This window comes from Pseudomonas sp. SA195, assembly GCF_054131565.1.
The window spans coordinates 2977625-3425502 of the sequence record NZ_CP096392.1 but is presented as its reverse complement, the minus strand read 5'-3'; the positions used below and the strand labels follow the sequence as shown (position 1 = coordinate 3425502).

Annotated in this window: 424 protein-coding genes, 4 tRNA genes and 4 pseudogenes (2 of these 432 running past the window's edge); 256 read left to right on the top strand and 176 right to left on the bottom strand. The window is 62.6% G+C overall.

What is annotated here, in order from left to right; all coding sequences use genetic code 11:
* The 5 genes from xerD to thrC form a co-directional block, all read left to right on the top strand.
* Positions 1–799: the 3' portion of a site-specific tyrosine recombinase XerD gene (gene xerD, locus M1D78_RS15930; RefSeq protein ID WP_437420964.1), read on the top strand. It extends 98 nt beyond the left edge of the window; only the last 799 of its 897 coding nucleotides appear in the window; the start codon falls outside the window, past its left edge; the stop codon is at positions 797–799.
* Between the two features lie 101 nt (positions 800–900).
* Positions 901–1626 (top strand): thioredoxin fold domain-containing protein, encoded by a 726-nt coding sequence (locus tag M1D78_RS15925; RefSeq protein ID WP_437420963.1) that lies wholly within the window; start codon positions 901–903, stop codon positions 1624–1626.
* Positions 1627–1719: 93 nt separating this feature from the next.
* Positions 1720–2205, top strand: a complete 486-nt coding sequence (locus tag M1D78_RS15920) for a GFA family protein (RefSeq protein ID WP_437420962.1) — start codon at positions 1720–1722, stop codon at positions 2203–2205.
* Positions 2206–2328: 123 nt separating this feature from the next.
* A complete protein-coding gene (locus M1D78_RS15915; RefSeq protein WP_437420961.1) occupies positions 2329–3633 on the top strand; it encodes a homoserine dehydrogenase in 1305 nt (434 codons plus the stop codon).
* An 80-nt stretch (positions 3634–3713) separates the two neighbouring features.
* The gene (gene thrC / locus M1D78_RS15910) at positions 3714–5123 is read left to right on the top strand and encodes a threonine synthase (RefSeq protein WP_437420960.1); all 1410 of its coding nucleotides are present in this window, start codon (positions 3714–3716) and stop codon (positions 5121–5123) included.
* Positions 5124–5186: 63 nt separating this feature from the next.
* Here thrC and rnt read toward each other — a convergent pair whose 3' ends face one another.
* Positions 5187–5861 (bottom strand): ribonuclease T, encoded by a 675-nt coding sequence (gene rnt / locus M1D78_RS15905; RefSeq protein WP_437420959.1) that lies wholly within the window; start codon positions 5859–5861, stop codon positions 5187–5189.
* Positions 5858–6901, bottom strand: coding sequence for a dihydroorotase (gene pyrC, locus M1D78_RS15900; protein WP_437420958.1), 1044 nt, complete (start codon positions 6899–6901; stop codon positions 5858–5860). The genes rnt and pyrC overlap by 4 nt, the downstream gene beginning before the upstream one ends.
* A gap of 186 nt (positions 6902–7087) precedes the next feature.
* Between pyrC and M1D78_RS15895 the strand changes: the two genes are divergently transcribed.
* The 3 genes from M1D78_RS15895 (at position 7088) to gloA (ending at position 9783) form a co-directional block, all read left to right on the top strand.
* Positions 7088–7981, top strand: a complete 894-nt coding sequence (locus M1D78_RS15895; RefSeq protein WP_437420957.1) for a flagellar protein MotY — start codon at positions 7088–7090, stop codon at positions 7979–7981.
* 83 nt (positions 7982–8064) lie between these two features.
* Entirely contained in the window at positions 8065–9282 is a 1218-nt protein-coding gene (locus M1D78_RS15890) for an argininosuccinate synthase (protein WP_437420956.1), read from the top strand.
* A gap of 108 nt (positions 9283–9390) precedes the next feature.
* Positions 9391–9783, top strand: coding sequence for a lactoylglutathione lyase (gene gloA / locus M1D78_RS15885; RefSeq protein ID WP_437420955.1), 393 nt, complete (start codon positions 9391–9393; stop codon positions 9781–9783).
* A gap of 63 nt (positions 9784–9846) precedes the next feature.
* Here gloA and M1D78_RS15880 read toward each other — a convergent pair whose 3' ends face one another.
* From M1D78_RS15880 to rsxA, 8 genes are all read right to left on the bottom strand, one after another.
* Positions 9847–10026 carry a PA3496 family putative envelope integrity protein gene (locus tag M1D78_RS15880; protein WP_437420954.1) on the bottom strand — a complete coding sequence of 60 codons (180 nt, stop codon included), beginning with the start codon at positions 10024–10026 and terminating at the stop codon, positions 9847–9849.
* Between the two features lie 110 nt (positions 10027–10136).
* Positions 10137–10775, bottom strand: coding sequence for an endonuclease III (gene nth, locus M1D78_RS15875; protein ID WP_437420953.1), 639 nt, complete (start codon positions 10773–10775; stop codon positions 10137–10139).
* Between the two features lie 52 nt (positions 10776–10827).
* A complete protein-coding gene (locus M1D78_RS15870; protein ID WP_437420952.1) occupies positions 10828–11541 on the bottom strand; it encodes an electron transport complex subunit E in 714 nt (237 codons plus the stop codon).
* Positions 11538–12305 carry an electron transport complex subunit RsxG gene (gene rsxG / locus M1D78_RS15865; protein ID WP_437420951.1) on the bottom strand — a complete coding sequence of 256 codons (768 nt, stop codon included), beginning with the start codon at positions 12303–12305 and terminating at the stop codon, positions 11538–11540. The genes M1D78_RS15870 and rsxG overlap by 4 nt, the downstream gene beginning before the upstream one ends.
* A gap of 1 nt (position 12306) precedes the next feature.
* A complete protein-coding gene (locus tag M1D78_RS15860) occupies positions 12307–13335 on the bottom strand; it encodes an RnfABCDGE type electron transport complex subunit D (RefSeq protein WP_437420950.1) in 1029 nt (342 codons plus the stop codon).
* A gap of 76 nt (positions 13336–13411) precedes the next feature.
* Positions 13412–15688: an electron transport complex subunit RsxC gene (gene rsxC, locus M1D78_RS15855; RefSeq protein ID WP_437420949.1), complete on the bottom strand. Its 2277-nt coding sequence runs from the start codon at positions 15686–15688 to the stop codon at positions 13412–13414.
* A complete protein-coding gene (gene rsxB, locus M1D78_RS15850) occupies positions 15685–16260 on the bottom strand; it encodes an electron transport complex subunit RsxB (protein ID WP_437420948.1) in 576 nt (191 codons plus the stop codon). The genes rsxC and rsxB overlap by 4 nt, the downstream gene beginning before the upstream one ends.
* Positions 16257–16841 carry an electron transport complex subunit RsxA gene (rsxA, locus tag M1D78_RS15845; RefSeq protein ID WP_437420947.1) on the bottom strand — a complete coding sequence of 195 codons (585 nt, stop codon included), beginning with the start codon at positions 16839–16841 and terminating at the stop codon, positions 16257–16259. The genes rsxB and rsxA overlap by 4 nt, the downstream gene beginning before the upstream one ends.
* Positions 16842–17049: 208 nt before the next feature.
* Between rsxA and M1D78_RS15840 the strand changes: the two genes are divergently transcribed.
* The gene (locus M1D78_RS15840) at positions 17050–17466 is read left to right on the top strand and encodes a hypothetical protein (protein ID WP_437420946.1); all 417 of its coding nucleotides are present in this window, start codon (positions 17050–17052) and stop codon (positions 17464–17466) included.
* A 19-nt stretch (positions 17467–17485) separates the two neighbouring features.
* On the opposite strand, the gene M1D78_RS15835 is transcribed toward M1D78_RS15840, so the two are convergent.
* Entirely contained in the window at positions 17486–18307 is an 822-nt protein-coding gene (locus tag M1D78_RS15835) for an enoyl-CoA hydratase (protein ID WP_437420945.1), read from the bottom strand.
* 208 nt (positions 18308–18515) lie between these two features.
* Positions 18516–19760 (bottom strand): ABC transporter substrate-binding protein, encoded by a 1245-nt coding sequence (locus M1D78_RS15830; RefSeq protein WP_437420944.1) that lies wholly within the window; start codon positions 19758–19760, stop codon positions 18516–18518.
* A 239-nt stretch (positions 19761–19999) separates the two neighbouring features.
* On the opposite strand from M1D78_RS15830, the gene ung reads away from it, so the two are divergent.
* Positions 20000–20695 carry a uracil-DNA glycosylase gene (gene ung, locus M1D78_RS15825; protein WP_437420943.1) on the top strand — a complete coding sequence of 232 codons (696 nt, stop codon included), beginning with the start codon at positions 20000–20002 and terminating at the stop codon, positions 20693–20695.
* Between the two features lie 33 nt (positions 20696–20728).
* On the opposite strand, the gene M1D78_RS15820 is transcribed toward ung, so the two are convergent.
* From M1D78_RS15820 to ygfZ, 3 genes are all read right to left on the bottom strand, one after another.
* Complete coding sequence (locus M1D78_RS15820) at positions 20729–21247, bottom strand: DUF4142 domain-containing protein (RefSeq protein ID WP_437420942.1); 519 nt, start codon at positions 21245–21247, stop codon at positions 20729–20731.
* Positions 21248–21393: 146 nt separating this feature from the next.
* Positions 21394–22230 (bottom strand): HDOD domain-containing protein, encoded by an 837-nt coding sequence (locus tag M1D78_RS15815; RefSeq protein WP_437420941.1) that lies wholly within the window; start codon positions 22228–22230, stop codon positions 21394–21396.
* 39 nt (positions 22231–22269) lie between these two features.
* Positions 22270–23211, bottom strand: a complete 942-nt coding sequence (gene ygfZ / locus M1D78_RS15810) for a CAF17-like 4Fe-4S cluster assembly/insertion protein YgfZ (RefSeq protein ID WP_437420940.1) — start codon at positions 23209–23211, stop codon at positions 22270–22272.
* Positions 23212–23361: 150 nt separating this feature from the next.
* On the opposite strand from ygfZ, the gene M1D78_RS15805 reads away from it, so the two are divergent.
* A complete protein-coding gene (locus tag M1D78_RS15805) occupies positions 23362–23616 on the top strand; it encodes an FAD assembly factor SdhE (protein WP_437421331.1) in 255 nt (84 codons plus the stop codon).
* Positions 23600–24055: a protein YgfX gene (locus tag M1D78_RS15800; protein WP_437420939.1), complete on the top strand. Its 456-nt coding sequence runs from the start codon at positions 23600–23602 to the stop codon at positions 24053–24055. The genes M1D78_RS15805 and M1D78_RS15800 overlap by 17 nt, the downstream gene beginning before the upstream one ends.
* On the opposite strand, the gene nadB is transcribed toward M1D78_RS15800, so the two are convergent.
* Complete coding sequence (gene nadB, locus M1D78_RS15795; RefSeq protein WP_437420938.1) at positions 24024–25637, bottom strand: L-aspartate oxidase; 1614 nt, start codon at positions 25635–25637, stop codon at positions 24024–24026. The two genes, M1D78_RS15800 and nadB, sit on opposite strands and share 32 nt — an antisense overlap.
* A gap of 367 nt (positions 25638–26004) precedes the next feature.
* Between nadB and rpoE the strand changes: the two genes are divergently transcribed.
* From rpoE to pdxJ, 12 genes are all read left to right on the top strand, one after another.
* Entirely contained in the window at positions 26005–26586 is a 582-nt protein-coding gene (gene rpoE, locus M1D78_RS15790) for an RNA polymerase sigma factor RpoE (protein ID WP_437420937.1), read from the top strand.
* Positions 26587–26617: 31 nt separating this feature from the next.
* Positions 26618–27211, top strand: a complete 594-nt coding sequence (locus M1D78_RS15785) for a sigma-E factor negative regulatory protein (RefSeq protein ID WP_437420936.1) — start codon at positions 26618–26620, stop codon at positions 27209–27211.
* A gap of 8 nt (positions 27212–27219) precedes the next feature.
* A complete protein-coding gene (locus M1D78_RS15780; RefSeq protein WP_437420935.1) occupies positions 27220–28173 on the top strand; it encodes a MucB/RseB C-terminal domain-containing protein in 954 nt (317 codons plus the stop codon).
* Complete coding sequence (locus M1D78_RS15775) at positions 28170–28661, top strand: SoxR reducing system RseC family protein (RefSeq protein WP_437420934.1); 492 nt, start codon at positions 28170–28172, stop codon at positions 28659–28661. The genes M1D78_RS15780 and M1D78_RS15775 overlap by 4 nt, the downstream gene beginning before the upstream one ends.
* Positions 28639–30060, top strand: a complete 1422-nt coding sequence (locus M1D78_RS15770; protein ID WP_437420933.1) for a DegQ family serine endoprotease — start codon at positions 28639–28641, stop codon at positions 30058–30060. Before M1D78_RS15775 ends, M1D78_RS15770 begins: the two co-directional genes overlap by 23 nt.
* Positions 30061–30232: 172 nt before the next feature.
* Positions 30233–32032: a translation elongation factor 4 gene (lepA, locus tag M1D78_RS15765; protein WP_437420932.1), complete on the top strand. Its 1800-nt coding sequence runs from the start codon at positions 30233–30235 to the stop codon at positions 32030–32032.
* 1 nt (position 32033) lies between these two features.
* Positions 32034–32888, top strand: coding sequence for a signal peptidase I (lepB, locus tag M1D78_RS15760; RefSeq protein WP_437420931.1), 855 nt, complete (start codon positions 32034–32036; stop codon positions 32886–32888).
* Between the two features lie 88 nt (positions 32889–32976).
* A complete protein-coding gene (locus tag M1D78_RS15755; RefSeq protein WP_437420930.1) occupies positions 32977–33354 on the top strand; it encodes a DUF4845 domain-containing protein in 378 nt (125 codons plus the stop codon).
* Positions 33351–34040, top strand: a complete 690-nt coding sequence (gene rnc / locus M1D78_RS15750) for a ribonuclease III (protein WP_437420929.1) — start codon at positions 33351–33353, stop codon at positions 34038–34040. Before M1D78_RS15755 ends, rnc begins: the two co-directional genes overlap by 4 nt.
* Positions 34033–34947 carry a GTPase Era gene (gene era, locus M1D78_RS15745; RefSeq protein ID WP_437420928.1) on the top strand — a complete coding sequence of 305 codons (915 nt, stop codon included), beginning with the start codon at positions 34033–34035 and terminating at the stop codon, positions 34945–34947. The genes rnc and era overlap by 8 nt, the downstream gene beginning before the upstream one ends.
* 182 nt (positions 34948–35129) lie before the next feature.
* On the top strand, positions 35130–35822 hold the full coding sequence (gene recO, locus M1D78_RS15740) for a DNA repair protein RecO (RefSeq protein ID WP_437420927.1): 693 nt from the start codon (positions 35130–35132) through the stop codon (positions 35820–35822).
* Entirely contained in the window at positions 35815–36561 is a 747-nt protein-coding gene (gene pdxJ, locus M1D78_RS15735) for a pyridoxine 5'-phosphate synthase (RefSeq protein WP_437420926.1), read from the top strand. The genes recO and pdxJ overlap by 8 nt, the downstream gene beginning before the upstream one ends.
* Before the next feature lie 220 nt (positions 36562–36781).
* On the opposite strand, the gene M1D78_RS15730 is transcribed toward pdxJ, so the two are convergent.
* Complete coding sequence (locus M1D78_RS15730) at positions 36782–37672, bottom strand: LysR family transcriptional regulator (RefSeq protein ID WP_437420925.1); 891 nt, start codon at positions 37670–37672, stop codon at positions 36782–36784.
* Positions 37673–37830: 158 nt separating this feature from the next.
* Here M1D78_RS15730 and M1D78_RS15725 point away from each other — a divergent pair, with 158 nt between their 5' ends.
* Positions 37831–38127, top strand: a complete 297-nt coding sequence (locus tag M1D78_RS15725) for a hypothetical protein (RefSeq protein ID WP_437420924.1) — start codon at positions 37831–37833, stop codon at positions 38125–38127.
* Here M1D78_RS15725 and cmoB read toward each other — a convergent pair.
* From cmoB to lon, 4 genes are all read right to left on the bottom strand, one after another.
* Positions 38108–39070, bottom strand: a complete 963-nt coding sequence (gene cmoB, locus M1D78_RS15720) for a tRNA 5-methoxyuridine(34)/uridine 5-oxyacetic acid(34) synthase CmoB (protein ID WP_437420923.1) — start codon at positions 39068–39070, stop codon at positions 38108–38110. The two genes, M1D78_RS15725 and cmoB, sit on opposite strands and share 20 nt — an antisense overlap.
* A complete protein-coding gene (gene cmoA / locus M1D78_RS15715; protein ID WP_437420922.1) occupies positions 39067–39810 on the bottom strand; it encodes a carboxy-S-adenosyl-L-methionine synthase CmoA in 744 nt (247 codons plus the stop codon). Before cmoA ends, cmoB begins: the two co-directional genes overlap by 4 nt.
* 77 nt (positions 39811–39887) lie before the next feature.
* Positions 39888–40283 (bottom strand): protease inhibitor I42 family protein, encoded by a 396-nt coding sequence (locus tag M1D78_RS15710; protein WP_437420921.1) that lies wholly within the window; start codon positions 40281–40283, stop codon positions 39888–39890.
* 141 nt (positions 40284–40424) lie between these two features.
* Positions 40425–42806, bottom strand: coding sequence for an endopeptidase La (gene lon, locus M1D78_RS15705; RefSeq protein ID WP_437420920.1), 2382 nt, complete (start codon positions 42804–42806; stop codon positions 40425–40427).
* A 140-nt stretch (positions 42807–42946) separates the two neighbouring features.
* Here lon and M1D78_RS15700 point away from each other — a divergent pair, with 140 nt between their 5' ends.
* The 3 genes from M1D78_RS15700 to putP (M1D78_RS15690) all read left to right on the top strand — a co-directional run bounded on the left by M1D78_RS15700 (position 42947) and on the right by putP (M1D78_RS15690) (position 48808).
* Positions 42947–43702, top strand: a complete 756-nt coding sequence (locus M1D78_RS15700) for a helix-turn-helix domain-containing protein (RefSeq protein ID WP_437420919.1) — start codon at positions 42947–42949, stop codon at positions 43700–43702.
* Positions 43703–43956: 254 nt separating this feature from the next.
* A complete protein-coding gene (gene putA, locus M1D78_RS15695; RefSeq protein WP_437420918.1) occupies positions 43957–47118 on the top strand; it encodes a bifunctional proline dehydrogenase/L-glutamate gamma-semialdehyde dehydrogenase PutA in 3162 nt (1053 codons plus the stop codon).
* A gap of 205 nt (positions 47119–47323) precedes the next feature.
* Complete coding sequence (putP, locus tag M1D78_RS15690) at positions 47324–48808, top strand: sodium/proline symporter PutP (RefSeq protein ID WP_437420917.1); 1485 nt, start codon at positions 47324–47326, stop codon at positions 48806–48808.
* 108 nt (positions 48809–48916) lie between these two features.
* Here putP (M1D78_RS15690) and M1D78_RS15685 read toward each other — a convergent pair whose 3' ends face one another.
* Positions 48917–49141, bottom strand: a complete 225-nt coding sequence (locus tag M1D78_RS15685) for a DUF3203 family protein (protein ID WP_437420916.1) — start codon at positions 49139–49141, stop codon at positions 48917–48919.
* A gap of 241 nt (positions 49142–49382) precedes the next feature.
* On the opposite strand from M1D78_RS15685, the gene M1D78_RS15680 reads away from it, so the two are divergent.
* The 7 genes from M1D78_RS15680 to M1D78_RS15650 all read left to right on the top strand — a co-directional run bounded on the left by M1D78_RS15680 (position 49383) and on the right by M1D78_RS15650 (position 57425).
* Positions 49383–50057, top strand: a complete 675-nt coding sequence (locus M1D78_RS15680; RefSeq protein ID WP_437420915.1) for a methylamine utilization protein — start codon at positions 49383–49385, stop codon at positions 50055–50057.
* Complete coding sequence (locus tag M1D78_RS15675) at positions 50041–52401, top strand: putative bifunctional diguanylate cyclase/phosphodiesterase (RefSeq protein WP_437420914.1); 2361 nt, start codon at positions 50041–50043, stop codon at positions 52399–52401. Before M1D78_RS15680 ends, M1D78_RS15675 begins: the two co-directional genes overlap by 17 nt.
* Positions 52401–53255 carry a DUF3034 family protein gene (locus M1D78_RS15670; protein WP_437420913.1) on the top strand — a complete coding sequence of 285 codons (855 nt, stop codon included), beginning with the start codon at positions 52401–52403 and terminating at the stop codon, positions 53253–53255. The genes M1D78_RS15675 and M1D78_RS15670 overlap by 1 nt, the downstream gene beginning before the upstream one ends.
* Positions 53255–53674: a group I truncated hemoglobin gene (locus M1D78_RS15665; RefSeq protein ID WP_437420912.1), complete on the top strand. Its 420-nt coding sequence runs from the start codon at positions 53255–53257 to the stop codon at positions 53672–53674. The genes M1D78_RS15670 and M1D78_RS15665 overlap by 1 nt, the downstream gene beginning before the upstream one ends.
* A gap of 184 nt (positions 53675–53858) precedes the next feature.
* Entirely contained in the window at positions 53859–55343 is a 1485-nt protein-coding gene (gene putP / locus M1D78_RS15660) for a sodium/proline symporter PutP (RefSeq protein WP_437420911.1), read from the top strand.
* Positions 55344–55536: 193 nt separating this feature from the next.
* On the top strand, positions 55537–55710 hold the full coding sequence (locus M1D78_RS15655) for a hypothetical protein (protein WP_437420910.1): 174 nt from the start codon (positions 55537–55539) through the stop codon (positions 55708–55710).
* A gap of 308 nt (positions 55711–56018) precedes the next feature.
* Complete coding sequence (locus tag M1D78_RS15650) at positions 56019–57425, top strand: alpha/beta hydrolase family protein (RefSeq protein ID WP_437420909.1); 1407 nt, start codon at positions 56019–56021, stop codon at positions 57423–57425.
* 89 nt (positions 57426–57514) lie between these two features.
* On the opposite strand, the gene M1D78_RS15645 is transcribed toward M1D78_RS15650, so the two are convergent.
* The 8 genes and pseudogenes from M1D78_RS15645 to metG form a co-directional block, all read right to left on the bottom strand.
* Entirely contained in the window at positions 57515–58549 is a 1035-nt protein-coding gene (locus tag M1D78_RS15645) for a hypothetical protein (RefSeq protein ID WP_437420908.1), read from the bottom strand.
* Between the two features lie 558 nt (positions 58550–59107).
* Positions 59108–59854, bottom strand: coding sequence for a DUF2726 domain-containing protein (locus M1D78_RS15640; RefSeq protein ID WP_437420907.1), 747 nt, complete (start codon positions 59852–59854; stop codon positions 59108–59110).
* Positions 59855–59976: 122 nt separating this feature from the next.
* Positions 59977–60495, bottom strand: a complete 519-nt coding sequence (locus M1D78_RS15635; protein ID WP_437420906.1) for a hypothetical protein — start codon at positions 60493–60495, stop codon at positions 59977–59979.
* Positions 60492–61520, bottom strand: coding sequence for a hypothetical protein (locus M1D78_RS15630; protein ID WP_437420905.1), 1029 nt, complete (start codon positions 61518–61520; stop codon positions 60492–60494). Before M1D78_RS15630 ends, M1D78_RS15635 begins: the two co-directional genes overlap by 4 nt.
* 262 nt (positions 61521–61782) lie before the next feature.
* A tRNA-Gly gene (locus M1D78_RS15625) sits at positions 61783–61856 on the bottom strand.
* Positions 61857–61924: 68 nt separating this feature from the next.
* A complete protein-coding gene (locus tag M1D78_RS15620; protein WP_437420904.1) occupies positions 61925–62617 on the bottom strand; it encodes a pseudouridine synthase in 693 nt (230 codons plus the stop codon).
* A pseudogene (locus tag M1D78_RS15615) lies at positions 62617–62802 on the bottom strand (cysteine-rich CWC family protein); the annotation flags it as partial. The pseudogene M1D78_RS15615 and the gene M1D78_RS15620, both read right to left, overlap by 1 nt.
* 263 nt (positions 62803–63065) lie before the next feature.
* The gene (gene metG / locus M1D78_RS15610) at positions 63066–65105 is read right to left on the bottom strand and encodes a methionine--tRNA ligase (RefSeq protein ID WP_437420903.1); all 2040 of its coding nucleotides are present in this window, start codon (positions 65103–65105) and stop codon (positions 63066–63068) included.
* 194 nt (positions 65106–65299) lie between these two features.
* Between metG and apbC the strand changes: the two genes are divergently transcribed.
* On the top strand, positions 65300–66394 hold the full coding sequence (gene apbC / locus M1D78_RS15605) for an iron-sulfur cluster carrier protein ApbC (protein ID WP_437420902.1): 1095 nt from the start codon (positions 65300–65302) through the stop codon (positions 66392–66394).
* A 137-nt stretch (positions 66395–66531) separates the two neighbouring features.
* On the opposite strand, the gene M1D78_RS15600 is transcribed toward apbC, so the two are convergent.
* Positions 66532–66741, bottom strand: a complete 210-nt coding sequence (locus M1D78_RS15600) for a cold-shock protein (protein WP_003282211.1) — start codon at positions 66739–66741, stop codon at positions 66532–66534.
* 318 nt (positions 66742–67059) lie between these two features.
* On the opposite strand from M1D78_RS15600, the gene dcd reads away from it, so the two are divergent.
* Entirely contained in the window at positions 67060–67626 is a 567-nt protein-coding gene (gene dcd / locus M1D78_RS15595) for a dCTP deaminase (RefSeq protein WP_021207353.1), read from the top strand.
* Between the two features lie 84 nt (positions 67627–67710).
* On the opposite strand, the gene M1D78_RS15590 is transcribed toward dcd, so the two are convergent.
* From M1D78_RS15590 to M1D78_RS15565, 6 genes are all read right to left on the bottom strand, one after another.
* Positions 67711–68394: an SDR family oxidoreductase gene (locus M1D78_RS15590; protein ID WP_437420901.1), complete on the bottom strand. Its 684-nt coding sequence runs from the start codon at positions 68392–68394 to the stop codon at positions 67711–67713.
* 135 nt (positions 68395–68529) lie between these two features.
* On the bottom strand, positions 68530–69456 hold the full coding sequence (locus M1D78_RS15585) for an ABC transporter permease (RefSeq protein ID WP_437420900.1): 927 nt from the start codon (positions 69454–69456) through the stop codon (positions 68530–68532).
* A gap of 59 nt (positions 69457–69515) precedes the next feature.
* Positions 69516–70622 (bottom strand): ABC transporter permease, encoded by a 1107-nt coding sequence (locus M1D78_RS15580; RefSeq protein ID WP_437420899.1) that lies wholly within the window; start codon positions 70620–70622, stop codon positions 69516–69518.
* Positions 70623–70633: 11 nt separating this feature from the next.
* Positions 70634–72187: an ABC transporter ATP-binding protein gene (locus M1D78_RS15575; RefSeq protein WP_437420898.1), complete on the bottom strand. Its 1554-nt coding sequence runs from the start codon at positions 72185–72187 to the stop codon at positions 70634–70636.
* A 302-nt stretch (positions 72188–72489) separates the two neighbouring features.
* Positions 72490–73068, bottom strand: a complete 579-nt coding sequence (locus M1D78_RS15570; RefSeq protein WP_243607046.1) for a superoxide dismutase — start codon at positions 73066–73068, stop codon at positions 72490–72492.
* Between the two features lie 360 nt (positions 73069–73428).
* Positions 73429–74031 carry a LysE/ArgO family amino acid transporter gene (locus M1D78_RS15565; protein ID WP_437420897.1) on the bottom strand — a complete coding sequence of 201 codons (603 nt, stop codon included), beginning with the start codon at positions 74029–74031 and terminating at the stop codon, positions 73429–73431.
* A 97-nt stretch (positions 74032–74128) separates the two neighbouring features.
* Between M1D78_RS15565 and M1D78_RS15560 the strand changes: the two genes are divergently transcribed.
* Complete coding sequence (locus M1D78_RS15560; protein WP_437420896.1) at positions 74129–75016, top strand: LysR family transcriptional regulator ArgP; 888 nt, start codon at positions 74129–74131, stop codon at positions 75014–75016.
* 2 nt (positions 75017–75018) lie between these two features.
* On the opposite strand, the gene M1D78_RS15555 is transcribed toward M1D78_RS15560, so the two are convergent.
* Complete coding sequence (locus M1D78_RS15555) at positions 75019–75291, bottom strand: hypothetical protein (RefSeq protein WP_437420895.1); 273 nt, start codon at positions 75289–75291, stop codon at positions 75019–75021.
* A 329-nt stretch (positions 75292–75620) separates the two neighbouring features.
* Between M1D78_RS15555 and M1D78_RS15550 the strand changes: the two genes are divergently transcribed.
* The gene (locus tag M1D78_RS15550; protein WP_437420894.1) at positions 75621–76529 is read left to right on the top strand and encodes an ATPase; all 909 of its coding nucleotides are present in this window, start codon (positions 75621–75623) and stop codon (positions 76527–76529) included.
* Between the two features lie 171 nt (positions 76530–76700).
* Here M1D78_RS15550 and M1D78_RS15545 read toward each other — a convergent pair whose 3' ends face one another.
* On the bottom strand, positions 76701–78617 hold the full coding sequence (locus M1D78_RS15545; protein WP_437420893.1) for an autotransporter domain-containing protein: 1917 nt from the start codon (positions 78615–78617) through the stop codon (positions 76701–76703).
* 361 nt (positions 78618–78978) lie between these two features.
* On the opposite strand from M1D78_RS15545, the gene M1D78_RS15540 reads away from it, so the two are divergent.
* A complete protein-coding gene (locus M1D78_RS15540; RefSeq protein ID WP_437420892.1) occupies positions 78979–80160 on the top strand; it encodes a GGDEF domain-containing protein in 1182 nt (393 codons plus the stop codon).
* Positions 80161–80162: 2 nt separating this feature from the next.
* Here the strand turns inward: M1D78_RS15540 and pncB are convergent, their stop codons facing one another.
* The 4 genes and pseudogenes from pncB to hmpA all read right to left on the bottom strand — a co-directional run bounded on the left by pncB (position 80163) and on the right by hmpA (position 83642).
* Complete coding sequence (gene pncB, locus M1D78_RS15535) at positions 80163–81359, bottom strand: nicotinate phosphoribosyltransferase (protein ID WP_437420891.1); 1197 nt, start codon at positions 81357–81359, stop codon at positions 80163–80165.
* 405 nt (positions 81360–81764) lie between these two features.
* A pseudogene (locus M1D78_RS15530) lies at positions 81765–81923 on the bottom strand (general stress protein); the annotation flags it as partial.
* Positions 81924–82171: 248 nt separating this feature from the next.
* Positions 82172–82405 carry a hypothetical protein gene (locus tag M1D78_RS15525; RefSeq protein ID WP_437420890.1) on the bottom strand — a complete coding sequence of 78 codons (234 nt, stop codon included), beginning with the start codon at positions 82403–82405 and terminating at the stop codon, positions 82172–82174.
* A 58-nt stretch (positions 82406–82463) separates the two neighbouring features.
* Positions 82464–83642 carry an NO-inducible flavohemoprotein gene (gene hmpA, locus M1D78_RS15520; protein ID WP_437420889.1) on the bottom strand — a complete coding sequence of 393 codons (1179 nt, stop codon included), beginning with the start codon at positions 83640–83642 and terminating at the stop codon, positions 82464–82466.
* Positions 83643–83906: 264 nt separating this feature from the next.
* Between hmpA and M1D78_RS15515 the strand changes: the two genes are divergently transcribed.
* Positions 83907–84131 carry a DUF2188 domain-containing protein gene (locus M1D78_RS15515; RefSeq protein ID WP_437420888.1) on the top strand — a complete coding sequence of 75 codons (225 nt, stop codon included), beginning with the start codon at positions 83907–83909 and terminating at the stop codon, positions 84129–84131.
* Between the two features lie 13 nt (positions 84132–84144).
* On the opposite strand, the gene M1D78_RS15510 is transcribed toward M1D78_RS15515, so the two are convergent.
* The 6 genes from M1D78_RS15510 to gcl all read right to left on the bottom strand — a co-directional run bounded on the left by M1D78_RS15510 (position 84145) and on the right by gcl (position 91887).
* Entirely contained in the window at positions 84145–85098 is a 954-nt protein-coding gene (locus tag M1D78_RS15510; protein WP_437420887.1) for an urea transporter, read from the bottom strand.
* Between the two features lie 26 nt (positions 85099–85124).
* Positions 85125–86540, bottom strand: coding sequence for a pyruvate kinase (gene pyk, locus M1D78_RS15505; RefSeq protein WP_437420886.1), 1416 nt, complete (start codon positions 86538–86540; stop codon positions 85125–85127).
* Positions 86541–86583: 43 nt separating this feature from the next.
* Positions 86584–87855: a glycerate kinase type-2 family protein gene (locus M1D78_RS15500; RefSeq protein WP_437420885.1), complete on the bottom strand. Its 1272-nt coding sequence runs from the start codon at positions 87853–87855 to the stop codon at positions 86584–86586.
* A 332-nt stretch (positions 87856–88187) separates the two neighbouring features.
* Complete coding sequence (locus tag M1D78_RS15495) at positions 88188–89078, bottom strand: 2-hydroxy-3-oxopropionate reductase (RefSeq protein ID WP_457932996.1); 891 nt, start codon at positions 89076–89078, stop codon at positions 88188–88190.
* A 67-nt stretch (positions 89079–89145) separates the two neighbouring features.
* Positions 89146–89928 carry a hydroxypyruvate isomerase gene (gene hyi / locus M1D78_RS15490; RefSeq protein WP_437420883.1) on the bottom strand — a complete coding sequence of 261 codons (783 nt, stop codon included), beginning with the start codon at positions 89926–89928 and terminating at the stop codon, positions 89146–89148.
* Positions 89929–90105: 177 nt separating this feature from the next.
* Positions 90106–91887, bottom strand: coding sequence for a glyoxylate carboligase (gene gcl / locus M1D78_RS15485; protein WP_437420882.1), 1782 nt, complete (start codon positions 91885–91887; stop codon positions 90106–90108).
* Between the two features lie 153 nt (positions 91888–92040).
* Between gcl and M1D78_RS15480 the strand changes: the two genes are divergently transcribed.
* Positions 92041–92949, top strand: coding sequence for a LysR family transcriptional regulator (locus M1D78_RS15480; protein ID WP_437420881.1), 909 nt, complete (start codon positions 92041–92043; stop codon positions 92947–92949).
* 5 nt (positions 92950–92954) lie between these two features.
* Here the strand turns inward: M1D78_RS15480 and uraH are convergent, their stop codons facing one another.
* Together uraH and M1D78_RS15470 are read right to left on the bottom strand one after the other, a co-directional pair.
* Positions 92955–93365 carry a hydroxyisourate hydrolase gene (uraH, locus tag M1D78_RS15475; protein ID WP_437420880.1) on the bottom strand — a complete coding sequence of 137 codons (411 nt, stop codon included), beginning with the start codon at positions 93363–93365 and terminating at the stop codon, positions 92955–92957.
* Positions 93366–93382: 17 nt separating this feature from the next.
* On the bottom strand, positions 93383–93871 hold the full coding sequence (locus M1D78_RS15470) for a GlcG/HbpS family heme-binding protein (protein WP_437420879.1): 489 nt from the start codon (positions 93869–93871) through the stop codon (positions 93383–93385).
* A gap of 140 nt (positions 93872–94011) precedes the next feature.
* Between M1D78_RS15470 and M1D78_RS15465 the strand changes: the two genes are divergently transcribed.
* From M1D78_RS15465 to M1D78_RS15450, 4 genes are all read left to right on the top strand, one after another.
* Positions 94012–94686 (top strand): heavy metal response regulator transcription factor, encoded by a 675-nt coding sequence (locus M1D78_RS15465; protein ID WP_437420878.1) that lies wholly within the window; start codon positions 94012–94014, stop codon positions 94684–94686.
* The gene (locus M1D78_RS15460; protein ID WP_437420877.1) at positions 94683–96041 is read left to right on the top strand and encodes a heavy metal sensor histidine kinase; all 1359 of its coding nucleotides are present in this window, start codon (positions 94683–94685) and stop codon (positions 96039–96041) included. Before M1D78_RS15465 ends, M1D78_RS15460 begins: the two co-directional genes overlap by 4 nt.
* A 66-nt stretch (positions 96042–96107) precedes the next feature.
* Complete coding sequence (gene xth, locus M1D78_RS15455; protein ID WP_437420876.1) at positions 96108–96962, top strand: exodeoxyribonuclease III; 855 nt, start codon at positions 96108–96110, stop codon at positions 96960–96962.
* A gap of 700 nt (positions 96963–97662) precedes the next feature.
* Positions 97663–99057, top strand: a complete 1395-nt coding sequence (locus M1D78_RS15450) for a PepSY-associated TM helix domain-containing protein (RefSeq protein WP_437420875.1) — start codon at positions 97663–97665, stop codon at positions 99055–99057.
* Positions 99058–99209: 152 nt separating this feature from the next.
* Here the strand turns inward: M1D78_RS15450 and M1D78_RS15445 are convergent, their stop codons facing one another.
* Entirely contained in the window at positions 99210–100388 is a 1179-nt protein-coding gene (locus tag M1D78_RS15445; RefSeq protein ID WP_437420874.1) for an HlyD family secretion protein, read from the bottom strand.
* Positions 100385–101962, bottom strand: coding sequence for an MFS transporter (locus M1D78_RS15440; RefSeq protein WP_437421330.1), 1578 nt, complete (start codon positions 101960–101962; stop codon positions 100385–100387). The genes M1D78_RS15445 and M1D78_RS15440 overlap by 4 nt, the downstream gene beginning before the upstream one ends.
* A 452-nt stretch (positions 101963–102414) precedes the next feature.
* On the opposite strand from M1D78_RS15440, the gene M1D78_RS15435 reads away from it, so the two are divergent.
* Positions 102415–104034 carry a class I adenylate-forming enzyme family protein gene (locus M1D78_RS15435; RefSeq protein ID WP_437420873.1) on the top strand — a complete coding sequence of 540 codons (1620 nt, stop codon included), beginning with the start codon at positions 102415–102417 and terminating at the stop codon, positions 104032–104034.
* 279 nt (positions 104035–104313) lie between these two features.
* Here M1D78_RS15435 and M1D78_RS15430 read toward each other — a convergent pair whose 3' ends face one another.
* Together M1D78_RS15430 and M1D78_RS15425 are read right to left on the bottom strand one after the other, a co-directional pair.
* Positions 104314–106320, bottom strand: coding sequence for a TRAP transporter permease (locus M1D78_RS15430; protein ID WP_437420872.1), 2007 nt, complete (start codon positions 106318–106320; stop codon positions 104314–104316).
* A 73-nt stretch (positions 106321–106393) separates the two neighbouring features.
* The gene (locus tag M1D78_RS15425) at positions 106394–107557 is read right to left on the bottom strand and encodes a TAXI family TRAP transporter solute-binding subunit (protein ID WP_437420871.1); all 1164 of its coding nucleotides are present in this window, start codon (positions 107555–107557) and stop codon (positions 106394–106396) included.
* Between the two features lie 352 nt (positions 107558–107909).
* On the opposite strand from M1D78_RS15425, the gene M1D78_RS15420 reads away from it, so the two are divergent.
* The 7 genes from M1D78_RS15420 to M1D78_RS15390 all read left to right on the top strand — a co-directional run bounded on the left by M1D78_RS15420 (position 107910) and on the right by M1D78_RS15390 (position 117773).
* On the top strand, positions 107910–109157 hold the full coding sequence (locus M1D78_RS15420; RefSeq protein ID WP_437420870.1) for a sensor domain-containing phosphodiesterase: 1248 nt from the start codon (positions 107910–107912) through the stop codon (positions 109155–109157).
* A 105-nt stretch (positions 109158–109262) separates the two neighbouring features.
* Positions 109263–110597, top strand: coding sequence for a lysine N(6)-hydroxylase/L-ornithine N(5)-oxygenase family protein (locus tag M1D78_RS15415; protein WP_437420869.1), 1335 nt, complete (start codon positions 109263–109265; stop codon positions 110595–110597).
* Positions 110594–111790 carry an MFS transporter gene (locus M1D78_RS15410; RefSeq protein ID WP_437420868.1) on the top strand — a complete coding sequence of 399 codons (1197 nt, stop codon included), beginning with the start codon at positions 110594–110596 and terminating at the stop codon, positions 111788–111790. Before M1D78_RS15415 ends, M1D78_RS15410 begins: the two co-directional genes overlap by 4 nt.
* On the top strand, positions 111783–112358 hold the full coding sequence (locus M1D78_RS15405; RefSeq protein ID WP_437420867.1) for a GNAT family N-acetyltransferase: 576 nt from the start codon (positions 111783–111785) through the stop codon (positions 112356–112358). Before M1D78_RS15410 ends, M1D78_RS15405 begins: the two co-directional genes overlap by 8 nt.
* The gene (locus M1D78_RS15400) at positions 112355–114217 is read left to right on the top strand and encodes an IucA/IucC family protein (protein WP_437420866.1); all 1863 of its coding nucleotides are present in this window, start codon (positions 112355–112357) and stop codon (positions 114215–114217) included. The genes M1D78_RS15405 and M1D78_RS15400 overlap by 4 nt, the downstream gene beginning before the upstream one ends.
* A 101-nt stretch (positions 114218–114318) precedes the next feature.
* The gene (locus M1D78_RS15395; RefSeq protein ID WP_437420865.1) at positions 114319–115488 is read left to right on the top strand and encodes an aromatic ring-hydroxylating oxygenase subunit alpha; all 1170 of its coding nucleotides are present in this window, start codon (positions 114319–114321) and stop codon (positions 115486–115488) included.
* Between the two features lie 98 nt (positions 115489–115586).
* The gene (locus tag M1D78_RS15390) at positions 115587–117773 is read left to right on the top strand and encodes a TonB-dependent siderophore receptor (protein ID WP_437420864.1); all 2187 of its coding nucleotides are present in this window, start codon (positions 115587–115589) and stop codon (positions 117771–117773) included.
* Here the strand turns inward: M1D78_RS15390 and M1D78_RS15385 are convergent.
* From M1D78_RS15385 to M1D78_RS15370, 4 genes are read right to left on the bottom strand one after another with little or no spacing between them, the layout of a single operon-like run.
* A complete protein-coding gene (locus tag M1D78_RS15385) occupies positions 117767–118678 on the bottom strand; it encodes an iron-siderophore ABC transporter substrate-binding protein (protein WP_437420863.1) in 912 nt (303 codons plus the stop codon). The genes M1D78_RS15390 and M1D78_RS15385 overlap by 7 nt on opposite strands.
* Complete coding sequence (fhuB, locus tag M1D78_RS15380; RefSeq protein ID WP_437420862.1) at positions 118675–120669, bottom strand: Fe(3+)-hydroxamate ABC transporter permease FhuB; 1995 nt, start codon at positions 120667–120669, stop codon at positions 118675–118677. The genes M1D78_RS15385 and fhuB overlap by 4 nt, the downstream gene beginning before the upstream one ends.
* Before the next feature lie 8 nt (positions 120670–120677).
* Positions 120678–121445: an ABC transporter ATP-binding protein gene (locus M1D78_RS15375; RefSeq protein ID WP_437420861.1), complete on the bottom strand. Its 768-nt coding sequence runs from the start codon at positions 121443–121445 to the stop codon at positions 120678–120680.
* A complete protein-coding gene (locus M1D78_RS15370) occupies positions 121439–122203 on the bottom strand; it encodes a siderophore ferric iron reductase (RefSeq protein ID WP_437420860.1) in 765 nt (254 codons plus the stop codon). The genes M1D78_RS15375 and M1D78_RS15370 overlap by 7 nt, the downstream gene beginning before the upstream one ends.
* 178 nt (positions 122204–122381) lie before the next feature.
* Here M1D78_RS15370 and M1D78_RS15365 point away from each other — a divergent pair, with 178 nt between their 5' ends.
* Complete coding sequence (locus tag M1D78_RS15365; protein WP_437420859.1) at positions 122382–122834, top strand: PA2169 family four-helix-bundle protein; 453 nt, start codon at positions 122382–122384, stop codon at positions 122832–122834.
* Between the two features lie 198 nt (positions 122835–123032).
* Positions 123033–123953: an AraC family transcriptional regulator gene (locus tag M1D78_RS15360; protein WP_437420858.1), complete on the top strand. Its 921-nt coding sequence runs from the start codon at positions 123033–123035 to the stop codon at positions 123951–123953.
* Between the two features lie 78 nt (positions 123954–124031).
* On the opposite strand, the gene M1D78_RS15355 is transcribed toward M1D78_RS15360, so the two are convergent.
* The 6 genes from M1D78_RS15355 to M1D78_RS15330 form a co-directional block, all read right to left on the bottom strand.
* Positions 124032–124769 (bottom strand): SDR family oxidoreductase, encoded by a 738-nt coding sequence (locus M1D78_RS15355; RefSeq protein WP_437420857.1) that lies wholly within the window; start codon positions 124767–124769, stop codon positions 124032–124034.
* Positions 124770–124884: 115 nt separating this feature from the next.
* Positions 124885–125355, bottom strand: coding sequence for a nucleoside deaminase (locus tag M1D78_RS15350; protein ID WP_437420856.1), 471 nt, complete (start codon positions 125353–125355; stop codon positions 124885–124887).
* Positions 125356–125586: 231 nt separating this feature from the next.
* Positions 125587–126366: an ABC transporter permease gene (locus tag M1D78_RS15345; RefSeq protein WP_437421329.1), complete on the bottom strand. Its 780-nt coding sequence runs from the start codon at positions 126364–126366 to the stop codon at positions 125587–125589.
* On the bottom strand, positions 126353–127150 hold the full coding sequence (locus M1D78_RS15340; protein ID WP_437420855.1) for an ABC transporter ATP-binding protein: 798 nt from the start codon (positions 127148–127150) through the stop codon (positions 126353–126355). Before M1D78_RS15340 ends, M1D78_RS15345 begins: the two co-directional genes overlap by 14 nt.
* A gap of 5 nt (positions 127151–127155) precedes the next feature.
* Entirely contained in the window at positions 127156–128133 is a 978-nt protein-coding gene (locus M1D78_RS15335; RefSeq protein WP_437420854.1) for an ABC transporter substrate-binding protein, read from the bottom strand.
* Positions 128134–128364: 231 nt separating this feature from the next.
* Positions 128365–129858 (bottom strand): phosphate ABC transporter substrate-binding protein, encoded by a 1494-nt coding sequence (locus M1D78_RS15330; protein WP_437420853.1) that lies wholly within the window; start codon positions 129856–129858, stop codon positions 128365–128367.
* 229 nt (positions 129859–130087) lie between these two features.
* Between M1D78_RS15330 and M1D78_RS15325 the strand changes: the two genes are divergently transcribed.
* From M1D78_RS15325 to M1D78_RS15305, 5 genes are all read left to right on the top strand, one after another.
* Complete coding sequence (locus M1D78_RS15325) at positions 130088–131371, top strand: ABC1 kinase family protein (protein ID WP_437420852.1); 1284 nt, start codon at positions 130088–130090, stop codon at positions 131369–131371.
* A 13-nt stretch (positions 131372–131384) separates the two neighbouring features.
* Positions 131385–132086 (top strand): SDR family NAD(P)-dependent oxidoreductase, encoded by a 702-nt coding sequence (locus M1D78_RS15320; protein ID WP_437420851.1) that lies wholly within the window; start codon positions 131385–131387, stop codon positions 132084–132086.
* A 256-nt stretch (positions 132087–132342) separates the two neighbouring features.
* Positions 132343–132900 carry a PAAR domain-containing protein gene (locus M1D78_RS15315; RefSeq protein ID WP_437420850.1) on the top strand — a complete coding sequence of 186 codons (558 nt, stop codon included), beginning with the start codon at positions 132343–132345 and terminating at the stop codon, positions 132898–132900.
* The gene (locus M1D78_RS15310; RefSeq protein WP_437420849.1) at positions 132897–133679 is read left to right on the top strand and encodes a hypothetical protein; all 783 of its coding nucleotides are present in this window, start codon (positions 132897–132899) and stop codon (positions 133677–133679) included. Before M1D78_RS15315 ends, M1D78_RS15310 begins: the two co-directional genes overlap by 4 nt.
* Complete coding sequence (locus tag M1D78_RS15305; protein WP_437420848.1) at positions 133664–134047, top strand: DUF7079 family protein; 384 nt, start codon at positions 133664–133666, stop codon at positions 134045–134047. The genes M1D78_RS15310 and M1D78_RS15305 overlap by 16 nt, the downstream gene beginning before the upstream one ends.
* A gap of 257 nt (positions 134048–134304) precedes the next feature.
* Here M1D78_RS15305 and M1D78_RS15300 read toward each other — a convergent pair whose 3' ends face one another.
* Positions 134305–134964, bottom strand: a complete 660-nt coding sequence (locus M1D78_RS15300) for a glutathione S-transferase family protein (protein ID WP_437420847.1) — start codon at positions 134962–134964, stop codon at positions 134305–134307.
* Positions 134965–135047: 83 nt separating this feature from the next.
* On the opposite strand from M1D78_RS15300, the gene M1D78_RS15295 reads away from it, so the two are divergent.
* Positions 135048–135617 carry a TetR/AcrR family transcriptional regulator gene (locus M1D78_RS15295; protein ID WP_437420846.1) on the top strand — a complete coding sequence of 190 codons (570 nt, stop codon included), beginning with the start codon at positions 135048–135050 and terminating at the stop codon, positions 135615–135617.
* Positions 135618–135882: 265 nt separating this feature from the next.
* Here M1D78_RS15295 and M1D78_RS15290 read toward each other — a convergent pair whose 3' ends face one another.
* The 3 genes from M1D78_RS15290 to M1D78_RS15280 form a co-directional block, all read right to left on the bottom strand.
* A complete protein-coding gene (locus M1D78_RS15290) occupies positions 135883–136470 on the bottom strand; it encodes an exopolysaccharide biosynthesis protein (RefSeq protein WP_437420845.1) in 588 nt (195 codons plus the stop codon).
* Positions 136471–137018: 548 nt separating this feature from the next.
* Positions 137019–137960, bottom strand: coding sequence for an AraC family transcriptional regulator (locus M1D78_RS15285; RefSeq protein ID WP_437420844.1), 942 nt, complete (start codon positions 137958–137960; stop codon positions 137019–137021).
* Positions 137961–137988: 28 nt separating this feature from the next.
* Positions 137989–138822, bottom strand: a complete 834-nt coding sequence (locus M1D78_RS15280) for an oxidoreductase (RefSeq protein WP_437420843.1) — start codon at positions 138820–138822, stop codon at positions 137989–137991.
* A 384-nt stretch (positions 138823–139206) separates the two neighbouring features.
* On the opposite strand from M1D78_RS15280, the gene M1D78_RS15275 reads away from it, so the two are divergent.
* Complete coding sequence (locus M1D78_RS15275) at positions 139207–139995, top strand: WecB/TagA/CpsF family glycosyltransferase (RefSeq protein ID WP_437420842.1); 789 nt, start codon at positions 139207–139209, stop codon at positions 139993–139995.
* A gap of 138 nt (positions 139996–140133) precedes the next feature.
* On the opposite strand, the gene M1D78_RS15270 is transcribed toward M1D78_RS15275, so the two are convergent.
* Entirely contained in the window at positions 140134–141030 is an 897-nt protein-coding gene (locus tag M1D78_RS15270) for a LysR family transcriptional regulator (protein WP_437420841.1), read from the bottom strand.
* Between the two features lie 114 nt (positions 141031–141144).
* Between M1D78_RS15270 and M1D78_RS15265 the strand changes: the two genes are divergently transcribed.
* The gene (locus M1D78_RS15265) at positions 141145–141558 is read left to right on the top strand and encodes a VOC family protein (RefSeq protein WP_437420840.1); all 414 of its coding nucleotides are present in this window, start codon (positions 141145–141147) and stop codon (positions 141556–141558) included.
* Positions 141559–141568: 10 nt separating this feature from the next.
* Positions 141569–142156, top strand: a complete 588-nt coding sequence (locus M1D78_RS15260; protein WP_437420839.1) for a glutathione S-transferase family protein — start codon at positions 141569–141571, stop codon at positions 142154–142156.
* A 70-nt stretch (positions 142157–142226) separates the two neighbouring features.
* Here the strand turns inward: M1D78_RS15260 and M1D78_RS15255 are convergent, their stop codons facing one another.
* Positions 142227–143159, bottom strand: coding sequence for an alpha/beta fold hydrolase (locus M1D78_RS15255; RefSeq protein WP_437420838.1), 933 nt, complete (start codon positions 143157–143159; stop codon positions 142227–142229).
* Positions 143160–143278: 119 nt separating this feature from the next.
* Here M1D78_RS15255 and M1D78_RS15250 point away from each other — a divergent pair, with 119 nt between their 5' ends.
* From M1D78_RS15250 to M1D78_RS15235, 4 genes are all read left to right on the top strand, one after another.
* On the top strand, positions 143279–144121 hold the full coding sequence (locus M1D78_RS15250) for a cupin domain-containing protein (RefSeq protein WP_437420837.1): 843 nt from the start codon (positions 143279–143281) through the stop codon (positions 144119–144121).
* Positions 144122–144578: 457 nt separating this feature from the next.
* Positions 144579–147479, top strand: coding sequence for a PAS domain-containing hybrid sensor histidine kinase/response regulator (locus M1D78_RS15245; RefSeq protein ID WP_437420836.1), 2901 nt, complete (start codon positions 144579–144581; stop codon positions 147477–147479).
* A gap of 165 nt (positions 147480–147644) precedes the next feature.
* On the top strand, positions 147645–149582 hold the full coding sequence (locus M1D78_RS15240) for a DNA topoisomerase III (protein WP_437420835.1): 1938 nt from the start codon (positions 147645–147647) through the stop codon (positions 149580–149582).
* 64 nt (positions 149583–149646) lie between these two features.
* Positions 149647–150588, top strand: a complete 942-nt coding sequence (locus M1D78_RS15235) for a class I SAM-dependent methyltransferase (RefSeq protein WP_437420834.1) — start codon at positions 149647–149649, stop codon at positions 150586–150588.
* 18 nt (positions 150589–150606) lie between these two features.
* On the opposite strand, the gene M1D78_RS15230 is transcribed toward M1D78_RS15235, so the two are convergent.
* From M1D78_RS15230 to M1D78_RS15205, 6 genes are all read right to left on the bottom strand, one after another.
* Positions 150607–151278: a TetR/AcrR family transcriptional regulator gene (locus M1D78_RS15230; protein ID WP_437420833.1), complete on the bottom strand. Its 672-nt coding sequence runs from the start codon at positions 151276–151278 to the stop codon at positions 150607–150609.
* 261 nt (positions 151279–151539) lie between these two features.
* Positions 151540–152328 carry an outer membrane protein OmpK gene (locus M1D78_RS15225; protein WP_437420832.1) on the bottom strand — a complete coding sequence of 263 codons (789 nt, stop codon included), beginning with the start codon at positions 152326–152328 and terminating at the stop codon, positions 151540–151542.
* A gap of 336 nt (positions 152329–152664) precedes the next feature.
* A complete protein-coding gene (locus M1D78_RS15220; RefSeq protein WP_437420831.1) occupies positions 152665–153501 on the bottom strand; it encodes a CsgG/HfaB family protein in 837 nt (278 codons plus the stop codon).
* A 19-nt stretch (positions 153502–153520) separates the two neighbouring features.
* The gene (locus tag M1D78_RS15215; RefSeq protein WP_437420830.1) at positions 153521–153928 is read right to left on the bottom strand and encodes a curli assembly protein CsgF; all 408 of its coding nucleotides are present in this window, start codon (positions 153926–153928) and stop codon (positions 153521–153523) included.
* Positions 153925–154116 (bottom strand): hypothetical protein, encoded by a 192-nt coding sequence (locus M1D78_RS15210; protein ID WP_437420829.1) that lies wholly within the window; start codon positions 154114–154116, stop codon positions 153925–153927. The genes M1D78_RS15215 and M1D78_RS15210 overlap by 4 nt, the downstream gene beginning before the upstream one ends.
* Entirely contained in the window at positions 154113–154760 is a 648-nt protein-coding gene (locus M1D78_RS15205; RefSeq protein WP_437420828.1) for a helix-turn-helix transcriptional regulator, read from the bottom strand. The genes M1D78_RS15210 and M1D78_RS15205 overlap by 4 nt, the downstream gene beginning before the upstream one ends.
* A 241-nt stretch (positions 154761–155001) precedes the next feature.
* Between M1D78_RS15205 and M1D78_RS15200 the strand changes: the two genes are divergently transcribed.
* From M1D78_RS15200 to M1D78_RS15150, 11 genes are all read left to right on the top strand, one after another.
* Positions 155002–155631: a LysE family translocator gene (locus M1D78_RS15200; RefSeq protein WP_437420827.1), complete on the top strand. Its 630-nt coding sequence runs from the start codon at positions 155002–155004 to the stop codon at positions 155629–155631.
* Positions 155632–155895: 264 nt separating this feature from the next.
* Positions 155896–159285, top strand: coding sequence for a hypothetical protein (locus tag M1D78_RS15195; protein ID WP_437420826.1), 3390 nt, complete (start codon positions 155896–155898; stop codon positions 159283–159285).
* 144 nt (positions 159286–159429) lie between these two features.
* Positions 159430–161307 (top strand): sensor histidine kinase, encoded by a 1878-nt coding sequence (locus M1D78_RS15190; protein WP_437420825.1) that lies wholly within the window; start codon positions 159430–159432, stop codon positions 161305–161307.
* Positions 161308–161351: 44 nt separating this feature from the next.
* Positions 161352–162629, top strand: coding sequence for a two-component response regulator AauR (gene aauR / locus M1D78_RS15185; protein ID WP_457933597.1), 1278 nt, complete (start codon positions 161352–161354; stop codon positions 162627–162629).
* A 249-nt stretch (positions 162630–162878) separates the two neighbouring features.
* A complete protein-coding gene (locus tag M1D78_RS15180; RefSeq protein ID WP_174236515.1) occupies positions 162879–163040 on the top strand; it encodes a hypothetical protein in 162 nt (53 codons plus the stop codon).
* Between the two features lie 138 nt (positions 163041–163178).
* Positions 163179–164120 carry a SctD/MshK family protein gene (locus M1D78_RS15175; protein WP_437420823.1) on the top strand — a complete coding sequence of 314 codons (942 nt, stop codon included), beginning with the start codon at positions 163179–163181 and terminating at the stop codon, positions 164118–164120.
* Between the two features lie 2 nt (positions 164121–164122).
* A complete protein-coding gene (locus M1D78_RS15170; RefSeq protein ID WP_437420822.1) occupies positions 164123–164473 on the top strand; it encodes a hypothetical protein in 351 nt (116 codons plus the stop codon).
* A complete protein-coding gene (locus M1D78_RS15165) occupies positions 164473–164805 on the top strand; it encodes a tetratricopeptide repeat protein (protein WP_437420821.1) in 333 nt (110 codons plus the stop codon). The genes M1D78_RS15170 and M1D78_RS15165 overlap by 1 nt, the downstream gene beginning before the upstream one ends.
* A complete protein-coding gene (sctV, locus tag M1D78_RS15160; RefSeq protein ID WP_437420820.1) occupies positions 164802–166940 on the top strand; it encodes a type III secretion system export apparatus subunit SctV in 2139 nt (712 codons plus the stop codon). Before M1D78_RS15165 ends, sctV begins: the two co-directional genes overlap by 4 nt.
* A complete protein-coding gene (locus M1D78_RS15155) occupies positions 166937–168214 on the top strand; it encodes a type II and III secretion system protein family protein (RefSeq protein WP_437420819.1) in 1278 nt (425 codons plus the stop codon). Before sctV ends, M1D78_RS15155 begins: the two co-directional genes overlap by 4 nt.
* An 8-nt stretch (positions 168215–168222) precedes the next feature.
* Positions 168223–168627: a hypothetical protein gene (locus M1D78_RS15150; protein ID WP_437420818.1), complete on the top strand. Its 405-nt coding sequence runs from the start codon at positions 168223–168225 to the stop codon at positions 168625–168627.
* Between the two features lie 8 nt (positions 168628–168635).
* Here the strand turns inward: M1D78_RS15150 and M1D78_RS15145 are convergent, their stop codons facing one another.
* Entirely contained in the window at positions 168636–169412 is a 777-nt protein-coding gene (locus M1D78_RS15145; protein WP_437420817.1) for a tetratricopeptide repeat protein, read from the bottom strand.
* A 66-nt stretch (positions 169413–169478) separates the two neighbouring features.
* Between M1D78_RS15145 and M1D78_RS15140 the strand changes: the two genes are divergently transcribed.
* Genes M1D78_RS15140 through M1D78_RS15080 form a run of 13 tightly spaced genes read left to right on the top strand, consistent with a single transcriptional unit; the run spans position 169479 to position 178401 of the window.
* Positions 169479–170117, top strand: coding sequence for a type III secretion protein (locus M1D78_RS15140; RefSeq protein ID WP_437420816.1), 639 nt, complete (start codon positions 169479–169481; stop codon positions 170115–170117).
* Between the two features lie 16 nt (positions 170118–170133).
* Complete coding sequence (locus M1D78_RS15135) at positions 170134–170349, top strand: hypothetical protein (RefSeq protein ID WP_437420815.1); 216 nt, start codon at positions 170134–170136, stop codon at positions 170347–170349.
* A 12-nt stretch (positions 170350–170361) separates the two neighbouring features.
* Entirely contained in the window at positions 170362–170781 is a 420-nt protein-coding gene (locus tag M1D78_RS15130) for a hypothetical protein (RefSeq protein WP_437420814.1), read from the top strand.
* Between the two features lies 1 nt (position 170782).
* Positions 170783–171553, top strand: coding sequence for a type III secretion system inner membrane ring lipoprotein SctJ (gene sctJ / locus M1D78_RS15125; protein ID WP_437420813.1), 771 nt, complete (start codon positions 170783–170785; stop codon positions 171551–171553).
* Positions 171550–172233 carry a type III secretion protein gene (locus M1D78_RS15120; protein WP_437420812.1) on the top strand — a complete coding sequence of 228 codons (684 nt, stop codon included), beginning with the start codon at positions 171550–171552 and terminating at the stop codon, positions 172231–172233. The genes sctJ and M1D78_RS15120 overlap by 4 nt, the downstream gene beginning before the upstream one ends.
* Complete coding sequence (gene sctL / locus M1D78_RS15115; RefSeq protein ID WP_437420811.1) at positions 172230–172820, top strand: type III secretion system stator protein SctL; 591 nt, start codon at positions 172230–172232, stop codon at positions 172818–172820. Before M1D78_RS15120 ends, sctL begins: the two co-directional genes overlap by 4 nt.
* Positions 172817–174139 (top strand): FliI/YscN family ATPase, encoded by a 1323-nt coding sequence (locus tag M1D78_RS15110; RefSeq protein ID WP_437420810.1) that lies wholly within the window; start codon positions 172817–172819, stop codon positions 174137–174139. The genes sctL and M1D78_RS15110 overlap by 4 nt, the downstream gene beginning before the upstream one ends.
* Entirely contained in the window at positions 174136–174618 is a 483-nt protein-coding gene (locus tag M1D78_RS15105; protein ID WP_437420809.1) for a hypothetical protein, read from the top strand. Before M1D78_RS15110 ends, M1D78_RS15105 begins: the two co-directional genes overlap by 4 nt.
* On the top strand, positions 174615–175616 hold the full coding sequence (locus M1D78_RS15100; RefSeq protein WP_437420808.1) for a FliM/FliN family flagellar motor switch protein: 1002 nt from the start codon (positions 174615–174617) through the stop codon (positions 175614–175616). The genes M1D78_RS15105 and M1D78_RS15100 overlap by 4 nt, the downstream gene beginning before the upstream one ends.
* The gene (gene sctR / locus M1D78_RS15095; protein WP_437420807.1) at positions 175613–176266 is read left to right on the top strand and encodes a type III secretion system export apparatus subunit SctR; all 654 of its coding nucleotides are present in this window, start codon (positions 175613–175615) and stop codon (positions 176264–176266) included. Before M1D78_RS15100 ends, sctR begins: the two co-directional genes overlap by 4 nt.
* Before the next feature lie 4 nt (positions 176267–176270).
* Positions 176271–176540, top strand: a complete 270-nt coding sequence (locus M1D78_RS15090; RefSeq protein ID WP_437420806.1) for an EscS/YscS/HrcS family type III secretion system export apparatus protein — start codon at positions 176271–176273, stop codon at positions 176538–176540.
* Positions 176541–176543: 3 nt separating this feature from the next.
* Complete coding sequence (sctT, locus tag M1D78_RS15085; RefSeq protein WP_437420805.1) at positions 176544–177359, top strand: type III secretion system export apparatus subunit SctT; 816 nt, start codon at positions 176544–176546, stop codon at positions 177357–177359.
* A complete protein-coding gene (locus M1D78_RS15080) occupies positions 177352–178401 on the top strand; it encodes an EscU/YscU/HrcU family type III secretion system export apparatus switch protein (protein WP_437420804.1) in 1050 nt (349 codons plus the stop codon). The genes sctT and M1D78_RS15080 overlap by 8 nt, the downstream gene beginning before the upstream one ends.
* Positions 178402–178640: 239 nt before the next feature.
* On the opposite strand, the gene M1D78_RS15075 is transcribed toward M1D78_RS15080, so the two are convergent.
* Complete coding sequence (locus M1D78_RS15075; protein ID WP_437420803.1) at positions 178641–180233, bottom strand: ATP-binding protein; 1593 nt, start codon at positions 180231–180233, stop codon at positions 178641–178643.
* A gap of 385 nt (positions 180234–180618) precedes the next feature.
* A complete protein-coding gene (locus M1D78_RS15070) occupies positions 180619–183783 on the bottom strand; it encodes a hypothetical protein (protein WP_437420802.1) in 3165 nt (1054 codons plus the stop codon).
* A gap of 305 nt (positions 183784–184088) precedes the next feature.
* Between M1D78_RS15070 and M1D78_RS15065 the strand changes: the two genes are divergently transcribed.
* From M1D78_RS15065 to M1D78_RS15055, 3 genes are all read left to right on the top strand, one after another.
* Entirely contained in the window at positions 184089–184553 is a 465-nt protein-coding gene (locus M1D78_RS15065) for a VOC family protein (RefSeq protein WP_437420801.1), read from the top strand.
* On the top strand, positions 184553–185377 hold the full coding sequence (locus M1D78_RS15060) for an aldo/keto reductase (protein ID WP_437420800.1): 825 nt from the start codon (positions 184553–184555) through the stop codon (positions 185375–185377). The genes M1D78_RS15065 and M1D78_RS15060 overlap by 1 nt, the downstream gene beginning before the upstream one ends.
* A gap of 76 nt (positions 185378–185453) precedes the next feature.
* Entirely contained in the window at positions 185454–186425 is a 972-nt protein-coding gene (locus tag M1D78_RS15055) for an SDR family oxidoreductase (protein WP_437420799.1), read from the top strand.
* Positions 186426–186431: 6 nt separating this feature from the next.
* On the opposite strand, the gene M1D78_RS15050 is transcribed toward M1D78_RS15055, so the two are convergent.
* The gene (locus M1D78_RS15050) at positions 186432–187301 is read right to left on the bottom strand and encodes a DUF6279 family lipoprotein (RefSeq protein WP_437420798.1); all 870 of its coding nucleotides are present in this window, start codon (positions 187299–187301) and stop codon (positions 186432–186434) included.
* Positions 187302–187487: 186 nt separating this feature from the next.
* Between M1D78_RS15050 and M1D78_RS15045 the strand changes: the two genes are divergently transcribed.
* On the top strand, positions 187488–187679 hold the full coding sequence (locus tag M1D78_RS15045; protein WP_437420797.1) for a hypothetical protein: 192 nt from the start codon (positions 187488–187490) through the stop codon (positions 187677–187679).
* 3 nt (positions 187680–187682) lie between these two features.
* On the opposite strand, the gene M1D78_RS15040 is transcribed toward M1D78_RS15045, so the two are convergent.
* From M1D78_RS15040 to M1D78_RS15025, 4 genes are all read right to left on the bottom strand, one after another.
* The gene (locus tag M1D78_RS15040) at positions 187683–188222 is read right to left on the bottom strand and encodes a hypothetical protein (protein WP_437420796.1); all 540 of its coding nucleotides are present in this window, start codon (positions 188220–188222) and stop codon (positions 187683–187685) included.
* An 80-nt stretch (positions 188223–188302) separates the two neighbouring features.
* Positions 188303–189064: a substrate-binding periplasmic protein gene (locus tag M1D78_RS15035; protein ID WP_437420795.1), complete on the bottom strand. Its 762-nt coding sequence runs from the start codon at positions 189062–189064 to the stop codon at positions 188303–188305.
* Positions 189065–189197: 133 nt separating this feature from the next.
* Positions 189198–189917: an RNA pseudouridine synthase gene (locus M1D78_RS15030; RefSeq protein WP_437420794.1), complete on the bottom strand. Its 720-nt coding sequence runs from the start codon at positions 189915–189917 to the stop codon at positions 189198–189200.
* Positions 189918–190020: 103 nt separating this feature from the next.
* Positions 190021–190200 (bottom strand): hypothetical protein, encoded by a 180-nt coding sequence (locus tag M1D78_RS15025; RefSeq protein ID WP_437420793.1) that lies wholly within the window; start codon positions 190198–190200, stop codon positions 190021–190023.
* A gap of 292 nt (positions 190201–190492) precedes the next feature.
* Here M1D78_RS15025 and M1D78_RS15020 point away from each other — a divergent pair, with 292 nt between their 5' ends.
* The 14 genes from M1D78_RS15020 (at position 190493) to M1D78_RS14955 (ending at position 208310) form a co-directional block, all read left to right on the top strand.
* Positions 190493–192823, top strand: a complete 2331-nt coding sequence (locus M1D78_RS15020) for a glucose/quinate/shikimate family membrane-bound PQQ-dependent dehydrogenase (protein WP_437420792.1) — start codon at positions 190493–190495, stop codon at positions 192821–192823.
* Positions 192824–192907: 84 nt separating this feature from the next.
* On the top strand, positions 192908–193744 hold the full coding sequence (locus M1D78_RS15015; protein WP_437420791.1) for a CvfB family protein: 837 nt from the start codon (positions 192908–192910) through the stop codon (positions 193742–193744).
* A 243-nt stretch (positions 193745–193987) separates the two neighbouring features.
* Entirely contained in the window at positions 193988–194524 is a 537-nt protein-coding gene (rfaH, locus tag M1D78_RS15010) for a transcription/translation regulatory transformer protein RfaH (RefSeq protein WP_437420790.1), read from the top strand.
* 308 nt (positions 194525–194832) lie between these two features.
* Positions 194833–195990 carry an outer membrane beta-barrel protein gene (locus M1D78_RS15005; protein WP_437420789.1) on the top strand — a complete coding sequence of 386 codons (1158 nt, stop codon included), beginning with the start codon at positions 194833–194835 and terminating at the stop codon, positions 195988–195990.
* Between the two features lie 40 nt (positions 195991–196030).
* Complete coding sequence (locus M1D78_RS15000) at positions 196031–196564, top strand: polysaccharide biosynthesis/export family protein (RefSeq protein ID WP_437420788.1); 534 nt, start codon at positions 196031–196033, stop codon at positions 196562–196564.
* Positions 196564–198762 carry a GumC family protein gene (locus M1D78_RS14995; protein ID WP_437420787.1) on the top strand — a complete coding sequence of 733 codons (2199 nt, stop codon included), beginning with the start codon at positions 196564–196566 and terminating at the stop codon, positions 198760–198762. The genes M1D78_RS15000 and M1D78_RS14995 overlap by 1 nt, the downstream gene beginning before the upstream one ends.
* Positions 198763–198912: 150 nt before the next feature.
* Entirely contained in the window at positions 198913–200259 is a 1347-nt protein-coding gene (locus M1D78_RS14990) for a UDP-glucose dehydrogenase family protein (protein ID WP_437420786.1), read from the top strand.
* A gap of 17 nt (positions 200260–200276) precedes the next feature.
* Positions 200277–201662, top strand: coding sequence for a lipopolysaccharide biosynthesis protein (locus tag M1D78_RS14985; RefSeq protein ID WP_437420785.1), 1386 nt, complete (start codon positions 200277–200279; stop codon positions 201660–201662).
* Positions 201663–201684: 22 nt separating this feature from the next.
* Entirely contained in the window at positions 201685–202845 is a 1161-nt protein-coding gene (locus tag M1D78_RS14980; RefSeq protein ID WP_437420784.1) for a glycosyltransferase, read from the top strand.
* Positions 202846–202891: 46 nt separating this feature from the next.
* Complete coding sequence (gene gmd, locus M1D78_RS14975) at positions 202892–204016, top strand: GDP-mannose 4,6-dehydratase (protein ID WP_437420783.1); 1125 nt, start codon at positions 202892–202894, stop codon at positions 204014–204016.
* Position 204017: 1 nt separating this feature from the next.
* Positions 204018–204986: a GDP-L-fucose synthase gene (gene fcl, locus M1D78_RS14970; protein WP_437420782.1), complete on the top strand. Its 969-nt coding sequence runs from the start codon at positions 204018–204020 to the stop codon at positions 204984–204986.
* Positions 204987–205256: 270 nt separating this feature from the next.
* Positions 205257–206540, top strand: coding sequence for a hypothetical protein (locus tag M1D78_RS14965; RefSeq protein ID WP_437420781.1), 1284 nt, complete (start codon positions 205257–205259; stop codon positions 206538–206540).
* Positions 206503–207267 (top strand): glycosyltransferase, encoded by a 765-nt coding sequence (locus tag M1D78_RS14960; protein ID WP_437420780.1) that lies wholly within the window; start codon positions 206503–206505, stop codon positions 207265–207267. The genes M1D78_RS14965 and M1D78_RS14960 overlap by 38 nt, the downstream gene beginning before the upstream one ends.
* Positions 207267–208310: a phosphoribosyltransferase family protein gene (locus M1D78_RS14955; protein WP_437420779.1), complete on the top strand. Its 1044-nt coding sequence runs from the start codon at positions 207267–207269 to the stop codon at positions 208308–208310. Before M1D78_RS14960 ends, M1D78_RS14955 begins: the two co-directional genes overlap by 1 nt.
* Before the next feature lie 42 nt (positions 208311–208352).
* Here the strand turns inward: M1D78_RS14955 and M1D78_RS14950 are convergent, their stop codons facing one another.
* Positions 208353–209480 (bottom strand): glycoside hydrolase family 5 protein, encoded by a 1128-nt coding sequence (locus M1D78_RS14950; RefSeq protein ID WP_437420778.1) that lies wholly within the window; start codon positions 209478–209480, stop codon positions 208353–208355.
* A gap of 105 nt (positions 209481–209585) precedes the next feature.
* On the opposite strand from M1D78_RS14950, the gene M1D78_RS14945 reads away from it, so the two are divergent.
* Positions 209586–210380, top strand: a complete 795-nt coding sequence (locus M1D78_RS14945; protein ID WP_437420777.1) for a WecB/TagA/CpsF family glycosyltransferase — start codon at positions 209586–209588, stop codon at positions 210378–210380.
* Positions 210381–210425: 45 nt separating this feature from the next.
* Here the strand turns inward: M1D78_RS14945 and M1D78_RS14940 are convergent, their stop codons facing one another.
* From M1D78_RS14940 to M1D78_RS14930, 3 genes are all read right to left on the bottom strand, one after another.
* Entirely contained in the window at positions 210426–211742 is a 1317-nt protein-coding gene (locus M1D78_RS14940; RefSeq protein ID WP_437420776.1) for a lipopolysaccharide biosynthesis protein, read from the bottom strand.
* A 237-nt stretch (positions 211743–211979) separates the two neighbouring features.
* Positions 211980–212555 carry a DUF488 domain-containing protein gene (locus M1D78_RS14935; RefSeq protein WP_437420775.1) on the bottom strand — a complete coding sequence of 192 codons (576 nt, stop codon included), beginning with the start codon at positions 212553–212555 and terminating at the stop codon, positions 211980–211982.
* Positions 212552–212767, bottom strand: coding sequence for a hypervirulence associated TUDOR domain-containing protein (locus M1D78_RS14930; RefSeq protein WP_437420774.1), 216 nt, complete (start codon positions 212765–212767; stop codon positions 212552–212554). Before M1D78_RS14930 ends, M1D78_RS14935 begins: the two co-directional genes overlap by 4 nt.
* Before the next feature lie 509 nt (positions 212768–213276).
* Between M1D78_RS14930 and M1D78_RS14925 the strand changes: the two genes are divergently transcribed.
* From M1D78_RS14925 to M1D78_RS14895, 7 genes and pseudogenes are all read left to right on the top strand, one after another.
* Positions 213277–215088, top strand: coding sequence for a glycoside hydrolase family 5 protein (locus M1D78_RS14925; protein WP_437420773.1), 1812 nt, complete (start codon positions 213277–213279; stop codon positions 215086–215088).
* A 449-nt stretch (positions 215089–215537) separates the two neighbouring features.
* Entirely contained in the window at positions 215538–216386 is an 849-nt protein-coding gene (locus M1D78_RS14920) for a hypothetical protein (RefSeq protein WP_437420772.1), read from the top strand.
* Positions 216383–216823 (top strand): phage holin family protein, encoded by a 441-nt coding sequence (locus M1D78_RS14915; RefSeq protein WP_437420771.1) that lies wholly within the window; start codon positions 216383–216385, stop codon positions 216821–216823. Before M1D78_RS14920 ends, M1D78_RS14915 begins: the two co-directional genes overlap by 4 nt.
* Positions 216820–217635, top strand: a complete 816-nt coding sequence (locus M1D78_RS14910) for a DUF3618 domain-containing protein (protein WP_437420770.1) — start codon at positions 216820–216822, stop codon at positions 217633–217635. Before M1D78_RS14915 ends, M1D78_RS14910 begins: the two co-directional genes overlap by 4 nt.
* A gap of 81 nt (positions 217636–217716) precedes the next feature.
* Positions 217717–217792: transfer RNA gene (locus tag M1D78_RS14905), tRNA-Thr, on the top strand.
* A gap of 379 nt (positions 217793–218171) precedes the next feature.
* Positions 218172–219224: pseudogene (locus M1D78_RS14900) on the top strand (nitrate- and nitrite sensing domain-containing protein); the annotation flags it as partial.
* A 42-nt stretch (positions 219225–219266) separates the two neighbouring features.
* On the top strand, positions 219267–220133 hold the full coding sequence (locus M1D78_RS14895) for a methyl-accepting chemotaxis protein (protein ID WP_457933596.1): 867 nt from the start codon (positions 219267–219269) through the stop codon (positions 220131–220133).
* Between the two features lie 109 nt (positions 220134–220242).
* Here M1D78_RS14895 and M1D78_RS14890 read toward each other — a convergent pair whose 3' ends face one another.
* From M1D78_RS14890 to M1D78_RS14880, 3 genes are all read right to left on the bottom strand, one after another.
* Positions 220243–220569 carry a hypothetical protein gene (locus M1D78_RS14890; protein ID WP_437420768.1) on the bottom strand — a complete coding sequence of 109 codons (327 nt, stop codon included), beginning with the start codon at positions 220567–220569 and terminating at the stop codon, positions 220243–220245.
* 200 nt (positions 220570–220769) lie between these two features.
* Complete coding sequence (locus M1D78_RS14885; RefSeq protein ID WP_437420767.1) at positions 220770–222011, bottom strand: polysaccharide pyruvyl transferase family protein; 1242 nt, start codon at positions 222009–222011, stop codon at positions 220770–220772.
* Positions 222008–223279 (bottom strand): oligosaccharide flippase family protein, encoded by a 1272-nt coding sequence (locus tag M1D78_RS14880; protein WP_437420766.1) that lies wholly within the window; start codon positions 223277–223279, stop codon positions 222008–222010. Before M1D78_RS14880 ends, M1D78_RS14885 begins: the two co-directional genes overlap by 4 nt.
* 307 nt (positions 223280–223586) lie before the next feature.
* On the opposite strand from M1D78_RS14880, the gene M1D78_RS14875 reads away from it, so the two are divergent.
* The 5 genes from M1D78_RS14875 (at position 223587) to M1D78_RS14855 (ending at position 227779) form a co-directional block, all read left to right on the top strand.
* Positions 223587–224462, top strand: coding sequence for a YihY/virulence factor BrkB family protein (locus M1D78_RS14875; protein ID WP_437420765.1), 876 nt, complete (start codon positions 223587–223589; stop codon positions 224460–224462).
* 173 nt (positions 224463–224635) lie between these two features.
* Positions 224636–225751 (top strand): glycosyltransferase family 4 protein, encoded by a 1116-nt coding sequence (locus M1D78_RS14870; protein WP_437420764.1) that lies wholly within the window; start codon positions 224636–224638, stop codon positions 225749–225751.
* Positions 225744–226508: a DUF2334 domain-containing protein gene (locus M1D78_RS14865; RefSeq protein ID WP_437420763.1), complete on the top strand. Its 765-nt coding sequence runs from the start codon at positions 225744–225746 to the stop codon at positions 226506–226508. The genes M1D78_RS14870 and M1D78_RS14865 overlap by 8 nt, the downstream gene beginning before the upstream one ends.
* The gene (locus tag M1D78_RS14860) at positions 226505–227497 is read left to right on the top strand and encodes a lysylphosphatidylglycerol synthase transmembrane domain-containing protein (RefSeq protein ID WP_437420762.1); all 993 of its coding nucleotides are present in this window, start codon (positions 226505–226507) and stop codon (positions 227495–227497) included. The genes M1D78_RS14865 and M1D78_RS14860 overlap by 4 nt, the downstream gene beginning before the upstream one ends.
* Before the next feature lie 90 nt (positions 227498–227587).
* The gene (locus M1D78_RS14855; protein WP_437420761.1) at positions 227588–227779 is read left to right on the top strand and encodes a CsbD family protein; all 192 of its coding nucleotides are present in this window, start codon (positions 227588–227590) and stop codon (positions 227777–227779) included.
* A 51-nt stretch (positions 227780–227830) separates the two neighbouring features.
* Here M1D78_RS14855 and fdxA read toward each other — a convergent pair whose 3' ends face one another.
* Positions 227831–228154, bottom strand: a complete 324-nt coding sequence (gene fdxA / locus M1D78_RS14850) for a ferredoxin FdxA (protein WP_437420760.1) — start codon at positions 228152–228154, stop codon at positions 227831–227833.
* A gap of 130 nt (positions 228155–228284) precedes the next feature.
* Positions 228285–230855: a DNA mismatch repair protein MutS gene (gene mutS, locus M1D78_RS14845; RefSeq protein WP_437420759.1), complete on the bottom strand. Its 2571-nt coding sequence runs from the start codon at positions 230853–230855 to the stop codon at positions 228285–228287.
* A 357-nt stretch (positions 230856–231212) separates the two neighbouring features.
* On the opposite strand from mutS, the gene M1D78_RS14840 reads away from it, so the two are divergent.
* The 3 genes from M1D78_RS14840 to recX all read left to right on the top strand — a co-directional run bounded on the left by M1D78_RS14840 (position 231213) and on the right by recX (position 233308).
* Complete coding sequence (locus M1D78_RS14840; protein ID WP_437420758.1) at positions 231213–231713, top strand: CinA family protein; 501 nt, start codon at positions 231213–231215, stop codon at positions 231711–231713.
* 84 nt (positions 231714–231797) lie between these two features.
* Complete coding sequence (recA, locus tag M1D78_RS14835) at positions 231798–232847, top strand: recombinase RecA (protein WP_437420757.1); 1050 nt, start codon at positions 231798–231800, stop codon at positions 232845–232847.
* Between the two features lie 5 nt (positions 232848–232852).
* On the top strand, positions 232853–233308 hold the full coding sequence (recX, locus tag M1D78_RS14830) for a recombination regulator RecX (protein ID WP_437420756.1): 456 nt from the start codon (positions 232853–232855) through the stop codon (positions 233306–233308).
* Between the two features lie 24 nt (positions 233309–233332).
* Here recX and M1D78_RS14825 read toward each other — a convergent pair whose 3' ends face one another.
* Positions 233333–234421 (bottom strand): LOG family protein, encoded by a 1089-nt coding sequence (locus M1D78_RS14825; protein ID WP_437420755.1) that lies wholly within the window; start codon positions 234419–234421, stop codon positions 233333–233335.
* A gap of 86 nt (positions 234422–234507) precedes the next feature.
* Positions 234508–235902 (bottom strand): MBL fold metallo-hydrolase RNA specificity domain-containing protein, encoded by a 1395-nt coding sequence (locus M1D78_RS14820; protein ID WP_437420754.1) that lies wholly within the window; start codon positions 235900–235902, stop codon positions 234508–234510.
* Positions 235903–236033: 131 nt separating this feature from the next.
* Here M1D78_RS14820 and M1D78_RS14815 point away from each other — a divergent pair, with 131 nt between their 5' ends.
* Positions 236034–238439 carry a phosphoketolase family protein gene (locus M1D78_RS14815; RefSeq protein ID WP_437420753.1) on the top strand — a complete coding sequence of 802 codons (2406 nt, stop codon included), beginning with the start codon at positions 236034–236036 and terminating at the stop codon, positions 238437–238439.
* 23 nt (positions 238440–238462) lie between these two features.
* Here M1D78_RS14815 and M1D78_RS14810 read toward each other — a convergent pair whose 3' ends face one another.
* On the bottom strand, positions 238463–238855 hold the full coding sequence (locus tag M1D78_RS14810; protein ID WP_437420752.1) for a PA3611 family quorum-sensing-regulated virulence factor: 393 nt from the start codon (positions 238853–238855) through the stop codon (positions 238463–238465).
* A gap of 121 nt (positions 238856–238976) precedes the next feature.
* Between M1D78_RS14810 and M1D78_RS14805 the strand changes: the two genes are divergently transcribed.
* Entirely contained in the window at positions 238977–239699 is a 723-nt protein-coding gene (locus tag M1D78_RS14805) for a tRNA-uridine aminocarboxypropyltransferase (RefSeq protein WP_437420751.1), read from the top strand.
* On the opposite strand, the gene M1D78_RS14800 is transcribed toward M1D78_RS14805, so the two are convergent.
* Positions 239680–240606: a DMT family transporter gene (locus M1D78_RS14800; RefSeq protein ID WP_437420750.1), complete on the bottom strand. Its 927-nt coding sequence runs from the start codon at positions 240604–240606 to the stop codon at positions 239680–239682. The two genes, M1D78_RS14805 and M1D78_RS14800, sit on opposite strands and share 20 nt — an antisense overlap.
* 241 nt (positions 240607–240847) lie before the next feature.
* Here M1D78_RS14800 and erdR point away from each other — a divergent pair, with 241 nt between their 5' ends.
* Positions 240848–241498, top strand: coding sequence for a response regulator transcription factor ErdR (gene erdR, locus M1D78_RS14795; RefSeq protein ID WP_437420749.1), 651 nt, complete (start codon positions 240848–240850; stop codon positions 241496–241498).
* A gap of 26 nt (positions 241499–241524) precedes the next feature.
* Here the strand turns inward: erdR and M1D78_RS14790 are convergent, their stop codons facing one another.
* A complete protein-coding gene (locus tag M1D78_RS14790; protein WP_437420748.1) occupies positions 241525–242451 on the bottom strand; it encodes a LysR family transcriptional regulator in 927 nt (308 codons plus the stop codon).
* Positions 242452–242563: 112 nt separating this feature from the next.
* Here M1D78_RS14790 and fpr point away from each other — a divergent pair, with 112 nt between their 5' ends.
* Positions 242564–243340 (top strand): ferredoxin-NADP reductase, encoded by a 777-nt coding sequence (gene fpr, locus M1D78_RS14785; RefSeq protein ID WP_437420747.1) that lies wholly within the window; start codon positions 242564–242566, stop codon positions 243338–243340.
* Between the two features lie 57 nt (positions 243341–243397).
* Here the strand turns inward: fpr and M1D78_RS14780 are convergent, their stop codons facing one another.
* Both M1D78_RS14780 and M1D78_RS14775 read right to left on the bottom strand, forming a co-directional pair.
* Positions 243398–243889: a YchJ family protein gene (locus M1D78_RS14780; RefSeq protein WP_437420746.1), complete on the bottom strand. Its 492-nt coding sequence runs from the start codon at positions 243887–243889 to the stop codon at positions 243398–243400.
* Between the two features lie 3 nt (positions 243890–243892).
* On the bottom strand, positions 243893–244390 hold the full coding sequence (locus M1D78_RS14775) for a DUF6231 family protein (protein ID WP_437420745.1): 498 nt from the start codon (positions 244388–244390) through the stop codon (positions 243893–243895).
* Between the two features lie 460 nt (positions 244391–244850).
* On the opposite strand from M1D78_RS14775, the pseudogene M1D78_RS14770 reads away from it, so the two are divergent.
* Positions 244851–245204 (top strand): annotated as a pseudogene (locus tag M1D78_RS14770) (OmpA family protein); the annotation flags it as partial.
* Positions 245205–245300: 96 nt separating this feature from the next.
* Here the strand turns inward: M1D78_RS14770 and M1D78_RS14765 are convergent.
* The gene (locus M1D78_RS14765; RefSeq protein ID WP_437420743.1) at positions 245301–245765 is read right to left on the bottom strand and encodes a CopD family protein; all 465 of its coding nucleotides are present in this window, start codon (positions 245763–245765) and stop codon (positions 245301–245303) included.
* Between the two features lie 87 nt (positions 245766–245852).
* Between M1D78_RS14765 and dinG the strand changes: the two genes are divergently transcribed.
* The 4 genes from dinG to pdxH all read left to right on the top strand — a co-directional run bounded on the left by dinG (position 245853) and on the right by pdxH (position 250784).
* Positions 245853–247997: an ATP-dependent DNA helicase DinG gene (gene dinG / locus M1D78_RS14760; protein ID WP_437420742.1), complete on the top strand. Its 2145-nt coding sequence runs from the start codon at positions 245853–245855 to the stop codon at positions 247995–247997.
* Between the two features lie 111 nt (positions 247998–248108).
* Positions 248109–249257, top strand: coding sequence for a serine hydrolase domain-containing protein (locus tag M1D78_RS14755; RefSeq protein ID WP_437420741.1), 1149 nt, complete (start codon positions 248109–248111; stop codon positions 249255–249257).
* Between the two features lie 138 nt (positions 249258–249395).
* Complete coding sequence (locus tag M1D78_RS14750) at positions 249396–250028, top strand: OmpA family protein (protein ID WP_437420740.1); 633 nt, start codon at positions 249396–249398, stop codon at positions 250026–250028.
* Positions 250029–250136: 108 nt separating this feature from the next.
* Positions 250137–250784: a pyridoxamine 5'-phosphate oxidase gene (gene pdxH / locus M1D78_RS14745; RefSeq protein ID WP_437420739.1), complete on the top strand. Its 648-nt coding sequence runs from the start codon at positions 250137–250139 to the stop codon at positions 250782–250784.
* 4 nt (positions 250785–250788) lie between these two features.
* Here pdxH and M1D78_RS14740 read toward each other — a convergent pair whose 3' ends face one another.
* A complete protein-coding gene (locus M1D78_RS14740; RefSeq protein ID WP_437420738.1) occupies positions 250789–251061 on the bottom strand; it encodes a hypothetical protein in 273 nt (90 codons plus the stop codon).
* Between the two features lie 179 nt (positions 251062–251240).
* On the opposite strand from M1D78_RS14740, the gene M1D78_RS14735 reads away from it, so the two are divergent.
* The 7 genes from M1D78_RS14735 (at position 251241) to M1D78_RS14705 (ending at position 257696) form a co-directional block, all read left to right on the top strand.
* Complete coding sequence (locus M1D78_RS14735; RefSeq protein WP_437420737.1) at positions 251241–251702, top strand: outer membrane lipoprotein; 462 nt, start codon at positions 251241–251243, stop codon at positions 251700–251702.
* Positions 251703–251981: 279 nt separating this feature from the next.
* Positions 251982–254774, top strand: coding sequence for a monovalent cation/H+ antiporter subunit A (locus tag M1D78_RS14730; protein ID WP_437420736.1), 2793 nt, complete (start codon positions 251982–251984; stop codon positions 254772–254774).
* Entirely contained in the window at positions 254774–255103 is a 330-nt protein-coding gene (locus tag M1D78_RS14725) for a Na+/H+ antiporter subunit C (RefSeq protein WP_437420735.1), read from the top strand. The genes M1D78_RS14730 and M1D78_RS14725 overlap by 1 nt, the downstream gene beginning before the upstream one ends.
* The gene (locus M1D78_RS14720) at positions 255100–256605 is read left to right on the top strand and encodes a monovalent cation/H+ antiporter subunit D (RefSeq protein WP_437420734.1); all 1506 of its coding nucleotides are present in this window, start codon (positions 255100–255102) and stop codon (positions 256603–256605) included. The genes M1D78_RS14725 and M1D78_RS14720 overlap by 4 nt, the downstream gene beginning before the upstream one ends.
* Positions 256602–257102 carry a Na+/H+ antiporter subunit E gene (locus M1D78_RS14715; RefSeq protein ID WP_437420733.1) on the top strand — a complete coding sequence of 167 codons (501 nt, stop codon included), beginning with the start codon at positions 256602–256604 and terminating at the stop codon, positions 257100–257102. The genes M1D78_RS14720 and M1D78_RS14715 overlap by 4 nt, the downstream gene beginning before the upstream one ends.
* Positions 257087–257356, top strand: coding sequence for a K+/H+ antiporter subunit F (locus M1D78_RS14710; protein ID WP_437420732.1), 270 nt, complete (start codon positions 257087–257089; stop codon positions 257354–257356). Before M1D78_RS14715 ends, M1D78_RS14710 begins: the two co-directional genes overlap by 16 nt.
* 10 nt (positions 257357–257366) lie before the next feature.
* Positions 257367–257696, top strand: coding sequence for a Na+/H+ antiporter subunit G (locus M1D78_RS14705; RefSeq protein WP_437420731.1), 330 nt, complete (start codon positions 257367–257369; stop codon positions 257694–257696).
* A 14-nt stretch (positions 257697–257710) separates the two neighbouring features.
* Here M1D78_RS14705 and M1D78_RS14700 read toward each other — a convergent pair whose 3' ends face one another.
* The gene (locus M1D78_RS14700; RefSeq protein WP_437420730.1) at positions 257711–260413 is read right to left on the bottom strand and encodes a [protein-PII] uridylyltransferase; all 2703 of its coding nucleotides are present in this window, start codon (positions 260411–260413) and stop codon (positions 257711–257713) included.
* A 34-nt stretch (positions 260414–260447) separates the two neighbouring features.
* Positions 260448–261230 carry a type I methionyl aminopeptidase gene (map, locus tag M1D78_RS14695; protein ID WP_437420729.1) on the bottom strand — a complete coding sequence of 261 codons (783 nt, stop codon included), beginning with the start codon at positions 261228–261230 and terminating at the stop codon, positions 260448–260450.
* 293 nt (positions 261231–261523) lie between these two features.
* Here map and rpsB point away from each other — a divergent pair, with 293 nt between their 5' ends.
* From rpsB to ispD, 23 genes are all read left to right on the top strand, one after another.
* A complete protein-coding gene (gene rpsB / locus M1D78_RS14690; protein ID WP_437420728.1) occupies positions 261524–262264 on the top strand; it encodes a 30S ribosomal protein S2 in 741 nt (246 codons plus the stop codon).
* A gap of 127 nt (positions 262265–262391) precedes the next feature.
* Entirely contained in the window at positions 262392–263261 is an 870-nt protein-coding gene (gene tsf, locus M1D78_RS14685; protein WP_437420727.1) for a translation elongation factor Ts, read from the top strand.
* A 190-nt stretch (positions 263262–263451) separates the two neighbouring features.
* Positions 263452–264195 carry a UMP kinase gene (pyrH, locus tag M1D78_RS14680; RefSeq protein ID WP_437420726.1) on the top strand — a complete coding sequence of 248 codons (744 nt, stop codon included), beginning with the start codon at positions 263452–263454 and terminating at the stop codon, positions 264193–264195.
* Positions 264192–264749, top strand: a complete 558-nt coding sequence (frr, locus tag M1D78_RS14675) for a ribosome recycling factor (RefSeq protein ID WP_437420725.1) — start codon at positions 264192–264194, stop codon at positions 264747–264749. The genes pyrH and frr overlap by 4 nt, the downstream gene beginning before the upstream one ends.
* A gap of 146 nt (positions 264750–264895) precedes the next feature.
* Positions 264896–265657: a polyprenyl diphosphate synthase gene (gene uppS / locus M1D78_RS14670; RefSeq protein WP_437420724.1), complete on the top strand. Its 762-nt coding sequence runs from the start codon at positions 264896–264898 to the stop codon at positions 265655–265657.
* Positions 265651–266466, top strand: a complete 816-nt coding sequence (locus M1D78_RS14665; RefSeq protein ID WP_437420723.1) for a phosphatidate cytidylyltransferase — start codon at positions 265651–265653, stop codon at positions 266464–266466. The genes uppS and M1D78_RS14665 overlap by 7 nt, the downstream gene beginning before the upstream one ends.
* Positions 266463–267653 carry a 1-deoxy-D-xylulose-5-phosphate reductoisomerase gene (gene ispC, locus M1D78_RS14660; RefSeq protein WP_437420722.1) on the top strand — a complete coding sequence of 397 codons (1191 nt, stop codon included), beginning with the start codon at positions 266463–266465 and terminating at the stop codon, positions 267651–267653. The genes M1D78_RS14665 and ispC overlap by 4 nt, the downstream gene beginning before the upstream one ends.
* Positions 267654–267744: 91 nt before the next feature.
* A complete protein-coding gene (rseP, locus tag M1D78_RS14655) occupies positions 267745–269097 on the top strand; it encodes an RIP metalloprotease RseP (RefSeq protein WP_437420721.1) in 1353 nt (450 codons plus the stop codon).
* Positions 269098–269165: 68 nt separating this feature from the next.
* Positions 269166–271592: an outer membrane protein assembly factor BamA gene (gene bamA, locus M1D78_RS14650; protein ID WP_437420720.1), complete on the top strand. Its 2427-nt coding sequence runs from the start codon at positions 269166–269168 to the stop codon at positions 271590–271592.
* A gap of 48 nt (positions 271593–271640) precedes the next feature.
* Positions 271641–272144 carry an OmpH/Skp family outer membrane protein gene (locus M1D78_RS14645; RefSeq protein WP_437420719.1) on the top strand — a complete coding sequence of 168 codons (504 nt, stop codon included), beginning with the start codon at positions 271641–271643 and terminating at the stop codon, positions 272142–272144.
* Positions 272144–273202: a UDP-3-O-(3-hydroxymyristoyl)glucosamine N-acyltransferase gene (gene lpxD, locus M1D78_RS14640; protein ID WP_437420718.1), complete on the top strand. Its 1059-nt coding sequence runs from the start codon at positions 272144–272146 to the stop codon at positions 273200–273202. The genes M1D78_RS14645 and lpxD overlap by 1 nt, the downstream gene beginning before the upstream one ends.
* Before the next feature lie 99 nt (positions 273203–273301).
* Positions 273302–273742 (top strand): 3-hydroxyacyl-ACP dehydratase FabZ, encoded by a 441-nt coding sequence (gene fabZ / locus M1D78_RS14635; RefSeq protein WP_437421328.1) that lies wholly within the window; start codon positions 273302–273304, stop codon positions 273740–273742.
* The gene (gene lpxA, locus M1D78_RS14630; RefSeq protein WP_437420717.1) at positions 273739–274515 is read left to right on the top strand and encodes an acyl-ACP--UDP-N-acetylglucosamine O-acyltransferase; all 777 of its coding nucleotides are present in this window, start codon (positions 273739–273741) and stop codon (positions 274513–274515) included. Before fabZ ends, lpxA begins: the two co-directional genes overlap by 4 nt.
* 1 nt (position 274516) lies before the next feature.
* A complete protein-coding gene (lpxB, locus tag M1D78_RS14625) occupies positions 274517–275650 on the top strand; it encodes a lipid-A-disaccharide synthase (protein ID WP_437421327.1) in 1134 nt (377 codons plus the stop codon).
* Positions 275650–276291, top strand: coding sequence for a ribonuclease HII (gene rnhB, locus M1D78_RS14620; protein WP_437420716.1), 642 nt, complete (start codon positions 275650–275652; stop codon positions 276289–276291). The genes lpxB and rnhB overlap by 1 nt, the downstream gene beginning before the upstream one ends.
* Positions 276292–276402: 111 nt before the next feature.
* Positions 276403–279924 (top strand): DNA polymerase III subunit alpha, encoded by a 3522-nt coding sequence (gene dnaE / locus M1D78_RS14615; protein ID WP_437420715.1) that lies wholly within the window; start codon positions 276403–276405, stop codon positions 279922–279924.
* 169 nt (positions 279925–280093) lie between these two features.
* A complete protein-coding gene (locus M1D78_RS14610) occupies positions 280094–281044 on the top strand; it encodes an acetyl-CoA carboxylase carboxyltransferase subunit alpha (RefSeq protein ID WP_437420714.1) in 951 nt (316 codons plus the stop codon).
* Between the two features lie 113 nt (positions 281045–281157).
* Entirely contained in the window at positions 281158–282456 is a 1299-nt protein-coding gene (gene tilS / locus M1D78_RS14605; RefSeq protein ID WP_437420713.1) for a tRNA lysidine(34) synthetase TilS, read from the top strand.
* Positions 282457–282612: 156 nt separating this feature from the next.
* On the top strand, positions 282613–284244 hold the full coding sequence (locus M1D78_RS14600; protein ID WP_437420712.1) for a CTP synthase: 1632 nt from the start codon (positions 282613–282615) through the stop codon (positions 284242–284244).
* Positions 284241–285086 carry a 3-deoxy-8-phosphooctulonate synthase gene (gene kdsA, locus M1D78_RS14595; protein ID WP_437420711.1) on the top strand — a complete coding sequence of 282 codons (846 nt, stop codon included), beginning with the start codon at positions 284241–284243 and terminating at the stop codon, positions 285084–285086. Before M1D78_RS14600 ends, kdsA begins: the two co-directional genes overlap by 4 nt.
* Positions 285087–285119: 33 nt before the next feature.
* On the top strand, positions 285120–286409 hold the full coding sequence (eno, locus tag M1D78_RS14590; RefSeq protein ID WP_437420710.1) for a phosphopyruvate hydratase: 1290 nt from the start codon (positions 285120–285122) through the stop codon (positions 286407–286409).
* 178 nt (positions 286410–286587) lie between these two features.
* On the top strand, positions 286588–286866 hold the full coding sequence (gene ftsB / locus M1D78_RS14585) for a cell division protein FtsB (protein ID WP_437420709.1): 279 nt from the start codon (positions 286588–286590) through the stop codon (positions 286864–286866).
* On the top strand, positions 286863–287567 hold the full coding sequence (gene ispD, locus M1D78_RS14580) for a 2-C-methyl-D-erythritol 4-phosphate cytidylyltransferase (protein WP_437420708.1): 705 nt from the start codon (positions 286863–286865) through the stop codon (positions 287565–287567). The genes ftsB and ispD overlap by 4 nt, the downstream gene beginning before the upstream one ends.
* 13 nt (positions 287568–287580) lie before the next feature.
* Here the strand turns inward: ispD and M1D78_RS14575 are convergent, their stop codons facing one another.
* The 3 genes from M1D78_RS14575 to M1D78_RS14565 form a co-directional block, all read right to left on the bottom strand.
* Positions 287581–288747 (bottom strand): baeRF3 domain-containing protein, encoded by a 1167-nt coding sequence (locus M1D78_RS14575; RefSeq protein WP_437420707.1) that lies wholly within the window; start codon positions 288745–288747, stop codon positions 287581–287583.
* A gap of 72 nt (positions 288748–288819) precedes the next feature.
* On the bottom strand, positions 288820–289137 hold the full coding sequence (gene hpf, locus M1D78_RS14570) for a ribosome hibernation-promoting factor, HPF/YfiA family (protein WP_437420706.1): 318 nt from the start codon (positions 289135–289137) through the stop codon (positions 288820–288822).
* Between the two features lie 123 nt (positions 289138–289260).
* Complete coding sequence (locus tag M1D78_RS14565) at positions 289261–290166, bottom strand: LysR substrate-binding domain-containing protein (protein ID WP_437420705.1); 906 nt, start codon at positions 290164–290166, stop codon at positions 289261–289263.
* A gap of 131 nt (positions 290167–290297) precedes the next feature.
* Between M1D78_RS14565 and M1D78_RS14560 the strand changes: the two genes are divergently transcribed.
* Positions 290298–291413, top strand: a complete 1116-nt coding sequence (locus M1D78_RS14560; protein WP_437420704.1) for an S-(hydroxymethyl)glutathione dehydrogenase/class III alcohol dehydrogenase — start codon at positions 290298–290300, stop codon at positions 291411–291413.
* Positions 291414–291489: 76 nt separating this feature from the next.
* Positions 291490–292329, top strand: coding sequence for an S-formylglutathione hydrolase (gene fghA, locus M1D78_RS14555; protein ID WP_437420703.1), 840 nt, complete (start codon positions 291490–291492; stop codon positions 292327–292329).
* 253 nt (positions 292330–292582) lie between these two features.
* Here fghA and M1D78_RS14550 read toward each other — a convergent pair whose 3' ends face one another.
* Positions 292583–293632: an alkene reductase gene (locus M1D78_RS14550; RefSeq protein ID WP_437420702.1), complete on the bottom strand. Its 1050-nt coding sequence runs from the start codon at positions 293630–293632 to the stop codon at positions 292583–292585.
* Between the two features lie 37 nt (positions 293633–293669).
* Positions 293670–293972, bottom strand: a complete 303-nt coding sequence (locus M1D78_RS14545; RefSeq protein WP_437420701.1) for an ArsR/SmtB family transcription factor — start codon at positions 293970–293972, stop codon at positions 293670–293672.
* Positions 293973–294152: 180 nt separating this feature from the next.
* On the opposite strand from M1D78_RS14545, the gene ispF reads away from it, so the two are divergent.
* The 8 genes from ispF to M1D78_RS14505 all read left to right on the top strand — a co-directional run bounded on the left by ispF (position 294153) and on the right by M1D78_RS14505 (position 300714).
* Entirely contained in the window at positions 294153–294626 is a 474-nt protein-coding gene (gene ispF, locus M1D78_RS14540) for a 2-C-methyl-D-erythritol 2,4-cyclodiphosphate synthase (RefSeq protein ID WP_437420700.1), read from the top strand.
* On the top strand, positions 294623–295663 hold the full coding sequence (truD, locus tag M1D78_RS14535) for a tRNA pseudouridine(13) synthase TruD (protein ID WP_437420699.1): 1041 nt from the start codon (positions 294623–294625) through the stop codon (positions 295661–295663). Before ispF ends, truD begins: the two co-directional genes overlap by 4 nt.
* Positions 295663–296412 carry a 5'/3'-nucleotidase SurE gene (surE, locus tag M1D78_RS14530; protein WP_437420698.1) on the top strand — a complete coding sequence of 250 codons (750 nt, stop codon included), beginning with the start codon at positions 295663–295665 and terminating at the stop codon, positions 296410–296412. The genes truD and surE overlap by 1 nt, the downstream gene beginning before the upstream one ends.
* Positions 296413–296453: 41 nt before the next feature.
* On the top strand, positions 296454–297089 hold the full coding sequence (locus tag M1D78_RS14525; RefSeq protein ID WP_158190168.1) for a protein-L-isoaspartate(D-aspartate) O-methyltransferase: 636 nt from the start codon (positions 296454–296456) through the stop codon (positions 297087–297089).
* Between the two features lie 17 nt (positions 297090–297106).
* The gene (locus tag M1D78_RS14520) at positions 297107–298042 is read left to right on the top strand and encodes a polyprenyl-phosphate transporter (RefSeq protein ID WP_437420697.1); all 936 of its coding nucleotides are present in this window, start codon (positions 297107–297109) and stop codon (positions 298040–298042) included.
* A 46-nt stretch (positions 298043–298088) separates the two neighbouring features.
* Positions 298089–298913 carry a peptidoglycan DD-metalloendopeptidase family protein gene (locus M1D78_RS14515; protein WP_437421326.1) on the top strand — a complete coding sequence of 275 codons (825 nt, stop codon included), beginning with the start codon at positions 298089–298091 and terminating at the stop codon, positions 298911–298913.
* 98 nt (positions 298914–299011) lie between these two features.
* Positions 299012–300025, top strand: a complete 1014-nt coding sequence (gene rpoS / locus M1D78_RS14510; RefSeq protein WP_437420696.1) for an RNA polymerase sigma factor RpoS — start codon at positions 299012–299014, stop codon at positions 300023–300025.
* A gap of 545 nt (positions 300026–300570) precedes the next feature.
* Complete coding sequence (locus tag M1D78_RS14505; protein WP_437420695.1) at positions 300571–300714, top strand: hypothetical protein; 144 nt, start codon at positions 300571–300573, stop codon at positions 300712–300714.
* A 3-nt stretch (positions 300715–300717) separates the two neighbouring features.
* On the opposite strand, the gene M1D78_RS14500 is transcribed toward M1D78_RS14505, so the two are convergent.
* Both M1D78_RS14500 and M1D78_RS14495 read right to left on the bottom strand, forming a co-directional pair.
* The gene (locus M1D78_RS14500) at positions 300718–301146 is read right to left on the bottom strand and encodes an NUDIX hydrolase (RefSeq protein ID WP_437420694.1); all 429 of its coding nucleotides are present in this window, start codon (positions 301144–301146) and stop codon (positions 300718–300720) included.
* The gene (locus M1D78_RS14495; protein ID WP_437420693.1) at positions 301143–301565 is read right to left on the bottom strand and encodes a GNAT family N-acetyltransferase; all 423 of its coding nucleotides are present in this window, start codon (positions 301563–301565) and stop codon (positions 301143–301145) included. Before M1D78_RS14495 ends, M1D78_RS14500 begins: the two co-directional genes overlap by 4 nt.
* A gap of 160 nt (positions 301566–301725) precedes the next feature.
* Between M1D78_RS14495 and M1D78_RS14490 the strand changes: the two genes are divergently transcribed.
* Both M1D78_RS14490 and M1D78_RS14485 read left to right on the top strand, forming a co-directional pair.
* A complete protein-coding gene (locus tag M1D78_RS14490) occupies positions 301726–303666 on the top strand; it encodes a sodium:solute symporter family protein (protein ID WP_437420692.1) in 1941 nt (646 codons plus the stop codon).
* A gap of 283 nt (positions 303667–303949) precedes the next feature.
* On the top strand, positions 303950–304465 hold the full coding sequence (locus M1D78_RS14485) for a hypothetical protein (protein WP_437420691.1): 516 nt from the start codon (positions 303950–303952) through the stop codon (positions 304463–304465).
* A 63-nt stretch (positions 304466–304528) separates the two neighbouring features.
* Here M1D78_RS14485 and M1D78_RS14480 read toward each other — a convergent pair whose 3' ends face one another.
* The 3 genes from M1D78_RS14480 to M1D78_RS14470 are packed head-to-tail and all read right to left on the bottom strand — an operon-like array spanning position 304529 to position 306388.
* On the bottom strand, positions 304529–305320 hold the full coding sequence (locus tag M1D78_RS14480; protein ID WP_437420690.1) for an SIR2 family protein: 792 nt from the start codon (positions 305318–305320) through the stop codon (positions 304529–304531).
* A gap of 10 nt (positions 305321–305330) precedes the next feature.
* On the bottom strand, positions 305331–305879 hold the full coding sequence (locus M1D78_RS14475) for a non-canonical purine NTP pyrophosphatase (RefSeq protein WP_437420689.1): 549 nt from the start codon (positions 305877–305879) through the stop codon (positions 305331–305333).
* 53 nt (positions 305880–305932) lie between these two features.
* Positions 305933–306388 carry a group II truncated hemoglobin gene (locus M1D78_RS14470; protein ID WP_437420688.1) on the bottom strand — a complete coding sequence of 152 codons (456 nt, stop codon included), beginning with the start codon at positions 306386–306388 and terminating at the stop codon, positions 305933–305935.
* 126 nt (positions 306389–306514) lie between these two features.
* Between M1D78_RS14470 and M1D78_RS14465 the strand changes: the two genes are divergently transcribed.
* Positions 306515–306946 (top strand): universal stress protein, encoded by a 432-nt coding sequence (locus M1D78_RS14465; RefSeq protein ID WP_437420687.1) that lies wholly within the window; start codon positions 306515–306517, stop codon positions 306944–306946.
* 21 nt (positions 306947–306967) lie between these two features.
* Here the strand turns inward: M1D78_RS14465 and M1D78_RS14460 are convergent, their stop codons facing one another.
* Entirely contained in the window at positions 306968–307315 is a 348-nt protein-coding gene (locus M1D78_RS14460; protein ID WP_437420686.1) for a YajD family HNH nuclease, read from the bottom strand.
* Between the two features lie 50 nt (positions 307316–307365).
* Positions 307366–308070, bottom strand: coding sequence for a YebC/PmpR family DNA-binding transcriptional regulator (locus tag M1D78_RS14455; protein ID WP_437420685.1), 705 nt, complete (start codon positions 308068–308070; stop codon positions 307366–307368).
* A 212-nt stretch (positions 308071–308282) separates the two neighbouring features.
* On the opposite strand from M1D78_RS14455, the gene M1D78_RS14450 reads away from it, so the two are divergent.
* Entirely contained in the window at positions 308283–309179 is an 897-nt protein-coding gene (locus M1D78_RS14450; RefSeq protein WP_437420684.1) for an EamA family transporter, read from the top strand.
* Between the two features lie 111 nt (positions 309180–309290).
* On the opposite strand, the gene M1D78_RS14445 is transcribed toward M1D78_RS14450, so the two are convergent.
* From M1D78_RS14445 to M1D78_RS14435, 3 genes are all read right to left on the bottom strand, one after another.
* Positions 309291–311213 carry a methyl-accepting chemotaxis protein gene (locus M1D78_RS14445; protein WP_437420683.1) on the bottom strand — a complete coding sequence of 641 codons (1923 nt, stop codon included), beginning with the start codon at positions 311211–311213 and terminating at the stop codon, positions 309291–309293.
* A gap of 149 nt (positions 311214–311362) precedes the next feature.
* Positions 311363–312061, bottom strand: coding sequence for an MOSC domain-containing protein (locus tag M1D78_RS14440; RefSeq protein ID WP_437420682.1), 699 nt, complete (start codon positions 312059–312061; stop codon positions 311363–311365).
* Positions 312058–312246, bottom strand: coding sequence for a hypothetical protein (locus M1D78_RS14435; protein WP_437420681.1), 189 nt, complete (start codon positions 312244–312246; stop codon positions 312058–312060). Before M1D78_RS14435 ends, M1D78_RS14440 begins: the two co-directional genes overlap by 4 nt.
* Before the next feature lie 113 nt (positions 312247–312359).
* On the opposite strand from M1D78_RS14435, the gene dgt reads away from it, so the two are divergent.
* Together dgt and M1D78_RS14425 are read left to right on the top strand one after the other, a co-directional pair.
* On the top strand, positions 312360–313853 hold the full coding sequence (gene dgt, locus M1D78_RS14430; protein ID WP_437420680.1) for a dGTPase: 1494 nt from the start codon (positions 312360–312362) through the stop codon (positions 313851–313853).
* 292 nt (positions 313854–314145) lie between these two features.
* Positions 314146–315354 (top strand): ammonium transporter, encoded by a 1209-nt coding sequence (locus tag M1D78_RS14425; RefSeq protein ID WP_437420679.1) that lies wholly within the window; start codon positions 314146–314148, stop codon positions 315352–315354.
* 20 nt (positions 315355–315374) lie between these two features.
* On the opposite strand, the gene M1D78_RS14420 is transcribed toward M1D78_RS14425, so the two are convergent.
* Positions 315375–316022, bottom strand: a complete 648-nt coding sequence (locus M1D78_RS14420; RefSeq protein WP_437420678.1) for a TetR/AcrR family transcriptional regulator — start codon at positions 316020–316022, stop codon at positions 315375–315377.
* A gap of 95 nt (positions 316023–316117) precedes the next feature.
* Here M1D78_RS14420 and M1D78_RS14415 point away from each other — a divergent pair, with 95 nt between their 5' ends.
* Both M1D78_RS14415 and M1D78_RS14410 read left to right on the top strand, forming a co-directional pair.
* Positions 316118–317215 (top strand): efflux RND transporter periplasmic adaptor subunit, encoded by a 1098-nt coding sequence (locus M1D78_RS14415; RefSeq protein ID WP_437420677.1) that lies wholly within the window; start codon positions 316118–316120, stop codon positions 317213–317215.
* A 4-nt stretch (positions 317216–317219) separates the two neighbouring features.
* On the top strand, positions 317220–320288 hold the full coding sequence (locus tag M1D78_RS14410) for an efflux RND transporter permease subunit (protein WP_437420676.1): 3069 nt from the start codon (positions 317220–317222) through the stop codon (positions 320286–320288).
* Between the two features lie 24 nt (positions 320289–320312).
* Here M1D78_RS14410 and M1D78_RS14405 read toward each other — a convergent pair whose 3' ends face one another.
* A complete protein-coding gene (locus M1D78_RS14405; protein ID WP_437420675.1) occupies positions 320313–320873 on the bottom strand; it encodes a TetR/AcrR family transcriptional regulator in 561 nt (186 codons plus the stop codon).
* A gap of 131 nt (positions 320874–321004) precedes the next feature.
* Between M1D78_RS14405 and M1D78_RS14400 the strand changes: the two genes are divergently transcribed.
* The 5 genes from M1D78_RS14400 (at position 321005) to M1D78_RS14380 (ending at position 327462) form a co-directional block, all read left to right on the top strand.
* Positions 321005–321604, top strand: coding sequence for a glutathione S-transferase family protein (locus tag M1D78_RS14400; RefSeq protein ID WP_437420674.1), 600 nt, complete (start codon positions 321005–321007; stop codon positions 321602–321604).
* A gap of 10 nt (positions 321605–321614) precedes the next feature.
* Positions 321615–322544, top strand: coding sequence for a pyridoxamine 5'-phosphate oxidase family protein (locus tag M1D78_RS14395; RefSeq protein WP_437420673.1), 930 nt, complete (start codon positions 321615–321617; stop codon positions 322542–322544).
* A gap of 3 nt (positions 322545–322547) precedes the next feature.
* Positions 322548–323294, top strand: a complete 747-nt coding sequence (locus M1D78_RS14390; RefSeq protein WP_437420672.1) for an MBL fold metallo-hydrolase — start codon at positions 322548–322550, stop codon at positions 323292–323294.
* Between the two features lie 142 nt (positions 323295–323436).
* Entirely contained in the window at positions 323437–326568 is a 3132-nt protein-coding gene (locus M1D78_RS14385) for a transglycosylase domain-containing protein (RefSeq protein WP_437420671.1), read from the top strand.
* Positions 326569–326682: 114 nt separating this feature from the next.
* The gene (locus tag M1D78_RS14380) at positions 326683–327462 is read left to right on the top strand and encodes a PhzF family phenazine biosynthesis protein (protein ID WP_437421325.1); all 780 of its coding nucleotides are present in this window, start codon (positions 326683–326685) and stop codon (positions 327460–327462) included.
* A gap of 31 nt (positions 327463–327493) precedes the next feature.
* Here M1D78_RS14380 and mapR read toward each other — a convergent pair whose 3' ends face one another.
* Both mapR and ccoG read right to left on the bottom strand, forming a co-directional pair.
* Positions 327494–328909: a GntR family transcriptional regulator MpaR gene (gene mapR, locus M1D78_RS14375; RefSeq protein WP_437420670.1), complete on the bottom strand. Its 1416-nt coding sequence runs from the start codon at positions 328907–328909 to the stop codon at positions 327494–327496.
* A 93-nt stretch (positions 328910–329002) separates the two neighbouring features.
* The gene (ccoG, locus tag M1D78_RS14370) at positions 329003–330409 is read right to left on the bottom strand and encodes a cytochrome c oxidase accessory protein CcoG (RefSeq protein WP_437420669.1); all 1407 of its coding nucleotides are present in this window, start codon (positions 330407–330409) and stop codon (positions 329003–329005) included.
* A 349-nt stretch (positions 330410–330758) separates the two neighbouring features.
* Between ccoG and M1D78_RS14365 the strand changes: the two genes are divergently transcribed.
* The 5 genes from M1D78_RS14365 to wrbA (M1D78_RS14345) all read left to right on the top strand — a co-directional run bounded on the left by M1D78_RS14365 (position 330759) and on the right by wrbA (M1D78_RS14345) (position 334245).
* Complete coding sequence (locus M1D78_RS14365) at positions 330759–331124, top strand: CidA/LrgA family protein (protein ID WP_437420668.1); 366 nt, start codon at positions 330759–330761, stop codon at positions 331122–331124.
* Positions 331121–331831, top strand: a complete 711-nt coding sequence (locus tag M1D78_RS14360; RefSeq protein WP_437420667.1) for an LrgB family protein — start codon at positions 331121–331123, stop codon at positions 331829–331831. The genes M1D78_RS14365 and M1D78_RS14360 overlap by 4 nt, the downstream gene beginning before the upstream one ends.
* A gap of 69 nt (positions 331832–331900) precedes the next feature.
* Positions 331901–332776 (top strand): alpha/beta fold hydrolase, encoded by an 876-nt coding sequence (locus M1D78_RS14355; protein ID WP_437420666.1) that lies wholly within the window; start codon positions 331901–331903, stop codon positions 332774–332776.
* Positions 332777–332903: 127 nt separating this feature from the next.
* Complete coding sequence (locus M1D78_RS14350) at positions 332904–333602, top strand: pirin family protein (protein ID WP_437420665.1); 699 nt, start codon at positions 332904–332906, stop codon at positions 333600–333602.
* A gap of 43 nt (positions 333603–333645) precedes the next feature.
* Positions 333646–334245 carry an NAD(P)H:quinone oxidoreductase gene (wrbA, locus tag M1D78_RS14345; protein WP_437420664.1) on the top strand — a complete coding sequence of 200 codons (600 nt, stop codon included), beginning with the start codon at positions 333646–333648 and terminating at the stop codon, positions 334243–334245.
* A 40-nt stretch (positions 334246–334285) separates the two neighbouring features.
* Here wrbA (M1D78_RS14345) and M1D78_RS14340 read toward each other — a convergent pair whose 3' ends face one another.
* Positions 334286–334774, bottom strand: a complete 489-nt coding sequence (locus tag M1D78_RS14340) for a GNAT family N-acetyltransferase (RefSeq protein WP_437420663.1) — start codon at positions 334772–334774, stop codon at positions 334286–334288.
* Between the two features lie 120 nt (positions 334775–334894).
* On the opposite strand from M1D78_RS14340, the gene M1D78_RS14335 reads away from it, so the two are divergent.
* The 3 genes from M1D78_RS14335 (at position 334895) to mdoH (ending at position 339668) form a co-directional block, all read left to right on the top strand.
* Positions 334895–335434 carry a DUF3087 domain-containing protein gene (locus M1D78_RS14335; protein WP_437420662.1) on the top strand — a complete coding sequence of 180 codons (540 nt, stop codon included), beginning with the start codon at positions 334895–334897 and terminating at the stop codon, positions 335432–335434.
* A 207-nt stretch (positions 335435–335641) separates the two neighbouring features.
* On the top strand, positions 335642–337141 hold the full coding sequence (locus M1D78_RS14330) for a glucan biosynthesis protein G (RefSeq protein WP_437421324.1): 1500 nt from the start codon (positions 335642–335644) through the stop codon (positions 337139–337141).
* The gene (gene mdoH, locus M1D78_RS14325) at positions 337134–339668 is read left to right on the top strand and encodes a glucans biosynthesis glucosyltransferase MdoH (RefSeq protein WP_437420661.1); all 2535 of its coding nucleotides are present in this window, start codon (positions 337134–337136) and stop codon (positions 339666–339668) included. The genes M1D78_RS14330 and mdoH overlap by 8 nt, the downstream gene beginning before the upstream one ends.
* A 3-nt stretch (positions 339669–339671) precedes the next feature.
* Here the strand turns inward: mdoH and M1D78_RS14320 are convergent, their stop codons facing one another.
* The 5 genes from M1D78_RS14320 to M1D78_RS14300 form a co-directional block, all read right to left on the bottom strand.
* Entirely contained in the window at positions 339672–340331 is a 660-nt protein-coding gene (locus M1D78_RS14320) for a c-type cytochrome (RefSeq protein ID WP_437420660.1), read from the bottom strand.
* Positions 340332–340341: 10 nt separating this feature from the next.
* The gene (locus M1D78_RS14315; protein ID WP_437420659.1) at positions 340342–341226 is read right to left on the bottom strand and encodes a copper resistance protein B; all 885 of its coding nucleotides are present in this window, start codon (positions 341224–341226) and stop codon (positions 340342–340344) included.
* Positions 341216–343111, bottom strand: a complete 1896-nt coding sequence (locus M1D78_RS14310; protein ID WP_437420658.1) for a copper resistance system multicopper oxidase — start codon at positions 343109–343111, stop codon at positions 341216–341218. The genes M1D78_RS14315 and M1D78_RS14310 overlap by 11 nt, the downstream gene beginning before the upstream one ends.
* A 74-nt stretch (positions 343112–343185) precedes the next feature.
* The gene (locus tag M1D78_RS14305; RefSeq protein WP_437420657.1) at positions 343186–343629 is read right to left on the bottom strand and encodes a DUF411 domain-containing protein; all 444 of its coding nucleotides are present in this window, start codon (positions 343627–343629) and stop codon (positions 343186–343188) included.
* Positions 343630–343652: 23 nt separating this feature from the next.
* Positions 343653–343919 (bottom strand): heavy-metal-associated domain-containing protein, encoded by a 267-nt coding sequence (locus M1D78_RS14300; RefSeq protein WP_437420656.1) that lies wholly within the window; start codon positions 343917–343919, stop codon positions 343653–343655.
* A gap of 220 nt (positions 343920–344139) precedes the next feature.
* Between M1D78_RS14300 and M1D78_RS14295 the strand changes: the two genes are divergently transcribed.
* Positions 344140–344823, top strand: a complete 684-nt coding sequence (locus tag M1D78_RS14295) for a heavy metal response regulator transcription factor (protein ID WP_437420655.1) — start codon at positions 344140–344142, stop codon at positions 344821–344823.
* Positions 344820–346178: a heavy metal sensor histidine kinase gene (locus M1D78_RS14290; RefSeq protein ID WP_437420654.1), complete on the top strand. Its 1359-nt coding sequence runs from the start codon at positions 344820–344822 to the stop codon at positions 346176–346178. Before M1D78_RS14295 ends, M1D78_RS14290 begins: the two co-directional genes overlap by 4 nt.
* A 9-nt stretch (positions 346179–346187) precedes the next feature.
* Here the strand turns inward: M1D78_RS14290 and M1D78_RS14285 are convergent, their stop codons facing one another.
* The 4 genes from M1D78_RS14285 to plsB all read right to left on the bottom strand — a co-directional run bounded on the left by M1D78_RS14285 (position 346188) and on the right by plsB (position 350875).
* Positions 346188–346640, bottom strand: coding sequence for a DUF305 domain-containing protein (locus M1D78_RS14285; protein WP_437420653.1), 453 nt, complete (start codon positions 346638–346640; stop codon positions 346188–346190).
* 206 nt (positions 346641–346846) lie between these two features.
* Positions 346847–347464 carry a PAQR family membrane homeostasis protein TrhA gene (trhA, locus tag M1D78_RS14280; protein WP_437420652.1) on the bottom strand — a complete coding sequence of 206 codons (618 nt, stop codon included), beginning with the start codon at positions 347462–347464 and terminating at the stop codon, positions 346847–346849.
* Between the two features lie 16 nt (positions 347465–347480).
* Complete coding sequence (locus M1D78_RS14275) at positions 347481–348167, bottom strand: DUF4197 domain-containing protein (protein WP_437420651.1); 687 nt, start codon at positions 348165–348167, stop codon at positions 347481–347483.
* Between the two features lie 215 nt (positions 348168–348382).
* Positions 348383–350875 (bottom strand): glycerol-3-phosphate 1-O-acyltransferase PlsB, encoded by a 2493-nt coding sequence (gene plsB, locus M1D78_RS14270; RefSeq protein ID WP_437420650.1) that lies wholly within the window; start codon positions 350873–350875, stop codon positions 348383–348385.
* A 555-nt stretch (positions 350876–351430) separates the two neighbouring features.
* Between plsB and M1D78_RS14265 the strand changes: the two genes are divergently transcribed.
* On the top strand, positions 351431–351640 hold the full coding sequence (locus tag M1D78_RS14265; protein ID WP_437420649.1) for a cold-shock protein: 210 nt from the start codon (positions 351431–351433) through the stop codon (positions 351638–351640).
* An 80-nt stretch (positions 351641–351720) separates the two neighbouring features.
* Here M1D78_RS14265 and M1D78_RS14260 read toward each other — a convergent pair whose 3' ends face one another.
* The 4 genes from M1D78_RS14260 to M1D78_RS14245 form a co-directional block, all read right to left on the bottom strand.
* Positions 351721–352092, bottom strand: a complete 372-nt coding sequence (locus tag M1D78_RS14260; RefSeq protein ID WP_437420648.1) for a hypothetical protein — start codon at positions 352090–352092, stop codon at positions 351721–351723.
* Between the two features lie 20 nt (positions 352093–352112).
* The gene (locus tag M1D78_RS14255; RefSeq protein ID WP_437420647.1) at positions 352113–352922 is read right to left on the bottom strand and encodes a putative RNA methyltransferase; all 810 of its coding nucleotides are present in this window, start codon (positions 352920–352922) and stop codon (positions 352113–352115) included.
* Positions 352916–354064, bottom strand: coding sequence for a succinyl-diaminopimelate desuccinylase (gene dapE / locus M1D78_RS14250; protein WP_437420646.1), 1149 nt, complete (start codon positions 354062–354064; stop codon positions 352916–352918). The genes M1D78_RS14255 and dapE overlap by 7 nt, the downstream gene beginning before the upstream one ends.
* Positions 354065–354171: 107 nt before the next feature.
* Positions 354172–356769, bottom strand: coding sequence for a glycosyltransferase (locus tag M1D78_RS14245; protein WP_437420645.1), 2598 nt, complete (start codon positions 356767–356769; stop codon positions 354172–354174).
* A gap of 161 nt (positions 356770–356930) precedes the next feature.
* On the opposite strand from M1D78_RS14245, the gene tcdA reads away from it, so the two are divergent.
* Positions 356931–357737, top strand: coding sequence for a tRNA cyclic N6-threonylcarbamoyladenosine(37) synthase TcdA (gene tcdA, locus M1D78_RS14240; RefSeq protein WP_437420644.1), 807 nt, complete (start codon positions 356931–356933; stop codon positions 357735–357737).
* A 1-nt stretch (position 357738) separates the two neighbouring features.
* On the opposite strand, the gene M1D78_RS14235 is transcribed toward tcdA, so the two are convergent.
* From M1D78_RS14235 to M1D78_RS14215, 5 genes are all read right to left on the bottom strand, one after another.
* On the bottom strand, positions 357739–358152 hold the full coding sequence (locus M1D78_RS14235; RefSeq protein WP_437420643.1) for a SufE family protein: 414 nt from the start codon (positions 358150–358152) through the stop codon (positions 357739–357741).
* Positions 358149–359354, bottom strand: coding sequence for an aminotransferase class V-fold PLP-dependent enzyme (locus tag M1D78_RS14230; RefSeq protein ID WP_437420642.1), 1206 nt, complete (start codon positions 359352–359354; stop codon positions 358149–358151). The genes M1D78_RS14235 and M1D78_RS14230 overlap by 4 nt, the downstream gene beginning before the upstream one ends.
* A gap of 101 nt (positions 359355–359455) precedes the next feature.
* Positions 359456–360490, bottom strand: coding sequence for a 2,3,4,5-tetrahydropyridine-2,6-dicarboxylate N-succinyltransferase (dapD, locus tag M1D78_RS14225; RefSeq protein WP_437420641.1), 1035 nt, complete (start codon positions 360488–360490; stop codon positions 359456–359458).
* Positions 360491–360531: 41 nt separating this feature from the next.
* Positions 360532–360903, bottom strand: coding sequence for an ArsC family reductase (locus M1D78_RS14220; RefSeq protein WP_437420640.1), 372 nt, complete (start codon positions 360901–360903; stop codon positions 360532–360534).
* Between the two features lie 82 nt (positions 360904–360985).
* Positions 360986–361312 carry a thioredoxin family protein gene (locus tag M1D78_RS14215; protein ID WP_437420639.1) on the bottom strand — a complete coding sequence of 109 codons (327 nt, stop codon included), beginning with the start codon at positions 361310–361312 and terminating at the stop codon, positions 360986–360988.
* A 135-nt stretch (positions 361313–361447) separates the two neighbouring features.
* On the opposite strand from M1D78_RS14215, the gene M1D78_RS14210 reads away from it, so the two are divergent.
* Positions 361448–361693 carry a hypothetical protein gene (locus M1D78_RS14210; RefSeq protein ID WP_437420638.1) on the top strand — a complete coding sequence of 82 codons (246 nt, stop codon included), beginning with the start codon at positions 361448–361450 and terminating at the stop codon, positions 361691–361693.
* 12 nt (positions 361694–361705) lie between these two features.
* Positions 361706–361855, top strand: coding sequence for a hypothetical protein (locus M1D78_RS14205; protein ID WP_437420637.1), 150 nt, complete (start codon positions 361706–361708; stop codon positions 361853–361855).
* 33 nt (positions 361856–361888) lie between these two features.
* Here the strand turns inward: M1D78_RS14205 and dapC are convergent, their stop codons facing one another.
* The 5 genes from dapC to purM are packed head-to-tail and all read right to left on the bottom strand — an operon-like array spanning position 361889 to position 366271.
* Positions 361889–363085, bottom strand: a complete 1197-nt coding sequence (gene dapC, locus M1D78_RS14200) for a succinyldiaminopimelate transaminase (protein ID WP_437420636.1) — start codon at positions 363083–363085, stop codon at positions 361889–361891.
* A gap of 47 nt (positions 363086–363132) precedes the next feature.
* Positions 363133–363789: a COG3650 family protein gene (locus tag M1D78_RS14195; protein WP_437420635.1), complete on the bottom strand. Its 657-nt coding sequence runs from the start codon at positions 363787–363789 to the stop codon at positions 363133–363135.
* A gap of 57 nt (positions 363790–363846) precedes the next feature.
* The gene (locus M1D78_RS14190; protein ID WP_437420634.1) at positions 363847–364557 is read right to left on the bottom strand and encodes a DUF3108 domain-containing protein; all 711 of its coding nucleotides are present in this window, start codon (positions 364555–364557) and stop codon (positions 363847–363849) included.
* 8 nt (positions 364558–364565) lie between these two features.
* Positions 364566–365213 carry a phosphoribosylglycinamide formyltransferase gene (gene purN / locus M1D78_RS14185; RefSeq protein ID WP_437420633.1) on the bottom strand — a complete coding sequence of 216 codons (648 nt, stop codon included), beginning with the start codon at positions 365211–365213 and terminating at the stop codon, positions 364566–364568.
* A complete protein-coding gene (purM, locus tag M1D78_RS14180; RefSeq protein WP_437420632.1) occupies positions 365213–366271 on the bottom strand; it encodes a phosphoribosylformylglycinamidine cyclo-ligase in 1059 nt (352 codons plus the stop codon). Before purM ends, purN begins: the two co-directional genes overlap by 1 nt.
* Positions 366272–366582: 311 nt before the next feature.
* Between purM and M1D78_RS14175 the strand changes: the two genes are divergently transcribed.
* The 3 genes from M1D78_RS14175 (at position 366583) to hda (ending at position 369569) form a co-directional block, all read left to right on the top strand.
* A complete protein-coding gene (locus M1D78_RS14175) occupies positions 366583–367689 on the top strand; it encodes a DUF2066 domain-containing protein (protein WP_437420631.1) in 1107 nt (368 codons plus the stop codon).
* A 78-nt stretch (positions 367690–367767) separates the two neighbouring features.
* Positions 367768–368868, top strand: a complete 1101-nt coding sequence (locus M1D78_RS14170; RefSeq protein ID WP_437420630.1) for an AI-2E family transporter — start codon at positions 367768–367770, stop codon at positions 368866–368868.
* Positions 368865–369569, top strand: coding sequence for a DnaA regulatory inactivator Hda (hda, locus tag M1D78_RS14165; protein ID WP_437420629.1), 705 nt, complete (start codon positions 368865–368867; stop codon positions 369567–369569). Before M1D78_RS14170 ends, hda begins: the two co-directional genes overlap by 4 nt.
* A 10-nt stretch (positions 369570–369579) precedes the next feature.
* On the opposite strand, the gene M1D78_RS14160 is transcribed toward hda, so the two are convergent.
* Genes M1D78_RS14160 through arsC form a run of 3 tightly spaced genes read right to left on the bottom strand, consistent with a single transcriptional unit; the run spans position 369580 to position 370938 of the window.
* On the bottom strand, positions 369580–369990 hold the full coding sequence (locus M1D78_RS14160; protein WP_437420628.1) for a DUF2069 domain-containing protein: 411 nt from the start codon (positions 369988–369990) through the stop codon (positions 369580–369582).
* On the bottom strand, positions 369983–370588 hold the full coding sequence (wrbA, locus tag M1D78_RS14155) for an NAD(P)H:quinone oxidoreductase (RefSeq protein WP_437420627.1): 606 nt from the start codon (positions 370586–370588) through the stop codon (positions 369983–369985). Before wrbA (M1D78_RS14155) ends, M1D78_RS14160 begins: the two co-directional genes overlap by 8 nt.
* A complete protein-coding gene (gene arsC, locus M1D78_RS14150; protein WP_437420626.1) occupies positions 370585–370938 on the bottom strand; it encodes an arsenate reductase (glutaredoxin) in 354 nt (117 codons plus the stop codon). The genes wrbA (M1D78_RS14155) and arsC overlap by 4 nt, the downstream gene beginning before the upstream one ends.
* Before the next feature lie 151 nt (positions 370939–371089).
* Between arsC and M1D78_RS14145 the strand changes: the two genes are divergently transcribed.
* Both M1D78_RS14145 and M1D78_RS14140 read left to right on the top strand, forming a co-directional pair.
* Complete coding sequence (locus M1D78_RS14145) at positions 371090–372310, top strand: virulence factor BrkB family protein (protein WP_437420625.1); 1221 nt, start codon at positions 371090–371092, stop codon at positions 372308–372310.
* 27 nt (positions 372311–372337) lie between these two features.
* On the top strand, positions 372338–372784 hold the full coding sequence (locus tag M1D78_RS14140; protein WP_437420624.1) for a TlpA family protein disulfide reductase: 447 nt from the start codon (positions 372338–372340) through the stop codon (positions 372782–372784).
* A gap of 100 nt (positions 372785–372884) precedes the next feature.
* Here the strand turns inward: M1D78_RS14140 and M1D78_RS14135 are convergent, their stop codons facing one another.
* The 4 genes from M1D78_RS14135 to M1D78_RS14120 all read right to left on the bottom strand — a co-directional run bounded on the left by M1D78_RS14135 (position 372885) and on the right by M1D78_RS14120 (position 377576).
* The gene (locus M1D78_RS14135; protein WP_437420623.1) at positions 372885–373457 is read right to left on the bottom strand and encodes a lytic transglycosylase domain-containing protein; all 573 of its coding nucleotides are present in this window, start codon (positions 373455–373457) and stop codon (positions 372885–372887) included.
* 4 nt (positions 373458–373461) lie between these two features.
* Positions 373462–374415 (bottom strand): hypothetical protein, encoded by a 954-nt coding sequence (locus M1D78_RS14130; RefSeq protein WP_437420622.1) that lies wholly within the window; start codon positions 374413–374415, stop codon positions 373462–373464.
* 8 nt (positions 374416–374423) lie between these two features.
* Complete coding sequence (locus M1D78_RS14125; protein ID WP_437420621.1) at positions 374424–376139, bottom strand: proline--tRNA ligase; 1716 nt, start codon at positions 376137–376139, stop codon at positions 374424–374426.
* Between the two features lie 156 nt (positions 376140–376295).
* On the bottom strand, positions 376296–377576 hold the full coding sequence (locus tag M1D78_RS14120; RefSeq protein WP_437420620.1) for an OprD family porin: 1281 nt from the start codon (positions 377574–377576) through the stop codon (positions 376296–376298).
* A gap of 455 nt (positions 377577–378031) precedes the next feature.
* Between M1D78_RS14120 and M1D78_RS14115 the strand changes: the two genes are divergently transcribed.
* On the top strand, positions 378032–378454 hold the full coding sequence (locus tag M1D78_RS14115) for an HIT family protein (protein ID WP_437420619.1): 423 nt from the start codon (positions 378032–378034) through the stop codon (positions 378452–378454).
* 3 nt (positions 378455–378457) lie between these two features.
* Complete coding sequence (locus M1D78_RS14110; protein WP_437420618.1) at positions 378458–378664, top strand: SlyX family protein; 207 nt, start codon at positions 378458–378460, stop codon at positions 378662–378664.
* Between the two features lie 24 nt (positions 378665–378688).
* Here the strand turns inward: M1D78_RS14110 and M1D78_RS14105 are convergent, their stop codons facing one another.
* On the bottom strand, positions 378689–379312 hold the full coding sequence (locus M1D78_RS14105) for a cold shock domain-containing protein membrane protein (RefSeq protein WP_437420617.1): 624 nt from the start codon (positions 379310–379312) through the stop codon (positions 378689–378691).
* Between the two features lie 233 nt (positions 379313–379545).
* The gene (locus M1D78_RS14100; protein WP_437420616.1) at positions 379546–380016 is read right to left on the bottom strand and encodes a Dps family protein; all 471 of its coding nucleotides are present in this window, start codon (positions 380014–380016) and stop codon (positions 379546–379548) included.
* 333 nt (positions 380017–380349) lie between these two features.
* On the opposite strand from M1D78_RS14100, the gene aspS reads away from it, so the two are divergent.
* The 17 genes from aspS to nadA all read left to right on the top strand — a co-directional run bounded on the left by aspS (position 380350) and on the right by nadA (position 395380).
* Positions 380350–382125, top strand: coding sequence for an aspartate--tRNA ligase (gene aspS / locus M1D78_RS14095; protein ID WP_437420615.1), 1776 nt, complete (start codon positions 380350–380352; stop codon positions 382123–382125).
* Between the two features lie 76 nt (positions 382126–382201).
* A complete protein-coding gene (locus M1D78_RS14090) occupies positions 382202–382948 on the top strand; it encodes a YebC/PmpR family DNA-binding transcriptional regulator (protein ID WP_437420614.1) in 747 nt (248 codons plus the stop codon).
* A 147-nt stretch (positions 382949–383095) separates the two neighbouring features.
* Complete coding sequence (gene ruvC, locus M1D78_RS14085) at positions 383096–383620, top strand: crossover junction endodeoxyribonuclease RuvC (RefSeq protein WP_437420613.1); 525 nt, start codon at positions 383096–383098, stop codon at positions 383618–383620.
* 77 nt (positions 383621–383697) lie between these two features.
* A complete protein-coding gene (gene ruvA / locus M1D78_RS14080; RefSeq protein WP_437421323.1) occupies positions 383698–384303 on the top strand; it encodes a Holliday junction branch migration protein RuvA in 606 nt (201 codons plus the stop codon).
* A gap of 75 nt (positions 384304–384378) precedes the next feature.
* Positions 384379–385431 carry a Holliday junction branch migration DNA helicase RuvB gene (ruvB, locus tag M1D78_RS14075; RefSeq protein WP_437420612.1) on the top strand — a complete coding sequence of 351 codons (1053 nt, stop codon included), beginning with the start codon at positions 384379–384381 and terminating at the stop codon, positions 385429–385431.
* Between the two features lie 51 nt (positions 385432–385482).
* Positions 385483–385926 (top strand): tol-pal system-associated acyl-CoA thioesterase, encoded by a 444-nt coding sequence (gene ybgC, locus M1D78_RS14070; protein ID WP_437420611.1) that lies wholly within the window; start codon positions 385483–385485, stop codon positions 385924–385926.
* A 2-nt stretch (positions 385927–385928) separates the two neighbouring features.
* Positions 385929–386621, top strand: coding sequence for a protein TolQ (tolQ, locus tag M1D78_RS14065; RefSeq protein ID WP_437420610.1), 693 nt, complete (start codon positions 385929–385931; stop codon positions 386619–386621).
* A gap of 12 nt (positions 386622–386633) precedes the next feature.
* Positions 386634–387086: a protein TolR gene (tolR, locus tag M1D78_RS14060; protein WP_437420609.1), complete on the top strand. Its 453-nt coding sequence runs from the start codon at positions 386634–386636 to the stop codon at positions 387084–387086.
* Positions 387086–388099: a cell envelope integrity protein TolA gene (gene tolA / locus M1D78_RS14055; protein WP_437420608.1), complete on the top strand. Its 1014-nt coding sequence runs from the start codon at positions 387086–387088 to the stop codon at positions 388097–388099. The genes tolR (M1D78_RS14060) and tolA overlap by 1 nt, the downstream gene beginning before the upstream one ends.
* The gene (gene tolB, locus M1D78_RS14050) at positions 388096–389397 is read left to right on the top strand and encodes a Tol-Pal system beta propeller repeat protein TolB (RefSeq protein ID WP_437420607.1); all 1302 of its coding nucleotides are present in this window, start codon (positions 388096–388098) and stop codon (positions 389395–389397) included. Before tolA ends, tolB begins: the two co-directional genes overlap by 4 nt.
* A 50-nt stretch (positions 389398–389447) precedes the next feature.
* Positions 389448–389951: a peptidoglycan-associated lipoprotein Pal gene (gene pal, locus M1D78_RS14045; protein WP_243604819.1), complete on the top strand. Its 504-nt coding sequence runs from the start codon at positions 389448–389450 to the stop codon at positions 389949–389951.
* A gap of 5 nt (positions 389952–389956) precedes the next feature.
* On the top strand, positions 389957–390778 hold the full coding sequence (ybgF, locus tag M1D78_RS14040) for a tol-pal system protein YbgF (protein WP_437420606.1): 822 nt from the start codon (positions 389957–389959) through the stop codon (positions 390776–390778).
* A 118-nt stretch (positions 390779–390896) separates the two neighbouring features.
* Positions 390897–391544, top strand: a complete 648-nt coding sequence (queE, locus tag M1D78_RS14035; protein ID WP_437421322.1) for a 7-carboxy-7-deazaguanine synthase QueE — start codon at positions 390897–390899, stop codon at positions 391542–391544.
* Positions 391545–391592: 48 nt separating this feature from the next.
* Positions 391593–392267, top strand: a complete 675-nt coding sequence (queC, locus tag M1D78_RS14030; protein ID WP_437420605.1) for a 7-cyano-7-deazaguanine synthase QueC — start codon at positions 391593–391595, stop codon at positions 392265–392267.
* A 53-nt stretch (positions 392268–392320) separates the two neighbouring features.
* Positions 392321–392396: transfer RNA gene (locus M1D78_RS14025), tRNA-Lys, on the top strand.
* Positions 392397–392593: 197 nt separating this feature from the next.
* The gene (locus M1D78_RS14020; RefSeq protein WP_437420604.1) at positions 392594–394090 is read left to right on the top strand and encodes an acetyl-CoA hydrolase/transferase family protein; all 1497 of its coding nucleotides are present in this window, start codon (positions 392594–392596) and stop codon (positions 394088–394090) included.
* A gap of 231 nt (positions 394091–394321) precedes the next feature.
* Positions 394322–395380, top strand: a complete 1059-nt coding sequence (nadA, locus tag M1D78_RS14015; RefSeq protein ID WP_437420603.1) for a quinolinate synthase NadA — start codon at positions 394322–394324, stop codon at positions 395378–395380.
* 43 nt (positions 395381–395423) lie between these two features.
* On the opposite strand, the gene M1D78_RS14010 is transcribed toward nadA, so the two are convergent.
* A complete protein-coding gene (locus M1D78_RS14010; RefSeq protein WP_437420602.1) occupies positions 395424–396854 on the bottom strand; it encodes a M48 family metalloprotease in 1431 nt (476 codons plus the stop codon).
* Positions 396855–396960: 106 nt separating this feature from the next.
* Between M1D78_RS14010 and M1D78_RS14005 the strand changes: the two genes are divergently transcribed.
* Both M1D78_RS14005 and M1D78_RS14000 read left to right on the top strand, forming a co-directional pair.
* Positions 396961–397212 carry a sulfurtransferase TusA family protein gene (locus tag M1D78_RS14005; protein WP_437420601.1) on the top strand — a complete coding sequence of 84 codons (252 nt, stop codon included), beginning with the start codon at positions 396961–396963 and terminating at the stop codon, positions 397210–397212.
* 19 nt (positions 397213–397231) lie between these two features.
* Positions 397232–398311 carry an AI-2E family transporter gene (locus tag M1D78_RS14000; RefSeq protein WP_437420600.1) on the top strand — a complete coding sequence of 360 codons (1080 nt, stop codon included), beginning with the start codon at positions 397232–397234 and terminating at the stop codon, positions 398309–398311.
* Positions 398312–398369: 58 nt separating this feature from the next.
* Here M1D78_RS14000 and M1D78_RS13995 read toward each other — a convergent pair whose 3' ends face one another.
* A complete protein-coding gene (locus tag M1D78_RS13995; RefSeq protein ID WP_437420599.1) occupies positions 398370–398843 on the bottom strand; it encodes a peroxiredoxin in 474 nt (157 codons plus the stop codon).
* A gap of 15 nt (positions 398844–398858) precedes the next feature.
* Positions 398859–399419: a glycine cleavage system transcriptional repressor gene (locus M1D78_RS13990; protein WP_437420598.1), complete on the bottom strand. Its 561-nt coding sequence runs from the start codon at positions 399417–399419 to the stop codon at positions 398859–398861.
* A 211-nt stretch (positions 399420–399630) separates the two neighbouring features.
* On the opposite strand from M1D78_RS13990, the gene dapA reads away from it, so the two are divergent.
* The 4 genes from dapA (at position 399631) to M1D78_RS13970 (ending at position 402834) form a co-directional block, all read left to right on the top strand.
* Positions 399631–400509, top strand: coding sequence for a 4-hydroxy-tetrahydrodipicolinate synthase (dapA, locus tag M1D78_RS13985; protein WP_437420597.1), 879 nt, complete (start codon positions 399631–399633; stop codon positions 400507–400509).
* A 40-nt stretch (positions 400510–400549) separates the two neighbouring features.
* The gene (gene bamC, locus M1D78_RS13980) at positions 400550–401650 is read left to right on the top strand and encodes an outer membrane protein assembly factor BamC (protein WP_437420596.1); all 1101 of its coding nucleotides are present in this window, start codon (positions 400550–400552) and stop codon (positions 401648–401650) included.
* Positions 401651–401767: 117 nt separating this feature from the next.
* A complete protein-coding gene (locus M1D78_RS13975) occupies positions 401768–402637 on the top strand; it encodes a phosphoribosylaminoimidazolesuccinocarboxamide synthase (protein ID WP_437420595.1) in 870 nt (289 codons plus the stop codon).
* A 107-nt stretch (positions 402638–402744) separates the two neighbouring features.
* Positions 402745–402834: transfer RNA gene (locus M1D78_RS13970), tRNA-Ser, on the top strand.
* 84 nt (positions 402835–402918) lie between these two features.
* Here M1D78_RS13970 and ampC read toward each other — a convergent pair.
* On the bottom strand, positions 402919–403953 hold the full coding sequence (gene ampC, locus M1D78_RS13965) for a class C beta-lactamase (RefSeq protein WP_437420594.1): 1035 nt from the start codon (positions 403951–403953) through the stop codon (positions 402919–402921).
* Between the two features lie 273 nt (positions 403954–404226).
* On the opposite strand from ampC, the gene M1D78_RS13960 reads away from it, so the two are divergent.
* Both M1D78_RS13960 and M1D78_RS13955 read left to right on the top strand, forming a co-directional pair.
* Positions 404227–404385: a hypothetical protein gene (locus tag M1D78_RS13960; protein ID WP_437420593.1), complete on the top strand. Its 159-nt coding sequence runs from the start codon at positions 404227–404229 to the stop codon at positions 404383–404385.
* Positions 404386–404483: 98 nt separating this feature from the next.
* Complete coding sequence (locus M1D78_RS13955) at positions 404484–405125, top strand: hypothetical protein (RefSeq protein WP_437420592.1); 642 nt, start codon at positions 404484–404486, stop codon at positions 405123–405125.
* A gap of 4 nt (positions 405126–405129) precedes the next feature.
* Here M1D78_RS13955 and M1D78_RS13950 read toward each other — a convergent pair whose 3' ends face one another.
* Positions 405130–405381 carry a hypothetical protein gene (locus tag M1D78_RS13950; RefSeq protein ID WP_437420591.1) on the bottom strand — a complete coding sequence of 84 codons (252 nt, stop codon included), beginning with the start codon at positions 405379–405381 and terminating at the stop codon, positions 405130–405132.
* A gap of 185 nt (positions 405382–405566) precedes the next feature.
* On the opposite strand from M1D78_RS13950, the gene M1D78_RS13945 reads away from it, so the two are divergent.
* The 3 genes from M1D78_RS13945 to M1D78_RS13935 all read left to right on the top strand — a co-directional run bounded on the left by M1D78_RS13945 (position 405567) and on the right by M1D78_RS13935 (position 408622).
* Positions 405567–406568 (top strand): 2-hydroxyacid dehydrogenase, encoded by a 1002-nt coding sequence (locus tag M1D78_RS13945; protein WP_437420590.1) that lies wholly within the window; start codon positions 405567–405569, stop codon positions 406566–406568.
* 171 nt (positions 406569–406739) lie between these two features.
* The gene (locus M1D78_RS13940; protein WP_437420589.1) at positions 406740–408191 is read left to right on the top strand and encodes a GMC oxidoreductase; all 1452 of its coding nucleotides are present in this window, start codon (positions 406740–406742) and stop codon (positions 408189–408191) included.
* An 11-nt stretch (positions 408192–408202) separates the two neighbouring features.
* Complete coding sequence (locus M1D78_RS13935; RefSeq protein ID WP_437420588.1) at positions 408203–408622, top strand: hypothetical protein; 420 nt, start codon at positions 408203–408205, stop codon at positions 408620–408622.
* Positions 408623–408691: 69 nt separating this feature from the next.
* Here the strand turns inward: M1D78_RS13935 and M1D78_RS13930 are convergent, their stop codons facing one another.
* Positions 408692–409711 carry an AraC family transcriptional regulator ligand-binding domain-containing protein gene (locus M1D78_RS13930; protein ID WP_437420587.1) on the bottom strand — a complete coding sequence of 340 codons (1020 nt, stop codon included), beginning with the start codon at positions 409709–409711 and terminating at the stop codon, positions 408692–408694.
* 8 nt (positions 409712–409719) lie between these two features.
* Entirely contained in the window at positions 409720–410634 is a 915-nt protein-coding gene (locus M1D78_RS13925) for a GGDEF domain-containing protein (protein ID WP_437420586.1), read from the bottom strand.
* A gap of 968 nt (positions 410635–411602) precedes the next feature.
* Between M1D78_RS13925 and M1D78_RS13920 the strand changes: the two genes are divergently transcribed.
* From M1D78_RS13920 to M1D78_RS13875, 10 genes are all read left to right on the top strand, one after another.
* On the top strand, positions 411603–414083 hold the full coding sequence (locus M1D78_RS13920; RefSeq protein ID WP_437420585.1) for a TonB-dependent receptor: 2481 nt from the start codon (positions 411603–411605) through the stop codon (positions 414081–414083).
* 92 nt (positions 414084–414175) lie between these two features.
* Entirely contained in the window at positions 414176–416104 is a 1929-nt protein-coding gene (locus M1D78_RS13915) for a phytase (protein WP_437420584.1), read from the top strand.
* A gap of 94 nt (positions 416105–416198) precedes the next feature.
* Entirely contained in the window at positions 416199–416912 is a 714-nt protein-coding gene (tolQ, locus tag M1D78_RS13910; protein ID WP_437421321.1) for a protein TolQ, read from the top strand.
* Positions 416913–416925: 13 nt separating this feature from the next.
* Entirely contained in the window at positions 416926–417387 is a 462-nt protein-coding gene (gene tolR, locus M1D78_RS13905; protein ID WP_437420583.1) for a protein TolR, read from the top strand.
* Positions 417384–418217, top strand: a complete 834-nt coding sequence (locus M1D78_RS13900; RefSeq protein WP_437420582.1) for a TonB family protein — start codon at positions 417384–417386, stop codon at positions 418215–418217. The genes tolR (M1D78_RS13905) and M1D78_RS13900 overlap by 4 nt, the downstream gene beginning before the upstream one ends.
* Positions 418218–418252: 35 nt before the next feature.
* Positions 418253–420214: a PhoX family protein gene (locus tag M1D78_RS13895; RefSeq protein WP_437420581.1), complete on the top strand. Its 1962-nt coding sequence runs from the start codon at positions 418253–418255 to the stop codon at positions 420212–420214.
* Between the two features lie 127 nt (positions 420215–420341).
* Positions 420342–421328 (top strand): lipid A deacylase LpxR family protein, encoded by a 987-nt coding sequence (locus tag M1D78_RS13890; RefSeq protein ID WP_437420580.1) that lies wholly within the window; start codon positions 420342–420344, stop codon positions 421326–421328.
* Positions 421329–421509: 181 nt separating this feature from the next.
* Positions 421510–422265 (top strand): gluconate 2-dehydrogenase subunit 3 family protein, encoded by a 756-nt coding sequence (locus M1D78_RS13885; RefSeq protein WP_437420579.1) that lies wholly within the window; start codon positions 421510–421512, stop codon positions 422263–422265.
* Positions 422262–422660, top strand: coding sequence for a hypothetical protein (locus tag M1D78_RS13880; RefSeq protein ID WP_437420578.1), 399 nt, complete (start codon positions 422262–422264; stop codon positions 422658–422660). Before M1D78_RS13885 ends, M1D78_RS13880 begins: the two co-directional genes overlap by 4 nt.
* Before the next feature lie 27 nt (positions 422661–422687).
* On the top strand, positions 422688–423278 hold the full coding sequence (locus M1D78_RS13875) for a c-type cytochrome (RefSeq protein WP_437420577.1): 591 nt from the start codon (positions 422688–422690) through the stop codon (positions 423276–423278).
* A 42-nt stretch (positions 423279–423320) separates the two neighbouring features.
* On the opposite strand, the gene M1D78_RS13870 is transcribed toward M1D78_RS13875, so the two are convergent.
* The 3 genes from M1D78_RS13870 to M1D78_RS13860 form a co-directional block, all read right to left on the bottom strand.
* Positions 423321–423665, bottom strand: coding sequence for a YdbL family probable chaperone protein (locus M1D78_RS13870; protein ID WP_437420576.1), 345 nt, complete (start codon positions 423663–423665; stop codon positions 423321–423323).
* A gap of 8 nt (positions 423666–423673) precedes the next feature.
* Positions 423674–423865: a YnbE family lipoprotein gene (locus tag M1D78_RS13865; protein WP_437420575.1), complete on the bottom strand. Its 192-nt coding sequence runs from the start codon at positions 423863–423865 to the stop codon at positions 423674–423676.
* A 98-nt stretch (positions 423866–423963) separates the two neighbouring features.
* Positions 423964–426552, bottom strand: a complete 2589-nt coding sequence (locus tag M1D78_RS13860) for a YdbH domain-containing protein (protein ID WP_437420574.1) — start codon at positions 426550–426552, stop codon at positions 423964–423966.
* A 559-nt stretch (positions 426553–427111) separates the two neighbouring features.
* Here M1D78_RS13860 and M1D78_RS13855 point away from each other — a divergent pair.
* Both M1D78_RS13855 and rmuC read left to right on the top strand, forming a co-directional pair.
* Positions 427112–427483: a tetratricopeptide repeat protein gene (locus M1D78_RS13855; protein WP_437421320.1), complete on the top strand. Its 372-nt coding sequence runs from the start codon at positions 427112–427114 to the stop codon at positions 427481–427483.
* Between the two features lie 51 nt (positions 427484–427534).
* A complete protein-coding gene (gene rmuC / locus M1D78_RS13850; RefSeq protein ID WP_437420573.1) occupies positions 427535–429013 on the top strand; it encodes a DNA recombination protein RmuC in 1479 nt (492 codons plus the stop codon).
* A 10-nt stretch (positions 429014–429023) separates the two neighbouring features.
* On the opposite strand, the gene M1D78_RS13845 is transcribed toward rmuC, so the two are convergent.
* Positions 429024–430268 carry an MgtC/SapB family protein gene (locus tag M1D78_RS13845; protein ID WP_437420572.1) on the bottom strand — a complete coding sequence of 415 codons (1245 nt, stop codon included), beginning with the start codon at positions 430266–430268 and terminating at the stop codon, positions 429024–429026.
* 85 nt (positions 430269–430353) lie between these two features.
* Positions 430354–433824 carry a hybrid sensor histidine kinase/response regulator gene (locus M1D78_RS13840; RefSeq protein WP_437420571.1) on the bottom strand — a complete coding sequence of 1157 codons (3471 nt, stop codon included), beginning with the start codon at positions 433822–433824 and terminating at the stop codon, positions 430354–430356.
* Between the two features lie 432 nt (positions 433825–434256).
* Here M1D78_RS13840 and M1D78_RS13835 point away from each other — a divergent pair, with 432 nt between their 5' ends.
* The 4 genes from M1D78_RS13835 to M1D78_RS13820 all read left to right on the top strand — a co-directional run bounded on the left by M1D78_RS13835 (position 434257) and on the right by M1D78_RS13820 (position 437951).
* The gene (locus tag M1D78_RS13835) at positions 434257–434826 is read left to right on the top strand and encodes a GNAT family N-acetyltransferase (RefSeq protein WP_437420570.1); all 570 of its coding nucleotides are present in this window, start codon (positions 434257–434259) and stop codon (positions 434824–434826) included.
* A gap of 148 nt (positions 434827–434974) precedes the next feature.
* Positions 434975–435688, top strand: a complete 714-nt coding sequence (locus M1D78_RS13830; RefSeq protein WP_437420569.1) for an AzlC family ABC transporter permease — start codon at positions 434975–434977, stop codon at positions 435686–435688.
* Positions 435688–436014, top strand: coding sequence for an AzlD domain-containing protein (locus M1D78_RS13825; RefSeq protein WP_437420568.1), 327 nt, complete (start codon positions 435688–435690; stop codon positions 436012–436014). The genes M1D78_RS13830 and M1D78_RS13825 overlap by 1 nt, the downstream gene beginning before the upstream one ends.
* Before the next feature lie 59 nt (positions 436015–436073).
* Entirely contained in the window at positions 436074–437951 is a 1878-nt protein-coding gene (locus M1D78_RS13820) for an MFS transporter (protein WP_437420567.1), read from the top strand.
* Positions 437952–437957: 6 nt separating this feature from the next.
* Here the strand turns inward: M1D78_RS13820 and M1D78_RS13815 are convergent, their stop codons facing one another.
* The 5 genes from M1D78_RS13815 to M1D78_RS13795 form a co-directional block, all read right to left on the bottom strand.
* The gene (locus M1D78_RS13815) at positions 437958–438881 is read right to left on the bottom strand and encodes a MalM family protein (protein ID WP_437420566.1); all 924 of its coding nucleotides are present in this window, start codon (positions 438879–438881) and stop codon (positions 437958–437960) included.
* A gap of 133 nt (positions 438882–439014) precedes the next feature.
* Complete coding sequence (locus tag M1D78_RS13810; protein WP_437420565.1) at positions 439015–440307, bottom strand: maltoporin; 1293 nt, start codon at positions 440305–440307, stop codon at positions 439015–439017.
* Positions 440308–440551: 244 nt separating this feature from the next.
* Positions 440552–441553: a tripartite tricarboxylate transporter substrate binding protein gene (locus M1D78_RS13805; RefSeq protein ID WP_437420564.1), complete on the bottom strand. Its 1002-nt coding sequence runs from the start codon at positions 441551–441553 to the stop codon at positions 440552–440554.
* 38 nt (positions 441554–441591) lie between these two features.
* Positions 441592–443100 (bottom strand): tripartite tricarboxylate transporter permease, encoded by a 1509-nt coding sequence (locus M1D78_RS13800; protein ID WP_437420563.1) that lies wholly within the window; start codon positions 443098–443100, stop codon positions 441592–441594.
* A 10-nt stretch (positions 443101–443110) separates the two neighbouring features.
* Positions 443111–443578, bottom strand: a complete 468-nt coding sequence (locus tag M1D78_RS13795) for a tripartite tricarboxylate transporter TctB family protein (RefSeq protein WP_437420562.1) — start codon at positions 443576–443578, stop codon at positions 443111–443113.
* Between the two features lie 608 nt (positions 443579–444186).
* Here M1D78_RS13795 and quiC point away from each other — a divergent pair.
* Both quiC and M1D78_RS13785 read left to right on the top strand, forming a co-directional pair.
* Positions 444187–446097 carry a 3-dehydroshikimate dehydratase QuiC gene (quiC, locus tag M1D78_RS13790; protein ID WP_437420561.1) on the top strand — a complete coding sequence of 637 codons (1911 nt, stop codon included), beginning with the start codon at positions 444187–444189 and terminating at the stop codon, positions 446095–446097.
* 71 nt (positions 446098–446168) lie between these two features.
* On the top strand, positions 446169–446846 hold the full coding sequence (locus tag M1D78_RS13785) for a TetR/AcrR family transcriptional regulator (RefSeq protein ID WP_437420560.1): 678 nt from the start codon (positions 446169–446171) through the stop codon (positions 446844–446846).
* On the opposite strand, the gene M1D78_RS13780 is transcribed toward M1D78_RS13785, so the two are convergent.
* Both M1D78_RS13780 and aroQ read right to left on the bottom strand, forming a co-directional pair.
* The gene (locus M1D78_RS13780) at positions 446847–447701 is read right to left on the bottom strand and encodes a shikimate dehydrogenase (protein WP_437420559.1); all 855 of its coding nucleotides are present in this window, start codon (positions 447699–447701) and stop codon (positions 446847–446849) included.
* Positions 447698–447878, bottom strand: partial view of a type II 3-dehydroquinate dehydratase gene (gene aroQ, locus M1D78_RS13775; protein WP_437420558.1) — the 3' portion only. It continues 266 nt past the right edge of the window; 181 of the gene's 447 nt are visible here — the last part of the coding sequence; the start codon falls outside the window, past its right edge — the gene reads right to left on this strand; the stop codon is at positions 447698–447700. Before aroQ ends, M1D78_RS13780 begins: the two co-directional genes overlap by 4 nt.

Here is a 447878-nt window from a genome sequence, read left to right as displayed (position 1 = left end):
TCTAGCCTTGTTCAATGGCTGGCTCGAGGAACGGGGCGTGGGACTGGCTGATGCAGGACGCGACGTCATTCTCGATCATCTTGCTTGGCGCCTGCACCACGCCTACAAGGCCCGCTCGACGGCGCGGTTACTGTCCGGCTTGCGCGGTTTCTATCGCTTCCTGCTGCGCGAGGGCGTGATCGCAACCGATCCAACTCTTCAGGTCGAGCTGCCGCGACTTGGGCTTCCGCTTCCAAAGGCCTTGTCTGAGGCAGATGTCGAGGCGCTATTGGCTGCACCGGAGCTCCGCGACCCGCTGGGGCTTCGGGATCGCGCCATGCTGGAGGTTCTGTATGCCTGCGGCTTGCGCATCACCGAGCTAATCAGCCTGACGCTGGAGCAGGTCAACCTGCGTCAAGGGGTGCTGCGCACGGTCGGCAAGGGCAGCAAGGAGCGCTTGGTGCCATTGGGCGAGGAGGCGAACCATTGGCTGGAGCGTTACCTGCGCGATGCAAGGCGCGAATTGCTGGGGGCGAAGGTTGGCGACGTGGTGTTTCTCAGCCAGCGCGGCGACCAAATGACTCGGCAGGCGTTCTGGTATCGCATCAAGCTGCATGCGAAAGCGGCAGGCATCAACGCTTCGATTTCACCGCATAACCTGCGGCATGCATTCGCCACGCACCTGCTCAACCACGGCGCCGACCTTCGTACTGTGCAGATGCTGCTAGGTCATAGCGACCTGTCGACAACGCAGATTTACACCCATGTCGCGCGTGCACGCCTGCAAGCCCTACATGCGCAACATCACCCGCGCGGCTAGGTGTCGTCCGGATCTTATACGCCGCGGGTGCGCTGCGTCTGATCGAGGCCCCTGTGGTAGGCTGCATCCTTTCCGCTTGATCGATGTCGCCAGGAGATCCCATGCGCGTGACTCGTCTTTTTGCCGCCCTGAGCTTCGGGCTGGCCAGTTCCATAGTGCTCGCCGCTGATGCGGAACAGGCGATTCGTGACTCGCTGAACGCTATTCAGCCCGGCATGCCTGTCGAGGCGATCGCTGAAAGCCCGATGCCCGGCGTTTATCAGGTTCAGCTCAAAGGAGGCCGTCAGCTGTACGCCAGTGCTGATGGTCAGTTTCTGATTCAAGGCTACATGTATCAATTCAAGGACGGTCAGGCGACCAATCTGACCGAGCAGGCGCAGAGCCGGTCGGTCGCGAAAGCCATCGATGCCGTACCGACAAGCGAGATGGTGGTGTTTGCCCCCGAACACCCGAAGACGCATGTCACGGTATTTACCGATACCGATTGCGGCTACTGCCAGAAGCTGCACAGCGAAGTGGCGGAGCTAAACCGGTTGGGCGTAGAGGTGCGTTACATGGCGTTCCCACGCCAGGGCATGGGCAGCCATGGCGCCAACACGCTGACTAGCGTCTGGTGCGCGAAGGATCGCCAGGCAGCTATGAACAAGGCCAAGGCGCGCGAGGAGGTGCCGGCCGCGTCCTGCAACAGCCCGGTGGCCGAGCAGTATGAGCTGGGCCAGCTGATCGGCGTTCAAGGCACGCCAGCCATTATCCTGGCCGATGGCCAGATGATCCCCGGCTACCAGCCCGCACCGCAGTTGGCGGAGTTAGCGCTCAAGGCGAAGTGATTCCGCCTGACCATCGATAGTGACGCCTCCGTCCCGGCGGGAACTGTCGCGTTCGCTGTGTTCAAAGCAGTGAACTAGACAGCGGAGGCGATCATGAAGCTCGAAGGATCCTGTCATTGCAAGGCCGTGCGTTTTTCCCTCGAATCGGCCGAGCCCTATCCATTCATGCGCTGCTACTGCTCGATCTGTCGCAAAACGGCCGGCGGTGGTGGGTATGCGATCAACCTGGGCGGTGATGCGCGCACCCTGCAGGTCGAGGGTCGCGACCAGCTCGGTATCTACCGGGCCAAGATCACCGACGACGCGGGCAAGATGCAGCTCAGCGACGGCCAGCGCCACTTCTGCAAACAGTGCGGCAGCGCGCTCTGGCTATGGGATCCAAACTGGCCTGAACTGGTCCATCCCCATGCATCTGCAATCGATACCGATCTGCCGGAGCCGCCTGAATCTACCCACCTCATGCTCGGTTCCAAGGCGTCTTGGGTAACGCCTCAGGTCGGGCCAGATGATCGTTGCTTCGACGGTTATCCGGATGAATCGCTTGCGCAGTGGCATCAGCGGCTCGGGTTGCGGCAATAGGCGATCTGAGGAGATGGTCAGCGCGCTCCTGACTGGATTTGACTAAATCCCATGCGCTTCGTAATGTGCGACTCTTTTGTTCGGCCGCTGTGTCCGGTCGTTCGCTGGAAGAGGGAGTGCAGCTTGAAACCGGTGAAAGTTGGCATCTGTGGGTTGGGAACCGTCGGTGGCGGCACTTTCAACGTGCTCAAGCGCAACGCTGCAGAAATTGCCCGCCGCGCTGGTCGTGGGATCGAGGTCGCGCAGATTGCCGCTCGCAGCATCAACCCCAAGTGCGACACCGGTGATATCCCCATTACTGCTGACGTTCTCGACGTTGCCCGCAACCCCGAGATCGATATCGTCGTCGAGCTGATCGGGGGCTACACGCTGGCTCGCGACCTGGTGCTTCAGGCCATCGACAACGGTAAGCACGTCGTGACGGCGAACAAGGCGCTCATCGCTGTGCATGGCAACGAGATTTTCGCCAAAGCGCGTGAAAAAGGTGTGATCGTTGCGTTCGAAGCCTCGGTCGCCGGCGGCATTCCGGTCATCAAGGCCATCCGCGAGGGGCTGGCGGGCAACCAAATCAACTGGCTGGCTGGCATCATCAACGGCACCGGTAATTTCATTCTCACCGAAATGCGTGAGAAGGGCCGCACCTTCGAGGACGTCCTGGCGGAAGCCCAGGCGCTGGGCTACGCCGAGGCCGATCCGACCTTCGACGTAGAGGGCATCGATGCCGCGCACAAACTCACCATCCTCGCGTCCATCGCCTTCGGCATCCCGCTGCAGTTCGACAAGGCCTATACCGAAGGCATTTCACGCCTGACCACTGCGGACGTCAACTATGCCGAGGCGCTGGGCTACCGCATCAAACATTTGGGTGTTGCGCGCAGCACCGACGCCGGGATCGAGTTGCGCGTTCATCCGACGCTCATTCCCGCTGACCGTCTCATCGCCAACGTCAACGGCGTAATGAACGCCGTCATGGTCAATGGCGACGCCGTTGGCTCCACCCTTTACTACGGTGCTGGCGCCGGCATGGAGCCGACCGCTTCCGCCGTGGTAGCCGACCTGGTGGATGTTGCCCGCGCACTGACTACTGACCCGAACAACCGAGTACCGCACCTGGCGTTCCAGCCCGATTCGCTCTCCGCCCATCCGATCTTGCCGATCGGCGCCTGCGAAAGCGCCTATTACCTTCGCATCCAGGCCAAGGATCACCCCGGCGTGCTGGCGCAGGTCGCGACCATCCTGTCGGAGCGCGGCATCAATATCGAGTCGATCATGCAGAAGGAAGTCGAAGAGCACGACGGCCTGGTGCCGGTCATTCTCGTGACTCATCGGGTGGTCGAGCAGCGCATCGACGACGCCATCGCCGCGCTCGAATCGCTTGAGGATGTGGTCGGTAAGGTCGTCCGTATTCGCGTCGAACAACTCGCTTGAGGCTGGCGCTCGATGGCTGAACGACATGCTCGTTTGGCCTTCGGCGTTCGGTACTTCTATCGGCTTTTGAGGCTCTTTCCATGCGCTACATCAGTACCCGCGGCCAGGCACCGGCCCTGAATTTCGAAGACGTGCTATTGGCCGGTCTGGCCAGTGACGGCGGCCTCTATGTGCCGGAGAATCTGCCGCGGTTCACCGTCGAGGAAATCGCTTCCTGGGCCGGGCTGCCGTACCACGAGCTGGCCTTCCGCGTCATGCGCCCCTTCGTCGCCGGAAGCATCGCGGATGCCGACTTCAAGCGAATCCTCGAGGAGACCTACGGGGTCTTCGCCCATAGCGCTGTCGCGCCGCTACGTCAGCTCGACAGCAACGAATGGGTACTCGAGCTATTCCATGGCCCGACCCTTGCGTTCAAGGACTTCGCGCTGCAGTTGCTTGGGCGGCTGCTCGATCATGTCTTGGTCAAGCGCGGCGAGCGGGTAGTCATCATCGGCGCGACCTCCGGTGATACCGGCTCCGCGGCCATCGAGGGCTGCCGGCGCTGCGAGAACGTCGACATCTTCATCCTGCACCCGCATAACCGCGTTTCCGAGGTGCAGCGTCGCCAGATGACCACCATCCTGGGTGACAACATTCACAACATCGCCATCGAAGGCAACTTCGACGATTGCCAGGAGATGGTGAAGGACAGCTTCGCCGATCAGGGCTTCCTGAAGGGCACACGTCTGGTGGCGGTGAACTCGATCAACTGGGCGCGGATCATGGCTCAGATCGTCTACTACTTCCATGCTGCGCTGCAGCTGGGCGGGCCGTCGCGCTCGGTGGCGTTCTCCGTACCCACCGGCAACTTCGGCGATATTTTCGCTGGTTACCTGGCGCGAAACATGGGCTTGCCGATCAGCCAGCTCGTTGTGGCGACCAACCGCAATGACATCCTGCACCGCTTCATGAGTGGCAATCGTTACGACAAGGACACACTGCACGCGTCGCTGTCGCCCTCGATGGACATCATGGTGTCGTCCAACTTCGAGCGTCTGCTATTCGATCTGCATGGCCGCAACGGCGCCGCCGTGGCCGAGCTGATGAGTGCGTTCAAGGCCAGTGGCAAGCTGTCGGTCGAAGAGGAGCGGTGGACCGAGGCGCGCAAACTATTCGACTCCCTGGCGGTGGACGATGCACAAACCTGTCGGACCATCGCCGAGGTGTTCAAGTCCACCGGCGAGCTGCTGGACCCGCACACAGCCATCGGCGTTCATGCTGCCCGCGAGTGCCGTCGAAGCCTGTCCACGCCGATGGTCACGCTGGCTACGGCGCATCCGGTAAAGTTTCCAGACGCGGTCGAGAAGGCTGGCGTCGGCAAGGCGCTGGAACTGCCGGCACATTTGTCCGACCTGTTCGAGCGCCCAGAGCGTTGCACGGTATTGAAGAACGACCTGAAGGCCATGCAGGTGTTCGTCGGCGAGCACGGCAATCGCGGCAAGCCGCTGTAAGCGAACGGTAGACATGAAAAAGGCCAGTCATCTGACTGGCCTTTTCATTTACGGGCGACACCACTACTCGTCGAATTCTTCCCAGCCACCCATTTCCTTCCAGCGGTTGACGATTCCGCAGAAGAGTTCGGCAGTCTTCTCTGTGTCGTATCGGGCTGAGTGGGCTTCGCGTCCGTCGAAATCGATACCGGCAGCCTGGCAGGCTTTCGCAAGCACGGTCTGGCCATAGGCGAGGCCGGCCAACGTTGCGGTGTCGAAGCTCGAAAACGGGTGGAAGGGGTTGCGCTTGATGTCACAGCGGGCGATGGCCGCGTTGAGGAAGCCGAGATCGAAGCTGCTGTTATGCCCGACAAGGATGGCACGCTTGCAGCCGGCTGATTTCACCGCCTTGCGCACGCTACGAATGATCTCATTCATCGCTTGCGATTCGGGGACGGCCATGCGCAGTGGGTGATCCAGCTTGATGCCGGTGAACTCCAGTGCGGCCGGTTCGATGTTGGCGCCAGCGAAGGGCTCGACGCGAAAGAACAGCGTGTCCTGCGGATAGAGCAGGCCTTGCTCGTCCATGCCGATGGTGACTGCGGCGATTTCCAGGAGCGCGTCCGTCGCGCAGTTGAAGCCGCCGCACTCAACGTCGACCACGACGGGCAGAAAGCCTCGAAAGCGATTCGCCATTGGCGAGCGAGGTTTGCCGGAGGCGGTGGGCTCCAGATCGTCGTCGAACTGATCGTCACTCATTGGCTTTGCTCCAGCCGCCACTGCAGGGTTTCGCCGGCACGCAGCGGGACTAGGTCATGGTCACCGAAGGGCAGGCTGGCTGGCACGCTCCAGGGTTCACGTACCAGAGTGATGGTGTCGGTGTTGTGTGGCAGGCCATAGAAGTCTGGCCCGTAGTGACTGGCAAAGGCCTCGAGGCGATTCAGGGCACCACGTTGCTCAAAGGCTTCGGCGTAGAGTTCGATGGCAGCGAAGGCGGTGTAACAACCGGCGCAGCCGCAGGCGTTTTCCTTGGCATGCTTGGCATGGGGTGCCGAATCGGTACCGAGGAAAAACTTCGGGCTACCACTGGTGGCAGCGTCCAGCAGCGCCTCTTGGTGGGTGTTGCGCTTGAGGATCGGCAGGCAGAAAAAATGCGGGCGGATTCCGCCCACTAGCATGTGGTTGCGGTTGTACAGCAAATGGTGCGCGGTGATGGTCGCGGCAACGTTGCTCGCAGCAGCCTGAACGAACTGGACGGCGTCACGCGTGGTGATATGTTCGAACACCACTTTCAACGTCGGGAAGCGTTCGGTGACGCGGCTCAGCTGTTCGTCGATGAAGCACTTCTCGCGGTCGAAAATGTCAATCTCCGAGCGCGTCACTTCGCCATGTACCAACAACGGCAGGCCAACCTCGGCCATGACCTCGAGTACTGCAAAAATGTTGTCGATGCGCGTCACCCCGGAGGCCGAGTTGGTCGTTGCGCCGGCCGGGTAAAGTTTGGCCGCGAACACATGGCCGCTCGCCTTGGCCTCGCGGATATCGTCGGGTTGGGTCGTATCGGTGAGGTAGAGCACCATGAGCGGCTCGAACCGGCTGCTGGTTGGCCGCGCGGCCAGGATGCGCTGACGATAGCCCTGTGCTTCGGTGGCATTGCGAACCGGCGGGACCAGGTTCGGCATGATGATGGCGCGCGCAAATTGGCGTGCGGCGTCGGCGACGGTGTGCGGCAGCGCTGCGCCGTCGCGCAGGTGGATGTGCCAATCATCGGGGCGCAGGAGGGTCAGGCGGTCGGACATGCGGGATTCCAGGGCGTTGAAACGTGCGGGAATGCTACCGGAATCGCAAAAAAAAATCGCCGCGGCGGGGGCTTGGCCCATGGCATGGGGCGGTCGGCGTGCTCTATCGCGGTGCTCGCTAGGTTCAAGTTTCCGCGGCCGGCACCGATACCTCCCTTGAACGTTTTGTCCACCGTGGAGCCTCTCGTGCGCCTGCGCCCTCTTTTTTTGGCTTGCCTGCTGGCCCCATCGGCCAATGCCATCACCTTCCAGACTCGTCTGGAGCATGTGCAGTGGCAGGTCGAGGGTGATCAATTCGAGTGCCGGCTAAGCCAAGCCATTGCCGGTTTCGGCAAAGGCGAGTTCGTGCGCCGCGCGGGTGAACAGCCAACCTTTCGCCTGCAATCGACCGATCGCTGGTTCGGCACCGGATCGGCGACGCTGCTAGCGGCGGCTGCGCCCTGGCAACCCGGGCGCAGCGATTTGAATCTCGGTGTGGTTTCGGTGGCTGGCGGGGACATTCCGTTCAACAGCTCGCAGCTGCAGGCCGGGCGCTTGCTGACGGGCCTGCTCGACGGGCGCAGCCCGGTCATTCGCCATCACACCTTGCAGGGTGCTGATGCGCTCGAGGTGCGCCTGCTGCCGGCCCGTTTCAGCAAAGCCTACGAAGAATTCCGCACCTGCACGGCGAAGCTTTTGCCGGTCAACTTCGACCAGATTCGCCAGTCGCAGATTGGTTTTCCGGCCGGTGATATCGAGCTGGATGCGCTGGGCCAGGCTAAGCTCGACATCATTCTGGCGTTCCTCAAGGCAGATCCGAGCGTCAACGTCATCCAGCTCGATGGCCATTCGGACAACAGCGGCAACCGCTTGACCAACCGTGACCTTTCGCGGCGGCGCGCATTGGCCGTCGAGGCGTACCTGATCGCCCAAGGGGTGCCGAAGGAGCAGATCACCGTGCGCTTCCACGGCGAGCGTTATCCGATTGTGCCGAACAGCAGCGAGGCCAATCGCGCCAAAAACCGACGTGTCACCCTGCGCCTCGAGCGAGGCCCGGCGGCCGTGTCGGCCGCAGCCGGGGCCGCTACGCCGGCAACCTGAGCCCGGCGGGCCCGTGCCCCTGTAAAAGGGGCGTCGCGACCAGTAGAATTGCCGCTTTCCTTCAATCCCGGGAGTGGATGGCAATGGCCGACGTAAAGAAGGTAGTCCTGGCGTATTCCGGTGGCCTGGACACCTCCGTGATCCTCAAGTGGCTGCAAGACACCTATAATTGCGAAGTAGTGACCTTCACCGCTGACCTCGGCCAGGGCGAGGAAGTCGAGCCAGCCCGTGCCAAGGCGCAGGCCATGGGCGTCAAGGAAATCTACATCGACGATCTGCGCGAGGAGTTCGTTCGCGATTTCGTCTTCCCGATGTTTCGCGCCAACACCATCTACGAAGGCGAGTACCTGCTGGGTACGTCCATCGCCCGCCCGCTGATTGCCAAACGCCTGATCGAGATTGCCAACGAGACCGGCGCCGATGCCATCTCCCATGGCGCCACGGGCAAAGGTAACGACCAGGTGCGCTTCGAGCTGGGCGCTTATGCACTCAAGCCGGGCGTCAAGGTCATCGCACCCTGGCGCGAGTGGGACCTGCTCTCGCGCGAGAAGCTGATGGACTACGCGGAGAAGCACGCCATCCCAATCGAGCGTCATGGCAAGAAGAAGTCCCCTTACTCCATGGACGCCAACCTGTTGCACATCTCCTATGAAGGTGGCGTGCTGGAAGACACCTGGACCGAGCACGAAGAAGACATGTGGCGCTGGACCAAGTCGCCGGAAGCCGCACCGGATACCCCGACCTACATCGAGCTGACGTACCGCAAGGGCGACATCGTCGCCATCGACGGCAAGGACATGTCGCCAGCCCAGCTGCTGGCCTACCTGAACAAGGTCGGTGGCGAGAACGGCATCGGTCGCCTGGACATCGTCGAGAACCGCTATGTCGGCATGAAGTCGCGCGGCTGCTACGAAACCCCTGGCGGCACCATCATGCTCAAGGGACATCGCGCCATCGAGTCGATCACGCTGGACCGTGAAGTGGCCCATCTGAAAGACGAGCTGATGCCCAAGTACGCCAGCCTGATCTATAACGGCTACTGGTGGAGCCCGGAGCGCAGCATGCTGCAGCAGATGATCGATGCGTCCCAGGTCAACGTGAACGGTGTGGTGCGCCTGAAGCTCTACAAGGGCAATGTCATCGTTGCGGGCCGCAAATCCGATGATTCGCTGTTCGATGCCAACATCGCCACCTTCGAGGACGACGCCGGTGCCTACGACCAGGCAGATGCCGGTGGCTTCATCAAGCTCAACGCATTGCGCATGCGCATCGCCGCGAACAAGGGCCGGACGCAGTTCTGAGCCGAAGCGCGAGCTTTAGGGCTCGCGGCTTCAGGACTGGCGCCGTGCCGGTCCATCCAGGCCCCGGTCACAAGCCGGGGTTTGTCTTTAGCCAAGAGGAGACCACCGATGAGGCTGCTGCATACCATGCTGCGGGTAGGCGACATGGATCGATCCATCGCCTTTTACACCGAGGTGCTGGGCATGACCCTGTTGCGTCGCAAGGATTACCCCGAAGGCAAATTCACCCTCGCCTTTGTTGGCTATGGCGACGAGGCGCATAACAGTGTGCTCGAACTGACCCACAACTGGGGCGTGGACGCCTACGACCTGGGCAACGGCTACGGCCATATCGCATTGGAAGTCGAGGACGTCTACAAGGCCTGCGAGGACATTCGTTCGCGCGGCGGCAAGATCACCCGTGAGCCGGGCCCGATGAAGCATGGCAGCAGCATCCTAGCGTTCATCGAGGATCCGGATGGCTACAAGGTTGAGTTGTTGTCACCGTCACGCAACGACTGACTCGCCAGAAGAAAAAAGCCCCGGATCAACCGGGGCTTTTCGTATCGGTACCTGACGGCAGAATCAGATATCGAAGTCGAAATCGTTGAGCTGCTTCTGTAGCCTGCGCTCTTCGAGCAGGTTGTCGATGATGCGACGTTTGGTCAGGTTAGTCTTGGCGACTTCCACGGGAGCCTCTGCAGCATCGTCTTCGTCATCGCTGACGAAGTCATCTTCAATTTGAATATCTTCTTTTTCGGACACTTGTCTGTTCTCCACGGCAAAGGCGCGCTAATGGCGCACCTTATAGCGGCAAAAATTCGGGCCGTAAAAAAGATTTTTTCAATCGTGCGATAGCGATCTCCAGTGGCAAGTCAATCATCGGAGGTCTTGTGCTTGTATTCGCACAGGTCCTCGATCCGGCAGCTTCCACACTGCGGTTTGCGGGCCTTGCAGACGTACCGCCCGTGCAGGATCAGCCAGTGGTGAGCGTCGAGCAGATACTCCTTCGGCACGAACTTGACCAACTTGCGCTCGACGTCCAGCACGTTCTTGCCTGGCGCGATGTTGGTGCGGTTGGCGACCCGAAAGATATGGGTGTCGACAGCCATGGTGAATTGGCGGAACGCCGTATTGAGCACGACATTGGCAGTCTTGCGACCGACGCCGGGCAACGCTTCGAGCGCCTCGCGGTTGTCCGGGACCTGGCTGCCGTGACGCTCGACCAGGATGCGGCAGGTCTCCAGCACGTTCTTCGCCTTGCTGGGGTACAGGCCAATGGTCTTGATGTAGCTGCACAGCCCGTCGTAGCCGAGCGCGTAAATGGCTTCGGGCGTATTGGCGACGGGGTAGAGCTTGGCAGTCGCTTTGTTGACTCCGACGTCAGTCGCCTGGGCGGAGAGGATGACGGCGATCAGCAGTTCGAAGGGCGTGCTGTAGGCCAGCTCCGTCTTGGGCTCAGGGTTGTCTTCGTGAAAGCGGCGGAAGATCTCCCGGCGTTTCTCGGCGTTCATCGACGTTGCTCCAGATGAAGGGCGCGGCGGTGACGTGCGTGGCTGAGCGGCGTCACTCGATCACTCCGGTGACCCGCACACGGCGACTCTGCGCCGGCGCTTCCGGCCGGTTGGCCTTGGCCCGCTCGGCGAGGTGTTCGTCGATGCGGTTTTTCAGGGCGATCAGCAGGCCGAGCACGATAAAAGCGCCCGGCGGCAGGATGGCCAGCAGGAAACCCTTGTAATCGCTGACCAGCGTAACCTGCCAGTCGGCTGCAACCGAACCGAATAGCAACTGCATATTGGCGAACAGCGCGCCGGTGCCAATCAGCTCGCGAGCGCCGCCCAGGATCAGCAGGACGAGGGCGAAGCCCAGGCCCATCATCAAGCCATCGAAGCCGGCAACGAGCGGGTTGTGCTTGGCGGCGAAGCCATCGGCGCGGCCAAGAATCACGCAGTTCGTGGTGATCAGCGGGATGAAGATCCCGAGGATCTGGTAAAGCTCGTAGGTATAGGCCTGCATCAGCAGTTCGATGCAGGTGGTGAGCGCGGCGATGATCATGACGAACGCCGGCAAACGCACGGCGGTATTTACCACGCCCCGAACCAGCGAGACAGCGACATTCGAGCAGAGCAGCACCATGGCCGTCGCCAGCCCTAGGCCAAGGGCATTAACGGCCGAGTTGCTGACGCCGAGCAGCGGGCATAGCCCGAGCAACTGAACCAGCGCTGGGTTGTTCTTCCAGAGGCCGTTGACGCTCAACTCGCGGAAACTTGGGCTGCTCATTGGGTGGCGTCTCCTTCAGCGCGCGGCATACCAGGCAAGCCGTCGCTCCGTGTGGCCGCCTCTCCGGCGTGGCTGTGGGTGGTGACTTCGGCGGGCTGGGCCTCATCCCGAAGCGCTTCATCTGCCGAGATGGGGCGAGTCGGTGCGTGGAGCAGGGCCTGCTTGTTGGCTTCGAAATACTGCAGCGCGCGATGCACGGCGCCGACCACCGCGCGCGGGGTGATGGTGGCGCCGGCGAACTGGTCGAAAGCGCCCCGGTCCTTCTTGACTGCCCAACCCGCTTCGTCCGGATCGTTCAACGAGCGATTCTCGAAGCTGCGAATCCAGCTGCTCTTGGCCAGCTCGATCTTGTCGCCCAGCCCTGGGGTTTCCCGGTGTGAAAGAACACGTACACCCGTGATACGCCCATCGGCGCGAATCCCCACCAGCAACTGGATGGCGCCGCTGTAGCCGTCCGGCGCGATGGCCTGGAGGATCACGGCGCTCGGCTGGCCATCCTTCATAGCGATATAGGCTGGCAGCGGTTGGCGGGTGCCCAGCAGTGGGTCGTGCACATTGATGGTGTGGTCCAGCAGCGGGCTGTCGTAGCTTGCGGGCGGCAATACCTCGTTGAGCGCGCGCAGTTGCGCCGTACGTTCGGACGCCTGGATGCGCTCGGCGGTGAATTGCTGCAGCAAGGTAACGCTGCCGACAGTGACGATGGCGAACAGGCCGAGCACCAGGCTGTTCTTGAACATCGAGCGGCTGATTTCCGGAAGGATCATGTCATTCGCCCAGCTTGAAGCCGCGCTCGGCCTTTCGATGGCCGTAGGTGCGCGGGCGGGTGTAGTAGTCGATGGTCGGTGCGGACAGGTTCATCAGCAGCACGGCGAAGGCCACGCCGTCGGGATAACCGCCCCACGCACGGATGACGTAGACCAGAATGCCGACACTGGCACCGAAGATCAGCCGGCCGCGAGGGCTGGTGGCGCCACTGACCGGATCGGTAACGATGAAGAAGGCGCCGAACATGGTGGCGCCGCTGAGCAGGTGAAAGAGGGGTGAACCATGGCTGTCCGAGCCCGAGCCGTTCCAGAACACCAGGCTCATCAATGCCAGCGCGGCAAGCATGCCGACCGGGGCATGCCAGGTGAATAGGCGCTTATGCAGCAGGAAAAGCCCGCCGGCGAGAAACGCGAGATTGACCACTTCCGAGCCGATGCCACCAAAATGGCCGAACGCCGGGTTGGCCCAGAGCTCATCAATGGTCAGGCTGTTGTTGATCTTGAGCGTGTCGAGCGCCGTGGCCTGCGTCCAGCCATCGGGGAGCGAGGCAATGCCAAGGATATGTTGCAGGCCGGCACCCAGCCCGACAGCGTGCGGAATGGGCCAGGTCGTCATCTCCACCGGGAAGGACACCAGCACCACGACGTAGCCGATCATGGCCGGGTTGAACGGGTTCTGCCCGAGCCCGCCGTAGAGTTGCTTGCCCATCAGGATGGCCGAGGCGGTGGCGATCAGCGTCAGCCACCAGGGCGAATAGGGCGGGAGGGCCAGCGCGAGGAGCACGGCCGTAACCAGTGCGCTGCCATCACGCAGGAAGAAACCGACTGGCCGCTGGCGCAGCTTGAGGACGCCAGCTTCACAGGCCAAGGCGGCTGCGCCGGCCCAGAGCAGGTTGATCAGCGTGCCGGCACCGTAGATCCACGTCAGCGCGACGACGCCCGGTAGCGTAGCGGCCAGCACCAGCAACATGACCCGCTGGGTGCGGTTGCTGCCTGTGGTATGCGGTGAGGTGATGCGGGGCAGGGCCATTGGCTCTCCGTTAGTCCTCGATGGGCGCTTTTAACAATTGCGGCGCCTGCGGTGACAGCGTCAGCGACGCTGCGTCTTACGATTGGGTGTGTTCCTGAAGCTTGCGTTCGGCTTCATCGAGCCGGGCCCGGGCGGATTCCAAGGCATCGATTTCGCATCTAGCGTTGCGCTCGAGCTTTCGCAGGTCGGCGCGGGCAAAAGCAAGCTCGGTCTTCAAGGCGCGGGTCTGCTCGTCCACCGGGCGTTTCTCGGTGCGTACCAATTCGGGGGCGGGTTTTCCAGACTGATCCTCGGCCTCGTGCAAGGCCTGCTCCGCGGCCGAAAGGGCCGCGCGCAACCCGGTCAGCTGAGCTTCGTCGGCGCCTGCTTTCTCCGCTTTCTTTAGCTCGGCGCGCTTCATTGCCAGCTCGATCTTGGCTTTTTTCAGTGCTTCGGTGCCGGGAGTGGCGGCGGGTTTGTCGGCGCCTGGTGCCGCTTCGGTGTAGAGGGCTTCGGTAGCGGCCAGCTGCGCCTGCAGGCGGACCCGTTCAGCATTTTGGTCGGCGTCTGGTGCGTCCAGCTTTTCCAGCTTGCGAAGCTGGGCACGCAGCATGGCGGCCTCGATCTTGGCTTTTTTCTGAGCCTCGTCGCGCGCCGGAGCCGGAGCGGCGGGTTGTGCATCGGCAGCCGTTGCGCGCTCCAACGCGGCTTGCGCCTTGGCGGCCACTTCGCGCAGCGCCGCGACTTGGCTTTCGAGTTCGGGTGTGGCGTGCGCTGCCAGCTGCTTTTCCGCTTTCTTCAGCGCGACCTGAGCCATGCTGGCTTCGATCTTGAACTTCTTCTGCTGCTCCGTTAGCCCCGGATTCGGGGCTGGGCGCGCCGGATCGTCCTGGCTGGGCACAGCGCTGGTTTCGGCCTGTGCGGCCTTGGCGCGTGCGGCCCGCTCAGCGCGTGCTTTGCGGTCGGCTTCCTTCTGCTCTTCAGCACGACGCAGACGCTCCTGGCGCAGTTCGAACCGCTGGCGGGAGTGTTCGGCCTTGTGCTGCTTCTGCTCGAGCGTCCGAATTTCGCCTTTCGCCGCGCGGTAGTACTGGACGAGTGGAATGCTCGACGGGCAGACGTAGGCGCAGGCGCCGCATTCGATACAGTCGAACAAGTTGTAGGCCTTGAGCTGGTCGTGCTCCTGGCCCAAGGCGAAGAAATGCAGTTGCTGGGGCAGCAGATTGGCCGGGCAGGCCTCGGCGCATTCTCCGCAGCGGATGCACGGCAGCGCAGGCGGGGGAGGCGGCAACTCTGCGAGCGTGCAGGCGAGCAGGCAGTTGGTGGTCTTGACCAGCGGCACGTCCAGCGACGGCAGCGTAAAGCCCATCATCGGGCCGCCCATGATCAGGCGGTTGAGTTTCGCGCGGTCCAGGCCAGCGAACGCCAGCAGGTCGGCGACGGGCGTACCGATCAACGCCAGGACGTTCATCGGGCGTGCCAGCGCCTCGCCGGTCAAGGTCGTTACACGCGAGATCAGCGGCTTGCCGAGCAGAACCGCATCATGGATGGCGACGCATGTACCCACGTTTTGGCAGAGGATGCCGATGTCGACGGGTAATCCACCGCTCGGTACTTCCTCGCCAGTAAGGATCTGGATCAGCTGCTTTTCGCCGCCGGAGGGGTATTTGGTCGGCATGACCGTGAGGCCATACGAGCGCTCGCCCAGCGCCTCGCGTACCGCGCCGATAGCCTCGGGCTTGTTGTCCTCGATGCCGATCAGCACCTGTTCCGGCTGGATGAGGTGGACAAGGATGTCGATCCCGACCACCAACTCATGGGCCATTTCGCGCATCAGCAGGTCGTCGGAGGTGATGTATGGTTCGCACTCAGCGCCATTGATGAGCAGTGTGCGGATGGGTTGGTTCGTCGCCCCGCCCAGCTTCACCGCCGTCGGGAAGCCCGCACCGCCGAGCCCGCTGATGCCGGCTTCACGGATCAGGTCGAGCAGCTCGGACGCTGCAAGCTGGCGGTAGTCGGGCGTAGGGTGCGGCTCAGCCCACTCATCCTCGCCATCGCTGTCGATGACGATGGCCTCGTGCAGCATGCCGGACACGTGTGGATATGGCTGCGGACCGATGAAACTGACGATACCGGATGTGGGCGCGTGCACCGCTGCGCTGACGTAACCGCTCGCTTCGGCAATCTTCTGCCCTTTCAGGACGCGGTCGCCCTCGCTCACACAGGGCTCGGCCGTGCTGCCCAGGTGCTGGGCGAGTGGCACGACGAGCCGTGCCGGCAGGGGTAGCCGCTGGATCGGTGACCGATTTGACAGCGCTTTGCGCTCAGGCGGATGAATGCCGCCGTGAATGTCCCAGAGCGTCACTGCGGTCATGCGGCCTGCCCCCGGTCGCTTGCGATCAGGCGCCCCGGCGCCAGCGGATGCTCCCATTTCCAGCCTTGCAGCGGCGTGCCCAGTTCGATCATGTCGATACAGTCGACCGGGCAGGGCTCGACACAAAGATCGCAACCCGTGCACTCGGAGACGATCACCGTATGCATCTGCTTGGCTGCGCCGACGATGGCGTCGACCGGGCAGGCCTGGATGCACTTGGTGCAGCCGATGCATTCGGCTTCGCGAATATAGGCGACGCGGGGCGGCAGTTCGCCCTCTGCCGCATCGAGCGGTTCCGGTTCCACATCGAGTAGATCCGCCAGGGCCTGAATCGTGGCTTCGCCGCCCGGCGGGCACTTGTTGATCTTGTCACCGCCGGCGATGGCTTCGGCGTATGGCTTGCACCCTGGATAGCCGCATTGGCCGCATTGCGTCTGCGGCAGCAATGCGTTGATCTGCTCGGCGATAGGATCGCCCTCGACGCGAAAACGCACCGCTGCAAAACCGAGGATCGCGCCGCACACCAGGCACAGCGCCAGCAGCGCAAGCACAGCGATTAACACCGTGCTCATAGCTTGATCAGCCCGGAAAAGCCCATGAACGCCAGGGACATCAGGCCGGCTGTGATCATGCCGATCGCTGCGCCCTGAAATGAGCGCGGCACGTCTGCGATCGCGATGCGCTCGCGCATGGCTGCGAACAGCACGAGCACCAGGGAAAAGCCGAGCCCGGCGGCGAAGCCATTGACCGTTGCGGTCAGGAAGGTGAACTCACCTTTATTGGCATTCAGCAACGCGACGCCCAGTACGATGCAATTGGTCGTAATCAGGGGCAGGAAAATGCCGAGCACGCGATAGAGCAGCGGGCTGGTCTTGTTCACCACCATTTCGGTGAACTGGACCACCACAGCGATCACGAGGATGAAGCTGATGGTGCGCAGGAATTCGAGATCCAGAGGCTGCAGAACGTAGCGTTGCACCAGGTAGCTGCACATCGCTGCGAGCGTCAGTACGAAGGTGGTGGCGAGTGAGAGGCCTATGGCCGTTTCGATCTTCTTGGAAACGCCCATGAACGGGCACAGCCCGAGAAACTGCACGAGCACGAAATTGTTGACCAGAATGGCGCTAACCATGATCAGGGCAAATTCGGTCATCAAAGGGAATTCCTGTGGCGCTCGGTCCGAGCCCTAGGCTAAAAGCCCGCTATTATCAGGAACCGCTGGCGGCCATACAAGCTGAGGCTGCCGGCGGCGGACATATGTGGAAATGAACCGGCCGTCCCCGACCTGCAAGGGGCGCTCCTGGTTGTGGTCTGATAGTTGGAGGTCTTCGCCCGCTGCGACAGGCCATGGGAGGTGTTCGATGTCCATTCGAATGGTGCTGGCTGTGGTCAGCCTTGGGCTGGCTTTTCAGGTATCCGCCGATTCGCGCGGTGGCGTCTGGGTTTATCAGCCGGACGGCGGCAGCTATCGGGTACAGTCCGGGCCCCGGATTTACGATCCTCGCAGCCCTTATTCCAACTTTCCCCAGTACCGGCAGAATCTACCGCCGCGCATGCAGGGCCAGTTACCCCCGCAGTATTACGATCGCCACCGTGGCAATGCCGGGCGCGATTGGGACCGGGGCCGTTATCAGGGCTGGAAGCAGGAACGGCACGGTCGGTTTGAGCGGCCACCCCGTTGGCACCGACATGATGACCGGCGCCACGACCGCCCCCCGGTGCGGGACTATCGCGCCTTGCAGCAGCGCGGCTATGAAAGCCGTGCCTATCGGCGATAGGTGCTAGCGCAACCGGCGCCTAGCGGTTGCGCCATCGGGGCTCGCGTTTCTCCAGAAAGGCGTTGACGCCTTCGCGGGTGTCTTCGGCTTCGAAAAGGTCGACGAAAGCCTCGCGCTCATCTGCGGCCAGCGCGGCGGGCCCTCGCGTCTTCATCGAGTCGATCAGCGGTTTGATGGCCCGGACGGCGACCGGACTCTGCCGCGCCACGCGTGATGCCATGAGCAAAGCATGCCCGCGCGCCTCGCCTGGCTCCACGACTTGCTCGATTAGCCCGATCCGTAATGCGGTATCCGCCGTCAGCCGCTCGCCGCAGAGAATCATGCGCTTGGCCCAGCCTTCGCCGACCAGCCAGGCCAGGGCTTGGGTCCCGCCGGCACAAGGCAGCAGCCCGACCGAGGCTTCAGGCAAGCCCAGTTGGGCGTGCTGCTCGGCGATGCGAATGTCGCAAGCCAGCGCGCACTCGAGCCCGCCGCCCAATGCGTAGCCATTGATGGCAGCGATCGAAACGCCGCGGAATGCGCGAAGCGACTCGAACGCCTCTCCGAAGCGGCGGGCCATCTCCCGTGCGCGGTTGCGGTCGCCATCGGCGAAGAGCTTGAGGTCGGCCCCGGCGCTGAAGAATCGGTCGCCCTGGCCGGTGATCACTAGCGAATAGACATCGTCGTCGTGGTTCAGGTGTTCAATGAGCAGCTTGAGACCGATCAGCGACTCCCGATCCCATGTGTTTGCAGGTGGTTGGTTGATGGTGATGAGCGCAGTGTGCCCGTGCTTTTCCACGGTGAGTTTATGGGTCAGATCGAAGACGCCGGGTTTGTACGGCTCGACTGCGGTAGTGCTCATGAGGGGCCTCCTGAACAGGCGATGCATGCGGAACACAGGGCATCAGAATCCCCGACGGCGCCGCAGGTTGCACTGCGAGACGCCGGTGTACCGACAAACGGTTGCCTTGAGTTAGGGCTCGCCAGGCCACAGTAGGCAGGCGCTTCGAAGCACACCGGTAGGCGTTGGCCTGGGCATATGGGCAGTCGTTCGCTCGGCGTCTCGCTTGTTATTGGAGGGCCAGCTTTTGACCGCTCGCAGTGCGCTCTAGCTGCCACTGCGCCTGGGTAGGGGCGGCTTGTTCGGCGCTGAGGCGATGGACGATCTCGAAGTAGTCCTGCTTGAAGCGGTCCTTGAGCACTTCAGCTCGCTCCTTGACGCGAACTGCGTAGATGGTTTGCACATTCTGATGGTCGAACGCGCGCCATTGCTGTTCGTCCTTCAGCAGGCGGTAGCGATGGCCCTCCAGCGCGGCGATGATCTTTTCGCTGTCGAGGCTGCGGGCCCGAGTCGCGGCGTCTGCCCATTGGTAGACGATGCTGTAGGCCGAAGCGGCCGAACTGGACGGATGGGTCTGATAGCGCTCATCATAGTTAGCGACAAACTGTTGCCCAGCGGCAGAACCCTCCATCTCTGGCACGCGCCAGGTCCAGGGCTCGGTTCCCAGCACGCCGCGCATGATGTCGGGTCCCGCGGTCTCGACCATGCTTTGCGTCAGGTTCGGCACGGCGACTTGCATGCGTTTGTTGAGGCCCATTTCATCAGCGATGCGCATCGCACGAACAAGGTCTTCACCAAACAGCACGAGCACCAGCACCTCTGCTTCGCTCGCGGCCGCTCGGGTCAAGGCGTCACGGTAATCGGATAGGCGCGCCCCGGGAAAAGCCGTTTTCAAGCCTGGATGGAGCGTACCGTCTTGGGTGCCGGTGGCCTGGCGAAGTGAGCTTTCGCTGGTGTGGCCCCAGGTGTAGTCGGACGTAATGTAGAAGTAGCGTTTATTCGGCAGGTTCTGGTTCAGGTATTCGCCCAGGACCTTGGCACTCATCCAGGCGTTGTTGCATTCCCTGAACATGTACCTATGGCCGTCCTTGCCGGTGGTGTCGTTCGAGTAGGTGAGCGTACCGAAGTAGAGGAGGCCACGCTCCTTTGCGCGCTTGCCGGCGGCAATGGCTACGGCACTGGACGCACCGCCGAAGAGCATGACGGCACCCTCATCGGCCAGCTTGTCGACGTTGGCAACGGCTTTCTCGGGGCGGGACGCGGAGTTGCGGCTGGACAGGCGTAGCGGTCGGCCGAGCACGCCACCCTTGGCATTGATTTCGTCGATAGCCAGCAGGGCGCCTCGCATCTGCGCTAGGCCTTCCTCCTTGTAACTGCCAGTGCGGGGATAGTTGAGACCAAGGGTAATGGGGTCGGCTGCTTCAGCACTCAGGCAAAAACCTAGCGCCAACGCCAGTAGGGTGGTCCGTTTCATAACAGTGATCCTTGTTGTATTTGTTTTATTGGCGTCGCTTTTTTTACGCGTGTTGCGGCAATTCGTCACCCCTTCAATTAGTCGTAGACGGATCGTCGTTCCGCGCCGTGCGATGCTCCGCAGATTGAGCAAATTCACATGAGCGCAGTGGCGCCACTAACGAGCTGACAGATCTGCCTTGCATTGACTCAGGCGGGGGCATTCCTTAGGGTGCAGCGCTGTCCAGAGAGAGCCATGCCGTGAGTGATGACGACCGCATAAAACTGGAATCGACCTGGAAGGAGGCCCTCCGGGACGAGTTTGCGCAGCCCTATCTGCAGGCGCTCAGCGTGTTCCTGCGGCAAGAAAAGGCGGCGGGGAAAACCATCTATCCGCCTGGTCCCTTGATCTTTCATGCACTGGATTCGACGCCGCTACCCCAGGTGCGTGTGGTCATTCTCGGTCAGGATCCTTATCACGGGCCGGGGCAGGCACACGGGTTGTGTTTCTCGGTGCAACCAGGCGTGCCTGCGCCGCCATCGCTTCAAAACATCTTCAAGGAGCTCAAGCGCGACCTGAACTTGCCAGTACCCAACCATGGCTACCTGCAGCACTGGGCGGACCAGGGCGTGCTGTTACTCAACACATCGCTCACGGTGGAGCGGGGCATCGCGGGGTCGCATGCAAAGGTGGGCTGGCAGCGATTGACGGACCGGATTATCGAGGTCGTCAGCGAGACGCGTCCGAACGTGGTGTTCATGCTCTGGGGGGCGCATGCTCAGGGTAAGGCGAAGCTCATCGACGCGACCAAGCACTTGATGCTTAAGTCGGTTCACCCGTCGCCGTTATCGGCGCATCGTGGATTCATTGGTAACGGTCATTTCAGCCGCGCCAATCAGTTCCTGACGCAGCACGGGGTCGACCCCATCGACTGGCGGTTGCCGGAAACGCTGTGACGAGGCGCCGGTATGCCCGGCGCCGGAGAGAAATTACTGCTTGCTGCCGTGCTTGCCAGCCAGTTCCTTGGCATGTTTCAGGTGCTGTTCGAGTTCTGGCAGCGTCGACTGCGCGAATGCCTTGAGTTGGGCATTCTCACCGTCCTCGACATACTCACGGTAGAGTTCGATGGTTTGCTCGTGGGCCATGACCTGGTTATTGGCATAAGCCTGATCGAAGTTCTCACCGTCGCGCAGCTTGAGGATCATGGCCTTGGCCTTGTCCATTAGCGTGGCTTCGTCGGAAATCTCCAGGTCTTCATGTTGCCCAGCCAATTCGGCCAGCTTCTGGTTTGACTTGGTGTGGTCGTCGATCATCTTCTGGGCAAAGGTTTTCACGTCTTGCGCCGTACCCTTATCCAGCGCCATACGTGCGGTTTCGATTTCCGCTATGCCCTTCGCCGAGGCCTCGTCGACGAAGTTTTCACCGTCAGCGGCAAGGGCGAAATTCGCGGCTACGCCAAATAGAAGGGCCGCAGTGCCGGACCATAGAGTCTTGTTCGCTCGCATCATGTTCGTTCTCCTTCGATTACCTGGCCTGCCCGTGCCGACCCAGGAGGCGGCACGAGCGGTTGCGGCAAGTACGCCGTCTAATTTGTGACTGGACTGCGTTGGGGCGGTTCCAGTACTCCGGCGAGCGGTCGAAGGAGGTGGGTGGGCTACTGCAACATGCTCATGGCGGCATCCATCGCTGCGGACAGATCCTCGTCTTCCTGCAGTAAAGAGTTCGGGTCTAGCCCCAGCCTGTCGAAGGCAGGGATTTCGTTCCAGTCGAGCTGAGTGAAGGGGTGCGAGCTACCGATGTAGCTTTGTAGCGTGGCGACTTGAACGATGTCGACATAGTCGACCTTTTCGGACGCGCGGGTGAAGCTCAGGTGCTGACCTGGAACGACGGCGATTGCTTCCGGGAACTCCCACGTGCGCAGAATCTTCTCCCCCAGGATCGGGTGGATGCGATCGATCACATGGTTGAGGCTGATCGAATCGCTGAGCAGGGCGCTGTGTTCTTCGGCATAAGTCAGGATCGGCAATATCCCGATCTGGTGGACGAGGCCCGCCAGGGTGGCCTGATCAGCAGGCAAGCGTGTGAAGTTGCGGCAGAGCACATGGCTAATCGCCGCGATTTCGGTGCTCTTGTTCCAAACTTCGCGCATCTTCCGGTCGACTACGTCAGTCGTCGCCTGGAACATCTGCTCCATGGCCAGCCCTGTCGCCAAGTTCGACGTGTAGTTGATACCGAGGCGGCTGATCGCCATTTGCAGATCATTGATTTCACGATTGGTGCGCAATAAAGGGCTATTGACCACCTTGATGATCCGGGCTGTTAGCGCGGTGTCGTTGCCGATGACCTTGGCCAGGGTTGGGATGCTCACGTCCGGGTTTTCGGCGGCCTCGCGGACGCGCAGCGCAACTTCTGGAAGGGTGGGCAGGACAAGCTGGTCGTTTTCGATCGCTTGCATCAGCTCCTGCTGAACTTTATCGGCAAGGGTACTCATGTTGTTCCTTAATGAAGTGCAGTGTTGGCAAGTCGTTATCTAGCGCTGGATCTCTTTGTCCGCGTCCAGGGAGTAGGGCAGGTCGAGCCGTTTGAGCGTCGGGCCTTCAGGTGAGCCGAAGTGGATTCGGCCATCATCGATAGCCTCCTGCTGGACCACTGCGAGCAGCTCGATACCCTGTTCTGCGGCGGCCGCGAGCACGACCTCTCCAACGCTCGATCCGTGCACGGGTGAAAAGAGCGCCGTGCCTGGTGCCGGTAGTGCGGTGGTGTCTGCTGCTAGGCGATACATGCGGCGCTTGAGCTTGCCGAGGTATTGCATGCGCGCGACGATCTCCTGCCCGGTGTAGCAGCCTTTCTTGAAGCTGACGCCGCCGAGAGCCTGTAGGTTGATCATCTGGGGAATGAACAGCTCGCTGGTGTCGCTCATGACCTGGCCAACACCCGCGCGGATCTGGGCCAGAAGCCATTTTTCGAGAGGTGCCTCCGTGAGCTGTGCGGCAAGCGTTGCTCGAACGGTTCCGGCTTCAGATTTAGCGCTCCACAGCTCTATACGGACGCCGTCAAGGCGAATCGCTGACAGCCCATGGCCGCTGGTCACGCTTCCGACACCCTGAGGCAGTTCCAGACCCAGGCTTTCGAGCGCGCCATCGCCGCCGACTAGGCCAAAGCGGGCCCATGCTTCGCTATCGTCCGTCAGCTTAGATTTAGAGAACACGGCATAGCGCGACAAATCTGTCAGTTGCGCTTGCAGCAACCCCGCGTCCATGGCCAGAAGGTAACCATCGGCCTGCGGCAGGATACGAAAGCTCGACTGCATGCGACCTTTAGGCGTGCAGCGTGCGCCAAGGCTGGAGTGGTTGGCATCGAGATAGTTGAGGTTGCAGGTCAGTTGGCCCTGCAAAAACGTGTTGGCGTCCGGGCCGCGTACGGCCAGGACGCCTTCGTGCGACAACGCGCAGAAAAAAGCAGTGTCGGTCATGACTGGTCGCGCCGTTAAAATCCGGACGGGCATCATAGCAGGCCGACGGCTGAACACGGCGTGCGCCAGATGACAGAACGCGTCGCCTTTCATCTGCCGAGCCGTGGCGGCAGCCGCTATAATGCCGCGCTTCAACTCAGGAGCTTGTGCATGGTCGATCAAACCGAACTCAACCGTCTGTTCTGGCACAGTCGCCGAGGTATGCTCGAGCTCGACGTATTATTGGTCCCCTTCGTGCAAGAGGTTTATCCGCATTTGGGGGAGCAGGATCAGGCGCGCTATCGCAAACTGCTGAGCTGCGAAGATCAGGATATGTTTGGATGGTTCATGGAGCGCGCCGAGCCAGAAGATGAAGATTTGCGCCTGATCGTTCGCATGATTCTGGATCGTGTCCAGCCCAACTGAAGCCCCCTTCGAGTGTCATTGGCACCCCTCACGGTCGGTACTCGTCGCGTATTTGGCCGTGCAGGGAATGGTAACGTGCGGCCTCTTTCTACTCCCGATGCCGTTTTGGGTCGCGGCAGCTGGTTGGGTCTTCTGCCTGCTGCATGCCTATTGCGTTCTCCCGACTCACATCCTGCTGAAGCACGACGCGGCATGGGTCGGTTTACGGCACGATCATGCCGGTTGGGCTCTGTGGAGCCGGCGTGCCGGCTGGCAACCCATCCAGCTACGCCCCGATAGCATCGCGCTTCCTCTGGCTGTGGTGCTGCGCTTTCGGTTGCCAGGTGAGCGATTCGCCCGTGGGTTGCTCATACCGCGAGATGCCTTGGCGCCGGAACAGCACCGGCGCCTTCGGCTTCGGCTGAAATTCAGCCGGCGAAGGTGGGTGGCACCAGAATAGTGTCCCGGGCTTCAGAAAGCTGCGAGGGATAATCCAGCGTGTAGTGCAGGCCCCGGCTCTCGCGGCGCTCCATAGCCGAGCGGATCATCAGTTCTGCTACCAGCGCAAGGTTACGCAGTTCGATCAGATCGCGGCTCACCTTGTAGTTGCTGTAGAACTCGTCAATTTCGGCAAGCAGTAGGTGCACTCTATGCTGAGCGCGCATCAAGCGTTTGGTGGTACGCACGATTCCGACGTAATCCCACATGAAGCGCCTCAGCTCATCCCAGTTGTGCGCGATGATCACGTCTTCGTCGGAGTCGGTGACGAGGCTGGCATCCCACGCGGGTAGGTCTGTCGGCATCGCCACCTGGTCAAGTTGGCGCTGAATGTCTTTCGCGGCCGCTTGCGCATAGACGAAACACTCGAGCAATGAGTTGCTCGCCATGCGGTTGGCGCCGTGCAGTCCGGTGAAGCTGGTTTCGCCGATGGCGTATAGGCCGGGAATATCGGTTCGGCCGGCTTGGTCGACGACGATGCCGCCGCAGGTGTAGTGAGCAGCAGGCACCACCGGGATCGGCTCGCGAGTGATATCGATACCAAACTCCAGGCACCGCTCGTATACGGTGGGGAAGTGGGCTCGGACGAAGTCAGCGGGCTGATGGCTGATATCGAGGTAGACGCAATCGATGCCGAGGCGCTTCATTTCATGGTCGATGGCGCGCGCAACGACATCTCGCGGCGCCAGTTCGGCACGTTCATCGAAACGCGGCATGAACCGCTCGCCGTTCGGCAGCTTGAGCAAGGCGCCCTCGCCACGCAATGCCTCGGTAATCAAGAAGCTTTTCGCTTGCGGATGGTACAGGCACGTCGGGTGAAACTGGTTGAACTCCAGGTTGCCCACTCTGCATCCGGCGCGCCAGGCGATGGCGATGCCGTCGCCACAAGCGCCGTCCGGGTTGCTGGTGTAGAGGTATACTTTGGCCGCACCGCCTGTCGCCAGAACCACAAACCGCGCGTTAAACGTGTCGACTTCGCCAGTCGACCGGTCCAGCACGTATGCGCCCAAGCAGCGCCGGCCTTGTCGGCCAAGTTTGTGCTCAGTCAAGAGATCGACCGCGACGCGCTGATGCAGCAGGTGGATGTTGGTTCGGTCGCGGGCGTGCGCCAGCAGGGTGCTGAAGATCGCGGCACCAGTGGCGTCTGCCGCATGGATGATACGGCGGTGGCTATGTCCGCCTTCCCGAGTGAGGTGGTATTCGAACGCGCCGTCTTCGCCGCCCGCATCGTCACGAGTAAAGGGCACGCCTTGGGCGATCAGCCATTCAATGGCTTCCCGGCTGTGTTCGACTGTAAAGCGAACCGCCTGCTCTTTGCAGAGACCGCCGCCGGCGACCAACGTGTCGGCCACATGGGACTCTACGGTGTCAGCTGTATCCAGGACGGCTGCCACCCCTCCCTGTGCCCAGTATGTCGATCCGTTAGATAGATCGCCCTTGCTCAGCACTGCGATACGCAGATGATCCGGCAGGTTCAGCGCCAGGGTAAGGCCAGCAGCACCGCTGCCTATGACCAGAACGTCGTATTGATAGTGTCGACTCATGTTCGGACTCATAAGGAAGGCGGGGGTAGTATATCGAGCCCTAATGCCCGCAAAATAGCGGGCCGTTGCGTTAGGTCTTTGAGGGTCTGGAACTTTTCTTGCAAGACCCTCTCTATAGACAGTTGTGGATGCAAGCCGGCTGGCCACCAAGTGGGCGGCGCGGGTTGGGCGTGGGTTATTTAAAGTCCACCTCGAGCCGTCTCGGTCCACCTCGAGCCGTCTCGCGGCGTTGCTCGTTTTTGTCATCGGATGTGTTGCAGGAATGCTTGCTAGGAGGGGGAGAACTTTTGTGTAAAGCCCGGGTCTATTCTGGCAGGTCAGCTCGCAGGCAGCGGCAGCACCCCTTCCAGGTCACGGAGGAGTGCTTATGCTAACGCAGGAGCAGGACCAGCAACTGGTCGAACGAGTACAGCGGGGCGATAAGCGAGCTTTTGATTTGTTGGTTCTCAAGTACCAGCACAAGATTCTTGGGTTGATCGTGCGCTTTGTTCATGACTCTCATGAAGCGCAGGATGTCGCGCAAGAAGCCTTCATCAAGGCATACCGGGCACTGGCTAACTTCCGTGGTGACAGTGCTTTTTATACCTGGCTGTATCGCATCGCCATCAACACGGCGAAGAATCATCTAGTGGCGCGCGGGAGGCGGCCGCCGGACAGCGATGTCAGTTCGGAGGACGCGGAGTTCTATGAGGGCGACCACGCGCTCAAGGACATCGAGTCGCCGGAGCGCTCGCTTCTTAGGGACGAGATCGAAGACACGGTTCACAGAACCATTCAACAGCTTCCAGAAGATTTGCGTACGGCTCTAACACTGCGTGAATTTGATGGTCTTAGTTATGAAGACATTGCAAATGTGATGCAGTGTCCAGTTGGTACAGTCCGCTCCCGGATATTCCGAGCGCGGGAAGCCATCGATAAATCGTTGCAACCCTTGTTGCATGAATCCTGAGACAGCGGCGATAGCCAAGAGAGGAACCGCCATGAGTCGTGAAGCCCTGCATGAATCGCTGTCCGCGGTGATGGATAACGAAGCGGACGAGTTGGAATTACGTCGAGTTCTCGCCGCACATGGCGACTCGGATATGCGATCGACCTGGTCGCGCTACCAGATTGCTCGTGCTGCAATGCACAAAGAATTGGCCGAGCCTCGGCTGGATATCGCCTCGGCGGTGTCGGCTGCACTGGCGGATGAACCAGCGTTGACGCCTGCCAAAGAGCCGCGGTCCACCTGGCGTAATCTGGGTCGTATTGCGGTTGCTGCTTCTGTTACGGTCGCCGTGCTTGCGGGTGTACGCCTGTACAACCAGAGTGAGGTTGTCGGGCCTCAAATGGCGCAGCAGGCGCCGCAGCCGGCGATCGCTGTTCCACAGACAAACCAGGGGCCGGCGGTTCTGGCTGGTTACAGCGAGGGGGCGTCTGCTCCGGAGGCGGAGGTGACGCAGGCACCCACTGAAGGTTGGCATGAGCAGCGCCTACCGGCCTATGTGCGCCAGCATGCTCAGCAGGCTGCATTCGGAAGCGGCTCCGAAGGTGCGTTGCCATATGCACGTGCTGCCAGTATGGAAGACCGTTAAGGAAAGACATGCGTGTAATACCGCTGTGTGTGGTACTCGGAGGCTGGCTATCAATGCCGGCCTTCGCTGCTGATGCCGGGGCTGATTCCTGGCTTCAGCGTCTGATCAGGGCCGAGGAGCGGCAAAGTTATCTCGGCACCTTCGTATACGAACGCAATGGCAGCTTCTCCAGTCACGCGGTATGGCAACTGGCCGACGGTGACCAAGTGCGCGAGCGGCTGTTTCAGCTCGATGGGCCCGCAGCCGAGGTCATGCTTGAAAACGGCAAGATTGCCTGTGCGACGGAAGAGTTAGCCTCGCAGGTAAAGGATGTCCAGCCGTGGCGTCGTCAGCAGCTGGATCCGGCGCGGTTGTCCGAATCATATGAGCTTCACATGATCGGCGAGTCGCGAGTGGCGGGTCGGTCTGCTGTTGCGATTGCAGTGCAACCACGAGATCAGCATCGCTACGGGTTCGAGTTGCATCTAGATGAGGAAACAGCGCTGCCATTGAAATCGCTGATGCTAGGCGAGGGCGGACAGCTGCTGGAGCGTTTCCAGTTTACCCAGTTTTCGTCTGGCCCCGTTCAGCCCGAGGACGTCGAAGCCGGGCAGGCGTGTCAACCAGTTGCGCTCGCCCAGGTAGAAGAGAAATCAGAAACGACCCCATGGCGCTCCGATTGGCTGCCGCCGGGCTTCCAGTTGCTCGACTCCAATGTTCAGCCTAGCCCCGCATCAGATGAGAAGGTGGCTTGGCTTTCCTATGGTGACGGATTGGCCCGTTTTTCGGTTTTTATCGAGCCGCTGAGCGGAACAGTCGTCGAGGATGCACGCAGCCAGATGGGGCCGACCGTTGCCGTATCCAAGCGCATCACGACTGCGGGTGGTGACGTCATGGTGACGGTCGTGGGCGAGATTCCGCTCGGGACGGCCGAGCGGGTGGCGCTGTCCATGCGTTCGGGCTCGGACCAAGCCGCACAATGATCGAGGAGTCGGGCCGGGTTGTAGCGGTCGATAAAGGTGCTGTTTGGGTAGAAACTCATCGCAGCAGTACCTGTTCCGGCTGCTCCGCCCGAAACGGTTGTGGGCAGGCGCTGATGAACAGGCTCGGTGACAGCAGTCGGCAGATTAAGATGCTCCGTGCAATTTCGGGCATCCAGCTCTGTGTTGGGGACTTCGTCATCGTTGGCGTCCATGAGGATGTTCTGTTGCGAGGCGCAGTGCTTGTGTACTTGGTGCCCTTGCTGTCGCTGATGGGTGCCGCTTTTATTGCTTCCTTTTTCTCGCTCGGCGAGCCTTATGTCATTACGGCCGGCCTGGTTGGTTTTCTGTCTGCATGCGCGTTGGTGCGTGCACAGGCTCGGCGTGGTGCCGCTGATCCGCGGATTCAGCCTGTCGTGCTTCGGACGACGCTTGCAACTGGGGCTGGGTTGTTCCAAAGGGGGGATGATGCTCAAGGTTCGATACGATAGCTGCCGTGCCGTTCTGGCTGCTTTGTTTTTGTGGGGTATCACTGCGACGGCAAACGCTCAGCTACCAGATTTCACGGCGTTGGTAGAAAGTGCTTCGCCGGCGGTTGTCAACATCAGCACCAAACAGAAGCCCCCTACGCGAAGCGCCGCTGCGCAAATGCCTGAACTGGAGGGGCTGCCGCCCATCTTTCGGGAGTTCTTCGAGCACGGTATTCCCCGCGCGCCTGGCCAGGGTGCTCCAGGCCAAGGCCGTGAGGCGCAGTCGCTCGGGTCTGGCTTCATCATTTCCGCTGATGGCTACGTGTTGACCAATAATCACGTCGTTGCCGACGCTGACGAAATTATCGTCAGGCTTCCTGATCGCAGTGAGCTCGAAGCTGAGTTGGTCGGTGCTGATCCGCGTACCGATGTGGCGCTTATCAAGGTCAAGGGCGAAGGGTTGCCAACGGTTAAGTTAGGTGACTCCAGTGCGCTGAAGGTGGGTGAATGGGTGCTCGCGATCGGCTCACCGTTCGGTTTCGACCACACCGTGACTGCCGGTATTGTCAGCGCTACGGGACGCAACTTGCCGAGCGAAAGCTACGTGCCGTTCATTCAGACCGACGTCGCAATCAATCCTGGCAACTCCGGCGGGCCGTTATTTAACCTCCAGGGAGAGGTGATCGGTATTAACTCCCAGATATTCACGCGCTCGGGCGGCTTCATGGGGTTATCGTTCGCCATTCCAATCGATGTGGCAATGGACGTTTCAGACCAGTTGCGTACAGAAGGTAAGGTGAGTCGTGGCTGGCTCGGCGTCGTTATTCAGGAGGTTAATCGTGACCTTGCTGAATCGTTCGGACTCGACCGGCCTGCAGGTGCTCTCATCGCGCAGGTGCTCGATGGCGGGCCGGCTGCTAAAGGCGGGCTGCGGGTAGGTGACGTGATCCTCAGCGTCAATGGCGAGTCGATTGACATGTCCGCAGATCTGCCCCATCTCATCGGCTCCATCAAACCGGGCAGCAAGGCTAGTCTCGGCATCGTGCGCGAAGGCGATCGAGAAACCGTTAACCTGTCGGTTGGCACGCTGCCCGATGAGGGTGAAGAGGTTGTCACCAGCAATGACCGCGGGGAAAAAAGTAGCAATCGCCTGGGTGTAAAGGTTTCGGAGTTGACGGCCGAGCAGAAGCGCAGCCTGGATTTGCAGGGTGGCGTGGTGATCACTGAAGTGCTGAGCGGGCCGGCAGCGATGATTGGGCTGCGTCCCGGCGATGTCATCACCCACCTGAACAACCAGGCCATTGAATCCGCATCCACCTTCGGTCGGGTAGCCGAGGCGTTACCTAAGAATCGCTCCGTGTCGATGCGGGTTCTGCGGCAGGGGCGTGCCAGCTTCATTACCTTCAAGCTTGCGGAGTAACCATTCCCTTGCGAAGCGGCCCTGCGGGCCGCTTTTCACATGCGTCACCGAGGCGTCATCGGTCCCTTTGAATCTCGCCGCAGCGCGGCGTGACGCCGAATAGACCTATCGGGTACACTTGGCGGCTATTTTCGGCAGGCAATGTGCTTGCGACGTATTCGAGTGTTGAGCTGTGAGTGACCTGAGTCATATCCGCAATTTTTCCATCATCGCGCACATCGATCATGGCAAGTCGACCCTGGCCGATCGTTTTATCCAGATCTGCGGTGGCCTGACCGAACGTGAGATGAATGCTCAGGTTCTCGATTCCATGGATCTCGAGCGCGAGCGCGGTATTACCATCAAGGCGCACAGCGTCACGCTGTATTACACGGCTCGAGACGGTAAAACCTATCAACTGAACTTCATCGACACGCCCGGCCATGTCGACTTCACCTATGAAGTCAGCCGGTCCCTCGCGGCATGCGAAGGCGCCTTGCTGGTAGTGGACGCCGGTCAGGGCGTAGAGGCGCAGTCGGTGGCGAACTGCTATACCGCGATCGAGCAGGGGCTTGAAGTCATGCCCGTCCTGAACAAAATGGACTTGCCGCAGGCCGATCCGGAAAAGGTAAAGGGCGAGATTGAGCACATCATTGGCATCGACGCGACCGACGCGGTGCCCTGCAGTGCCAAGAGCGGCATGGGCGTGGAAGACGTGCTCGAGCGTCTGGTGGATGTCATCCCGGCACCCACGGGTGAAATCGATGCACCCTTGCAGGCGCTGATCATCGACTCCTGGTTCGATAACTACCTGGGCGTGGTTTCGTTGGTCCGTGTTCGCCACGGCCGAATCAAGAAGGGCGACAAGGTCCTGGTCAAGTCGACGGGCAAGGTCCATCAGGTCGACAGCGTTGGTGTTTTCAACCCCAAGCACACCACGACGGCCGATCTAAAGGCTGGAGAAGTCGGGTTCATCATTGCTGGCATCAAGGACATTCACGGCGCGCCTGTAGGCGATACGCTGACATTGGCGAACACGCCCGATGTCGAGATGCTCCCCGGTTTCAAGCGGGTCAAGCCTCAGGTGTATGCAGGGCTGTTCCCTGTCAGTTCTGATGACTTCGAGGATTTCCGCGAGGCCTTGCAGAAGCTGACGCTCAACGACGCAGCGCTTCAGTATGAGCCCGAGAGTTCCGACGCCCTCGGCTTCGGTTTCCGTATTGGTTTCCTTGGCATGTTGCACATGGAAATCATCCAGGAGCGCCTCGAACGCGAGTACGACCTGGACCTGATCACCACCGCGCCCACCGTGGTCTACGAACTGGCTCTGAAAAGTGGCGAGGTGATCTACGTCGACAGCCCTTCCAAGTTACCCGACCTTTCGTCCATCGAAGACATGCGCGAGCCGATCGTGCGGGCCAACATTCTGGTGCCGCAGGAGCATCTGGGCAGCGTAATCACGCTTTGCGTCGAGAAGCGCGGTATCCAGATCGACTTGCAATTCCTCGGTTCTCAGGTCCAAGTCCGTTATGACCTTCCGATGAGTGAGGTGGTACTGGACTTTTTTGACCGGCTGAAGTCGGTGAGCCGAGGCTATGCCTCTCTGGATTACAGCTTCGAATGTTTCCAGTCAGCCAATCTCACTCGGTTGGATATTCTGATCAATGGCGACAAGGTCGATGCGCTGGCCCTCATCGTGCACCGCGACAATGCTCAGTACAAAGGGCGCATCCTGGTCGAGAAGATGAAGGAGTTGATCCCTCGCCAGATGTTCGACGTGGCGATCCAGGCCGCCCTTGGCGGGCAGATCATCGCGCGTAGTACGGTGAAAGCGCTGCGTAAAAACGTTCTGGCCAAGTGCTACGGTGGCGACGTCAGCCGCAAGCGCAAGCTGCTCGAGAAGCAGAAGGCCGGCAAGAAGCGGATGAAACAGGTCGGCAACGTCGAGATTCCGCAAGAAGCCTTCCTAGCGGTGCTTAAGGTAGATAGCTGATATGTCCATCAATTTCCCGCTGTTGCTGGTGATTGCCGTAGCGGTCTGCGGCTTTCTATCGCTTCTCGACCTGGTGATCTTCGCACCGCGTCGTCGGGCCGCGATAGCGAATTACCAAGGGCGTGCAGGTGAGCCCGATCAGTCCACGCTGGATGCGTTGAGCAAGGAACCGGTGCTGATCGAATACGGCAAGTCGTTCTTCCCGGTACTGGCCATCGTACTGGTGCTGCGCTCGTTCCTGGTCGAACCGTTCCAGATTCCCTCGGGCTCGATGATCCCTACGCTAGAAGTCGGCGACTTCATACTGGTGAACAAGTTTGCCTATGGCATCCGCCTTCCCGTCGTAGACACCAAGATCATCGAAGTCAGTGACCCCAAGCGGGGCGACGTCATGGTGTTTCGCTATCCAAGCGATCCGAATATCAATTACATCAAGCGGGTGATCGGTTTACCCGGCGATGTGGTTCGTTACAGCAGTGACAAACGACTGACCATCAACGGCGATCTGGTTGCTGAGACTCTCATCGGCGAAGAGCCGGGCAGCCTCGGCAGCGCCAAGCTATACGAAGAGCGCCTCGGTGACGTCGAGCACCTGATCCGCAAGGAGATGGGGCGTTACCGGGTCGAGCCCGATCGTGAGTGGACCGTCCCCGCCGGGCACTACTTCATGATGGGCGACAACCGCGACAATTCCAACGACAGCCGCTACTGGCAGGACGTGAATATCCCGGCAGATCTCGTCGGTATGGTTCCGGACCGCAATATCGTCGGCAAGGCGTTTGCCGTATGGATGAGCTGGCCAGACCCGAAATTTAGCAACCTGCCACATTTCTCTCGGGTCGGTTTGATTCACTAAGCTGTGAATCAGGGCCCGGTTCCCGCGGCCCGGCTCGTTATATTTGAGCTGCCCCGCTTCGTGGGTTACGTACGACATAGAGGTCGACATGAGTTTCGCTCGTTCGCAAAAAGGGCTCTCCATGCTGAGCTGGATCATGGTGCTCGCCGTGGTCGCATTTTTTGCCAGTACTGCTTTCAAGATGTTGCCGCACTACTTCGACTATATGTCCATGGACAAGATCATCTCTGGGGTCGAAAGTGAACAGGCGCTTGAGATCCGCACGGTGCGTGATTTCTACAGCCATGTTCGCAAAGGCATGGATGTGAATGGAATTCGCGACCTCAACCTCGACGAGGCGATGACGGTCGTGATTGAAAATAATGAGTTCAAGGTTCACCTGGACTACGAAAAACGCGAGCCGCTGATCCGTAACCTCGATCTGGTGGCGAACTTCGATAAAGAATATCGCCTAAGGATGCCGTGAGCACTTCGCTAGCCCGACTCGAGCGCAAGCTCGGATATCAATTCAAAGACCAGGAGCTAATGCTCCTGGCTCTGACGCACCGCAGCTACGCCGGACGCAATAACGAGCGTCTGGAGTTTCTTGGCGACGCCATCCTCAACTTCATTGCCGGCGAGGCGTTGTTCAATCACTTCCCCCAGGCCAAGGAAGGGCAGCTGTCTCGGCTGCGTGCTCGTCTGGTCAAGGGCGAAACGCTGGCCGTACTGGCTCGGGGGTTCGAGCTGGGCGACCATCTGCGGCTTGGTTCAGGTGAGTTGAAAAGCGGTGGATTTCGCCGCGAGTCAATCCTTGCTGACACGCTGGAAGCCTTGATCGGCGCCATTTACCTCGACGACGGTATTGAAACTGCGCGGGACCGGGTGTTGGCCTGGCTCGCCAACGAGCTCGAAGGTCTGACGTTGGTCGATACCAACAAGGATCCGAAAACCCGCCTGCAGGAGTTTTTGCAATCGCGGGCCTGCGAACTGCCGAAATACGAGGTGGTGGCCATACAGGGGGAGCCGCATTGCCGGACCTTCTTCGTCGAGTGCCAAGTCGCCTTGCTCAATGAGAAAACCCAGGGGCAGGGCGCCAGCCGGCGGATTGCCGAGCAGGTCGCTGCCGCCTCGGCACTGATCGCGCTAGGCGTGGAGAATGGTCATGATTGATGAACATCAGCTGGAAAGCGAAGACGTGAGCCGCTGCGGCTACGTGGCAATCGTTGGTCGTCCCAACGTGGGCAAATCGACTCTGCTCAACCATGTGCTGGGGCAGAAGCTCGCCATCACGTCCCGCAAGCCGCAGACCACACGCCACAACATGCTCGGTATCAAGACCGAAGGTGCCGTTCAGGCCGTCTACGTGGACACGCCCGGCCTGCATAAGAACGGCGAGACGGCGCTGAACCGCTACATGAACCGAACGGCTGCCTCGGCGCTGAAGGATGTCGACGTTGTGGTGTTCGTCGTCGACCGCACACGGTGGACGGATGAGGACCAGCTGGTACTCGAACGGATCCAGTACGTCGAGGGTCCCGTCATCGTTGCTGTGAATAAGACCGACCGTGTTGAGGATAAGGGAGAGCTGCTGCCGCATTTCGAATGGTTGTCGCAGCAGTTGCCCAACGCCGAAATTGTCCCGATTTCCGCCCAGCATGGGCAGAACTTGGACGTCTTCGAAAAGCTGGTTGCTTCGCATCTGCCGGAGGGCGAGCATTTCTTTCCCGAAGATCAGATTACCGACCGCAGCAGCCGATTCCTGGCAGCCGAATTGGTCCGAGAGAAGATCATGCGCCAGCTCGGCGCCGAGGTGCCGTACCAGATCACTGTCGAGATCGAGGATTTCAAGCAGCAAGGGCACGTCCTGCATATTCATGCATTGATCCTCGTCGAGCGTGACGGCCAGAAGAAAATCATCATTGGCGACAAGGGCGAACGCATCAAGCGCATCGGCCAGGAGGCGCGCAAGGACATGGAGGTGCTGTTCGACTCCAAGGTCATGCTCAACCTCTGGGTCAAGGTGAAAGGCGGCTGGTCGGACGACGAGCGTGCGCTGCATTCGCTTGGCTATCAGTAGGCTAAAGGTCTGGCCAGGCACTAGACGCTTGATGACATGAGCGGCGCAGAGCCCGTGGCTTGTAGCGGCGCCCTTGGCCCTAGGGCGACTGATTTCGCCGAGCTACGGTGATCCTGGTGTATTGACGGCGGGCTTCGCTGGTTCTAGGCCCGCTCCGCCCTCCAGTCTAAAGCGCAGGATCCATGACCATCCAATCCGCCTTCGTTCTGCACAGCCGGCCCTATCGTGAAAGCAGTGCGCTGGTGGATTTTTTAACGCCTGCCGGTCGGCTGAGGGCAGTGTTGCGAGGTGCGCGTGGCAAAGCCGGTACGCTCGCGCGACCCTTCGTCCCGTTGGAGGTCGAATTTCGCGGCCGTGCGGATCTCAAGACTGTGGGCCGACTCGACAGCGCTGGCCTGGCCTATTGGCTGGACGGTAATGCGCTGTTCAGCGGCATGTACCTCAACGAGTTGCTGATCCGACTGTTGCCTGCCGAAGATGCACACCCCGCCATGTTCGATCACTATGCTGCCACCTTGCCGGCGCTGGCCGCCAAGCGTCCATTGGAGCCAATTCTTCGCGCATTCGAGTGGCGGCTGCTGACCGAACTCGGCTACGGTTTTTCTCTGGATACCGATATCGCTGGCCAGCCGATCGTGGCGACCGCCGCCTACCGTTTGTTGCCTGACACCGGTCTTGAACCGATCGGCCAGTTCCAGCCGGGCCTGTTCAACGGCGCGGAACTCCTGGCAATGGCCGAAGCCGATTGGACCGTGCCGGGAGCGTTGGCAGCCGCGAAGCGTTTGATGCGCCAGGCCTTGGCGCCCCATCTAGGTGGCCGGCCGTTGGTCAGCCGGGAACTGTTCATGAATACAAAGGAGACTCCGCGTGACTGAAGCCAATCGAATCCTGCTCGGCGTCAATGTCGATCACGTCGCTACGCTGCGCCAGGCCCGCGGTACCCGTTATCCGGACCCGGTCAAGGCCGCGCTGGATGCCGAGGAGGCGGGGGCGGATGGCATCACCGTGCACCTGCGCGAGGATCGCCGCCACATCCAGGAGCGCGACGTGCTCATGATGAAGGATGCCTTGCAGACCCGAATGAATTTCGAGATGGGCGTGACCGAGGCGATGCTGGCATTCGCCGAGCGGCTGCGCCCTGAGCATGTGTGCCTGGTTCCCGAAACCCGGCAGGAACTGACTACCGAGGGCGGGCTGGACGTGGCGGGCCAGGCGTCGCGCATCAAGGAGGCTGTCGACCGGCTTGCGGCCTGTGGTGCGGAGGTCTCTCTGTTCATTGACGCCGACCCGGCGCAGATCGAGGCGGCGGCACGGGTTGGCGCGCCTGCTATCGAACTGCATACCGGGCGCTATGCGGACGCGCACAGCCTGGCAGAGCGCGCGTGCGAGCTAGCCCGTATACGTGACGGGGTGGAGGCGGGGCTTAGCCATGGCTTGATCGTCAACGCCGGGCACGGCTTGCACTACCACAATGCCGAGGCCATCGCGGCGATTCGCGGTGTCAACGAACTGAACATCGGCCATGCGATCGTGGCCCACGCGCTATTCGTCGGCTTCAAGCAGGCCGTAAAGGAAATGAAGCACCTGATTCTGAGCGCCGCTGCGCGTGGTTGACCGGCACCGCGTCAGTGGGTGAAGAGGTTCAGCGGAACCGTCAGTACCAGACTCAGGATGAGTGTCGAGGTCATTGAGTCGAGCGCTCACCCGCGCTCGGACTCGATCCGGATGTCTCGGGGAGCCTGCCAAATTAGGCAAGCAGCCCCGGCGCGCAATGCTGGATGGCGCCGATGGTCAAGGTCACGCCACCGCCAATTCCCTAGTTGAATGGTGCTATTCAGTGATGCGTGGCGAAGGCCGCTACCACATGGCGCGCCAGCACTTCGGCCGGCTCACTGGGTTGCGCGGTGCAGAGCAGCTTGATCTGGTACTGGCCGAGCGGTGGCAGCAGCTCGGTTTCTTCCAAGCGTTTCAACGGGGTGCGGACCAGGCTGAGCGGATAGGGCGCGACGGCCAGGTCTGCAATCATCGCCGCTTCCTGTCCGGCGCATTGCTCGCTTGAGTAGGCAATTCGATACGCACGTCCGGCCCGGTCGAGCGCGTCGAGGGCTTGGCGGCGCCAGGCGCACTCCGGGCTGGCCAGTGCCAGCGGCAGCGGCGTGCGCTCGGCGGCGACACCTCCGGCGCGGCCGGCCCAGACCAGCGGTTCGCTGAAGATCACGTCGCCGCGAGAGTCGTCTTGTCCGAGATTGCCGACGCTGACCAAAGCCACGTCCAGCTCGCCTGCGTCGATGCGCTCGATCATATCCACGCTCCGGCCGACCGACACGTTCACTTCAATACCCGGGTGGGTGCGTGCGAACAACGACAGCAAGCCAGGCAGGACATGGGTCCCGATGTCCGCCGGAGTTCCGAAACGAACCTGGCCGCACACGCTGGGTTGGACGAATGCGCTGACCGTTTCTTCGTTGAGCTTGAGCAGGCGGCGCGCATAGCTGAGCAGGCGCTCTCCATCAGGCGTCAGGCTGACTCGCCGGGCTTCGCGGCTGAACAGGGCGCAACCCAGCGTGGTTTCGAGGCGTTTGATCTGCATGCTGACCGCCGAGGTAGTGCGGTATACCTGACCGGCAGTCCGGGTGAAGCTGCCGTTCTCTGCGATGCAGACGAAGGTACGCAACACGTCGATTTCCAGCATGGGCATCGCGGCGTGCGGCAGTGGTTCTGGCATTCCCGGCATAGTGCTTACTCTTCAATTTCACTGAACTGACGTTTCTATTCTAGTCGTTTGTCTGAAACGTCAAGTGCGCCCAATCTGAAGGTGCCGATGCTTTTTCGGCACCAACGGGTGCGACAGGCACCCCCTGCGAGCAGGAGGATGCAATGAAGATGGGTATGAGACTGTATGCACGATCCGCCAAGGTTGGAATAGCGCAGCGTTGCGAGCCGCCACAGCCGGATGTCTACCTGCCAGCGATGTGGCCCGTAGAGCTCCAGCAACGGGTGATCGACTGGCTCAGGGCCTGGCATAAGCGCCGTCTGTATCGGCGCCTGCTCAGGCTGGACGATCGGCAGTTGCGTATGCGCGACCTGAGCCGGCCGCTGTTGCAGGAAAAGGCGCGTATGCCGTTGCGTCAACTCATCGCCGAGCGGCAAGCGGTCGACGTCAGGGCTTGCGGCCGATGAGTACCGCGCGGGTCGGGGCAGGCAGGCCCTCGACCGTCTTGCTGCGGTCGTGTGGGTCGAGGAAGTCGGGGAGCGACTGGTAGCGCATCCAGTCGGTGCTGCGTTGCTCCTCGACGCTGGTGACGCTGACGTCCACGCAACGAACATCAACGAAACCGGCGCGGCGCAGCCAGCACTCCAGCGCTGGCACCGACGGCAGGAACCAGACGTTGCGCATTTGCGCGTAACGGTCTTCGGGTACCAGCGCGGTCTGTTCGTTGCCTTCGACGACAAGCGTCTCGAGCACCAGCTCGCCGCCACGCAGCAGGCAGTCCTTGAGTTCAAGCAAGTGGTCGATGGGGGAGCGCCGGTGGTAGAGCACACCCATGGAAAACACCGTGTCGAAGCCTTCGAGACGAGCGGGCAGGTCTTCCAGGGCCAGCGGCAGGTGCCAGGCCGGCAGTTCGTCGAGGTAGCGCTTCATCGCGTGGAATTGGCAGAAGAACAGCCAGTTGGGGTCGATGCCAACCACCGAATCCGCGCCGGCGCCGAGCATGCGCCACATGTAGTAGCCATTGCCGCAGCCGACGTCGAGCACGCGCTTACCAGCGAGATCGAGGTGGGGTACGACGCGACCCCATTTCCAGTCCGAACGCCATTCCGTGTCGACATGCACGCCAAAGACTTCGAATGGCCCCTTGCGCCAAGGCGACAGGCCGAACAGCGCATCATGAATCGCAGTGCGAGTCTCGTCGCTGCAGTCGCCGCCCAGGCGGAATGCGTCACGCAACTCGACGTGGGCGGGCGTGAGGGCGGGCAAGGCGTCGACGGCACGGCGCCAGCGGGGCAGGTCGCCGTGCCCGATCGCGAGCTTGGCGTCGAGTTGCCGCTGCAGGTCATTGGCCCAGGCGGCCAGCGGGGTTCCGGCCAGGCGCCAGGTCATGGGTGTCAGGTCGAGGTTCATGGCAGGGCGATCAGCGAGGCGAAATTCAGGCATTGGAACCAGGGCACGACCCTGGAGAATCCGGCGGCCAGCAGACGTTGGCGATGCGTCTCGAGGCTGTCGGGCTTCATCACGTTTTCGATGGCGCTGCGCTTCTGCGCGATTTCCAGCTCGCTGTAGCCATTGGCGCGCTTGAAGGCGATGTGCAGGTCGTTTAGCAAGTCATGCTCGACGTCGTCCTCGAAGCGCAGCTTTTCCGACAGGATCAACGCGCCGCCCGGCACCAGCGCTTGGCGGATCGAGGCGAGCAGGGCGGGGCGCTCAGCCGGCGGTATGAATTGCAGGGTGAAGTTCAGCGCGACCAGCGACGTCGGCTGAAATGCCAGCTCGAGCACGTCGGCCTCGATGACGTCGGCCGGCAGCAGCTCTTGAAACATCGAATCTTGGGCATGTAGGTATTCGCGGCAGCGCTCGACCATCGCGGCCGAGTTATCGACGGCCAGCACGCGACAGCCCTCAGCTTTCACATGCCGGCGCAATGCCTGCGTGACCGCCCCGAGCGAGCACCCGAGGTCGTAGAGTCGGGTGTCGGGCTGGGCAAACTGAGCGGCAAGCACGCCTATGTTTTCCACGATCGTTGGATAGCCCGGCACCGAGCGTTTGATCATGTCGGGAAATACGCGCACTACCGCCTCGTTGAAGACGAAATCCTGCGGTTGCGCGAGGGGATGTGCGAACAGGCGGTCGGGTTCGTGGCTCACGGCGGCGTCTGGGGCTGGAAAACAGGGGCGGCATTGTAGCGGAAAGCCGCCCCGATCGCCTTCTGGCGGACGGTCGGCTACTCGACTTCGATCCGGCAGTCGAAAAGGCCGGCTGGCTCGCCGTCGGCCTCCCACGGGCGCTGATAGGTCAGGTACAGGCGGCCTTGGCCCGGCTCGCCGGCCTGGTAACGCCAGGTCGACAGGCCGTCGCCGCCGATCATGCCTTTTTCTGGCGAGCTGAACACTTCCGGCCCGAGGCTCTTAACCTGCGCTTCGGATACCTCCTGGACATTCCAGCGATATCCGGTGGTTGGGTTGCTCGGTAGGCTGACGATCAGCGTCTGGCCGCGTTGCAGCTGCACCGGGCAGTCCGCATCGTCAGTCAGGGTGACACTGCCGGTGGGATGGCTGGCGCAGCCGGCAAGCGCAAGCAATGACGCAAGCGGCAATACGCGGGGCGAAAAGATGGGCATGGGCGAGGTGGCTCCAGACGGCGGGGAAACGGCTGAACCTTAAGGGGCTGGGTGCCTGCTCGTAAAGCCGTTGGCTTGATGGTCATCGGCTGAGTGGGCGGCTGCGGGCAGAGGCGACCTCCGCCCGCGCCCGCGCGCCGGTCAGAACAGCACCTTGACCACCTCGCTGAAGCGCTTGGCGAAGTGCATCGTCAGGCCTTCCTTGAGGTAATCCGGCAGCTCTTCGAAGTCCCCGCGATTCAGCTCAGGGATGATCAGCTCGAACAGCTTCAAACGCCGCGCGGCGATCACCTTTTCCCGCAGCCCGCCTATCGGCAGGACCAGGCCGGTCAAGGTCAGCTCTCCCGTCATCGCCACCCCTTTCTTAGGCGCCTGATTGCGCGCGAGCGACAGCAGGGCACTGGCCATGCTGATACCGGCACTCGGCCCATCCTTCGGCGTAGCGCCTTCCGGCACATGCATATGCACGAAGGCCTGGTCGAAGAACTCCGGGTCGCCCTTGAATTCTTTGAGGTGCGAGTTGATGTAGCTGAAGGCGATCTCCGCCGATTCCTTCATCACGTCGCCGAGCTTGCCGGTGAGCTTGAAACCGCGGTTGAGCGTATGGATGCGCGTCGCCTCGATCGGCAGCGTGGCGCCGCCCATGCTGTTCCAGGCGAGCCCGGTCACCACGCCCACGCCGGTAAGCAGTTGCTCGGGGTGCCAGAACGGCATGCCCAGGTAGCTCTCGATGTCCTTAGGGCCGATCTTGATGTTCGCCTCGGGTTCGTCGAGCAGCTTGACCACCGCTTTGCGCACCACTTTGCCGAGCTGCTTGTCCAGCTGTCGCACCCCGGCCTCGCGCGCATAGCCTTCGATCAGGCTGCGCAGGGCGCTGTCGCTGATCGACAACCGTTTCTTCGGTACACCGGCCCGCTCAAGCTGGCGCGGCCAGAGGTGGCGCTTGGCGATCGCCAGCTTCTCCTCGGTGATGTAGCCGGACAGCCGGATGATCTCCATGCGGTCGAGGAGCGGGCCGGGAATCGAGTACAGGCTGTTGGCCGTACAGACGAACAGCACCTTGGACAGGTCTAGGCGCAGGTCAAGGTAATGGTCGAGAAAGCCAACGTTCTGCTCGGGATCTAGCGTCTCGAGCAGCGCCGAGGCCGGGTCGCCCTGGTGGCTGCTGCCGAGCTTGTCGACTTCGTCGAGCATGATGACGGGGTTCATCACCTCGGCTTCCTTGAGCGCCTGCACCAGCTTGCCCGGCAAGGCGCCAATGTAGGTCCGGCGATGGCCCTTGATCTCCGCCTCGTCGCGCATGCCGCCGACGCTGAATCGATAGAAGGTACGGCCGAGCGATTCGGCGATCGACTTCCCGATGCTCGTTTTGCCGACGCCGGGCGGGCCGACGAGCAGCACGATGGAGCCGGCAATTTCGCCGCGGAAGGCCCCAACGGCCAGAAACTCGAGGATCCGGTCCTTGATGTCGTCGAGGCCTGCGTGATGAGCGTTCAGCACTTTGCGGGCATGGTTCAGGTCGAGCTTGTCCTCGCTGTACAAGCCCCAGGGCATGGAGGTCGCCCAATCGAGGTAATTGCGGGTGACGGCATACTCCGGCGATCCGGTTTCCAGCACCGAGAGCTTCTGCAGCTCGTCGTCGATCCTTTTTTGCGCGGCCGGCGGCACGACTTTGCCTTCCAGACGCGAGCGGAACTCATCGGCGTCCGCGCTGCGGTCGTCCTTGGTGATGCCGAGCTCCTGCTGGATGATCTTCAACTGTTCCTTGAGGAAGAACTCGCGCTGGCGCTCGCCGATCTTGCGGTTCACTTCACCGGTCAGCTCCTTCTGCAGCTTGGCGACCTCGACTTCCTTGCGCAGCAGCGGTAGGACTTTTTCCATGCGCTTGAGCACCGGTACGGTGTCGAGCACTTCCTGCAGTTCGGCACCCGGTGCGGTGGTCAGCGCGGCCGCAAAATCGGTCAGTGGTGACGGTGCATTCGGGCTGAAGCGGTTGAGGTAGTTCTTCAGCTCCTCGCTGTACAGCGGGTTGAGCGGCAGCAGCTCCTTGATCGCGTTGATCAGCGCCATGCCGTAAGCCTTCACCTCGTCACGCGGGTCTTCATCGCTTTGCGGATAATCAACTTCGACCAGATAAGGGGGCTTGCGGCGCAACCAGCCGCGGATTCGCACCCGGGCCATGCCTTGAGCGACAAACTGCAGCTTGCCGCCTTCTTTCGACGCGTGGTGCACGCGCACCATGGTGCCGTGTTCGGGCAGTGCGTCCGGGTCGAAACTGGCGGCATCCGCAGCGGGGGTGTCCATATAGAAGAGGGCGAGGCGCTGATACGGCGTCTTGCTGACCAGCTCCAGCGTTTCCGCCCAGGGCTCGTCATTGACGATTACCGGCAACACCTGTGCCGGGAAGAACGGCCGGTTGTGCACGGGGATGATGTACAGCTTGTCGGGTAGGTTCTGATCCGGCAGAACCAGGCCCGTGGACGATTCGTCTTGCTCGAGTTCTTGATGGATGTCGTCGTTCATGCGGCACCTGTGGCGAGTACGTTCTCTTTAGATGGGTATCGGCCGAATGATTTCAATACGAATCGCAGCCGGCCTCTGGTCGCCGCTGTAAAAAATGCCGGGCCTTCGGTAGAGTGCCTGGACACCTCAGGTATCCCGCCATGCTCAACGCCCGTCTGCTTCGCCTCGATGATCAGGCCCACGAACACGCGCACGACTATCACCAGTTGGTGCTGTCGCTGGCCGGCAGCGCGGAGTTCGAGGTGGACGGAGCGGGTGGGGAGGTCTGCCGCATGCGCGCCTGCCTGGTGCCCGGCCATGCCGAGCACGAATTCGCCGGCAAGGGCGACAACCGCATGCTGATCATCGACCTCGATGATCAGGACATGAGCGAAGACGATCCGCGCTTGCTCGCGCAACTCTTCGAAATCCCGCGCTACCCGGCGCTGGATGCTGATTTCCAGAACCTGCTCAACTATGCCGGTGCCGAGCTGGCGCGCTACGGCAGTGATCCATTGTTGGCGCGCGCGTTGGGCGGCGTGCTTTTGCGCGCACTTCACCTTCGCGTGTTCGGGGATACGACTCACCGCCCGGTCGGCTCGCTCGATATTGCCCGGCTCGATGCGCACATCGAGACCAATCTGGCGCGGCGCATCACCGTGGCGGAGTTGGCGCAAGTGGCTTGCCTGAGTCCCAGTCACTTTCACGCACAGTTCAAGGACTGCGTCGGCCTGACCCCTCACCAATACCTGCTCAAAAGCCGCCTCGATCGCGCCACCCGTCTGCTGCGTGAAAGCCCTCTGCCGCTAGTGCGGATTGCCGAGGAGTGCGGCTTCTCCAGCCAAAGTGCCCTCACTACGGCAACGCGTCGCTACCTCGGGCTGACGCCCAAGCGGTTGCGCACGCGCGACAGCTGAAGATCCGTCATTTCGCACCGAAACGGTGCGTGTGTGGCCTAAAGCCAGTAATCCAGCACCGCTATAGTGAAAGTGGGTGACGGGTAAATGACGGCGCTCAAAAACCCATAGGTTTCTGCAAAAGTTCCGTAGCTTTGCGAAACAACGCCCGTGGCCGCCGCCGTAGATTCGCCTACCCGTTCGGCGAGCGCTGCCAATTTCAAGCCGCAGCGCGCCGAGCCAGTACAACAACACTCCACTAGAGGAGCGGCGCGATGTTCAAAGCCGGTAAAGTCTTGCAGGGCGATTTCGCCAACCTGAAAGCCGCCGAATTTTTCCCCGCCATCAGCGCAAATTATTGCGTAGACGAGGCGGACTACCTCACCGAGCTGCTGCAATTGGCTGACCCTGGCGAGGCAGGCATCGAAGCCATCCGCCAGGAAGCGCGTAGCCTCATCCAGGCCGTGCGTGGGCGTGATAACGCCGTGGACACCCTTGACGCTCTGTTACGCCAGTACAGCCTGGATACCCAGGAAGGCCTGATGCTCATGTGTCTGGCCGAAGCGCTGTTGCGCGTGCCGGACGCCGCCACCGCCGACGCGCTGATCCGCGACAAACTGAACGCGGCCGAATGGGAGCGACATCTCGGTCAGAGCGACAACGTGCTGGTCAACTTCGCCGCCTGGGGTCTGGTCATGACCGGCCGCGTGGTGGACCCGGAAAGCTCCGACGGTCGTCCGAAGAACGTCATCGGCCGCCTCATCAAACGCTCTGGTGAGCCTGTGATTCGCGCTGCGATGAACCAGGCAATGAAGCTGATGGGCAAGCAGTTCGTCCTCGGTCGCACCATCTCCGAAGCCCTGAAGAACGGCCGTCCGGAGCGCGAGAAGGGGTACACCTATTCGTTCGACATGCTCGGTGAAGCTGCGCTGACCGCCGAGGACGCCCGCAAGTACATGGCCGACTACCGTCAGGCTGTCGAAACAGTCGGTGCAGAACCGCAGGTCGGCCCTGGCCCGCGCCCGTCCGTGTCGATCAAGCTGTCTGCATTGCACCCGCGTTATGAAGTGGCCCAACGCGAGCGAGTGCTTACCGAACTGTTCGCCAATGTGCGCGAGCTGGCCATCCTGGCGCGCAAACTGGATGTCGGTATCACGATCGACGCCGAGGAGGCGGACCGCCTCGAACTGTCGCTCGAACTCTACGAAAAGCTCATGCGTGACCCCGCCATTGCCGGCTGGGGCGAGTTCGGCCTGGTGATCCAGGCGTATTCCAAGCGCTGCCTGCCGGTGTTGGTATGGCTGACCTTGCTGGGTAAAGAGCTTGGTGCGCGCATCCCGTTGCGTCTGGTCAAAGGTGCCTACTGGGACAGCGAGATCAAGCAGTGTCAGGTTCAGGGCCTGCCGGGCTACCCGGTTTATACCCGCAAGGAAGGTACCGACACCTCGTACCTCGCCTGCGCACGTTACCTGCTCTCCGAGCAGACCCGCGGCGTGATCTACCCGCAATTTGCCAGCCACAACGCCCATACCGTCAGCTGCATCCTGGCCATGGCCAGCGAGCTGCAAACCCCGCGCGACTTCGAGTTCCAGCGCCTGCACGGCATGGGCGACGCCCTGTACGACACCGTGATCGAGAAGTACCGCAAGAACGTGCGCATCTACGCACCCGTCGGTGCTCACAAGGATCTGTTGCCCTATCTGGTGCGCCGCCTGCTGGAGAACGGTGCCAACTCGTCGTTCGTGCACCAGCTGGTCGACCCGCGTGTGCCGGTTGAGACATTGATCGATCACCCGGTCAGCCAGCTCCGCCAGTTCAAGACTTTCGGCAACCAACGCATCCCGCTCCCGCCGGCGCTGTACGGCAACCGGACCAATTCTCGAGGCATCAACATGAATATCCAGACCCAGTGGAACGAGCTGTCCAGCGCCTACCAGACCTTCCTCGATCGCCAGTGGCAAGCCGCACCCGTCATCGGCGGGCAGAAGCTGACCGGCACCCCGAACAAGGTCCATTGCCCGTACCAGCTCAGCCAAGAAGTGGGCACCGCACAGTTCGCCAGCGCCGAGCAGGCCAAGCAGGCCATCGACGGTCTGGCTGCCTACTGGCCCCGCTGGAACGCAACGCCGGTCGAACAGCGTGCGCAGATCCTCGAGCGCCTGGGTGACCTGCTGGAAGCCAATCGCGCCGAACTGATGGCCCTGTGCACCCTAGAAGCGGGCAAAACCCTGCAGGACGGCATCGACGAAGTGCGCGAAGCGGTCGACTTCTGCCGCTACTACGCGTTGCAGGCCCGTCTGAAACTCGGCCGCGAAGAGCTCAAGGGCCCGACCGGCGAGCGCAACGAGCTGTTCCATGAAGGCCGTGGTGTCTTCGTTTGCGTCAGCCCTTGGAATTTCCCGCTGGCCATTTACCTGGGCCAGATCACCGCGGCGCTGGTCGCCGGCAATACCGTGTTGGCCAAACCGGCCGAGCAGACCAGCCTTATCGCAGCCCGCGCCCTTGAGCTGATGTTTGAAGCTGGCCTGCCGAAAGACGCCATTGCCCTGTTGCCGGGTGACGGCGCCACGCTGGGTGGCGTGTTCTGCCGTGACCCGCGCGTGGTCGGCGTCTGCTTCACCGGTTCGACTGACACGGCGCGCATCATCAATCGCCAGCTGGCCGAGAAGGAGGGCGCCATCGCTACTCTGATCGCCGAAACGGGCGGCCAGAACGCCATGATCGTCGACTCCACCGCGCTGCCTGAGCAGGTGGTCAAGGACGCGGTCGGGTCTGCCTTTACCAGCGCTGGCCAGCGTTGCTCAGCCTTGCGCGTGCTCTACGTTCAACGCGACATCGCGGACCGCGTGATCGAGCTGCTCAAGGGCGCCATGGCCGAGCTGAAGGTCGGCCCGACGCACCTGCGCGAAAACGACCTGGGCCCTGTGATCGACGCTGAAGCCCGCGAAGGCCTGCTGGCGCATATCCAGCAGCTCAAGGCCGAAGGCAAGCTGATCGCCGAAGCCCAGCTCCCGGGCAGCCTCAACGGTCACTTCGTGGCGCCGGTGGCGTTCGAGATCGGCAGCATCCTGGAACTGAAGAAAGAGCAGTTCGGCCCGGTGTTGCATGTCGTGCGTTTCGATGCTGCCGACCTGGAAAAAGTGGTTGGTGACATCAATGCCACTGGCTATGGCCTGACGCTTGGCGTTCACAGCCGTAACGAGGAAACCGCCGCGCGCATCGAAGCCCTGGCGCGGGTTGGCAATCTGTACATCAACCGCAACCAGGTCGGCGCGGTCGTCGGCGTGCAGCCCTTCGGTGGCTGCGGCCTGTCCGGCACGGGCCCGAAAGCAGGTGGCCCAAGCTATCTGCTGCGCTTCGCCAACGAGCGCACCACCTCGACCAACACCACCGCCGTTGGCGGTAATGCCTCGCTGCTGTCGCTGGTCGACGATTGATCGTCACTTAGCAGGAAACGGCTGGCGGCTCGGTTCAGAGACCGCCAGCTCACTACAACAATCAGAACAGTCGGCGGATCGCTCTTCCGCCACTGATGGGTCCGGTTGGGCCCGTCCCGGTGATGGCGCGATCCGCCATCGCCCTCTGCCAGGTGGGATCGGGAATACCCTCGCGCCCATCAACAACAACTAATGAGGGAACAACATGAGCATCAGTACTCCCACTTTGATCACCTTCCTGGTCTACATCGGCGCGATGCTGTTGATCGGCTTCGTCGCTTACCGGGCCACCAAGAACTTTGACGATTACATCCTCGGTGGCCGGAGCCTCGGCAGCTTCGTGACGGCGCTGTCCGCTGGTGCTTCGGACATGAGCGGTTGGTTGCTGATGGGCTTGCCTGGCGCGATCTTCGTCGCCGGTTTGTCGGAAAGCTGGATCGCCATTGGCCTTATCGCAGGCGCCTGGCTGAATTGGTTGTTCGTTGCCGGTCGGCTGCGCGTCCATACCGAGCGCAACCAGAATGCACTGACCCTGCCTGACTATTTCTCGCACCGTTTCGAGGATGACAGCCGCATGCTGCGCATCTTCTCGGCGCTCGTGGTGCTGGTGTTCTTCACGATCTACTGCGCATCTGGCGTAGTGGCCGGCGCCCGCCTGTTCGAGAGCAGCTTCGGCGTGCCGTATGACCTGGCCCTGTGGATCGGTGCCGCAGCGACCATCCTGTACGTGTTCATCGGCGGCTTCCTGGCGGTCAGCTGGACCGACACCGTGCAGGCCACACTGATGATCTTCGCGCTGCTGATCACCCCGGTGTTCGTCATCCTCGCGCTGGGCGACATGGGTGCCGCGATGGATACCATCGCGACCCAGAATCCGGCGGCTTTCGACATGTTCGACGGCCTGTCCTTCGTCGCGATCATTTCGCTGCTGGCATGGGGCCTGGGCTACTTCGGCCAACCGCACATCCTGGTGCGCTTCATGGCCGCCGACTCGGTCAAGACCATCCCCAACGCGCGCCGCATCGGCATGGCGTGGATGATCTTGACCCTTGCTGGCGCCGTGGCAGTGGGCTTCTTTGGTATCGCCTATTTCGCGGGCCATCCTGACCAAGCCGGCCCGGTAACCGAGAACGGCGAGCGCGTGTTCATGGAGTTGGTGAAGATCCTGTTCAACCCCTGGGTGGCCGGTGTGATCCTCTCCGGCGTGCTGGCTGCCGTCATGAGTACGCTCAGTGCTCAGCTGTTGGTCAGCTCCAGCGCCCTGACCCAGGACTTCTACAAGGCTATGCTGCGCAAGAACGCCTCGCAGACCGAGCTGGTCTGGGTCGGCCGTGCGATGGTGCTGCTGATCGCCTTCATCGCCCTGGGTATTGCCTCCAACCCGGACAGCAAGGTGCTGGGCCTGGTGTCCTACGCCTGGGCCGGCTTCGGTGCTGCCTTTGGCCCCGTCGTGTTGATCTCCCTGCTGTGGAAGAACATGTCCCGCAACGGCGCGCTGGCTGGCATGATCGTCGGTGCTGTCACCGTGGTGGTCTGGAAGCAGTTCATTGGTCTCGGCCTGTACGAAATCATCCCGGGCTTTATCCTTGCGAGCATCGCCATCGTTGTCTTCAGTAAAGTCGGCCGTGGCGCTTCGCCGAGCATGGTCAAGCGTTTCGAAGACGCCGAGCAGGAATACCAAGGGCGCTGATTCACGCACGCCCAGATGACGAAACCCCGCTGTCGGTCAGCCCGGCAGCGGGGTTTCGTTTATCTGGGCAAGGTCGACCTCCGGTCGGCGTCGCCTCATGTGGCAGCCTCAATCGTCGACAACTAGGTTCTCGCGATCGTCTTTCGCACCGGCGGCGATCAGGTGTTCGGCCTGGTCTTCGGTGAGGTGGGTGCTGGCGCCATCGACGTGTGCGACCGACATGCGCGCGGCCGGATCGGTGCTGATGCGTACGTCCATGATGGCGCTGCGGTAGGTGGTGCCGTCGATGGTGGTGGAACAGGTGCCCGTGGCGGTATCGATGTCGAGGGTCATGGCAGCCTCCTGGGTGTCGCAGTCGAAGGAGCCGCGCGAAGGATGCGCGGCCATTGCTCTTCAGACCCTTGGCGAGAGGATCCGTTTTGCCGAGGCGGCCGGCCGGTGCAGCGGAGGATCGGCGCAGTGAGGTGAAAAAAAGGCTGATCAGGTAGTGGCAATGGGCTAGCCTGACAGCTAAATGGTTGCCAGGGATGGTTGCAGTCCAACGCATGACGCCACGAAGGCGGGGTCGATCCCTATGTTCAAACACAGTGCAACCCTCGTCCTGACGGGCCTGCTGGGTGCGCTCGCCGCAGCCGCACAGGCTCAGCCGCTACAGGTGCGCATCCTCGATACCGAGGGCAAACCGGTGGTCGGCGCCGTGCTCAGCCTTCGCGGCGCAGCACTGGCAGCAGGCCAGGGCGGGCAGGCCGATATGGACCAGATCGGCAAGCAATTCGTCCCGGCGGTGCTGCCGGTGCGGGTAGGAACCGCAGTGCGCTTTCCCAATCGTGACGACATCCGTCACCAGGTCTATTCCTTTTCCCCGGCCAAGCGGTTCGAGCTGCGCCTCTATGAAGGAACGCCCAGCGCACCGGTGGCCTTCGATGCGCCTGGTCTGGTCGTGCTTGGCTGCAACATCCACGACTGGATGCTGGGGTACATCTACGTCACCGAAGATGAGCTGTTTGCCGTCAGCGATGCAGAGGGCAGGGTGACGCTGGACGTACCGGCCGGTCAGTACCCGGCCACGCTCTGGCATCCTGCCTTAGCCGATATGCAACCGCAGGCCGCGGGCCAGTTGGGGGCCGGCGACGAAACCGTCGACCTGCGCCTGTCGGTGGCCGTGACGGCACCGTTACAACCCGCTCCGCCAGCGCCAAGCGCGTTTGCCGATGCGTTCAGGAATGCCACCCGTGACGCGCGGCCTTAGTTTCCATGCGCGCCTGACCGGCGTGCTCGCGGCCTTCGTGCTGATCGTTATCGGCGCGCTGTACTTCTCCGTGCGGCTGGTCACCGAGTCGGCTGTTAGCCGACAGGCCACCGATCGGCTCGAATCGGGCCTGCGTGTGTTCGAGCAGCTACTGGACATGCGTGGCCGCCAGTTGCGCGACGGGGTCCAAGTGCTGGCCGCGGATTTCGGCTTCAAGGAAGCAGTCGCCAGCGGTGACACCCCTACGCTGCAATCGGTAATGACCAACCAGGCGGCGCGGATCAATGCCAGCGAAGCCATGCTGCTGGGGCTCGACGGCCGTGTGTTGGCCTCCAGCCTGGCAGACGCGATTCCCGGCGAAGCCTTCCGTTATGCCGATGACCTTCGCCAGGCCCGCGAGAGCGGCCGCACGCTCGTGGTCCTCGCCTTGGGTGGCCAGGCTCACCTGCTGGTCGAGGCGGAGGTGCGCGCTCCGCTGCCGATCGCCCGCGTCGTCATGGGTTTCGTCATGGACCGCTCGCTGGCGGAGGAACTCAAAGAGCTGACCGGGCTGGACGTATCCTTTCTGGCCATGGGCAGCGATACCCGTGGCGAGCTGACCAGCACACTCGTGCCCGAGAAACACGAAGATCTGATCGTCGGCTGGAGCCGGCACGTACACGCCGACGGCTTTCAGCCGCTGATGCTTGGCAACGAGCGCTACCTCAACGAGGACGTCGTGCTTTCCCAGGGCACCGATCACGGTGTCATCGCCGTCGTCCACAGTTCACTGGATGATGCGCTGGACGGCTTCCATGAACTCGATTCGCGCATCCTGCTGATTGCGGTCGTTGGCCTGATCGCCTCGTTGGTCGGCGCGCTGCTGCTGGCGCGCAGCCTGGCCGAGCCGGTCAATGCGCTGGCCCGCGCGGCCGATCGGGTCGGGCGTGGTGACTACCAGACGCCGATCGAACTGGATCGCGACGACGAGCTGGGCAGCCTTGCCAAGGCGCTCAATCAGATGCAGCGGGGCATCGCCGAACGCGAGCAACTGATCGCGCACAACATGCTGCATGACGATGTGACCGGGCTACCTAACCGCTCGCTGGTCTCGGAGTTGCTGTCCAACGCACTGGAAGCCGGGCGCGCAACTGCGGTGCTGCACATCGGCATCGGCAACCTCGACGGCCTGCAGGACAGCGCCGGCTCCGAGGGCCTCGACCAGGCCCTGCGGCAGATTGCGCAGCGGCTGCAAGCCAGCCTGCAGCCGGGTGATCACCTGGCACGGCTGTTGTTCGATGAGTTCCTGATGATCGTCAGTGATACCTCGGTCGAACAGGCGTTCAGTGTCGCTGTTGCGGTGCAACAAGTGCTGGTGCAGCCAATGCGCATTGCCGAGTTGGAGGTGCGCCTCGACGCACACATTGGTGTCGCCGCCTACCCGAACGACGCCGCAAGCGTTGACGAGCTTTTGCGCCGCGCGCGCATCGCCATGCAGGACGCCACCCTCATTCCTGATGGTCTGCAGCTCTACCAACAGGGCAGCGACGTTGCACACCAGCGACAGATCACGCTCATTCGCGACCTGCGCCATGCCCCGCAAACCGGCGGGCTGAGTCTGATGTTCCAACCCAAGGTCGACTTGCAGACCGGGCGCGTCTACCAGGCCGAGGCATTGCTGCGATGGCATCACCCGCAGCATGGGCCGATCTCGCCGGGCGAGTTCATTCCGCTGGCCGAGCGTACCGGCAGCATCCAATTGCTGACCGCCTGGGTGATCGAAGCGGCGATTCGTCAATTGCATCACTGGAACGGGCGAGGCTTCCGGATGGAGGTTTCGCTGAATATCTCTGCTGAAGATCTTGTGTCGCTAACGCTCGAAGAGCATGTCGCCGAGTTGCTGGGCCGTTATGCGATCAAGGGCGAGCAGCTGGTCTTCGAGATCACCGAAAGCGCCGTCATGCGCGAGCCGGAGCGGGCATTGGCGATGCTGCATCGTTTGCGCGGGCTCGGTATCCGTCTCTCGGTGGACGACTTCGGCACCGGCTACTCCTCGCTGGCCCAGCTTCGCCGGATGCCGGTACAGGAGTTGAAGATCGACCAGTCCTTCATCCGCGAGCTGGGCGAGACCCGCGGTGACGCGGTGATCGTGCGCTCGACGATCGACATGAGCCATGCGCTCGGGCTGAAGGTCGTGGCCGAAGGCGTCGAACACGACGAAACCCGCGATCTGCTTCAGGCCTGGGGCTGCGACACCTTACAAGGCTATCTCTATAGCCGCCCACTTCCGGCTGAAGCCTTCGAAGCCTGGGTCGCCCAGCAACCGTCTCACATGGCTTCGGCTCGCATGAAGGTGCATTCGTGATGTTCGTTCGGCATCTGTTCATCCTGGCCTGTTGCCTTCCGCTGTTGGCCAATGCGGGCCAGGGCCGCCTGCTGGCGACAGGCGGCGCCACCAGCCTCGAAGGCGCGGCCGGTGGCGGCATCACCCCCTGGGCGGTGCTGGCCGGTTATGGCGAGCGGGGTGAGTGGGGCGGTGACGTCTTCGCGACGCGCGTCGAGACTGGCGACTACCGGCTTGAAGTGGCCGGTGCCGCCGTGGCCTACGGCAATCGGCTGGAGCTTTCCTTCGCCCGCCAGCGCTTCGATCTCGGTACGCTGGCGCGAGACCTGTCCCTGCCCGAAAACAGCCTCAGCCAGGACATTTTCGGCGCCAAGTGGCGGCTGTTCGGCGATCTGGTCTACGACCGCCTGCCGCAGGTGTCGCTGGGCGTGCAGTACAAGCGGCAGAAGGATTTCCTGATTCCCTCGCTGATCGGCGCGCAGCGTGACGAGGATGCCGAGGCTTATCTGACCGCGAGCCGCCTCGTCCTCGGCGGCGCCTTCGGCTACAACCTGTTGCTCAACGGTGGCGTGCGCTACAGCCGGGCCAACGAACTCGGCCTGCTCGGCTTCGGCGGCGATCGGCGCGACAGCCGCAGTCTCTTGAAAGAAGGTTCGGTGGCGGTGCTGTTCAATCCTCGCTGGGCCGTTGGCGTCGAGTACCGCGAGAAACCCGACAACCTTTCGTTCGCCGGGGAAAGCGATTGGGCTGACCTTTTCGTCGGCTACTTCCCAAGCAAGCGTCTGGCCCTCGTGCTCGCCTATGCCCGGCTCGGCGAGATCGCCACGCTACGCAATCAGGACGGCGTCTATCTGTCCGTGCAGGGGAGTTTCTGATGCCGCGGCTGATCCTGCTGGTCTGCCTGTTGCTCGCGGCTTGCGCCCAGCAGCCGGCACGCGACGACATCCTGTATCGCCAACTGGGTGGCGCGCCGGGCATCACCCGCATCGTCGAAGGCATGTTGCTGCGCGTCGCCGCGGACCGGCGGATCGTCGAGCATTTCCAGCGTGTCGACATCCAGCGGGTGCGCGACAAGCTGATCGAGAAACTGTGCGCCGAAGCGGGTGGGCCCTGCGTCTACACCGGTGACAGCATGGAGGAAAGCCACAAGGGCCTGGCCCTGACCCCGGCGGATTTCAACGCCTTGGTGGAAAACCTGCAGGCCGCCATGACCGCCGAAGCAGTGCCGATCCCGGTGCAGAATCGCCTGCTGGCGCGCCTCGCGCCCATGCGCGGTCAGGTGATCGACCGATAACCGGAGGCGGGCGCCTCCTCGTACGACCTGGCGTCCAGGACATCGGAAACCTCCCGGTCACGAGCGGTTTTGCAATCGAAACGCTATCCTTGCGCGCTGACTCGGCCATCCGTTGCCGACGCCCTGCAATGTGTCGTCAGTGGAGGCGGAGCGATGCCTCCGCAGCACAAGGAAATAAATACAAATGAACCTGAGTAACCCGACACTGATCACCTTCGTGATCTACATCGTGGCGATGATCCTCATCGGCTTCATCGCCTATCGCGCCACCAAGAACTTCGACGACTACATCCTCGGCGGCCGCAGCCTGGGCAGTTTCGTCACTGCGCTGTCGGCCGGTGCCTCCGACATGAGTGGCTGGCTGCTGATGGGCCTGCCCGGCGCGATCTTCGTTGCCGGCCTGTCGGAAAGCTGGATCGCCATCGGCCTCATTGCCGGCGCCTGGCTCAACTGGCTGTTCGTCGCCGGCCGCCTACGTGTGCACACCGAGTACAACCACAACGCGCTGACGCTGCCGGACTACTTCTCACATCGCTTCGAAGACGAGAGCCGCCTGCTGCGTATCTTCTCCGCCCTGGTGATCCTGATGTTCTTCACCATCTACTGCGCCTCGGGCGTGGTGGCCGGTGCGCGCCTGTTCGAGTCCACCTTCGGTATGGAATACGGCACCGCGCTGTGGGTTGGCGCCGCGGCGACCATTCTCTACGTGTTCATCGGCGGCTTCCTCGCGGTGAGCTGGACCGACACCGTGCAGGCCACGCTGATGATCTTCGCGCTGCTGATCACGCCGCTGTTCGTCATCTTCTCGCTGGGCGACATGGGCGCCGTCATGGACACCATCGCCGCGCAGGATCCGTCGAACTTCGACATGTTCAAGGGCCTATCCTTCATCGCCATCATCTCCCTGCTCGGCTGGGGGCTGGGCTACTTCGGCCAGCCGCACATCCTGGTGCGCTTCATGGCTGCCGATTCGGTCAAGACCATTCCCAACGCGCGCCGCATCGGCATGGCCTGGATGATCCTGACCCTGGCCGGCGCCGTGACCGTGGGCTTCCTTGGTATCGCCTACTTTGCCGACAACCCGGCCGTGGCCGGCGCGGTGACCGAGAATGGCGAGCGGGTGTTCCTCGAACTGGTCAAGCTGATGTTCAACCCTTGGGTGGCCGGGGTGATTCTCTCCGGCGTGCTCGCGGCCGTCATGAGTACGCTCAGCGCCCAGTTGCTGGTGAGCTCCAGTGCGTTGACCCAGGACTTCTACAAGGCCTTCCTGCGCAAGGGTGCCTCGCAGACCGAACTGGTCTGGGTCGGCCGCGCCATGGTGCTGTTGATCGCCCTGATCGCCATCGGCATCGCCTCGAATCCGGAGAGCAAGGTGCTGGGCCTGGTGTCCTACGCCTGGGCCGGTTTCGGTGCGGCCTTCGGCCCGGTGGTGCTGATCTCCCTGGTATGGAAGCGCATGACCCGCAATGGTGCCTTGGCTGGCATGCTCGTCGGTGCCGTGACCGTGGTTGTCTGGAAGGAATTCATTGGCCTGGGCCTGTACGAAATCATCCCCGGCTTCATTCTGGCCAGCGTCGCGATTTACGTGGTGAGCATGATGGGCAGGGCACCCGCTGACAGCATTCAGCAGCGTTTCGACGCAGCGGATGCGGAGTACCGCGCGGGTTGATCACAGCCTCGTTCGCAGGGCGATGCCTGGATAGGGATCGCCTCGCCCAAAACCAGAATAGGGCGCGGCATGGAGTCCGCTTCTGCAGGCGCCCGCTTGCTGCGATCAGATGGATGCTGCCGCTCGAATGGGCCATAGTTGCAAACGTAACGGCGCCAGCCAGGCGCCTTCAGGAAAGCCGAGGAGTATTCCGATGAAAGCACTGCATAACCTGACCACCCGCACGCTGATTGTGGCCCTCGCGGCCCTGCTGATGACCGGCTGCAGCCTGCGCCTGCCGGGCGTTGCCGTCGACGTCGGCGACCGCGACGGCCACCACGGCGGCACTCATTGCCCCCCTGGCCAGGCCAAGAAGGGCAACTGCTGAGCCCTCCTCGGGGCGGTCCTGCCCCGCTCATGCCGCGCCGTAACGCGGCCGCAATACCAGGCCCGACTGCACGTCGGGCCCTTCCGCTTCACCCACTCCATCGTTGTGCTGATGCGTCCATAAGCGCGGCGGCAGTCGGGACATTTTCGAATGCTGGTTTCGCTGCCAGTCGTCTGCCAAATCCTGGTTGTGTTTGACAGGCCCGTAGCCTCTGCCACGGTTAGCTGAGCGCGCAAGGCATCGGCTCGGCAGGTCTTCGACGCAGTGCTCGCACCGCTAGAACAAGAACAACAATCAGGAGAGTCTCCATGCGTCCAAGCAACCTGGCTTCGGCCTGCGCACGCGCCCTTGCCGGCGTGATGCTCGTCGGTACGATCGGCGTCGCGGCCGATGCCCACGCCCGCCCCAAACCCATCAAGCCGCCGCTGTCCCACAGCGAATCACGTGAGCAGGATTCGCGTACCTTCGTTCCTGTGGTTTCGCCATTGGCTGCGATTCCCGGCCTGCCCAGCGAGCGTTGGACCGGCGTCTACCAGGGTTCGTCCTACCAGATCGAAGTGCCGCCTAACTGGAACGGCATGCTCGTCATGTACGCTCATGGGTTCCGCGGGCAGGGGCCGGAGCTCACCGTCGGTCCGCCAGCCATCCGCCCCTGGTTGCTTCAGCAGGGCTACGCCTGGGCGGCGTCCAGCTACAGCAAGAACTACTACGATGTACGCGCCGGCATCGAAGACACCAACGCCCTGGCCCTGGCCTTCAGTGAGCTGACCGGCAAGGCTGCGCCGAGCAAGACCTATATCACCGGGCATTCCATGGGCGGCCATGTCGCGGCCGCTGCCGTCGAGGCCGAAACCTACGCGACGGCCAACAACCGCGTCGTGTACGACGGCTCGGTGCCCATGTGCGGCGTGACCGGCGACGTCTACGAGTTCGAGTACCTGATGAACTTCACCCTGGCCGCGCAACACCTGGCCGGGCAGGGGCCGACCAGCTTCCCGGCGACCGACTTCCAGGCCAAGCTGCCGCAGATCATCGGTGCGCTGTGGGACAGCTATCCCACCGATCCTTCGCCGCAAGGCGAGAAGCTCGAAGGCATTGTCCGTGAACTCAGCGGTGGCGATCGGCCGATCTTCGCCGAGGGCTTCCGCACCAGCCTGCAGAGCGTCGTGCTCGGCACTGGCGGGCGGGACGGCACCGTTGACGGCATCCTCGCCGATTCGCTGTCCGGCAACCTCTCCACGCGCTATCAGTTCGACACGAACAAGGCGATGTCCCGCGAGGAACGCGAGTTCAACGACTCCATCATCCGCGTCATCGGCTACGCCCCGGCCAACAGCATCCGCCCGGATGGCCTGCGCTGGATTCCGGTGGTCAACGGCCAGTTCAACGTCCCGGTGGTCAGCATTCACACCCTGGGTGACCTCTACGTGCCGTTCAAGCACCAGCAGATCTACCGGCGCAACGCCGAGGCCAACGGCAACGGTGAGCTACTCGTGCAACGCGCGATCCGTGCGCCCAGCCACTGCGACTTCAGCTACCAGGAGCAGGTCGAGGCCATGGCGGACATGCTGCGCTGGGAGCAGGAGGGCATCAAGCCGGCGGGTGACGAAGTGCTGAACCCGCGTGTCGTGGCCGATCCGGCGTACGGTTGCACCTTCACCCGCAACGAAGGCGTACCGACCCGCGGGTTGCTGCCGGCCTGCCCGGAAAGCTGAGACCGGGGCTCGCCAGGGCGAGGCCCACACCTCGCCCTGGCGACCGAATGGTCCGGCGACCGGCCGTAAGCGGGCGATCGCGTTGCCCGCTATTGCTGCACGACGTTGGCCAGGTTGCCGTTGCCGGTCTGGACAATACTGGCCGTATGGCTACCCAGCGACTGCGTCAGAAAGGCCTGGTGGCCTTGCCCCGTCTGGCTGATCATCGCTTCGTTGGCCTCGAAACCCTGCGAGGCCTCGATCCGGTTGTAAGCACCGATCTGCGCGATGTCTAGCTGGTTTCCATCGCCGACCTGCGAGGTCGAGACTCGGTTGTAATCGCCTTCCGAGTACCCGCTCAGGTTGCTGTTCTGCCCGGCCATGTACGCGTCGAGCTCGTTTCCAATACCGCGCTGCGTGTGCGCGAGCGCGCTGTTTCCGTCCCGTGTCTCGATGCGTGCCATGTTAGCCACGCCCGCCTGATCGACGGCCACGTCGGCCGCGGGATAGCGTCCGGATATTTGCAGGATGAATGCTTGGTTGGCAGTGCCGTCCTGCTCGATTTCCGCAGCACCACCGCCCAGACCGCCGCTGTCCTGCTCCAACTGCACCTGGTGGGCCGTGCCGGTCTGTTGAATGCTGGCCGTGCTGAACCCGGATTGATCGATCTGCACGCGATTGTCCTGCCCGCTGGACACCGCCTCGAGCTGGTTGCCCACCCAGGCCTGCCTGGCCTCGAGCTGGTTACCCGTGCCGTCCTGCTCAATGCGCGCCGTGCTGGCCAGCTCACCCAGGTAGGCCTGCTGCTCGAGCACGACGTTGTTCGACGTGCCCGCCTGGTACACCTGCGCGTCCGCCGTGCCTGGCTGGCTGCCGTTCACCTGGTAGATCTCGACCGAATTGAGCGACCCGATCTGCTCGACCCGCGCCTGATCGCTCGCGCTGCTGGTCCCGGACTGGTCCGTGATCGCGCTGTTCGCAACGCCGTCCTGCGCGATGAACGATCGCTGCATGACGCCGCTCTGCGTCTGTTCCGCGCGATTGTCGAGGCCGGTCTGCTCCACCTCGGCCACATGCCCGTTGGCCAGCGCATGGCCGTTTAACGCCAGCCAGATCGCGGCGGACAAAGCGATTGATCTGTTCATTGAACTCTCCTGTTTGCATTGGATGGGCTCCGTACATCACAGGCGAAGCAAAAGGAGTGTTGTCGCGCAATCGCCCTCGCGATATAGGCCGAACGGATCAAGTGATGGGCGGCGCGGGATTAGGTCCTAAGTGGCCGTTCAGCCGCACGGCATGTCCTCGGGGCGAAGCTACTCGTTCGCCCGCAACGAACGCGGAGCGCCTAGCTTCGCTTTAAGGACGCTTCGGAAGTTGTGTGGGCGAGGGAATCGAAGCCTTTTGCTTGGTGTGTCGATTCGGCTCAAAGCGTGTCATTACGGGGTTCGTGACCGACTCGCCTGCTCGTTTCGTGGCAATTCGGCACAGTGATTTCGACACTTTATCGACAGCTAGGTATTCGGATGGATCAGGAACAACTGCGTCGACAGCTACTTGAGGGCGTTCAATCAAAGCTAGTGGAGCCTGCAAACGACTGGTATTTCGAGTCGCTTCGCCAGCGCGTCAAGAGCGCACAGACCGCTAGATGCGGTCAGCCCATCGGTAGTCGATCAACCCGGATGCGATGGTGAGCGTGGCTCGACCTACACCGGCCTGTCGAAAGTAGGTTCGACCCGCTCCGAAGTTGAGCTCGGCTGCATTACCGGCTCGATGGTTGGCGTCGGAACCGCTCCTGGCGTCTGCGGCTCTGGTGCGCGCTTGCACTCCGGGAAAGTAAGGGCGATCTGCTCTACGGACGGCATGATCTCGCAACGCCAGCGCACAACGCGAATGCCCGCTGCGGTTAGAACCTTGTCCTTCTTGGCATCGGCTTTGTGTCGATCCTTGTCCGAGTAGTGCGATTTATCGTCCAGCTCGACAGCCGCAATGGTGTTCAAGAACTCGTCCGCGATCACGAAATCAACGCTCATCTGACTAATGCGGGAGAACCACATCTTGAAGCTGTGGCCTTTCTTGATCGCCACCAGTTGCGATAGCTGAACCTGGGTAAAGATGTAGTGATCCGGCAATGCTTGCCGCAGGCGCTCGAACAGGACTGTCTCCGTTGCGGTTATCAGCTTCCGCTTCTGAAACGGCCATTCGCCGTCTGGGTCGTAGCGAAAACCGTCCGCGGCGATCTTGCGACTCGGTTGGGCTGACTGTGGCGCTTGTTGTGGTTGCTGCGGTTGAGGCTGAGCGCTGGCGGTCCCAGTAAACGTCGGCTCTTGCTTCCTAGCTGGCTCCTTCCATGGTGCGCGCGGTGGCCGCTTGTAACGGTTTGGATTTTGGCTTCTTCTTGACTTGGAAAATGAAGAAGACAATAGCGAAAACGATAATCCACCCGAAAACATCCACTGTTTTTTCCTTAATGCGTTGTATATGCCAAGTGTCCCGCTAAAAGCATTACGGCATGATTTATTTTTTTTGGCTGCTGCGAAAGTCGATTGTCTCGAGCGTGAGTTTGATTATTGAATTAAAGTTTTGAACTTCGATTGGTATAGCCGTCGACGAGTGATTGATGCTCGTCGTCCCTTTCGGAAATGGTTTTGATCGCATCTGCTGGTATTAGGGTTAAGATGACCGTCCAGAGCTGCCATAATGTAAGCGTAACCAGCGTAAAATAGGAAGCGCCGCGTAGTGGCTTACTGTAATCATTCAGTACGTTAATTGTCTGTAAGATTGGAGCAGTAACTCCTATCAATAGGATTATGCATAAGATGGTGGTTGAGTGAACTATAGGGGAAAATAATTGGCTAAGGCCGTTATGGTTGTTTTTTGTCTGAGTGCCTTTTGAAAACGAGAGGCGGAGCCTGTCGGGATAGACAATGGCAATCCAAGCTCCCACAACTGCGAAGATAATTGAAGCCGTGGTACGCAAGGCCTCAAACAAAGGCCATTGTTTATGAAAGGGGATTTCGGAGCCTAGCCAGCCCGCAATGCAGGCCAGCGTTACTGAAGTAATCCAGGCTATGTATTTCAGTGGCTTTCTCATGATAGTAATTTGAGTATGGCTTGCTTTCTCTTGGTAAGTGCGTTTATTAAGGAGTCAGTGTTGATGATCTCGTCGTTGTCTCTCAGGACGTCGAGCTCAAATTCTCCGCGAGCGGTAGCATGGCTGAGCCAATGGACCTTCGAGCTTCCTTTTATGACAAAGCCGTAGTCGTCCCACTGTCGGTCAGTATTGTCTTTCCACTCTTTAATTATTTGCTGCAAATTTGGCTTCGTTATGGTTGCACCAATAATGTAACGAAGATTGATAAAGTCTGCGGGCTTCGCTTGTGGCTGTGAGATATTAGTCCATCTTAAGAACTGCTGCCAAATTTGCAGGTCGTCAGTCCTGTTTAGCTGCAGTTTTGTTTTCTTCACTGCCCTTGTTATTTTGTCTACGTTCTGTAGTAGATATATGTGTGGGCCTGGTTTTCTATAAAGGTTCGTATGGAACTTGGGTGATAGATCCTCAGGGTCCGCAGTGTTTTTTGCTCGATACCCTAAGATTTCTATGTCTACTCCCTTTGCTGGCGCTTTAGCATGCACGACATATTTAGAAAAAGCCTGCATGTACGATTCGACATACTGTTGAAATGCTGGTTGGCCTGTTATGAGATGTTGAAATCCGACGCTTGCAAAAATGTTTTCTTTAGGCATGACCCAGAAGTATGTTGCAAATCCAGGAATGCTGCCTTTTGCAATTTTATTTGCAATAACCGTAGGGTTTCCAACATTGGAGGCGCCCATTACGGAATGTACATTGCCTGAGGTTGATGGCGTTTCGTTCCAGATTTTTATGAGCCAGTTGCTTCCCTTGTTCTTTATGTCCAATAGATAGGTTGGGTTGAGTTCTGTATAGTCTTGCTGCTCGTAGGTCTTGGTTGCAACAAGGGGCTTTCCTTTTGCCCATATTGCTAGATCAGCCAAAATATCTTCTATATCGCCAAAGCGCGGTGTTTTTTCACCCCACTCAAAATATCCGCACTTTGATATGTCATAGATGCTGATCCTTGCTTTTTCAGTTGGCATTGACGATCCTGCTTGTCAGTAATGTGAACGTTGGCGTTATATGGCTTTGTGCCTATTTTTATTTGCTTTTAGATTTCAATTTCGGTGGTGGTTTCAGATGCTAGCTTTTAAGCGTTTTAAAGAAAACCACCGCTCGCCTACCGCTTTGGTTAGCATCAAAAAGGGGGCAGATTTATTTTCCGCTAAGCCCACTAATCGCCCCCAGCCGAAACAAGCCAAACCCTAAACGAAAAAGCCCTGCAAGTGCAGGGCTTTTCTGATCTGGAGCGGGCGAAGGGAATCGAACCCTCGTCATGAGCTTGGGAAGCTCAGGTAATGCCATTATACGACGCCCGCGATGGGTGCCTTTTTACCAGAAGCGGGGGCCGAGTTGAAGCGGTTGGCGAGACTATTCGCCGGTTGGCTCAGATGGGGTCGATTTCTGCTGGCGTCAGGCGGCGGTATTGGCCGGGCGCGAGGGTGGGGTCGAGGGTGAGCGGGCCCATGCGTTCGCGGTGCAGGGCGGTGACCTTGTTGTTGAAGTGGCCGAACATGCGTTTGACCTGGTGGTAGCGGCCTTCATGCAGGGTCAGGCGCGCCTGGCGCGAGCCGAGCAGTTGGAGTTCAGCGGGCCGTGTGGTGAGGTTCTCGTAGCCGAAATACAGCCCCTGTGCGAAGCGCTCGACGCAGATCGGGTCGATGGGGTCTTCGGTTTCCACGAGATAGGTTTTGCCCAGCAGGCTTTCCGGCTGAGTCAGGCGGCGGGACCAGAGGCCGTCGTTGGTGAGGATCATCAGGCCCGTGGTGTTGAAGTCCAGCCGGCCGGCGATATGCAGCTCGGCCTTGTCAGGCTCGTTCAACAGGTCGAGCACGGTGGGATGCGCTGGATCGGCGGTGGCGCTGACGCAGCCGGCGGGTTTGTTCAGCATGTAGAAGCGTGCGGGTTTGCCGGCTTGCAACAGCTCGCCGTCCAGCTCGATGCGGTCGAACACACGGATGTCATGGGTGCCGTCGCGTACGGGCTGCCCGTTTACCGAAGCGCGGCCCGACGCCAGCAGCAGGCGCGCCTGGCGATGGCTGCAGGCGGGGAGGTTGGCGAGAAAGCGGTCGAGGCGCATCAGGGTTTTTCAGGCAGCTCACCGCGCGCGCAGCGTGGGCAGATGCAGGCTTTGTTCTGTGCATCTGCCGGAATCCGTTCGCGGGCTTCGGGCACTATCTCGGTGGTGAAGCACCAGCATGCGTGCGTGGCGGTCGCGGGGTTGCTGAGGCTGCATTGATTCGGCTCGCCACAAACCGGACATCGATTAGCAGGAGGCTGAAAAGCAACCTGCGTTGGCGATACGTCGTTGAAAACAGCCCCGGAATGTTCATTTAGAGCACCTGACTTGCAGGCCAGCCCGGTCCGCGTGTCCGGCTGCTTTTGCCTTGTCTTGCCTGCCTCGGCCACGTTCTTCAACGGCCTGCTGGGATCGGGCGTATGGGTCATAACCGGCTCCGGGTGGTGAAGCGGTTGGTTGGAATCGAAAAAGAAGCCCGGCATTGCGCCGGGCTTCTCATGCTACGTCATTACTTGACGCGTTGGCCGGGCTTGGCGCCGCTGTCCGGGCTGAGCAGGTAGATTTCTTCACCACCAGGGCCGGCGGCCAGCACCATACCCTCGGAGACGCCGAACTTCATCTTGCGCGCGGCGAGGTTGGCGACGTACAGGGTCAGGCGACCTTCCAGCATGCTTGGGTCCGGGTAGGCGCTCTTGATACCGGAAAACACGTTGCGCTTGGCATCGCCGATGTCGAGGGTCAGGCGCAGCAGCTTGTCGGCGCCTTCGACGAACTCGCACTTCTCGATCAGCGCGATGCGCAGGTCCACGGCGGCAAAAGCGTCGAAAGCGATCTCGGCAGCCAGCGGCTCCTTCGTCAATTCACCGTTGCCAGCAGGCGCGGTGGTTTCGGTGGCGGCGAGGTCTTCCTTGGAGGCTTCGATCATGGCGTCGATTTTTGCAGGCTCGATACGGGTCAGCAGGGGGGTGAAGGCGTTCAGCTGGTGGTTGGCCAGCGGTGTCCGCAGGTCAGCCCAGCCCAGCGGCTGGACGTTCAAGAAGCGCTCGGCGTCGGCGGCCAGGTTCGGCAGCACCGGCTTGAGGAAAATCACCAGCTGGCGGAACAGGTTGATACCGGTGGCGCAGATCGCCTGCACTTCATCCTGCATGCCTTCCTGCTTGTTCAGGGCCCAGGGTGCCTTGTCGGCGATCCAGGCATTGGCGCGGTCGGCCAGGGCCATGATTTCGCGCATGGCGCGGGCGAAGTCGCGGCTTTCATAGGCTTCGGCGATGGAAGGCGCGGCCGCCAGGAAGGCGTCGCTGAGCTCCGGTGCGGCATTGCGGTCGACCATCAGGCCGCCGTTGCCCTTGTGGATGAAGCCGGCGCAGCGGCTGGCGATGTTGACCACCTTGCCGACCAGGTCGGAATTGACCTTCTGCACGAAGTCCTCGAGGTTCAGGTCCAGGTCGTCCACGCCGCGGCCAAGCTTGGCGGCGTAGTAATAGCGCAGGTACTCCGGGTTCAGGTGTTCCAGGTAGGTGCGCGCCTTGATGAAGGTGCCGCGCGACTTGGACATCTTCTGGCCGTTCACCGTCAGGTAGCCATGCACCGCGACGGCGGTGGGCTTGCGGAAGCCGGTGCCTTCGAGCATGGCGGGCCAGAACAGGGTGTGGAAGTTGATGATGTCCTTGCCGATGAAGTGGTAGAGCTCGGTGGTCGAGTCCTTTTTCCAGAAGGCATCGAAATCCAGCTCCGGGCGGCGCGCGCAGAGGTTCTTGAAGCTGGCCATGTAGCCGATTGGCGCGTCCAGCCAGACGTAGAAGTACTTGCCCGGCTCGCCCGGGATCTCGAAGCCGAAGTAGGGCGCATCGCGGGAGATGTCCCACTCGTGCAGGCCGCCGTCGAGCCATTCGGCGATCTTGTTGGCGACCGATTCCTGCAGGCTGCCGCCGCGGGTCCATTCCTTCAGCATGGCCTCGAAGTCGGGCAGCTTGAAGAAGAAATGCTTGGAATCGCGCAGCACAGGCGTGGCGCCGGAGATGGCCGAGCGCGGATTCTTCAGGTCGGTGGGCTCGTAGGTCGCGCCGCACTTCTCGCAGTTGTCGCCGTACTGGTCTTCGGCGGCGCACTTCGGGCAGGTGCCCTTGATGAAGCGGTCGGCGAGGAACATGCCCTTTTCCGGGTCGAAGTACTGGGTCACCGAGCGGGTGGCGATGTGGCCGGCTTCGTTGAGGCGGGTGTAGATCAATTCGGACAGCTCGCGATTCTCGTCCGAATGGGTCGAATGGAAATTATCGAAGTCGACGAGGAAGTCGGCAAAGTCCTTGCTGTGTTCAGCCTGGACGTTGGCGATGAGCTGTTCCGGCGTGATGCCTTCCTTCTCGGCGCGCAGCATGATGGCCGAGCCATGGGCGTCGTCGGCGCAGACGTAGATGCACTGGTTGCCGCGCAGCTTCTGGAACCGCACCCACATGTCCGTCTGGATGTACTCGAGCATATGGCCAAGGTGGATCGAACCGTTGGCGTAGGGCAGGGCACTGGTAACGAGGATCTGGCGAGCTTCGGACATTGGGAAATCTGCAGTCGGGGTGGCGAAGTGAGCGGGTAACTATAAAGGTGCAGGCGTTATTTTTCATCCGCACTGGCGCGGTACGCGCGGGTCGAATGGCGCAGTTGTTGCCGCCGGATGCCGGTATTGGGCCGCGGCGGGTGCAGCGGGGTAAGATGCCCGTCTGTTTTGGTTGGTTTTTCTTGGGAGCAGTCATGACCGTCACACGCGAAGCGGTGGAAGCCGTATTGGGTCAGTACACCGACCCTAACCTGAACCAGGACCCGGTGAGTGCCGGTTGTATCCGCTCGATCGAGGTCCAGGGGGATCGTGTTAGCGTACAGCTCGAACTCGGCTATGCCGCCGGTTTGTTCCGTAGCGGCTGGGCGCAGATGCTGGCGATGGCCATCGAAGGGCTCGAGGGCGTGACGCGCGCGGACGTGCAGGTCGATTGCGTGATCCGCTCGCACAAAGCGCAGGACCAGGTGCCTGCGCTGAGCAACGTGAAAAACGTGATCGCGGTCGCCTCCGGCAAGGGTGGCGTTGGCAAGTCCACGACGGCAGCGAACCTTGCGCTGGCGTTGGCCCGCGAAGGCGCACGGGTCGGTGTGTTGGATGCCGATATCTATGGGCCCAGCCAGGGCATCATGTTTGGTATTCCCGAGGGTACGCGCCCCGAGATCCGCGACGGCAAAGCGTTCATTCCTCTGCAGGCCCATGGGGTGCAGATCATGTCGATGGCCTTTCTCGCCGACGACAAGACGCCCATGGTCTGGCGTGGCCCGATGGTGTCGGGCGCGCTGCTGCAACTGATCACCCAGACGGCCTGGGACGACCTGGACTATCTCGTCGTCGACATGCCGCCGGGCACCGGCGATATCCAGCTGACGCTAGCGCAAAAGGTCCCGGTGGTCGGCTCCGTCATTGTCACTACGCCGCAGGACCTGGCGTTGCTCGATGCCAAGAAGGGCGTGGAGATGTTCCGCAAGGTGAACATTCCCGTACTGGGCGTGGTGGAGAACATGGCGGTGCACATTTGCTCCAATTGCGGCCACGCTGAGCATCTGTTCGGTGAGGGCGGCGGGGAGAAGCTCGCTGGTCAGTACAATGTCGAGCTGCTGGCCTCGCTGCCGCTGTCGATGGCCATTCGCAGCCAGGCCGATGCAGGCGCGCCGACAACGATTGCTGACCCGGAGAGCCAGATCGCCATGATCTATCAGCAGATGGCCCGCCGGGTCGGCGCGCGAATTGCCCAGAGCGGGCAGATCGTCGCGCAGTCGATGCCGAACATTATGGTGACCGACGACTGACTCGGTCGGTGGGGCGCCTGCCTTGCGTTTCAGCGGGAGGCGGGCCTCCGGTAAGCCGCGAGTCGTTTGGCTGGACGCCAAATCGCAGGCATAAAAAAGCCCCGCCGAAGCGGGGCTTTTCTTAAAGAAGCTTCAGGTTAGATAACCTGAACTTCCTCAGCTTGCATGCCCTTCTGGCCGCGGGTAGCGACGAAGGAAACTTGCTGGCCTTCTTTCAGGCTCTTGAAACCGTCGCCCTGGATGGCGCGGAAGTGTACGAAGAGGTCGTCACCGGATTGCGGAGTGATGAAGCCGAAGCCTTTTTCATCGTTGAACCACTTAACGGTACCGGTTTGGCGATTAGACATTTGAATGTCTCCTTGAACAATGTAGAAGTTTGTTGAACGGGCAAATACCCCGAACGGTGACTGTGTGCAAGGAGTTAAAGGAGTCGTAGCAATGATCGGATCGAAATCTAAACATGTAGCGATTCACGGTGACACATGCAGCAGCAGCCAACGCAAGATACTCCATTTCTGACGCAATGCGAGCATTATTTTCAGTTTCCAGCCAAAGCGTCAGATATGCGGCGCACAGTCCCGGCGCGCGGGCTTTAACCAGCCCCTTTGGCTCGGTAAGATGCGCGCACCTTCATAGACCGCCAAGCAGAGATCAGGACGCCCGCCATGAGCATCAAATCGGATAAGTGGATTCGCCGGATGGCCCAGGAGCACGGCATGATCGAGCCCTACGTGGAGCGCCAGGTGCGCACCGAGGGTAATGAACGACTGATCTCCTACGGCGTGTCCAGCTACGGCTACGACGTGCGCTGTGCGGATGAATTCAAGGTATTCACCAACATCAACTCGGCGACCGTCGATCCGAAGAATTTCGACGAGAAAAGCTTCGTCGACATCAAGAGCGATGTTTGCATCATCCCGCCGAATTCTTTTGCGCTGGCGCGTACCGTCGAGTACTTCCGCATTCCGCGCAACGTGCTGACCATCTGCCTGGGCAAGAGCACTTATGCGCGCTGCGGCATCATCGTCAACGTGACGCCGCTGGAACCCGAGTGGGAAGGCCATGTGACGCTGGAGTTTTCCAACACCACCACGCTGCCGGCAAAAATCTATGCAAACGAAGGCGTGGCGCAGATGCTGTTCCTCGAGTCGGACGAGGAGTGCGAGACCTCTTACCGCGACCGCGGCGGCAAATACCAGGGCCAGCGCGGCGTGACCTTGCCCAAGGCCTGACGCCGTCCCGCCTGGGCGGGTCAGTCTGAAACGGATGATGCGGGTGGTGACGAAAGTTGCCACCCGCATCGTCGTTTACGGGGCTTACCAGGGAAGCCGGGCGCCTTGGTAATCGAGGTAGACATGGCCGCCTTGCCCGATCGCACGGCTGACCTGTTCGACCATGCCCTTGCAGCTGGTTTCAACGTCCAGCGGCGCTTCGTCACCACCCATGTCGGTTTTCACCCAGCCCGGGTGCATCGACAGCACGGTCAAGCGCGTTCCTTCACCGAGCTCAGCGACGAAGGTACGCGTCAGATGGTTCAGTGCCGCCTTGCTTGCGCCATACAGCGGCATGCCCATGCCCGGGCCCGCCTCGACGCTGCCCATCACCGAACTCATGAACGTGATCACGCCGGTTTCGGGGCTCACCAAGGGCAGCAGGCGCTTGGCGAGGCGTACAGGGCTGACGGCATTGGTCAGGAAAAGGTCGCCAACGTCCTCAGCGCCGGCATTGTCAGCGTTGAGGGTCCGTGCCCCTGAGATGCCAGCATTGACGAACAACACGTCGAGGCGCGTGCCTTCCAGTCGAGTGGTCAGCGACGCGACGCTGGCGTCGTCGGTGATTTCCAGCGATTCGATCCGCACGTCCGGCACCGCTTTCAGCGCGTCCGCGCGATTGGGGTTACGTACGGTGGCGATGACCTGCCAGCCCTCGGTGGCGAACTGTCTGGCCAGGCCGAGCCCCAGCCCGCGTGAAGCGCCGATGATGAGTACGGTTTTGGACATTGCTTCGCTCTCCTCTGGATCGGGGAGGGGAGGATAGCCGAACCTTGGCGGTGCCGTGGCGATGCGTGCGGCGCAGATGGGCATCGCGTCGAACCGGAGATGCCCATCCCTGCATCGAAAAGTCTCGCAGTGCCGTCAGTGCCCCGGTTGCCAAGGCTGGCCAAGCGATACTGGTGCGTAGAGGCGTGTGCGGACCGCATCCCTCGACAGGATCACCAGCACCAGAATCGTCGCGACGTAGGGCAGCATTGCCAGCAAGTTGCCGGGGATCGCCAGGCCGATGCCCTGCGCCACCAGGTGCAGGATGCTGGCGAGGCCGAACAGGTAGGCGCCGAGCAGCACGCGGCTGACCCGCCAGCTGGCGAAGACGACGAGCGCGAGCGCGATCCAGCCGCGGCCGGCGGTCATGTTCTCCGCCCACATCGGGGTATAGGCAAGCGACATGTAGCCACCGGCGAGGCCCGCCATGGCGCCGCCGAACATCACCGCGAGCGTGCGCACGCGCAGCACTGGCAGACCCATCGCACTGGCCGCGTTGGGGTTTTCGCCTACCGCCTGGATGATCAGGCCGACGCGGCTCTTCAGCAGCACCCAGGCCACCAGGGCGAACAGGGTGAAGGACAGATAAACCAACAGATCTTGCGCGAACAGCATCCGGCCGATGACCGGAATGTCGGCGAGCAGCGGGATGGCGATTGGCTCGAAGCCTGCCAGCGGCTTGCCTACCCAGCTTGCGCCGACGAAGGAGGATAGCCCCACGCCGAAGATCGTCAGCGCTAGCCCGGTCGCGACCTGGTTGGCGTTGAAGCCGAGCGCGACCATGGCGAACAGCAGCGAGAGCAGCACGCCGGCCAGGCAGGCGAACAACACGCCGAGCCAGAGGTTGCCGGTCGAAAACGCGACCATAAAGCCGATCACCGCACCGAACAGCATCATCCCTTCCTGGCCGAGGTTGAGGACGCCGGTCTTTTCGCAGACGAGTTCGCCGAGCGCGACCAGCAGCAGCGGCGTACCGGTTCGGATCATGGCGTAGAAGATGTTGGTCAGCAGATCAATGTCCATGGATCAGGCCTCACACAGCGAGCGGCAGATGGCTTGGGAGAAGCAGAAATGAAAGCGGCTCACGAAACAGGCTCCTGTGCCAGCGGTGCGGAGTGCGGCGTGCGGCGCCATTTTTTCAGGCGCGGCCTATAAAGAATCAGCACATCGCACGCCAGCAGAAAGAACAGCACCATGCCCTGGAACAGTTGCGTGATCGACTGAGGCAGGTTGGCGGCCATCTGTGCGTTCTCGCCGCCGAGGTAGAGCAACGCCATTAGCAGGCTGGCGAATACGATGCCCAGCGGATGCAGGCGGCCCAGGAAGGCAACGGTGATCGCCGCATAGCCGTAACCTGGCGAAACCTGCGGCACGAGCTGACCGATCGGGCCCGTGACCTCCGCGACCCCCGCCAGACCAGCGAGGCCGCCACTGATCAGCAGGGTAATCCAGACCAGCCACTTGTCGCGAAAACCGACAAAGCCGGCGGCACGCTTGTCCAGGCCCAGCACCTTGATCTGGAAACCCAGAAAGCTGCGCTGCAGCAGGACCCACACCACGACGAACGCCAGCAGCGCGAAATAAAGGCCGCCGTGTACGCGCAGGTCTTCAACGATTTGTGGCAAACGGGTAGCGTCGCCAAACATGGCGGATTCCGGGAAATTGAAGCCTTCCGGGTCCTTCAGCGGACCGTGTACGCAGAACAGCAACAAGTTCAGCGCGATGTAGTTGAGCATGATGCTGGTGAGGATTTCATTGGCGTTGAATGCCGTCTTCAGCCAGGCGCAGAGCGCGCCCCAGGCCGCGCCGCCGAGCGTGCCTGCTAGTAGCGTGATCACCAGTGCCCACTGGCTTTCCCAATCGATGATGTTGACCGCCACGGCGCTGCCAGCGAGCGCACCGATGAGCAGCTGGCCCTCGGCACCGATGTTCCAGATACGTGCGCTGTAGACCACCGCCAGGCCGAGCGCGCAGAGCATGATCGGCAATGCCTTGACCAGCAGTTCCGAGATGCCATACAGGTCGCCCACCGGATCGATGAGCAGCACCTTGAGCGTCTCCAACGGCGGGTGGCCGAGGATGGCGAAGAGCAGGGCGCCGCTGAGTAGCGTCAGCACGGCCGCGAGCAGCGGCGAGAACCAGAGCATGGCGCGCGACTGCTGGCCGCGCGGTTCTAGGGATAACAACATGGGCGGTCTCGTCAGGCTGCGGGGGTGGAGGCAGGAATGCGGGTATCGAACTGGCCGGCCATCCAGCGACCGACTTCAGCGGGTGTGGTACTGGCTGTCGGATATTGGGCCGAAAGCGCGCCATGGCTGAGCGCCGCGATCCGGTCGCTGATCTGGAACAGCTCTTCCAAGTCTTCGGAGACCACCAGAATCGCCGCCCCGGCGTCGCGAAGTTCGATCAGGGCGCGGTGGATTGCTGCTGCTGCGCCGACGTCGACGCCCCAGGTGGGGTGTGCGGCGATGAGCAGCTTGGGTTGCTGGAGAATCTCCCGGCCGAGGATGAATTTCTGCAGGTTGCCGCCCGACAGGCTGGCGGCAGGTGCCTGTGCATCCGGTGTCTTCACTGCAAAGCGCTCGATGATGCTGTCGGCGAACGCCTTGACGCGGCTGCGCTGGATCAGTCCATTGCCGAGCATTCCGCGTTGCTGGGAGGCCGTGAGCAGGGCGTTGTCGGCCAGGCTCATGCTCGGCACCGCGCCGTGACCCAGCCGTTCGGCGGGCACGAACGCCATGCCGTGGCGGCGGCGTGCATCCGGGCGCAGGTGGGCGACCGGGTCGCCGAGGAAGCGGATCGTCTCGCCTTCGTTGGCCGCCAGCGGGCGTTCGCCGCTGAGCAGGGCTAGCAGTTCGTCCTGGCCGTTGCCGGCGACACCGGCAATACCGACGATCTCACCCGCGCGCACCTCGAGGTCGACATCGCGCAGTGAAACGCCGAATGGGTCGGCGTTGTGCCAGGACAGCCGCTCGACCCGCAGGAACGGCGTTGATCCTTCGGCCTTGGGGTATTCCGCTTCGAGGCCTTCGGCGTCGCCGACCATCAGGCGCGCCAGTTCGAGATCAGAGCACTCGGCCGGGATGCAGTCCCCCGATACCTTGCCGCCACGCAGCACGGTGGCCGCCTGGCACAGCGCCCGAACTTCATTGAGTTTGTGGCTAATGAACAGAATGCTGCAGCCCTCGGTCGCCAGGCGTCGCAGGGTCACGAACAGGTCGTCGGCTTCCTGCGGGGTGAGCACCGACGTCGGTTCGTCGAGGATCAGCAGCTTGATGTCCTGCATGAGGCAGCGAACGATCTCCACCCGCTGGCGCTCGCCGATCGACAGGCTGTGTACCAGGCGGTGCGGCTCGAGCGGCATGCCGTAGCGTTTGGACACCTCACGGATCTTTGGCTCCAGCTGCTTGGGTGAGCCAGCGGCGGCGCCCAGCGCGAGCGCGATGTTCTCCGCTACGGTCAGCGTTTCGAACAATGAGAAGTGCTGAAAGACCATGCCGATGCCGCGTTCGCGCGCCTGGGCCGGGTCGCGCATGGTCACGGGCTCGCCCTGCCAAACGATCTGACCGGCATCGGGCTGGGTGACGCCGTAGATGATCTTCATCAGCGTGCTCTTGCCCGCGCCGTTCTCCCCCAACAGGGCGTGAATCTCACCGGGATCGATGGACAGGTCGATGCGGTCGTTGGCCAGGCAGCCGGGATAGCGCTTGGTGATGCCTCGCAGCTGCAGCCGGGCGGTTGGCGAGTCGGACATGAACAGGGTTCCGCTGGGATTCGTTATCGGAGAAAAGCAAAAAGCTGGCCATGCAGTCAGGAAACCATGCGCGACCGCTGGCGCGGCTGGCCGTTAGCCAACCGCCAACCGTGGCGATGATAGTCGCTGCGCCGAAATGGTGCTTCGCCAAGTGAGAGGTTGCCCGGTTGCACCGTGGCGGGGCGCAGCCGCCAACCGGTGTTCTGGCTGTCGCCCAACGAAAAATGCCCGCATCAGACGATGCGGGCATTTCGTGGCATGCAGGCGGTGACCCGTTCGAGCTACCGCGGAGCAGGCCGGACTTAGGCGAAGTTTTTCGCCACGAAGTCCCAGTTCACGACGTTCCAGAACGCCTCGACGAACTTCGGACGAGCATTGCGGTAATCGATGTAGTAGGCGTGTTCCCAGACGTCGCAAGTCAGCAGTGGCTTGTCGCCAGCCGTCATCGGGTTGCCGGCACCAATGGTGCTGGCCAGGCCGACGCTGCCGTCGGACTTCTTCACCAGCCAGGCCCAGCCAGAGCCGAAGGTGCCGATGGCGGTCTTGGTGAATTCTTCCTTGAACTTGTCGAAGGAACCGAAGGCCGCGTTGATGGCGTCAGCCAGGGCGCCGGTCGGCTGGCCGCCCGCGTTCGGGGCCATGCAGTTCCAGAAGAAGGTGTGGTTCCAGACCTGGGCAGCATTGTTGAAGATGCCACCGGAGGAGGTCTTGATGATGGTTTCCAAGTCCTTGCCTTCGAACTCGGTACCTGGGATCAGGTTGTTCAGGTTGGTCACGTAGGCCTGGTGATGCTTGCCATGGTGATACTCGAACGTCTCGGCGGAAATGTGCGGCTCGAGGGCGTTCTTTTCAAACGGAAGCGGGGGCAATTCGAAAGCCATGGTGTATCTCCTGCTCAGGTGTCGAGGATTGATGCGGCCAGCTGGAAGGAGGCAGTTGCGCTGGCGGTCAGCGCCTTGCGCCACGGATGAAACTGCACGAAGTCGTCCGTTTGCGTCTGTCTTTTCCCTTCGCTCGCTGCATGCGTGCGCAATCTCTTGGCCGTTCACGGGCGGCCGTGGTGGCGGGCTGAAGCGTTCCGCTCCATGCCCGCGAACCCGGGATCATAGCACCGGCCCTGCGGCAAAACCACGCGCCAACTGTGTGGGAAAGCCGTGCCAGAGCCTTGTGGCTGATGGCTCTAGGCGAGGGCGGGGCTGGTGGAACCCACAACGTGGACCGTCACCTGTAGCGGTCGTTCCTCACGCGGCGAAGATGAGTTGCGCCGCGACAGCGAACATCATCGCCGCCACGCCGAGGTCGATCAGGCGCCAGGTCAGCGGGCGTGCCAACCATGGGGCGAGCCAGGCGCCACCCAGTGCCAGGATAAGGAACCATATCGTTGAGGCGCTGGCGGCGCCGAGCGTATAGGCACCCGGCTCAGGCTGTTGCGCCCCGAGCGTGCCAATCAGCAGAACGGTATCGAGATACACATGCGGGTTGAGGAGCGTCACCGCGAGGGCCGCCAACAGCACGCGGTGCAGTGGGCGGGTGCCGTTGCGTTCATCTTCGTTGAGTCCTTGCGGGCGCATGGCGCGGCGCAGCGCCACGACGCCGTAGTAAAGCAGGAAGGCCGCACCGCCCCAGCGGGTGACTTCCAGCAACAAGGGGCTCCTGGCGAGCAACGCAGCGAGGCCGAACACGCCAATACTGACAAGAAGGATGTCGCAGACGATGCACAGCGCCGCAACCGGCAGGTGATGCTCGCGGCGCAGACTCTGCGCCAATACGAAAGCGTTCTGCGCACCAATCGCGACGATCAACCCGGCCGTTACCAGTAACCCATTGAAATAGCTCTGCCACATTGCGTTGCTGCCCGCGTTTCGAAGGAATGGCTGGCAGTCTCGATGCAAGCGGCTTATAAGAAAAACGAAAAACCGTTATGCCATATAAGGAAGGCTGATGTTTGACTACAAGCTACTCGCCGCCCTGGCTGCGGTAGTGGAGCAGGCAGGATTCGAACGGGCAGCGCAGCGCCTGGGGCTGTCGCAATCGGCTGTGTCCCAGCGAATCAAGTTGCTTGAAGCACGGCTGGGGCAGCCCGTGCTCCTACGTGCAACGCCGCCGAAGCCGACCGAAGTAGGGCGGCGCCTGCTCAACCACGTCCAGCAGGTTCGCTTGCTGGAGCGTGACCTGCAGGCCCAGGTGCCGCAGCTCGATGACAGCCACCTACCGGAGCGGCTGCGTATTGCCCTCAATTCCGACAGCCTGGCTACCTGGTGGGCGCCGGCCGTTGCGCCCTTTTGCGCGAATCGAGGCGTGGTGCTCGATCACGTACTGGAAGATCAGGATGTTGGCCTCAAGCGCATGCGGGCCGGGGAGGTGGCGGCCTGTGTCTGCGCAGTCGAGCGGCCACTGGGCGGGGCGCGCAGTGAGTTTCTCGGTGCCATGCGCTATCGCGCGCTGGCCAGTCCCGCATTTATTGACCGGCACCTGCGGGGCGCTCTGAGCGCCGAGGCGCTGCTGCGGGCACCGGCTATCGTGTTTGGCCCGGATGATCAGTTGCAGCACCGCTATCTCGCATCGCTGGGGCTGGAGGGCCCCTTCAGCCACCACCTTTGCCCGTCGTCGGAGGGCTTCGTGCGTCTGATCCAGAGTGGTCTAGGGTGGGGGCTGGTGCCCGAGCTGCAAGTACAGGAGCTTTATCGCAGCGGGGCGCTGGTCGATGTGTTCAGCGGCCCGCCCATCGACGTGCGACTGTTCTGGCACCACTGGCGCAACGGCGGCGAGCTGCTGGGTGAGCTGACGCGCCAGTTGCAGCACGTCGCCGGTCAGTGGCTGGTTGAGTAGGGTCAGGCCATGACCCGTTGGCCGCGATAGATGCGCACGGCTGGGACATGAGCCGCATGGGCGGCTAGTTTGACCCCGCTGGGGGAGGGCAGGTCGCTGTAAGCCGCGAGTTGCCGGCCTAGTTCACGCGTCAGTTCGTCGCCGGAGCCAAGGCAGGCGGTCAGCATCGCGGTGACTGCATCCGGCTGGCTCAAGCGTATGTCCAGGTGTTGCTCCTCGCGCAGGCGACGGCGAAGGCTTTGCATGCAGTCGAGAACCGCCTTGTTGAACTCCATGACGTATCACTCCTTTATGAGCACGTCCCGGCTTAGGCATAAGGCCCGACCTCCGTGTCGGAAAACGCTATCCGCTGGCATTGGCTGCAAAGCAATGCGCGTACCAGTTCACGTTTCTCCCAAGGTTTTGGTGCCGAGATCGCAGGCATGGCGGGACCTGTAGCCAGTTACTTCTATGGCTGCGCCCCGGTTCGACGACGTGGCTGCACGCACCTGAGGCTTGGGGTGGCCGCCACGCCTGTTCCTGGTGCGTCGAGTGGGCCGCTGAAGTTGGTGGGTTGAATCGCTATACTGCGCGCTGTTTTCGCTCCGCGCCCTGAAGGTATCCCATGCGCAACGATGCTCACGACGAACTGGAAAACGTACCCAGCCTGACCGCAGCACGCGACCGGGACGGTCCTTACCCAGCGCCCGAGTTGGAGCCTGTTCGTCGCCCGGCGCCAGAGATGCGTGCAGATGAAGGGCGGTCGCGGCAGAAACGTCGCGGCGCCAACACCGCTCCGCTGTGGATCATGATCGTGGTCCTGCTTGCCGCCCTCGGCGCGCTGGGCTGGTGGAGCATGCAGCAGATGGCCCGGCTCGAAGCGCAACTGGTCGCCACGCAAGACAGTTTCGCCCGCATCAGCGAAGAGGCGGCGGGGCGGCTTCAGGACATTTCCGGCAAGGTCGTTGCCACCGAATCGAACGTGACCACCGAAGGCGAGGCGCTCAAGCTGCGCATCAAGCAACTGGAAAAGCAGGCGCTGGAACTTGCCGAACAGCAGCGCGCCATCACCACGCAGCAGCAGAGCCTGGTCGGTAAGCAGGACAACCAGCAGCAGCGGCTTGACGAGCAAGGACGGCGCGTCGAGGCGGTCGCCACCGACGTGCGTGCGCAGCAAGCGAGCACCGCCGAATTGGCCGCTGGCATCAAGGGGCTGAGCGGCGAACAGGCTACGCTCAAAGGCGCGGTCAACGACCTCAAGGGCTCGGTCGATAGCGTGCCGGCGCTGGCGTCACGCGTCGACGGGATGAGCAAGGACATCGCAGCGCTCAAGCAAAAGGGCGACGCCAGCCAGGCGGTCAGCCGGCTTGAGCAGGATCTGCTCGTACTGCGCAGCGAACTGGACAACCGTCCCTCACCCACGCCGGGGGTGAACACTGGAGAGTTCGATGCATTCCGGGCGCAGATGACGCGCAGCATCAATACACTGCAGAGCCAGATAGCGACCTTGCAGCAACAACTAGGGCGGCGATGAGCGAAAGGGGAGTCGGTTTTTCGATTCCCTCCCGTTGAGTCCGCCAGTCGCCACAGCGCGCGCGCTTCATCAATCGCCCCGGATCAGCCGGCTCGCATATGCCGCAAACAAAAAAAAACCGCTACGCAGCGCCACGTAGCGGTTAGGCAATTGCCAAACGAGGATCAGTCCCTACAGATCGACCGCCAGCGAAAGGCCGATGCCATGGTTGCGGTTGTCGTTGCCGACGTAGTGGTAGTTGGCGCGCAGGCTGACGTCCCGCGTCAACTGATGCGCAAGCCCCAGCGTGAAGCGTGTCTGGTCGCCGGTTCGCATCGCGCCGGGCAGTTCGAACTCGTTTCCAGAGACGCTGTTGAGCGACAGGCGAACGTTCTCCCGCTCGTCATCCTTTCGCTCCAGTTCACGGGCCACATCGCCAAACAGCCGGGTGCGCTCGCTTAGCGCATATTCGCCGAATAGCCCGGCCGTCAGCCTCAGCGACTCGAGCGTTTGGTCATCGAAGGTCAGTGCAGTAGCGCTCGTGCCCTCTTCACGGTAGCCATCGACCTCGACCTTCTGGTAGCTGGCGCCGACGAAGGGGCCGAAGGCCAGCTGCTCACCCGGCTGCATCAGGTTAAAACCGGTCTTGCCCGATACGCCCCAGAGCATGCCTTCGGTGCTGCCCTTTTCCGTGCGCTCGGCCACACCCAGCGCTAAGCGGCGGTCCAGCGAGTCGTAGTCCAGATAGCCGGCGCTAAGTGCCAGCTGTGCGAACAGCCGATCCCGCTGATAGCCGGCCAGTAACGTGCCGAGGTAGCTGCGCATGTCAAAGTCCGAGTTGGCGTCGCCGAGCTCCAGCGAACTTTGCGCGAGGCCAAAGCCTGCACCGATGGACCAGGCGTCGGACAGGCGATGGATGTAACCCAAGGTGACGGTCGGGCGGCTGCCGTCACCACCGCCGAAGCCATCATAGTCCGAGCGGCTATAGTCGCCCTGCACAAAGGCGCGCCCGCTGCCCACCTGCTGAGAACTGCTGCGCTGCGCTGCCAGTTCGGTGTCGAGCATCTGCCAGTGGCTGCTCAAGGCTGTGCGGCCCATTTCTGGCAACAGCGACACCTGCGCAGGTGCTTCCAGGATCGAGTAGATGTAATCGGCGCTGATCTGGTGGACGGCCGTGGTTGGATGCACCGCGTCGTTGAACAGCAGGCGGCTCGGATCGGGCGTCGCGCCGCCGACGCCGTAGGTTGGATCGGCGGTGCAACCGTCGCCGCCGAAGCACACCGAGGTCTGGTCGATTGCCGGGTCGAAGCCGAAAAGCGCCAGGTCATTGCGTATTTCTTCGAGCAGCAGACGATTGTTCAGCAGGACGTAGTTCCCGCCCCGGGCCTGTAGCCCGGAGGCAAGTTCTGCGTTGAAGGCATCGCTCAGGCCGTTGAGCACGTCGCCAAGTCCGGGCAGGCTGTTGCCCAAGGGTGTGTCGCCGACGTTGGGCAGATCCGACACCACGATGTATCGCGCGCCTGCTGCCTGCAGCGCTCTGACGGCCTCAACCATGTTGCCCGCCGCCTGCGCCATAGTGACGGGGCGGCCGTTTTGCACGAGTTGGAAGATGTCATTGGCGCCGCCGTTGAGGTAGTACAAACCGTTTGGGTCGACTTGCGGATTCTCGACGAGGTAGCCCGGGCGGCTTCGGGCAAGCCCATTCGCGGCTACCGTCGAGGTGCCGACGAGCGAATCGAGGATCTGGTCCGATCGATAGCCGCCGACAGCGTAGTTAGTGCCGTCGGCGTTTCCGGTCAGAAGTTGTGGCAGTAAAGGTGTAGAGGGCAGCGATTCGAGTCCAAGGCGACCAGCGAGTACCTGGGTAACAACCTGACCGTAATATTCGGTGTTGTTGTCGGCATAGGTTGGCCCGGTGCGATTGGTGAACCGCAGGCCACCGGTGGGATTGCCACCAAGCAACGGGCTGCCCACATCGGGGAAGTTGCCGGCGTCGCTGAGCGAGTCGCCAAAGGTGACGAACTGGCTGTAGGGGCTGGTTTCGGCCACGGCTGCCAGGGGCAGGCTTGCGGCGATGACGAAGGCGAGAGGCGTGAGTGCGTGGGGCACGGGAGGTCTCCATCTGTTGTTTTTGTTGTTCTGCAGGCCGGACGTCTGCGCGCCGACACCCAACGCTAGCGGCGCGGCTGCCCGGTGGTAAGCGCTCTTAAGCGGCATTTGAGCAATGGGCGTATCGCTCCAAAGGGTGAGCTCGCCGTCTGTCGGCGCGCATCTGTACGGCTATGAATATCGAGCCTAGACACTGAGGAAACGACCTGCGCGGTCGCTAACGTGTAGGTCGCGCTTGGGGCTGGGCGGGCCGACGGATGGCGCTGCGTGCGAGGGCGTGGCGGCCGATATCAAAGTGATAGTATTCGCCGATTTCATCGGCGTGGTTGGCCGCATAGTGCGCTTTCAGGTGATAACGACAATGCCTTCACTGATCGAATTTCTGCAACGCCGCCTGGCGATCCTGCTGCCAAGCGAGTTGCGGGCCGAGGAGCTGATCAAGCTGCTGCTGCCCCATCGCCATTCCATGCTGCTGACCCAGCGCCGCGCGACGCTGATCGTCAACCGGGTCCGGTTGTTCGCCTTTCTCTTTGCCGTACTAACCCCGGTTTGGGGCGTGCTCGATCTGATGGTTTTTCCCTATCCGCTGTGGTTGAGCCTGATTACCTTCCGCCTGCTCGCTTGCGCCGCGTTCGCCTGCCTGCTGCTGCTCTACCGGCCGCGTGGCAACCTGTTCGACGCCTATCGAGCAGTAGCGGTCCTGTTCGCCATCCCTACGATTTTTTATATCGCGTCGCACCGGTTACTCGGTGGGTATCAGCTGACGGAGCTGTCGGCGGTCGTTGCAGCCGGATATGCCTTCTTGCCTTTCGTGTTGATGGCCGGCCTGGCCATTTTCCCATTGACGCTCCTCGAGAACGTCGTGCTCGCTGGTGTGCTGCTGGCGGCCCACGCGCTGGCCGGTTACCTGAGCTGGGCGACGCTTAACTGGCCGTCGTTCGCCGGTGCATTCTGGCTGTTGATCCTGATTGCCGGCGTCACCGCGTTGGCCAGCCTGAGCCAGCTGGCATTCATGATCGCATTGGTGCGCCAGGCGATCCGTGATCCGCTGACCGGCACGTTCGCCCGGGGTAGCGGGCAAGAAATCCTGCAGTTGCAGTGGGATACCTCACGTCGGCACGACACTGGCCTGGCCGTGGCCTTCCTCGACCTCGATCATTTCAAGGCGATCAATGACGGGTTCGGCCATGAGGCCGGCGACGGGGTGCTGAGCGACTTCAGCCGACGCCTGCTGGCGACGCTGCGCAGCACCGACAGCCTGCTGCGCTGGGGTGGTGAAGAATTCGTCATCATCATGCCGGACACCGACATGGATCAGGCGCGAATGGTGCTCGACCGGATGCTGCGCCGCGGCTTGGGTATGCGTCCGGACGGTACGCCGCTCACCGCCAGCATTGGGCTGGCCGAGCGTTGCCGCGATTTCGCCGAGTCCCCGACGGAACTGATCGAACTGGCCGACCGGCGTATGTATCTGGCCAAGGCCAGCGGCCGCAATCAGCTGTGCACCGGGGGCGAAGAGAGTCGCTTCGTGCAGTCCGCTTGAGCTCAATTCACGCCAAAGACGTGCTTGAGGTAGGCGACGAAGGCTTCGTCGCGGCACATCGTCTTGCCGGGTGAGTCGGAAATTTTCGCAACCGGCTGGCCGTTGCAACTGGTCATCTTGATAACCATGTTGGTTGGCTCGACACCCGGGATATCGCAGGTCAACTGGGTGCCGATGCCGTAGCTGGTATTGCTGCGCCCGAGTAATGCGCGGTAGATGCCCAGTGCCTTGGGGAAATCGAGCCCGTCGGAGAACACCAACTGGCGTGACATCGGGTCGATACCCAGGCGCTGATAGTGGGCAATGGCCTTTTCCGCCCATTCGACGGGGTCGCCCGAATCGTGGCGCAGGCCGTCGAAGAGCTTGGCCAGATACAGATCGAAGTCAGCCGTGAAGGCGTCCATGGTGATGCAGTCGGTGATGGCGATGCCCAGTGCGCCCCGGTATTCACGCGCCCAGCAATCAAGCGCGGCACTCTGGCTGTCGATCAGACGAGGGCCGAGCTGCTGGTGCGCCATGATCCATTCATGAGCCATGGTGCCCATAGGCTTGAGGTTCAGGGTGCGGGCCAGATGGACGTTGCTGGTGCCTACGAAGTTGCCCGGGAAGCCCGTCTTCAACCGCTCCACGACACGCGCCTGCACGGCAAAGGAAAAGCGCCGCCGGGTGCCGAAGTCGGCCAGGTTGAAACCGGCGAGCTCGGCTTCGGTTGCCTCGCTGCGCAACCAGTCGAGTTTTTCTTCCAGTCGCGTCTCGGCCTGATCCAGCGTCACGTGCGGATAACGCACGCGGTTGCGTACCTCGCTGATGATCGCCAGCAGCGGCACCTCGAACAGAATGACGTGCAGCCAGGGCCCGCGTAGATAAACGACCAACTCCCCGGCTTCGAGCTCGACGCGCACATAGCGCGGATCGAAGCGGAACAGGCCAAGGAAGCGAATGAAGTCCGGCTGCATATAGGGGATGCGTTCGAGGAAGGCCAGCTCGGCCGGTTCGAACCGCAGTTCCGCGAGCGCTTCCAGCTGCTCGCGGATGGCGTTCAGGTAGGGCGACAGGTCTTCTTCGGAGCGGCTGCGGAACGCCCATTCCACCTCAGCGTTGGGGTAGTGGTGCAGCACCGCCTGCATCATGGTCAGCTTGTAGTAATCGGTATCCATCAAGCTCTGGATGATCCGCTCGGAAAACGCGCTGACACTCATTGAGGTGCTCCTGGTCCGTGGCAGGCTTCAGGCGCCGCCGATGCCTTCGACTACCTTACCGGTCCCGCCGCAGTTTTGGCATGCCTGTGAGTCGATGCGGCCACTTCCATGGCAGGCCGGGCAGACGTTTTCGCCGGTTCCCGGCGTTCCGGGCGGCGCCTGGTCGCCCGGGTTGGGTGAAACAGTAGAAGCGTTTCGGTCGTTCATGATGAGGCCCTCGGCAAAAAACTGCGTCAGTTTTAGTTGCTAAGAGAAAAGGAAAAGTGTCGCTGTCGGACATTATCCGACCGGCGGCAAGAGGCAGGTCGTATAAACAAAAGTTGATTAGATTTTATAAGTGGTAAAACGGAAGGCTAATAAAAAAGGCAAAGGACTTGCCTTTGCCTTTTTTACCCGCGACGTAACTCAGCTATTGCTGTTGCGTCCGCCGCCGTGGCTGTTCTGGCCGCCCTTACGGCCAGCTTCGGACGCCTTTTCGCGGTCGTTAGCGAAGTTGCCACCGCTGTTATGGCCGCCTTTCTTGCCTGCTTCAGAGGCTTTCTCGCGGTCGTTTGCAAAGTTGCCAGGGTTTTTATTCGCCATGTCATTTCTCCTCAATGGATACAGACTTCTGCGGGGCTGGACGACTCTCTCAGCCTTCATGATTTCAGATAGGGCTACGCCTGTAGGAGTTTCCATTGAAATGCGAACGGCGGACGAATGGTAAACGGCCGCATTAACGGTATATGGCAATGTGTAATTACAGCGAAACGGCAAACCCATACAGCAAGTTAATTATGTACAACTCTTCGTTCCACTCTGCAGATAAGCAATCAGGCCGGCAGGCTGATCTGCCGCTGCGCGGCGAGGCGCATCACATAGCCGATCTTCAGTGCCGTCGGGCCGAGGATCACAAGCGCGTGGCTGGCGACGACCAGCATCAGGGGGAGCTGTCGGTCGATCAAGTAGGCGCCCGTGACGCCAAGCAGCAGCAGGGCGATACCGGCTGCCATCGTCAGGTTGGCACAGAGCAGCAAGCGGAGAGGTTCGAGCGGTTGAGTGAACATGCGAAATCACCTCGCTGGGTTGGCGGGAGGGCGGGCCCGCGAGTGCAGGCCCGCAGGGTTACTCCAGTGCGGCTGCCGGGCCGAAGAACTCGTACCGCGCCTGCGCATCCGGCACGCCGAGCGCGCGTAGCTGCCGGCGGATCGCAGCCATGAACGGGCGTGGGCCAAGGAAGTAGGCATCCAGGTCGCGGTCGGCGGGAAGCCAGCGGGCCAGCCTCTCCTCGGTCATCAGGCCGACGGCGTCCGGTGGGTTGGCGCCGCCCGCGTGTTCGTCATAGCTATAGAAGCGGTGCAACTGGTCGTGGCGCTCGGCCAGCGCGTCGATGGTCTCGCGGAAGGCGTGCGCGTCCGCGTTTCGCGCGCAGTGGATGAAGTGAATCGGGCGCTCGGTCTGCAGGGCGGCTTCCAGCATCGCCAGGGTCGGCGTGATGCCTACGCCACCGCTGATCAGCACTAGCGGCTTGCCGCCCGGTTGCAGCGTGAATTCACCGGCTGGGGCAAAGAGGTCGAGCGACTCGCCCTCGGCCATATTGTGCAGCGCATTGGAAACCACACCGCCCGGCTCCCGTTTCACGCTGATGCGGTAATCGCGCCCGTTGGCCACCGCAGACAGCGAATAGTTGCGCCGCTGCTCCCGACCATCGACCCAAAGCCGCAGGCCGATGTATTGCCCCGGCTGGTGGCTGACGACCGGTTCGCCATCTTCCGGCTCGAGATAGAACGAGGTGATTTCGCTGCTCTCTACCGCCTTGCGTGCGATCCGAAAGCGACGGGCGCCTCGCCAGCCACCGGGCGCGTCGGCCGTGGTGCTGTAGATCTGCTCTTCGGTTTCGATGAGGATTTTGGCGAGCTGGCCGTAAGCAGCGGCCCAGGCATCAATAACCTCGTCGGTGGCGACGTCCGCGCCTAGTACCTCGCGGATCGCACGTAGCAGGCAGGAGCCGACGATTGGGTAGTGTTCCGGTTGCACCTGCAGGGCGACGTGTTTGTTCACCACCTGCGAGACCAGCCCGCCGAGCTGGTCGAGGCGGTCGATATGTTTGGCATACATCAGCACACCGTTAGCCAGCGCGCGGGGTTGGTCGCCGCTGGCCTGGTGGGCCTGGTTGAACAGCGGACGCACCTCCGGGTGCTCGGCCAGCATCAGTTTGTAGAAGTGATCGGTCAGGGCTTCGCCGCCGGTCTCCAGCAGCGGGACGGTGGCTTTGATCAGGGCACGTTGTTCAGCGCAAAGCATGGATGACTCCGATAATTGATGGGCCTGCCTCTTCTGCATCGCATCAGCGACGCGGGGCGGGTACAGGTCCGTTTCAACAATCGTTCCAGCTTGGAATTGACTGAAATCAAGGGCGGCAAGCGAGGAGTGGTCGGTTTTACCCTCTGAATCCGGGTTTTTATGACCGCGAAAGGTGATCTGTACCGTCCCATCGGTGGAGGATCGAACCGTAGCCGCGCGGCGCGCTCTATAAGGCTAGCTACTTGAACGCCTGAGGAGGCCGCTATGGAGAATTACCACATCACACACGACGACGATCGTTGGGTTCTGCGGGAGGAAGGCGACAAGCGCGCCCTGATCGAGGCCGGAACCAAAGAAGACATCATTGCCGAGACGCGCGATTACATGAAGTTGCGCACCGCTTCGGTGAAGATTCACACCGCCGACGGCAAGATCGAGGAAGAGCGAACCTATCCGCGTGACCAGGATCCGCGTGCGACCAGGGGTTAACCGGGCCTCCCGCTCAAGCCGCCCGGGTTGCCCATCGCGGCGGGCGGCCGTCGTGCCAGCGCATGCCCAACGTCACCGCCCAACTGGCGAGGATGAAGGGCATGGTCAGCGGCGGTAGGCCGAGTCGATCGAACATCACGTTGCCCAGGAGCGCCAGCAGGATTCCCAGCGCAGGCGCCACCGCTGAACGGCTGACCTGGCTCAGCGCCAACGCGGCCAATGCCGGGTTGTAACTGGCCAGCCCCGCCAACGCTTGCGCGTCAGAGCCGCCTACGAGCAACGTCGCGTAGAGGCCGACCGCCGAGCCGCACAAGGCCCAGAGCGCAGCGCTGCGATCCGCCCAGAGCAGGGCCACGAGCAGGCAGAGCCCGGCGCCCGGCGCCGACAGAAACAAAATCTGCCCTAACCCCTGCAGCATCCCGCCCAGCGCACCCATGCCACTCACTGCCGGTTCCGGTAGCCGCGCCGCGACCACCTCATCCATCAATCCGCACAACCCCAGCGCCAGCCAGCCCAGCAACACGAACGCCAGTGTATAGCCCGGCAGACCGGGTCGTGGCCTGACGATGCTCGCCCGGCCTGAACCATCCACCGCTCCATGAGCGCATCTTCCCAACCCATCGCCGCCGCGCAGGCGACCGAGCAGACACCCTTGCAGCGGTACGGACAGCCCGGCGGTCAGCACGATGAGCCCGCCGGCGACGGGTGTGGCGCCGAGCGTCAGGGCGACCAGCAGGCCGAGCAGCGTTGGGTTGTAGCCATACAGGCCAGTCGCGATGTCCTGCTGCGGATAGCCGAGGCGCAACGCCAGCCCGGTGCCGACGCCCAGGCCGAGCAGGGCGCCCGCGAGCAGGGTGAGATCCTGCAGGCCGATCGCGAGCAGAATCAGCAGGCCGCAGCCCGGATGCGATTGCAGCAGAATCTGGCTGACACCGTTGAGCAGCGCCTGCGGCAGGAAGGGCGTCATGGGCTGATGCGGTTCGATGACAGGGTTTAGTTCAGCGTCTCGATCCGCAGCGAGTTGGTGGTGCCGGATTGCCCCAGCGGCACGCCCGCCGTGATCAGAACGGTGTCGCCAGTGCCGGCCATGCCTTGTATCCGGGCGCGTTCCAGTGCGTTGAGGCACACCTGCTCCATGTCGTGCATGCGGGCGTCGATTGCCGAATACACGCCCCAGGCGACGGTCAGCTTGCGCGCAGTGGCAAGATTAGGTGTCAGGCTGAGGATCGGTGCGCTTGGTCGCTCGCGTGAGGCGCGCAGGCTGGAGCGTCCGGACTCGGTGTAGTTGACCAGCACCGCGATGGGCAGGATGCCGCTGATCCGCCGGATCGCGCAGCTGATGGCATCCGGCAACGTCGCTTCGGCGTTCGGTCGGTTGACGTCGAGCTGAGCCTGGAAGTCCGGCCCGCTTTCGACCTGTCGAATGATCTTGCTCATCATGCCCACGGCTTCCAGCGGGTAGTCGCCCGAGGCGGTTTCCGCCGACAGCATCACCGCGTCGGCGCCTTCGGCCACCGCGTTGGCCACGTCGGTGACCTCGGCGCGGGTCGGGGCAGGGGAGAAGCGCATCGATTCGAGCATCTGGGTGGCGACTACCACCGGCCGGCCCAATTGGCGGCAGGTGCGGACGATGTTGCGTTGGATACGCGGCACGTTTTCGGCCGGCACTTCGACGCCCAGGTCGCCGCGCGCCACCATGATGGCGTCGCAAAGCCGGGCAATCTCGCGCAGGTGCTGCACTGCCGAGGGTTTTTCGATCTTGGCCATGAGAAAGGCGCGGTCGCCGATCAGCTCGCGGGCTTCGTGAATGTCCTGTGGGCGTTGCACGAACGACAGCGCCACCCAGTCGACGCCCAGTTCGAGGCCAAAGGCCAGGTCGCGGCGATCCTTTTCAGTCAGCGGGCTCAGCTCCAGCACCGCTTCGGGCACGTTGACGCCCTTGCGGTCGGACAGCTCGCCACCGGCCACCACGCGGGTTTCAATGGCGTCGGCATGCTTCGAGATGACCGTCAGGCGCAGCCGGCCATCGTCCACCAGCAGGCTCATGCCCGGCTGCAGCGCATCGATGATTTCCGGATGCGGCAGGTTGACCCGCGTGCTGTCGCCCGGTGTCGGGTCGAGGTCCAGGCGCAGGGTCTGGCCGCGCATGAGGTTGACCTTGCCCTCGGCGAAACGCCCAACACGCAGCTTCGGCCCCTGAAGATCCATGAGGATGCCGATGGGCTGATTCAACTGGCGCTCCACCTCGCGAATCCAGCCGAAGCGCTGGGCATGGTCGGCGTGCTCGCCATGGCTGAAATTGAGGCGGAACAGGTTCACCCCGGCCTCAACCAGCTCACGTACATCGTCGATGCTGCGGGTGGCGGGGCCCAGGGTAGCGAGGATCTTGACCTTCTTATCAGGTGTCATGGCGGGCTCTATTGGCAGTTATGGTTATGAGCGTTGCCAGCCGCTAGCGGGATGGCGGCAGAATCAGGATGGCGCGGAAATCGTTGACGTTGGTGCGTGTCGGGCCGGTCATCAGGAGGGCGTCGAGGGCCTGGAAATAGCCGTAGCCATTGTTATTCGCCAACTCGTCCGCGGCGCTCAGGCCCAGGGCTTCAGCGCGGGCGAAACTGTCGGGCGTCATCAGCGCGCCGGCATTGTCTTCCGAGCCGTCGATGCCATCGGTGTCGCCGGCCAGCGCGTACACATTGGGCAGGCCTTGCAGGTTTTCCGTGAGGCTGAGGAGGAACTCGGCATTGCGACCGCCGCGGCCCTTGCCGCGTACCGTCACGGTGGTTTCACCGCCGGAGAGGATCACGCAGGGCGCGGCGATCGGCTGGCCGTGCAGGACCACCTGGCGAGCGATGCCGCCGTGCACCTTGGCCACTTCCCGTGATTCGCCTTCCAGGTCACCGAGGATCAACGGCGTGATGCCGGCGTCGCGAGCCTTCTGTGCCGCGGCGTCGAGGGATTGCTGGGGCTTGGCGATCAGCTGGAAATGGCTGCGCGACAGGCACGGATCGTTCGGCTTGACGGTTTCCGAACGCGGATCTTCCAGCCAGGCACGCACGTTCGCGGGAATCTCGATGTTGTAGCGCGCCAGGATCGCCAGCGCTTCGGCCGAGGTGGTCGGGTCGGCCACGGTCGGCCCCGAGGCGATCACCGTGGCCTCGTCACCGGGTACGTCGGAAATTGCGTAGGTGTAGACGCTGGCTGGCCAGCAGGCCTTGGCCAGCCGCCCGCCCTTGATCGCCGAGAGGTGCTTGCGCACGCAGTTCATCTCGCCGATGTGGGCGCCGGAACGCAGCAGCGCCTTGTTGATCGCTTGTTTGTCGGCCAGGCTGATGCCCTCGGCCGGCAGCGCCAGCAAGGACGAGCCGCCACCGGACAGCAGGAAAATCACCCGGTCGCTTTCCTCGAGGTTGCTGACCATCTCCAGCACGCGGCGGGCGACGCGCTCGCCGGCATCGTCCGGCACCGGATGGGCTGCCTCGACGACTTCGATCTTGCGGCAATCGGCGCCATGGCCGTAGCGCGTCACCACCAGGCCGGACAGCTCGCCTTCCCATACCGCTTCGATGGCTTCGGCCATGGCCGCTGCTGCTTTGCCTGCGCCAATGACGATCGCCCGGCCGCTGCGATCCGCCGGTAGGTGATCAGCCAGGACCTGGCGTGGATGGGCGGCATCAATGGCGGCAGCGAACAGGTCGCGCAGAAAAGCTTGCGGATCGAGGTTCATGTACGACTCCATCTGTTAGGTCAGGTGCCCGATTCCAGACCTTAGCGCTCGGCAATGCAAGCGCTAAGGTCTGGAATCGACCCACCCGGCAGTCAGGCCGTGACTCCTCGTGCTAGGCAGGTCGAAAGGGGTGCCGCCCGAGGGCAGCGGTTGGATCGCAGAGGCGTGGGGCCGAGCTCGTGGGGGACGCTGTGATTTCGTCTCCAAGCAACTTCAATCCAACCCTTTGAGCGTCGCTGAGCGAGCCTTACGGTTCCCACCACCTGGTCTGTCTGTCCCTGAAGGTGGGGCGCTTGGCTCGACGCAGCGTGCTCGAAGGCTGACGGCCTGCCTCAGTCCTTGCGGATCGAGAAATTAGCCATGTGTTCCAGACCCTTGATCAGCGCCGAGTGGTCCCAGCCGCTGCCGCCGATCGCCGCGCAGGTGCTGAACACCTGCTGGGCGTTGGCGGTGTTGGGCAGGTTCAGGCCCAGCTCGCGGGCACCGGCCAGGGCGAGGTTGAGGTCCTTCTGGTGCAGGGCAATGCGGAAGCCCGGATCGAAGGTGCCCTTGATCATGCGCTCGCCGTGGACCTCGAGGATCTTCGAGCCGGCGAAGCCGCCCATCAGCGCTTCGCGAACACGGGCCGGGTCGGCGCCGTTCTTCGCGGCGAACAGCAACGCTTCAGCGACCGCCTGGATGTTCAGCGCCACGATGATCTGGTTGGCGACCTTGGCCGTCTGCCCGGCGCCGTTCTCGCCGACCAGGGTGATGTTCTTGCCCATGGCCTGGAAGAGCGGCAGGGCGCGGGCGAAGCTCTCTTCGCTACCGCCGACCATGATCGACAGCGTCGCAGCCTTGGCGCCGACTTCGCCACCGGAAACCGGCGCGTCGAGGTAGCGGGCACCGGTGGCATCTATCTTCTCGGCGAAGCCCTTGGTGGCGCTGGGCGAGATCGAGCTCATGTCGATCACCAGCTTGTTCGGGCCGACGCCCTCGGCGATGCCGTTCTCGCGGAACAGCACGTCTTCGACCTGCGGGGTGTCCGGCACCATGATGATGATGAATTCGGCTTCCTGGGCGACTTCCTTCGGGTTCGCCAGGGCGACGGCGCCCGCCTCGACCAGCGCGGCCGGAGCCGCGTCGTGGTGTTCGGACAGGAAGATGCTGTGCCCGGCTTTCTGAAGGTTCTGAGCCATGGGCAGGCCCATGATGCCGGTGCCGATGAATCCGATCTTAGCCATGTGTGTTCTCCTCGATTCTGTGGGGCAGGCCGCTGCTCGGCCTGCGTTGCGGCGTGAGCGCAAGCGGTCAGATGGCGTTGTGGCTCTTCAGCCAGCCGAGGCCAGCTTCGGTGGTGGTGGCCGGCTTGTATTCGCAGCCGATCCAGCCCTGGTAGCCGATGCGGTCCAGATGCTCGAACAGGAAGTGGTAGTTGATCTCGCCGGTGCCCGGCTCGTTACGCCCGGGGTTGTCGGCCAGCTGCACGTGGTTGATCGCCGCCAGGTTGTTCTCGATGGTGCGCGCCAGGTCTCCCTCCATGATCTGCATGTGGTAGATGTCGTACTGCAGGAACAGGTTGGCGTGGCCGACCTTGCCGCGAATCTCCTGCGCCTGGGAGGTGTTGTTGAGGAAGAAGCGCGGGATGTCGCGGGTGTTGATCATTTCCATGACCAGGCGGATACCCTCGGCTTCCAGCTTCTGCGCGGCGTAGCGCAGGTTTTCGATGAAGGTCATCTCCAGCTTGCCGAGATCGGCGCCCTTCGGGGCGATGCCGGCCAGGCAGTTGACCTGGGTGTTGCCCAGCACCTTGGCGTAGGCGATGGCGCGGTCCACGCCGGCACGGAATTCCTCGATGCGCTCGGGATCGCAGGCGATGCCACGGTCCCCATTCGCCCAATCACCGGCTGGCAGGTTGAACAACACCTGGGTCAGCCCGTTGGCATCCAGGCGCGCCTTGATCTCCTCGGCCGGGTAGTCATAGGGGAACAGGTACTCGACACCGGAAAAGCCGGCCTCGGCGGCAGCGGCGAAGCGGTCCATGAAGTCCAGCTCGGTAAACAGCATGGACAGGTTGGCGGCAAAGCGGGGCATGGGTAACTCCTTGTGATCTGTACGGATCAGTTCGGTGGATGTTCTGCGCGATATCCACCCTTCGGTTTCAGCGGTGTTGCATTTGGTGGATATGCTTCGCGATATCCACCCTACGGGTCCGAAGTGCTCCTGCCCGTAGGGTGGAAGACCGCGAAGCGTCTTCCACGCGTGGGTGGTTCAGTCCAGCAATCCAACCGCGGTCGGAGCGTCTTCCCGGCTTTCGGCCAGCGGCTCGAACTCGTTGATGGCATCGATCTCGGTGCCCATGGCGATGTTGGTGACCCGCTCGAGGATCACCTCGATCACCACCGGCACCTGGTGCTCGGCCATCCAGGCCTGGGCCTGTTCGATGGCCGGGCGCAGGTCTTCCTGCTTGAACACGCGGATCGCCTTGCAGCCGAGGCCCTCGACCACCGCGACGTGATCGACGCCGTAGCCTTCCATGCCGCTCTGGTCGGCATTGATGTTCTCGAAGCCCAGCTGCACGCAGTAATCCATCTCGAAACCGCGCTGCGCCTGGCGGATCAGGCCGAGGTAGGCGTTGTTCACCAGGATGTGCAGGTAGGGCAGCTTGAACTGCGCGCCCACGGCCAGTTCCTCGATCATGAACTGGAAGTCGTAGTCGCCCGAGAGCGCCACCACCTTGCGGGTCGGGTCCGCCGCGACCACGCCGAGCGCCGCCGGGATGGTCCAGCCGAGCGGGCCGGCCTGGCCGCAGTTGATCCAGTGGCGCGGCTTGTAGACGTGCAGGAATTGCGCGGCGGCGATCTGCGACAGGCCGATGGTGCTGACGTAGCAGGCGTCCCGGCCGAACGCGTTGTTCATGCACTGGTACACGCGCTGCGGCTTCATCGGCACCGAGTCGAAGTGCGTCTTGCGCAGCATCGTCCGCTTGCGCTCCTGGCAATCGGCGGCCCAGGCGTTGCGATCCGGCAGCTTGCCCGCGGCCTTGCGCTCCCTGGCCACCTCGACGAACAGTTTCAGCGCGGAGCCGGCATCGGAAGTGATGCCAAAGTCCGGCGAGAACACCCGGCCAATCTGGGTCGGCTCGATGTCCACGTGCACGAATTTGCGGTCCTTGGTGTAGACGTCGACCGAACCGGTGTGGCGGTTGGCCCAGCGGTTGCCGATGCCGAGCACGAAGTCCGAAGCCAGCATGTTGGCGTTGCCGTAGCGGTGGCTGGTCTGCAGCCCGCACATGCCGGCCATCAGCGGATGGTCGTCAGGGATCGAGCCCCAGCCCATCAAGGTCGGGATTACCGGCACGCCAACGGTTTCGGCGAATTCCACCAGCAAAGCTTCGGCACCGGCGTTGTAGATACCACCACCGGCGACGATCAGCGGGCGCTCGGCCGCGCAGAGCATGTCGATGGCTTTCTCGATCTGCTTGCGAGTGGCGGCCGGCTTGTAGACCTGGAGCGGCTCGTAGGTCTCGACGTCGAACTCGATCTCGGCCATCTGCACATCGAACGGCAGGTCGATCAGCACTGGGCCAGGGCGACCCGAGCGCATGACGTGGAAGGCCTGCTGGAATACGCGCGGCACCAGTGCCGGTTCACGCACGGTTACCGCCCACTTGGTGACCGGCTTGGCGATGGATTCGATGTCCACCGCCTGGAAGTCTTCCTTGTACAAGCGGGCCCGCGGCGCCTGACCGGTGATGCAGAGAATCGGGATGGAGTCGGCCCAGGCCGAATACAGACCGGTGATCATGTCGGTACCGGCCGGGCCCGAGGTGCCGATGCACACGCCGATGTTGCCGGCTTTGGTGCGGGTGTAACCCTCAGCCATGTGCGAAGCGCCTTCGACATGGCGAGCCAGGATGTGACGGATGCTGCCATCGGCGCGCAGGGCGGAGTACAGCGGGTTGATCGCGGCACCGGGGATGCCGAAGGCGGTGTCGATGCCTTCCTTGCGCAATACCGCGACGGCGGCGTCGATTGCTCTCATGCGGGCCATGGTCGTTCCTCCTGGCTTGGAGCCTGTGCACGATCGGCTGCGCGTCGTGATGGCTCCTATTCGATAGTTTTTATACGTGGCCCAAGCATGAAGGGCTGGCCGGAACGAAGGAATTGGCCGAGACTTCAGTTCTGTCGATATCAGGAGTATCGAATGGATCGTTATACGACCCTCCATAGCTTCGTACTGGTCGCCGAGCACGGCAGCTTTGCCGCCGCTGCGTTGAAGGAAGGTGTCACGCCCGTCGTCATGGGCCGGCGGCTCGACGCGCTGGAGCGGCACCTGGGCGTCAAGCTGATGCACCGCTCCACGCGCGGGCTGGCGCTGACGGATCTGGGCGAGCAGTACCTGGAGAGAGCTCGCGGGCTGCTCAAGGATTTCGAGGAAGCCGATGCGAGCATCAGCCACCATGGCACTTCGGTCCGCGGCCATCTGGTCGTCTCGGCGCCGGCAGCATTCGGTCGCAAACATATCGGCCCGCACGCGCCGGCGTTTCAGGCGCGCTTCCCGGACCTGCAACTGTCGTTCAACTTCACCGATAGCGTGGTGGACCTGGTGCGCCACGGCTACGACATGGGCATCCGCATCGGCGAGGTGACCGACCCCAATTACGTGGCCATCAAGCTGTTCCCCAACCGTCGAGTGGTGTGCGGCGCGCCGGATTACTTCGAGCGGCAGGGCGTACCGCTCACCCTCGAAGACCTCACGCGGCACAACTGCCTGGCCTTCAACCTGCAGGGCGGCCAGCAGCGTGGCTGGACCTTCCTGCGCGACGGCAAACAGGTGGCGATCCGCGTGGCCGGTAATCTGGACTGCAACGATGGCGAACTCTTGTTCGACTGGGTCAAGCAGGGCCTGGGCATCGGCTGGCGCTCGACCTGGGAGATCCAGGCCGAGCTCAAGCGCGGGGAGTTGGTCACGGTGCTGGACCAATATGCGTTGCCGGCCTACGACATCCAGGCCGTCTACCCGCAGCAGCGCTATCTACCGGCCAAGGTGCGTTTCTTCATCGACTACCTAAAGGGCATCTACAACGCACCGGGGTATTGGGAGGTGCGCTGAGGCATTCAGTTGCCACGGTAGGTTGAGAAGCCGTAGGGGCTGAGCAGCAGTGGGATGTGATAGTGCTCGACGCTGCCGTCGGCTTCGAAGATCACCGGAACTTCAGGAAAAAAGGTGCTGGCCTTGTGTTTGGCGAACCAGTCGCCCGTCATGAAGGTGACGCGGTAAGTGCCTTTTTCCAGCGCCTTGCCTTCCGGGTAGAGCGCGCCGATCCGGCCTTGCTCGTTGGTATCGCCGCTGTTGAGCGCCGTCCAGCTATTGCCTTGCTGCTGTTCCAGTGTGACGTGCACACCCGGTGAAGGCAGGCCACTTTCCAGGTTGAGTACGTGCACGCTAAGCGGGTTGCCAGCGGCGAGGGTCAGGCCCGAGAGGCCGCTCAGCAGAAGACCTGCAGCGATGGATTTCAGCGTTTTCATGATGTTTTCCTTTTTCTTCAGTGGGAGGAGGGCAACAGCTTTTCAATGGCAGCGAGGGCGCAAGCCTCGTCGTTCTTGGCGCCGCCGGCACCCGCCACGCCGATGGCGCCGATCACTTCGTCGCCGACCTTCAGCGGTACGCCGCCGCCGAGCAGCAGCAGTTCATCGAGGGTGTTGAGATTGGCGGCGTCCGGCGTATTGGCGGCGCGTTCGGCGAACAGGCGAGTTGGGGTTTTACTCGACAGCGCGGTATAGGCCTTGCGCTGGGCCGCAAGGGTGTTGTGCGGGCCGACATTGTCGTCACGGCGTAGCGCGACCAGGTTGCCGCCGCGATCGACCACGGCAACCGCCGCGGTGCGGTTCTGGGCATGACAGGTATCCAGTGTCTGCTGGATAAGACCTTCGGCCAGTGCCAGCGAAACGTTTTGCTGGGTGAGCGGTTCCGGTGTGGCGGCGCTGGCGCCGAGGGCCAGCGTCAGCAATGAGAGTGTGGCTACGATGCGCATATCGGTTCCTCTGGTGGCTTGGTTTCGAGGCGCATGCTGCCGCCCAGCGACCGTCAGAACCGTTGCCTGCGCATTACGTTTTTGTAATGGCTGCCTGCTCATCGACTCCCTAACCTAGGCGCATACGAAGAGGCGAACCCATGCGAATCCTGGTGGTGGAAGACGAGGCAAAAACGGCCGACTACCTCAAGCGAGGGCTGGAGGAATCCGGCTATCGCGTGGAGGTCGCGCGCAACGGGATCGATGGCAAATACCTGATCGAGGAAGAACCCTTCGACCTGGTGATCCTCGACGTCATGCTGCCGGGGCTCGATGGCTGGCAGTTGGTGCACGTGGTGCGCCAGCGCTCGGCGCATACACCGGTGCTCTTCCTCACCGCACGCGATGCAGTGGAGGACCGTGTGCGCGGGTTGGAATTGGGCGCCGATGACTATCTGGTCAAGCCTTTCTCCTATGCCGAGTTGCTGGCGCGGGTGCGCACCTTGCTGCGCCGCGGTCCGCCGCGGGAGATCGAGCACTTCCACGTCGCCGGCCTGGAGCTGGATCTGCTGCGCCGCCGCGTCACTCGTCAGGGTGAACGCATTACCCTGACCAACAAGGAGTTCGCCCTGCTGCACCTGTTGCTGAGCCGCCAGGGTGAGGTGCTCTCGCGTGCGCAGATCGCCTCGCAGGTCTGGCATATGAATTTCGACAGCGACACGAATGTTGTCGACGTGGCGATCCGCCGCCTGCGCGCCAAGGTCGACGATCCGTATCCGCTCAAGCTCATCCACACCGTGCGCGGCATGGGTTACGTGCTGGATGCCTCACCATGAGCCTGCTGCCCCGCTCGCTAAGCCTGCGCCTGGCGCTGGCCTTCGCGCTGGTCGCCGTGGTGCTGCTCGGCACCATCGGGCTGTTCCTGTATCGCTCGCTGGAACGCGAGATCAGCTGGCGTGACGACCAGGCGCTGCTCGGGCGGCTTGAGCGCATGCAGGCGCTGCTGGACGACAGCGCCAGCATCGACGCCCTGCGTCAGCGGCCGCAGCTCTACGAGAACATGCTCGGCAACCGCGACAGCCTGCTCTGGCTGCTGGATGCCGAAGGCCGGCCGCTGATCGAAATCAACCCGATCCACCTGGCGATTCCAACGCTGCCTGCCGCCGACTCGATGACGTTGCGCAATGTCGGCGAAGCGCGCCTGGCCTGGCGGCGCTTGCCGGGCGATGCGGGGCTGACGCTCGTGGCCGGGCGTCTGCTGAGCGAGCGCGAGCAAATGCTGACTGCCTATCGCGTCAAGCTGTGGTGGGCGTTGAGTCTCGGCGCGTTGTTGGCGTCCCTGCTTGGCTGGTTGATCAGCCGGCGCGCGCTGCGCCCGGTGCGCGAGTTGACGCGCCAGGCGCTGGCCATCGACGTGCGGCACCTGCACCTGCGTCTGGACGATTCAACCGTACCGAGCGAACTCGAACCGCTGCGTGCGGCACTGAACCAGATGTTGGCCCGGCTGGAACAGGGCTTTGTCCGCCTGTCGCGCTTCAGCGAGGACCTTGCCCATGAGATGCGCACGCCGCTGGGCAACCTCATGGGCCAGACCCAGCAGCTGCTGCACCGTGCACGTTCAGTCGACGACTATCAGGCGCTGCTGGCGTCCAACGAGGAGGAGTACGAGCGCCTGGCGCGGATGATCGACAGCATGCTGTTTCTCGCCCGTGCCGAGCAGCCGGCAACGGCCATCACGCGGCAGGCTTTTTCGTTGCCGGAACTGGTCGAGCAGCTGTGTGAGTACTTCGAGGGTGTCGCCGAAGAGCGCGGCATCCGCCTGGTCGACGAGACCGAGGGCGAGCTGTTCGCCGATTCGCAACTGATCCGCCGCGCATTGGCCAACCTCGTGGCCAATGCGTTGCGTTACGGCGCGGGCGACAGCCCGGTGCGCATTGTCAGCGATGCGCAGGGCAACTGGCGCCGCGTCAGTGTGATCAACCAGGGCCCGCCGATCGACGCCGAGGATCTGCCGCAACTGTTCGATCGCTTCTACCGTTGCGACCCGTCTCGTGCCCAACCGGGTGATTCCGGTGGGCTGGGGCTGGCCATTGTGCGCTCGATCATGCAGTTGCATGGCGGCGAGGTGGAGGTCAGCAGTACCGCGCAGGCGACCGTCTTCACCCTGCTTTTGCCCGTCACACCAGGCTAACAGGACGGATGCCGCCCCCTGCGGTCACAGCTAAGGTGATTTCACCCGCTGAGCGGAGAGGTGCTTGTGAATCGTCTGAAAATCGCCACCTACAACATCAACGGCATCCGCGCACGACGGGCCAATCTGCTTGAGTGGCTGGAGCGCGAGCAGCCCGATGTGGTCTGCCTGCAGGAGTTGAAGGCGCAGGATGCCGACTTTCCCATCGATGACATCCGTGCCGCTGGCTATGGCGCCATCTGGCAGGGGCAGAAGTCCTGGAATGGGGTGGCGATTCTGGCCAAGGGCGACGACCCGCTGGAGATTCGCCGTGGCCTGCCGGACGACCCGGACGAGACCCAGAGCCGCTACCTGGAAGCCGCGGCCCACGGTGTGATCGTGGCCTGCCTCTATTTGCCCAACGGCAACCCGCAGCCGGGGCCGAAGTTCGATTACAAGCTGGCCTGGTTCGAGCGTTTCATCGAGCATGCGGCCGGGTTGTTCGCTAACGGCCATCCGGTGGTACTGGCTGGGGATTACAACGTGGTGCCCACGGACGAGGACATCTACAACCCGAAATCGTGGCGCAAGGACGCCTTGCTGCAGCCCGAAAGCCGCGAATGTTTCGAACGTCTTCTGGCCCAGGGTTGGACCGATGCGCTTCGTGCCAAGTACCCGGACGAGCGCATCTACACCTTCTGGGATTATTTTCGCCAGCACTGGCAGAAGAACTCGGGGCTGCGTATCGATCACCTGCTACTGAGTGCTGACCTGGCGCCGCGGCTGGTCGATGCCGGCGTGGATCGCTGGGTGCGTGACCAGGAACATGCCAGCGATCATGCGCCGACCTGGATTACGCTACGCGGCGAAGCGGGCGACGAAGTGGAATCGGACAAGCCCGCCAAACGCAACAAGGCCAAAAGCAGCCCCAAGAATGGCTAAACTGGCCGGTGCCAGCGATTAGCCGGCGCCTTCCGCTTCCGCTGGAGCCTGCCGCCCCATGCACCGCCCCCGTCGAGTTCCCACCTGGATAGCTGCCTTCGCTGTCCTGCTGCATCTGGTCGCGATGCCGCTGATGGGTGCACAGATGCGCGCGATTGGCGCGTCGGGCGGGCACTGCCCGATGGCCGAGGCGAGCCGGCACGCCGGGCACGGGGCGCATGCCGAGCACTCGGGCGCCATCGAACACACCGCATCCCATCATGCGGCAGGGGAGCCAGCGCCGGCCCCGAGCCATCATCAGGGCATGCCCTGTTGCTGCGCTGCCGGGGCGGGGTCGCTGGCGGCGATACCCGCTGGCTCGCCTGTATTGTTTCACCCCCGGCTTATGCCACTCGGCAACGTGCCGTCGATCACTGCACCGCCGTTATCGCCACGATATCGCTGGCCGAGCCTGAACCCCCGCGCCTCTCCATTCGCTTGATCGATCACGTTCTGTCTGTCCGGTAGCCGCGGGTGGTTGCGTTCGCGCCGCTGTTGGTTGCTGGCCAGCACTGCAGGCTTACGTCCCGGTCGGCAGCGTGAACATACGGACCCGCCTTTGTAGGCGCGAGCTTGCTCGCGATCCGATCCCTTGCTGGGCCATCGATCGCCAGCTGGGCCTACAGAAAAAGCTGCACACATTTTGATCGAGTAAGTAACCATGACTTCAAGTACCGCTGGCGCCCATCCAGAGGCGCAACCCCTGGCGGCCCGCACGCAGCAGCCATTGCTGGCACTGCTGATTCGCCTGCATCAGTACGTTGGCCTGCTGGTCGGTCCGTTTATCTTCATCGCCGCGATGAGCGGCCTGGTCTACGCGCTGACACCGCAACTGGAGGACCGGCTCTACGCCGCGCAGCTGTATACGGACAGCAGCGGCGAACCACTGCCGCTGGCACGGCAGATCGAGATCGCTCAGGCGCATATCGGCGACACCGCCACGCTGTCGGCGGTGCGCCCCGCGCCTGAGGCCGGTACGACCACGCGGGTGATGTTCAAGGCACCGGACCTGGGTGAGTCGGAAAGCCGAGCGGTGTTCGTCGATCCGGTCAACGGCGAGATCCTTGGAGAGCTGCTGGTGTATGGCACCAGCGGCGTACTGCCGTTGCGCACTTGGCTCGATCAGTTCCACCGCAGCCTGCTGCTCGGCGAGCCGGGGCGGCTGTACAGCGAACTGGCCGCGTCCTGGCTGTGGGTCGCGGCACTGGGTGGATTGGCGCTGTGGCTGATCCGGCGCCGGCGCGCGGCAGGTTCCGTGCAACGCGTAGGCTTACGTCGTTGGCATTCGACGCTCGGGCTGTCGCTGTTGATCGGCCTGCTGTTTTTCTCCGCCACCGGGCTGACCTGGTCGCGCTGGGCGGGCGACAACATTGGTGTCGCGCGCGCCGCGCTTGGCATGTCTACGCCAAGCGTGTCCACCGCACTGGACGGAGCCGAGCCGGCCGCAGCGGCTGGCGAGCATGCGCACCACGGCGCGATGACGATGTCCGGGCTGCAGCCCGCCACGCCGGCGCTGTTCGATCAGGTTCTCGCCGCGGCCCGCGAGGCGGGTATCGAGGCGGGCAAGGTCGAGATCGTCCCGGCTGCAGGGCCAGATCGTGCCTGGACGGTGACCGAAATCGACCGCAGCTGGCCCACCCAGGTCGATGCCGTCGCCGTCGATCCGCGGAGCCTGCGCATTACCGATCGGATTGATTTCGCGACATTCCCTATCGCAGCCAAGCTGACCCGCTGGGGCATCGATGCACACATGGGCTCGCTGTTCGGGGCGGCCAACCAGCTGCTGCTGGCCGTCACGGCGCTCGGTTTGGCGGTTCTGGTGGCCTTCGGTTATCTGATGTGGTGGCGCCGTAGCGCAGCCGTGCGTCGGATCGGCGTGCTGCAGGCCCTGCGCGTGCTGTCGCCGCGCGCCCTGAGTATCACGCTGGTGGTAGCGGTAGTGTTCGGCATTTGCCTGCCCGTGTTGGGCATCAGCCTGTTGCTGTTCCTGGCTGTCGAAGCGCTGCTCGACGTTCTGGCAAAGGCGCGGCCGGAGCGAACACGTCAGCCAGGATGAGGCGGAGCGGTGCTGTCAGCTCAGGCTTTCGATGCTTTTACGGCAGCCCGCTCGTATCGGGGCAGGGTGGCGCTAGCCCTAATGCGGTGCGCTGCCAAGCAAGGCAGTCGGCAGAGCACCGAATAGCCAGCAGAGGCGTGGCGGTGCCTGGTTCACTGGGCCTCGCGCTCCGGCTGATGCTCGCGCGTATCGTCGGCCACCTCGACGCCGGTATCTACATGGGTTACCACCGACAGGCCGGGCCGCAGCCGCTCGATCAGCGGTTGGTCCGGGTCGAGGGTGATGCGCACCGGCACGCGCTGTACCACTTTGGTGAAGTTGCCGGTGGCGTTATCCGAGCGCAGCACGCTGAACTCCGAGCCGGTGGCGGGTGCCAGGCGCTGCACGCGACCGGTCAGGCGGGCGCCGTCGAGCGCATCGATTTCGATCTGCACCGGCTGGCCGGGCCGCATGGCGAAGGTCTGGGTCTCCTTGTAATTGGCGATGACCCAGAGTTGATCCGGCACCAGATAGAGCAACTGCGAACCGGCCGTGACGTACTGGCCCTGGCGCACCGTGACTTCACTTACGCGCCCGTCACGCGGCGCGGTAACGCGCGTGTTGTCCAGGTCGATCTGCGCGCGCTTGAGATTGGCCTCGGCAATATCGACCTGGGCCTGGAGCCCGCCTCGGGAGACCTCGCTGGCCTTCAGGGTCTGTTCGGCAATGGCAATGGCGGCGCGTGCCTGTTGAACGGTGGCCGCGTCCTCTCGGGCGGTGGCTCGAATCTGATCGCGCTCGCGCAGCGATATCGAGCCGGACTTGGCAAGCTCGTTGACGCGCGCCACGTCCACCTTGACGCGCTCCAGCTCCGCTTCGGCAGCGGCCAGCTCGGCACGGCGCGATTCCAGCGTGGCGCGGTTGGTGGCCAGGGTCTGCTCGAGGTTTTCCAGATCGAAGCGGCGCGCGGCCAGTTCGGCACGGCGTTGCTCGACCACCTGGCGATACTGGCGATCATCGATCTGCACCAGCGGCTGGCCCTGGCGTACGTCCTCGAAGTCCTGCACCAGTACCTCGGTGACATAGCCGTTGACCTGCGGCGCGAGCACCGTGATCTGCCCGCGCACGTAAGCGTTTTCGGTGACCGCCACGCGACCGCCGAAAGGCCAGAGCTGCCAGGCGTACAGGATTGCCAGCACGCCGACCAGCGCGACCAGGCTCATCAGGATGACCGAGCGGCGGCTTGGCTTGATCGTCTTCGGTGGATCGGCCGGCACGGGGCCGGCATCCGTGGCGCCAGCAGCCTGCGCCGAAGGTGGGATGTCGTCTGGGGTGGGCCTGTTGTCACTCATTGAGGTGCCGCGTTCCTGTTCTGCCGTGCGAGGCGCACGGTGTGGAGAAGGGTCCAGCCGAACACGCCAATGGCGAGCATGCCGATCAGCCGGAACACATCGTTGAAGGCCAGTACGTTCGCTTCGCGGGTAATGGTTTGGCTCAATTGCGCTGCACCCTGTGCCTGGCGCAGCTGAACATCGCGCTGGCGCGAGGCGAGCGCCTGGCTCTGCAGTTGCAACCGCTGCGCGACCTGGGGGTCGCCCGGTACCACCTGTTCGGTGAGGTAGCTGGAATGGTACTTCTCGCGCACGACCTGGTAGGTGCCGAACAGCGCCGGCGCAGCAAGCCCGCCGAGACTCTGGGTCATGGTGAAGAGCACGATGAAACTGACCAGGTAATTCGGCCCGTTGCTCAATGCCCTGCCGATACCTGTGAGCAGTAACGGGCCGAGGAACATGCCGCTGGCGAAGGCCAGTAGGCCCTGGCTGAGGAACATGTCGTGCGGGCGGGTGAGGCTAGTGGCATCGATGTCCAGAAAGCTGGCGATCGCGATCAACACGATCGACAGCAGGATCTGCGGAAACGCCATGGCCTGGCTGAAGGTCAGCGCACTGGCGGAGATGCCGAGGACCAAGCCGAGCAGGATCACGGCATAGAGCGGCTGCAGCTGCTCCGCGCCCATGCCAAGCGTTTGCAGCAGGCCAACCGCGCCGTAGGTTTGCTCTGACAGCAACAAGCGCAGGGCCAGCGCGCCAAAGGCGAAACGGAGCATGGCGGCCGTTCCCAACCAGCGCGTTTGTAGTAGCGGGTTGCGACGATGATGCTCGATCATGAACGCCGCACTGATCAGTAGAAGGGCGGCAATCAGCGCATAGCCCAGCCAAGGTTGCTCGGTCCACCACAGAATCCGGCCCTGGGCGAGTACCGCGGCGATCAGCGCCAGCGCCGGAGCGAGCAGGGCGAAGGTCACGAAATCCAGCGGTTCGAACACTTTGATGCGCTCACCCAGCGGCAGCTTGAGCACCACTACCGCTGCTAGAGAGCAGAGCGCAAGCCCGCTCTCGAACACATACAGGCGATGCCATTCGCCCATATCCAGCAGCGCTGGGGACAGCAGCCAGGCCAGCGGCGTGCCCAGTTGTGAAATGCCGAAACCGAAAATCACGCCTTTTGGTAGCCCGGCCTTGCCGAACGCCTGGAGCATGTAGAACAGGCCCAGCGAGGAGGTGGTTGCCGCGGCGAGCCCGCTGGCTGCACGCACGAAGACGGCCATTTCCAGCCCCTCGACGAACACGTGGGCGATGCTGAGCAGCGCGTAAATCGTCAGCCCCACCTCGGCAAAGCGGCGCAGGCCGAACTGCTGGCGCACCTTGATCAACAGCAGGTTGGCCGAGACGTTGACCATGAAATAGGCCGCCGGCAGCCAGGCGCCTTGAGAAGGCGTCAGGCCGAGATCACCTTGGATGGCCGGCAGGTTGGCGATGAACAGCGCGTTGCCCAATCCGCCAGTGATCCCCACGAGAACCGCGACCAGCGCATAGGCGATGCGCAGCCGCATAGGATGCACGAGGATCGCCGGCGATCCGGGCATTGACGGCCGTTCGTGGGGTTCCCAGCGCGGCACGGGTTCGAGGTAATGCGGCATGGTTGGCAAAGCCCAAGGTGAAACGATGGCGTCTGTGCTGGAGAAGCGTTGCTCCAGTTCGGACAGTGACTGCGGGAAATGATTGGACACATTCTAAAACCAAATGCGTCGGCCAAGGCTTGGCTGATCCGTTGCCGATAGGGATCGCCTTCCCGCCAGCTATTTTGCGGTCTCCAGCTGAACAAATTGACGGTCGCTGATGCCTGTGCAAAAGTCTGGGCTGTCTTTTACGGAATGATATTCCGCTCTGCGGAACTAATTTATTCCCGTCACGGTTATTACAACGACAACAGCGTCAGGACAGAAGCCATGCGTATTCCATGTCGGGCAAGCAAGCCCACCTTCACGATGCCAATGTTCCTCGAACCGTCGCGCTGCCTCTTGAGCGGTGTTCGCTGATGCGCCTTTCTCAGTCGAAACGCGCCCCGGATGAGCTCATCAATGGCCGCTTGGCGAGCGAACTGCTGGCTGAGCTGCCGGAACGGCTCAGCACGCGGATTCTAGAGCGTGCTCAGAAAACCCCCGCTCTGGCTGCATTGGTCGACGGCGATGTGCGCTGGAGCTATGGCGACCTGGCCAGCGAGATCCAGGCAGCCAAGGCCTGGCTGACCGAACGGGGTGTGCGGCCCGGAGACCGGTTGATGAGTGTCGGCGAGAACTGCCGTGCACTGGTCGTGCTGCTGCTCGCTGCGAGCGAGCTCGATGCCTGGCTCGCCATTGTCAACGCGCGGCTTTCGGCGGCTGAAGTGGATGCCATCCGCGCGAATTGCGAGCCACGGCGAATCTTTTACACCGTGGCCGCGTCGCCTGAAGCGCGCGCGCATGGCGAGCGGCATGCCGCTGAGGCACTGATGCACTCAGGGTTGGGCGAGCTGATGGTCAGTCCGCTGCTCGCAACTGACCCAGAGCCCGTGCATGCCAGCGGCGCCGAGCAGGTGGCAGCGATGATCTACACCTCCGGCACCACCGGCAGCCCCAAAGGCGTGATGCTGACGCACCGCGGCATCCTTTACATTGCCTCGATCTCCGGCGGCATGCGCCACCTAACTGAAGGCCAGCGTGTCTATGGCGTACTGCCGATGTCGCATGTGTTCGGTCTGGCCTCGGTTTGCATGGGGTCGCTGTACAACGGCGCCTGCCTTTATCCAGCCCCACGTTTCGAGCCTGCGGCCCTGCTCACGGCGCTGCGTGACGAACGAATCAGCGTGCTGCAGGGGGTGCCAGCGATGTATGCCCGCCTCCTTGAATACCTCAACCAGACTGGCGCGTTGCTCGAGGCGCCAGCATTGATCTACATGTCTGCCGGAGGCTCGCCGCTCGATGGCGAGACCAAGCGGCGCGTCGAGGCTTGTTTCGGCCTGACGCTGCATAACGGCTACGGCCTGACCGAAGCCAGCCCGACCATCAGTCAGACCCGTATCGAGGACCGCCACACAAGCACCACCGTAGGTCGCGTGCTGCCCATGCTCGAATACCGTCTTGAGCCGCTGCACAGCACCGATGCCGAGGCACCTGAAACCGGCGAGTTGTGGATACGCGGGCCAAACGTGATGCGCGGCTATTTCCGTCAACCGGAGGCGACCCGAGCCTGCTTGACCGAAGACGGCTGGCTGAACACGGGTGATATCGCGCGTGTCGACGAGCGGGGCGAGCTGTTTATTGTCGGGCGCAGCAAGGAGCTGATCATTCGCTCGGGCTTCAACATCTATCCGCCAGACGTGGAGGCGGTGCTGAACGCGCATCCGCAGGTGACGTTGTCGGCCGTGGTGGGTCGCCAGGTGCCTGGTAACGAGGAGGTGGTGGCGTTCGTTCAGTGTTCGGCGGGGGCCGCGCTGAGCGAGGCGGAACTGGCGCGCTTTGCGGCTGAGCGGTTGGCGCCCTACAAGCGGCCTTGCCAGATTGTGATGGTGGAGGCGTTACCTGCGACGGCGACGGGGAAGATTCTCAAGGGACAGTTGAGAGAGCGGGCGCAGGGGATGGCTAGCCCGGCGGGGGAGATCGGTTCGGCTGGTCGATGACACCTCTTTGGTCAGGGTTGGGGGCTTGGTTTCGCCCTGCTGGGCGAGTCACTTTTTCTTGTTTCGCCAAGAGAAAGTAACCAAAGAGAAGGCGACCCCGACATCCGGGTCTGGCCGCGCTGCGTCCAGACTTCCCTCCCTCCGGCGCTCGGCCTTCTGAAGGGGGGCTGGGTCCGAGTCGTCTGAAACTATTCTTTTCTCTGTATCTGCGCTTCACGGCCATTCAGCGTTGACCGAGAAGCTCAGTTTGATGCCAGCCTGCGTCTGGAATCGGAAATCTCAAACAACCACCGTCGGCTGAATTCGTCCCCTCCGTTGGCTCCACTTAGCCAGCAAAACGGCCGGCACGGCCGCCGCAACCCCCACCACCAACAACTCCAGATGACTGAACGGAATCGGTCCGCCGCCGGGAATCGCCACGCACAACCCGGCGATGAGGATCAACGTCCGGATTACCGCTTCGGTGACCAGGTTATGCCCCAGCCGGCCGACGCCGATCAGGTAGCCCTGCATCGCCGACGCGAAGAGGATGATGCCCAGTACCGCCTGGCAGAACACCAAGGCGATTTCCCACGCCGGGCCCTGCATGATCAGCGCCGGGTTGAGCACGAACATGAAGGGGATGAAGTAGATCACGCTACCCAGACGCATCGCCTGTAAGCCGGTCTCCATCGGCCTGGCTCCGGCTACGGTGGCGGCCGCAAAGGCGCCGAGCGCCACGGGTGGCGTGATGAAGCTGAGCATGCCCCAGTAGAGAATGAACATGTGCACGGCCATCGGATCGAGGCCACCACCCTGAATCAACGCTGGCGCCAGCGCCACGGCGAGGAAGATGTAGGCGGCGGTGACGGTCATGCCGATGCCCAGCACGAAGCTGGTCAGTGCGCCCATGATCAGCAGCAGCGGGACGCTCCCACCGGCGAGGTGGATGAAGTCGTTGGCGATGGTGCCCGACAGCCCCGTCATCGATAGCGCGCCGACCAGCATGCCGACCCCCGCGAGGATGGCGATCAGCTCGGCGAACAGCTTGGCAGCCGAACCCAGCGTGTCGCCGACATCACCCCACTGCCAGCGGTGCTTTTTCGAAAACTGGTTGAGCACCAGCAGCAGGGCCGTGGCGTAGAAGGGCGCGACCGCTTCGCGCTGCATCACCAGCAGCATCCAAACCAGCAGCACGAACACAAAGATGTAGTACCAGCCTTCCTTGAGGGTCTGCTTCACCGAGGGCAATTCGACCTCTGGCAGGCCTTCGATGCCGTTGCGCGCGGCATAAGCGTCGATCTGAATGAACAAGCCGAGGAAGTACAGAATCGATGGAATGACGGCGGCCAGCGCGACCGCGGCGTAGGGCACGTCGAGAAACATCGCCATGACGAACGCGGTAGCGCCCATCACTGGTGGCATGAGCACGCCACCGGTCGATGCGCAGGCTTCGACACCACCGGCGAACGAGCGGCTCATGCCGATGCGCCGCATCGCCGGGATCGACAGGACGCCTGTCGTCAGCACGTTGGTAATGACGCTTCCGCTCATCGAGCCCATCAGCCCGCTGGCGAAGATCGACACCTTCGCCGGCCCGCCGCGCACGTGGCCGAGCAAGGCGAAGGCGAGGTTGATGAAGAAGGCGCCACCACCGGTCTTCTGCAACACGACGCCGAAAATCAGGAAGCCGATCACCAGCCCGGCGAAGGCCTGTAGCGGCACACCCATGACGCTCTCGGTGCTCATGGTGTGGTAAATGGCGGCCTGTTCCAGCGTCGAGGGAAAGGCCTGGATCGGGCCGGGCATGATATCCGCGACCATCGGATAGCAGGAGAACAGCGCGACGATCAGGGCGATCGGCCAGCCGCCGGCGCGGCGGGCGGCTTCGATGATCAGGATCCAGAACGCATAGCTGAACCAGACCGCCTGCTGCGGCGCATCGAAGCCCCAGCCACGCTCCAGAATGGTTTCGGCATTGACCACGAAATAGCCGCTGACCGCTGCCGTTACGGCGAACAGCAGGTAGTCATACCAGGGCACCGGTTTGTCCTGCCCGGACGCCAGCGCTGGCCAGAGCAAATACACCAGCGGTAGCAGCAGCGCGACCACGGCGTAGTAGAACTGCGTTTCCAGCCCGGTAATGACGCGCAGCAGCCCAAGGTTGAACAGGTAGTCGAGGGTCATCAGCACCAGCGCGACCGTGACGGCGCCGGGCAGCCAGCGCAACGCGCGCGGCAGGGTGCGCACACGGCTGATCATTTCCCGGGCTTCGACTGCTTTGGCTTCCGGTGTTTCGTTTTGCATGAGGGGATCCGTGCCTGGCGGCCCTTGGGCGGGAACACGACGCCGCCCCGTATGGGGGCGGCGCCTGGAGGGGTCACTCGAAGACGGGTGTGAAGCCGGCTTCGGTCAACGCGGCGGCGCGGGTTTTCATCCAGGCGGCGGCGAAGGCCTCTTCGTCATCGGGCGTGTCGCCGGCCATGAAGGTCTTCCAGGTGTCCATCAGCAGGGTCTGGCGCTTGATCAGCTGGTCCTGGTGGGCCTGCATCTCATCGGTCCAGGTGCCGGTTTCCTTGTAGTAGTCGACCACCGCGTCATGGAAGGGCACGACCCAGGTCATGTCCTGGTTGTCGGCGGCATAGCCAGCCGCGCCGGGTGCGCTGTCCTTATAGCTGTCGTAGTGGGTCTGCAGCGCCTTGACCAGGCCATAGGCGGTGTTGTCGTCGAGATCGGCGTTGGCAACGACGATGGGGTAGGGGTAGCTCGCGCTGTCGACCGGGTTGTCCGCTGAGATTCCGCCGGCGCCGGAGGTGGCGCGCAATGGCTGGAAGTAAGGCGCGACGGCCTTCATACGCGCCCAGCCGGCTTCGTCATCCGGGGCGAGCACTGGCCAGGTCACGCCGCGCGGGCTGCTGGCGAGCTGTTGGGCGGGCGGCGTTACGGTGGTGGTGAACGAAGCATCCACGTCGCCTGCGATGATGCCGTCGAAAGACCGGGCGTACCCGGGGTAGTCCACACGAGTGACGTCATCCCAGGTCAGGCCGCCAAAGGCGAGGAAGGCCTCGGTGCCCTTGTTCAGCGCATCGTCGCCGCGAATGTAGGCGATGCGCTTGCCCTTGAGGTCGGCGGGGGTCTTTACGCCGAGGTCGCCAGCCACGGCGAGCGAGAGTGCGAAGGTCGCGCTGGAGGTGGTCAGCACGCGCAGTGGCTGCGGGCCCCAGTCGCGGTTGGCGAACATCAGCACGCCTTCGGCGCCGTAATAGCTGGCGATACCGCAGGCGCAGAGCTGAACGCGACCGTTCTTCAGCGGCGTCATGCGGGACACGTCGTTATCGCCGGGAAGAATGCGCACCGAAGTGCCGTATTCCTTTTGCAGCATGCCGCCGATGGCGACGGCCTGGGCGTAGCCACTGGAGTTAGTGCCGTAAGCAGTCCAGGCCATGGTTTTCGGTAGTTCGACGTCCCTGGCATGGGCTGAGGCGGCAAGACCGAGACAGAGGGGAAGGGATGCGATGAGAAAGGGGCGGGCAAGGCGGCGCATGGTCACTCCTTCGGCTTTTTTAAGCCTCTTATTGTTTTGCAGTGCGGTACTGAGTTTTGAATCTGAATCGATACTAGGAAGGCTGAGTGCGGTCTGTCAAACCATGGCGGAGCCGTGAATCGTTCATCTCATCCATCAAGCCCGCTGTATCACAGGCTGCGTGATGCCCACCGTTTCGCTGATTTCTGACGGGGCGACGACCGGTCGTCCGTTCGTGCATGAGCAGCCGAAAAAACCGACAACACTCCTCATAGGCCCGGACATTACAACCGGCGGTGCAGAACGCCATGTAGCAAGCGGGCCGCCAACCATAAGCCGTCGAAGCGAAACGGCGCTTTCACCGGAGGTGTGAATGCTTGAAAACGTTCGGCTGGGTCCCGAGGCATTCGAAGGCGGCGGTGATGCGGCTGCCATGCTGCGCAACATCGAGTCGGCCGGTCATTCGGTCGGAGACATGCTCTGCGAGGCGTTACGCTCGGTTCGCTCGCACCTGGGCATGGATGTCGCCTTCGTCGCCGAGGTGGTGCAGGGCTTGCGGGTATTCCGCCACGTTGACGGTCACAGCGACCCGCTGCCGATCTGCGTGGGCGGCTCGGACCCGCTCTCGGATAGCTATTGCCAGCGGGTCATCGACGGCCGACTGCCGCAATTGATCCCCGACACCAGCAAGCTGCCTGAGGCGGCGAACCTGCCCATCACCGCACTCCTCTCGATCGGTTCCTATATCAGCGTGCCGATCCGCTTCAGCGATGGCCGGCTCTACGGGACCTTTTGCTGCTTCAGCGCCCAGCCCGACGGCTCGCTCAATGATCGCGACCTCGACACGCTGCGGCTATTCGCTGATTTCGCGGGCCGCCTGCTCGAAATCCAGGCCCAGGAGCAGCGTGAGCAGGAACGCCGTGCCGCGCGTATCCGCGAGGTGCTCGACGAGCGCGCCTACGAGGTGGTCTACCAGCCGATCGTCAACATGATGGAGAACGAGGTGGTGGGCTATGAGGCGCTTGCGCGCTTCGCTGGCCGCCCGTTGCGCAGCCCGGACATCTGGTTCAACGAGGCCGAGCAGGTCGGCCTGCAGTGCGAGCTCGAGATGGCGTTGGTCGCGCAGGCACTCAAGGGCCTCGACGGCATTCGCGGTGATCGCTATCTGTCGCTCAACGTATCGCCGGAAACCATCATCGGCGGCGCGGTCGGGCAGTTGCTGGCGGACCAGCCCCTCGAGCGGCTGATGCTGGAGGTCACCGAGCATGCGTCGGTGCGCGATTACGACCTGATTGCTGAAACCCTCGAACCGATGCGAGCCCGGGGCTTACTGCTGGCGGTCGATGACGCCGGTGCGGGCTATGCCAGTTTCCGACACATCCTCAAGCTCAAGCCGGACGTCATCAAGCTCGACCGCAGCCTCATACGTGATATCGACAGCAACCGTGATTGCCGCGCGCTGGTTTCGGCGCTGATCCGCTTTGGGCAGGAAACCGGCAGCAAGATCGTCGCCGAATGCGTGGAAACGGAAGCCGAGCTGGACATCCTTCGCGAGTTGCAAGTCAGCAAGGCGCAGGGCTACCTGCTGGGACGGCCCATGCCGCTGGCGGCGTTCGGCTAGTGCATAGGCGAGTAAAGGGTGATTGATAATTTTTGTTGTTTGACAATGATTCTCGTTAAGTCTAGCCTCCGCTGACCTTGAATGGTTGAGCGGAGATGACGACCGATGACCGAGTCGCCCTACGACTTCATCGCGATTGGCGTTGGCCCCTGTAACCTCGGGCTCGCGTGCCTCACGGCTCCGCTACCCGGCGTGCGCAGCCTGTTCCTCGAACGCAAACCCGACTTCAGCTGGCACCCGGGCATGTTGCTCGACGGCACCACGCTGCAGAATCCCTTCCTCGCCGATCTGGTCTCGATGGCCGATCCCACCAGCCCGTTCAGCTACCTCAACTACTGCAAGCAGCAGGGCCGGCTGTACACCTATTACATCCGCGAGAACTGGTACCTCGACCGCCAGGAGTTCGACCGCTACTGCCGTTGGGCGGCCTCTCGGCTGGATAACCTGCGCTGCGGCCATGAGGTGCGTGCCATCCGCCACGACGCGGCAACCGGCCTTTATCAGGTCTCCGGCCAAACGGCTGACGGCGCCTCGTTCGCCTATCAGTGCCACAAGCTGGTGATCGGCATCGGCGGCGTGCCGCGCCTGCCGGAGTGCTGCGCCACAGAAGACCACACCCAGCTGGTGCACAGCAGCCGCTACCTGGCAGAGCGCCCCCGCTTGCAGGCCGGGCGCAGCATTACGGTGATCGGCAGCGGGCAGAGTGGGGCGGAGGTCTACCATGACCTGCTGCAGGACGCTGAGCGCCACGGCTACACGCTCAACTGGGTGACGCGAGCGCCGCGCTTCTTCCAGATGGAAGACGCCAAGCTCACGCTAGAGCTCATCACACCCGAATACGGCGACTACTTCTACGGCCTCGATCCGGCTGTTAAAGCCGAGGTGCTCGACGACCAGCGCAGCATCTACAACGGCATCAATCAGTCACTGATCGAGCGCCTCTACGCGCTGCTCGACGAGCGCCGCCACCGCGACGCGCCGCCGACGCACCTGCTCACCTGCATGGCCCTGGAAGCCTGCCGGCGTGCTGACGACGGCCGCGGCTGGGTGCTCGATTTCCACCACACCCAGCTCGGCCGGCGCTACCGCCACCGCGTTGATGCCGTGGTCTTTGCCACCGGCTATCGCTACCAGGTGCCGGCCTTTGTCGAGGGCATCCGCGAGCGCATTCGTTGGAACGATCAGGGCCAGTACGTGCCGTCCAAACGCTGGGCGGTCGATCACCACAACTGCGAAATCTACGTGCAGAACGTTGGCCTGCAGAGCCACGGCCTGACCAATCCGGACCTGGGCCTGGCCTGCCATCGCAATAGCCGCCTGCTGGCTGAGCTGACCGGGCGCGACCATTACCCGAGCGAGCCGCGCACCGCGTTCCAGGAGTTCGTACCGGGCGAGGGCAGCGGCTTTGTCGCGCTGGAGCGGGAGGCCGTCGGCTCGTGACGTTGCGTACCACCATCCTGATCATGTCCGCCTTCGGCGTGATCAGCGACTCGATCCTCATCGCCTTCTACCCCCAGTTCTTCGAGCTGCGCTATGGCCTGACCAGCTCGGTACACGTGGGCGCCTACATCGCCGCCATCTCCATCGCCGTGATGTGCATGTTGCCGGTGTGGGCCCGTGTGGCGCGGCGTGTCGAGACCATGCACTTGCTGGCGTGGACGCAGCTGGCCGCCACCGCTTTCTGCCTGCTGGCGATCTGGGCGCCGACGGTCGAGGCGTACTGGCTGCTGACCATGCTGATGTTCATGACCAAGGCCAGCTACCTGCTGATGTTCCCTTACCTGATGCGCCTGGAACCGGCCGACCGGCACAGCGTGACCATCGGGCTGCTATCGGTGGTGATCCACATCGGCGCTATCTTTGGCGCGGCGGTGGGCGGGCTGGCCCTTCAGGAATTCGGCCCACGCTTCTGCGTAGCGCTGATGGCCGCGGGCGACCTCGCCCAGTTCGGGCTCTGTACCTATCTGATCCGCAGTGGGCGGGTGGTGCGTGTGCTGTCGGAGGACGCCGCCGAGCGTGCTGCGCCGGCTCCGCGACGCACCCCCGAGGCACTCTCGGCGCTGCTCAAACTGAGCCTGCTGATGTTTCTGTTCGACTTCAGCGCCTACCTGGTGCGGCCGTTCTTCACGGTGTACTGGGAGGCGCGGACCGGGATCGCCGAGCAGATGCTCACCGGCGTGGTGTTCGCCATCCCTGGCATCGTCGCGCTGATCGCCCTGGCCTTGAAGCACCGCATGGCAAGCCAGCCGCGCTGGGTCGACCACACCTTGCTCAACCTTGTCATCGGCGCAGTGGGCCTGGCGCTACAGGCGAGCGACTCGCTGTGGCTGATCGTGTTTGGCCGCTGCCTGTACGGCTGGGCGCTGTACCAGGTGATCGTCAAGCTCGAAGTCACGCTGTTCAAGGTCAGCACGCCACCGATGTATGCGCGCGATTTCGGCGTGACTAACTTCTTCCAGAACCTCGGCGTGCTGCTCTCGTCGTTCAGCGCCGGCTACCTGGTGGATTGGGTCGGCGTGCCCGCCAGCTTCGCCATCGCCGCGGCCGGCATGTTGCTGACCGCGGCCATCGACCGCGGCTGGTTCGGTGTCGACAGCCGCCACCGCGCCCCCACGGAGGCCTGCCATGCCTGAGCTGATCGAGCCCTGGAAAAACCGTGCTGCGCTGAATCCGGCCTTTGCCTTGCGCCCGCTGCGGCTGGAGGAAGACGTCGCGATCATCCAGCCCTGGTACCAGATGGACTACGCGCACTTCTGGAACATGCAGGACATGAGCGTCGAGGCGACCGCCGACTTCTATCGCGACGCCGCGAGGCATGGCTTGCAGGCCTACCTCGGCTTCTACCAGGCGCGCCCCGCGTTCGTCCTCGAATGCTACGACCCGCGTCGCGACCCGCTCGGTGACTGCTACCCGGTGCAGCCCGGCGACGTGGGCATGCACTTCTTCGTAGGCCCGGCCGAACGGCCGATCCGCCACTACACCTGCGACGTGCTGCGCACCGTCATGGCCTTCCTCTTCGATGCGCTCGGCGCCGAGCGGGTGGTGGTCGAGCCGGATGCGCGCAACGAACGGGTACACCGCCTCAATCGGCTGGTCGGCTTTGTCGACGCCGGCACCGTCCAGCTGCCGGGCAAGACGGCCCGGCTGGCGTTCTGCTCACCCCACGATTTCGCTCACTCACTGGAGGAACAGGCCCCATGACGATGTCCCCGAGTCTCGATCGTCCCGCATCGGCGGTCACGCATCTGCACCCTGACGTCTGGCGTAAGGTCAACCGGCTGTTGGTGCGCAAGGCCATCGCCGAATTCGCCCATGAGCAGGTGTTTACCCCGTCACGCCTCGGCGACACCGCGGCAGGGGCCTGGGGCCGTTATGAACTGGCCGCCGATACTGCGCGCTGTCGCTACACCTTCAAGGCCCGGCGCATGGCGCTGCGCCACTGGCATGTAGACGCCGCGAGTATCGAGCGCGAACTGGACGGCCAGCGGCAACCGCTCGATGCGCTGACCTTCGTCATCGACTTCAAACGCACCTTGGGCATCCCTGCGGACAAACTGCCGGTGTACCTCGACGAGATCAGCAGCACTCTATTTGGTGCCGCCTACAAGCACGCTCGACCGGGGCTGAGCAGCGCCGAACTGGCCGACGCCGATTACCAGACGCTCGAAGCGGCAATGATCGAAGGCCATCCCGGCTTCGTCGCCAACAACGGCCGGCTGGGCTTCGATGCGCTCGACTACCACGCCTACGCGCCGGAGACCGCCGGGCGTTTCGCGGTCGTTTGGCTGGCGGTGCATCGGGACAACGCACACTTCGCCGCCGTACCCGGGCTCGACCATGAAACCCTGCTGCGACAGGAACTGGGCGATGAGCGCCTCATCTCGTTCCGCCAGCAGCTGGCCGGGGAAGGGCTCGACCCGGCCGACTATCTGTTCATGCCAGCGCATCCCTGGCAGTGGTTCAACAAGCTGTCGATCATGTTCGCCGCTGACGTGGCCGAGCGCCGCATCGTCCCGCTCGGCCTCAGCGAGGACCGCTACTGCGCGCAGCAGTCGGTGCGCACCTACTTCAACGTGTCTGCGCCCGAGCGCTGCTATGTGAAGACGTCGCTTTCGGTGCTGAACATGGGCTTCATGCGCGGCTTGTCGCCGTACTACATGGCTGGGACGCCGGCGATCAACGCCTACCTCGACACGCTGATCAGTGCCGACCCAGTGTTGCGCGACCACGGCTTCGGCATCCTGCGCGAGGTGGCCTCGGTCGGTTACCGCAACCGCTACTACGAGGCGGCGCTGGAAACCGACAGCCCCTACAAGAAGATGCTCTCGGCACTCTGGCGGGAAAGCCCGATCCCGCGGCTGCAGCCCGGCGAGCGGCTGATGACCATGGCGGCGCTGCTGCATGTCGACCCGCAAGGCGCGCCGTTGCTGCCCGAGCTGATCCGCCGATCGGGGCTCACCGCGACGGCCTGGCTGCGGCGTTATCTGGAGGCCTTTCTGATTCCGGTGGTGCACTGCTTCTACGCGCATCACCTGGTGTTCATGCCGCACGGCGAGAACCTCATCCTGGTGCTCGAAGGCCACGTGCCGACGCGGGTGTTCATGAAGGACATCGCCGAGGAGTCGGCCATTCTCGACAAGGACGCGAAGATGCCCGAAGGGCTCGAGCGCCTCGCGGTGGACGTGCCGGAGGACTTCAAGATTCTCGGCATCTTCATCGACATCTTCGACGGCGTGTTCCGCCACATGGCCCAGCTGCTCGATGACAGCGGCACGCTGGAGGAGGCGGTGTTCTGGCGCACCGTCGCCGAGTCGGTGCTCGATTACCAGCGCACCCACCCGGCGTTGGCCGAGCGCTTCGCCCGCTACGACTTCTTCGCGCCGACCTTCCTGCATTCGTGCCTCAACCGGCTGCAGCTGAAGAACAACCTGCAAATGGTCGACCTGGCCAACCCGGCGGGCAGCCTGATCATGGCCGATCCGCTGGACAACCCGGTGGCACCGTACGGCCCGGCCCGCCAGCAGCGTGAGCAAAGTCGTGAAGCCGCACTAACGGTGTAGTCCCTGCGACCGGCCTTTGGCCGGTGAACTGAAAGCCCGTGCGGCAGCCTCGCCCGCGTTCTACCAGACGCGGCGGGGCTGGCTGCGCCAAGGAGCCTTGCATGTTCAACCCGAACCGACTGACCGAACCCCCACTGCGCCTGGCAGAGGATTCGCCGCAACTGACGGTGCGTGACTATTGCGACCCCGCCATCTACGAGCGCGAGCAGGCGCTGATCTTCCGCCGCAGTGCGCGCTACGTTGGCCACGAGAAGATGGTGCCGAACCCCGGCGACTGGTACGCGCTGCCGCAGGATGAGCACAGCCGCATCCTGGTGCGCAATGAAAACGGTGTCGAGCTGATCTCCAATGTCTGCCGGCACCGCCAGGCGCTGATGCTCGGCGACCACAGCCTGGATAGCGACCCCTGCGCCATCCGCCGCGGCAACCTGCGCGCTACCGGCGGGCGCATCCTCTGCCCGCTGCATGCCTGGACCTACGACAGCCAGGGGCTGATCGTCGGCGCGCCGAAGTTTCCCGAGCGGCCCTGCCGCAACCTGCCGCGCTACCCGCTGTTCAACGTCGGCGGCTTTCTCTTCGAGGGTGAGCGAGACCCGGTCGAGGACCTCGGCCCGCTGTTCGACCGACCGGAAATGGACTTCGCCGGCTATGCGCTCGATCACGTCGAAGTGCATCCCTGCCAGTGCAACTGGAAAACCTTCGTCGAGATCTACAACGACGACTACCACATCGCGACCTTCCATCCCGGCTTGCGGCGCTACGTGCACAGTGGCGGCCTGAGCTGGGAATACAGCGACTGGACCAGCCTGCAGCGCATCGCCGTGACACCTAACCTCGCGCGCCCCGGCACCGAGGCCTACCGCGGCTGGCACGAAGGGCTGATGGCGCATTTCGGTGGGCGTTCACCGGACTTCGGCGCGATCTGGGCCAGCTATTACCCGACCCACATGATCGAGGTGTTTCCGCACGCGCTGGTGCTCTCGACGCTGTACCCACGCGGCGTGCACGAGACGCTAAACGTCGTCGAGTTCTATTACCCCGCTGAGCTGCTCCAGACCAACCGCGAACTGTGCGAGGCGCACCGGGCGGCCTACCTGGAAACCGCGCTGGAAGACGACGAGATCGCCGAACGCACCGACGCCGGTCGCCGCGCGCTCTATCGCCGTGGCGAAGAAGACCGCGGGCCCTACCAGGTGCCGTTGGAGGAGGGCATGCAGCACTTCCACGGCTGGTATCGCTCGGTCATGCACACCCAGCCGACCCCGGCATGACGCCACCCTTTGACCCATACAGGAACGGATTCCATGAGCTGACTCGACGCCCTTCTCCGCAAGCACCCGAACGTCAACCCACAAGAAGTAAAAACATCATGACCGAAGTGATCCCCAACCTGTCGGCGCTTGCCGCCATCCCCGTCTCGCATCCGTCCGCGCTCGCGTTGGCCTGCCGGCTGGCGCCGCTCGCGCTGGCCTTCGCCGCGCCGATGACGCTGGCTCAGCAAGCCGAAGAGCCGCTGCAACTCGAGCCGGTAAACGTGACCGCCGAACAGGCCGCGCCGAGCGTCACCGAGCGCAGCGATTCCTACACCATCGGCGCGACCAGCACCGCGACGCGCCTGGACATGGCGCCGCGTGAAACGCCGCAGACCGCCATCACGCTGACCCGCGAGCAGCTCGACGACTTCGACCTGACCAACGCCACCGGCGCGCTGCAGGCCGCCGGCGTCAACGTGCAGCGGGTCGAGACTGACCGCACGTACTACTCCGTGCGCGGCTTTGACGTGTCGAACTTCCAGGTCGACGGCCTTGGTCTGCCGTTCAGCTCCGAAGAGCAGATGGGCGACATCGACACCTTTCTCTACGACCACATCGAAGTGCTCAAGGGCGCCAACGGCCTGACCGCCAATCCGGGCAACCCGGCGGCGACCGTCAATTTCGTGCGCAAGCGCCCGACGCGCGACTTCCAGGCCGAGGCCGCGCTGAGCTACGGCTCGTGGGATACGGTGCGGGGCGAGCTGGATGTCTCCGGCCCGCTGGATGACGCCGGCCGCGTTCGTGGCCGCGTGCTTGCCGTGCAGCAGGATGGCGACTCCTACCTGGACCGCTATTCGCTGGAAAAGACCGTGTTCTCGGCCATGCTCGAAGCGGACCTGGACGACCGCAACACGGCACTGTTCGGGTACTCGGAGCAACGCAACCGGCCCAACGGCATCATGTGGGGCGCCCTGTCGGTGTATGACAGTGAAGGCAACCCCATCGACTACAGCCGCTCGAAGAGCTACTCGCCGGACTGGACCTACTGGGATACCCAGGACAAGCAAGCCTTCGCTGAGCTGACCACCCGCTGGGGCGGTGGCTGGCAGTCTCGCGTGTCGCTGAACTACCGGGAGATCACCTCCGACGCCGAGCAGTTCCTCGCCTATGGAGTGCCGGACGCGGACACCGGAGAAGGGCTGTTCACCTACGCCTCCAAATACGACCGCATCGAGCGACAACTGCTGGGTGATGCATATCTGAAAGGCCCGTTCGCGCTGTTCGGCCGCACGCACGAGGCGGTGATCGGTGCCAACTGGTCGCGCTCGACCGCACGCTGGTCCTCCTATGACGATGCCTTCAACATCCCGTTGCCGGCCGGTTTCGATGGCGATTATCCACGGCCTGACTTCGACAACGGTCTGACCAGCGGCGCGGACTACACCACCTACCGGCGCAGCTTCTACAGCGCCGGCCACTTCAGCGTGACCGACCGGCTCAAGCTGATCCTCGGCGCCAACCACACCCGGCTCGACAGCAACGGCTATCAGGTGGGCGACACGCACGAATACGCCGAGTCGAAGACCACACCCTATGCCGGCGCCACCTATGACCTTGGCGAGCACCTTTCAGCCTACGCCAGCTACACCAAGATCTTCAGCCCGCAGCACCTGCTCGGCGGCGACCTGACGCTGCTAGACCCGATCGAGGGCCACAGCACCGAGGGCGGGATCAAGGGCGAGTGGTTCGGCGGCCGGCTGAACGCCAGCGCCGGCGTGTTCCGCACCAAGCAGGAGAACACACCGGAATATGGCGGGTTCGACGCGGGTGCCGGGGTGTCGTTCTACAACACCGTAAACGCCATCTCCAAGGGATACGAGCTGACCCTGGCCGGTCAGCTGACCGACAACTGGGAAGCCAGCGCCGGCTTTACCCACTTGTTCTCGCTGGAAGACGAAGAAGGCCGTACGGTGCGCACCTACGTGCCGCGCAACTACCTGCACCTGGCGACCACTTACAAGGTGCCGGTGGTGCAGGGCCTGAAGCTGGGCGGTAGCGTCACCTGGCAGGACGACATCTCCCGCGAGCAGGGCACCACCGCGGGCGGCGACACCATCGTCACGCGTCAGGACAGCTATGCGGTGGTCAACGCCATGGCCAGCTACGACATCGACGAGCACTTCAACGTGGCGCTGAACGTCAACAACCTGTTCGACGAGAAGTACTACACCAGCCTCTACTGGGAGCAGACCTACTACGCGGCGCCGCGCAATGCGACCGTCACGCTGAGCTGGGCCTATTGAGCTGACAGGGCAGGCATGCCGCCCGCCGCCTGTACGGCAGTGGGCGGTATCTTCAGCAGCGCCTCGGTAATGGCTTCGGCGAGAAACTGCACGCAGAACACGCCGCCGTGAGTCCAGGTCGGGCGCATGCCGGTGAAGCGCCCGCCGCGTACCACCGGCATGCCTTGCCACAGCTGGCTGTTGAACAGCCGTTCGCCGCCCGCGAAGGGCTCGATGTGCAGCACCACGTCCTTGTCGATTTCGCTGAGTACGGTCACCGGCAGCTGTAGATTGCCCCAGCGGCTGACCGGCGTGTCGTAGGCATTGCCCAGCCCGAGCAGGCTCAGCGCATGGGCGGGCATCGAGTTCGGCCCGTAGACCAGCACGGCGGTCGGCGTCGAGAAGCGCACCACCGTCACCTCCGGCAGGCGTTCGCCGAACTGCGCGTGCAGGCGCTCGCGCAGTTCGCCCAGTCGGTGATCCATTTCGGCCAAGCGTTCACGTGCCCGGTCAAGCCGACCGATGCGCTCGGCCAGCGCCAGGTAGTTCTCCCGCTGCATCTGGTAATTGTCGCGTGCCTGGGTGAAGTCACCGTAGGCCACCACCGGGGCGATGCGTTCGAGCTTCTCGCGCAGGTCTTCAAGCAACGGGGTGATCACGATGAGGTCGAGGTCCAGTTGCGCGAGCAATTCCAGGTTCGGTTCGGTGCGCGTGCCGACATCCACCACTGAGTCGGGCAGGGGCGGGCGCACGACCCAGGCGCGATAGTCGGCGCTGTCGGCGACCGCCACCGGGGTAACGCCCAGCATCAACAGATGTTCGATCGGCTCCCAGCTGAGGGCGGCGATGCGTGGCGGCTCGTCGGCACGCACCGGTGCGCCGATGAGCATCAGCAGCAGGGCGAGGGGAGCGAGCCAGGCCTTCATGCGATGCGCTGCCGGATGAGCAGATAGAGAAAGTACAGCCCGCAGAGGATCGAGGCGACCAGTCCGACAGGCACCTCCAGTGGGTAGAGCGCCGAGCGGCCCAGCCAGTCCGAGACCAGCATCAACCAGCCACCGAGCACCGCTGCGAGGAGCAGTTGCGGTAATACCCGGCGGGCGCCAAGCAGCGCGGCCATGTGTGGGGCGAGCAGACCGAGGAAGGCAACCGGGCCGAGCACGCTAGTCACCACGGCGCAGAGCAACGACACCAGGAGCAGCAGCGCCAACCGTGCCCGCGACACGTCGAGCCCCCGGCTGAGCGCCACGCCATCGCCGATCGACACCAATGTCAGCGCGCGGTGGAAGGTCAGGCTGATGGCCACCAACGCGCTGACGGCGACGGTCAGCAGCAAGGCCTCCTGCGCCTCGATCCGATAGGTCGAGCCGGCCAGCCAGCCGAGCAGCGCCAGGGCGTCGGACTCGCCACGGGTCAATCCAATCTGCAACGCGGTGTTGAGCAGCGCGGCCAGCGATACGCCGACCAGCACCATGATCCCCGGCGAGTAGTGGTGGCGGCGGCCGAAAAGCAGCAGCAGGCCGAGCACCAGCAGGCTGCCAACAAAGGCTGCAATGGGCGCGACGAGTTGCATCGCGCCTGCACCGAACAGCATCACTGCAGCCACCACCGCCAGGGTCGCACCGGCGGTCAGTCCGAGAATGTCCGGGCTCGCCAGGGGATTGCGCAACAGCCGTTGCAGCATCATGCCGGCGACGGCCAGTCCGCAGCCTGCCGCGACGGCGGCCAATAGCCGTGGCCAGCGCAGCGACCAGAGCACGGCCGAGGGCAGGCCCAGTTGCCAGCCGTCCGGGCCTCGCTGCACCAGCAGACTCAGCATCGCAATCGCCCCAAGCAACAGCAGCAAGGCCAGCCGGCGCTGGTTCAGCGACTCCGCGCCCGGCGGTAATGCCAGGCTTTGGCGATCCTCGGCGCCGAGTTGGCGGCGCGCCAACCACAACAGCGCGGGTGCGCCGACCAGCGCCGCGGCTGCGCCGCTGGGGATCAATTCTGAGAACCAGCGGTTCAGGGCCAGGGTGATGGCGTCCGCGCCGAGCAGCAGCAGGGCGCCGAGCAGGGCGCTGAACAGCAGCTCATCCCGAGACGTGCGCGCGCCGCATAGCCGCGCCAGATTCGGGGTGATCAGGCCAATGAAGCCGATCAAGCCGACGGCTGTGATCGCCACCGAGGTCAACCACAGGCACGCGAGAAACAGCACCAGCATCACCGGGAACAACGACAGCCCACGCGCCCGCGCGCCGGCACCGCCGAGCTGCAGCAAGGTTAGCGGGCGCGGCGCCAGCGCAATCAGCGGGAGGCCAACCAGCAGCTTGGGCCAAAGCCACTGCACCCAGTGCCAATCGATTTGCGCGAGATCGCCCGCGCCCCAGAGAAACAGCCCGCGGCTCTGCTTGGTATGCACCAGCAGGATGGCCGTGGCGATGGCGCCGAGCAGCAGGTTCAGCGCCATCCCGGCGAGAATCACCGGCAAGCCCGACGCGCCGTTGCGGCCGGCGATCAACAGGGCCAGCCCGACCGCGCCCAGCGCACCGCCCAGCGCCGCCCAATGCCCGTGCGTGGCCGCCAGGACCGGGGCGAAAAGTGCCGTGGCCGTCAACCCGAGCCAGGCGCCAGCGGCGGCGCCCAGCGTCATCGGCGAGGCGAGGCGGTTCTGCGTCAGTTGCTGCAGCACGCTGCCGGACACGCCCAGCGCTGCGCCTACCAATAGGGCCATGACCAACCGTGGCAATACCGACAGCCCGAACTCCAGCGCATCGAAGCTGCCATCCGCTGGCGGGCTCAGCGACCATTGCGCTGGGGCCCAGTGCGTCATGCCGAGGTTCAGGTGCAGTGGCGCGAGCAGCGCAAGGGCCGCGAGTGCCAGCAGATAGCGCAGCGGTACGGGCGTGGGCCGTGCGAGCCGGGCGAAGAGGGGCATTGCCTGCACTAGCTCACCACGGCGATGTTGCGCGGGTGACCGGGCTGCTGGATCAGGCGGATGTCGACATCGTAAAGCGCGCTCAGGCGTTCACCCGAGAGCAGGTCGTCAGGCGTTCCGTCGAAAAATAGGCGGCCGCCCTTCAGCGCGACGATACGGTCGGCGAAGCGGGCAGCCAGGTTGACATCATGCAGGATGGCAACGATGGCCCGGCCCGTCTCGCGGTTGAGCGCGCGCAGCAGGGTCATCAGCCCGTACTGGTGGGCCAGGTCGAGCGCGGAAGTGGGTTCGTCGAGCAGCAGCAGCGGCGCCTGCTGGGCCAGCAGCATGGCAACCCAGGCGCGCTGTCGTTCACCGCCGGATAGGCTGTCGGCCAGGTGATTGGCGTAACGGGTGATGTCGGTCTGTTGCAGCGCCTGGTCGATGGCGTGCTCGTCTTCGGGTTGCCAGCGAGCCAGCAGCCCGCGCCACGGAAAGCGCCCGAGCCGCACCAACTCGTGCACGGTGAGCCCGGCCACGTCCGGCAGATGCTGCGGCAGGAACGCCACCTTTTGCGCAAAGGCGCGCTGGCGGTAGCTGGCCAGCGGCTTGCCGTCGAGCTCGATATGGCCGCGGTCGGGGGCAAATTGCCGGGCTATCAGGTTCATCAGGGTCGACTTACCGGAGCCGTTGTGGCCGAGGATCACCGTGAAGCTGCCGGCCTCCACATGCAGCGCATCGAGTGCCAGCACGCTACGCCCGTCGCGGCGTACCTCGATGTCATGCAGGCTCAGCATGCCAGGGCTCGCAGGCGTTGCAGCCGCTCGTCGCAGTCGAGTTTCGGGCAGCTGTCGCAGAGCTCGCCATCGGCGCGGCGGAAGTGCTGGCAGCAGACCTTGCGACCCATGCCCAGGCAAGTGCGGCCATCGTCCAGATCGAGCACGGTCAGGGCGCCGCCGCCAGGGAGCCCCAATGCGCCGAGCCAGTCGCGCTCGGCTTCGAGCAAGGCGTCGTCGCTGATCGGCTCGTTGCGCTGCGCCAGCAGCAGGGCCGCGCGCACGCAGTCGGCGACCAGCAGGCGCGCCATCTTCGGGTAGATGTTCGTGACCGCGTTGAACTCTGCCAGCTGCGCCTCGACGAAGGCCGTCAGCTGTTCGCTCGCGCAGCTGATCAAGCTCATTGGTTGACCGCGATAGGGACAGTGCGCCGGCAGGCGGAAGCCATGCACGGAGCCTTCGTTCATCGACTGGCCCATGTTCGCCAGGCAAGGCGCGCGGCCGCACAGGTACACCGCCAGGACGCTCAGGTAGATGGGCTGCCAGATCAATAGGGACCAGCTGCGCGCCGACCAGTAGTGCGGGCCGGCTTCGGGGTGATGTTGCTGCCAATGCGCGTGCAGGGCGGCGACCCGAGCCTCGTTACCCGACCTACCACAGACCAGGTGTCGCCCATCGGCCATGCCTACCTCGCCAGCAAGGCCGGGCAGAGCCTGGGCGGCGGTGTCGAGAAGCTGGAGAAGGTCGCGGCAATCCTGGGGCATGGGATCGAAGGGCATTCGTTTGAATGCGAGGAGTGTACGCCCGTTATTGAGAATGATTCAAATTTGGCGAATCGATGATTCCCATCGACCCACCGAGCGGTGCGCCTGAACCTTTGCCGCGACGGGGCAGTCGACTTTCAAGGGTGGCCGGACGACCGTCTGGCCCGTCATCAACGCGACAGGAGAACCGTCAATGGATAACAAAGACACCGTTTCCGTACTCAACGACCTTATCGAAACCTGCAAGGACGGCGAGAAAGGCTTTCGCGAATGCGCCGATGACCTGAAGAAGCCCGAACTGAAAACCACCATGACCCAGCGTGCCCACGACTGCGCTACCGCCGCGGCCGAACTGCAGCAATTGGTGCGTACCCTCGGTGGCGACCCGGAGACCAGCACCAGCACTGCAGGCGACATGCACCGCCGCTGGGTTGATCTGAAGACTGCGATCACCGGCAAGAACGACGAGGCCATCCTCAACGAGTGCGAGCGCGGCGAGGACGTCGCCCTCAAGAGCTACCGTAAGGCGCTGGAAAAAGACCTCCCAATGGACGTTCGCTCGGTAGTCGAGCGCCAGATGCAGGGCGTGCAGCGCAACCATGACCAGGTAAAAGCCCTGCGCGACGCCGAACGCGCCCGCAGCTGACGGGTGCACGCCTCGTTGGGTCGGGGCTTTTACGAAGCAGCGCTTAGGCGGCCGCTTCGTGGGAGCCACGCCCCGCGGTGAATGTACGGCACAGGCCTGCCGAGGCTTCACGGGTGGAGGCTTCCGCCAATGGGCGGGCCTATCACAACCTGGCCAAGCTGCTAACCTTCCAGCCTCGTGTTTCGGGAGGCTGGCTTCATGAATTCTTTCATCACTCCGCTCGGCGATGATCTGGTCGCGCAGCGCGCCGAGCTGGCGCGGTTGATCGAGGCGCTGGTCCACGAGGATGGCATGCACGCAACGGCCATCGAACCCTTGCACCTGATCCGCTGCGCCAACCCCAGCGAAACCGTGTACGGCCTGCACAAGCCGGCGTTGTGCATCATCGTGCAAGGCGGCAAAGATGTCTGGCTGGCCGACGAACACTATCGCTACGATCCGCTGCACTACCTGGTGGTCTCGGTAACCTTGCCGGTGGCCGGCTGCGTGATTCGCGCCTCGGCGGACGAACCCTACCTGTGCATCCGCCTGGACATCGACCCGTCGCTGATTGCCGCGCTGGTCACCGAAATCGACCCGGCCCCGACGCCAGTTGAAGTGACCGAGCGAGGGCTTTACCTGGACCGCATCGACAGCCCGTTGCTCGACGCCACACTGCGGCTGGTCCGCCTGCTGCATGCCCCGAATGACATCCCAGTGCTCGCGCCGCTCGCCCTGCGCGAGATCTTCTACCGGTTGCTGCGCGGGCCGCAGAGCGGACGGCTGCAAGCGGTAGTGCTGCAGGGGAGCCAGTCACACCGGGTCAACGACGCCATCGAGTGGCTCAACCATAACTACATCGAACCGCTGCGCATCGACGAACTGGCGCGGCGGGTCAACCTGAGCAGTTCCAGCCTGCACCACCGCTTCAAGGCGCTGACGGCCATGAGCCCGTTGCAGTACCAGAAGCAACTGCGCCTGCAGGAAGCCCGGCGCCTGCTGATGACCGAAGGGCTGGACGTCGCCGCTGCGGGTTATCGGGTCGGCTACGAAAGCCCGTCACAGTTCAGCCGTGAATACAGCCGACTTTTCGGCGCGTCCCCGGTCAAGGACATGGCCCGCCTGCGTAACATCGCCTGATCAGGGGGCCTTGATGCCTAGGCGGCCCTAAAAGCAGCTGCCAGCGGGGCGCCGAGCAGGGCTTTCACGTCGGCGGCCTCAGTAGGGGCTGGCGGTCGGGCGAACGATCAGTTCGCTGACGTCCACGTCCGCGGGTTGGTCGACGGCATAAGCGATGGCGCGGGCAATGGCCTCGGCGGGGATGGCTCCCTTGCGGAATTCCCGCATCGCCGCGCGGGCACCTTCGTCGGAAATGCTGTCGGCCAGTTCGGATTCGGTCACGCCGGGTGCGATCAGCGTGACGCGGATGTCACCGCCCACTTCCTGGCGCAGCCCCTCGCTGATAGCCCGCACCGCGTACTTGGTCGCGCAGTACACGGCCGCTGTCGGGCTCACTGCATAAGCGCCGATGGACGCGATGTTGATGAACTGCCCCGAGCGCTGACGCTGCATGAGCGGCAGGCCAGCAGCAATGCCATGCAGCACACCGCGGATGTTCACGTCGATCATGCGGTCCCATTCCTCGACCTTAAGCGCCTCGAGCTTGGAGAGCGGCATGACGCCGGCGTTGTTGATGATCACGTCTACGCGGCCGAAGCGCTGCTCGGCGGCGTCGATGAATGCCTGCATGTCCTCACGCCGGGTGACGTCGAGGGCCTGCGCGATGGCCTCGCCGCCAGCAGCATTGAGTTCGGCCGCCAGGGCTTCGAGGCGGTCCAGCCGGCGTGCGCCGAGTACCACTTTCGCGCCCCGGCTGGCGAGCAGGCGGGCCGTGGCTTCGCCGATGCCGCTGCTGGCACCGGTGATGACGATGACTTTGCCTTGGATATGGCTCATGCGTGATTCCTCCCGTCTCAGTCGTTGCGGCATCATTTGCCGTGGAAGACATGCTAGGAAAGCCCGGGAGTGGCGCGTTAGGCGGATTCTGCCGCGTGTTTGCCTGATTCTGGCGCTACCAGATCCCCTCATGCAGGGCTGCGGCTTCGTCCTCGAGCAGCGGGCCGACAACCTCGACGGCGCGTTGCCCGCTGCCGAATACGACGCGGCAGGGTAGGTCGAGCGTCGGGTTCTCCGGGTGGTCGCCGGTCAGTTGCTTGAGGCGATGCTCGGACAGGCCGTACACCACGCGCCCCAGCCCCACCCAATAGGCGGCCCCGGCGCACATCGCGCAGGGTTCCGCCGACGTGTACATGGTGCAGCGGGCAAGGAAGTCAGGCGCGTAGCGCGTCGAGGCGCGGGTCATCAGCACCCGCTCGGCATGGCCGGTCATGTCGTGGTCCGGCATGTAGGCATTGCCCTGTTCCATCAGCACGTCTCCATCCGGCCCCACGAGAATGGCGCCAAACGGATGGGTGCCGCTTTCAAGTGCCCGGCGCGCCACCTCGAAGCTCTGGCGCAGAAGGGTAAAGTCCTGATCGTTCATCGGCGAATCTCGTTGGTGAATCGTCTGTGTGGATCGCCAGCAAGCTGGCTCCTACGAAAAGCGATGCAGCGTGCCGGCCCTGTTGTAAAAGCCAGCTTGCTGGCGAAGGTCGGATCGCGAGCAAGCCCGTTCCTGCGAAAAGCGGTGCAGCGTCCGGCTGCTGTCTGTAGGAGCCAGCTTGCTGGCGATCCGCAGCCACACCGCTGCTGGCGCACGCCTACAAGGCGCCGATCATTGCTGCTGGCCCTTCGGCAAGCTCCAGGGAAACAGCAGCTTCTGTAGCAGCCCAATCAGGTGAAACAGCATCAGGCTGATCACCACCAGCATCATCAGGGCCGCGAAGGCCTGTGGTACCTGGAACATTGAGGTAGAGAAATTGATGAAATAACCGAGGCCTTTTTCCGCCGCGACGAACTCCGCCACCACCGCGCCGATTACTGCCAGGGTGATCGAGATGCGCAGCGCGGAGAACAGGTGTGGGATCGCATAGGGCAGGCGGATGTTGCGGTACTCGCGTGAGCGCGAAGCGCCAAGCGAGCGCGACAGTTCCACCAGTTCTTCGGGCGTTGCCAGTAGCCCGGTAACACACGACACCACGATCGGGAAGAAGGCGATCAGAAAGGTAATGAACACGCGCGGCAGGTCACCCGCGCCCATCACCACGACGATGATGGGCGCAACCGCGACGATTGGCGTCGACTGCACGATCACCAACAGCGGATAGAGCGTGCGCGACAGCAGCCTCGACGACGCCAGTGCGACGGCCAGCGGAATACCGATCAGGATCGACAGCGCGTAGCCCATCAGCGTGACGCGCAGCGTGGCGAGCACATGATCGGCCCAGCCGGCGAAGCCGACCTTGGCGGTCGCCGCGAGGATGGCGCTGGGCGAGGGCAGTACGAAGCTTGGCACTGCGAACAGCCGGCAAGCCGTTTCCCAGCCCAGCAGCAGGACGAGAAATGCCAGCCAGGGCGCCAGGCGTTCGGCGTATTTGAAGTCAGACACCAGCATGACGCGAGAAGACTTGCCGGCGGATATGGTGGGCGAGCTCATTGAAGCGGGGCTCCGTCAGGGTTTCGAGGGACCGCGGGCGCGGCAGGTCGACGTCGATGATTTCCTGCACGCGGCCGGGGCGCGCCGACATCACCAGGATGCGGTCGGCTAGCAGCAGCGCCTCGGGAATTGAGTGGGTGATGAACAGCACCGTCTTCGGGCGCTGGGTCCAGATGCGCAACAGCTCGAGGCTCAGCTCGTCGCGGGTCAGGGCGTCGAGCGCCGAGAAGGGCTCGTCCATCAGCAGGATTTCCGGGTCATGTAGCAGCGCACGGGCAATGGCAGCGCGTTGCTGCATGCCGCCGGACAGCTCGTCCGGGCGTTTACCGCCGAACTCCTGGAGCCCGACGGTTTCCAGCAGCTCTTCGGCGCGCAGGATTTCCTGCGCCGTCACGCGGCCGTACTTGTGACGCATGGGGAAGGTCAGGTTGTCGCGAATGTTCAACCAGGGCAGTAGGGTCGGCTTCTGGAACACGATGCCGATTTCATCGCGCGGACCGGTGACCGGCTTACCGTAGATGCTCACCTCGCCGTGGGTCGGTTTGACCAGCCCGGCCAGCACCCGCAGCAAGGTCGACTTGCCACAGCCGGACGGGCCGATGACGGCGATGAACTCATGCCGGCCGATGCCGAAGCTGGCGCTGTCCAGCGCCGTCACCTCGCTGCCGTCGGAGGAGGTGAAGACCTGGGTGACGCCATCGAAAACGATGCTCGGGTGGCTGGCTTGCAGGGCGGCGTTCATCGGGCTCACTCGGCAAAGCGCGCATCGATGGCCGTAGCCGGATCAAGGCTATCCAGCGCGAGCCCCTGGGCGCGGGCGACCCAGTCCCAAGTGGTTGCCAGGCGCTTGGCGTCGAAGCCCTGGCCTTCGGCGTCACGGATCTCGTTCTTCATCAAGGGTACGGAAGCGGCGAACTGTTCCTCGGCCTGCTGCTGATCAACGTCCGGCACCATTTTCTTCAGCGCAGCTGCCGCAGCAGCTGGGTCGGCGATGGCATTGGCGTTGGCCTGCAGGTAGGCCTTGACGAAACGCTTGGCCAGGTCCGGGTTGCTCTGCAGGAAGCGCTGCGAGGCGACCAGCGAGAGGCCATAGCCCTCGAACCCGTATTCGGACCAGGGCAGGATCTTCAGCTGCTTGTCCGCTTCCCCCAGCGCGCGCTCGAAGCCCGGCGCGACGGGGATCCAATTGATGGTGGCATCCACTTTGCCGGTGGCAAGCATGGGCGCGAGTGCCCCGGGGTCGAGCTTGAGCAGCTTGACGCTGTCCGCCGCGATGCCGTTGCGTTCTAGCAGCAGCGGCCAGACGACATTGGATGCGGAGAAGGTGGGGGTCGCGACCGTCTTGCCGACGATATCGCTGAAGCTTTCGATGCCTGCGCCTTCGGTGGTGAAGAAGGCGTCCGGCTGTTTGTTGTAGATCGGCGCGACGGCCACGACCGGCACGTCGCCTTGGGCCTTGGCCTGCAGCACCGAGGCCAGCCCGGCGGAGCCGAAGTCCGCGCTGGCCGTTGCCAGTTTGGTGACCACATCACTGCCGCCACGGGCGCTGGCAATCTCGACCTCGATCCCTTCGGCGGCGAACAACCCCTGCTCGACACCCAGGTAGATGGCGGCTTTGTCGCCTGCCGGCAACCAGTCGTTGAGCCAGCGAACCTTGTCTGCGGCCAGTGCGGATTGAGACAGCAATGCCAGCAGGGCGCTGGCGACGAGGGTGTGCTTGAGCATGCAGTGCATCCTTGAAGTCGGTTGGCTTCAAACCGTATGCAATAAGCGCGTCAGAATTGGCCTCGTCTCGTACACAAAATGTCGCTTCTCACTGCTAAGCCGCAGCGGGCGCGGTCTTCCGGCAGACTGCGGATAATTGCCGCAGCCGTGAAACGCTTCGGAATGAGGCCTGCTCTGCACCGTTTGAGAGCGGATTGAACCGGCCCTTGCGTTATCCGGGAGCAGGGGAGGCTAGCGGGCCTTGTCGTGCCCATCACGCGCTTCGATCTCGAAGGCGATGCTCCAGTTGTGCAGCGGATAGGGCTTGCCGACCAGCGCCTCGATGTTCGCTTCGGCGGGCATGCCCTGATCGGGCCGGTACTCGTAGTGGGCGTCCGCCAGGGTCGGATCGCTGTCGCGCAGCTCGCCGGCGCCGCCGGTTTCGTGGCTGGCGTAGCGAATCGTCGGTGCACCGTCCAAGTCGCGCGCCACAACCAGCCGGACCACCGTGTCCGCCACCGCCTTGATCGATTCCACCGGCACCTTGCCCTGCTTGTCGGTCAGCACGAAGCCGTAGTTCTCGATCATCCGTTGCTGGTGCGCGATGTAGGGTTCCTCGAACGCCAGGGGCGGATGCGGCACATGGAAATCGATGAACACTTCACGGCCTTCGACTGTCGCACCGATGGGCGACAGCGGCACCCAGCCGCGGCGTTCCACCACCACCTGGTGATAGACCTTACCGAGCATCTGGCCGACCCACCGGTAACCGTTGGCAGAGAGATGAGTGCCCTTGTCGACATAGGGGTAGACCGGCCCGGCGAGATACCAGCCCGGTTCCTCTTGCGCCAACTCCCACTGCGCCATGCCAATATCGAGGCTGCCATTGACGACCGATGTCTTGGCGTCGGTTTGGTAGCTGATGAATGCCGGCATACGTGGCTGGCCGATGGCTTTGGCGGTGTCTTCGTTCAGGTCCGCCCGAAGCTGGCGCGCCATCTTCTTGTAGGTAGCCTTGTCGTTGATACCGCCTTGCACCTCGGCATAGTCGTATTCGCCCTGCAGCCAGAAGAACGCGCTGAGCGCATAACGCCCGCCTTGGGCCTCGGCGACCTGCCGAGCCTGGTCGACGGCCTGCAGCACCCGGCGATATTCGTGTGTACCGCCCGTCTTCGACAGTTGCGCGATGGAGCGCCCCGACGTCGCTGCGTTGCTGGCGACAAGCACATGTTCCGGATCGGAATCGATGCCCTTGCCTTCGAGATAAAGCCGGCGCGCCAGATTCAGCGCGCCGACCTCGACCGATTCGCCTTCGTCCTGGGCGTGTTTGTCGAGCGCGGCCACCTCTTCTTCGGTCAGCAAAACCTTAGGGTCGCTCTTGCGTTGCACCACCGCCCGGAGCGGCTTGAACGTGGCGCCGCCGACGGGCACGAAGCGGTCCCCGCTATAGGTGGCCGAGCGGGTGGCATCGCCCAGCATCAGGTTGTCGTAGCGCGGCGTGGTGCTCAGGGCCGGCCAGCCCTCGGCTGCAGAGGCCAGTGACTGGCCAAACGTGATGACATGGTTGTAGGTCGCGCTCAGCGCGGGCGCGCGGTCGCTGCCGGCTTCGACGCGCTGCGCGGTGAGGCGCTTGTTGCGGGCGTCACGCTCGGCCAGGTCGTAACCGGCCAGTGCGGTCGTGGAAGCGAACAGCAGGGCGCCGAGCAAAGCGGCAGAACAGGAGCGAATCGGGTGCGCGAGGGGCATGGAAGGTCCTTCTGTCGAAACGGGCGAGCCGTGTAGGCCACTGGCTGGTGTTCGACGGCTCGCCTGGCCATGAGTTCGCCGCGCCTGCATGCCGATCAAGGGCGGCACGGCTGCGGCCCGCATGTGGCCTGGCCTGGGGGCGCCGGCACGCAACAGGTTGCAACCATTGCCCCTTGGATCCCCTGGCAAGCTGGCCCATGATCAGCCTTTGCCTGTCGCGGTGACCTCCATGGCCTCACGTCCATCGGCTTCCTCCCTTGGCCGCCTGCTGCGGCTGGGCGGCACTGGCGCGCGGATCGCCGGCAACCTTGCTTTTCAGCGCATCACCCCTGGCAAGGCGCGCATCGACTGGGAGCCGGTCGGCACCTTGCTCGGTGACACCCTCGGGCAGATGAAGGGTCCCGTCCTCAAGCTCGGCCAGCAGGCTTCGCAATGGCAGGACCTGTTGCCGCCACCCGTTAGTGCCGCGCTGGCGCGCTTGCAGAATCAGGTGCCATCGCTCCCTTACGACTCTCTCAAGCCCCACCTGCAAGGGCTCTATGCGGGCCAGCTCGACGCGCTTTTCGAGCACATCGAGCCGCAACCCGCTGCTGCCGCGTCGCTAGGGCAGGTGCACCGGGCACGCGACCGGCAGGGGCGGGCGCTGATTATGAAGATCCAGTACCCCGGCATTCGCGCAATTTGCGACGCCGACTTGCGCCAGCTACGACGGCTGATGCCACTGGGGCGCCTGTTCGGCACACCCGCGTCACGCCTGGAGGCGGTGTACACCGAGCTCAAACGCGCCATTGACGAGGAACTCCACTACGACGCCGAGCGCGCCCATCTCGATGCCTTTCGCGATCACTTCGCCGATTGGCCCAATCTTCGTCTCCCTTTCGCAGCCGCTGAACTGTGCCGCCCGGGTGTGCTGGTGCTGGAGGATGTACCAGGCCGCTCGATGGCCGACGTGGAACGGGCGCTGCCGGAGACTCGCCAGCGGCTGGCCGAAACCCTCTGCAACTGGTTGGCCGAGCAGGCGTTCGGGCTGCAACGGCTGCATGCCGACCCACATCCCGGCAACCTCGCCTGGACCGACGCCGGTGAGCTGGTGGTCTATGACTTCGGCAGCGTGGTGCGCCTGGAACCTCGCCTGCTGGCCGGCTACGTGCAGATATTCGAAGCATTGCGCGGCCCATCGAGCGAGGCGCTGGAGGCCGGCTTTCAGGCACTCGGCGGGCGGCAACCGGGCAGCCAGCCGCCGCACGGCCTGTACCGCCGTATTCATCTGTTGCTTCACCCACTGCTGCAACCGGGTGCGCAATGGGATTTTCGCGGCGCTGCGCTGCACCAGCGGCTGTCCGAACTCTTTCCGCTGATGATGTCCGCGCTGGGCAGCCTGCAACCGGCGTCCGGTACGCTGCTCGTCAACCGCACCCTCGAAGGGCATTACTGGAATCTCTATCGACTGGGTGCCTGCTTGCCCATCGCCGACCTGCTTGCCGAGCACATCACGCGCTGGGCCCGGACCTGACTGGAGACGATGAATGCGGATGGATTCCTTACCCAACGGCTTTCGCGCCCTGGTGATCGGCGCCTCTGGTGGAATCGGTGCTGCTCTGGTCGCGCAGTTGCAGGGCGATGCGCGCTGCGCTGAGGTGATTGCGCTCGGCCGTACCACCTCGCCCAGGCTGGATCTCACCGATCCGGCCAGCATCGAGCGGGCCGCGAGCGCGGTGGCCGGGCAGGGGCCGTTCCACCTGATCGTCCACGCCGCCGGCGTGCTCCATGGCGCTGACTTCATGCCGGAAAAGCGCCTCGCCGACCTCAACCAGGAGCAATTGCTCGCGACCTTCCAGGTCAACACCTTCGGCCCGGCGCTGGTGCTACGCCACTTTTGCCCGCTGCTCGACCGCCAGCGCGGCGTGCTCGCCATGCTCTCGGCCAAAGTCGGCAGCATTGGCGACAACCGCCTTGGCGGCTGGTACAGCTACCGCGCCTCCAAAGCCGCGTTGAACATGCTGATCAAAACCGCCGCCATCGAAGTGCGCCGCACCCAACCCAACGCCGTCCTCCTCGCCCTCCATCCCGGCACCGTCAACTCACGCCTCTCCCACCCTTTCCGCGGCGCCGAAATCGGCCGCCCAGCCACAGACGCGGCGCAGAACCTCCTGCGGGTTATCGATGGCTTGGGGCCGGAGGCGAGTGGTGGCTTCTATGCGTACAGCGGCGAGGGGTTGCCTTGGTAGGGAAGGGCGGTCGCGCTTGATGTTGTGTTTGCGTGGGAGATGTAAACGGGCAGCTTTCGGCCAGAAGCGGTCATTGAGCATTTACGAAACGAAGGAAGATTCCGACTTCCAACTCCATGGCGAATTGGATCTCGTTGGGGCTGACCATAAATGCAATGCGCGATGAAGATCACCGCAACGCTCTAATCCGTCCGCTACAGTGGCCTGCCGTGATCCAACGGATCCATTTCTGGACGAAACCACGAGAAGGACTCTCATGTCAGGCAAACCCGCAGCTCGCCTGAGCGACCCAACCTCCTGCCCGGTCCCCGGACATGGCACGCCGGCCATCACGTCCGGCTCCCCGGATGTGCTGTTCAATAACCTCCCCGCTGCGCGCCTTGGAGATGCTGCTGGCTGTGGCCAGGCCATATCCGGTGCTGTCTCTTCCACCGTATTTATCAACGGCAAGAATGCGGCGATGCTAGACAGCACGCTGAGCCATGGCGGAGTAATCATCGGCGGATCGGGTGATGTGCTGATTGGTGATACGGTTATCACGTCGCCCTTCACCGCCCCGCCACCTCTGGCGACCGACAAATGGATCAGCTTTCAGATTCCGGCAACTGAGTGCTACGCCGGCTGGAAGTGCATCGCCCACTTTGATGACGGATCTAGCCTTGATGGCGTCATCGGCAGCGACAACCGAGTAGCCTTTAGCAATCTCTCGGGGTCAATCTGCACCCGCGTTGAGATCCCCGTACCAGAGGCTGGCGAGCAGCCCGCCGTAACGGACAAGCTGCTCGCTATCATCTTTGAGAGTAGCCAGGTATGACGGAAAGCATTGAGGTACTTGGCCAATACCAGACTCAGAGCGCTCACACCCTGCCTGGCTCGCCACTCGACGAGGCCCTCGCCAGCATGGAAGGCGTGGCGACAAGATTCTCACTTGATGCCATTAGGGACGCGCAGACACGCGCCAGCTACGCCGCAAACATCAAGCGGATATCCGCTCAGGTACGGTCGGATGTGGCAGCAGGCAAGATAAGCAGCCAGGCAGGGGTCGAGTTCTGCCACGAGATGCGCAACAAAATCATGGCGGAGCACCGCAAGCTGACTTCGGCTACCGGGCTCGCCAAAGCACAGCAGCACAAGCAAACTCCACCAACCCTGCCTGAACTATTCGAAAAGTACGCCACCCGCAAGTTTGGTAAGCCCTACGAGGCGCTCACGATCGAGCAAAAGCGGCAGATCCACTATGAAGTCCTTGAATCCTCTGGCCGGGACAACGCCAAGTTTACAAAGGGCTCGGATCGCCTGCGCATCATGGGCAAGGTAGGCATCATGGTCACTGCGGCATTTGCAACATACGAGATCCTCAATGCTGATAACAAGGTAAAGGAGACTGCACGCCAAGGCATGATTATCGGCGCCGGCGCTGCTGGCGGGTTTCTCGCAGGCCTTGGCGTCTCGCTCGTCTGCGGCCCTGGCGCTCCTTTCTGTGCTATTGCCTTGGTACTTGCAGGCAGTGCAGCTGGCGGAGTTGCAGGCAGCCTGGCGGCCGATGCCCTAGATGACGAACTCGAGGAGCTCTCCAAGTGGGAAGTGTTTTGACACACGACGACAAAGTTCGTTTATGGTCGGCGCTTTCGGACGTCTTCATCGACAACGAGATCGATTATCCGGCAATAGCACGGGAGGTGGCAGGATACGACCGTGCTGCGGTAAAGGAAGCCTTCTTCGAGGAGGTGGCACCCGTCTGCTACTCGAACATGCAGGCACCTATACCACCGATATGGACGGCATTCGACAGCACCCGTCTTGCCGATACCATTGACAGCAACCAGCAGGCTCGTCGGACTTACAGATTCCACCGCATGCGCCACAAAGTTCTTGTCGCCTACCTGCGTTTTCGACTTCGTGGGGAGTGGAGTCGAATCGAGCGAGAGCTGGAAGGACATGATTTGCAAAGGACTAGCTGAGGTCTGTATGACTGCGCTGGCGTGCTGCGCATCGAGCCGACCCTGGCCGTCTCGCCCCCCGGGCGCTTTCATCGCTAACCCAAAGAGGTGATCACGAGAGCACTGGCCGCAACCGGCCAAGAGCGGCCGGTCAGCAGAAGATATATCTGTGAACAACGCGCGCAGCCGCGCCAGCTATCTGAAGTACTGGCTATAGCGCGAGGCCGCCGACAGCGACGGCAGGTTGTCGGCGGCGGCGCTTGCGACGATATAACTCTCTAGCCTACCGGCTGCAACTCGCTGAAGTCGGGCGCAACCAGTACCTTGTGCCCCGACGACCGCTGACGCATGCGCTGAAGATAGGCCGCGAGCCCTGGTCGCCCGGCCAACCATTCCCGCCTTGGCATGCGCGTCAGGTAGTCAAGCATCGGGGTCAGCAAGGCGTCAGCCAGGCTATAGCGGGGGCCACAGAAGAAGTCCCGTTTGCCGAGTTCGCCATCTAGCATAGCTAGGGTCCGGTCGACGGCCTGCTCTGCTTCAGCCAGCGCGGGGCCGGCGAGCGGTTTGGCAACGCGCGGGCCGAAGACTTGTAGCAGGTAGCGGCGAATGAGACAGGTATCCACCGTGGTGATCAGTGCGCTGGCCCACTGATCGACCAGGGTTTGGCTAGCGGCATCTTCCGGCTTCAACGAGCTGTCGGGAAATGTTCGGTCGAGATAGCCGCAGATCGCCAGGGTTTCGAAAACTCTGTTCCCGTCATGCAGGAGTACCGGCACCTGGCCGAAAGGATGCAAGGCGAAGTGCTCGGCGCTGCGCAGGGGCACAGGCAGGCCGTCGACGCTCATCCCGCTGCCGGCCGTTATTCCTTTTTCCAGGCAATACAGGCGCACGCTGCGTACCAGCGTGCTGAAAGCGGGGCCATAGATATGTAGAGCCATCGTAAAGCTTCCTTCTTCGGAGAGAGGCGTGCATGCTGCCAAGTCGCACTGTATGTTCAAGAACATAATTCGGAGGACTCTCGATGGCTTGGCCAGAAAACCGTTGCGATCAGACCAAGGAACGCATTCTCGACAGCGCAGCCCGGCTGTTCTCGCTGCGCGGCTTCGATGCGGTAGGGATCGACGAAATAATGGAAGACGCCGGTCTGACGCGCGGGGCGTTCTACCACCACTTCCGCAGCAAGGCGGAACTCTACGGCCAAGCCATCGCCCACGCTGCCCGAGTAGGCGCCGCGCACTTCGACACCTTGGGCGAACAAGGCCTGAGCAGGCTGGTGGACGGCTATCTACAGAACGACCACGCGCAAGGAGGCAACCCGCGCTGCCCTCTGGCGTTCATGGCCATCGACGTGGCGCTGCAGAAAGACCCCGTTCGGCAAAGCTACACGCGCACTTTCAGCGGCTTTGTCGAGCGCCTGCAAGCCGCATTGCCGGTGAGCGCCGGAAGCAGAGAACAGGCGCTGCAGCTGGCTGTGATGATGGTCGGCGGAGTGACACTGGCACGTGCGTTGGACGACGTGGAGCTCAGCGAGGAGTTACTCGCCGCGTGCCGCGGGCGCAGTCGGGCAATGCTAGAGAGACCTTCACAGTAGCGGCGTCCGACCGTGGCCAGGGCGACAGACCGAAATATTGGTCGAGATCTGCCGCCATGACCGGCCGCTTAGGGCGTTTCAGCCGAATTCGACAGGCTGCTCCTGGCCGATAGCTGACGGTCATGGCTATCAGCAAAAGCGCGGCGCAAATACATGCGGGGCAAACTCCCGGTCAGCTGTCATGGCGCTAATGCCAGCGTTCAGCGTTCAGCGTTCCGCAGCGTGCGACCGCAGCCGCGATAACCTTAGACATGAATCAACCGATCTAACCGGCGAAACCGAAGTACCAAACGGCCACCGGGACAGCGGACAACAACACAAGCGATGCAAGGATCAGCGCTCCGTCCCGCGTCAGCAGGCCGGCGGCAAACAGCGCGATCACGGCCGAGGCGATGGAGCCCGACGTCGGAATAATTTCCATGAACGGCATGAACAGCGTCAGACACAGCACCAGGATCAACGGCAACCAGAGCCATGGGCGCTGACTGAGGAAGGTCAGCCGCGCTTTCAGAAATCGTTCGACGAAATGCACCGGCTTGCGCAACCAGCCGATGCCTTTGCAGAGCTTCTGGCTGGACATCCGCCTGCGGGTGATGAAGCCCGGCAACCAGAGGCAGTTGCGCCCGGCAATCATCTGCACGACAAGGATGAAGACGACCGTAGCGACGACCGCTGTGATGCCCGGTATGGCGCTCGCCGGGGAGGTGGAGATGAGCGAAAACACAAGCATCAGCGAAGCAAAGGAGTGTTGCCCGAGCCGCTCGATCACTTCTGATACCGCTATGCTCTCGCCGTGGATCGAGCTCTCAAGTTGATCGAGAACGTCACTGAGGGCATGTGTTTCCTCTGCCATAAGTTACTCCGCCGAGTTGCATGAAATCGAAGGCCAGAACGACTGTGCTTTGGCGGAAGCCCGCCGCTGTCAGCGGCCGTGACCGCAGCGTTCCGCTATCGCCGAGGCTGATACAGAGGCCCGCAGGCGACAAAACCCTCGAACCCGATGGCAAGGGTTTGCGAAGCCGTTCGGAGCGAATGCGTTCTGTCGATGCCTTCCGAACCCCTTGGGCTGCATCCTGAGTGAGTGCCTCATTGGTATGTCTGATTACGCAACCGCTCAGGAATTCCGGCCCGAGGGCCTAAGTCCCACGGTAGAACCCGGAGCTGGGCGGGCCTTTCCGCTTTGTCTGCGCAACTGGGTTTTTCGAGCAGACGTTAGGACTCGGCCTAGGAACACGGATCCTTCGATTGGCCGCCTGGACCGGAACCAGCAATCGGTCAGGCGGTTTGGGCTGACTGGAGACAGCTGCCGAAGGCTGCTGCGGCCAAAGGCAGACACTCGTATCGAGGTCGGGCGCTTGGATTACTTCACTGATGACCCGGGTTAAGCCAATCCAGCGCTCATCAGTGTGATGACACAAAAGGCGACTGTGTCCGTGGAGCGGGCAACTCGTATGCTGCTTTCATCCACGTAACCTCGGCGAGGGGAGTGCGGCCAAAGAGGCGCTTGAAGTCGCGGCTGAATTGCGAGGCGCTTTCATAACCGACCAGAAATGCAGCCTTGGCTGCCGTGATGTCGTTACGCAGCATCAATAGCCGCGCTTGGTGCAGCCGTGTGGATTTGAGGTATTGAATGGGCGAGGAGTCGGTCACTTTGCGAAAGTGAAGGTGAAAGTTGGGCACGCTCATCTGCGCTTCTTGGGCCAGGGTTTCGACGTTCAAACGCTCCTGATAGCAGCAGTGGATCTTGTGAATGGCGCGCGTCACTTTGCCGAATTGGCCCTGCTGGGCGATGGCCGCGCGCAGGGTGCCGCCCTGGTCGCCGGTGAGAATGCGGTAATACAGTTCGCGCAGCATGGCCTGGCCGAGAATCTGCGCATCAGTGCTATCAGCCATCACCTGCAGGAAACGTAGGGTCGACTGGCGCAGTGGCTCATCCATGGGCGAGGCGTACATGCCCATCGGTTCGGCCATGGTGAAGCCACGCACCTCATCCACTTGCTGGATCAGCTCGGCGGCCAGGGTGAAGTCCAGCCGCAGGTAGACCGCCAGCATTGGCTCCGCTTCGCTGGCGTCCGTCTCCATGGTGAAGGGCACCGGTACCGATACGACCAGATAATGCTGGGCGTCGTAAACGTAAACCTCATCCCCTAGATAGCCGCGTTTCTGCCCCTGGCAGAGGATGACGATTCCGGGCTCGTAAAGCACCGGTGTGCGTGTCAATGGGCGGTTGGAGCGTAAAAAACGCACATCATCCAGCGGGCTCAGGTTGTAGCCCTCGAGCGGCGCCAGCCGGCTCATCAGCTGCACCATTTCAACGGTAATCGGGTCTTGGTTCTCGGCCATCGGCTGCCCTGTTTTTTCCCTTCAATGCTCAACCATCGATGGAACAGCTGAGCGCCTGCCATTGCTCAATACTCTCGGCCGAGCGCCGTAGCTTGTCACGCACCAGCGCCAGTGCATCACTGCCTAGCAGCAGGTGGGTCGGCGGGCTGGGGCTGGCGATAATCGCCAACATGGCGCGCGCGGCTTTCTGTGGGTCGCCCAATTGGTGGCCGCTCTTCTCCTCGCGGGCTTTGCGCACCGGGTTGAAGCTCGCATCGTAATCGCTGATGCTTCGCGGCGTGCGCTGCATCGAGCGCCCCGCCCAATCCGTACGAAACGAGCCTGGCGCTATGGCGGTGACGAAGATATTGAACGGCGCCAGCTCCTGGCTCAGGGTGTCGGAAATACCTTCCAGCGCGAATTTACTGCCGCAGTAATAGGCGATACCCGGCATGGTGATGTAGCCGCCCATGGAGGTGATATTGAGGATATGCCCCGACCGCCGCTGGCGAAAATAGGGCACGAAAGCTTTGGTAACCGCTACCGCGCCAAACACGTTCACGTCGAATTGCTGGCGCATCGCTTCAAGCGATGACTCTTCGAACACGCCTTCGTGACCATAGCCGGCATTATTGACCAGCACATCCACTGGGCCATGCTGGGCCTCCACCGTGGTGGCGACGGCATCGACCGCATCGAAGTGGGTCACGTCCAGCACCACGGCATGGGCCCGCTCCGGGCACAGTGCCTCGAAGGCCGCGCGGGCCGATTCACTGCGAACAGTGCCGATGACTCGGTGGCCCTGAGCGAGCGCCTCCTTGGCCAGGGCCTGACCGAAGCCGCTGCTGACGCCGGTGATAAACAGGGTTTTGACTGCACTCATGGGGCGGGCTCCTGAGAGATAGGGTGCAGCCATGCTAGGAAGGGGAGGTTTGTTGCGCTATGCCATATCGGCTCTAGTCATTGCCTATTCCTATCAGTAGGGTTCGGCACGCCGCGGATCGCTTGTTTAGGCAAACGCAGTACCTGGGCCGTTACGCCCACTCATAGCAATTCAGCCCTTTCCTTCCTCCCCACGCTCAACGACTGACCCGCGCAGTTCCGCCGAAAAGGCCTGCTGCTGGTCAGGCGCCTCGGCACCTCGCCCGAACCTCTGCGTTCGGCCGGGTTCAGTTTTAAGAGCAGTCACAGCTACGGCAATGAATCGCTGAGCTGAGCTTTAACGTACCCCGCGTGCAGTGCCACGCGCCGAACGAGGAGAGAGCTTTTGCAGAAGTCCCCGGGACGCACGGAGCCTCATGGAAACCAGCGACCCTCCTGTAGCAGCAGGCAAAGCACGATCAGAGGGTTCGATATCGATTTCTACGACGGGTCGAATGCCGAGCTCATCGACCATGTCATCACGGCGAGCGGGCGTGCGTTCAGCTATATCGTCACGCCGAACGTGAACCATGTGGTCCGGCTCGAAGACGACACTGAACTGCGCCGCGCCTATGCCGCGGCGAGCCACCGGATTTGCGACAGCCAAGTGTTGAAACGCTTGATGGCATTGCTGCGTACCCCGGTGCCGGAGGTAATCCCCGGCAGCAACCTGACCGGAGAATTGATGGACATTGCCGAGGCGAGGGCGTGGCGCGTGACGGTGATTGGCAGTGACGCCACGGAAATGCGAACGATGCGTCGGCGATACCCGAACGTGACGTTCTTGCATCACAACCCCCCGATGGGGTTCTTCGACCACCCGCAGGAGGTTCAGGCGTGCCTGGACTTCGTCATCGACCACCCCGCCGAGCTGGTGGTGCTTGCCGTCGGCTGCCCGCGGCAGGAAATCCTGGGGCATTTGATCCAGGAAGATGGGCGAGCACGAGGGGTTGGACTGTGTGTCGGAGCATCGATTGACTTCCTCTCCGGCAAGGTCAAGCGGGCGCCGAGATGGATGCAACGGATGTCACTCGAATGGCTGCACCGGATGTGTACCGAGCCGCGGCGGCTGGCAAAGCGCTACGCCAACGATGCGGTGCGCATGGTCCCCATTCTGTACCGGCAGTTTCGATGACCTGCCTGGACCTGGCGATTCGCTCATGACAGCGCGACGAGCGCCAGAGCGGGCCTCGCCTTGGCTATTGCTGTCGAGAGGCTAGCGAGGCTGGTTGCGGATTGGTCGATGGCCGTGGCCGCATGCGATTTTTCTCCCTCAACCCGGCCTCGGCACCCCCTTTTCCAGCCGTGGGCACAGCCATTCGACGAAGGCTCGCACCCGCGGCGACAGTTGTAAGGCGTGCGGGTAGACCAGCTGGATGGGCAGGTCGTCCGGTTCGTAGTCCTTCAGCACTCTCACCAGGCTGCCGTCGGCCAGTTCGTCGGCGACCTGGTAGTGCATCAGCCGCGTGATGCCCAGGCCTTGAACGCAGGCGAGGCTGGCGGTGCGGATCTGGTTAGTCGTCAGGCGTGGGGTGATTTCCTCGGGATGGTCCTTGCCGTCGAGACGGTAGTACCAATGGCGCCCCTGGGCAGCGAAGGCGATGCAGGGGTGCTGTCTCAGTTCAGCCGGGGTGTCGATGGCCGGGGCGGCGTTCAGGTAGGCGGGACTGGCGCATGTGACCAGCCGGGTGGTGCCAATCTGGCGCGCCACCATGGCCGAATCGGGCAGGCGGCCAATGCGCAGGGCGAGGTCTAGCCCTTCGTCAAGCAGCGGCACGATCACATCGTTCAGGCTCAACTCGACCCGCATCTGCGGATGCTCCATGAGGAAGGCGTTGACCAGCGGCGCGATGTAACGTTGGCCGAACTCCACCGGGGCAGTGAGGCGCAGCAGGCCGCGCACGGCGCCGTCGCTCGTCTCCAGCCGCTGCTCCATGTCGGCGAACTCGGCCAATATCCGCCGGCTCCAGGCCAGATACTCGGCGCCCTCGTCGGTAAGGGCCATGCGCCGGGTGCTGCGGTTCAGCAGGCGTATACCCAGCTGGCGTTCGAGCGCGGCGAGCGAGCGCACCACCGACGCCACAGATTGCCCACTGGCATCGGCGGCCGAACTCAGGCTGCCGTTATCGACGATGCGTACGAAGTTGGCCATTGCCTTGAGCTTGTCCATTGCCACCTGCGGATTTGTGCGATTGCTGCATAGATGTTGTCAGGTCGGCGGCATAGGTGAAACGCCCCCACCGGCTGACACTGTCAGGGCCCTATAGTCACTGGAGTGTCGCACATGACCCAATCATCCAGCCCCGCCCGGATCCTCGCCTACGACCACATCGGCATCCGGGTCAGCGATCGAAACCGCGTGATGGCCTTTTATCAGGCGCTGGGCTTCGTCGAAAGCGCGAGCTTTCCGCTGTTCGAAGCCAACGAAATGCTCAGCGCGGATGGCGTACGCATCAATTTGATCTTCAACGGCGCCCGGTCACCCGACGCGCACAACCCACTGCTGGATGCGCCGATAAAGCGGCCCGGCATGACCCACCCTGCGTTCATCGTCGATGACCTCGATGCGCTTCAGCACTGGCTGGGCGAGCGAGACATCGTCATCACCGAGGGGCCGCATGCCATTGGCCCGAGGCGCGTTGCGCTGTTCATCCGCGACCCGGATGGCAACGTCCTTGAATTCAATCAACTCGTTTGAGAGGTACACCATGAAACTCTATGACGTGGAAGCATCCGGCAACTGCTACAAAGTACGGATGTTCGCCTCGCTGGCGGATATTGGGCTCGATCTGGTGCCTGTGGATTTCGCCAGCGGCGCGCACAAAAAACCGCCACTGTCGGAACTCAACCCGCTGGAGCAAGTGCCCGTCCTCGAGGATGACGGCTACGTGATCCGCGATTCACAGGCCATTCTGGTCTACCTTGCCGCGACCTATGGCGGCCTGGCCTGGTGGCCGGACCACGGCCGTGGGCAAGCCGACATCGTGCAGTGGCTGTCCTTTGCCGCTAATGAGGTCCAGCACAGCCTTTGTGCCGCGCGGCTGGTGCAGAAGTTTGGCTATCCGCTTGACCAGGAGGCGGCGCTGGCGAAAGCGCCGGCTGTGCTCGAGCTGCTGGATGAGCATCTACAGCGCCACGACTGGCTGGCGATCAGCCGGCCGACTATCGCCGACTGCGCGGTCTACCCCTACGTCGTGCTGGCGCCGGAAGGCGATGTCGATCTTGCGCCGTATGCAAACGTCGCGCGCTGGATGGCCCGCATCGAGCGTCTGCCGGGCTACCTGCCCAAGCCTTGATTGCTCAGCGTCGTAAACAGCTCAGGGATGCCGAAGCTCGCGCTTGGCATCCCTGAGTGCTGCCGCTCGTTTACTCGTCGCGCAGGAACTTCAGCAGGTCCTGATTCAGTTGGTCCTTATGGGTGTCCGCCAGGCCATGTGGGGCGCCCTTGTAGATGATGAGCTTGGCGTCTTTGATGAGCGCCGCCGAGGCCTTGCCGGAGGTTTCGATCGGTACGATCTGGTCATCGTCGCCGTGGACCACCAGGGTAGGAACGTCGAACTTCGCGAGGTCCGGCCTGAAGTCCGTCGCGGAGAAGGCGGCGATGGAATCGTAGGTGTTCTTCGCGCCGGCCATCATGCCCTGCCGCCAGAACGACTGGATCCGGCCTTGCGAGGGTTCGGCGCCGGGGCGGTTGTAGCCGAAGAACGGCCCAGAGGCGATGTCCAGATACAGCTGGGAGCGGTCCTCGTTGGAAGCCTTGCGCAGCCCGTCGAAGACTGACAGGGGCAGCCCGTTCGGGTTGCTGTCTGTCTTCAGCATGATCGGTGGAACGGCGCTGATCAGCGCGGCTTTCTTGACCAGGCGAGTGCCATGCCTGCCGATGTAACGGGCCACCTCGCCACCGCCGGTGGAGAAGCCAACCAGGGTCACATCCTTCACGTTCAGCGCGTCAATCACCGCCGCGAGGTCGTCCGCGTAGTGGTCCATGTCGTTGCCATCCCAAGGCTGGCTGGAGCGGCCATGCCCGCGGCGGTCATGCGCAATGACGCGGTAGCCTTTGTCTGCCAGAAATTGCATCTGCGATTCCCAGCTGTCCGAGCTGAGCGGCCAGCCGTGGCTGAACATAACGACCTGACCGTTCTTGGGGCCCCAGTCCTTGTAGTACAGCTCCACCCCGTCTTGAGTGGTCACGGTACTGGCCGAGCGAGCGGCCTCGTTCAAGGAGTCAGCGGCCAGCGCCATGACGGGCAGGGCTGCGGTTGCGAATACTGCAAGGGCGTTGCGCGGGGATTTGTTCATGGTCTGTTCCTCTCGTTCAGCAAGGTTGTAGGTGGTGTTGCGTTGACGGGAGACAGTATCTAGGGCTATACGATACGGAAACTCGCTTTTTGTCCTTAATTCTTAACGGATCGTATTTGATGGTTGATCGATTGGCTGGCCTGCTGGGGCATTTCGCCGTCAGCGCCCGTACCTTCCAGGCGGGGCCTCTCTGTGGCATCAACACCCTGGATGGCGACCTTCCGTATGGGCAGTTGCACCTTTTGAAGCAGGGCAGGGCGGAGGTGTGGCATGGCAATGCGCGGGTGCATTGCCTCGATGGGCCTACATTGCTGTTTTATCCCCGGCCACATGCGCATCGGTTCGTGACCGACGCCGAACATGGCGCCGAGTTCGTGTGCGCCCATATCGCCTTTGAAGGCGACGCAGCCAACCCGCTCGCCAGGGCGTTGCCCACATGCGTGTGCCTTCCTCTTGCTGAGCTACCCGATAGCGTGCCGGTGCTGTCGTTGCTGTTCGCCGAGGCAGAGGCCAGCAATTGCGGGCGTCAGGCCATGCTGGATCGTCTGTTCGAGGTGCTATTGATCCAGCTGTTGAGGCAATTGATGGAGAACGGCAGCACACAGGTCGGTTTGCTCGCGGGCCTCGCTCACCAACAATTGCGGCGGGCGATCGCGGCGATCCACCAGGCGCCGGAACGGAACTGGTCCGTTGAAACGCTGGCGGCCGAGGCGGGGATGTCGCGAAGCGTGTTCGCGAATCGGTTTCGTGACGCGGTGGGCGAGACGCCGGCGAGCTATCTGCAGCGCTGGCGAATCGGGTTGGTTCAGAAGTGGTTGTTGAACGGCCAGCCCCTCCGCCTGATCGCCGATGAAGCGGGTTACAGCGGGGAGGCTGCGCTTTCGCGCGCGTTCAAATCCCAATGCGGGGTATCGCCCCGGGTATGGCTCAATCAGCAGCGGGCGGATGCGACGGGCAGGTGAATGTGCCCGGTATTGCGGTCCGATCCGCCGCCCCCCATCCGTCAGCGCTGGGTGACCGTTGCGGTGTTGAAGGCGCCGCTCTGTGAGATCACGGCCGTGTCGGTGCCCGTGCCGATGTTATAGGTGCCCGGGATCAGGAATGCGCGATTGCCGGTGCCGGTCTGGTCGATGATGCCGGGTATCGCCGATCGCCCAGGTGCTGCGCTGTGAGGCTTCGAACAGGCTGTTGGAGCTGGACTGGGCGATGTCGAGCAGGTTGGCGCTGCCGTCCCGGTGAATGTCGAAAAGAATTGCGCTCGCCGTTGGATTCGCCAGTCACGTAATCGCTGGGGCCGCCTTGCCCGGCAGCCGGTTGTCGTTGACGGTCATCTGCGGGCGCGTCGGTCTGTGCAAACCCTGACGCTTTCTGGTCTGATTGAAACCATCCGTTTCGGTACCCCTAGCCTCAAAGGTCGTCATGTCACTGGAAAAACTTACTCGACAAGCGCTTGAGGCTGAGGTGCTACATCTGCGTGCTGCGCTCGCCGAGCGTGAGCAGGAAATTGGCCCATCAGAATTCATTGATGCCGCTATACGCGGAACTGGCGGCCGGAGCGGGATCGAACCGGCGTACGTTTCGACTGACCGCGAAGGGAGCGTCACCTGTTGGAGCGCCGACGCTGAGCGTATTTTCGGCTGGCCCGCCGAACTGATTGTGGGGCACAGCGTTGAGCGAATCCTGACGCCAAACGACCGAGCCGAGCGCGTGGCCGAGTTTGAGATGCGAAAGGCATTGGAGACTGGACTCGCTGCAGGGCATCGCTATCTCCTGCGTAAGGATGGCGAGCGTCTGTGGGCGGCGATCGAGATTTCGCCCACGCGGGACGAGGACAGCCTACACACAGGCTTTCTCTGGATGCTGCATGAGCCTGCAGGCGCCCAGGCAGCCGGTTCGGATGCCGACGAGGCCCATGAACGTTACCGGTTGGCTACCAAAGCGACCAATGACGCGGTTTGGGACTGGGACCTGCATTCGAACCACGTCATCTGGAACGAGGCGTTAGGCACCGCCTACGGCCACCAGCTAAGTGAGGTTGGCAGCTCAGGGGAATGGTGGGTTGCGCATATCCACCCGGAAGATCGGGAGCGTATCCATTCCTCTATCCACGCTGTCATCCATGGCAGCGGAACGACATGGAGCGGTGAATATCGTTTCCTGCGCAGCGATGGTTCGTATGCGGACGTGTTGGATCGCGGCCAGGTTATACGGGATGTTAGCGGGCGGGCTGTCCGCATGATCGGGGCAATGCTCGATCTCACCCGTATGCGAGCTGCAGAGACAGCACTGCGTGATAGCGAAGAGCGATTCCGAACGATCCTGGAAACGATCGACGCGGCCTTTGCAATCGTTCAGGTGAAGTTCGATGATCTTGATCGCCCGGTCAACTATCGCTTCGTCGATGTGAACCCTGCCTTTGAACGGCAAGCCGGCGTCGACCTGCGTGGCAAATGGGTAACAGAGTTCGCGCCGGATCTTGAGCAGTTCTGGTTCGACACCTATGGGCGTGTCGCCAGGACTGGAGAGCCCGCAAATTTTGAAAACTACGCTCAAGCCTTTAGCCGATGGTTCGATGTCCGGGCGGTTCGCGTGGGCGACCCGGCGGACCGTCAGATTGCCATTCTGTTTAGCGATGTCACCCAGCGACGTAGCGCCGAAGAAAGGCTCAAAGTCAGCGAATCCATTGCTCGAGAGAACGTTCAACGGGTTCAGCTTGCGCTTGCAGCCGGTGCAATCATCGGTACCTGGAACTGGGATTTGCCAACCGATCGCTTCACGGTGGACGAAGGCTTCGCACGAGCCTTCGGTCTTGACCCTGCCTTGGGGCGGACAGGCCTGAGCCTTGAGCAAATCATCGCGACCGTACACCCGGAGGATCGGGACGGACTGATTACGGCGATCAACGGAGTTATTGCACGCGGAGGCGCCTATGCCCATCAGTACCGGGTTCGCCGCGCCAACGGTAAATACTACTGGATCGAAGCAAACGGACGTGTCGACCACGACGACAACGGCACGCCGCAAAATTTTCCCGGGGTCCTGATCGATGTAGAAGACAGGCGATCCATCGAGGCTGAGCGCGACCGGGCCACTGCTGCGCTGCGTGCTTTAAACGATACGCTGGAGCAGCGCGTAGCCGAGCGGACAGCAGAGCTGATCCAAGCGGAAGAAAAGCTGCGCCAGTCTCAGAAAATGGAGGCGGTCGGCCAACTGACCGGAGGGCTCGCGCATGACTTCAATAACCTGCTTGCCGGTATAACCGGTGCGCTTGAGCTGACCAGCCTGCGCATATCGCAGGGTCGAACAAACGAGGTCGACCGTTATCTGCACGCGGCGCAAGGGGCCGCGAGACGCGCCGCTGCGCTGACGCATCGGCTCCTGGCCTTCTCTCGACGCCAAACCCTGGACCCGCAGCCGATCGATGTGAATGTGCTGGTCGATGGAATGATCGAGCTTGTCCAGCGTAGTGTCGGGCCGAGCATTGTTGTGACGACAACAAGCGCTGCGGATCTATGGCCGGCTTTCGTGGATGCAAGTCAGCTGGAAAATGCAGTGCTGAATCTTTGCATCAACTCCCGCGACGCCATGCCGGACGGCGGACGCATCACCATCGAAACGGCCAATCACTGCCTCAATGCGGATGAGGCTAAGGCCTATGAGCTGCCTGAAGGTGAATACCTGTCGGTGAGCGTCACGGATATTGGCACCGGCATGACTCCCGAGCTCATAGCCAAGGCTTTTGATCCATTTTTCACAACGAAACCAATTGGCCAGGGCACCGGTCTTGGCCTCTCGATGATCTATGGGTTCGCCAAACAGTCTGGGGGCCAGGTGCGCGTGGACTCTCAGGTTGGAAAGGGAACCACGATGCGGATCTACCTACCGCGTTACCACGGCAGCGCCAGCACCAGCGTTGCGGGACCAGGTAAGTCGGTGAGCGCCCCGACACCGGCCTATGGAACCATACTGATCGTGGACGACGAGCCTACGGTTCGCCTGCTGCTCATGGATGCACTAGGAGACCTTGGTTACACACTTCTGGAAGCCTGCGACAGTGTATCGGGGTTGGAAATCCTGAGATCCGGGGTGAGCATCGACTTATTGATCACCGATGTAGGCTTGCCCGGTGGGATGAACGGCCGCCAGATGGCCGACGCCGGACGAGAAGTCCGGCCAGACTTGCGAACCCTCTTTATTACCGGCTACGCAGAAAACGCGGCACTCGGGGATAGCTCTATAGGGCCGGGGATGCAAGTGCTTACGAAGCCGTTTGCAATCGAGACGCTCGTTTCGCGGGTTCTGAAGCTATTGCGTTCCTAGGCACCGGTGGTATCGCAGAGGCGGAGTCGCTCGACCGGCAATCAATCGAACATGCCAGTCGGCCCTGATCATGGGTCAAATATCTGTATATCCATACAGATATTTCTTGCCTGCCGCTGCCTCGCTGCGCATGCTGTACGGCACGTAACGACTCAGTGAAGACCGATGCGGCTGTTTCTCTGCGAAAAACCCTCTCAGGCCAAGGACATTGCCAAGGTGCTGGGCGCCACGCGGCGTGGGGATGGGTGCTGGACCGGCGATGGCGTGACAGTGACCTGGTGCATCGGGCACCTGCTCGAAACCGCGCCGCCTGACAGCTACGACGCCCGCTACAAGCGCTGGGTGCTGACCGATCTGCCCATCGTGCCTGAGCGCTGGAAGATGGAGGTCAAGGCCAAGACCGCCAGCCAGTACAAGGCGGTCAAGCGCCTGCTCGGGCAGGCCAGTGAACTGGTTATCGCGACTGACGCCGACCGCGAGGGCGAAATGATCGCGCGGGAGCTGGTCGAGCACTGTCGCTACCGCGGGCCGGTCCAGCGCCTCTGGCTTTCGGCACTGGACGATGCCTCGATCCGTAAGGCGCTCGGCGCGCTCAAGCCGGGCGCCGAGACCTTCAACCTCTACCAGTCTGCATTGGGACGCTCGCGGGCCGACTGGCTCATTGGCATGAACATGAGCCGGCTGTTCACCCTGCTCGGTAGGCAGTCCGGCTATCAGGGTGTGCTGCCGGTGGGGCGCGTGCAGACGCCGACGCTGCGGCTGGTGGTCGACCGGGATCGGAGCATCGCCGATTTCGTCCCGCAGCCGTTCTGGACGATCGAGGTGCAGTTGCTCGGCGAGCAAGCCGAGCCTTTCACCGCGCAGTGGCGAGCGCCGGAGACGGCCTGTGATGAGCAGGGCCGCTGCCTCGATCCGCGCCTGGCCCGCAGCGCCGAAGAGGCCATGCGCGCGGTTGGCTCGGCGCACCTGGTCAAGCTCAAGACCGAACGCCTGCGCGAGCCGGCACCGCTGCCGTTCGATCTGGGCACGCTGCAGGAAATCTGTTCCAAGCGCCTGGGGCTGGGCGCTCAGGAGACGCTCGACATCGCCCAGACGTTGTACGAGACACACAAGCTGATCACCTACCCGCGCAGTGATTGCGGTTATCTGCCGGTGAGCCAGCACAGCGAGGCGCCGGCGATCCTGCGCGCATTGGCGCAGGCTGATCCGGGGCTGGCCGACCTGCAACCGCATCTTGAGCCCGGGCGGCGTTCACGCGCCTGGAACGATGCCAAGGTCGGTGCGCACCACGGCATCATTCCGACCGCGGCGGCGCGTGGTTTCGAGCGGCTGGTGGGCAAACCACGTGCGGTCTACGCGCTGATCCGCGCGCGTTACCTTGCACAGTTCTTACCCAATCACGAATTCGACCGCACCCAGGCGGATTTCGACTGCGCCGGCCAGGCACTGCGTGCGGTCGGCAAACAAATCGTCGAGCCGGGTTGGAAGCGGGCGATGCCTGAAGCCTTGGCGCGAGGCCGCGAAGCGCCTGAGCCACAGCGCTTGCCTGTTATGCGCGAAGGCATGTCGTGCCCGATCTTCGACATCCACCTGAAGGACCTCTGGACCCAGCCGCCCAAGCCATACACCGAAGGCGACTTGATCAAGGCCATGAAGAATGTCGCCAAGCTGGTGGACGACCCACGGCTCAAGCAAAAGCTCAAGGACACGACCGGTATCGGCACCGAAGCGACTCGGGCCGGCATTATCCAGGGCCTGCTCGACCGCGGTTACCTGATCAAGCAAGGCAAGGCGCTGAGCGCGACCCCAGCGGCTTTCAGCCTGATCGACGCGGTGCCGCGTGCGATCGCCGATCCGGGCACCACGGCTATTTGGGAACAGGCACTGGACATGGTCCAGAGCGGCGAGATGAGCCTGGATGAATTCGTCGCCAAGCAATCGGCGTGGATGAGCAAGCAGGTCGAGCGGTGCAAGGGCGTTCGCCTGACGATCAGTGGCCCGGCCATGCCGGCCGGTCGCGCCGCACCCTGGAAGAAGAAGCGCAAGGGTGGCAAGACGGGCGCCCGTAGCCGTCGCACGGCGAAGACAGCCAGCCCGGCCTGACGGCCCCGCTGCAGATGGCGGGGTTCGGGTTTAGAATGCGCGGCTTTTCCAAACGGCCTTTGCCATGAACCTCAATGCTCTTGCCACCCTCCGCGAACACCTGATCCAGGCGCTATCGCAGGTGCCGGACGAAGCCCGGCGACTCTTCCATGGCCGAGGGCGCTGCTGGGCGGGGCTGGAGCAGGTGACGGTCGATTGGTTGCAGGGCGTGGTGCTGGTCTCGTTGTTTCGTCAGCCGGCAGAGGCTGAACTCGAGGCGTTGATCCATATGCTGATCGCGCTCACCGAAGGCCAGCCGTGGCAGGCAAGTGGGGCGCATACCTTGCTGCTGCAGCATCGCTACCTGCCAGACAGCCACATGCAGCGGCTGGTCGGTGAGCCGGTCGAGGAGTGGGTGATCAACGAAGGCGGGCTACGCTTCAAGCTGGACCTTGGCATCAAGCAGAACAACGGCTTGTTTCTCGATATGCGCTACGGCCGGCGCTGGGTTCGTGAGCAGGCCCGTGGCAAACATGTGCTGAATTTGTTCGCTTATACCTGTGGCTTTTCCGTAGCGGCCATTGCCGGCGGCGCCGAGCGAGTGGTCAACCTGGACATGGCGCGAGCCGCGTTGAGCCGCGGGCGCGACAACCACCGCCTCAACGCGCATGACCTGGAGGAGGTCGCGTTCCTTGGGCACGAACTCTTCAGGTCGTGGGGTAAGGTCAAGAAGTTAGGCCCATACGACCTGGTAATCATCGACCCGCCATCGTTTCAAAAAGGCAGCTTCGCGCTAAGCCGGGACTACGCCAAAATTCTGCGGCGCCTGCCCGAGTTGCTGACCGCTACCGGCACCGTGCTCGCCTGCATCAACGACCCGGACACTGGGCCGGACTTTCTCGTCCAGGGCGTGGCCGCCGAAGCGCCAGAACTCCGGTTCGTCGAGCGGCTGGCCAACCCCCCGGAATTCCCCGATATCAGCGCTAACAGCGGTCTCAAGGCGCTGGTGTTCAGGCGCCAGCCCTGAGCCAGGCGACGACACCGCTCATGCCTCAGGCGGTGGCGTCAACCCGCAGCCCTTGAGAATGATGCGGATGAGGTTCTCGGTCGCCAGGGCATAGTCGCTGCGGGTCATGCGCTTGTTACCCGTAACGCGCTGGATCTGGTGGGAGAAGTCAGCGTAGTGCTGCGTGGCGCTCCAGATCAGAAAGATCAGGTGTGTCGGGTCCACCGGGTCCATCTTGCCGGCGGCGATCCAGGCCTCGAACACGGCAGCGCGGCCACGGAACCAGTTGCGGTAGTCCTGGTTGAAGTGCTCGGACAGGCATTCGCAACCACTGATGACCTCCATCGCGAAAATCTTCGAAGCCTCCGGGTTGCGTCGTGAAAACTCCATTTTGATGCGGATGTAGTCAGCCAGCGCTTGTGCCGGGTCGTCATCGACAGTCAGGTCATCGAAGGCCGTATCCCAGAGCTCAAGGATGTGGCGCATGACCTCGACGTATAGTCCGAGCTTGCTGGTGAAGTAGTAATGCAGATTGGCCTTCGGCAGCCCGGCACGCAGGGCGATGGCGCTCATGCTGGTGCCCTTGAAGCCGTGACGGGCGAACTCTTCCGCGGCGGCGGTGAGGATCGTCTCTTCGTTCTTCTGACGAATGCGTCCTGCGGGTTTTCCGGTGGAGGTATAGATCGGCAATGTCGCTTCGTTCTTGTTCATGGTCCCTTGCCCCTGAGCAGTGGCGTCCGGCCGCCACCGTGCTGATCAATGATGCCTGATGGGGAGGGGCGACGATAACCGGCTCGCTGCGGTCGCTGAGCCGAACCAACATAGATGCTTTGGCCTGACGACAGGCCGCCCACGAGAAGCTGAGTTGCGGCAAGCGGTGGGGGAGTCGCGCCCCGCGAGAGAGCCGGCCACCGGCCGGCCCGACTTCTGCGATGGCCGAGCTCAACGCTCGGCCGGCCCGCAGGCGCGCGTTTAGAAATGCGCCTTGACGATGAAGTTGGTCACGTTGTTATCGGTGTTGAAGGCGCTGCTGTCCTCGATGCCGTACTTGTTCGACCAGTAGTCGTACTCGACACCGACATAAAGCGTGCCGGGGGTATAGTCCAGCGCCTTGCCCAGGTCGTATTTCACTTGCGGGTTGAAGTGGAAGTTCTTGGCGAGGTAGTCGCCCTTGGACTTGGAACCGGCGTCGTTGACGACCCAGTCGATGTAACCGTCGATCAGGATGTCGGACTTGCCGACTGGGACGGTGATCGCCCAGGTCGGGGTGATCTGCCATTGGCCGCCCGGCTTGCCGGTGATGCCGTCGGGCTTGCGGTAATAGGTGTTGATCGCCAGGCGGTCGAAGCCGGGCACCTTCAGGTCGACGGCCGGGCCGAGCAGGTAGTTGCGGTTGCGGCCTTCGCCACGCTCGTAGGTGGCCGAGAGCAGAATGTCGGTCACCGGACCGAAGGAGAGGTCGGCCCCGGTGAGCTTGCCGAGCGACAGGCGCGGGCTGAATTCGCCGTAGTAGGTGTGGCCTTCGCCGCCGGACAGGCCGTTGTACCACTTGTTATCGACGAACAGGAACATGTCGCCCCAGGTCCAGCCACTGGCGTGTTCGAAGGTAATGGTCTGCTGGATTTCGCCGGCGTCTACGGCGAAATTCTTGCCGTACAGGTAGGTCAGGCTGTTGTTCTGCCACAACATCGGCGCGGCCATGGCGTGGCCGCTGAGGATCAACCCGGCCGCGAGCGCGGCGGTGGTGAGGCTGCGTTTCATCGTGTGCTCCTTGGGGTGCAGTTGAGACTGCTTGTAGTAGTTGTCCAAGCGGTCAGGCTTTGCTCGTAAAGCAATGCCCGCGCCAAGTGATAAGGCGCAGCGTAAATAACACAGAAGCCCTGATTTTTCATGGAATTAAGCAGGCGGCAACGCCGCAGGGCGGGGCCTGATGGGGCGTGAATTCCTGACCAATGCCTCAAATAAGCGGAGCGGGCCGTGGGGCTGCTCCGTTTTGGGGCGACGCTGAACGCGAGGAGGGGGGTAACCCGCCACCAGTGAAGGGCGACGGGCGGGTCAGTGCCTGATGGTCAGTGTTTGATCGTCAGGATCGGATGGTCAGAGCTTGGTAGGCATGCTGCGGTACTTGGCCAGCGCGTCCTTGACGGAGGGGGAGCTGTCGGCGGTTTGCCAGAGGCGGCGGTCCACGCCCTGCGCGATCAAGTGCGCGACGGCGGCCTCGATGGCCGACAGCACGCAGAGCTGAGCGGGCTCATTGGTGGTGTAGCCGGCTTCGGCCTCGAGCAGCTCCTTGAACTCGATGAACTTGTAAACGTTGGCGTTGCGTCCGATCGAGTAGATCGTCTTGGTGGTCATGACATTGGACAAGACCTGGCCGCTGCGCACGTCTACCGCTCGCAGGTTCACCGTGACCTGGTCGACCCGGTATTCCTGCGAGACACCAATGCCCAAGTAGCGCGCACCCTGGCCGCCACTGCGCACATTGGTTTCGTACGCGACGATGGCGCCTTCCATGATGATGTTCGCCGCCAGCAGCGATGGCAGCTCGTTCTGAATGTTCGGTGCTACGTCGGGCTTGGCCTGCGAGGCGCGGATGATCTTGCGCTCGGTAAGTACGTTCTGCAGCCCTTCGCGTTCCAGCACGATGAACCAGCCGCTGGCCTGCATGGCATCGACGAGCATGCTCGCCGCACCCTGCGTGACGGCAGTAGAGAACGAGCTGGCCGGGCTCGGCTTGTATTGCCCGGTCTGGTCCCGGAAGCCATACACAGCGGCGACCAGCGGACCCTTGGGGCGCGGTAATTCGAGCAGGTCTTGGTAAGTGGAGGTACGTGGGGTAAGGGTTGGGGTTTCCTGGTCGGCGGGCATCGGATCACGCACGGCACAACCTTGCAGCAGGGCCATCATCCCCATGGCGACAATTAGGCTTCTCATGGCCTTTAGTTGCTCCTAGTCAGTTCTGTCCGATCACGATCTCGGAGGTCTCGCCGGTCAAGCGGTCGGTAATGTTCACCACCAGATTGCCCAGGTCGTCGTTGATGATGCTGACGATGAAATCGTCGGTGGTGATCGAGCCGGTCTTGCCATCGCGCACGTCGCCGAGCAGGTCCGACAGCAGGCGCGACTCGAGCTGGCTGGTGAAGCGGTCCAGCGCCGAGGTGCCGGTCAGCGACGAGCGATCGAGCGCGTTCGGGTCCTTGGTGTCGTTCTGCGCCTGGGCGTTGCCGAGCAGCCAGGCGCCGTTGAGCGGGTTGCCGCCGAACGACGGGTTGACGGGGGAGTAGACCAGTTCGGTCGCGCCGACGCTGGTGCTGAGCAACAGGCAGGCCAGCAGGCCGGCGGGAGGGTGGAGCCGGGTCATGACAGGTCCTTCGCTAGGTCGGGGATGAGATCAAACGATGCTTGGACTTCTTTACGTTTTTTCGCACGCAACCAGTTGGCATGCTGCCGGCGTGCCCTGATGGCATTGAGCGTTGCGGCTTCGCGCGGGTTGCTGGCAATCGCCAGAGGCCTGCTGAACAGGCCCGCCCCCCGCGCGAGGGTCGTCAAGCCAGGGCCTCGGCAACGTGGCCGAGCACCAGGGATGCGCCCTGTGCACGGTTGGACGCCCCCAGTTTGCCAAGAGCGTTATGGATGTGGCTCTTGATGGTGTGGGTGCTCAGGTGCAGGCGCTCGGCAATTTCGGCGTTCGACAGGCCTTTGCCGGCGAGCGCGAGGATCTGCTTCTCGCGTTCGGACAGGTCGTCGATGGCGCGCGAGGCGCTGGTGAGTTCGCGGTAGCGGCCGAGCAGCTTCTCCATGAGAGCGCGGGGCAGCCAGTCGCCGCCTTCGAGGATGGTGGCGATGCCGCGCTGCAAGATGCTGCGGCTGGTCGAGGGATAGAACACGCCTCGGATCCAGGGGTGCCGGACGAGCAGGGTGCGGGCCTGATCCGGTTGCGCGTTGATCAGCGCGGTCGGCACGTCACGCAGCTGGCGCAGCAGGCGTTCGCACTCCGGGCCGGCGAAGCTGGCGACATCGATCAGCACCAGGTCCATGTCCGGCTGGCCACGCAGAACGGTACTGCGGTTCATGCGCAGTTGCGGCAGCTCGTGCAGGTATTGGCGCAGGGCGGTGTCCAGGACTTCGCTGTGGGACAACAGAGTGACTCGAGAGGGGGTGGATACGAGAGCGGAGCACGCTTTATCGATCATGAGCATTTCCTTTGCATGATGGGCACACCGGTGAAGCCGGTAATCCTTGCCGCGGTCGGTCGGCTCCGACAATTCTCCCCGAAACCTAGTTCAGTGTCGTGACAATAAAAAGTCGAAAATGAGAAGCTTCGCCAGTTTTCCGACGAGCTGCATGTGGATCCTCGACGGGCTTCGCCTGGTGGCTGGGATGAGAGCCGTCTAGAGTGGGAGTTTCCGGCGGGTTTTGTGGAGTGGGGCGGTCATGAGCGACGCAACGTATTGGTGGGTGTTCTTTTCGGCGGCGATAGCGTTGAACATCGCACCGGGGCCGGACCTAATGTTCGTACTGTCGCGTACGCTCAGTGGCGGCCGCCGCATCGGTGTGGCCTCGGCGTGCGGGGTGTGCAGCGGCGCGTTGGTGCATGTGGTCGCCGCGGCGCTGGGCCTCTCGGCAATCCTGGCGACCTCGGCCCTCGCCTTCACAGTCGTCAAATACGTGGGCGCTGCCTACTTGCTCTACCTGGGTATTCAGACGCTGCGTTCGGCTGGCGGCCAGTTCAGCCTGCGCCCAGCGCCGCGCACCAACGGCTGGCAGGCGTATCGGCAGGGTATTCTCGTCGACATCCTCAATCCCAAGGCGGCGATCTTCTTCATGGCGTTTCTGCCGCAGTTCGTGCGACCCGAGCAGGGCGCTGTCGCCACGCAGCTACTGGTGCTCGGCGTGCTGGTAGTGCTGGTGGCGATCGTCATCGAGTGTTCGCTGGTGCTGCTGGTGGCTCGGGCGAGTTCGGCGTTGCGGGGCAATCAGCGGCTCCGCCTCTGGCTGGATCGGGTGCTCGGCTCCGTGTTGGTCGGGTTGGGCATCCGGCTGGGGCTGAGCGAACGGGCCTGATCTTCTCGGCGTTTGCGGGGCGTTGGGCCTGTGAAAAGCTGTGAAATATGACAGTTCTGCGTTGAGCGGTGCGGATCACGTTGCTTCAATGACCCGACACCCGCGGACATGAGAGCTGTTCATGCCCGGCTTCGACTCGGACCGATCGATAAGGACGTCCACGGCGCAGATGACCCGCGTTTAGTTCGCTCTGATGACAGTGGCCAGGCTCGTCTCTCGAAGTTGTCATGCGCACCTCGTTCCACCCCCCGGGAGCCCCGCGCCATGAGCAAAACCGATCCAGTCGTCCCTAGCGAAACCCTGCCCAACACCCTCGTAAACCCGCTGCTCGGGGTCTTCGAAACCATCCTCAAGCGTGCCGACGAGAACAAGGGGCGCGATGAGCGGCGCGAAGAAATCCTCGAGGATCGCGGCCCCTATCTGGATAACAAACCGCCCCTGGCGGAAAACGACTTCACGCTCGACAAGGACGACATCGCTAATGTCGACGACCATTGGCAGGCGCGCACTGGTGATCGGCTGCTGCTCTGGGACGACATGCTCCTCGTCACCGATAAGGACGGGAAAGAGGTGCTGATCCATCCAGATCTGCACCCAGAGTTGCACAAGCAGGCCAAGGCCATGCTCGATGGCGGTGAGGTCGAGGGCGGGCCAGCCTGGGAAAAGGCCGGTTTATCGGAGGAACACAGCAAATGGTTGGGGCAATACGAGGCCCGTGGCTTCGAGGTGGTTGAGCCGGGTGATTCGCTTCCGGAGCTTGGTTCGCTGCGCTTCATCGGCCCTGGTTTTCTCGACATGGATGCGGCCGTGTACTTCGACACGGGCTTCAATTTGACCGTCGCGGAGGAAGGCGACGGCTTTCTCTTCGAGCATGGCACGGCGATGTTCGAGACAGCCGATGGCAAGCGTTACGCCGTCTCGAAGGAGTACAACGCCGAGGCCTACGAAGAGCTGAAGAAGATGGACGCTCAGCAAAAGGCGATCATGGAAAAGATCGACGACGAAGGCTTTACCGTCTTGCAGCCTGACCAAGACACCCCCGTCATTACCGGCGACTCGAAAGTCGAAACCTTGGCCGATGGCGTCAAGGCCATCGAGGTGCCGGGGCGCGGCAAGTTCATCGTGATCGAGAGCCTTACCCCGGAACAGTTCGCGACCCTGCATGGCGATCAGGTCGAGGGGCAGCAGTCCAGCGCAGACGACGTGTTCAAGGACAAAGACCTGCCGACGGCCGAGGAAACCGACCTGATGCGGGCCAAGACCACCGAAAAGGACAAGACGGTCGGCGAGCTCTACTACGAAAAGCTCAAGGAGGCCTACAAGGACGAGCCGGAAGATTCGGACAAGGCCAAATACCTGCGCTTGCTCGAAGCCCAGGCGACGCTCAGCGGTGGCTTCAAGTACCTGCCCTACACCACTAACCGCAATGCCTTCGGTACGGGAGACAACACCTCCTACCTGCCGGATCAGGTCGAAATGGATCCGGCCGACATGCGCGGCCTGATGGACGAGAACGCCCTGGGCGAGGAACTGCTGCGGCTGGCGAACGAGCCGGAGATCATCGAGGACAACGAGAAGTTCTTCAAAGAAGCGGTAGACAAGGTCAAGGACAAGGACGAGCTGCGCGACAAGATCGCCGACACCATGCGCGACCCCGAATACCAGGAGGCGCTCGAAGAGCTGAAGGCGGACGGCAAGGGCGAAGTCGCCGAGGCGCGTTACGCCAGTGACATGCAGTCGCTGCGCGCGCTCGACCCTGACCTGGCCGAACAGATCGATATCGAACTCAAGTTCGGCGTGCCTATCGAGCAACTCAACGAGATATTCGAAGACGGCGCCGAGGGCGTCGGATCCGAGAACATCGACAAGGCCACGAGCGACGTCGTCACCACCATGATCGCGACCACGATGTCGACAGTGTTCGGCTCCAAGCGCGGTTCGGACATTTTCAATTACTACTTCGGTGGCGGTAAGGAGAAGGGTCAGGAAAAGCTGGAGCTCAAGCCCAGCGAACAGAAAATGGTCGAGAACCTGACCAACGCCAGGCCGGCCATCGAGGAGGTCGTGCGCGACCGCGCCGTGGCCAACCTCAACGACCCCAGTGCCCAGCCCAAGCCCATCACCGGCGACGAGCTGAACAAGGCCATGGACAAGGCCAAGATTCCGCTGGATCAGCGCGGCGGTGTCGGTGGCGTGCTTGGCTCGCTGGCCAAGCATGGCGTGCTGAGTTCATCGGCCGGGATGCTGGGCATGGTCGCCGGTATCTACAAGATGTCTGATGGCGGGCTGAACTTCGGCGAAACCGCGGCGGAGCGGATCGAGGTAGCGCGCAACTTCCTGTCATTCGTTGGTGTGCTGGCGCCAACGGCCACCATGGTCACCGGCGCCTTCGACCAAATGTTCAAGAACGCCGGGCTTGCCGACGCGCTGGGCATCGGCAAGGACCTGCGCGAGACCGTGTGGGACAAACGCCACCCGCCGAAAAAGCCGGACCTCACCACCGACATCCCCCTGGAGATGCTCGACCCCACGCTGGGCTCGCCCGATAAGAAGCCACAGATCGAGAACCCCGACTTCGGCAAGCCCTTCACGCCAGAGAATTTCTGGGAGGCCTTCGATAACCGCCTGACCGCCTCGCGACCCGCGTTGGAAGACACCATCACCGCGTTACCGGATGACCAGCGTGATCGCGTCAGCAACCACGTCGATGCCATCAGCAACAACGCCCCGGATGCGGACTCGGTGCGCAAGAACCAGCGCATGCAGTGGATCGGCGGTGCGCTGTCGGCCATCGGCGGCATGGCCGACTCGGCCGGTGGCATCCTGGATATCGTGCTGGGCGGTATGGGGCTGGACAAGCTCATCAAGGAAGGCGGCACGCCCGAGGAATTCGCGGCCAAGGGCTTGCAGATCGGCGCCGGCGCGTTCGGCACCGGCATGGGCATTACCGGCATCGCGGCGGCCTTTGGCGTGGGCGGCGCGGCCATTGCGTCCTCGGTATTGGGTGCGGCGGGCTCGGTGATCGGCCTGATCGCCGCGATCATCGGCGGCGTAACGGCGATGAAACGCGACGAGAAGACAGCCGAAGGCGTGCGCGACTTCTTCCGCGGGCTGGAGAAGGACGGCGTGCTGGAAGAAGGTTGGGGGGACAAGCTCAACTACTTGATCCACGTGCGCTATGAGCACAACTACACCTTCCTGAAGAACAACGAGCAGTATCGCGAGTGGTTCCCCGACTCCATGCCCGTGTGGGAAGCGCAGCCCGAACACTTCAAGGAATTCACCGAGAAGGTCGAGAAGGACAAGCGCATTGGAGATGACTGGTTCCGAGACACCACCAAGGACCTGGTCGTGCACAGCAGCCGCTTCGACAAGGCGTTCTACGAGGAGCACAAGGACAAGATCGACCTCATCACCGACAGCTGGGATGACTGGGAAGGCAGCGACGATATCGTCAGCGACAAGGATTTCGAGAAGTTGCTCAGCGGCAAGCATGAGGCCACCGAGGAGCAACGTGAGGCCGTGCGTTTTCTGATGGAGCACTCAGAATTCTTCGAGTTTCTCGATACCATCCGGTATCACTCCAACAACACCAGGGAGGACGGCAAGATCAGCCGTCGCGATCTGGACAAGTGGCTCGATCAGGTGCGCTGAGCCATTCTGACGGCTCGAACGAACGCGGCGCCTGTACGGCACAGTGCGCCGCGATGACCACTCGCTCCGCTCGTTCGACCGCTTGCCCCTGCCGAGGAACGCCCTTCATCTCGTAAGGGTCATTGCAAAGGATTTCGCCTCGGTATGCCCGTCACCGTGAGAAAACGCCGCCTCCGACGCCTATTGCTGCCCGTGCTGGCCCTGCTGCTGGTGCTCGGCTGCGGTTACGTCACCTTCGTCATCGGCGAGCATGCGGGTATCGAGCGGCTAGCCGAAAGTGGCGAGCGCCAGTTGGAGTTGCACGCCCGCGCCGTCGAGAGCGAGATCAGCAAGTACATCTACCTGCCCAGCCTGCTGGAGCTGGATGAGGGGGTTCGGCAGCTGTTGCAGCAACCCGGCGACCGCGGGCGCCAGCGCGAGGTCAATCGCTACCTGCAGGGGTTGAACGAGCGGGGCGGTAGCCTGGCGGTGTACGTGCTCGACCGCACCGGCCATGTGGTCGCGACAAGCAACTGGCTCGCGCCGGACAGCTACATGGGCGAGGACCTGTCGTTTCGCCCCTACTACCAGGACGCCATCGCCGGCCTGCCCGGGCGCTTCTACGGCATCGGCAGCACTCGGGGCGAAGCTGGGTACTACCTCGCGCACGGGTTGGCCGACCCGCAAGGCAGCATCTACGGTGTGGCCGTGGTGAAGGTGCGGCTCGACACCCTGGAACAGCGCTGGAAACGTGCGCAGGTGGATGCATACATCAGCGACGAGAACGGCGTGATCATCCTGTCTAGCGACCCGGCGATGCGGCTCAAGTCGATCCGCCCGCTGAGCCTCGCGACCCGTGAGCGTCTGGCCAACAGCCTGCAGTATTCCTGGTGGCGGCTGGACGAACTGCGGCTGCGTGAGCGCGATTCGCTCGGCGACGGCCTGGAGCAGGTCCGCTACGACGACAGCCTGCACGATGCGGCGAGCGCCCCGCTGGACTACCTGTCGCAAAGCCTGCCGCTCGAGGACACGCCCTGGCACCTGACCCTGCTGGCGCCGCTTGAGGACGAGCGCCGCAATGCGCTGAGCAACGCCATGCTGGCCGCGGCCGGCTGTGCCTTGTTGATCGTGCTGTTGATCGTCTGGAACCAGCGCCGCAAGGTAATCAGCACCCGGCTCGATGCACGCGAAGCGCTCGAGCGTGCCAACCGCGAGCTGGAGCTGCGCATCGACGTGCGCACCGCCGACCTCTGTGCCACCAACGAACGCCTCAAGGCCGAGATTCGCGAGCGCCTGCAGGCCGAGCAGACCTTGCGCCTGGCGCAGGACGAATTGGTCCGCTCCGGCAAGCTGGCGGTCATTGGCCAGATGTCGACCAATCTCGCCCACGAGATCAACCAGCCGCTGGCGGCGCTGCGCACGCTCTCGGCCAACGCAGTGCGCTTTCTGCAGCGCGGCGCGATCGAAACGGCCAGTACCAATCTCGAATCCATCAGCGAGCTGGTCGACCGCATTGGCAAGATCACCGGCAGCCTGCGTTCATTCGCGCGCGGCACTGATGATACGGGCCATGCCCAGTTGCACACGGCGATCGAGGCGTCCCTGCTAATGCTGCACCCACGCCTCGAAGCGGTGCGCCCTGAGGTTACGCACGACTACGAGCCGGTGACGCTGCCCATCGACCAGACACGCCTGGAGCAGATCCTCGTCAACCTCATCGCCAACGCCCTCGATGCACTGCGCGGTCAGCCCGAGCCGCGGCTGTGGTTGACCGGCCGGGAGCAGGGCGACGAATACCTCGTCGAGGTGCGCGACAACGGCCCGGGCATCCCGCCGCAGGCGCGCGATCACTTGTTCGAACTCTTCTACACCACCAAGCCCGGCGATGCCGGCCTTGGGCTGGGGCTGACCTTGTCGGCGAGCCTCGCGGCCGCTGCCAACGGCACCCTGGCCGTCACTCATCCGCCAGGGGGAGGTGCCGCGTTCATTCTCACCCTGCCGCGGGTCACGCAATGCTCGAGCCCGGATAGCCGCGCCTCATGACCGAAACCCTCACCGTTCTGATCGTTGAAGACGACCCCCACGTACTGCTCGGCTGCCGCCAGGCGCTGGAGCTCGAAGACATCGCCTGTATCGGCGTCGGCAGCGCCGAAGAGGCGCTCAAGCGAGTCGGCCGCGACTTTCCCGGGATCGTCATCAGCGATATCCGGCTGCCACGCATGGATGGCCTGCAATTGCTCGAGCGCCTCCACCAGGATGATCCGACCCTGCCGGTGGTACTGATCACTGGCCACGGGGACATCGGCATGGCGGTCGGCGCGATGCGCAACGGCGCCTATGACTTCATCGAAAAACCGTTCTCGCCCGAGCGGCTGGTGGAGGTGGCACGTCGCGCGCTCGAACAGCGCGGGCTGGCCCGCGAAGTTTCGCAGTTGCGTCGACACCTCGCCGGCCGTCAGGCACTGGAGCAACGCATCATCGGTCGCTCGCCTGCCATCGAAGCACTGCGTGAACTCATTACCAACGTGGCCGACACCGATGCCAACGTGCTCATCGTCGGCGAGACCGGCACCGGCAAAGAGCTGATTGCCCGCTGCCTGCACGACAGCAGCGGACGGCGCGGGCGGCCTTACGTGGCGCTCAACTGCGGTGGCCTGCCGGAGAACCTGTTCGAGAGCGAAATCTTCGGTCATGAGGCCCACGCGTTCACCGGGGCGACCAAACGGCGCATCGGCAAGATGGAGTACGCCAACGGCGGCACCCTATTTCTCGACGAGATCGAGAGCATGCCGCTGAACCTGCAGATCAAGCTGCTGCGGGTGCTGCAGGAGCATTGCCTGGAACGGCTCGGCTCCAACGAATCCATCACGCTGGACTGCCGCATCATCGCCGCCACCAAGGCGGACCTCGCCGAGATGGGCCGCGCCGGGGAGTTTCGCAGCGACCTCTATTACCGACTCGACGTGGTCACCTTGGAGCTGCCGCCGCTGCGTGAGCGGCGCGAGGACATCGCGTTGCTGTTCGAGCATTTCCTTCAGCAATCGGCTCTAAGATTCGATCGCCAGGCGCCGGAGCTCGACCGGCCGACGCTGGCCGCGTTGTTGGCCCACGACTGGCCTGGCAACGTGCGTGAGTTGCGCAACGTTGCCGAACGTTTCGCCCTCGGATTGCCCATCTTCAAGAAGCCCGGTCAGCTCGGCGACGTGCCGGCGCCCGGTTTCAGCGAAGCCGTGGAAGCCTTCGAGCGCAGCCTGCTGGCGGCGGCGCTGGAGCGCCATGGCGGCAACCTCAGCCAGGCAAGTGTGGCGTTGCGGCTGGCCAAGACGACGCTCTTCGACAAGGTCAAGAAGTACGGCCTGCAATAGGCCGGCGCAGCTCGAGCGTAAGGCGGTTTATTGACGCCTGCGCAATCGGCCACGCTAAGTGATTGCTCGCAAAGGCATAGCTTCATGAGCTTTCACAACCTTTCACAACAGGCGGCCTGCGCCTGCTTCTAGGATGAAATCACTGCGGTAGATCAAGCCCGTCACGAGCGGGCGGCGACCTGCGGCGGTAACGCGATGCACCCGCATCACCTCATCTGCAAACGCCTTTCAAATTCTCAGGAGACACCGATGAGCACTACTCCCCCAGTGAGCAGCGGCAACACCGACGCAGCAATTGCCAAGATGGAAGCTGTGTTCGACATGGCAATTGAGAAGTCCGCCAAGATCACCGAGATCACCACGGCGAAAAAAGCTGAGCTCGACGCCACCAAGCAGCGTCCTCAGAACTGACCTGGGCGCGTGGGCGGTGCCTTGGCATCGCCTGCGCGTTTCTCGTCAACGGCTGCGGCGCGGCAGCTCGCCGCACGCAGCTTCAGGTTCCGCCCTCGCGTGTCGGCTCGACGCGCCTGGTTTCGATAGGTGATCCAGATGACAGCCATGGCTTCCATCCCGTCAGGTATCGACCACCATCACACCCCGACGCTCAACGTGCTCGAAGGGGTGCACCAGGGCGTATCGCTTCCGCTGGACATGGCGACCTGCAGCATCGGCGCGGGTCAACAATCGGATCTGGTACTCGGGGACGCGGGTGTCGCCGAGCTTCATGTGACGCTGCGGTTGACGGCGCGTCATGTCTCGGTGGAGGCGCTGGGCGGTGACGTCCGGGTCACCACCGCTAACGGCCGCAGTGTGGCGGTCGAGCAGGGCAGCGGGTACCGCGCCCAACTGCCACTGGAACTCAGCATTGGCGAAGCGCGGTTGAAGCTCGAGGCACCAGCCCGAGCCAGCGAAGCCGCCTCCACGCCGGCTTGGAATGGCACCCTGCAATGGGTGATGGCCATTTTGTTCATGACGCTCGGGGCCGGCGCGCTGGCCGTGTTGCGCGAAGACGCAGCGCCCCTCCAGGCTCACCTGGCCGTCGAATCGGCACTGACCACTCCCGCGGCGCAGCGCCCCTCGCTCGATCAGGTTCGCGACGAGCTCGAGCGCGACGCCCGTGCGGCGGGGCTCGACGCGCTGGACATCCGCCAGCAGGGCGGCCAGCTACGTGCTCAGGGCAGCCTGACGGCGGAACAGCACCAACGCTGGGCCGCACTGCAACGAGCCTTCGACGTTCGCCACGGCCGCCACGTGCCGCTGCATAGCGATATCAGCCTTCGCGAGCCGTTCAAGCGCCCCGAAGTGCGCTTCCAGGCCGTTTGGTTTGGTGACAACCCTTACGTAATCGACGCCACTGGCGGGCACCTGTACCCCGGCGCGGCGCTGGAAGGCGGCTGGACACTGCAATCGATCGACGCGGATCGGGTCGTGCTCGGCCGTGGCGATGAGCGTTTCGCCTTCACCTTGAACACCGAAGCGGACGAGGGTTGAGCATGAGGCTCGATCCCGCGCTGTCTACCGCGCCGGTTCGTCCGGCGGGTGAGCCGGCGCGCACCGACTCGGCCCGCCGCGCTGCCGATTTCGAGGCCTTGCTCAAGCACCGTGGCGCGGGCGACCGCTTTTCGCTGCAGCGTGACCTGCAACAACTGGGCGAGGTCGGTAGCCTCGATCCGTCGCTGTTTTCCGGCTCGCGTGCGCTCGAATTGCTCGAGCATGCACGTGAACACCTCCTGCCGGCCTTGCAGGCCGACCCGCAGACCCTCGCGCTAGCCGACGCGGTGATCGCACAGGAAATCGAATGGCGCCAGTTGCTCGATGGTTATCGGCAGGAGGAACTGGCGTGATGTCGAGCCGTGATCGTGAGGCCGCACGGCTGCTCCAGGGCCTGGGCGAAATCTACCAGCGCGGCGGCCAGCCGCAGAAGGCGCTGGTGATGTTCCTGCTGGCCAGCCAGGCGCTGTCGGACGATGCCGCCTTGCTGCGCAACCTGGTGATCGCCTTCACTGCGCAGGGTGACGGAACGCGCGCCTTGCGCGCGCTGGAGCGGTTGGTCGTGCTCGAAGGTGAGACGCCTGCGAGCCTGTTGCTGCGCAGCCGCGCCTGCTGGCATGCCGGCCAACAGGAAGAAGCCCGCGACTGTTTCCAGCACTACCTCAGGGAGCGCCAGCGTCAATGAACCTGACCGCCCGACTCAACGGCCTGGCCCGGCTCGCCGCGCAGCGCACAGATGTGGTCATCGCAGCCTTCATGCTGATGGCCGTGACCATGATGATCATCCCGCTGCCCACCTACCTGGTGGATCTGCTGATCGGGACCAACATCGCGCTGAGCATCCTCATCCTGATCGTGGCCTTCTACATCACCCGTGCGGTCGAGCTGTCCGCGCTGCCGCCGCTGATCCTGCTGAGCACGCTGTTCCGCCTGTCGCTGTCGATCACCACCACGCGCCTGATCCTGCTCGATGGCGATGCGGGCAACATCGTCAAGGCATTCGGCGACTTCGTCATCGCCGGCGAGGTGGTGGTCGGCCTGGTGATCTTCCTCATCATCACCGTGGCGCAATTCGTCGTCATCACCAAGGGCGCCGAGCGGGTGGCCGAGGTGGCAGCGCGCTTCACGCTCGACGCCATGCCGGGCAAGCAGATGAGCATCGATAACGACTTGCGCAACGGCGACATCGACCAGGCCACGGCACGCCAGCGTCGTTCGGACCTGGAGCGCGAAAGCCAGCTGTTCGGCGCGATGGACGGGGCGATGAAGTTCGTCAAGGGCGACGCCATCGCCGGCTTGGTGATCCTCGCGGTGAACCTGATCGGCGGGTTGCTGATCGGCATGCTCGATCGCGGCATGGCGTTTTCCGACGCCGTGCATACCTATTCGCTGCTCACCGTTGGTGACGGTCTGATTGCGCAGATTCCGGCGCTGCTGATTTCGGTAGCGGCGGGCACCGTGGTCACGCGGGTCAAAAACGAGGGCAGCGACCAGGACCTGGGCAGCGAGATTTTCCAGCAGCTTGGTTCTAGCGCCCGTGCGATGGGACTCACGGCCGCCATCCTCGCAGGCGTCAGCTTGCTGCCAGGTTTTCCGGCAGCGGTGTTTCTGGGCCTGGCGCTGATCCTGGGGTTGGCGTCCTACCGGTTGTCACGCCGGAGCGCTGCGGCAGCCGAGGCGGAACAACCCGAGACCTTGCCTGAACCCGTTCTGGCCGAGGCCGAGAGCGACGCGCAGCCACTTCCGGCGGCGATGCCGGACAGCCGAGTGCTGCTCACGCTGGGTACTGGGCTCGCTGTCAGGGTGCCGCTGCAACCCATGCAGCAGCGGATCGAAGCGCTGTGCAACGAGTTGCAGGCCGACCTTGGGATCACGTTTCCGGTGCCGGGGCTGTATGTGGAGATGGGCGGTGCGGAGCACCGTTTCAGCGTGGCGCTCGAAGGGGTACCAGTGGCTGAGGGCGAGGTTCCGGCCGGTAACGTGCTGCTGCAGGATGACCCGCTGCATCTCGATTTGCTGAACCTGCCGAGCCAGCAAGCCACGTCGCCACTGACCCGGCGCCCCGCGCACTGGGTCGCCAGCGAGCACGAGCCACAGCTGCAACAGGCCGGCATCGGTTACCTGCGTGCCGACGAATTGCTGCGCGAGGTGCTCGACCGCACCCTGCGCCGCTACGCCGGGGATTTCCTCGGCATCCAGGAGACCCGCCAGCTGCTCGAGCGCATCGAGCCGAGCTATGGCGAGCTGATCAAGGAAGCGTTGCGGCTGGTCTCGTTGCAGCGCATGGCCGAAGCGCTGCGCCTGTTGGTCGAGGAGGGCGTTTCGATCCGCAACCAGCGGGCCCTGCTCGAAGCGATGGTCGAATGGGGCGGGCGCGAGGGTGATGTGGTGCGGCTGGTCGAGCACCTGCGCTCAGCGCTGGCCCGCCAGATCAGCCATCAGCATGCTGATCGCAACCGCGTGATCGCGGCCTGGGTGCTGCAGCCCGAGTCCGAGGAGCGGCTGCGCGGCGCCATGCGCCGCCTCGATGCTGCTCGCGAGATGCTGCCCGAAGAGTTGGTGCGACCGCTCGCGGCCCAGCTCAAGCAAGCCTGTGTCGAGCTGCCGGCAGGCCAGCGTGGCGTGCTGGTGGTGCGCCCGGAACTGCGCCGCTGCATTCGCCGCCTGGCTCTGCGCGAGGACCTCGACGTGAGCGTACTCGCTTACCGTGAGCTGGCGCCGGAGTACAGCTTGCACGTACTCACCAGCCTGGCGCTGCCACAGCCTGTCAGGCCGGACGCTACGCCCCGCAAGACCACACGCCTCGCGAGCGCATCATGACGAACCTTCTACGCTACGCCGCGCTGGCGCTCGCCCTGTTGACCGCCGTTCCGCTGAGCGCGCAGACGATCGGCCGCGGCAGCACCGCAACCGTCGAGCTCGCCGCGGGTGAAGGGCGCGTACTGCGCTTCGACTCGCCGGTGGATTCGGTGCTGGTCGCCGAGCCCGGCATCGCCGACCTGCAGGTGGTCTCGGCCGGCACGATCTACGTGTTCGGCAAGCGTCCCGGGCAGACCAGCCTCATCGCATTGGACGGCCAGGAACGCGAAATTGCCTCGCTGAAACTGTCGGTCAATGCCAATGCGCAACCGGCGTCCCAGGCGATGCGCCAGCTCGCACCAAAGAGCGGCGTCACTGTCCAGGGCGCCGGTGGCCGGCTGATCGCTCGCGGGGAGGCGGGCAGCGTGGCCGAGGCGATCAGCCTCAATGCCCTGATGGACCCGGCCGGCGACGAGCCGGTCAACACCGCGACCGTCAACGGCTCCGCGCAGGTCAACATTCGAGTGCGCTTCGCCGAGGTGTCGCGTGAAGAGCTGCTGCGCTATGGCGTGAACTGGAGCGCGTTGTTCAACAACGGCACCTTTTCCTTTGGCCTGGTGACCAGCAGCGGCCTGACCGGTGCGGCCAATCTGATCAGCGCCGGGGTCAGCTCGGGCAACGTCAACATCGATGCGATGCTGGAGGCGCTGCAAAGCAATGGCGTGCTGGAAATCCTCGCCGAGCCGAACATCACCGCCATGACCGGCGAGACGGCCAGCTTCCTGGCCGGTGGCGAGGTGCCGATTCCGGTGCCGGTGAACAGCGAAATGATCGGCATCGAGTACAAGCCCTACGGTGTTTCGCTGTTGTTCAACCCGACGTTGCTGCCCAGCGGACGGATCGCCCTGCAGGTGCGTCCCGAGGTCAGCAGCCTGATGGGTACTAGCCCGGTGGACATCTCCGGCTTCCGCGTCCCGGCGTTTCGCGTGCGCCGCGCCGATACGCGGGTCGAGGTCGGCAGCGGCCAGACGTTCGCAATCGCCGGGCTGTTCCAGCGCGACAGCAGCCAGGACATCGAGAAGCTGCCGCTGCTCGGTGATATGCCGGTGCTGGGCAACCTGTTCCGCTCCAAGCGCTTCCAGCGCAACGAGACCGAGCTCGTCATCCTCATCACGCCGTATCTGGTCGACCCGGTCCGCCAGCCGTCGCTGGCCACGCCGCTCGATACCGCGCCCGCCATGTCCGGCGAGGTGACCCAGTTGTCTCGCGGCCCCTTCGGGTTCTACGTCCAATGAAGGCGCTGATGCGTGTTCCCGTACCGGCCCTGGTGCTTCTGGGCGCTGTAACTCTGGTGGGCTGCCAGACCCACCTGGAGCCGCGCGCCTATCCACAGGGCTACGCCGGGCTGACCACCGCCGAGGGGCAGCGGCTGCTGCTACCCCAGGCCTGCCTCGCGCCGGTGGTGCCCGATCAGCCGGGAGACGGCACGCCCGCGATGCTGCCGCCCGGCTGCGCGAACGGCCTGAATCTGCTGCAGATGGTGGAGCGTCGTGAGGACCTGCTCGAAGGTCGTGAGACCGGCACAGCCATGGCGGCACCGGTCGGCCGGGCCGCGCAGCTCTATCTGAACGGTGTGCAAACCGAAGAACAGCGGCGCCGGCAACAGGAGCAACAGAGCCAGACCGACACCCGCCGAGGTGCGCAATGAGCCGGTGGCTAGTCGGCCTGGATCAGGCCCAAAGCGCGTGCCTTGGCGGCGGGATCGCTGATCGCCGCGATGCGCTGCGCCTCGGCGATCAGGGCGTCACGCTCGGCGACGGTGGCGTTGTCCAGCGGCAGGCGCGCGGCGCGTTCGGCCTGGCCGCTAAGCACGAGAATCAACAGGGTGTTGCGCTGGTGGCGCGGCTGGATGCGTGGCGAGCGGTCAAGGCCATCGATGGTCGCGAGCGCCTGCTGCGGCTGCGCGTCGAGTGCCTGGGCGAGGGCCAGGTTGTAGCGGGCGTCGAGATCCTCCGGTTCGAGGGCGACCGCTCGGGTGAAGGCGACCTGGGCCGCGCCCGGCTGCCCGCGCAGCACCTCGGCCACGCCGAGCCTGCTGTAGGCGACAGGGCTCTCCAGGCGAGCGGCGGCACTGGCCAAGGTGGTCGCGGCGCGCTCCAGTTCACCCAGGTGCAACAACGCGGTGCCCAGCCCCAGTTGCAGCTCGGCATCGTCTGGCGTCAGTTCCAGCGCCTGCCGGTAGGCCCGTTCGGCGCCGCGTGCGTCGCCGCTGTCGAGGCGCGCCTTGGCCAGATGCTGCCAAGTCGCGGCCGTTGCGCCCGGTTGCTGGGTCGCCTGCTGGTACAGGGAGCTGGCGCTGGCCGGATCGCCGCGGCGCTCGACGTCCTGCGCCAGCTTCATCAAGCGGGCATGGCTGTCGTTGGTAGGCTGCGAGGCGCAGGCGCTGAGCAACAGGGCGAGCAACAACGGGCGGGCAGTATCGAGATTAGGCAAGCGCAGGGCTCCTCAAGTGGCGACGCGGGGGCTGCAGCAGCGGTCCGGGGCCGGATCGGGCGGTCATTGTACAAGCCGCGCCCGGCCAGGCCAGTGCCGCGGCGCCCATTGTTCGCCTCATTGGCCATCGCCGCCTGGCTTGTCGGCGGGCCAGTCGCCGCAGCACCTGAGCCCAGCTGGTACGAGCGACCGTACAACTATGTCGTGATCGACCAAAGCCTGCGCGATGCGCTGGAAGCCTTCGGCCGCAACCTCGGCCTTCCTGTGGTGATCGACAAGAAGGTCGGCGGCAAGGCACCCGGCAACCTGCGTGCCGACAGCGCGGGCGACTTTCTCGATGCGCTGAGTGCCCACGCCGGGCTGACCTGGTTCTACGACGGTGGTGTGCTGCACATCACCCGCGATGAAGACGTCGAGATTCGTCAGTTCACCACCGAGGGCTTCGCGGTCGGCGAACTCGAGCAGGCCCTCGATGACCTGGGTGCCGCCGGCAACCACCTCGCCATTCGCGGCGGTGCCGAGGGTGGCCTGGTGTTGGTGTCCGGCCCACCGCCCTACATGGCGATGGTCGAGCAATGGATCGAACGCCGCCGCCCGCCGCCTGACACGGCCGTGCAAGCGGTATCGCGCGAGCGCGGCGTGCGCGTGTTTCGCGGCAGCAGCAGCGAAGTGAGCAACCCACCGGGCACAGCCCAGACCCCCTGAAAGCGGAGGAAAGTCCATGGCCGTCAATCCAGTCGACAACAGCGTCACCACCCCCACCAGCCCCGAGGCGGAGTTCAACGCGGCGGTAGACAACGCCGAGACCGAGCTCACCGACGCCGAGTTCGAAGAGCAGATGATCGCCGGCGCCATCACCATCGGCGGTCAATTCATCCTCATGCCGATGGCGCAGAACATCCTCAACGAAGCCATGTCCGGCGAGGACGACGAGTAACGGAGGCCCAGCATGACAGCCAGCGCAGCGGGTGCGGCAATCAGTACGGCGACGGGGAGCGAGCAGGCGGTTCAGCAGGCCTCGCAGAACCTGTTCGAGCACATGGCGAGCCAGGCCCAGGGCATGCCCCATGGTGCGAGCCCGAACCAGATCGGCGAGAACCTGATGACCCGGCTCGATGGCTTCATCGACCGCTCGCGCAGCTTCGCCGAACGGGTCGAGGGCTCGATGCCCGGTTCGCCGCCGGTCACGCCGATGACGCCTGCCGAGGCGGCGAGCGTTCCTGCGCCCACCACGGTTGAGGGGCCGCAGGTCAACCAGCTGATGCATTCGCTGAGCCTGATGTTCGACTACTCCATCGAGACCCAGATGGTGGTGCGCGGCGCGACGCAGGTGTCCGGTTCGGCCAACACCCTGCTGCGAGGGCAATGAGATGAGCACGTCGCCCTGGCGCTATGTGCTGGTCGTTGTCCTGGCCCTGCTGCTGCAGGCCTGTGACACCGAGCTGTACACCAACCTCAGCGAACGCGAGGCCAACGGGATGCTGGCCACGCTGCTGCGCGAAGGCATCCCGGCCGAGCGCTCGGTGCGCGATGGGCAGATCACCCTCAGCGTACCGAAGGACCGCTTCGCCGAGGCCATGGCAGTGCTGGATCAGGCAGGGCTTCCGCAGCAGCGTTTTTCCAACATGGGTGAAGTGTTCAAGAACAACGGGCTAGTGGCCTCGCCGGTTCAGGAGCGCGCGCAGATGGTGTACGCGCTGAGCGAGGAGTTGTCGCACACGGTCTCGCAGATCGACGGTGTGGTGTCCGCGCGGGTGCACGTGGTGCTGCCGGACAACGACCTGCTCAAGCGCGTGATCGCACCGTCGTCGGCCTCGGTGCTGGTGCGCTACGAAGCGAGCACAGCGGTGGATCAACTGATCCCGCAGATCAAGACGCTGGTCGCCAACGGCATTTCCGGCCTCAGTTACGAGGGCGTTTCGGTGACCGCGGTCGAGGCGGCCGGGCGCGCGGCCCGGGACAGTCGCCCGCCGATGGTCTCGTTTCTCGGCATCTGGGTGCTGGAGGCGAACCTGGGGCGCGCGCGGTTGATCTTCGGCGTATTGCTGGCGCTGGTGCTCGCACTCGCCGGCGCGCTGGGCTGGCAGTTCTGGCGTGAACGCCAGGGCGGTGGCGTCTACCGCTTGAAGGTGAGCGAATGACGGTCGCCGCGCCGCCGTTGCGCGAACGGTTCATCGCTCCCGCCGCCTGGTTGCCGGCTGAGCGTCTGGCCGCGTGCTTCGCTGGCGCACTGCCTGCCGAGCAGGCATTGGATCTGGCCGCTCAGCCGCGCTTTCAGGCGCGCATGGGGCGGCTGCTTGCCGCGCATTTTCAACTGTCGCACCTGGAGCAGACCGCCGAGTGTGCCGGCGAGGATGACTTGCGGGTGTTGCTTCTGCCGGCCGACGCGTTGGCTCGGTTGCCGCGCTGGTGCGGCGCGGTGCTGCACGGCGCCACCCTGGCGCGGGAGATTCGGCGCGATCAGGTCAACCAGCTGCAGGCACGCCTGGGCCGCGAGCTGTTTACGCTGGCCGTGGCGCACCGGGCGGTCGGCCGCGCGACCCATCTGTTGCTAGATGCCGATGCGCTGGTCGGGGTGATCGACCGTGACGGCCAGGCCTGCGTAGCGTCCTGGCTGCAGTCCCTTGACCCGGCACTACAGGGCTGGGCGCGCCTGGTTCTACATGCGCCGGCTCGCGCCTCGACCGACGCCCAGGCCGGCCAGATCGTCCGCCTGGTCGCCTGGGCGCTCGCCGCTGAACGATCGACCGTCGATGCCTCGTCAACAGAAGCGCTGCCCGCCGGATCGCCAGCCGCCGATACTGACCGGAGCCAGCCATGAGCACACTGCCCACACGCCCGCCCCAGCGCATTCTGCGCAAGCAAGAAGCTGACGCCTGGACCGATGGGTTCGCGCTGCTAGAGGCCGCTCAGGCTCGTATGCGCGAGGTCGAGGCACAGTGCCGAGAGGCCTTGGACGCGGCGCGCCGCGAAGGCTATGCCGCCGGCCGTGCTGAAGGGCTGCAAGCCGCGGCGGAGCGGCTCGCGCGGACCCAGGCGGACATCGATGCCTACTTGGCTGGCCTTGAGCCCGCGCTGGCGGACCTCGCGCTGGACATCACCCGGCGTGTTCTGGGCGATTACCCGCTCGATGAGCGGCTGGCCCTTCTGGCGCGCGCGGCCCTGGCCGAGTTCCGTGATACCCAGGCGCTCGCCCTGGAGGTTCCGCCGACAGGGCTCGAGAGGATTCGTCAGCGACTGGACGAAGCGGGCCTGGCTGGCCTGGCGCTTGTTGCCGATCACACCCTGGCAGCGGGGCAGGCCCGGCTCGTCAGCCCGGCCGCCGCGGTCGAACTGGGTGTCGAGGCGCAATTGCAGGCGCTGCGTGATGCCTTGCTGTCGCAAGATGCAGCGGAGCCGCAGCCATGACCCCGGTGCTGAACGACCTGTTGCCGCGCCTGGCCCAACGCCTGGATCACGCCCAGCCGCGCCCACCGCGCGGGCGCATCCTGAGCATTCGCGGCACGCTGATCCAGGCCAGCGTCGCCTGCGTCAGCATCGGTGAGCTGTGTCACCTGCGCGATCCGCTGAGTGGCCACAGCCTGCAGGCCGAGGTGGTCGGCTTCGACGGGGAGTACGCCATCCTGGCACCGATCGGTTCGCTGGACGGGCTCTCGGGCCGCACGGAAGTTATCGCCAGCGGCGCACGTTTGAGCGTGACGGTGGGCGATGCCCTGCTCGGTCGAGTCGTCAGCCCGCTGGGCGAATGCCTGGACGGCGGCCCCTTGCCGTCGGCCGGGCTGTGCCGCTACCCGCTGCACGCCGAGCCGCCTGCGCCCTTCGCGCGGCAACCGATCGACCAGGCGATGCCGCTGGGCATTCGCGCCATCGACGGGCTGATGACGGTCGCCCGAGGCCAGCGGGTCGGGTTGTTCGGCGAGCCGGGGGTAGGCAAATCCTCGTTGCTGGCAAGCATCGTGAGAGGCTGCGAGGCCGAGGTGATCGTCATCGGTCTGATTGGCGAGCGCGGCCGCGAGGTGCGCGAATTGCTGGAGCTCGGGCTCGATGCCAAGGCGCGGGCGCGCAGCGTGGCGGTTGTCGCGACGTCTGACCGACCGGCGACCGAGCGGGTCAAGGCGGCCTATGTGGCTACCGCCATGGCCGAATACCACCGCGACAAGGGTCGTCACGTGCTGTTGCTGATGGACAGTCTCACGCGTTTTGCTCGCGCTCAACGCGAGATCGGCCTGGCCGTGGGCGAGCCGCCGACGCGCCGGGGCTATCCCCCTTCGTTTTTCTCTGCGCTGCCACGGTTGCTGGAACGTGCCGGGCCGGCTGCGCGCGGCAGCATCACCGCGCTGTACACGGTGCTCACCGAAGGCGAGGCGAGCCTGGACCCAGTCGCCGAGGAGGCCCGCTCGATCCTCGATGGCCACATCGTGCTCAGCGCCGCGCTGGCGCAGCGCGAGCATTTCCCGGCCATCGACGTGCTGCACAGCCGCAGCCGCCTGATGGAGCGAGTCGCCGCCCCGGAGCATCGGCGCATGGCCAGCCGCATCCGTGAGCTGTTGGCGCGTTTCGATGAAGTGGAGCTGCTGATGCGCATCGGTGAATACAGCGCTGGCAGCGACCTCCTGGCTGATGAAGCCATTGCCCGGCGCGCGGCGATCGAGGCCTTTTTGCGCCAGGCCAATGCGGGTTGTACCCAGCAGGACATGCTGCGCCAGATGCGCAAGGTGCTGGCATGACCCCGCGCGACCTGCAGCGCTTGCAGGCGGTGCGCCTGCATCGCGAACAAAAGGCGGCCGCGGCTTGCGCCTTGCAGCGGCAGGCCTGCCTGAAGGCAAATGCGGCACTCGTCGAAGCGCGCGAGCATGCCCAGGCTCGGCATGAGCGGCTCCTGGGCGACGCCGATGCGTTGAATGCCCGGGCTGCGGCCAGCGCGCTGCCGGTGCGCCAGTGGCTGGCGGCACAGGCGGAGGTAGACGCGCAACATGCGCATTACCTGGCTGCGCTGGAGGCGGTCGAGACGGCGCGCCAGGTGCGTTCGCAACACCGGGAACATCAGCTCGAACGGGCGCGTGAGCTGCGCCGCTGCCAACGTCGTGTGCAGGCCTGGGACAGCCTGGTCGACCGGATGCGACGCGAAGGTTTGCGCCTCGATGAGTGCCATGACGAGCAGGAGCAGGGCGAGCGACCCTGGTCATCTCAGGAGGTCATCCAATGATGCTGGCCGAACCCATTCCCGGCCTCGCCGTGCTGCCCTACGTGCCGCGCGATGGCGTCGAGGCGCGCGATCTGGATCTGCATAACCGTTTGCGCCGTCGCCGCCAGTGCGTGGGGCTGGCGTATCGCGGGGAGCCGCTGCACCTGCGATGGCCAGGCGTAGCCCAGCCGGATCAGCACACCGTCACCCTCACGTTGACGCTCGATGGCGAGCCGCTACGCCTGCGTCTGCCGGCCCGATTGCTGGACCTTCCCCCCGCCGTCCCGCCCGGATTGGCCCAGGCGTTGCTGGCCGAACAGGCGCTTCTGGAATTGCTCATGCCCCTCGAAGTGTCGCTCGGCGGCCGGCTCGAGGTGGCCGCGTTCGGCGAGGCGGACGGGCCGGCGCTGTCGCTGCGGCTGCCCATCGACGTGACGCTCGGCGACGCGCCGACCCAAGCTGTCGAATTGCAAATGGGCGCCGCCATGGCGGGCCGCCTGCTCGCCCAGTTCGAAGCCTGCACGGCGGTGCGTCAGGCCTTGGACGACCTGCCGCTGGTGCGCAGCGTCGAGGCGGGCTGGCAATGGTTGACGCTCGCCGAGTGGCGCAGCCTCGTCGCCGGTGACGTGGTCATGCTCGAACACCTCGGCGACGGCGCGCTGCGGCTGTGCATTCAGGCTCAACTGCAGGCGCGTTGCACGCGCAGGGCCGACGGCCTGCAGCTCCAAGAATTCCTACAATCGCCACTGGAGACCTCCATGAACAATCAAGCCGCCGTCGCCCCGGGAGCGGATGCCTCGCTGGATGACCTGCAATTGCAGCTGGTCTGCCAGCTGGGCAGCAGCCAACTGTCGCTCGCCGAATTGCGTGAGCTGGGGGAAGGCAGCGTGTTGCCGCTGGCGGCGCGCGAGCCGGATGCGGTTGACCTGACCGTCAACGGCTGCCGCGTCGGTCGTGGGCAACTGGTGCGCATCGGCGACGGCCTCGGCGTGCGCATCGTCAGTCTCGCGCGCCCATGACCGACTACCAGCCCAACCTCATCGAGATCATCCTGGTCGTCGCGACGATCGGGCTGATCCCGCTTGCGGTGGTGACGCTCACCGGCTTCCTGAAGATTTCGGTGGTGCTGTTCCTCATCCGCAACGCGCTGGGCGTGCAGCAGACGCCGCCCAACCTGGTGCTGTACGGCATCGCGCTGATCCTCTCGGTCTACGTCACCACGCCGCTGATCGGCGACATGTACCGCGCAGTGGAGGGGCGCTCGCTGAGTGTCGAGCGGGTCGATGATCTCAAGGCGCTCGGTGAAGCGGTGCGCGGACCACTGCAGGCGCACCTGTCGCGCTATGCCAACGAATCCGAGCGGCAGTTCTTCATGCAGGCGACCGAGACGATCTGGTCCGAGGAAGCACGAGCGGATCTGGCCGAAGACGACCTGCTGGTACTGATTCCCGCGTTCGTCAGCTCCGAACTGACGCGCGCGTTCGAAATCGGCTTTCTGCTGTACATCCCGTTTCTGGTGATCGATCTGCTGGTGTCCAACGTGCTGATGGCGATGGGGATGATGATGGTCTCGCCGACGCTGATCTCCATTCCCCTGAAAATCTTTCTGTTTGTGGCGTTGAGCGGCTGGTCGCGGCTCATGCACGGGCTGATCCTCAGTTACGGGTGACGCGATGGGCCAGGACGTCTTTCTCTCGGTAATGAACCAGGCGCTGATGACCGTGCTGCTGCTGTCGGCGCCCGCGCTGGGCCTGGCCATTGTCATCGGCCTGGGCGTGGGCCTGATTCAGGCGCTGACGCAGGTGCAGGACCAGACGCTGCCGCAGGCGGTCAAGCTCGTCGGGGTGCTCCTGCTGCTGATCTTCATCGGCCCGGTGCTGTCCGGGCAGGTGGTGGCGCTTGGCGACATGGTGCTGAACAACTTTGCCGCCTGGACTCGCTGACCCATGGATGCCGGCCTCGGTCTCAGCATCGTCGAGGTGGCCTATCCACTGATTTCGGCGGCGGCGCTCGCGGCGGCCCGCGCGCTGGGCGTGGTGATGATCACACCTGCCTTCAACCGCCTCGGGCTGACCGGCATGTTGCGCTCCTGCGTGGCGGTTGCGATCTCGGTACCGATGTTCCTGCCGGTGTTCGCTTCGCTCAGCAGCGGGCCGGAGCAGGGCGGCATGCTGCTTGTCGGCCTGTTGTTGAAGGAGCTGCTGATCGGGCTGACGGTCGGCCTGTTGTTTGGCATCCCTTTTTGGGCAGCAGAGGTCGCCGGCGAATTGATCGATTTGCAGCGGGGCTCGACCATGGCGCAACTGCTCGACCCGCTGTCGAGCGGTGAATCGGGTGTGTCGTCGACGTTGCTGACGGTGACCCTGATCACGCTGTTTTTCATGTCCGGCGGCTTCATCCTGATGGTCGACGGTTACTACCACAGCTACCGCTTCTGGCCGGTGACGTCTTTTACCCCGGTGATCGCCGCGCCTGCCCTGGAGGCCGTGCTGGCGATTCTCGATCAGGTGATGCGCATCGGCGTGCTGCTGGTCGCGCCGCTGATCATCGCGCTGTTGGTGGTCGACATGATGCTCGCCTACCTCGCCAGGATGGCGCCACAGCTGAACATCTTCGACCTGTCGCTGGCGGTGAAGAACCTCATCTTCGCCGTGCTGATGGTGCTGTACGTGGGCTTCTTGATCCCGCTGATGCTCGACCAGCTCAGCGAATTTCGCGGCACCATCGAGCTGCTCAAGACACTGGCAGGCGCCGATGGCTGAACCCAGTGAGGAGAAATCCCAACCGGCAACAGCGAAGAAGCTGCGCGATGCCCGGGATAAAGGCCAGGTCGCCAAAAGCCAGGACATCGTCTCGGCCATGTCGCTGCTGGGCTGCACGTTGTGCCTGGTGGTGCTGGTACCCCGGGCCGAAGCGCAACTGCGCGAGCTGATCGACCTGACCACGCAGATTTACCTCGAGCCGTTCGCCAGCGTCTGGCCGCGGCTGCTTGATGCTGCCGAGCACCTGGTGCTCTCGCTAACGCTGCCGTTGCTGGCCGTGACGGTGGGCATCAGCGTGCTGACCAATGTGATCGGCATGGGCGGCGCACTGTTCTCGGTAGAGCCCGTCAAACCGGACTTCAAGCGCATAAACCCGGTCGAGGGACTCAAGCGCATCTTCGCCATGCGCAACCTGGTGGAGTTTCTCAAGGGGCTGTTCAAGGTCGTCGCGCTGGCGAGCGCCTTTTACGTGATTGGGCGGTTGGCGCTACAGGCGCTGCTGACTTCTTCGCTATGCGGAGCGGGTTGCGTCGAGGGCACGTTCTACGCCTTCCTCACGCCGCTGGTGGTCACGGTGCTGCTGGCGTTTTTGCTGGTCGGTGGTTTCGATGTGCTGATGCAGCGCTGGCTCTTCGCACGCGATATGCGCATGACCCGTTCCGAGCACAAGCGCGAGCGCAAGGACCTGGACGGCGACCCGCTGATCAAGCGTGAGCGGCAGCGCCTGCGGCAGCAGATGCAGGCACTGGGTACGCGCAAGGTCGGGGTCGCACGCGCGACGCTGATGATCGGCAGCGCCGATGGCTGGTTGGTGGGCGTGCGTTACGTGCGGGGCGAGACACCCGTGCCGGTGGTGGTGTGCCGGGTGCAGGGTGGGCAGGCCGGGGCGTTGTTGGGGGAGGCGACGGCGCTGGGCATTGCGCAGGCGTTCAACCCGGCGTTGGGGGCTAGGATTGCCAAGCGGGCGATGGTGGGCGACCCGGTGCCGGATACGACATTTCAGGAGGTCGCGGACCTTTTGGTTGCGGCGAGGCTGATCTAGGAAAGCGTTCCTCATGGAAGCCGAAATGTCTGGACGACGGTTGGCGTTTCAGAGCAATTCGCGAGGTGCTTCGGAGCCTGGCACGCGCAATATACCCGTACTAGCAGGGTGAAACCGCCCCTCACCCCAGCCCTCTCCCAGCAGGGAGAGGGGCGATTCGGTCGGTGCTGAACGTGGTCGATCAGCCATTTGCGGCGCTGCTTAGCGCCCGTTCCGCAAACGGCGAGCGCAGCTGAAAACTAGCTTACCGACAGACGCAACACATCCAGATGCGGTTGCGCCCGTGCTCGCTCCCCCGCCTGCCGCGGGGCGGCCCCAGGGCGGGCCAGTTCGGTTTCCAGTACCTGTCCGGTCTCAGCCGCCAGCTGGCTACCGGCATCCTTCAAGAGGCGCATGTAGTGGTTGGCATAGCGCGCGCTGGCGGCCTTGGCTTCGCCGGCCGCTTCGAGCTTCTGCTGGGCGTAGGCGCGCGTGATTTCGCTCATGCAATAGCGTCGCGCGCTGGCCTGCTTGCGGATGTGCAGCAGTGACTTGTCTACCAGCTGCTCGATCAGCGAGAGCAGGTCGTCCTGCTCGTTGGCGCCCGCCACCACGGCCCGGACTTCACTCAGGGTGAAGGACGCGCGAAACACCGACACTTGGAGCAGCAAAGCCTGTTCGGCCGGTTGCAGTGCGTTGTACGACCAGTCGAGCAGGGCCGCCAGGCTGCCGTGGCGAGGGTCGGCCGTGCGGCGGCCCTTCATCTGCAGGTAACAGGGGCGGTCTAGCAGCTGCGGCAGGTCGCGAAGCCCGCAGGCGTGGACCCGCGCGGCGACGATGTCCAGCGCCAGCGGGTTGCCCTCGAGCTTGCGGCAGATGCGCAGCATGGGGTCGAGGTCGGTCTCCTGCAGGAGGAAGCCAGTGTCGTGAGCGGTCATGCGCTCCACCAGCAGGCGCACGGCGCTGTGGTCGAGCGCTTGTTCGAGGCTCAACGGCTGACCGGGGTCAGGGTAGGCCAGCGGCCCGACCCGACGGACCACTTCGCCTTCGACGTTCAGCGGCTCGCGGCTGGTGATCAGCAGGTGGCAGCCGGGCACCCAGCGCAACAGCATCTGTGCCGTGCTGGCCACCGCATCGAGGCGATGATCGCAGTTGTCCAGCAGCAGGAGGCTACGGGTGCCAGCAGCACGGTTCGCGGCAGATTGGGCAAGTGACTGGTCAGGGCTCAGCAGCGCGGCGATGCGCTCGGCCAGGCTGTCCTGCTCGCCGAGCCGCGAGGCGTCGAGGTAATGAAGCTGGTCGAAGCGTGCGGCGGCTTCGCCATTGAGCAGCGCCAGCGCGACGCTGCTCTTGCCAATGCCACCGGGGCCGGTGAGGGTCACCAGGCGGCGTTCGTGCAGGTCGCTGGCGAGGGTGTCGAGCATCGTCTGTCGACCAACCAATTCGCTGACCAGCGCGGGTACGCCGCTGCGTTCGGCTCGTGTGGTCGGTTCGCTGCTGCTGGCATCCTCGGGCATTACGAAGCGATAACCGCGACCGGGCACGGTGACGATGTAGTTGAAGCCGGTGTCATCGACGAGCACGCGCCGCAGGGCCACGATCTGCGCGCGCAGGTTGCACTCCTCGACGATCACCCGCGGCCAGGCGCGGGCCATGAGCTCTGTTTTCTCGACCAGCTCACCGGCGCGCTCCGTCAAGGCGACGAGCAGGTCCAGGGCGCGGCCGCCCAGCACGATGCGCGCGCCGTTCTTGAGTAGCAGATGTTGATTGGGTAGCAGCGTGAAGGGGCCGAAGCGATAGAAGGTTTCCTGTCCGCAAGTGGGCGGGAGGTCGAAAGTATTGCTCGGGGTCATGCGTACACCGTTTCAGGGTAGGAACACGGATCGGGCTCGAGCGCCACGTACTACGGACCGGATCGGTCACGTTGGCCCGGTGAGACGGCCTTGCTGCTGGCTGCGCCGGCTGGCGAAGCACCGCGAGGCGACGACCGTTCTCTTGTCTGTCTTATGGGGGATTCAAAGCAGAACGCGTGCCAGCCCTCGTGCAAAAACAACGTAATTTAAGTTGCTGATTTTCATGAATTTTGTTTTGGGGGTCGGGCTGCCTTGCCGGGCGGGTTCGCCTGGCCGAACGACGGGTGCGGCTGCGTTCGGAATTCCGAACCGCGTCGTGTCGTCGGGCGGTGCACGAGGCGTACGCGACGCCCCGTGACCGGGCAGCAGCGACGGCGATGCTGCGTCAGCTGTCGAGCTGAGTATCGAGGTTCGCACCGTCCCCCTTGTAGTCCTTGTGCTCGCCGTCCCAGTCGTCCCAGTAGATGCGGCCCTTCTCTTCGAAGAAGGCGTATTCCTCGCTTCGGTAATCGAAGATCGACTGGTCGTCCGGTGCGTCGCGCTGGCCGTATTGCTCGATGTACTCGTCGAGGAATTCGTAGCGCTTTCCGCCGTCGTCGGTCAGCAAGCCGTCGGCATCGAAATCCTTGAACAGGTCGGCCAGTGCGTCCTGGTTGTCCTTCAGGGCATTGTTGAGCTTGATGTCGTGATAGATCGAGAAGCCCAGGGTGACGAACGAGACGATGGCGCCAGCCCAGAAAAACGGCGCGGTCAGCGCGCGGGCCAGTGTCAGGCCGAGTGCATTGCCCAGGCTCGCGCCCGCACCGAGTGTGGTCAGCCCGCCCGCGGCAATGGTTAGCGAGGCTTCGGCGATCAGCGCCTTGTCGCCCTTGGCCTTGTCGAGCTTGAGCGCGCCGATTACCAGGTCCGCCACGCCCGAAAAGCCGTCGCCGATCAGGTTCAGCACCTTCAGTGCCGAGGTGAAGATGCGCGAATTGCGGGTTGCCTCGGGCAGGCCGGAAATGTAGCCGCCGGCTCCACCCTTGTAGCCCTTGAGTACCTCCTTCATCTGGTCCTCGGTGAGGTTGGCGCGGGAGCGCAGGTCCTCGGCGTCCGCCGGGTTGGCGTCGATGATGGCGCGCAGTTGCTCTTGGACTTTGGTACGCGGCGTGTCGGCAGTCTCGCCATCGGCCGGTACCCACTCCGGTGCCGGCGTGCTGCTGCCCGTCCAGATTTCCTGGAAGCTGCGGTCCAGGCCGAGCGTATCCAGTGCGCTCTTCACGGCCGATGAGTCGCGCCCACTGACGTTGTGGAACAGCGTGGTGAAATGCTGGCCCGCACCGATGAAGGAAACGAAATCCCGCGCGATGGAGACGCGCTCCTCGGGTGTATCGGCCAGGGTGCCGCCCTTGCCGGTGAGCTGATAGATGCCGGAGAAAAGCGAGATCATGCCGCCGGCCGATCCCAGCATGCCGACCTTGTTCAGCTGCGCCAGGGTGTTGAGCAGGCCGCCGTCGGTGGCCTTGTCCAGGGCGGTGTAGGTGGGGTTCGTCTTGACCAGCTCGCGCAGGTCGTTCTCGGTGAGGCTGCCGTTGCGGGCTCGATCGCCGAGCTCGACCAACAGCTTGTTCAGGGCGTCGGCGGTCTTGGAATCCTTGAGCAGCTCGTTGATGAACTTGTCGATGCTTTCGACCGTGCGCCGCGGGATGTCCACGCCGGCCTTCTTCAAGGCTGCGAAGAGTGTCTTGAGGGTGTCGGCGGCAGCGACCGAGAGGTTTTCCTGCGAGATGGAGCCGGGGTCGCTGAGGATGTTCGCCAGATCCAGCGTGACGGTATCGAGCTGCAGCTGCTGCAGGAAGGCGTCGGCCTTTTCCGGGTCGATGGCGTGTAGCGAGGCGTAGGTCTTGGCGATGTTGGCCTGGGCGACGTCATCCTTGTTATCGGCCTTGAGCAGCGCCAGGTGGCGCGCATAGTCGGGGCTCATCGCGTCGCGCTCGATGCGCTCGAACACCTCATCCTTGTTCGGCACCTCGTCCAACGCGGCCTTGCGCGCCTTGCCGTGGTCCTCGGTGACGGCTTCGGTCTTGAGCAGTTCCTCGATCCGGGCGTCGAGCTTGTCGCGGTCGATGATGTGTTCGAGGTCGGTTTTGCCGACGTGGGTCAGTGAGCGACCTGAACTGATATCCAGCGAGGTCATGTCGATGCCGCCTTCCAGCGCACCCTTGGCCTGCAGCGCGCGGACCAGTTTGGCGCGGTCGTCGTCGTGCTTGATCGTGCCGGCGTCGATGTCGGCCTTCCAGCTGTCGAGCAGGTTCTGCCAGGTCAGTTCGTCGACCGTCAGGGTGTTGCCGTCCTTGTCCTTCTTACCGGTTTCCAGGGCGCCGATATCGATACCGGTGAAATCGTCGCTGGTGGCCTTCTTGGCGTCGAGAACCTTGTCGTAGAGCGCCTTGTTGCTCAGTTCCGAGACGGCGAACTTGCCTTGCCCCTCGACTTTGAAGGTGACCACGCCGTCCTCGGGGAAGCCGACGTCGTGGATGTGCCCGGCGTCGAAATCCGCTGTGGCACCCGCCGAACCCCAGCCCTCGGCGTTGAGGTCGTTGAGCTTGAAATGGCTCTTGGCGATGGCTTCCACCCTGGCGTATAGCTCGGGCGTCATGAATTTGGAAACCACGACACGTTCGCCATCCTGCGTGGTGTAGGCGATGGCGCCGGTGCTGCCGAGCTCGTTCGTGTAGGCGAAGGTGGCGAAATCGAAGAAAGCGGGCGGATCACCCTCGCGTCTGGCCAGGGCATAGCCCTCGCCGAGGTAACCTTCCACGGCGTCACGCGCCTGTGGGTCTTCCATCAACGCCCGAAGGCGCGACAGGTAATCGAACAGCTCGGGGTTGTCGTGCTTGTGGACGACAACTTTCTCGCCGTCATGCTCGAAGCGAATCAAGTCCTGGCCGACTTCGTTCAACGGGCCGACGGTGGTCCCGCCGGCCGGCGGCCAGACTTCGTTATCGGTGGCGCGGCGGTAGCCGTCCTTTTCGCTCGCGCGGATGCCGTCGAGGATGTCCTTGTGGCCCATGACGTCCTCGAACATCGCGGGGTTGTCGCCCTTGGCCACCACGATCCAGTCGCCGCCCTGGGTCATGCGCAAGCGCACGACCTCGGGCGCGACCTGTTCGATGGCCAGGTAATCGTTGAGGCTGCCGGGGGCCAGGTCGTTGGCGCCGGCACGGCGATAGTCACCGGCAACCGCCTCCTTGACCGCTGTGAGGTTCTCGTAGTCGCGGCAGAGTTGCTCGTACAACTCAGGGCTGACGGCTTGCGACACCGCCACCTTTTCGCCGTCGCGGGTTTCGTAGCGAATGATCCCCGCACCGGTGGTATCCGGCGCTTCGATGTGTTCGTAGTCCTTGAAAGCAGGTGCCTTGTCGCCAGCCTTGGCTTGGTGGTACGGCGCATCGCCGTTGGTTTTTTGCCGCTGCATTGCGGCCTTGATGGCACGGCTGAAGGTGGTTACCGACCCGGAGGGCAGTTCGTCTGCAAGGGGCTGAGCGCGCTGTACGCCTTGGGTTTTCATTGGCCTTGTTTCCAGATCCAGAGGAGTGGATTCAAGCTAGACAGCTGCCGCTTTGTAACTCCGACACTAGCTCATGAAGCACCTTTTCGAGGTCGGCATACTGTGCGTGAAGGGCGTGACACGCGTATTGCAGCGAAGGCTCTGGGCCGGGCATTTGGCTACAGATGGCCGGCTCGGTGCGTGCCGGCCCGGCTGTCGCTCCTGGCCAAAACGCGGCCCCGCTGTTGAACGCAGCCGCGCGGATCGGCCACTAAGATGGTGGGGCGCTTTCGATGCGATGACGCGGCCCAGCCAGAGGAGGAATCATGTCCCTGTATAGCAAGAACACAACCTGCAACCTGATCCCCTGCCTGCGCTATCGCGACGTTCCGGCGGCGCTCCAATGGCTGTGCCGGGTGTTCGATTTCGAACAGCAGCGTGTCGTCGAGGATGTTGAGGTCGGCGTGATCCATGCACAGCTCACGTTCGGTAGCAGCATGCTGATGCTCGGCCCGGTCGCCGACTCGGCCTACGGGCGCCAGGTCCGCCAGCCCGACGAGGTGGGTGGTTACTCAACCCAGAGCACCTATGTCATCGTCAACAGCGCCGACGCGCTTTACACCAAGGCAAAGGCCGCCGGCGCCGAGATCGTCATCGAGCTGAAGGACGAAGACTACGGCGGACGTGGCTTTACCTGCCGCGATCCGGAGGGCCACCTCTGGTCCTTCGGCACCTACGACCCCTGGGCCGAACCTGTCGCCGAGCAGAATGCACCGCGGGGAGACTGCTGATGCGCAACCTGACGCTAGCCGACGGCACCCCGGTGCCGGTCATCGGCCAGGGCACGTGGCACATGGGCGAGGATCCAGCCGCGCGCAGCCGCGAAGTGGCGGCCCTGCGGCTTGGCATCGAGCTGGGCATGACCTTGATCGACACGGCCGAGATGTACGCCGAGGGCGGTGCCGAGGAGGTCGTCGGCCAGGCGATTGCCGGGTGCCGCGAGCAGGTTTTCCTGGTCAGCAAGGTGTACCCGCACAACGCCAGCCGCCAGGGCGTCGCGCAGGCGTGCGAGCGCAGCCTGCGGCGCCTCGGCACGGATTGCCTCGATCTCTACCTGCTGCATTGGCGAGGGCAGTACCCGCTCGCGGAAACGGTAGAGGCGTTCGGGCGGCTCAAGGCCGACGGCAAGATCCGTCGCTGGGGTGTCTCGAATTTCGACCTGGACGACATGCAGGAACTGGGCGAGCCCTGCTGTGCGACGAACCAGGTGCTCTACAACCCTGCCGAGCGCGGCATCGAGTTCGACTTGTTGCCTTGGTGCCAGGCGCAGCGGATGCCAGTCATGGCGTACTGCCCGCTGGGGCAGGGCGGCGACCTGTTGCGCCATCCAGCGATGACTCGCGTGGCGCAACGGCTCGGTGCGGAGCCGGCGCAGGTGGCGCTGGCCTGGGCGCTGCGCCAACCCGGCGTGCTCGTCATCCCAAAGGCATCCAGCGCCGAGCATCTTCGCGCCAATGCGAGGGCCGTCGAACTTCATCTGGCTAATTCGGACGTCGCCGAGCTGGACGCGGCATTCCCGCCGCCGCGTGGTCCTCAGCCGTTGCAGATGGTCTGAACCTGGCCCGCCCGACGAGGGAATGTTGCCTGGCCGGGGCGGTCAGCTATGAACGACAGCAAACCGGAGAGCGAGCATGAAACGATCGAGTCTCGAGGGCGCCTTGGTGGTCATCACCGGCGCTTCCAGCGGTATCGGCCGCGCGGCAGCGCAGGCCTTCGCACGTCAGCGCGCACGGGTAGTGTTGGCGGCGCGGGACGAGCAAGCGCTGCAAGACGCTACCGAGGAATGTCGCGCGCTGGGCGCCGAGGCGTTGGCGGTGCCGACCGACACGACCCTGAGCGACTCGGTCGAGCAGCTGGCCAGTGCCGCGGCCGAGTTCGGCGGCGGGCGCATCGACATCTGGGTCAACAATGCGGGCGTCGGTGCGGTGGGCGCCTTCGACGAAACGCCGCTCGATGCCCATGAACAAGTGGTGCAGACCGATCTGATCGGCTATCTGCGCGGCGCGCACGTGGTGCTGCCGTACTTCAAGCAACAGCGCGAGGGCACGCTGATCAATACGCAGTCGGTGGGTAGCTGGGTGCCGCAACCCTTTGCGGTGGCCTATTCGGCGAGCAAGTTTGGCCTGCGTGGGTTCTCGCATGCGCTGCGCGGCGAACTGGCGCAGTGGCCAGACATCCACGTCTGCGACGTTTATCCCTCGATGGTGGATACGCCCGGGTTCCGGGACGGCGGCAACTATGCCGGGCGCTCCCTGCAGCCGCCGCCACCGCTCTGCGACCCGCGGGAGGTGGCCGATGCGATGGTCGAGCTGGCGCTGCATCCGCGGCATACGACCACCGTGGGCGTGACGGCAATGGTGCTGCGTTTTGCGCATTTCCTCACGCCGGGCTTCGACCTACTGTCCGGCTTGATGACCGGTGCGGCGTTGCGCCGGGCCGATCGGGTGGCGCCTTCGTCGGGCAACCTCTTTCATCCGGCGTTGGGCCAGCGGCGCATCGATGGCGGTTGGCGGCGTGATACGGACCGCCAGCGCACGCTGCTGATCGCAGGTGGCATCGCCGCGGGGTTGGTCGGCCTGTTACTGGCGCGGCGCCGGCGCTGACGGCGGTCAGCGCGGGGGCAGGCAGTCCAGCGAGCTGAGGTCGTTGCGCAGATCCTGCAATTGCTTGTCGATGTGGCGCCGCTGCTCGGCGTTGGTCAGACGATAAAGGTCGACGAGCAGGTCGATGGCGGCCTTTTCCGCGGCGGGGAAGGCCGTGCGGTAGGCTGGCGTCCAGTAGGCTTCGCGGTCCTGCAGCAACCGTGCGATGCGCTCGCCGAAGCCAGGTTCATGCCGCCGGTCGAGCGCGTCACGCAGGGCTTGCTGCCATGCCGCGCGATTCTCCAACCACAAGCGCGTTTGCGGGCCGACCGCATGCGCCCACTGCAGGATGCGCTGGCGTTGGTGCGCATCGGTCGTGCCGGTCCAGCGTTCGACGCGTTCCTGCATGCGTTCGGCGCGCTCGCGGATCTGGTCGGCTTCCGATGGGCCCAGGTATTTTTCCTCGCGTTCGCGCCGGTCTTCTTCCAATGATTCGCTCAGGTCGCTCACCTGGCTGTCATCAAGGTCGGCGAGCAGCTGCACCGTGGTCGGCGTGATTTCCTTGGCGATGGCTTGTACTGCTTCGGTGGCATAGGCGTAGTGCTCGCGCAGTGCGGCTTCGTCGAGCTGCCCATCGCGGACTTGGCCCTGCAGGCGGGCCAGGGTGTCGAGGTAGCCCGGCAGCTGGGTCCGGCAGTGCCAGCCGAGGTGATCGCGCAGCTGCGTGCGAAAGCGCTTCTGCTGGTCGCCGGTCATGTCCAGGTAATCGTTCAGCGTCCAGGGGATCAGCAGGTCGAGGTTGCGGTAGGCCAGGTTCATGCGGCTGCAGCCCGTCAGGGCCAGCAGGGCCACTATCAGCCAGATTAGGGTCCTGCTCGTGGGCGTCTGGAACGGCATGTGCGTCCTCGTGCTGTTTGTGCGCGTGTCAGAGGGCAGTTTTGGATATCCAGTAGAGCCGAACGCCGCGCGGCAGTTCGGTAAAAAGCACTACGCGCTGTTTCGGCGAGTACATCGACAAATGCTGCGGTCCCACGCTTAGGGCCACCGCGCGTGGTGGCGTACTGGCAATTGCAGGAGGTGACCATGCAGACCCAAATTCGGCAACTGACTGGCGATGAAGTCCCGCAGGCCTGGCGTCCGACTTGGGCGACCTGTTGGGTCGTGGAGATGGATGGCCGCGCAATCGCCGGCCCCTATGCGAGCCAGGAGGAGGCGCAGGCCGTGCTCGACGGTGAGAAACCGCCGAAGGTGACCCAGACGCCTACGCCTCGTTAGTGCTCAGAAACACTGGTTTGGGCAGGGCATGAGCCGCTCGGCCATTGGCGGGGGCGGCTCGACAAGCTCGCTGACCAAGTCGACCGCCTTTAGGAAGTCGGGATAGCCGCTTTGTGCAACGTCCAGCCCGGCGTACTCCTCGCGATAGCGCTCGGCTTTGGCCGCATCCGCCTCGTCGATCAGGTAGGGCTCGCTGTAAATCTTGTAGAGCAGCGCTACAGCATGCGGATGGCCCTTGGCGCGGGCAGCCTCGAGTAGTTGCAGCACTTCGGTCGGCTGCGGACCCTGCCGGATCAGGAGCAGGGCCTGGTAGAACTCGATCTCGCCGCGTTCGTCCAGGCCGGCGCTGCGTTCGAGCAGCGCATCGGCCAGTTCATAGCCATCCTCGTCACCGATGGCTATCAGGAACTTGGCCTGGAGCAGGTCATTCTGGTAGAGCAATCGCTCGGATCGACAAGAGCCGCCCGGCTCGTCACAGGGCTGCGGTTGGGAGGCGCACCCGCCCAGTAGCATGAACAATCCGATCGCCAGTGCATTCTTCATTGCTGCCTTGGTCTCTCTGGTTATTAATCGTTGGTCAGCGCGTGTTCTGACTCGCCAGCTTCGCTTGTGTTCATCTGGATTCATTCGGTGACCGCCATAGGGTCCAGTCCGTAGTGGAAAACCAGGATTTGCCACTCCGGATTGCTCGGTAGCGCGTTGACGAACCAGCTGAGGTATTCCTTGACGCTGCTACTCAGTGAATCGGTCATGAGCAGGTGCCGAGAAAACTCATAGAGCGGCCGTGCCGAGACGTGCAGCCGGCCGAGGTCGTGCTGTTTGCGGTAATGGAGCAGCGAGGAGCGGGGGATCAGCAATGTGTGAATGCGCCCATTCAACAGCTTTTCGATATTTTGCAAATCGGAGCGTACGTCCTGACGCCTGACTGACCCATTGGCGACCGCATCCTCGAGCCCGGCGTAGCGATGCCCAAGCACACCGCCGACGGTTTTGCCCTGCAAGGATTCGATGCCCTCGTATTCGAACGCGGTGTCCGGCAATGAGACGAACTCTTGCCGATCGACCAGTAGCGGCTCGGACCAGCTCGCCCTGGCCGTCTGCGCTTCAGTGAAAAACTCGGGCGTCGCCCAGAGCAGCAAGCCCGGCCGGCCCTTCGCCAAGCGCGCATCGATGCGTTTTCGTGGCAGTTCGATCAGCTCGAAGCGGAAGCGACCTGCGTTGGCCGGGTCGTTGTTGAGCAGATCGACGAAGGCGTGTGACAAGCCTTGTTCATCCTTGAGGAGGAAAGGCGGCGATAGGTGATAGGTCCAGACTTCCACGCGTTGCTGCGCAATGCCAAGCAGTGGCAGCAGGCCGAGCGCGAGCAGCAGAGCGAGTCTGTGCATGGACATACCTCAGGCGTGGACGATGTACCAGCGGTGGCTGCCGCGGTGGTGTCATCCGCCGGGCAGCAAGACAAGCATAGGGTGGTATTGGACGTGGCGCGAACGAGGCGGGCGCGATTGTCGAACCGAGCGGTCAGAAACGCTCGTGCTCGCCCAGGTAGCGCCACTCGCCGATGGGCAGCTTCGCCATGGACAGGCGGCCAACGCGGATGCGCTTGCAGGCGCACATCTGCAGCCCCATGGCTTCGCACATCAGCTTCAGGTCACCCGGCTGGTGAGCCTTCACTACCAGGCGCAGCCGGTTTTCGCTTTGCCAGCTGGCCTTGGCCTGAAGTAAGCCATCGCGGTGGGTGATGCCCTTGCCTAAGCGTTCCAGCGCACCGGGTTTCGCGTCGCCGCTGACCTCGACGATGTATTCGTGCTCATGCGGGGTGCGCGTGGCGGTTAACGCGCGAATCACCTCGCGCTGCTGGCTAAAGACCAGCAGCCCGCTGGCTTCGCTCGCCAAGGGCAGGAGAAGAGTCTGCCGGGCGAAATGACGGTCGCGCACGGTCTGGCGCGCATCGTCGGCGCTCCAGCGCGGCGCCTTGGCCAGCTGTTGGTAGATCGGGCCCGCGTCGCTAGGGCAGGGCATGCCGGCTGGTTTGTGCCAAAGCAGTGTCACCGGCGGCACTTCGGCAGCGCTCGCGCCAGGTAGCAATTCGATGCGCTGGTCGAGCACCTTGAAGAACGGCGCCTCGACGATTTCCCCGTCCACGCTGACCCAGCCGCCTTCGATGTAGAGCTCGGCCTCGCGGCGTGAGCAGCCGAGCTGTTCGGCCAGGCGTTTGGACAGGCGGGTGGGTTCGGTCATGGCGGCTCGGCGGGATTGAATGACTGTGCAGCGGAGAAAACCGGGCGAGCCTACCGGGATGGGCTCGCCAGTGCGGTCTGGAGATGTGTCGTCTGGTGAAGAATTACTTGCGGCTGATGGTGATCTGGCGCGACGGGCCTTGAGTCTGGCCGCTAACGCCGGTAGGAATCTTCTGGACCTCGCCGCCGGCCTTGAGAAACGCCGCCATCTGCTCGGCGAGAGACTCGCTGGTTTCGCTGGCGGGTTCGGGTTTGCGTTTGGCGGAAGTGGTCTTGGTGGCCATTCGTTGGGTTCCTGGTGGTCGGTCGAACCGGCCATTATACAGATTTGGTCAATTATTGTTCGATTGTCTTCTCGAAATTGTCAGCGCCGCGCGTTCCCTTGCGGTCGCTCGGATGCCATGCGCTTCAGGGCATGGCGCAGCGACGGCTGCTGCTGAGCAGAAACTTTTGCATGGCGTCCGGGAGCATTCAGGGCGACGGCCGGTCAACAGAGGGTGATCGCCTGCGAGCGGTCGTTCATCCGGCTTGCCGGCAGCATCACGGCATGCCCATAACAAGAACAAGGGAGGAGTCGTGGCGGTCGTCATCAGCGCTGTGCTGTGCATCATTCTCGGTCTTGCGCTCGCCGTCGGCGGGTGGAAGGTCATTGCCCTGGGCGGGACCTGGTATTTCGCCGTGTTGGCGGTAGGCTTCCTGCTGACGGGCGGGTTGCTGCTGGCCAGGCGCCGTGCAGCGCTTTGGGTCTATGCGCTGGTCATGCTGGGCGCGCTGGGCTGGGCGTTGTACGAGGTCGGCTTCGATTGGTGGCAGCTCGCGCCACGCGGCAGCATCATCGTGCCATTCGGTCTCTGGTTGTTGATGCCCTGGGTTGCGCAGCGTCTGGGTTGGCTGCACTTCGGCGCGCGCGCCTGGGGCGGCAGCGCCATTCCGTTGATGATTGCGGTGGCGCTCTGGGGCGCCGCTGGCATCCAGGCGCTTGCCACCGATAGTCATGACTTCAAGGGGATGCTGCCGCCGCCCCTCGCACAGTCCCCGGCACGCGTAGATAAGGTGCCCGACGGAGACTGGCACGCCTATGGCCGAACCCAGCACGGCACGCGCTATTCGCCGCTGGATCAGTTGAATCCAGGCAATGTCGGCCGGCTCGAGAAAGTGTGGCAATTCAACACTGGCGACCAGCGCCGCCCCGGTGACCCGGAGGAGACCACCTACGAAGTCACGCCGCTGAAAGTCGACGACAGCCTGTACCTGTGCACGCCGCACAACCTGGTAATCGCACTCGATGCCGAAACCGGGCAGGAGCGCTGGCGCTTTGATCCCCAGGTGCCGCAATCGACCAACCGGCAGCACCAGACCTGCCGCGGCGTGGCCTATCACCTGGACGAGGCCGCCCCCGCCGAGCAGGTCTGCCGGCAGCGGCTCTACATGCCCACTGCGGATGCCCGCTTGATTGCACTCGACGCCGATACCGGCCAGGTCTGCGAAGGATTCGGCGAGAACGGCGCCATCAACCTTTGGGCGAACATGCCGCACGTCAAAGAGGGCTTTTACTATTCCACCTCGCCGCCGGTCGTGGCGCGCGGGCGGGTGATCATCGGCGGTGCGGTCAATGACAATGTGTCGGTCAACGAGCCGTCCGGCGTGATTCGCGCCTATGACGCCCTGACCGGCGAACTCCTTTGGAACTGGGACCCTGGCAACCCCGAGCGGACCGAGCCGATCCCGGAAAATGAAACGTACAGCGAAAGCACGCCGAACAACTGGAGCATTTCCAGTGCCGACGAAGCGCTCGGTCTGGTCTACGTTCCGCTGGGCAACCAGCTGCCGGACCAGTGGGGCGGTAATCGCAGCGAGAACACCGAACGATTCTCCTCGTCGATCGTGGCGCTGGACATCGAGACCGGAGCGCTGCGCTGGGTCTTCCAGACCGTGCATCACGATCTGTGGGACATGGACGTGCCGGCCCAACCGAGCCTGGTCGATATCGACACCGGTAGCGGTATGGTGCCGGCGCTGGTTGCGCCCACCAAGCAGGGCGACATCTACGTACTCGACCGGCGCACCGGCGAGCCCGTGTTGCCCGTCGAAGAGGTGCCGGCTCCGCAGGGAGCGGCCAAAGGTGACGAGGCCGCTGCGACGCAGCCGGTGTCCGCGCTCACTTACAAACCGCCGAGGCTCGAGGACAAGGACCTGTGGGGCGCGACCGTCATCGACCAGATGATGTGCCATATCCAGTTCAACGGCCTGCGCTACGAAGGGCGCTATACGCCACCTTCCACCCAGGGCACGTTGGTTCATCCGGGCAACTTCGGCGTATTCAATTGGGGCGGCGTAGCGGTCGATCCGGTGCGGCAGATGGTCTTCAGCACGCCAGCGTACCTGCCGTTCACCTCTACGCTGATTCCTCGTGAGAACGACGAGGCCACCTACGTCTCGGACAGTGAGCCTCACCTGAACGAAAACTTCGGCGCGCCCTTCGCGGTGGAGCTGAAACCCTTCGTCTCGCCCATCGGCTTGCCCTGCATCGCGCCGCCGTGGGGTTACGTGGCGGGTGCGGACCTGCGCACCGGGCGCACGCACTGGATGCGCAAGAACGGCACCGTGCGAGACCGCGCGCCTGTCCCGCTACCCTTCAAGATGGGCGTGCCGAGCCTTGGCGGGCCGATGCTGACAGCCGGTGGCGTGGCGTTCCTCAGCGGCACGCTGGACTACTACCTGCGCGCCTATGACGTCACCACCGGCAAGGAGCTCGCCAAGTGGAGGCTGCCCGCTGGCGGCCAGGCCACCCCCATGACCTACCTCAGCCGCACGGGTCGGCAGATGGTCGTGGTGGTGGCAGGCGGGCACGGCTCGCTCGGCACCAAGGCGGGCGATGCAGTGATCGCCTACGCACTGCCCCGATGAAGGACGGCGCCGCGCCCATCGAGGAACGGCGCCGATCACGGGCGCCCTGCTAGAATCGCCGGCTTCGATCAAAGGACCTTTCTTATGGCAGCCATCGGGCGCTTCAACAGCCTGCAAATCGTCAAGCACACCGGGTTTGGCCTCTACCTCGACGGTGGGCCGGATGGCGAAATCCTGTTGCCCAATCGCTACGTGCCGAAGAACCTGCCCACCGAAGTCGACGACTGGCTGAACGTGTTCGTCTACCTCGACAGCGACGACCGGATAATCGCCACGACCGAGAAGCCGAAGGTTCAGGTTGGCGAGTTCGCAAGCCTCAAGGTCAAGGAGATCAACCGGGTCGGGTTGTTTCTCGATTGGGGCCTGTCGAAGGACCTGCTGATGCCGCATTCGGAGGAAAAGCGCCCGCTGCGCGAAGGCGATTACTGCGTCGTATACGTCTACCTCGACAAGCACACGCGGCGCATCACGGCCACCGCGCGTCTGGATCGTTACCTCGATAAGACCCCGCCTCGCTACAGCGTCGGCGAGCCCGTCGACCTGCTCGTGGCCGAGGCGACCGAGCTGGGCCACAAGGCCATCATCAATGGCCGGCACTGGGGGCTGATCCATAAGAACGAAGCCTTCAAATTCCTGCGCAGCGGCATGAGCGAGCGCGGTTTCATCCGCGAAATACGGCCGGACGGCAAAATCAGTCTCAGCTTGCAGCCAGTAGGCAGTGAGGCGGGCGATGCGCTGCAGGCCCTGATTCTTCAGAGGCTGCAGGAAAGTGGCGGCACGCTGCCCTTTAGCGACAAGTCGCCTGCCGACGAGATCGCACGGCACTTCGGTGTCAGCAAAGGCAACTTCAAGAAGGCCATCGGCGGCCTCTACAAAGAGGGCCGCATCCTCATCCATCCAGACCGCATCGAGCGCCGCTGACAGCGTAGGTGCGGGTGGGCCTCCACCGATTCCAACAGACGAAACGCCTTGTTACACCTGCTTCAGGCCAGGCCTGGCGCGGGCTGTTTCGTCGTGTGCGGCTGTTATCGGGCGCCCGGCGCCACTCGCTGCGGAACTCCGCGATTGCATCCGGGTCCAGAAAGGGCGCCTGACCCTGTCTAGGGCGGCCCACGGGACGGATTGCGCATCGAGCGCCGGTGGTTTGGAGGCTACGCGAAAGCTGTGGATAGACATACCGAAACGCCCGATGGGTCCTGGTACCTATTGCAATGCAAACCGCGCCAGGACGGGCGTGCGCTGGAGCATCTGCAGCGCCAAGCGTTCGAGTGCTTCGCCCCGACCTTCACCGCGCAGCGTATGCGTGCGGGCCGGTTGAGGCTGCTTGAGCAGGCACTGTTTCCCGGCTATGTGTTCATCCGCATGGAGGAGGGCGACAACTGGATGCCGCTGCGCTCGACGCGTGGCGTCAATCGCGTGGTGTCCTTTTGCGGCCAGCCCTGCCGGGTGCAGCACGGGATCATCGAGCAACTGAAGGCACGCTGCGCAGGGGGCGAATCCGTGGCGGTGTTCAATCCAGGTGATGCGGTACAGGTCCGCATCGGCGGTGGTGCCGACCTGGATGCGATTTTTCTCTCCATGGATGGGGAAGAGCGAGTGATGTTGCTGTTGAACATGCTCAATCGAGAACAGCAGGTGCAGGTCAGTCTCGCCAACGTGCAGCCCGCTCTCCAGAAGCGGGGCACGGCTTTGCCTTTCTAATAAGAACGATACGAACGTTTCACCTGCCTGCGCCCCTGGGCGCTGTACGGGTGAGGTCTGTCATCGTTCCGGGATGGAAGCATTCATGCCACAGGGGCCGAATCCTGGGGCGGTAGCGTGCCTGAATCCATGGGGCCAGAGCGGATCAGTCGGAGCGATTAATCCCAATGCCACGCGTCGAGCAAAGAAACTGCAACTGTCGGGGATATTTGCGGTCTGTTGCGTGTCTATGCCACCTCACATCGGCCAGGCGTCGTGGTCAGGGTCGCAGGCATGAACAACAATCTATCTCCGAGAAGGGATTCCATATGAGGAACATCACGCTTCCAGGTGTATCGCTACTTTGCCTTGCCGCTGGAAACAGCTGGGCGGCAAACGATCCCCAGGACATTCGCATCGGTGGTTTCGAGTTCACTCCTACGCTGATCGTGCGCGAAAGCTATGACGACAATTTCCGCGGGCTCTCCGATAACGAGCAGTCCTCCTGGGTGACCGGGATCAACCCGACCTTCCTGCTGGGCACCGGTAACCGGAACAGCGAATACGAACTCGAGTATTCCTTCAACAGCGACATCTTCCATTCCGACTCGGATGCCAGTAACACCGACCACCACCTGCGGCTGCGCAGCGCTCTGGAGTTCACCTCGCGGCATCGACTCAGCTGGGGGCTCTCCTACCACCGCGTGGAGGAGACGGCGGACACTGAGATCGAGACCGAGAACGACAAGTACAGCCGCAAGATCGCCCAGGCGGCCTATCGTTTCGGCGCCCGTACCGCGCGCAACCAGCTTGAGTTCGGCGCCCACTACGACCAGTGGCGTTATCACAACAGTGGCAACATCAACGCTACCGAAGACCGCGACAGCCTGATGCTCAACTCCATCTGGTTCCATCGCCTGGGCGGCACGACGCGCTCACTGGTGGAAGTTCGCCACACCGACCATGACTACAAGCTCTCCAGTGCCCGCCGCGACAGCACCAACGTCGCGCTGCTCGGCGGTATGACCTGGGAAGCGACCTCCAAGACCTCCGGCAGCATCAAGCTGGGTGCCGAGCGCAAGAACTTCGACAGTAACGATCGCGAAGACTTCACCAGCCCGATGTGGGAAGTCGGTGTCACCTACAACCCGCGTACCTACTCCACGTTCAGGCTGAACACCCGCCGCGCCTTCGACGAAGGTGATGACGGCGCCAGCACCATCAATGACTGGACTACCGAAGCGATTTGGAACCACGAATGGACCTCGCGTATCGCCACCGAGCTGGAGTACCGCTTCCAAGATCGTGAGTACAAGGGGATCGGCCGGGACGACGACCGCAGTCGCTACCGCGCCGGCCTGATCTGGTCGCCGGATCGCTGGATCGACGTGACCCTCGCGTACATGCGGACCGAGAACGACTCGAGCTTCGCCAGCGAAACCTACGACCGCAACGTTTATCTGCTGAGTTTCGACCTGAGTCTCTGAACCAGGCAGGACGTCCACCAGGATCATGGAGAAGCCAAACATGTGTCATCGCAACCCGTTCAAATGCCTGTTCTTACTGTTGATGCTGGCGTTCACCGCTGGCGCCAACGCCGCCCAGTACCAGTTGGGCTCGGGGGACATCATTCGCGTCAGCGTGCATGGCGAGCCGGACCTGTCGTTCGAAGAAATTCGCCTGACCGACGCCGGCACCTTCACCTTCCCGTTCCTCGGTGAGGTGAATGCCAACGGCAAGACCCCCGGCCAGGTGCGAGACATCCTGGTACAGAAGCTCAAGGACGGCTACCTGATCGATCCGCGTGTCTCGGTCTCGGTCGTCAACTATCGCGAGTTCTACATCTCCGGCGAGGTCAAGAGCCCCGGCGGTTACCCCTATCAGCCCGGGCTCACGCTGGATCGCGCGATCGCACTGGCTGGTGGTCTCACCGAGCGCGCATCGACACGCCGCATGACCATCGTGCGCAGCGCCGAAGGCGGGCGTACGGCAGAGAAAGCAGACATGGACACCCCGGTTCGCCCCGGTGACACGATCAACATCGACGAAGGATTCTTCTGATGAACAGCCCAATCCGCCCGGATCGACCGTGGCAGCGCCCAGCAGGGGCCGCCGCTGACAGCGATTTCATCGATCTGAAAAAGATCTGGCATGCGATCTGGTCACGCAAGTGGGGCATCGTCCTGCTGGTGGCCGCGGTCGCCATCCTGGCCGCGGTCCTGGTCGCGCGCATGACGCCGATCTACAAATCCGTCGCCACGGTGTTGATCGAACACAAGGGGACGCCGGTGCTGTCGTTCCAGCCGACGCCTGACGCTCGCACCGAACTCAGCGAATACCTGCAGACGCAGCTGAGCCTGATGCAGAGCCGCGGCGTTGCCGCCAGGGTGGTGCGTGACCTCAACCTCACCGAGCACCCTGAGTTCGACCTGCGCCAGGTGTCCAAGCCGCTGGTGGATATCGGCGCGATCGTGCGCAGCATCACCGGCGAGGAAAAGGAGCCCTACACCGAAGCCCAGATCATGGATTACGCGACGCGCACGTTCATGGAGCGCACGTCGGTATGGGTCGAAGGCAAGAGCCAGCTGGTTTACCTGTCGGTATCCATGGCGGATCGCCTGACGGCCGCCCAGGCTACCAATCAGCTGGCACAGGCTTACATCGAAGCTCAGCTCGAAGCCAAGGTCGACATGTCGATGACTGCGGCGAGCTGGATGAATGATCGCCTGGTGTCCCTGCGTGAGAACCTGCAGGCTTCCGAGGATCGCCTGCAGGAATACCTGGATGCCGAGGGGCTGGTTGATCTCGAAGGTGTGAGCACCATCAGCGCCAACGAGCTGTCGTTGACCGGCGACCGCATGATCGACGCCCGTCGCCAGCGTGCCGAGGCCGAGAGCCAGTATCGCCAGGTCGAATCCATGCGCAGCCAGGGCTGGGAGCGTCTGGCCAGCGTGCCGGCTGTGCTCGGTCACCCGCTGATCCAGCAGTTCAAGGCAGACCAGGCACATGCCCGGTCACGTGTAGAGGATCTGTCGCGTCGTTATGGCGATCGCCACCCGGCAATGGTATCGGCTCGTTCCGACCTAAATGCCGCCACCGCCAGCTTGCGCCAGCAGGTCGAGCAGGTCGTTGCGAGCATCGAGCGCAACTATCAGCTCGCTGTCGCCAACGAGAATTCGCTGAAGGCGTCCTTCAACGAGAACAAGGGCCGCATCCAGGACATCTCCCGCAAGGAGTTCAAGGTGCGTGACCTGCAGCGCCAGGTCGAGAGCGACCGTGCCCTGTACGACACCTTCATGACCCGCTTGCAGGAAACCACTGCGACGTCCGACCTGAGCACTACCAATGCGCGGATCGTCGACGAAGCCATCCCGCCGGCCGAGCCTTCGGCGCCTAACGGCACGCTCATCATGGCGGTGGCGATCTTCCTGGCGCTTGTTCTGGGTATTGCCCAGGCGATCATCCGCGAGATTCTGGACAATACCTTCAAGAGCTCCGAAGAGGTCGAAGGCAAGCTGAATCTGCCGGTGATGGGCATCGTCCCGCAGGTACCGCGCAAGCTGCGCAAGGAGGTCAGCCATCTGTTCGAACGCAGCGGCGACAAACGCTTCTGCGAGGCCGTGCGGACCATTCGCACCAACCTGCTGCTGAGCGAAACCGGCCAGCCGCGCCAAGTGCTGGTGATCACCTCCACCGCGCCGGGCGAAGGCAAGAGCTCGGTGTCGGCCAACCTGGCCTTCGCGATGGGGCAGTTGCACCGCGTGCTGCTGATCGATGCGGACCTGCGCCGCGCCACACTGGACAAGTCCTTCGACTTCAAGCAGGGCACGCCCGGCCTGGTCAACCTCATTGGTGGCAACGCCAAGCTCGAAGATTGCATCCAGACCGTCGGTAATGTGGACATGATCGCTGCGGGCGCCGTGCCGTCCAACCCGTTGGAGCTCTTGTCCTCGCCGCGCTTTGCCAAACTCATCGAGGCCCTGAAGGCGCGCTACGACCGCATCATCATCGACTCGCCGCCGAGCCAGGCCGTGAGCGACGCCGCCGTTCTGTCCAAGCTGGCCGACGCGGTTATCTACGTGGTCAAGTCCGACAGCACGCTGATTCCGCACGTGCAGAAGGGCGTCAGCCAGCTGCAGAACAGCAGCGCTCCGATCACGGGCGTAGTGCTAAACCACGTGGACGTCGAAAAGGCCCGCAAGAACGGTCAGTTCCGTGGCTATTACGACCACTACGGCTACAGCGAGCAGACGGTCTAACCCGGCTCGCCAGAATCGCCAGGCCCGGTACCGCAACGCGGTCACCGAGGCCCGGCTTGATTGCTGCCTTCATCAACGATTTCTGCCAGCGGCCACCTTCGGGTCGAGCCCTGGCGCGCCCGTATCACGTCTGACTCGAGGAAAGTTGCTATGAACATTACCGTTGTTGGAACCGGCTACGTGGGTCTGGTGACCGGGGCCTGTATCGCCGAAATGGGCAACACGGTCTACTGCGTCGACGTCGACAAAACCAAGATCGAAAACCTGAAGCAGGGCATTCTGCCGATTTACGAGCCGGGCCTCGAAGACATCGTGGTCGAGAACCACTCCTCCGGTCGCCTGCACTTCACCACCTCGCTGGGCGAAGCGGTTGAGCAGTCCGAGGTTTTCTTCATTGCAGTGGGTACGCCCCCCGGTGAGGATGGCTCGGCTGACCTGCGCTACGTGCTCGAGGTGGCCCGGCAGATCGGCGACACCCTGACCGCGCCTGCCATCGTGGTGAACAAGTCCACCGTGCCGGTCGGTACCGCCGATTTGGTCCGCGAAGCAGTCGCCGAGCGACTTGCGGCGCGCGGGCTGGACATCGAATTTTCGGTCGTCTCCAACCCCGAGTTCCTCAAGGAAGGCGCGGCGGTCGACGATTTCATGCACCCGGATCGCATCGTCATCGGTGCCGATAACGACCATGCCCGCCAGGTCATGAGCGCACTCTACGCACCGTTCATCCGCAACCGCCCGCGGACCATGTTCATGGGCGTGCGCGATGCCGAGATGACCAAGTACGCGGCCAACGCCATGCTGGCGACCAAGATCTCCTTCATGAATGAGATCGCCAGCCTTTGCGAGCGCCTGGACGTGGACGTGGAGAACGTACGCCTGGGCATCGGTTCGGACGAACGTATCGGCTACCACTTCATCTACGCCGGCTGCGGCTACGGCGGCTCTTGCTTCCCGAAAGACGTCAAGGCGCTGATCAACATTGCGCACCAGAACGATTTCGAGCCCAAGCTTCTGCAGGCCGTGGAAGCGCGTAACGACCAGCAGAAGCATTCGCTGTTCAACAAGCTGTCCACCCACTTCACCGGTGACTTGGCAGGGCGCACCTTCGCGGTCTGGGGGCTGGCCTTCAAGCCGGGCACCGACGACATGCGCGAAGCACCGAGCGTGGTGCTGATCAACAGCTTGATCAATGCGGGCGCCAAGGTACGGGCCTTCGATCCGGTCGCCCGCGAGACCGCGCGCCGCGAGTTTCCGGAGAATTGGTTTGCCGAGGGCAAGCTGCAGATCGTCGAAGGTCAGTACGAAGCGGCCATCGACGCCGATGCGCTAGTGCTCGTGACCGAGTGGAAGCCGTTCCGCCGCCCGGATTTCCGAGCGCTCAAGCGTCTGCTCAATACGCCGTTGATCATCGATGGCCGTAACCAGTACGACCGCGACCAGGTGAAGCGTGAAGGCTTCAGCTACTACGGCGTCGGCCGTCAGCCGGTGCAGGCCTGAACGGAGCGCGCGTCCCGGTGAGCAGCCTCGACCAGACCAGCGGCCAGCAAAGCATGCCGATTTCACAGCGGCTCTCGGCTTTGCTGCAGGGCAGCCTGCGCAGCCGGCTGTTGCGCAACATCGTCACGGTAGTCAGCGGTACTGCGGGGGCGCAGGCGCTCACGCTGGCCTTCATGCCTGTGATCACGCGCATCTACGGTCCCGAGGCCTATGGCGTACTGGGCACGTTTCTCAGCGTAACCATGATGCTGATACCGGTCGCGGCGCTGACCTATCCGATCGCCATCGTGCTGCCCAAGCGCGACGGCGATGCCCGTGGTCTGGTCCGACTGTCGCTACTGGTCGCCACCTTGCTCACGCTGCTGGTTGCAGTGGTGCTGGGCCTGTTCGGCGATGAGATCGCGGCGCGGCTGGAGATCGGCATCATTCAGCCGTACCTGATGCTGATTCCGCTGGTGATGTTCAGCGCCGCGGCGCTGGAGATCTGCCAGCAATGGCTGTTCCGCACCCAGCGGTTCCGTATCACCGCAAGCGTGGCGGTTGGCCACTCGTTGCTGTTCAACACCCTGCGGACCGTCGCAGGGCTGGTTCAGTCGTCTGCTCTGGTGCTGGTCTGCACCACGGCGCTGCAACAAGCCCTGCATGCCGCCATGCTCGGCCTGACGCTGCTGCGTGCCAAGCCGCATAGCGACAATCACGCAGCGGCGGAAAGCGACAACCGTGCTTCGTTGCGCGAACTTGCGCGGCGGCATGGTGATTTTCCGCTCTATCGCGCGCCAGTAATGCTGATCAACGCGACATCGCAACACCTGCCGACGCTGGTGCTCGCTGCGTTCTTCGGCCCCGCCGTGGCCGGCTTCTTCGCCCTCTGCCGGCAAGCGTTGACCATGCCCACGAACATGATCGGCAAGTCGGTGGCTGACGTGTACTACCCGCGCATCACTCGTGCGATACACGACCGCGAGCCGGTCGCGGCGATGCTGGTCAAGGCGACGGCAGCGCTGGGGTTGGTCGGCCTGGTGCCGTTCTCGATCGTGGTGATCTTCGGCCCTTGGCTGTTCTCGTTCGTCTTCGGCGAGCAGTGGCATGTGGCTGGCGAGTTCGCCCGCTGGATGGCTCTGGCGGAGTATGTCGTGTTCATTTCCCGGCCCTGTGTGGTCGCGGTGCCGGCACTCTCGTTGCAGGGTCGTTTCCTGCTGTTCGAAGTGTTCAGTACCAGTCTGCGCCTGGTAGCGCTGTTTGGTGGTGCAGTGGTGGTCGGCCAGGCGCTGGCTACCGTTCAGGCCTTCGCCGCGGCGAGCATCGTGATTTACTCGTCTCTGGTGGCGATTGTCACGATTGCAGCGCGACGCTGGTACAGGCGCCTTGGAGAATCGGCCACTGCCGATTCGCAACCCGTTTAGTTCACGCGGTATGGATTTCTCAATGACAGCAAACCTGCCCACTATCGTCGTCATCGGCTACAACCGGCCCAAGAGCCTTTCTCGGCTGCTGGCATCGCTGAGCAAGGCGCATTACCCCGCCGGGGACATCCGGCTGGTGATCAGCCTGGATAACTCGGGCACGCTCGAACCCTTGCGTGTCGCCGAGGCTTACGACTGGCCACATGGTGAAAAACGCGTCATCCATCGCGAGAAGCGGATGGGGCTTCGTAATCACGTCCTGGCCTGCGGCGATCTCACCGAGGAGTACGGCGACGTACTGGTGCTCGAGGACGACCTTTTCGTGTCGCCGCACTTTTACGAGTACACGTCCAGGGCGCTGACCTTCTATGCTGATGAGCCACGCGTGGCCGGTATCAGCCTGTACAGCCAGCAGTTCAACCAGACCGCCAATCTGCCATTCACCCCGATCGACGATGGCGAGTCAGATGTGCATTTCATGCAGCTCGCGGCGTCCTGGGGTCAGGCTTGGTCGCGTTCGCATTGGCAGGGGTTCCGCCAGTGGCTCGAAGGCAATGGCACGGATATCACTCGCATCGACGGTATCCCTGGCGACATTCGCAGCTGGCCGGAGTCGTCTTGGCTGAAGCTGTATAACGCCTACATCATCAGCCGCGACCTGTATTTCGTTTACCCGTACCGTTCGCTGACGACCAACTTCGGTGACCCGGGCGAACATTTTTATATCGCCTCGTCGCGCTTCCAGGTACCGATTCAGCAGCAGCGTATCGACTACCAGTTTCCTCGCTTCGAAGCATCGCTGGCCGTCTATGACGCCTTTTGCGAGCTGTCGCCCGGCACGCTGAAGCGCCTGAACCCGAAGCTCGCCAACCATGACTTCACCGTCAATCTGTTCGGCTGCAAGCCTTGCCGCAGCGGCCTGCAATTGACGCGTACGACCAAGCCGGGACTGTGCAGCTTCAGCCTCTCGATGAAGCCCATGGAGCTGAGCGTGCTGCATGACGTAGCGGGCGAGGGCATCTCGCTGATCGACACGGCCGAGGTCGATCCCGCCACGCTGAGCGCGCCGCGGACGCAGTACGACACCTACCGCTTCTTCTACAAATTTCCCTCACTGCCGGTGATTTGCGTCGGCTTCATCGAGCGCCTCCAGATGGCAATTCGCAGCGTTCGGTCGAGCTGACCGCTGAATTTGATTTCCTCTCTCGACGACTAACATAGGTAGCAACATGGAACGAAAGAAAGCGTTGATCACGGGCATCACGGGGCAGGACGGTTCCTACCTCGCCGAGTTGCTGCTGGAAAAGGGCTACGAGGTGCACGGCATCAAGCGCCGCGCTTCGCTGTTCAATACCCAGCGGGTCGACCACATCTATCAGGATCGCCACGAGCAGAGCCAGGACTTCGTACTGCACTACGGCGACTTGACGGATTCGTCGAATCTGACGCGCATCATCCAGGAAGTCCAACCCGATGAGGTTTATAACCTGGGCGCGCAATCGCACGTTGCGGTGAGCTTCGAGTCGCCCGAGTACACCGCCGACGTCGACGGCATGGGCACGCTGCGCATCCTCGAGGCCATCCGCCTGTTGGGGCTGGAAAAGAAGACGCGCTTCTACCAGGCCTCCACCTCAGAGCTGTATGGCCTGGTGCAGGAGATTCCGCAGAAGGAAACCACGCCGTTCTACCCGCGCTCGCCATATGCCGTGGCCAAGCTGTACGCATACTGGATCACGGTGAACTACCGTGAGGCCTATGGCATGTACGCCTGCAACGGGATCCTGTTCAACCACGAATCGCCGCGCCGAGGCGAGACCTTCGTGACCCGCAAGATCACCCGTGGCCTGGCGAACATCGCCCAGGGTCTGGAGAAGCGCCTGTACATGGGCAACCTGGACGCGCTGCGTGACTGGGGCCACGCCAAGGATTACGTGCGCATGCAATGGATGATGCTGCAACAGGAGCAGGCCGAGGACTTCGTGATTGCCACGGGCGTGCAGTACTCGGTACGTGAATTCATCAAGTGGTCGGCGGCCGAGCTGGGTATCCAGCTGCGCTTCGAAGGTAGCGGCGTGGATGAGCGTGCCATCGTCGACAGTGTCGCGGGCGACATGGCGCCGGCACTCCGTCCGGGTGATGTGGTCGTCAGCGTCGATCCACGCTACTTCCGCCCCGCTGAGGTCGAGACGCTGCTCGGCGACCCGACCCGTGCGAAAGAAAAGCTTGGCTGGACACCGGAAATCAGCGTGCAGGAAATGTGCGCCGAGATGGTCCGCGAGGACCTGAAGGTGGCCCGGCGGCACGCCTTGCTCAAAGAGCACGGCTTCGAAATTCCAGTGACATTGGAGAATTGACATGAATCGTGACGCACGCATTTTCGTCGCGGGGCATCGCGGCATGGTGGGCTCGGCCATCGTCCGACGCCTCCAGGCCCTGGGCTACACCAATATCATCACGCGCGGCCGGGAAGAGCTCGATCTGGTCGACCAGGCGGCCGTGAACGCCTTCTTCGCCGAGACGCCGATCGATCAGGTCTACATGGCCTCGGCCAAGGTCGGCGGCATCTACGCGAACAACACTTATCCGGCCGAGTTCATCTATCAGAACCTCATGGTCGAGGCGAACATCATCCACGCCGCGCATTGCAACAATGTGCAGAAGTTGTTGTTCCTCGGCTCCTCGTGTATCTACCCGAAGTTCGCCGAGCAGCCGATGAAAGAAGAGGCCCTGGTCACGGGCGTGCTCGAGCCGACCAACGAGCCCTACGCGGTTGCCAAGATCGCCGGCATCAAGTTGTGCGAGAGCTACAACCGCCAGTACGGCCGTGACTACCGCAGCGTGATGCCGACCAACCTGTACGGGCCGAACGACAACTTCCACCCGGAAAACAGCCATGTCGTACCGGCACTGCTCAAGCGCTTCCATGAAGCCACCCAGCGTGGCGACGACGAAGTGGTGATCTGGGGCAGTGGCAAGCCGCAGCGCGAGTTCCTGCATGTGGATGACATGGCAGCCGCCTGCGTGCACGTGATGGAGCTGGATGACGAGACCTATCAGGCCCACACCCAGCCGATGCTCTCGCACATCAACGTTGGCACCGGCGTCGATTGCAGCATCCGGGAGCTGGCCGAAACCATCTCGCGCGTGACCGAGTATCAGGGCAAGCTGATCTTCGACAGCAGCAAACCCGACGGTACACCCCGCAAGCTCATGGATGTGTCGCGCCTCAAAGCGCTGGGTTGGCAATCGACCATCAGCCTGGAGGATGGGCTGCGCGACGCGTATCGCTGGTTCGTCGAGAACCAGGACAAGGCTCGTCACTGAGTCTCGAATCGGCGACGGTACGCGTTCAGTGTGTCGGTCGCCCGGTTCCGCCGGGCCTGGCGCTCTGACGCCAGATCACTCGGCTGGAAGTGGCGCTGACCGGGTCTTGGGAGCCAAAGCCAGCCATTGCGTGCATGGCGCATGGACCTTTTACGACTCGTTGTTGTCCATCCATGGCACGCGGACCCTGGCGCCAGGATTGCGCCCGGGCGGCACGCCTCGCGGTCGGTTCGCTGTTCGCTACGTCAACTTGGAAATTGGGGAAGCCGCTTGTTAAGGAAAGTGCTGGCGTACAAGAATTTGCTGTTCATCCTGCTCTTGCTGAATTCCGCCTGTTTCTTTTTGACGGACGACAAGCGGGCCGGTGTTCCCTACCTGCGTGAACTCTTCCTGTTGGTGGTGATCGGGGCGACTACCTGCCTCTTCGTCGTGTGGAAATGGGTCTACCAGTCCAGGACCAGCTTGTGGATCATCTGGATGGGCGTCTGCCTGCCGTTGCTGTCCGCCAGCTTGGCATACCTCAATTTTGGCCAGCCACTGGTCTATGGCTTGCTCGAGGAACGGCGATTCTTCGAGTATTTGGTGTTCTTCCCTGTGCTGTTTCTGTTGATCATGGCGAAGCCGACCGAGGAAGAGCTGGGCAAGTATTTCCTTTACGTGGCGCTAATCTGTGCCACGTTCGGCTTTTGTTATTACCTGGGCATCATCCCGCAGAACACGGTGGCCTCGTTCACTGTCGACGACTGGACCCAGTACGAAGATCTGCTACGTCCTGACCGCTATCGCATCGGCTCGGCGTTCGTCACCATCTCCGCGTTCATGCTTATGTACAACCTGCGTGAGCGCGTGACCACGACGAAGGTGTTGATCCTGCTATATCTGGTCGCCTACCTCTGGCTGGTGATGCAGACCCGCCAGACCATGCTGGTTTGGGGGATCGCCGGCCTGTGGATCTTCCGCAAGCGCATCGATTCGCTGATGAAGATGAGCATCCTTGGCATCGTGATGCTGGGTATTTCTTACTTCCTGGTACCTGAGTTCTATATCGCCCAGTACGAGCGTTTTCACGCCTTGCTGTTCGAAGCCACCTCCGGCCCGGGTGTCCGTGACCTAACGGTTGCAACCATCATCGATGCGATCCGGGAAAATAACTTCATCGGCATGGGTGCGTTATCGCTGCAGTGGCAAGGTGGCTTCTCGGCCGTCTACAACTCGCACTTCTATCTCTCGGATGTCGGCATCTTCGGCGTCTATTACCGCTATGGGTTCATGGCATTGGCCGTGCTGCTCATCTATTACTTCGGCTATCTCTGGCTTATGCGACAGGTGCCGAACAAGGGGGCGTTATTGTCCTCGGTCCAGATCGCCTTCGTGTTCGGCATGATGAATTTCATGCTGTCCAATGGCCTGACCTTCGCAGGCGATCTTTACGGCATGGCAGCGGCGTTCTTCGTTTATTACGCCAAGATGCAACGCGCGGATTCTTCTTTCACGTTAAACCCGGGGCAGGTGGATTATGGTCAGTTTCAGTATCGTAACTATAAACTGGAATAACCTGGAGGGCCTCAAGGACACTTACAAGAGCCTGGTCAACCAGACTTATCGCAACTTTCGCTGGATCGTTATCGATGGCGCTTCGAAAGACGGCAGTAGTGAATGGCTCCGTTCTTTGAACGATCCCCACGCCGAGATCACCATCGAACCCGATAAGGGTATTTACGATGCCATGAACAAGGGTCGGCTCCGTGCTGTAGAAACGCCGGGATATACCTTGTTCCTCAATAGTGGCGACTGCCTTGGCGGCCCAGACGTATTGGAACGAATCAATGCGGAACTCGAACGCGCACCCGTTGCGCCGAAGTTCATTTATGGGGATTTCAACCGTAAACATGCAGACGGCTCGCTTGAGCCGGTTACGGCGCGACCAATCGAGCGTGCTCCGCTGGGCCTACCCGCCAGCCATCAGACCATGTATTTCGAAAACGAGCGGTTGCGTGATTATTCCTTCCGCCTCGATTACAAGTTGTCCGCCGACTATTGCTTGTTGCTGGAATTCCTGCAGGGGCTAGACCTGCAGCGGGATGTCATGCAGTTGTCGTTTCCGCTGTGCATATTCGATACGACTGGCGTTTCACACAAACGCCGGTTCGAGGCGATCCGCGAGGACATGGATATCCGCAAGCGTTTCCTCAATTACTCGGCGCTGAATGCATTCGCGCTGTATGTGCTGCACTACGTGCATACCCATACCAAGATGTTGCGCGCCTCCTTGGGGCGCTGATGGGCAAGTCGGTTTTCTGCCTGGTGGGATCCAAACAAGAACAGGGCGCAGGAGCGTGTTCAATGAATTACCGAAGCCTTAGTCATCTGTCTCAGCTGACCAATGTCTATGCCGGCCGGATACCGGCGGACATCGACCTGGTGGTTGGCATTCCCCGAAGTGGCATGCTGGTCGCCAGCATCATTGCGTTGAAGCAGAACCTTCCGCTGACCGATCTTTATTCGTTCCTGCGCAACGATGATCTGAAACGGGGTACGACGCGTAGCTATAAGCACGCCACTCTGGCCAAACCGCAGGATGCGCGGAAGATTCTGCTCGTCGACGACAGTATTTCCTCGGCGAAGTCGATGAATGCTGCGTTGGCCCAAGTGAAGGCCATTTTCGAAAAAGACGTAGTGACGATGGCTGTATTCGCCGAGCGCCGCAACCAGCATCTCGTCGATGTTCACCTAGAGCTGGTTGAGCAACCGCGTGTGTTCGAGTGGAACATCATGCATCACGAGTTTCTGAAACACGCCTGCCTCGACATTGATGGTGTGCTCTGTGTCGATCCCGTCGAAGAGCAGAATGATGACGGCCCGAAATACCGCGAATTCCTTGCATGCACCCGGCCGCTGTTCATTCCCTCTGTGAAGGTAGCGCATCTCGTGACGAGTCGGCTGGAGCTCTATCGCGCCGAGACCGAGGAATGGCTCGCGCGCAATGGCGTGGAATACGGGACTTTGCATATGCTGGATCTGCCATCGGCAGAGGAGCGGCGTCGGCTTGGCATTCACGGCCGGTTCAAGGCCGAGGTGTACGCCAAGCATCCTGAGACCCGTTTGTTCGTCGAGAGCGAGGAGAAGCAGGCCGTCGAGATTATGAAGCTCAGCGGCAAGCCGGTTTATTGCTTGGAAACGAACGAGATGTACGTGCCTGGCCAGTTGCACAACCTAAAGTCCAGTGCGGTACGCAAGGGCTATAGCTTGAAGCGGCGGCTGGCGAGCAAGGTAAAGGCGATGATTGCCAAGTGGTTTCCGTTGTCCTCGGTGACCAAGATTTGAGCAGGCGGGAATCGGCCGATGAAGGTCGATTCCCGGTGAAATTCAGCCTGCATCAGGGCCGATTCTGCTGCAGTTGCCCTTGCCGACATACTTGCGAAGAACGTCCCATTGTGGGCGCTGAGTGCCATCTTTAGCGGGTTCGATAGAAAGCTTGTATTTACCCCATGCCGATCCCGCGGCCCAATAGGTCAAGGGGATACAGTTCTTCTGCAGGTGCGCAAGCAGGTTATCCATCGCTTCGAGCAGGCGCGGCTCATCCGCAGGAATGCCGAACTCACCGATATGGCCTCGTTTGCCGTTCTTCTTTAGCCATTCGATGAAAGGCGTAACGCGTTTGACGCCCAGCATTGTGTCGAAGTCGTCCTCGAGCGGTTCCTTATATTGGCCGTTGCCGTGCTTATCCAGATAAAGATGCGCGGAGAAGATCAAATTGTCGGAGGGGTCTTTCAATTGCAGCAACGGGTCGTTGAACTTGGACCATTTATAGGCACTGGACCAAAAGTTGCCTTCGATCAGCAAAGGGCGATGCGTGTCGTGTTGGCGAATGGCGTCGATGCCCGCTTGTGCGGCGGTTGGCCAATACTTATCCGCACCATGGGGCTCGTTCATGATGTCGTAGGCGTAAAGACCATCGTGATCCTTCCAGCGGTGCGCGACCCGTCCGAGAAAGTCACTGTAAGCCGAGATCGGTACTTCGGGTGTGCCAATGATCTTCTTGCGATACCGGCCATAGTTATGAATGTCCAGGATGACTTGCATGTCGTGCTGGGCGGCTTGATCGAGAAAGGTATCGATCAGTTTGGCGTAAGGTTCTTCCAGATCGCCATTCAGTTCGCTTTGCAGTCGCTCCCAGAGAATCGGGAAACGAACGGTTTCAATACCTTGGTCTTTCCACTTTTGAAGGTAGTTAGCCGAGGGGAAGAAATAGTTTGTATTGTATTTTCCTGGCAGGTGGCCGCTGGAGAATGCGGCTCCGCCTACATTCAGGCCGATCAGATCAATATTTTTTGCCTCGCTTGCGGCACCTCCGACGGTAAGCAAGAGTCCGAGGAGGGTCGTTATTGTCCGGTTCTTGGAATTGCCAGGTGACCTTGTCATTTCACATCCTTTTTTAACCCGTTGGGGAAGGGGTGCCATTTCCGCACTGCTTCGTTTGTCCTGAAGCGGCATGCATTGTTCCGCGGTGCTTTGGCAATTTCCCCGTAACGGTCCAGCGTCGGTCAGCCCGTTTGGCGGCCGACGACACCCTTTTGAAATGCAGACAGAGAAATCCTTATGAAAAAACCGCTTGCCAGAGGAATGGACCCTCTCATAGGGAAGCTGAAACTACTGGACGAGGTGGAGATCGCCGCGTTCATGGCCGAGCTTAAAGGACGTGAATCCCCGACCATCCTTGGTTTTCTCAACCAGCATGGCTACAACATCGCTCAGCGCAATCCAGCGGTGCTCAAGAGTTTCATGCAGGTCAACTATCTGCTGCGAGACGGGATCGGGGTCAAGTTGGCGTGCCAGTTCAACGGTGTCGACCCGAAAGCCAATCTCAACGGATCGGACTTCATCCCCGATCTCATCAACGAGCTGGTAGGTCGGTCAACGGATCAGTACGAACTGTTTGCCATGGGGACTCGCGAGCCTTGGCTCAGCGAGGGGGCGGAAGCGCTGTTCGGCGGAAGGCAATTTCATGCCATCGACGGGTTCCGGCATGCCGAGGATTATCTGAAGTTCTACCAGGCGCACCATGTGCCGGGTCGCTTTCCGATCATCGTGATGGCGATGGGAATGCCGAAGCAGGAACAGGTTGCGCTCTATTTGCAGCAGGCCATGGAAGGGCGTGCATTGCTGATCTGCGGTGGCGCCATCCTCGATTTCGCAGCCCAGCGCTTCCCGCGGGCACCGCTGTTCTTTCGCAAGTTCGGGCTGGAATGGGCGTTCCGGATGCTCATTGAGCCCCGCCGGCTGTTCAAGCGCTACGCGGTGGGGATCCCGGTGTTCTTCTTCTATCTGTTGCGCAATGCGCTGTCCGGTAATCGCCGCGTATCGGGTTGGAACGAACTCAAGCGCGAGCCCTGAGCGGCCGCGCGCATCGATCAGGCGAGGGCGATGGTCCTCGCGCGGTCAGTGCGCCTCGCGCGGTATCACACGTAACGCCATCACCAAGCTGAACAGGTAATGCATCGAGAGCAGTACCGAATAGATCAGCACCACCGATGTGATCGGCAGGTCGATCAGATGGGCAACCGAGAAGCAGGCGACCGTCAAAATCGATCGCTGCACGTTCAGCATGAGCAACAGGCGTTGGCGCTCGAACAGTGACAGCAGGTGCGACGCAGGTGCGTGGATGAACTGGAACAGCAGGTAGATCGCCAGGATCGCCGCCAGCTCTCCAGCCAATTCCCATTGGGCGCCAAATGCCAGGGTAAACAGCCGCTCTCCGAATACCAGTAGCACCAGGGTCGGTGCGATGGACAAGGCGAACAGCCGCTTGACGACTGACCGAGTCACGTTGCGTATGTCTGTCGGCCGCTTGCGGCCCAGCGACGCGATTTCCGCGTAGTACGCCTTGCTGGTGGTATAGCCAAGGAGTTGCATCGGTAGCGCCAATGTCATCAGGGCTAGGCCGAGCTGGCCGGTGGTGCTGGCGTCGTACAGCGCTGCGGTCAAAAGCAGCGGAGACTGGCTGGAGAAGGTCTGCAATAGCTGCGAAGGCAAGCGGTAGAACGGAAAGCTGCGATAGTGCCGAAGCATGGTGTATGCGCGTCGTGGCGTGACATGGCGCCAGTTGCGCCGCATGTCCGCGCTGAACGTACGGACCAGCGTAGTCAATCCCGCGCAGGCACCGGCAACCTGCCCAATTAGCAAGCCAATCGGCATCAGGCCCGCCAATCCCAACGCGATCTTGGCGATCGCGCCCACCACACTCTGCTGCAGTTGCGTGCGTGCAATGCGTGGGTAGGCGCGCCTGCGAACAGCCCATATCAGCAACACTTCATACAAGCCGGCCAGGAAGAGGGCGGCTACCAGCAAGCCTCGGTAGGGTGTGAGCACCTCCATCGAGGCCAGTGCCAGCAGGGAAGGGCCGGCCAGCCAGAGCACGGTCCCGATGAGAACCGTCATTGCCAGCAACAGGCCCATCGAAACCGCCATGAGGGTGACCGCAGCGCCGTCCTTGCTCGGCAGCGGGACGGCCAGCTCATAGCGCAATGTGACCAAGGGGGTCAGGATCAGAAGCAGGGCGGTGAAGACCGACAGGACGCCGAAGTGCTCGGGGCTGTATATCCGCGTGAGAACCTGAATCGAGAGCAGCGCAACGATCTTTGCCAGGCCGTTGCCGATTGCGAGGGTCGCCATGCCCTTGAACACGCGGCCGGACGATCCGCTCGTGAGGCGCTGCAGGGCGCTCGAGAGCCTAGTGTTTAAGTCGATGCTGAACATGAGCGCTCCTCCAACTGAGCCGGCACGCAATGCGTGTGCTGTTCCCTGCAAGCGAATCGTCAATCATTGCACTGCTGTCGTCACCGCACCGGATGGATGCTAAATCCGCTGCATAGGAAGCTGCCCGATCTGCAAAGTTCATCGAACTGCAACATATCGGCAGGCCGCACCCTTCTTTATTCCTTCCGCCCCGTTCCCCTCCGTTGAATGCAACCCAGCCTAGGAATGAATGACGCTTCATTCTGTTCGCGCGGTTGTCCCGCCACGCTTTAGCGGAACCCCTCTATCGGTATAGCTCAGTTCGCCATGGTCAAGCCGTGCGGGTGAGGTATAGGGATGCGGGGACAGGTGCCGCTCGTCCTGGATATGCAGCACCTCGATCCCCTTGAGCTTCAGCACGTCAGAGATCATCGAGCGGTGGCAGCGCCACCAGAGGACCTCCGCGCACATCATTGCGGTGCGGCGAGCCGTGGCCAGCGCCAAGAGCCGGTCCAGCGCGGCGGCGAACTCGGTACTGTCGAGATGCTCGGCGTAACCGCGAAACGACGCGTTGCGCCAGGTGCTGTCCGCCGAGGCGTGGCTGGCCCGGCGACGGCCGCCCAGGCCCTCGAGCCATTGATAGTCGATTGCCTGATCCGCTAGCGCCGTCTCGAGCGCAGCCGAGGTGAACTGCGGTAGCCGTCTCGAACCGGGAAAGCGCCGCACGTCTGCGATCGCCTCGATGCCGTACTGCTGCAGCAGGGCTATGAACGTTTCGACGCTGCGGGTCGAGTGGCCTACCGTCCAGATTCGATCAGGGAGCGTTGCGCTCACTTCACCCGCCCCAGTGCGCTCTCCTTGTGCATCGCGACATGGTCGGTCTTGTCGCTCTTGATCTCGTACTGCGGCTCTTCCGGGCTGGCGTGCCGTTTGTGCCCCATGAACTCCGTGTCTTGGGTATGCACCTTGGTGATATGCCCCGTTACGTGGCCGGCCTCGGAATTCCACCGTACGTGGTCGCCGATCTTGAATTTTTGAGTCGTCATCGTCCGCTCCTTATCAATTTTCACTAGCTGCCGAGGCGGAAAGATCGCTTCCGCTTCCTTCAGCCGACCGGAAAATCGAGCGTCATGCTTTGACCGTTCGTCGGGCTATTCCATAGATGGATCTGTGCTCCCTCACCGCGAAAATTCAAAAATCTGACGCCGGTAGGGAATTAACTAAACGGTTTAAAGGGGCTCGCTTGCTATTAGATGCAATATCAAAGTGCCAGGTATTAATAGCCTATTAATGGCTGGTCAATTTTGTGACGTAGAGTTGGCGATCGAAAGCCGTCAAAAAAATTTTGAGTTCTTTTTTAAACCTATTATAAAGGCGCCACGCAACGGATTGCCGGGTTCCCCACCATGGTAATCCGGCGTCCTTTGCCAAGCGGTTCGTCCGGTTGCGCATAGTCAGCACTCTGCCCAGTAAGCGCCTGAACGACTTAAACAAACCTCCCGCTACTTTTTTAAAGGCTCCGGCCTTTTGAAGTATTAAGTTCCGGAGAGACTCAATGTCTATCAAAGTATTTGCTGGTGCCCCGCGGGCACTCGTTCGTTCCATTGCCCTTGCAACAATCTTCAGCGGTGTGGCCGTTACCGGCCAGGTCACCGCGGCCGAAACGGCCACTACAGCGTCAGCTGCCGCCTTTACTTCCGGCATCAACAAGTTCAACAGCACTGATTTCCTTAACGGTGTATGGCGTCGCGTAGCAGCCGTTTCTGTTCCGGCTACTTCCGCCGCCGTAGCGGCCTTCAAGCCGGGCGTGCAAATCAAGTTCGCCGATGGCCAGGTGCGCAAAATCACCCGCGTCTATAAGGTTGGCGCCAACCTGAGCGTCTATGTCGATGGCGCGCTTCTCGACGGTGCTGTAGTTGGTGCTCCGCGCACCATCAGTACAGTTGTCGCGAGCACTGCTCCGGTTGCCACTGCACCCGTTGTTACCGCACCAGCCGTGACCGCGCCGAGCACATCGACGCCCAGCAACACCTACACCGCGTCGATGAACAGCTTCACCAACACCGACTGGGAAAACGGTATCTACCGCAAGTCGGCAGGTTTCTCGATTCCGGACACCACCTCCAACAAGTCTGCCTTTGTGGTTGGCGCCTCGGTCAAACTGGCTGATGGCCAGGTCCGTAAGGTTGCAGCTGTATATGATGTCGGCGCTCACCTGTCGGTCATGCTGAGCGGCGCTACCCTGTCGGCTGCCAGCGTCGGTTACCCGAAGACCATCAGTGTCGTCTCGGGCACCGCGACCAGCGCGCCGGTCGCTACCACGCCGACGCCTGCACCGACCCCGGCTCCGACACCCGCACCGGCTCCCGTCGTGACCGCACCTGTCGTCAGCGACGGCAGCGGCATCGATCTGGTAGGTGTGAACTTCGGCTCCGGCGTATTCGACCCAGCCAATGTTCCGGGTATCTACAACAAGGGCTACACCTACGCTGACGAGTCTTACTACAAGCGTCACGCAGGGCTTGGCTTCAAGCTCATTCGCCTGGGCTTCCTCTGGGAGCGTATCCAGCCCAAGCTCGGCACCGAGCTGGACGCTGCTGAGCTCGGTCGCATCAAGCAGTCGCTCGACTACGCGCAGAAGTACGGCATCAAGGTCATCCTTGATATGCACAACTACTACCGCTACTACGGCAAGGTCATCAACTCGCCGGAAGTACCCCGCGCGCAGTTCGCTGAAACCTGGCGCAAGATCGCGGTCGCGCTGGCCAAGCACCCGGCCCTGTATGGCTACGGCCTGATGAACGAGCCGTACAACACCGGCAATGGCCTATGGCCGCAGACCGCTCAGGCCGCTGGTCAAGCGATCCGCAAGATCGACCCGAGTACCTGGATCATGATCGCCGGCGACCGTTACTCCAGCGCGTTCCATTGGCAGAAGTACAACACTTCGCTGATCAACGATCCGTGGATGCGTGATCCGAAGAACAACCTAGTCTACGAAGCGCACCAGTACCTGGACTTCGATTACTCGGGCACTTACACCAAGCGTGCCGAAACCTTCGCCCCGATGTTGGGTGTCGAGCGGGTCAAGCCGTGGGTCGAGTGGTTGAAGAAGAACAAGCTGCGTGGCTACATCGGTGAGCACGGCATCCCTGACTTCTCTCCGTCCGCAGTGGTGGCGACCGACAACCTGCTGGCTTACCTCGCTGATAACTGCATCCCGAGCACCTACTGGGCTGCCGGTCCGCGTTGGGGTGAGAACATCATGGCCCTGGACGTGACCAGCGGTAAGCACCGTCCGCAGCTAGCGCCGCTGCAAAAGCACGCCGCTGCGAAGAAGACCTGCTCCACCATCGGTCCGCTGTAACAACAGGATCGAGAAAACAAAAACGGGCCTCTGGCCCGTTTTTTATGCGCCGGTTATTTATCGGTGACAGTCGCTTGTGCAGCTCGTCGGCTACGGTTCGCTTCGTTAAAAAGCCGATCGAGAAGTTGTTGCGATAGTTCGTTAGTTCTGCCGCGCACATTCACGTTTCGCTTGTTTAGTTGCCGCTCCGCTTAAAGCCAGTGATTACGCGGTTTGGCGCGAATCGCTAGGCACATCGCCAGCAAATACGGGGCTCACATGGCCCGTATCGATAACCCTAAAGTTCTGATTCCGAAGCATTTCGCGCCTTCAAAAAGTGTGGAACTCGAAAAAGACCCCCCGGTCACCTTATATGTGCGCACCGAAACTACACAGTTCGCGGTAATCGCAGTTCGCTGTGTTCAACGGACCGTGGTCTTCCGGCCAAGCCATATTAAAAGGTGAATCAAATGACGACACCCGACGAAGAAATTACCGGTTACGGTGGCATGCCCAAGACCGGCCCCGAAAATGCTAATTCGACCAGCACCGGCTCGACGACGTCCGCATCGGGCCACAGCACCTCATCATCGGCTTCAGGCTCCGCTGGCGCGAGTGGTGCCACCGAGGACGCCAAGGCTAAAGCCAGGCAGGTCGCCGATCAGGCTAAAGCCCAAGGTAAAAGCCAGCTCGATGGTTATCGGGAAACCGCAGCCAACGAGATCGAGCGGGTCGCCCAAGGCGCCAAAGCCGCGGCCGAGCAACTGGAGGGGGACGATCGCTTCGGGCTATCTGGCTATGTCTCCAACATGGCCCAGAGCATGGTCCAGCTGTCCGATGACCTGCGCGGCAAGAGCGTCGACGAATTGGTCCAGGACGTGAACCGCCTTGCTCGCAACAACCCTGCACTGTTCATCACCGGCAGCATCGCGCTGGGCTTCGGGCTGACCCGCTTCGCCCGCGCATCGAGCAAGCGCGCCGCGGAGGGGGACTATTCCAGCCATCGCTCGGGCATGTCGTCGTCCAGCCATCAAGGCCATGACAGTCATCATGAGTCGGGCCAGCACGAGCTCAACGACCGGTTGAATACTGGCGAGCCGGGCACCATCGGCAGCGTCAGCAATGCTGGTGTGTCGTCGGCAACCAGCACCTCGCGTGCCGGCGTCGGCACGGGAGCGGCCACCGGCGTTGGTAGCAGCTCGACCGGCAGTGGCGCCAACCTCAGCAACGGCCTGGGCGTGGGCTCCAACCCATCGTCCGGACTCGGTTCCACCACGAACCGCAACGGCAAGGGCACCGATGGAGGGCTATACCCATGAGCGAAGCACGCAAGACACCCCATGTGACGAGCACGCCGGAACCGGCCATGCGCACCGAAAACGATACGTCCGTCGGCGGGCTGCTGCGACAGCTGACCCAGGAAGTACCAGCCCTGATCACGAAAGAGCTGGCGCTGGCCAAGGCCGAAGTCAGCGAATCCATGCGGGCGACCAAAGCGGGCGCGGCGAGTGTCGCCACGGGTGGCGCGGTATTGCTCGGCGGCTTCATCGTGCTGTTGATGTCAGCGGTCTACGGCCTGAGCAAGGTCATGGAACCCTGGCTGGCGGCGCTGATCGTCGGCGGTGTGGTTGTGGTGATCGGGTTGATCATGGTGTCCGCTGGCAAGAAGAAGTTCCAGGCATCTTCGTTCAAGCCCGAGCGCACCATTCACTCGGTCAACAAGGATAAAGAGGCAGTTAGGGGGCATACATCATGAGCACACGTAATCAGATCGATGCCGAGGCGCAGAAAGATCCCGAACAGCTCGAGCGCGAAATCGACCAGAAGCGCGCCGACATCGGCAACATCGTTCATGCGCTAGAAAACAAGCTTTCCCCAGGCGAACTGATCGATACCGCCCTCGGCTACGTCAAGGGCGGCGGCGGAGAGTTCTTTTCCAACCTGAGCAATACCGTGAAGGCCAACCCAGTGCCCACGGTACTGACCTCGATCGGTCTCATCTGGATGATGGCGGGGCAAAACCGTCAACCGCATTCCAATGTGACGACCACCGGATATGCCGGCAGCACGTCGTCCACTGGGCCTTCGATGGGCGAGAAGCTTTCGGCCAAGACGCAGGGGTTGAAACAGCAGGGCGCCGGCATGAAAGAGAAGGCGTCGCAAATGAGCAACAGCGTCTCCGAATCGCTCGGTAATGCTCGGACTCGGGCCAGCGATTCCACCCGCCAGGCCTCGCAGAAGTTGCGGGGTGGGGCTGATCGGGCGCGCGGTGGTTTCAATCAGCTGTTGCAGGAGCAACCGCTGGCCCTCGGCGCGATCGGTATAGCCCTTGGCGCGCTAATGGCTGCCGCTGTACCGCCGACCCGTCGAGAAGACGAGATGCTGGGCGAGCACAGTGATCGCCTGACCGGCCAATTGCGCAGCAAGGCCGAGGAAGGCTACCAGCGCGTTTCGGCGAAAGGCGAAGAGGTTGCCGCGCAGGTCAAACAGGACATGAAAGGTGATAGCAATCGCTCCATGTCCAACTCGACAGCGACCGGAACCGGCTCGACCAGCGCTGGGCTCTAAGCGAGCCAAACGAAGCGACCGAGAATTCGGCTTCGCGGGCTTGAGTCCGCGAAGCCGAAATCCGATAATGCGCGGCGCCGTGCCGGTGTAGCTCAGTAGGTAGAGCAGCGCATTCGTAATGCGAAGGTCGCAGGTTCGACTCCTGTCTCCGGCACCACCGTTATCAAAGGCCTGCAGTGATGCAGGCCTTTTTTATTGGCAGCGATTCGCCTGGCTGAAGGTTGTGCTCGCGCTGTATCGCATCTTCAAGCCTGTCTTTACTGTTCCGACGGGCGGCAATCCTATGGCGCTGGTTTATTGACCTGTGTCAGCAGGCCACAACAAGCCGATCGCAGAATACGCACATCCCAGGAAGGGGCCGGTTGTGTGACTGTTCTCAGCACTGCCGGCAGGGTTACAGGCCCATCAGCCACAACGCTACTAGAACGACTCTGAACCGCTTCGCATCGGCCCGCTGCCGATGACCGAGGCGCGTACAAGTCATGCCTTCGTCACATCTGTAGCTCCGCCGTGCATTCGGAGCTGTGAGGTTCATCATGCTGAAAAATCTTTCTCTGAGCGCCAAGCTCATCCTTATTCTCGTTTTCCCGCTTCTCGGCTTTCTTTGGCTCGCCAGCGTTTATGTCGCTGACAGCTACGGCACGTTGCAGCAGATGGAAAATACCGTCGAGGCGAGTGAAGCGGCACAGACGGTCAGCCAGTTGATCACCGCGCTTCAACGTGAGCGTGGCGCAAGCGGGGTGTACCTCGGCAGCCAGGGTCGGACCATGGCGCAGCGGTTGCCGGGGATACGGCAGGCCACTGACCAGGCCCTTGAAACCGCACGGATACTGGCCGAACGCAACGGTGCGATGATTGGCAATGCCTTGGCCGCACTGGACGAGCTCCAGGCGACGCGTGCTCAGATCGATAAATTTTCCATCAATAACGTCGAGTCGGGCGCTCGGTTCACCGGGTTCATCAAAGCGTTGATCGGCTTTACCTACGCCGTGGAGCACAGCATCGAGGATGCCGCGCTCGCCCGCGCGTTGGGTGGGTTAAACCAGTTCATCGAAATGAAAGAGCGCGCCGGTCGCGAGCGCGCGATGCTTGGTGTGGTGTTCAACCAAGACCGTTTCGATGCGCCCTTGCTGGCGTCGTTCAGCCGCAACCTGGGTGAGTTTTCGGCCTACATGGATGGGTTCCGTCGTGCCGCTAACGAACGCTTTATCCGGGCCCTGGACGAGAAGCTGCAACAACCCAGCGCCCTGGAAGTCGCGCGTTTGCAACGGCTAGCCTTCGACGTCCCGATGGGGCAGAGCCTGGGTATCGACAGCGAGCGCTGGTTCGAGACAGCGACCAGCCGGATCGACCTGATGGGCGAGCTGGAGCAAGCGCTGGCGCAGGACGTCGGTTCGCTGGCCGCCCAGGCGCGAGACGAAGCGCAACGCGCATTGTGGTTCACGCTGGCTGCCGTCGTAGTCGCGTTGCTGGCCGTGGCGTGCCTGTCCTATCTCATCATCCGCAACATCAGGCTGGCCGTGCAGGACGTGAATCGCGCATTGCTCGCGCTCTCGGCGCGGGACCTGACGGCCAAGGCCAGCTACGAAGGCCGGGATGAGTTCGGCGAGATTTCCCGCAACCTCAACCTCATGGCGGTCGAGCTGAACCAAGTTGTCGGCGAGATCAGCAACGCCACCGCACAGGTGGCCACCGCCGCGGAGGAATCGTCCGCCGTGACGGTGCAAACGAGCCAGAGCATCGATCGGCAACGGCAGGGCACCGAGCTGGTGGTGACCGCGATCAATCAGATGAGCGCGACGGTGCGCGACGTGGCCCGAAGCACCAACGATGCGGCCGAGCTGTCGCAGCAGCTCAATACCAATACCGCTCAGGGGCGGGCGGAAGTCGAGACGACCATAGACCTCATCCGCCAGCTGTCGAGCCAGGCCGACCAGACTGCGGGCATCATCGCTGACCTCAAGCGCGAGAGCGATTCCATCTCCTCCGTGCTGGATGTGATCCGCGGCATCGCCGACCAGACGAACCTGCTCGCGCTCAACGCCGCAATCGAGGCCGCACGTGCTGGCGAGCATGGGCGAGGGTTTGCGGTAGTGGCGTCCGAGGTACGCACGCTTGCGCAGAAGACTCAGGAGTCGACCGGCAGCATTCAAGACATGATCGCGAACCTGCAAGGTGGCGCCGATCGCGCGGCGCGCTCGATGCAGGAAACCTTATCCAAGGCGCAGGCCGGCTCGAACAATATCGGGCGGGCTGGCGAATTGCTGGCCGAGATTGCAGACGGGGTCTCGGCCATCAGTGATCGCAACCTGCAGATTGCCACAGCTGCTGAAGAGCAGAGCGCGGTAGCGGAAGACATCAACCGCAACATCGTTGAGATCAATGATGTTGCGATCCAGGTGAGCGCGGGGGCTGAGCAGACTGCCATGACCAGCCTGGAACTGGCGCGGCTGGCTGAACAGCAGCAACAGTTGGTAGGGCGTTTCAAGGTCGCTTGATCGGCACCAGGCGCGAGCTTTCGGCGCCGTGCCCCTCGGCGGATGACGCGTGATTTTTTGTAAGGCGCGGAACGCCGCCCGCTATCGAAGGATGCGGGTGGCGTTTTGTTCAAATGAAGGCCTGCTGGCGGTTGCCTCTTGGCAAACGGTTGCGGCCGGGCAGTTGTGCCAGGCGCTGCTGCCACTCGGCTCGAGGCGACAGCGCGGCGGCGGCGCGTGCTGCTGCTTTGGTTGCGGTGGCGGCTTTCTCTGCCTTCGCCGCCGCCCTCAGCTCTGCCAGGCTCGGTGTCTTGCGTGCCGGTTCGCTCGCCACCTTCTCCGCCGACCGAAGACAAGATTTGCACGAAACCTGAGCCAGGTCCGGCGAGCCGTTCAGGCTCGCGCCGCTGCGCCCACATGCAACGGCATTCTGGGACGCGAGGTAGTGAATGACCACTGTGGTGTCTCCTGCTGCTTTTCGGGGCGCGGGATTCTACACAGTCGTTTGGCTTACGTGGGGATGAATATCCTGCCTGAACAGGTACTTGCAACCGGGCAGCGCAGGCGTGGCGCTGCTCATGCAGAGGCGATCAGCCGAACAGCCCCGCCCCGACATGCGCCGGGACGGATCGCTGGATGACCGGACCAGCCGTCCCTCTAGCCTGCGGTGACCGTTTCCTGCTTGGGTTGCTGGCTTCGGCTCGTTTCGCCACGCGCAGGCGCCTGGTCGTAGAGCGCGACCATGTGGTCAAGGTTAGCCCGCACCCGGGCTTTCATGGCCTCAACCACGGTGTCCAGCTCGGTCCGCTGGGTATCGCCGAAGCTGTTGATGAGGTTGGTGCCGATCTGGCTGATCTGTGGCACTTCGGCGAAGCCGCAAGCGGATTTTGGCACCCAGGTTTCGAGGAAGGCCGATAGCTTGATCACCCGTTGTGGAAGGAGGGCGATCTGCGGGACTGAGTAGGCGAGTGCCGTGATAGCGCCGTGCAGGCTGGTGCCGCAGTACAGCTTGCTGGTCGCGATGCAGCGGATGATGTCTTCAATCTTGCCACTGTCGACGCGGTAGGCGCGTTCGGCGCCGAGCAAGCTTTGCAACTTGTCCAGGGGCTCGTCATCGGAATGCCCAGGCGCCTTGCCAATGGTCAGCAGCGCGATCTTCAGCCCCGTGTTCACGTTCAGTTCGGTCAGCTGCTGAGCGATTGCCTCGATGCGACGCTTGGCATGGTGATCGGATATGTGGAACACGATATGCCCGGGCTCGGCGGCGTCTGCCTGTGGGGTAAAAATGTCGGAAATGAGGATGGCGCTGTCGGGCACCAGGTTGTGCTCGATACCCAGCTTGTCCAGTTCGGCCGAGGTCTCCCGATCCCGCACCGAGACGTAGGTGCAATCCTGCAGGTTGCGCTTGATGGCGGCATGAATCAGTGGCTTCTTGCGGCTGATCTCGTTGCCGCCGACGCTGTTGTACATGACCTTGTAGCCAGGCAGGTCGCGCTCGCCGAGTACCAGCGGAACGTCGGACGGGATGCGGGTGAACATACGGCTCAGGCGGATGAACGCCTTGTGCCCGATCAGGAAAGGGCTGGCCTTGATCGGGTAGTAAATCGCTTGCGGGGCCAGGTAGCCGATGATGCTTTCCCATTGGGCCGTCAAGCATTCGCCGCCGGCGACGATGAGCATCGTCTTCGGTTGGTGACGGGTGGCGTCCAGCGCCTTTTTCAGCGGGACGGTCGGCAGCGCGCCGTAGCTAGACAGGTTGGATTTCTTGGTGGCAGCGATCAGTACCTCGAAGCGGCCGTCCGCCTCCAGGTAGCGCTTGAGGACGATTGCGAAGAGCAGGTCGCCATAGTTGTGCCGGTCATAGGCTCCGTAAGCGATTACGTTTACCCGGTCAGTCATGGCGTCGGACTCCTTTCGATGTTCTTGAACTGCACGTAGAGCAGGGTGTTTTTCAGCGCCAGGGCGATGGCGGTGGCGAAGCACGCACCGTTCACGCCATAGCGCGGGATGAGGATCAGGTTAAGCGTGAGGTTGACCACGCAGGCCATGATGTTGTTGTGCATGTAGCGCCTGTGGTTGCCGGTCATGGTCATGAAGATGCCGAGCGGACCGGCTGCGAGCACGAAGAAATAGCCCAGCGCGAGGACCAGCAGCGGATAGACACCCTGCTCACGGTACTCGGGGCCGAACACGGCAAGGATGTATTCACGCAGCAGGCCGATGCCGGCCAGGATCAGCAGCGCCAGGACCAGCATGTAGCGCGAGTAACGGCGCACGATGCCGAACGCCGCCGAACGGTCGCCCTGGGCCCAGCGACGGGAGATGTCCGGGCCGATGGTGCCGTTGATGATGAACAGCAGGGTGGTCGACAGCGCGGCGATCTTGGCCGCGATGTAGTAGATGCTGACGTCGCTGGCCGAACGCAGCACGCCGAGCAGCAGCGTGTCGGACAGTTCGATCACGCTGTTCATCACGGCGATGAGCATCAGTGGAATGCAGAGCACCAGCATCTCGCGCCATCCCATGGGCGACTCGGCGCCGGTCTTCGGCAGAGTGGAGAGGGCGCGCCAGATGGACCCGGCAATTGCCAGGGCGAAGGCGATGGTGAAGCAGCCGACTACGGTGGTCAGCTCGCTGCCGCTGGCAGCAACGAGCACGAGCGTCAGGGCAGGCTGGAAGGCGGTTTGCCAGAACAGGCCCTCGCTGGTGCGATGCTTTGCCTTGAGGGTCTCGCTGGCAATGCTGAGCAGCGACAAACCCAGCGCGGTGACTGCAAAGAGCACGGCCGCGTGGCCAACATTGGCCTGGGTGGTTTCGGAGAAATAGACCACCGCAAAGCCGATCAGGAAGGTCGGTACGTTCATCGCCGCGGCCATCAACAGTGCGCGGCTGAAATAGCCGCGCTGCTGGCCCTCCGGCAGCGAAGCGATGTTTTTCAAGCAGGCGATGTCCAGGCCGAGGCGGGCGAGCAGGGACAGGAAGATGCCTAAGGCGACGCAAAAGAACACGGTGCCCGCCAGGTCGGGCACTAGCAGGCGTGCTAGGAGAATGTTGAGACCGAGCGAAGATGCCGCTCCGCTGCCCTTGGTGACGATCAGGCGGACGTATTTGAGCAGGTCGGATTTCATGGTTGGGCGTGGGGCATCCGTTGCGTAGGCCGTTTTCATCTGTGCTCCTGCAGTCGCGTCAGCGATGTACCACTCTGGCTTCTTCCCGTTGCCAGCGAGGCGGCGAACGACGAGCGCACCGCGATCTTCCAGTCGCAGCGACCGATTGCGGGACTCCATCAAGAGCCTTCAGACCCCGGAAAGTTCCTTCCTTATCGCCCTGCTCCATGCGGTACGGCGCCGGTTGTGCCGCAGCGCACCCTTGCGCGGCACCGGCGTGACGATCGGGCGCGAAGACGGCGAACTCTCGACACAACGGGCCGTCCCAATTTCATCAGTTGGATTTCTAAAAGGCGGGGGACATGCAATGGCGTTGCTGAATACGGGTGGGATCGGCGCATTCGAATTGCTCAAGCGCACCCTCAAGGATTTCAGCAAGGACGACATGACGACCTACGCGTCGGCGCTGGCCTACCGGGGTATTTTCTCGCTGTTCCCGTTCCTGCTCTTTTTCATCGCCATGCTCGGCATGCTCGACCTGCAGGACTTCTTCACCTGGTTGCGCGAGCAAGTGTCGCTGGTCCTGCCGCCGGACGCGCTGGACCTGGTCAACCCGGTGATCGACCAGTTGCAGAATCAGAAGAGTGGCGTGCTCTCGGTGGGTATCCTCGTCGCGCTCTGGTCGGCATCGATTGGCATCCGTTCGCTGATGAACGCGATGAACCGCGCCTACGACGTCGAGGAGGGCCGGCCGACCTGGAAGCTGATGCTTCTGGCAGTGGTGTACACCATCAGCCTGGCGATCATCCTGCTGTGCGCGGCAGCCCTGATGATCATCGGTCCGCAGGTCATGGCGTGGTTGGCCGACCAGGTCGGCTTGAAGGAAATCGTGGTCACGCTCTGGACCTGGCTGCGCTGGCCGGTGATCGTGTTCTTGATGATGCTGGTGGTTGCGGTGCTCTATTACGTTACGCCCGACGTAGAGCAACAGTTTCGTTTCATAACCCCGGGCTCGGTGGTCGCGGTCATCGTCTGGATTGGCGCGTCTGTCGGCTTCGGCATCTACGTGCAGAACTTCGGTAACTACGACGCCACCTACGGCAGCATCGGCGCGGTCATCGTGCTGCTTCTTTACTTCTATATTTCTGCGGCGGTATTGCTGTTTGGTGCCGAGATGAACGCGGTCATCGAGCATGCGTCCAGCGAAGGCAAGGACGACGGAGACAAGCGCGTCGACGACTGACTCATCGGCGGTGCGCGCGTGTAGAGCGCTGCGAACGACAGCGAATGCGGGCGGTCCATTGGATCATTGCAAAACCTTTCGGGATGGACCGGCAGGCAACGTCGGGTCTGGTCCCGCGTTGGCGGTTGCGTCTTTCCGAAAGTGCTGCATCAGGATCACGGAGACGCTCCATCTTGCACATCGCAGACATGACCATGTTCTATGCCCCTGCCAGCGGCGGGGTGCGTACCTATCTCGAGGCCAAGCATCGCCGCCTGCAACTCTATTCCGGGGTACGCCACAGCATCCTGGTGCCTGGTGACCGCCATCGGCACAGTGCAGGGATCTACCAGATTCCGGCGCCGGCGCTGCCGTTCGGCAAGGGCTATCGCTTCCCAGTGCGCCGCGCACCCTGGCGCAACCAGCTTCGCGTCCTGCATCCGGACGTCATCGAGGTCGGCGATCCCTACATGACCGCCTGGGCCGCACTGGACGCGGGCCGCCGGCTGGATGTGCCGGTGATTGGCTTCTATCACTCGGACCTGCCGCTGCTGGTGAGCAATCGCATCGGCCGGTGGCTGGGCGCTAACATGAACGGCTACGTGTCTCGGCTGTACCGCAGTTTCGACCGGGTTCTAGCGCCCAGCCGCGTGATGGCCGACAAGCTCAGGATGCTCGGTGTGCCGAACGTCTATGTGCAGCCGCTGGGCGTCGATCTGGATACCTTTCGCCCCGAGCGCCGCGACACGGGCATCCGGGGCGAGCTCGGGCTGGCCGATGACACCCGGCTGATGATCTTTGCGGGACGCGGGTCGCGGGAGAAGAACATCCCGGTATTGCTGGAAACCGCGCGCCAGCTAGGCAAGCCGTATCACTTGCTGCTGGTCGGGTCACGCATGCCGCAGCGCGTGCCGGGCAATGTCACGGTCGTCGATCAGTTCTGCCCGGCCAACGAAGTGGCGCGCTACATGGCCAGCTGCGACGTGCTCCTGCACGCCGGCAACCAGGAGACGTTCGGCCTGGTCGCGCTCGAGGCGATGGCCAGCGGTATTCCCGTCGTTGCCGCGCGCGCCGGCGCCCTCCCGGAACTGGTGCCGTTCCATACCGGTCGGCTGTGCCGCCCGCTGGATGCGACGGCCATGGCGCAGGCGGTACGTGAGTTGTTCGAGGATGATCCCCGCCTGATCGGTGCCCAGGCGCGACAGCACGTCGAGGCGCACCATGCTTGGGATGCGGTAGTGGCCGGCCTGCTTGCGCACTACCATGCCGTGCTCGGTACGGCCGAACTGCCGGTCGCCGTCCATGGCTGAGCGTAGCTTGATGCTGGTGCTGCACGATGTGGCGCCCGAGACCTGGCCGGACTATCGGCCCTTTGTCGAGGCGGTGGACCAGCTAGGCGATATCCCGATTTCCTGGCTGGTCGTGCCGGACTTCCATCGGCGTAACCCGCTCGAAGCCCATCCCGACTTCGTCCGGCTGCTGGATGGTCGTCTGGCTCGAGGCGATGAGCTGATCCTGCATGGCTATTTTCATGCCGACGAGGCGCCGCCGCCGCGCACGCCGCGGGATTGGTTCATGCGCCGGGTCTTTACGCATGAAGGCGAATTCTATCCGCTCGACGAAGGCGAGGCGTCGCGCCGGCTCGATGACGGAATGGCACTGTTTCGTCGGCTCGACTGGCCGCTGCACGGCTTCGTGCCGCCAGCCTGGCTGCTCGGTCCCGGTGCTCGTCGTGCACTGGCGCGTACTGGCCTTACCTACACCAGTGATCCTGGGCATTTTTACCGGCTGCCGGACTACCAGCGCATCGAGGCGCCGGGTTTGGTCTGGAGTGCCCGCAGTGCTTGGCGCCGTGGCGTCTCGCGCCTGGTCAGCGAGCGAGCGTTGCTGCGTCATCGGGATGCGCCGGTGCTGCGCCTCGGATTGCACCCGGTCGACATGCGGCATCGCTTCGCTCGTGAATACTGGCTGGAGGTGCTGGGCCGACTGCTGCGCGACGGGCGTCGACCCGTCACCAAGATTGACTGGCTGAACGGCCATTGGCGAGCCGCGAGTGCCGCCGCATGAATCGACGCTGGTGGTTGCTCGCTGGCGCCTTGCTGACGGCGGGGCTGGTTCCGCTGCTGCTAGGCGGCAGCGGGCTATTCGAGCGCCTGCGACGCTTCCCGGTGGATCTGCTCGCCGTCATGCTGGGCATGATCGTGGTCGGCTGGTTTCTCAACGCCTTGCGTTTGCGATTGTTGGTCGGATGGCGCCGGTTGAGCCAGCCGCGCGCCGTCGGAATCGTCATCGCCACCGAGTTCGCGATCTGCGCCACGCCCGGCGGCGCCGGCGGGCCGCTAACCATGATGGCGCTGCTCCATCGCCGGGGCATCGCGGCGGCAAAGGGCACCGCTACTTACGCCGTCGAGCAGCTCACGGATCTGTTGTTCTTCGCCTGCGCGCTGGTTGGCGTGCTGATCTATGCAGTTACGCATTCGCTCAACAGCTACATCGCGAGCCTGCTGGGCTTTAGTGCGGCGCTATTGGTCGGCCTGATCGTATTGCTCGCGTTGCTTGGGCGCTTCCATCGGCAGGTGTTTCGTTTCAACGGGTGGTTGATCGAGCGTGTCGGAGTAAAGGCGCATCGCAGGCTCGGCTGGGCGCGCAAGATGCTGAGTTTCCGTAATGCACTGCTCGAATGCTTCCGCTTGCCGCGGGCCATCCTACTCGCTGTATTTGTTCTCACGACCCTGCATTGGCTGCTGCGGTACAGCGTGCTCTACCTCACCCTGCAAGGCCTTGGTAGCCAACTCGCCTGGGCTTGGACGTTCATCGTGCAACTGCTTTCGTTGACCGCCGGCCAGCTCAGCCTGCTACCCGGCGGTGCCGGCAGTGCTGAATTGGCGTCAGCCGCCTTGCTTGCGCCCTTGGTGGGCAAGCCGACGGCCGCGGCGGCAATCCTGATCTGGCGGTTCGTGACTTATTACTTCTACCTGATTGCCGGTGCGCCGCTTTTTTTGCATCTGGCGGGCCGGCCCTTGCTGAGCCGGCTAGTCAGGGCAAGGAGCGGCTGAACCAGGGACGACCGTTCCTCGGTCAGGCGAAACTATCCACGCCCAGTTCTAGTCAACCGCATGCAACCCATAGACATAGAGGGAAACGCCATGAGCAGTACTGAAGACAAGATGAAAGGCAACCTCAACGAAGCGGCTGGCAAGGTCAAGCAGGGCGTCGGCGAAGCGACCGACAACGAGCGGATGAAGGGCGAAGGCCAGCGGCAGGAAATCAAAGGCGATGCTCAGCAGGTCAAGGGCGAAGCCAAGGACACCATCAAGAAAGGTGTCGATCGCACCTGACGATCACGCAAAAAAATGCCCGCTTCGGCGGGCATTTTTTTGAGTGGTGTTTTACCGCTCCAGGTATTGCAGCTTGTCTTTCACGCCGTCCCATTCCTCGGCATCCGGCAGCGAGTCTTTCTTCTCGGTGATGTTTGGCCAGATATCGGCCAGGTCGGCGTTCAGCTGAATGTATTCCTGCTGCTCGTCCGGCACTTCATCTTCGGAGAAGATCGCCTGGGCGGGGCATTCCGGCTCGCAGAGCGCGCAGTCGATGCACTCGTCCGGATGAATGACCAGAAAGTTCGGGCCTTCGTAAAAGCAGTCCACCGGACAGACTTCCACGCAGTCGGTGTATTTGCACTTGATGCAGTTGTCGGTGACGACGAAGGTCATTCTAGCTATCTCCTCAGGCGTGTCAGGTGGCGTTACGGTGACGCCCCTGTTCGGCAAGGGCTATGTCGGTACCAGGCAATACCGGCCATATCCAAAAAATGCGCGCGATTCTAGCAGCTTTTTCTGGCCGTCAGACGCGTGTTTTAAGGTTGTATAACAGCTCCAGCGCCTGACGCGGTGTCAGGTCATCGGGATTGATCCGCCCGAGCTCCTCGAGCACAGGATGCGGGAGGCTGGCGAACAGGTCGTTCTGCATCGGCGGTGCGGGCTGTCCGACCGCCATTTTCGGCGTTTCGTGCGGCAAGCTGGTGGTTTCCAGCCGCGACAGATGGTCGCGCGCACGCTGGATAACCGGACCGGGCACGCCGGCCAGTTGCGCGACGGCCAGCCCGTAGCTCTGGCTCGCCGGGCCCGGCAGCACGTGATGGAGGAAGACGATGCGCTCGTTGTGCTCGGTCGCCGAGAGATGCACGTTGGCAACCACGGGCTTGCTTTCCGGCAGCACGGTCAACTCGAAATAGTGCGTGGCAAACAGCGTGAAGGCGCGCAGCTCTGCCAGGTGCTCGGCGGCAGCCCATGCCAGGGACAGGCCGTCGAACGTGCTGGTGCCGCGACCCACTTCATCCATCAGTACCAGGCTGCGGTCGCTGGCGTTGTGCAGGATGTTGGCGGTCTCGCTCATTTCCACCATGAAGGTCGAGCGTCCACCTGCCAGGTCGTCCGAAGAGCCGATGCGGGTGAAGATGCGGTCGACCAGCGAGAGCTGACAGGCCTTGGCCGGCACGAAACTTCCAATCTGCGCAAGCAGGATGATCAGTGCGGTCTGGCGCATGTAGGTCGACTTACCCCCCATGTTTGGGCCAGTGATGACCAGCATGCGGGTGTCGTCGTCCAGCTGGAGGTCGTTGGCGACGAAGGGCGTTTGTAGCACCTGCTCGACGACGGGGTGCCGCCCTTGCTCGATCTGCAAGCAGGGATGCTCGACGAAGCGCGGGCGGTTGAGGTCCAGGTTCAGGGCGCGCTCGGCCAGGTTGCTCAGCACGTCCAGTTCGGCCAAGGCCGCGGCGCTTTCCTGCAGGGGCGCGAGGTGCTCGATCAGCCGTTCGAGCAATTCTTCATAGAGCTGCTTTTCACGCGCCAGCGCACGGCTTTTCGCTGAGAGGGCCTTGTCCTCGAATTCCTTGAGCTCCGGGGTGATGAAACGCTCAGCGCCCTTGAGCGTCTGCCGACGTATGTAGTCAGCCGGTGCCGACTCGGCTTGCTTGCTTGGCAGCTCGATGAAGTACCCGTGCACACGGTTGTAGCCGACCTTGAGGTTGGCCAAGCCGGTGCGGGCCTTTTCCCGGCTTTCCAGGTCCATCAGGTACTGGCCTGCGTTCTCCGACAAGGATTGGAGCTCGTCCAGTTCGGCGTCGTAGCCAGTCTTCAGCACGCCGCCGTCGCGGATCACCGCCGGTGGGTTGTCGATGATCGCGCGAGCCAGCAGTTCTGCCAGCTCAGGATAAGTGCGGATGGTCGCAGCCAGCTCGATCAGGTGCGGTGCGACGAGCTCGCGCATGCCGTCTTGCAGCAGCGGCAGCGCAGCGAGGGCATCACGCAGCCGGGCCAGATCACGCGGGCGAGCGTTGCGCAGGCCGATGCGCGCGAGGATCCGTTCGAGATCGCCGATTTCCTTGAGCTGAGGTTGGATCTGCTCGAAGCGATAGTGCTCGAGCAGACAGGTGATCGAGTCCTGACGAGCCTCGAGCAAGGCGCGATCGCGCAGCGGGCGGTTCAGCCAGCGGCTGAGCAGGCGGCTGCCCATGGCGGTCTGGCAACGATCGACCACCGATTGCAGCGTGTTGTCCCGGCCACCGCCGAGGTTGATGTCCAGCTCCAGGTTGCGCCGCGTCGCGCCGTCAAGGATCACGGTTTCGTCGAGGCGCTCGTGGCGCAGGCTGCGCAGATGGTGCAGGGCCGTGCGCTGGGTTTCCTTGGCATAAGCGAGCAAACAACCCGCGGCGCCCAGCGCAAGCGTTAGCTTTTCGCAACCGAAGCCCTTGAGATCCTGGGTGCCGAATTGCTGGCACAAGCTCTTGAATGCGGTGTCACGGTCGAAATCCCAGGGCGCCCGCCGGCGCACGCCACGCCGTTTTTCGAGGGGCAACCCAGTGGGCCAGTCGTCCGGAATCATCATCTCTGCCGGATTGAGCCGCTCGACCTCGGCCAGCAACGTTTCCCAGCCGCCGAACTCTTGCACGCTGAAGCGGCCGCTTGTGATGTCCAGCACGGACAGGCCGAACAGCTTCTCATCACCGACCACAGCGGCAAGCAGATTGTCACGGTGCTCATCGAGCAGCGCCTCGTCGCTAACCGTACCGGGCGTGATGATGCGTACAACCTGGCGTTCGACCGGGCCTTTGCTGGTTGCCGGGTCGCCGATCTGCTCGCAGATCACTACCGACTCGCCCAGCTTCACCAGCCGGCTGAGATAGCCTTCGGCCGAATGAAACGGAATGCCGGCCATAGGAATCGCGCTACCGCCGGACTGGCCGCGGGCGGTGAGGGTAATGTCCAGCAGCTTGGCCGCCTTCTTGGCGTCGTCATAGAACAGCTCGTAGAAGTCACCCATCCGGTAGAACATCAGCTGGTCCGGATGCTCGCGCTTGAGCTTCCAATATTGCTGCATCATGGGTGTGTGATGAGACAGGTCGTTTGACATAGGGCTCGATACTTGGAAATCGGGTGTGCTGGAAAAATGCAAGGGCAGCGTCGCTCAGCGTGGGTTGCGAGCGTTCGGCGGGCCATCCGCCGCCCGGGTGAACGAAACCGGCAAGGTTATCACGGGCCGCCGTCGGAACGCTTGGATAGGGCGCCTGGGCAGGGCAGGCCGCAGACCTGGCGGACAACGCTAGGGGGCGTGCGATAACAGGCGCGCAGCCTCGACCGGCCTGGTTCTGATACCTGACAGCCTTGTTTATGTTCCTTGAAATGCAGCGGCACTGGATGTGCGCTGCGGCTGACCGCATCCCGGAGCGGCTGCTAAGGTAGCGCCCTGGAAGACGATCCCGGAGCCTTCATGTCCCGCTTGACCGATCTAGCCGCCCAACTGGGGCAAGTCCTCGCGCAGCAAGCCGCGCAGGTCACCACTGCCGAGTCCTGTACGGGGGGCGGCATTGCCGAAGCGATCACCCGCATCGCCGGCAGTTCTGCTTGGTTCGAAGCGGGCTTCGTCACCTACTCGAACGAACAAAAGACCCGCCAACTGCAGGTCCCGCCCGCGTTGTTCAGTCGCGTAGGTGCGGTCAGTCACGAGGTGGTCGAGGCCATGATCGCCGGTGCTCAACAGGCCAGCGGAGCGCGTTATGCGGTGGCCGTCAGCGGTGTGGCGGGACCGGGAGGTGGCTCGCCGGAAAAACCTGTCGGTACGGTTTGGCTAGCGTGGGGGCGAGGAGAAGAGCGGTTCGCCCGCTGCTTTCGTTTCAATGGCGATCGCCAGGCCATCCGGGAGCAGAGCGTGGAAGCGGCACTCGTCGGATTGATCCGTCTGACGGCCGGAGAAATTCCGTACGAGGGCTAGGCGCTCGTTTTTGCCTATGCTCTAATACTGTCTACTTATACAGTTGTTGTGGCCTCTGGCCCTCTTGATCAAGTGAGGATTGTAATGGACGAGAACAAGAAGCGCGCCTTGGCTGCCGCCTTGGGCCAGATCGAAAAGCAGTTCGGCAAAGGCGCAGTCATGCGCATGGGCGATCACGATCGTCAGGCGATTCCCGCTATTTCCACCGGTTCGCTGGGGTTGGACATCGCGCTGGGTATTGGCGGCCTGCCCAAGGGCCGTATCGTCGAAATCTACGGTCCCGAGTCGTCTGGTAAGACCACGATGACCCTCTCGGTAATCGCCGAAGCACAGAAGGCAGGTGCCACCTGCGCTTTCGTCGACGCTGAACACGCATTGGACCCGGACTATGCCGGCAAGCTGGGCGTGAATGTCGACGACCTGCTGGTATCCCAGCCCGACACTGGCGAACAGGCCCTTGAAATCACTGACATGCTGGTTCGCTCCAACGCGGTCGATGTGATCATCGTTGACTCCGTTGCAGCCTTGGTGCCCAAGGCCGAGATCGAAGGTGAAATGGGCGATGCCCACGTCGGCCTCCAGGCTCGCCTGATGTCCCAGGCGCTGCGCAAGATTACCGGTAACATCAAGAACGCCAACTGCCTGGTGATTTTCATCAACCAGATCCGCATGAAAATTGGCGTGATGTTCGGTAGTCCCGAAACCACCACAGGTGGTAATGCACTGAAGTTCTACGCCTCCGTGCGCCTCGACATTCGCCGTACCGGTGCGGTGAAAGAGGGCGACGAGGTGGTCGGTAGCGAAACTCGCGTCAAGGTCGTCAAGAACAAGGTCGCGCCGCCGTTCCGCCAGGCCGAGTTCCAGATCCTTTATGGCAAAGGTATCTACCGCAACGGCGAGATCATTGACCTCGGCGTACAGCAAGGCTTGGTCGAGAAGTCGGGTGCCTGGTACGCCTATAAGGGCAACAAGATCGGTCAGGGCAAGGCAAACGCCGCCAAGTTCTTGGAAGAAAACCCGGAAATCGGTCGCGAGATCGAGCAGCAGATTCGCGACAAACTGCTGGTCGTATCGTCCGGCTCCAACGGCAAGACCAGCCCGGTCGCTGAAGATCTCGTCGAAGCCGATCTCTGACCGCCATGCCCGTCGTGCTCGATAGTCCCGCTGCGGTGCGGCGGGCCGCTATGGATCTGCTAGCGCGCCGTGAGCATGGGCGCGTCGAGTTGAGTCGCAAGCTTCGTTCTCGAGGCGCGCCGGAGGCGCTTGTCGAACCGGCGCTGGATAGGCTTGCCGAAGAAGGGCTGCTCAGCGAAGCGCGCTATTTGGAAAGCTTTGTGCGGATGCGGGCAAATGCGGGTTACGGCCCGCTGCGTATCCGGGAAGAGTTGGGACAGCGGGGGTTGGATCGACACGACATCGATCGTGCCCTGAGCGAAAGTGGCTTCGACTGGAACGAGCAATTGCAGGCTGTCTGGCAGCGGAAGTTTGGTGGCGCCCGGCCGGCGGACCAAAAAGAGCGCGCCAGGCAGGGCCGATTCCTCAGTTACCGCGGTTATCCGCTGGATTCGATCGGACGCTTGCTGCGCAACGGTTGAGGCTTGCTTTCGTGAGGCCGGGCCTCAAAGCGATGCATTCGGCTCGGCCCAGTTGCTCGCGTCGTTCAGATAGTCGGTGAGTTCGCGCAGCCGGCCATGGTCCCGTCCGTTGAAGACGAATGCGAGGCGGGGCAACCCCTGCAACTCTGGTTCGTCCCGTTCCGCTTCGCAGCTGCTTTGCTGCTCGAACCGGCCGTGTAGGCACAGATCGGCGAATTGCTCATTCACCTGCTCAAGAGCGGTGTCGCTGAGCAGGCGATTCATGCGCATCACGAACCGGTCTTTCAGCCAGCGGCTCGAATGGAAATTGCGATAGAAACGGTTTATTTCCTCGGCCGCCGCCTCGGCGCTGTCCACGAGGCGCATCAGTCGCATGTCGGTGGGAAGGATGTAACGGTTGCCTTCGAGCTGGTGGCGTATGAAGTGCAGCGCATCCTTCCAATAGGTGCCCCCAGGCTCGTCGAGCAGGACGATGGGCACCAGGGGGCTTTTGCCGGTCTGGACCAGAGTCAGCACCTCGAGCGCCTCATCCAGGGTGCCGAAACCGCCAGGAAAAAGCACGAGCGCGTCGGCTTCCTTGATAAAGAACAGTTTGCGGACGAAGAAGAAATGGAACGACAGCAGGTGATCGGTCCCGTCCACTGTGGCGTTGGCGTGCTGCTCGAACGGTAATGTGATGTTCAATCCCAGACTGTTGTCAGTGCCAGCGCCTTCGTGCGCGGCCGCCATAATGCCGCCCCCTGCTCCGGTGATTACCATCAGCCCATCGCGGGCAAGGACGGCGCCGAGCGACTTTGCCAAGGAATAGAGCGGATGCTCGACCGGCGTGCGCGCAGAGCCGAACACAGTCACCTTGCGGCGTCGCTTGAGTGGGTCGAGGCGGCCGAAGGCATGCTCCATCTCGCGCATCGTCTGCAGCAGAATCTTGGCATCCCAACGGCTACGGTCGGCCTGGGCCATGCGCACGACGGTCACCAGCATCTCGCGGTAGAGCTCTAGGTTCTGGCTTGACGGTGGTGCGGCCAGCGAGACCAGCTTGTCGATCGTTCTGGCTAGGTCGGCACCGCTCGTCTTGAAGTGGCGGGACAGATAATCGTCCGGTTCAAAAGCCATACGGCGGTGTCTCCCTTCAAGGATGTAGTGGTGCGCTGGCCGGTAGATCGGTCAAAGCCTCGAAACCGGGTGCCACGATACCCGCATCAGAGCGCGATGCGGTCCCCGGGTTCCGGGATGCGGGCCTGTAGGGATAGGCGCTCGGCTAGGGTGCGTTGCAACACCTGCATCTTCTCCGATTCACCATGCACGAGATAGAGCTCCGGTTTGGGATCGAAATGCGCGACCCAGTCGATTAGCTGCGTTTGCCCGGCGTGGGCTGAAAAGCCGCCAAGCGTGTGAACCCGTGCGTTCACTGCAATGCGTTGGTGCAGCAGCTTGACCGTTTTCGCGCCGTCTACGATGGCCCTGCCTAGCGTGCCGCGCGCTTGGAAGCCCGGGATGATCAGATGGCACTCCTTGCGCCACAGGTTGTGCTTGAAGTGATGCAGGATGCGCCCGCCACTGCACATGCCGCTCCCGGCGATAATGATCGCCCCGCTCTTGAAGCGGTTGATGGTCATCGATTCTTCGGGCGTCGGCGTCGGCTTGAGAATGGGCAACCACTTTTCCAGCCGTAGCTGGGTGCGGTGCTCAGAGCCTGCGATTTCTAATTGCTCTCGGAAGGACGAATAGATGGCGTTGGCGCGGATTGCCATGGGACTGTCGAGGAACACGGCTTGCTGGGGGACTCGGCCTTGCTGGTACAGCTGGCCAAGGTAATAGATGAGGTCTTGGGTGCGCCCGACAGCGAAGGATGGCATCAGGACGTTGCCACCGTCCCGATGTGCTTGTTGAAGAATGTCGGCCAGTTCCTCTAGGGTCGCTTCGTGGTCTCGATGATCGCGGTCGCCATAGGTCGATTCCATCAGGACCACGTCCGCCTCGCGCAATGGCGTCGGGGGGTGCATCAGGGGTGACGTATCGTTCCCCAGGTCGCCAGAAAAGACCAGGCGGCGCTGACGATCGAAGTCGAGCACATCAACCTGGACGATAGCCGAACCGAGAATGTGGCCGGCGTCGAACAGCGTAACGCTCACGCCTGGCGCTACCTCGAACGCTGCGCCGTATTCATGTGGCTCGCGTTGTAGCAGCATCCGCTCGCTGTCGGCGCGGGTGTACAGTGGTTTGATCGGCGGCTTGTTCAGGCGCGCCCGCCAGCGGTTCTCCCACTCGGCGTCCTTTTCCTGAAGCGTCGCCGAATCGAGCAGCATCAGCTCAAGCAGTTGGCAGGTTGCGGTCGTCGCATGGATGGGCCCTCTGTAACCCGACGCAACCAGCTTGGGCAGAAGGCCGCTATGGTCGATATGGGCATGCGAAACGACCACAGCGTCTAGGGTGGTGGGGTCGAAAGAGAACGCCATGCGATTGCCGGCTTCCTCCTCACGCCGGCCCTGGCGCAAGCCGCCGTCAAGCAAGACGCGTGCGCCGCCGTGGGTTTCGATCAAGTAACACGAACCGGTGACCTGCTGGATGGCGCCAAGAAAGCTGAGCAAAGCCATAGACACTCCTGTCTGTTGGGGTGTTGGCATCAGAATGCCCGCCGGCCTTTCGTTGCGTCTTGACGTATATCAGAGAGCTGCGCTGGGTCGCCGCCTAGACTACCTCAACCGCTAATCAACGGAGCGTGCCCATGACCCAGCTATTGCCCAGCCTTGCCGAACTGGATCGCCATGCCGACAGCCAGCCGGAATTCGCGCTTTGGCGGCAGGGCTACGGACCGTTCATGCATTCGCTGGAGACTCAGGCTGCGGTCTACCGGCTTGCGCACCAATTGGTTCAGGCTGACCTCCAACCCGAACTGGCTGACGTGTACCGCCTGTTGCAGGCGCTCGACCGCCTGGCTTCGGCCGGGCTTTGGCTGGTTGTGCACATGACCTATGCGCGGCGGGTCCGGCTGGACGGCGGCCCGCTCGAGGCCGAGGACTTCAAGCCCAACCCTGAAGGCCATACGGGCGGGTCGTTGAATATGGTGCCGGCCTATGCAGGCTATCTAGGCATCAACGCGCTGACAGGCACGACCCGGGGCTGGATGATGGGGCAGGGTCACTGTGTTGCGGCGATCGAAGCGTTGAATTTGCTGAGCGACAACTTGCAGCCCGAGCAGCAGAAGGCTTACGGGGCGGGTGAGGCCGGAATCGACCGGCTGCTCAATGACTTTTACGGCTATGAACTGGCGCCCGACGGTGTGCCTGCGGCCCCATTGGGCAGCCACGTCAATGCACACACGGGTGGCGGAATCGCCGAAGGGGGATATCTCGGCTTCGCTGAGCTTCAGTACGGCCACCTGCCGATGCCTGGCGAAACGCTGGTCGCCTTCCTGTCAGATGGCGCTGCTGAAGAGCAGCGCGGCAGCGACTGGATGCCACGCTGGTGGCGCGCCGAAGATTGTGGAATGGCCCTGCCGATCATGATTGCTAACGGCCGACGTATCGAGCAGCGCACGCAGCTCGGCACGCACGAGGGCCTGGAAGGCTTCCGTCAGCACCTGAGCCGCTGTGGTTTCGATCCGATTCCCTTCGATGGCCGTGACCCTGCCGCCTTCGTCTGCATGCTGTGGGAGATGGAGCAGCGCCTGAGTCGTCGGATCGACGAAAAAGGGCGCGGCATTCTCGCCTATCCGCTGCCCATTCCATATGGCATTGCCGAAACTGAAAAGGGATTCGGTTTTTACGGGGCGGGCAGCAATGCGGCTCATAACTTGCCTCTACCAGGCAATCCGCACCGCGACGAAACGTCACGCAGGCTGTTCAACGAACACGTCGCGCCGTTATTCGTTCCGGAGGACATGCTGCAGGGCGCGCGTGAGCGGCTGCGTCAGCATCGCCAAGGGCGACCGCTCGAACGTGACAACACCATGGCGCTGCGCAGGCCTTCCGAACCGCGGATGCCCCGGTTGGCCTACCGCGAGGAGGCCGGCTCACCAATGGCTGCGGTGGACGACTTCTTTGTCGAACTCACTCGCCTGAATCCTGAGCTGCGTGCGCGGGTCGGAAACCCCGACGAGTTGGCAAGCAACCGCCTTGGCGGCGTTCTGACCGCGCTCAGGCATCGCGTGGTGGAGCCGGAAAGCGACCTCGAAGCACTCGATGGAAAGGTCATCACAGCGCTCAACGAAGAGGCCGTGGTGTCGGCCTGCCTGGCTAACCAGGGCGGCCTCAACCTTGTCGCCAGCTATGAGGCGTTCTGCGTGAAGATGCTGGGCGCAGTGCGGCAAAGCCTGCTTTTCGCTCGGCAGCAGAAGGAGGTCGGTCGACCAGCCGGCTGGCTGGGTTGGCCGCTGGTTGCCACGTCCCATACCTGGGAAAACGGCAAGAACCAGCAGTCCCACCAAGACACGACCTTCTGCGAGGCCCTGCTCGGTGAAATGAACGACATGGCGCGGGTTTTGTTTCCTGCCGACTACAACAGCGCGCTGGCGCTGCTGCCTTCGATCTACCAGGCGCGCGGCACGCTTGCTTGCCTGGTCATGCCCAAGCGCGACCGGCCGATTCAATTCGATGCCTTGCAGGCAGAGCGTCTGGCGAACGAGGGGGCGATCATCGTCGACGAAACCCAGGGGTTTCAGCCTCTGCTGCTGATCGCCAACGGTAGCTATCAATTGACTGAAATGCAGCGGGCGGCAGCCCGGCTCCGGCAGGCCGACGTTGCCTATCGCCTTGTCTATCTGCAGGAGCCGGGTCGCTTCCGGGCGCCGCGGGATCGCTGGGAAATCGATGCGCTGGCCGCCGATGGCGTCGCTGAGCGACTGTTTCCCGAACGGATGCCGCTGAGGGTCTTGCTCACCCATATGCGGCCGGAAGTGGTGCGCGGGCATCTATGGCCAATCTTGCCCGATGCCCAGCGCAACTCGGTACTGGGCTACCGCAACCGCGGCGGTACGCTGGACGAAGCAGGCATGCAGTTCGCCAACCGGGCAACTTGGGCGAACGTTCTAGCGGCCTGTGCTCGTCTGCTTGACGTGCCCCGCACGGCGCTACTCAAACCGGATGAGGCGGCCGCCGTCGCCGGAAAGGGTGATCCACGCGTCCTTCGCTGACGCGTCGCCCGGTACAGCGGCAATTAGCAGTCGCTGGCGCGATAGCGTTCGGTAGTGATCGGCTTCTTGCTCTGGTACTCGCTGAACTCGAAGCGCAGCACCGCACCACGGTTCATCAACTCGCGCAGGCCGTTGTTGTTGCAAACGCTCGCGGCCAGCTGGGTCCGGACATCCTTGGGATTGTCGCGCATCTGCGCGGCATGACGAGGCTGCACGCTGAGGTGGTTGACCAGCTCGTTGCCATCGACGCTATAGCCTTCGTCCAGCAAGTCGGAATTGATGGCCCTGGGCGTACCGACACTGCTTTCTCGGGCAACCTGTTCGAGCAACTGGTTGAGCGCAGAGGCCTGTGCGGATGCCGTCGAGGCGAAGGGAAGGGCGAGGCAGAAGGCGAAAATCGTGGTCAGACGGTGCATGGGGTTCTCCTGATGACTGCCGTCGTTCGACCGGCCCCTGCTGGCGCGGTTCAGTGACTGCTGCTGGCGGTCACGGCGAGGCTGTTAGAATGCGTGCCCGATTCGATCGTGCAATCAGACCATGCCCCATGCCGTAGCTCGGCTTCGCGCCGTCCGCCAGGCCAGAGCCGCCAAGCCCTTCATTGCTCGAGGTTCGCGCACCGACCGCTGCGAGCGCTGCCGCGTCGCGCATAGCCACTGTCTATGCGCGCTACGCCCGACGGTCGAGGCGCGCAGCGGCATGTGCCTGATCATGCACGATATCGAACCGCTGAAACCGAGCAACACCGGCTGGCTGATTGCCGACGTGATCAGCGATACCCATGCGTTCGGCTGGCAGCGGACCGATGTTGACCCGGCGCTGACCAGATTGCTGTCCCATCCCGCTTATCAGCCGTACCTGGTGTTTCCGGGTGAATACGCCGAGGCCGGACGAGTCGTCGAGCATGTAGTGCCTGCTGCGGGCAAGCGCCCCTTGTTCGTATTGCTCGACGCGACCTGGACCGAGGCGCGCAAGATGTTCCGTAAGAGCCCCTACCTGGACGGTTTGCCCGTGCTCAGCCTGCAGGCCGAGGTGTTGTCACGCTACCGCCTGCGGCGCTCCAAACGCAGCGAACATCTGTGCACTGCAGAGGTCGCTGCGCTGTGCCTTGGCCTGGCTGGCGAGGCGACTGCCGCAGCGGCCCTGGATGCCTGGCTCGATGTTTTCACCGACCACTACCTGGGGGCCAAGCACCATCGCCTGCCTGACCTGGACGATGACGTGCATCGTGCACTGACGGGCTTCAACGGGCTGGGTCGTTGATGGGGGGCTGAGGCGCGGCCAGCACGGGCGCGGGCTTGCGCGGCCACAATTGAGCCGCGAGCATGCCGGCAAACATCAGGGCGCAGCCGAAATAGCCGCGCATCGTTAGGCTCTCGTCGAGAAATACCGCGCCGGCAGCAGCGGCAAAGACCGCCTCAAGCGACAGAATCACCGCCGCATGCGAGGCAATCGCATGTTTTTGAGCCACGACTTGCAGGGTGTAGCCGACCCCGACGGCAAACATGCCGCCGTAGACGAGCGCAGGCGCAGCGAGACGAATCTGCTCGAGGCTAGCCTCTTCGAACAGCGCTGCCAGAATCAGACTGACCACCGCACAGGTGACGAACTGCAGGAACGCGAGGCGGATGGCGTCATGCCGGCTGACAAAAAAACTCACCAGCAACACGTGGACTCCCCAGACAAAGGCGCCAGCCAGCTGAATCCAGTCACCCGACGCGACAGTGAAATTCTCGCCGATGCTGAGAAATGCCATCCCCACCACCGCCAGCAGCGCGCCAATCCAGGTGCCGAACCCGGTTCTCTGGCCGATGAAAAGCCCAAGCAGCGGCACGACGATGACGTAAAGGCCGGTAATGAAGCCGGAGTTGGTGACGCTGGTGAACAGGAGACCAACCTGCTGCAAATTGATGCCGGTGGTCAACGCCAGCCCCATGAACAACCCGCCCAGCAGCAGGCCGCGTTGAAAGAAGGGTTCATGCCGAGCGGCGCCGCGCCCCTGGTGCAGCATTAGCGGCAGCAGCACGATGGCGCCCAGTGCGAAACGCAAGCCGGTGAAGAGAAATGGGCCGATGTTGTCCATGCCGATGCGCTGAGCCACGAAGGCGCTGCCCCAGATCATGGCGGTAATGAGCATCAGGATATCGGCACGCAGGGCTTGGTTACGCATGAGGGGGCTCGTCGGCGGAAAAGGCGGCAAACTTTGCATCAAAAGCGGGCTGCTTGACCACCAATTCGCGGGTCGTCATGCTTGCGCCGCCGAATAAATGCCTCCCGATAATCGAATTTCGGGTGGTGGCGAGATATCATCACGCCGGTTCGTTATGACTGCTCCCTGTCGACGTTCGTCTACGCCCTTCGGAATCGGCCCTGGCCGGTGAAAGCGCCAATATAAAAACCATAGGTCTGCCATGGCTGCTTACGAAATCCTCATTGCCGATGATCACCCTCTCTTTCGCAGCGCACTTCAGCAAGCATTGACGCTTGGCCTGGGTGATGGCGTGCGCCTATCCGAAGCGGCCAGCATCGCCGAATTGGAAGCGCTGCTGAACCGCACGGCCGACTGGGACCTGGTGCTGCTGGACTTGAACATGCCCGGTGCCTACGGCTTTTCCGGCTTGGTCCTGCTGCGCGGGCAATACCCGCAGTTACCCGTCGTGATGATTTCCGCGCAGGAGGAGGCGGCCGTGGTCGCGCGATCGCGCGAATTCGGTGCCAGCGGCTTCATACCTAAATCCAGCTCGTTGGAAACTATTCAGCAGGCCGTTCGCGCCGTGCTCGACGGGGATGTCTGGTGGCCAAGCCAGATCGAAGACGTTGGCCATGTCAGCCCCGAGGCTAAAGCGGCCAGCGAAGGTCTGGCCAGCCTGACGCCGCAGCAATTCCGCGTGCTGACGATGGTGTGTGATGGCCTGCTGAACAAGCAGATCGCTTATGAACTGAGTGTCTCCGAAGCCACTATTAAGGCGCATGTAACGGCGATCTTCCGCAAGCTGGGCGTTCGCACCCGCACCCAGGCGGCCCTGTTGCTGCAGCAGATGGGATCGATCCCCAGCAATTGATCGCATCGTCCAAACGCCTGCTTCGTTCAGGCGATTGGCGGCAGAACAATCTCGTCGCTTCGCCGAATGCCAGCCGTGAGGGCCTGGCATTGGGCAATGAATTCACGCATAGCTGCGCTCTGATACTTCAGCGAGTGCCAGATAAAGTAGAACTGCCGCGCAAGATCCAGCTCCGGCGTTTCGAGCGCCACCAGGCTGCCGCGGCGAAAGGCGTCGCGCAGGGCGAGCCTGGAAATGCAGCCGATTCCCAAGCCGGATTCAACGGCACGTTTGATGGCCTCGGTGTGTTCCAGCTCCAGGCGGATGTTCAGCTTCGACGGATGATGACGGGTAGCCTGGTCGAAGGTCAGGCGTGTACCGGAGCCTTGTTCGCGTAGAATCCAGGCCTCGCGTGATAACTGATCGAGGCTGACCTTGCCGGTGCCAGCCAACGGGTGTTGCGGCGCGCAAAACACTACGAGTTCGTCCTCGACCCAGGGCAACACTTCGATGTCCGGGTGCTGGCAATCGCCTTCGATCAGGCCTAGATCAATTTCATGCTGTGCGACCTGGTGGACAATATGCGCGGTGTTTTGCACGTGAAGTTTTACGCGGCATTCGGGATGGCGTTGCATGAAGCTGCCGATCAAAAGCGTCGCCAGGTAGTTGCCTACCGTCAACGTCGCCCCGACGGTCAGCGAGCCAAAGCCGGTTTTCCCCGCGAGCAGGTCCTCGATTGCCTTGGCCTGGTCGAGCAGGCTGACCGCTTGCGGCAGCAGTTGATGGCCTAGCGCGTTGAGCCACAGGCGCTTTCCCGCACGGTCGAACAGTTGGCAACCCGTTTGCCGTTCAAGTTCGGCAAGCGAGGTGCTGGTGGCTGATTGCGACAGCGCGAGGGTTTCGGCCGCTCGGGAGACGCTCTCTTGGCGGGCAATGGCGACGAACACTTCAAGTTGACGCAACGTAAAATGCATATCTATATAACCGATAACCTATATCGTTAATATTCGTTTAACAGATAATAGCTGGCTCGATAGACTTCGATGAAATTTGCTGCGCTGTGGTGCGCTAGAGAGGAATTCGTACATGAGCAACCTGAACGTCGAACGTGTCCTGAGTGTTCATCACTGGAACGACACGCTGTTCAGTTTCAAAACCACCCGTAACCCGGGCCTTCGTTTCGAAAACGGTCAGTTCGTAATGATCGGCCTGGAGGTCGAAGGTCGGCCGCTGATGCGCGCCTACAGCATTGCCAGCCCGAACTACGAAGAACATCTCGAGTTTTTCAGCATCAAGGTTCCGGATGGCCCGCTGACGTCTCGCTTGCAGCATCTCAAGGAAGGGGACTCGCTGATGGTCAGCCGCAAGCCGACCGGTACCCTCGTGCTGGACGACCTGCTGCCAGGCAAGCACCTTTACCTACTCAGCACCGGTACGGGTTTGGCGCCGTTCATGAGCGTCATCCAGGACCCGGAAACCTACGAGCGGTTCGAAAAGGTCGTGTTGGTTCATGGCGTGCGCTACGTCAACGAAGTGGCATACCGCGAGTTCATCACCGAGCATTTACCGCAGAACGAATTCTTTGGCGAGGCGCTGAAGGAAAAGCTGATCTACTACCCGACCGTGACCCGCGAGCCGTTCGAAAATCAGGGCCGCCTGACCGATCTGATGCGCAACGGCAAGCTCTTCCAAGACATTGGCCTGCCGCCCATCAACCCGGAAGACGACCGCGCGATGATCTGCGGTAGTCCGAGCATGCTGGCCGAGACCAGCGAAGTACTCGACAGCTTCGGTCTGAAAGCGTCGCCGCGTATGGGCGATCCGGGCCACTACCTGATCGAGCGTGCATTCGTCGAGAAGTAAGCGTCAGCGAATGCGAAGGCCGGCCAGCATGCGCTCGCCGGCCTTTTTGCCGCTTGTTTAGAGGTAAGGCGCACAGCATTTCTTGAACTTCTGCCCGCTGCCGCAGGGGCAGGGATCGTTTCGGCCTGCGTGCAGCGGCACTGTGGAATCGATGAAATACCAGCGCCCATCGCGTTGCACGAAGGCGGAGCGCTCGTGTTGCGCGTGCTCGCCGGTACGGTCGTGCCAGCGTGCGGTGAAACTGACCCGTGCATGCTCCGGCTGGCCGCCAAGCACTTGGCTCTCTTCGACGTCCAGGCCTAACCAGGTGCTCGCCGCGCTCCACTCTCTCATCGCTTGAAGATCCAGCGATGATTGCTGGACGGGCAGGGTAGTGGCCTTGAGGTAGTCAACCAGGCCAAGCACGTAAGCACTGTAGCGTGACCGCATGAGCCGCTCGGCGCTTGGGGCCGGCAGGCCGGCGTGATAGCGCCCGCAGCAGTCGTCTAGTGCATCGCCGCTGCCGCACGGGCAGTTCGGAACCTTGTCGAGCGAGTCGGTCGAGATCATGCATTACCACCAATATTTGCCAAACATCTGAGGATTGGCCCAGAACTTCGCGTTCAACCAACTTGGAACCTGCTTGTAGTCAAGCAGGTCGTAGGTGAAGAGGGTCAAGGTCTGTCCGTCGCGCTCGAAGCAGGCATTCAGCTGTAACGCCAGGGCGAAGAAGTCGGTCGCCTGCCAGTCGCAAGCATTCAGATCAACCAGAACCGCCATGCGGCTGGCATTGAGGTTACGGATGCCCCCGAGCAGGTGCAGGCCGTCTCGCTTGGCAAGGTGTTCGAGGCAGTCCGCCACGATCGCCAGCTGGTAGCGCTGAGCGGTAATCGAGGCTGGCAGTGGCGCGCTTGTTGCGCGGTCTAGCTGAACGTCGGGTCGGCTGCCGCGATAGGCCTCGATGGCGGGTAGGTCGCTTTGGCCAACGTGTAGCAAACGATCTGGCGCGTGCCGTTCCAGCAGGGCGGCGAGGGCCTGTTGTGGGCTATGCGCTGAGTTAGATGCGATCAAGCCATGATCCTCCGGGTCAGGTGTCGACGGGTGCGGATACGCTGCTCGATGCGCCTGTCAAAGCGTCAAGACTAGCGCGGCGGCGCATGCCGGCCTAGTCTCGTTATAACTGGAGCTGCTTATGCCTGCCCGCATGGCGCTCTGGCCGATCCCATATCAGGAGGCTTTACCGATGAGTAGCGTACGGACAGCAGTACCCGTGATTGTAATGACCACCGTCCTGGCCGGCTGTGCAGGGGTGCAAAAAGAGGATTGGCCCACCTGTGCGGCTGTTGGCGGTGTAACCGGTGCCGCCCTTGGGGCCATCGAGAGCAGCACCTATACAGGGTACGGGGCCCTGATCGGCGGGGGCATGGCAGCAGCGTATTGCTGGGCTAACGGGACCGAGCAGGAAACGGTCGCAATGGTAGAAACCGTCCAGCCTGAACCCGCGCCTGTTGCTTCGGAACTGGAACCGGCTGCTGAGCCCGTTCGTGTCGAGCTGGACGTCAAGTTCGATTTCGACCGAGCCGAGGTCAAGCAAGACAGCATGGACGACATCCGTGACCTGGCTGACTTCATGAAGCAGTACGGGCAAACCACCACCGTCGTCGAAGGACACACCGACTCCGTTGGCACTGACGCGTACAACCAACGCCTGTCGGAGCGTCGCGCCAACGCCGTACGTGACGTTCTGGTGAACCAGTACGGATTGGAAGGCAGCCGGGTCGATTCGGTTGGCTATGGTGAGTCCCGCCCGGTAGCCGATAACGCTACCGAAGAAGGCCGCGCCATCAACCGTCGCGTAGAGGCGGAAGTCGAAGCGCGCCCCTGATAGCGGGAACGTCAGTTCGGGTGTGAGCATGTGCGGTACCGAGCGTCGCAGCCGGTATCGCACCGCTGGTCATGCCCGGCTTTGTATCGCTGAGCATTAGAACAGCGGCCGGGCGCTCGCCAGCGCCACGACGATAAACCCCAGCACTAGATTAACGGCGACCATTTGGCGAATGCGCCCTAGCGCCGCCCCGCCTTCAGACGACTTCTGCGCATCGATGGCGCGCTTAAGTTCCGGTAGCTGCAGCAGCTGGATGCGCAGGAACAGCGCCAGCATGACCAGGTACAGTCCTGCCATCACCTGTACATAACGCGGCGCGGCATCCAGGCTGGCGAAGCGCATGTGCCAGATGCCGAAACCGCTGATCGGCAATATCAGTACCGCGATCCATACCCAGACAAAAAATCGCCTGAACACGCCGGCCCAGAGTGTGAGCCGCTCAGGCGGTTGCAGGTGGGCGGCGGCGGCCGGTCGCAGCACCATCCACGCGAAGAACATTCCGCCTACCCAGATCATGGCGGTCAGGACGTGCAACGCATACAGCAGCGCGTATGGGGTCATGGAAAAAATCTCCGGTGGCGGTTGGGGGATGGCGCGTTATGATAGCCGCCCGATCAAAATACTGAAGATTTATACAGCCTCGCGCTCATGCTTAGTACCGAACTCAAGACCCAGATCCAGGGCGCCTACTCCCGATTCCTCGAGGCCAAGGGGCTGAAGCCTCGTTATGGTCAGCGCCTGATGATCGCGGAGGTCGCGAAAGTTTTGGGCGCCATCGCGACTGATGACGAGGGGCGCCGTGAGGGCGAACCTGCGGTCGTTGCGGTGGAGGCGGGCACCGGTACCGGTAAGACGGTTGCATATAGCCTGGCGGCGATTCCTACCGCCAAGGCGGCGGGCAAGCGCCTGGTGATCGCGACCGCGACAGTAGCGCTGCAAGAGCAGATCGTGCACAAGGATCTGCCTGACCTGATGCGCAACAGCGGGTTGGACTTCTCGTTTTCACTGGCCAAGGGGCGAGGTCGCTACCTTTGCCTGTCCAAGCTCGATGTACTGCTCCAGGAAGGTCAGGCACAAAGCGCCACCGCGCAGCTGTTCGAGGAAGAGGGCTTTCGCATCGACGTGGACGAGCGCAGCCAGAAGCTCTTCGGCAGCATGATCGAAAGGCTTGCCGGCAATCGCTGGGACGGCGATCGCGACACCTGGCCAGAAGAGTTGGCCGACACGGACTGGAGCCAGCTCACCACCGATCACAGCCAGTGCACCGGCCGCCATTGCCCCAACTTCCAGCAGTGCGCGTTCTACAAAGCGCGCGAAGGCATGACCAAGGTGGACGTGATCGTGACCAATCACGACATGGTGCTCGCTGATTTGGCGCTTGGCGGCGGTGCGGTGCTACCAGACCCGCGCGACACGCTCTATGTCTTCGACGAAGGGCACCACCTGCCCGACAAGGCCATCGGCCATTTCGCCCATTTCACCCGCCTGCGTTCGACCGCCGATTGGCTCGGGCAGGTCGAGAAGAACCTCACGAAACTGCTCGCTCAGCATCCCTTACCGGGCGACCTGGGGCGGCTGGTCGAGGCGGTCCCGGAAATTGCCCGTGAACTGCGCACCCAGCAACAGTTCATGTTCACTGCCTGCGAGCAGGTTGCCGACTTCCGCGCAGGGGAGGACATGGAAGGGCGTGAACGGCCTCGTCATCGCTTCGCCGGTGGCGTGGTTCCGGAGCATCTGGTGGAGCTTGGGCTTGAGTTGAAGAAAGGCTTCGCCAAGCTGACGGATCTGTTCACCCGGCTGGCTGAACTGCTCAAGGAAGCGATGGATGGTGAGGCGAGTGTCGGCATCGCCAGTCATCAAGCCGAGGAGTGGTACCCGCTCTTCGGCAGTCTGCTGACTCGCGCGCAGGGCAACTGGGAGCTGTGGACCGCCTTCACGGTCGACGACCCCGAGGGCAGCCCGCCCATGGCCCGTTGGCTGACGCTCGCCGACGGCGGTGCGCTATTCGACATCGAAGTCAATGCGAGCCCGATCCTTGCCGCCGAGACGTTGCGCCGCAACCTTTGGAACGTCTGCTACGGGGCGCTGGTGACTTCCGCAACCCTGACCGCGCTGAACAGCTTTGACCGCTACCGCATGCGCGCCGGCCTGCCTCGTAGTGCTGTCACAGCAGTGGTGCCGAGCCCGTTTCATCATGCTGACGCCGGCATATTGCAAGTGCCGGACCTGAAAGCCGACCCGCGCGATGCGGCGGCGCACACCGCTGCCATCGTCCGCGAGCTGCCCGCGCTGGTCGAAGGGTCTCGGGGGACGCTGGTGCTGTTTTCCTCACGCCGCCAGATGCAGGACGTCTTCGACGGCCTCGAGCGGGACTGGCGCCGTCGCGTGCTGATTCAAGGGAATCTGTCCAAGCAGGAAACGCTGAACAAGCACAAAGCGCGGGTGGACGACGGTGAATCTAGCGTGCTCTTCGGTTTGGCGAGCTTTGCCGAAGGCGTGGACCTACCGGGCCGTTATTGCGAGCACGTGGTGATTGCCAAGATTCCGTTCGCCGTTCCGGATGACCCGGTCGAAGCCGCGCTTGCCGAGTGGATCGAAGCGCGCGGTGGGAACCCATTCATGGAAATCGCCGTGCCGGACGCATCGTTGCGCCTCGTACAGGCTTGCGGCCGCCTACTGCGTACCGAAGAAGACCGCGGCACCATCACGTTGCTTGATCGCCGGGTCGTGACCCAGCGGTATGGCAAGGCGATCCTCAACGCATTGCCGCCCTTTCGACGAGAGATTCACTGAGCGTGAGGCGGCGCTAACAGGATCGAGGCCGGATTGATGGCAATCGACCATTCCATCCGGGCGTTAGGGCGACGACAATGGCCGGCGTTTCCATATTGATCGGGGTGCAGCGTGCAGATTCAAGGCTTTTTCGACCTTCGCTTCGAGGCAGTCCGAGACGCCTTCGATGCACTTTTTCATGAAGGGCAGCAGCGGGGCGCCGCGTTGTGCGTGAAGATTGGCGGGGAAACCGTCATCGACCTCTGGGCCGGTGTCGCGGATAACGCCGGCGAGCAAGCCTGGCAGAGCGATACCCTCGTCAATCTCTTCTCTTGCACCAAGACGTTCACTGCGGTGGCAGCCATGCAGCTGGTCGGTGAAGGCAAGCTGCAGCTCGATGAGCCTGTGGCTCGGCTATGGCCGGAGTTCGCCGCGAACGGCAAATCTGCAATTACCCTGCGCCAGTTGCTTTGCCATCAGGCAGGCCTCCCAGCGGTTCGGCGGTCGCTGCCGCCGGAGGCGTTGTATGAATGGGACACCATGACCTCAGCCCTTGCCGCTGAGCGCCCCTGGTGGACGCCTGGTGATGGGCATGGCTACGCGGCGATTACCTATGGTTGGTTGTTGGGTGATGTGATCCGTCGCGCCGATGGCCGCGAGCCGGGCGAAGCGATCGTAAACCGTACCGCCCGCCCGTTGGGGCTGGATTTCCATCTCGGACTGCCGGACGCCGAGTTTGAGCGCGTGGGTTACCTGACGCGGCAAAAGAACAACTTTGGCGATGCTGCGGCGCAGCGGCTTTTTCGCGCCATGACGGGTGACCCGCAAGCGCTGAGTGCCCGGGCGTTCGGCAATCCGCCTTCAATCATGACCAGCGGCAACAAGCCGGAATGGCGACGCATGAGCCAGCCCGCAGCCAATGGACACGGCAATGCCCGCGCTCTGGCAGGCTTCTACGACGGCCTGTTGCGTGGCGAGCTATTGGATGCCGCCTTGCTGACCGAGATGACGCGTGAGCATAGCGTGGGTGAGGATCGCACGTTGCTTACCCTGACGCGCTTTGCCCTCGGGTGCTGGCTGGACTTGCCGGGCGTCGCGAACGCTACCTTTGGCATGGGCGCGCGGGCTTTTGGTCACCCTGGCGCGGGCGGCAGCATCGGTTTTGCTGATCCTGATCGCGAATTGGCGTTCGGTTTCGTGACCAACACCATGGGGCCCTATGTATTGATGGACCCTCGTGCCCAGACGCTCGCCCGTACCGTCAGGGCGTGTCTGGGGTGAACCGCTCGTCTACTCGGCGCGCCGAGACTTTTCATAACAATGACCTGCGTCCACAATCTCAGACAAAACCTTGCATTAAGCTGCGTCTTACCCTTCGCGGCTTTGTATTCGCAAACCCCAATTCACGGAAGCTGGCACATGAATCTGCTGAAAAGCGCCTCGTTGATCCTTTGTCTGGTCGTTGCCGGCTGCAGTTCGGATAGCAAGAAACCGGCTGAAGAGGTCGCAGTTGTGCCTGAACCCGTGGTTGACCCCGCGTGGCTCGATGATTACGAACCCCGTCTCCGTGATGCCCTGAAGGAAAGCAGCTTCGAGGTCACCCGCCGCGATGGCATGCTGGTCGTCACCGCACCTGTGGACTCATCGTTCAACCCGGATCGGCCCGGCATGTTGCTGCCGGTGACGCTCGGGCCAATCACCCGCGTGGCGAAACTGGTCGAGGGTGACCAGAAGACGGCTGTGGTGGTGCTGGGCCACGCCGACAGCACAGGTTCGGCGGAAATTAATCGAGAGGTGAGCCGCAAGCGCGCCGGGGCAGTGGCGGCCATTTTTCGCCTCAGTGGTTTGAAGCATGACAGGCTACGTATTCGCGGGCTGGGTTCGGATCTGCCGCGCGCATCCAATGATGACGCCGCGGGGCGGGCACTGAACCGAAGGGTCGAGATGCTGCTTGCGCCACAGACCACACTATTGGCGCTGATCGCCCAGTACAACGAGCCGACTGCCGAGCCGACGCGCGTGGCAGCCGCAGAAGTGACCACGGCGAAGTGAGCCGGTAGCGTCGCGCCCTTATGTGTGGACTAGTGTTGCGTTGAATCAAGCGAGGCATGGCGGCAAACCCGATAAGCTTAGGTTTCGACCTGAACGAGGAGGCTTGCGATGACCCAGACCCTGGCCGATATGCGCCGTGACTACACCCGAGAGGGCCTCAGCGAAGCCCACGCGCCCGAAGACCCCTTCGCCCTGTTTCGTCAGTGGTTCGACGAAGCCGTCAAGACCGAACAGCTACCCGTTGAACCCAACGCCATGACGCTCGCTACCGTGGACGCCGAGGGCCGGCCGCATTGCCGCGTGCTGTTGCTCAAGGCGCTGGACGAACGAGGCTTCACCTTCTTCAGTAACTATGACAGCGCCAAGGCCGAACAGCTGGAGGCCTGTCCCTTCGCCGCCATGACCTTCTTCTGGCCTACGCTCGAGCGGCAGGTGCGTATTGAAGGTCGTGTGGAAAAAGTCAGCGCGGAAGAATCCAACGCCTATTTCCAGGTTCGCCCGTTAGGCAGCCGGCTCGGGGCCTGGGCATCGCCTCAGAGCCGTGTCATCCGTGATCGCGCCGAGCTGGAGCGGCTACTTGCCGAAACCGAGCGACGGTTTCTCAACGAAGCGCCATCCTGTCCGCCGCACTGGGGCGGCTATCGCCTGTTGCCGGAACGAATCGAATTTTGGCAGGGCCGGCCGAGTCGTTTGCACGACCGCCTGAACTATCGGCGCGTTGCTGCTAATTGGCGTCGCGAGCGGCTCGCCCCCTGATGTTTCATGCCTGGGGCGGGGGACTGGCCTCTGCCTGTTCCCTGCGGGTGTCGTAGCGCTCCAGTTCTCGCTCCAGCCAGGGCTGCAAGTCGCGTCGCTTGACGTTCGATTCTCGCGCCGCCGCCAGGCGCTGCAACGCCCATTCGCGACGGCCCGGGTCTTCGCCCGCTAACGCCAGCGCCAAGTCTCGATCAGCCCACCGCCGGAACCGCACGAACAGCCAAGCGTGGAACGCCAGGCCGGCGAGCGTGGTGACGGCAATGATGAAGTAGTCCAATTTGCGCAACCTCGCGTTGTCGACGGTCCATCCCGTGCACAGGCGCTTTGGGATAGGCTCGGGTAAAGTACGGTCCTATCCATGAATGCTCGGTCAGCTTGGGGCGAAAGCCAAGCGCTGTATCGCCGCAGTCATGACTTCAGACGCTCGGGATGAATTCGTTCCCCAGGAGACTAACCATGCGCAACTCGATTCTTGTCGCTTCCTTTGCAGCCGTAGCGTTGGTGCTTGGCGGCTGTACTTCCAATCTTACGGGCGATTCCTATTCGCGCGACGAAGCACGGCAGGTGCAGACCGTTCGCTACGGCACCATCGAGTCGTTGCGCCCGGTCAAGCTCGAAGGTACCAAGACACCCATTGGCACTGGCGCCGGCGCCGTGGTCGGCGGCATTGCCGGAAGCGGGGTGGGCGGTGGCCGCGGTAGCGCCGTGGCTGCGGTGATTGGCGCCGTGGCAGGTGGCATGCTTGGATCGGCGGCCGAGGAGGGAATTACCCGAGCCCAAGGGGTTGAGATCACTGTTCGCGAGGATGACGGCAACATGCGTGCCTACGTCCAGGAAGTCGAGCCGAATCAGGTGTTTCAGGTCGGCCAGCGTGTGCGGATCATGACGGTCAACGGGACGAGCCGCGTCGCCCCATAGCGACGGGGTTGCCACAGCGAGCATCCGGCAGCCGTTAGCGCCTGCCGGTCGGCTCGCTCGACGCGTAGGCGCTGGCGAACAGCGCTACTCCGGGTGCCGTCCGCCGCACCCAGCCGCGTGTTAGAGCGCGCCATTTGTTTTTCGAAATACATGAATCCATGACGATAGCGCCGTCGTTATGGATAATCGGCGCACATTGCCATGCCGCTTCGGGCTGAAGTCTGGTCGAGCTAGGGATATAAACGCCGTGCACTGACGCGGCATAAGGGGTCTTCGCACATGGCGCTCGCGCTTATCATCGCTCTGCCATTTCTCGGGATATGCCTGCCGCTGCTGTTCGAACGCTTCGGGCGCTCGGCTTGTGCGTTTGGCGCCGGGCTGGCACCGCTCGCGGCGCTCGTGCTGCTGCTTTCAAAGCGTGCCGAGGTGTTCGCTGGCGAGCCGCTGATGGTCTCGTTGCCCTGGTTGCCAGATCTCGGTCTCAACTTTAGCCTCCGGCTCGACGGCTTGGGGTTCCTGTTCGCGCTGCTGATCCTGGGCATTGGGCTCCTCGTCATCCTGTACGCGCGGTACTACCTCGGCAAACAAGAGCCCATCGGGCGGTTCTACGGTTACTTCCTGATGTTCATGGGGGCAATGCTCGGCGTGGTGTTGTCCGAGAACCTCCTGCTGATGCTCATGTTCTGGGAGTTGACCAGCCTGTCGTCGTTCCTGCTGATCGGCTTTTGGAGTCACCGCTCGGATGCACGCCAGGGCGCGCGCATGGCGCTCACGGTCACCGGCGGCGGCGGGCTCGCGCTGCTCGCTGGTATCCTGCTGATCGGTCATATAACCGGTAGCTTCGAGTTGACCACGGTGCTTGCGTCTGGTGATCAGATTCGCGCCCATGGGCTTTACCCTCTGACCTTGATCCTCGTGCTGCTGGGCGTCTTCACGAAGTCGGCGCAGTTCCCGTTCCACTTCTGGCTGCCACAGGCCATGGCGGCGCCGACCCCAGTCTCAGCCTTCCTGCACTCGGCCACTATGGTCAAGGCGGGCGTGTTTCTGCTGGCCCGCTTGTACCCAGCGCTATCGGATTCCGAGTGGTGGTTCTACCTGGTCAGCCTCACAGGCCTGGCGACGCTATTGATTGGCGCTGTGATGGCACTCTTCCAGCATGATCTCAAGGGCCTGCTAGCGTACTCGACGATCAGTCACCTGGGCCTGATCACTTTGCTGTTCGGCCTCGACTCCCCCATGGGGGCGGTGGCGGCGATCTTCCACATCATTAATCACGCAACGTTCAAGGCGTCCTTGTTCATGGCGGCGGGCATCATCGACCATGAAACCGGGACTCGCGACATGCGGCGCATCAACGGGATGCTTAAATACATGCCGCACACGGCAGCGCTGGCGATGGTGGCCTCGCTGGCGATGGCTGGCGTGCCGCTGCTCAACGGCTTCCTGAGCAAGGAAATGTTCTTCGCCGAAACGCTCGACCAGCATCTGCTGGGCAGTTTCTACTGGACCATTCCGGCCCTTGCGACCTTGGCAAGCGCGTTTTCGGTTGCATACTCGCTGCGATTCGTACATGACGTGTTCTTCAATGGTGAGCCGGTGGATCTGCCGAAGTATCCGCCGCATGAGCCGGCGCGCTATATGAAGATTCCCGTCGAGATTCTCGTACTGCTTTGCCTGCTGGTGGGCATGCTGCCTGCCTATACCGTCGCGCCGTTGCTTGCCGCTGCGGTTTCCGGAAGCTTGAACGGCAATGTGCCGGATTACAGCCTGGCGATTTGGCACGGCTTCAACCTGCCATTGGTGATGAGCTTCGTCGCCCTGGCTGGCGGCCTTCTGATCTACTCGATGCGTAAATGGGCGTTTCGCTGGTATGAAGGCCTGCCCCGCGTCGACTCGCTGCAGGTGTTCGCCGCCGTGGTCGACCGGATCGCCGGCACGGCTCGGTGGATCACCGGGCGGCTGGAAAACGGTTCGCTTCAGCGCTACCTGGCGCTGGTTCTGATCAGCTCGTTGGTGCTGGTGGTCTTCGCCCTGACGCCCCTGCAGGCGCTACGCGGCCCGATCGAAACGACGCCCCTGGACAGCCTCACCGTCGCCGGACTGGTCGTTCTGTCCTTGAGCTCGCTGCTGACCGTCATCTTCCATCGTCGACGTTTGATGGCATTGATCGTGCTCAGTGTGGTCGGCCTGATGGTGTCGCTGGCCTTCGCGCGTTATTCGGCGCCTGATCTGGCACTGACCCAGCTGTCCGTCGAGGTTGTGACAATCATCCTGCTGATTCTCGCGCTGTTCTTCATGCCCGACCGTACCCCGGTCGAGTCGAGCAGCCTGCGCAGTTTCCGTGACCTGATCCTGGCAGCCACCTTTGGCACCATGATCGCGTTACTGGCGTATGCGGTGCTGACGCGGCCCTATGAAAGTATCGCCTCCTTCTTCCTCGACAACAGCGTTTCTGGTGGCGGCGGAACCAACGTGGTCAACGTGATCCTGGTCGATTTCCGTGGTTTCGATACGCTCGGCGAGATCACCGTGCTAGCGATTGCTGCCGTCGGCATCTTCGGTCTGCTGCACAAGCTGCGGTTGCCGCATCCGGTGCGAGACTACGGCGGCAGGCTCTGGTCGACTGATCGCCACCCCATGGTGCTCGACACCCTGGCGCGAGCACTGCTGCCCATGGCCCTGTTGATTTCGGCGTTCATCTTCCTGCGCGGGCACAACCTCCCGGGCGGTGGTTTCATTGCCGGACTGATCACTGCGGTCGCGTTGATCCTACAATACATCTCGCATGGCGTGACCTGGGCGCAGCAGCGCCAGCCGCTCAGCTATCACGCCGTAGCGGGTGTCGGTGTGCTGATCGCTGGCCTTACAGGACTCGGTAGCTGGCTGTTCGGGCGTCCTTTCCTGACGTCCGCCTTTGGCCACTTCCATCTCCCGTTGGTAGGAGAGTTCGAGTTAGCGACGGCCATGCTTTTCGATCTTGGGGTCTACCTGACGGTTGTGGCCGCGACACTGCTGATCTTGTCGAACATCGGCCATGTCAGCCAGGACGAGTCTTGCAAGGAGGTGTGGTAATGGAAGCCGTACTGGCAATAACCCTCGGGGTGATGATGGCGAGCGGCGTCTACCTGCTGCTGCGGGCGCGTATCTTTCCGGTGGTGATGGGGCTGACGCTGATCTCTTATGCGGTGAACCTGTTCATCTTCGCCATGGGGCGCCTGGCGACCGGTGCGCCTGCGGTAATCGGGCGCAGCGCTGAATACGGCGATCCGCTGCCCCAGGCGCTCGTGCTTACCGCGATCGTGATCGGTTTTGCCATGACTGCTTTTGTGGTGGTTCTGGCGCTGCGCGGGCTGGGTGAGCTGCGCACTGACCATGTAGACGGGCGGGAGCCGCGCGAATGAACCATGCCTTGATCCTGCCGATCCTGGTGCCGCTGTTCGCCGGTTGCCTGCTGCTGGTCATGCACCGTGCCGGCACTCCTTTCAAGCGTGGCGTATCGCTGCTCGCCACCGGGTTGCTGGTGCCGCTTTCGCTCTGGTTGCTGGGCGTTGCCGATACCGGCGTGCTCCACGTTTACCAGCTCGGTAATTGGGCGCCTCCGTTCGGCATCATGCTGCTGCTGGATCGGTTAAGCGCGTTGATGCTACTGGTCACGGCACTGCTGGCTGGCTTTGCCATGCTCTACGCCTGTCGAGGTGACGACGAACGTGGGCCTAATTTCCATGCCTTGTTCCAGTTCCAGTTGATGGGTATCAATGGTGCGTTCTTGACGGGCGACCTGTTCAACCTGTTCGTATTCTTCGAAGTGCTGCTGATTTCGTCCTATGCGCTGTTGCTGCACGGGCAGGGCGCGCGGCGTGTTCAGGCGGGTATTCATTATGTCGTGCTCAACCTGCTGGGCTCCTCGCTGTTCCTGATCGGCGTCAGCATGCTCTATGGTCTGACCGGCACGCTGAACATGGCGGACCTAGCCATCCGCGTCGGGGCGGCGGACCCGGGCGACGCGCCGCTGCTTGCGGCAGCAGGCTATCTGTTACTCGTGGTGTTCGGGCTTAAGGGAGCTGTCCTGCCGCTGTACTTCTGGTTGCCTCGCGCTTACGCGTCCGCAACGGCGCCGGTCGCTGCGCTCTTCGCCATCATGACCAAGCTGGGCATCTACGCCATTGTGCGGGTATTCACGCTGGTCTACGGCAGTGAAGCTGGCTCGCTTGATGGCATGGTGCTTGACTGGCTGTGGCCGTTGTCGATGCTGACGCTTGTCGGCGGGGTGCTGGGTGCGCTGGCCGCACAGAATCTGCAGGGGATGCTCTCCTACCTGGTCGTGGTGTCAGTCGGTACATTGCTCGCTGGTGTGGCGCTCGGCTCGGAAGAGGGGATCGCCGCGGCGCTCTATTATTTGCTGCACAGCACCCTGATCTCGGGTGGTTTGTTCCTGCTGGCCGATCTGATCGCCCGCCAGCGCGGAGATGCCGCCGGCGAACTTGTATCCGCGCCGGCGGTGCGCCAACCGCTGATGCTAGGGGCGCTGTTTTTCGGGGCCGCCATTTCGATCGCCGGTTTGCCGCCATTTTCGGGTTTTGTCGGTAAGGTGATGCTGTTGCGTGCGGTCCCGCTCGGTATCGACGCTGCCTTCCTCTGGCCGGTCGTTCTGATTGGCGGGCTGGGCATGCTGATCGCGCTCAATCGCGCCGGTAGCATGTTGTTTTGGCGGGCCAGCGACGCCGCAACGGTAGCCGCGCCTGCCGACTCGGTCCGGGTCGTGGGGGCGTTCGGTTTGTTGCTCGGCAGCCTGGTGATGGTCTTCGCTGCTCAGCCTATCCAAGCATATACGCGGGCCGCCGCGGCCCAGTTGTTCGACTTGGCGCCTTATCTGCAGATCATTCACCAGGGAGGTGCCGCATGAGGTCGCGGTTTCTGCCGAATCCAGCACTGACGCTGCTGCTGGCGCTGCTGTGGCTGCTGCTCAATAACACCTTGAGCGTCGGGCATTTGCTGCTTGGCTTATTTCTTGGCTGGGCGATTCCGCTGCTGGTGAGCGGCTTTCTGATCCGTGTGCCACGTGTCAGGAGCCCGCTCAAGCTCTGCGGGTTCACGCTGAAGGTGTTCTATGACATTGCAGTGGCCAATGTCCACGTCGCGAAATTGGTTCTGGGGCCTCGTGGCAAGCTCCAACCGGCGTTCATCGAAGTGCCGATGGCCATCGAACATCCGTTCGTCCTAGCTGTGCTGACCAGCATCATTTCGCTGACGCCCGGTACCGTCTCGGCTTCGCTGCGCGCTGACCATAAGGTCCTGCTGATTCATGCGTTGGACGCACCAGATATCGAAACCCTGGTGGCGGATGTAAAAGATCGCTACGAAACCCCGTTGCTGGAGATATTCGAATGCTCGCGTTCGTAATTCCGCTGTGCATGGGCGTGATCGGCGCTGCCGCGGTGCTCAATCTGATCCGGTTGGTGCAGGGGCCGGATATGCCCGACCGGGTTCTGGCGCTGGACACGCTTTATATAAACGCGCTGGCCTTGATCGTATTGTTCGGCATTTGGCTGGCGTCTGACCTGTTCTTCGAGGCTGCGCTGCTGATCGCGGTGATGGGCTTCGTCAGTACCGTGGCGGTAGGCAAACACCTGCTGCACGGCGATATCATCGACTAAGGAGCCTGCGATGCCCTTTTGGATCGAACTGCTGGTATGCGTGTTTCTGCTGGTAGGCAGCGCATTTGCGTTGGTGGGAGCCATTGGTCTCTATCGCTTGCCAGATTTCTTTACCCGTCTGCACGGGCCGACGAAAGCCACGACGCTGGGTGTCGGGGGAATCGTGATCGGCTCGATGATCTTTTTCAGCCATCAGGGCGAGGGGCTGAGTTTTCACGAGGTCCTGATCACGCTATTTCTGTTCCTGACCGCGCCGGTTAGCGCCCATGTGCTGGCCAAGGCGGCCATGCAGCAAAAACTGCCGATAACCGCCAAGACCCGCGGCAAGCCCTGGGACTGATCGCCGGTCCGGCTTCAGATCACGATACTGCTGGGCGACGGTTGCCGCTCATTCTCCTGTGAGAGCTGCTTGATCATCGCCTGCTGCAGCTTGATGCACAGCTGCGGGTCCGACAGCGGCTGGTTGTCCGCATTGGTCACGAAGAACACGTCCTCTACCCGTTCGCCAAGGGTCGCAATTTTCGCGTTCTGCACCGACAGGTCGAAGTCGAGAAAGAGTTGGCCGATTCGTGCGAGCAGGCCGGGACGGTCGGGCGCAACGACTTCAATGATGGTCTGCGGGCGCTGCATGTCGTTGTGAATGGTCACCTGTGGCGGGAAGGCAAAATGCTTGAGCTGCCGCGGCACGCGCTTCTGGATGATGGTGAGGTAGTCGTCGGGGTTGCGGAGGGCGTCGATCAGACCTTGCCGGATTTCCTCGGTGCGTTTCGGGTCGTTGCCGATCGGGCTACCGTCGGCGTCGAGCACGATATAGGTGTCGAGGGTGAACTGGCTGCTCGAGGTAATGATTCTGGCGTCGTGGATGTTCAGATTGAGTTGGTCCATTGCCGCCACGGTCACGGCGAAGAAGTCGTGCTGATCGGGCGCGTAGATGAATATCTGCGTTCCTCCCTCGAATTCTCGCTGCGTAGTTTCCTTGATCAACACCAGCGGACCACCGTCGCTCGGGTGCTCGATGATCGCTTCGGTGTGCCAGGCGACGTCCGTGGAGCTGTGGCGCATGAAGTAGTCGTCGCCAAGCTGGGCCCAGAGCTGCTCTGCGTCGTCGGGATCAGTGCCGTTGCGCACCAGGTTGTCGAGCGCGGCACGCTGGGTCTGGCGGATCTGCTCTTCTCGGTCGAGCGGGTTTTCCAGGCCGCGGCGCAGGGCGCGCTTGGTCTCGGTGTACAACTGGCGCAGCAGACTGGCGCGCCACGAATTCCACAGCGTCGGGTTGGTCGCGTTGATATCGGCGACGGTGAGCACGTAGAGGTAGTCCAGGTGCGTTTCGTCACCTACCTGTTGCGCGAAGTCATTGATGACCTGTGGGTCAGACAGGTCCTTACGCTGGGCGGTGGTCGACATCGCCAGGTGATTCTCTACCAGCCAGACGACCAGGCGGGTATCCCAGGCGGGCAGCTTGTGGCGTGTGCAAAAGGCCTGGGCATCGACCGCGCCGAGTTCGGAGTGATCGCCGCCGCGCCCCTTGGCTATGTCGTGATAGAGGCCCGCAATGTAGATCAGTTCAGGCTTGGGCAGGCGCTCGACCAGCTTGCTCGCCAACGGGTACTTCTCTGCAACGCCGGGCTTGCTGAGTTTGCGCAGGTATTTGATGACGTTCAGCGTGTGGGCGTCGACCGTATAGATGTGGAACAGGTCGTGCTGCATCTGCCCGACAATGTGGCCGAATTCGGGCAGGTAGCGGCCGAGAATGCCGTAGCGGTTCATTCGGCGCAGGTTGCGATGGATGCCTTCCTTGCACTTGAACAATTCGATGAAAAGGCTGGTGTTGCGTATGTCGCTGCGGAAATCGTCGTCGATCAGATGCCGGTGGTCGCGCAGCAGGCGAATGGTTTCTGCGCGCACGCCTTGGATGTCCGGGTGCTGAGCGAGTAGCACGAAGGTCTCGAGGATGGCGAATGGGCGGCGCGTGAATACCGAGTCGTTGGCAACTTCGAGGTAGCCGTCACGTATCAGGAAGCGGCTATTGAGCGCCACAGCGGGGCCGGTATCTCCCTCCCAGAGAATCACCTCGGCAAAATGCTGGCCGACCAGGTCGCTGAGCTCGGAAATGCTCATCACCACGCGGTAGTACTTCTGCATGAAACGTTCGATGGCCAGCTTCGCGTCGCTGTCCTCGTAGCCAAGCATGGCGGCCAGGCTGCGTTGGTGGTCGAACAACAGGCGATCCTCAGCGCGTCCAGCGAGCATGTGCAGCCCATAGCGAACGCGCCAGATGAATTCCTGACTGGAAACCAACAGGGCATATTCACCCTCGGTGAGAAAGCCCTGGTCGACGATGGCGCTCAGGTTGAGGCTGCCGAACTGGCGCCGCGCGATCCAGAGAATCGTCTGAATGTCCCGCAGGCCTCCGGGCGAACCTTTGACGTTGGGCTCGAGGTTGTACTCGGTGTTGTTGTACTTGGCGTGACGCGCCGCCTGTTCCTCGCGTTTGGCAAGGAAGAACTCCTTGCTGGGCCACATCTCGCTCGGGCTGGTGACGCGAAGCATGTCTTGGCGCAGGCGCTCCGGGCCGGCAATCGTCCGGCTTTCCATCAGGTTGGTGACGACCGTTAGGTCAGCGCGTGCCTCTTCGGCGCATTCAGCGACCGAGCGCACGCTCTGGCCGACTTCGAGCCCAATGTCCCAGAGCAGGGTTAGGAAGCCTTCGATCGCGTCGCGAAAGATTTCGTGATCGCTGTCGTCGAGCAGAATCAGCAGGTCGATATCGGAATAGGGGTGCAGCTCGCCGCGCCCGTAGCCGCCGACCGCGACCAAGGCGATTTCAGCATCGGCGCTCCAGTCGAAGCGCTCCCATGCCGCGCGAAGAATCTGGTCGACGAACCAGGCGCGATCCTCGATCAGGCGGCGGATGTCGCGCCCCGCAACGAATCGCTGGTCAAGCACCTCGCGGGCCTGTCGAATCACCTTCTTGAAGGCCGCGATCGGGCTGGCCTTGAGCGCGAGCTCCGCTTGGAACTGGCTGCGGTCGAACAGTTCAGGGTCAACCTGAGGCATGGTCGTCTCCCTTCAGAAGGTGGTGATGGCTGCGTCAGGGTGCGGTATGCGCGATGGTGTCGTCGCTGCGCAGGGTTAGGATTTCGTAGCCGTTGGCAGTGACCACGATGGTGTGCTCCCACTGTGCGGAAAGCTTGCGGTCCTTGGTGATCGCGGTCCAGCCATCGCCCAGCAGCCGCGTCTCGGATCGGCCCTGGTTGATCATCGGTTCGATGGTGAAGGTCATGCCTTCCTTCAATTCGAGGCCGGTACCTGCGCGGCCATAGTGAAGCACCTGCGGTTCTTCGTGGAAAACCTTGCCGATGCCGTGGCCACAGTATTCGCGGACCACGGAAAAGCCGTTCTTCTCGGCATGCTTCTGGATCACTTCGCCGATATCGCCGAGACGCGCGCCTGGGCGGACGATCTCGATGCCTTTATAGAGGCACTCCTGAGTGATCTTGCACAGGCGCTCCGCCCATTCCGGCGCCTTGCCGACAATGAACATCTTGCTCGTGTCACCGTGGTAGCCGTCCTTGATGACCGTGATGTCGATATTAAGGATGTCGCCGTCCTTGAGCGGCTTGTCGTTTGGAATGCCATGGCAAACGACATGGTTGATCGACGTGCAGATCGACTTGGGATAGCCCTTGTAGTTCAGCGGTGCCGGTATCGCCTGCTGGACATTGACGATGTGGTCGTGGCATCGACGATCAAGCTCCTCGGTGGTGACGCCGGGTTTGACGTACTCGCCGATCATCTCCAGTACCTCGGCGGCGAGGCGGCCGGCGACGCGCATCTTTTCTATGTCTTCGGGGGTCTTGATCGAAACGGTCATGCAGTCCTCTTGGCGCCAAGAGGCGCAGGCGGAAAAACGAAGAGCCAGATGATAAACCAAAGCGCCGGGGCCCTGCAGGCTGCAGGACCCCGGCGGGGTGCGTTACCGGTTGTCGCGCCTCGATGGAATGCGCGCTAGCCCGGCCCGCCTCTTTGTGCTATAAAACGCGCCGCTCTGCGGGACTGCCCGCCTGAGCCTAACCCCACACACGTGTCGACACGGTATCCTGGGTGCTCGTAAGAGTTGGATATCGGGACGCGTGGAGGCCTAACCCGACTATCCGAGGAAGTCCCATGTCTCAAGTCACTATGCGCGATATGCTGAAGGCCGGTGTGCACTTCGGCCACCAGACCCGTTACTGGAACCCGAAAATGAACAAGTACATTTTCGGCGCGCGTAACAAGATCCATATCATCAACCTCGAGCAGACCCTGCCGATGTTCAACGACGCTCTGCGTTTCGTTGAAAAGCTGGCGGCCGGCAAGAACAAGATTCTGTTCGTGGGCACCAAGCGTTCTGCTGGCAAGGTCGTGCGCGAGGAAGCGGCTCGTTGCGGTTCGCCGTACGTCGACCATCGCTGGTTAGGCGGCATGCTGACCAACTACAAGACCATCCGTGCATCGATCAAGCGTCTGCGCGATCTGGAAGTCCAGTCGCAGGATGGCACCTTTGACAAGCTGACCAAGAAAGAAGCGCTGATGCGCAGCCGCGACCTCGAGAAGCTCGAGCGCAGCCTGGGTGGTATCAAGGATATGGGCGGCCTGCCTGATGCCATGTTCGTCATCGATGTTGATCACGAGCGCATCGCGATCTCTGAAGCCAACAAGCTGGGCATTCCGGTCATCGGCGTTGTCGATACCAACAGCAGCCCGGAAGGCGTCGACTACATCATTCCCGGTAATGATGACGCCATCCGTGCTGTGCAACTCTATCTGAGCTCTATGGCCGATGCAGTACTGCGTGGCCGTCAGAACACCGCTGGCGGTGCCGATGAGTTCGTCGAAGAGTCTGCAGCCGAGGCTGCTCAAGGCTAAGCGCTGCTGTCGCCTGGCTGATACCCGTTGAACAAGAAGGGGGCTATGCCCCCTTTTTGCCACTTCCGAATTGTTCGCCCCGAACTTGGGTGAAGATCGAATAACCAAATCGAGAGGATTTGCAAACATGGCAGAGATCACTGCAGCCCTGGTTAAAGAACTGCGCGAGCGCACCGGCCAAGGCATGATGGATTGCAAAAAGGCACTCACCGCCGCTGGTGGTGACATCGAGAAGGCCATTGATGACATGCGTGCCGCAGGCGCCATCAAGGCCGCCAAGAAGGCCGGCAACATTGCTGCCGAAGGTTCGATCGCCGTTAAGGTTTCCGACGACAACACGCGCGCCGTGATCATCGAAGTCAATTCGCAGACCGACTTCCTGGCTCTGCAGGATGACTTCAAGGCATTCGTGAATGCCAGCATCGAAAAGGCCTTCGCTGAAAACATGACCGAGGCCGCGCCGCTGATCGCCGCCCAGGAGTCGGATCGCGAAGCCCTGGTCGCCAAGTGCGGCGAGAATGTCAACATTCGTCGCCTGAGCAGCGTCCAGGCTGATCTGATCGGTTCCTACCTGCATGGTCATCGCATTGGTGTTCTGGTTGCGCTGAAGGGCGGCAACGTCGAGCTGGCCCGTGAGATCGCCATGCACGTTGCAGCGAGCAACCCGCAGTTCCTCGAGCCGTCGCAGGTTTCCGAAGAAGCGGTCGCCAAGGAGAAGGAAATCTTCATGGCGCTGAACGAAGATAAGATCAAGGGCAAGCCTGCCGAGATCGTCGAGAAGATGGTTGCTGGTCGTATCAGCAAGTTCCTGGCCGAGGCCAGCCTGGTCGAGCAGCCTTTCGTCAAGGATCCCGACGTGAAGGTCGGCGATCTCGCGAAGAAGGCCGGTGCTGAAATCGTCTCTTTCGTTCGTTTCGAAGTAGGTGAAGGCATCGAGCGTGCCGAAGTCGACTTCGCCGCCGAAGTTGCTGCGCAAGTCGCCGCCACCAAGCAGTAAGATCGCTCCGTTGTCCTCGAAGAGGCTGCCCGCTCACGCGCGCGGCCTCTTCGTCGAAATGGAGAAAGGAAAGTTTCGTCACGTTATCGTCATCGCGTGGCACCAAGCCTTGCTTGCGCTGTCATAGCGCAGATATTTTCTGGCGGGCCAATCGGGCCGCCATACAATCGCCGCAGGAGAGACAACGCCAATGGCTCAGCAGATGAGTGCACGCAACCCTCGCTATAAACGCATCCTGCTCAAATTGAGCGGCGAGGCACTGATGGGTTCGGAAGATTTCGGCATCGATCCGAAGGTGCTCGACCGCATGGCGCTGGAAGTGGGCCAACTGGTAGGGATCGGCGTCGAGGTAGGTCTCGTCATTGGGGGCGGCAACCTGTTCCGCGGCGCGGCGCTCTCAGCCGCGGGCATGGATCGCGTCACTGGCGACCACATGGGGATGCTGGCTACCGTCATGAATGCGCTGGCGATGCGCGATGCGCTGGAGCGCTCCAACATCCCAGCGCTGGTGATGTCGTCCATCTCCATGGTGGGCGTGACGGATCATTACGACCGTCGCAAGGCCATGCGGCACCTGAAAACCGGCGAGGTCGTGATCTTCTCCGCAGGAACCGGCAACCCCTTCTTTACCACCGATTCGGCTGCCTGCCTGCGGGCGATCGAGATCCACGCGGACGTCGTACTGAAGGCCACAAAGGTCGACGGTGTCTATACTGCCGACCCGTTCAAAGATCCCAATGCCGAAAAGTTCGAGCAGCTGAGCTACGACGAGGTGCTCGACCGCAAGCTCGGCGTGATGGATCTGACGGCGATCTGCCTGTGCCGCGATCACAATATGCCGTTGCGTGTATTCAACATGAACAAGCCCGGCGCACTGCTGAATATTGTGCTCGGCGGCGCCGAAGGCACCCTCATCGAGGAAGCGAACCAATGATCAATGAGATCAAGCAAGACGCGCAGGAGCGCATGAAGAAGTCCCTGGAGTCGCTGGGGCATGCCTTTGCCAAGATCCGCACTGGTCGTGCGCATCCAAGCATTCTGGATAACGTCATGGTGCCTTACTACGGGTCGGACACACCGCTTCGTCAGGTAGCCAACGTGACTGCCGAGGATTCCCGCACGCTGGCGCTGACCGTATTCGACCGCAGCATGATCCAGGCCGTCGAGAAGGCCATCATGACGTCCGACCTTGGTCTCAATCCCTCGACCGCGGGCACCACCATCCGGGTCCCGATGCCGGCATTGACCGAGGAGACGCGCAAGGGCTTCTCCAAGCAGGCACGCGCCGAAGCCGAGAACGCTCGAGTAGCGGTGCGCAATATCCGTCGCGACGCGCTGGCACAGTTGAAAGATCTGGTCAAAGAAAAGGAAATCAGCGAAGACGAGGAACGTCGTGCACAGGATGACGTTCAAAAGCTGACCGACAAGTATGTTGCTGAGATCGACAAGGCGTTAGAAGCCAAGGAAAACGACCTGATGGCGGTGTGAGCTGGTGTCGGGCCATCGTCCGTCCCGCTCATGTTGGCGCCTGCCGCTTCTGGCAGGCGAGGGGCTATCGAGTCCTATCCCCTGGGGCTGCCGCGTCAGTTCCTCCCTTTGTTCGCAGCGTGATTGAACGCAGGTAGAGTCGTTTCATGGATAAGGTCAGGCAGATTGCCAGGCGGAATGTGCCCCGTCATGTTGCAATCATCATGGATGGCAACAACCGCTGGGCCAAGAGGCGCTTGTTGCCCGGTGTCGCCGGACACAAGGCCGGTGTCGATGCGGTCAGGGCGGTGATCGAGGTCTGTGCTGAGGCGGGGGTTGAAGTCCTCACGCTATTCGCGTTTTCCAGTGAGAACTGGCAGCGCCCGGCCGACGAGGTCGGTGCACTCATGGAGCTGTTCCTCTCGGCGCTGAGGCGCGAGGCGCGCCGTCTCAACGACAACGACATTAGCCTGCGCATCATTGGTGACCGCAGCCGTTTCCATCCGGAACTGCAAGCCGCCATGCTCGAGGCCGAGGAAATGACTGCAGGGAGCGGGCGTTTCATTCTCCAGGTGGCGGCTAATTATGGTGGGCAATGGGACATCCTCCAAGCGGCGCAACTCATGGCTCGCGAAGCGCAGGCTGGTCGGCTCCAGCCTGAGGAGATAAGCCCGGCGCTTTTCCAGCGCTATCTCGCCACTGGTGATACGCCGGCGCCAGATTTGTGCATCCGTACCGGCGGGGAGCGACGTATCAGCAATTTCTTGCTGTGGCAGCTCGCCTATGCCGAACTCTATTTTTCAGACCTGTTCTGGCCGGACTTCAAGCACGACGCCATGCGGACCGCTCTCGCCGATTTTGCGACGCGCCAGCGACGTTTCGGCAAGACCGGCGACCAGGTCGAGACCGAGGCCCGAGCAGAATGTTGAAGCAGCGCATCATCACCGCCGCCGTGCTCGTACCGATCGCACTGATCGGATTCTTTCTTCTCGACGGTGCAGCTTTCGCGCTATTCATCGGCGCGGTGGTGACGCTAGGCGCCTGGGAATGGGCGCGGCTCGCAGGTTTCGAGGCGCAACCGGTGCGGACTGGCTACGCTACGCTGGTTGCTGTATTGCTGATCCTGCTTTATCAGTTTCCAGTCCTCGGTCCTTGGGTCTTGTCGGCAAGTGTGGTCTGGTGGCTTATCGCGACCTTTTTTGTACTGACCTATCCGGCTAGTCAGCGCCATTGGGGTGGCCGAGGCGGTAGCCTGGTAATCGGCTTGTTGATCCTGTTGCCCGCCTGGCAAGCCTTGCTGCTCCTCAAGCAATGGCCGCAAGGTAATTGGTTGATCGTGGCGGTCATGGTACTGGTTTGGGCTGCGGACATCGGCGCATACTTTTCTGGCAAGGCGCTCGGGCGTCGCAAACTGGCGCCCCAAGTCAGCCCTGGCAAGAGCTGGGAAGGGATGATCGGCGGATTGATTACCAGCCTGGTGATCACGCTGGTGGTAGGGTTCTATCGCGATTGGTTGGCGCGTGAGCTTGTCCTGGCTGTCATGGGGGCGGCAGTGGTCGTGGTGGTTTCGGTGGTTGGCGACCTTACCGAAAGCATGTTCAAACGCAGTTCGGGTATCAAGGACAGCAGTCAATTGCTGCCCGGACACGGAGGGGTCATGGATCGCATCGACAGCCTGACTGCGGCCGTGCCTGTGTTCACGGTCCTGTTATGGCTCGCAGGGTGGGGATCGTGGTGAATAGGCCGTTACAGGTCACTGTACTAGGCGCCACCGGTTCGATTGGGTTGAGTACCTTGGATGTCATTGGTCGGCATCCGGCTCGATATCAAGCCTTCGCATTGACCGCCTTCAATCGTATCGCCGAGTTGCGCACGCTCTGTACCAAGTATCGGCCGCGTTACGCCGTGGTCGCCGATGCCGAACGGGCCGCAGAACTGCAGCACCAGCTCGATGGCGATGGCGTCGCTACCCGAGTGCTCGTGGGCGAGGGCGGGCTCTGCGAAGTCGCCGCGCATCCGGAAACTGACGCAGTCATGGCAGCGATCGTCGGCGCGGCGGGGCTGCGACCGACGCTCTCGGCGGTAGAGGCGGGCAAGCGCGTACTGCTGGCCAATAAAGAGGCGCTGGTGATGTCTGGCGCCCTGTTCATGCAGGCGTTGAACCAGAGCGACGCGGTGTTGTTGCCTATCGACAGCGAGCACAACGCCATTTTCCAATGTTTGCCGGGTGGCTACCAAAAGGGGCTTGCCAGTGTCGGGGTTCGGCGGATTCTGCTGACTGCGTCTGGGGGGCCGTTTCGCGAGCTGCCGCTGAAACAGCTGGACGCTGTAACGGTTGCTCAGGCCTGCGCTCATCCGAACTGGTCTATGGGGCGCAAGATATCCGTCGACTCGGCGAGCATGATGAACAAGGGGCTGGAGCTGATAGAAGCCTGCTGGCTCTTCGATGCCCGTCCCGAACAGGTCGAGGTCGTGGTTCATCCCCAAAGCGTAATCCACTCGATGGTCGACTATGTGGACGGCTCGGTGCTGGCTCAGTTGGGTAACCCGGATATGCGTACGCCGATTGCGCATGCGCTGGCCTGGCCGGAGCGGATCGACTCGGGCGTGTCAGCGCTGGATCTACTACGCATCGGTCGGTTGGATTTCCAGGCGCCAGATGAAGAACGTTTTCCCTGCCTGCGCATCGCGCGCGTAGCTGCGGAGGTGGGTGGTACCGCGCCTGCGATGCTCAACGCGGCAAACGAGGTAGCGGTCGATGCCTTCCTTGATGGGCGGATTCGCTTCACCGAAATCGCGGGTATCATCCAGCGGGTACTAGATACCGAAGCGTCGGTGGCGGCTCGCAGCCTTGATGACATCCTGGCCGCCGACGCGCAAGCTCGCAGGCTGGCCCTGCGCTGGTTACATGATCGGGATCGCTAGGCACTGGCGCTTCTTTGTGGCGCACGACTGACGGGGCATGGCTTGCCGACATGGCAAGCCTCGTTCGACAAGCCTTCGGGCAGAGGATTTTATGGGCGCGCTGTACATGATCGTCGGCACCCTGATTGCATTGGGTGTTCTGGTTACCTTCCATGAATTCGGGCATTTTTGGGTAGCGCGGCGTTGCGGCGTGAAGGTGCTGCGTTTCTCGGTGGGCTTCGGTCGACCACTGCTGCGCTGGCATGATCGTCAGGGGACGGAGTTCGTGGTGGCGGCGATCCCGCTGGGCGGCTACGTAAAAATGCTGGACGAGCGAGAGGGTGAAGTGCCTGCTTCGTTGCTAGAGCAGGCGTTCAACCGCAAGCCGGTTCGCCAGCGCTTCGCGATCGTATCTGCAGGGCCAGCGGCCAATTTTCTGCTTGCACTGGTTTTCTTCTGGGCGCTGGCGATGCTTGGAAGCGAGCAGGTCAAGCCGGTGGTGGGGGCGGTTGAAGCGGGCAGTCTCGCAGAGCGCGGTGGATTGGTTGCCGGCCAGGAAATCGTTGAGGTGAATGGAAAGCCAACCTCAGGTTGGGCAGAGGTCAATCTTCAGCTTGTCCGTCGGATCGGCGAGAGCGGTACGCTAGAGATTAAGGTCCGTGATGTCGACGCCAGCCAGACTCAGCAATTGCAGTTGGAGTTGAAAGGTTGGCTGAAAGGCGTAGAAGAGCCCGATCCTATCGGCTCGCTTGGCATCCGCCCGTGGCGTCCGGCAATCGAGCCGGTGGTCGCTCAGCTTGATCCGGATGGGCCCGCACAGGCTGCAGGTGTGCGATTGGGTGATCGCCTAGTCAGTCTTGATGGCCAAATGCTTCAGGATTGGCAGCAGGTCATCGATCAGGTTCGGCAATTGCCTGGCGAGTCAGTCGAACTGGTCGTGGAGCGCAATGGTAAGCGCATCCCCTTACCTGTCACTTTGGTCGCTCGAGGTGAGAAAGAGGACCGCCGGGGCTATCTAGGTGCCGGTGTGGCGGGTGGAGAATGGCCAGCGGAGATGTTACGCACGGTCAGCTTCGGACCGGTCGAGGCGGTAGTTGAAGGCGCCCGCCGGACATGGACCATGAGCGTTCTGACGCTTGATTCCCTACGTAAAATGCTGTTTGGGGAGCTCTCGGTAAAAAACTTGAGCGGCCCGATAACCATTGCTAAAGTGGCGGGCGCTTCTGCGCAGTCGGGTCTGAGCGATTTTCTGAACTTTCTCGCCTACTTGAGCATAAGCCTTGGGGTACTCAATCTTTTGCCTATCCCCGTTCTGGATGGGGGGCACTTGCTGTTCTATCTGGTCGAGTGGGTCCGCGGGCGTCCACTGTCGGACAGGGTCCAAGGCTGGGGAGTTCAGATTGGCATCAGTCTGGTTGTCGGCGTGATGCTGCTTGCACTGGTCAATGACCTTGGCCGTCTTTAATTGCCATTTACCTTGATTCACCGCGCCTGGCGCCGGTCCATTGATCAGGTTTGAAAAGAAAGGACTTCATGAAACGTCTGCTTCTACCTGCGGTCATTTCCGCGCTGATGATTACCGAAGTTCACGCCGAGTCCTTCACTATTTCCGATATCCGCGTCAATGGACTTCAACGGGTCTCCGCCGGTAGCGTATTTGGCGCGTTGCCGTTGAATGTCGGGCAGTCTGCGGACGACAACCGTCTGGTCGATGCTACCCGGGCGTTGTTCCGGACCGGTTTCTTCGAAGACATCCAGCTCGGTCGTGAAGGCGATGTGTTGGTAATCAACGTAGTGGAGCGGCCATCGATCGCGAGCATCGAAATCGACGGCAACAAAGCGATCAAGACGGAAGATCTGCTGTCGGGTTTGCAGCAGTCGGGGCTGGCGGAAGGTGAGATCTTCCAGCGCGCCACGCTCGAGGGTGTGCGCAATGAGTTGCAGCGCCAGTACGTCGCTCAGGGGCGCTATTCAGCAACGATCGAGACCGAGGTCGTCCCGCAGCCGCGCAACCGCGTCGCCCTTAAGATCAATATTAATGAGGGTTCGGTCGCTGCGATCAAGCACATCAATGTGGTGGGTAACAGCGTCTTCCCTGAAGAGGACTTGACCGATCTGTTCGAACTCAAGACGTCGAACTGGCTGTCGTTTTTCCGAAATGACGACAAATATGCTCGCGAAAAGCTGTCCGGTGACCTTGAGCGCCTGCGCTCCTATTACCTTGATCGCGGCTATATCAATATGGATATCACCTCTACGCAGGTATCCATTACACCGGACAAGAAAGATGTCTACATCACCGTGAACATTGCCGAGGGCGATCGCTACACGGTCAGCGACGTCAAACTTAGCGGTGACCTGAAGGTACCCGAGGAAGAGCTGCAATCGCTGCTCTTGGCGAAGGAGGGCCAGGTCTTCTCGCGCAAGGTGATGACCACCACGTCCGAACTGCTCAGCCGTCGCCTCGGCAATGAGGGCTACACCTTTGCCAACGTGAACGGCGTGCCGGAGCCGAACGACGAAGATAATACCGTTGCGATCACTTTTGTGGTCGATCCCGGCAAGCGCGCCTACGTCAATCGCATCAACTTCCGCGGTAACACCAAGACCGAGGACGAAGTCTTGCGTCGCGAGATGCGGCAGATGGAAGGCGGTTGGGCCTCGACCTACCTGATCGACCAATCCAAGACTCGTCTCGAACGGCTCGGCTTCTTCAAAGAAGTCAACGTAGAGACTCCGCAGGTGCCTGGTACCGACGACCAGATCGACGTCAACTACAGCGTTGAAGAGCAACCTTCCGGCTCGATCATGGCAAGTATTGGCTTCGCGCAGAACGCGGGCCTGATCCTCGGCGGGTCGATCAGCCAGAACAATTTCCTGGGCACAGGCAATCGCGTGAGCGTCGGACTGACCCGCAGCGAATATCAGTCCCGATACAACTTCGGCTTCGTCGATCCCTACTGGACCGAGGATGGCGTCAGCCTCGGTTACAATGCGTTCTATCGGACGACTGATTATGACGAGCTCGATTACGATGTCTCCAGCTACTCCGTCGACAGCTTGGGGGCCGGGGTCAATATCGGCTATCCAATCAGTGAAACGGCTCGTCTTTCCTATGGCCTGTCGGCCCAGCAGGATTCGCTCGACATCGGCAACTATTCGGTGGATGAAATCCTTGCCTTCATCGAGAAGGAAGGCGATCGCTTCCTTAACTTCAAAGGCTCCGTGGGTTGGTCCGAATCGACGCTGAATAGGGGTGTCCTGGCGGATCGTGGCTATTCCCAGAGCCTGAACTTCGAGGCCACGTTACCGGGCAGCGACCTAGCGTTCTTCAAACTCGATTACCGTGGCCAAGTATTCGTACCGCTGACACAGGCCACGTCGCTGCGTTTTCACACCGAGCTTGGTTATGGTAGTGGTTACGGCTCGACCGATGGATTGCCCTTCTACGAGCATTACTACGCAGGTGGCTTCAACTCGGTACGCGGCTACGAAGACAGTTCCCTCGGCCCGCGCAGCACGCCTAGCGTGGCGCGCAATGCGGATGGTAGTGTCATCAGCACTAGCGAGGGCGCCGGTCCGGGATATGACGGGCGTTACACCGACGACCAGGATCCGGTGGCCTACGGTGGTAACGTGTTGATTCAGGGTGGCGTGGAATACCTGTTCCCGATGCCTTTCGTGAAGGACCAACGCTCGCTGCGTACTTCGGTCTTTTGGGATGTTGGTAATGTTTTCCTTACCGAATGCCCGTCGTCCAACGATCCGATCCTCAAGGCGAGCATGAACACCCAAAATTGCGGTGATATCGACCTCGGCAACCTGGCCAGTTCGGTCGGCGTGGGGTTGACTTGGATTACGGCTATGGGACCGTTGAGCTTCAGCCTGGCCATGCCGGTGATGAAGCCGGACGATGCCGATCCCCAGGTATTCCAGTTCTCGCTGGGGCAAACCTTCTAAACAGCTGGAGCCTGGTCTCCAGCGTCACATTCAAGAGTGGTATTCATTGTGCGTAAGTTGACTCAATTGCTTGTCGTTGCCGCTGCCCTGGTAGCTACTCCTGCGTTCGCAGAGATGAAGGTCGCGGTGCTGAACTACCAGATGGCGCTGCTCGAGTCTGACGCGGCGAAGCGTTACTCGGTCGATGCGGAAAAGAAGTTCGGCCCGCAGCTGACCAAGCTCCAGGGGCTGGAAAGCGAGGCTAAGCGTATCCAGGATCGCCTGGGCAAGGACGGCGACAAGATGCAGCAGGCCGAACGTGAGCGACTGGAGCTTGAGTTCAAGCAGAAGGCGCGGGATTTCCAGTTCCTCTCCAAGGAATTGAACGAATCCAAGGCGTCGGCTGACCGAGACATGCTCAAGCAGCTCAAGCCCAAACTGGACAAGGCGGTAGAAGAAGTCATCAAGAAGGGTGATTTTGATATGGTGCTCGAGCGCGGCGCCGTGGTCGATGTCAAGCCGCAGTACGACATCACCCGGCAGGTCATTGAGCGTATGAATCAACTGCGCTGATGGCCAATGTCGCTTATTCGCTCGGTGATTTGGCCGAGCGCCTCGGGGCAACCCTACGCGGTGAACCTACGAAGCTGATCTCGGGGCTGGCAACGTTGCAGGATGCCGGCCCCGAGCAGCTCAGCTTTCTCGCCAATGCGCAGTACCGCAAATTCCTGGCCGATTCGGCTGCGGGTGCGGTCCTGCTGACCGCCAAGGACGCGTCGGACTATAGGGGCGCGGCGTTGGTTGTCGACAACCCATATCTCGCCTATGCGCGCCTGTCGCACCTCTTCGAAACGCGGCCCCGGGTCCAGCCAGGAATACACCCAACTGCAGTCGTCGACCCCTCCGCGCATGTGGATCCGACGGCGTCCATCGCGCCCTATGTAGTGATTGAGGCGGAGGCCTGGATCGGGCCGGACGTCAACATCGGTGCGCAGTCGTTCGTGGGCGCCCGTAGCCGGATCGGCGCCGGCGGGCGGCTGGCGGCGCGCGTGACGCTTTGCCATGACGTCTTCATCGGCGAGCGGGTGGTTATTCAGCCGGGGGCGGTCATTGGCGGTGAGGGGTTCGGCTTTGCCAACCAGCAGGGTAGTTGGGAGAAAATCGCGCAGCTTGGCGGGGTCCGTATCGGCGATGATGTCGAAATTGGTGCGAACACGACAATCGATCGCGGTGCACTTTCCGACACGCTTATCGGCAATGGCGTGAAGCTCGACAACCAGATCATGATCGCGCACAACGTGCAGATCGGTGACAACACGGCAATGGCGGGTTGTTCGGGAATCTCCGGCAGTACAAAGATCGGCCGCAATTGCATGATTGCCGGTGGCGTCGGCCTCGTTGGCCATATTGAAGTCTGTGACAACGTGTTCATCACGGGCATGACGATGGTGACCAAGTCGATCACCGAGCCTGGCAGTTATTCCTCCGGTACGGCGATGCAGCCGGCTGCAGAGTGGCGCAAGAGCGTTGCTCGAATTCGCCAGCTCGACGACATGGCGCGACGTCTGCAGCACGTGGAAAAATGCCTGGCCGCAGTGACCCCGGAAGGGGATGCGTCTTCAGATGCCTGACCGTTTCATCTGTTCGTCCCGCTAACGGCCGATCGCCAGATGCTTGCGCTGTCCATGCGGCAGTGCAGCTACCACATTCATTACAGGCTTTTTTCCTCCATGATGGACATCAACGAGATTCGCGAATACCTCCCGCACCGCTACCCGTTTTTGCTGGTCGATCGCGTAGTGGAGCTGGACACGGACGCCAAGCGTGTTCGCGCCTACAAGAACGTCACCATCAACGAGCCCTTCTTCAACGGGCATTTCCCACAACATCCGATCATGCCGGGCGTTCTCATCATCGAAGCGATGGCCCAGGCCGCCGGGCTCCTGGGTTTCAAGATGATGGGCGTCAAGCCCGCTGACGGCACACTTTATTACTTCGTCGGCTCTGACAAGCTGCGCTTCCGCCAGCCCGTCGTTCCGGGCGATCAGCTGACACTCGAAGCTTCGTTCATCAGTGCCAAGCGAGGCATCTGGAAATTCGATTGCCGTGCCAGTGTCGACGGCAAGCCGGTATGCTCAGCTGAAATCATCTGTGCGGAACAGAAGATATGAGTTTGATCGACCCTCGCGCGATCATCGATCCTGCTGCCCGCCTGGCTGACGATGTCCAGGTTGGCCCGTGGTCGATCATCGGCCCGGATGTCGAGATCGGCGAGGGGTCGGTCATTGCTTCTCACGTCGTGGTCAAAGGGCCGACGCGCATTGGCCGGCACAACCGTATCTACCAATTTTCTTCGGTAGGTGAGGACACGCCTGACTTGAAGTACAAGGGCGAACCCACGCGCCTGGTTATTGGCGATCACAATGTCATCCGCGAGGGTGTGACGATCCATCGCGGTACGGTGCAAGATCGCAGCGAAACCACGATTGGTGACCATAACCTCGTCATGGCCTATGCACACATTGGCCATGACAGCGTCATTGGTAATCACTGCATTCTGGTCAACAACACCGCGCTGGCTGGCCATGTTCATGTGGGCGACTGGGCGATTCTTTCCGGCTATACACTGGTTCACCAGTATTGCCATATCGGTGCTTACAGTTTTTCTGGCATGGGTACGGCTATCGGCAAGGACGTGCCGGCCTTCGTCACCGTTTTCGGCAACCCGGCCGAAGCGCGCAGCATGAATTTCGAAGGTATGCGCCGCCGCGGCTTTAGCGCCGAAGCCATTCATGCGTTGCGTAATGCATATAAGGTTGTCTATCGCAAAGGGTTGACCGTCGAGGCAGCCCTTGCCGAGCTTGCAGTTGACGCGCAAGCCTTCCCGGAAGTCGCGCTGTTCCGAGATTCCATCCAGGCGTCGAACCGTGGCATCACCCGCTGAAGTGTCAATACCGCTTACCGTTGCACTCGTCGCGGGCGAGGCGTCGGGGGATATCCTCGGGGCCAGCCTGATGGAAGCGCTCATTGCGCTGAGGCCGGGTGTTCGCTTCGTGGGCGTCGGCGGCCCTCGGATGGAAGCGTTGGGCATGCAGTCCTACTTTCCACAAGAGCGCCTTGCCGTCATGGGGTTGGTGGAGGTTCTAGGACGGCTTCCCGAGCTGCTCGCGCGTCGCAAGCGCCTCGTGCAGCGTCTACTGGAGGTTCGCCCAGACGTCTTCATCGGTATCGATGCGCCGGATTTCAATCTCGATCTGGCCTTGAAGCTTCGCCGTGGGGGCCTACGCACCGTCCATTATGTGAGCCCCTCTGTGTGGGCCTGGCGCCAGAAGCGCGTCCTGAAAATCGGTGACGCCTGTGACCTGATGCTGACCCTGTTTCCGTTCGAAGCGCAGTTCTATGAAGCACACCAGGTCCCGGTACGCTTCGTCGGCCATCCTTTGGCCGATGCGATTCCGCTTGAGGCCGATCGCTCGGCGGCACGCAAGGCGTTGGGGCTATCCACCGAAGGCCGGGTCATTGCGCTGATGCCGGGCAGCCGCGGCGGCGAGGTAGGCCGTCTGGGCGAGTCGTTTCTCGAGGCTGCCGAGCGCTTGCGCGCCATGCGGCCGGGGATTGATTTTGTTCTGCCTTGCGCCAGCCCGCAGCGTCGCGAGCAAATCGAGCAACTGCTCGTCAATCGGGATTTGCCAGTGACGCTCGTCGATGGCCGCTCCCATGACGCACTGGCGGCTTGCGATGCCGTCTTGATTGCGTCGGGCACGGCCACGCTCGAAGCGTTGCTCTACAAACGGCCAATGGTCGTTGCCTACCGAGTCGCACCGCTGACCTATCGAATTCTCAAACGCATGGTCAAGAGTCCGTATATTTCCCTGCCTAACCTGCTTGCACAACGGCTGCTGGTCCCGGAACTCATCCAGGATGCGGCGACGCCGGAGGCCATGGCGCAGCAGCTGTCGTGCCTGCTCGATAGCGGTGACGCTCAAACGGAAGGGTTCGATGCCATTCACCGGACCCTGCGCCGCGATGCCTCCCGGCAGGCCGCCGAGGCGGTGTTGGGGCTGGCGGAGGCTGACTGATGCAGATCGGGCTGGATTTCAACCTCGTTGAGGATCTCGTCGCCGGTGTCGACGAGGTCGGGCGTGGGCCCCTCTGTGGTCCTGTAGTAACCGCAGCAGTCATCCTCGACCCCCGGCGGCCGATCGACGGCCTCAATGACTCGAAGAAGCTCAGTGAAGCCCGGCGGGAGGCCCTCTATGGCGAGATATGCGAGAAGGCGCTCGCCTGGTGCATCGCCCGGGCTGAGGTGCACGAAATCGATGAGCTGAACATCCTGCACGCGACCATGCTGGCCATGAAGCGCGCCGTTGAAGGGCTCAGCGTGACGCCGCGGCTCGCACTGATCGATGGAAATCGTTGCCCGCAACTGTCCGTGCCCAGCGCGCCCGTGATTCAGGGGGACGCCCAGGTGCCAGCGATCGCAGCAGCCTCGATACTCGCCAAGGTGAGCCGGGATCGGGAAATGTGCGCGCTCGATCTATGCTACCCAGGTTACGGCCTGTCGTCGCACAAGGGCTACCCCACGCCGAGCCACCTCGACGCCCTCCAGCGCCTTGGCCCGACGATCATTCATCGGCGATCCTTCGCGCCGGTGCGCACGCTGCTCGAGCGGGTCACGGTGACCGAGTCGATTGTCGTGGGCGATATCCTGCCGGTCTAGCGCCCGGCGTTAAGCATCGCTTCGACGTCCACATGCCTCCCCGGTCCTAAACGCCGGCTGCTTTCCGGTACAATCGCCGGCCAGTCGTTTCGCCAGTCCAGGTTTGTCCTCATGTCTGTGTCCTTCGTCCACCTCCGCCTGCACACTGAGTATTCCCTGGTTGATGGTCTGGTCAGGGTCAAGCCCTTGGTCAAGGCGGTCGCTGGAGCGGGCATGCCTGCTGTCGCGGTCACCGACCAGAACAACATGTGTTCGCTGGTCAAGTTCTACAAGGCGGCTCAAGGCGCCGGTATCAAGCCGATCTGTGGCGCCGATGTCTGGCTGGCTAGCCGTGATGAAGACGGACCGTTGAGCCGCATGACGCTGCTTGCGATGAACGGGCAGGGTTACCGCAACCTGACCGAGCTGATCTCCCGCGGGTGGATGGATGGCCAGCGCAACGACCAGATCATTATCGAGCGCGAATGGGTCAAGGAGGCAGCCGAGGGCTTGATCGCGTTGTCCGGCGCCAAAGAAGGTGATATTGGCCACGCGTTGCTCGAGGGGGACGAGCTGTCAGCCGAGACCCTGCTCGCGGAATGGCAAGGCGTATTTCCCCAGCGTTTCTACCTGGAGGTCCAACGGACCAGCCGAGTGCACGACGAGGAACATCTGCACGCAGCGGTCTCGCTCGCCCAACGTTTCGGCGCGCCGCTGGTGGCGACCAACGATGTCCGTTTCCTCAAACAGGATGATTTCGAAGCTCACGAAACACGCGTCTGCATCGGCGAGAGCCGCACACTCGACGACCCGCGGCGGCCACGTGCCTATTCCGACCAGCAGTATCTAAAGACTCCTGAAGAGATGTGGGAATTGTTCAGCGACTTGCCCGAGGCGCTGGAGAACACCGTCGAGATCGCCCGTCGCTGCAACATCGAGGTTCAGCTGGGCACATATTTCCTGCCCGATTTCCCGGTGCCGGCGGGTATGACAATGGAGGAGTACTTCCGTAAGGTTTCATTCGACGGCCTAGAAGAGCGCCTCGAAGTGCTCTTGCCCATGGACACGCCCGATTACGAGGCGAAGAAGCAGGTCTACATCGATCGGCTCAATTTCGAGCTCGACATCATTATCCAGATGGGCTTTCCCGGTTACTTCCTGATCGTCATGGATTTCATCCAGTGGGCGAAGAGCAACGGCGTTCCGGTGGGTCCGGGTCGTGGCTCGGGTGCGGGATCGCTGGTCGCTTATGTTCAAAAGATCACAGACCTCGACCCGCTGGCCTACGACCTGCTGTTCGAGCGCTTCCTGAACCCCGAGCGGGTATCGATGCCGGACTTCGACGTCGACTTCTGCATGGACGGCCGCGACCGGGTCATCGACTACGTGGCCGAGAAATACGGCCGCAATGCGGTGAGCCAGATCATCACATTCGGCACCATGGCGGCCAAGGCAGTGGTGCGCGACGTGGCGCGCGTACAGGGTAAGTCCTATGGCCTGGCTGACCGTCTGTCGAAGATGATTCCTTTCGAAGTCGGCATGACGCTCGAAAAAGCGTACGAGATGGAGGAGCCGCTGCGCGACTTCCTAGCCGTCGACGAGGATGCGCGCGAAATCTGGGACATGGCGCTCAAGCTCGAGGGAATCACGCGCGGCACCGGCAAGCACGCGGGCGGGGTGGTCATCGCGCCGACCAAATTGACTGACTTCGCGCCCATCGCCTGCGATGACGAGGGCGGCGGGCTCGTCACTCAGTTCGACAAGGACGACGTCGAGCAGGCGGGGCTGGTCAAGTTCGACTTCCTCGGCCTGCGCACCCTGACGATCATCAAATGGGCGCTCGAAACCATCAATCGCGACCAGGCGCGCAAGGGGCTCGAGCCGGTCAACATCGATTTCATCCCGCTGGACGACAAACCGACCTATTCGCTGCTGCAGAAAGCCGAAACCACGGCGGTGTTCCAGCTTGAATCGCGCGGCATGAAGGAGCTCATCAAGAAGCTCAAGCCGGACTGCCTGGAAGACCTGATTGCCCTGGTAGCACTGTTCCGCCCCGGCCCGTTGCAGTCCGGCATGGTGGACGATTTCATCAACCGCAAGCACGGCCGTGCGGAGATCTCCTACCCACACTCCGATTACCAGTACGAAGGCCTCAAGCCGGTGCTGGCGCCCACCTACGGCATCATCCTCTATCAAGAGCAAGTGATGCAGATCGCCCAGGTCATGGGCGGCTACACCCTTGGCCAGGCGGATATGCTGCGCCGCGCGATGGGCAAGAAAAAGCCCGAGGAGATGGCCAAGCAGCGCGGGGGCTTCATCGAAGGCTGTGCCAAAAACGGCATTGATGCTGACCTGGCGGGCAACATTTTCGATCTCGTGGAGAAATTTGCGGGGTACGGTTTTAACAAATCACACTCGGCTGCCTACGGTTTGGTGTCTTACCAGACGGCCTGGCTAAAGGCGCACCACCCGTCACCGTTCATGGCGGCGGTTCTCTCAGCGGACATGCACAACACCGACAAGGTGGTTACGCTGATCGAAGAGTGCCGCAGCATGAAACTGCGCATCGACGCGCCGGACGTGAACCACTCCGAGTTCAAATTCACGGTCAGCGAGGATGGCCGGATCATCTACGGCCTCGGTGCCATCAAAGGCGTCGGCGAAGGGCCGGTCGAGGCGATCTGCGAATGCCGCAGCGCAGGCGGGGCATTCAAGGATCTGTTCGATTTCTGTAGCCGCGTCGACCTCAAGCGGATCAACAAACGCACCCTGGAAGCGTTGATTCGCGCCGGAGCACTGGACCGGTTGGGGCCGCATTTCTCCGACGAGCCCAAGGCCTACCAAGCCAACATCGATCGCAACCGTGCTGTATTGCTGTCAGCCATGGAAGAGGCGATCCAAGCGGCCGAGCAGACGGCCCGCAGTCTCGATAGTGGTCATATGGATCTTTTCGGGGGGCTCTTCGCCGAGCCGGAGGCGGACGTGTATGTCAATCATCGTAAGGCCCGCGAATTGTCGCTCAAGGAGCGACTCAAGGGCGAAAAGGACACGCTCGGGCTCTATCTCACTGGCCATCCGATCGACGAGTACGAAGGCGAGGTGCGGCGATTCGCACGCCAGCGCATCGTCGATCTACGCCCTGCTCGCGGCGAGCAAACCATTGCCGGGTTGATCGTCAACCTGCGCGTGATGAAGAACAAGAAAGGCGACAAGATGGGCTTCATCACCCTAGATGACCGCTCCGGCCGCATCGAGGCGTCGCTGTTCGCCGAGGCGTTCAACTCGGCGCAGGCATTGCTGCAGACCGATGCATTGGTGGTGGTTGAGGGCGAGGTCAGCAACGATGACTTTTCCGGCGGCCTGCGCTTGCGTGCGAAGCGCGTGATGAGCCTCGAAGAAGCCCGGACAGGCCTGGCCGAGAGCCTCCGGGTCAAGGTGGCTGGAGACGCTTTGAAAGGCGATCGAGTACGTTGGTTGGCCGATGTCTGCGGCCGTCATCGCGGCGCTTGCCCGATCACGCTGGAGTACACCGGCCGCGACGCGCGCGCGCTGCTGCAGTTTGGTGAAAGCTGGCGTATCGATCCGGCGGATAACTTGATCCAGGCGTTGCGTGACCAGTTCGGACGCGACAACGTCTTCCTCCAATACCGATAGTTCTGGCTCAAGCGCCCAGAGGGGGAGCGGAGCGGGGCTTCGAATGGGCTCGATCATTGAATCGAGCCAGTTGTGAACTTTTTGTTCGACCTGAATGCGTCCGTCCCGTAAGGTAGGGCGCAAAAAAATAGCCTCCGGCCATCTGGCCGTCGACGCATGACGGATGCCTATGAACCCGAATTTTCTCGATTTCGAACAGCCGATCGCCGACCTGCAAGCCAAGATCGAAGAATTGCGCCTGGTTGGTAATGACAACTCGCTGAACATAAGCGATGAAATTGCCCGCCTGCAGGACAAGAGCGTATCGCTCACCGAGAGCATTTTCGGCAATTTGACCAGCTGGCAGATCGCCCGCTTGGCGCGCCACCCGCAGCGCCCGTACACCCTGGATTACATCAAGCACCTGTTCTCCGAATTCGAAGAGTTGCATGGCGACCGTCATTTCTCCGATGACGCAGCCATCGTGGGTGGCGCCGCGCGCCTTGATGGGAAGCCGGTGATGATCATCGGTCACCAAAAGGGCCGCGAAGTACGCGAGAAGGTGCGTCGGAATTTCGGCATGCCGCGTCCCGAAGGTTATCGCAAGGCCTGCCGCTTGATGGAGATGGCCGAGCGTTTCAAGATGCCGATCCTCACCTTCATCGACACGCCCGGCGCGTACCCGGGAATCGACGCCGAAGAGCGTAACCAGAGTGAGGCGATTGCCTGGAACCTGCGCGTGATGGCGCGCCTAAAGACGCCCATCATTTCCACGGTTATCGGTGAAGGCGGTTCGGGCGGCGCTTTGGCGATTGGTGTCTGCGATCAGCTGAACATGCTGCAATATTCGACCTACGCGGTGATCTCGCCAGAAGGCTGCGCCTCGATTCTCTGGCGTACCGCCGACAAGGCTCCCGAGGCAGCAGAGGCCATGGGTGTGACCGCTGAACGGCTGAAGAATCTCGGTATCGTCGACAAGGTCATCTCCGAGCCGCTGGGTGGCGCTCATCGGAATCCGGCGGCGACGGCTGCTTCGATACGCGACGAGCTGGTCGCTCAACTCGACATGCTCAGAGGTTTCGACACCGAAGCGCTGCTCAAGCGCCGTTATGATCGGCTCATGAGCTACGGCATCGCCTAAGCAGGCGAGAGCGATGACGGTACGGCGGGTTTGACCCGCCGTTTTCATTCCAGGCCCGTTGCTACCCCTCTTCTTGATCTATGCTGGCGGCGTTCGTCGTCAGGTCGCTCCGCATGTCCCTTGCATCTCGTCTGCTTACTATTCTCAAGCCGTGGAGCGCCGCCCCGCAGTGGCAGGTAGCTTTTTCAGGGGGGCTGGATTCGACCGTCCTGCTGCATGTGCTGGCGTCGCTCCGCGAGTCCGAGCCACTTCCTCCGGTCACGGCCGTGCATGTTCATCATGGTTTGCAGCCGGTGGCTGAAGGCTGGCCTGCTCATTGCCGGGCGATCTGTGATCGCCTCGGTGTACGTCTCGACGTGCTCCGCGTAGAGGTCGCCCAGGGTGCCAGCCTTGAAAACCAGGCCCGAGAAGCGCGTTATCGTGCGCTTGCCGGCCATGTGCCCATGAGTGGCGTCGTGCTGACTGCACAGCATCGGGATGATCAGGTGGAAACGTTGCTGTTTCGCCTGTTCCGAGGTGCCGGGGTGCTGGGGCTTTCGGGGATCCAGGCCCAGCGGCAATTGGGGCAGGGCGTTCTGCTTCGACCGCTGCTCGGCTTCGCTCGCGCCGAACTGGAGACTTATGCCCGCGAGCATCGGCTCGCGTGGGTGGAGGACCCCAGCAATAAGCACCTCGAACATTCACGCAACTACCTTCGTCATCGGGTGCTTCCGCCGATTCGTCAGCGCTGGCCGCAGGCCGATGCCAACATTGCCCGTGCGGTCGGGCATTGCGAAGAGGCCCAGTCGCTACTGGACGATCTCGCCTCACTGGACCTTCAAGCGGCTCGAGTGCCGTCACGGCTGACCTGGCTGCCCGTGCCCAGCTTGGATCTGACGGTAATCGCAGCGCTGCCTGAGCCTCGGCAACGCAACGCGCTGCGCTGGTGGCTGCGGACCTTTACGCCGTTGCCTGACAGTGCTCATTGGGCGGGTTGGCAAACCCTGCGGGATGCCGCACCTGATGCCAGTCCTGTTTGGCGGTTGAGCGCGGGCGAGCTGCATCGAGGCGACAGCCGCCTGTGGTGGCTCGCGGGGGCATGGCTCAGCGAGCCTGAAGCAACGTGCCTCCGAATCGGTCAGGTTCAGTGCACTCTGCCAGACAATGGGGTTGTAGGGCTGCTGGGTAATGGGTGCTCTGGTGAGTTGGAGGTGCGCTACCGGCAGGGCGGGGAGCGTATGCGGCTGCCAGAGCGCGGACACCGCGATCTCAAGCGTTTGCTCAACGAGGCGGGCATTCCCCGCTTCGTGCGGGGGCGTTTGCCGTTACTGTTCCAGAACGGGGAGCTGATCGCAGTGGCGAATCTGCCGCAGTACGATGCTTGCGGTCTCTCCTTGACCTGGGCGCCACCGACGATCCCAGGTTTGAGCTAACGGCTTTTTCGAGTAGACTACGCTCCCGTCCCAATTGAGCTTCTGCGGCTTTCCTCGAAAACCGCGGCAGCTTCGCTATTGCCGCCCTCGGCGCAGTGGCACCTTCGCTTTTCCCCGGCGGCGCTGACCGCTTAACGCAGACTTCTAGGGTTTTTCATGACGCGCTACATCTTCGTCACGGGTGGTGTTGTTTCTTCATTGGGGAAAGGCATCGCCTCGGCATCCTTGGCGGCCATCCTGGAGGCGCGGGGCCTGAAGGTCACGATGCTCAAGCTGGACCCTTACATTAACGTCGATCCGGGCACCATGAGCCCGTTCCAGCACGGTGAGGTATTCGTCACGCACGATGGCGCCGAGACCGACCTGGATCTGGGGCACTACGAGCGGTTCATCCGCACGACAATGACCAAGAGCAACAACTTCACGACCGGCCGCGTCTACGAAGACGTGCTGCGTCGGGAGCGCCGAGGCGATTATCTGGGCGCGACCATCCAGGTCATCCCGCATATCACCGACGAGATCAAGCGTCGCATCATCAAGGGCGCCGGCGATGCCGACGTTGCGCTGGTCGAGATCGGTGGCACGGTCGGCGACATCGAGTCGCAACCCTTCCTCGAGGCGATCCGCCAGCTGCGCGTCGAAGTTGGCGCCAAGCGCGCCATGCTCATGCACCTGACGCTGGTGCCCTACATTGCCACCGCTGGTGAAACCAAGACCAAGCCGACCCAGCATTCGGTCAAGGAACTGCGTTCGATCGGCCTGCAGCCGGACGTGCTGATTTGTCGTTCCGACCACCCGATCGACATGTCATCGCGTCGTAAGATCGCGCTGTTCACCAATGTGGAAGAGCGGGCGGTTATTGGGCTCGAAGATGTCGACACCATTTACAAAATCCCGGGCGTGCTGCATGCCCAGGGCCTCGATGACTTCGTCGTCGAGCGATTCGGGCTGGAGTGCGGCGGTGCCGATCTGTCTGAGTGGGATCGCGTCGTCGACGCCAAGCTGAACCCTGAGAAAGAAGTCACCATCGCCATGGTCGGCAAGTACATGGAACTTCTCGATGCGTACAAATCTCTGATCGAGGCAATGAGCCACGCTGGCATCCAGAGCCGTACCAAAGTGAACCTCCGCTATATCGACTCCGAAGACATCGAAAACCAGGGCACCGGCCTGCTCGAAGGCATGGATGCGATCCTGGTTCCAGGCGGTTTCGGTCTGCGCGGCGTGGAAGGCAAGATCGCCACGGTCAAGTACGCCCGCGAAAACAAGATTCCCTACCTCGGCATCTGCCTCGGCATGCAGGTCGCGGTGATCGAGTTCGCCCGTGACGTGCTCGGCTGGACCGACGCCAATTCCACTGAGTTCGACAAGAATAGCGGGCATCCGGTCGTTGGCCTGATCACCGAGTGGGAGGACGCCGCCGGAACCGTCGAGACCCGCAATGACGCGTCCGACCTCGGCGGTACCATGCGCCTCGGTGCGCAGGAGTGTGGGCTAGAGGCGGGTTCCAACGTCTATGCCTGCTATGGCAAGGAGCGCATCGTCGAGCGTCATCGCCATCGCTACGAGGTCAACAATCATCTACTGCCCCAGCTCGAGGCGGCAGGCTTGAAGATCACCGGCCGCTCCGGCGACGGCGCCCTGGTCGAAGTGGTCGAGGCGCCGGATCATCCGTGGTTCGTGGCGTGCCAGTTCCACCCTGAATTCACCTCCACACCGCGCGACGGCCACCCGCTGTTCAGCGGTTTCGTCAAGGCGGCATTGGACTACAAGGCGAGCAAGGCATGAGCCAGAAGACGATTCGCGTCGGCAACATCGAGATCGCCAACGACAAGCCCTTCGTGCTTTTCGGCGGGATGAATGTTCTGGAGTCGCGTGATCTGGCCATGCAGATCTGCGAAACCTACGTAAAGGCTACCGAGAAGCTCGGTATCCCCTACGTGTTCAAGGCCAGCTTCGACAAGGCCAACCGTTCCTCGATCCACTCCTTCCGCGGCCCGGGCCTGGAAGAGGGGGTGCGCATCTTCGAAGACGTGAAGAAGACCTTTGGCGTGCCGGTGATCACCGACGTGCACGAGCCGCACCAGGCCCAGCCGGTTGCGGAGGTCTGCGACATCATCCAGCTGCCAGCCTTCCTTTCCCGGCAAACCGATCTGGTCGTCGCCATGGCCAAGACCGGTGCGGTGATCAACATCAAGAAAGCGCAGTTCCTTGCACCCCAGGAAATGAAGCACATCCTCGCCAAGTGCGAAGAAGCCGGTAACGATCAGCTGATTCTCTGCGAGCGCGGATCGTCCTTTGGTTACAACAATCTGGTGGTCGACATGCTCGGCTTCGGCATCATGAAGCAGATGCAGTACCCGGTCATCTTCGACGTCACCCATGCCCTGCAAATGCCGGGTGGCCGTGCCGACTCGGCCGGCGGGCGTCGTGCTCAGGTCACCGATCTGGCCAAGGCGGGCCTCAGTCAGGGCTTGGCCGGCCTGTTTCTCGAAGCCCATCCCGATCCGGACAGTGCCAAGTGCGATGGCCCGTGCGCGCTGCGTCTGGACAAGCTCGAACCTTTCCTCACCCAGCTCAAGCAGCTGGATGATCTGATCAAGAGTTTTTCCCCTATCGAAACTGCTTGAAGCCTTGAAGCTATCTACGGAGTGTTAATAAAAATGGCAAAGATCGTCGACATCAAAGGGCGTGAGGTTCTCGACTCCCGGGGCAATCCCACCGTGGAAGCAGACGTTATCCTGGATAACGGTATCGTCGGCAGCGCCTGTGCGCCGTCGGGTGCTTCGACCGGTTCGCGGGAAGCGCTGGAACTACGCGATGGCGACAAGAGCCGTTACATGGGCAAGGGTGTGCTCAAGGCTGTCAGCAACATCAATGGCCCGATCCGTGACCTGCTGCTGGGCAAGGACCCGTTGGATCAACAGGCGCTGGACCGCGCCATGATCGAACTGGACGGCACCGACAACAAGGCCAAGCTCGGCGCCAACGCTATCCTGGCTGTGTCGCTGGCGAACGCCAAGGCGGCCGCACAGGATCAGGACCTGCCGCTTTACGCACACATTGCCAACCTCAACGGCACGCCCGGGCAGTACTCCATGCCAGTGCCGATGATGAACATCATCAACGGCGGCGAACACGCCGATAACAATGTCGACATTCAGGAATTCATGGTGCAGCCGGTCGGTGCCAAGACCTTTGCCGACGCGCTGCGCATGGGCGCTGAAATCTTCCACCACCTTAAAGCCGTGCTCAAGGCGCGCGGCCTGAGCACATCGGTCGGTGACGAAGGTGGTTTCGCACCGAACCTGGCGTCCAACGAAGATGCCCTCGCCGCCATCGCCGAGGCCGTCGCCAACGCAGGCTACAAGCTGGGCGACGATGTCACACTGGCACTTGACTGCGCGTCCAGTGAGTTCTTCGAGAGTGGCAAGTACGACCTGGCTGGTGAAGGCAAAGCCTTCGATGCGGCCGGTTTTGCCGATTACCTGGCTGGCCTGACCGAGCGTTTCCCGATCATCTCCATTGAAGACGGCATGGATGAGTCCGACTGGGACGGTTGGAAGGTCCTGACCGATAAGATCGGCAACAAGGTGCAACTGGTCGGCGACGACCTGTTCGTAACCAACACGAAGATCCTCAAGGAAGGTATCGAGAAGGGCATCGGCAATTCGATTCTGATCAAGTTCAACCAGATCGGCTCGCTGACCGAAACCCTGGAAGCCATCCAGATGGCCAAGGCTGCTGGCTACACCGCGGTGATTTCGCACCGTTCCGGCGAGACCGAGGATCACACCATCGCCGACCTGGCCGTGGGCACCGCGGCGGGCCAGATCAAGACTGGATCGCTGTGCCGGTCGGATCGTGTATCCAAGTACAACCAGCTGCTGCGCATCGAAGAGCAGCTTGGCGGGAAGGCGCCTTACAAGGGCCGGGCCGAGTTTCGCGGCTAACCCTGCCGGTAGGCGAGGGCGACGTTAGTCGCCCTTTTTTGTGGTTAGCGTTCAGCGCTGCTAAGGTCGCCGCTACAGGTGACCAGGCGCAGGCCGGCATAGGAAGGCTCAAGGCATGACGTCTATCACCGTCCCCACTTCTCTCAGTGAACCCAACCGAAATCGTTCGATGCCTCACATGCGCAGTCCCTATTGGTTGCTAGCTGTTTTGATCCTTCTACTCGTTGGTCTGCAGTATCGCCTGTGGGTGGGCGAGGGCAGCCTTGCGCAGGTCAGTGGGCTGAACAAGCAGATTGCCGAGCAGCAGGGTGAGAACCAGCGTCTGCTCGAGCGCAATCGCATTCTCGAGGCCGAAGTGAAGGAGCTCAAACAGGGTATGGAAACCGTGGAGGAACGGGCTCGCCACGAGTTGGGCATGGTCAAGAAGGGCGAAACCCTTTACCAGCTGACCGAATGAACAACTGCACCACGCCGCCATTCTGGGCGGTCATACCCGCAGCGGGTGTCGGCAGCCGTATGCGCGCCGATCGGCCCAAGCAATACCTGCCGCTAGCTGGCCGCACGCTCATCGAACACACCCTCGATCGTTTTCTCGACCATCCCGGCCTGTTGGGCCTGGTGGTTGCCCTAGGCGCTCAGGATCCTTATTGGCCAATGCTGGCCTGCGCAAGCGACCCGCGCATCCAGCGCGTCGATGGCGGAGCGGAGCGTGCGGACTCGGTGCTTGCCGGGCTTCGCCGGCTGCATACGCTCGGCGCAGCCGAAGACGACTGGGTGCTCGTTCATGATGCGGCTCGTCCGAACCTGGCCCGGGATGACCTCGAGCGACTTCTGTCCGAATTAGCCGATGACCCGGTGGGTGGGCTGCTAGCTGTGCCTGCACGCGATACGCTCAAGCGGGTGGGCACCGATGGGCGCGTGGCCGAAACCATCGATCGGAGTGTGATCTGGCAGGCCTATACGCCGCAGATGTTTCGCCTCGGCGCGCTGGCAGATGCGCTCAGTCGGGCGCTCGAGGCGGGGGCGGCAATTACGGACGAAGCATCGGCGATTGAATGGGCCGGTGATCGTCCGCGTTTAGTAGAAGGCCGGGCGGACAACCTGAAGGTGACCCGCCCGGAAGATCTGCAGTGGCTAGAGCAACGCTGGACGCACTAGCCGCTGCTCCAGGCTAGTAGCGGTAGATAGCCGCCGCGCCACTTTCGGTCGGCATGCGTTCTGTCGGGACGGCAATCACCTCGCCGCCTTGCTCCAGCGTCCAGATGGTCAACTCGTCGAGCAGGTCGGGTGTCGTGGCGGCTTCGCCCTCGGCGGCGATTGCCTTGCCTTCGTCCTTGTTGGCTACGCCGGGAATCTGCCGATCGGCTTCGACCAGCAGCGTCGCGACTCGTCCTGCCACCGTGGCCTGGCCGATCTGGTCCAGCTGATCGGTGGCCAGCCCCTGCCCATGCGATTCGCCGTATTGATCGATGAAGCCTTCGAGACGCTTGATATAGCGCGGCTGCTTGACCATCCAGCTCTTGTCACGCAGCTCATCCGCACTCAGCAGCGACACATCGTGCTCGATACCTTCCGGCAGGAGAAACTCGTTGTGGCTCAGCTTGCGGAAATGGAATTGATGTTCGGGCAGCGCTGCGAGGATCAGCGGCAGCCGAGATGTGCGGCTGTGATGTTCGAGGATGGCGCGATCCACTTCGCGGAAGAAGCGTTCCCGGTCCCTGTCGATCTCGTCTTGTCGGCCTGCGCCGCCGCTCTCCACCTGCATGGGGTCGCCGCGTTCGCTGGCGCGGCTGTAGCCCTGTGGAAAGCCAGTTTGTCCTTTCTCGGTCAGCTCCCGGCCGAGCGCCTCCTCGATGGTCTTCGGCACGCCCGCCGCCAGTTTCACTTCGTCAATGCCGTCGCGATTGCCTTCAAACAACCTGATCGAGTCAAGGTTGATCGCCAGTATCTGGTAACGGTCGGCAGACTGGGCGATGCGCAGCAGCGGCTTGAGATGCATGCGGTCGTTCGCGACCGCCAGTTCCGGAACGCTGCGTTGTAGGCGGAACACGTCGAAATAGTCAGCAGCAGCGAATACGGCCAGGCCGTCGCGGTTGCTGTTCCAAAAATCGGTATCGTCGAGCAATTCGTGGAAGGGCTTGAGCAGCGTCTTCGCGTGCTCGGCACGCCCTTGCTGCTTGAGCGAGTCTTGAAGCTGGCGGACCAGGTGCTTGAAGCGAATCGGGTCCTGCTGCCGCTCCGGAAAACTGCGGTGGGTGGGCTGGTACAGCGACAGGCAGGGAGCCTCGCGCTTCGCCAGCAATTGGGACAAGGTTTCACGATCGAGCAATCTGTTCATGAACGGCCTCTCTCGTTATCGGTGGTTCGGTCCCTCGTGGGTTTGGCCTGCTGCGGCAGGGCCTCTCGGTCTTCAGTGATGGTTCTGGCGCTTGTCGAGTGCATGAGCGAGCGCGTGGGCAAGTTTTTCGGCGGCGCCGTCAATCGCGAGCATCAGGGAGTCGGCCTTATGGCTCGTCGAGATCGGCTCGTGACCTTTCACTCTCGCCTCCATCTGGCAGCGCTTGTCCTGCGGCCCGCTCTTGCCGCTGTTCTCGTCGTTGAGATGAACTTCGACTCGGGTCAGCTGATCATCGAAACGCTCCAGTTCGCTCTCGACCGTCGCTCTCACGTGTTCTTCGAGTTGGCTGGTCACGTCGACGCTGTGATTGCTGTTCACCAGAATCTGCATGTTGTCCTCCTGATTGAATCGCCGGGTCGCTCCGGCGTACGCAGAGCGTCGGCTACAGAATTTTCGACGTGGGCGGGTGAGGCGGGTTCCGCCCTGGCAGGCGAGTCAGACGCGCGGTGCGGGTCACGAATCGTTCGCGTCTGTGCGGTATTCCGGACGCATGTATAGCCCGTCTCGCAGCGCCTGGATCAGCAGGCGCACCTTGGGCAGCGGATAGCGCCGCTGGGGATAGACTGCCCAGACGGCTGTGTTGGGTGGCTGGTTGGCTTCGAGCAGGGAGATCAACTCACCACGACGCAATGGCTCCTGGACGTAATAGTCCGGCAGCTGGCACAAGCCAAAACCTCTGAGCGCTGCATCCAATACCGCCTGGCCGCTGTTGCAGCGCCAGTTTCCAGTGGGTTTGAAGGGCTGCTCACGCCCATCGATCTGCAGCATCCAGGTGTCGCTCGTGCCGATCAGGCAGTTGTGTCGGGCCAGTTCCGACGGTGTGTGAGGGCGTCCATAACGTTCCAAATAAGCCGGCGCGGCGCAGAGGTACATCGCTCGAGGCGCGATGCGGGTGGCCACCAGACGAGACTCGCTCAGCCGACCGAGGCGTATGGCCAGGTCATACCCTTCCTGCACCAGGTCCAGGGTCCGGTTGGAGAGTTCGATCTCCACCCGCAACTGGGGGTGTTGCGCCATGAAGGCATTCACCAGCGGCACGATGAAGCGCTCGCCATAGGCGACGGCGGCCGTCATGCGGAGCAAGCCGGTCGGCGCGGCATGCAGGTCACTGATGGCGTGAAAGGCTTCATCACGCTCTTCGATCAGGCGCTGGCAGCGCGCAAGGAAGGTGTGCCCGGCTTCGGTCAGCGAGACGCGGCGTGTGGTTCGGTTGAGCAGGCGCGCCTGCAGCCGTTCTTCGAGCCGCGCAACCTGCCGGCTGACATGCGACGAAGACACGCGCAGGTGCTCGGCCGCGCGCAGGAAACTGGCGTGTTCGGCCACCGCTACGAATTCGTCGAGACCTTCCCAGCGATTCACTGCTTCGCTCCACGCGTAAAGGAACGTCAATTATCCCTGTGTGGCAACAATGTTTCCACATCGAGCCGATTAACCCGGAGCGTCGAGAAAACTACACTATGTTCATCTTCCAAGAGGTGAGAGTGAACTCCATGACCATCAAGTCCCGCGCCGCGGTCGCTTTTGCGCCGAACGAGCCCCTGAAGATCGTAGAAGTAGACGTCGAACCGCCGAAAGCTGGTGAAGTGCTGGTGCGCATCGTCGCCACCGGTGTTTGCCATACCGATGCCTACACGCTGTCCGGTGAGGATTCGGAAGGGGTGTTTCCCTGCATCCTTGGGCATGAGGGCGGTGGCATCGTCGAGGCGGTAGGAGAGGGCGTGACGTCCGTAGCGGTTGGTGATCACGTCATCCCGCTGTATACGGCCGAATGCCGCCAATGCAAATTCTGCAAGTCCGGCAAGACCAATCTGTGCAGCTCCGTGCGGGCGACACAGGGCAAGGGCTTGATGCCGGACGGCACGACCCGCTTCAGCTACAACGGCGAGCCGATCTACCACTATATGGGCACCTCCACTTTTTCCGAGTACACGGTACTGCCAGAAGTGTCGGTCGCGAAGATTCCCAAGGACGCGCCGCTGGACAAGGTGTGCCTGCTGGGGTGTGGCGTGACTACCGGCATCGGGGCGGTAATCAACACCGCCAAAGTAGAAGAGGGGGCGACCGTCGCGATCTTTGGCTTGGGCGGTATCGGCCTGGCGGCGATCATTGGCGCCAAGATGGCCAAGGCGAGCCGCATCATCGCCATTGACATCAACCCGGCCAAGTTCCCCATCGCCGAGGCGCTGGGCGCGACGGACTTCGTCAATCCTAAGGACCACGCCAAGCCGATCCAGGAAGTAGTCGTCGAAATGACCGATGGCGGCGTGGACTATTCCTTCGAGTGTGTCGGTAACGTACAGCTGATGCGCGCTGCGCTGGAGTGCGCGCACAAGGGGTGGGGCGAGTCGGTGATCATCGGCGTTGCGGGTGCGGGGCAGGAGATCAGCACCCGGCCGTTCCAACTGGTGACCGGTCGCGTTTGGCGCGGCAGCGCCTTTGGTGGCGTCAAGGGTCGTACCGAGCTGCCGAACTACGTGGAAAAAGCGCAGAACGGTGAGATTCCGCTGGACACCTTCATCACCCACAACATGGGGCTGGAGGAGATCAATTCCGCCTTCGACCTGATGCACGAAGGCAAGAGCATCCGGACCGTCATTCATTTCTAAAGTCACTCTGCGCTGGGGGGCGGGCGAGTCGCCTTTCGTTCGGCCTCCAGCGCGCCTGTCGACTATAGGAGGCATCATGGAAAACATTTCCTGCCAGAAGAGCTTCGGCGGCTGGCACAAGCGCTACCGGCACCGCTCGTCCACCTTGAACTGCGACATGGTGTTCGCCGTCTACCTGCCGCCGCAGGCCGAGCAGGACGAAAAGCTACCGGTGCTCTATTGGCTGTCGGGGTTGACGTGCACCGACGAGAATTTCATGCAAAAGGCTGGCGCGCAGCGCCTGGCCGCCGAACTGGGGCTGATCATCGTCGCGCCGGACACCAGTCCGCGCGGGGAGGGTGTGCCGGATGATCCGAATGCCGCCTATGACTTCGGCCTCGGCGCAGGTTTCTACGTCAACGCCACCCAGGAACCCTGGGCTCGCCACTACCGCATGTACGACTACGTGACCGAAGAGTTGCCCGCGCTGGTCGAGGCGAACTTCCCGGTATCGGAGCGGCGTGGCATCAGCGGCCATTCCATGGGCGGGCACGGTGCATTGGTTTGTGCACTGAAAAACCCGGGGCGCTATCAATCAGTGTCGGCCTTCGCGCCGATCGCCAATCCGGCCGATTGCCCCTGGGGCGAGAAGGCGTTTACCGGTTATCTGGGCAGCGACCGCTCACAGTGGCGCGAGTGGGACGCCTGTGCGCTGATCGGCAAGGCCGAAGAGCGGTTGCCGATCATCGTGGATCAGGGCGACCGCGACGATTTTATGGCGAACCAGCTGAAGCCCGACGCACTTGAGGCGGCTGCGAAGGCGGCGGACCATCCGCTGACGCTGCGCATCCAGCCCGGGTACGACCATAGCTACTACTTCATAGCCAGCTTTATTGACGACCACCTGCGCCACCATGCGAAGGCATTGAAGGGTTGACGGGCGCTGCTACCCGAGTGCTCAGCCGAAACTGACGGCTAGCTTGCAAGCAAGCTCGCGCCTGCAGAAGCTACAGGCCGCATCGTCAGTGCCTTTGCTTTCACAGGAGCGAGCTCGCGCGCGAAGCCACGTTTGCAGCAAGGTGCGATGCCGCGCTGCTGCAGCTGACTTCTGGGCGCCAGCAAGGTCTGGAAATCGATCAGGCAGAAAAAAGCCCGGTCGGTTTCCCGGCCGGGCTTCCCATCGCAAGGAGCTAGAGCGACGGGTAATCGGTATAGCCTTCCGCACCCTGGGCATAGAACAGCTCGGGGCGGGGTTCGTTGAGCGGGGCGTCCTGGCGCAGGCGTTCGGCCAGGTCCGGGTTGGCGATGTAGGGGATGCCGAAGGCCACGGCGTCGGCGTTGCCCTCCGCCAACCAGGCGTTGGCCTGTTCTTTCGTGAAGCGCTCGTTGGCGATGTAGACGCCACCGAAGATCGCTTTCAATTGCGGGCCGAGGCTGTCCTCTCCGGCTTTCTCGCGGGTGCAGATAAAGGCTACACCCCGCGTGCCTAGCTCGCGGGCAACATGTCCGAAGGTTTCGGCGCGGTTCGAGTCACCCATGTCATGCGCATCGGCACGCGGCGCCAGATGCACGCCAACACGCCCGGCGCCCCAGACATCAATCGCGGCATCAGCGACTTCCAGCAGCAGGCGCGCGCGATTCTCAATGGATCCGCCGTACTGATCGGTGCGCTGGTTGGTGCTGTCCTGCAGAAATTGGTCGAGCAGGTAGCCGTTGGCACCGTGGATCTCGACGCCGTCGAACCCGGCTTCCTTCGCGTTCTCCGCGCCCTTGCGGTAGGCCTCGACGATCTCGGCGATCTCGGCGGTCTCGAGCGCGCGTGGGGTCTCGTACTCTTTCATCGGGCGCACCAGGCTGACATGGCCGGCTGGCTTGAGCGCACTCGGTGCGACCGGCAACTGGCCGTCCAGGTAGATGGGATCGGAGATCCGCCCGACATGCCAGAGCTGCAGCACGATCTTGCCGCCCTTCGCGTGCACTGCGTCGGTGACCTTCTTCCAACCTTGAACCTGCTCGGCAGACCAGATACCGGGCGTGTCCGGATAGCCGACGCCCATTGGCGTGACCGAGGTGGCTTCGCTGATGATCAGGCCGGCGCCTGCGCGCTGTGCGTAGTACTCGGCGATCAGGTCGCCAGGTACGCGGCCGGGTTCGGCGCGGCAGCGGGTCAGCGGGGCCATGATGATGCGGTTGGCCAGTTCCAGGTCGCCGATCTTGATCGGGTCGAAAAGTGTTGGCATGACGATGCTGCTCCTCTTGCTTGGTTCGGATTAAGGCTCAGAGTTGATCGGTAAGGCGCGCTAGAAAGGCCTCGATGGCCGGCTCGTTGCGCTTGAAGAAGTGCCACTGGCCCACTTTGCGGTTGGTCACCAGACCGGCTCTCTGCAGGGTTGCCAGATGCGCCGATACGGTGGACTGGGATAGCCCGGCACGCTGGTCGATCTGGCCGGCGCAGACGCCGTTCTCCAGCGAGTGGTGCTGGTCCTGAAAATACCGCTCCGGCTCCTTCAGCCAGTGCAGGATGTCCCGCCGAAGCGGGTGGGCAATGGCCTTGAGAATGTCATCGAAATCGTCGGGCATGGCGCTGATCCGGTTCGGTATATCGCGATGGGCCGAAATATATATCGCCTCACGGCGATGCCGAATCGATTCGGTTGATGATGGTTATCGGCACTGTCGATCCGGCACGGACGGCGGCGGGTTCAATGGCTGGCCCGGTCCTGTAGAATCGCCGGCTGATCCTCTGCAGGTAACTCGGCTATGCGTATCGGTCACGGCTATGACGTCCACCGCTTCGGTGAAGGCGATTTCATCACGCTTGGCGGCGTGCGGATTCCACACCGCTGCGGTCTGCTGGCGCACTCGGATGGCGACGTCCTGCTGCATGCCCTGAGTGATGCGCTGCTCGGCGCAGCCGCGCTCGGCGACATCGGCAAGCACTTTCCCGATACCGATCCGGCCTACAAGGGCGCCGACAGCCGCGCATTGCTTCGCCATGTTCTCGCGCAGGTGAAGGCCAAGGGTTGGCAGGTCGGTAACGTCGACGCCACCATCGTCGCGCAGGCACCGAAGATGGCGCCTCACATCGAGCAGATGCGGCGCCTCATCGCCGAGGACCTGCAGGTCGAACTCGATCAGGTCAATGTCAAGGCAACCACCACTGAAAAGCTCGGTTTCACCGGGCGCGAAGAAGGCATCGCCGTGCATGCCGTCGCGCTGCTGGTCGGCGCATGACTGAAGATCAGTTGCTCGGCCCCCGTGCGCATGGCGGACCTTGCGGCAGCGCAGTGCTCAAGGCCGTCGCCGAGGATTTTCAGGTCGACGAGGTACTCGATATCCCAATGTCCGGTGCTGGCGAGCATCTCTGGCTGTGGATAGAGAAGCGCAACCTGAACACCGAAGAGGCGGCCCGTCGGCTTGCCCGGGCGGCAGGCGTGCCGCTGCGCAACGTCAGCTATGCCGGCCTGAAGGATCGCCAGGCGTTGACCCGCCAGTGGTTCAGCCTGCACCTGCCGGGCAAGGCCGATCCGTCATTGGAGAGGGTCGAGGACGATACCCTTAAGGTCCTCCGTGTCACGCGTCATCAGCGCAAGCTGCAACGTGGCGCGCATTCGGCGAATGGCTTCACCCTGCGCCTGACCGAACTGCAGGCCGATCGTGACCTGCTCGAGCAGCGCCTGAATCATATAAAGCAGCACGGCGTGCCCAATTATTTCGGCCTGCAACGATTTGGCTTCGACGGCGGCAACGTCGAGGCGGCGCGCTCGTTTGCCGAGCGTCAGGAGCTGCCGGTGCAGCGCAATCTTCGGTCGCGCCTGCTGTCAGCAGGGCGCAGCTACCTGTTCAATCGTGTGCTCGCCAAGCGGGTGGCCGATGGCACGTGGGGGCGGGCCTGCGTAGGCGACTTGCTGGCATTTACCGATAGCCGCAGCTTCTTCCCGGCCGGCGAGGCCGAATGCCATGACCCTCGTTTGCAGGTGCTCGATCTGCACCCCACCGGCCCGCTTTGGGGTGTCGAGCCGTCGCCTGCAAGCGGCGAAATACAAGTCCTGGAAGCGGCTATCGCAGCCTCCGAGCCGTCAATCGCCAAGTGGCTCGCAGAAGCCGGAATGAAGCACGAACGGCGCATTCTTCGCCTCCCCATTGGCGGCTTGTCATGGCATTATCCCGGGCCTGACATTCTGCAACTTGAATTCGTCCTGCCGACCGGATGCTTCGCCACGGCCGTGGTGCGTGAACTGGTCAGCCTGGCAGGGCAGACGGACATCTGATGCGTATTCTGATCGCCAACGACGACGGGGTGTATGCACCCGGGCTCGCCGCGCTTTACGACGCGCTGGCGGATTTTGCCGAGTGCAAAGTAGTCGCCCCTATCCAGGACATGAGCGGCGCCAGCAGTGCGCTGACGCTGGATCGCCCGCTTCACCCTGTGACCATGCCCAATGGATTCATCGGGGTGAACGGTACGCCCACCGATTGCGTCCATCTCGGCATCAACGGCTTGCTCGACGAGGCGCCTGATATGGTGGTGTCGGGGATTAACCTGGGCGCCAACCTCGGCGACGACGTTCTCTATTCAGGCACGGTTGCGGCTGCCATTGAGGGCCGCTTCACTGGCAAACCGGCTTTCGCCTTCTCTCTGGTATCAAGGGCAACCGACAACCTGCCAACCGCCGCGTATATCGCTCGCCGGTTAGTTGAGCAGCAGTGCAGGCTCGACCTGCCACCGCGCACCGTGCTCAGCGTCAATGTCCCCAACCTGCCGCTCGATCACATCCGCGGTATCCAGCTGACTCGTCTTGGGCACCGCCGCCGTGCCAAGCCGCCCGCCAAACAGGCTAATCCGCGCGGCAAGGATGGCTACTGGATCTCCGTGGCCGGCGATGTCGAGGATGGCGGGCCGGGTACCGATTTCCATGCGGTTATGCAGGGCTACGTATCCATTACCCCGTTGCAGCTCGACCGAACCTTCCACGAAGCCTTCGAGGGCCTCGGCAATTGGCTGGAGGATGTGTTGTGAACCACCGCGGACCTGAAGATCTCTTGCGGCACGGCACGGGCATGACCTCGCAGCGTACGCGCGACCGGCTGATCCAGCGGCTCTATGAAGAGGGCCTGTCCGACCCGCGCGTGCTCGAGGTCATTCGACGTACGCCACGCCATCTGTTCGTCGACGAAGCCCTGGCGCACCGCGCCTACGAGGACACGGCGCTTCCGATCGGGCATAACCAGACCATTTCCCAGCCCTTCATGGTGGCGCGCATGAGCGAGCTGTTGCTCGCCGATGGCCCGCTCGACAAGGTGCTTGAGATTGGTACCGGGTCCGGTTACCAGACCGCCGTGCTGGCTCAACTGGTGGAACGGGTGTTTTCAGTCGAGCGTATCCAGGCCCTGCAGGACCGAGCAAAAGAGCGGCTGGTCGAACTGAAACTGCGTAATGTGGTCTTTCGCTGGGGTGATGGTTGGGAAGGGTGGCCCGCGTTGGCGCCCTACAACGGCATCATCGTCACTGCGGCCGCGGCCGACGTACCACAGGCGTTGCTCGATCAACTGGCTCCTGGCGGCCGACTGGTGATTCCGGTCGGGGTTGGCGAGGTCCAGCAATTAATGCTGATCATTCGAGAAGAAGACGGATTCTCCCGTCACCTACTGGATACCGTTCGCTTCGTGCCGCTACTCAATGGACCTGTCGTTTGACCTCGGCGGAAGGAAGCATGAAAAACACGTTGTTGTTATATGCCAAGGGTATGGCCATGGGCGCGGCAGATGTCGTCCCGGGCGTTTCCGGGGGAACGGTCGCATTCATTACTGGCATCTATGATGAGCTGCTGCGTTCGATCGGCTCGGTGCCCAATGCCCTCGCGCCATTGCTGCGCGGGCGTGTCGCCGAAGCCTGGCGTGTCGCCAATGGCACTTTCCTGGCCGTGCTTTTCGCAGGGATCATCACCAGCATCCTGACCCTTGCCAAGCTCATCAGCTACTTGCTCGAGCACCATCCCATTCCGGTTTGGTCGTTCTTCTTCGGGCTTATCCTGGTTTCCGTCCATCTGGTCGGCAAAGAGGTTCGCCAGCGTGGGCTCGTGCAAATGATCAGCCTGTTGTTGGGTATTGCCTTCGCTTACTGGATTACTGTCGCCTCGCCAATGCAGTGGGGCACGGGCAGTCTGAGCCTGTTCTTCGCAGGTGCCATCGCGATTTGCGCGATGATTCTGCCGGGCATATCCGGGAGCTTCATTCTGGTTCTGCTTGGCCTCTACCCGGCGGTGCTCGGGGCGGTCAAAGCGCTGGACCTCGGCGTAATGCTGGTCTTTGCCTCCGGTTGTCTCGTCGGGCTGCTGAGCTTCGCCCGGTTGCTCAGCTTCGTGCTGGATCGCTGGCGCGACCTGACCTTGGCTTTCCTGACGGGGCTCATGCTGGGGTCGCTCAACAAGGTATGGCCTTGGAAGGAAACACTGACCTGGCGCATCGATTCTCATGGTGAGCGGGTTGCCGTGCTCGAGCGCAACCTGTCGCCCGCCGGCTTTGGCGACCTGACCGGGCAGGATCCGCAGTTGCTCCTGGCAATCACCTTGGCGATCGCCGGCATTGCGCTGGTGCTGGGCCTCGAGTGGTTTGCCGGGCGTCGCCAGCCTATGGCAGAAAGCGTCTGAACCGATCGTCGATCAAAGGGAGCGGGTATTGAAGTTCGTATCTCGCATGCGCTGTGCAGACAGGCCTGCCATTCGCCTTGCGTTTGTCACGCTGTTGGCCGCTTCGCTACTAGCCGGTTGCGCGAGCCCCCCGTCAGGTGGGGTCAGCGTGGTTGACCGCAACAGTCGCGACCGCGTGACCAGCGGCCAATACCTCGTCAAGCGTGGCGATACCCTGTGGTCGATCGCGTTCCGCTTTGGCTGGGACTGGCGTGACCTCGCGCGGGTCAACAACATCCAGCCTCCACACGTGATCTACCCAGGGCAGACCATCCGATTCAGCGGCCAGGCGCCTCGCACCGCGACCGCTCGTCCGGCTCCTGCGCCGTCGCGGCAACCCCAGGCACCCGCGGCCCCTGTCGCGACTCCGGTGCCCAGTCAGCCACCGCTGATCAAACCCTCCGTTCCCGCCCCCAGCAAGCCAATGGCGAGCACGCCCGTGCAGCCCGTGACGCGGTCGGCGAGCGGCTGGGCGTGGCCCGCGCAAGGCACGTTGATTGGGCGTTTTTCCTCAAACGGCAGTTTGAATAAAGGCATTGATATCGCCGGGGAATTAGGACAGCCTGTTTTAGCTGCTTCTGATGGGGCTGTTGTGTACGCCGGCAGTGGTTTACGGGGCTACGGCGAACTTGTGATCATCAAGCACAGCGATACCTATGTCAGTGCCTACGGTCACAACCGCAGGCTGCTGGTTCAGGAGGGTCAACAAGTCAAGGCTGGGCAGACCATTGCCGAGATGGGATCGACCGGGACCGACCGGGTGAAGCTGCATTTCGAGATTCGCCGCCAGGGCAAACCGGTAGACCCGTTGCAATACCTTCCTAAGCGTTGATTTGATACGTCCTGTTCCGGCCCTAGGAGGGGCTTGAGCGATACCAAGGATCGGGTGCCGCCCAAGCCTGTTGTCGAACTCAGAACAGGAAAACAATAATGGCTCTCAAACAAGAAGTGCCGGAGTTTGACGTAGACGATGCCGTTCTACTCATGGAACCGTCCGCAGAAACAGATCCGGTTACCGAGATCTCCCGCGTCGGTTCGGTTGGCACCAAGTCAAAGACCGCAACGTCCAAGGCCGCAACGGTCAAGCAACACAAGTTCATCGACTACACTCGCGCGCTCGACGCCACCCAGCTCTACCTGAACGAAATTGGATTTTCCCCACTGCTGACGCCCGAGCAAGAGGTGCATTTTGCACGCCTTGCGCAGAAGGGTGACCCAGCGGGCCGCAAGCGGATGATCGAAAGCAACCTGCGCCTGGTTGTGAAGATCGCGCGGCGCTACGTTAATCGAGGGCTCTCCCTGCTGGATTTGGTGGAAGAGGGCAATCTTGGACTCATCCGCGCCGTCGAAAAATTCGACCCTGAGCGAGGCTTCCGCTTCTCTACCTACGCGACCTGGTGGATCCGGCAGACTATCGAGCGGGCGATCATGAATCAGACCCGCACCATCCGGCTGCCGATTCATGTGGTCAAGGAACTCAACGTCTACCTGCGCGCCGCGCGGGAGCTGACGCAGAAGCTTGACCACGAACCGAGTCCCGAAGAGATTGCCAACCTGCTTGAGAAGCCCGTTGCGGAGGTCAAGCGCATGCTGGGCCTCAATGAGCGGGTAACCTCGGTCGATGTGTCGCTCGGCCCGGACACTGACAAGACTCTGCTCGATACCCTCACGGATGATCGACCTTCCGACCCCTGCGAACTGCTGCTCGATGACGATCTGTCAGAGAGCATTGACCAATGGCTGTCTGACCTTACCGAGAAGCAGCGCGAAGTCGTCATCCGCCGCTTCGGTCTGCGCGGCCATGAAAGCTGCACGCTCGAGGAAGTAGGGCAGGAGATCGGTCTGACCCGAGAGCGGGTGCGGCAAATTCAGGTCGAAGCGCTCAAGCGTCTACGGGAGATCCTCGAGCGTAACGGCTTGTCCAGCGAGTCGTTGTTCCGCTGAGGTCGATCGAGCCCTCACCGTCCGCCTGCAGCGTTAAACCTGCCCCTTCGCAAGGCCGCCCTATCGGGCGGCCTTGCGATATTGATTAAGCCGAGCGAACACGGCTTCTGATTCAACGAGTCCGCTTGTAAGCCTTTACTTACAGATGCTGTAAGCAAAGCCTGTGATGCATCGCGCGAAGACGCCGTGAAGCATTTTTTTACATTTCCAAGTTATTGATTTAAAAGACAATTTTAAATTTTTAGAATAATGGCATCCGTGCCATCAGGCATTTTCGTCAGTTGCCGTTGTCGAGGGATGCCTTAATATTGCGCCTGTGCTCAGGGACAAGCACAGCCGGCAAGGAAGTCGGTAGGAACCTCCGCAGGACGCGGATTCATCAGGACGATGAGCAGGAAATAAAAGGAAGCATGGAAGGAGGCGGGCGGGGGTTTAAACCCCCGCCCCTTTTTTTGCGTGTCGCTTTTTACCCGGCGCTCAACTGCCTTTGAACGACTCGTCTTCAAACTAGCCTAAGCACTCGGAACCCTCATCTGGAGTGCACCATGACCGCCACCGACCCGAACGAGCTCGACAAGCCTGAAGATCAGGATGATCGCCCTGGACGATCGCGGGAAGAGGCCGACGAAGAGCAACTCGACGAAGCGTTGGAAGAAACGTTTCCAGCAAGCGATCCCATCTCGCCCTGACGATCAGAATGCTGTGACAGCGAGCCGTTTTCTCAGCACCGGCAATATACGGTCGCGCAAGAGGGGAGCAAGCGGTCCGTATGGTGGTGCGAGCGGATCGATCCACTGTAACGCCTCGATTTCCGCCTGAGCGCGGATCTGGCCTTCTCGGATCGCCCGAGTCAGAGGTACCACGAACACATCGGCTCTGACCCAGTGGTCGGGCTCGTTCGCCGCGCGTGCCTCGAACAGCCCTAGAAGCTCAAGGTGCTCGCCCTCAAGCATCAACCCAAGCTCCTCGGCAACTTCTCGCAGGACCGTCGCGTGTGGCGTTTCACCCGGCTCGGCCTTGCCGCCCGGCAGCATGAAATGCAGCGTGCCGCGCTTGCGCACCGTCAGCAGTCGGCCGGTTTCATCGACCAGGCAAGCCGTTGCGATGGTCAGGATCTTCATAGACATCGGTGATTACCTTCAATACTCAGCGCAACCAGCGGTTTGTGCTGGCTGTAGCGCTCGAATTTCATCGATAGGGTAGGGGGCAACGACGTGACCTGACCAAAGCCCAGCTGACCGTAAAAGTTGGTCAATGTGGGATGGCAGAACAACCACGTTGGGCCCGAACGGCTGGCCAGCGCGGCGGTGACGACACGCCTCGCCAGTCCCTGATGGCGCTGGGCCGGGTCGACGAGCAGGCCCGTCAGCCACCAGCCATGCGCGGTTGCAGTCAGGCATAGCCCCGCGACTATCGGCGTGCCTAATGCCCAACATTCTGCACCTGCCGGCACGCGCATCCGGCTGTTATGCAACCGGTAGAACTTGTACAGAAGGGGCCGGCAATCGGCGGCCAGCAGGCGAGGTTCTGGAGGGAGCATGGCTGGGCGATCAGGTTTGTTTTTGGCCGCTTGATTCTGTCATGGCGAGGCCTGGGTTGGGGTGTTCGAAGCAATCCCGCTCCGTTCATCAGGACGCTGAATTTTTCACCCGCGCTCAGGTTCTCAAACAGAACAGCCCTCCAACAAAGGACATAACAAGATGTTGGATTTAGCGATTGTGGTGGCGTTCATTCTCTACGGCCTTGGCTCGGGGCTTCGTGCGCGTGGCAAGGCATCCCAAAGCCTCGATGAATATTTTCTCGCGGGTAAGACGATCAAGGGCTGGCGAGCGGGATTCTCCATGGGCGCCACGCAGTTCGCGGCGGACACGCCGTTGCTGGTGACCGGGCTGGTTGCCACGGCCGGGATTTTCGCGCTCTGGCGCCTGTGGATCTACGGCCTTGCGTTCCTGCTGATGGCCTTCGTCTTTGCCGTCGGTTGGCGCCGAGCCGGCGTACTGACGGATGCCGAGTTAACCCGCGTGCGCTATAGCGGTAAGGGCGTGACACCGTTGCGCCTACTCAAGGCCATTTACTACGGCACGGTGATCAACTGCGTCGTCCTTGCCATGGTGTTGGTCGCGGCGATTCGCATCGCCGAGGTATTCCTGCCCTGGCATTTATGGCTACCAGCGGGACTCTATGAGCCGGTGGTCAGCTTCGTAGGAAGCATCGGATTGCAGCTAGGTGACAGCATTACGGGGCTGGAGCCCGAGGTGCTAACGGCGAACAACCTGATCTCGATCCTGCTTATCCTGCTATTCACCGCGATGTATTCGATTACCGGCGGCTTGCGTGCCGTGGTCCAGACCGACGTGGTGCAGTTCAGTCTGGCGATGGTCGGTACCGCGCTCTACGCCTGGTTCGTGATCGACGCCGCGGGCGGGCTCGGTGGCCTGACCGACCGCATCGTTGAGCTCTACGGTAGCGACATGGCCAGCAAGATGCTGTCGTTCTCGCCGCCGGCCAATGCGGGTGAAGCGCTGATGCCCTTTCTGGTCATCGTCGGGCTGCAATGGTTCTTCCAGATGAATTCCGACGGCACGGGTTATCTGGCACAGCGCAGCATGGCCTGCCCGACGGACCGTGACGCGCGCATCGCCGGGCTGGTCTTTTCCTGGTTGCAGATCTTCCTCCGCAGCTTGTTCTGGCTGGCCATTGCCGTCGGGCTGCTGGTGCTCTTTCCATTCACGCCGGGCGAGGCGTCCGGCGATGGGTTCACCGCGGCGCGCGAGGCCCTGTTCGTGCAAGGGATCGAGGAGCTGCTGCCGCCAGGCGTCCGTGGCCTGATGTTGGTCGGGCTACTGGCGGCGCTGGCTTCGACCGTCGATACCCATCTGAACTGGGGGGCGTCTTACTGGAGTAATGACGTGTACGGCGGCGTGATCGCTCCACACGTGCTCAAGCGCAAACCGCGTGACCGCGAGTTGGTCGTCGTAGCCCGGCTGTCGAATGTGCTGATCCTGGTCATCGCCATGATCATCATGGCCAACCTGGGTTCGATTCAGACAGCGTGGTTCATTTCGCTCCTGTTCGGCGCGGGCATGGGGTCTGTGCTGGTGCTGCGTTGGTTGTGGGAGCGCATCAATCTTTACTCGGAGCTGACGGCAATGGCCGTGTCCCTGATCACCGCGCCGTTGCTGCTGTATTACCTCGGAACCGATCCCGAGCAGGAGTGGATCCGCCTCGGCATCATGGCGTTGACCACCACAACGGCCGCGATTCTGGTGACGTTCATTACGCCGGCCACAGATGACGCCACGCTCAAGCGCTTCTACCGTCGTGTGCGCCCGTTCGGGTTCTGGGGTCATGCCGCCATGCTCAACGGTGTTGGGCCGAGTGCGTCGGTCAAGGCACTCGGCTCACGGTTGTTCGCCGTGGCGGTGACGGCAATCTCCTTGTTCTCGCTGCTGGTTGGTGTGGGGCGCCTGATGTTTCCGGCGCCAGACACCAGCCCCGTGCTCAGCTGGGTATGTATTGGAGTGGGGCTGGTGCTGATCCCCGTATGGTTGCGAATGGCAATGGGTCGTGAATTCGATTCCGATCCTGGCGACGAAATGCTGGAGGAGAGTACGAGCGTTCATTCGCGGCAAACTACCTGAATCTTTTCTAGCCTGATTTGGCCCCGGACGATTACATCGTTCGGGTTTTTTTTTGTTGGGTCTTCTGTGAATACCCGTTGCGTTTCGTTTTGCTTGTTATTGTGGTGAGGCAATTAGGTGTATATACAAGCGAGGCGGATAGAAAATAAAAGTGCTTATATTTCGAGCGGTTGCAGTCGATTCTTAATTTAAAGTGAACGGTGGTGATTGGCTTGGGTCACTTAATTGCGCGTCGCGAGAGCGATATTGCGTGTCCAGCCAATGCAGAACAAGAGGTGTTGTCATGAATCGGCTATTCAAAACGTCCATCCTGGTTGCAGCCATGGTTCCCGCCGTTGCACTTGCCGCTCCGCAGGCCGGTGATCGAGAAGTTACGCTCAGCGGCGCGGGAAGCAGTGACAAGAGTTTCGATGATACGGTCTTCTCTGTTCAGGGGAGTTGGGGTCAATACTTGGACGAGTCCTCGATGTGGGGTATTCGTCAGACAGTCAATGCACGCGATTCGGAAGGTGAGAGCGTCCAATTCGACGGCTCGACCCGCGTGTTTTATGACTACCACTTTGGCAGCGGGAAGACTCGTCCATTCGTGGGTGTGAGCCTCGGCGGGCTCTATGGTGAAGAGGTCGACGAGACCTTCATGGGTGGGCCTGAAGTCGGGTTGAAGTATTGGGTGCAGGACAAGACATTCATTACCGCGATGGCTGAATATCAGTTCCTGTTCAAGAGTGGAAGCGATGCGCGTGATCGCTACGATGACGGCGCGTTCTTCTACAGTGTCGGTCTGGGTTACAACTTCTGATCGCGTGTGAAGTGCGGTGTCTTGTGACGCCGCACTTGCGTTTCGCTTGTTAAGCGGTGGCGCTTAACCCTCAACGAGCAACTTCAAAAAGTTGCGGAGTGCAAATCCAGGTTCGTCGTCCTCCGATGTAATCATGCGGATTCCCCATTGGCTGAGTATCTCCTCCTGCACCGGATTCGGCTTATGGGAGAACACATAGGATATTGGGCGGACGCCAAGCGTTTCATGTTCGTTCCACATCTTCGATAGTTTGTAGAACAAGAGCCGGATATTGGTATCCGACAAGCTATAGCCGATGAAGAGCACCGCCTTGCTCAGCGTGTCCGCCCTCAGTTTTATATCCAGCGGTGTTTCGAACTGCAGACGTTCGTAGTAGCTGGTTTCGTCCAGTACGATGGAATCGTCATCATCGAAGTCGCCATGAAACTTCACGATCTGCCGCACCCCGTCGCGCGCTTTCACCAGGTCGCTGGCGTTGGCGATCTTGATGTAACCGACGCCGTGGGCATCGTGGGCGTTTTCAAGCCAGCGGTCATAGTTGGTCGTGTAGATCGCCGGGAAGCGGCCCTGGACGATCAGGCGGTGAATTTCCGAGTCACGAATCTCGATGTTGCGGTGCCATTCGCGGTCCATCCAGCTACGCAGCGGGCCAATGTTGCCTTTCTTGATGCGGTAGTACTCGGCGAGCGAAAGGAAATTGCCGTAGGTGTCGAATACATCAGGGTCGTAGTCGAGTTGCTGGGCGATCTCGTCGATCAGGTCGCGCCAGGGGGGCAGGCCAATATTGGCCGACACCCCGGAGCCGACGAATAGAATCAGACGGTTCTGCTGATAGGCCTCGACTAGCTGTTGCATCAAAATTCCTCTAATGCCCACGCAGGTGCCTGGCCAGCGCTTCTAACGCGCGTTTGCGCATGGACAGGTCGTTATGGCCGGTGCCCAACTCGGCGAAGGTACGGTCGTATCCGTCCGGGATAAACACGTTGTCCCATTCGAAACCGGTGTCGCTGGACGGCTGCGGTGCGATTCGCCCCGCAACCTCGCCTCGGAAGAAGTGCCGCTTGCGGCCGTCGCAATAGCCGATGAGCGTGCGTGCGACGGCAGAGGCATCTTCCAGATTGCCGATCAGCTCGGAGAAGCGCACCGCGTGAAGGCGGTTCCAGAAGGTTTGCGTGAGGCCGCCAGGGAAGCCGTTGAGGCTGTTGATGAATAACCCGGAGTGTTCGACGAACACTGGTTTGCCAATCAGCTTGAACGCAGTAAGTAATTTGTCGCTGACCAGCTGCTGCAAGTCTTCGGTCTGGGTTTCAAGCACCCGAACCGGGTAGTCGATGATCTCGATGCCGCTCTGCCCCAGGAAATCCCGGGCTTCCTGGATTTTCCGTGGGTTGACAGAGGCAAAGCGGATTTTCATCGGGACCCCTCGGTAGCATGCCGGGCAAATGCCCTTCCAAGAGGTATGACGCGTCAGGGCTGCGAGGGTTCTTGCAGCGTGGCGAGCGGGCAGCTTGGGCGACCCGCCTGAACGATGCGTTCAGCGGGTACGCGCATTTGGGCGAGCAGGTACTCGGCGAACGCCGGTGAATAGTCCTGAAGGGCGATCGCTTCGGCCATACAGGCGAGCCATGCCTGGCGCTCGGTTTCGCCGATCGGCCAGCGGGTATGAAAGCGCGGAATGTTGATGCTGCCGTAGCGCTCGGCATAACGTCGGGGGCCACCTAGCCAACCGCATAGAAACGCCGTGAGACGCGCACGCGGCTCTTCGAGGTCTGCTGGGTAGAGCCGGCGAGCGTGCTGCCCGAGGCTCGACTGGTCCATGATCCGGTAGAAATCGTCGACCAGGCGTTGCAACCCGGCTTCGCCGCCGGCGGCCTGGAAGGACGTATCGGCGAAGCCGAACGGAGGGGTTTGGGAGATGCTCATGCTGTGCTCTCGAGAAATGCTGAAGGTGTAGCGGACGTTGCGCTGGTTCAACGGAAGTGCATGCATCCCGCCAACCCTGAAGGGCGCTTGCTATCCTCAATGCAGACACCCGACAGGAGAACGACCATGCGTAACATACTGTTGGCCTACGACGGTTCGGACAACGCTAAGCGGGCGCTGCAATACATCATCGATTTCGCCCGGGATGCGCCCAAGCCGCTCCAGGTTCAGCTCTTCAATGCGCAGCCAGAGCCTGTCATTTATGGCGAATATGTCACCAGCGCCATGGTTGAGGAGCTCAACGCCAGCCTGTTGAAGAAATCGCGGGAGTTACTAGACGAGGCCGGCATGCAGCTCGCTGCAGCGGGCATCGCCCACCAGACCCATACCGCCATAGGCCATGTGGCCGAAGAGGTCAACGAGGCCGTCAAGCGCCTCGGTTGTGACACGGTGGTGATGGGCACGCGTGGCCTGGGCAGTTTTGCCGGCATGCTGCTGGGATCGGTCGCCAACCGCGTCATTCATGAAGTCTCGGTGCCGGTGCTGCTGGTCAAGTGACGCTCCAGGCAGGCCGGGTGATCAGTCCGGCTTGCCCTTCTTGAGCAGGTCGCCGAGATTGGCGAAGGCTTTGAATGTTTCCTTCGGGCCCAGGTCGCTACCCGGCCTGGCCTCGGCCTGGTACTGGTTGTCGGTATAACGCGAGTGCTCGTTGTCGTGGCAGTAGAGGCAGAGCAACTCCCAGTTCGACCCATCCTCGGGGTTGTTATCGTGGTTGTGGTCCTTGTGATGGACCGTCAGTTCGCTGAGGCGCTTGCCCGAAAACTCACGGGCGCAACGCCCACAAACCCACGGATACATTTTCAGCGCTTTCTCGCGGTAGCCCTGTTCTCGCTGGGCATAGGGCGTATTGGGTTTGCTCGTGCTCATCGGTCGGCCTGCTCGTGGATCGCTGTTTGCGCAGTTTGGTACGGCTAGGGTCAGCCAGCCAGCCCGACGTACACGTTCTGCACATCGTCATGGGCGTCGATCGCAGCGAGAAAGGCTTCGACTTCCTCAAGCTGTGCCTCGGTCAGCGTGCTGACGGGGTTCTTTGGCCGGTAACCGAGATGGGCCGACTGCACAACGAAACCCTGATCGGGCAGTGCACGGCAGACCACGTCCATGTCGGTGGGGTCGCTGATGAACAGTGTCGCGCCTTCATCGGCGGCTTCGAAATCCTGCGCGCCGGCCTCGATGGCGGCCAGTTCAGGGTCCGCGTCGGCAGTGGCCGGCGCCGCTTCGATGAGCCCGCAATGATCGAAATCCCAGGCAACCGAGCCGGACGCGCCGAGTTGGCCCTTACGGAATAGAACGCGGATCTCAGCCACGGTACGGTTAACGTTGTCCGTCAGGCACTCGACGATCACCGGGACCTGATGCGGGGCGAAGCCCTCGTAGGTAGTACGTTCGTAGTTGACGCTCTCACCCAGCAATCCGGCACCTTTCTTGATAGCGCGCTCCAGCGTTTCACGCGGCATCGAGGCCTTCTTGGCCTGCTCGACCACCAGGCGCAGGCGGGGGTTCATGTCAGGATCGGCACCGCTGCGGGCGGCGATCATGATTTCCTTCGACAGCTTGCCAAAGGTGCGCCCCTTGGCATTGGCTGCCGCTTCTTTGTGTTTCGCTTTCCACTGTGCGCCCATGCGTGTTCCCGTTTCGCTGCTATGAGGAGAAGGCCGTTCTGCGACGGCGGATTCTATCTGGTGCGACGGCAACAGGCACGGCCCGCGAGACGGGACCATAGCCGCTGCGACAGTCGGCTGCGCGACTGTATGGCCGAATTGCCCGACGGCTGTACGTGTTCGGCAGCAGGTCACAGGTTTCTAATGGCGTGCCCAGCCCTGGAGAACTGCTGATGTCGCCCAAGGACTTGCTGCTGGCCCTGGTCGTGATTCTGGTCTGGGGCATGAACTTCGTCGTGATCAAGGTTGGCCTGGATAACATTCCGCCCATGCTGCTCGGCTCGCTGCGCTTCATGCTTGCGGCCTTTCCCGCCATCCTTTTCATCAAGCGGCCACAGATGCCGCTGCGCTGGTTGCTGGCCTACGGCGCGACCATCTCGCTCGGGCAATTCGCCTTCCTGTTCTCAGCCATGAAGGTCGGCATGCCGGCTGGGCTGGCGTCGCTGGTGCTGCAATCGCAAGCCTTTTTCACACTGTTCTTCGCCGTTCTCTTTCTCGGCGAGCGGTTGCGCATGGCCAACCTGGTAGGGCTGGTAATCGCCGCTTCCGGACTGGTGCTGATCGGCGCGCAGGGCGAGCTGGGCATGACACTGGCAGGCTTTCTGCTCACGATCTGTGCGGCGTCCATGTGGGCGCTGGGAAACATCGTCACGCGCAGAGTGGGCAAGGTGAACCTGGTCGGCCTGGTGGTATGGGGCAGCCTGATCCCGCCGCTACCGTTCCTTGGGCTGTCTTTTTGGCTGGAGGGGCCACAGGTAATCGAGGCGGCGCTGCGCGGTTTCAGCCTGGATTCGCTTCTGGTCCTGGTCTATCTGGCGTTTGGCGCGACCATCTTGGGCTATGGCCTGTGGAGCCGATTGCTGTCGCGCTATCCGGCCAATACGGTGGCACCTTTCTCGTTGCTGGTCCCTGTGGTCGGCCTGACCTCCGCCGCGCTGCTGCTGGACGAGCATCTCGGGCCTTTGCAGGCAGTCGGCGCGCTGCTGGTCATGCTCGGGTTGCTGGTCAACGTTGGCGGTGGCTGGCTGGTTGGTCGCCTGCGTACAGCGTTCGGCGGGGCGTCGGTCTGACAGCGCAACACCCGCACCGAGGCTCAGGTGGAGCATTGCTGCTGTACACCTTCAGCAGGGCGCGTGACGGCTAAAACAGCGGCGCAGCGCCCCGCGCAATGGCCCTCGCGGTCAGACCCGGAAGCGGCCGATCATCGCTTGCAGCTCGCCACCCAGCCGTGCCAGTTCCGCCGTCGACGCCGCGGTTTCACGCGCTGCTTCGGCGGAATGGTCGGCGACATCGCGTACGCTCAGGACGCTGCGGTTGATTTCCTCGGCCACCGAGCTCTGCTGCTCGGCGGCGGTAGGGATCTGCTGATTCATCGCCTGAATGACAGAAACCGTCTCGCTGATCGCTTGCAATTCCTGGCCGACATCGCGTGCCAGCGCCACAGTCTCGACAGCCAGGCCGCTGCTGCTGTCCATCATTCCAGATGCGGTACGGGCGCCTTGTTGCAGTGTGCCGATCAAGGCTTCGATCTGTGCCGTCGATTGTTGTGTGCGCTGGGCCAGCCCGCGTACCTCATCGGCTACCACGGCGAAACCGCGTCCCGCGTCGCCGGCGCGTGCGGCTTCGATAGCGGCATTCAGGGCCAGCAGGTTGGTCTGCTCGGCGATCCCGTTGATCACGGTCAGCACCGTGCTGATATTGTCGGTCTCCTGGTTCAGCTGGCTCATGGCCTGAGCCGACAGCGTGACCTCGTTGGACAACCGATCGATTTGCGCCAGGGCGCGCTGGACCACGGTGTTGCCTTTAGCCGCCTGGGTGTCGGCGCGCTGCGCCGCGATCGAGGCTTCTTCCGCGCTGCGTGCTACTTCCTGCACAGTCGCGGTCATCTGATGCATGGCGGTAGCGACCTGATCGGTTTCCTGGCGCTGGCTGTTGACCCCGGCACTGGTCTGTTCGGTCACCGCCGACAACTCCTCGGATGCCGTAGCCAGCTGGGTGGTGATCGCGCCGATGCGCCCAATCAGCGTTCGCAGGTTGCCGCGGGTCTTGCCTAGCGCCTGCAGTAACTGGCCGAACTCATCGCGGCGTTCGTTCACGTCCTGGCCGGTCATGTCACCGGCGCCGATGCGCTCGGCCATCTGCACCGCCTGGTTCAGCGGCTGGGCGATCTGCCGGACGATCAGCACGCTGACCAGCACGCCGAGGAGGATAGCGAGCAGGGTTACCCCCATGACTTGCAGCTTCTTGCTGTGCGCTTCCTCGCTGCGTTTCTCGGTCTGGCTGGCGATGATTCCCTGGGCCTGCTCATAGAGCGTGGCGAAGATGGCCTCCATTTCCTGGCGTGCCTGTTGCTGCTCGGCTACCAGCGGCGGCAGCTTCTTGACCAGCTCGACGTACTCGGTGGCGCTGGCCTTTAGAATCTTCAAGCTCGCGGCTTGCGGCCCGATGAGCTGTTCTTCCAGCGGTGCGATGGCCGCGTTGAGCGCGTCGAACTGGGCATTCAACGCCTGCAGCGCCGGCTCGGATTCCTCCATCAAGTAGCCGCGCACGGTGAAGCGCAACAGGCGGTTCTGCTTGGACAGGGCGGTGGTGAGCAGGGCGATATCGGCGATGTCTCCGGTAGGATGCAGCACCGGATTGCCGGGTACGCCGTGCCAACGGCGCTCCAGGTCGGCGATCAGCTTGTCGGTGGTGTTGCCGGCGTCGACCCAGTTGGCTCGGGTTTGTAACTTGAGTTCACGCAGCGCAGCGAGCCTGTCGAAGGCGCTCTGGTAGCGGCGGGCCTGTTCGGCAATGGACTGCAAGTACTGGCGGTTCTGGGCCTCAACGAAGCCGTCCTGCTTGCGGTCGACAGTGGTGACGATGTCCTTGACCGCGTCGGCGACCTGGCTGACGTAGCGAGCGTCGCCGCGCTCTTCGAAGCGCACCTGGGCGTAGCGGATCTGGTTGGCGTTGTTGAGCAAACGCTGTGCGGTTTCCGCCTTGTTGCTGCGTGACACCAGCGCATCCATGCTGAACACGCCAATGGCGGCTACCAAGACGGTCAGGAGCAGCACGGCTGTGAAGCCGAGTGCCAGCTTGTAGCTGACCTTGAGATTTTTCATTGTTGTTCCTCAAGCGGACAGGAAAGTGGAGTTGTAGTACCACATCGGCTGATTGGTCCGTAAATTGAGTATGTTGTCTGATGACATACCTGCGGTGTCGTGCACATTTGCGGCAGCTCGAACACCAACTGGGTGCCGCCGCGGCCAATCTAGAACAGGTTGCCCTGATCGTGGTGACGCCGTTTCGCGTCCAGACGTGCGCGCAGTCGTGTGCGGTATTCGGTCGCCAGGGCCGGCAGCGCCTGAAGCCAGTCCAGCGCATCGTGTGCGGCCGACTCGTCGAGGTAGATTCGCCAGACGCGTCTTACTGTGGCGTCCGGCCAGGGGCGGTCGATCAGCTGCAAGGTCGCACCGGGAGCGACCCAACCGGGTTCAAGCGTACGGTATAGCCACCCGGTTCGGCCGCTGTGTGCTAGCTGCCGCGCCAGCCCACGAGCAGCATGGCGCCGGTCCAGGTTGGCGCAGGGTGAGCGCGGCTGGCTGAGCTCGATGACCGCATCGCCCAGCCGGTAGCGGTCGCCGATGCACACCTGCTCCTCGCTCAGACCGAACGTCGCGAGATTCTCGCCGAAAGCACCGGGTGCCAGCCGCTGTAGGCCTGGGTAGATACGTTGCCAATGACGATAGTGCTCGGCGGGGTAGTGGCACAGGCTGCGATCGGGTCCGCCATGGAAGCGGCGGTCCGCGACCCGGTCGCCATGCAGGCCCTCTCGGTCGAGCCAGACCGTCTCATCGGCCCGCTGCTTGTCCATCGCCGACGGCTTGCCGGTGACGGGCAGTGCCAGGAGTGCGTCGCGCCTAAAGGGGCCGTCGATCGGCCAGCTGAGGTCCGGTGTAGTCTGGCTCATGGAGCGTCCAGGTCCGCCAGCGCGCGGCGCACCATGGCAGCGTATTCGGGCGGGCTTAGCTGATACAGCTCAGTTGCGACCCAAGCCAGCCAGTGCGGGCCGAGCGCCTTCTTGCGCTCGAGCAGGCGTCGGGCTTCGTCTGTCGCACGGGCAGCGTGCTGTTGGTGGAAATCCTGGCGGCTCATCGAGGCTTTATCCGATAGCGGGGTAGCGATTCTAAACGAGTCGTTACGCGCCGGCCGCTTGGTAAAGCAGAGGCGGCGCGCTAGGCTCGCGGTTCCTTCAACAGGAGCAAGCCATGCCGGAGCCCGTCAACTTCAAGAACAAGATTTCGCGCCAGCGACCCTACGGGCGTACCGAGCCTGGACTGATGGCAGCGCAAGACGATCTTTCCTTGGTAGTCGACCAGCTGGAAAGCGACCGGGGGCGCATCATCAATTCAGCTGCTATTCGCCGCCTGCAACAGAAGACGCAGGTGTTTCCACTGGAGCGCAACGCCGCGGTGCGCAGCCGGCTAACGCATTCATTGGAAGTCCAGCAGACTGGGCGCTTCATCGTGCGGACACTGTATAAGCAGCTCGGCGGGGATGCGGCGTGCTACGGCCTGGATGGACTGGAGAGCGCGCTTGAAAGCCTGGTGGAGATGACCTGCCTGATGCACGACATCGGCAACCCACCGTTCGGCCATTTCGGTGAGTTCGCTATCGGTGAGTGGTTCGCTGGGCATCTCGGGCCGCTGTTCGATCATGCGGTGCCGGGGCTGGACACCCCCGACGGGCTGAAAGCGACCATGCTGCGTGATCTCGAACGCTTCGAAGGCAATGCTCAGGCGATTCGTTTGGTGGTGTCGCTGCTGCGGCTGAACTTGACCTATACCCAAACGGCGGGCCTGCTGAAATATGTGCGCGCCGCCCATGCACCGCGGCCGGAGAAGGGCACGCCGGGCGCTTATCTGCACAAGAAGCCGGGCTTCTATCTGTCTGAAGCCGCGTTCGTCAGTGATCTGCAGAGCGCCCTGGGGCTGGAGCCCGGCACACGCCATCCGATCGCCTACATCATGGAGGCGGCGGATGACATCGCTTACTGCCTGGCCGACATCGAGGATTCGGTCGAAAAAGGCATATTCAGCATCGACCAGCTGGTTCACTTGCTGATCGAGAAATTCGGCGAGCACGGCTCACCGGAGGCAGCGATCAGCGGTGGTCGCAGCTTTCGCGACATGGTCGAGTATGCGCAAACGCGGGCGCAGAAGGAGCCAATCAACAAGGTCGGCGAGTTCTTCATCTGGCTTCGCGTCAATCTGGTGCACCCGCTGGTCCAGCACGCAGCGCAGCAATTCATCGAGCACATTGGGGCCATATATCACGGCACTCTGGACCGCGCGCTGCTGGAAGATGCCAGCCTCGCCAATGCCATTGTGCAGACCTTCAAGGACGTAGCGATGGATCGCGTGTTCTGTCACCGCGAGGTCGAAACCCTGCAACTGCAGGGTTACCGGATCCTCCAGGGCCTGTTGGATGCCTATGCACCATTGCTGAGCGTTACGCCCGAGGTCTTCATCGCTTTGACAGAAGGCAGCTGCCGCAGCGAGCCGCACCTGCAGATGCTCGCGCGACGTGTGCCGAGCCAATTGGTCAAGGCTTACCACGAGGCCATGAAGGCTCATGATTTATCTGCTGACGAGGGGCGACTGTGGGAGTTTTATTACCGCTGCCGGATGCTGCAGGACCTCGTCAGTGGCATGACTGACCAGCTGGCTCAGGATGAATACCGCACCTTGTCGGCGCTATGACTCTCGCCGCTACGCCTCACGGTGGCTCACTTCCGCTTCGCTGGTACGCGTATTGCTTCGCCACGGTGCGACCGGTTCGTTACTAGCCCTTAAATAGCGCATGGAATGAGCCGGTCGCGTCGTGGGGTGGTCCGGTGTGCGCTTTACCAGGGCGGGATCTGGTTTACGTCAAGCGCGGGATTGCTCCTCGACAAGAGAGATGGCAAGCGGCTATGCCTGCGTGATGCATTCTGGTGCGTTCAAAGGGTTCCGCTTGCTGTTTTGGTGCGAATTTCCTTGTAGGACCCAGTCGATGGACAACCCAAGCAGTGCAGTCGAAGTACTGGTACACGGCGCCAATACGCTGTTTATCTTGATGGGCGCGGTGATGGTACTGGCGATGCACGCCGGCTTCGCCTTTCTGGAGGTTGGAACGGTGCGCCTGAAGAATCAGGTCAACGCGCTTTCCAAGATCATCGCCGACTTCGCGGTCTCGACCCTGGCGTATTTCTTCATCGGTTATTGGGTCGCCTACGGCGTGACATTCATCCAACCCGCCGACCAAATGATCGCGGATAACGGTTACTCGCTGGTCAAGTTCTTCTTTCTGTTGACCTTCGCGGCGGCCATACCGGCGATCATTTCTGGCGGCATTGCCGAGCGGGCGAAGTTTGGGCCTCAGCTGTGCGCGACGCTGCTCATCGTCGCGTTCATCTACCCCTTCTTCGAAGGCCTGGTATGGAATGGGAATTTCGGAATGCAGGCATGGTTGGAGTCAGCCTTCGGTGCGCCTTTCCATGACTTCGCCGGTTCGGTAGTGGTGCATGGGATGGGCGGCTGGCTGGCCTTCGGCGCGGTCTTGCTGTTGGGGCGGCGCAACGGCCGCTACCGCGATGGTCGCCTGGTGGCTTTCGCGCCCTCGAACATTCCGTTCCTTGCGCTGGGTTCGTGGATTCTCATCGTCGGTTGGTTCGGCTTCAACGTAATGAGCGCGCAAACGCTCGAAGCGGTCAGCGGGCTGGTTGCACTGAACTCACTGATGGCGATGGTCGGCGGTACCGCGGCCGCCTGGTTGGTCGGCCGCAACGATCCCGGCTTCCTGCACAACGGGCCGCTCGCTGGCTTGGTTGCCGTCTGCGCCGGCTCCGATCTGATGCACCCGATTGGTGCGTTGGCGACGGGGTTGGTCGCCGGCGCCCTGTTTGTCTGGACATTCACCGCGGCGCAGGCCAAGTGGAAGATCGACGACGTCCTTGGCGTCTGGCCGCTGCACGGCCTGTGTGGGGTCTGGGGCGGTATCGCCTGCGGCATTTTCGGTCAACACGCGCTGGGTGGGCTCGGTGGCGTCAGCCTTCTCAGTCAGCTCGCCGGCTCGGCACTGGGTGTGCTCGTTGCCCTGGCTGGCGGTTTCGCCGTATACGGTTTGCTCAGGTCGACAATCGGCATTCGCCTGAGTCAGGAAGAAGAGTTCAACGGAGCGGACCTGTCGATCCACCGGATCGGCGCGCTGAGCCACGACTGAACCCAGGCGGTGGCGTCTCGTTAGGCGGGTTCGCCACGCCTGCCGTAGGCGCGCAGGAACATCGCGACTACCTCACGCACGTGCTGCTCGGCCTCGGCTGCAGAGGGCTCCCCGCTGTAGCCGATCATCAAGCGGAAATGCGCGCCGCCTTTGACCAATGCGCAGAAATGCTCGGCCGCGTTCAGCGGCTCGGGTGTGACTAACAGCCCACGGCGGTCGGCCACGGCGAACATGCCTTCCAGATCCGAGAGCAACCGCAGGGGGCCGGCGTCGAAGAACATACGCGACAGCGTCGGGTTCTGCGTCGCCATCGCCACCATCACCCGATGCAAGCCGATGGATTCCGGGCTGTTGACCAGCGCATGGAAGGCGCGGCCGATCTCCAGAAGCACCTCTTCAATGGTGCGTTGCGGTTCAAGCATGAACAGGCTGCGCGGCAGTCGTGTCTCGCAGATGCTTTTCACCGCGTCGCAGAACAAGGCTTCCTTGTCGCCGAAATGGCTGTATAGCGTCAGTTTGGAGACGCCGGCCTCGGCGGCGATGGCTTCCATGCTGCTGCCTTCGTAGCCCTTGGCGAGGAACAATACCTGCGCAGCAGCCAAGATGGCTTCGCGCTTGGCGGGGTCTTTCGGGCGGCCTGGGCCGGCGGCGACGGGGCGTTCTGACATGCGCGTTTTAATACTGGACTGGTCGGTACGGGATTTTTACTATACCGGCCGGTACAACTATTACAAACCCGCCTTTCGACAGAGAGAGTCACAACGTGATCCGTCCGCCGCTTCCCTTGCTCGGTGTGCTAGCCCTCGTCTTCCTTGCCGGTTGCAGCGAAGAGGCGGCCGAGCAACTCCCGCCGCGACCGGTGATGGTCGTCCAGCCGCAGCCGGCAAGCGAGTCGGTGGAAAACTACCCGGGTGAGGTTCACGCACGCTACGAGCCTGAGTTGGCGTTCCGCATCCCGGGCAAGGTTGTCGAGCGGCTGGTGGAGGCGGGTGACCGAGTCCGCAAGGACCAGCCCCTCGCCAGCCTGGACCCTCAGGACGTTCGTCTGCAGTTGGAAGGCATCCGCGCTCAGGTTGCGGCAGCCGAGGCCAACCTGCGAGCGGCGCGCGCCGAGCACGAGCGCTACAAGACCCTGCTCGGGCGGCAATTGGTTAGCCGCTCTCAGTTCGATGCATCGGAAAATGCCTTCCGTTCGGCACAGGCGCGTCTTCAGCAGGCCAAGGCAGAGTTCGAAGTTGCCGACAACCAGGTTGGCTACGCGGTCTTGCGTGCTACGCGTGATGGCGTCATCGCCCAGCGCCATATCGAGGTCGGCCAAGTGGTCGCTGCCGGTCAGACGGCCTTTGTGCTTGCCGCCGACGGCGAGCGCGAGGTGGCAATCAGTCTTCCGGAGCAGGCCTTCGAGCGGCATTCAGTTGGCCAGCAGGTGGCGGTAGAGCTCTGGTCGCAGCCTGGCCAGCAATACCCGGGACGTATTCGCGAGCTTTCGCCTGCTGCAGACCAACAATCGCGCACCTACTCGGCGCGTGTCGCGTTCAGTGACGAGGATGTGCCTGCCGAGCTAGGTCAGAGCGCCCGGGTGTCGATCCAGATCGACGCAGAGGCGCCGCTAGCCGTGCCGCTGTCGGCCGTCACGGCAGAACAGGGTGCCGCCTTCGTCTGGCGTGTAAGGGACGATGCCACGCTGGAGCGCGTAAGGGTTCGGACGGGCCCGTTCGGCGAAACCCTCGTGCCGGTGCTCGAAGGCTTGCAACCTGACGACTGGATCGTGCTCGCCGGTGTGCAGATGTTGCACGAGGGGCAGCAGGTGCGACCCGTGGACCGGGACAATCGCGCCGTCGTGTTGGCTGCCCAGGAGTAATCGCATGCGCTTCAACCTTTCCGCCTGGGCGCTCGGTAACCGGCAGATCGTCGTTTATCTCATGCTCTTGCTCGCTGCCGTCGGCGCGCTGTCTTACAGCAAGCTCGGGCAGAGCGAAGACCCACCGTTCACCTTCAAGGCCATGGTTATCCAGACCCAGTGGCCGGGTGCGACTGCCGAGGAGGTCTCGCGGCAGGTTACCGAACGGATCGAGAAGAAGCTGATGGAGACGGGCAAATACGAGCGCGTCGTGTCCTTCTCGCGCCCGGGCGAGTCCAACATCACCTTCATGGCCCGCGACTCGATGCACTCCGACGAGATTCCGGAGTTGTGGTATCAGATTCGCAAAAAGATCGGTGACATCCGCCACACACTGCCGGCCGGGGTTCAGGGCCCGTTCTTCAACGACGAGTTCGGCACCACCTTCGGCAACATCTACGCGCTGACCGGCAAGGGTTTCGACTACGCCGTGCTCAAGGACTACGCCGACCGTATCCAGCTACAGCTTCAGCGTGTGCGCAACGTCGGCAAGGTCGAGTTGATCGGTCTGCAAGATGAAAAGATCTGGATCGAGCTCTCCAACGTCAAGCTGGCGAATCTTGGCGTGCCTCTGGACGCGGTGCGGCAGGCTTTGCAAGCGCAGAACACGGTCATGTCGGCGGGCTTTGTCGAAACACCGAGCGACCGGGTACAACTTCGTGTCACCGGTAGCTTCGAGACGGTCAAGCAAATCCGTGACTTCCCGATTCGCGTCGGCAACGACACCTTTCGCATTGGCGATGTAGCCGACGTGCATCGTGGCTTCAGCGACCCGCCGGCGCCGCGTATGCGCTTCATGGGCGAGCCGGCGATCGGGCTGGCGGTGTCGATGAAGGAGGGCGGTGACATCCTCATGCTGGGCGAAGCGCTCGAGCGCGAATTTGCACGTCTACAGCAAGATCTGCCGGCGGGAATGGCCTTGAGCAAGGTGTCGGATCAGCCCGCGGCCGTTAAGACTGGCGTTGGCGAGTTCGTGAAGGTGCTGGTTGAGGCCCTGGTGATCGTGTTGCTGGTGAGCTTCTTTTCGCTTGGCGTGCGCACCGGGTTAGTGGTCGCGCTATCGATTCCGCTAGTACTGGCGATGACCTTTGCCGCCATGCACTACTTCGACATTGGCCTGCACAAGATCTCGCTTGGCGCGCTGGTGCTCGCGCTCGGCCTGCTGGTCGATGACGCGATCATTGCGGTGGAAATGATGGCGATCAAGATGGAGCAGGGCTTCGACCGCCTCAAGGCGGCTAGCTATGCCTGGTCCAGCACGGCATTCCCGATGCTGACCGGCACGCTGATCACCGCGGCCGGCTTCCTGCCGATCGCCACAGCGCAGTCCAGCACGGGTGAATACACACGCTCGATCTTTCAGGTAGTGACCATCGCATTGATCGCTTCCTGGATTGCGGCGGTCATGTTCGTCCCGCTACTCGGGGAAAAATTGCTACCGGACCTGGCACGTCGGCACGCCGAAAAGCATGGCGCAGGCGCGCATGATCCCTATGCGACGCCGTTCTACCAGCGGGTGCGGAAGGTCATTCAGTACTGCGTCAGCCATCGCGCCCTGGTGATCCTGCTGACACTGGCGCTGTTCGTCGGCTCGATTGCGCTGTTTCGCATCGTTCCGCAACAGTTCTTCCCGGCTTCGAGCCGCCTGGAGCTGATGGTCGACCTCAAGCTCGCCGAGGGTGCGTCGTTGAAGGCGACCGAGGCCGAGGTGCGGCGTCTGGAAGCGATGCTTGCTGAGCGTCCGGGAATCGATAACTACGTGGCTTATGTCGGCAACGGCTCGCCGCGCTTCTACTTGCCGCTGGATCAACAACTGCCGGCAACCAGCTTTGCCCAGTTCGTCGTGCTGGCCGAGGACATCGAGCAACGCGAGGCCCTGCGCAGCTGGTTGATCGAACGTCTGCGCGAAGATTTCCCAACCTTGCGCGGGCGTGTCAGTCGGCTGGAAAACGGGCCGCCGGTCGGCTACCCGGTGCAGTTCCGCGTCATGGGCGAGCACATCGACGTCGCCCGCGCGCTGGCTCGCCAGGTGGCTGCCAAGGTGCGTGAGAACCCGCATGTCGCCAATGTCCACCTGGATTGGCAGGAACCAAGCAAAGTCGTCTGGCTGCACATCGACCAGGAGCGGGCCCGCGCGCTTGGGGTGACGACGGCCGAGCTGTCTCAATTCCTCAACCGCACCTTCAACGGCGCTTCGGCCAGCCAGTACCGTGAGGACAACGAGCTGATCGAGATCGTTCTGCGCGGGACGGAACAAGAGCGCGCATCCCTGTCGATGCTGCCGAGCCTGGCAATCCCCACCGCCAATGGGCGTAGCGTGCCGCTGTCGCAAGTTGCGACTCTGGAATACGGCTTCGAAGAGGGCGTGATCTGGCACCGCGAGCGCCTCCCGACAGTGACCGTCCGGGCGGACATCTACGGCGATCAGCAACCGGCTACGATCGTTCAGCAGATTGAACCGAGCCTCGCCGACATCCGCGCCTCGCTGCCGAGCGGTTACTTGTTGCAGGTCGGCGGCACGGTGGAGGATTCCAGCCGTGGTCAGGCCTCGGTTAACGCCGGGATGCCGTTGTTCATCATCGTCGTGCTGAGCTTGCTGATGCTACAGCTCAAGAGCTTTTCGCGTTCAGCCATGGTGTTCCTGACCGCACCGCTGGGGTTGATTGGCGTGGCGCTGTTCCTATTGCTACTGAACAAGCCGTTCGGCTTCGTCGCCATGCTGGGCACCATCGCGCTGTCAGGAATGATCATGCGCAACTCGGTGATCCTCGTGGACCAGATCGAGCAGGACATCGCCGCGGGGCAAGACCGCCTCACCGCGATAGTCGACGCCACCGTGCGACGCTTCCGGCCTATCGTGCTCACGGCGTTGGCCTCGGTGCTGGCAATGATTCCGCTGTCGCGCAGCGTCTTCTTCGGCCCGATGGCGGTAGCGATCATGGGCGGCCTGATCGTGGCGACGGCCTTGACGCTTCTATTCTTGCCGGCGCTCTATGCCGCCTGGTTCAAAGTGAAGCCCAGCACTTCGGCCTGAGCCAATCTAGACGGCCGGCCCCGCTCAGAGGCCGGCCGTTTGGAGCAGCTGCTCGGCGGCGGCCTTAGCCAGCTTGGCCTGATCGGCCGGGCCTTCGATATGGGCCATGCTCAGCGCACCCTCGATTAGGAACTGCAGCTGACGGGCCAGCCGTTCAGGCTGCTCGGCTTTCATATCCTCCAACAGCGCCAGCAGGTGCCCTTTGAACCGGGCCTTGTGTAAGGCGGCGCGCTGATGGATCGGGTGGTCACGGTCCTGATATTCGGCCGCAGCATTGATGAACAGGCAGCCGCAAAACGCCGTGGGGCTGTGAATCATCGCGTCCAGACCGTCGAACACACCCAACAGCGCCTCGCGTGGTGGCCGCTTGTCGCGCGCCGCCGCGAGCCGCTCCAGCATTGGCTGGTGGCGCGCATCGAGCACCGCGAGGATCAGCTCGTCTTTCGACTTGAAGTGTTTGTAGAGGGTCATCTTCGCCACGCCCGACTCGCTCAGGATCCGGTCGATGCCGGTGGCGTGGTAGCCCTCTGTATAGAACAGCCGCTCGGCAGTGCCGAGCAGCAGGTCGCGTTTGTTCGTAGCCATTTAGATCTCCTCGGGCCGTCATTATGCGGGAGGCAGCGGCCCTGTTGGGGAGGGGCAGCAAATTGCGCTTGTACTATACAGACAGGTCTGTCTATTATCGAGTCCGCCCCTAACGTACAAGGAACGACCCGATGAAACTCCATGACTTCACCCTCTCCGGTAATTGCTACAAGGCTCGCCTGTTTCTCGGGCTGATCGGCCAGCCAGCAGAAATCGTATCCGTCGACTTGCGTAACGGCGAGCACAAGCGTCTGGCGTTTCTGGCACTCAATCCACGCGGCCAAGTGCCGGTACTCGAAGACGGCGAGACCCGGGTGAGTGACTCCCAAGCCATTCTTGTGTACTTGGCGCTGCGTCATGCCGATGCCGGTTGGTATCCGCAGGATGTGCTGACACAGGCGCGGATTGCGAGCTGGCTGAGCTTCGCCGCCAACGAGATGCACCACGGTCCGGCCACGGCGCGCTTCGGGCGGGTATTCAGGATGCCTGTCGATCAGGCCTTGGCAGAGAGCCGTGCGCGAGCGGCGCTGGCGCTATTGGAACAACACCTTTCAACGCATACGTGGCTTGCAGAAACCACCGCCCCGACCATCGCCGACATTGCGGTGTACCCCTATGCCGCGCTAGCCGGCGAAGGCGGGCTGGACCTTGCGCCATATCCGGCGCTGCGAGCTTGGTTTGCCCGCATCCGTGAGCTGCCGGGCTATGTCGGCATGCCCGGCCTGGAATAGGGGAACGTCCATGGGCACGCCTTTTCATGACGGTGAGCGCTGGATGCAGGCCCGAGTGGGCGTGCGCGAAAAAATGGAGCAGATCGGCGAACGGATGATCCTGCCGTTCATGCCGGACCCGCACCGGCAGTTCTTCACGCAACTGCCGACACTGTTGCTCGGAGCGGTAGACGAACAGGGCCAGCCGCATGCCTCGATCCTCTGGGGCGCACCCGGATTTGCCTGGTCACCACACCCGCAAGTGCTCAGCATTGCCGCGCAGCCCGAACCGGACGATCCAATCGCCAACTGTCTGCGGCCCTTGGCGGCGATTGGTGTGTTGGGGCTTGAGTGGCATAGCCGGCGGCGCAACCGCATGAACGGGCGCATCGTGGAGTGCGATGAAGCTGGCCTTAGCGTTGCCGTGGCGCAGGCATTCGGCAATTGCCCCAAGTACATCCAGGCGCGGCGGTGGCAGCCGGTTATCAGAGAGCCGAGCGTAAGCCTTTCCGGCATCGGCATCGATTCGGCTTGGCGCGAGCGGGTGGCGCAGGCCGATACCCTTTTTATAGCCAGCAGCAGCCCCAACCCCGAGGGCGGCGGCGTAGACATCTCGCACCGTGGCGGGCCGCCGGGCCTGCTGCGGTTCGGTGAAGACGGTCGCCTGTGGCTGCCTGACTACAGCGGCAACAGGCTGTTTAACACCCTCGGTAACCTGATTTCCGAGCCGCGCTGCGGCTTGCTGTTCATCGACTTCGAGCGGGGCGATCTGCTCCAGTTGGAAGCGCGCGCCGAACTGGTCTGGCCCGAGCAGTACGCGGAGTTCGGTATCGTCCCGCCAGTTGGCGCCGAGCGGATGCTAGCGTTCACGCCGGGGCGCTGGACGTGGCGACAGGGTCGTCTTCCACTGGCGTTCGCGACGCCCGAGCCCTCGCCGTTTCTACCGCTCGGGGAGGGTTAAGCCATGCGTCGCCAATGGATAGTCGCTGTGTGCCTGTTGGTCGCGGGTGCCGTGCAGGCTGCTGAAATTCGTTTCAGCCTGGTGCGTACCGGCCAGGGGGTTGCGAGCACCGAATACCGCTGGCGAGACGGCGCCTGGGTCGTGCAGGCGCCGGTCGATTACCTCGCCGTACTGATCGAGCATCAGGGTCAACGGCTGCTTTTCGGCACGGGGTTAGGCCGGCAGGTCGACGCACAGCTCGACAGTGTGCTGCCGTGGCGTAATAAGCCCTACGGGGAGGTTTGGCCTGTGCGCGACCAGCTAGATGCGGACGGCGTTCGGGTCGATCAGGTGCTAATGGCCTGCGCACGCTGGGGCTATGCCTCGGGCCTGGCCGACTTCGCCGAGGTACCCGTGCTCGCCAGTGCAGAAGGCATCGACTATGTTCGCGAGGCAACGCCGCCTGCGGTCATTCCGGCGCAGTTCGCGCATGGGGTGCAATGGCGCCCGCTGACCTTCGAGCGGCGTCCCTATCTGGGCTTCGAGGAGAGCCTCGACCTGCTTGGCGACGAACGGCTAGTGCTGGTCAAGCGTCCCGGGCACGGTGCGCTAGGCTTGTTCCTGCGGCTTGACGATGGGCGCCGGTTCTTTTTCGATGGCGACCCAGCCGAGCCTCATGCGGGTCGCACCCCGCTGCCGGCGGGCATCCTGCCGGTTCGGGCTCACGAGGTGCAGGCGCAACTAGGCTTTTATCCACGCTGGATCGAGTAACCAGTGGCGGATTTGAAGGGGTGGAAAAGCCGGCTGGAACTGTCCGACCGGTGCCGCTCCGTTCGTCTACTGAAACTCGCCTGATAAGCGCCGCCAGCTAAGCTTAAGCCTATGATTCCTCAAGGAAGCCAGGCCAAAGAAGATGGGCGCAGTATGGCAATCCGACACATCCCGGGCGGGTAGGGGTAAACGCCAGCCGAGCCCGGGTAGTCCCCCTAAAAAACGCAGCAGCGGCAGCCGCCTCGCTCGGCGGATGAGTCTGTTGCTCGGCGTATCGCTGTTGGCCGGTGGCGGATATGCCGCCTGGCATGAGATGCACACCTCCAAGTTGCAGGCGCTGTGGCTGAGCCGCTACGCCGACAAGCTCGACTATCGCCTCGAAGCGGGGGCCAGTGACCGTATCCTCTTTCCCGAAGCGGGTCCTTTCGACCGCCGCCTGGGCTATTCCGCTTTGCCGGAGTTTCTCCAGCGGCTGACCGCTCGCGGTTTCGATATTCAGGAACAGGTGCGTTTTTCGCCCGCGCTGGCCAGCTATGCAGACCGCGGTTTCTTCGTGCCTTACCCGGAGAAGTCGCAGGCGGGCCTTACCATCGACGATTGCCGCGGCGAGCCGCTGTACGAAAACAGCTACCCGCACCAGTACTACGAAACGTTCGACGACGTTCCGCCGCTGGTGGCGATGAGCCTGATGTTCATCGAGGATCGGGGCCTGCTCAATCCTGGCCGTCCCAAGGCCAACCCGGCGGTGGACTGGCCACGCTTCACCCTGGCCGCCGTCAGCCAGGTCGAGAAGAAACTCGGCCTGCCGGTCCAGGCAGCGGGTGGCAGTACCTTGGCCACACAGGTGGAGAAGTACCGGCATTCGCCGGAAGGGCGTACCGGCAACGCTGAGGAAAAGCTCCGGCAAATGGTATCGGCGAGCGTGCGGACCTACCGCGAAGGCCAGATGACCATGGTCACTCGCCAGCGCATCGTGCGTGACTACCTCAACAGCGTGCCACTTTCCGCCGCCTACGGGCATGGCGAGGTGCATGGCATTGCCGATGGCCTGCGCCTGTGGTTCGGCGCGGATTTCGCCGAGGTCAACCGTGTGCTCGATTCGCGCCGCAATGCCGGCACCAGCTACGAGGCACAGGGCCTGGCGCTGCGTCAGGTGCTTTCCCTGCTGATTGCCCAGCGGCGCCCGTCCTATTACCTCGGTGCCGGGCGCGAGGACATGGCTGCGCTCACCGACAGTCATATCCGCCTATTGGCGAACGGTGGAGTGATCAGCACTCGGCTGCGCAATGCCGCGCTGCTGCAGAAGGTCAGCTATCGTGACTTGCGCCGTGAGCCCGGCATTCGCGAAGTACCCTCGAGCAAGGGCATCACCGCTGCGCGCATGCGGCTGAGCAGCCTGCTGGGCGTGTCGCTGTATGAGCTGGACCGGCTTGATCTGGCCGCCACCACGCCGCTGCACGGTGAGTTGCAGCGCCGCGTAAGCGACTATTTGCATCAACTGGCCGACCCTGAGTTCGCCGGTGAGGTCGGGCTATTTGGCGAACGCATGCTGTCACCGGAACGCACGGGCGATGTGCGCTACAGCTTCACGCTGTTCGAGCGCGGCGAGCAGGGCTTCCGTGTGCGGGTGCAGACGGACAATACCAACCAGCCCTTCGACATCAACGAGGGCAGCAAGCTGGAACTTGGCTCGACTGCCAAGTTGCGGGTCTTGACCACTTACCTGGAAGTCATCGCCGAGCTGCATGAGCGCTACGCCAGTCGTGAGGTCGCCGCGCTGCGCAAGGCCGAGGCGGTCGACCCGCTGACGCGTTGGGCGCTGGGCTACCTGATTCAGAATGAGGACCGCAGCCTGCCGGCCATGCTCGATGCCGCGTTGGAACGCCGCTACTCCGCGAGCCCTGCCGAGCGCTTCTTCACAGGCGCGGGCATGCACCGTTTCGGCAACTTCCGACACGAGGACGATGGCCGCCTGCCCAGCATGCGCGAGGCGCTGCAGGAATCGATCAACCTTCCGTTCGTGCGGCTGATGCGCGATCTGGTCAGCTACAGCACCTACCAGACGGCCAATGGCGTCGAATTGCTGAAAAACGATGACAACCCTGAGCGCCTTGAATATCTGCGGCGCTTCGCCGACCGCGAAGGCTCGGTGTTTCTGCAGCGATTCTGGAAGAAATACCGCGGCAAGACGACCAACGAACGTATCGAGGTACTGCTCGACGGCATGCGTGCCACGCCGTCCCGCCTGGCCGCGGTGCATCGCTATCTGATGCCCGAGGCTGATCGCGCCAGCTTCGACCGCTTCCTGCATGAGCGGCTGCCGGACGTGGATCTGGGCGAGAAACTGCTCGACTCCCTCTATACGCGCTACGCGCCTGGCGCCTACAGCCTGCCGGACCAAGGCTATATCGCACGCGTCCACCCGCTGGACCTGTGGTTGCTCGGCTATCTGACCAAACACCCGGAAGCGGGTATCACCGAAGTCATCGCCGCCAGTAGTGCGGAGCGTCAGGAAGTTTACGGCTGGCTGTTCCGCAGTCGGCACAAGAGCGCGCGCGACAGCCGCATCCGCATCATGCTCGAGGTCGAAGCATTCACCGATATCCACCGTCGCTGGCAACGGTTGGGTTATCCGTTCGACCACCTGGTGCCGTCACTGGCAACTGCGCTGGGTAGCTCCGGCGATCGTCCAGCCGCCCTGGCGGAACTGATGGGCATCATCGTCAATGATGGCGTGCGGCTGCCCAGCGTGCGCATCGACAGCCTGCACTTCGCCAGCGCTACGCCTTATGAGACCCGGTTGGGCATCGCTCCGGATCGCGGTGAGCGGGTTCTTCCCAGCGAGGTTGCCGCGGCGCTGCGCGATGCATTGGGTAGCGTGGTCGAGGGCGGCACCGCACGGCGCTTGCGCGGCAGCTTTCTGCAGGCCGACGGCGAGCCGTTACGCGTGGGTGGCAAGACTGGCACCGGCGACAACCGCATCCAAACCGTCGGCGCCGGCGGGCGGCTCATCAGCTCGCTGGCGCTCAACCGCACCGCGACCTTCGTGTTCTACCTGGGCCCTAATCACTTCGGCACCCTGACCGCCTATGTACCGGGGCGTGGCGCGGACAGCTTCCGTTTTACCTCGGCGCTGCCGGTGCAGGTGCTCAAGGGCATGGCACCCATCCTTCAGCCCTACCTCCAGCCCGGTGCGCATACTCAGTGCCAGCCGGCGGCACCTGCGGAGCCGATAAAGCCGACCTTGACAGCGAGCAGCCGCCCGGGCGTCTGACCCGCGGGTAAAGCGCCTGGCGCTGTTGCCGGCCGCGCCGGCTGCGGCGACACTGCGGCGTCGCATGCCGGCCGGCGAGCATGCATATGCACGGAGCAAAGGATGAAACTGCCCATCTTCCAGGTCGACGCCTTCACAGACGAAGCGTTCAAGGGGAATCCGGCGGCGGTCGTGCCGCTGGAGAACTGGCTGAGCGACGCGCAAATGCAGGCCATCGCGCTGGAAAACAACCTGTCGGAGACGGCGTTTGTGGTGCGTGAGGGCGACGGTGCGTTCGCGATCCGCTGGTTCTCGCCCATGACGGAGATAGATTTTTGCGGTCATGCCACGCTGGCCAGCGCGTTCGTTCTGCTGGAGCAGCGCCTGGCGACACCACCCTTGACCTTCCGCGCCGCCGCGGTCGGCGATATTCAGGTTCAACAGGTCGAGGATGGGCTGCTGGAAATGGACTTCCCCAACCGCGCGCCAAAACCGGTGGAACACCCGCCAGCCGAACTGCTTAAAGGGCTCGGATTGGCGCCGCAAGCGGTGTTGTGCAGCGGTCAGGCCTGGTTCGCCGTGTATGAGCACGAGGACCAGGTGCGCCAGATTTCACCGGATCTGGCGGCGCTGAAAGCGCTGGCGCCGCTCGACGTGGTGGTCACCGCGCCGGGCGTCGCCCACGATTTTGTCTCGCGTTACTTCTGGCCCGCCAACGGCGGCGACGAAGATCCGGTCACCGGCTCGATTCATGCCGGGCTCGCGCCGTATTGGAGCGACCGCCTGGGCAAAACTTCGTTACGGGCGCATCAGGCGTCGCGGCGTGGCGGCGAGCTGCGGTGTCGTGTCGACGGCGATCGGGTCCGCGTGGCCGGCCATGCCGTGCTCTACCTGCAGGGCAGCATTCATATCTAGCGGCGCACCGGCGCACCGGCGCACCGGCGGCTCAGGGGCGAAAGGATTGGATCATTCGCCCCAGCGATGCCATGGCCTGCTCGCAGCGCGCGTCCCATGGATGCCCATGATTCAGTCGGGCGCAGTTGCCGAAGCGCCGCGTCGCCGAGAAGATCGGCCCCGGCGCCAGGCTGATGCCTTCGGCCAGCGCCATCTGCAGCAGGTGTAGCGAGTCGACCGCTTCGGGAAATTCGAACCATAGAAAGTACCCACCGCTGGGCCGGGTAACGCGGGTGGTGGCCGGGAAATGCCGCGCTGCGGAGGCGAGCATTTCACCCTGCTGACGCTCCAGTGCGTGGCGCAGCCGGCGCAGGTGGCGGTCGTAACCGCCGTGTTGCAGGTAGTCGGCGATGGCGGCCTGGGCCGGCACTGAAGGTGAGAGGGTGGTCATGAGTTTCAGCCGGCTGATGCGGTCGGCGTAGCGGCCACCGGCCACCCAGCCGATCCGGTAGCCCGGCGCCAGGCTCTTGGAAAACGAGCCGCAGTGCATCACCAGCCCGTCGCGGTCATGGCTCTTTACCGGCTTCGGCGGCTCGCGGGTGAAGTACAACTCGGCGTAGACGTCATCCTCAATCAGCGGCACCTGATGCCGCTGGCTCAGCGCATAGAGGCGCTCCTTCTTTGCCTCGCCCATGCTCGCGCCAAGCGGGTTCTGCAGGCTGCTCATGAACCAGCAGGCCTTGATCGGCAGGCTCGCCAGGCTGCTTGCCAGCACGTCCAGATCGATGCCATCTCGCGGGTGGACGGGGATCTCCACGGCCTTGAGCTTGAGGCGTTCCAATACTTGCAGGGTGGCATAGAAGGCCGGCGCCTCGATGGCGACCAGGTCGCCCGGCTCGGTGACCACCTGCAGACAGAGGTTCAGCGCCTCCATCGCGCCGGTGGTGATGACCAGTTCATCCATCGTCAGCACGACGCCGCTGAGCCGGCAACGCAGCGCGATCTGGCGACGCAGGTCGGGGTGGCCGCTGGTCATCTCCGCCACCACCTCGCGCGCCGGCATCTGCCGGACGGTGTGTGCCATCGAGCGTGCCAGGCGCTGCAGCGGGAACAGGTCCGGGCTGGGGAAGGCGGAGCCGAAGGGCACGGTGTCCGGGTCGCGTAGCGAGGCGAGCACGGAGAACACCAGTTCACTGACATCGACTTCGGTGGTCTCGCTCAGGCGCGGGCTGATCTCCGGTTCATGCAGCGGCCGCTTGGCGTGTTCGCGGACGAAATATCCCGAGCGCGGTCGCGCCTGGATCAGGCCGCGATCCTCCAGCAGGTAGTACGCCTGAAATACGGTCGAAGGGCTGACGCCATGGGTACGGCTGGCGTGGCGGACCGAGGGCACGCGCTCACCGGGCGCCAGCACGCCGCTGCGTATCAGCTCGGCGATTTCGTCGGCGAATCGTTCGTAGCGCTTCATTCAGCCGTCTCGCTCGTTCATGTCATGGGGTGCGTGCCGCCCCAGCGATGCTAGGCGGGCACGCGGTGAAGCGATACCCCGTGCTGGCGTGCGTTAGCGGATTCGCGGCGCAATGAAGGTGCTCGGTGCGCTCACATGGCTATTCGGGTCGCCGGCATCGTTGACCTCGAATCGCAGCTCGCCGAGTGGCGTGGCCCGGTCGAGCAGCGCGACGCTCACCGGCACGTCGACGATCTCTCCCGGCGCCAACTTCAGCTCGCGTGGGCCGTTCAATTCGAAGTGACCGTCATCGAGCGCGACCTGATAGCGGCGCGCCTGCTGGGTTTTGTTGATGACCTTGAGGCTGTACATGTTCTCGATCTGGCCGAGCGTATTTTCGCGATACAGCGTGCGGTCGCGCGTCACGTCCAGCGACAGCATCGGTCGAGCCGACAACGCCCAGATGAAGCCGCTGATCATCAAGAGCAGCGCGGCGGCGTAGCCGACCAGCCGGGGGCGCAGCAGGCGGGTGCGGCCGCCGGCCATCGCGCGTTCGGAGCTATAACGAACCAGCCCTCGGGCGTAACCCATCTTGTCCATCACGCTGTCGCACACGTCGATACAGGCACCGCAGCTCAGGCAGTCGAGCTGGAGCCCGTCGCGGATATCGATGCCGGTAGGGCAGACCTGGACGCACAGGGTGCAATCGATACAGTCGCCGAGTCCCTGCGTGCGCGGGTCGCTGTCCTTGCGTCGCGCCCCTCGATTTTCACCGCGGGCGGCGTCGTAGCTGACGATCAGGGTATCCGGGTCGAACATCACGCTCTGGAAGCGCGAATAAGGGCACATGTGGAGGCACACCTTCTCGCGCAGCCAGCCGGCGTTGAGGTAGGTCGCGGCGGTTAAGAAGAACAGCCAGAACGCCTCGGCGGACCCCAGCCGCAGGCTGAACAGATCGACGACCAGCGAGCGCACCGGGGTGAAGTAACCCACGAATGCGAGGGCTGTTGCCAGGCTCACCGCCAGCCAGATGCCGTGCTTGGCGCTGCGCCGCGCGAGTTTCACGAGGGACCAGGGCGCGGCATCGAGCTTGATCCGCTGGTGACGGTCGCCTTCGGTGACGCGTTCGGCCCACATGAAGATCCAGGTCCAGACGCTCTGTGGGCAGGTATAGCCGCACCAGACGCGCCCGGCCAACACTGTGATGAAGAACAGGCCGAAGGCCGCGATGATCAGCAGGGCCGACAACAGAATGAAGTCCTGCGGCCAGAAGGTTGCGCCAAAGATATGAAATTGCTGGCGGCCGAGATCCCAGAGCACGGCTTGCCGGCCGTTCCAGGTGAGCCACTGGGTCGCGAAGAACAGCACCAGCAGGAGCCCGGCGCCTATCCGGCGCAGGTCGCGATAGCGGCCGGTGAAAAACCGTGTGTGGATGGGCCCGCCCGCCTGGGCCGGCGTGAGGCGGATGGGCGAGCGCGCATTGAGCGTGTCGATGAGCGTGGCTGGAATACGATCGTTCATGGGTGGCCCCGTCAGGCAAGTCAGGCGGCCGGGATGATCGGGTGCGAGCCGGTTGCATAACAGGCTCAGGTAACGCGGAAAAATACGGATCAGATGGGCCGGGAGCCAGACGGAACGGGGCTTCTACATCGCCAAGGCCCGGCCCAGCGGGGCGGATGCAGGCGCGCTGTGCAGCCCGTGACTGCACGCTGCGACCTCAGGTCGCGGCGGTCTGAAGGACTGATCCGCTTTTTCCAGCGCGACCTGCGCCTGTTTCGCTGCCCCGGCGCCGGGTAATAGTCCGGGCGTGCCGTCCGGCGCCTGGCGCGGCATGATGGCCGCTTCGATTCATCCGCTGAAGGATTCGTTCATGATTCTCAAAGGGCTGACCTGGCTAGTCGTGCTGCAGCTGCTTGGCAGTGCCATCAATATTTCCGTACTGCCGGCCCTGCCGGGGCCCATCATCGGTATGGTGCTGCTGTTCGTCCTGCTGCTGTTGCGCCGAGGCATTCCCGAGCCGCTGGAAAAGACCGCCGCACTGCTATTGCAATACCTGCCGCTGCTGCTGATCGTCCCGGCCGCTGGAATCATGACCAGCGGCGACGCCTTGTTTGCCGACCTTCCCGCCATTGCCGCCGGGCTGGTGCTGTCGCTGGTAGTGACCGTCCCTTTCTGCGGCTGGCTGATGCAGAAGCTGATCAATCGCATGGACCGTAAAGCGGAGGACCGGGCATGAGCGAAGTCGACTGGCGCAGCGTCTGGGCCATGACGCTGGATCATCCGCTGTTTTCCGTGGCGTTGACGCTCATCGCATTCCAGCTGGCGCTGGCTCTGTATCGGCGCAGCGGCTGGCTGGTGTTGCAACCGGTGCTGGTCGGCATGCTACTGGTGGTCGGCACGCTTTACCTGTGCGGCATCGATTACGCGAGCTACCGGGCCGATGCCTCGATGATCGCAATCTTGGTCGGGCCGGCGACCGTAGCGCTGGCGGTGCCGTTGTACCGGCATATTCGCCGCATCCAGCAGCTGTTCTGGCCGATTGTCATCACGCTGCTTAGCGGCGGAGTCATTGGCGTCGTACTGACGCTGGTAATCGCCCGTGCGCTGGGCGCGGACCTGACGGTGCTGATGAGCCTGTCACCCAAGGCCGCCACCATGCCGATCGCCATGCTGGTGGCCGAGCAGTTGGGTGGCCTGGCATCGCTGGCCGCCGTGTTCGTCATGCTCACCGGCGTCATCGGCACCGCCCTGGGGCCGCTCTTGCTGGGCTGGGCAGGTGTCGATCATCCGGCGGCGCGAGGCTTGAGTTACGGCATCAACGCACACGCCATCGGCACGGCCCGGGCGCTGGAGGAGGGCGACGAATGTGGCGCCTTCGCCGCGCTGGGCATGAGCTTGCTGGGCATTCTGATCGCACTGTTCTTGCCGCTGGCGCTGGGTTGATCAGTCGCTGACCGTTGCGCTTAGTGAATCTGCGCCTAGGCTTAGGATTCATCTCTGAGGAGTGGTCCGATGTTCGAGCAATTCCAGCGCGGCGAATGCGACGTCAACGGCGTGCGGATCAACTATCGCAAGGGAGGCACCGGTCCGCCGCTGCTCCTGCTGCATGGCTACCCGCAAACCCATGTGATCTGGCATCGCATGGCCGACCAGCTGGCGGAGCGTTACACCGTGGTCGCTGCCGATTTGCGAGGCTACGGCGACAGCAGCAAACCGGACGGTGGCGACAACCATGTCGCCTACAGCAAACGCGAGATGGCGCGCGACCAGGTCGAATTGATGCGCCGGCTGGGTTTCGAGCGGTTCGACATTCTCGCGCATGACCGCGGCGCCCGCGTCAGCCATCGCCTGGCCATGGATCACCCAGCGGTAGTTCGGCGGCTGATCCTGCTGGACATTGCGCCGACACTGGCGATGTACAACCAGACCGATGAGACCTTCGCCCGCGCCTACTGGCACTGGTTCTTCCTGATCCGCCCGGCGCCGCTGCCCGAGCGGCTGCTCGAGGCGGACCCGGAGCTTATCCTGCAGACCGCCGTGGCCACGCGCCCGGACCATGCGCATCCCTTCAGTGAGGCCGCCTACGCCGAATATCTGCGTTGCCTGAAGCTGCCCGGTACCGCGCATGCCTTCTGTGAGGATTACCGCGCCAGCGCCGGCATCGACCTTGAGCACGACCGGGAGGACCGCGCTGCGGGCCGGCTAATCGAGGCGCCGTTGCTGGTGCTCTGGGGTTCGCGCGGCGTCATCGAGCGGTGTTTCGATCCCCTGGCCGAGTGGCGTGCCGTGGCGCGGGACGTTCGCGGCCGAGCATTGCCGGCTGGGCACTACCTACCTGAAGAGGTCCCCGACGAAGTATTGGCCGAGACGTTCCAATTCCTTGCGTGACGGCTGATATATCGAGCGAGTAGATATTTTCTAGCGGATAAATGCGCACATATAGCGATCAAGTGAATGGAAGATGGCCGCATTCCGTTACCGGGCGTCGCCCGGCGGCCACACTGGAAACCTGCTCATGATCGAGATTCGTCCTTATGCGTCGCTCGGCACCGCCCACCACGGCTGGCTCGATGCGCACCATCACTTTTCCTTTGCCGATTATCACGACCCGGCGCGCATGCGCTGGGGACGGCTGCGGGTTTGGAACGATGACGTCATCGCACCGCAGTCGGGCTTCCCGACCCACCCGCACCGCGACATGGAGATCATCACCTATGTGCGCAAGGGTGCTATCACGCATGAGGACAGCCTGGGCAATCGCGGCCGCACGGAGGCTGGCGACGTGCAGGTCATGAGTGCCGGCACCGGCATCGCTCACAGCGAGTACAACCTCGAGGACGAAGCCACCGAGATCTTCCAGATATGGATTCACCCGGACCGCGCCGGCCTGCCACCCGCATGGGGCACGCGACCGTTTCCGGAAGGTGAGCGGGCCGGCAGCTTCGTGACCCTTGCCAGCGGCATGCCGGATGACGATGACGCGCTGCCAATACGCGCCGATGCGCGTCTGGTCGCCGCGACACTTCTGGCTGGCCAGGTTGCCGAATACGCGATCGGCACGGATCGCAAGGTTTATCTGGTGCCCGCCAGCGGGCGCATCGAGATTGGCGGGCAGGTCGCGGCGGCGCGCGACGGTGTCGCCGTGCGGGACGAAGAAAGGCTGACGATCAAAGCATTGGAAGACAGCGAAATCGTTTTGGTGGATATCCGCTGAGCGAAACGAACAGATCAATCACAACCAGGAAGAGGAAAGCGAAATGGCGAAAGTTCTCGTGCTGTATCACTCGATGTACGGCCACATCGAAACCATGGCCAATGCGGTAGCCGAAGGTGCGCGCCGCGTGCAGGGTGCCGACGTGACCATCAAGCGTGTGCCCGAAACCATGCCAGCGGAGGCGTTCAAGAATGCTGGCGGCAAGGTCGATCAGCAGGCGCCGGTCGCGAGCCCGGCGGAGCTGGCCGACTACGACGCGATCATCGTCGGCACGCCCACGCGCTTCGGCAACATGTCCAGCCAGATGCGCACCTTCTTCGACCAGACCGGTGGCCTCTGGGCGAAAGGCGCGCTGCACGGCAAGGTGGGGAGCGTGTTCACTTCCACCGGCACCGGTGGCGGCCAGGAGATGACCATCACTTCGACCTGGACCACGCTGGCACATCACGGGATGGTGATCGTGCCGACCGGATACGGCATCAGCGAGTTCTTCGATATCTCCGAGGTCAATGGCGGCACGCCTTACGGTGCCTCGACCATCGCCGGCGGCGACGGCTCGCGGCAGCCGTCGGAAAAGGAGCTGGCCATCGCCCGTTTCCAAGGCGAACACGTCGCAAAGCTGACCACCAAGCTGCTGGGCTGAGTGGGGGGCGACGGCGTACCCCGGTGGCGCGCCGTTGCCCTCAGGGCTTCTCGAACAGCAGCCCGTACATCAATTCATCCACATATCCAGGCTCTAGTGCCCGCTTGTAGGCGGCGCGCTGGGTGCCTTCGTGCTTGAACCCAAACTTTTCATAGAAGGCAATGGCGCGAGCATTGTCCGCCTCGACCGTCAATTCGACGCGGCGTATGCCGGTGCTGCGCAGCCGGGTCAGCACGTCGGTCATCATCGCCTTGGCTATACCGCTTCCGTGCGCGTTCGGGGCGACGGCCAGGGTACCTAGGTAGGCCACGTGCGCGGCGCGCCCGCGGTGCCGTTGCACTTGATAAAAGCCCTGCACCACACCGTCGATCTCGTACACGTAAAAACAGCCGCTTTCAAAAAGCGGATCGAACACTGTGGCGAAGGACTCTCGCGGCATAGAGTCGAAGCCCAAGTACCTCACGACGGGTTCGGCCATGTAAATGTCGTAGACGCGATCGAAATCAGCAGGTGTGACGAGTCGGCGCATATCCATCTCCGTGGGAAGCGATTGCCCTGGAGCAACCGCCGGGCGTGGCAGTGGATAATAATGCGCACCTTGTCGACGCGTCAGACCCTGGCCTCGGGCCGCAAAGGAGGAAACAGCCGGATGGTGATATTCGAGATCGAACCGATGAACCCCGAGCGCTATCGCCAGCAGACGCGGCGCAGCAGCCTCGCTGTCATTGCCACCTTCGCGATAACGGCGATGGGTTTCGCCATGCTGGCTGTGGCCGCGTTTGGGGGACCAGGCGGCGACAACCTTCGCTACAACATCGCGGGTGTGGTGGCAGGATTTCTGGTGACGGCCGCACTGGTGCGCCTGGTCTACGCGCGGCAGCGCTGGATGGCCTGCGCCGTTTATGGCTGGCGCCTCAAGCGCAGCCTGATGCGCATCACCAACCAGATGCACCAGGTCAAGGCTGGGGTAACGGCGGGCGACAGGGACGCGATGCAAGTGCTGCGGTTCTATCACCTCGGGCTGGCACAGATGCACGATCTGGATGGCAACTCCGGTGCGTTGGCTGAGCAGCAAGCCGAGATCGAACAGCATCGCCAGGCCATGCTTGCGCATGGAATCGATATTGAGCAGACGCGGTTGGACGACGTCTGGCTGGCGCATGTCAAAGGATTCCAGGCGTCGCGTTAGGCGGATTAGAGCGGTTTCGACCGTGCGCAACCTGCTGTTTCGATTCCTTTACACCCCGTTGGGAATCATTTGCCATTCCGACAGACCAAAGAGGGCAATCGCTGGCGGTTCACGACCAGCGGCATTCGTGGTCATTCAGGAGGCAAGGTGGCACGGATCATTATGAAATCTGGTAAAGGAGCGCTCGCCACAGCGTTCAGCTTGTCGATGCTGCTGTTGAGCAGCACGGCATGGGCATTTGGCATCGATGACGTGGCGGCAAAAGCCGAAAAGCTCGCGAAGGAAAGCTTCGTCGCGCCACGCAGTAATCTGCAGCCTGTCTTTCGCGACATGAAATACGGCGACTACGAGCAGCTGCGGTTTCGCAACGACAAGGCGCTTTGGCACGACGCCGAGACGCCGTTCGAAGTGCAGTTCTACCATCAGGGCATGCATTTCGACGTTCCGGTGAAGATCAACGAGATCACCGCCAGCGGCGTCAAGGAAGTCACCTACGACCCGGCGATGTTCGATTTCGGCAACGTCGAGGTCGACCCCCAGTCGCTCGAAGGCCTCGGTTTCGCCGGCTTCAAGGTGCTCTATCCGCTAAACGAGAAAGACAAGGCCGACGAGCTGATTTCGATGCTGGGCGCCAGCTACTTCCGTGTGGTCGGCAAGGGCCAGGTCTATGGCCTGTCGGCCCGAGGCCTGGCGATCGATACCGCCTTGCCGGGCGGCGAAGAGTTTCCCTGGTTTCGCGAGTTCTGGCTGGAGCGCCCGCAGGCCGACCGCCGCAACCTCGTCATCTATGCGTTGCTCGATTCGCCGCGCGCTACGGGTGCCTACCGGCTGGTGGTCACGCCCGGCAAGGACAGCACTGTTGATGTCCAGGCACGCGTATTCCTTCGCCAGCCAGTGGAAAAACTTGGCATCGGCGCACTGACCAGCATGTATTTGTTCGGCTCGAACCAGCCCAGCCCGCAGCTTAACTATCGGCCGCAACTGCACGATTCCGACGGCCTTGCGGTGCATAACGGCAACGGAGAATGGATCTGGCGACCGCTGAACAATCCCAAGCGACTGTCGGTCAGCAGCTTCCAGGCGGAGAATCCGCGCGGCTTCGGTCTGCTGCAGCGCACCCGCGACTTTTCCCGTTACGAGGATCTGGACGATCGGTACGAACTGCGCCCGAGCGGCTGGATCGAGCCACGGGGCGACTGGGGCAAGGGCCATGTCGAGCTGATCGAGATTCCCACACCGGATGAGACCAACGACAACATCGTCGCCTTCTGGGTGCCGGACGAGCAGCCTCAGCCGGGCGAGCCGCTGGACTTTGGCTACCTGCTGCACTTCAGCATGAACGAGCCGGGGCTACATGACCCGGAACTCGCCTGGGTCAAGCAGACGCGGTTGTCGACAGGTGACGTCAAGCAATCGAACCTGATCCGCCAGCCAGACGGCACCACCGCGCTGATCGTCGACTTTGTTGGCCCTAACCTGGCCAAGCTGCCAGCCGATGCAATGGTCAGCACGCGGGTGAGCGTCGATGACAATGCCGAGTTGGTGGAAAACAATCTGCGGCACAACCCGGTCACCGGGGGCTGGCGCCTGACGCTGCGCCTGCACGTGCGTGACGCGGCGCGGCCGGTAGAACTGCGTGCGGCACTGGTCGAAGGCGAGAACACGCTTTCGGAAACCTGGACCTACCAGATCCCTGCCAATGAATGACGTCGCCACACCGCCCATCGTCGGCGGCTACCTCGAACAGATGCCAATGACCGCCGAGCAGCGTCGTGCCTTGGCGCAGCAGGCGGAGCAGGGTGGTGCCGCACTGGATGACCTGCATCGGCTGCTGGCAGGCGGCCAGGAGCAGAGTGGTACGGCTGTGGATGCGCCGATGGCAAGCGTCCCGGCGCGCCTGCGGCTCGGCTGGCACGACACCCTGGAGCGTGCAGGCGCGCTCGGGCCGGATCATCAGGGCCGCACATGCATACGTTCGACGCCGCCAATCGTGCGCACGCGCATGGTCCCGGAGCCGTGGCACACCAGCATCCTGCAGCTCCGCTGGTGGCGGCTGCTGTTGCGAAAGAACCGCACCGTCGCCGATGCGCCGGTTGTCGAGCGCACCGGCTGGCGACGGGTCGCGGCCGTGCGCCGGAGCATCCTTCTGCTGCTGATGCTGGTTCAGACGGCGGTCGCCACCTGGCACATGAAGTCGGTATTGCCGTACCAGGGCTGGGCGCTGGTCGACCTGCAGGAGGTCTACCAGCAACCGCTTCAGGAATCGGCGCGGCAGATCCTCCCCTACGTGGTGCAGACCAGCATCTTGCTGCTGTTCGCCTTGCTCTTCTGTTGGGTGTCGGTCGGCTTCTGGACGGCGTTGATGGGCTTCATCCAGCTACTGAAGGGGCGTGACCGCTACAACATCTCAGCCAGCACCCTGGGCGATGAGCCGATCCCGCGCGAGGCCCGCACGGCGCTGGTGATGCCGATCGCCAACGAGGATGTGCCACGGGTGTTCGCCGGCCTGCGCGCCACTTACGAATCGCTCAAGGCTACCGGGCAGATCGCCCATTTCGACATCTTCGTACTCAGTGACAGCAACGACCCGGATACCTGCGTGGCCGAGCAGAAGGCCTGGCTCGAACTCTGCCGGGACGTCGAAGGGTTCGGCCATATCTTCTACCGCCGCCGCCGGCGCCGGGTGAAGCGCAAGAGCGGCAATATCGATGACTTCTGCCGGCGCTGGGGCAGCAGCTATCGCTACATGGTGGTGCTTGACGCGGACAGCGTCATGAGCGGCAACTGCCTGACCAGCCTGGTTCGGTTGATGGAAGCCAACCCGGGCGCCGGCATCATCCAGACCGCACCAAAGGCATCGGGCATGGACACTCTCTATGCGCGCATGCAGCAATTCGCCACGCGCGTCTATGGGCCGCTGTTTACCGCTGGGCTCAACTTCTGGCAGCTCGGGGAATCGCACTACTGGGGCCACAACGCGATCATCCGGGTGAAACCCTTCATCGAGCATTGCGCCTTGGCGCCGTTGCCGGGCAAGGGCTCGTTCGCTGGGGACATTCTTTCGCACGATTTCGTCGAGGCGGCGCTGATGCGCCGTGCCGGCTGGGGAGTCTGGATCGCCTACGACCTGCCGGGCAGCTACGAGGAACTGCCGCCCAACCTGCTCGACGAGCTCAAACGTGACCGCCGCTGGTGCCATGGCAACCTGATGAACTTCCGTCTGTTCCTGGTCAAGGGCATGCACACGGTGCATCGCTTCGTGTTCCTCACTGGGGTGATGTCCTACCTGTCGGCGCCGCTGTGGTTCACCTTTCTCGCGCTCTCGACCGGGTTGCTGGCGATCCACACCCTGATGGTTCCGGAGTATTTCCTGCAGCCCAACCAGCTCTACCCGCTTTGGCCGCGGTGGCATCCACAGGAAGCGATCGCGCTGTTCTCGGCGACGCTGACGTTGCTGTTCCTGCCCAAGCTGCTGAGCGTGCTGCTGATCTGGATTCAGGGCGCCGACGAGTTCGGTGGACGCATCCGCGTGCTCCTGTCGATGCTGCTCGAGACGCTGTTCTCCATGCTCGCCGCGCCAGTGCGGATGCTTTTTCACACGGTGTTCGTGACCGCCGCCTTCCTCGGCTGGTCGGTGCAGTGGAAGTCTCCACAACGTGCCGACAACGCCACGCATTGGGGCGAGGCGCTGCGTCGGCATGGGCCGCAAATGCTGCTCGGTGCGCTCTGGACGGGATTGGTCGCCTGGCTTGATCCAGCGTTTCTCTGGTGGCTGGCCCCCATCGTGGTGTCGCTGCTGCTGTCGGCGCCAGTGTCAGTCCTGACCAGCCGCACCACGCCCGGCCTGGCCACTCGGCGGATGAAACTGTTTCTGATCCCCGAGGAACACCAGCCGCCAACAGAGCTGGCCGCGACGGATCGATACACGGTGCAGAACAACGATGAGGCTCTGCGTGACGGCTTCGTCGCGGCGGCAGTCAACCCAATCTACAACGCGCTGGTCTGCGCCATGGCGCGGGCTCGCCATGCCAAGGCCGTGGCCGCGGCGGATCGCTTGCGCGAGGCGCGCTTGAAGGAAGTGCTGGAGGCGGGGCCGCGCGGTGCCGCTGAAGCGACGCGTTGGCGGTTGCTCAACGACCCGGAGGGTATGTCGCGGCTGCACCGGCGCGTGTGGGAAGACCCGCGCTACAGCAACTGGCGCGAGGCCTATGCAGACGGAGCAGGAACGCGCTGAGCGTCAATGAGCGTGCTCGCTGCCATCGGCATGGTGGTGAGCATCGCTCTCGCCTGCCTCAGCAGGCGTTGCAGAGGGAGCGGCCGGCGCGTGGTGGGTGTTGCCTTCATGACCACTGGTGCCGTGCATGTCGCTTTCGCCGCCGCCGTGCTGATGCCCGCCACTGGTGTCGACCAGCGCTTGGTATTCCTGCGGCGTAAGTGACGGCAACTGCTCGATGAAGGCAACCAGCCCCCAGATGTAGTGATCTTCCATGAACCTTCCCCAGGCCGGCATGCCGGTGGATTTAAGGCCATGTTTGATGACCCAGAAGGTCGCCGCTGGGTCGAACTCATCGGTCGCTTCAGCCAGATTCGGCGGTGCAGGGTAGAGACCCTGGCTCAACTCGTTCGGCGCTACGCCCGGTGCCAGGTGGCAACCGACGCACATGGCAGCGTAGTTGCCTGCACCTGAGCGGATCAGCTCGGTGGTGCCCAACTCCGGAACCTCAAGCTCTGCCGCGCGAACGGCGATGGATCGCTCGCGTGCCATCTCCAGCACCGCGTGAACCGGGGCGGAGTGCGGGGTATCCGCGCCGACGTCATTCACTCCGAAATACACCACCGCGCTGCCCGCGATTGCCACGGCCAATGCGCCCAACGTCAGTGTCAGGATGGCATTCATGTGTCGAGCCTCAGAACCAGAAACGGATACCTGCGAGCAGGCGTGCTTCGCGGGTGTCTTCGTCGTCGGCCCGCTGGAGGTCGGCAGTATTGCCGTAGTAGCGGTTCCAAGTCACGCCGACGTAAGGGGCAAACTGCCGCGAGATTTCGTAGCGCAGGCGCAGCCCGACGCTGGCTTCGGCCAGGCCTGATCCCACGTTACGGGTCTCGTCGTTGCGCCCGTAGAAATTGGCCTCGGCGGTAGGCTGCAGTACCCAGCGCTGGGTCAGCAAAAGATCGTAATCGGCTTCCAGGCGCAGGGCGCTTTGACCGCCTTCGCCAACAAAGGCCGTGGCCTCGGTTTCCAGACCGTACAGCGGCGTGCCTTGAACGCCGAAGGCGGCCCAGGTCTGTGGGGATCCAGGCTTGAAGTCCTGTCGCACGCCTGCGACGGTCTCCCACCATGGGCCGATGGCATGGCTCCAGAGCAGCTGCAGTTCGGCTTCCTCGGTATGCCCATCGGTGCGCTCACCTTCGGAACGAAAGGCCAGGCGGTCGATGTCGCCGCCGTACCACCCGGAAAGATCCCAGGCGAGCGCATTGCCGCCGTCGGCGTCCTGCCACTCCAACTGATCGGCAACAAACAAGAAATGCGCGCCGCCCTGGTGCATGGCATGGGGCGCGAGGTCGGGAAAGGCAGCGCGGCGGTCCGCGTCAGTAATCGTTGGGATGGGCGAATGCACGGCCTCGCCGGGCGGTACGCCGGTGGCTGGCGGCGGGTTGTGGGAGTGGGCGGAATGCCCGCCCGTACTAGCGTTGTGATGATGGCCGTGCCGGCCGTGTTCCATGCCCTGCTGAGCGAGGCTCAGCGGCGCGGTCAGGCTGAGGGCGATCAGTGCCGCGATCCTAATGGTCATGCTGATGCTCCTGCGAAGGCGCCGGGTTGAGGTGAGCCGCTTCTTCGACACGGACCTCGCGAAACATCCCCAGGTCCATGTGCATCAGCATGTGGCAGTGATAAGCCCAGCGGCCGAGCGCATCGGCGGTGACCCGGTAGCTGCGTCGTGACCCCGGCGGCATGTCGATAGTGTGCTTGCGCACCTGGAAGCAGCCGTGCTCATCCTCGAGGTCGCTCCACAATCCGTGAAGGTGGATGGGGTGGTGCATCATCGTGTCGTTGACCAGCACGAAGCGCACGCGCTCGCCGTAGCTCAGCTGGATCGGCTCGGCATTGGCGAACGGGATACCGTCGAATGACCAGGAGAAGCGCTCCATGTGGCCGGTCAGGTGCAACTCGATGGTTCGCGTCGGTGCGCGGCCGTCCGGGTCGGGGAAGCGGCTGCGCAGGTCGGCGTAGGTCAGCACATGGCGGCCGTTGTTGCGCAGGCCAATGCCGGGGTCGTCCAGCTTGGCGACGGGCATCATGGTCTGCATGTCGACCAGCGGGTTGTCTGTCTCGCTGGCTGGGTGCGCTTGCATCTGCCGGTTGCCGTGTGGTGCCGCCGCGTGCGGCATACCCGCATGGTGCATGCCGGCGTGAGGCCCACCCAAATCCGTCTGCCCATGCTCATGCCCATGCCCAGTCGCGCCGTGGCTGCGCTGCTTGTCGCCGTGAGCCATCGCCGGCTGGTTGCCGTGTGAAGTCTTCTCGGAGCCGTGCGCGCCGTGGCCGCCGTGACCCATGTCATCCATGCTTAGCTCTGGGCGTGGGTCGGGCGCAGGCACCGGAGCCTGCAGGCCTCGACGCAAGGCCAACGTGCCGCGCGCGTAGCCGCTGCGATCCATCGATTGGGCAAACAGGGTGTAGGCTTCCTGGCGGCCATCCGGCTCGACGATCACATCGAGGGTTTCGGCGACCGCAAGGCGCACCTCATCGACGGTCACCGGCTCGACATATTGCCCGTCGGCGGCGACCACAGTGAGCTTGAGGCCGGGAATGCGGAAGTCGAAATAGGTCATCGCCGAGCCGTTGATCAGGCGCAGCCGGACGCGCTCACCCGGCTCGAACAGGCCAGTCCAATTACCGTCCGGGGCCTGCCCATTGAGCAGGTAGGTGTAGGTGGCGCCGCTGATGTCGGCAAGATCAGTGGGCGTCATGCGCATCCGCGCCCAGGCCCAGCGCTCGCTCAGGCTGTCGCGCCAGCCCTGCTCGGCCACGTCGCCGATAAAGTCGCCGAGGGTGCGTCGGCCACGGTTGTAGTAGTCGGACTGTTTCTTCAGCGTGTCGAGCACCCGGGCGGGGCTTTCGTCTGTCCAGTCGCTGAGCATGACCACGTAGTCGCGGTCGTATTCGAAGGGCTCAGGTTCGAGCGGGTCGATCACCAGAGGGCCGTAGACGCCCAGCTGCTCCTGGAAAGCCGAGTGGCTGTGATACCAGTAGGTGCCGCTCTGCTTCACCCTGAAGCGGTATTCATACAGGCCGCCCGGGGCGATGCCAGCGAAGCTGAATCCGGGTACGCCGTCCATGTTGGCCGGCAGCAGGATGCCGTGCCAGTGGATGGAAGTGTCCTGAGGGAGGCGGTTGCGCACGCGCAGCGTCACCTCATCGCCTTCTCGCCAACGCAGCAACGGCCCGGGAATACTGCCGTTAATCGCCATCGCGGTGCGCGCACGCCCGCTGAAGTCGACTTCGAGCGAGTCGATGGTCAGGTCGAACTGAGTACCCGCGAGTACGCCCTGTTCGCCGGGCTGGCCGGGGCGCGCCACGGCCCAAGCAGGCTGGCGCCAGATGCCGAGGCCCGCGATGACGCCGCCTGCGGCCAAGCGTTTAATAAAGGTTCTGCGAGAGGCGTGGCTGGGCATTGGCGGCCTGTCTGATCCTGTTGAAGAAAAGCTGCGCCGTCCGTTGCCCTGAAAGCGGCGCTGGACGGCCTTGTTTACTTGGCCGGGTAATCGGCGAGCACGACGTCTTTCCCGGCGTGGGTCAATCCGATGACCTGGTAGGCCTGGGCTGGCTGACCGTAGTCCATCCCCGGCGAGCCGGCCGGCATGCCCGGCGCGGCAACGCCGATGAGATCCTCCCGCTGCTGCAGTTCCATGATCTGCGCTACCGGGACATGGCCTTCTACGAACTTGCCGTCGATCACGCCGGTGTGGCAGGAGCCCAGCCGGGGGGCCACGCCGAGGCGCTGCTTGACCGCGCTCATGTCCTGCTCGACATGGTCACGCACCTCGAAGCCATTGGCTTGCAAGTACTTGATCCAGTCCTTGCAGCAGCCGCAGTTGGCGTCGCGGTGGACGTCAATGACCTCGGCTGCCTGTACGCTGCCAGCCATCAGCAGCGCGGTGATGAGTGCAAACTTCGATGTTTTCGATCGCATGAGAGGTACTCCAATTGAATCAATCAGCGACAACCACAACCCCCGCCGCAACCGCCCTTGCGCGGAGCACCGAAGGTCGCGCCGCTGGCGAGCTGGGCCGGGTAGCCAGCCTCGGTCAGGGTCTCGAGTAGCAGGGCGACGTCGGGGTTGCCGTCGACCTTCACCTGCGCGCCCTCAAGGTCCACGCTCACCGACTCGACGCCAGCCAACGGCGTCAGCGCCTGTGTAACGTGACGAACGCAAGAACCGCAGGTCATGCCTTGAACCTGAAGCACTGTGGTGGTGTTCATAAAAACCTCCGCGAAGCACGCCGGCACATTCCGGCTGGCCAGCATCTTCAACCTTGCCAATATGGCAAGGTCAAGTGCCGTCATGCCTGGCTCTCCAATGGCCCGACGATAGCGCGACGAGGCTTTCGGAAAGCTGAGCGGAAGATTACTTTTCTGTCAGTTTGTGGTTCGCCGATCCTGATCGCGGCACACTTCGGGCCTGGGCAGGGAGGACGATGCGATGAAACTGCTGGTCGCCGAAGACGAGCCGAAAACCGGGATGTACCTGCAGCAAGGCTTGAGCGAAGCCGGGTTTACCGTCGACCGTGTCACCAGTGGCACCGACGCGCTGCAGCTGGTGCTGAGCACGCCGTATGACCTGCTGATACTCGATGTGATGATGCCGGGCCTCGACGGCTGGGAAGTGCTGCGCCTGCTGCGCGCAGCCGGACATGAGTTGCCCGTGCTGTTTCTCACTGCGCGTGACCGTGTGGAAGATCGCGTGCGCGGCCTCGAACTTGGCGCGGACGATTATCTGGTCAAGCCCTTTGCCTTCTCCGAACTGTTGGCACGCGTGCGCACCTTGCTCCGGCGCGGCAACGCTGCCGCCTTGCAGACGCAGTTGAAAATCGCCGATCTGGAGGTCGACCTGCTCAAGCGCCGTGCCATCCGCGCCGGCCAGCGCATCGACCTGACGGCCAAGGAGTTTGCTTTGCTGGAGCTCTTGTTGCGCCGTCGCGGCGAGGTACTGCCCAAGTCGCTGATCGCCTCCCAAGTCTGGGACATGAATTTTGACAGCGACACCAACGTCATCGAGGTCGCGATCCGCCGGCTGCGCGCAAAGATCGATGACGGCTTCGAGCCAAAGCTGATCCACACCGCACGTGGCATGGGCTATCTGCTCGATGACCCGGATGCGGCATGAAGCGGCTGTCGCTTACGGCTCGGCTCAGCCTGATGTTCATGCTGGCGGTGTCCGGCGTGCTGGGCGCGGCGGGCGTCTTTTTCCAGCAGTTGAGCCAGCACCACTTCGACGAACTCGACCGGCAGACGCTTGAAGAAAAGGTCCAGGCCAGCCGCGAAATGCTGCACTCGCTGGACGATCTGGCCGGGTTCGACCGACTGCGCCCGCAACTGCAGGCCTTGCTTGGCGGCCATAGCGACCTGGCGGTGCGCATTCTCGATGCCGATGGCCAGGTGCGCTTTGCGGCCGGAGGTGACGCGGTTTCTGCCAGCGGCCACGGGCACGGCGCGGCGGCGACTGACGATGCGAGCCGGGTCTGGCGCCGTCGGGCCGCGGTGGTCGAGGTGGCAGGCCAGCCGGTGCGTATCGAACTGGCGCTGGACGTCACCACGCACCGGCTGTTCTTCCATACCCTGATGGGCTGGCTGTGGACGGCGCTCGCGATCAGTGCGCTGCTCAGTGGCCTGCTCGGATGGTTGCTGGCGCGACGCGGCCTGCGCCCGCTGCAGGAGGTCACCCAGGTGGCGGCCTCGGTATCGGCCAAGTCGTTGACCGAGCGCATCCCCGCTGAGTCGGCCCCTGCGGAGCTGCAACCCCTGGTTCAAGCCTTCAACGCGATGCTGGCGCGCCTGGAAGATGCCTTCGTCCGGCTCTCGAATTTTTCAGCGGATATCGCTCATGAGTTGCGCACGCCTCTGTCCAACCTGATGACCCACACCGAAGTCGTGCTGACCCGCGCCCGCAGCGCTGACGACTACCAGGACAATCTGCATTCGAACCTTGAAGAACTCCGGCGGATGGCTCGCATGATCGACGACATGCTGTTTCTCGCCAAAGCCGACAACGGGTTGATCATTCCACAGGCCCGCCCAGTCGATCTCGGGAGGCTGTGCGAACAGCTGATCGAGTTCTATCAGATGACTGCAGACGACCGTGGCGTACAGATACGGCTGTCCGGTGCGGCAACCATTCAGGGGGACGCGGGAATGTTGCACCGGGCGCTGTCGAACCTGCTGTCCAACGCGCTGCGCTACACGCCAGACGGCGGGGTGATCCGTGTCGTCATCGAGGCGAAAAGCGCTGGCGTGGCGCTGAGTATCGGCAACCCGGGGGCAACCATCGCGGCGCAGCACATCCCGCGGTTGTTCGATCGCTTCTACCGGGTAGACCCAGCACGCCGGGAAGGCGGCCCGAACAACGCCGGGCTGGGGCTGGCGATCACGCGCTCGATCATCGAGGCGCACCGCGGAGAGATCAGATGCGACAGCCAGGACGGATGGACCGAGTTCAGCCTGCTGTTCCGTCCCGGCGCTTGAAGATCGGCCTCAATTCTTGCCTTCGAGCTCCTCGATCAGCTGCTTCATTTCGGCGATTTCCTCGCGCTGGGTCTGGATGATCCCGTCGGCCAGTTCACGCACGCGAGGGTCGCGGATGGTGGCGCGTTCGCTGGTCATGATGGCGATCGAGTGGTGTGGAATCATCGCCTTCATATAGGACACCTGGTCGACCGTTTGCTGGCTGCGCACCAGCCAGAGCGCGCCGGCAAAAACCACTGCGCTGCCCAGGAAGATGCCAAGGTTCACGCCGCGTTTTTGATACATGCCGAGCATGAAGGCCAGCATGACGATAGCCATGCTCGCACCCATGACCACGGCCATGTAGGCGCGCGTTTCGCTGAAGAAGATGTGGTCCAGGGCGTAGGTGTTCAGGTACATCAGGCCGAACATGACCAGCGTGGAGGTGGCGATCATCGCGCCGAAGCGGGCGTAGTTGTTCATCGTTCATCCTCGTTGTCGGTTGGTAACAAAACATTGCGTGCCTTGTTTTAAACCTGACCAGGATGATCCTCGGTCGTTCCCCGCCTGCGCGCCAGTAACGGCGCGGCTTTTGCTGTCAGCGAGCTTACGAAAATGTCAGCTTTTATCGGTCCGGTGGAGGTGGCCGACTCTCCCCGGATCATGCACCCGGCTCATGATCGTAATGGCTAAACCACATAGCGCAGGATGGTCACGAAGTGCAGCAGGCTGCCGGCGATGACGAACAGATGCCAGATGCCGTGCCAGTGGCGAAAACGCTGGTCATAGGCGAAGAAAAGTATCCCGGCGGTGTACGCCACGCCACCGCTGACCAGCCAGGCGACGCCGGATGTGCCGAGCGCGGCGAGTAGCGGCTTGACTGCGACGATGACGATCCACCCCATCACCGCGTAAATGACGATCGACAGCACCCGCGCTTCAGAGCGCGGCTTGATCTCTTGCAACATGCCGACCACGGCAAGCGTCCAGACGCCACCGAACAGCCACCAGCCCCAACTACCGCGCAGGGTGACGAGACAGAAGGGCGTGTAGCTGCCGGCGATCAGCAGGTAGATCGACAGGTGGTCGAGCTTCTGCATGACCACCTTCGCCCGGCCGCGCACGCTGTGATAGAGCGTGGATGTGCTGTAAAGCAGCACCAGTGTGAAGCCGTAGATCGCCATGCTGACGATCTTGGTCGGGTCACCGTCCTGCGCCGCGAGAACCAGTAGCCAGACCGTTCCGATCAAGGCCAGCACGCCTCCGGCCAGATGCGTCCAGGCGTTGAATTTCTCTCCGTGGTACATCCCGACTCGGAACCTCTCAGTTACCCATGAGCGCGCCGAAGACCTTTTTCGCCATGTTGGTGGCGGCCTGTGCAGGGTTCTGGCGAATGCTGGCTTCCTGCTCGGCAATCACAGTGAACAGCCCGTCCAGCGCTTGCTCGGTGACGTAACCTTCGACGCTGCTGTAGCGCGGGTCCACCGCGCCGAGCCCCGAGGCGTTGCTCGCGAGCGCGTTGTACTGCTGGGCCACACCGACCTTGTCGGTGGCCTGCTTGATGATTGGCAGGAACTTGGCGCGGATTTGCTCGCGGCTGGTGCGGTTCAGGTACTGCGTTGCCGAGTCGTCGCCGCCCGCCAGGATGGCCTTGGCATCGGATACGGTCATCTTGCTCACCGCGTCGAGCAGCAGCGCCTGCGCCTGCGGCACGGCGGCCTCGGCGGCTTTGTTCATACCGGTCTCGAGTTCCTCGACCTGCGCGCCCATACCCATCATCTTGAGCATGCGCGAAGCCTTGCCGATGTTGCCCGGTAGCTCGATGCGCACGGCCGGGTCGTTACTGAACCCGCCCGGCCGGCCGAGCTGCTGTACCGCGACCTTAGTGCCCTGGCTCAAGGCATCTTTCAAGGCCTTGGACGCATCGCCCTGACTGAGTTCGGAGAGGGAAAGGGCGAAGCTGCTGGCGGACATCAGCAGGGCGGCGATGAGCGTTGAGAAGCGAAGCATGGGGATACCTTTGGAAGTGGGCGTTTGGGTAAGCGACGGCAAGCGCCGCGCACGATGCTAAAGGATTTATGCGGCGCTTCGCATGCTCGTAGACCTTAGCGGCTTGACGTGTCGCCACTTTCTGCCGCCGTCTGGCCAGCGTGATTTGGCCCAGCCAGCGCCGTGGTGTTCATCAAAGCAGCTCAGAGTCGAACCGCCTCGATGGCGTTCGGCGGCTAAGCAACTGGTGCAGTGTCGGTCTCGTCATGATGAGGTTCCAGCGCCACCTGACGGATCGACAACCGGATCTCGGCGGGGAGTACGCGTTTGGCGACGCCCTCGGCCAATTCGCCGAGCTTCTCGTGATAGCCGAGCTTGCCATTGGCGTCCTGGCGCAGCACGTCCTGTTCCAGCAGTGTTTTGATGAAGTGGCGGAACAGGCTCTTGTCGAAAAACTCCGGGGCATTCAATCCATGAAGGATCGACAGGCGCTGTGCCATGACCGTACAGAGCGTTTCCAGCTCCTCGGCGTTGAGGCTGTGCTGACCGCTGTTCAGCAACAACGAGATGGCCATGTAGAAGCGTTGCAGTGTCTGCACGATCGCCCGCGCCAGCAGCGTCAACAATACGAACTGGCGTGAGCTTGGCGCCGGCCGGGTGTAGACGTCACCGTCGACCTTGAGCAGGCCTTGTTCGACAAAGGCGTAGAGCCACTGATCGACCACTGAACCCAGCTCTTCGAGTTCCCAGCGAATGAACAGCTCGGCACGCAGATAGGGATACAGCGCCTCCGTGTAGCTCAGAATCTGCTCGCGGCTGATGCGCGAACTGCTCTGGAAGAAGCTCGCAAGCAGCGCCGGCAGGGCAAAGATGTGCATGACATTGTTGCGGTAGTAAGTCATCAGGACGGCATTCTGCTCGTCCAGGTAGAGAATGTTGCCGAGCGCGTCTTTCTGTTCGGCCAGCAGGTCCAGGTCTTTGACGTAGCTGATCAGCGCTTCGCCGTTGCCTTCCGGCAGGGTGGTATGCGGCGAGTAGGGCACGGCGCGCAGTAGGTTCTGGTAGAGGTCGAGGATGCGCGCCAGCGCGCGCCGGTCGAGCGCCTGGCGGCTGGTCGAGAGCATCGCCAGGGCCATGAGGTTAACCGGATTGACCGCCGCCGCCTCGTTGAGGCGCTGAGCGATGCGTTCGGCCAGCCGGTTGGTCGTTTCGTTGAGCCACTCCGGGCGGAAGCTGGGAGCCAGGTTCTGCTGGCGCCATCCCGGTTGTTCCTGTTCGAGGAACTCGTTGAGCTTCAGCGGCTCGCCGAAGTTGACCCAGACCTGTCCGAAACGCTGCTTCAGCGCGCCGATCACTTTGAAAATGTCGAAGATCGATTCTTTCTTCTTCGCTGCACCCCGCAGTTCGCCCAGGTAGGTGCGCCCCTCCAGCACGCGTTCGTAACCGATGTAGACGGGCACGAACAATATCGGCAGCCGCGACGAGCGCAGGTAGCTGCGCAGCGTGATCGCGAGCATGCCGGTCTTCGGTTGCAGCATGCGGCCGGTGCGCGAACGGCCGCCCTCGACGAAGTACTCGACCGGAAAACCGCGGCTGAACAGGGTGTGCAGGTATTCGTTGAACACCGAGGTGTAAAGCGGGTTGCCCTTGAACGAGCGCCGCATGAAAAAGGCGCCGCCGCGGCGCAGCAGGCTGCCGATCACCGGCATGTTGAGGTTGATTCCGGCGGCGATGTGCGGAGGCGTCAAACCGTTGCGAAACAGCAGGTAGGACAGCAGCAGGTAGTCGATATGGCTGCGATGGCAGGGCACATAGATCACCTCGTGACCTTGAACCGCGTCCTGCAGCGGTTCCAGGTGATTGACCCGGATGCCGTCATAAATCTTGTTCCAGAACCACGACAGGACCACTTCGAGGAAACGCACCGCGGTGTAGGCGTAGTCCGATGCGATTTCATTGCCGTAGCGAAGCGCACGCGCCTCGGCCTTTTCTATCGAAATGCCCTCGCGCTCGGCTTCGTCGCGGATGGCTTGGCGGACCTGGGGCGCATGCACCAGACCCTTCACCAGGTTTCGCCGGTGCGACAGGTCTGGCCCGATCACGGCTGTTTTCTGGTGACGGAAATGCACCCGCAGCATGCGATGGGCCATGCGCAGGGTCCGCTCGTGTCCCTTGTTTTGGGCGACCAGCTCGTTGAGCTGGATGGGCGTGGAAAACTGCACACGCGTCTTGCGTCCGAGCATCAGGATGCTGAGCAGCTTGCGCAGCCGCCCGGTAACGGCCCAGCTGTCGGCGAACAGCAATTTCCAGGCGCTGGTTTCGCGATCCGGGGAGCGACCCCAGAAGACGCTGACCGGGATGATCTGGGCGTTGTTCACCGCGTTCTGTTCCAGCGCGCCGACCAGGCGGATCAGCGGCTCAGGCGTGACGGTGCGCGAGCGTGTGCCGAACCAGCTGGCCGCCGGGTTGAGAAACATAAAGGCGGCGGGTTCAAGGTGATTGCCGACCGCGACTTCGCTCACCGGACGCGGCAGGCCCGCCTTGGTGCATTCATGGTCGAGTACCGCGAGATCACTCAATGAGGCGCGCTGCAGGACATAGAACACCGGCTGGCTGCGGTCCAGCTTGAGGGTGAAAGCGGACTGGTTGATGGTCTCCGAGCGCACCCACAGGTACAGGAGGCGGCGCACGACGGAAAAGATCAAACGGCGGATCGGCGAACGGGTCATACAGGGGCTTCGCTCTGCAAGGGATCAGGCCCTCGAAGGGCGCAAGTGTGCCGCAAGCCCGGCACGGGCAAAAGGGCTTGTACCCGCCGATGACAGAGTGATCTGCCGTCGAGGGTAGGTTCGGCACAGGCAGCCGCAGCGCGGCGCGTGTGGGTTGGGTCGGCCGAACCCTATGGCGCGCAAGCATCTTATCCCGCGGCTGTAGATGGAGGCCCTGAACCAGCCGGCCGCCAGGCATGTCTCGAGGCGATGATGACCATGAGTAAGCTCGGCATTGCAACCATCGAGGCGGCATATCAGGGCGCGGCGCGATAGCGGGTCGCGACGGGTGATCCGCCGATGCGGCAAGCGGCTGGATGCCAATTAAGTCGCCTGGCCAGCCGGCCAAAAAAAACTCGGAGACGAGAATTTTTCCTGTTTATACTCAGCCGGCATCAGGCCTGAAACACGGCTGTCATCGCTGCTCCGGTACATTGCCAGGCAGGCCGGGACAGCTCGGGCCTGAACGATCACGCCCCGTGCGGGGAATAATAAGAAGCGAGTTGGAGAAGTAGGATGGCTGAGCGCGAAACCGGAACCGTCAAGTGGTTCAACGATGCCAAGGGTTATGGATTCATCCAGCGGGGGAGTGGCCCGGATGTGTTTGTGCACTACCAGGCGATTCGTGGCCAAGGCCACCGCTCTCTGGCTGAAGGTCAGCAGGTGGAGTTCTCGGTGATTCAAGGCCAGAAAGGCCTGCAGGCCGAGGATGTCGCCGGGCTCTGAACCCGCGCTGGAAAGAAGGCCCGTCGATGCACTGCACGACGGGCCTTTTTCATGCCTGTGGTTGTGGCTGCTCCACCCGCTCAGCCGGTGCGCCAGATGATCTCGCGCTCACCCTCTTCACTAACGCAGACCCAACGGTCGGCGTCATCCTCGGCTTCGTCCTCGCTCCACCCGCCAGGTGCGCAGCGTATCTCGACGCCCAGCGCCTGATGCGCAGCATGGGCACAGGCGACGTCGTCGGCCCAGGGCGTCGCGTCGCTCTCCAGCAACAGGCAATGCCATTTTCCAACGGCGTTGGGCAGCCAGGTGACGGGTATCTCGCCGGCGCGGCACTTGAAGGTCTGGCCGCGCGGCTGCCAGGCCGAGCAGGGCCCCAGGGCGCTGGTCAGCCAGTCGTTGACCGCCTGCTGGCTGGCGTCCCTGAGGTAAATCTCGATATCGGGTTGGCGCATGGGCGATTGCCTTGTGTGAGTTAGCGCGGCTCGCGCTGAATCCAGTCGTAACGTATCGCAACCCGGACTTCCAACGGCGCATCGACCACCGCGGCGCGGCGTTCGGCGCTGGCTCGCCAGCCATGTGGCGTCATCGCCAGCAGGTCGGCGCGGGCCTGGGGATCGTCGAGCCGCATCCGGTAGGTCAGCGTCTCGCTGTGGGCGAGGCGCATGCCTTCAGGAATCAGCGACAGGTGCTTCTCGTCATCGTAATCACGTATTTCGTCATACAGCAGCTCGCGCAGTTCCCACAGGTGTTCTCGAGTCGGGCCCATGCGCAGCAGCCCGCCACCGGGCGCGAGCAGTCGCCGCGCCTCGTGCCAGTCCAGCGGGCTGAACACGCTGGCGAGCAGGTCGCAGCTCGAATCAGTCAACGGTACGCGCGCCATGCTTGCGACCAGCCACTCCAGTTGCGGCGCGCGTTTGCAAGCGCGCTTGACGGCTTCCCGGGATATGTCGAGCGCATAGCCTTCGGCCTCGGGCAGCGCCCCGGCGAGCTGTGCGGTGTAGTAGCCCTCACCGCAGCCAATATCGAGCCATCGCGCGGGAGACTGCTGGGCAGCCAGTTCAGCCAGCCGTGCCGCCAGTGGCGCGTAATGGCCGGCCTCGAGGAAGCGCCGCCGCGCCTCGACCATGGCCTGGTTATCGCCCGGGTCGCGGCTGTTTTTGTGTTGAACGGGCAGCAGGTTGAGATAGCCCTGGCGGGCGCGGTCGAACCGGTGGTTGGCCGGGCAGGCCACACCGTTTTCAACGGCGCCGAGCGGCGCCTGGCAGAGCGGGCAAGTCAGCATGCGAGCAGGTTGACCAGGGTCTGGTAGTAGATGTCGGTGAGCAGGTCGAGGTCGCTGGCCAGCACATGTTCGTCAACCTGGTGAATGGTGGCATTGACCGGGCCGAGTTCGACGACCTGCGTGCCCAGGGTGGCGATGAAGCGGCCATCCGACGTGCCTCCGCTGGTTGAAGCTTGCGTTTCGCGGCCGGTCACGCTGCGGATAGCGCGGGCGACACCATCCAGCAGCTCGCCGGGCTCGGTCAGGAACGGCAGGCCCGACAGGGCCCAATCGACGCTCCAGTCCAGGCCGTGCTTGTCGAGGATGGCGGCGGTGCGCTGCTTGAGCCCATCCACGGTCGACTCGGTGGAAAAACGGAAGTTGAACACCGCCTCGAGCGTACCGGGAATGACGTTCGTCGCGCCGGTGCCAGCGTTTAGGTTTGAAATCTGGAAGCTGGTTGGCGGGAAGAACGCATTGCCGTCATCCCAGTGCTCGGCCGCCAGTTCGGCGAGCGCCGGCGCCGCCAGGTGAATGGGGTTCCGCGCCAGGTGCGGATAGGCCACGTGCCCCTGCTGCCCGCGAACCGTGAGCGTGCCTCCGAGTGAGCCGCGCCGGCCGTTCTTGACTATATCTCCGACCAGCGCCGTGCTCGATGGCTCGCCAACGATGCACCAGTCCAGCCGCTGGCCGCGCGCGCGCAAGCGTTCCACGACGGCTTTGGTGCCGTGATGCGCCGGGCCTTCTTCGTCGCTGGTGATGAGAAATGCAATCTGGCCCTTGTGGTCCGGGTGGCTGGCGGTGAAGCGTTCGACCGCTACGATCATGGCTGCCAGGCTGCCCTTCATGTCCGCCGCGCCACGCCCACGCAGCATGCCGGCTTCGTCGATGCGGGCGGTGAATGGAGGCGTCTGCCAGGCCTGCTCGGGGCCGGTCGGCACCACGTCGGTATGCCCGGCAAAGCAGAGCACTGGACCTTCGCTGCCGCGAATCGCCCAGAAATTGTCGACGTCCTCGATCCGCATTGGCTCAACCTGAAAGCCGCACGCGGCTAGGCGCGCGCCCATCAATTGTTGGCAGCCCTCATCCACCGGTGTCACCGAAGGCCGATTGATCAGCTCGCAGGCCAATTCGAGAGTAGGGGTGAGGGCAGCGGCGGTCATCACGGCTCCGGACAGGGAAGGGGAAAGGCCGCAATTCTAAAGCAAATCATCCGGCGACGGCTTTTGCGATGTGAGCCGGCTCCGCCTGGGCGGCGGAGCCGGCTGGATCACTGCATCCCGGCGGGTTCGCCCAGCGCCTCGGCACTCGGCTTTGGCAGCGAAGACAGCAGCGCCATGATCAACGCTGCGAGGTAGGGCAGCGACTGAACCAGCAAGACGACGACCCAGAAGGTTACGTCCAGACCGGGCTGCTTTTGCGAGAGGCAAATGCCAAGCGCGGCGCCCCACAGCAGGATCATCACGAAGGCTTCCTCGCGCGCTTCGGCCAGTGCGACCAGTAGGCCATGGCTGCTACGCAGCTTGGGCGTGCGGAAGAAGGGAATGCTGCGTGTCACCAACCCGAACAGCACGGCCTTGGCAATGGTGTGCGACAAGGCAAGGCCCGCCACGGCGGCGGACATCGCGTCGCGCATGTTCACGCCCACGGCCCGACGGTAGAGGAACAGGATCTTGCCAAGCTTGAACACGAACAGCGCCAGCGGCGGTAGTGCGAAGATCAGCAGCGGTGGGTCGACCCGGTTGGGCACGATGATCATCGCCGCGGACCAGAGCAGTGCGCCAAGCGTGAAGAACACGTTGAGCCCATCGGCCACCCAGGGCAACCAGCCGGCGAGGAAGTGATAGCGCTGGCCGCGGGTCAGGTCGCTGCCGCGGCCCAGCAGCAGACTGGCCAGGTGATGTTTGCAGATCTGCATGGCGCCGTAGGCCCAGCGGAACCGCTGCTTTTTAAAGTCGATGAAGGTGTCGGGCATCAGGCCCTTGCCGAAGCTGTGCTCCGAGTAGGCGGCCGATAGGCCTTTCTGGAACACCCGCAGGCCCAGTTCGGCGTCTTCGGTGATGCACCACTCGGCCCACTTCAGTTCATCCAGTACGGACTTGCGCGTCATGGTCATGGTGCCGTGCTGGATGATCGCGTCGCGGTCGTTGCGCGTCACCATGCCAATGTGGAAGAAGCCCTTGTATTCGGCGTAGCAGAGTTTCTTGAACAGTGACTCGTGCTCGTCGCGGTAGTCCTGTGGGGATTGCACCACAGCGATCCGCGGATCGGCGAAGTGCGGCACCATCTGCTTCAGCCAGTTGGGGCTGACGCAGTAGTCCGAGTCGATGACGGCGATGATCTCGGCGTCTGGACTGGTGTGCTGCATCGCGTAGTTCAGCGCGCCGCCCTTGAAACCGGCCAGCGGCGCGACGTGGAAGAAGCGGAATCGCGCGCCGAGCACCTCGCAGTGAGCTTGCACGGGTTCCCAGATCGCCGGGTCCCGGGTGTTGTTGTCGATCACCAGCACTTCGAAGTGCGCGTAATCCAGGCGGGCCAGCGCATTGAGCGTCTGCTTCACCATCTCAGGCGGTTCGTTGTAGCAGGGCACGTGCACAGAGACCATCGGGCGGTAGCTGCTATCCGCCGTCACCGGCAGGAACGGGCGTACGCGTTGCCGTTTCCAGACGGTCTCGGCGAGCTCGTGTGCTTCGGTGAGCAGCACGATCATCACACCGAGCGCACCGAGCGCCAGCAGCACGCCAACGGTAATGCCGAACCAGGTGCTGTATTGCTGGCTGAAGTCATAGGCAATCCAGACCAGCATCGTGGCCACGACAAAGGCGACCATCGTCAGGAAGGTTCGGCCACGCTGGCGCAGCGCGCTGCCGTCGATCAGCAATAGGGCCAGGGCCAGCAGGGCCAGAACCCCAGATGCGCTGGCCAGCAGATGCCATTGAGGAATTTCCACGACCGGGCCGGTCAGCGGGAACTTGGGCTGGCGCTCGGCGTTGAACACCCCCCAATAGGCGCCCACCGCGCCTTCTTCACCCGCTTTCCAAGGCTGATCGAAAGCCTCGATAACGAAATAAGCGTAGCCGTTGGCGTTGAGCGCATTGACCAGTTCGCGCAGGTACAAAGCTTGCTCGGCCTGGTCCGCGACGGCGCCGCCACGGGTACGGCCGTTGCTCGGCCAGCCCACTTCCGCCAGCAGCAGCGGTTTTTTCGGGAAGGCTTTCTTCAGCTCACGCGCGCGGTCGAGCACGAAGGTGACCGAGTCCTCGCGCGGCACGAATTCCCAGTAGGGCAGCACGTGGGCCGCCACCAGATCGACGTGCTTGGCTAGCTCCGGGTACTTCTCCCAGATGTGCCACTGCTCGGCCGTCGTGACCGGCACCTTCAAGGCCGAGCGGACACGGTCCAGGTAGCCGATCATCTGCTCGACCGTGACTTCCTCTCGGAACAGCGCTTCGTTGCCGACAATGACGCGGATTACGCTGCGCTCGCGCTTGGCGATCTCGATACCGCGCGCGATCTGTGCCTCGTTGGCCGCGAGGTCGTTGCTCAGCCAGATCCCGAGCGTCACACGCAGCCCCGCTTCCTGCGCCAGGCGCGGGATTTCACCGAGCACATCGTCCACCGAATAGGTGCGGATGTTGTCGGTCTGGCTCGTCAGGAGTTCAAGATCGGCGCGGATCTCGTCTTCGCTGGGGTAGGTGCCATCCTGCGGGTCTTGCTGCAGGCGGAACGGCGAAAAGGAATAGCCGGCGATCTGGTCGGGCCAGTCGGGTGCTTCCTGCGGTTGGTTGAACCAGGCCCAGAGGCCGGTAAACAGCGAAGCCACGGCCACGACCATGACTAGGTTGAGACCCATTTTGCGAGCTGACATCGGTGCGAAGGTTCCAGGAGGAGGAACAGCGGGAAGTCCGGCGAACGCCGGCTGGCGCGCATCCTACTCTCGGCCCGAATGCCTGTACAGTGGGCGGCCGAGCTGTTTTTGCAGCGCCCTGCACACCTATAATCGGCGCTGTTTTCAGCGGGGGTATCGAGATGCCAATCGACGATCAGCGTTTCGGCGGCATTGCCCGCCTGTACGGCTCCGAAGGGCTCGAACGACTGGCTGCGGCGCATGTCGCGGTGGTCGGCATCGGCGGGGTCGGATCGTGGGCGGCGGAGGCGCTGGCGCGTAGCGGTGTCGGGGAAATCAGCCTGTTCGACCTCGATGACGTGTGCATCACCAACACCAACCGTCAGGTGCATGCGCTTGACGGCGCGGTAGGCAAACCAAAGGTGGATGAGATGGCGGCGCGGATACGGGCGATCAACCCGAAGTGCGTCGTGCACGCCATCGCTGACTTCGTCACCCGAGACACCATGGCCGAGTACATCACCGAGCAACTCGACTGCGTCATCGACTGCATCGACAGCGTGCCGGCGAAGGCGGCGCTGATCGCCTGGTGCAAACGCCGCAAAATCCAGATCATTGCTACCGGCGGTGCCGGCGGCCAGGTCGACCCGACGCAAATCCAGGTCACTGATCTGAACAAGACATTTAACGATCCACTCGCGGCCAAGGTCCGCTCCTTGCTGCGGCGGGAGTACAACTTTTCGCGCACTCCTGGCCGCACCTATAGCGTGCCCTGCGTTTTTTCGACCGAGCAGCTGCGCTATCCGAAGCCCGACGGTGGCGTCTGCCAGAGCAAGAGCTTCGTCGGCGAGGGGGTCAAGTTGGACTGTACCGGTGGTTTCGGCGCGGCGATGATGGTTACGGCCAGCTTTGGCTTGGTGGCTGCTGCTCGAGCGGTGGATAAGCTGGTCGCGGGGGCGCGTCGCCCAGCCGAGCGCGCGAAGGGCTAGCTCAGCCTTGCGCCGCCAACGCGCGCATACGCGCAATGACTGCATTCATTCCGTTGGCGCGAGACGGTGACAGCTGTCGCGACAAGCCCAGTTGGCCAAACCACTCGGCCGCGTCCAGTGCTTGCAATTCGTTGGTGTTCAAGCCGTTGACCCTTACCAGCAATGCAGCGAGCAGGCCGCGTAGGAGCCGCGCCTCGCTGGTCCCGCGGAATCGCCAGCCATTCTCGTGGCGCTCGCCTGCCAGCCAGAGCCGGCTCTCGCAGCCGGCCACGAGGTGCGCGTCGTCTCGCTCATCGTCGGCCAGCGGCTCGAGATGGTCGCCTAGCTGCATCAGCAGCCGTGCGCGCTGCTCCCAGCCCGCCGCTTGTTCGAAGCGTTGCAGCGTTTGGGCCGCAGCGGGGGGCAGCTCGCTCATCGCAGCATCTCCAAAGCCTGGTCCAATGCGCCGAAGAATCGCTCGAGGTCGGTGCCATCGTTATAGAGCCCGAGGGAAACACGGATGGCCCCTTCGATGCCCAGGCTTTTCAGCAGCGGTTGCGCGCAATGCGTGCCGCTGCGAATGGCAATGCCTTGTTCGGTGAGCAAGTGCGCGAGGTCGCTATGGTGAATCCCGTCGACAGTGAAACTGGCCAGGGCAATGCGTGGCTCGCCTAGCAGACGGACCCCGTCGCGGACCGCGAGCCCGGCGAGCAGCTTCATGTGCAGCGCCTGTTCGTGGCCGCTGACCAGCGCCTCGTTGAGCCGGGACAGGTAGTCCAACGTGGCGCCCAGGCCGATCACGCCGCCGATCGGTGGGGTGCCGGCCTCGAAACCCAGCGGGGCGCTGTGAAAGTCGGCGCTGTGGAAGTCGGCGATACGGACCATTTCGCCGCCGAATTGCCAGTGCTTGAGCTTGAGCAGCGATTCGCCGCGGCCATAGAGCGCGCCAACACCCTCCGGGCCGTACAGCTTGTGGCTTGAAAGCACGTAGAAGTCGCAGTCCAGGGCCTGCATGTCATGGCGCCCGTGCACGACGCCTTGCGCACCGTCGACGATGCTGAGCGCGCCTTGTTTCCGGGCCAGGGGTAGCAGCTCAGCCAGGGGCTGCCAGGCGCCCAGAACGTTGGACAGCTGGCTTACCGCTAGCAGGCGAGTCCGCGGGCCGATCAGTTCTGCCGCGGCGCTTAGGTCGATCAGCCCGCGGGCATCGAGCGGCAGGACCACTAGCTTGGCTTCACGGCGCCGCGCTAGTTGCTGCCAGGGCAGCAGGTTGGCGTGATGCTCGAGCGCACTAACGACGATCTCGTCACCCGGTTCGATCAGATGTTCGAGACCGTAGGCGAGCAGGTTCAAGGCCTCGGTAGCGCCACGGGTGAAGACGATCTCAGTCGGGCAGGCAGCGTTCAGCCAGTGCGCGACCTTGATTCGTGCGTCTTCGAAGGCTCGGGTGGCGCGCTCGGCGGGCTGGTGCTGGGCACGGTGCACGTTGGCGGTGCCGCAGGTGTAATAGCCGGTGAGGGCATCGATCAGCGCCTGCGGCTTCTGGGAGGTTGCGGCACTGTCGAGATAGGTCTGGCCCTGGGTTTCGAGTACGGCCAGGGCAGGGAAGTCGGCACGCCAGGGGGAGACAAGCGACATTGTTTTCGTCCTTTGGCTCTGTGCCCCGAAGCGGCCGGAGGCGGGACGGGCTAACGCCCATGCGTCCAGCTGGCCTCCAGCGCTTCGATCGGTCTTTCTGCTTAGTTGTGCGCGTGCAGCGCCTCGTTCAGCTCGATTGCGGACTTGTGCGTCTTGCACTCGACCGCGCCGGTCTGGGAATTGCGGCGGAACAGCAGGTCGCTCTGGCCAGCCAATTCGCGTGCTTTGACGACTTTGACCAGCTCACCTTGCTCATCGAGCAGGTTGACCTTGGTGCCAGCGGTGACATACAGGCCGGATTCGACGGTGTTGCGGTCGCCCAGCGGAATGCCGATGCCGGCGTTGGCGCCGATCAGGCAGCCTTCGCCGACCGAGATCACGATGTTGCCGCCGCCAGACAGGGTGCCCATGGTCGAGCAGCCGCCGCCGAGGTCCGAGCCTTTGCCGACGAAAACGCCCGCCGAAACGCGACCTTCGATCATGCCCGGGCCTTCGGTGCCGGCGTTGAAGTTGATGAAACCCTCGTGCATTACGGTGGTGCCTTCTCCCACGTATGCGCCCAGGCGAATCCGTGCGCTGTCGGCGATGCGTACGCCGGCGGGGACAACGTAGTCCGTCATCTTCGGAAACTTGTCGACCGAGACGACTTCCAGCAGGTAACCCTTCAGGCGGGCTTCGAGCTGACGCTCCGCGAGCTCGGCCAGGTCAACGGCGCCCTGGTTGGTCCAGGCGACGTTTGGCAGCAGCGGGAAGATGCCGGCCAGGCTCACGCCGTGCGGCTTGACCAGGCGATGAGAAATCAGGTGCAGCTTGAGGTAGGCCTCGGGTGTGGAGGTCAGCGCGCTGTCGTCGGCCAGCAGCGTCGCCACCAGCGGGCGTTGGCTTTCGGCCAGGCGGGTCAGCAGGGCGTGCTGGACGGGATCGATCGACTTCAGCGCGTCGGCCAGCTGCGCGGCCTGCGCAGTGGTGATCGTTATCGCCTGATTGCCGCCCTCGTAGCCGAGCAGTGGGGCGACGGCGTCAACCAGCTCTCCGGCTGGTTTCAGCAGCGGTTGTGCGTAGAAGACTTCCAGCCAGTTGCCCTGGCGGTTCTGGGTGCCGACGCCGAACGCCAGGCTGAAAAGGGAGGTGCTCATGGGAAATCCTTATGTCATCGCGCTCGCGGGCGAGCGGGTGTTTAGTGCTTGGCCGCGACTTCGGCGGCGTAGATGTCAGGCTTGAAACCAACCAGCGTCCTGTCACCGAGATCGAGCACCGGGCGCTTGATCATCGACGGCTGGGCCAGCATCAGCTCGATCGCCTTGGCCTGGTCAAGATCGGCCTTCTGCGCGTCGTCCAGCTTGCGGAACGTGGTGCCGGCACGGTTGAGGAGGGTCTGCCAGCCGTGCTCGTCGCACCAGGCCTGCAGATGGGCGCGGTCGATGCCGGCGCTCTTGTAATCATGGAACTGGTACTCCAGTCCGTGCGCATCGAGCCAGGTGCGGGCCTTTTTCATGGTGTCGCACGCCTTGATGCCGTACAGGCACAACGCATTTTTCGAATCAGGCATAACTGGGCTCCGTCTACTCCGGCCAGGCTGGGCCGCGGATTATGCCATGCCAGGACGAAGCCTGCCGCCCGTAAGCGGGTGGCTATCCAGTCCTGTCCGAGTTGAGCAGGGCCTCGATGGGTTGCTCGCTGGTAGGGCGCACTACGCGGCCTAGTTCCTCACCCTGGCGCATCAGAATCAACGTCGGCCACAGCTTGACCCGAAAGGATCGGCCAAGCGCGCGACCCGGGCCGTCCTCGATCTTGAGGTGACGCAGGTCATGTTCGGACAGCGCGCGCGCCAAGGGTGCCTGGGCTGCTCGGCAATGCCCGCACCAGTCGGTGCCGAATTCGAGCAGGGTGAGTCCGTCCAAGGCATCGACCTCCGCGCGTGTCGGGGCGCTGGCGCTGTAATGCTCGGTCATCTGCATAGCGTGGATCTCCTCTGGCTGTCCTCGATTGAGTCGCTGGCGCGACGACGGTTCAGCGAATGCAACGCGGCCGCGGCGATCATTTGCCCGTCTCGCGTTGTCCACAAGAGACCATCGCTACGACGAGGAGTCTCCATGGCACGCAAGCATTTTGAACACTACGAAGCGATTTCGTCGGCGGTTCCCGTCGAGGAGGCCTTCGAGGCGGTCATTGCAGTGAAACGACGCGGCAGCGACGAAAACACGCAGGTTTTCCGGGTTGCCAACGGGCGTCGCTACGACCTCGCTTCAGAGGCCGATGTCGCAGCCGAGGCGGCGCTGACCAAGGTGCGCGAGGTTAGCGACACCGGGGAGCTGATCTGGGAAGAACATGCGATTTGACGGAGGTGCAGAATGAACGAATCCGAGCGCAAGCCTGAGAGGCCGCCGCGGGACACGCGGGATAACACCAACCAGGCGGACATTCCGGAACACATGAAGCCTGAGAATCTGGAAAAACTACGCGACTACGGCAAGGACATGATCCCGCCCGGCGTGGCCTGATGCAGCCGGTCGCATGTGCGGCCGGCCGTTGTTTCAACGCGTTTCGATGAATGCGCGGATGCGTTGTGCCGCTTCGATGCATTCGCCCAGTGGTGCAACGAGCGCCATCCGTACGCGCCCGGCACCCGGGTTGAAGCCATCAACCTCCCGTGACAGGTAAGAACCCGGCACGACAGTGACGTGCTCGCTGGCGAACAGTTCGCGGGTGAAACGCGCATCGTCCATCGGCGTTTTCGGCCACAGATAGAAGCCGCCGTCTGGGCGCTGCACGTCCATGACCGGCGCGAGGATATCGAGCACCGCATCGAATTTTTCACGATACAGCTCGCGGTTGGCCTGCACATGCGCTTCATCGTTCCACGCGGCGATGCTGGCCAGTTGAGTCTGCACCGGCATCGCACAGCCGTGATAGGTGCGGTAGAGCAGGAACGCCTTGAGGATTTCGGCGTCTCCGGCGACGAACCCTGAGCGCAGCCCTGGGAGGTTCGATCGCTTGGAGAGGCTGTGGAAGACCACGCAGCGACGGAAATCGTCTCGGCCCAGCGCCGCGCAAGCCGTGAGCAGGCCGGCTGGGGGGTTCGCCTCGTCGAAGTACAGCTCGCTGTAACACTCGTCGGCCGCAATCACGAAGTCATGTTCGTCGGCCAGCGCGATCAGACGCTTGAGCGTTTCCAGCGGGACGAGCGCGCCGGTTGGATTGCCCGGCGAGCAGAGGAAAAGGATTTGCGTCCGCTGCCAGACGTCCGCCGGCACCGCATCGAAGTCGGGGTTGAAACCGTTCGATTCGGTGCAGGGCAGGTAATGCGGCGTCGCCCCGGCCAGCAGCGCCGCGCCTTCGTAGATCTGATAGAAGGGGTTTGGGCTCAAGACCAGTGCACCCGGCTCCCGGTTGACCACGGCCTGGGTGAAGGCGAATAGCGCTTCGCGTGTGCCATTGACGGGCAGCACGTGGCGAGCGGGGTCGAGCGTGCCAGCCGCCACGCCGAAGCGGCGCTCGCACCAGCGGGCAATGGATTCGCGCAGCGCGGGTATCCCAAGGGTGGTGGGGTAGACGGCAAGCTGGTCGAGGTTGTCGGCCAGGGCCTGGGCAACGAACGCCGGTGAACGGTGCTTCGGCTCGCCAATCGAAAGGGAGATTGGACGCTTGTCGGCCGAGGGCGTGGCATCGGCGAGCAATACGCGGAGCTTTTCGAACGGGTAGGGCTGCAGCTGAGTCAGGGCGTCATTCATCGTTAAAGTCTTCGACACGTAGGGAAGCGCCAGGCGCTTCGATAGGGTCAATCGCTGCGAGCGCCGCCGTAATAGGCGCAGCCGCGCAAGGTTTGATCGTCAAGACGTAGCTCGGCGGTGAGGTGGGTCACGGCGCCGCTGGCGCTGTCCACGCACCGTTGCGGCGCGACCCAAAGATCGATGCGCTGCGCATTGGCCTCGCTACTGAAATTGGTCTGCCCGTCCGGTAGCTGTTCCTCGAGGTAGGGCACAGCCATCGGCGCTTCGCCGATGCGGTTCAGAAGCATGCCGGCCTTGGTGATCACCACGTTCCAACCAGGCTCGTTGCCGCTCGCGCGTAGCAGCGTCAGCGGCAGGTCCGGGTCGTTGCAACCGGGGCCTTCAGCCTGCAAACGGTACACGCGGGTGAGCTCGAGCCGGCCAGTGGCTGCGGTGCCGCCAGCGAGGCGCCCGCGCACATCGGCGAATACCGGCTGGCCGGCGGGCAACGCGACCACGTCGTCAGGGAGGCCGGTTTTGCCGCTGTCGACCAGCTCGAGCGTGCGTTGAGGCATGCAGGTGGTGAGCAGCAACTGCCCGTCCACCTGTTCGACGGTGCCACGCAGGCGTTCGGTCGGCGCCGTCGGCTGGTCGCCGGAGAGTGTCTGGCAGCCGGCGAAAAGTGGAAGCAGGGCGAACAGAAACGCGCGGCACTGTGCTGTCATTGAAAGGTCCGGCAGTGAATGGAAGGAGCCGCGCCGACGTAGCGGCGCGGCTATGAATCAATTGCCCTTGACGGTACGGCCGTCCACGGTGCCTTCCTGCAGCATGATCTGATATTCCTTGCCGTCCTTTTCGATCTGATGGAGGCGAACCAGCAGGAAATCCCAATCCTTGGCGAACCAGAGGATGGTTTGGCGCTTGCTCTGGGTCGGATCGCGGACACGCTCCACCTTGATTGCGTCGACCCGGCCGGCCTTGGTGCTGACTGCTTCCTCACCGAGCACGCGGAAATCATAGGTCTCGACTTCGTCGCCATCGACGACTTGGTAGCTCATGCTTTTTTCGCCAGCAGCCACGGCATGCTGAAGCGCTATCTGGTAGGTGGATTTGTCGAGCAGGCCGGTATTGAGCGGGAGCTCGACCGCATCGCCGCGGTCTTCGCCGATCACTTTCTTGGCCTGCCAGTCGAAGTCGTGCTTGATGGTCTTGCCTTTGCCCAATCCGCTGCGCTTGAGGCGATAGCTTTGCGGGACGAAACGGTCTCCCTCGACCTTGAAAGTACTGCGCTCGTTGAAGCTGGCCACCAGCATGGACGCTTCGAAATCGAGCCGCCAGGTATCGTTATCGACCTTCTCGAGGCTTCGCTCGGCAGTGCCGCTGACAGGGACCTGTTTCCAATCGGCGGTGTAGCTGGCCGAGAAGGGCTTGAGCTCCAATGCCTGGACTGGCAGGGCCAGGACGGCGAGGGCGAGCAACAAGGCGCGACGCATAAAGTCTCCTAGATTCGTACGAGGTGGCCGCTGGGTGGCAGCAAGCTGCCGTCAAGCATCGCGCCTTGGTCGGCGAGGCGCAAGCGGCTTTCAGCGAACCAGCGGACGGCCAGCGGATAGATGATGTGTTCAGCGGCATGGACGCGCGCCGTCAAGGTATCGAGCGTGTCGCCAGGCAGGATCGCAAGCTGTGCCTGGAGCGCGACGGGGCCGCCGTCAAGCTCTTCGGTAACGAAGTGCACGCTGCAGCCGTGTTCCGTATCCCCCGCCTCGATCGCGCGGCGATGCGTGTCCAGTCCTTTATATCTCGGGAGCAGCGACGGGTGGATGTTCAGTAGTCGGCCCTGGTAGTGACGGACGAATCCGGCCGTCAGGATACGCATGAACCCGGCAAGCACCACCAGGTCGGGTTGGTGCTCGTCGATGATCGCCATCAGCGCGGCATCGAAGGCTTCGCGGTCGGCGAAATCCTTGTGCCGCACCAGGTGGGTGGGGATGCCCGCCGTTTGGGCGCGTTGCAGACCCAGCGCATCTTCACGGTTGCACACAACCGCGCGGATGCGGGTCGGGTTGCCTGCGCCCAGGCTGTCGATGAGTGCCTGAAGGTTGCTACCCGACCCCGAGATCAACACGACGACATTGCAGGTTGCAGGCATCAGTGGGTTTTCAGATTGTTCAGGACGACACGCTCGGCGCCTTCGCTGGCCGTTGCGATTTGGCCAATGACCCACGGGGCTTCGCCGGCGGCACGCAGGCTGGCGAGGGCCGCCTCGACTTGGTCCTGCGCCACGCAGATCACCATGCCCACGCCGCAGTTCAACACGCGATGCATCTCGTGCTCATCGACGTTGCCCTGCTGCTGCAGCCAGTCGAACACGGCGGGACGCTGCCAGCTGGCGACATCGATAACGGCCTGGCTGCCATCGGGAAGGACACGCGGAATGTTGTCAAGCAGTCCGCCGCCAGTGATATGAGCCATGGCCTTGACTGCACCGGTGCTCTTGATCAGTTGCAGCAGTGGCTTGACGTAGATGCGGGTCGGCGCCATGAGCAAATCAGCCAGCGGCATGCCGCTCAGCTGCACCCGTTCGATGTCGACACCGGCCACTTCAATGATCTTACGAATCAGGGAGTAACCATTGGAGTGCGGGCCGGAAGAGGGCAGCGCGATCAGGGCGTCGCCAGCCTGCACCTTGGAGCCGTCGATGATTTCGCTTTTTTCCACCACGCCGACGCAGAAGCCGGCAAGGTCGTAATCTTCGCCTTCGTACATGCCTGGCATCTCGGCAGTTTCGCCGCCGACCAGTGAGCAGCCCGCCAGTTCGCAGCCAGCACCGATGCCGGTCACGACGGTAGCCGCCACGTCGACATTGAGCTTGCCGGTCGCGTAGTAGTCGAGGAAGAACAGCGGTTCGGCACCACAGACCACCAGGTCGTTTACGCACATAGCGACGAGATCCTGGCCGATGCTGTCGTGTTTGTTCAGATTCAATGCCAAGCGCAGTTTGGTGCCGACACCGTCGGTACCGGAGACCAGTACAGGCTGCTTGTAGCCGGCAGGAATCTCGCACAGGGCGCCAAAGCCGCCCAGACCGCCCATGACTTCGGGACGCGCGGTGCGCTTGGCTACGCCTTTGATGCGTTCGACCAGCGCTTCGCCTGCATCGATGTCGACGCCGGCGTCCTTGTAGCTGATGGAGGGTTGCTTGCTCATAGAATCCGGACCTGTGAAGGGAGTGCGAAGCGACCGGGCCGGAACGAGGCGGCTGCTGGCGCACAGAGTGCCAGGTCCGGTCTGCGGAAAGCGCGCGATTTTATCAGGCTTGCCGCACAGCGGCCATCCCGCAGCGCGCCTGAGCGCCCGGTTGGCCTTCACCCTGAATGCGGTTGCGCAGCGGTTCATGCGCAGAGTTGCCGCGGTTGCTCCGATCCAGAGCGCTGTTTAAGGTAGCGCCTGTTAGCCGTGCCCGGTCTTATCGCTCAGCGATGACGGGCTCCTCATGAACGGTCGCCAGCGAGATTTCCATGCGCCTTGTTTCCTGTCTGATTGCCCTCTGCTGCGCGCTCGTCTCCCTGCCGAGCATCGCGGTTCCGCTTCCCGACCTTTATAAGGTGCGCCAGCCCGTTGCGAGCCAGCAGCCGGCCGAGCGCGAACAGGCGCTTCGTCAGGCCTTCGATACGTTGTTGTTGCGTTTGACGGGTGAAGAGAACGTCGAGCAGGCCTCGATCGACGCCTTGCGTCAGGACCCGCAGCAGTTGATCAGCCGCTACGCCTACGAAGAGGACGCGGTCGTGGTCGATTTCGACCCGCAAACGACCGAGCGTGCGCTGCGTTCGGCCGGGCTCTCTCTCTGGGGAGGCGATCGCCCGAGCATCATGACCTGGTGGTTGACCGAGTCACCATCGGGTGCTCAGTTGGTGGGGGATGCCCAGGACGGTTCCAGGTCGCTCCAAGCGGCGGCTCAGCACCGCGGTTTGCCGTTGCGCCTACCGCTGGCCGACCTTGGTGAGCAACTGGCCGCCACGGCTGAGGTGCTGAAGGCCAACGATCCGCAGGGATTGAGAGACGCGTCTGAGCGTTACGATGCCGACGGGTTGCTCGCCGTGGTCGCCCGCCAATCCGGCGATGGCGAAGCCTGGGAAGCCGATTGGCAATTCTGGCTGGCGGACAAGCGAACTCAGGGCCAGGCCAACGGGAATAGCCGTGAAGCACTGGCCGATCAGGTGATGCTGGCCGTCGGCCGTTTCCTGGCGCCGCACTACCGGGTTGCGCCCGGTGCGACCGAGGAAATCACCTTGCAGATCATGGGCGCCGACGTGGCGCGTTTCGCCGAAATCGATCGGCTGCTCGAACCGTTCGACGGGCGGCTGCAGCGTGTCGAAAGCGACCGGTTGGTATACCGGCTCCGGGCGAGCCCTGAGCAGCTTCGCGCACAGCTCGCGCTGGCGCGTTTGCAGGAGGTTTCGGAAGAAGAATGGCAGGCCGCACAGCCCATCGATGCCCAGGCGCCGCTCACCGAGCCTGACCAGCCAGCGGAGCAGACCGAACAAGGTCAAGAGGTCGAGCAGACACAAACGCCCGAACCTGCGCCGCAAGAGCCTACGGGTACGGTGATGCGTTATCGCTGGTGACAACTGGATCACGGAATTGCCTGCTTATCCAGTGGGCTAAGCAGGCAGTCGCGGCTAACTACAAAGGATGTTTCGAACATGACGCTAGACCGAACGGGCCGCTGGCTGCCGCTGGTGGTTCTGCTATTGCTTGGCGCGCTGCTGTATCAACTCTCGCCGATTCTGTCGCCGTTCCTGGTGGGCATTCTCCTGGCCTACCTCGGTGATCCGCTGGTCGATCGCCTGGAGCGCTGGGGGGCATCCCGCACCTGGGGGGTGATACTCGTGTTCGCCCTGTTCAGCCTGATACTGCTGTTGCTGCTGGGCGTGTTGGTACCGATGCTTGGCCGGCAGTTGATGCACCTTTATGAGCTGGCTCCGCTGGCGCTCGACTGGTTGCAAGTAACGGGGCTGCCCTGGATTCAAGCGCAGTTCGGGCTGAGCCAGGAATTCTGGCGGTTCGACCAGATCAAGAGTGCCTTCTCGGCGAACCTGGGCAGCACCAAGGACATCGTCACCGTGATCCTCAGCCAGGCGACGGCCTCGAGCCTGGCGCTGCTGGCCTTCCTGGCCAACCTGCTGCTGGTTCCGGTGGTCTGTTTCTACCTGTTGCGCGATTGGGATCTGATCATGGCCAAGCTACGCGGCTTGTTGCCCCGGCGTCGCGAAGACACCGTGATGAGCCTGATGCGTGAGTGTCATGAGGTCATCGGTGCGTTCCTGCGCGGGCAGTTGCTGGTGATGCTGGCGCTCGCCGCGGTGTATTCGATTGGCCTGATGCTGGTTGGTGTAGACCTGGGCCTGCTCATCGGCGTGCTGGCGGGCCTCGCGAGCATCGTGCCCTACATGGGCTTCGTGGTCGGCATTGGTGCGGCGATCATTGCCGTCTTGTTCCAGTTCGGCTTCGAGCTATACCCGCTGCTGGGGGTAGCGGCCGTCTTTACCGTTGGGCAGATGCTCGAAGGCATGCTGCTGACGCCGTTGCTGGTCGGTGACCGCATCGGCCTGCATCCGGTGGCGGTCATTTTCGCTGTACTGGCCGGCGGGCAGTTGTTCGGTTTCGCGGGTGTCCTGCTGGCGCTCCCGGTGGCGGCTGTGATCATGGTGCTGCTGCGCCACGTGCACGATCTCTATAAACTCTCCGACCTTTACGCAGAGCCGCCAGGCCCAGGCATACCGGTCGAACCTCCCAAGCAATGAAACCCATCCAGCTCCCCTTGGGGATCCGTCTGCGCGACGACGCTACCTTCGCTAACTTCTACCCGGGCGCCAATGCCGCGGCGTTGGGCTATGTCGAGCGTATCTGCTCCCCCGAAGCCGATTGGTCGGACGAACTCATCTACCTGTGGGGGCACATGGGTGTCGGCCGTAGCCACCTTCTCCAGGCCGCGTGCCTGCGTGTCGAGCAGCGCGGCGAGATGGCGGTTTACCTGCCGTTGGCAGAAGTTGCCGAATACGGGACGGCCCTGCTGGATAACCTCGAGCAGAGCGAGCTGGTGTGCCTCGATGATCTCGATGCTGTCGCCGGTGACCCGGTTTGGGAAGAGGCGCTGTTCCATCTGTTCAACCGGCTGCGCGACAGTGGCCGTCGGCTACTGCTCGCAGCAGATCACTCGCCTCGGGAGATTGCCGTCGCGCTGCCGGATCTTAAATCACGGCTGAGCCTGGCTTTGGTGTTTCAGCTTCAGTCGCTGTCGGACGAGGACAAGCTGCGCGCACTGCAGTTGCGTGCCTCACGTCGAGGCCTGAACCTGCCCGACGACGTCGGCAAGTTCATTCTGACCCGAGGAACGCGCAGCATGAGCGCCCTGTTCGAACTGCTCGATCAACTGGATCAGGCATCGTTGCAGGCGCAGCGTAAGCTGACCATACCGTTCCTTAAGGAAACGCTCGGCTGGTAGCTGACGTCGATCAGTTTTCGCCGGCCCGCTTGCGTTCGTACTGGTAGGCCCAGCGGGTATAAAGCAAGGCGCTGATGAACAGTGCCAGGCTGACCAATGCTTCCAGCCAGCCATAGATCATCCGGCCTGGATCGATGGCCGCCAGTACACCCTGGATGAAGTAAAGATTGACGATGAAGCAGGTCCAGGCGTGCGCGCGCGGGCTGCCCGTGAGCATGCCCGGTGCGACCAGCAACAAGGGGATCAGCTGAATACCCACCACGACCCACGTGCGTGCGCCGTGCAAATCGGCGAAGGCCAGGTTCCAGACCAGCAGAAGCAACGCCAGGCCGATGAAGCTGGCCAGCGCACAGGCACGGCTGAAGCGGACCCGAGGTTCAAGCCAATCCAGTGAAGGCAGGGGTTTTGGCGTTCTAGCCACGGCCTTTCTCCAAACTTGTTGCGGTTCGTGCGAGGCGCGCGCCAAGGGCACGGCATAGTGCGATTTCATGCTCATCCAACGAGCGCTTGCCATCGGCGCCGGCATGGTGGCTGGCGCCATATGGCGTGCCGCCGCCGCGGGTCTCCAATAAAGCGTTCTCGCTGTACGGCAGGCCGAGCACCAGCATGCCGTGGTGAAGCAGCGGCAACAGCATGGTCAACAAGGTCGTCTCCTGGCCGCCATGCAGGCTGGAGGTGGAGGTGAATACGCCGGCGGGCTTGCCAACCAGCTCGCCGGTGAGCCAGAGGCCGCTCGTGCCGTCGAGGAAATACTTCATCGGCGCTGCCATGTTGCCGAACCGGGTCGGACTACCGAGGGCCAGCGCGGCGCAGTGCTTGAGATCTTCTGGGGTGGCATAGATGGCGCCATCCGCTGGGATGGTTGGCGAGACCGCTTCGCACTCGGTGGAGACAGACGGCACTGTACGCACCCGAGCTTCCAGGCCGGCTTGCTCGACACCGCGGGCGATCTGTCGCGCCATTTCAGCGGTAGCGCCATGCCGGCTGTAATACAGCACCAGAACATAGGGCGCGGTCATGGCAGCAACTCCAGGACGTTCTCCGGCGGCCGGCCAATGACTGCCCGATCACCTGCGACAAGGATGGGGCGCTCGATCAGGCGAGGGTGCGCCGCCATGGCAGCGATTAACGCTTGGTCGTCGAGGTTCGGGTCGTCCAGACCGAGGCTTCGGTATTCCTCCTCGCCGGTGCGCAACAACTCCCTGGCGCTGAGGCCAAGCAGGGCGAGAAGGTTCGTCAGCTGCGCGGCGTCTGGTGGTGTATCCAAATAGCGAACAATGGTGGGCTGGTGGCCGCGCGCCTCGAGCAACTCCAGCGCGCTGCGCGATTTCGAGCAACGCGGGTTGTGATAAAGCGTGAGATTGGTCATTCAGGGTTGCTTCCCGGCAAGTAAGTTGGCCATTCTAACCCTCAATCCCGTTTGGCCTGAAACGCCGCTCCGCCGCGTTGCGGGCGCCTTGATCCGCCAGCGTCCATTGGCTTGCGTACCGGAACGAAGTGGTTTGTCTCGAGGAGAAGGAATGCACCATCGGCTCCATGACATGATCGACTTCGTCCGTTTCCTGGTGAAACGATTCCTGGCTGACCGCGGTCCCCACAGCGCGGCGGCGTTGACCTACACCACGCTGTTCGCCGTTGTGCCGATGATGACGGTGACCTTCGCCATGCTGGCCGCGATTCCCGCATTCCAGGGGGTTGGCGAGCAGATCCAGGGCTATGTGTTCAACAACTTCATCCCCTCGACCGGCGCAACGATCCAGGAATATCTGGTGGCGTTCACAGACCAGGCGCGGCAATTGACCTGGTTTGGTGTCGGCTTTCTGATGGCGACGGCATTGATGATGCTGCTGACCATCGAAAAAGCATTCAACGTGATCTGGCGCGTCCGACAGCCGCGGCGGGGCATGTCCAGCTTTCTGCTGTATTGGGCAATCCTCAGTCTCGGCCCCCTGTTGCTTGGCGCCGGTTTCGCGATGAGCACCTACATCACCTCGCTGTCGCTCATTTCAGGGCCGCACGCCCTGATCGGCGCGGGCACGGTGCTCAAGGTGATGCCGCTGGTATTCAGCGTCGCGGCCTTCACGCTGATCTATGCCGCCGTTCCCAACACCCGCGTTCCGCTCAGGCACGCGGCGATCGGGGGGCTGTTCACCGCGGTCCTGTTCGAAGCGGCCAAACAGGCGTTCGGCCTGTATGTCAGCTATTTTCCGAGCTATCAGCTGATCTACGGCGCTTTCGCCGCCGTGCCGTTATTTTTGCTGTGGGTCTATCTGTCCTGGATGATCGTGCTGTTTGGTGCGGAGTTGGTTTGCGGTCTGTCATCGTCCCAGCAGTGGCGGCGGCGCGCGCTACCCAGATTGATCGTCATGCTCGGGCTGTTGCGGGTGCTTTACGAAGGACATCAGGCGGGGCGGGAGGTGCGCCTGCGCGATGCCCATCGCAAGGGCTGGCAACTGCCCGAGGATGAGTGGGATGAGATTTTCGAGTTCTTCGAACGCGAGCGGCTCGTCTGTCGAACCGGTACGTCCGCCTGGGTGCTGTGCCGCGACCTCAATAGCTACAGTTTCGATCAGCTGCTGCGCAACAGCCCCTGGCCGCTCTCGGCTACCCGGAATTTGCCCGAGCGGCTCGACGAGCCCTGGTATCCGCCACTGCGCCAAGCGCTCGAGTTGCTGCGCCAGGAGCAGGCCAATCTCTTCGGCGGCAGCATCGCTGATTGGCTGCAGGCGGAGCGAACCTGACCTTTCGATGACCGAAGGAATGTGATGATGTGGAAATGGCTTGGCCTGCTGGCCTGTGTGCTATTGGCTGGATGCAGCGAGAGTTGGGGCCCGGATTCGCATGGCAAAGAGATCACCGGGCGGGAACTGGAAGGGCAGTGGGTATTGATCAATTACTGGGCCGAGTGGTGTGGGCCCTGTCGTACGGAGGTACCTGAGCTCAATGCCATCGACGAGGCGAATGGCGAGGTGACCGTGCTGGGCGTCAATTTCGACGAACTGCAAGGGCAGGACCTCGTTGAGGCGGCCCAGGCTCTCGGCATTCGCTTCAGGGTGCTCGGTACCGATCCGGCCGAGCGACTTGAACTCAGCCGCGCCGCGGTGCTCCCGGTAACGGTCATCGTCGATCCTGATGGCCGGGTGCGTGAAAGCCTGGTCGGAGAGCAGACAAAGGAAGGGTTGCTTGCGCGCATCGACAGCTTGCGTAAGCGTTAGCGGCAACGTCGCTGGACCGTCTGACAGGGGGGAAGGGCTGGCCCGCGGACGCTGGGCTGCCGAACCGTTGCATCGTTGGGCTGACAGGCTGTGGCGATTCCTAGGGCCGTACGTACCAGAAGTCCTGCCAGAAACCCAGCACCTTGGCTGGGTAATGCGGCTTACCCAAGCTGCCGTTGTACCGCGCGAGGGCGCGCTGGATGTTTCCGTTTTCTTTTTTTAGGTAATAGCTGAGGATCGTGCAGCCGTAGCGCAGATTGGTTGCGTTGTCCGTCAGGTTATCTTGCGGCCGGCCCAGTTCGGCCTTCCAGAAGGGCATCACCTGCATCATCCCCTGAGCGCCCACGCTGGAAATGGCGAAGCGGTCGAAATGACTCTCGGCATGTATCAATGCCAAGACCCACTCCGGCTTGAGCCCCGCCTTGCTGGCTTCCTGATGCACCAGGCGAAGCAGCGTGAGTCGTTCTTCCGGGTTGGGCACGTAACGCTTGAGGCGGGTGGACATGTCGAGCAACCAGACCTCCGCGTCGAAGCGGTCCTGGAAGCTGCCGGCTTCGGCCACGGTGCGCTGCATCAGGTCGCGAAGCTCGGGTTCGGGCGCCTGGCGAACCGAGGCAGCCACAGGCAACGCGAGCGCAAGGCACAGCATTAATAACCCGTGCAGCGGCTTCATGAGCTCAGCCGTCTTCGCCTGGATCGGTGACCTGGCGACCGGCGTCCTGCATCAGGGTTCGCAGAAACTCCTGCTGTAGGTCTGGATCGTTACGAGTGAGCTCGATCAGGCTCTGCTCCAGTTCACTGGCTTCCTCTTCAAGGCCCAGCTCCGAGAGCCGCTTGACGCGATGCACCCACTGGTCGACGTCATCGCCCTCGAGATCGTTGAAGATGAGGTCGTGCGCTTCCAGCAGCTTGCCCCGCAGGTTGCGGCTGACCAGTAATACCGCATCGGCCTGAGTACCGTCCTCTGGATCGCGCACCTGCAGCAGTAGTCGTCCGACCTGGCTGATGTCCTGATCAGGGAAGGGCCCATCGAGCAAATTCAGCCGAAGCACGCCATTGCGATCGGTGCTGAGTTCGTGCGTTTCGTTACCGGCGGTCACCCTGACCGGGCGCTCGGCCCATGGCAGGCTCGTGTATTCCAGCCGGGCATCACGCCGCTGCTCATCAAGGTGAGCTAGGTTCTGCTGCGAGCGGCCGTTCGATTCGGTGTTCAGAAAAGGGTTGAGACCGGCGAATCCGTAACTGATCCAGTCACGCGTGGCGCTTTCTGGAAGGTTACCGAGCAGCACCACGTTGAGCACATTGGCGCCTATACCCGCTACAACAGCGACAGCGCCAAGTGGGATTTCATACAGCTCGCGCCAGGGTTGGTACGGGGTGTAGCGATCATAGCGGCGCGTGACTTCGAAGTCGGTGACCTCGAATGTCTTCTGGTCGAAGATACGCACCCGGCGTTGTGGCAGCTCCAGAACGGGTTCGCCGACCTCGATGCGCAAGCTGTGATCGAGGAGCTTGCGCTCGGTGCGGGCTTCGTTCTCGCTGCGTTGCGGCAGGTGATTGGCGCAGCCAGTGAGCAGAAGCGCCACGCAGAGCGTGGCGAAAGTTGAAGCAGAGACACTTCGGTTGAGCATGATTTCCGTCAGCGTTTGATACGCGAATTGATGAACTCGAGGATGTCGGCGGCCGGAATGGCTTGGGGCTCCGCATCGCGGCGGTGCTTGTACTCCAGCGTGCCCTCGGCAAGTCCGCGATCGCCGATCACGATGCGATGCGGAATGCCGACCAGTTCCATGTCGGCGAATTTGACGCCTGGACTGGTCTTCTTGTCACGGTCGTCCAGCAGAACCTCGAATCCAGCCCCACACAGTTGCTCGTAAAGCGCATCGGTCGCCTGGCGAACGGTCTCGTTCTCGTACTTCATCGGCACGAGTGCAATCTGGAAGGGCGCCAAGGCGTCTGGCCAGAGAATGCCTCTGTCGTCATAGTTCTGCTCGATGGCTGCGGCCACTACTCGCGAAACGCCGATGCCATAGCAACCCATGACCAGGGTGACCGGCTTGCCGTTCTCGCCCATGACGCTGCAGTTCATCGCCTGGCTGTACTTGGTACCGAGCTGGAAAATATGACCCACCTCGATGCCGCGCTTGATCACGAGCGTGCCCTGGCCGTCCGGGCTCGGGTCGCCGGCGACCACGTTGCGCAGGTCGGCTACCTCTGGCAGCGGAAGGTCGCGTTCCCAGTTGATGCCGAAATAGTGCTTGCCCTCGTCATTAGCACCAGCGGCGAAGTCGCTCATGAGCGCTACCGAGCGGTCGATGACGCAGGGAATTGGCAGGTTCAGCGGACCGAGAGAACCCGGGCCGGCTCCTATGGCTGCTCGGATTTCCTCTTCCGAGGCGAAAACCAGCGGGCTCTCGACCTGCGCCAGGTTAGCTGCCTTGATTTCGTTCAGTTCATGATCGCCGCGTACCACGAGGGCGACCAACTGGCCTTCCTCTACACCGCGGACCACCAGTGTCTTGACGGTCTTCTCGACAGGCAGCTCGAACTGCTCGACCAGCGCGGCAATCGTTTTGCAATCTGGCGTGTCGACCAGACGCAGCTCTTCAGTGGCGGCGCCACGCTCGGTCTCACGCGGGATGGCTTCGGCTTTCTCGATATTGGCGGCGTAGTCGGAGCTGTCGCTAAACGCTATGTCGTCTTCGCCGGATTCGGCCAGTACGTGAAATTCATGCGAGCCGGTCCCGCCGATGGATCCGGTATCGGCCTGGACGGGACGATAGTCGAGGCCCAGGCGCGTGAAAATGTTGCAGTAGGCCTGATGCATGCGGTCGTAGGTCTGCTGCAGCGAGTCCTGATCCAGATGGAAGGAATAGGCGTCTTTCATCAGGAATTCGCGCCCGCGCATCAGGCCGAAGCGGGGGCGAATCTCGTCCCGGAACTTGGTCTGGATTTGATAGAAGTTGATCGGCAACTGCTTGTAACTGTTGAGCTCGTTGCGGGCGAGGTCGGTGATGACTTCTTCATGGGTCGGGCCGACGCAAAACTCGCGGTCGTGGCGGTCCTTCAGGCGAAGCAGTTCAGGCCCGTACTGTTCCCAGCGGCCCGATTCCTGCCATAGCTCGGCAGGCTGCACTGCCGGCATCAGCACTTCGAGCGCGCCGGCCTTGTTCATTTCGTCGCGCACGATTGCTTCCGCCTTGCGCAGCGCACGCAGCCCCATCGGCATCCAAGTGTAGAGTCCCGAGGCGAGCTTGCGGATCATGCCGGCACGCAGCATCAGTTGATGGCTGATCACCACCGCATCGGACGGTGTTTCTTTGAGGGTCGAGAGCAGGAACTGACTGGTGCGCATGTGGCCGTTGTGTCCTTGCAAAGCTGGGAATTTGGCCCGGCATTGTACGGTGGCGACAGGGTCGCGTACAGAATCGTCCCGTCGCGGCGGATGAAACGAAGAAGCCCGGCGGGTGCCGGGCTTCGGGTGTTGCATGAGTAACGATGCGGAGCGGTGTTACAGGATGCTCAGCGGATACTCGACGATCAGGCGGGTGTCGCTCAGGTCATTATCCAGACCATTGGTGGCGTTATAGAACGCCTGGCGAACGCGCAGGGATAGATCCTTGGCAGGACCTTCCTGGAACACATACTTAGCTTCCATATCCCATTCGCGCTCTTCAGCGTCCGAGTTGCCAGCGCCCATGTTGATGTTGCTACCGCTCACGTAGCGAGTCATGAAGCTGAGGCCCGATACACCGTAGGCTGCCATGTCGAGGTCATAGCGGACCTGCCAGGACTGCTCGTCTTCGTAGTAGAAGTCGGAGTACTGAACGGAGTTGCCCAGCCATACCGTGCCGCCACCGTCGATGCCGTAGATATAGCCGTTGGTGTTAAAGCCGCCGTGAGACTTCTGATACGCAACCGTGAAGCCATGGGCTCCAAGCGAGTAGGTGGTTGCCAAGCTCCAGATGGTGTTGTCTTCATCACTGCCAGTGCCAGTGATTTCGGAGTCGTATTCACTCTTGTAGATGTTGAAGTCGAACGCCAACGATTGGTCGTCAGCAAGCGCCATGTTGTAGTTGGCGTTGCCGTAGATCTTTTCGAACGCGTCCTTCACGTCGGAATAGTAAAGCGACGTGCTGAAGTTATCGGTAAAGGAATAAGTGCCACCAACGAAATTGATCTCGTCGAGCCCTTCGGAGTCATGATCGGATTGTGCTTTGCCGCTCAACGAGGTGAAGCGACCTGCGTTCAGTTCAAGACCTTCGATTTCGCTGCTGGTCAGCAACGCGCCCCGTGCGGTTTCTGGCAGCAGGCGAGCATCGTCTGTCGAGAACACCGGAAGAGCGACGAACTGAGTGCCGTATTTCAATACGGTGTCGGAAAGGCGGAATTTGACCGCAGCGCCTGCATGTGAATAGTCGTCCTGGGGCCGACCCTCGCTGTCGCGCGGGAAGACATCAGGCCAGGCGCGATCGGTGCCGCTATCAAGCTTGACGCCGAGCAGGCCGATGGCATCGATACCGACGCCGATGGTGCCCTGAGTGAAGCCGGACTCGAAGGTGCCGATGAAGCCGTGGCCCCAGGCTTCGCGGTAGCTCTGACCGTTTTCGGTCTCATCGCCACCGGCGCCGTAGTCACGGAAGTCACGGTTCATATACAGGTTACGGTTCAGGATGGTCAGGCTGCTGCCTTCGACGAAGCCTTCCGATTCGGATTGGCTGGACGCCAGGGCCATTTGCGACGTGCCGGCCGCAACGGCCATGGCGATAACACTCCACTTCATCACTTTCATGCGTGATTGCTCCTTTGGTTTCAAATTGGTGCTTGCTTTCCTGCGTGCGCCGGAAAGAGGCATCTTATTGGTCGTATCACAAGCTCAATTCAATCCATGTCTGCCTAGCTGGTCGTAAACCTGCAGCAAGCCTAGGAATGTATTTCCGAGAATTACTGTGTAGCTGGGTAAACTTGCGACGGCAAGCTTAACGCAGTCTTTAAGGATTTTCTCCCCCCTGAAATCGTGCCCTGTAGGAGGGATAGCAATAACCGTGCACAAACGCTCAAAGACGTCTCATCACCGTTTCGCTGCGCTAGCGTGACAGCCTGTCGCGCCAATACCGGGCCGAAAGCGATTCGCTACGCCCTGTTCCGGTGCATGTCTTCGGGCTGTAAGGCGGAGGGCTGCAACGCTATCCTTCGGCTAGTTGCACATCTTCGATATGCATCACTCGATAGAGGAACGGACGCGTTATGTTTGAACTGGACTCTCGTCTGGAAAACGATACGGTGACGATCGGGGACTATCCCCTGTGTCGTCTTTTATTGATGAATGACTCGAACTATCCATGGTTCATCCTGGTGCCGCGTCGCGGCGAAGTCAGCGAGTTGTTCCAGCTGGATGTTGCGGACCAGGAACAGCTATGGCGCGAGGCAACCTCGTTTGCCGAAATCGTCAAGGACACCTTTCGCGCGGACAAGATGAATGTCGCGACGCTGGGTAATGTCGTCAACCAGCTGCATCTGCATGTCATCGCTCGGCGGCGGGACGACCTGGCCTGGCCGGCTCCGGTCTGGGGGCGCCAACCTGCGCAGCCCTATGCGGCCGACCAGGTCGCGGGGATCAGGCGCAAGCTCGAGCTGGTCTTGACTGGTGAATTTAGGTTCGTGGAGTAGACGATGGATACCGATCAACGTATCGCTGATCTGGAAACACGGCTCGCCTTCCAGGACGACACTATCCAGGCGTTGAATGACGTGCTGGTTGGACAGCAGAAGGTGATCGAGCGTCTGCAGGCTCAATTCGAGCTGCTTGCCCGACGGCAGGCGGAACTGCAAAGCAGTCTCGGTGGGGAACCGGACGAGGCACCGCCGCCGCACTATTGAACGAGTGCGGGCGGCGGCGAGCGTTCAGGCCGTGGCGACCACGTCTTCGGCTTGTAGGCCCTTGTCGCGCATCATGATGGTGAATTCGACTCGCTGACCTTCGATCAGGACGCGGTGGCCCTCGCCGCGGATGGCGCGAAAGTGGACGAATACATCGTCACCGCTGTCGCGCGAGATGAACCCGAATCCCTTGGATGTGTTGAACCATTTGACCGTCCCGGTCTCGCGCCCGGTTGCCGGCGCGCTGGCCCGAGCGCGAGGCTTGTTAGGTGCCGAGGCGGTTGCCGGGCGAGCTGTCGGCTCGTTTCGGGATTGGGTGGTGGCGAGGTTCAGCAGGACGGCCACCAGCGAGAGCACAACGCTAGCCAGGGTGGCCGGTTGGCCTGCAATCAGGCCTATCGGGGCAAGCAGCACGAGCGTCTGGATGCCGGCGGCGACGATCAATAACGCGGATGCGGCAAGTGAGATGGGGTGAGATCGACGATTCGTCGGGTGAGTAGAGGCAGCGAATTGGGCATTGAGCAGGCCGATGAACAGCAGCGACAGGGCATCGGTAAAGGTCAAGGGCGACGGACCGCCCATCAGGCTCGGGGCAAACGAGAGCAGAAGCGCGGCGGCGCCAATCAAGACATGGACAACTTTAAGCATTGATGAAAACTCACGGTTAAATAACGAGGAGAAGGCAACCGCTGCGGGCAATGAGTTCGGCAGATGAAAATGACTGCGCGGTAATGGCTGTCCCGATAGCGGCGCGGGCGTATTTAACAGTAAAGAGGGTTGCTGCTCAAACTGCCGAGGCGAGGATGCGAAGTGCGCTCAATGAGTGCCGAGGAAGGGCGGAGCGGGCTATGCCCGGCTCCGCAATGGGCGAGCGGGCGGCGCTACGCGGCGAGCAGGCTGCGAAGCATCCACGCGGTTTTCTCGTGGATCTGCATGCGCTGGGTGAGCAGGTCGGCGGTCGGCTCGTCGCTAACTTTCTCCAGGAGCGGAAAGATCCCACGTGCAGTGCGGACTACGGCCTCCTGGCCTTCGACCAGCAGCTTGATCATCTCATCCGCGGATGGAATGCCTTCCTGTTCTTTGATCGAGGACAGCCGTGCATAGGCCGAGTAAGTGCCAGGCGCAGGGAAGCCGAGTGCGCGAATGCGCTCTGCGATGTCATCGACTGCCGTGGCGAGCTCGGTGTATTGAGTTTCGAACATGGTATGCAGGGTGTTGAACATAGGCCCTGTCACGTTCCAGTGAAAATTATGAGTCTTCAGGTACAGGGTGTATGTGTCGGCCAGCAAGCGGGACAAGCCCTCGGCAATAGCGGCGCGGTCCTGTTCGGTAATACCGATGTCGATTTCCATGGTTATCTCCCGTTGATAAGTTGGCTAACAGTTATGCCAGAAAAATGGCTCAAGTGGTAAGCGGTGCGCTTATGCCGCACCACGTTGGCTTCTTTCGAATCCGCTGAGCGCCCGTGGTTCCCAGGTATGAGGCTATTAGAGTAATACGTCGCGCCTATAGACCCGGCTGCTTTGGCCTGATTATCGGGATATACTCCCGCGCTTGTGTCACGCGGTGTTGCGTTCGCTGGCGTCGGGCTTTTGCCGGTAACCAGGTTCGAATGCAATCTTGACCGCCATATCGCGAACCGCGCGATCCACCGAATTCCAAAGTTACGAGAAGCGAACCTCACCATGATGCGCAGCCACTATTGCGGCCAGTTGAACGAAAGCCTGGACGGCCAGGAAATCACTCTATGCGGCTGGGTTCATCGCCGCCGGGACCACGGCGGGGTGATCTTCCTCGATATTCGCGATCGTGAGGGGCTGGCCCAGGTCGTATTCGACCCGGATCGCGCCGAAACCTTTGCCGCGGCAGACAAGGTGCGTAGCGAATACGTCGTCAAGATCACCGGCAAGGTTCGCCTGCGTCCGGCTGGGGCGGTCAACCCGAACATGGCGTCCGGCGCCATCGAAGTGCTGGGCTACGAGCTCGAAGTGCTGAACGAGGCGGAAACCCCGCCGTTCCCGCTGAATGAATACAGCGACGTCGGCGAGGAAACCCGTCTGCGCTATCGCTTCATCGACTTGCGCCGCCCGGAAATGGCGGAGAAGCTCAAGCTGCGTTCGCGCATCACCACCAGCATCCGTCGCTACCTGGACGAAAATGGCTTCCTCGACGTTGAGACGCCGATTCTTACCCGTGCTACGCCGGAGGGCGCGCGTGACTACCTGGTGCCCAGTCGCACCCATCCCGGCAGCTTCTTCGCGCTGCCCCAGTCACCCCAGCTGTTCAAGCAACTGCTGATGGTTGCCGGCTTTGATCGCTACTACCAGATCGCCAAGTGCTTCCGCGACGAAGATCTGCGCGCCGACCGCCAGCCGGAATTCACCCAGATCGACATCGAGACCAGCTTCCTCAACGAGTCCGACATCATCGGCATCACCGAAGGCATGGTGCGCAAGTTGTTCAAGGAAGTACTGGGCGTCGAGTTCGGTGAGTTCCTGCACATGCCGTTCGAGGAGGCCATGCGTCGCTACGGCTCGGACAAGCCGGACCTGCGCATCCCGCTGGAGTTGGTCGATGTTGCCGACCAACTGCAGGAAGTCGAGTTCAAGGTCTTCGCAGGCCCAGCCAATGATCCCAAGTGCCGCGTTGCTGCGCTGCGGGTGCCGGGTGGGGCGAGCATGCCGCGCAAGCAGATCGACGACTACACCAAGTTCGTCGGCATCTACGGTGCCAAGGGCCTGGCCTACATCAAGGTCAACGAGCGCGCCAAGGGCGTCGAGGGCCTGCAGTCGCCGATCGTCAAGAACATTCCGGAAGACAAGCTGAACGTCATCCTCGATCGCGTCGGTGCGGTTGATGGCGACATCGTCTTCTTCGGCGCCGACAAGGCCAAGATTGTCTCCGAGGCGCTCGGCGCGCTGCGCATCAAGCTGGGCCATGACCTCAACCTCCTCACGTGCGAGTGGGCCCCGATGTGGGTCGTCGACTTCCCGATGTTCGAGGAGAACGATGACGGTTCGCTCAGCGCGCTGCACCATCCGTTCACCGCGCCCAAGTGCACACCCGAAGAGCTTGAGGCCAATCCTGCCGCAGCGCTGTCGCGTGCGTACGACATGGTGCTCAACGGTACCGAGCTGGGCGGTGGTTCCATTCGTATCCACCGCAAGGACATGCAGCAGACCGTCTTCCGCATTCTCGGCATCGACGAAGCGGAGCAGAACGAAAAGTTCGGCTTCCTGCTCGATGCGCTGAAGTTTGGCGCGCCACCGCACGGCGGCCTGGCGTTCGGTCTTGATCGCCTGGTGATGCTGATGACTGGCGCGCAGTCGATCCGCGAAGTCATCGCCTTCCCGAAAACTCAGAGCGCTGCTGACGTCATGACCCAGGCGCCGGGTGCCGTGGACGCTAAGGCACTGCGCGAACTGCACATTCGCCTGCGCGAGCAGCCGAAAGCCGAATGATGATGGCCGGAGCCCAGGGGAACCTGGGCTCTTGGTTTAAGCAGATTGAAAAGTTGATCACAAAGGGAGGCAGTTAATGGCTGGGCATTCCAAATGGGCCAACATCAAGCATCGCAAAGGGCGTCAGGACGCCAAGCGCGGCAAGATTTTCACCAAGCTGATTCGCGAGCTGACCGTCGCCGCTAAGAGCGGGGCGATTCCTGCCGATAATCCGCGTCTGCGCCTGGCCGTGGACAAAGCCTTGGTCGCCAACATGTCGCGCGATGTGATCGATCGCGCCATCGCTCGCGGTGCCGGCAACAACGAAGCCGACAACGTCGTCGAACTGACCTACGAAGGTTATGCGCCAAGTGGTGTTGCGATCATCGTCGAAGCCATGACCGACAACCGCAACCGTACGGCGGCAGAAGTGCGCCATGCTTTCAGCAAACACGGCGGCAACCTGGGCACCGACGGTTCGGTGGCCTACATGTTCGATCGCAAGGGCCAAATCAGCTTCGCCACGGGAGTGGACGAGGATGCACTGATGGAAGCCGCTCTCGAGGCGGGTGCCGACGACGTGGAAATGGGTGAGGATGGCTCGGCGCTGGTGTCCACCAGCTTTACCGATTTTCATGCGGTCAACGAGGCGCTGGGCGCGGCCGGCTTCAAAAGTGATGAAGCGGATATCGCCATGATTCCGTCGATCGCCGCCCCGGTGGCCGATCTGGAGACCGCACAGAAGGTGTTGCGTCTGATCGATGCCTTGGAAGATCTGGATGACGTGCAGAACGTCTACCACAACGCCGAGATTCCAGACGAAATCATGGAACAGCTGGACTGACGACCACTATCGGTTTTCTAGCCGGAAGCCACCTTCGGGTGCTTCCGGCTTTTTGTTATAGGTCGAAAGTGCTCACGCCGGTGGCTGGCCGCGTCAAGGTCATCTCCTTATACTGGCGCCTGGATAAATAGACAGTACGGCGGCGGCATGACGCTCATCCTTGGCATCGATCCTGGCTCGCGCATAACGGGCTATGGCGTGGTGCGTGACAATGGTCGGTCTTGTGAATACGTGGCGTCCGGCTGCATTCGCACCGGTGGTGGTTTGCTCGCCGAGCGCCTTCAGGCGGTGTTCGTGGGCGTTAGTGAAATCATTCGCCTGCATGGCCCCGTCACCATGGGCATTGAGCAAGTCTTCATGGCGCGCAATGCCGACTCTGCACTGAAGCTGGGCCAGGCACGGGGTGCTGCTATCGTCGCTGCGGCGCAACAGGGCCTGCAGATTGCTGAATACACCGCTACCCAGGTCAAGCAGGCGATCGCCGGTACGGGAGGCGCCGACAAGCAGCAGGTGCAGCTGATGGTGATGCATCTGCTGAAACTGACCCAGAAACCACAGATCGATGCGTCCGACGCGCTGGCCATCGCGCTGTGCCACGCCCACCATAGGCAGAGCCTGATTCCGCACGGGCTGGCCAATGCTAAGCGGCGTGCCGGTCGCCTCCGGTTGTAAGTTCGGATTCGCGTGCACGCCGCCATGGCAGTGAATAGACAGGCAGGCATGGCTCTGCCGAATGAGGATGAATGAGTGTGATTGGACGTTTGCGCGGCACCCTGGCGGAAAAACAGCCGCCTCACCTGATACTTGATGTCAACGGCGTCGGCTATGAGCTCGAAGTGCCTATGACGACACTCTACCGATTGCCGGCAGTTGGCGAACCGGTGACCCTGCACACCCATCTGGTTGTCCGTGAGGACGCCCACTTGCTCTATGGTTTTGCAGATAAGCGGGATCGTGAGCTGTTCCGCGAGCTGATTCGGCTCAATGGTGTTGGCCCCAAGCTAGCATTGGCCCTCATGTCTGGCCTGGAAGTAGACGAGCTGGTGCAATGCGTACAAGCGCAGGACACTTCTGTGTTGGTGAAGATACCGGGCGTCGGCAAGAAGACGGCCGAGCGTCTATTGGTCGAACTGAAAGACCGTTTCAAGGCGTGGGAAACCATGCCGTCCATCGCTACGTTGGTGGTGGAACCCCGCGGAAATGTGGCAGTCTCAAGCGCCGAGACCGACGCCGTCAGCGCATTGATTTCCCTTGGCTTCAAGCCGCAAGAGGCGAGCCGTGCCGTAGCCGCCGTACAGGAAGAAGATTTGAGCAGTGAAGATCTGATTCGCCGTGCCCTCAAGGGAATGGTTTAGCGTGGACGTGCTTCACATCGTTTTTGAGCGAACGTCGCAACCTCTGGATGGCGAGACGGTGAGAGGTGTCGCGCCATGATCGAAGCTGATCGTCTCGTGACGGCCGGTGGTCGTGACCGTGAGGAGCAGTTCGATCGGGCCATTCGCCCCGTCAGCCTGGGCGACTATGTTGGGCAACCCGTTGTGCGTGAGCAGATGGACTTGTTCATCAAGGCTGCACGCGGACGCAACGAGGCGCTCGACCATACCTTGATCTTCGGCCCGCCCGGCCTGGGCAAGACCACGCTTGCCAACATCATCGCCCAGGAAATGGGTGTTTCGATAAAGAGTACTTCGGGTCCCGTGCTGGAGCGCCCGGGCGACCTCGCTGCGCTGCTGACCAATCTCGAAGAAGGCGACGTCCTGTTCGTCGACGAGATTCATCGCCTGTCGCCTATTGTTGAAGAAGTGCTTTATCCCGCGATGGAGGACTTTCAGCTCGACATCATGATTGGTGAAGGGCCAGCGGCGCGTTCGATCAAGCTCGATTTGCCAGCTTTCACTCTCGTCGGCGCTACCACCCGCGCTGGGATGCTCACCAATCCGCTGCGCGATCGTTTCGGAATCGTCCAGCGGCTCGAGTTCTACTCGACACAGGACCTGGCCACCATCGTCACTCGGTCGGCCGGTATTCTTGGCCTGGCGATCGAAGCCGAGGGTGCGTTCGAGATTGCTCGGCGGGCACGCGGTACGCCGCGCATCGCCAATCGATTGCTTCGGCGGGTCCGCGATTTTGCCCAGGTACGCAGCGATGGCCAGATTACCCGCGCCACGGCCGATCAGGCACTGAACATGCTTGATGTAGACGAGCGCGGCCTCGACCATCAGGATCGTCGCTTGCTGCTCACGCTCATCGAGAAGTTCGATGGGGGCCCGGTCGGCATCGAAAGCTTGGCCGCGGCGATCAGCGAAGAGCGCCACACCATCGAAGACGTGCTCGAGCCGTACCTGATACAGCAGGGCTATATCATGCGCACGCCGCGCGGGCGGGTGGTGACCCGTCATGCCTATTTGCACTTCGGCTTGAAACTGCCGCGCAGCATGGGTGATTCGCCGGTGCCGGACCTCTTCGATGGCGACACAAGGTGACAAAAATATTGTTCTCCGACCCAATTGGCATTTACAGAGCCTGGCACTAGTATGCGCGCGGAATCACAAGCTCAATCGTTTAGCCATCGCTGCCGTGTCTACTACGAGGACACCGATGCGGGCGGCATCGTCTACTACGTCAATTACCTCAAGTTCATGGAGCGGGCCCGTACCGAACGGTTGCGCAGCCTGGGTTTTGCCCAGTCGCAGCTTGTCGGCGAAGACCTGCTTTTCGTCGTGCATTCGAGCGAGGCGCGCTATCTGTCGCCAGCGCGGCTGGATGACGAGCTACTGGTGAGCGCGGACGTGATCGAGATGAAGCGCGCTAGCCTGCGCTTCAGGCAACAGGTGAGGCGAGCCTGCGATGGCGAGCTGCTCTGCGAGGGGCGGTTTCTGATTGCCTGTGTGCGTGCTGAGAGTTTGAAACCCCGTCCCCTTCCCGAATTGCTGCGAGCGGCGTTCGTCGAGTCGGGTCTACCCCCTGCAGGAGAGTAAGCGTGGAAGCCAACGTCGATCACATGTCCATGTGGAGCCTTATCAGTAACGCCAGTTTCGTGGTGCAACTGGTGATGTTGATCCTGGTGGGCGCCTCGGTGACTTCATGGATCCTGATTTTCCAGCGCACCAACATGCTGCGTGCCGCGAAGCGTGCACTGGACGCGTTCGAGGAACGTTTCTGGTCTGGCATCGACCTGTCCAAGCTTTATCGTCAGGCCGGCAGCAACCCGGACCCGGACTCCGGCGTCGAGCAGATCTTTCGTGCTGGCTTCAAGGAGTTTTCCCGCCTGCGCCAGCAGCAGGGCGTAGATCCAGACGCGGTGATGGATGGTGTCAACCGCGCCATGCGGGTCGCGATTTCTCGAGAGGAAGAAAAGCTTGAGCAGAGCCTTCCGTTCCTTGCCACCGTCGGCTCGACCAGTCCCTATATCGGCCTGTTCGGCACCGTATGGGGCATCATGAACTCCTTCCGTGGGTTAGCGCAGGTCCAGCAGGCGACCCTCGCAACCGTTGCGCCGGGTATTGCTGAGGCCTTGATTGCCACCGCGATTGGCCTGTTCGCAGCGATTCCAGCGGTCATTGCCTACAACCGTTTCTCGGCGCGCGGCGAGCTGCTGATCGGGCGTTACTACACCTTCGCTGACGAGTTCCAGGCGATCCTGCATCGCAAAGTACACACCACCGAAGATTGAGGCCCGCTGGCCATGGCAAGAATTCGCAACAGACGCAAGCCCGTCGCCGAGATGAACGTGGTGCCTTACATCGACGTGATGTTAGTCCTGCTCGTCATCTTTATGGTGACCGCGCCAATGCTCAACCAGGGGGTCAAGGTCGATCTGCCGAAGGTCAGCAGTGAGGCGCTTCCACAGGACAACAACTCGCGCGTGCTGACCATCTCGATCAAGGCCGACAAGAGCTACTACTGGAACATCGGCAGTGAGGTCGACACCGATACGGTTCAGGACAAGGCTCTGACGCTCGATGAGATGACCAAGGCAGTAACCGCGATCATGAACCAGAACCGCAGCCAGGGGCAGCAGGTCCAGGTGTTCGTACGCGGAGACAAGGCGGTTGATTACGGCTCGGTGATGGCGGCCATGGGTGGGCTGCAGGAAGCGGGTGTCGGTAACGTCGGTCTGATCACCGAGGCGCCTTGATGCAGCAGCTGGAACGTTCGCGCTCTGAGAGCTATTACTGGCCGACCATCCTGGCGGTCGGGTTGCATGTCATCATTTTTGGCATGCTGTTCGTCAGCTTCGCCATGACTCCGGAGCTACCTCCGTCGAAGCCGATCGTCCAAGCCACGCTTTACCAGCTTAAGTCGCAAAGCCAGGCCAAGACCCAGACGAACCAGAAAATTGCTGGCGAGGCGCAGAAGACTTCTGCCAAGCAATACGAAACCGAGCAGATGGAGCAGCGCAAGGTCGAGCAACAGCGGCAGGCGGCTGCCAAGGCCGCGGAACAAAAGAAGGCAGATGAGGCTCGAAAGGCCGAAGCGGCCAAAGCGCAGGCGGAAAAGGCGGCCGAAGCGAAAAAGGCTGAAGACGCCAAGAAAGCCGCAGACCTGAAGGCGGCTGAGCAGAAGAAGCAAGCCGATATCGCTAAGAAGAAGGCGGAAGACGCGAAAAAGAAGGCCGAGGAAGAGGCTAAGAAAAAGGCTGCCGCCGAAGCCGCGAAGAAAAAAGCGGCGGAGGAAGCTAAGAAGAAAGCCGCAGCCGAGGCAGCCAAGAAGAAAGCGGCTGGCGAAGCGAAGAAAAAAGCAGCCGCCGAAGCAGCACGCAAGGCCGCCGAGGACAAGAAGGCTCAGGCGCTTGCCGAGCTGCTGTCCGAGGATACCCAGCGGCAACAGGCCATGGCCGATACTCAGGGCGACCAGGTTGCTGGCGATTTCGACGACCTGATTCGCATGCGCGCTGCCGAGGGGTGGACGCGCCCGCCATCGGCACGTAACAACATGTCGGTATCGCTGCGAGTGAACATGCTACCGGACGGTACGATTACCGCCGTGAGCGTATCCCGCTCCAGTGGCGATGCTCCGTTCGATAATTCCGCGGTTGCCGCGGTGAAGAACATCGGTCGGCTGACTGAAATGCAGGGGCTCTCTCCGCAGGAATTTCAGCCTTACCGCTCGTTCACGATGACATTCACGCCTGAGGATCTTGCGTTGTGATCAATTACCTTCGAAGTTTCGTCGTTCTACTTGCGTTCGCGCTGGGTACCGCGTCTGCGCAGGAAAAGAACATCGTAGTTACCAGCGGCTCCGACCGCGCAATCCCGATCGCTGTCGTGCCGTTCGGCTGGCAAGGCGGAAGCGTCCTGCCGGACGACATGGCCGAAATCATCGGCAACGACATGCGCAACACGGGTATTTTCCAACCGGTACCGAAACAGAACATGATCAGTTTGCCGACCCGCGGCAGTGAGATCATTTTTCGTGACTGGAAGGCGCTCGGTGCGCAGTACGTCATGGTTGGGAACATCGAGCCTTCTGGCGGCAAGCTGCAGGTTCGCTATGAGGTGTTCAACGTCAACACCGAACAGCAAGTCATGAACGGCAGTGTCGGCGGCAGCCCCGACCAGCTTCGTGACATGGCGCATTACGCCGCCGATCAGTCTTTCGAAAAGCTCACCGGCATCAAGGGGGCCTTTTCCACGCGGCTGCTTTACGTCACCGCCGAACGCCTAGGTGGCGCCAACACCCGTTATACGCTCCAGCGATCTGATTACGATGGTGCTCGCGCAGTGACACTGTTGCAATCGCGCGAGCCGATCCTGTCGCCGCGGTACTCGCCCGATGGGCGCCGTATTGCCTATGTGTCGTTCGAGCAGAAACGCCCGCGCATTTTCATTCAGCACGTCGACACCGGTCGGCGCGAGCAAATCACCAACTTCGAAGGTTTGAACGGGGCGCCAGCGTTCTCTCCAGATGGCAACCGCCTTGCGTTCGTGCTCTCGAAGGATGGCAATCCGGAAGTCTATGTCATGGACCTGGGATCACGACAGCTTCAGCGTCTGACCAACCACTATGCCATCGATACCGAGCCGTTCTGGGGCGCGGACGGGCAGACGATCTATTTCACCTCCGACCGTGCTGGCAAGCCGCAGATCTACAAGCAGCGGCTGGGCAGTAACAATGCCGAGCGTGTCACGTTCGTCGGCAACTACAACGCCAACCCGAAACTATCGGCCGATGAAAAGACTCTTGTGATGATCCATCGTCAGGAGGGCTACACCAACTTCAAGGTCGCTGCCCAGGATCTTCAGCGTGGCAATCTGAGGCTGCTGTCGGACACCAGTTTAGATGAGTCGCCCACTGTTGCGCCTAATGGCACCATGCTAATCTACGCGACCCGCCAGCAGGGCCGGGGAGTCTTGATGCTCGTATCCATCAATGGTCGAGTTAGGCTCCCGCTTCCTACTGCTCAAGGCGAAGTCCGTGAGCCATCGTGGTCCCCTTACCTGAACTGATGCGGTATCAACGCTTTACTTAACCAAAAACACACCTGGGGTTGTTACACATGGAAATGCTGAAATTCGGTAAGTTCGCTGCGCTGGCTCTGGCTATGGCCGTGGCTGTTGGTTGTTCGTCCAAGGGCGGCGACGATTCCGGCGAAGGCTCCACCGCCGTGGATCCGAATGCCGGTTACGGCGCTGACAGCGGTGCCGTTGACGGCAGCATGAGCGAAGAAGCCGCTCTGCGTGCCATCACCACCTTCTATTTCGAGTACGACAGTTCCGACCTGAAGCCGGAAGCCATGCGCGCGCTGGATGTTCATGCCAAGGATCTGAAGTCCGCTGGTAACCGTGTCGTTCTGGAAGGCCACACCGATGAGCGTGGTACTCGCGAGTACAACATGGCTCTGGGTGAGCGCCGCTCCAAGGCCGTACAGCGTTACCTGGTTCTGCAGGGCGTATCGCCCGCTCAGCTGGAACTGGTTTCCTACGGTGAAGAGCGTCCGGTCGCCATGGGTAACGACGAGCAGTCGTGGGCCCAGAACCGTCGCGTAGAGCTGCGTAAGTAATAGCCATGCTCAAGCATCGTCATCATCTGCTGATTCTGGCCCTTGGTTTGCCGCTCGTTGCGGCAGCCCAGGCTCCGGTTGTGGAATACGACTCGCAGCCTTCTGCTGGCTCCTCGTCGGGTTACGCTTCCGGGGCGGATAATGGCGGTGCCTACGCTGGGGGCGGAGCGGTTGCTCCGTCTTCGGCGCAGGGGATGCTCTTCGTGCAACTGCAGCAGATGCAGGAAGAGATCGCGCAACTGCGCGGCATGCTGGAAGTGCAGGAAAACGAGATTCAGCGCCTCAAGCAGGAAGGGCTGGAGCGTTATCAGGATCTGGACAGTCGCTTGTCGGGTTTGTCGACAGGTGGAGGTTCCGGCCAGAATGTTTCATCTGCCGGTAGTGCTGCCGGTAGTGGCGCGCAGACATCGAGCGATGCTGCGGCCCAAGGTACGGGTTCAAGCGAATCTGCTGACCCGGAAAAGGAAAAGCTTTACTACGATGCGGCGTTCGATCTGATCAAGGCCAAGGATTTCGACAAGGCCAGCCAGGCCTTTGCCGCGTTTCTTCGCAAGTACCCGAGCAGCCCTTATGCGGGCAATGCGCAGTATTGGCTGGGTGAGGTTAACTTGGCGAAGGGTGACTTGCCGGCTGCTGGCCAAGCGTTCGCCCGTGTCAGTCAGACCTATCCTCAACACAATAAGGTGCCTGACTCGCTGTACAAGCTGGCGGACGTCGAGCTCCGATTGGGTAATCGTGACAAGGCCAGCGGCATTCTTCGTCAGGTGATTGCAGACTACCCCAATAGTTCGGCGGCCCAATTGGCCCAGCGTCAACTTAATCGCTGATCAGCCAGTCTAGTTTTTGAATAAAACCCGCCCCTCGGCGGGTTTTTTCGTTAAAATCGCGCCCCCTTTCCCGCAACGGAGGCGGATGGCCTGTTTAGCCGTCACGCCCGTGGCTGATATGTACCCAACCCTGCGAATATCCGAGATTTTCTACTCGCTGCAGGGGGAGACGCGCACCAGTGGCCTTCCCACCGTGTTCGTTCGCCTAACCGGCTGTCCCCTGCGCTGTCAGTATTGCGATACGGCCTACGCCTTTAGTGGCGGGGAGCTGATTGCTATCGATGCGATCCTCGAGCGGGTCGCGTCTTACAATCCCCGCTACGTCTGCGTAACGGGCGGCGAGCCGCTCGCGCAGCCGAATTGCGCTGAATTGTTGCGCCGCTTGTGCGATGCCGGCTACGAGGTGTCGCTTGAAACCAGTGGGGCGCTGGACATAGCAGTTGCGGATGTTCGAGTGAGTCGCGTGGTAGACCTGAAGACTCCGGGGTCAGCAGAAGCGCATCGCAACCGCTACGAAAACATTGCGCTGCTGACGCCCAATGATCAGGTCAAGTTCGTAATCTGCTCTCGCGATGATTACGACTGGTCTGTTTCCAAGCTGATCGAGTACGGGCTGCAAGCGCGGGCCAGCGAGGTGTTGTTCTCGCCGAGCCACGGTCAGGTCGATGCACGTGATCTCGCTGACTGGATCGTGCAGGACAACCTGCCGGTCAGGCTGCAGCTTCAGCTGCACAAAGTGCTTTGGAATGATGCGCGTGGGCGTTGACGTCTGCGCCAACCGCCCGACCGTTATCGATATTCGACGAGGTAGACAATGAACGAAAAGAAAGCGGTCATCCTGCTCTCTGGTGGACTTGATTCGGCCACCGTCGTCGCGATGGCGCGAGCCGAGGGTTACGCCTGCTACACCATGAGTTTCGATTACGGCCAGCGCCACCGTGCCGAGCTGCAGGCTGCCGAGCGAGTTGCCCAGCAGTTGGGCGTCGTCGAGCACAAGGTGATTGGCATGAACCTCAACGGTATCGGTGGCTCCGCGCTTACTGACACCTCGATTGCGGTACCAGAACAGGTGGAAGAAGGGATTCCGGTGACGTACGTGCCGGCGCGCAACACGGTATTCCTTTCGCTCGCGCTAGGCTGGGCTGAGGTGCTGGGTGCGCAGGATATCTTCATCGGCGTCAACGCTGTCGACTATTCCGGCTATCCCGATTGCCGCCCCGAATTCGTCGAGGCGTTCGAGCGGCTTGCCAATCTCGCCACCCGGGAGGGAGTGGAAGGGCAGGGGTTCCGTATCCGCGCGCCGTTACAAAATATGAGCAAGGCTGAAATTGTGCAGGCGGGTACGCGCCTGGGCGTCAACTATGGGATGACCGTGTCGTGTTATCAGGCAGATGACGATGGCCGCGCCTGCGGTAAATGCGACAGCTGCCGCCTGCGTGCCATAGGCTTCTCCGAAGCTGGGCTGGCGGATCCAACACGCTACGCCTAATTTCAAAAAAGAGTTGAATTACTCAATCAAATCAGTATCATGCGCCCCGCATCGGGTCGTTAGCTCAGTTGGTAGAGCAGTTGGCTTTTAACCAATTGGTCGTAGGTTCGAATCCTACACGACCCACCAGAACAATCCCTACGGGGAAGGAAAGCCGGAGGCCGCAAGGTTGTCCGGCTTTTTTGCGTCTGTAGGTTCGTAGTCAGGAATACGAATAGATGCCAGTCCGATCAAGGCCTGTTTGTCTACGACCTTGGTATGTGACCCGCGCACGGGTAAACGTACTAGACTGCGACCTTCCGATTTCACCGTGGTTCGAGGCTCAAATGTATTCTGATCGCATCCGCTTGTCCTCCCTGCATAGCAAGGTCATGAGCGCCGACGAGGCTGCTACCCATGTACTCGACGGCATGACCGTCGGCATGAGCGGGTTCACCCGTGCCGGCGAAGCCAAGGCAGTCCCGATGGCGCTGATCAAGCGCGCCAAGGACAATCCGCTGAAAATCAGTCTCATCACCGGCGCCAGCCTTGGTAACGATCTCGACGGCATGATGGCCGAGGCCGGGCTGCTCGCCCGCCGCATGCCGTTCCAGGCGGACGCCTCACTGCGCAAGGCGATCAACCAGGGTGAGGTCATGTTTATCGATCAGCACCTGTCGCATACCGTCGAGCAGATGCGCAACCACCAGATCAAGAAGCCGGACCTGGCCATCATTGAAGCGGTTGCGATCACCGAGCAGGGGCATATCGTCCCGACTACGTCAGTGGGTAACTCGGCTAACCTCGCGTTGTTCGCCGACAAGGTCATTGTCGAGCTGAACCTGGCTCACAACCCGAACCTGGAAGGGTTGCACGACATCTACATTCCGGGCGAGCGCCCGAACCGTCAGCCAATCCCGCTGATGAAAGTCGACGACCGTATCGGTGTCGGTGCCATTCCGGTGGATCCGGCCAAGATCGCCGCGATCGTCATCACCGATCAGCCGGATTCCTACTCGACCGTCACGCCGCCGGACGACGAAACCCAGGCAATTGCCAACCACCTGATCCATTTCTTCAAGAAGGAAGTCGATGCCGGCCGCCTGAGCAATAGCCTTGGTCCGCTGCAGGCTGGTATCGGTAACATCGCCAACGCCGTGATGTGCGGTCTGATCGACTCGCCGTTCGAGAACCTGGTGATGTATTCCGAAGTGCTACAGGACTCCACCTTCGAGCTGATCGACGCCGGCAAGATGGTCTTCGCTTCGGGTTGCTCCATTACCCTGTCGCAGCGCTGCAACGACCGCGTCTTCGGCAACCTTGAGAAATACAAGGACAAGCTGGTACTGCGCCCGCAGGAAATCTCCAATCATCCGGAGCTGGTCCGCCGTATCGGCATCATTGGTATCAACACTGCCCTCGAGTTCGACATTTACGGCAACGTGAATTCCACGCACGTCGGCGGCACCAAGATGATGAATGGCATCGGCGGTTCGGGTGACTTCGCCCGTAACGCACACATGGCTATCTTCGTGACCAAATCGATCGCCAAGGGTGGCGCGATTTCTAGTGTCGTTCCGATGGTCGCCCACGTCGATCATACCGAGCACGACGTCAGCATCCTGGTGACCGAGCAGGGTTTGGCAGACCTGCGTGGCCTGGCGCCGCGTGAGCGTGCTCGCGTGATCATCGACAATTGCGTGCATCCGTCCTACCGCGACGCACTCAACGCCTACTTCGAAGCGGCGTGCAAGAAGGGTGGGCAGACGCCGCATCTGCTGCATGATGCGATGGACTGGCACACCAACCTCGAAGAGCGCGGTCACATGCTCAAGGGCAAGTGATCCAGAGCCCGCCGGCGCAAACCGGCGGGCTTTTTCCTTTCAGGGCGTCAGTTGCCCTCGTTTCTTGCCTGCTTCCCAACGCCCGAACGCTTCGGCTAGTATTCCGTCCCCTTGAATCGGCCGGGCGGGCGTTCGTCCTTTGCTCGGTCCTTCCTTTCGCAACGTCCGACAGGCTGCCTCAGTAGCACAGTCGGCGACCACGCATCACGTGTGCTTGCAGGAAATCGCGACATGACGCAGATACCCGAACGTGTTCTCGTACAGGCCCATCTGGCCGCGAAGCAGCCGCAGCCGTTGTCGCCCGAACAGGAAGCGCAGCTGCGTCGCGACATCGCGGTCGAGCTGAAAAAGCAGAACGCAGTGCTCGTCGCGCATTACTACACGGACCCGGTCATCCAGGCGCTGGCTGAAGAAACGGGCGGATGTGTTTCCGATTCGCTGGAAATGGCGCGCTTCGGCAATGAGCATTCTGCGCAGACGGTGCTCGTCGCGGGCGTCAGGTTCATGGGGGAAACGGCCAAGATCCTGAACCCCGAGAAGCGCGTGTTGATGCCCACGTTGGAGGCAACCTGTTCGTTAGACCTCGGCTGCCCGGCGGAGGAGTTTTCCCGTTTTTGCGATCAGCATCCAGAGCGGACGGTGGTGGTCTACGCCAATACCTCAGCGGCTGTGAAAGCGCGCGCCGATTGGGTGGTGACGTCCAGCTGCGCGCTTGAAATTGTCGAAAGCCTGATGGACAACGGCGAGAAAATCATCTGGGCACCGGACAGGCACCTAGGCAGCTACGTACAGCGTGAAACGGGCGCCGACATGCTGCTCTGGGACGGGGCCTGCATCGTTCACGAAGAGTTCAAGGCCAAACAGCTCGAGGATATGAAGGTGCTGTATCCGGATGCAGCCGTTCTGGTGCATCCCGAGTCACCCGAGGCGGTGATCGCGCTGGCCGATGCGGTGGGTTCTACGAGCCAGTTGATCAAAGCGGCGCAGACGCTGCCCAATCCAAGTTTCATCGTGGCGACTGACCGAGGCATCTTCTACAAAATGCAGCAGTTGTGCCCGGACAAGCAGTTCATCGAGGCGCCGACCGCAGGCAGCGGGGCGACTTGCCGTAGCTGCGCGCATTGCCCATGGATGGCGATGAATACGTTGGAGCGTATTCTGGAGTGCCTGCGTAGGGGTAAGGACGAAATTTTCGTCGATCCGGCGCTGATCCCGCGCGCAGTGCGGCCGCTCAAGCGAATGTTGGATTTCACCCAGGCGGCACGCCTGAAGCAAGCAGGCAACGCCTGACGGGACCGTGGGCCAGGCGCTTGGCCCCGGAAGACCTCAAGCCTTAGCGCAGCATTTCCTCAACCATGCGCTTCTCTTCCATCAGCTGCTGCTGACGTGCATCGATGCGTGCGGCCGTCTGGAAGTTGCTCGAGCGGCGCTTGGCGAAATCCAGTTGTTCAATGGCTTGGTCGTAGTCGCCAACCAGCGCGAAGTACTCGGCGCGCCCCTCGTGAAGCCCGACGATATTGCCGGTCAGGCCGCGGATCTCCGCCACCTGATACCAGATATCCGGGTCTTTCGGTCGTGCTTCGACGAGCCTGTCGAGTTCGCGCTCGGCGTCCTGTTGCTTGCCTTCCTTCATGAGTAGATCGATATGCGTCTGGCGCACCGGGTAGCTTCCCGGGTACAGCTCTAGCAGGCGCTGCGTGCGCTGGCGCGCGGCCGCCAGCCGGTTTGCAGTGATATCGAGTTCGATCTGCGCGAGGTTGTAGGCGGCCTCGTCCGGCTCCTTGGCGAGTAGCGTCTGCAGATTGGCTCCGGCGTCTTCCAGTTGGCCGCTTTTGATCTGAGCCAGGGCCAGGCCATAGCGTGCCGCATCTAGGGTCCCGTCGTCATTGAGCATGGCGCGGAAGCGCTTGGCGCTCACGCCTGGCGTGTTCTCGAACTTGAGGTCGGTTCGGGCGCGCATGAGCTGGTAGCGCAGGCTATCTTCGACGCCGTTGTTGGCATATTGCTCAGCGCGGTTGCGGGTATCGGCAATACGGGATTCGGTGACCGGGTGGGTCAGCAGGAATTCCGGCGGCTTCTGATCGTAGCGATACTGGCGCATCAGGCGACTGAACATGTCCGGCATGGCGCGCGGGTCGTAACCGGCACGCTCGAGGTTGAGGATGCCAATGCGGTCCGCCTCCTGCTCGTTCTGGCGAGAGAAGCGACGCTGCGCCTGGATGGCAGCTGCCTGGCTCGACACGATCGCGGCGATGCCGGCATCCCCCGCACCGGCTGCGGCCGCGACCACTCCGGCTAGCATGGCGGCCATCAGTGGCAGTTGCATGCGTTTCTGTGCTTCAAGCCCTCGCGCGAAGTGGCGTTGCGATAGGTGGGCCAGTTCGTGAGCCAGGACGGAGGCGTACTCAGCCTCCGTCTGTGCGTGCAGGAAGAGCCCGCCGTTTACGCCGATGATGCCGCCCGGCGCGGCGAATGCGTTCAGCTCCTTGCTGTCGAGCAGCACGAACTCCAGACGGCGATCTTGCAGCTGGCTGGTTTCGGCCAGCCGGTACACGCTGCGCTCGAGAAAATCCTTGAGCTGCGGGTCGGAGAGCTGCGGCACCTGACCACGCAGCAGGCTCAGCCAGGCGCGGCCTAACTGATGTTCCTGTTCTGGCGAGACGATGCCGGAACTGGAATCACCCAGTGAGGGAAGGTCGTTGGCCATGGCCGGCTGGCCGAGCAGGCAAGCCAATGTCAGCAGGGTAGGGCGCAGCAATTTCATCCAGACTGGCTCATCGAGGCGGGATCGCTACTGTAGCCTTGTGCTCGGGTAACTGGCCAGAGTCGGGCGCGGCTCGGTATCCTGTCGGGCTTTCAAGGAGGCGACGATGAACGACGCACAACCCAAAGGGCCTGCCTGCGATGCCGAGCTCGATGCGACCGGCCTGGAGTGCCCGATGCCGTTGCTCAAGGCCAAGCTCGCGCTCAACCAACTCGCCAGTGGCAATGTGCTCAAGGTGACCGCGACCGATCCGGGCTCGCAGCGCGACTTCCGCAGCTTTGCCAAGTTGGCTGGACATGCTTTGGTACACGAAGAGCTGGTCAATGGCGTATTTCGCTACTGGCTGCGCAAAGCCTGAAGGCGATTAAGGACGAACGATGCTCAACGTGTTGCGTGGCTGGGTCCATCGCTATTTTTCCGATGAAGAAGCTGTCGTTCCTGCCGTTCTGTTGGTGGTGGCCTTTGCCATCGTTCTGACGCTCGGCAGGATGCTCGCGCCGGTAATTGCCGGGCTGGTGCTGGCTTATCTCATGCAAGGACTGGTCGGCGCGCTCGAGCGCAAGCGGGTGCCTCACCTGATTGCTGTCTGGCTGGTATTTCTCATGTTCGTGGGCGCGCTTACGGTGTGCTTGCTGTTCCTGGTGCCGTTGGTCTGGCAGCAGGTGCTGACGTTGTTCAACGAGCTGCCGCGCATGCTGGTCGAGTGGCAATCGTTGCTGCTCCTGCTGCCAGAGCGGTATCCGCAGCTGCTTACCGAGGAGCAGGTCTTGCGCGGCATCGACTTCATGCGCGGCGAAATCGGCCGTTACGGCCAGGTCGTATTGACGTCCTCGTTGTCGAGTCTGCCGCTGCTGATCAGTTTGCTGATCTACCTCATCCTGGTGCCGATCCTGGTGTTCTTCTTTCTTAAAGACCGGCAGCAGATCAGTGATTGGCTCAGCGGCTATCTGCCTCGCGAACGCACACTGATCACCCAGGTGTCGCAGGAAATGAACCTGCAGATTGCCAATTACATTCGCGGCAAGGCGATTGAGATCCTGATCTGCGGTGCGGTGTCCTACGTCGTGTTCGCGGCGTTAGAGCTGAACTACGCCGCGCTGCTTGCATTGTTGGTGGGCGTTTCGGTTGTGGTGCCTTACATCGGCGCGACGCTGGTCACCATACCGATCGCGTTGATCGGTCTGTTCCAGTGGGGCGTGGGTGACCAGTTCATCTATCTGATGGTGGCCTACGCCATCATCCAGGCGCTCGACGGCAATGTGCTGGTGCCACTGTTGTTCTCTGAGGCCGTGAATCTGCACCCCGTGGCAATCATTTGCGCGGTGTTGCTATTTGGCGGGCTGTGGGGGTTCTGGGGCGTGTTCTTTGCCATCCCGCTGGCGACCCTGTTCAAGGCCGTACTCTACGCATGGCCCCGCAAGACTGTTGCGCCGCCCATCGTAGAAGAGGTGGGTTGAAGAGTCGGCCGTGACGCAAGCCCCGCCGAGCCTGATGAGCGCGGCGGGGCGGGCCGGATCAACGCTGGCTGAGTGCCTGGGCGGCCTGCAGCACGGCTTCGACGTGGCCAGGCACCTTCACGCCGCGCCACGCCTGGCGAAGCACGCCGGTTTCGTCGATCAGGAAGGTGCTGCGGTCGACGCCGAGGTATTCCTTCCCGTAGAGCTTCTTCAGCTTGATCACGTCGAACAGCTGGCAGAGCGCTTCGTCCTTGTCACTGATGAGTTCGAAGGGGAAAGCTTGCTTGGCTTTGAAGTTCTCGTGCGTCTTCAGGCTGTCTCGGGAGACGCCGAACACCTGGGTGTTGGCAGCCAGGAACGCGTCATGCAGGTCCCGGAAGCCTTGGCCTTGGGTGGTGCAGCCTGGTGTATTGTCCTTCGGGTAGAAGTAGAGGACCGTCTGTTTGCCGTTCAGGCTTTCGCGCGTCACCTGCGTCTCGCTGGTAGCTTGGGCCACGAACGGGGGGATGGGTTGGTCGATCTCAACGGCCATGGGCGTGGTTCCTTCTCAGGGGTTCTGCGGACGCCAAGGCTCGATCAGGGCGTCCAGGTTCAGTGCATCGGCGAAATCCAGGAACTGGTCGCGAAGCCAGCTGATCTGGGTGCCGGCAGGCAGGGTCAGGGTCAGGGTCGCGTTGAGCATGGTTCCGCCAGTCTGCGGCGCCTGGTAGGTATCGCACGTGAGGTTCTCCAGTTCGACACGGTGATCGATGAAGAACTGGCAGAGCTCGTTGAGGATGTCCGGGCGGTACACGGAACTGACGTAGGCGACATAGGGCAGCGCCTGCGGGCGGGTTTCCAGCGATTCGCTACGCACCACGGTAGGGACGAAGTCATGTTTCTTCGCCAGGCCGGGCAAGGCGGCCTCCATCCGTGCAAGCGCGTCCCAGGTGCCGGTGATCTCAAGCACGAGGGCGCTGCACTCGCCATGACGGGTCAGGCGAGTGCTGACCACGGCGCAGCGGTTCTCGTGACTGGCTTTGCAGAGCACATTGGTGAGCTCCATCGGGCTTTTGCCCAAGGCGCTGATGACGAGAAACTGTTCGCGGGGTACGGGGGGGAGGGACATGCAGCGTTCCTGGCAAAGATGAATCGGGCGGCCAGCCAAGCCGAAAACGGCTAAGAGTAGCGGAAAGCGCCTCGCGAAGGAATGCGCGTCCGCCAGGCTGCGGCGTGATTCGCCTCCCGCCAGTCGTCGCTGCGGATGCATCCAGCGTACTCGCAAAGCGCAATGGAGCCTTGTACCATTACGCGTCTCTTTTTCCGGCAGGAGTGGTTGCATGATCGCGGGCAGTATGGTGGCGCTTGTCACTCCCATGGATGCGCAAGGCGATCTCGATTGGGAGAGCCTGGCCAAACTGGTCGACTTCCATCTACAGGAAGGTACTAACGCAATCGTTGCCGTCGGGACCACTGGCGAGTCCGCAACGCTCGAGGTGCCCGAGCATATCGAGGTGATCCGTCGTGTAGTGGATCAGGTCAATGGCCGTATCCCCGTCATCGCCGGCACGGGCGCCAATTCGACCCGCGAGGCGGTGGAGCTGACCGAGAATGCCAAGGCCGCTGGTGCAGACGCCTGCCTGCTGGTCACGCCGTACTACAACAAGCCGACCCAGGAAGGGCTGTACCAGCATTTCCGGCACGTCGCCGAAGCTGTCGCCATTCCCCAGATTCTTTATAACGTGCCTGGCCGCACCGCATGCGACATGCTGCCCGAGACGGTCGAGCGCCTATCGAAGGTGCCCAATATCATCGGCATCAAGGAAGCGACTGGCGACCTCAAGCGCGGACGCGAAGTGCTCGACCGGGTCGGTCAGGATTTCCTCGTCTATTCCGGTGACGACGCCACCGCGGTCGAACTTATGCTCATGGGTGGCAAAGGCAATATTTCCGTCACCGCCAATGTCGCACCGCGTGCGATGAGCGAATTGTGCGCCGCCGCGATCGCCGGTGACGCTGACAAGGCACGGGCAATCAATGCTTTGCTGATGCCGCTTCACCAGACCTTGTTCATCGAGGCCAACCCGATTCCGGTCAAGTGGGCTCTGCATGAGATGGGTCTAATGCCCGAGGGCATCCGCCTGCCATTGACCTGGCTCAGCCAGCATTGCCAGGAGCCGCTGCGCCAGGCCATGCGCCAGTCTGGTGTGCTGGCCTGAACGACCTCCGGTGTACCGGTTTAACAATGAAGGAACACGCATGAAGCGACTGGCCGGACTCTCCACTCTTACCCTGATCATCTCCACCACCAGCGGTTGCGGCTGGCTATGGGGTGACGACGGATATTTCCGTGACCGTGGGAGCGACTACCTGCAGGCGCAGCAGGTGCCGCCGATGCAGGTGCCGTCTGACGCCAACCTGCGCCCAATCGAACCCTTGCTGCCGATCCCGCAACAGGTGGCCGACAGCCGGGCCAGCGAAGATTACGAAGTGCCCCGTCCGCAGCGCCTGATCGTTGCCGAGACCGCCAGCGATTTCAGCCTGCAGACGTCCGAGGATGCGCGTTGGCTGGTTGCGCTGCGTTCCCCATCCGAGACCTGGACGGCGGTTCGCCAGTTCTTCACCGATAATGGCTTCCAGATCGAGGAGGAGCGTCCGCAGACTGGCGAGTTCGTCACGGCCTGGCAGACGCGCGACCAACTCTCGCCAGGTCTCGTGCGCAACCTGGGGCTTGGGCAAGGCCAGACGCGCGTTCGCGTCAGGATCGAGCCGGGCGTGCAGCGCCAGACCAGCGAAGTGTCGCTGCTGACCGTCCAGCGTCCGGCAGACAGCAGCGCCGATGTGGCCTGGCCTGAGCGCACCGCCAACGCCGAACTGGACCGTGTCCTGCTCGACGAGTTGCAGACTGCCCTGGTCAGCCGCGCGGACCAGGGTGGCTCGACCTCCTTGCTGGCCGAGCGCGAATTCGATGCGCCCAGCCGTGTAACCCTTAGCGAAGCGGGCAGCGGCAGCCCCGTGCTGCAGCTCGATACCGACTTCAATCGTGCCTGGTCGAGCGTCGGTCGTGCACTGAGTGCCAGTGACATCCTGGTCGAGGATTTGGACCGCAGCCTCGGCGTCTATTACATCAACCTGTCCGAAGGGGCAGCCAAGCCGGATGACAAGCCGGGCTTCTTTGCCCGGCTGTTCGGCACGGCGCCAGATCGCGAAGAGATCGAGGCGCGTGCCGAGCGCTACCAGGTTCGGTTGACCTCCGTCGCCGACGGGGTCCAGGTGTCGCTGGACAAGGACCTCAACACGGTCGCGCCTGAGGACGTCGCACGTCGCGTGCTTACGCTGCTGCGGGACAATCTCGGCTAAGGCCGGACCAAACGCGAGACCAATCCAGGCGAAGCCATCCGGTTTCGCCTGTTTTGTTTAACGACAGGCCCGACAGCCGCACTGGCGGCCTCAGGGTTCGCCAGACGCGAGACCACCATGACTACCGCTAACGCCCTCAGCCTGAAGAAGATTTACTCCGGCAAGGTCCGTGACCTCTACGAAATCGACGACAAGCGCATGCTGATGGTCGCTACTGATCGCCTCTCGGCGTTCGATGTGATCCTTGACGAGCCGATCCCGGAGAAAGGCAAGATCCTCACTGCGATCTCCAATTTCTGGTTCGCCAAGCTGGCCGACGTGGTGCCCAACCATTTCACCGGTGACCGTGTCGAAGACGTCGTCCCGGCTGCCGAGTTGCCTCTGGTCGAAGGGCGTGCCGTAGTTGCCAAGCGCCTGAAACCCGTTGCCGTAGAAGCCATCGTGCGCGGCTACCTGGTCGGCTCCGGCTGGAAGGAGTATCAAAGGAGCGGCACCGTGTGCGGCATCGCTCTGCCGAAAGGCCTGCAGGAAGCAGCCAAGCTGCCGCAGCCGATCTTCACCCCCTCGACCAAGGCCGCCGTCGGCGACCACGACGAGAACATCTCCTTCGAACAATGCGAAGCCATCATCGGCAAGGAGCTGGCGGCGCAGGTCCGTGACACCTCGATCGCACTGTACAGCAAGGCGGTTGAATACGCGGCCACGCGCGGCATCATCATTGCGGATACTAAATTCGAATTCGGATTAGACGAGACCGGCACCTTGACGTTGATGGACGAGGCATTGACCCCGGACTCCAGCCGCTTCTGGCCCGCCGATAGCTACCGCGTCGGCACCAATCCGCCGAGTTTCGACAAGCAGTTCGTGCGCGACTGGCTCGAGTCGACCGGCTGGAACAAGGAGCCGCCTGCGCCGCCGGTGCCGGCAGAGGTCGCGCAGAAAACGGCAGATAAATACCGTGAGGCGCTAACCCGGCTAACTGCCTGATCCGCTGCGGCAATCAGATTGGTTAAACGCAACAGCCTGAAAATCGTGAAAAAAGCGCGCAGCCGGGGTTCGACAAACGCGTCCGAGCTGCTATGATGCGCGCCGCTGGAGAGATGCCGGAGTGGCCGAACGGGACGGATTCGAAATCCGTTGTACCCTCGCGGGTACCTAGGGTTCAAATCCCTATCTCTCCGCCATTATTGAAAAGCCCCGCAACACCTCGCGTGTCGCGGGGCTTTTGCGTTTCTGGCCGCACTGCATGATCTGCACGCGCGGTGGTTTCAGCTTTGGTCAGTCGAGCGTTTCGAGAATCTCATACGCAAGCCGGACCCGCGCCTCGTTCGGGTAGAACCGGTTGGCCAGGATAACGATCCCAGTTGTCGGGCCGGGATGAAGGCCAGATAGGCGCCGAAGCCATTGGTGGAACCGGTCTTGTTAATCCACGCGTCCGCTTGCGGTGCCAGTGGCGGCTCGATGGCCGTAGCGGGATGGGATTCAAGCGCCATCTGGCTGCTGTTGCCCTCCAATAGCGGTTGCAGTGCGGTTGGGTAGCCGTACTGCTCCCAGACCAAACCTTGCGTCATGGGGCCGACCTGGTAATAGCCGGTTCGGGTAGTTGCCATGGCCTGGCGAAGTTCATCAGTGACGTTAACGGCGCCGAGCTGGACCTGGACGAAGCGCAGCATGTCCCTGGCGGATGACTTCAAGCCGTAGGCCTCATTGGCCAGCGGTGCAGGGTTTAGGCGGACGGGCTGGTCGTCGCGGTTGTAGCCCTGGGCGTAGCGGTCGGCTGCGCTGGTAGGCACGTCGAGGTAGGTGTGGGTCATGCCAAGCTCCGACAGCATGCCGGAGAGTGCGCTGGCATAGGGTTGGCCAAGGCTTTTCGCGGTCGTGAGGCCAAGCAGGCCAATGCTCGGGTTGGCATAGGTGCGCTGCGTGCCGGCGGGGTAACTGGGTGTCCAATCGCGGAAATACGCGGTCAACTGCTTCGGTTCGTGGACTTGCCCGGGCAGCTGCAGCGGGAACCCGCCGGCCGTGTGCGTTGCCAGGTGACGGAGCGTCACGCCATCGAGCGCACTGCCGGCAAGCGCTGGCAAGTGTCGGCTCGGTGAGTCGTCCAGCGCCAGCGTGCCGCGTACTTCGGCCAGGGCGGCGAGGGTCGCCGTCAGCGTCTTGCTGACAGAGCCGAGCTCGAACAGGGTATCCGGATCGACAGGCTGCCTCGTCTGCTTCGAGGCGACACCGTAGGCGTGGATTTGCGCGTCTTTACCTTGTGCGATCGCAACGACCATGCCGGGAATTCCATGTGTGCGCATGACTGCTTGCACCGCACTATCGATCGTCGAAGTCGCTGCCGAAAGCGGGCTCGCCGCGATGGCGCTTATAGACAAAAGGGCGGTAAGGCTCAGCAGCCTTTGCACAGCATGGCAGCGCATGGGTCTTTCCTGATTGAAGAGGGGCGCTCACGCTACCACGGTCGCTGAGCAGTCTCGATGAGGGCGCCGACGGTCGCTCTACGGGCGGGCGGATACCCAATGAAGTGTCGTTATGCCATCATTCGGCTTCCTCGAATTTGGCAGGTGATGATCATGGGTACGGCGATGCTGCTGGTGGGCTTGGCGACGACGTTGTTCTTCAGCATCTATTTTATGCGCAAGGCCCTGCGTACTCTGCCGACAGGCCAGCAGCAGGGCGCTTCGGAGCAGGGCGAGAAGCCCGTCGTCATACGGAAAATCGCCTCGTTCTGATCGCCTGGCGCGTGGCGCTCGGGCTGAAACTGCCCGGCGGGCGGCACGCTGGCAAACAGGTGCGGTCCTAGCTGTTCGGCAACCCTTGAGGGCTCTCAATGATCGAATGGCTTGAACGAAACCATCAACTCATCTCCCTGGCGATCAGTGCCTGCACGCTGTTGGTGTGGTTGTTTTATGCCCAGCTGCTGCTGCTCAACTTCAAGCGCCAGCGCAAGCCCAGTCTCATCATCAATCGCGGCGCGGGCAAAGGGCTCGGGTCGCTCTGCCTGATTTCCAACATGAGCGCCGAGCCGGTGTTCATCAACCAGTTGATGGTGCTGATTCACACCTCCAAAGGTCCGTTGGAAGTAGATGTCACCGATATCCGCCACGGTATCGAAGACGACGCCACGCCTGACCTGGCCATCAATCAGATCACCCACCAGGGCCCGCTACGCACGGGCGACTTCGTTCATATCGGCACCTTTCAAGGCATGTTGCGGCAGGCCTGCGAGGTGCATGGAATCGAGCTGAAGGGTCTTTGCCCGACCGGCGACTGGACCTTCCACGCGATGGAAGTGCGGGCGGCAGCCTTCTATGGGTCTGAACGGCATCCTCTCGGGATCACGCGACGGTTTCGCCTCGGCAACTTGAGCGACCCGGAATGCGCGCTGATCCCTGAGAGCCCTCTGACGGAACAGCTCATTTCGCGCCGTGACCGCCGCAAGGTGCGCGAGTGGATCAACGCCAACCTTTGACTCGCTACGGCTTCTGGTCGTCGTGCTGCGTGTCGCCTTTTTCGGTTTCTTCAGTCTCGCTGTTGGGATGCTCACTCATGCGCGGGTCCGGATCGCTCCCTTCCGGGTTCTGATAGCCGTGCGCCCCGTCATGCTCATCTGCAGATTGTGTGGACTGCTGCTCGGCCGGTTTCTCGGTGGGGACGAGCTGTTCAGCAACGGCTGCGGTTGTCAGCAGGCCGGAAAATAGGGCGGCAGTTATTTGCGTGCAGGTCATGGAACACCTCATTGGTGGAAGACGTGACACCAAATCGGACCCCTGCGTGTCGTTGCCGGTTCGAGCCAGGCGGTGCGCCGAAGCGTGTGACGCTGTCGGCAGGAACCGCGCGTCTTGGCTGAAGTCTGCTGCGAAGGGCTCGACGGACCATCGTCCAGCCATGAACGTTTGCGCGGGGATCAGACATGCGTGTTGCCGTCTTCAGTACGAAGCCCTACGACCGGATATTCCTCGACCGCGCCAACGAACGTCATCGGCATGAATTGACGTACCTCGATGCACGGCTGACGGCCGAAACCGCGCCCCTTGCGGAGGGATTCGATGCCGTCTGCGCCTTCGTCAACGACCGCGTCGATACCGAGGTGCTGCGCCTGCTGCAGATGCGTGGGATTCGGCTCGTCGCGCTCCGCTCTGCCGGCTTCAACAATGTCGACCTGCCCGAGGCGCAGCGACTGGGTATCACGGTCGCACGGGTACCGGCGTACTCCCCACACGCCGTGGCCGAACATGCGGTGGCACTGGTGCTGAGTCTCAACCGAATGACGCACCGCGCCTACAACCGCGTTCGGGAGGGCAACTTTTCGCTCGACGGACTCCTTGGCTTCGACCTGCATGGCAAGACAGTCGGCGTGGTCGGCACCGGCCAGATCGGCCTGATCTTCGCCGACATCATGCATGGCTTCGGTTGCCGCATAGTGGCGAGCGACCCTTTGCCGAACCCCGACGCCAAGGCGTTCGTCGAATACGTCTCGCTGGAGCGACTGCTCGCCGAAGCGGACATCGTCTCGCTGCACTGCCCGCTGACGCCCGAGACCGATCACCTCATCGATGCGGAAGCCATTGCTCGGATGAAGGACGGCGTCATGCTGATCAACTCGGGGCGGGGCAGGGTCGTCGATACCCGGGCGGTCATCGATGGGCTGAAAAGCGGCAAGATCGGGCGCCTCGGGCTGGATGTCTACGAAGAAGAGGAGCAGCTGTTTTTTCAGGACCTCTCGCAGCGTGTCATCGCGGACGACCTCTTCATGCGCCTGACCACTTTTCCGAATGTGTTAATTACTGGGCACCAGGCCTTCTTTACGGCCGAGGCGCTGACCAACATCGCCGACACCACCCTTGCCAACATCAGCGCTTTCGAAAGCGGTGCAGGGACTCTGCACCGAGTCATGCCACCCAAAACGGGCTAAGTGCATCGTTGCGGCACGCTTTGACGGAACTCAAGCCGGCCGCTGTGGTCTCGTACAACTGGTCGACGGCCCGCTCGGGGCGACCAACGCGCTACGCAGCGGACATATCCCTGACCTTTTCAGGTGGTATGACAGCTCGAGTATTGATGAAGCTGTAGAGGGAAGTAGAGCGTGGAAATCAACCGCGTAAGCGCAAGGGACATAGCCAAGGAACACTACGAGCTAGTCGTGATCGGTTCTGGGTTTGGCTCCAGTTTTTTTCTAAACGAGGCGCTGAAGCATATCAGCGGTCGTGCCCTGATCATCGAATGGGGCGATTTTCACCCCTGGGATTGGCAAATCCAGAACCAGGCGAGCTCAATGATCCTGCCCGAATCGACGTACAACAACCGCGGTGAGAAGCCGTGGAACACCACTATCGCGCTCGGCGGAGGCATGAACTGCTGGTATTCGCAGACTCCCCGACTGCACCCCAGCGACTTTGCCACCAAGACGCGCTATGGCGTGGCCAACGACTGGCCGATCAGCTACGACGAGCTCGAACCCTTCTACTGCCAGGCCGAGCAGATCATGTCGATTGCAGGTGACCCCGACATGGCGCAGGTACTGCCACGCAGCCAGCCGTTTCCGCAGCCTCCGCACAAGGGCTCCTCGATCGACATGTTGATGAAGGAAGCGATGCCTGATCGCCACTTCATCATGCCGACCGGGCGCGCGCGTGTAGCGACCGGTACGCGCGGCGTGTGCTGCGCCAATGCCAGCTGCAACCTGTGCCCGGTGAACGCCAAGTTCACCGCACAGAATGGCCTGCCGCACCTGTTCAGCGATCCCAAGGTCGACGTTCTGCTAAAGACCGAGGTGAGAACGCTCGAGTACGAAGGCAACGTGATCAAGGCCGCAACCATTCGCAGCGCTGACGGCGAGTTCAAGGTGTCCGGCGACCTGTTCGTGTTGGGCGCCAACGCCATTCAGAGCCCGGCGATCCTGCTGCGTTCGGATATCGACTACGGCGATACCGGGCGCGGCCTGCATGAGCAGGTGGGTGCCAACGTCGAGGTCTATCTGGACGGCCTCGGCAACTTCGATGGCAGCACGATCACCACCGGCCTCAACTATGCGTTGTATGACGGCGAGTTCCGCAAGGATCACTCGGCGTGCCTGGTCTATTTCGAAAACCGCTGGCCCTACGGCCTGCGGCCGGAAATCGGTCGCTGGAACCAGCTATTGCCACTGATGTTGGTCAGCGAGGACCTGCCAAACCCGGACAACCGCGTCACCATAGACCCCAAGACAGGCGACGCGGTGATCGACTACCGCGGTGAGTCGGACTACGGCCTCAAGGGCGTGCAGTATGGTCTCGACAATCTGGAAAAGCTGCTGTCGCCGTTACCGGTGGAGTCCATCCACTTCCGCGAGTGGCGCCTGACCGAATCCCATGTTCAGGGCACGCTTCGTATGGGGCAGGCGGATGACGGCTCGGTCGTCGACAGCGGCATGCTGCACCATCGTATGCGCAACCTCGTAGTCGTCGGCACGGCGACCTATCCGACTTGCTCGCCTGCTAATCCCAGCCTCACCGCCGCGGCCCTGTCGCTACGCGCCGCCAACCTGCTGTTCAGCTGAGGATCGCTTTGATGAAACGTCGCACTTTCATGATGTCCTCCGCAGCCACCCTCGGGCTGGTGGCGGTAGGCGCTGGCGCCTGGGTCTATGAAGACCGCCAGGTGTTCATCCCGCACCTACTGCACCGCCTGGTTGGCGACTTTGACATGGACGAGGACAACCAACGGCAGTTCGTCGATGCCATGGCCACGCACTACGGTTCCGAAAAGCTCACGGCGTTGATGGGGCTGTACAAGATCCGCCAGGAGACGGGGCTGGGCAGCGCCTACACCGACGTGCGTGTCGACAAATTCGAGCGGCGTCTGCTGACCGACTTCATGGTATCGACTGATTTTCTGCGTCAGCAGGGGCAAGCCAAGCCCAAGGTCAGCTTCCTCGGCTACCGATTGCCCTGCAGCAACCCCTACGCCCGGTTCGAACGCGTGGTTTGATCATGCGTTAGCGACGGGCCGGGAACACCGTGCCGGCCCGAGGGGCTCACTCCCGCGGGCACGCGGAGGCTAGTCGAACAGCTGCCGCAGGCCGCTCGGCGCCAAGCCCGTCCAGCGCTTGAACGAGCGGCGGAAGTTGGTGGTGTCGTTGAAACGCAGATAGCTCGCCACTTCCTCGTTGCTGTAGCCCTTCATCTGGTAGAGCACCAGCGCGACATGCTTGCGTACCAAGTCCAGCTGATCCTGAAACCCGGTACCGTGCTTGTGCAGCTTGCGCTTGAGGGAGGCCGGGCTCATCTCGAATGCGTGGGCAACGCGCTCCAGGTTCAGCGGCTCGCGGATATTCGCTTCCAGATAGTCATATAGCCGATCGATGAAGCTGCATGGCGCGCCTAACGCGGCCAGTTGCGTCTGGCTTGCCTGCAATGCGACCTGGCGGGCGGTGGCCGAGGCGCTTGGCCAGGGCCGGTGAAGATAGTCCAGCGGCAAGCTCATCATCGTCATTTGGCTGTCGAAGGTGACCTCCTCACCGAGATGAACCCAGTACTGTTCTACGTGCCGCGGCTGTGCATAGGCCAGCCGAAAGCGCCAGGGCAGTCGCACACCGGAGAAACGCCGACCCAGGGCAACGACCGCGGTCAGGCTCGCCTCGGTGATGAAGCGCAGCTGCTCACCGGCGCCGCAGCTGTCGGTCCAGTAGAGGTGTACCTGTCGCTCGTCTTGCAACAGGCGTGGAGTCAGCAGCGGTGACAGTAAGGCGCGGTAGTCCTGCAGCACATCCAGCGCCTGGAGTAGCGACGCCGAGTGGCTCAGAGCGTGGCTTACTTCGCCGTAATGCCCAGGCAGCAAGCCCTGGCCGACGAGGAACCCACTGTCGTCGGCGTCGAGCAGTCGTTGCGCGTTGGCAATGAGCGCGAACGTCTGCGCCGGGCTGACCCGCGCCCGGCCGGTGGCAATGTCCTCATAGAACAACCCACTGCCACGCAGCAGCTGATGGCTGTCGATGCCGCGTGATAGCGCGAGGTCAATCAGTACCGCCGGCTGGTGGTGCGCGGCGATGAAGCGGGTGTCGCGCTCATAGGCGGTCATGGATGAGCTCAGGCGCAATGCGGCAGGCGAGGCTTGGCTTTGGCGAGTGCCAGGTTGAGTCGCTTGAGCAGTCCCTCCGGGTCGTCGCCGATAGCCATGACCGCGGCGGCAGTGGCGTGAAGATGCAAGCGCTCGCCGTGCTGTTCAGTGCGATGGGCAAGGCTGGCGACGGCCTGCTCGAGCTCCCTGGCGATCAGCTGCGCCTGGGCTTGCCCGGTGTTCGGCAGCACCGCTACGAAGCGGTCCCCGGCCAGGCGGCAGAGCAGGTCCTGACGGCGCAGGTTGAGCAGCAGCAGATGCGCCACGGCCTGCAATACCGCGTCGCCCTCCGCCTGGCCGTAACGCTGGTTGATGGCGCTGAAGTCATCCAGATCCACGACGACCAGCGACAGTGGCTGAGCCTGTTCGGCCGCTTCGGCAAGTGCATGTTGGAGCTGCTGACGCAGGTATTCCGCTGCGCCCAAGGGCGTCAGCTTGTCGAATAGTCGATGTTCACGAAACAGCTTCTCTCGCTTGCTCATTTGCCGAGCAATGGCGCGCTGTTCTTGATTGAGGTGGAAGATGCCGAACGTCAGCAGAACCAGGCCGATAGGCATTGGTGCGGTTTCCAACCAGTTATCCCACACGACGTTTTCTGGCAGATGAATGAATTCGTCCAGCGTGTCCATCCACCATGAGAAGAATACGAACGCCAGCCCAAGCGTTAGTAGCCGAGTGACGCGGCCAGCCGGGCGGCTATGCAGCAAGAGGATCAGCCAGACCAGCGCGAGCACCGCCGAGCCGCCTTCGCCGGCGACGTCCATCCAGTTGATCTCGGCCAAGGTCTTGATTTGGCCGGTGGCCAGGTAGACCTGCAGGCCGAAGTTAGCGGCGAAGGCGAGGCCGAGCAGGGTGAGTGTGTGGAGCTTGAGCAGGGATTTCATCGGGTCTCCGTGGCGAGGTGCGCGCCAGTGCGTGAGGGCACGGAAACAGATGAATGTGACAGTGGGATGAATGGGGTGGGGGTTGAATTGGCTCAGGTTTTTTTTGGGGGGGGGCTAATTGAGGAGCTGGATCGTTTTGGTTGTAAGGCCTGTTTGGGAGTTGGTTGAAGCATCGGTTTCGCCCTGCTGGGCGACTCACTTTTTCCAGACGCGGAAAAAGTAAGCAAAAACGCTTGCCCCTGCATCCGGGTCTCGCTTCGCTCGACTTCCCTCATTCCATCGCTGCTCCGAGGGTCGCCGCGCAAGGGCCATCCATGGCCCTTCACGGCTCTCGCGGCATCCATGCCGCTCGCCCCTCTATGCAGCGATTCCATTCGGCCTCCTGATGGGGCGTCCGGCTGTGTCTGATGGTTCGCTTGTCAGTAAAGAAGCAAAGCAACCCGCGTCTCGTAGGATGGGCTTCGCCCATCCTACGTTGTGAAACCCACCCAATAATGATCTCTCCAGACCAACAGACGACACCGAAGGCCCCATCAGAAGGGTGAGCGGAATCGTTGCGTAAGGGGTTGAGCCGCATGGATGCGGCGAGAGGCTTAAAGGGCCATGGATGGCCCTTGTAAGCCGACCCCTGAAGCAACGATGGAGCGAACGAACCCGAAGCGAAGCGCAGGGCCGGATGCAGGGGCAAGACCTTTTGGTTCCTTTTGGGGCAACTGCCAAAAGGGACTCGCCCAGCAGGGCGAAACCAGCGTATCAGCACGCACCGATACCAGCCGCGGCCCCGACCTGCTACCCATTCGAAAGAGCACCTCCCAGGTCATATCAGCTCAACTCCTCCCCAAAACTCCCCCAATAAGCCCCCGCTGGCGCCCCAGCACCACCCGCTGTCACAGAACCGCCATATCCCAACCCTACCGTCCGCTCCAGTTCCGGGATGGACCCGGTAATCAGCGTTCGGGGGATTGTTCATGAGCACACACCGCAGCGGCATCCGCCATGCAGGGTTCCGCATCAGCCTGCTGGCCCTGGCCGTCAGCGCCGGTTCGGCCTGGGCCGAGGAGCCGCTTGTCATGGAACACGTCGAAGTGATCGGCCAGGCCGTCAGCATCGACGAAGCATTGAAGGAACAACGCAACTCCGACAGCGTGAAGAGCGTGGTCCACGCCGACGGCATCGGTCAGTTGCCCGACGACAACGCCGCCGAAGCCTTGCAGCGCATCCCTGGCCTTTCGGTCGAGCGCGACCAGGGTGAAGGCCGCTTCGTCAGCGTGCGCGGCATTGCGCCGGACCTGAACAGCGTCACCATCAACGGCACCCTGGTGCCCTCGCCGGAAAGCGGCCGTCGCGCCGTGGCGCTGGACGTGCTGCCCTCGGAGCTGGTGCAGTCGCTCTCGGTGGTCAAGACGCTGACCCCGGACATGGACGCCAACTCCCTCGGCGGCACCATCGAGGTGGAAAGCCTGTCGGCGTTCGACCATGACGGGCTGTTCTACAGCCTCAGCACCGAAGGCAGCTACGACGAGAACGTCGGCAAGACCAGCCCGAAATTCTCCGGCGCCTTCAGCAATCGCTTCAGCCTGGGCGATGGCGTCGACAACTTCGGTGTCGCCGCTGCGCTGAGCTGGCAGGAGCGCGACTTCGGCTCCGACAACGTGGAAACCGGTGGCGTCTGGGATTTCGAAGACGGCGCGCGGCTGGAGGAATTCGAGCAGCGTGACTACGAGATCACCCGCGAGCGCGCGGGCCTCGGCCTGAACTTCGACTATCGGCCCGACGATTTCAGCAGCTACTACCTACGCACGCTCTACAGCCGCTTCAAGGACACCGAGACCCGCAACGCCGCTGGCGTCGAGTTCGCCGATGCGCAGCTGGCCGGCGAGCTGGGCGATGCCGAAGGCTGGCGCGAGCTCAAGTCCCGCGAGGAAACCCAGACCATCCAGTCCTACGTGTTCGGTGGTGAACGCATGATGGGCCTGTGGACCCTCAGCGGTCAGGTCGGCTACAGCCAGGCGCGCGAGCGCAACCCGGGCGGCATTTCTGGCGCGACCTTCGAAGGCGACTTTTCCGAGGTCGGTTTCTACAGCACGGGCAAGCCGCGGTTGGTCGTCGACCCGTCCTTCTACGACCCGTCCAGCTTCGAGCTGGACGAGGTGGAGTGGGAAGAGAGCGACGCACGCGACAAGGAAAAGAACATCCGCCTGGATCTTGCCCGCGACTACGACATCCAGGGCTATGCCGCGCAGTTCAAGTTCGGCGGCAAGCTCAGCCGGCGCGACAAGACCAACGACGTCGATATCTGGGCCTATGACGATTTCGACGACCTGACCCTGGCCGACTTTCAGGCCGGCAACGTCGACTACGCCCTGGGCCGCTTTGGCTCGGGCATCAGCGCCGGCGCGCTGGAAGGGCTGATCGGCGGGCTGGATCCGAGCGCGTTTTACGATGAGGAGGAGTCGCGCATCGGCGATTTCGACATGAGCGAGGACATCAATGCCGCTTACTTCATGAACACCCTGGACCTGGACAAGTGGCGTTTCATCGCCGGCCTGCGTTACGAAGGCACCGAGTTCAGCGCCAAGGGCACCGGCCTGCGCGACGGGGAGTTCGAAGCCGTATCCAGCGACAACCGTTACGATCACTGGCTGCCGGGTTTGCATGCGCGTTATGAGCTGACGCCTGATACCTTCGTTCGCGCGGCCTGGACCAACACTGTGGTGCGCCCGACTTTCGAGCAGCTGGCGCCCGGCTTCGTCATCGATGGCGAGGATGCGGAGTTCGGCAACCCGGACCTCAAGCCGCTGGAATCGATGAACTATGACCTTGGCATCGAGCATTACATGGGCCGCGCAGGCGCCGTGTCGGCCTACCTGTTCTACAAGGACATCGACAACTTCATCTACAACACCGACCTCGCCGGTACGGGCGACTGGGCGGCCTTCGACGAGGCGCTGAGCTTCGAGAACGGCAGCAGTGCCAAGCTCTACGGTGTCGAGCTGTCCTACTCGCAGAAGCTCGACTGGCTACCGGCGCCCTGGAACGGCGTATTGCTCGGTGCCAACGCCACCTTCAGCAAGTCCGACGCCGAGATCGAAGGGCAGGGCAGCCGTCGCAGCATCGACCTGCCGAACCACTCCGACACCGTCGGCAACCTGATGGTCGGCTGGGAAAACGACGTCTTCAACATGCGGCTGGCAGCCAACTACAAGTCCGAATACCTGGCGGAAGTGGCCGGCATCGACGACGAGGCCCACGACCTCTACGCCGACGAGCAGCTGTTTCTCGACTTCAAGGCCGGCTACTTCATCACGCCGAACCTGCAGCTGACGGTCGAGGCGCTGAACCTCACCGACGAGTCTTACTTCGTCTACACCGGGCGCAGCCATTACAACGCCCAGTACGAGGAATACGGCCCGACCTACAAGCTCGGTCTGACCTTGACGCACTTCTGATTCCGACCCTTACCGACACTTTTTCGCCGCCCCGACGCCGTTCCGTTCCCCTTCGGACCGGTGCCGGTCAGCGGCTGCTGAATGGAAAAACCATGGACGTAACTTCTTTTAAACCCCTCTGGCTGAGCCTTTGCGTTGCGCTGGCGGCCTGTCAGTCTGGAGCCGGACAGCCAGCTGCCAACCAGGCCGCACTGCACCTGAGCACAGCGAGCTCCGCACCCTTGAAGGCTGAAAGCGCGCAGCTGATCGGTACCGATAAGTTCTGGCCCGGCGCTTCGCAGCTGCTGGTTCGCCCGGATTCGCGCGGCGTGGAGTTGCTGGACGCGCGGGGTGCGCGACTCAGTGGCGTCGAAGGCCGCTTCGAGGGGCTGGATCACCGTGTCGGCAAGGACGGCCTGCTGGTCGCCACCCTCGATCGCAAGCGTCAGCAGGCCGTGCTGCTCGGGCTCGATCGCCAGCACCAGTGGAGCCAGTCGCTATACGTGCCGAAGACCCGCTTCGCCATCGAAGGGCTGTGCCTGTACCGCGACGCCGGGCGCAACGGCTACCTGTTCCTGGTCGGTGAGGAAGGCATCGGCGAGCAGTGGCTGGTAGCCGCGGGGCAGCGGTTACTGGCGACGCCAAAGCGCGTACGGGGCCTGAGCCTGCCACCGGAAAGCAGCTACTGCCAGGTGGACGATCGGACCGGCGAGTTGGTGGTGAACGAGGAAAAAGTCGGCTTCTGGCGTTATGCCGCCGATGCCGAAGCCCCGTTGCTGCGCCAACCCGTGGACATCGTGCAGCCGTTCGGCGGCATCGCCGAAGCCGCTGCCGGCATGGCGCTGGTGCCGGGCGGCATGTTGGCGCTGGACCCGGAGGCGGGCGCATTGCACCTGTACGGGCGTGACGGCGATGCCTGGCGCAATCATGCGGTGATTCCGCTGGAGGGGTTCGACGAGCCGGAACAGATCAGCGCGCGACTGGGCGGGCAGGGGCTCGACCTGCTGCTGACCGACGAACGCGGGGCGCATCTTGCGCGCCTAGACTGGCAGCCAGAAGCGCCGGCCGCTACGCCGGTGATTCCGATGCTGCCGGCGATGGTGCAGACCGATCCGGTGCCGCACCTGGGCGATGCGGCGGATGATCCGGCGATCTGGGTCAACGCGGCGGACCCGTCCAGCAGTCGTGTGCTCGGAACCGACAAGAAAGGCGGGCTGGCGGTTTACGACCTGTCGGGCAAGCAGCTGCAGTACCTGCCGGTGGGCCGGCTGAACAACGTCGATGTGCGCACCGGCTTTGCCCTAGGTGGCAAGCGGGTCGACCTGGCCGTGGCGAGCAATCGCGATCACAACAGCCTGCACCTATTCGCCATCGAGCCGCGCAGCGGCCAGGTCAGCGGCATCGGAGAGATCGACACACCGTTCCGTGAGATCTACGGCCTGTGCCTGTTCAAGGATCCTCAGGGCGCGATCCATGCCATTGCCAACGACAAGGACGGCACCTTCCGGCAGTACCGCCTCGACGGTTCGAGCAGTTCGCCGCGCGGCGAGCAGGTGCGCGAATTCAAGCTGAGCAGCCAGCCCGAAGGCTGCGTCGCCGATGACCGCAACCAGCGCCTGTTCGTGGGCGAGGAAGACGCCGCGGTGTGGACGCTGGATCTGCGCCGCGACGCGGCGGCGCTGGAAAAGGTCATCGACGTGGGCGGTCCGCTGCACGCCGACGTGGAGGGCATGGCCATCTACAGCGGTACGGCCGGTGATTACCTGGTGGTGTCCAGCCAGGGTAACGACAGCTACCTGGTGCTCGATGCGCACGCGCCCTATGCCGTGCGCGGCGCCTTCCGCGTCGGCCTGAATGCCGAGCGGGGCATCGACGGCGCCTCGGAAACCGATGGCCTGGAAGTCACCTCGGCCAACCTCGGCGGCATCTGGAGTCGCGGCATGCTGGTGGTGCAAGACGGCCGCAAGCGCATGCCCGAGGGCGCCCAGAACTACAAGTACGTGCCGTGGACGGCGATCGCCGAAGCGCTGGGGCTGGACTGACCCTGGCGTGAACCTGTCGGGTTACGCCGCGCTGTCATTGAAACGTAACCCCAATGCAATCCAATGAGCGCCGTTGCATGGGACGGCCGGAGGAATACAGATGCAAAGCGAACACATGTCGGTCTTGGGCCTGATCAGCGAAGCCAGCCTGGTGGTGCAGCTGGTGATGGCGACCCTGGTGTTGGCGTCCGTCGCCAGCTGGTACCTGATCATCCAACGCGGCGCCGCGCTGCGCCGCAGCGAACGGCTGCTGAAAAGCTTCCTGCAGCGCTTTCGTAGCGGCGGCGAACTGACCCAGCTCTATCGCGAGGGCAACGAGCAGTCGCTCCCCCGTGAAGCGGCGTTGCAGCGCATCTTTCTCGCCGGCTATCAGGAGTTCAGTCAGCTGCAGCGTCAGCCCGGCATCGCTCCCGATGCGGTGATCGATGGAGTGGAACGCAGCCTCTATGTGGCCATCGCCGAGCAGGAAGAACGGCTGGAAAGCGGCCTGCAGTTCCTCGCCACCGTCGGTTCGGTCAGCCCCTACATCGGCCTGTTCGGCACCGTCTGGGGGATCATGAACTCCTTCCTCGGGCTGTCCATGGTGCAGCAGGCGACGCTGTCCACCGTCGCGCCGGGCATCGCCGAAGCATTGATCGCCACGGCCATCGGCCTATTCGCCGCGATCCCGGCGGTGATGGCCTACAACCGCTTCTCGGCCCGCGGCCAGACGCTCAGCGCGCGTTACTACAGCTTCGCCAACGAACTGCAGGCGCGGCTGCATCGCCGGCTGCATGCCAGCTCGCCCAGTATCGCCGCAGCCGCCTGAAGGGAGCCTCGCCATGCTGGTCAAACCGCAGCGCAAACATAGCCCCAAGGCCGAAATGAACGTGGTGCCCTACATCGACGTGATGCTGGTGCTGCTGGTGATCTTCATGGTCACCGCGCCGATGCTGGTGCAGGGCGTGAAGATCGAGCTGCCCAAGGTCGCCGCCGAGGCGATGCCCACCGAGAACGAGTGGCAGATCCTCACGCTCTCGGTCAAGGCCGATGGCGGCTTCTACTGGAACTTGGGCAGCGAGCTGAACGCCGAGGACCAGACCGACAGCGCCATCGACCTCGAGGAGATGCGCGAGAAGGTCGCGGCGATCATCGCCGAGCGCGGCGACACCCAGGTTTATGTGCGCGCCGATGAGGCGGCGGACTACGGCCGCGTGGTGGCCGGCATCGCCGAGCTGCAACGTGGCGGCGTGGTCAATCTCGGCCTGATCACCGAGGCGCCGGCCGGGCAGCCCGCACCATGAGCAGCTTGAGCATGCCCCTGCCCAACAGCCTGCCCGAGGTTCGACCACAATGGCGCAGCCATGCCGGCGCGGCGGTAGCGACCTTCGCGCTGCATGCCGTGGTGATCGGCCTGCTGCTGCACGGCTGGACGCCCGAGCTGACGTCACCCAGCCCGACCCAGGTGATCAAGACGCAGCTGATAAGCCTGCCCACGCCGCAGCCGACACTCGAGGCGCCCGTCGAACCGGAGCCGGTGCCCGAGCCGGTCGAGGCAGCCATCGAGCCGGTGCTGGAGGAACCGCAGGTGGATCCGCGAATCGAACAGCATCGGCTCGAACAGGCCGAGCTGGCGTACAAGCGAACCGAGCAGAAAAAGCAGGAAGAGGCGGCGCGCCGGGAGCAGCAACGTCTACGCGACGAGCAGCACGCGCAACAACGCCAGCGTGAGCGGCAGGAACGGCTCGAAGCCGAGCGTCGCGAGCAGCTGGCGCGCGAGGCGCAGCAGCGCGAACAGGCGGCTCGGGCCGAAGCAGCTGCCGCCGCCGAACGCGCGCGACAGGCCGAGGCCGCCCCGGCTGCCAGCCGCCAGTACCTGCCGATCGCCAAGGACGCGCCGGACTATCCGCAGCGTGCGCTAGACAAGGGCATTGAAGGCAGCTGCACGGTGAGTTACTCGGTCAACCCGCAGGGGCGGATCGAGAACCCGAAGGCCCTAGAGGATTGCCACCCGCTGTTCATCCGGCCCTCGCTGACGGCTGCGAAAAGCTTTCGCTATCAGCCGCGGATCGTCGACGGCCGCGCCGTGGCCGTTCCCGAAGTAAAGAACACCTTTCATTACCGCATCCAGTGATGCGCAGCAGACCCATTTGCCAGACGAGCCAGTGAATGAAACAGGATTTTCAGAGTTTCCACGCCAACCTTTCCGCCCTCGACGATCAGGCCATCAACCCCAGCGACAATCCCTCGCTCGGGCAGCTGGTCGATCAGGGCCGGCGCAACCTGCTCAGGGGCGGCATGGGCCTCGCCGCGCTGGGCTTTCTAGGTGGCGCGCTGAGTGCCTGCCGTAGCGCCGGGCAGTCCGATTCGCTGATCGGCTTCAGCGGGATTCCCACCCAGCTCGACCCGACATTCGACCGCGTGCAGGTCGCACCCGGCTACAGCGCGCGCACCTTCTTTTCCTGGGGTGATGCCGTGCTGGCCGACGCGCCAGCGTGGAACCCGGATGCCAGCGACGACTGGCAGGCCCAGCTCAAGCAGGCGGGTGACAACCACGACGGCATGCACTTCTTCCCGTTCCCCGATGCGCCTGACAGCCATGGTTTGCTGGTGATGAACCACGAATACGTCAATCCGCCGCTGCACCCCAACGGCATGACCTTCGTCGACGGCAAGCGCCCGCTGGACGAGGTACGCAAGGAGCAGGCGGCCCACGGCCTGAGCATCATCGAGGTGAAGAAGGACGCCGAGGGGCAGTGGCAGCGGGTCATGCCGTCACGCTACAACCGTCGCCTCTCGGCGATGACGCCCATGGCGGTAGGGGGGCCGCTGGCCGGCCACGAGGCGCTGAAGACCGTTGCCGACCCGAGCGGGCAAGAGATCATCGGTACGGTCAACAACTGCTCGAGCGGCTTCACGCCCTGGGGCACTTACCTGATGTGTGAAGAGAACTGGCACAACTACTTCGTCAACCACGACTCAGCTGATCTGGCCAAGCGTGTATCGCACAAGCGCTACGGCATCGCTGGCGAAGGCCTGAGCAAGCTCTACGGTTGGGAAACCGCCGACCCGCGCTTCAACGCCACACCGGATCCGTCGCAACCCCACGGCGGCTACGTGAACGAACCGAATCGCTTCGGTTGGGTGGTCGAAGTCGATCCGTTCGACCCGCAGAGCAAGCCGGTCAAGCGCACCGCCTTCGGCCGCTACTGCCGCGAATGCTCGGTGCTTTCGCTGGGCGAGGACGGCCGCATGGCGTTCTACTCGGGCGACGACACAAAGGGCGAGTACGTCTACAAGTTCGTCCCCGCCGGCCGCTACGTGCCGGGCGCTGATGAGGCCAACCGCCAGCTGCTCGATAGCGGCACGCTCTATGTGGCGCGTTTCAATGCCGACGGCAGCGGCGAGTGGCTGGCACTGGTCCATGGCCAGAACGGGCTCACGGTGGAGAACGGTTTCGCCGATCAGGCCGAGGTATTGCTCAACGCACGCGCCGCTGCGGACCGGGCAGGCGCGACGCCGATGGATCGCCCCGAGTGGGTTGCAGTGCATCCGCGCAGCCGCGAGGTCTACGTGACCCTCACCAACAATGATGGCCGCGGCGCGAAGTGGCCGACCGACAAGGCCAACCCGCGGCCGAACAACCTGCACGGGCAAATCCTGCGCTGGAACGAGGAAGACGCTGATCCGACCGCTACCGCCTTTACCTGGGAAGTCTTTCTGCTCGCGGGCGAACAACCGGGTGCCAAGGGTGCCAACGGCCAACCGGTACCACCCAACCTCACTGGCACCATCAATGGCGATATCTTTTCCTCGCCCGACGGCTTGGCGTTCGACGGGGCAGGCCGGCTGTGGATCGAGACCGACTACGGCGACAACGAGCCTGCGATGCAGGCCATGGGCACCAACCAGCTACTGTGCGCCGATCCGCGGACGCGTGAGGTCCGGCGCTTCCTGGTCGGCCCGCGCGGGTGCGAGATCACCGGCATCACTTGGAGTCCGGACTACCGCGCCATGTGGATCAACGTCCAGCATCCGGAGTTGAGCTTCCCGGCCAGCGACGGCAAGACGCGCCCACGCTCTTCCACCGTGCTCATCACAAAAAATGACGGGGGCGTTATCGGCAGCTAACGCTTAGCCTCGCCGAAGGAGCGGGAACTGACGGGCTCCTGCTCCGATCCGTCGTGAACGTTTCGTCTTGGCGGCCGCTCTAACCTCCTGATACATACTTCTTTGCATGTAACCAAGGAGCAGGGCCATGTCCATATCGCAACGGCACACTCGACTGACGCTGGCGGTCGCTCTTTCCTGCTTGCCTCTGGCGAGCCAGGCCGATCTGTATTCGCTGAAGATCGAGAACGACATCATTTCGTCAGGCAGCGATGGTCACTACACCAATGGCTTCGAACTGATGCGCTCGTTCAAGCCCGACGCCGATCATTGGTCGCGGCGGTTCGCCGAGGCCATGCCTGGTTGGGAAGCCGATGAAGTGGACAACATGGCCTATCGCCTCGGCCACCAGCTCTACACGCCGGATAACATCCGCCGCGCCGAACTGATCGAGGACGACCGGCCCTACGCCGCGCTGCTCTTCGCGGGCATGTCGATCTTCTCGGATGACCGACACGATGGCTGGCGCGACACCAGCGGCCTGCACCTCGATATCGGCATCGTAGGGCCGGCCGCCGGCGGCGAAAAATTTCAACGGCGCGTGCATGAGATAACGGACAGCGACGAGCCGCGCGGCTGGGACAACCAGCTGCGCAACGAGCCCTTCGTCAATCTGGCCTACCAGCACCGCTGGTGGCTGCAGCAGCGCCTCGCTGGGCTGGAATTCGAGTACGGCCCTAGCGCCGGCTTTGCCCTGGGCAACCTCTACACTTACGGATCAGCGGGTTTCGGCGTGCGCGTCGGCCAGCGCCTCGCACGCAGCTTCAGCATCCCGGCTGTTGCGCCCGCGCAAAGCGGAAGCCTGTTTTTCGATCAGGGTGGCGGTTTCGCCTGGAGCCTGTTCGCCGATGTAGAAGGGCGTTACATGGCGCAGAACATGCTCCTGGAGGGCAACACCTTCAAAAGCAGCCATTCGGTAGATCCAAATGAGTGGGTGGGTGATGCGAAGGCCGGCATCGCACTGACGTGGAACAGCTGGCAGCTGGCGTTCGCCAGCGTGTGGCGCACGCGAGAATTTCGCGGCCAGGATGAGCACGATCAATTCGGCTCGCTAACGGTTTCAACCTGGTTCTAACGGCAGGAACCGCAGACTAGAGCGTGCCGCGACCCCAAACCGATGAAACAAAATGTTTCGTCGGGCGGTCCCTTGAATACCCTGGTGAAGTCAACGGGCATTTCTAACCCATCTGCCACTTATATCGCCGGGGCTGAGTGCATGGCCAGTTCGGTCTGCACCCTACCTCAAGGGAGTCCGCATGAGTGGCGACATCCGCCCCGGCCTGACCCGCCGCCAACTGATCTTCTCGTCCATGACCGGCCTGGCCGTTGGGGCTGCGGCCTCCGCCAAGGCCGCGACACTAACCGGAATTCCGCCCTGGCAGCCCTTCGACCACAACGGCCCGATGCACTACGACTCACCCGGGTGGCGCTTTTTTAGTGACGCTGAGGTGCGCGAGGTGACGGCAATCGTCGACCGCCTGATCCCCGCCGACGACCTCAGCGTCAGCGGCAGCGAGGCCGGTTGCGTGGTGTTCATGGATCGTCAGCTGGCCAGCAACTACGGCGATGCCAGCCGCCTGTACATGCAGGGGCCGTTTCGCGAGGGCACGCCGGAGCAGGGCGACCAGTCGCCGCTCACCCCGCGCGACCGTGTGCGTCGTGGCCTCGCCGGGCTGGAGAAACTCTGCCAGGAGCGCCATAGCCAGTCCTTTAGCGGCCTCAGCGCGGAACAGCAGGACGCCTTGTTGGATGAACTGGAGAAGGGGAGTGTCGACCTAGATGGCATGGACTCGAAGCTGTTTTTCGAGCAGGTGTTGGGCAACACCATGGAGGGTTTTTTCGGCGGTCCCATCTACGGCGGCAACCGCGACATGGTGTCCTGGAAGATGATCGGCTTTCCCGGCGCGCGCTACGACTATCGCCCCTACATCGAATTGCACAACCAGAAGCTGGATCTGGTGCCCCTGTCGATCATTGGCGGCGAGTCCTGGAAAGCGAGGGCGTCGAAATGACCAAGAAGCTTCCTGCTACTGACGTCGTGGTCATCGGGCTGGGCTGGGCCGGGTCGATCATCGCCAACGAATTGGCCGACGAAGGCCTCGAGGTCATCGGCCTCGAACGCGGCCCGTGGCGCGACACCGCACGTGACTTCAACATCGCCTCGGTGACCGACGAGCTGCGCTACCTGCGCCGCCAGGAGTTGATGTTACGGCCGATGCAGAACGCCGTGACGGTGCGCAACAACCCATCGCAGACGGCGCTGCCCATGCGCGAGTGGGGCTCGTTCCACCCGGGCAACGGCGTCGGCGGGGCGGGCAATCACTGGAACCGCGGCGCTTATCTGGTCCAGGGGCTCGGCCACTGTGGCAGCTGCCATTCACCGAAGAACCTGATCGGCGGCGACTAGGATGGCGAGTTTCTAACCGGCAGCGCCTTGCAAGGCTGGATGGCGCCGGACATCACTGGCAATGCGCATGCGGGCCTTGGGCGCTGGAGCGAGGATGAAATCGTCCGTTACCTGAAAACCGGCGCCAACCGCTTCGACATGGCCTCCGGGCCCATGGCCGAGGCGGTCGAGCATTCGACTCAGCACTGGAAAGACGCCGACCTCGCGGCTGTCGCCGTCTACCTGAAAAGCCTCGGCGACCCGGAGCAGCAGGCACCTGAACCGTTGGACGAAAGCGACGAGCGTCTGCGCACCGGCGCGCTTATCTACGAGGACCAGTGCTCGGCCTGCCACACGCCGGACGGCGAGGGCATCACGCATCTGTTTCCGAAGCTCGCCGGCGCGCCTTTGGTCAACAGCCGCGATGCCACCTCGCTGATTCGCGTCGTGCTGGCTGGCAGCCGGGCGGTGGGCACCGATGCGGCGCCAACCGCCCCGGCGATGCCGTCCTTCGCGTGGAACATGTCCGATGAGTATGTTGCCGACGTGCTGACCTTTGTGCGCAACAGCTGGGGCAACGCAGCCGAGCCGGTTTCGGCGGAGGAGGTGAAGGCGGTACGCGAGGAGATGAAGCCCTAGAGGGATTCGGGACGGCTCGGGCAGGGCCGTCCCGGTCGGGATTTATTTGCGAACCCAGCTGCCGTTGAGCTGGATAAGCTGGCCGGAAGGCGTCTTCTCGATGGCCTTTTTGCCGGCGATGGCTTCGACGTCGCTGACGCTGATGCCGTTCTTCTGTGCCAAACGATGGTATTCAGCGCGGCGCGCCTGGTTGATCTGGCTGGCGATTTCCGCGGCCTCGCCGCTGCCCTGGACCACGCCCAGGTAACCGTCCGGCTTTTCGCCGAGCTGCCCGCTGGCCTTGGCCTGGCCCAGCGCGGCCATCGCTTCGTTGAGGGACATGGCCGCGGCCGGCAGCGCCATGCACAGCGCCATGAGCAGAGTGCCGAGTTTCAGGTAGCTTTTCATGGGAGTCCTCAGAAGAGACCGCTGTCTTCGTTGATGATCGAATCGAGCTGCTTGTCGACCTTGATGTAGATCTCGTGCTCGATCTTAACGTTGAGGTTGATGTTGATTGGCTCGTTGGGCACGGCCAGCTCCACACGTGGAGTACAGGCGCTGGCCAGCAGGGCCAGGGCCAGAAGGCTGATCGAGTGACGCAACCGCATGGCGGGTTCTCCTGTTCGGTTACGCGCTACCTTGCCTCAAGAGGCTGGCGAAAAACCACCGCTTCGAATGCCGCGGCATCCGAAATGCCTTGCGGTGCTCATTTACGCTCCTGGCCGAGCCGCTCCTGCACACGCCGCTGGATGGTCTCGCTGACACGGTCGGACAGTTGCAGGCTGGTCAGCAGGGCGGGGATGTCTTCTTCCAGGTTGATCGAGAAGTTGATCGGCCGGCCGCCCTCGAGCGCAGGGTTTCGACCATGCAGCTTGAGCCCCAGGGTCAGCGCGCCGCTAGCTGCGTAATGCACGTCGCCGGTGAGCAGGTCGTAGTGAAAGTCGTCGAGCGCCTCGGTCACCAGCCGCATCGCCGGGTTCGATTGGCCGAGTGCCTGGATTTTCGCCGAGCGGAACTGCAGCGCGCCGCCCGGTTCCCGCGCGTTCAGCGAGCCCTGTTCGATGCTGATGCCCGCGTCGCTGCGCTGGAGTTGCAGCTCGCCGTCGATCACGCCGGTGCCTGTCAGGCCTTCTGCTGGATAAGCCTCGAGCAGCGCAGGGAGTTGCAGCCCACGTAGGTGCGCATCGATCCGCTGCGTCGCAGCAGCGAGATCCGCTACGCCCGGCTCCAGCCAGAGCCGGCCACCCAGCAGCATGAGTTCGGCGAGACGCCAGCTCACGCGGCCTTGGGCAAGGTTTTCGAGCGGGCCGCTGAAGCTGCCATCGAGGCGCAATGGGCCGAAGGTGAAGCCTGGGTTGGCTTCGCGCAATGTCAGTTCGGGCAGGTCGACGCGCAGCACGTCGTTGCTGAGCGTCAGCGTCGCCTGGGCATCCAGCCCGCTGAGCTCGGTTCGGTCATAGATGCCGCCGACGCCTTTCGCGCTAAACGTGGCCGTGGCGGCTGGCGTGCGGCCGGGCGCTGTTTGCAGCGTCACCTGGCCTTGCAGGCGGCCTGTGCCAAGGGTCAGTACGGATGGCCAGTCGGCTAGCGTTGTCGACAGCGGATTGCCGGCGCGCAAGAACAGTTCGGGCAGGCGCGCGTCCAGTTGCGTCGCCCCCGCAGCGAGGTCGTGCGTCAGGGTCAGCGGCAAGGTAAGCCCGGCGTCGTTGGCAAGGGGGCCAGCGAGCGCGATGCGGTTGTTGTTGCCTTCGAGCGTGCCATTCCATCGCCAACCCTGTGTGCGCAAGTTGGGGTGCTTCAGCTCGCTCAGGGTAATGGCGGGCTTGCCGGTCAGGCTGAATGGCGACGCCGCGCCGCCCGCGAAAGTGGCGTCAAACGTTGTTCCGGCGAGGTCGAGCGCAACGGCGCTGGCGCTGAGCTCGGCACTGGCCGCTCGCAGGTTGCCCACCGTCACGCGCGATCCCTTGCCGAGCTGGATCGCCGCGGTTTCCGGAGTCAGGCTGCCGCCGAGTCTCAGATCTGCGGCAACGGCGTTGAGGTCGATATCCGGCCCTTGCACCGAGGGGCTGCGCAAGACCAGGCGCAGGGCGTCGAACGAGGCGGTATAGGGTGCCGCCGTCTGCAAGGTAACGCGGCCATCGAGCGAGAACGGCGCCGGCCCGCTGGCGGCCAGCTGCAGGTCGAGAGGGAGGGCGGCTGCTGCGTTCGGTGACGCCGGGGTGATCTTCAGGCTGAGCGCCGCCGGGCGCAGCGCCGGCGGCAATATGGCGGTGTGCGCGGCATCCGGCCGCAGCGAGAGGTCGGCGGCGAGATCAAGCGGTAACCAGGTGCCATCGGCAGCCGTTGCGCTGAGGTCCAGTTGGCCTTGAACCTGCCCGAGGCCAAGCACCGGCCACGGGGTTGGGAGGTTCGCCGACAGCCGAAGGTTGCCGTTCACGGCCGTCCTGTCCTGAAGCAGGGTGTCGTGGTCGAGCACGACGTCCCAGCCGGCACCGACACGCATCTGTTCCGGCAGCGTGGGCAGTGGGGGCGGCGGCTCGGGTAACCAGTCGCCGAGCCAGGTCAGCAGCCAGGGCGCCTCGGGTAGCTCGGTCAGGCTCAGCGAGCCGAGCCAGCGCGTTTTGCCGGACTGCGGCTCGAAGCGATTCTGCATCGTCAGGCGGGGTTGCCCGTCGAATTGCAGTTCGAGATCGAGCAGGGTGTCGTGGGATGGGGCTGATGCATCGGCCCGGGCCTGGGCGACGAGGCCAAGCTGGTTATCGCCGCGTTCGAGCACGAGCTGCAGGGATGCCGGTAGTCCGTCGCTGCCAGCATGTTGCCAGTCGAGCCGACCATGCTCCTGGCATCTGCCACTTGGGCAGGGCAGCTCGACCTGTAGCCGGTCGATGCGGCCCTCACGCGGAATCCAGGCCACCATGCGTCGCCAGGCGTCCGGTTCGGGTAGCGCGGGTGGGTCGGCGGTCTCGGGTGGCTGCGTGGGAGGTTGCCAGGCGATGCGCGCGGATGCGATGACCAAAGACTGAAGTGGGAGCGGTCGCCACTGCGCTGCGAGGCCTACCCGCACATCATCCAGTTCTAGCTGCAGACGGGCGCCGTCGGGGCGCGCCTGGACCAGGACAAGTTGTCGCAGGGCGATACCGTTCGTCGAAAGACGCAAGCCATCCAGTTCCAGCGTCTCGATGTGCTCGGCCCGCTGGAATGCAGCCCAGCGATGCTGTGCATAGAGCGCAGCAAGCACAAGCGCCAAGGCCACACCGAATGCGCTGAATAGCAGGTTGCGCCTTAGCCGGGACATCGGGTCGCTCCGTGAAATCGGTCGCCCAGCATAAGGGGCTTGGCGTCGTTGGCGAAGTGCACCATGGCGATGCGAGTCGACGACCGGCTGCGTTCAGAAAGGTTCCCGCTGATGCCTGAAAAATCGCCCGAAACCCGCTTGTTACGGCTGTTGCAGGGCAGTTGCGCCAAACTTGTGCACATTCGGGCGCAGCCCTTGTCAAGCGCTTATGACAAAGGGCGTTCAATGTACAAGCGGTATAGATCGATATTTAAGTATATGAAAAATAAAGATATTTTTCGATGGTGAAAAAATCGCCAGTTTAACCGAAGCCCCCGAATCATCGGCGTTCGGCGAGGTTGTCATCCGCTTGTCCACTGAGTTATCCACAGCTTCTGTGGATTAAATAACCTGTGACAGAGATCGCGTTTCGCCAGATTTTGCAAGTCTTTAACTCTGAAAAAAAAAGAGTAGAGTGCGCGCCCTTGTTCCCCCGAAGCTTTCGGTGATCATGAGAACCCGTCCTCTCGCTTCGACTCCGGTCGACAGCACCTCCAGCACGACACGCCTGCCGATGCGCATGGCATTGTGGCTGCTCAACAGCCAGCACTTGGGACAGACCAAAAGTGTTAAACGCATTGCCGGCCGGATGCTCAAGCAGCCGGCGCTGGAAGGCGTAGTGGAAGCGCAGAGCCGCTTGGGACGGCTGCTCTGCCACGATTGCGACAGCCAGCGTGACCGCCGTATCGGCTTCGAGCTGCTGCGCCAGGCGGCCCGTGCGGGTGATCGCCAGGCCCAACTTGAGCTCGGGCAGCTGTACTGCCAGCCCCAACACCGCGAACTCGCCAAGGCCCGCCATTGGCTCGAGCAGGCCGCGGCCCAGGGATCGACCGAGGCGTCGCGTATGCTTCAGCGTCTGCCCGGCAAGCGCCAGGGCGGCAGCGCCGCCTGACCACGCGGGGCGCGGTGGCTATACTGCGCGGCAATTCAGCCGGAGTAGCCCATGCCCCTCGATCCTCTTTATCTGTTGACCGGGCTCGGTGGCCTTTGCCTGGCGCTGGCCGCCGTGGCATTCACGCTGCAACGGCGCCTGGCCGAGCGGCAGGCGCAGCTGTCGCTTCTCGACGAACGCCTGAGCCAGGCGGCGATGGCCCAGGAGGGGCTTAGTGCTCAGCTCGAATCGAGCCGCCTAGAACAGGCCGATCTGCAGGCCGCACGCGCTGCGCTCCAGGCCGAAGTGGCAGTGCTGCGCCGGGAAACCGAGTGGTTGCAGGCGCAGCGAATGGAAGCCCGGGAAACCCTCGACGACCTTCAAGCCGAGCGCGACGCGCAGCAGGCTGAGCTGCGCGCACTCAGCGCCTCTCACGCCGCCCTCAAAGCCGAGCTCAGCGAGCAACAGAAGACCCACGAACAACGCCTGGAAGACCTCCAGGGTGCGCGCGACGAGCTGCGGGCCCAGTTTGCAGAACTCGCCGGCAAGATCTTCGAGGAGCGCGAGCAGCGTTTCGCCGAAGCCAGCCAGGCACGCCTCGGGCAGTTGCTCGATCCGCTGAAGGAGCGCATCCAGCACTTCGAGAAGCGCGTCGAGGAAAGCTACCAGCACGAGGCCCGCGAGCGCTTTTCCCTGGCCCGTGAGCTGGAGCGGCTGCAGCAGCTCAACCAGCGCCTGGGCGATGAGGCGACCAACCTTACCCGAGCCCTTCAGGGGCAGAAGACGCAGGGCAACTGGGGCGAGCTGATCCTCGAACGCGTGCTCGAACATGCCGGGCTTGAGAAAGGCCGCGAATACCACACCCAAGTGAGCCTGCGCAGCGCCGATGGCGAGCGTTTCCAGCCAGACGTGCTGATTCAGCTGCCGGGCGACAAGCAGGTGGTGGTCGACGCCAAAGTCAGCCTCACCGCCTATCAGGCCCTGACCTGTGCCGAGGCCGAGGGCGACCGCGCGCTCGCACTCAAACAGCACGTGTTGTCGCTGCGCAATCACCTGAAGGGCTTGTCGATCAAGGACTACCAACGTCTAGAAGGGCTGCAGAGCCTGGATTTCGTGTTGCTCTTCGTGCCCATAGAGGCAGCCTTCGCCGCCGCGCTGCAGGCCGATCCTGAGCTGTTCCAGGAGGCCTACGCACGGCATATCGTGATCGTCAGCCCGACCACGTTGCTGGCAACGCTGCGCGTGATCGACAGCCTTTGGCGGCAGGAGCGGCAAAGCCAGAATGCACGGGAGATCGCCGAGCGGGCCGGTGCGCTCTATGACAAATTTGTCGCCTTCATTGCCGACCTCGACGAGATCGGCAGCCGCCTGCAGCAGTTGGACAAGGCGTTCGTCGGCGCGCGTAACAAGCTCACCGATGGGCGCGGCAACCTGGTCGGCCGTACCGAGCAGTTGAAGCTGCTCGGCGCTCGAGCCAGCAAGCGCCTGCCCGCCGACTGGCTCGAGCGCGCGGGCGCGGATACGCCGGTCGAAACCAGCGAAGAGCTTTGATCCGCCGAAATCAGGCTAACCAGAGCACCGTGAGCCCCGCAAGCAGGCCGCCCAGCATGAACGGCAGCGTACGCACTGCCAGCGCCGGCCCGCCGATGAACAGCACCAATCCGGCCTTGACAAGGCTGTTGCTCAGCGCCGCCAGGAAGATGCCGCGCACTGCAACCCCCTCGCTGAGGTCGGCGCGCGCACTGTTGGAGAGCGACAGCGTGATCGCATCCACGTCGGTCAGGCCCGACAGCAGCGATACCAGATAGACACCCGCATCGCCCAGCCAATGCTGGGCGCCCTCGACGAGCAGAAGGATCAAGACCAGCAGGCCGGCGAAGCGCAGCGCTGGCCCAAGCTCGAAGGGGTTCTTCAGCGGCGGTTCTGCAGGGCTTTCCGGTTGCTGGGCCGCACGCAGGTAGTGAAAGAGCGCGCCGAGGGCGTAAATCGCGCCGGCGGTGGCCATGGGCGCCAGCAGCTGCGGTAGCAGCGCCGGGTTGATCACCCCGACTTCCAGCAGCACCCTGGGAAACATCAGCGCGGACGTCGCCAACAGGCCGGCCGCCAGCGCCGGGCGCAGCCGGTCCGCATCCAGGCGGGCAAGGGTGATGGTCATCGCCGTGGAGGACACGATACCGCCCAGCAACGCAGTGACCATCAGCCCATGGCGCGTACCGAGCAGGCGGATGGCGACATAGGCGGCAAAACCAATCCCGGCGATCAGCACCACCATCCACCAGGTGGTGTACGGATTGAACGCCTGCCAGGGGCCGTAGCCCTGGTCTGGCAGTGCCGGCAGTAGCACCACGGAGATGAAGAGCAATTTCAGCGCGCCGCTCAGCTCATTCTCATTAAGGCGGTTCAGCGCGCCATGCAGGCGTGCCTTGAGGCTGAGCAGAAGGGCGACGACGATAGCCACGGCAGCGGCCAAGAGGCGGCTTTCGGTCATCGCCAGGCTGCCGAGCAGGAAGGTCAGCAGCAGCGCGACTTCGGTGGTCATGCCGTGGTCAGCGCTATAGCGGGACTCGACCAGATAACCGGCCACCACCAACAGCGCCAGGGCGAGAAAGAGTGCGATCCAGGCCCATTCGCCGAACGCGCCCGCCGCCAGCACCGCGAGCCCACCGAACAGCCCGGCGAGGCCGAAGGTGCGAAGCCCGGCCAGTTCTTCATCGCGGCTCTCACGGCTGCTCCAACTGCGCTCGGTGCCGATCAGCAAGCCGACACCCAGGGCCGTGGCGAGGTCGAGCAGGGTGTCTAGGGTCATCAGAGAGGCCGCCGGTTTACCGTGATGGCATCAGTCTAGCCGGTGCGCTGAGGCGGCGGCTTGCGCTGGAGCAAGCGCACCCGGCTCAGTGCAGCGGAACGTGGCGACTCATCAGCGCGCGCAGCGCCGCGGGCTTGACCGGCTTGGCGAGGAAATCCAGCCCGGTGGCGTGGATCGCGGCAATCAGCTCTGGCCGGCCATCAGCGCTGATCACCACGCCCGGGATGGGTTCACCCAAGCGCGTGCGCAACCAGGCCATGAGGTCGGAACCGGTCTCGCCATGGTCGAGGTGATAATCGACCAGCACCAGTTGCGGCCGCACATCCTCGCGCAGCAGCGCCTCGCATTCGGCGCGGTTACTCGCCGTCCAGACCTGGCATCCCCAGCGCGAGAGCAGGCTGTTCATGCCGACCAGGATGCTGTCCTCGTTGTCGATGCACAGCACCTGCACACCCGTAAGCGCCGTAGGTTGCGTGTCCTGGCCACCGTTCTTGGCGACGGGGCGGACCAGCTGCTGAGCGACGGGTACGGTCACGCTGAACACGCTGCCCTTACCCGGCCAGGAGCGCACCGCCAGTGGATGGCTGAGCACCTGGCAGAAGCCGTCGGCGATCGCCAGGCCCAGGCCGAGCCCTTTCTCGGCGCGCGTCTGGTGGCTGTCCAGGCGCTTGAACTCCTCGAAGATGACACGCAGTTTGTCCTCGGCAATGCCCGGGCCTCGATCCCAGACTTCCAGGCGCAGCGAATCACCCTGGCGCCTGACACCAAGTACCACTCGGCCCTTGGCGTAGCGGAAGGCGTTGGTGAGGAAGTTCTGCAGCACACGGCGCAGCAGGCGGATGTCGCTGTCGACCCGCAGCCGGCTGCCGTGCACACGGAACTGCACGCCCTGTTCGGCGGCCAGCACGGTGAATTCGGTGGTCAGGGTGTCGAACAGGTTCGACAGAGGGAAGGGGTTGCGCTCCGGTGTGATGCGGCCATTTTCCAGTCTTGAGATGTCCAGCAGGTCAGAGATCAAGTCCTCGGCCGAACGCAGCGAGCTGTCCAGATGGCGGACCAGGTCCTGCGCTTCGCGCGGCAGCGCATCGTGCTGGTGCGACAGCGCGGCAGAGAACAGACGTGCGGCGTTGAGCGGCTGCATCAGGTCATGGCTGACCGCAGCGAGAAAGCGCGTCTTCGACTGGTTGGCTGCCTCGGCGGTACTCTTGGCCGCACTCAGTGCCTTGTTCAGTTCGGACAGCTCCTGGGTGCGCTCGCTGACACGCTGTTCCAGGCTTTCGTTGGCGTCTTTCAACGCCCGCTCGGCTTCGCGGTAGGCGGTGATGTCACTGAAACTCATGACGAAACCGCCGCCTGGCATCGGGTTGCCGATCAGCTCGACCACTCGGCCGTTGGGGAAGGTCCTCTCGGACGTGTGTGCACGGCCCTGACGCATCCAGTACAGGCGCTTGGCGACGTGGGTGTCGGCGTTGCCCGGGCCGCAGAGGCCGCGTTCAGCGTTGTAGCGGATGATGTCGGCGATGGGGCGACCAATGTAGACCAACCCCTCGGGGTACTCGAACATTTCCAGGTAACGGTGATTCCAGGCCACCAGGCGCAGGGACTGATCGACCACGCTGATGCCCTGGGTAATGTTCTCGATGGCGCCTTGCAACAGCGCCCGGTTGAACTGGAGCACCTCCGAGGCTTCGCCGACGATGCGCACTACGTCGTCAACCTGCATGTCGCGGCCTTCCAGCGCCGCCTTGACGACCGCACGAGTGGACGAGGCCCCGAGCACGCCGGCGAGCAGGCGCTCGGTATGGGCGATCCACTGGCCATCGGCCTGCTGCTTGGGCGAGTAGTCGTGACCGTGACGACGGGCGAAGCGCTGAAAACTCAACTCGGCGCGCTCGGCGCCAACGAAGCGAGAGGCCAGCGACAGCAGGTCCTCGACTTGCACCGCAAGCAGGCGACGGTTACCTGCGGTTGAATGGATTTCCTGGCCAATGAAGCGGCTGGCCTGCCAGTGCTCCGCGACGCGCGTCTGCGACAGGATCGAAACCCAGAAGAACAGCGTCGCGTTGCCCACCAACGAGAGGGTGACGCCGAGCGTTAGGGCGCTGGTGTTGAAGGGCAGGTCGGCGGTGTACATCCACTGCAGCCCTGGAAACATCTCCAGCGGCCAGCCGAGCAGCGGAAGTATCAAGGTGTACATCCAGATCAGCGCGCCGGCGGTCAGGCCAGCAAATACGCCTCGGCGATTGGCCTGCTTCCAGTACAGCGCGCCGACCATCGCCGGGGCCAGCTGAGTAAGGGCGGCAAATGCGATCTGGCCGATGGTCGCCAGGCTCGCACTGGAGCCGAGCAGGCGATAGCTGACGTACGCCAGCAGCAGGATCGCGACAATGCTGATCCGGCGTACCGACAGCATCCAGTGGCGAAACACCTCGAATGGCTGCTCGGCTTCCTTGCGGCGCAGCAGCCAGGGCAACAGCATGTCGTTCGACACCATGGTCGAGAGTGCGACGCTAGCGACGATGACCATGCCGGTCGCCGCCGAGGCGCCGCCGATGAACGCGAGCATCGCCAGCGCCGGGTGCGACTCGGCGAGTGGCAGGCTGATCACGAACGAGTCAGGGCTGATGCCGCTGGGCAGCAGCATCTGACCGGCCAGTGCGATCGGGATGACGAACACGGCGGCCAGCACCAGATAGAGCGGAAAGACCCAGCGCGCCAGGCGGAAGTCGCGCGGCTCGATGTTCTCCACCACGGTGACGTGGAACTGTCTCGGCAGGCAGACGATCGCCATCAGCGCAACGGTCGTCTGTACCAACATGGCCGGCCAATTGACCGTCTCCTCCCAGAACGAGGCCAGCTCCGAGGAATCGTGGGCGCGATTGAACAGGTCGCCGAAGCCGTCATAAAGGCCGAACGTGACGAAGGCACCGACCGCGAGAAAGGCGAACAGCTTGACCAGGGACTCGAAGGCAATGGCCAGCACCATGCCGCGGTGATGCTCGGTCACGTCCAGGTTGCGAGTGCCGAACAGCACGGTGAACAGCGCCAGCACCATGGAGACGATCAGCGCCGTGTCCTGTGCCCCGGACCCGGCGGCGGCTTCGCTGTGATTGCCGATCAGCAGGTTGACGCCCAGCACGATGCCCTTGAGCTGCAGGGCGATGTAGGGCAGCACGCCGACCAGGCAGATCAGTGTCACCACCACCGCAAGCAACTGTGATTTGCCATAACGGGCGGCGATGAAGTCGGCGATGGAGGTGATGTTCTCCTGCTTGCTGATCATGATCATCTTTTGGATGACCTGCGGCGCCAGCAGCATCAGCAGGATAGGCCCGAGGTAGATGGGCAAAAACGACCATAGCTGCTCCGCGGCCTGACCTACCGCGCCAAAGAAAGTCCAGCTGGTGCAGTAGACCGCCAGCGACAGGCTGTAGACCCATGCGCGCATGCGCGGCGACAATTCGCTGCGCTGGCGATCGCCATAGAAGGCGATGGCGAACAGGACGGCCATGTAAGTGAGGGCGACGAATGCGATCAGCCCGCCGGACAACGACATGCGAACTCCAACGACAGAAACAAAGGAGCGACAGAGCCGGGCCTTCGAACGCGAGCCGCCCATCGAGCCGGCCTGCATGGCTGACGCAGGCAGCCGGTGCCAGGGCACGGTCGTGAGAGTTGGGCGTGGCGCGGCTACGAAGGGTCCGGCACTGGGCGCTGCCGTAATTAGTAGATGACTGCGCGGAGTTTCGCAGCAAAACGGCCCGCCGTGTCGGGGCTGCGACCATCGTCGCATGAGGCTGGTCGTCGCGGCCCTGCTGGGCGAAAGTGCCGCCGTAGACCGCTCCGACTCGCCATGGGCAGCGCTGGCTGCGCTCGCTGGTCAGCTCGGGCCGCCCGGCGGCGGATCGACGGCACGCCGCGGTGGGCACTTTCGGCCGACACCGGCGATCACAACAGCCATACCCACCTTGTTGCCTGGAGAGAAACGATGTTCACGCCGCGCCCGGTCGCCCTGCAGCGAGGAGCCTTGCGTCTGGACCCGCTCATGGAGGCCGACATTCCGAGCCTGGTCGAACTGGCCGACCGGAATCGCGACGAACTCATCTACCTGAACGGCCCGTTGCGGCCGGATTGGTATCGCACCGCGCTGGCCGAGCAGCGTGAGGATCGCGCCGTAGTGTTCACGCTAAGGGTTGCCGATCGCATCGTCGGCACTACGCGCTTTGCCGACTTCCACCCTGAGCTACCGTCTGCCGAACTGGGGTGGACCTGGCTGGACAAGGCCGAGCACGGCAGCGGCCTCAACGCCTCGATCAAGTTTCTTCTGCTCAAGCACGCCTTCGAGGATTGGCAGCTGGTGCGTCTGCAGCTCAAGACCGCCAGCAGCAACCTGCGCTCGCAATGCGCGATCGAAAAGCTCGGTGCGCAGCGAGAAGGGCTGTTGCGCAACCACCGCCGGCTCGCTGATGGGCGCTTGGACGATACCGTGCTCTACAGCATCACGGACCGCGACTGGCCGGCCATCAAGGCTGCGCTGGAGGCCGGCACCATCGCCTGATGCGATCCGCGATCGGGCGCACGTCCGGGCATCGCCCGTACACCCCGGATTGAGGTAATGTCTGACGCTCTTTTTCCACGCATTCCGCTTGCGCCGGCGCCATCCGCGCGCGACGGTTTCGCTGCGCAGCAAAGCCCAAGGAGCCTCGATGTCCCGCTCGCAGGAGTTCATGCACGGTTGCCGCGATATCTTGCCGCTGATCGTCGGTGCGGTGCCCTTCGGCATTATCTTCGGCACCCTGGCGGTCGGCGCCGGATTGTCCGGCTGGCAGGCGATGGGCATGTCCGCGCTGGTGTTCGCCGGGTCGGCGCAATTCATTGCCGTCACGCTGATCAGCGGTGGGGTCGGTGCCGCAGTGGTACTGCTGACTACCTTTATCGTCAACCTTCGCCACGCGCTCTACAGCGCCTCGATGCAACCCTTTGTGCGCCATCTGCCGAGCCGCTGGCGGGTGCCGCTGGCCTTCTGGCTCACCGACGAGGCCTTCGCCGTGATCCAGCATCGCTATGCGCGAGACGACAGTTCTCCCGACAAACACTGGTTCTTCTTCGGTGCCGCGCTGACCATGTACCTGAGCTGGCAACTGGCAACGCTGGCGGGCATCGCCTTTGGCCAGGCGGTGCCGAACGTGGCGAGCTGGGGCCTGGACTTCGCCATGATCGCGACCTTTATCGGCATCGCCGTGCCGATGATGCGGACCCGTCCGCAGGTGGTCTCGGCACTGGTTGCCGCAGCCGTCGCGCTGATGACATGGTCGCTGCCCTACAAGCTCGGACTTGTCGCCGCGGCGCTGGCGGGCATCGTCGTCGGCGTCTGGCTGGAGCGCCGCGAAGAGCAGCGTGTAGTCGGGGAGGCGTGCTGATGCAGACCTGGTTGCTGATCCTTGGCATGCTGGCGATCACCTTCGCCACCCGCTACAGCTTTTTCGCCTGGCCGAACCTGCGCTTCCCGCGGCTGATCGAGCAAGGCTTGCATTACGTACCGGTGGCCGTGCTGACTGCCATCGTCGTGCCCGGCATGCTGATGCCCGAGGGTGAGTGGGCATTGGACTGGCGAAACGCCTACCTGCTGGCCGGGGTGCTGTCGATCGCCATCGCCGCGCTGACTCGCAACCTGCTCGCCACCATCGCCGGCGGCTTGTTGGGCTTTTTCCTGCTGCGCTGGGCGTTTGGGCAGCTGCCGCTGTAACGCGCCACCGATAGCCTCGCGCGACGCAACCACACCTTCTTTTCCATGGAACCGGATCGATGAACACTCCCCACTCGCAGTTCACCTTGTTCGGCAAGCGGCGGTTTCTACCGTTCTTTCTTACCCAGCTGTCGGGTGCGTTCAACGACAACCTGTTCAAACAGGCGTTGATCCTGGCGATTCTCTACCGCATCGGTTCGAGTGCCGATTCCAGCCTGCTGATCAACCTCTGCGCCTTGTTGTTCATCCTGCCGTTCTTCCTGTTCTCGGCGCTGGGTGGGCAGCTCGGTGAGAAGTTCGCCAAGGAGCGTCTGATCCGGGCGATCAAGGCGGGTGAGATCGTCATCATGCTGGCCGGTGGGGCAGGGATGCTATTAGGGAACCTGCCGCTGCTGCTTGCGGTGCTGTTTTGCATGGGTACGCAATCGGCGCTGTTTGGGCCGGTGAAGTACTCGGTCCTGCCCAAGCTGCTCGAAGACCACGAGTTGGTCGGCGGCAATGCGCTGGTGGAAATGGGCACCTTCCTTGCCATCCTCGCCGGCACCATCACCGCTGGCGTGATGATGGCCAGCGAGGCCTATGCCGAGCTCGTCGCGACCGGCGTGGTGCTGGTGGCGGTGCTGGGCTATCTGGCCAGCCGCGGCGTGCCGGCTACCGGGGCGTCGCTGCCAACGCTGCGGCTGGACTGGAACCTGTTTCGCCAGACGGGCGCCATCATGCGCTTGGGGTTGGGCCAACGCCTTTCGGTGTCGCGCTCGCTGGTCGGCAATTCCTGGTTCTGGTTTCTCGGTGCGACCTACCTGACGCAGATTCCGGCCTATTCGAAAGTGCTGCTTCACGGCGACGAGACGGTGGTGACACTGATCCTGACGGTGTTCTCGGTGGGCATCGCCCTCGGCTCGCTGCTCTGCGAACGGCTCTCGGGGCATAAGGTCGAGATCGGCCTGGTGCCGTTCGGCTCCTTTGGACTGACCCTGTTCGGCCTGTTGCTGTGGTGGCATTCGGGGGGCTTTCCCGTCCCCGACGCGCCGTATGACTGGCTCGGCCTGCTCGCCATCGGCCAGGCCTGGTGGATACTGCTGTCGGTGTTGGGCCTCGGCATGTTCGGCGGGCTTTACATCGTGCCGCTGTACGCGCTGATCCAGTCGCGCACCGCCGAGCACGAGCGCGCGCGGGTGGTGGCGGCGAACAACATTCTCAACGCCTTGTTCATGGTGGGCTCGGCGCTGATCGCCATCTTGCTGCTGAGCGTGGCCGGGCTGTCGATACCGCAGCTGTTCCTCGTGGCCTCGCTGATGAACGTGGCGGTCAGCGCCTACATCTTCAGCATCGTGCCCGAGTTCAGCATGCGCTTTCTGGTCTGGCTGCTCGGGCATTCGATGTATCGGGTGCGCCAGCAGGGGCTCGATGCGATTCCCGAGGAAGGTCCCGCCGTGCTGGTCTGCAACCATGTGTCCTTCGTCGATGCACTGCTGATCGCGGGCGCGGTGCGGCGGCCAGTGCGTTTCGTCATGTACTACAAGATCTTCAACCTGCCGGTGCTGAACTTCATCTTCCGTACGGCCGGCGCTGTACCGATCGCCGCGCGCCACGAGGACGAGGCGACCTTCGAGCGCGCATTCGAGCGCATCAGCCATTACCTGCAGAACGGCGAGGTGGTGTGCATCTTTCCCGAGGGCAAGCTGACCGCCGACGGCGAAATCAACGAATTCAAGGCTGGCGTCGAACGCATCCTGAAACGCGATCCAGTGCCGGTGGTGCCGATGGCGCTGCGCGGCCTGTGGGGCAGTTTCTTCAGCCGTGCCCCGCACAAGGGCTTTTTTCGCCGCATCTGGTCCCGCGTCGAACTCATCGCCAGCTCGCCCATCCCCGCCGCCGAGGCCAGCCGTCAGCGGCTTCAGGGCGAAGTCGGCAGGCTTCGTGGGGACGGGCGCTAGCGGCGCTCATTTGATCTCGATGCGTTCGAGCAGATAGGCCCGGGCACTCGGGTCGCCAGTTCGCACGGCTTCGTCGGCCAGACGCAGGGCGCGCTCGATATCACGGCTGGCCAGCGCGGCGTCGATGCCCTGGCGATAGTACGCGCGCGTTTCGGGCAACACGTCCGGCCGTGGTTCGCTGGCCACTTCCACCCCCATCTCGCGACCCGTGCTGTATGGCGGCACGTAATGGCCGGCCGCCTTGGCGGCGTCGCGGTCGGCGACCAACACCATGCGCACCATCCCGACCGGCGCATGCTGAGCTACCGGGTCGGCGATGTTCGGCGGCTGGTTGCCCAGCGCACGGGCGTAGGCCTTGGCCGGGTGCTGCATCGACGTCTGGCCGCGCATCTGCTCGTTGTCGGTATAGAGCACAAGGTAACGTTCGCTGGCCGGGTTGTCCGGGTAGCGGCGATCAATGCGCAGGCGTGTGTCCAGGCTGTCGCCCTTGAAACCGCTGGCTGGCGCGTAAGTAAAGTCGTCAGCATCGAGCAAGCGGGTGATGCGAAAGCGGCTGTCGAGCAGCATCGCCCGTGGCGCGAGCACGGTTGCGCCGGCCTGGCTGTACAGGCGCAGCTCGAACGATCGGTCGCCCGCTGGCAGCTGGAACGCCCGCAGGAAGCTCTTGCCCGTGTCGAAAGCAAAGGCGGGCGCGCCGGTATCGATGGGGACGTCGCCAGCGAAATCCAACGCCACGGGCTGGTACGGCAACTCGCGCAGGCTGGTGCAGCACACCGGTGCGGCATCGAGCGCGGCATGGGCGTGGTCGATGGGCATGTCGAGTGGGGCGGAGCTTTGGGTCAGCGCATCGACCCGGCGCAGGGGATCGCTGGCGCAACCGGCCAGTAGGCCGAGGCCGATCAGCCAGGCGGCGATTCGGTAAGCGTGCATGGGACACCTCAATCAAAAAGGGCCTCTGCCGGGAGCTGCGACGCGCTGCGCTGCAGCCCTGCCGACCGAGGCCAAGTCCGCTGGAGCGGCGGAAGGAGCACTCAATCAGACGCCCGGGAGTGGGCGCCATCGGTCACTGCCACCAGGCCTCGACCTGCACGCCGAAGGTCAGGCCGTCGTCGTCACCGGCATCGATGGACTCACTGGCGGCGTTGTAGCGGTCGCCGTCCCACATGGCGTAGGTGGCGAAGGCACGAATCTGCGGCCGTGCCCAGAAGCTGCGCCCGGCCGACCACTGTTGAGCCAGGGTGATCTTCTTCAGGTCACGCGTGCGTTCGCCGTCAGCCTGCGGGTCGATACGGTCGTAGCCGAACTCCAAGGCCGTGCTCATTACGTCGCTCCACTTGTAGACGGGACGCACACCAAAGGAGAGCCATGTCTGCCCGGCGTCGTTGTCCAGGTCGCGGTCCTCGTAGATCTGCGCGTACATCATCTCGATGTCATCGGTGACCGCGACCACGCCGCTATTGACCACCCGCAACATGGTGCCGTCACTGTTGCCGGTGCTGTTGCGCCCGCTGCTGCCGATGATGCCGTCGGTGCCGTATTGCACCGCCAGCTTGTTATAGCCGCCGAACCAACCACTCTGCTCGTGCTGCACGGTGACCAGGTGGCCCTTCTGATCGGTGTAGCCCGGGTCGCGCTCTTGCTCGTCGGTGAGGTTGGCCTTGCCGTAGTCATAGCCGAACTCCAGCTTGCCGCCCGGGTTGAAGGCCACGTCGGACAGGCGCAGATCCACGGTGTCGTTGGCGATATTGGTTCCGGTGCCGCTGCCCTGGTAGGTCCAGTCGCCATCGGTGTTGCGCATCCAGGCGATGTGCGCCTTGCCGAAGCCGAGGTCAATGTCCTCGATGCCAGCGCCGGGGCCGGATACGTCCCAGTAGTAGTAGTCGTTGATGTGTACGTCGTTGCGCCGGTAGTAGCGCTTGCCGGCCCAGAGCGTCGCGCCGGGCAGGGCGTCGATGACGTTCTCACCAAGCACATGGAATTGGCGGATCGAGGTGGTGCCCGCTTCGTCGAAGGGATTGTTGGCGCCGGCGTCTGTGTCGGTGCCGCTGGCTTCCCAGTCGTTACCCTGGTCAGAGCGGTAGGCAATCATGCTGTCAACGTAAAAGCGCTTTCCGCCCTCGTTGTACAGCTCCTGGCCCAGACCGATCTCGGCGTAGGTCTCGCATTCATTACCGAGCCGATACTTGGCCGGCGCGCCCGGCACCTGGAAACAGGCCTGGTCGCCGCCACCGGCCGTGGTACCGACGCCCGAGCGCAGGTAGCCATGGAAATCCACGGCATGTGAGGGCATGGCCGCCAGCAAGGCGGCGCAGAGCAGGGTGGGTCGAAATAGGCGCATGGAGGCTTGCGGGTTCATCGCGATAGTCCTTTTTTGTTGTTGTCAGGTACTGCCAGCGTGTCGCCAGCTCGCCGTTGGTAGGCGAATGGCGTGAGCGAAAGCCTGCGGATCGGCAAGGATGGCGACATCCTCCCGGCGGGTTTTTTTCCAGGCGGAGCGGCGGGGCGTAGCAGCGGACGAGGGGCGATGAACGAGCGCTAAATCGGGGCGGAACGAAAAAGCCCGGCGTGAGGCGCCGGGCTCTTTGGGTGAAGCGGTGCGGTCAGGGTTTGGGAATATCGAGCGTTTCCGGGGAGACCTTGCTGGCGCCGGCTTCATACAGCGACCAAGTGGTGACCGACTGCCAGCGATCGAGGAACTGCTTGGCCTCGTCGCCCTTGAGGTTCAGCGGCTGTGCGCCCAGGTTCTTCAGGAAGCTCTGAAACTCCTCGCTCCCGACGGCCTTGGCAAAGGCATCGCTGAGCTTCTGCTTGACGTCGTCAGGCGTCTCCTTGCGGACCCAGATCCCCCAGAACGGGCCCCAGGGCAGGTAGCTCTCCATCTTTGGCAGCGCCTTGGTGATCGGCTCGACGCCAGGCAGTTGCGGCAGTGGCTCGGTAGCGACCACGGCCAGACCCTTGATCTTGCCGGAGGTGATCATCTCGCGCGCCGCGATCAGGCTGAGCGGCATGAAGTCGATGTGCCCGCCCAACATCGCCGTGATACCCGGGCCGTCGCCGGCGAAGGTCACTTCGCGAACCGGCAGATCGCCGACCGCCTCGATCATCGCGTGGACGGACCCCGGCAGGCCGCCAGCGCCGGTCACGCCCATGCGCAGGGTGTTCGGGTCGGCTTTGGCAGCGGCGAGCACGTCGGCCATGGAGTTGTAGGGGCTGTCGGCCGGCGCTGCGATGACAGCGATGTTCTGGCCGATGATGTTGATTGTCTCGAAGGCGTCGTAGTCGAATTCCGCCAGGCCGAGCAAGGGGTACAGCTGGGCATTCTCGGCGGCCATCAGCACGGTGTAGCCATCCGGGCGCGCCTGCAGTACAGAATTGCTGCCGATCACCCCGGTCCCGCCGGTGCGGTTGTTGATGATGAACTTGCCGCCCAGTTCTTTTTCAACGTACGGCGTCAGGCTGCGCATGACGATGTCGGTGGCGCCGCCCGCACCCCAGGGCACCACGCCCTGGATGTTGCGCTCCGGATAAGCCGCGAACGTGGGCAGGGAGAGCGCAGCGGCGGCTGCGGTCAGTGTTGCAGTTGCGATCAGTTTCCTAAGCATTGCAGTGACTCCATTGTTGTTGTTCTAGCAGGGTGGTTTCAGACCGGCGCAGCAGCCTTGCGGCGCTTGAGCAGGCCCATCAGGGGTGTATTGCCGAGCAGGATCAGCACCAGGCCGGCGGTTAGGATCAGCGACAGTGGGTTGGTCACCAGCTCGCTGAGGAACGCGACGGGGTTGTCACCGACCGAGGACATTGCCTGGCGATACGAGGTGTCCATGAGCGGGCCGAGGATCACGCCGAGGATTACCGGACCCATCTGGAAGCCAAAGGTCTTGAGGAAGTAGCCGAGCAGGCCGAAGCCGAGCATCCAGTACACCTCGGTCATGCTGCTGTTGATCGAGTAGGTGCCGACCGTGCACAGCACCAGAATCAACGGGACCAACACGGGCTTTGGAATCTCCACCATCTTGGCAAACAGCTTGATGCCGGCCAGGCCGAAGATCAGCAGGAAGATGTTGGCCAGCGCCAGGTTGCCCACGGTGAACCAGAAGATATGCGGGTTCTCGACCATCAGCATGGGGCCGGGGTTAAGGCCATGGATCACCAGCGCGCCGATGATCACCGCGGTGACGGCGTCGCCGGGCATGCCGAGGGTCAGCATCGGCACATAAGCACCGCCGACGGCCGCGCTGTTGGCGGTTTCCGGCGCCACCAGGCCCTCGTAGGCACCTTCGCCGAAGGGGCGGGTGGGCTTCTTGACGCTGCGTTTGGCGTGGTCATAGGCCATCAGGGCGGCGATGTCACCGCCAACGCCGGGCAGCACACCAACCACCACGCCGATGATCGAGGTCCGGATCGACAGTGGCAGAAACTTCAGCACCATCGCCAGCGAAGGGACGATCTTGTCGACCTTCTGCCGCACGGGCGCCGTGTCCAGGTTGTGCATCATGGAGAAGGCTTCGGCGACGCCGAACAGGCCAATCATCACCACAACGTAATGGATGCCGCCCATCAGCTCGATACGGCCCAGGGTAAAACGACCTTCCGCGGTGACCGGGTCCATGCCGACCATGCCGATGATGGCACCCAAGGCCGCGGCGAAAATGCCCTTGGCCAGCGAGCCTTTGGCGAGGCTGCCGACCAGCAGCAAGCCGATGCCGGCAATCAGGAAGTAATCTCGCGGCGCGAACTTGAGGGCAAGTTCGCCGATCAGCGGAGCGGCGGTGGCCAGCAGCAGCGTGCCGACAAGCCCGCCAATCACTGACATCACGGTGCTCAAACCAATGGCCTGGCCGGCCTCGCCACGCTTTGCCAGTGGGTAGCCATCGAAGGCCGTCGCGACTGAAGAAGGTGCGCCCGGAATGTTCAGCAGGATGGCGCTGCGCGAGCCGCCATACACACCGCCGATGAAGATGCCGACGATCAGCGACAGCGCCTGGTTGACCTCCCAGCCGAAGGTGAAGGAGACCAGGATCGACACCGCCATCGTCACCGAAAGGCCGGGAATTGCGCCGATGTAGATACCGGCGAAGGTGCCGAGCGCGGTGAGCATCAGCAGGCCGGGATCGAACCAGGCCATGGTGAAGTAGGTGAGGGCTTCGCTCATGACATCGGCCTCAGGGCAGGTAGACGCTGAACACGAGTGTGAACAGCAGGTAAATGACGGCTAGGGCAAGCGTGCTGACGCCCAGCGCCAGCAACACGCCGCCTCTGCGCAGATAGACGATGCAGGCGGTGGTGAAGACGAAGGTTGCGACGTAGAAGCTGACCCAGTCCATCAGCATCAGGTAGGCGACCGCCATCCCTAGAAACACCACCACCCGGACCGGCAGATGCTCGCGGCAGAACTGCTTCAGCGCGGCCATGCCTTTGACGGTGGCCGGCTTGCTGAGCAGCGACTCGCCCAGGCACCAGAGCGCCGAGGCGACCATGACGAAGCTGATGCCCAGCGGGAAGGCCCCTGCGGAATTGAGCGATGAGAAACCGGATATGCCGTAGGCCAGATAGGCAATGACGAGGCTCAGCGCCAGCAACAGCAGGCCGAAGGCGAGTTCGCCGACCAGGCGGGTTTTAGGTGCTTTCATAGCGTGCTCCGTCGTCGATTCGCCCGGGCTTTGGGCAGTAGGGGAGCTGCAAGCGTAGCGGGTCGGCGCTGCGGCCGGACTGACGGAGCTGCGTGCCGAGCCTGGAGCCGGGGCTTGGTGATGCGGCTGGCTCGTGAGCTGGCCGAACGATGCGGGGCTGTTCATGGGCAAGGCACTCTTATTATTGGTAGCAAGCGGTCGTGGCCGCCGTCGTGTTTGGACGCATAGTGCGAGCAGCGTGAGCGTGGCGCAATTTGGTTTGGCCGATTACCGAACGAAAACTAACCGGTTCGAACATATTGGACAAGGCGCAGCTACTCCGGGGTTTGCGGGCCGCGGCGCGTAGCGCTCGGTGAGCGACGCTTTTACGCCAACCAATGTATGCGCTGCCCGAGAACTACACCGAAATGCGCGCACACCGCGTTCCCGCGAATTACAAAAACAGCGTTCGATTATCGAACGATAAAACTCACCGGTTAGTACATTTGGTTTGCCTGGGCAGCGTGTGCGCGCGAAGATCGGAGGCACAGTCGGGCACGGCCCGGCGCCCTATGGACGAGGCGACCGCTAGACGGCGCCTGCCTCGCCATCGACCAGGAGCCAAGCGCATGCACCGTTCGATCGCTACCGTCTCGTTGAGTGGCACACTCCCCGAAAAGCTCGAAGCCATCGCCGCGGCCGGTTTCGACGGCGTCGAGATCTTCGAGAACGACCTGCTCTATTACTCGGGCAGCCCGCGGGACATCCGCCGCCTGTGTCAGGACCTGGGCATCGAAATCACCCTGTTCCAGCCGTTCCGGGATTTTGAAGGCTGCCCGCGCGAGCGCCTGCAACGCAACGTCGACCGCGCCGAGCGCAAGTTCGACCTGATGCAAGAGCTGGGCACGGATCTGGTGCTGGTGTGCAGTAACGTCCAGCCCGACGCGTTGGGCGATGAGCGCATCCTGGCCGACGACCTGGCGCTGCTCGCCGAGCGGGCCGGTGCACGGCAATTGCGGATCGGCTACGAGGCGTTGGCTTGGGGCCGTCACGTCAACACTTACCAGCAGGTTTGGAACCTGGTACGCCAGGTCGATCATCGCGCGCTCGGTGCCATTCTCGACAGCTTCCACACCCTGTCGCTCAAGGGCGATCCCAGCGCCATCGCCGACATCCCGGCGGAAAAGATCTTCTTCGTGCAGATGGCCGACGCGCCGGTCCTGGCGATGGACGTGTTGGAATGGAGCCGCCACTTCCGCTGCTTCCCAGGGCAGGGCGAGTTCGACCTGCCGAACTTCCTCGCGCCCATCATGCGCACTGGCTACACCGGGCCCCTGTCTCTGGAGATCTTCAACGACGGGTTCCGCGCCGCGCCGCCGCGCAGCAACGCTGCCGATGGCTTGCGTTCGCTGCTCTACCTCGAAGAGAAGACTCGCCAGGTGCTGGAAAAGGGGCCCGCCGATACCGCACGGCTCGATACGCTGTTCGAGCCTGCGCAAGCCAGCCGTTACGAAGGGGTCGAATTCCTCGAGTTCGCCGTCGACGAACCCTGCGCGGCCAAACTGACCGGCTGGCTGGAACGCCTGGGCTTCGCCCGCGCCGGAAAACACCGCTCGAAGGCGGTCAGCCTGATGCGCCAGGGCGATATCAACATCGTGCTCAACGCCGAGCCCTATTCGTTCGGGCACAACTTCTTCGAAGCCCATGGACCGTCCCTTTGCGCCACGGCGCTTCGCGTGCGTGACGCTGCCGCCGCGTTGGACCGTGCTGTCGCCTTCAAGGCGCAGCCCTACCGCGGACTGGTTGGCCCGAACGAGACGGAAATTCCCGCAGTGCGGGCGCCGGACGGCAGCCTGATTTACCTGGTCGAGCATCGCGAGCCGGGCGCGACCATCTACGACAAAGATTTCATCCTCGATGAGGCCGCGACCCCTACCGGCCGGATGCAGCGCATCGACCACATGGCGATGGCGCTGCCGGCCGATGGGCTGGATTCATGGGTGCTGTTCTACAAGACCTCGCTGGATTTCCAGGCCGACGACGAAGTGGTGCTGCCCGACCCCTACGGGCTGGTCAAGAGTCGCGCCATCCGCAGCCGCTGCAGCAGCATTCGCCTGCCGCTGAACATCTCGGAGAACCGCAACACGGCGATTTCGCATGCTGTATCAAGCTACCGCGGCTCGGGCGTGCACCACATCGCCTTCGATTGTCAGGACATTTTCACCGAGGTGAACCGCGCGAAAGACGCGGGTGTGCCGCTGCTGGATATCCCTCTGAACTACTACGACGATCTCGCGGCGCGCTTCGATTTCGACGATGAGTTCCTGAGCGAGCTGGCCTACTACAACGTGCTCTACGACCGCGATGCACAGGGTGGCGAGCTTTTTCACGTCTACACCGAACCCTTCGAAGACCGGTTTTTCTTCGAGATCCTGCAGCGCAAGAACGGCTACGCCGGCTATGGCGCGGCCAACGTGGCGGTACGTCTGGCCGCCATGGCCAAGGCGCGCAGCGGCCCGTCGGCGGCGCCGCGGGTTTAGCCCATGCCGGTACATCAACGACGCGGCGCGGTGCATAATCCTCCGCGAGCCCTGGCCTGACAGATATAACAATGAAGCAAGCTGCCAACGCCCCGGAAACCGGCAACGACGCCGAGAAGGCGCCCCGTATCGGGCGCAAGAACAATCCCGAGAAGACCCGTCGCGACATCCTCGAGGCCGCCATTGCCGAGTTCGTCCAGCAGGGGCTTTCCGGTGCCCGGGTGGACGCCATTGCCGAACGCACCCGTACCTCCAAGCGGATGATCTATTACTACTTCGGCAACAAGGAGCAGCTCTACCTGCGGGTGCTCGAACGGCTCTACGGTGACATACGCAACAACGAGCGCACGCTTCAGCTCGCCGAGTTCGAGCCCCGCGAGGCGATGCGCCGTCTTGTCGAATTCACCTTCGATGATCACGAGCGCAACCCGGGTTTCATCCGCATCGTTTGCGTCGAGAACATTCACCACGGCGAGTACGTGAAACGGTCCGAGGCCATCCGCTCGATGAGCAATACGGCGCTGGAACTGCTCGATCAGATCCTTCAGCGTGGCGAGGCGGAGGGGGTCTTCCGGCCGGGCCTGCAGGCGCTCGACGTGCACCTGCTGATCAACTCCTTCTGTTTCTACCGCAACTCCAACCGGCATACCTTCGGCCACATTTTTCAGATCAAGCTGCACGATGCACCCGTGCGGGCGCGACACCGCGAGATGATCAGCGACGCGGTGTTGCGATACCTGCAGGCCTGATCACATCGCCAAGAAGTCGGCCTGCATGCGTTCGGCATTCGCCTCGACGCCGGTGAACAGCTCGAACGCCTTGACTGCCTGAAAGATCGCCATGGTGCCGCCGTCCAGCGTGCGGCAGCCCAGCGAACGGGCGTGGCGCAGCAGTTCGGTTTCCAGCGGGAAGTAGATGATCTCCGCGACCCAATGCCGGGCGTTCAGCAGTTCGACTGGCAGCGGTGTGCCCGGCAGCTTGGCCATGCCGACGGGCGTGGTATTGACGAGCCCGTCGGCGTCGGCCATGGCCCCCGCCAGGTCAAGCCCCACTTCCGCGCGGCCCGGGCCAAAGGTTGCGTTGAGATTGTCGACCAGTCCTTGCGCCCGCGCCGGTTCCACGTCGAAGAGACTCAACCGCTGCACACCCTCGACGAGTAGCGCATGGGCGACAGCGGCGCCGGCACCACCGGCGCCCATCTGCACCACATGCTCCCGTGCGACATCTGGCAGGCCGCGGCGCAGCCCCTCGCCGAAGCCAAGCGCGTCGGTATTGTGGCCGACGCGCTTGCCATCCTTGAGGACGACGGTGTTGACGGCGCCAATGCCGCGGGCCTCGTCCGAGAGTTCGTCGAGCAGCGGAATCACCGCCTGCTTCGCCGGAAAGGTGATATTCAGCCCGGTGAAGCCCATGCGCTCGGCTGCGGTGAGGAGATCCGGCAGGGCACTAGTATCCAGGCCGAGTTTGTCCAGGTCGATCAGGCGGTACAGGTAGCGGATGCCCTGCGCATCGCCTTCATGCTCGTGCAGCGCCGGGGTGCGCGAAGCCTGGATACCAGCGCCGATCAGACCGGCCAATACGGAGCGGGTTGGGGAGGGGGTCATGGGCGGGTCTCGAGCAGGTTGGCGAAATATTCCAGGCCAAGGCGATAACCCTGGCTGCCCAGCCCGCAGATCACGCCGATGGCAACGGGCGAAACGTAGGAGTGATGACGGAAGGGCTCGCGCTTGTGCACGTTGGACAGGTGGACCTCGACCACTGGCAGCTCGACGGCGGCCAGC

Bases quoted from the DNA above. Each gene is read 5' to 3' on its own strand.
- M1D78_RS15925 (WP_437420963.1), top strand. From the start codon at position 901: ATGCGCGTGACTCGTCTTTTTGCCGCCCTGAGCTTCGGGCTGGCCAGT.
- M1D78_RS15920 (WP_437420962.1), top strand. From the start codon at position 1,720: ATGAAGCTCGAAGGATCCTGTCATTGCAAGGCCGTGCGTTTTTCCCTC.
- thrC (WP_437420960.1), top strand. From the start codon at position 3,714: ATGCGCTACATCAGTACCCGCGGCCAGGCACCGGCCCTGAATTTCGAA.
- rnt (WP_437420959.1), bottom strand. From the start codon at position 5,861: ATGAGTGACGATCAGTTCGACGACGATCTGGAGCCCACCGCCTCCGGC.
- pyrC (WP_437420958.1), bottom strand. From the start codon at position 6,901: ATGTCCGACCGCCTGACCCTCCTGCGCCCCGATGATTGGCACATCCAC.
- M1D78_RS15890 (WP_437420956.1), top strand. From the start codon at position 8,065: ATGGCCGACGTAAAGAAGGTAGTCCTGGCGTATTCCGGTGGCCTGGAC.
- gloA (WP_437420955.1), top strand. From the start codon at position 9,391: ATGAGGCTGCTGCATACCATGCTGCGGGTAGGCGACATGGATCGATCC.
- nth (WP_437420953.1), bottom strand. From the start codon at position 10,775: ATGAACGCCGAGAAACGCCGGGAGATCTTCCGCCGCTTTCACGAAGAC.
- M1D78_RS15870 (WP_437420952.1), bottom strand. From the start codon at position 11,541: ATGAGCAGCCCAAGTTTCCGCGAGTTGAGCGTCAACGGCCTCTGGAAG.
- rsxG (WP_437420951.1), bottom strand. From the start codon at position 12,305: ATGATCCTTCCGGAAATCAGCCGCTCGATGTTCAAGAACAGCCTGGTG.
- M1D78_RS15860 (WP_437420950.1), bottom strand. From the start codon at position 13,335: ATGGCCCTGCCCCGCATCACCTCACCGCATACCACAGGCAGCAACCGC.
- rsxC (WP_437420949.1), bottom strand. From the start codon at position 15,688: ATGACCGCAGTGACGCTCTGGGACATTCACGGCGGCATTCATCCGCCT.
- rsxB (WP_437420948.1), bottom strand. From the start codon at position 16,260: ATGAGCACGGTGTTAATCGCTGTGCTTGCGCTGCTGGCGCTGTGCCTG.
- rsxA (WP_437420947.1), bottom strand. From the start codon at position 16,841: ATGACCGAATTTGCCCTGATCATGGTTAGCGCCATTCTGGTCAACAAT.
- M1D78_RS15840 (WP_437420946.1), top strand. From the start codon at position 17,050: ATGTCCATTCGAATGGTGCTGGCTGTGGTCAGCCTTGGGCTGGCTTTT.
- M1D78_RS15835 (WP_437420945.1), bottom strand. From the start codon at position 18,307: ATGAGCACTACCGCAGTCGAGCCGTACAAACCCGGCGTCTTCGATCTG.
- M1D78_RS15830 (WP_437420944.1), bottom strand. From the start codon at position 19,760: ATGAAACGGACCACCCTACTGGCGTTGGCGCTAGGTTTTTGCCTGAGT.
- M1D78_RS15820 (WP_437420942.1), bottom strand. From the start codon at position 21,247: ATGATGCGAGCGAACAAGACTCTATGGTCCGGCACTGCGGCCCTTCTA.
- M1D78_RS15815 (WP_437420941.1), bottom strand. From the start codon at position 22,230: ATGAGTACCCTTGCCGATAAAGTTCAGCAGGAGCTGATGCAAGCGATC.
- ygfZ (WP_437420940.1), bottom strand. From the start codon at position 23,211: ATGACCGACACTGCTTTTTTCTGCGCGTTGTCGCACGAAGGCGTCCTG.
- M1D78_RS15805 (WP_437421331.1), top strand. From the start codon at position 23,362: ATGGTCGATCAAACCGAACTCAACCGTCTGTTCTGGCACAGTCGCCGA.
- nadB (WP_437420938.1), bottom strand. From the start codon at position 25,637: ATGAGTCGACACTATCAATACGACGTTCTGGTCATAGGCAGCGGTGCT.
- rpoE (WP_437420937.1), top strand. From the start codon at position 26,005: ATGCTAACGCAGGAGCAGGACCAGCAACTGGTCGAACGAGTACAGCGG.
- M1D78_RS15785 (WP_437420936.1), top strand. From the start codon at position 26,618: ATGAGTCGTGAAGCCCTGCATGAATCGCTGTCCGCGGTGATGGATAAC.
- M1D78_RS15780 (WP_437420935.1), top strand. From the start codon at position 27,220: ATGCGTGTAATACCGCTGTGTGTGGTACTCGGAGGCTGGCTATCAATG.
- M1D78_RS15775 (WP_437420934.1), top strand. From the start codon at position 28,170: ATGATCGAGGAGTCGGGCCGGGTTGTAGCGGTCGATAAAGGTGCTGTT.
- M1D78_RS15770 (WP_437420933.1), top strand. From the start codon at position 28,639: ATGCTCAAGGTTCGATACGATAGCTGCCGTGCCGTTCTGGCTGCTTTG.
- lepB (WP_437420931.1), top strand. From the start codon at position 32,034: ATGTCCATCAATTTCCCGCTGTTGCTGGTGATTGCCGTAGCGGTCTGC.
- M1D78_RS15755 (WP_437420930.1), top strand. From the start codon at position 32,977: ATGAGTTTCGCTCGTTCGCAAAAAGGGCTCTCCATGCTGAGCTGGATC.
- era (WP_437420928.1), top strand. From the start codon at position 34,033: ATGATTGATGAACATCAGCTGGAAAGCGAAGACGTGAGCCGCTGCGGC.
- recO (WP_437420927.1), top strand. From the start codon at position 35,130: ATGACCATCCAATCCGCCTTCGTTCTGCACAGCCGGCCCTATCGTGAA.
- M1D78_RS15730 (WP_437420925.1), bottom strand. From the start codon at position 37,672: ATGCCAGAACCACTGCCGCACGCCGCGATGCCCATGCTGGAAATCGAC.
- M1D78_RS15725 (WP_437420924.1), top strand. From the start codon at position 37,831: ATGGGTATGAGACTGTATGCACGATCCGCCAAGGTTGGAATAGCGCAG.
- cmoB (WP_437420923.1), bottom strand. From the start codon at position 39,070: ATGAACCTCGACCTGACACCCATGACCTGGCGCCTGGCCGGAACCCCG.
- M1D78_RS15710 (WP_437420921.1), bottom strand. From the start codon at position 40,283: ATGCCCATCTTTTCGCCCCGCGTATTGCCGCTTGCGTCATTGCTTGCG.
- lon (WP_437420920.1), bottom strand. From the start codon at position 42,806: ATGAACGACGACATCCATCAAGAACTCGAGCAAGACGAATCGTCCACG.
- M1D78_RS15700 (WP_437420919.1), top strand. From the start codon at position 42,947: ATGCTCAACGCCCGTCTGCTTCGCCTCGATGATCAGGCCCACGAACAC.
- putA (WP_437420918.1), top strand. From the start codon at position 43,957: ATGTTCAAAGCCGGTAAAGTCTTGCAGGGCGATTTCGCCAACCTGAAA.
- putP (WP_437420917.1), top strand. From the start codon at position 47,324: ATGAGCATCAGTACTCCCACTTTGATCACCTTCCTGGTCTACATCGGC.
- M1D78_RS15685 (WP_437420916.1), bottom strand. From the start codon at position 49,141: ATGACCCTCGACATCGATACCGCCACGGGCACCTGTTCCACCACCATC.
- M1D78_RS15680 (WP_437420915.1), top strand. From the start codon at position 49,383: ATGTTCAAACACAGTGCAACCCTCGTCCTGACGGGCCTGCTGGGTGCG.
- M1D78_RS15670 (WP_437420913.1), top strand. From the start codon at position 52,401: ATGTTCGTTCGGCATCTGTTCATCCTGGCCTGTTGCCTTCCGCTGTTG.
- M1D78_RS15665 (WP_437420912.1), top strand. From the start codon at position 53,255: ATGCCGCGGCTGATCCTGCTGGTCTGCCTGTTGCTCGCGGCTTGCGCC.
- putP (WP_437420911.1), top strand. From the start codon at position 53,859: ATGAACCTGAGTAACCCGACACTGATCACCTTCGTGATCTACATCGTG.
- M1D78_RS15655 (WP_437420910.1), top strand. From the start codon at position 55,537: ATGAAAGCACTGCATAACCTGACCACCCGCACGCTGATTGTGGCCCTC.
- M1D78_RS15650 (WP_437420909.1), top strand. From the start codon at position 56,019: ATGCGTCCAAGCAACCTGGCTTCGGCCTGCGCACGCGCCCTTGCCGGC.
- M1D78_RS15645 (WP_437420908.1), bottom strand. From the start codon at position 58,549: ATGAACAGATCAATCGCTTTGTCCGCCGCGATCTGGCTGGCGTTAAAC.
- M1D78_RS15640 (WP_437420907.1), bottom strand. From the start codon at position 59,854: ATGTTTTCGGGTGGATTATCGTTTTCGCTATTGTCTTCTTCATTTTCC.
- M1D78_RS15635 (WP_437420906.1), bottom strand. From the start codon at position 60,495: ATGAGAAAGCCACTGAAATACATAGCCTGGATTACTTCAGTAACGCTG.
- M1D78_RS15630 (WP_437420905.1), bottom strand. From the start codon at position 61,520: ATGCCAACTGAAAAAGCAAGGATCAGCATCTATGACATATCAAAGTGC.
- M1D78_RS15620 (WP_437420904.1), bottom strand. From the start codon at position 62,617: ATGCGCCTCGACCGCTTTCTCGCCAACCTCCCCGCCTGCAGCCATCGC.
- metG (WP_437420903.1), bottom strand. From the start codon at position 65,105: ATGTCCGAAGCTCGCCAGATCCTCGTTACCAGTGCCCTGCCCTACGCC.
- apbC (WP_437420902.1), top strand. From the start codon at position 65,300: ATGACCGTCACACGCGAAGCGGTGGAAGCCGTATTGGGTCAGTACACC.
- M1D78_RS15600 (WP_003282211.1), bottom strand. From the start codon at position 66,741: ATGTCTAATCGCCAAACCGGTACCGTTAAGTGGTTCAACGATGAAAAA.
- dcd (WP_021207353.1), top strand. From the start codon at position 67,060: ATGAGCATCAAATCGGATAAGTGGATTCGCCGGATGGCCCAGGAGCAC.
- M1D78_RS15590 (WP_437420901.1), bottom strand. From the start codon at position 68,394: ATGTCCAAAACCGTACTCATCATCGGCGCTTCACGCGGGCTGGGGCTC.
- M1D78_RS15585 (WP_437420900.1), bottom strand. From the start codon at position 69,456: ATGGACATTGATCTGCTGACCAACATCTTCTACGCCATGATCCGAACC.
- M1D78_RS15580 (WP_437420899.1), bottom strand. From the start codon at position 70,622: ATGTTGTTATCCCTAGAACCGCGCGGCCAGCAGTCGCGCGCCATGCTC.
- M1D78_RS15575 (WP_437420898.1), bottom strand. From the start codon at position 72,187: ATGTCCGACTCGCCAACCGCCCGGCTGCAGCTGCGAGGCATCACCAAG.
- M1D78_RS15570 (WP_243607046.1), bottom strand. From the start codon at position 73,068: ATGGCTTTCGAATTGCCCCCGCTTCCGTTTGAAAAGAACGCCCTCGAG.
- M1D78_RS15565 (WP_437420897.1), bottom strand. From the start codon at position 74,031: ATGTGGCAGAGCTATTTCAATGGGTTACTGGTAACGGCCGGGTTGATC.
- M1D78_RS15560 (WP_437420896.1), top strand. From the start codon at position 74,129: ATGTTTGACTACAAGCTACTCGCCGCCCTGGCTGCGGTAGTGGAGCAG.
- M1D78_RS15555 (WP_437420895.1), bottom strand. From the start codon at position 75,291: ATGGAGTTCAACAAGGCGGTTCTCGACTGCATGCAAAGCCTTCGCCGT.
- M1D78_RS15550 (WP_437420894.1), top strand. From the start codon at position 75,621: ATGCGCAACGATGCTCACGACGAACTGGAAAACGTACCCAGCCTGACC.
- M1D78_RS15540 (WP_437420892.1), top strand. From the start codon at position 78,979: ATGCCTTCACTGATCGAATTTCTGCAACGCCGCCTGGCGATCCTGCTG.
- pncB (WP_437420891.1), bottom strand. From the start codon at position 81,359: ATGAGTGTCAGCGCGTTTTCCGAGCGGATCATCCAGAGCTTGATGGAT.
- M1D78_RS15525 (WP_437420890.1), bottom strand. From the start codon at position 82,405: ATGTTCACTCAACCGCTCGAACCTCTCCGCTTGCTGCTCTGTGCCAAC.
- hmpA (WP_437420889.1), bottom strand. From the start codon at position 83,642: ATGCTTTGCGCTGAACAACGTGCCCTGATCAAAGCCACCGTCCCGCTG.
- M1D78_RS15515 (WP_437420888.1), top strand. From the start codon at position 83,907: ATGGAGAATTACCACATCACACACGACGACGATCGTTGGGTTCTGCGG.
- M1D78_RS15510 (WP_437420887.1), bottom strand. From the start codon at position 85,098: ATGACGCCCTTCCTGCCGCAGGCGCTGCTCAACGGTGTCAGCCAGATT.
- pyk (WP_437420886.1), bottom strand. From the start codon at position 86,540: ATGACACCTGATAAGAAGGTCAAGATCCTCGCTACCCTGGGCCCCGCC.
- M1D78_RS15500 (WP_437420885.1), bottom strand. From the start codon at position 87,855: ATGAACCTCGATCCGCAAGCTTTTCTGCGCGACCTGTTCGCTGCCGCC.
- M1D78_RS15495 (WP_457932996.1), bottom strand. From the start codon at position 89,078: ATGGCTAAGATCGGATTCATCGGCACCGGCATCATGGGCCTGCCCATG.
- hyi (WP_437420883.1), bottom strand. From the start codon at position 89,928: ATGCCCCGCTTTGCCGCCAACCTGTCCATGCTGTTTACCGAGCTGGAC.
- gcl (WP_437420882.1), bottom strand. From the start codon at position 91,887: ATGGCCCGCATGAGAGCAATCGACGCCGCCGTCGCGGTATTGCGCAAG.
- M1D78_RS15480 (WP_437420881.1), top strand. From the start codon at position 92,041: ATGGATCGTTATACGACCCTCCATAGCTTCGTACTGGTCGCCGAGCAC.
- uraH (WP_437420880.1), bottom strand. From the start codon at position 93,365: ATGAAAACGCTGAAATCCATCGCTGCAGGTCTTCTGCTGAGCGGCCTC.
- M1D78_RS15470 (WP_437420879.1), bottom strand. From the start codon at position 93,871: ATGCGCATCGTAGCCACACTCTCATTGCTGACGCTGGCCCTCGGCGCC.
- M1D78_RS15465 (WP_437420878.1), top strand. From the start codon at position 94,012: ATGCGAATCCTGGTGGTGGAAGACGAGGCAAAAACGGCCGACTACCTC.
- M1D78_RS15460 (WP_437420877.1), top strand. From the start codon at position 94,683: ATGAGCCTGCTGCCCCGCTCGCTAAGCCTGCGCCTGGCGCTGGCCTTC.
- M1D78_RS15450 (WP_437420875.1), top strand. From the start codon at position 97,663: ATGACTTCAAGTACCGCTGGCGCCCATCCAGAGGCGCAACCCCTGGCG.
- M1D78_RS15445 (WP_437420874.1), bottom strand. From the start codon at position 100,388: ATGAGTGACAACAGGCCCACCCCAGACGACATCCCACCTTCGGCGCAG.
- M1D78_RS15440 (WP_437421330.1), bottom strand. From the start codon at position 101,962: ATGCCCGGATCGCCGGCGATCCTCGTGCATCCTATGCGGCTGCGCATC.
- M1D78_RS15435 (WP_437420873.1), top strand. From the start codon at position 102,415: ATGCGCCTTTCTCAGTCGAAACGCGCCCCGGATGAGCTCATCAATGGC.
- M1D78_RS15430 (WP_437420872.1), bottom strand. From the start codon at position 106,320: ATGCAAAACGAAACACCGGAAGCCAAAGCAGTCGAAGCCCGGGAAATG.
- M1D78_RS15425 (WP_437420871.1), bottom strand. From the start codon at position 107,557: ATGCGCCGCCTTGCCCGCCCCTTTCTCATCGCATCCCTTCCCCTCTGT.
- M1D78_RS15420 (WP_437420870.1), top strand. From the start codon at position 107,910: ATGCTTGAAAACGTTCGGCTGGGTCCCGAGGCATTCGAAGGCGGCGGT.
- M1D78_RS15415 (WP_437420869.1), top strand. From the start codon at position 109,263: ATGACCGAGTCGCCCTACGACTTCATCGCGATTGGCGTTGGCCCCTGT.
- M1D78_RS15405 (WP_437420867.1), top strand. From the start codon at position 111,783: ATGCCTGAGCTGATCGAGCCCTGGAAAAACCGTGCTGCGCTGAATCCG.
- M1D78_RS15400 (WP_437420866.1), top strand. From the start codon at position 112,355: ATGACGATGTCCCCGAGTCTCGATCGTCCCGCATCGGCGGTCACGCAT.
- M1D78_RS15395 (WP_437420865.1), top strand. From the start codon at position 114,319: ATGTTCAACCCGAACCGACTGACCGAACCCCCACTGCGCCTGGCAGAG.
- M1D78_RS15390 (WP_437420864.1), top strand. From the start codon at position 115,587: ATGACCGAAGTGATCCCCAACCTGTCGGCGCTTGCCGCCATCCCCGTC.
- M1D78_RS15385 (WP_437420863.1), bottom strand. From the start codon at position 118,678: ATGAAGGCCTGGCTCGCTCCCCTCGCCCTGCTGCTGATGCTCATCGGC.
- fhuB (WP_437420862.1), bottom strand. From the start codon at position 120,669: ATGCCCCTCTTCGCCCGGCTCGCACGGCCCACGCCCGTACCGCTGCGC.
- M1D78_RS15375 (WP_437420861.1), bottom strand. From the start codon at position 121,445: ATGCTGAGCCTGCATGACATCGAGGTACGCCGCGACGGGCGTAGCGTG.
- M1D78_RS15370 (WP_437420860.1), bottom strand. From the start codon at position 122,203: ATGCCCTTCGATCCCATGCCCCAGGATTGCCGCGACCTTCTCCAGCTT.
- M1D78_RS15365 (WP_437420859.1), top strand. From the start codon at position 122,382: ATGGATAACAAAGACACCGTTTCCGTACTCAACGACCTTATCGAAACC.
- M1D78_RS15360 (WP_437420858.1), top strand. From the start codon at position 123,033: ATGAATTCTTTCATCACTCCGCTCGGCGATGATCTGGTCGCGCAGCGC.
- M1D78_RS15355 (WP_437420857.1), bottom strand. From the start codon at position 124,769: ATGAGCCATATCCAAGGCAAAGTCATCGTCATCACCGGTGCCAGCAGC.
- M1D78_RS15350 (WP_437420856.1), bottom strand. From the start codon at position 125,355: ATGAACGATCAGGACTTTACCCTTCTGCGCCAGAGCTTCGAGGTGGCG.
- M1D78_RS15345 (WP_437421329.1), bottom strand. From the start codon at position 126,366: ATGCTGGTGTCTGACTTCAAATACGCCGAACGCCTGGCGCCCTGGCTG.
- M1D78_RS15340 (WP_437420855.1), bottom strand. From the start codon at position 127,150: ATGAACGCCGCCCTGCAAGCCAGCCACCCGAGCATCGTTTTCGATGGC.
- M1D78_RS15335 (WP_437420854.1), bottom strand. From the start codon at position 128,133: ATGCTCAAGCACACCCTCGTCGCCAGCGCCCTGCTGGCATTGCTGTCT.
- M1D78_RS15330 (WP_437420853.1), bottom strand. From the start codon at position 129,858: ATGCCCCTCGCGCACCCGATTCGCTCCTGTTCTGCCGCTTTGCTCGGC.
- M1D78_RS15325 (WP_437420852.1), top strand. From the start codon at position 130,088: ATGGCCTCACGTCCATCGGCTTCCTCCCTTGGCCGCCTGCTGCGGCTG.
- M1D78_RS15320 (WP_437420851.1), top strand. From the start codon at position 131,385: ATGCGGATGGATTCCTTACCCAACGGCTTTCGCGCCCTGGTGATCGGC.
- M1D78_RS15315 (WP_437420850.1), top strand. From the start codon at position 132,343: ATGTCAGGCAAACCCGCAGCTCGCCTGAGCGACCCAACCTCCTGCCCG.
- M1D78_RS15310 (WP_437420849.1), top strand. From the start codon at position 132,897: ATGACGGAAAGCATTGAGGTACTTGGCCAATACCAGACTCAGAGCGCT.
- M1D78_RS15300 (WP_437420847.1), bottom strand. From the start codon at position 134,964: ATGGCTCTACATATCTATGGCCCCGCTTTCAGCACGCTGGTACGCAGC.
- M1D78_RS15295 (WP_437420846.1), top strand. From the start codon at position 135,048: ATGGCTTGGCCAGAAAACCGTTGCGATCAGACCAAGGAACGCATTCTC.
- M1D78_RS15290 (WP_437420845.1), bottom strand. From the start codon at position 136,470: ATGGCAGAGGAAACACATGCCCTCAGTGACGTTCTCGATCAACTTGAG.
- M1D78_RS15285 (WP_437420844.1), bottom strand. From the start codon at position 137,960: ATGGCCGAGAACCAAGACCCGATTACCGTTGAAATGGTGCAGCTGATG.
- M1D78_RS15280 (WP_437420843.1), bottom strand. From the start codon at position 138,822: ATGAGTGCAGTCAAAACCCTGTTTATCACCGGCGTCAGCAGCGGCTTC.
- M1D78_RS15270 (WP_437420841.1), bottom strand. From the start codon at position 141,030: ATGGACAAGCTCAAGGCAATGGCCAACTTCGTACGCATCGTCGATAAC.
- M1D78_RS15265 (WP_437420840.1), top strand. From the start codon at position 141,145: ATGACCCAATCATCCAGCCCCGCCCGGATCCTCGCCTACGACCACATC.
- M1D78_RS15260 (WP_437420839.1), top strand. From the start codon at position 141,569: ATGAAACTCTATGACGTGGAAGCATCCGGCAACTGCTACAAAGTACGG.
- M1D78_RS15255 (WP_437420838.1), bottom strand. From the start codon at position 143,159: ATGAACAAATCCCCGCGCAACGCCCTTGCAGTATTCGCAACCGCAGCC.
- M1D78_RS15250 (WP_437420837.1), top strand. From the start codon at position 143,279: ATGGTTGATCGATTGGCTGGCCTGCTGGGGCATTTCGCCGTCAGCGCC.
- M1D78_RS15245 (WP_437420836.1), top strand. From the start codon at position 144,579: ATGTCACTGGAAAAACTTACTCGACAAGCGCTTGAGGCTGAGGTGCTA.
- M1D78_RS15240 (WP_437420835.1), top strand. From the start codon at position 147,645: ATGCGGCTGTTTCTCTGCGAAAAACCCTCTCAGGCCAAGGACATTGCC.
- M1D78_RS15235 (WP_437420834.1), top strand. From the start codon at position 149,647: ATGAACCTCAATGCTCTTGCCACCCTCCGCGAACACCTGATCCAGGCG.
- M1D78_RS15230 (WP_437420833.1), bottom strand. From the start codon at position 151,278: ATGAACAAGAACGAAGCGACATTGCCGATCTATACCTCCACCGGAAAA.
- M1D78_RS15225 (WP_437420832.1), bottom strand. From the start codon at position 152,328: ATGAAACGCAGCCTCACCACCGCCGCGCTCGCGGCCGGGTTGATCCTC.
- M1D78_RS15220 (WP_437420831.1), bottom strand. From the start codon at position 153,501: ATGAGAAGCCTAATTGTCGCCATGGGGATGATGGCCCTGCTGCAAGGT.
- M1D78_RS15215 (WP_437420830.1), bottom strand. From the start codon at position 153,928: ATGACCCGGCTCCACCCTCCCGCCGGCCTGCTGGCCTGCCTGTTGCTC.
- M1D78_RS15205 (WP_437420828.1), bottom strand. From the start codon at position 154,760: ATGATCGATAAAGCGTGCTCCGCTCTCGTATCCACCCCCTCTCGAGTC.
- M1D78_RS15200 (WP_437420827.1), top strand. From the start codon at position 155,002: ATGAGCGACGCAACGTATTGGTGGGTGTTCTTTTCGGCGGCGATAGCG.
- M1D78_RS15195 (WP_437420826.1), top strand. From the start codon at position 155,896: ATGAGCAAAACCGATCCAGTCGTCCCTAGCGAAACCCTGCCCAACACC.
- M1D78_RS15190 (WP_437420825.1), top strand. From the start codon at position 159,430: ATGCCCGTCACCGTGAGAAAACGCCGCCTCCGACGCCTATTGCTGCCC.
- M1D78_RS15180 (WP_174236515.1), top strand. From the start codon at position 162,879: ATGAGCACTACTCCCCCAGTGAGCAGCGGCAACACCGACGCAGCAATT.
- M1D78_RS15175 (WP_437420823.1), top strand. From the start codon at position 163,179: ATGACAGCCATGGCTTCCATCCCGTCAGGTATCGACCACCATCACACC.
- M1D78_RS15170 (WP_437420822.1), top strand. From the start codon at position 164,123: ATGAGGCTCGATCCCGCGCTGTCTACCGCGCCGGTTCGTCCGGCGGGT.
- M1D78_RS15165 (WP_437420821.1), top strand. From the start codon at position 164,473: ATGTCGAGCCGTGATCGTGAGGCCGCACGGCTGCTCCAGGGCCTGGGC.
- sctV (WP_437420820.1), top strand. From the start codon at position 164,802: ATGAACCTGACCGCCCGACTCAACGGCCTGGCCCGGCTCGCCGCGCAG.
- M1D78_RS15155 (WP_437420819.1), top strand. From the start codon at position 166,937: ATGACGAACCTTCTACGCTACGCCGCGCTGGCGCTCGCCCTGTTGACC.
- M1D78_RS15150 (WP_437420818.1), top strand. From the start codon at position 168,223: ATGCGTGTTCCCGTACCGGCCCTGGTGCTTCTGGGCGCTGTAACTCTG.
- M1D78_RS15135 (WP_437420815.1), top strand. From the start codon at position 170,134: ATGGCCGTCAATCCAGTCGACAACAGCGTCACCACCCCCACCAGCCCC.
- M1D78_RS15130 (WP_437420814.1), top strand. From the start codon at position 170,362: ATGACAGCCAGCGCAGCGGGTGCGGCAATCAGTACGGCGACGGGGAGC.
- sctJ (WP_437420813.1), top strand. From the start codon at position 170,783: ATGAGCACGTCGCCCTGGCGCTATGTGCTGGTCGTTGTCCTGGCCCTG.
- M1D78_RS15120 (WP_437420812.1), top strand. From the start codon at position 171,550: ATGACGGTCGCCGCGCCGCCGTTGCGCGAACGGTTCATCGCTCCCGCC.
- sctL (WP_437420811.1), top strand. From the start codon at position 172,230: ATGAGCACACTGCCCACACGCCCGCCCCAGCGCATTCTGCGCAAGCAA.
- M1D78_RS15110 (WP_437420810.1), top strand. From the start codon at position 172,817: ATGACCCCGGTGCTGAACGACCTGTTGCCGCGCCTGGCCCAACGCCTG.
- M1D78_RS15105 (WP_437420809.1), top strand. From the start codon at position 174,136: ATGACCCCGCGCGACCTGCAGCGCTTGCAGGCGGTGCGCCTGCATCGC.
- M1D78_RS15100 (WP_437420808.1), top strand. From the start codon at position 174,615: ATGATGCTGGCCGAACCCATTCCCGGCCTCGCCGTGCTGCCCTACGTG.
- sctR (WP_437420807.1), top strand. From the start codon at position 175,613: ATGACCGACTACCAGCCCAACCTCATCGAGATCATCCTGGTCGTCGCG.
- M1D78_RS15090 (WP_437420806.1), top strand. From the start codon at position 176,271: ATGGGCCAGGACGTCTTTCTCTCGGTAATGAACCAGGCGCTGATGACC.
- sctT (WP_437420805.1), top strand. From the start codon at position 176,544: ATGGATGCCGGCCTCGGTCTCAGCATCGTCGAGGTGGCCTATCCACTG.
- M1D78_RS15080 (WP_437420804.1), top strand. From the start codon at position 177,352: ATGGCTGAACCCAGTGAGGAGAAATCCCAACCGGCAACAGCGAAGAAG.
- M1D78_RS15075 (WP_437420803.1), bottom strand. From the start codon at position 180,233: ATGACCCCGAGCAATACTTTCGACCTCCCGCCCACTTGCGGACAGGAA.
- M1D78_RS15070 (WP_437420802.1), bottom strand. From the start codon at position 183,783: ATGAAAACCCAAGGCGTACAGCGCGCTCAGCCCCTTGCAGACGAACTG.
- M1D78_RS15065 (WP_437420801.1), top strand. From the start codon at position 184,089: ATGTCCCTGTATAGCAAGAACACAACCTGCAACCTGATCCCCTGCCTG.
- M1D78_RS15060 (WP_437420800.1), top strand. From the start codon at position 184,553: ATGCGCAACCTGACGCTAGCCGACGGCACCCCGGTGCCGGTCATCGGC.
- M1D78_RS15055 (WP_437420799.1), top strand. From the start codon at position 185,454: ATGAAACGATCGAGTCTCGAGGGCGCCTTGGTGGTCATCACCGGCGCT.
- M1D78_RS15050 (WP_437420798.1), bottom strand. From the start codon at position 187,301: ATGCCGTTCCAGACGCCCACGAGCAGGACCCTAATCTGGCTGATAGTG.
- M1D78_RS15045 (WP_437420797.1), top strand. From the start codon at position 187,488: ATGCAGACCCAAATTCGGCAACTGACTGGCGATGAAGTCCCGCAGGCC.
- M1D78_RS15040 (WP_437420796.1), bottom strand. From the start codon at position 188,222: ATGAAGAATGCACTGGCGATCGGATTGTTCATGCTACTGGGCGGGTGC.
- M1D78_RS15035 (WP_437420795.1), bottom strand. From the start codon at position 189,064: ATGCACAGACTCGCTCTGCTGCTCGCGCTCGGCCTGCTGCCACTGCTT.
- M1D78_RS15030 (WP_437420794.1), bottom strand. From the start codon at position 189,917: ATGACCGAACCCACCCGCCTGTCCAAACGCCTGGCCGAACAGCTCGGC.
- M1D78_RS15025 (WP_437420793.1), bottom strand. From the start codon at position 190,200: ATGGCCACCAAGACCACTTCCGCCAAACGCAAACCCGAACCCGCCAGC.
- M1D78_RS15015 (WP_437420791.1), top strand. From the start codon at position 192,908: ATGGCAGCCATCGGGCGCTTCAACAGCCTGCAAATCGTCAAGCACACC.
- M1D78_RS15005 (WP_437420789.1), top strand. From the start codon at position 194,833: ATGAGGAACATCACGCTTCCAGGTGTATCGCTACTTTGCCTTGCCGCT.
- M1D78_RS15000 (WP_437420788.1), top strand. From the start codon at position 196,031: ATGTGTCATCGCAACCCGTTCAAATGCCTGTTCTTACTGTTGATGCTG.
- M1D78_RS14995 (WP_437420787.1), top strand. From the start codon at position 196,564: ATGAACAGCCCAATCCGCCCGGATCGACCGTGGCAGCGCCCAGCAGGG.
- M1D78_RS14990 (WP_437420786.1), top strand. From the start codon at position 198,913: ATGAACATTACCGTTGTTGGAACCGGCTACGTGGGTCTGGTGACCGGG.
- M1D78_RS14980 (WP_437420784.1), top strand. From the start codon at position 201,685: ATGACAGCAAACCTGCCCACTATCGTCGTCATCGGCTACAACCGGCCC.
- gmd (WP_437420783.1), top strand. From the start codon at position 202,892: ATGGAACGAAAGAAAGCGTTGATCACGGGCATCACGGGGCAGGACGGT.
- fcl (WP_437420782.1), top strand. From the start codon at position 204,018: ATGAATCGTGACGCACGCATTTTCGTCGCGGGGCATCGCGGCATGGTG.
- M1D78_RS14960 (WP_437420780.1), top strand. From the start codon at position 206,503: ATGGTCAGTTTCAGTATCGTAACTATAAACTGGAATAACCTGGAGGGC.
- M1D78_RS14955 (WP_437420779.1), top strand. From the start codon at position 207,267: ATGGGCAAGTCGGTTTTCTGCCTGGTGGGATCCAAACAAGAACAGGGC.
- M1D78_RS14950 (WP_437420778.1), bottom strand. From the start codon at position 209,480: ATGCCGCTTCAGGACAAACGAAGCAGTGCGGAAATGGCACCCCTTCCC.
- M1D78_RS14945 (WP_437420777.1), top strand. From the start codon at position 209,586: ATGAAAAAACCGCTTGCCAGAGGAATGGACCCTCTCATAGGGAAGCTG.
- M1D78_RS14940 (WP_437420776.1), bottom strand. From the start codon at position 211,742: ATGTTCAGCATCGACTTAAACACTAGGCTCTCGAGCGCCCTGCAGCGC.
- M1D78_RS14930 (WP_437420774.1), bottom strand. From the start codon at position 212,767: ATGACGACTCAAAAATTCAAGATCGGCGACCACGTACGGTGGAATTCC.
- M1D78_RS14925 (WP_437420773.1), top strand. From the start codon at position 213,277: ATGTCTATCAAAGTATTTGCTGGTGCCCCGCGGGCACTCGTTCGTTCC.
- M1D78_RS14920 (WP_437420772.1), top strand. From the start codon at position 215,538: ATGACGACACCCGACGAAGAAATTACCGGTTACGGTGGCATGCCCAAG.
- M1D78_RS14915 (WP_437420771.1), top strand. From the start codon at position 216,383: ATGAGCGAAGCACGCAAGACACCCCATGTGACGAGCACGCCGGAACCG.
- M1D78_RS14910 (WP_437420770.1), top strand. From the start codon at position 216,820: ATGAGCACACGTAATCAGATCGATGCCGAGGCGCAGAAAGATCCCGAA.
- M1D78_RS14895 (WP_457933596.1), top strand. From the start codon at position 219,267: ATGGCGGTCGAGCTGAACCAAGTTGTCGGCGAGATCAGCAACGCCACC.
- M1D78_RS14885 (WP_437420767.1), bottom strand. From the start codon at position 222,011: ATGACTGACCGGGTAAACGTAATCGCTTACGGAGCCTATGACCGGCAC.
- M1D78_RS14880 (WP_437420766.1), bottom strand. From the start codon at position 223,279: ATGAAAACGGCCTACGCAACGGATGCCCCACGCCCAACCATGAAATCC.
- M1D78_RS14875 (WP_437420765.1), top strand. From the start codon at position 223,587: ATGGCGTTGCTGAATACGGGTGGGATCGGCGCATTCGAATTGCTCAAG.
- M1D78_RS14865 (WP_437420763.1), top strand. From the start codon at position 225,744: ATGGCTGAGCGTAGCTTGATGCTGGTGCTGCACGATGTGGCGCCCGAG.
- M1D78_RS14860 (WP_437420762.1), top strand. From the start codon at position 226,505: ATGAATCGACGCTGGTGGTTGCTCGCTGGCGCCTTGCTGACGGCGGGG.
- M1D78_RS14855 (WP_437420761.1), top strand. From the start codon at position 227,588: ATGAGCAGTACTGAAGACAAGATGAAAGGCAACCTCAACGAAGCGGCT.
- fdxA (WP_437420760.1), bottom strand. From the start codon at position 228,154: ATGACCTTCGTCGTCACCGACAACTGCATCAAGTGCAAATACACCGAC.
- mutS (WP_437420759.1), bottom strand. From the start codon at position 230,855: ATGTCAAACGACCTGTCTCATCACACACCCATGATGCAGCAATATTGG.
- M1D78_RS14840 (WP_437420758.1), top strand. From the start codon at position 231,213: ATGTCCCGCTTGACCGATCTAGCCGCCCAACTGGGGCAAGTCCTCGCG.
- recA (WP_437420757.1), top strand. From the start codon at position 231,798: ATGGACGAGAACAAGAAGCGCGCCTTGGCTGCCGCCTTGGGCCAGATC.
- recX (WP_437420756.1), top strand. From the start codon at position 232,853: ATGCCCGTCGTGCTCGATAGTCCCGCTGCGGTGCGGCGGGCCGCTATG.
- M1D78_RS14825 (WP_437420755.1), bottom strand. From the start codon at position 234,421: ATGGCTTTTGAACCGGACGATTATCTGTCCCGCCACTTCAAGACGAGC.
- M1D78_RS14820 (WP_437420754.1), bottom strand. From the start codon at position 235,902: ATGGCTTTGCTCAGCTTTCTTGGCGCCATCCAGCAGGTCACCGGTTCG.
- M1D78_RS14815 (WP_437420753.1), top strand. From the start codon at position 236,034: ATGACCCAGCTATTGCCCAGCCTTGCCGAACTGGATCGCCATGCCGAC.
- M1D78_RS14810 (WP_437420752.1), bottom strand. From the start codon at position 238,855: ATGCACCGTCTGACCACGATTTTCGCCTTCTGCCTCGCCCTTCCCTTC.
- M1D78_RS14805 (WP_437420751.1), top strand. From the start codon at position 238,977: ATGCCCCATGCCGTAGCTCGGCTTCGCGCCGTCCGCCAGGCCAGAGCC.
- M1D78_RS14800 (WP_437420750.1), bottom strand. From the start codon at position 240,606: ATGCGTAACCAAGCCCTGCGTGCCGATATCCTGATGCTCATTACCGCC.
- erdR (WP_437420749.1), top strand. From the start codon at position 240,848: ATGGCTGCTTACGAAATCCTCATTGCCGATGATCACCCTCTCTTTCGC.
- M1D78_RS14790 (WP_437420748.1), bottom strand. From the start codon at position 242,451: ATGCATTTTACGTTGCGTCAACTTGAAGTGTTCGTCGCCATTGCCCGC.
- fpr (WP_437420747.1), top strand. From the start codon at position 242,564: ATGAGCAACCTGAACGTCGAACGTGTCCTGAGTGTTCATCACTGGAAC.
- M1D78_RS14780 (WP_437420746.1), bottom strand. From the start codon at position 243,889: ATGATCTCGACCGACTCGCTCGACAAGGTTCCGAACTGCCCGTGCGGC.
- M1D78_RS14765 (WP_437420743.1), bottom strand. From the start codon at position 245,765: ATGACCCCATACGCGCTGCTGTATGCGTTGCACGTCCTGACCGCCATG.
- dinG (WP_437420742.1), top strand. From the start codon at position 245,853: ATGCTTAGTACCGAACTCAAGACCCAGATCCAGGGCGCCTACTCCCGA.
- M1D78_RS14750 (WP_437420740.1), top strand. From the start codon at position 249,396: ATGAATCTGCTGAAAAGCGCCTCGTTGATCCTTTGTCTGGTCGTTGCC.
- pdxH (WP_437420739.1), top strand. From the start codon at position 250,137: ATGACCCAGACCCTGGCCGATATGCGCCGTGACTACACCCGAGAGGGC.
- M1D78_RS14735 (WP_437420737.1), top strand. From the start codon at position 251,241: ATGCGCAACTCGATTCTTGTCGCTTCCTTTGCAGCCGTAGCGTTGGTG.
- M1D78_RS14730 (WP_437420736.1), top strand. From the start codon at position 251,982: ATGGCGCTCGCGCTTATCATCGCTCTGCCATTTCTCGGGATATGCCTG.
- M1D78_RS14725 (WP_437420735.1), top strand. From the start codon at position 254,774: ATGGAAGCCGTACTGGCAATAACCCTCGGGGTGATGATGGCGAGCGGC.
- M1D78_RS14720 (WP_437420734.1), top strand. From the start codon at position 255,100: ATGAACCATGCCTTGATCCTGCCGATCCTGGTGCCGCTGTTCGCCGGT.
- M1D78_RS14715 (WP_437420733.1), top strand. From the start codon at position 256,602: ATGAGGTCGCGGTTTCTGCCGAATCCAGCACTGACGCTGCTGCTGGCG.
- M1D78_RS14710 (WP_437420732.1), top strand. From the start codon at position 257,087: ATGCTCGCGTTCGTAATTCCGCTGTGCATGGGCGTGATCGGCGCTGCC.
- M1D78_RS14705 (WP_437420731.1), top strand. From the start codon at position 257,367: ATGCCCTTTTGGATCGAACTGCTGGTATGCGTGTTTCTGCTGGTAGGC.
- M1D78_RS14700 (WP_437420730.1), bottom strand. From the start codon at position 260,413: ATGCCTCAGGTTGACCCTGAACTGTTCGACCGCAGCCAGTTCCAAGCG.
- map (WP_437420729.1), bottom strand. From the start codon at position 261,230: ATGACCGTTTCGATCAAGACCCCCGAAGACATAGAAAAGATGCGCGTC.
- rpsB (WP_437420728.1), top strand. From the start codon at position 261,524: ATGTCTCAAGTCACTATGCGCGATATGCTGAAGGCCGGTGTGCACTTC.
- tsf (WP_437420727.1), top strand. From the start codon at position 262,392: ATGGCAGAGATCACTGCAGCCCTGGTTAAAGAACTGCGCGAGCGCACC.
- pyrH (WP_437420726.1), top strand. From the start codon at position 263,452: ATGGCTCAGCAGATGAGTGCACGCAACCCTCGCTATAAACGCATCCTG.
- frr (WP_437420725.1), top strand. From the start codon at position 264,192: ATGATCAATGAGATCAAGCAAGACGCGCAGGAGCGCATGAAGAAGTCC.
- uppS (WP_437420724.1), top strand. From the start codon at position 264,896: ATGGATAAGGTCAGGCAGATTGCCAGGCGGAATGTGCCCCGTCATGTT.
- M1D78_RS14665 (WP_437420723.1), top strand. From the start codon at position 265,651: ATGTTGAAGCAGCGCATCATCACCGCCGCCGTGCTCGTACCGATCGCA.
- rseP (WP_437420721.1), top strand. From the start codon at position 267,745: ATGGGCGCGCTGTACATGATCGTCGGCACCCTGATTGCATTGGGTGTT.
- bamA (WP_437420720.1), top strand. From the start codon at position 269,166: ATGAAACGTCTGCTTCTACCTGCGGTCATTTCCGCGCTGATGATTACC.
- lpxD (WP_437420718.1), top strand. From the start codon at position 272,144: ATGGCCAATGTCGCTTATTCGCTCGGTGATTTGGCCGAGCGCCTCGGG.
- fabZ (WP_437421328.1), top strand. From the start codon at position 273,302: ATGATGGACATCAACGAGATTCGCGAATACCTCCCGCACCGCTACCCG.
- lpxA (WP_437420717.1), top strand. From the start codon at position 273,739: ATGAGTTTGATCGACCCTCGCGCGATCATCGATCCTGCTGCCCGCCTG.
- rnhB (WP_437420716.1), top strand. From the start codon at position 275,650: ATGCAGATCGGGCTGGATTTCAACCTCGTTGAGGATCTCGTCGCCGGT.
- dnaE (WP_437420715.1), top strand. From the start codon at position 276,403: ATGTCTGTGTCCTTCGTCCACCTCCGCCTGCACACTGAGTATTCCCTG.
- M1D78_RS14610 (WP_437420714.1), top strand. From the start codon at position 280,094: ATGAACCCGAATTTTCTCGATTTCGAACAGCCGATCGCCGACCTGCAA.
- tilS (WP_437420713.1), top strand. From the start codon at position 281,158: ATGTCCCTTGCATCTCGTCTGCTTACTATTCTCAAGCCGTGGAGCGCC.
- M1D78_RS14600 (WP_437420712.1), top strand. From the start codon at position 282,613: ATGACGCGCTACATCTTCGTCACGGGTGGTGTTGTTTCTTCATTGGGG.
- kdsA (WP_437420711.1), top strand. From the start codon at position 284,241: ATGAGCCAGAAGACGATTCGCGTCGGCAACATCGAGATCGCCAACGAC.
- eno (WP_437420710.1), top strand. From the start codon at position 285,120: ATGGCAAAGATCGTCGACATCAAAGGGCGTGAGGTTCTCGACTCCCGG.
- ftsB (WP_437420709.1), top strand. From the start codon at position 286,588: ATGCGCAGTCCCTATTGGTTGCTAGCTGTTTTGATCCTTCTACTCGTT.
- ispD (WP_437420708.1), top strand. From the start codon at position 286,863: ATGAACAACTGCACCACGCCGCCATTCTGGGCGGTCATACCCGCAGCG.
- M1D78_RS14575 (WP_437420707.1), bottom strand. From the start codon at position 288,747: ATGAACAGATTGCTCGATCGTGAAACCTTGTCCCAATTGCTGGCGAAG.
- hpf (WP_437420706.1), bottom strand. From the start codon at position 289,137: ATGCAGATTCTGGTGAACAGCAATCACAGCGTCGACGTGACCAGCCAA.
- M1D78_RS14560 (WP_437420704.1), top strand. From the start codon at position 290,298: ATGACCATCAAGTCCCGCGCCGCGGTCGCTTTTGCGCCGAACGAGCCC.
- fghA (WP_437420703.1), top strand. From the start codon at position 291,490: ATGGAAAACATTTCCTGCCAGAAGAGCTTCGGCGGCTGGCACAAGCGC.
- M1D78_RS14550 (WP_437420702.1), bottom strand. From the start codon at position 293,632: ATGCCAACACTTTTCGACCCGATCAAGATCGGCGACCTGGAACTGGCC.
- M1D78_RS14545 (WP_437420701.1), bottom strand. From the start codon at position 293,972: ATGCCCGACGATTTCGATGACATTCTCAAGGCCATTGCCCACCCGCTT.
- ispF (WP_437420700.1), top strand. From the start codon at position 294,153: ATGCGTATCGGTCACGGCTATGACGTCCACCGCTTCGGTGAAGGCGAT.
- truD (WP_437420699.1), top strand. From the start codon at position 294,623: ATGACTGAAGATCAGTTGCTCGGCCCCCGTGCGCATGGCGGACCTTGC.
- surE (WP_437420698.1), top strand. From the start codon at position 295,663: ATGCGTATTCTGATCGCCAACGACGACGGGGTGTATGCACCCGGGCTC.
- M1D78_RS14525 (WP_158190168.1), top strand. From the start codon at position 296,454: ATGACCTCGCAGCGTACGCGCGACCGGCTGATCCAGCGGCTCTATGAA.
- M1D78_RS14520 (WP_437420697.1), top strand. From the start codon at position 297,107: ATGAAAAACACGTTGTTGTTATATGCCAAGGGTATGGCCATGGGCGCG.
- M1D78_RS14515 (WP_437421326.1), top strand. From the start codon at position 298,089: ATGCGCTGTGCAGACAGGCCTGCCATTCGCCTTGCGTTTGTCACGCTG.
- rpoS (WP_437420696.1), top strand. From the start codon at position 299,012: ATGGCTCTCAAACAAGAAGTGCCGGAGTTTGACGTAGACGATGCCGTT.
- M1D78_RS14505 (WP_437420695.1), top strand. From the start codon at position 300,571: ATGACCGCCACCGACCCGAACGAGCTCGACAAGCCTGAAGATCAGGAT.
- M1D78_RS14500 (WP_437420694.1), bottom strand. From the start codon at position 301,146: ATGAAGATCCTGACCATCGCAACGGCTTGCCTGGTCGATGAAACCGGC.
- M1D78_RS14495 (WP_437420693.1), bottom strand. From the start codon at position 301,565: ATGCTCCCTCCAGAACCTCGCCTGCTGGCCGCCGATTGCCGGCCCCTT.
- M1D78_RS14490 (WP_437420692.1), top strand. From the start codon at position 301,726: ATGTTGGATTTAGCGATTGTGGTGGCGTTCATTCTCTACGGCCTTGGC.
- M1D78_RS14485 (WP_437420691.1), top strand. From the start codon at position 303,950: ATGAATCGGCTATTCAAAACGTCCATCCTGGTTGCAGCCATGGTTCCC.
- M1D78_RS14480 (WP_437420690.1), bottom strand. From the start codon at position 305,320: ATGCAACAGCTAGTCGAGGCCTATCAGCAGAACCGTCTGATTCTATTC.
- M1D78_RS14475 (WP_437420689.1), bottom strand. From the start codon at position 305,879: ATGAAAATCCGCTTTGCCTCTGTCAACCCACGGAAAATCCAGGAAGCC.
- M1D78_RS14470 (WP_437420688.1), bottom strand. From the start codon at position 306,388: ATGAGCATCTCCCAAACCCCTCCGTTCGGCTTCGCCGATACGTCCTTC.
- M1D78_RS14465 (WP_437420687.1), top strand. From the start codon at position 306,515: ATGCGTAACATACTGTTGGCCTACGACGGTTCGGACAACGCTAAGCGG.
- M1D78_RS14460 (WP_437420686.1), bottom strand. From the start codon at position 307,315: ATGAGCACGAGCAAACCCAATACGCCCTATGCCCAGCGAGAACAGGGC.
- M1D78_RS14455 (WP_437420685.1), bottom strand. From the start codon at position 308,070: ATGGGCGCACAGTGGAAAGCGAAACACAAAGAAGCGGCAGCCAATGCC.
- M1D78_RS14450 (WP_437420684.1), top strand. From the start codon at position 308,283: ATGTCGCCCAAGGACTTGCTGCTGGCCCTGGTCGTGATTCTGGTCTGG.
- M1D78_RS14445 (WP_437420683.1), bottom strand. From the start codon at position 311,213: ATGAAAAATCTCAAGGTCAGCTACAAGCTGGCACTCGGCTTCACAGCC.
- M1D78_RS14440 (WP_437420682.1), bottom strand. From the start codon at position 312,061: ATGAGCCAGACTACACCGGACCTCAGCTGGCCGATCGACGGCCCCTTT.
- M1D78_RS14435 (WP_437420681.1), bottom strand. From the start codon at position 312,246: ATGAGCCGCCAGGATTTCCACCAACAGCACGCTGCCCGTGCGACAGAC.
- dgt (WP_437420680.1), top strand. From the start codon at position 312,360: ATGCCGGAGCCCGTCAACTTCAAGAACAAGATTTCGCGCCAGCGACCC.
- M1D78_RS14425 (WP_437420679.1), top strand. From the start codon at position 314,146: ATGGACAACCCAAGCAGTGCAGTCGAAGTACTGGTACACGGCGCCAAT.
- M1D78_RS14420 (WP_437420678.1), bottom strand. From the start codon at position 316,022: ATGTCAGAACGCCCCGTCGCCGCCGGCCCAGGCCGCCCGAAAGACCCC.
- M1D78_RS14410 (WP_437420676.1), top strand. From the start codon at position 317,220: ATGCGCTTCAACCTTTCCGCCTGGGCGCTCGGTAACCGGCAGATCGTC.
- M1D78_RS14405 (WP_437420675.1), bottom strand. From the start codon at position 320,873: ATGGCTACGAACAAACGCGACCTGCTGCTCGGCACTGCCGAGCGGCTG.
- M1D78_RS14400 (WP_437420674.1), top strand. From the start codon at position 321,005: ATGAAACTCCATGACTTCACCCTCTCCGGTAATTGCTACAAGGCTCGC.
- M1D78_RS14395 (WP_437420673.1), top strand. From the start codon at position 321,615: ATGGGCACGCCTTTTCATGACGGTGAGCGCTGGATGCAGGCCCGAGTG.
- M1D78_RS14390 (WP_437420672.1), top strand. From the start codon at position 322,548: ATGCGTCGCCAATGGATAGTCGCTGTGTGCCTGTTGGTCGCGGGTGCC.
- M1D78_RS14385 (WP_437420671.1), top strand. From the start codon at position 323,437: ATGGGCGCAGTATGGCAATCCGACACATCCCGGGCGGGTAGGGGTAAA.
- mapR (WP_437420670.1), bottom strand. From the start codon at position 328,909: ATGAAGCGCTACGAACGATTCGCCGACGAAATCGCCGAGCTGATACGC.
- ccoG (WP_437420669.1), bottom strand. From the start codon at position 330,409: ATGAACGATCGTATTCCAGCCACGCTCATCGACACGCTCAATGCGCGC.
- M1D78_RS14365 (WP_437420668.1), top strand. From the start codon at position 330,759: ATGATTCTCAAAGGGCTGACCTGGCTAGTCGTGCTGCAGCTGCTTGGC.
- M1D78_RS14360 (WP_437420667.1), top strand. From the start codon at position 331,121: ATGAGCGAAGTCGACTGGCGCAGCGTCTGGGCCATGACGCTGGATCAT.
- M1D78_RS14355 (WP_437420666.1), top strand. From the start codon at position 331,901: ATGTTCGAGCAATTCCAGCGCGGCGAATGCGACGTCAACGGCGTGCGG.
- M1D78_RS14350 (WP_437420665.1), top strand. From the start codon at position 332,904: ATGATCGAGATTCGTCCTTATGCGTCGCTCGGCACCGCCCACCACGGC.
- wrbA (WP_437420664.1), top strand. From the start codon at position 333,646: ATGGCGAAAGTTCTCGTGCTGTATCACTCGATGTACGGCCACATCGAA.
- M1D78_RS14340 (WP_437420663.1), bottom strand. From the start codon at position 334,774: ATGCGCCGACTCGTCACACCTGCTGATTTCGATCGCGTCTACGACATT.
- M1D78_RS14335 (WP_437420662.1), top strand. From the start codon at position 334,895: ATGGTGATATTCGAGATCGAACCGATGAACCCCGAGCGCTATCGCCAG.
- M1D78_RS14330 (WP_437421324.1), top strand. From the start codon at position 335,642: ATGCTGCTGTTGAGCAGCACGGCATGGGCATTTGGCATCGATGACGTG.
- mdoH (WP_437420661.1), top strand. From the start codon at position 337,134: ATGAATGACGTCGCCACACCGCCCATCGTCGGCGGCTACCTCGAACAG.
- M1D78_RS14320 (WP_437420660.1), bottom strand. From the start codon at position 340,331: ATGAATGCCATCCTGACACTGACGTTGGGCGCATTGGCCGTGGCAATC.
- M1D78_RS14315 (WP_437420659.1), bottom strand. From the start codon at position 341,226: ATGACCATTAGGATCGCGGCACTGATCGCCCTCAGCCTGACCGCGCCG.
- M1D78_RS14310 (WP_437420658.1), bottom strand. From the start codon at position 343,111: ATGCCCAGCCACGCCTCTCGCAGAACCTTTATTAAACGCTTGGCCGCA.
- M1D78_RS14305 (WP_437420657.1), bottom strand. From the start codon at position 343,629: ATGCGATCGAAAACATCGAAGTTTGCACTCATCACCGCGCTGCTGATG.
- M1D78_RS14300 (WP_437420656.1), bottom strand. From the start codon at position 343,919: ATGAACACCACCACAGTGCTTCAGGTTCAAGGCATGACCTGCGGTTCT.
- M1D78_RS14295 (WP_437420655.1), top strand. From the start codon at position 344,140: ATGAAACTGCTGGTCGCCGAAGACGAGCCGAAAACCGGGATGTACCTG.
- M1D78_RS14290 (WP_437420654.1), top strand. From the start codon at position 344,820: ATGAAGCGGCTGTCGCTTACGGCTCGGCTCAGCCTGATGTTCATGCTG.
- M1D78_RS14285 (WP_437420653.1), bottom strand. From the start codon at position 346,640: ATGAACAACTACGCCCGCTTCGGCGCGATGATCGCCACCTCCACGCTG.
- trhA (WP_437420652.1), bottom strand. From the start codon at position 347,464: ATGTACCACGGAGAGAAATTCAACGCCTGGACGCATCTGGCCGGAGGC.
- M1D78_RS14275 (WP_437420651.1), bottom strand. From the start codon at position 348,167: ATGCTTCGCTTCTCAACGCTCATCGCCGCCCTGCTGATGTCCGCCAGC.
- plsB (WP_437420650.1), bottom strand. From the start codon at position 350,875: ATGACCCGTTCGCCGATCCGCCGTTTGATCTTTTCCGTCGTGCGCCGC.
- M1D78_RS14265 (WP_437420649.1), top strand. From the start codon at position 351,431: ATGGCTGAGCGCGAAACCGGAACCGTCAAGTGGTTCAACGATGCCAAG.
- M1D78_RS14260 (WP_437420648.1), bottom strand. From the start codon at position 352,092: ATGCGCCAACCCGATATCGAGATTTACCTCAGGGACGCCAGCCAGCAG.
- M1D78_RS14255 (WP_437420647.1), bottom strand. From the start codon at position 352,922: ATGCTGACTTGCCCGCTCTGCCAGGCGCCGCTCGGCGCCGTTGAAAAC.
- dapE (WP_437420646.1), bottom strand. From the start codon at position 354,064: ATGACCGCCGCTGCCCTCACCCCTACTCTCGAATTGGCCTGCGAGCTG.
- M1D78_RS14245 (WP_437420645.1), bottom strand. From the start codon at position 356,769: ATGTCAGCTCGCAAAATGGGTCTCAACCTAGTCATGGTCGTGGCCGTG.
- tcdA (WP_437420644.1), top strand. From the start codon at position 356,931: ATGCCAATCGACGATCAGCGTTTCGGCGGCATTGCCCGCCTGTACGGC.
- M1D78_RS14235 (WP_437420643.1), bottom strand. From the start codon at position 358,152: ATGAGCGAGCTGCCCCCCGCTGCGGCCCAAACGCTGCAACGCTTCGAA.
- M1D78_RS14230 (WP_437420642.1), bottom strand. From the start codon at position 359,354: ATGTCGCTTGTCTCCCCCTGGCGTGCCGACTTCCCTGCCCTGGCCGTA.
- dapD (WP_437420641.1), bottom strand. From the start codon at position 360,490: ATGAGCACCTCCCTTTTCAGCCTGGCGTTCGGCGTCGGCACCCAGAAC.
- M1D78_RS14220 (WP_437420640.1), bottom strand. From the start codon at position 360,903: ATGCCTGATTCGAAAAATGCGTTGTGCCTGTACGGCATCAAGGCGTGC.
- M1D78_RS14215 (WP_437420639.1), bottom strand. From the start codon at position 361,312: ATGCAGATGACCGAGCATTACAGCGCCAGCGCCCCGACACGCGCGGAG.
- M1D78_RS14210 (WP_437420638.1), top strand. From the start codon at position 361,448: ATGGCACGCAAGCATTTTGAACACTACGAAGCGATTTCGTCGGCGGTT.
- M1D78_RS14205 (WP_437420637.1), top strand. From the start codon at position 361,706: ATGAACGAATCCGAGCGCAAGCCTGAGAGGCCGCCGCGGGACACGCGG.
- dapC (WP_437420636.1), bottom strand. From the start codon at position 363,085: ATGAATGACGCCCTGACTCAGCTGCAGCCCTACCCGTTCGAAAAGCTC.
- M1D78_RS14195 (WP_437420635.1), bottom strand. From the start codon at position 363,789: ATGACAGCACAGTGCCGCGCGTTTCTGTTCGCCCTGCTTCCACTTTTC.
- M1D78_RS14190 (WP_437420634.1), bottom strand. From the start codon at position 364,557: ATGCGTCGCGCCTTGTTGCTCGCCCTCGCCGTCCTGGCCCTGCCAGTC.
- purN (WP_437420633.1), bottom strand. From the start codon at position 365,213: ATGCCTGCAACCTGCAATGTCGTCGTGTTGATCTCGGGGTCGGGTAGC.
- purM (WP_437420632.1), bottom strand. From the start codon at position 366,271: ATGAGCAAGCAACCCTCCATCAGCTACAAGGACGCCGGCGTCGACATC.
- M1D78_RS14175 (WP_437420631.1), top strand. From the start codon at position 366,583: ATGCGCCTTGTTTCCTGTCTGATTGCCCTCTGCTGCGCGCTCGTCTCC.
- M1D78_RS14170 (WP_437420630.1), top strand. From the start codon at position 367,768: ATGACGCTAGACCGAACGGGCCGCTGGCTGCCGCTGGTGGTTCTGCTA.
- hda (WP_437420629.1), top strand. From the start codon at position 368,865: ATGAAACCCATCCAGCTCCCCTTGGGGATCCGTCTGCGCGACGACGCT.
- wrbA (WP_437420627.1), bottom strand. From the start codon at position 370,588: ATGACCGCGCCCTATGTTCTGGTGCTGTATTACAGCCGGCATGGCGCT.
- arsC (WP_437420626.1), bottom strand. From the start codon at position 370,938: ATGACCAATCTCACGCTTTATCACAACCCGCGTTGCTCGAAATCGCGC.
- M1D78_RS14145 (WP_437420625.1), top strand. From the start codon at position 371,090: ATGCACCATCGGCTCCATGACATGATCGACTTCGTCCGTTTCCTGGTG.
- M1D78_RS14140 (WP_437420624.1), top strand. From the start codon at position 372,338: ATGTGGAAATGGCTTGGCCTGCTGGCCTGTGTGCTATTGGCTGGATGC.
- M1D78_RS14135 (WP_437420623.1), bottom strand. From the start codon at position 373,457: ATGAAGCCGCTGCACGGGTTATTAATGCTGTGCCTTGCGCTCGCGTTG.
- M1D78_RS14130 (WP_437420622.1), bottom strand. From the start codon at position 374,415: ATGCTCAACCGAAGTGTCTCTGCTTCAACTTTCGCCACGCTCTGCGTG.
- M1D78_RS14125 (WP_437420621.1), bottom strand. From the start codon at position 376,139: ATGCGCACCAGTCAGTTCCTGCTCTCGACCCTCAAAGAAACACCGTCC.
- M1D78_RS14120 (WP_437420620.1), bottom strand. From the start codon at position 377,576: ATGAAAGTGATGAAGTGGAGTGTTATCGCCATGGCCGTTGCGGCCGGC.
- M1D78_RS14115 (WP_437420619.1), top strand. From the start codon at position 378,032: ATGTTTGAACTGGACTCTCGTCTGGAAAACGATACGGTGACGATCGGG.
- M1D78_RS14110 (WP_437420618.1), top strand. From the start codon at position 378,458: ATGGATACCGATCAACGTATCGCTGATCTGGAAACACGGCTCGCCTTC.
- M1D78_RS14105 (WP_437420617.1), bottom strand. From the start codon at position 379,312: ATGCTTAAAGTTGTCCATGTCTTGATTGGCGCCGCCGCGCTTCTGCTC.
- M1D78_RS14100 (WP_437420616.1), bottom strand. From the start codon at position 380,016: ATGGAAATCGACATCGGTATTACCGAACAGGACCGCGCCGCTATTGCC.
- aspS (WP_437420615.1), top strand. From the start codon at position 380,350: ATGATGCGCAGCCACTATTGCGGCCAGTTGAACGAAAGCCTGGACGGC.
- M1D78_RS14090 (WP_437420614.1), top strand. From the start codon at position 382,202: ATGGCTGGGCATTCCAAATGGGCCAACATCAAGCATCGCAAAGGGCGT.
- ruvC (WP_437420613.1), top strand. From the start codon at position 383,096: ATGACGCTCATCCTTGGCATCGATCCTGGCTCGCGCATAACGGGCTAT.
- ruvB (WP_437420612.1), top strand. From the start codon at position 384,379: ATGATCGAAGCTGATCGTCTCGTGACGGCCGGTGGTCGTGACCGTGAG.
- ybgC (WP_437420611.1), top strand. From the start codon at position 385,483: ATGCGCGCGGAATCACAAGCTCAATCGTTTAGCCATCGCTGCCGTGTC.
- tolR (WP_437420609.1), top strand. From the start codon at position 386,634: ATGGCAAGAATTCGCAACAGACGCAAGCCCGTCGCCGAGATGAACGTG.
- tolA (WP_437420608.1), top strand. From the start codon at position 387,086: ATGCAGCAGCTGGAACGTTCGCGCTCTGAGAGCTATTACTGGCCGACC.
- pal (WP_243604819.1), top strand. From the start codon at position 389,448: ATGGAAATGCTGAAATTCGGTAAGTTCGCTGCGCTGGCTCTGGCTATG.
- ybgF (WP_437420606.1), top strand. From the start codon at position 389,957: ATGCTCAAGCATCGTCATCATCTGCTGATTCTGGCCCTTGGTTTGCCG.
- queE (WP_437421322.1), top strand. From the start codon at position 390,897: ATGTACCCAACCCTGCGAATATCCGAGATTTTCTACTCGCTGCAGGGG.
- queC (WP_437420605.1), top strand. From the start codon at position 391,593: ATGAACGAAAAGAAAGCGGTCATCCTGCTCTCTGGTGGACTTGATTCG.
- M1D78_RS14020 (WP_437420604.1), top strand. From the start codon at position 392,594: ATGTATTCTGATCGCATCCGCTTGTCCTCCCTGCATAGCAAGGTCATG.
- nadA (WP_437420603.1), top strand. From the start codon at position 394,322: ATGACGCAGATACCCGAACGTGTTCTCGTACAGGCCCATCTGGCCGCG.
- M1D78_RS14010 (WP_437420602.1), bottom strand. From the start codon at position 396,854: ATGAAATTGCTGCGCCCTACCCTGCTGACATTGGCTTGCCTGCTCGGC.
- M1D78_RS14005 (WP_437420601.1), top strand. From the start codon at position 396,961: ATGAACGACGCACAACCCAAAGGGCCTGCCTGCGATGCCGAGCTCGAT.
- M1D78_RS14000 (WP_437420600.1), top strand. From the start codon at position 397,232: ATGCTCAACGTGTTGCGTGGCTGGGTCCATCGCTATTTTTCCGATGAA.
- M1D78_RS13995 (WP_437420599.1), bottom strand. From the start codon at position 398,843: ATGGCCGTTGAGATCGACCAACCCATCCCCCCGTTCGTGGCCCAAGCT.
- M1D78_RS13990 (WP_437420598.1), bottom strand. From the start codon at position 399,419: ATGTCCCTCCCCCCCGTACCCCGCGAACAGTTTCTCGTCATCAGCGCC.
- dapA (WP_437420597.1), top strand. From the start codon at position 399,631: ATGATCGCGGGCAGTATGGTGGCGCTTGTCACTCCCATGGATGCGCAA.
- bamC (WP_437420596.1), top strand. From the start codon at position 400,550: ATGAAGCGACTGGCCGGACTCTCCACTCTTACCCTGATCATCTCCACC.
- M1D78_RS13975 (WP_437420595.1), top strand. From the start codon at position 401,768: ATGACTACCGCTAACGCCCTCAGCCTGAAGAAGATTTACTCCGGCAAG.
- ampC (WP_437420594.1), bottom strand. From the start codon at position 403,953: ATGCGCACACATGGAATTCCCGGCATGGTCGTTGCGATCGCACAAGGT.
- M1D78_RS13960 (WP_437420593.1), top strand. From the start codon at position 404,227: ATGGGTACGGCGATGCTGCTGGTGGGCTTGGCGACGACGTTGTTCTTC.
- M1D78_RS13955 (WP_437420592.1), top strand. From the start codon at position 404,484: ATGATCGAATGGCTTGAACGAAACCATCAACTCATCTCCCTGGCGATC.
- M1D78_RS13950 (WP_437420591.1), bottom strand. From the start codon at position 405,381: ATGACCTGCACGCAAATAACTGCCGCCCTATTTTCCGGCCTGCTGACA.
- M1D78_RS13945 (WP_437420590.1), top strand. From the start codon at position 405,567: ATGCGTGTTGCCGTCTTCAGTACGAAGCCCTACGACCGGATATTCCTC.
- M1D78_RS13935 (WP_437420588.1), top strand. From the start codon at position 408,203: ATGAAACGTCGCACTTTCATGATGTCCTCCGCAGCCACCCTCGGGCTG.
- M1D78_RS13930 (WP_437420587.1), bottom strand. From the start codon at position 409,711: ATGACCGCCTATGAGCGCGACACCCGCTTCATCGCCGCGCACCACCAG.
- M1D78_RS13925 (WP_437420586.1), bottom strand. From the start codon at position 410,634: ATGAAATCCCTGCTCAAGCTCCACACACTCACCCTGCTCGGCCTCGCC.
- M1D78_RS13920 (WP_437420585.1), top strand. From the start codon at position 411,603: ATGAGCACACACCGCAGCGGCATCCGCCATGCAGGGTTCCGCATCAGC.
- M1D78_RS13915 (WP_437420584.1), top strand. From the start codon at position 414,176: ATGGACGTAACTTCTTTTAAACCCCTCTGGCTGAGCCTTTGCGTTGCG.
- tolR (WP_437420583.1), top strand. From the start codon at position 416,926: ATGCTGGTCAAACCGCAGCGCAAACATAGCCCCAAGGCCGAAATGAAC.
- M1D78_RS13900 (WP_437420582.1), top strand. From the start codon at position 417,384: ATGAGCAGCTTGAGCATGCCCCTGCCCAACAGCCTGCCCGAGGTTCGA.
- M1D78_RS13895 (WP_437420581.1), top strand. From the start codon at position 418,253: ATGAAACAGGATTTTCAGAGTTTCCACGCCAACCTTTCCGCCCTCGAC.
- M1D78_RS13890 (WP_437420580.1), top strand. From the start codon at position 420,342: ATGTCCATATCGCAACGGCACACTCGACTGACGCTGGCGGTCGCTCTT.
- M1D78_RS13885 (WP_437420579.1), top strand. From the start codon at position 421,510: ATGAGTGGCGACATCCGCCCCGGCCTGACCCGCCGCCAACTGATCTTC.
- M1D78_RS13880 (WP_437420578.1), top strand. From the start codon at position 422,262: ATGACCAAGAAGCTTCCTGCTACTGACGTCGTGGTCATCGGGCTGGGC.
- M1D78_RS13870 (WP_437420576.1), bottom strand. From the start codon at position 423,665: ATGAAAAGCTACCTGAAACTCGGCACTCTGCTCATGGCGCTGTGCATG.
- M1D78_RS13865 (WP_437420575.1), bottom strand. From the start codon at position 423,865: ATGCGGTTGCGTCACTCGATCAGCCTTCTGGCCCTGGCCCTGCTGGCC.
- M1D78_RS13860 (WP_437420574.1), bottom strand. From the start codon at position 426,552: ATGTCCCGGCTAAGGCGCAACCTGCTATTCAGCGCATTCGGTGTGGCC.
- M1D78_RS13855 (WP_437421320.1), top strand. From the start codon at position 427,112: ATGGCATTGTGGCTGCTCAACAGCCAGCACTTGGGACAGACCAAAAGT.
- rmuC (WP_437420573.1), top strand. From the start codon at position 427,535: ATGCCCCTCGATCCTCTTTATCTGTTGACCGGGCTCGGTGGCCTTTGC.
- M1D78_RS13845 (WP_437420572.1), bottom strand. From the start codon at position 430,268: ATGACCCTAGACACCCTGCTCGACCTCGCCACGGCCCTGGGTGTCGGC.
- M1D78_RS13840 (WP_437420571.1), bottom strand. From the start codon at position 433,824: ATGTCGTTGTCCGGCGGGCTGATCGCATTCGTCGCCCTCACTTACATG.
- M1D78_RS13835 (WP_437420570.1), top strand. From the start codon at position 434,257: ATGTTCACGCCGCGCCCGGTCGCCCTGCAGCGAGGAGCCTTGCGTCTG.
- M1D78_RS13830 (WP_437420569.1), top strand. From the start codon at position 434,975: ATGTCCCGCTCGCAGGAGTTCATGCACGGTTGCCGCGATATCTTGCCG.
- M1D78_RS13825 (WP_437420568.1), top strand. From the start codon at position 435,688: ATGCAGACCTGGTTGCTGATCCTTGGCATGCTGGCGATCACCTTCGCC.
- M1D78_RS13820 (WP_437420567.1), top strand. From the start codon at position 436,074: ATGAACACTCCCCACTCGCAGTTCACCTTGTTCGGCAAGCGGCGGTTT.
- M1D78_RS13815 (WP_437420566.1), bottom strand. From the start codon at position 438,881: ATGCACGCTTACCGAATCGCCGCCTGGCTGATCGGCCTCGGCCTACTG.
- M1D78_RS13810 (WP_437420565.1), bottom strand. From the start codon at position 440,307: ATGAACCCGCAAGCCTCCATGCGCCTATTTCGACCCACCCTGCTCTGC.
- M1D78_RS13805 (WP_437420564.1), bottom strand. From the start codon at position 441,553: ATGCTTAGGAAACTGATCGCAACTGCAACACTGACCGCAGCCGCCGCT.
- M1D78_RS13800 (WP_437420563.1), bottom strand. From the start codon at position 443,100: ATGAGCGAAGCCCTCACCTACTTCACCATGGCCTGGTTCGATCCCGGC.
- M1D78_RS13795 (WP_437420562.1), bottom strand. From the start codon at position 443,578: ATGAAAGCACCTAAAACCCGCCTGGTCGGCGAACTCGCCTTCGGCCTG.
- quiC (WP_437420561.1), top strand. From the start codon at position 444,187: ATGCACCGTTCGATCGCTACCGTCTCGTTGAGTGGCACACTCCCCGAA.
- M1D78_RS13785 (WP_437420560.1), top strand. From the start codon at position 446,169: ATGAAGCAAGCTGCCAACGCCCCGGAAACCGGCAACGACGCCGAGAAG.
- M1D78_RS13780 (WP_437420559.1), bottom strand. From the start codon at position 447,701: ATGACCCCCTCCCCAACCCGCTCCGTATTGGCCGGTCTGATCGGCGCT.